General features: G+C 66.9%; 370 protein-coding genes, 3 tRNA genes, 3 pseudogenes and 1 riboswitch (1 of these 377 cut by a window edge). Of the genes and pseudogenes, 231 read left to right on the plus strand and 145 right to left on the minus strand.

The window, feature by feature from the left end; translation table 11 throughout:
• Positions 1-231 precede the first annotated feature (231 nt).
• Genes D5S18_RS22765 through D5S18_RS22775 form a run of 3 tightly spaced genes read left to right on the plus strand, consistent with a single transcriptional unit; the run spans position 232 to position 2,887 of the window.
• Positions 232-1,215 (plus strand): ATP-binding cassette domain-containing protein, encoded by a 984-nt coding sequence (locus D5S18_RS22765; protein ID WP_120043115.1) that lies wholly within the window; start codon positions 232-234, stop codon positions 1,213-1,215.
• Positions 1,212-2,033: an ABC transporter permease gene (locus D5S18_RS22770; RefSeq protein WP_120043116.1), complete on the plus strand. Its 822-nt coding sequence runs from the start codon at positions 1,212-1,214 to the stop codon at positions 2,031-2,033. The genes D5S18_RS22765 and D5S18_RS22770 overlap by 4 nt, the downstream gene beginning before the upstream one ends.
• Positions 2,030-2,887 (plus strand): ABC transporter permease, encoded by an 858-nt coding sequence (locus tag D5S18_RS22775; RefSeq protein ID WP_120043117.1) that lies wholly within the window; start codon positions 2,030-2,032, stop codon positions 2,885-2,887. The genes D5S18_RS22770 and D5S18_RS22775 overlap by 4 nt, the downstream gene beginning before the upstream one ends.
• On the opposite strand, the gene D5S18_RS22780 is transcribed toward D5S18_RS22775, so the two are convergent.
• On the minus strand, positions 2,845-4,059 hold the full coding sequence (locus D5S18_RS22780; protein WP_120043118.1) for a lycopene cyclase family protein: 1,215 nt from the start codon (positions 4,057-4,059) through the stop codon (positions 2,845-2,847). The genes D5S18_RS22775 and D5S18_RS22780 overlap by 43 nt on opposite strands.
• A 248-nt stretch (positions 4,060-4,307) precedes the next feature.
• Between D5S18_RS22780 and D5S18_RS22785 the strand changes: the two genes are divergently transcribed.
• On the plus strand, positions 4,308-5,282 hold the full coding sequence (locus D5S18_RS22785) for an alpha/beta hydrolase (RefSeq protein ID WP_120043119.1): 975 nt from the start codon (positions 4,308-4,310) through the stop codon (positions 5,280-5,282).
• Positions 5,283-5,301: 19 nt separating this feature from the next.
• Positions 5,302-6,213 (plus strand): esterase/lipase family protein, encoded by a 912-nt coding sequence (locus D5S18_RS22790; RefSeq protein WP_239003948.1) that lies wholly within the window; start codon positions 5,302-5,304, stop codon positions 6,211-6,213.
• Between the two features lie 82 nt (positions 6,214-6,295).
• Here D5S18_RS22790 and D5S18_RS22795 read toward each other — a convergent pair whose 3' ends face one another.
• On the minus strand, positions 6,296-6,772 hold the full coding sequence (locus D5S18_RS22795) for a hotdog fold domain-containing protein (RefSeq protein ID WP_120043121.1): 477 nt from the start codon (positions 6,770-6,772) through the stop codon (positions 6,296-6,298).
• Positions 6,773-6,906: 134 nt separating this feature from the next.
• Between D5S18_RS22795 and D5S18_RS22800 the strand changes: the two genes are divergently transcribed.
• From D5S18_RS22800 to D5S18_RS35425, 19 genes are all read left to right on the plus strand, one after another.
• Positions 6,907-7,299: a hypothetical protein gene (locus D5S18_RS22800; RefSeq protein ID WP_120043122.1), complete on the plus strand. Its 393-nt coding sequence runs from the start codon at positions 6,907-6,909 to the stop codon at positions 7,297-7,299.
• A gap of 462 nt (positions 7,300-7,761) precedes the next feature.
• The gene (gene rpsJ, locus D5S18_RS22805; protein WP_003938093.1) at positions 7,762-8,067 is read left to right on the plus strand and encodes a 30S ribosomal protein S10; all 306 of its coding nucleotides are present in this window, start codon (positions 7,762-7,764) and stop codon (positions 8,065-8,067) included.
• A gap of 14 nt (positions 8,068-8,081) precedes the next feature.
• Positions 8,082-8,747, plus strand: a complete 666-nt coding sequence (gene rplC, locus D5S18_RS22810; RefSeq protein WP_120043123.1) for a 50S ribosomal protein L3 — start codon at positions 8,082-8,084, stop codon at positions 8,745-8,747.
• Entirely contained in the window at positions 8,744-9,427 is a 684-nt protein-coding gene (gene rplD, locus D5S18_RS22815; protein ID WP_120043124.1) for a 50S ribosomal protein L4, read from the plus strand. The genes rplC and rplD overlap by 4 nt, the downstream gene beginning before the upstream one ends.
• On the plus strand, positions 9,424-9,729 hold the full coding sequence (rplW, locus tag D5S18_RS22820) for a 50S ribosomal protein L23 (protein WP_120043125.1): 306 nt from the start codon (positions 9,424-9,426) through the stop codon (positions 9,727-9,729). The genes rplD and rplW overlap by 4 nt, the downstream gene beginning before the upstream one ends.
• A 33-nt stretch (positions 9,730-9,762) precedes the next feature.
• Positions 9,763-10,599: a 50S ribosomal protein L2 gene (rplB, locus tag D5S18_RS22825; protein WP_120043126.1), complete on the plus strand. Its 837-nt coding sequence runs from the start codon at positions 9,763-9,765 to the stop codon at positions 10,597-10,599.
• Positions 10,600-10,614: 15 nt separating this feature from the next.
• On the plus strand, positions 10,615-10,896 hold the full coding sequence (gene rpsS, locus D5S18_RS22830; RefSeq protein ID WP_120043127.1) for a 30S ribosomal protein S19: 282 nt from the start codon (positions 10,615-10,617) through the stop codon (positions 10,894-10,896).
• Entirely contained in the window at positions 10,893-11,291 is a 399-nt protein-coding gene (gene rplV, locus D5S18_RS22835; protein ID WP_120043128.1) for a 50S ribosomal protein L22, read from the plus strand. Before rpsS ends, rplV begins: the two co-directional genes overlap by 4 nt.
• A complete protein-coding gene (rpsC, locus tag D5S18_RS22840) occupies positions 11,292-12,080 on the plus strand; it encodes a 30S ribosomal protein S3 (protein WP_120043129.1) in 789 nt (262 codons plus the stop codon).
• Positions 12,081-12,083: 3 nt separating this feature from the next.
• A complete protein-coding gene (rplP, locus tag D5S18_RS22845) occupies positions 12,084-12,500 on the plus strand; it encodes a 50S ribosomal protein L16 (protein WP_120043130.1) in 417 nt (138 codons plus the stop codon).
• Entirely contained in the window at positions 12,500-12,742 is a 243-nt protein-coding gene (gene rpmC / locus D5S18_RS22850) for a 50S ribosomal protein L29 (RefSeq protein ID WP_120043131.1), read from the plus strand. The genes rplP and rpmC overlap by 1 nt, the downstream gene beginning before the upstream one ends.
• A complete protein-coding gene (gene rpsQ, locus D5S18_RS22855) occupies positions 12,739-13,014 on the plus strand; it encodes a 30S ribosomal protein S17 (RefSeq protein WP_120043132.1) in 276 nt (91 codons plus the stop codon). The genes rpmC and rpsQ overlap by 4 nt, the downstream gene beginning before the upstream one ends.
• A 310-nt stretch (positions 13,015-13,324) precedes the next feature.
• Entirely contained in the window at positions 13,325-13,792 is a 468-nt protein-coding gene (locus tag D5S18_RS22860) for an NUDIX domain-containing protein (protein WP_120043133.1), read from the plus strand.
• Positions 13,793-13,940: 148 nt separating this feature from the next.
• Positions 13,941-15,131, plus strand: a complete 1,191-nt coding sequence (locus D5S18_RS22865) for an MFS transporter (protein WP_120043134.1) — start codon at positions 13,941-13,943, stop codon at positions 15,129-15,131.
• A 126-nt stretch (positions 15,132-15,257) separates the two neighbouring features.
• A complete protein-coding gene (locus tag D5S18_RS22870; protein ID WP_158607934.1) occupies positions 15,258-15,878 on the plus strand; it encodes a rhomboid family intramembrane serine protease in 621 nt (206 codons plus the stop codon).
• Between the two features lie 99 nt (positions 15,879-15,977).
• Positions 15,978-16,490: a hypothetical protein gene (locus tag D5S18_RS22875; RefSeq protein WP_147404089.1), complete on the plus strand. Its 513-nt coding sequence runs from the start codon at positions 15,978-15,980 to the stop codon at positions 16,488-16,490.
• A 202-nt stretch (positions 16,491-16,692) separates the two neighbouring features.
• The gene (locus D5S18_RS22880; RefSeq protein ID WP_158607935.1) at positions 16,693-17,136 is read left to right on the plus strand and encodes an EXLDI protein; all 444 of its coding nucleotides are present in this window, start codon (positions 16,693-16,695) and stop codon (positions 17,134-17,136) included.
• Positions 17,137-17,177: 41 nt separating this feature from the next.
• Positions 17,178-19,346, plus strand: a complete 2,169-nt coding sequence (locus tag D5S18_RS22885) for an MMPL family transporter (protein WP_120043138.1) — start codon at positions 17,178-17,180, stop codon at positions 19,344-19,346.
• Between the two features lie 125 nt (positions 19,347-19,471).
• Positions 19,472-19,756: a hypothetical protein gene (locus D5S18_RS35425; RefSeq protein ID WP_203236882.1), complete on the plus strand. Its 285-nt coding sequence runs from the start codon at positions 19,472-19,474 to the stop codon at positions 19,754-19,756.
• Positions 19,757-19,827: 71 nt separating this feature from the next.
• Here the strand turns inward: D5S18_RS35425 and D5S18_RS22895 are convergent, their stop codons facing one another.
• The 7 genes from D5S18_RS22895 to D5S18_RS22930 all read right to left on the minus strand — a co-directional run bounded on the left by D5S18_RS22895 (position 19,828) and on the right by D5S18_RS22930 (position 27,428).
• Positions 19,828-20,238: a hypothetical protein gene (locus D5S18_RS22895; RefSeq protein WP_120043139.1), complete on the minus strand. Its 411-nt coding sequence runs from the start codon at positions 20,236-20,238 to the stop codon at positions 19,828-19,830.
• 36 nt (positions 20,239-20,274) lie between these two features.
• Positions 20,275-20,793, minus strand: coding sequence for a DUF3558 domain-containing protein (locus D5S18_RS22900; protein WP_158607936.1), 519 nt, complete (start codon positions 20,791-20,793; stop codon positions 20,275-20,277).
• 227 nt (positions 20,794-21,020) lie between these two features.
• Positions 21,021-23,567: a hypothetical protein gene (locus tag D5S18_RS22905; protein ID WP_158607937.1), complete on the minus strand. Its 2,547-nt coding sequence runs from the start codon at positions 23,565-23,567 to the stop codon at positions 21,021-21,023.
• Between the two features lie 387 nt (positions 23,568-23,954).
• On the minus strand, positions 23,955-25,415 hold the full coding sequence (locus D5S18_RS22915; RefSeq protein WP_158607938.1) for a serine hydrolase domain-containing protein: 1,461 nt from the start codon (positions 25,413-25,415) through the stop codon (positions 23,955-23,957).
• Positions 25,416-25,446: 31 nt separating this feature from the next.
• On the minus strand, positions 25,447-26,181 hold the full coding sequence (locus D5S18_RS22920; protein WP_239003949.1) for a CPBP family intramembrane glutamic endopeptidase: 735 nt from the start codon (positions 26,179-26,181) through the stop codon (positions 25,447-25,449).
• A gap of 58 nt (positions 26,182-26,239) precedes the next feature.
• On the minus strand, positions 26,240-27,196 hold the full coding sequence (locus tag D5S18_RS22925) for an RluA family pseudouridine synthase (protein ID WP_120043470.1): 957 nt from the start codon (positions 27,194-27,196) through the stop codon (positions 26,240-26,242).
• Positions 27,186-27,428 carry a hypothetical protein gene (locus D5S18_RS22930; protein ID WP_147404093.1) on the minus strand — a complete coding sequence of 81 codons (243 nt, stop codon included), beginning with the start codon at positions 27,426-27,428 and terminating at the stop codon, positions 27,186-27,188. Before D5S18_RS22930 ends, D5S18_RS22925 begins: the two co-directional genes overlap by 11 nt.
• 134 nt (positions 27,429-27,562) lie before the next feature.
• Between D5S18_RS22930 and D5S18_RS35430 the strand changes: the two are divergent.
• The 3 genes and pseudogenes from D5S18_RS35430 to D5S18_RS22940 form a co-directional block, all read left to right on the plus strand.
• A pseudogene (locus D5S18_RS35430) lies at positions 27,563-27,906 on the plus strand (M81 family metallopeptidase); the annotation flags it as partial.
• A gap of 90 nt (positions 27,907-27,996) precedes the next feature.
• Entirely contained in the window at positions 27,997-28,215 is a 219-nt protein-coding gene (locus D5S18_RS35435) for an MlrC C-terminal domain-containing protein (RefSeq protein WP_282434874.1), read from the plus strand.
• Complete coding sequence (locus D5S18_RS22940) at positions 28,212-29,444, plus strand: metal-dependent hydrolase family protein (RefSeq protein WP_120043145.1); 1,233 nt, start codon at positions 28,212-28,214, stop codon at positions 29,442-29,444. Before D5S18_RS35435 ends, D5S18_RS22940 begins: the two co-directional genes overlap by 4 nt.
• Here the strand turns inward: D5S18_RS22940 and D5S18_RS22945 are convergent.
• On the minus strand, positions 29,432-30,139 hold the full coding sequence (locus D5S18_RS22945) for a siderophore-interacting protein (protein ID WP_120043146.1): 708 nt from the start codon (positions 30,137-30,139) through the stop codon (positions 29,432-29,434). The two genes, D5S18_RS22940 and D5S18_RS22945, sit on opposite strands and share 13 nt — an antisense overlap.
• 91 nt (positions 30,140-30,230) lie before the next feature.
• Entirely contained in the window at positions 30,231-30,692 is a 462-nt protein-coding gene (locus D5S18_RS22950; protein WP_120043147.1) for an MTB12 C-terminal domain-containing protein, read from the minus strand.
• Between the two features lie 124 nt (positions 30,693-30,816).
• Here D5S18_RS22950 and D5S18_RS22955 point away from each other — a divergent pair, with 124 nt between their 5' ends.
• Positions 30,817-32,097 (plus strand): SidA/IucD/PvdA family monooxygenase, encoded by a 1,281-nt coding sequence (locus D5S18_RS22955; RefSeq protein ID WP_120043148.1) that lies wholly within the window; start codon positions 30,817-30,819, stop codon positions 32,095-32,097.
• A 50-nt stretch (positions 32,098-32,147) separates the two neighbouring features.
• On the opposite strand, the gene D5S18_RS22960 is transcribed toward D5S18_RS22955, so the two are convergent.
• Complete coding sequence (locus tag D5S18_RS22960; RefSeq protein WP_120043149.1) at positions 32,148-32,786, minus strand: GNAT family N-acetyltransferase; 639 nt, start codon at positions 32,784-32,786, stop codon at positions 32,148-32,150.
• A 148-nt stretch (positions 32,787-32,934) separates the two neighbouring features.
• On the opposite strand from D5S18_RS22960, the gene D5S18_RS22965 reads away from it, so the two are divergent.
• The 5 genes from D5S18_RS22965 to D5S18_RS22985 are packed head-to-tail and all read left to right on the plus strand — an operon-like array spanning position 32,935 to position 47,900.
• Positions 32,935-33,690 carry a thioesterase II family protein gene (locus D5S18_RS22965; RefSeq protein ID WP_120043150.1) on the plus strand — a complete coding sequence of 252 codons (756 nt, stop codon included), beginning with the start codon at positions 32,935-32,937 and terminating at the stop codon, positions 33,688-33,690.
• Positions 33,691-33,699: 9 nt separating this feature from the next.
• Entirely contained in the window at positions 33,700-35,013 is a 1,314-nt protein-coding gene (locus tag D5S18_RS22970) for a beta-ketoacyl [acyl carrier protein] synthase domain-containing protein (protein ID WP_120043151.1), read from the plus strand.
• Positions 35,006-38,152 carry a nocobactin polyketide synthase NbtC gene (nbtC, locus tag D5S18_RS22975; protein WP_120043152.1) on the plus strand — a complete coding sequence of 1,049 codons (3,147 nt, stop codon included), beginning with the start codon at positions 35,006-35,008 and terminating at the stop codon, positions 38,150-38,152. The genes D5S18_RS22970 and nbtC overlap by 8 nt, the downstream gene beginning before the upstream one ends.
• Positions 38,153-38,166: 14 nt before the next feature.
• Entirely contained in the window at positions 38,167-42,873 is a 4,707-nt protein-coding gene (locus tag D5S18_RS22980; protein WP_120043153.1) for a non-ribosomal peptide synthetase, read from the plus strand.
• A 44-nt stretch (positions 42,874-42,917) separates the two neighbouring features.
• A complete protein-coding gene (locus D5S18_RS22985) occupies positions 42,918-47,900 on the plus strand; it encodes a non-ribosomal peptide synthetase (protein ID WP_120043471.1) in 4,983 nt (1,660 codons plus the stop codon).
• A gap of 160 nt (positions 47,901-48,060) precedes the next feature.
• Here the strand turns inward: D5S18_RS22985 and D5S18_RS22990 are convergent, their stop codons facing one another.
• On the minus strand, positions 48,061-49,395 hold the full coding sequence (locus D5S18_RS22990; RefSeq protein WP_120043154.1) for a SagB family peptide dehydrogenase: 1,335 nt from the start codon (positions 49,393-49,395) through the stop codon (positions 48,061-48,063).
• Between the two features lie 37 nt (positions 49,396-49,432).
• Entirely contained in the window at positions 49,433-50,416 is a 984-nt protein-coding gene (locus tag D5S18_RS22995; protein ID WP_120043155.1) for an ABC transporter substrate-binding protein, read from the minus strand.
• A 120-nt stretch (positions 50,417-50,536) separates the two neighbouring features.
• On the opposite strand from D5S18_RS22995, the gene D5S18_RS23000 reads away from it, so the two are divergent.
• Positions 50,537-51,607: a DUF6545 domain-containing protein gene (locus D5S18_RS23000; RefSeq protein WP_120043156.1), complete on the plus strand. Its 1,071-nt coding sequence runs from the start codon at positions 50,537-50,539 to the stop codon at positions 51,605-51,607.
• Positions 51,608-51,647: 40 nt separating this feature from the next.
• Complete coding sequence (locus tag D5S18_RS23005; protein WP_120043157.1) at positions 51,648-53,429, plus strand: MFS transporter; 1,782 nt, start codon at positions 51,648-51,650, stop codon at positions 53,427-53,429.
• A 43-nt stretch (positions 53,430-53,472) separates the two neighbouring features.
• On the opposite strand, the gene D5S18_RS23010 is transcribed toward D5S18_RS23005, so the two are convergent.
• Both D5S18_RS23010 and D5S18_RS23015 read right to left on the minus strand, forming a co-directional pair.
• A complete protein-coding gene (locus tag D5S18_RS23010) occupies positions 53,473-55,512 on the minus strand; it encodes a M13 family metallopeptidase (protein WP_239003950.1) in 2,040 nt (679 codons plus the stop codon).
• Between the two features lie 89 nt (positions 55,513-55,601).
• Positions 55,602-57,644, minus strand: coding sequence for a M13 family metallopeptidase (locus D5S18_RS23015; protein ID WP_345789784.1), 2,043 nt, complete (start codon positions 57,642-57,644; stop codon positions 55,602-55,604).
• Between the two features lie 368 nt (positions 57,645-58,012).
• Between D5S18_RS23015 and rplN the strand changes: the two genes are divergently transcribed.
• The 13 genes from rplN to map all read left to right on the plus strand — a co-directional run bounded on the left by rplN (position 58,013) and on the right by map (position 65,284).
• Positions 58,013-58,381, plus strand: coding sequence for a 50S ribosomal protein L14 (gene rplN / locus D5S18_RS23020; protein ID WP_019045060.1), 369 nt, complete (start codon positions 58,013-58,015; stop codon positions 58,379-58,381).
• A 1-nt stretch (position 58,382) separates the two neighbouring features.
• Positions 58,383-58,697 (plus strand): 50S ribosomal protein L24, encoded by a 315-nt coding sequence (gene rplX, locus D5S18_RS23025; protein WP_120043160.1) that lies wholly within the window; start codon positions 58,383-58,385, stop codon positions 58,695-58,697.
• Positions 58,698-58,699: 2 nt separating this feature from the next.
• Positions 58,700-59,266 (plus strand): 50S ribosomal protein L5, encoded by a 567-nt coding sequence (gene rplE, locus D5S18_RS23030; RefSeq protein WP_120043161.1) that lies wholly within the window; start codon positions 58,700-58,702, stop codon positions 59,264-59,266.
• Between the two features lie 4 nt (positions 59,267-59,270).
• A complete protein-coding gene (locus D5S18_RS23035; protein ID WP_029923637.1) occupies positions 59,271-59,456 on the plus strand; it encodes a type Z 30S ribosomal protein S14 in 186 nt (61 codons plus the stop codon).
• 316 nt (positions 59,457-59,772) lie between these two features.
• Positions 59,773-60,171 carry a 30S ribosomal protein S8 gene (gene rpsH, locus D5S18_RS23040; protein WP_120043162.1) on the plus strand — a complete coding sequence of 133 codons (399 nt, stop codon included), beginning with the start codon at positions 59,773-59,775 and terminating at the stop codon, positions 60,169-60,171.
• A 14-nt stretch (positions 60,172-60,185) separates the two neighbouring features.
• Positions 60,186-60,725, plus strand: a complete 540-nt coding sequence (gene rplF, locus D5S18_RS23045; protein ID WP_120043163.1) for a 50S ribosomal protein L6 — start codon at positions 60,186-60,188, stop codon at positions 60,723-60,725.
• A 2-nt stretch (positions 60,726-60,727) separates the two neighbouring features.
• Entirely contained in the window at positions 60,728-61,135 is a 408-nt protein-coding gene (rplR, locus tag D5S18_RS23050; protein WP_120043164.1) for a 50S ribosomal protein L18, read from the plus strand.
• A gap of 49 nt (positions 61,136-61,184) precedes the next feature.
• The gene (gene rpsE, locus D5S18_RS23055) at positions 61,185-61,832 is read left to right on the plus strand and encodes a 30S ribosomal protein S5 (protein ID WP_120043165.1); all 648 of its coding nucleotides are present in this window, start codon (positions 61,185-61,187) and stop codon (positions 61,830-61,832) included.
• A 1-nt stretch (position 61,833) separates the two neighbouring features.
• Positions 61,834-62,019: a 50S ribosomal protein L30 gene (gene rpmD / locus D5S18_RS23060; protein WP_120043166.1), complete on the plus strand. Its 186-nt coding sequence runs from the start codon at positions 61,834-61,836 to the stop codon at positions 62,017-62,019.
• Positions 62,016-62,459 (plus strand): 50S ribosomal protein L15, encoded by a 444-nt coding sequence (gene rplO, locus D5S18_RS23065; RefSeq protein WP_120043167.1) that lies wholly within the window; start codon positions 62,016-62,018, stop codon positions 62,457-62,459. Before rpmD ends, rplO begins: the two co-directional genes overlap by 4 nt.
• A gap of 159 nt (positions 62,460-62,618) precedes the next feature.
• Complete coding sequence (secY, locus tag D5S18_RS23070) at positions 62,619-63,938, plus strand: preprotein translocase subunit SecY (RefSeq protein ID WP_120043168.1); 1,320 nt, start codon at positions 62,619-62,621, stop codon at positions 63,936-63,938.
• Positions 63,935-64,480: an adenylate kinase gene (locus D5S18_RS23075; RefSeq protein ID WP_120043169.1), complete on the plus strand. Its 546-nt coding sequence runs from the start codon at positions 63,935-63,937 to the stop codon at positions 64,478-64,480. The genes secY and D5S18_RS23075 overlap by 4 nt, the downstream gene beginning before the upstream one ends.
• A 3-nt stretch (positions 64,481-64,483) precedes the next feature.
• A complete protein-coding gene (map, locus tag D5S18_RS23080; protein WP_120043170.1) occupies positions 64,484-65,284 on the plus strand; it encodes a type I methionyl aminopeptidase in 801 nt (266 codons plus the stop codon).
• A gap of 78 nt (positions 65,285-65,362) precedes the next feature.
• On the opposite strand, the gene D5S18_RS23085 is transcribed toward map, so the two are convergent.
• From D5S18_RS23085 to dtd, 4 genes are all read right to left on the minus strand, one after another.
• On the minus strand, positions 65,363-65,830 hold the full coding sequence (locus tag D5S18_RS23085; RefSeq protein ID WP_120043171.1) for a DNA-directed RNA polymerase subunit beta: 468 nt from the start codon (positions 65,828-65,830) through the stop codon (positions 65,363-65,365).
• A 259-nt stretch (positions 65,831-66,089) separates the two neighbouring features.
• Positions 66,090-67,607 (minus strand): hypothetical protein, encoded by a 1,518-nt coding sequence (locus tag D5S18_RS23090; protein ID WP_120043172.1) that lies wholly within the window; start codon positions 67,605-67,607, stop codon positions 66,090-66,092.
• Positions 67,608-67,779: 172 nt separating this feature from the next.
• Positions 67,780-68,538 (minus strand): class I SAM-dependent methyltransferase, encoded by a 759-nt coding sequence (locus D5S18_RS23095; protein ID WP_120043173.1) that lies wholly within the window; start codon positions 68,536-68,538, stop codon positions 67,780-67,782.
• Positions 68,539-68,613: 75 nt separating this feature from the next.
• Complete coding sequence (gene dtd / locus D5S18_RS23100; protein WP_120043472.1) at positions 68,614-69,057, minus strand: D-aminoacyl-tRNA deacylase; 444 nt, start codon at positions 69,055-69,057, stop codon at positions 68,614-68,616.
• Positions 69,058-69,224: 167 nt separating this feature from the next.
• Between dtd and D5S18_RS23105 the strand changes: the two genes are divergently transcribed.
• The 11 genes and pseudogenes from D5S18_RS23105 (at position 69,225) to D5S18_RS23180 (ending at position 87,418) form a co-directional block, all read left to right on the plus strand.
• Positions 69,225-69,977, plus strand: coding sequence for a bestrophin-like domain (locus D5S18_RS23105; RefSeq protein WP_120043174.1), 753 nt, complete (start codon positions 69,225-69,227; stop codon positions 69,975-69,977).
• A 31-nt stretch (positions 69,978-70,008) separates the two neighbouring features.
• Positions 70,009-70,824 carry a hypothetical protein gene (locus D5S18_RS23110; protein ID WP_147404095.1) on the plus strand — a complete coding sequence of 272 codons (816 nt, stop codon included), beginning with the start codon at positions 70,009-70,011 and terminating at the stop codon, positions 70,822-70,824.
• A 507-nt stretch (positions 70,825-71,331) separates the two neighbouring features.
• The gene (locus D5S18_RS23115; protein WP_147404096.1) at positions 71,332-71,649 is read left to right on the plus strand and encodes a hypothetical protein; all 318 of its coding nucleotides are present in this window, start codon (positions 71,332-71,334) and stop codon (positions 71,647-71,649) included.
• An 87-nt stretch (positions 71,650-71,736) separates the two neighbouring features.
• Positions 71,737-72,039: pseudogene (locus D5S18_RS36710) on the plus strand (WXG100-like domain-containing protein); the annotation flags it as partial.
• 973 nt (positions 72,040-73,012) lie between these two features.
• Positions 73,013-73,447 (plus strand): hypothetical protein, encoded by a 435-nt coding sequence (locus tag D5S18_RS23130; protein WP_120043179.1) that lies wholly within the window; start codon positions 73,013-73,015, stop codon positions 73,445-73,447.
• A 3,893-nt stretch (positions 73,448-77,340) separates the two neighbouring features.
• A complete protein-coding gene (locus tag D5S18_RS23155; RefSeq protein ID WP_120043184.1) occupies positions 77,341-77,721 on the plus strand; it encodes a hypothetical protein in 381 nt (126 codons plus the stop codon).
• 15 nt (positions 77,722-77,736) lie between these two features.
• A complete protein-coding gene (locus D5S18_RS23160; RefSeq protein WP_120043185.1) occupies positions 77,737-78,189 on the plus strand; it encodes a YbaB/EbfC family nucleoid-associated protein in 453 nt (150 codons plus the stop codon).
• Between the two features lie 139 nt (positions 78,190-78,328).
• Entirely contained in the window at positions 78,329-78,643 is a 315-nt protein-coding gene (locus D5S18_RS23165) for a hypothetical protein (protein ID WP_120043186.1), read from the plus strand.
• A 14-nt stretch (positions 78,644-78,657) separates the two neighbouring features.
• On the plus strand, positions 78,658-79,137 hold the full coding sequence (locus tag D5S18_RS23170) for a YbaB/EbfC family nucleoid-associated protein (RefSeq protein ID WP_120043187.1): 480 nt from the start codon (positions 78,658-78,660) through the stop codon (positions 79,135-79,137).
• Positions 79,138-86,706 carry a WXG100-like domain-containing protein gene (locus D5S18_RS23175; RefSeq protein ID WP_120043188.1) on the plus strand — a complete coding sequence of 2,523 codons (7,569 nt, stop codon included), beginning with the start codon at positions 79,138-79,140 and terminating at the stop codon, positions 86,704-86,706.
• Between the two features lie 25 nt (positions 86,707-86,731).
• A complete protein-coding gene (locus D5S18_RS23180) occupies positions 86,732-87,418 on the plus strand; it encodes an HAD family hydrolase (RefSeq protein WP_158607939.1) in 687 nt (228 codons plus the stop codon).
• Between the two features lies 1 nt (position 87,419).
• Here D5S18_RS23180 and D5S18_RS23185 read toward each other — a convergent pair whose 3' ends face one another.
• Positions 87,420-88,286 (minus strand): esterase/lipase family protein, encoded by an 867-nt coding sequence (locus tag D5S18_RS23185; protein WP_120043190.1) that lies wholly within the window; start codon positions 88,284-88,286, stop codon positions 87,420-87,422.
• 161 nt (positions 88,287-88,447) lie between these two features.
• Between D5S18_RS23185 and D5S18_RS23190 the strand changes: the two genes are divergently transcribed.
• The 18 genes from D5S18_RS23190 to D5S18_RS23280 all read left to right on the plus strand — a co-directional run bounded on the left by D5S18_RS23190 (position 88,448) and on the right by D5S18_RS23280 (position 153,729).
• Positions 88,448-90,055, plus strand: a complete 1,608-nt coding sequence (locus tag D5S18_RS23190; RefSeq protein ID WP_239003951.1) for a hypothetical protein — start codon at positions 88,448-88,450, stop codon at positions 90,053-90,055.
• Positions 90,056-90,341: 286 nt separating this feature from the next.
• Positions 90,342-91,544, plus strand: coding sequence for a hypothetical protein (locus D5S18_RS23195; RefSeq protein ID WP_120043191.1), 1,203 nt, complete (start codon positions 90,342-90,344; stop codon positions 91,542-91,544).
• A gap of 34 nt (positions 91,545-91,578) precedes the next feature.
• Complete coding sequence (locus D5S18_RS23200) at positions 91,579-91,911, plus strand: hypothetical protein (RefSeq protein ID WP_120043192.1); 333 nt, start codon at positions 91,579-91,581, stop codon at positions 91,909-91,911.
• Positions 91,912-91,941: 30 nt separating this feature from the next.
• On the plus strand, positions 91,942-92,469 hold the full coding sequence (locus D5S18_RS23205; RefSeq protein WP_120043193.1) for a YbaB/EbfC family nucleoid-associated protein: 528 nt from the start codon (positions 91,942-91,944) through the stop codon (positions 92,467-92,469).
• A 24-nt stretch (positions 92,470-92,493) separates the two neighbouring features.
• Entirely contained in the window at positions 92,494-144,375 is a 51,882-nt protein-coding gene (locus D5S18_RS23210) for a WXG100-like domain-containing protein (RefSeq protein ID WP_120043194.1), read from the plus strand.
• Positions 144,376-144,483: 108 nt separating this feature from the next.
• Positions 144,484-144,903 (plus strand): hypothetical protein, encoded by a 420-nt coding sequence (locus D5S18_RS23215; protein WP_120043195.1) that lies wholly within the window; start codon positions 144,484-144,486, stop codon positions 144,901-144,903.
• Positions 144,904-145,125: 222 nt separating this feature from the next.
• Positions 145,126-145,374, plus strand: a complete 249-nt coding sequence (locus tag D5S18_RS23220) for a hypothetical protein (protein ID WP_120043196.1) — start codon at positions 145,126-145,128, stop codon at positions 145,372-145,374.
• A 148-nt stretch (positions 145,375-145,522) separates the two neighbouring features.
• Entirely contained in the window at positions 145,523-147,613 is a 2,091-nt protein-coding gene (locus D5S18_RS34980) for a WXG100 family type VII secretion target (protein ID WP_158607940.1), read from the plus strand.
• On the plus strand, positions 147,610-148,410 hold the full coding sequence (locus tag D5S18_RS23235; protein ID WP_120043199.1) for an ESX secretion-associated protein EspG: 801 nt from the start codon (positions 147,610-147,612) through the stop codon (positions 148,408-148,410). Before D5S18_RS34980 ends, D5S18_RS23235 begins: the two co-directional genes overlap by 4 nt.
• Before the next feature lie 5 nt (positions 148,411-148,415).
• Positions 148,416-148,760, plus strand: a complete 345-nt coding sequence (locus D5S18_RS23240; RefSeq protein ID WP_120043200.1) for a hypothetical protein — start codon at positions 148,416-148,418, stop codon at positions 148,758-148,760.
• A gap of 30 nt (positions 148,761-148,790) precedes the next feature.
• The gene (locus D5S18_RS23245) at positions 148,791-149,078 is read left to right on the plus strand and encodes a YbaB/EbfC family nucleoid-associated protein (protein WP_500797143.1); all 288 of its coding nucleotides are present in this window, start codon (positions 148,791-148,793) and stop codon (positions 149,076-149,078) included.
• Between the two features lie 114 nt (positions 149,079-149,192).
• Entirely contained in the window at positions 149,193-149,513 is a 321-nt protein-coding gene (locus D5S18_RS23250; protein ID WP_120043202.1) for a hypothetical protein, read from the plus strand.
• The gene (locus D5S18_RS23255) at positions 149,513-150,823 is read left to right on the plus strand and encodes a hypothetical protein (protein ID WP_120043203.1); all 1,311 of its coding nucleotides are present in this window, start codon (positions 149,513-149,515) and stop codon (positions 150,821-150,823) included. Before D5S18_RS23250 ends, D5S18_RS23255 begins: the two co-directional genes overlap by 1 nt.
• A 12-nt stretch (positions 150,824-150,835) precedes the next feature.
• Positions 150,836-151,156 carry a PE family protein gene (locus tag D5S18_RS23260; protein WP_120043204.1) on the plus strand — a complete coding sequence of 107 codons (321 nt, stop codon included), beginning with the start codon at positions 150,836-150,838 and terminating at the stop codon, positions 151,154-151,156.
• Between the two features lie 26 nt (positions 151,157-151,182).
• Positions 151,183-152,208: a PPE domain-containing protein gene (locus tag D5S18_RS23265; RefSeq protein ID WP_120043205.1), complete on the plus strand. Its 1,026-nt coding sequence runs from the start codon at positions 151,183-151,185 to the stop codon at positions 152,206-152,208.
• On the plus strand, positions 152,205-152,990 hold the full coding sequence (locus tag D5S18_RS23270) for an ESX secretion-associated protein EspG (RefSeq protein WP_120043206.1): 786 nt from the start codon (positions 152,205-152,207) through the stop codon (positions 152,988-152,990). The genes D5S18_RS23265 and D5S18_RS23270 overlap by 4 nt, the downstream gene beginning before the upstream one ends.
• An 84-nt stretch (positions 152,991-153,074) precedes the next feature.
• Positions 153,075-153,392, plus strand: coding sequence for a WXG100 family type VII secretion target (locus D5S18_RS23275; protein ID WP_120043207.1), 318 nt, complete (start codon positions 153,075-153,077; stop codon positions 153,390-153,392).
• A 28-nt stretch (positions 153,393-153,420) separates the two neighbouring features.
• Positions 153,421-153,729 (plus strand): WXG100 family type VII secretion target, encoded by a 309-nt coding sequence (locus D5S18_RS23280; protein ID WP_120043208.1) that lies wholly within the window; start codon positions 153,421-153,423, stop codon positions 153,727-153,729.
• 74 nt (positions 153,730-153,803) lie between these two features.
• Here the strand turns inward: D5S18_RS23280 and eccB (D5S18_RS23285) are convergent, their stop codons facing one another.
• Positions 153,804-155,303, minus strand: a complete 1,500-nt coding sequence (gene eccB, locus D5S18_RS23285) for a type VII secretion protein EccB (RefSeq protein WP_120043209.1) — start codon at positions 155,301-155,303, stop codon at positions 153,804-153,806.
• Positions 155,304-155,542: 239 nt separating this feature from the next.
• Here eccB (D5S18_RS23285) and eccE (D5S18_RS23290) point away from each other — a divergent pair, with 239 nt between their 5' ends.
• Entirely contained in the window at positions 155,543-157,282 is a 1,740-nt protein-coding gene (gene eccE, locus D5S18_RS23290) for a type VII secretion protein EccE (protein ID WP_120043210.1), read from the plus strand.
• An 87-nt stretch (positions 157,283-157,369) separates the two neighbouring features.
• Here eccE (D5S18_RS23290) and eccA read toward each other — a convergent pair whose 3' ends face one another.
• Complete coding sequence (eccA, locus tag D5S18_RS23295) at positions 157,370-159,193, minus strand: type VII secretion AAA-ATPase EccA (RefSeq protein WP_120043211.1); 1,824 nt, start codon at positions 159,191-159,193, stop codon at positions 157,370-157,372.
• Positions 159,194-159,495: 302 nt separating this feature from the next.
• Between eccA and eccD (D5S18_RS23300) the strand changes: the two genes are divergently transcribed.
• From eccD (D5S18_RS23300) to eccCa (D5S18_RS23310), 3 genes are read left to right on the plus strand one after another with little or no spacing between them, the layout of a single operon-like run.
• Complete coding sequence (eccD, locus tag D5S18_RS23300; RefSeq protein ID WP_239003953.1) at positions 159,496-160,947, plus strand: type VII secretion integral membrane protein EccD; 1,452 nt, start codon at positions 159,496-159,498, stop codon at positions 160,945-160,947.
• Positions 160,944-162,353, plus strand: a complete 1,410-nt coding sequence (gene mycP / locus D5S18_RS23305) for a type VII secretion-associated serine protease mycosin (RefSeq protein ID WP_120043213.1) — start codon at positions 160,944-160,946, stop codon at positions 162,351-162,353. Before eccD (D5S18_RS23300) ends, mycP (D5S18_RS23305) begins: the two co-directional genes overlap by 4 nt.
• Before the next feature lie 14 nt (positions 162,354-162,367).
• On the plus strand, positions 162,368-166,420 hold the full coding sequence (gene eccCa, locus D5S18_RS23310; RefSeq protein ID WP_120043214.1) for a type VII secretion protein EccCa: 4,053 nt from the start codon (positions 162,368-162,370) through the stop codon (positions 166,418-166,420).
• A 20-nt stretch (positions 166,421-166,440) separates the two neighbouring features.
• Here eccCa (D5S18_RS23310) and D5S18_RS23315 read toward each other — a convergent pair whose 3' ends face one another.
• The gene (locus D5S18_RS23315; RefSeq protein ID WP_120043215.1) at positions 166,441-167,022 is read right to left on the minus strand and encodes a GNAT family N-acetyltransferase; all 582 of its coding nucleotides are present in this window, start codon (positions 167,020-167,022) and stop codon (positions 166,441-166,443) included.
• The gene (locus D5S18_RS23320) at positions 167,019-167,828 is read right to left on the minus strand and encodes a GntR family transcriptional regulator (protein WP_120043216.1); all 810 of its coding nucleotides are present in this window, start codon (positions 167,826-167,828) and stop codon (positions 167,019-167,021) included. The genes D5S18_RS23315 and D5S18_RS23320 overlap by 4 nt, the downstream gene beginning before the upstream one ends.
• Positions 167,829-167,998: 170 nt before the next feature.
• On the opposite strand from D5S18_RS23320, the gene D5S18_RS36160 reads away from it, so the two are divergent.
• Positions 167,999-168,499 (plus strand): DUF4254 domain-containing protein, encoded by a 501-nt coding sequence (locus tag D5S18_RS36160; protein WP_120043217.1) that lies wholly within the window; start codon positions 167,999-168,001, stop codon positions 168,497-168,499.
• Between the two features lie 368 nt (positions 168,500-168,867).
• On the plus strand, positions 168,868-169,518 hold the full coding sequence (locus D5S18_RS23330; protein ID WP_120043218.1) for a DUF8020 domain-containing protein: 651 nt from the start codon (positions 168,868-168,870) through the stop codon (positions 169,516-169,518).
• Between the two features lie 54 nt (positions 169,519-169,572).
• Here the strand turns inward: D5S18_RS23330 and D5S18_RS35880 are convergent, their stop codons facing one another.
• Entirely contained in the window at positions 169,573-173,031 is a 3,459-nt protein-coding gene (locus tag D5S18_RS35880; protein ID WP_239003955.1) for a nucleotide-binding protein, read from the minus strand.
• A gap of 376 nt (positions 173,032-173,407) precedes the next feature.
• On the opposite strand from D5S18_RS35880, the gene infA reads away from it, so the two are divergent.
• The 12 genes from infA to D5S18_RS23405 all read left to right on the plus strand — a co-directional run bounded on the left by infA (position 173,408) and on the right by D5S18_RS23405 (position 182,982).
• Positions 173,408-173,629, plus strand: coding sequence for a translation initiation factor IF-1 (gene infA, locus D5S18_RS23350; RefSeq protein ID WP_003418601.1), 222 nt, complete (start codon positions 173,408-173,410; stop codon positions 173,627-173,629).
• 343 nt (positions 173,630-173,972) lie between these two features.
• Positions 173,973-174,086 (plus strand): 50S ribosomal protein L36, encoded by a 114-nt coding sequence (rpmJ, locus tag D5S18_RS23355; RefSeq protein WP_011207363.1) that lies wholly within the window; start codon positions 173,973-173,975, stop codon positions 174,084-174,086.
• A gap of 203 nt (positions 174,087-174,289) precedes the next feature.
• Positions 174,290-174,661, plus strand: a complete 372-nt coding sequence (rpsM, locus tag D5S18_RS23360; RefSeq protein WP_120043221.1) for a 30S ribosomal protein S13 — start codon at positions 174,290-174,292, stop codon at positions 174,659-174,661.
• A 9-nt stretch (positions 174,662-174,670) separates the two neighbouring features.
• Positions 174,671-175,084 (plus strand): 30S ribosomal protein S11, encoded by a 414-nt coding sequence (gene rpsK, locus D5S18_RS23365; RefSeq protein WP_040704448.1) that lies wholly within the window; start codon positions 174,671-174,673, stop codon positions 175,082-175,084.
• 22 nt (positions 175,085-175,106) lie between these two features.
• Positions 175,107-175,712: a 30S ribosomal protein S4 gene (gene rpsD / locus D5S18_RS23370; protein WP_120043222.1), complete on the plus strand. Its 606-nt coding sequence runs from the start codon at positions 175,107-175,109 to the stop codon at positions 175,710-175,712.
• A 106-nt stretch (positions 175,713-175,818) separates the two neighbouring features.
• Positions 175,819-176,877: a DNA-directed RNA polymerase subunit alpha gene (locus D5S18_RS23375; protein ID WP_040686662.1), complete on the plus strand. Its 1,059-nt coding sequence runs from the start codon at positions 175,819-175,821 to the stop codon at positions 176,875-176,877.
• A 50-nt stretch (positions 176,878-176,927) separates the two neighbouring features.
• Positions 176,928-177,446 (plus strand): 50S ribosomal protein L17, encoded by a 519-nt coding sequence (rplQ, locus tag D5S18_RS23380; protein ID WP_120043223.1) that lies wholly within the window; start codon positions 176,928-176,930, stop codon positions 177,444-177,446.
• 119 nt (positions 177,447-177,565) lie between these two features.
• Complete coding sequence (truA, locus tag D5S18_RS23385) at positions 177,566-178,378, plus strand: tRNA pseudouridine(38-40) synthase TruA (RefSeq protein WP_120043474.1); 813 nt, start codon at positions 177,566-177,568, stop codon at positions 178,376-178,378.
• 224 nt (positions 178,379-178,602) lie between these two features.
• Positions 178,603-179,940, plus strand: a complete 1,338-nt coding sequence (locus D5S18_RS23390; RefSeq protein ID WP_120043224.1) for an MFS transporter — start codon at positions 178,603-178,605, stop codon at positions 179,938-179,940.
• Between the two features lie 46 nt (positions 179,941-179,986).
• On the plus strand, positions 179,987-180,646 hold the full coding sequence (locus D5S18_RS23395) for a response regulator transcription factor (protein ID WP_120043475.1): 660 nt from the start codon (positions 179,987-179,989) through the stop codon (positions 180,644-180,646).
• Positions 180,624-182,084, plus strand: a complete 1,461-nt coding sequence (locus tag D5S18_RS23400; RefSeq protein ID WP_239003957.1) for a sensor histidine kinase — start codon at positions 180,624-180,626, stop codon at positions 182,082-182,084. The genes D5S18_RS23395 and D5S18_RS23400 overlap by 23 nt, the downstream gene beginning before the upstream one ends.
• A complete protein-coding gene (locus D5S18_RS23405; RefSeq protein ID WP_120043225.1) occupies positions 182,071-182,982 on the plus strand; it encodes a TAXI family TRAP transporter solute-binding subunit in 912 nt (303 codons plus the stop codon). Before D5S18_RS23400 ends, D5S18_RS23405 begins: the two co-directional genes overlap by 14 nt.
• 19 nt (positions 182,983-183,001) lie before the next feature.
• Here D5S18_RS23405 and D5S18_RS23410 read toward each other — a convergent pair whose 3' ends face one another.
• Complete coding sequence (locus D5S18_RS23410) at positions 183,002-183,811, minus strand: S-methyl-5'-thioadenosine phosphorylase (RefSeq protein WP_120043226.1); 810 nt, start codon at positions 183,809-183,811, stop codon at positions 183,002-183,004.
• 222 nt (positions 183,812-184,033) lie between these two features.
• Here D5S18_RS23410 and D5S18_RS23415 point away from each other — a divergent pair, with 222 nt between their 5' ends.
• Positions 184,034-184,342, plus strand: a complete 309-nt coding sequence (locus D5S18_RS23415; protein ID WP_120043227.1) for a metal-sensitive transcriptional regulator — start codon at positions 184,034-184,036, stop codon at positions 184,340-184,342.
• On the opposite strand, the gene D5S18_RS23420 is transcribed toward D5S18_RS23415, so the two are convergent.
• The gene (locus D5S18_RS23420) at positions 184,339-184,890 is read right to left on the minus strand and encodes an anthrone oxygenase family protein (RefSeq protein WP_239003958.1); all 552 of its coding nucleotides are present in this window, start codon (positions 184,888-184,890) and stop codon (positions 184,339-184,341) included. The two genes, D5S18_RS23415 and D5S18_RS23420, sit on opposite strands and share 4 nt — an antisense overlap.
• The gene (locus tag D5S18_RS23425; RefSeq protein ID WP_120043478.1) at positions 184,875-185,690 is read right to left on the minus strand and encodes a Rossmann-fold NAD(P)-binding domain-containing protein; all 816 of its coding nucleotides are present in this window, start codon (positions 185,688-185,690) and stop codon (positions 184,875-184,877) included. The genes D5S18_RS23420 and D5S18_RS23425 overlap by 16 nt, the downstream gene beginning before the upstream one ends.
• A gap of 132 nt (positions 185,691-185,822) precedes the next feature.
• Between D5S18_RS23425 and D5S18_RS23430 the strand changes: the two genes are divergently transcribed.
• Positions 185,823-186,719, plus strand: a complete 897-nt coding sequence (locus D5S18_RS23430; protein WP_120043228.1) for a LysR family transcriptional regulator — start codon at positions 185,823-185,825, stop codon at positions 186,717-186,719.
• Here the strand turns inward: D5S18_RS23430 and D5S18_RS23435 are convergent.
• Positions 186,676-187,689 carry a GAF domain-containing protein gene (locus tag D5S18_RS23435; RefSeq protein ID WP_120043229.1) on the minus strand — a complete coding sequence of 338 codons (1,014 nt, stop codon included), beginning with the start codon at positions 187,687-187,689 and terminating at the stop codon, positions 186,676-186,678. The two genes, D5S18_RS23430 and D5S18_RS23435, sit on opposite strands and share 44 nt — an antisense overlap.
• A 381-nt stretch (positions 187,690-188,070) precedes the next feature.
• Here D5S18_RS23435 and D5S18_RS23440 point away from each other — a divergent pair, with 381 nt between their 5' ends.
• Positions 188,071-188,631 (plus strand): NADPH-dependent FMN reductase, encoded by a 561-nt coding sequence (locus D5S18_RS23440; protein WP_120043230.1) that lies wholly within the window; start codon positions 188,071-188,073, stop codon positions 188,629-188,631.
• Positions 188,632-188,703: 72 nt separating this feature from the next.
• On the opposite strand, the gene D5S18_RS23445 is transcribed toward D5S18_RS23440, so the two are convergent.
• Positions 188,704-189,321 carry a TetR/AcrR family transcriptional regulator gene (locus D5S18_RS23445; RefSeq protein ID WP_120043231.1) on the minus strand — a complete coding sequence of 206 codons (618 nt, stop codon included), beginning with the start codon at positions 189,319-189,321 and terminating at the stop codon, positions 188,704-188,706.
• A gap of 85 nt (positions 189,322-189,406) precedes the next feature.
• Between D5S18_RS23445 and D5S18_RS23450 the strand changes: the two genes are divergently transcribed.
• Positions 189,407-190,180, plus strand: coding sequence for an SDR family oxidoreductase (locus D5S18_RS23450; protein ID WP_120043232.1), 774 nt, complete (start codon positions 189,407-189,409; stop codon positions 190,178-190,180).
• Positions 190,181-190,208: 28 nt separating this feature from the next.
• On the opposite strand, the gene eccE (D5S18_RS23455) is transcribed toward D5S18_RS23450, so the two are convergent.
• Positions 190,209-191,858 carry a type VII secretion protein EccE gene (gene eccE, locus D5S18_RS23455; protein ID WP_120043233.1) on the minus strand — a complete coding sequence of 550 codons (1,650 nt, stop codon included), beginning with the start codon at positions 191,856-191,858 and terminating at the stop codon, positions 190,209-190,211.
• A 113-nt stretch (positions 191,859-191,971) separates the two neighbouring features.
• Here eccE (D5S18_RS23455) and eccB (D5S18_RS23460) point away from each other — a divergent pair, with 113 nt between their 5' ends.
• The gene (gene eccB / locus D5S18_RS23460) at positions 191,972-193,450 is read left to right on the plus strand and encodes a type VII secretion protein EccB (protein WP_120043479.1); all 1,479 of its coding nucleotides are present in this window, start codon (positions 191,972-191,974) and stop codon (positions 193,448-193,450) included.
• A 57-nt stretch (positions 193,451-193,507) separates the two neighbouring features.
• On the opposite strand, the gene mycP (D5S18_RS23465) is transcribed toward eccB (D5S18_RS23460), so the two are convergent.
• A complete protein-coding gene (gene mycP / locus D5S18_RS23465) occupies positions 193,508-194,899 on the minus strand; it encodes a type VII secretion-associated serine protease mycosin (protein ID WP_239003959.1) in 1,392 nt (463 codons plus the stop codon).
• Entirely contained in the window at positions 194,896-196,362 is a 1,467-nt protein-coding gene (gene eccD, locus D5S18_RS23470; protein ID WP_120043234.1) for a type VII secretion integral membrane protein EccD, read from the minus strand. The genes mycP (D5S18_RS23465) and eccD (D5S18_RS23470) overlap by 4 nt, the downstream gene beginning before the upstream one ends.
• Before the next feature lie 201 nt (positions 196,363-196,563).
• Between eccD (D5S18_RS23470) and eccCa (D5S18_RS23475) the strand changes: the two genes are divergently transcribed.
• Together eccCa (D5S18_RS23475) and D5S18_RS23480 are read left to right on the plus strand one after the other, a co-directional pair.
• A complete protein-coding gene (gene eccCa, locus D5S18_RS23475; RefSeq protein WP_120043235.1) occupies positions 196,564-200,598 on the plus strand; it encodes a type VII secretion protein EccCa in 4,035 nt (1,344 codons plus the stop codon).
• Positions 200,598-202,043, plus strand: a complete 1,446-nt coding sequence (locus D5S18_RS23480) for a type VII secretion-associated protein (protein WP_120043236.1) — start codon at positions 200,598-200,600, stop codon at positions 202,041-202,043. The genes eccCa (D5S18_RS23475) and D5S18_RS23480 overlap by 1 nt, the downstream gene beginning before the upstream one ends.
• Positions 202,044-202,114: 71 nt before the next feature.
• Here the strand turns inward: D5S18_RS23480 and D5S18_RS23485 are convergent, their stop codons facing one another.
• The 8 genes from D5S18_RS23485 to D5S18_RS23520 all read right to left on the minus strand — a co-directional run bounded on the left by D5S18_RS23485 (position 202,115) and on the right by D5S18_RS23520 (position 211,146).
• Positions 202,115-202,408, minus strand: coding sequence for a WXG100 family type VII secretion target (locus D5S18_RS23485; RefSeq protein WP_120043237.1), 294 nt, complete (start codon positions 202,406-202,408; stop codon positions 202,115-202,117).
• Positions 202,409-202,446: 38 nt separating this feature from the next.
• On the minus strand, positions 202,447-202,767 hold the full coding sequence (locus D5S18_RS23490) for a WXG100 family type VII secretion target (protein ID WP_120043238.1): 321 nt from the start codon (positions 202,765-202,767) through the stop codon (positions 202,447-202,449).
• A 325-nt stretch (positions 202,768-203,092) separates the two neighbouring features.
• Positions 203,093-204,349: a DUF7373 family lipoprotein gene (locus D5S18_RS34510; RefSeq protein WP_147404099.1), complete on the minus strand. Its 1,257-nt coding sequence runs from the start codon at positions 204,347-204,349 to the stop codon at positions 203,093-203,095.
• Positions 204,350-204,371: 22 nt separating this feature from the next.
• The gene (locus D5S18_RS23500; RefSeq protein WP_439651169.1) at positions 204,372-205,553 is read right to left on the minus strand and encodes a DUF7373 family lipoprotein; all 1,182 of its coding nucleotides are present in this window, start codon (positions 205,551-205,553) and stop codon (positions 204,372-204,374) included.
• Positions 205,554-205,815: 262 nt separating this feature from the next.
• Positions 205,816-207,384: a serine/threonine-protein kinase gene (locus tag D5S18_RS23505; RefSeq protein ID WP_120043241.1), complete on the minus strand. Its 1,569-nt coding sequence runs from the start codon at positions 207,382-207,384 to the stop codon at positions 205,816-205,818.
• 95 nt (positions 207,385-207,479) lie between these two features.
• On the minus strand, positions 207,480-208,565 hold the full coding sequence (locus D5S18_RS23510) for a DUF7373 family lipoprotein (protein ID WP_147404103.1): 1,086 nt from the start codon (positions 208,563-208,565) through the stop codon (positions 207,480-207,482).
• Between the two features lie 167 nt (positions 208,566-208,732).
• Positions 208,733-209,953, minus strand: coding sequence for a DUF7373 family lipoprotein (locus tag D5S18_RS23515; RefSeq protein WP_147404105.1), 1,221 nt, complete (start codon positions 209,951-209,953; stop codon positions 208,733-208,735).
• 8 nt (positions 209,954-209,961) lie between these two features.
• Positions 209,962-211,146 (minus strand): DUF7373 family lipoprotein, encoded by a 1,185-nt coding sequence (locus tag D5S18_RS23520; protein WP_147404107.1) that lies wholly within the window; start codon positions 211,144-211,146, stop codon positions 209,962-209,964.
• Positions 211,147-211,334: 188 nt separating this feature from the next.
• On the opposite strand from D5S18_RS23520, the gene D5S18_RS23525 reads away from it, so the two are divergent.
• Positions 211,335-212,657, plus strand: coding sequence for an FHA domain-containing protein (locus D5S18_RS23525; protein ID WP_120043245.1), 1,323 nt, complete (start codon positions 211,335-211,337; stop codon positions 212,655-212,657).
• On the opposite strand, the gene D5S18_RS23530 is transcribed toward D5S18_RS23525, so the two are convergent.
• Entirely contained in the window at positions 212,658-214,100 is a 1,443-nt protein-coding gene (locus D5S18_RS23530; RefSeq protein ID WP_120043246.1) for a neutral zinc metallopeptidase, read from the minus strand.
• Between the two features lie 98 nt (positions 214,101-214,198).
• Here D5S18_RS23530 and D5S18_RS23535 point away from each other — a divergent pair, with 98 nt between their 5' ends.
• The 5 genes from D5S18_RS23535 (at position 214,199) to glmM (ending at position 221,071) form a co-directional block, all read left to right on the plus strand.
• Entirely contained in the window at positions 214,199-216,718 is a 2,520-nt protein-coding gene (locus D5S18_RS23535) for an FHA domain-containing protein (RefSeq protein WP_120043247.1), read from the plus strand.
• A gap of 49 nt (positions 216,719-216,767) precedes the next feature.
• Positions 216,768-218,372 carry a general transcription factor IIH subunit TFB4 family protein gene (locus D5S18_RS23540; RefSeq protein WP_239003960.1) on the plus strand — a complete coding sequence of 535 codons (1,605 nt, stop codon included), beginning with the start codon at positions 216,768-216,770 and terminating at the stop codon, positions 218,370-218,372.
• 170 nt (positions 218,373-218,542) lie between these two features.
• A complete protein-coding gene (gene rplM, locus D5S18_RS23545; RefSeq protein WP_120043481.1) occupies positions 218,543-218,986 on the plus strand; it encodes a 50S ribosomal protein L13 in 444 nt (147 codons plus the stop codon).
• On the plus strand, positions 218,983-219,495 hold the full coding sequence (gene rpsI, locus D5S18_RS23550; protein WP_120043249.1) for a 30S ribosomal protein S9: 513 nt from the start codon (positions 218,983-218,985) through the stop codon (positions 219,493-219,495). The genes rplM and rpsI overlap by 4 nt, the downstream gene beginning before the upstream one ends.
• 199 nt (positions 219,496-219,694) lie before the next feature.
• Positions 219,695-221,071 (plus strand): phosphoglucosamine mutase, encoded by a 1,377-nt coding sequence (gene glmM / locus D5S18_RS23555; RefSeq protein ID WP_120043250.1) that lies wholly within the window; start codon positions 219,695-219,697, stop codon positions 221,069-221,071.
• Here glmM and D5S18_RS23560 read toward each other — a convergent pair whose 3' ends face one another.
• Positions 221,072-222,730, minus strand: coding sequence for an ABC-F family ATP-binding cassette domain-containing protein (locus tag D5S18_RS23560; RefSeq protein ID WP_203236894.1), 1,659 nt, complete (start codon positions 222,728-222,730; stop codon positions 221,072-221,074). It abuts the gene before it with no gap.
• A gap of 280 nt (positions 222,731-223,010) precedes the next feature.
• Between D5S18_RS23560 and D5S18_RS23565 the strand changes: the two genes are divergently transcribed.
• From D5S18_RS23565 to D5S18_RS23590, 5 genes are all read left to right on the plus strand, one after another.
• Positions 223,011-223,205 carry a PspC domain-containing protein gene (locus tag D5S18_RS23565; protein ID WP_120043251.1) on the plus strand — a complete coding sequence of 65 codons (195 nt, stop codon included), beginning with the start codon at positions 223,011-223,013 and terminating at the stop codon, positions 223,203-223,205.
• A gap of 136 nt (positions 223,206-223,341) precedes the next feature.
• Positions 223,342-223,644, plus strand: a complete 303-nt coding sequence (locus D5S18_RS23570) for a DUF6802 family protein (protein WP_120043252.1) — start codon at positions 223,342-223,344, stop codon at positions 223,642-223,644.
• A 92-nt stretch (positions 223,645-223,736) separates the two neighbouring features.
• Positions 223,737-224,048, plus strand: coding sequence for a hypothetical protein (locus D5S18_RS23575; RefSeq protein WP_120043253.1), 312 nt, complete (start codon positions 223,737-223,739; stop codon positions 224,046-224,048).
• The gene (locus tag D5S18_RS34985; protein ID WP_158607941.1) at positions 224,048-225,904 is read left to right on the plus strand and encodes a hypothetical protein; all 1,857 of its coding nucleotides are present in this window, start codon (positions 224,048-224,050) and stop codon (positions 225,902-225,904) included. The genes D5S18_RS23575 and D5S18_RS34985 overlap by 1 nt, the downstream gene beginning before the upstream one ends.
• A gap of 34 nt (positions 225,905-225,938) precedes the next feature.
• Positions 225,939-226,232 (plus strand): hypothetical protein, encoded by a 294-nt coding sequence (locus D5S18_RS23590; protein ID WP_120043255.1) that lies wholly within the window; start codon positions 225,939-225,941, stop codon positions 226,230-226,232.
• A gap of 4 nt (positions 226,233-226,236) precedes the next feature.
• Here D5S18_RS23590 and D5S18_RS23595 read toward each other — a convergent pair whose 3' ends face one another.
• On the minus strand, positions 226,237-227,106 hold the full coding sequence (locus tag D5S18_RS23595) for a dienelactone hydrolase family protein (protein ID WP_120043256.1): 870 nt from the start codon (positions 227,104-227,106) through the stop codon (positions 226,237-226,239).
• A gap of 36 nt (positions 227,107-227,142) precedes the next feature.
• Between D5S18_RS23595 and glmS the strand changes: the two genes are divergently transcribed.
• Positions 227,143-229,023, plus strand: a complete 1,881-nt coding sequence (gene glmS, locus D5S18_RS23600) for a glutamine--fructose-6-phosphate transaminase (isomerizing) (protein WP_120043257.1) — start codon at positions 227,143-227,145, stop codon at positions 229,021-229,023.
• 114 nt (positions 229,024-229,137) lie between these two features.
• On the opposite strand, the gene D5S18_RS23605 is transcribed toward glmS, so the two are convergent.
• A complete protein-coding gene (locus D5S18_RS23605) occupies positions 229,138-229,548 on the minus strand; it encodes a cupredoxin domain-containing protein (RefSeq protein ID WP_239003961.1) in 411 nt (136 codons plus the stop codon).
• 302 nt (positions 229,549-229,850) lie between these two features.
• Between D5S18_RS23605 and D5S18_RS23610 the strand changes: the two genes are divergently transcribed.
• The 7 genes from D5S18_RS23610 to tsaD all read left to right on the plus strand — a co-directional run bounded on the left by D5S18_RS23610 (position 229,851) and on the right by tsaD (position 236,777).
• Positions 229,851-231,275: an NAD(P)H-hydrate dehydratase gene (locus tag D5S18_RS23610; RefSeq protein ID WP_120043259.1), complete on the plus strand. Its 1,425-nt coding sequence runs from the start codon at positions 229,851-229,853 to the stop codon at positions 231,273-231,275.
• Positions 231,276-231,770: 495 nt separating this feature from the next.
• Positions 231,771-232,934 (plus strand): alanine racemase, encoded by a 1,164-nt coding sequence (gene alr, locus D5S18_RS23615; protein WP_120043260.1) that lies wholly within the window; start codon positions 231,771-231,773, stop codon positions 232,932-232,934.
• On the plus strand, positions 232,931-234,022 hold the full coding sequence (locus D5S18_RS23620; RefSeq protein ID WP_120043261.1) for an alpha/beta fold hydrolase: 1,092 nt from the start codon (positions 232,931-232,933) through the stop codon (positions 234,020-234,022). The genes alr and D5S18_RS23620 overlap by 4 nt, the downstream gene beginning before the upstream one ends.
• Positions 234,015-234,467 carry a tRNA (adenosine(37)-N6)-threonylcarbamoyltransferase complex ATPase subunit type 1 TsaE gene (gene tsaE, locus D5S18_RS23625; RefSeq protein WP_120043262.1) on the plus strand — a complete coding sequence of 151 codons (453 nt, stop codon included), beginning with the start codon at positions 234,015-234,017 and terminating at the stop codon, positions 234,465-234,467. The genes D5S18_RS23620 and tsaE overlap by 8 nt, the downstream gene beginning before the upstream one ends.
• Positions 234,468-234,522: 55 nt before the next feature.
• Entirely contained in the window at positions 234,523-235,218 is a 696-nt protein-coding gene (tsaB, locus tag D5S18_RS23630) for a tRNA (adenosine(37)-N6)-threonylcarbamoyltransferase complex dimerization subunit type 1 TsaB (RefSeq protein ID WP_120043263.1), read from the plus strand.
• A gap of 3 nt (positions 235,219-235,221) precedes the next feature.
• The gene (gene rimI / locus D5S18_RS23635) at positions 235,222-235,737 is read left to right on the plus strand and encodes a ribosomal protein S18-alanine N-acetyltransferase (RefSeq protein WP_120043264.1); all 516 of its coding nucleotides are present in this window, start codon (positions 235,222-235,224) and stop codon (positions 235,735-235,737) included.
• Positions 235,734-236,777 carry a tRNA (adenosine(37)-N6)-threonylcarbamoyltransferase complex transferase subunit TsaD gene (gene tsaD / locus D5S18_RS23640; protein WP_120043265.1) on the plus strand — a complete coding sequence of 348 codons (1,044 nt, stop codon included), beginning with the start codon at positions 235,734-235,736 and terminating at the stop codon, positions 236,775-236,777. Before rimI ends, tsaD begins: the two co-directional genes overlap by 4 nt.
• A 103-nt stretch (positions 236,778-236,880) precedes the next feature.
• Here the strand turns inward: tsaD and D5S18_RS23645 are convergent, their stop codons facing one another.
• Positions 236,881-238,407 (minus strand): DUF7159 family protein, encoded by a 1,527-nt coding sequence (locus tag D5S18_RS23645; RefSeq protein ID WP_120043266.1) that lies wholly within the window; start codon positions 238,405-238,407, stop codon positions 236,881-236,883.
• A gap of 848 nt (positions 238,408-239,255) precedes the next feature.
• Here D5S18_RS23645 and groES point away from each other — a divergent pair.
• The gene (gene groES, locus D5S18_RS23650) at positions 239,256-239,555 is read left to right on the plus strand and encodes a co-chaperone GroES (RefSeq protein WP_120043267.1); all 300 of its coding nucleotides are present in this window, start codon (positions 239,256-239,258) and stop codon (positions 239,553-239,555) included.
• A 90-nt stretch (positions 239,556-239,645) separates the two neighbouring features.
• Positions 239,646-241,259, plus strand: coding sequence for a chaperonin GroEL (gene groL, locus D5S18_RS23655; RefSeq protein ID WP_120043268.1), 1,614 nt, complete (start codon positions 239,646-239,648; stop codon positions 241,257-241,259).
• Between the two features lie 178 nt (positions 241,260-241,437).
• Here groL and D5S18_RS23660 read toward each other — a convergent pair whose 3' ends face one another.
• Positions 241,438-241,650 (minus strand): DUF397 domain-containing protein, encoded by a 213-nt coding sequence (locus D5S18_RS23660; protein ID WP_120043269.1) that lies wholly within the window; start codon positions 241,648-241,650, stop codon positions 241,438-241,440.
• A complete protein-coding gene (locus tag D5S18_RS23665; RefSeq protein WP_239003962.1) occupies positions 241,634-242,533 on the minus strand; it encodes a helix-turn-helix domain-containing protein in 900 nt (299 codons plus the stop codon). Before D5S18_RS23665 ends, D5S18_RS23660 begins: the two co-directional genes overlap by 17 nt.
• A 250-nt stretch (positions 242,534-242,783) precedes the next feature.
• Here D5S18_RS23665 and D5S18_RS23670 point away from each other — a divergent pair, with 250 nt between their 5' ends.
• The 9 genes from D5S18_RS23670 (at position 242,784) to D5S18_RS23710 (ending at position 248,310) form a co-directional block, all read left to right on the plus strand.
• Positions 242,784-243,260: a hypothetical protein gene (locus D5S18_RS23670; protein WP_120043270.1), complete on the plus strand. Its 477-nt coding sequence runs from the start codon at positions 242,784-242,786 to the stop codon at positions 243,258-243,260.
• Entirely contained in the window at positions 243,253-243,543 is a 291-nt protein-coding gene (locus D5S18_RS23675) for a hypothetical protein (protein ID WP_147404108.1), read from the plus strand. Before D5S18_RS23670 ends, D5S18_RS23675 begins: the two co-directional genes overlap by 8 nt.
• Positions 243,540-243,857, plus strand: coding sequence for a hypothetical protein (locus D5S18_RS23680; protein ID WP_239003963.1), 318 nt, complete (start codon positions 243,540-243,542; stop codon positions 243,855-243,857). Before D5S18_RS23675 ends, D5S18_RS23680 begins: the two co-directional genes overlap by 4 nt.
• A 366-nt stretch (positions 243,858-244,223) precedes the next feature.
• Entirely contained in the window at positions 244,224-244,448 is a 225-nt protein-coding gene (locus tag D5S18_RS34515; RefSeq protein WP_147404110.1) for a hypothetical protein, read from the plus strand.
• A gap of 166 nt (positions 244,449-244,614) precedes the next feature.
• Positions 244,615-245,289 (plus strand): histidine phosphatase family protein, encoded by a 675-nt coding sequence (locus tag D5S18_RS23690; protein ID WP_158607942.1) that lies wholly within the window; start codon positions 244,615-244,617, stop codon positions 245,287-245,289.
• 59 nt (positions 245,290-245,348) lie between these two features.
• The gene (locus D5S18_RS23695) at positions 245,349-245,924 is read left to right on the plus strand and encodes a basic helix-loop-helix domain-containing protein (RefSeq protein WP_120043275.1); all 576 of its coding nucleotides are present in this window, start codon (positions 245,349-245,351) and stop codon (positions 245,922-245,924) included.
• Between the two features lie 27 nt (positions 245,925-245,951).
• Complete coding sequence (locus tag D5S18_RS34520; protein WP_147404114.1) at positions 245,952-247,166, plus strand: hypothetical protein; 1,215 nt, start codon at positions 245,952-245,954, stop codon at positions 247,164-247,166.
• A gap of 38 nt (positions 247,167-247,204) precedes the next feature.
• Entirely contained in the window at positions 247,205-247,465 is a 261-nt protein-coding gene (locus tag D5S18_RS23705; RefSeq protein WP_120043277.1) for a hypothetical protein, read from the plus strand.
• Positions 247,466-247,755: 290 nt separating this feature from the next.
• Positions 247,756-248,310: a recombinase family protein gene (locus D5S18_RS23710; RefSeq protein ID WP_120043278.1), complete on the plus strand. Its 555-nt coding sequence runs from the start codon at positions 247,756-247,758 to the stop codon at positions 248,308-248,310.
• 869 nt (positions 248,311-249,179) lie between these two features.
• Here the strand turns inward: D5S18_RS23710 and D5S18_RS23715 are convergent.
• The 5 genes from D5S18_RS23715 to D5S18_RS23735 form a co-directional block, all read right to left on the minus strand.
• On the minus strand, positions 249,180-250,757 hold the full coding sequence (locus D5S18_RS23715) for a bifunctional DNA primase/polymerase (RefSeq protein ID WP_147404116.1): 1,578 nt from the start codon (positions 250,755-250,757) through the stop codon (positions 249,180-249,182).
• A 20-nt stretch (positions 250,758-250,777) separates the two neighbouring features.
• Positions 250,778-252,577, minus strand: a complete 1,800-nt coding sequence (locus D5S18_RS23720) for a recombinase family protein (RefSeq protein WP_120043280.1) — start codon at positions 252,575-252,577, stop codon at positions 250,778-250,780.
• A 251-nt stretch (positions 252,578-252,828) separates the two neighbouring features.
• Positions 252,829-253,080: an RskA family anti-sigma factor gene (locus tag D5S18_RS23725; protein ID WP_120043281.1), complete on the minus strand. Its 252-nt coding sequence runs from the start codon at positions 253,078-253,080 to the stop codon at positions 252,829-252,831.
• A gap of 1 nt (position 253,081) precedes the next feature.
• Entirely contained in the window at positions 253,082-253,657 is a 576-nt protein-coding gene (locus D5S18_RS23730) for a sigma-70 family RNA polymerase sigma factor (protein WP_120043282.1), read from the minus strand.
• 510 nt (positions 253,658-254,167) lie between these two features.
• Positions 254,168-254,461, minus strand: a complete 294-nt coding sequence (locus D5S18_RS23735; RefSeq protein ID WP_120043283.1) for a WhiB family transcriptional regulator — start codon at positions 254,459-254,461, stop codon at positions 254,168-254,170.
• A gap of 597 nt (positions 254,462-255,058) precedes the next feature.
• Between D5S18_RS23735 and D5S18_RS23740 the strand changes: the two genes are divergently transcribed.
• From D5S18_RS23740 to D5S18_RS23750, 3 genes are all read left to right on the plus strand, one after another.
• Positions 255,059-256,009 (plus strand): hypothetical protein, encoded by a 951-nt coding sequence (locus D5S18_RS23740; protein WP_120043284.1) that lies wholly within the window; start codon positions 255,059-255,061, stop codon positions 256,007-256,009.
• A gap of 174 nt (positions 256,010-256,183) precedes the next feature.
• On the plus strand, positions 256,184-256,762 hold the full coding sequence (locus D5S18_RS23745) for a sigma-70 family RNA polymerase sigma factor (RefSeq protein WP_120043285.1): 579 nt from the start codon (positions 256,184-256,186) through the stop codon (positions 256,760-256,762).
• The gene (locus D5S18_RS23750) at positions 256,755-257,873 is read left to right on the plus strand and encodes an anti-sigma-D factor RsdA (RefSeq protein ID WP_120043286.1); all 1,119 of its coding nucleotides are present in this window, start codon (positions 256,755-256,757) and stop codon (positions 257,871-257,873) included. Before D5S18_RS23745 ends, D5S18_RS23750 begins: the two co-directional genes overlap by 8 nt.
• Positions 257,874-258,042: 169 nt before the next feature.
• Here the strand turns inward: D5S18_RS23750 and D5S18_RS23755 are convergent, their stop codons facing one another.
• Complete coding sequence (locus tag D5S18_RS23755) at positions 258,043-258,456, minus strand: DUF5319 domain-containing protein (RefSeq protein ID WP_120043287.1); 414 nt, start codon at positions 258,454-258,456, stop codon at positions 258,043-258,045.
• Positions 258,457-258,685: 229 nt separating this feature from the next.
• On the opposite strand from D5S18_RS23755, the gene guaB reads away from it, so the two are divergent.
• Together guaB and D5S18_RS23765 are read left to right on the plus strand one after the other, a co-directional pair.
• Complete coding sequence (guaB, locus tag D5S18_RS23760; RefSeq protein ID WP_282434873.1) at positions 258,686-260,230, plus strand: IMP dehydrogenase; 1,545 nt, start codon at positions 258,686-258,688, stop codon at positions 260,228-260,230.
• Between the two features lie 213 nt (positions 260,231-260,443).
• A complete protein-coding gene (locus tag D5S18_RS23765; protein WP_120043289.1) occupies positions 260,444-261,604 on the plus strand; it encodes a GuaB3 family IMP dehydrogenase-related protein in 1,161 nt (386 codons plus the stop codon).
• A 42-nt stretch (positions 261,605-261,646) separates the two neighbouring features.
• Here D5S18_RS23765 and D5S18_RS23770 read toward each other — a convergent pair whose 3' ends face one another.
• Positions 261,647-262,447 (minus strand): alpha/beta fold hydrolase, encoded by an 801-nt coding sequence (locus D5S18_RS23770; RefSeq protein WP_120043484.1) that lies wholly within the window; start codon positions 262,445-262,447, stop codon positions 261,647-261,649.
• Between the two features lie 59 nt (positions 262,448-262,506).
• Here D5S18_RS23770 and guaA point away from each other — a divergent pair, with 59 nt between their 5' ends.
• Positions 262,507-264,084, plus strand: a complete 1,578-nt coding sequence (gene guaA / locus D5S18_RS23775) for a glutamine-hydrolyzing GMP synthase (protein WP_120043290.1) — start codon at positions 262,507-262,509, stop codon at positions 264,082-264,084.
• 60 nt (positions 264,085-264,144) lie between these two features.
• On the opposite strand, the gene D5S18_RS23780 is transcribed toward guaA, so the two are convergent.
• The 4 genes from D5S18_RS23780 to D5S18_RS23795 all read right to left on the minus strand — a co-directional run bounded on the left by D5S18_RS23780 (position 264,145) and on the right by D5S18_RS23795 (position 266,629).
• Entirely contained in the window at positions 264,145-264,519 is a 375-nt protein-coding gene (locus D5S18_RS23780) for a type II toxin-antitoxin system VapC family toxin (protein ID WP_120043291.1), read from the minus strand.
• Positions 264,519-264,764, minus strand: coding sequence for a type II toxin-antitoxin system Phd/YefM family antitoxin (locus D5S18_RS23785; RefSeq protein WP_120043292.1), 246 nt, complete (start codon positions 264,762-264,764; stop codon positions 264,519-264,521). Before D5S18_RS23785 ends, D5S18_RS23780 begins: the two co-directional genes overlap by 1 nt.
• Before the next feature lie 85 nt (positions 264,765-264,849).
• Positions 264,850-265,059, minus strand: a complete 210-nt coding sequence (locus D5S18_RS23790; RefSeq protein ID WP_120043293.1) for a hypothetical protein — start codon at positions 265,057-265,059, stop codon at positions 264,850-264,852.
• Positions 265,049-266,629 (minus strand): PspC domain-containing protein, encoded by a 1,581-nt coding sequence (locus D5S18_RS23795; protein ID WP_120043485.1) that lies wholly within the window; start codon positions 266,627-266,629, stop codon positions 265,049-265,051. The genes D5S18_RS23790 and D5S18_RS23795 overlap by 11 nt, the downstream gene beginning before the upstream one ends.
• A 182-nt stretch (positions 266,630-266,811) precedes the next feature.
• On the opposite strand from D5S18_RS23795, the gene D5S18_RS23800 reads away from it, so the two are divergent.
• Together D5S18_RS23800 and D5S18_RS23805 are read left to right on the plus strand one after the other, a co-directional pair.
• Positions 266,812-268,212 carry an ATP-binding protein gene (locus D5S18_RS23800; RefSeq protein WP_120043294.1) on the plus strand — a complete coding sequence of 467 codons (1,401 nt, stop codon included), beginning with the start codon at positions 266,812-266,814 and terminating at the stop codon, positions 268,210-268,212.
• 158 nt (positions 268,213-268,370) lie between these two features.
• Complete coding sequence (locus tag D5S18_RS23805; RefSeq protein ID WP_120043486.1) at positions 268,371-269,006, plus strand: response regulator; 636 nt, start codon at positions 268,371-268,373, stop codon at positions 269,004-269,006.
• 32 nt (positions 269,007-269,038) lie between these two features.
• On the opposite strand, the gene D5S18_RS23810 is transcribed toward D5S18_RS23805, so the two are convergent.
• On the minus strand, positions 269,039-270,157 hold the full coding sequence (locus D5S18_RS23810) for a serine/threonine-protein kinase (RefSeq protein WP_203236885.1): 1,119 nt from the start codon (positions 270,155-270,157) through the stop codon (positions 269,039-269,041).
• Positions 270,158-270,497: 340 nt separating this feature from the next.
• Here D5S18_RS23810 and imuA' point away from each other — a divergent pair, with 340 nt between their 5' ends.
• From imuA' to D5S18_RS23830, 4 genes are all read left to right on the plus strand, one after another.
• A complete protein-coding gene (gene imuA', locus D5S18_RS23815; RefSeq protein ID WP_120043487.1) occupies positions 270,498-271,235 on the plus strand; it encodes a DnaE2-dependent mutagenesis accessory factor ImuA' in 738 nt (245 codons plus the stop codon).
• A 170-nt stretch (positions 271,236-271,405) separates the two neighbouring features.
• Positions 271,406-271,624 (plus strand): hypothetical protein, encoded by a 219-nt coding sequence (locus tag D5S18_RS34525; RefSeq protein WP_147404117.1) that lies wholly within the window; start codon positions 271,406-271,408, stop codon positions 271,622-271,624.
• Between the two features lie 34 nt (positions 271,625-271,658).
• Complete coding sequence (locus D5S18_RS23825) at positions 271,659-273,239, plus strand: DNA polymerase Y family protein (RefSeq protein WP_239003964.1); 1,581 nt, start codon at positions 271,659-271,661, stop codon at positions 273,237-273,239.
• A 71-nt stretch (positions 273,240-273,310) separates the two neighbouring features.
• Complete coding sequence (locus D5S18_RS23830; RefSeq protein ID WP_120043296.1) at positions 273,311-273,775, plus strand: tRNA (cytidine(34)-2'-O)-methyltransferase; 465 nt, start codon at positions 273,311-273,313, stop codon at positions 273,773-273,775.
• Here the strand turns inward: D5S18_RS23830 and D5S18_RS23835 are convergent.
• The 4 genes from D5S18_RS23835 to D5S18_RS23850 form a co-directional block, all read right to left on the minus strand.
• The gene (locus tag D5S18_RS23835; RefSeq protein WP_120043297.1) at positions 273,772-273,999 is read right to left on the minus strand and encodes a DUF167 domain-containing protein; all 228 of its coding nucleotides are present in this window, start codon (positions 273,997-273,999) and stop codon (positions 273,772-273,774) included. The two genes, D5S18_RS23830 and D5S18_RS23835, sit on opposite strands and share 4 nt — an antisense overlap.
• The gene (locus D5S18_RS23840) at positions 273,959-274,918 is read right to left on the minus strand and encodes a DUF4349 domain-containing protein (protein ID WP_239003965.1); all 960 of its coding nucleotides are present in this window, start codon (positions 274,916-274,918) and stop codon (positions 273,959-273,961) included. Before D5S18_RS23840 ends, D5S18_RS23835 begins: the two co-directional genes overlap by 41 nt.
• Before the next feature lie 88 nt (positions 274,919-275,006).
• Entirely contained in the window at positions 275,007-278,381 is a 3,375-nt protein-coding gene (locus tag D5S18_RS23845; protein ID WP_120043298.1) for an error-prone DNA polymerase, read from the minus strand.
• 9 nt (positions 278,382-278,390) lie between these two features.
• Positions 278,391-278,849 carry a hypothetical protein gene (locus D5S18_RS23850; protein WP_239003966.1) on the minus strand — a complete coding sequence of 153 codons (459 nt, stop codon included), beginning with the start codon at positions 278,847-278,849 and terminating at the stop codon, positions 278,391-278,393.
• 174 nt (positions 278,850-279,023) lie between these two features.
• Between D5S18_RS23850 and D5S18_RS23855 the strand changes: the two genes are divergently transcribed.
• Complete coding sequence (locus D5S18_RS23855; RefSeq protein WP_120043300.1) at positions 279,024-279,968, plus strand: SDR family NAD(P)-dependent oxidoreductase; 945 nt, start codon at positions 279,024-279,026, stop codon at positions 279,966-279,968.
• A gap of 20 nt (positions 279,969-279,988) precedes the next feature.
• Here the strand turns inward: D5S18_RS23855 and D5S18_RS23860 are convergent, their stop codons facing one another.
• Both D5S18_RS23860 and D5S18_RS23865 read right to left on the minus strand, forming a co-directional pair.
• Positions 279,989-280,900 (minus strand): ferredoxin family protein, encoded by a 912-nt coding sequence (locus D5S18_RS23860; protein ID WP_239003967.1) that lies wholly within the window; start codon positions 280,898-280,900, stop codon positions 279,989-279,991.
• A gap of 17 nt (positions 280,901-280,917) precedes the next feature.
• Positions 280,918-281,682 carry an alpha/beta fold hydrolase gene (locus D5S18_RS23865; protein ID WP_120043491.1) on the minus strand — a complete coding sequence of 255 codons (765 nt, stop codon included), beginning with the start codon at positions 281,680-281,682 and terminating at the stop codon, positions 280,918-280,920.
• A gap of 294 nt (positions 281,683-281,976) precedes the next feature.
• On the opposite strand from D5S18_RS23865, the gene D5S18_RS35885 reads away from it, so the two are divergent.
• On the plus strand, positions 281,977-282,222 hold the full coding sequence (locus D5S18_RS35885; protein ID WP_239003983.1) for a DUF3017 domain-containing protein: 246 nt from the start codon (positions 281,977-281,979) through the stop codon (positions 282,220-282,222).
• A gap of 33 nt (positions 282,223-282,255) precedes the next feature.
• Here D5S18_RS35885 and metX read toward each other — a convergent pair whose 3' ends face one another.
• Entirely contained in the window at positions 282,256-283,404 is a 1,149-nt protein-coding gene (gene metX, locus D5S18_RS23875; protein WP_120043302.1) for a homoserine O-acetyltransferase MetX, read from the minus strand.
• Positions 283,401-284,723, minus strand: a complete 1,323-nt coding sequence (locus D5S18_RS23880; protein WP_120043303.1) for a bifunctional o-acetylhomoserine/o-acetylserine sulfhydrylase — start codon at positions 284,721-284,723, stop codon at positions 283,401-283,403. Before D5S18_RS23880 ends, metX begins: the two co-directional genes overlap by 4 nt.
• 82 nt (positions 284,724-284,805) lie before the next feature.
• Positions 284,806-284,917: riboswitch (SAM riboswitch) on the minus strand.
• Between the two features lie 401 nt (positions 284,918-285,318).
• On the opposite strand from D5S18_RS23880, the gene D5S18_RS23885 reads away from it, so the two are divergent.
• From D5S18_RS23885 to D5S18_RS23920, 8 genes are all read left to right on the plus strand, one after another.
• Positions 285,319-286,536 (plus strand): NADP-dependent isocitrate dehydrogenase, encoded by a 1,218-nt coding sequence (locus tag D5S18_RS23885; RefSeq protein WP_120043304.1) that lies wholly within the window; start codon positions 285,319-285,321, stop codon positions 286,534-286,536.
• Positions 286,537-286,935: 399 nt separating this feature from the next.
• Complete coding sequence (locus D5S18_RS23890) at positions 286,936-288,096, plus strand: MFS transporter (RefSeq protein ID WP_120043305.1); 1,161 nt, start codon at positions 286,936-286,938, stop codon at positions 288,094-288,096.
• A gap of 35 nt (positions 288,097-288,131) precedes the next feature.
• Positions 288,132-288,761, plus strand: coding sequence for a TetR/AcrR family transcriptional regulator (locus D5S18_RS23895; protein WP_120043306.1), 630 nt, complete (start codon positions 288,132-288,134; stop codon positions 288,759-288,761).
• A gap of 222 nt (positions 288,762-288,983) precedes the next feature.
• Positions 288,984-290,189, plus strand: coding sequence for a lipid-transfer protein (locus tag D5S18_RS23900; RefSeq protein WP_120043307.1), 1,206 nt, complete (start codon positions 288,984-288,986; stop codon positions 290,187-290,189).
• A 15-nt stretch (positions 290,190-290,204) separates the two neighbouring features.
• Positions 290,205-290,639 carry a type II toxin-antitoxin system Rv0910 family toxin gene (locus tag D5S18_RS23905; protein ID WP_120043308.1) on the plus strand — a complete coding sequence of 145 codons (435 nt, stop codon included), beginning with the start codon at positions 290,205-290,207 and terminating at the stop codon, positions 290,637-290,639.
• Positions 290,640-290,642: 3 nt separating this feature from the next.
• A complete protein-coding gene (locus D5S18_RS23910; protein ID WP_120043309.1) occupies positions 290,643-291,518 on the plus strand; it encodes a MaoC/PaaZ C-terminal domain-containing protein in 876 nt (291 codons plus the stop codon).
• A gap of 93 nt (positions 291,519-291,611) precedes the next feature.
• Complete coding sequence (locus D5S18_RS23915) at positions 291,612-292,490, plus strand: SDR family oxidoreductase (RefSeq protein ID WP_120043310.1); 879 nt, start codon at positions 291,612-291,614, stop codon at positions 292,488-292,490.
• A gap of 27 nt (positions 292,491-292,517) precedes the next feature.
• Positions 292,518-293,774, plus strand: coding sequence for an acyl-CoA dehydrogenase family protein (locus D5S18_RS23920; protein ID WP_120043311.1), 1,257 nt, complete (start codon positions 292,518-292,520; stop codon positions 293,772-293,774).
• 46 nt (positions 293,775-293,820) lie between these two features.
• Here the strand turns inward: D5S18_RS23920 and D5S18_RS23925 are convergent, their stop codons facing one another.
• Together D5S18_RS23925 and ephH are read right to left on the minus strand one after the other, a co-directional pair.
• Complete coding sequence (locus D5S18_RS23925; RefSeq protein WP_120043312.1) at positions 293,821-294,735, minus strand: hypothetical protein; 915 nt, start codon at positions 294,733-294,735, stop codon at positions 293,821-293,823.
• Between the two features lie 115 nt (positions 294,736-294,850).
• A complete protein-coding gene (ephH, locus tag D5S18_RS23930; protein ID WP_120043313.1) occupies positions 294,851-295,702 on the minus strand; it encodes an epoxide hydrolase EphH in 852 nt (283 codons plus the stop codon).
• A 67-nt stretch (positions 295,703-295,769) separates the two neighbouring features.
• Between ephH and D5S18_RS23935 the strand changes: the two are divergent.
• The 3 genes and pseudogenes from D5S18_RS23935 (at position 295,770) to D5S18_RS23945 (ending at position 297,517) form a co-directional block, all read left to right on the plus strand.
• Positions 295,770-296,559: pseudogene (locus tag D5S18_RS23935) on the plus strand (exodeoxyribonuclease III).
• Positions 296,556-297,047, plus strand: a complete 492-nt coding sequence (locus D5S18_RS23940) for a guanyl-specific ribonuclease (protein ID WP_120043314.1) — start codon at positions 296,556-296,558, stop codon at positions 297,045-297,047. The pseudogene D5S18_RS23935 and the gene D5S18_RS23940 overlap by 4 nt, the downstream one beginning before the upstream one ends.
• Positions 297,047-297,517, plus strand: a complete 471-nt coding sequence (locus tag D5S18_RS23945) for a barstar family protein (RefSeq protein WP_120043315.1) — start codon at positions 297,047-297,049, stop codon at positions 297,515-297,517. Before D5S18_RS23940 ends, D5S18_RS23945 begins: the two co-directional genes overlap by 1 nt.
• Positions 297,518-297,544: 27 nt before the next feature.
• Here the strand turns inward: D5S18_RS23945 and D5S18_RS23950 are convergent, their stop codons facing one another.
• Positions 297,545-298,195 (minus strand): TetR/AcrR family transcriptional regulator, encoded by a 651-nt coding sequence (locus tag D5S18_RS23950; RefSeq protein WP_120043316.1) that lies wholly within the window; start codon positions 298,193-298,195, stop codon positions 297,545-297,547.
• Positions 298,196-298,294: 99 nt separating this feature from the next.
• On the opposite strand from D5S18_RS23950, the gene trpS reads away from it, so the two are divergent.
• The gene (trpS, locus tag D5S18_RS23955; RefSeq protein WP_120043317.1) at positions 298,295-299,329 is read left to right on the plus strand and encodes a tryptophan--tRNA ligase; all 1,035 of its coding nucleotides are present in this window, start codon (positions 298,295-298,297) and stop codon (positions 299,327-299,329) included.
• A 52-nt stretch (positions 299,330-299,381) separates the two neighbouring features.
• Positions 299,382-300,401, plus strand: coding sequence for an inner membrane protein YhjD (gene yhjD / locus D5S18_RS23960; protein ID WP_120043318.1), 1,020 nt, complete (start codon positions 299,382-299,384; stop codon positions 300,399-300,401).
• An 8-nt stretch (positions 300,402-300,409) separates the two neighbouring features.
• Here yhjD and D5S18_RS23965 read toward each other — a convergent pair whose 3' ends face one another.
• Entirely contained in the window at positions 300,410-301,666 is a 1,257-nt protein-coding gene (locus D5S18_RS23965; RefSeq protein WP_120043319.1) for a D-alanyl-D-alanine carboxypeptidase family protein, read from the minus strand.
• A 202-nt stretch (positions 301,667-301,868) separates the two neighbouring features.
• Between D5S18_RS23965 and D5S18_RS23970 the strand changes: the two genes are divergently transcribed.
• Both D5S18_RS23970 and D5S18_RS23975 read left to right on the plus strand, forming a co-directional pair.
• Complete coding sequence (locus D5S18_RS23970) at positions 301,869-303,389, plus strand: MFS transporter (RefSeq protein WP_120043320.1); 1,521 nt, start codon at positions 301,869-301,871, stop codon at positions 303,387-303,389.
• Positions 303,379-303,999 (plus strand): acyl-CoA-like ligand-binding transcription factor, encoded by a 621-nt coding sequence (locus D5S18_RS23975; protein ID WP_120043321.1) that lies wholly within the window; start codon positions 303,379-303,381, stop codon positions 303,997-303,999. The genes D5S18_RS23970 and D5S18_RS23975 overlap by 11 nt, the downstream gene beginning before the upstream one ends.
• A 5-nt stretch (positions 304,000-304,004) precedes the next feature.
• Here D5S18_RS23975 and D5S18_RS23980 read toward each other — a convergent pair whose 3' ends face one another.
• On the minus strand, positions 304,005-304,682 hold the full coding sequence (locus D5S18_RS23980) for an ester cyclase (protein ID WP_120043322.1): 678 nt from the start codon (positions 304,680-304,682) through the stop codon (positions 304,005-304,007).
• Positions 304,683-304,810: 128 nt separating this feature from the next.
• On the opposite strand from D5S18_RS23980, the gene D5S18_RS23985 reads away from it, so the two are divergent.
• From D5S18_RS23985 to D5S18_RS24010, 6 genes are all read left to right on the plus strand, one after another.
• Positions 304,811-305,269, plus strand: a complete 459-nt coding sequence (locus D5S18_RS23985) for an SRPBCC family protein (RefSeq protein WP_120043323.1) — start codon at positions 304,811-304,813, stop codon at positions 305,267-305,269.
• A 168-nt stretch (positions 305,270-305,437) separates the two neighbouring features.
• Positions 305,438-305,755 (plus strand): hypothetical protein, encoded by a 318-nt coding sequence (locus D5S18_RS23990; protein WP_120043324.1) that lies wholly within the window; start codon positions 305,438-305,440, stop codon positions 305,753-305,755.
• Positions 305,752-307,041, plus strand: a complete 1,290-nt coding sequence (locus D5S18_RS23995) for a hypothetical protein (RefSeq protein WP_147404121.1) — start codon at positions 305,752-305,754, stop codon at positions 307,039-307,041. The genes D5S18_RS23990 and D5S18_RS23995 overlap by 4 nt, the downstream gene beginning before the upstream one ends.
• The gene (locus tag D5S18_RS24000) at positions 307,034-307,672 is read left to right on the plus strand and encodes a hypothetical protein (protein ID WP_120043326.1); all 639 of its coding nucleotides are present in this window, start codon (positions 307,034-307,036) and stop codon (positions 307,670-307,672) included. The genes D5S18_RS23995 and D5S18_RS24000 overlap by 8 nt, the downstream gene beginning before the upstream one ends.
• On the plus strand, positions 307,672-308,793 hold the full coding sequence (locus D5S18_RS24005) for an RDD family protein (protein WP_120043327.1): 1,122 nt from the start codon (positions 307,672-307,674) through the stop codon (positions 308,791-308,793). Before D5S18_RS24000 ends, D5S18_RS24005 begins: the two co-directional genes overlap by 1 nt.
• A gap of 21 nt (positions 308,794-308,814) precedes the next feature.
• Positions 308,815-309,297 carry a GNAT family N-acetyltransferase gene (locus tag D5S18_RS24010; protein WP_120043328.1) on the plus strand — a complete coding sequence of 161 codons (483 nt, stop codon included), beginning with the start codon at positions 308,815-308,817 and terminating at the stop codon, positions 309,295-309,297.
• Here D5S18_RS24010 and D5S18_RS24015 read toward each other — a convergent pair whose 3' ends face one another.
• From D5S18_RS24015 to D5S18_RS24025, 3 genes are read right to left on the minus strand one after another with little or no spacing between them, the layout of a single operon-like run.
• The gene (locus D5S18_RS24015; protein ID WP_120043329.1) at positions 309,298-309,903 is read right to left on the minus strand and encodes a DJ-1/PfpI family protein; all 606 of its coding nucleotides are present in this window, start codon (positions 309,901-309,903) and stop codon (positions 309,298-309,300) included. It abuts the gene before it with no gap.
• The gene (locus D5S18_RS24020; RefSeq protein ID WP_120043330.1) at positions 309,903-310,919 is read right to left on the minus strand and encodes a GlxA family transcriptional regulator; all 1,017 of its coding nucleotides are present in this window, start codon (positions 310,917-310,919) and stop codon (positions 309,903-309,905) included. The genes D5S18_RS24015 and D5S18_RS24020 overlap by 1 nt, the downstream gene beginning before the upstream one ends.
• A 23-nt stretch (positions 310,920-310,942) precedes the next feature.
• Positions 310,943-311,833, minus strand: a complete 891-nt coding sequence (locus D5S18_RS24025; RefSeq protein ID WP_120043331.1) for a phenylalanine 4-monooxygenase — start codon at positions 311,831-311,833, stop codon at positions 310,943-310,945.
• Between the two features lie 349 nt (positions 311,834-312,182).
• Between D5S18_RS24025 and D5S18_RS24030 the strand changes: the two genes are divergently transcribed.
• The gene (locus D5S18_RS24030) at positions 312,183-312,866 is read left to right on the plus strand and encodes a JAB domain-containing protein (RefSeq protein WP_203236886.1); all 684 of its coding nucleotides are present in this window, start codon (positions 312,183-312,185) and stop codon (positions 312,864-312,866) included.
• Positions 312,867-313,097: 231 nt separating this feature from the next.
• Complete coding sequence (locus D5S18_RS24035) at positions 313,098-314,501, plus strand: MFS transporter (protein ID WP_120043332.1); 1,404 nt, start codon at positions 313,098-313,100, stop codon at positions 314,499-314,501.
• 131 nt (positions 314,502-314,632) lie between these two features.
• Here the strand turns inward: D5S18_RS24035 and D5S18_RS24040 are convergent, their stop codons facing one another.
• The 8 genes from D5S18_RS24040 to sdhC all read right to left on the minus strand — a co-directional run bounded on the left by D5S18_RS24040 (position 314,633) and on the right by sdhC (position 319,720).
• Positions 314,633-315,055, minus strand: coding sequence for a VOC family protein (locus D5S18_RS24040; protein WP_120043333.1), 423 nt, complete (start codon positions 315,053-315,055; stop codon positions 314,633-314,635).
• A 39-nt stretch (positions 315,056-315,094) separates the two neighbouring features.
• Positions 315,095-315,529 (minus strand): helix-turn-helix domain-containing protein, encoded by a 435-nt coding sequence (locus D5S18_RS24045; RefSeq protein WP_120043334.1) that lies wholly within the window; start codon positions 315,527-315,529, stop codon positions 315,095-315,097.
• 31 nt (positions 315,530-315,560) lie between these two features.
• On the minus strand, positions 315,561-315,995 hold the full coding sequence (locus D5S18_RS24050) for a PIN domain-containing protein (protein WP_239003968.1): 435 nt from the start codon (positions 315,993-315,995) through the stop codon (positions 315,561-315,563).
• Positions 315,992-316,201, minus strand: a complete 210-nt coding sequence (locus D5S18_RS36275; RefSeq protein ID WP_203236887.1) for a type II toxin-antitoxin system VapB family antitoxin — start codon at positions 316,199-316,201, stop codon at positions 315,992-315,994. Before D5S18_RS36275 ends, D5S18_RS24050 begins: the two co-directional genes overlap by 4 nt.
• A gap of 125 nt (positions 316,202-316,326) precedes the next feature.
• Positions 316,327-317,097 (minus strand): succinate dehydrogenase iron-sulfur subunit, encoded by a 771-nt coding sequence (locus D5S18_RS24060; protein ID WP_120043335.1) that lies wholly within the window; start codon positions 317,095-317,097, stop codon positions 316,327-316,329.
• The gene (sdhA, locus tag D5S18_RS24065) at positions 317,097-318,866 is read right to left on the minus strand and encodes a succinate dehydrogenase flavoprotein subunit (RefSeq protein ID WP_120043336.1); all 1,770 of its coding nucleotides are present in this window, start codon (positions 318,864-318,866) and stop codon (positions 317,097-317,099) included. The genes D5S18_RS24060 and sdhA overlap by 1 nt, the downstream gene beginning before the upstream one ends.
• A 16-nt stretch (positions 318,867-318,882) precedes the next feature.
• The gene (locus tag D5S18_RS24070) at positions 318,883-319,314 is read right to left on the minus strand and encodes a succinate dehydrogenase hydrophobic membrane anchor subunit (protein ID WP_120043337.1); all 432 of its coding nucleotides are present in this window, start codon (positions 319,312-319,314) and stop codon (positions 318,883-318,885) included.
• 1 nt (position 319,315) lies between these two features.
• On the minus strand, positions 319,316-319,720 hold the full coding sequence (gene sdhC, locus D5S18_RS24075) for a succinate dehydrogenase, cytochrome b556 subunit (protein ID WP_120043338.1): 405 nt from the start codon (positions 319,718-319,720) through the stop codon (positions 319,316-319,318).
• Between the two features lie 277 nt (positions 319,721-319,997).
• Here sdhC and D5S18_RS24080 point away from each other — a divergent pair, with 277 nt between their 5' ends.
• The gene (locus tag D5S18_RS24080) at positions 319,998-320,399 is read left to right on the plus strand and encodes a cytidine deaminase (RefSeq protein WP_120043339.1); all 402 of its coding nucleotides are present in this window, start codon (positions 319,998-320,000) and stop codon (positions 320,397-320,399) included.
• Between the two features lie 9 nt (positions 320,400-320,408).
• On the opposite strand, the gene D5S18_RS24085 is transcribed toward D5S18_RS24080, so the two are convergent.
• Positions 320,409-320,648, minus strand: coding sequence for a hypothetical protein (locus tag D5S18_RS24085; RefSeq protein ID WP_120043340.1), 240 nt, complete (start codon positions 320,646-320,648; stop codon positions 320,409-320,411).
• A gap of 100 nt (positions 320,649-320,748) precedes the next feature.
• Between D5S18_RS24085 and D5S18_RS24090 the strand changes: the two genes are divergently transcribed.
• From D5S18_RS24090 to D5S18_RS24100, 3 genes are all read left to right on the plus strand, one after another.
• Positions 320,749-322,038, plus strand: coding sequence for a thymidine phosphorylase (locus D5S18_RS24090; RefSeq protein WP_120043341.1), 1,290 nt, complete (start codon positions 320,749-320,751; stop codon positions 322,036-322,038).
• Between the two features lie 86 nt (positions 322,039-322,124).
• Positions 322,125-323,222 carry an adenosine deaminase gene (locus tag D5S18_RS24095; protein ID WP_120043342.1) on the plus strand — a complete coding sequence of 366 codons (1,098 nt, stop codon included), beginning with the start codon at positions 322,125-322,127 and terminating at the stop codon, positions 323,220-323,222.
• Between the two features lie 149 nt (positions 323,223-323,371).
• The gene (locus D5S18_RS24100; protein WP_120043343.1) at positions 323,372-324,031 is read left to right on the plus strand and encodes a hypothetical protein; all 660 of its coding nucleotides are present in this window, start codon (positions 323,372-323,374) and stop codon (positions 324,029-324,031) included.
• A gap of 58 nt (positions 324,032-324,089) precedes the next feature.
• Here D5S18_RS24100 and D5S18_RS24105 read toward each other — a convergent pair whose 3' ends face one another.
• The 5 genes from D5S18_RS24105 to D5S18_RS24125 are packed head-to-tail and all read right to left on the minus strand — an operon-like array spanning position 324,090 to position 327,525.
• Positions 324,090-325,340 (minus strand): SatS C-terminal domain-containing protein, encoded by a 1,251-nt coding sequence (locus D5S18_RS24105; RefSeq protein WP_120043344.1) that lies wholly within the window; start codon positions 325,338-325,340, stop codon positions 324,090-324,092.
• 26 nt (positions 325,341-325,366) lie between these two features.
• A complete protein-coding gene (locus D5S18_RS24110; RefSeq protein WP_120043345.1) occupies positions 325,367-325,714 on the minus strand; it encodes a YbaB/EbfC family nucleoid-associated protein in 348 nt (115 codons plus the stop codon).
• Positions 325,714-326,064, minus strand: coding sequence for a hypothetical protein (locus D5S18_RS24115; RefSeq protein WP_120043346.1), 351 nt, complete (start codon positions 326,062-326,064; stop codon positions 325,714-325,716). The genes D5S18_RS24110 and D5S18_RS24115 overlap by 1 nt, the downstream gene beginning before the upstream one ends.
• Entirely contained in the window at positions 326,061-327,194 is a 1,134-nt protein-coding gene (locus tag D5S18_RS24120; protein WP_203236888.1) for an NlpC/P60 family protein, read from the minus strand. The genes D5S18_RS24115 and D5S18_RS24120 overlap by 4 nt, the downstream gene beginning before the upstream one ends.
• A gap of 7 nt (positions 327,195-327,201) precedes the next feature.
• The gene (locus D5S18_RS24125) at positions 327,202-327,525 is read right to left on the minus strand and encodes a hypothetical protein (protein WP_120043495.1); all 324 of its coding nucleotides are present in this window, start codon (positions 327,523-327,525) and stop codon (positions 327,202-327,204) included.
• 148 nt (positions 327,526-327,673) lie between these two features.
• Here D5S18_RS24125 and upp point away from each other — a divergent pair, with 148 nt between their 5' ends.
• On the plus strand, positions 327,674-328,297 hold the full coding sequence (upp, locus tag D5S18_RS24130; RefSeq protein WP_120043348.1) for a uracil phosphoribosyltransferase: 624 nt from the start codon (positions 327,674-327,676) through the stop codon (positions 328,295-328,297).
• A 51-nt stretch (positions 328,298-328,348) separates the two neighbouring features.
• Here the strand turns inward: upp and D5S18_RS24135 are convergent, their stop codons facing one another.
• The 3 genes from D5S18_RS24135 to D5S18_RS24145 all read right to left on the minus strand — a co-directional run bounded on the left by D5S18_RS24135 (position 328,349) and on the right by D5S18_RS24145 (position 331,122).
• Entirely contained in the window at positions 328,349-328,702 is a 354-nt protein-coding gene (locus D5S18_RS24135) for an Rv1352/Rv1906c domain-containing protein (protein ID WP_120043349.1), read from the minus strand.
• Between the two features lie 122 nt (positions 328,703-328,824).
• Positions 328,825-330,324: a phospho-sugar mutase gene (locus tag D5S18_RS24140; protein WP_120043350.1), complete on the minus strand. Its 1,500-nt coding sequence runs from the start codon at positions 330,322-330,324 to the stop codon at positions 328,825-328,827.
• Entirely contained in the window at positions 330,325-331,122 is a 798-nt protein-coding gene (locus tag D5S18_RS24145) for a purine-nucleoside phosphorylase (RefSeq protein ID WP_120043351.1), read from the minus strand.
• A gap of 84 nt (positions 331,123-331,206) precedes the next feature.
• On the opposite strand from D5S18_RS24145, the gene D5S18_RS24150 reads away from it, so the two are divergent.
• The 3 genes from D5S18_RS24150 to D5S18_RS24160 all read left to right on the plus strand — a co-directional run bounded on the left by D5S18_RS24150 (position 331,207) and on the right by D5S18_RS24160 (position 334,453).
• On the plus strand, positions 331,207-331,911 hold the full coding sequence (locus D5S18_RS24150; protein WP_120043352.1) for an enoyl-CoA hydratase-related protein: 705 nt from the start codon (positions 331,207-331,209) through the stop codon (positions 331,909-331,911).
• 92 nt (positions 331,912-332,003) lie between these two features.
• Positions 332,004-333,215, plus strand: coding sequence for a M20 family metallopeptidase (locus D5S18_RS24155; protein WP_120043353.1), 1,212 nt, complete (start codon positions 332,004-332,006; stop codon positions 333,213-333,215).
• Positions 333,216-333,313: 98 nt separating this feature from the next.
• Positions 333,314-334,453 carry a M20 family metallopeptidase gene (locus tag D5S18_RS24160; RefSeq protein WP_120043496.1) on the plus strand — a complete coding sequence of 380 codons (1,140 nt, stop codon included), beginning with the start codon at positions 333,314-333,316 and terminating at the stop codon, positions 334,451-334,453.
• Between the two features lie 80 nt (positions 334,454-334,533).
• Here the strand turns inward: D5S18_RS24160 and D5S18_RS24165 are convergent, their stop codons facing one another.
• The gene (locus tag D5S18_RS24165) at positions 334,534-335,007 is read right to left on the minus strand and encodes a gamma-glutamylcyclotransferase family protein (RefSeq protein WP_120043354.1); all 474 of its coding nucleotides are present in this window, start codon (positions 335,005-335,007) and stop codon (positions 334,534-334,536) included.
• 246 nt (positions 335,008-335,253) lie between these two features.
• On the opposite strand from D5S18_RS24165, the gene D5S18_RS24170 reads away from it, so the two are divergent.
• The 4 genes from D5S18_RS24170 (at position 335,254) to D5S18_RS24185 (ending at position 340,458) form a co-directional block, all read left to right on the plus strand.
• The gene (locus D5S18_RS24170; RefSeq protein ID WP_120043355.1) at positions 335,254-336,657 is read left to right on the plus strand and encodes an NAD(P)H-quinone dehydrogenase; all 1,404 of its coding nucleotides are present in this window, start codon (positions 335,254-335,256) and stop codon (positions 336,655-336,657) included.
• Between the two features lie 368 nt (positions 336,658-337,025).
• Positions 337,026-338,072 (plus strand): hypothetical protein, encoded by a 1,047-nt coding sequence (locus D5S18_RS24175; RefSeq protein WP_239003969.1) that lies wholly within the window; start codon positions 337,026-337,028, stop codon positions 338,070-338,072.
• A 76-nt stretch (positions 338,073-338,148) separates the two neighbouring features.
• Positions 338,149-339,195 (plus strand): DUF8176 domain-containing protein, encoded by a 1,047-nt coding sequence (locus D5S18_RS24180; RefSeq protein ID WP_239003970.1) that lies wholly within the window; start codon positions 338,149-338,151, stop codon positions 339,193-339,195.
• 87 nt (positions 339,196-339,282) lie between these two features.
• Positions 339,283-340,458: an aminotransferase-like domain-containing protein gene (locus D5S18_RS24185; protein ID WP_120043357.1), complete on the plus strand. Its 1,176-nt coding sequence runs from the start codon at positions 339,283-339,285 to the stop codon at positions 340,456-340,458.
• Here D5S18_RS24185 and glpK read toward each other — a convergent pair whose 3' ends face one another.
• A complete protein-coding gene (gene glpK, locus D5S18_RS24190; protein ID WP_120043358.1) occupies positions 340,459-341,955 on the minus strand; it encodes a glycerol kinase GlpK in 1,497 nt (498 codons plus the stop codon).
• A 308-nt stretch (positions 341,956-342,263) separates the two neighbouring features.
• On the opposite strand from glpK, the gene glpD reads away from it, so the two are divergent.
• Positions 342,264-343,997: a glycerol-3-phosphate dehydrogenase gene (glpD, locus tag D5S18_RS24195; RefSeq protein ID WP_120043359.1), complete on the plus strand. Its 1,734-nt coding sequence runs from the start codon at positions 342,264-342,266 to the stop codon at positions 343,995-343,997.
• 47 nt (positions 343,998-344,044) lie between these two features.
• On the opposite strand, the gene D5S18_RS24200 is transcribed toward glpD, so the two are convergent.
• From D5S18_RS24200 to D5S18_RS24240, 11 genes are all read right to left on the minus strand, one after another.
• On the minus strand, positions 344,045-345,205 hold the full coding sequence (locus D5S18_RS24200) for a sensor histidine kinase (RefSeq protein WP_120043360.1): 1,161 nt from the start codon (positions 345,203-345,205) through the stop codon (positions 344,045-344,047).
• 114 nt (positions 345,206-345,319) lie between these two features.
• A complete protein-coding gene (locus tag D5S18_RS24205) occupies positions 345,320-345,997 on the minus strand; it encodes a winged helix-turn-helix domain-containing protein (RefSeq protein ID WP_120043361.1) in 678 nt (225 codons plus the stop codon).
• Positions 345,998-346,079: 82 nt separating this feature from the next.
• A complete protein-coding gene (locus D5S18_RS24210; protein WP_120043362.1) occupies positions 346,080-346,274 on the minus strand; it encodes a hypothetical protein in 195 nt (64 codons plus the stop codon).
• Between the two features lie 104 nt (positions 346,275-346,378).
• Positions 346,379-346,945, minus strand: coding sequence for a TetR/AcrR family transcriptional regulator (locus tag D5S18_RS24215; protein WP_120043363.1), 567 nt, complete (start codon positions 346,943-346,945; stop codon positions 346,379-346,381).
• 230 nt (positions 346,946-347,175) lie between these two features.
• A complete protein-coding gene (locus D5S18_RS34530; protein ID WP_147404122.1) occupies positions 347,176-347,400 on the minus strand; it encodes a hypothetical protein in 225 nt (74 codons plus the stop codon).
• 50 nt (positions 347,401-347,450) lie between these two features.
• A complete protein-coding gene (locus D5S18_RS24220) occupies positions 347,451-348,461 on the minus strand; it encodes an Rpn family recombination-promoting nuclease/putative transposase (RefSeq protein WP_120043364.1) in 1,011 nt (336 codons plus the stop codon).
• Positions 348,462-348,593: 132 nt separating this feature from the next.
• Positions 348,594-349,634, minus strand: coding sequence for an Rpn family recombination-promoting nuclease/putative transposase (locus tag D5S18_RS24225; RefSeq protein WP_120043365.1), 1,041 nt, complete (start codon positions 349,632-349,634; stop codon positions 348,594-348,596).
• 20 nt (positions 349,635-349,654) lie between these two features.
• Entirely contained in the window at positions 349,655-350,146 is a 492-nt protein-coding gene (locus tag D5S18_RS24230) for a hypothetical protein (protein WP_120043366.1), read from the minus strand.
• Positions 350,147-350,398: 252 nt separating this feature from the next.
• Positions 350,399-350,572 (minus strand): hypothetical protein, encoded by a 174-nt coding sequence (locus D5S18_RS34990; protein ID WP_158607943.1) that lies wholly within the window; start codon positions 350,570-350,572, stop codon positions 350,399-350,401.
• 117 nt (positions 350,573-350,689) lie between these two features.
• Positions 350,690-351,472, minus strand: a complete 783-nt coding sequence (locus tag D5S18_RS24235; RefSeq protein WP_120043367.1) for a DNA-formamidopyrimidine glycosylase family protein — start codon at positions 351,470-351,472, stop codon at positions 350,690-350,692.
• A 6-nt stretch (positions 351,473-351,478) separates the two neighbouring features.
• On the minus strand, positions 351,479-356,077 hold the full coding sequence (locus D5S18_RS24240; protein ID WP_120043368.1) for an ATP-dependent helicase: 4,599 nt from the start codon (positions 356,075-356,077) through the stop codon (positions 351,479-351,481).
• A gap of 58 nt (positions 356,078-356,135) precedes the next feature.
• Here D5S18_RS24240 and D5S18_RS24245 point away from each other — a divergent pair, with 58 nt between their 5' ends.
• The gene (locus D5S18_RS24245) at positions 356,136-356,699 is read left to right on the plus strand and encodes a histidine phosphatase family protein (protein WP_120043369.1); all 564 of its coding nucleotides are present in this window, start codon (positions 356,136-356,138) and stop codon (positions 356,697-356,699) included.
• Here the strand turns inward: D5S18_RS24245 and D5S18_RS24250 are convergent.
• Positions 356,632-357,276 (minus strand): TetR/AcrR family transcriptional regulator, encoded by a 645-nt coding sequence (locus tag D5S18_RS24250; protein WP_120043370.1) that lies wholly within the window; start codon positions 357,274-357,276, stop codon positions 356,632-356,634. The genes D5S18_RS24245 and D5S18_RS24250 overlap by 68 nt on opposite strands.
• Before the next feature lie 68 nt (positions 357,277-357,344).
• On the opposite strand from D5S18_RS24250, the gene D5S18_RS24255 reads away from it, so the two are divergent.
• The 4 genes from D5S18_RS24255 (at position 357,345) to D5S18_RS24270 (ending at position 363,845) form a co-directional block, all read left to right on the plus strand.
• Complete coding sequence (locus D5S18_RS24255; RefSeq protein ID WP_120043371.1) at positions 357,345-358,280, plus strand: patatin-like phospholipase family protein; 936 nt, start codon at positions 357,345-357,347, stop codon at positions 358,278-358,280.
• Entirely contained in the window at positions 358,277-359,113 is an 837-nt protein-coding gene (locus D5S18_RS24260; protein WP_120043372.1) for an SDR family oxidoreductase, read from the plus strand. Before D5S18_RS24255 ends, D5S18_RS24260 begins: the two co-directional genes overlap by 4 nt.
• A 316-nt stretch (positions 359,114-359,429) precedes the next feature.
• Positions 359,430-362,903 carry an indolepyruvate ferredoxin oxidoreductase family protein gene (locus tag D5S18_RS24265; protein ID WP_120043373.1) on the plus strand — a complete coding sequence of 1,158 codons (3,474 nt, stop codon included), beginning with the start codon at positions 359,430-359,432 and terminating at the stop codon, positions 362,901-362,903.
• Between the two features lie 183 nt (positions 362,904-363,086).
• Positions 363,087-363,845: a maleylpyruvate isomerase family mycothiol-dependent enzyme gene (locus tag D5S18_RS24270; protein WP_120043374.1), complete on the plus strand. Its 759-nt coding sequence runs from the start codon at positions 363,087-363,089 to the stop codon at positions 363,843-363,845.
• A gap of 58 nt (positions 363,846-363,903) precedes the next feature.
• On the opposite strand, the gene D5S18_RS24275 is transcribed toward D5S18_RS24270, so the two are convergent.
• Both D5S18_RS24275 and amaB read right to left on the minus strand, forming a co-directional pair.
• Positions 363,904-363,980 (minus strand) — tRNA-Met (locus tag D5S18_RS24275).
• A 61-nt stretch (positions 363,981-364,041) separates the two neighbouring features.
• The gene (gene amaB, locus D5S18_RS24280) at positions 364,042-365,568 is read right to left on the minus strand and encodes an L-piperidine-6-carboxylate dehydrogenase (RefSeq protein WP_120043498.1); all 1,527 of its coding nucleotides are present in this window, start codon (positions 365,566-365,568) and stop codon (positions 364,042-364,044) included.
• A gap of 85 nt (positions 365,569-365,653) precedes the next feature.
• On the opposite strand from amaB, the gene D5S18_RS24285 reads away from it, so the two are divergent.
• The 3 genes from D5S18_RS24285 to D5S18_RS24295 all read left to right on the plus strand — a co-directional run bounded on the left by D5S18_RS24285 (position 365,654) and on the right by D5S18_RS24295 (position 368,831).
• Positions 365,654-366,106: an Lrp/AsnC family transcriptional regulator gene (locus D5S18_RS24285; RefSeq protein ID WP_120043375.1), complete on the plus strand. Its 453-nt coding sequence runs from the start codon at positions 365,654-365,656 to the stop codon at positions 366,104-366,106.
• 67 nt (positions 366,107-366,173) lie between these two features.
• Entirely contained in the window at positions 366,174-367,523 is a 1,350-nt protein-coding gene (gene lat / locus D5S18_RS24290; RefSeq protein WP_120043376.1) for an L-lysine 6-transaminase, read from the plus strand.
• 84 nt (positions 367,524-367,607) lie between these two features.
• Positions 367,608-368,831 (plus strand): YVTN family beta-propeller repeat protein, encoded by a 1,224-nt coding sequence (locus D5S18_RS24295; protein ID WP_120043377.1) that lies wholly within the window; start codon positions 367,608-367,610, stop codon positions 368,829-368,831.
• A gap of 48 nt (positions 368,832-368,879) precedes the next feature.
• On the opposite strand, the gene D5S18_RS24300 is transcribed toward D5S18_RS24295, so the two are convergent.
• On the minus strand, positions 368,880-369,236 hold the full coding sequence (locus D5S18_RS24300) for a hypothetical protein (protein WP_120043378.1): 357 nt from the start codon (positions 369,234-369,236) through the stop codon (positions 368,880-368,882).
• Positions 369,236-369,661 carry a DUF1707 SHOCT-like domain-containing protein gene (locus D5S18_RS24305; RefSeq protein WP_120043379.1) on the minus strand — a complete coding sequence of 142 codons (426 nt, stop codon included), beginning with the start codon at positions 369,659-369,661 and terminating at the stop codon, positions 369,236-369,238. Before D5S18_RS24305 ends, D5S18_RS24300 begins: the two co-directional genes overlap by 1 nt.
• Positions 369,662-369,895: 234 nt before the next feature.
• Here D5S18_RS24305 and D5S18_RS24310 point away from each other — a divergent pair, with 234 nt between their 5' ends.
• Positions 369,896-371,419, plus strand: a complete 1,524-nt coding sequence (locus D5S18_RS24310) for a serine/threonine-protein kinase (RefSeq protein WP_120043380.1) — start codon at positions 369,896-369,898, stop codon at positions 371,417-371,419.
• Positions 371,420-371,432: 13 nt separating this feature from the next.
• Here the strand turns inward: D5S18_RS24310 and D5S18_RS24315 are convergent, their stop codons facing one another.
• The 3 genes from D5S18_RS24315 to D5S18_RS24325 form a co-directional block, all read right to left on the minus strand.
• The gene (locus D5S18_RS24315) at positions 371,433-372,362 is read right to left on the minus strand and encodes a patatin-like phospholipase family protein (RefSeq protein ID WP_239003971.1); all 930 of its coding nucleotides are present in this window, start codon (positions 372,360-372,362) and stop codon (positions 371,433-371,435) included.
• A 131-nt stretch (positions 372,363-372,493) separates the two neighbouring features.
• Positions 372,494-374,281 carry an acetyl/propionyl/methylcrotonyl-CoA carboxylase subunit alpha gene (locus tag D5S18_RS24320; RefSeq protein ID WP_120043382.1) on the minus strand — a complete coding sequence of 596 codons (1,788 nt, stop codon included), beginning with the start codon at positions 374,279-374,281 and terminating at the stop codon, positions 372,494-372,496.
• Between the two features lie 171 nt (positions 374,282-374,452).
• Positions 374,453-375,382 (minus strand): sulfurtransferase, encoded by a 930-nt coding sequence (locus D5S18_RS24325; protein ID WP_120043383.1) that lies wholly within the window; start codon positions 375,380-375,382, stop codon positions 374,453-374,455.
• Between the two features lie 166 nt (positions 375,383-375,548).
• Between D5S18_RS24325 and D5S18_RS24330 the strand changes: the two genes are divergently transcribed.
• Positions 375,549-376,313: a helix-turn-helix transcriptional regulator gene (locus D5S18_RS24330; protein ID WP_120043384.1), complete on the plus strand. Its 765-nt coding sequence runs from the start codon at positions 375,549-375,551 to the stop codon at positions 376,311-376,313.
• Here D5S18_RS24330 and D5S18_RS24335 read toward each other — a convergent pair.
• From D5S18_RS24335 to D5S18_RS24345, 3 genes are all read right to left on the minus strand, one after another.
• Positions 376,239-376,877: a Maf family protein gene (locus tag D5S18_RS24335; RefSeq protein ID WP_120043385.1), complete on the minus strand. Its 639-nt coding sequence runs from the start codon at positions 376,875-376,877 to the stop codon at positions 376,239-376,241. The two genes, D5S18_RS24330 and D5S18_RS24335, sit on opposite strands and share 75 nt — an antisense overlap.
• 3 nt (positions 376,878-376,880) lie before the next feature.
• Positions 376,881-377,210: an acyl-CoA carboxylase subunit epsilon gene (locus D5S18_RS24340; protein ID WP_120043386.1), complete on the minus strand. Its 330-nt coding sequence runs from the start codon at positions 377,208-377,210 to the stop codon at positions 376,881-376,883.
• A 137-nt stretch (positions 377,211-377,347) separates the two neighbouring features.
• Positions 377,348-378,988 carry an acyl-CoA carboxylase subunit beta gene (locus D5S18_RS24345; RefSeq protein ID WP_120043387.1) on the minus strand — a complete coding sequence of 547 codons (1,641 nt, stop codon included), beginning with the start codon at positions 378,986-378,988 and terminating at the stop codon, positions 377,348-377,350.
• Positions 378,989-379,299: 311 nt separating this feature from the next.
• Here D5S18_RS24345 and D5S18_RS24350 point away from each other — a divergent pair, with 311 nt between their 5' ends.
• The 4 genes from D5S18_RS24350 to D5S18_RS24365 all read left to right on the plus strand — a co-directional run bounded on the left by D5S18_RS24350 (position 379,300) and on the right by D5S18_RS24365 (position 382,724).
• Positions 379,300-380,100, plus strand: a complete 801-nt coding sequence (locus D5S18_RS24350) for a biotin--[acetyl-CoA-carboxylase] ligase (protein WP_239003972.1) — start codon at positions 379,300-379,302, stop codon at positions 380,098-380,100.
• 78 nt (positions 380,101-380,178) lie between these two features.
• Positions 380,179-380,700, plus strand: a complete 522-nt coding sequence (locus D5S18_RS24355) for a PH domain-containing protein (protein ID WP_120043388.1) — start codon at positions 380,179-380,181, stop codon at positions 380,698-380,700.
• 40 nt (positions 380,701-380,740) lie between these two features.
• Positions 380,741-381,418: a response regulator transcription factor gene (locus tag D5S18_RS24360; RefSeq protein ID WP_120043389.1), complete on the plus strand. Its 678-nt coding sequence runs from the start codon at positions 380,741-380,743 to the stop codon at positions 381,416-381,418.
• Between the two features lies 1 nt (position 381,419).
• Positions 381,420-382,724 carry a sensor histidine kinase gene (locus D5S18_RS24365; RefSeq protein WP_120043390.1) on the plus strand — a complete coding sequence of 435 codons (1,305 nt, stop codon included), beginning with the start codon at positions 381,420-381,422 and terminating at the stop codon, positions 382,722-382,724.
• Positions 382,725-382,731: 7 nt separating this feature from the next.
• On the opposite strand, the gene D5S18_RS24370 is transcribed toward D5S18_RS24365, so the two are convergent.
• Positions 382,732-383,271 carry a GtrA family protein gene (locus D5S18_RS24370; protein ID WP_120043391.1) on the minus strand — a complete coding sequence of 180 codons (540 nt, stop codon included), beginning with the start codon at positions 383,269-383,271 and terminating at the stop codon, positions 382,732-382,734.
• Positions 383,272-383,310: 39 nt separating this feature from the next.
• Between D5S18_RS24370 and D5S18_RS24375 the strand changes: the two genes are divergently transcribed.
• The 6 genes from D5S18_RS24375 to D5S18_RS24405 all read left to right on the plus strand — a co-directional run bounded on the left by D5S18_RS24375 (position 383,311) and on the right by D5S18_RS24405 (position 401,719).
• Positions 383,311-384,531 (plus strand): 5-(carboxyamino)imidazole ribonucleotide synthase, encoded by a 1,221-nt coding sequence (locus D5S18_RS24375; protein WP_120043392.1) that lies wholly within the window; start codon positions 383,311-383,313, stop codon positions 384,529-384,531.
• 133 nt (positions 384,532-384,664) lie between these two features.
• The gene (gene purE / locus D5S18_RS24380) at positions 384,665-385,141 is read left to right on the plus strand and encodes a 5-(carboxyamino)imidazole ribonucleotide mutase (RefSeq protein ID WP_120043500.1); all 477 of its coding nucleotides are present in this window, start codon (positions 384,665-384,667) and stop codon (positions 385,139-385,141) included.
• Positions 385,142-385,225: 84 nt separating this feature from the next.
• Positions 385,226-385,894 carry a TetR family transcriptional regulator gene (locus tag D5S18_RS24385; RefSeq protein WP_120043501.1) on the plus strand — a complete coding sequence of 223 codons (669 nt, stop codon included), beginning with the start codon at positions 385,226-385,228 and terminating at the stop codon, positions 385,892-385,894.
• Positions 385,895-386,063: 169 nt separating this feature from the next.
• The gene (locus D5S18_RS24390) at positions 386,064-387,221 is read left to right on the plus strand and encodes an acyl-CoA dehydrogenase (protein WP_120043393.1); all 1,158 of its coding nucleotides are present in this window, start codon (positions 386,064-386,066) and stop codon (positions 387,219-387,221) included.
• Positions 387,222-387,636: 415 nt separating this feature from the next.
• Positions 387,637-388,347 (plus strand): DUF6875 domain-containing protein, encoded by a 711-nt coding sequence (locus tag D5S18_RS24400; RefSeq protein ID WP_239003973.1) that lies wholly within the window; start codon positions 387,637-387,639, stop codon positions 388,345-388,347.
• Between the two features lie 64 nt (positions 388,348-388,411).
• Complete coding sequence (locus D5S18_RS24405; protein ID WP_158607944.1) at positions 388,412-401,719, plus strand: non-ribosomal peptide synthetase; 13,308 nt, start codon at positions 388,412-388,414, stop codon at positions 401,717-401,719.
• Positions 401,720-402,108: 389 nt separating this feature from the next.
• Here D5S18_RS24405 and D5S18_RS24410 read toward each other — a convergent pair whose 3' ends face one another.
• Together D5S18_RS24410 and D5S18_RS24415 are read right to left on the minus strand one after the other, a co-directional pair.
• Complete coding sequence (locus tag D5S18_RS24410) at positions 402,109-402,393, minus strand: GNAT family N-acetyltransferase (protein ID WP_120043396.1); 285 nt, start codon at positions 402,391-402,393, stop codon at positions 402,109-402,111.
• A gap of 37 nt (positions 402,394-402,430) precedes the next feature.
• Positions 402,431-403,789, minus strand: a complete 1,359-nt coding sequence (locus D5S18_RS24415) for an FAD-binding oxidoreductase (protein WP_120043397.1) — start codon at positions 403,787-403,789, stop codon at positions 402,431-402,433.
• A 96-nt stretch (positions 403,790-403,885) separates the two neighbouring features.
• On the opposite strand from D5S18_RS24415, the gene D5S18_RS24420 reads away from it, so the two are divergent.
• Positions 403,886-404,389 (plus strand): GtrA family protein, encoded by a 504-nt coding sequence (locus tag D5S18_RS24420; RefSeq protein WP_239003974.1) that lies wholly within the window; start codon positions 403,886-403,888, stop codon positions 404,387-404,389.
• 33 nt (positions 404,390-404,422) lie between these two features.
• Positions 404,423-404,743, plus strand: coding sequence for a GroES family chaperonin (locus D5S18_RS24425; protein WP_120043399.1), 321 nt, complete (start codon positions 404,423-404,425; stop codon positions 404,741-404,743).
• Positions 404,744-404,767: 24 nt separating this feature from the next.
• On the opposite strand, the gene D5S18_RS24430 is transcribed toward D5S18_RS24425, so the two are convergent.
• Positions 404,768-405,421: a Type 1 glutamine amidotransferase-like domain-containing protein gene (locus tag D5S18_RS24430; RefSeq protein WP_120043400.1), complete on the minus strand. Its 654-nt coding sequence runs from the start codon at positions 405,419-405,421 to the stop codon at positions 404,768-404,770.
• Complete coding sequence (locus tag D5S18_RS24435; protein WP_120043401.1) at positions 405,422-406,261, minus strand: maleylpyruvate isomerase family mycothiol-dependent enzyme; 840 nt, start codon at positions 406,259-406,261, stop codon at positions 405,422-405,424. It lies immediately after the preceding gene.
• A 393-nt stretch (positions 406,262-406,654) separates the two neighbouring features.
• Here D5S18_RS24435 and D5S18_RS24440 point away from each other — a divergent pair, with 393 nt between their 5' ends.
• The 5 genes from D5S18_RS24440 to D5S18_RS24460 all read left to right on the plus strand — a co-directional run bounded on the left by D5S18_RS24440 (position 406,655) and on the right by D5S18_RS24460 (position 411,592).
• Positions 406,655-407,773, plus strand: a complete 1,119-nt coding sequence (locus D5S18_RS24440; protein WP_120043402.1) for a Re/Si-specific NAD(P)(+) transhydrogenase subunit alpha — start codon at positions 406,655-406,657, stop codon at positions 407,771-407,773.
• Positions 407,773-408,108: an NAD(P) transhydrogenase subunit alpha part 2 gene (locus tag D5S18_RS24445; RefSeq protein ID WP_120043403.1), complete on the plus strand. Its 336-nt coding sequence runs from the start codon at positions 407,773-407,775 to the stop codon at positions 408,106-408,108. The genes D5S18_RS24440 and D5S18_RS24445 overlap by 1 nt, the downstream gene beginning before the upstream one ends.
• A complete protein-coding gene (locus tag D5S18_RS24450) occupies positions 408,108-409,535 on the plus strand; it encodes an NAD(P)(+) transhydrogenase (Re/Si-specific) subunit beta (protein ID WP_203236889.1) in 1,428 nt (475 codons plus the stop codon). Before D5S18_RS24445 ends, D5S18_RS24450 begins: the two co-directional genes overlap by 1 nt.
• A 100-nt stretch (positions 409,536-409,635) precedes the next feature.
• Positions 409,636-410,394, plus strand: a complete 759-nt coding sequence (locus D5S18_RS24455) for an LppU/SCO3897 family protein (RefSeq protein ID WP_147404124.1) — start codon at positions 409,636-409,638, stop codon at positions 410,392-410,394.
• 49 nt (positions 410,395-410,443) lie between these two features.
• Positions 410,444-411,592: a DUF5925 domain-containing protein gene (locus D5S18_RS24460; RefSeq protein WP_120043405.1), complete on the plus strand. Its 1,149-nt coding sequence runs from the start codon at positions 410,444-410,446 to the stop codon at positions 411,590-411,592.
• Between the two features lie 9 nt (positions 411,593-411,601).
• On the opposite strand, the gene D5S18_RS24465 is transcribed toward D5S18_RS24460, so the two are convergent.
• On the minus strand, positions 411,602-412,786 hold the full coding sequence (locus D5S18_RS24465; RefSeq protein ID WP_120043406.1) for an MFS transporter: 1,185 nt from the start codon (positions 412,784-412,786) through the stop codon (positions 411,602-411,604).
• Positions 412,787-412,827: 41 nt separating this feature from the next.
• Positions 412,828-413,664: an NAD(P)H-binding protein gene (locus D5S18_RS24470; protein WP_120043407.1), complete on the minus strand. Its 837-nt coding sequence runs from the start codon at positions 413,662-413,664 to the stop codon at positions 412,828-412,830.
• 81 nt (positions 413,665-413,745) lie between these two features.
• Here D5S18_RS24470 and D5S18_RS24475 point away from each other — a divergent pair, with 81 nt between their 5' ends.
• Entirely contained in the window at positions 413,746-414,699 is a 954-nt protein-coding gene (locus D5S18_RS24475) for an AraC family transcriptional regulator (RefSeq protein WP_120043504.1), read from the plus strand.
• A 7-nt stretch (positions 414,700-414,706) separates the two neighbouring features.
• Positions 414,707-415,192: an acyl-CoA thioesterase gene (locus D5S18_RS24480; protein WP_120043408.1), complete on the plus strand. Its 486-nt coding sequence runs from the start codon at positions 414,707-414,709 to the stop codon at positions 415,190-415,192.
• Here the strand turns inward: D5S18_RS24480 and D5S18_RS24485 are convergent.
• Genes D5S18_RS24485 through pdhA form a run of 3 tightly spaced genes read right to left on the minus strand, consistent with a single transcriptional unit; the run spans position 415,170 to position 418,673 of the window.
• Positions 415,170-416,558 carry a dihydrolipoamide acetyltransferase family protein gene (locus D5S18_RS24485; RefSeq protein ID WP_120043409.1) on the minus strand — a complete coding sequence of 463 codons (1,389 nt, stop codon included), beginning with the start codon at positions 416,556-416,558 and terminating at the stop codon, positions 415,170-415,172. The two genes, D5S18_RS24480 and D5S18_RS24485, sit on opposite strands and share 23 nt — an antisense overlap.
• 21 nt (positions 416,559-416,579) lie before the next feature.
• Positions 416,580-417,563, minus strand: coding sequence for an alpha-ketoacid dehydrogenase subunit beta (locus D5S18_RS24490; RefSeq protein ID WP_120043410.1), 984 nt, complete (start codon positions 417,561-417,563; stop codon positions 416,580-416,582).
• Complete coding sequence (gene pdhA, locus D5S18_RS24495; protein WP_120043505.1) at positions 417,564-418,673, minus strand: pyruvate dehydrogenase (acetyl-transferring) E1 component subunit alpha; 1,110 nt, start codon at positions 418,671-418,673, stop codon at positions 417,564-417,566. It lies immediately after the preceding gene.
• A 148-nt stretch (positions 418,674-418,821) separates the two neighbouring features.
• On the opposite strand from pdhA, the gene D5S18_RS24500 reads away from it, so the two are divergent.
• The 3 genes from D5S18_RS24500 to D5S18_RS24510 are packed head-to-tail and all read left to right on the plus strand — an operon-like array spanning position 418,822 to position 420,737.
• Positions 418,822-419,340, plus strand: a complete 519-nt coding sequence (locus D5S18_RS24500) for an Lrp/AsnC family transcriptional regulator (protein ID WP_120043411.1) — start codon at positions 418,822-418,824, stop codon at positions 419,338-419,340.
• A 36-nt stretch (positions 419,341-419,376) separates the two neighbouring features.
• Positions 419,377-420,183 carry an SDR family oxidoreductase gene (locus D5S18_RS24505; protein ID WP_120043412.1) on the plus strand — a complete coding sequence of 269 codons (807 nt, stop codon included), beginning with the start codon at positions 419,377-419,379 and terminating at the stop codon, positions 420,181-420,183.
• Positions 420,184-420,236: 53 nt separating this feature from the next.
• Positions 420,237-420,737 (plus strand): nucleoside 2-deoxyribosyltransferase domain-containing protein, encoded by a 501-nt coding sequence (locus D5S18_RS24510; protein WP_120043413.1) that lies wholly within the window; start codon positions 420,237-420,239, stop codon positions 420,735-420,737.
• A 93-nt stretch (positions 420,738-420,830) separates the two neighbouring features.
• On the opposite strand, the gene D5S18_RS24515 is transcribed toward D5S18_RS24510, so the two are convergent.
• Positions 420,831-422,036 (minus strand): benzoate/H(+) symporter BenE family transporter, encoded by a 1,206-nt coding sequence (locus D5S18_RS24515; protein ID WP_120043414.1) that lies wholly within the window; start codon positions 422,034-422,036, stop codon positions 420,831-420,833.
• Between the two features lie 150 nt (positions 422,037-422,186).
• On the opposite strand from D5S18_RS24515, the gene D5S18_RS24520 reads away from it, so the two are divergent.
• On the plus strand, positions 422,187-423,005 hold the full coding sequence (locus D5S18_RS24520; protein WP_439651166.1) for a sulfurtransferase: 819 nt from the start codon (positions 422,187-422,189) through the stop codon (positions 423,003-423,005).
• A gap of 3 nt (positions 423,006-423,008) precedes the next feature.
• Here D5S18_RS24520 and D5S18_RS24525 read toward each other — a convergent pair whose 3' ends face one another.
• Complete coding sequence (locus tag D5S18_RS24525; protein ID WP_120043415.1) at positions 423,009-423,371, minus strand: hypothetical protein; 363 nt, start codon at positions 423,369-423,371, stop codon at positions 423,009-423,011.
• Between the two features lie 200 nt (positions 423,372-423,571).
• Here D5S18_RS24525 and D5S18_RS24530 point away from each other — a divergent pair, with 200 nt between their 5' ends.
• Genes D5S18_RS24530 through D5S18_RS24545 form a run of 4 tightly spaced genes read left to right on the plus strand, consistent with a single transcriptional unit; the run spans position 423,572 to position 428,444 of the window.
• Positions 423,572-426,328, plus strand: a complete 2,757-nt coding sequence (locus tag D5S18_RS24530; RefSeq protein ID WP_120043416.1) for a DEAD/DEAH box helicase — start codon at positions 423,572-423,574, stop codon at positions 426,326-426,328.
• Positions 426,325-427,095, plus strand: coding sequence for an SWIM zinc finger family protein (locus D5S18_RS24535; protein WP_120043417.1), 771 nt, complete (start codon positions 426,325-426,327; stop codon positions 427,093-427,095). The genes D5S18_RS24530 and D5S18_RS24535 overlap by 4 nt, the downstream gene beginning before the upstream one ends.
• A 60-nt stretch (positions 427,096-427,155) precedes the next feature.
• The gene (locus D5S18_RS24540) at positions 427,156-427,680 is read left to right on the plus strand and encodes a TetR/AcrR family transcriptional regulator (RefSeq protein WP_158607945.1); all 525 of its coding nucleotides are present in this window, start codon (positions 427,156-427,158) and stop codon (positions 427,678-427,680) included.
• Positions 427,677-428,444 carry a helical backbone metal receptor gene (locus tag D5S18_RS24545; RefSeq protein WP_120043419.1) on the plus strand — a complete coding sequence of 256 codons (768 nt, stop codon included), beginning with the start codon at positions 427,677-427,679 and terminating at the stop codon, positions 428,442-428,444. Before D5S18_RS24540 ends, D5S18_RS24545 begins: the two co-directional genes overlap by 4 nt.
• A gap of 82 nt (positions 428,445-428,526) precedes the next feature.
• Here D5S18_RS24545 and D5S18_RS24550 read toward each other — a convergent pair whose 3' ends face one another.
• Positions 428,527-429,606 carry an amidohydrolase family protein gene (locus D5S18_RS24550; protein WP_120043420.1) on the minus strand — a complete coding sequence of 360 codons (1,080 nt, stop codon included), beginning with the start codon at positions 429,604-429,606 and terminating at the stop codon, positions 428,527-428,529.
• 88 nt (positions 429,607-429,694) lie between these two features.
• Positions 429,695-432,913, minus strand: a complete 3,219-nt coding sequence (gene icmF, locus D5S18_RS24555; RefSeq protein ID WP_120043421.1) for a fused isobutyryl-CoA mutase/GTPase IcmF — start codon at positions 432,911-432,913, stop codon at positions 429,695-429,697.
• Between the two features lie 193 nt (positions 432,914-433,106).
• On the opposite strand from icmF, the gene D5S18_RS24560 reads away from it, so the two are divergent.
• The 5 genes from D5S18_RS24560 to D5S18_RS24580 are packed head-to-tail and all read left to right on the plus strand — an operon-like array spanning position 433,107 to position 438,628.
• Positions 433,107-434,672, plus strand: a complete 1,566-nt coding sequence (locus D5S18_RS24560) for a CoA-acylating methylmalonate-semialdehyde dehydrogenase (RefSeq protein WP_120043422.1) — start codon at positions 433,107-433,109, stop codon at positions 434,670-434,672.
• A 5-nt stretch (positions 434,673-434,677) separates the two neighbouring features.
• Positions 434,678-435,817, plus strand: coding sequence for an acyl-CoA dehydrogenase family protein (locus D5S18_RS24565; RefSeq protein ID WP_120043423.1), 1,140 nt, complete (start codon positions 434,678-434,680; stop codon positions 435,815-435,817).
• Entirely contained in the window at positions 435,814-436,887 is a 1,074-nt protein-coding gene (locus D5S18_RS24570) for an enoyl-CoA hydratase/isomerase family protein (RefSeq protein WP_120043424.1), read from the plus strand. The genes D5S18_RS24565 and D5S18_RS24570 overlap by 4 nt, the downstream gene beginning before the upstream one ends.
• The gene (mmsB, locus tag D5S18_RS24575; RefSeq protein WP_120043425.1) at positions 436,884-437,795 is read left to right on the plus strand and encodes a 3-hydroxyisobutyrate dehydrogenase; all 912 of its coding nucleotides are present in this window, start codon (positions 436,884-436,886) and stop codon (positions 437,793-437,795) included. The genes D5S18_RS24570 and mmsB overlap by 4 nt, the downstream gene beginning before the upstream one ends.
• 2 nt (positions 437,796-437,797) lie before the next feature.
• A complete protein-coding gene (locus D5S18_RS24580) occupies positions 437,798-438,628 on the plus strand; it encodes an enoyl-CoA hydratase (protein ID WP_120043426.1) in 831 nt (276 codons plus the stop codon).
• On the opposite strand, the gene D5S18_RS24585 is transcribed toward D5S18_RS24580, so the two are convergent.
• Together D5S18_RS24585 and D5S18_RS24590 are read right to left on the minus strand one after the other, a co-directional pair.
• Positions 438,629-439,627, minus strand: coding sequence for an Hsp70 family protein (locus tag D5S18_RS24585; RefSeq protein ID WP_239003975.1), 999 nt, complete (start codon positions 439,625-439,627; stop codon positions 438,629-438,631).
• Positions 439,628-439,751: 124 nt separating this feature from the next.
• Entirely contained in the window at positions 439,752-440,351 is a 600-nt protein-coding gene (locus D5S18_RS24590) for a MarR family winged helix-turn-helix transcriptional regulator (protein WP_120043427.1), read from the minus strand.
• A gap of 86 nt (positions 440,352-440,437) precedes the next feature.
• On the opposite strand from D5S18_RS24590, the gene D5S18_RS24595 reads away from it, so the two are divergent.
• Positions 440,438-440,512, plus strand: a tRNA-Cys gene (locus D5S18_RS24595).
• A gap of 46 nt (positions 440,513-440,558) precedes the next feature.
• Here D5S18_RS24595 and D5S18_RS24600 read toward each other — a convergent pair.
• The 7 genes from D5S18_RS24600 to D5S18_RS24630 form a co-directional block, all read right to left on the minus strand.
• Positions 440,559-441,599 carry an ABC transporter ATP-binding protein gene (locus tag D5S18_RS24600; RefSeq protein ID WP_120043428.1) on the minus strand — a complete coding sequence of 347 codons (1,041 nt, stop codon included), beginning with the start codon at positions 441,597-441,599 and terminating at the stop codon, positions 440,559-440,561.
• Entirely contained in the window at positions 441,596-443,191 is a 1,596-nt protein-coding gene (locus D5S18_RS24605) for an ABC transporter permease (protein ID WP_120043429.1), read from the minus strand. Before D5S18_RS24605 ends, D5S18_RS24600 begins: the two co-directional genes overlap by 4 nt.
• Positions 443,192-443,193: 2 nt before the next feature.
• Positions 443,194-444,219, minus strand: a complete 1,026-nt coding sequence (locus D5S18_RS24610; protein ID WP_147404126.1) for an iron ABC transporter substrate-binding protein — start codon at positions 444,217-444,219, stop codon at positions 443,194-443,196.
• 107 nt (positions 444,220-444,326) lie between these two features.
• On the minus strand, positions 444,327-445,715 hold the full coding sequence (locus D5S18_RS24615) for a metallophosphoesterase (RefSeq protein ID WP_239003976.1): 1,389 nt from the start codon (positions 445,713-445,715) through the stop codon (positions 444,327-444,329).
• Positions 445,712-445,954, minus strand: a complete 243-nt coding sequence (locus D5S18_RS35895; RefSeq protein WP_239003977.1) for a hypothetical protein — start codon at positions 445,952-445,954, stop codon at positions 445,712-445,714. Before D5S18_RS35895 ends, D5S18_RS24615 begins: the two co-directional genes overlap by 4 nt.
• A 381-nt stretch (positions 445,955-446,335) precedes the next feature.
• Positions 446,336-446,791 (minus strand): GntR family transcriptional regulator, encoded by a 456-nt coding sequence (locus tag D5S18_RS24625; RefSeq protein ID WP_120043431.1) that lies wholly within the window; start codon positions 446,789-446,791, stop codon positions 446,336-446,338.
• Positions 446,792-447,380: 589 nt separating this feature from the next.
• Positions 447,381-447,453: transfer RNA gene (locus tag D5S18_RS24630), tRNA-Arg, on the minus strand.
• Positions 447,454-447,583: 130 nt separating this feature from the next.
• Here D5S18_RS24630 and argS point away from each other — a divergent pair.
• The 6 genes from argS (at position 447,584) to rho (ending at position 456,613) form a co-directional block, all read left to right on the plus strand.
• Positions 447,584-449,242: an arginine--tRNA ligase gene (gene argS, locus D5S18_RS24635; RefSeq protein WP_120043432.1), complete on the plus strand. Its 1,659-nt coding sequence runs from the start codon at positions 447,584-447,586 to the stop codon at positions 449,240-449,242.
• A gap of 31 nt (positions 449,243-449,273) precedes the next feature.
• Positions 449,274-450,695, plus strand: a complete 1,422-nt coding sequence (gene lysA / locus D5S18_RS24640) for a diaminopimelate decarboxylase (protein WP_120043433.1) — start codon at positions 449,274-449,276, stop codon at positions 450,693-450,695.
• Entirely contained in the window at positions 450,692-452,047 is a 1,356-nt protein-coding gene (locus D5S18_RS24645) for a homoserine dehydrogenase (RefSeq protein ID WP_120043434.1), read from the plus strand. The genes lysA and D5S18_RS24645 overlap by 4 nt, the downstream gene beginning before the upstream one ends.
• A complete protein-coding gene (gene thrC, locus D5S18_RS24650; RefSeq protein ID WP_120043435.1) occupies positions 452,044-453,141 on the plus strand; it encodes a threonine synthase in 1,098 nt (365 codons plus the stop codon). Before D5S18_RS24645 ends, thrC begins: the two co-directional genes overlap by 4 nt.
• A 25-nt stretch (positions 453,142-453,166) precedes the next feature.
• Positions 453,167-454,126 (plus strand): homoserine kinase, encoded by a 960-nt coding sequence (thrB, locus tag D5S18_RS24655; protein ID WP_120043509.1) that lies wholly within the window; start codon positions 453,167-453,169, stop codon positions 454,124-454,126.
• Between the two features lie 405 nt (positions 454,127-454,531).
• Positions 454,532-456,613: a transcription termination factor Rho gene (gene rho, locus D5S18_RS24660; protein ID WP_120043436.1), complete on the plus strand. Its 2,082-nt coding sequence runs from the start codon at positions 454,532-454,534 to the stop codon at positions 456,611-456,613.
• Between the two features lie 59 nt (positions 456,614-456,672).
• Here the strand turns inward: rho and D5S18_RS24665 are convergent, their stop codons facing one another.
• The 4 genes in view from D5S18_RS24665 to D5S18_RS24680 are tightly spaced (at most 27 nt apart) and all read right to left on the minus strand, a layout consistent with a single transcriptional unit that may run on beyond the window.
• Positions 456,673-457,263: a TIGR03086 family metal-binding protein gene (locus D5S18_RS24665; RefSeq protein ID WP_120043437.1), complete on the minus strand. Its 591-nt coding sequence runs from the start codon at positions 457,261-457,263 to the stop codon at positions 456,673-456,675.
• Between the two features lie 27 nt (positions 457,264-457,290).
• Positions 457,291-458,280 carry an alpha-ketoacid dehydrogenase subunit beta gene (locus D5S18_RS24670; RefSeq protein ID WP_120043438.1) on the minus strand — a complete coding sequence of 330 codons (990 nt, stop codon included), beginning with the start codon at positions 458,278-458,280 and terminating at the stop codon, positions 457,291-457,293.
• Positions 458,277-459,251, minus strand: a complete 975-nt coding sequence (locus tag D5S18_RS24675; protein WP_120043439.1) for a thiamine pyrophosphate-dependent dehydrogenase E1 component subunit alpha — start codon at positions 459,249-459,251, stop codon at positions 458,277-458,279. The genes D5S18_RS24670 and D5S18_RS24675 overlap by 4 nt, the downstream gene beginning before the upstream one ends.
• Positions 459,248-461,373 carry the 3' end of a non-ribosomal peptide synthetase gene (locus D5S18_RS24680; protein ID WP_158607946.1) on the minus strand. The gene runs 2,689 nt beyond the window's last position, so only the last 2,126 of its 4,815 coding nucleotides appear in the window; its start codon lies off the right edge, out of view; the stop codon is at positions 459,248-459,250. Before D5S18_RS24680 ends, D5S18_RS24675 begins: the two co-directional genes overlap by 4 nt.

The raw sequence follows: 461,373 nt of genomic DNA on the forward strand, positions 1-461,373 counted from the left end.
CCCTTGCCGCCCCTGCGCTGCCCACGGGGTGCCGACCAGCGGCCGATCCGCTCGGCCGCTTCGGATGTGAGTAAGGACACAATTAGCGTCGCGTCCGGTGGGTACTACGCGCGCGTCCGCGCGGCGGGAATTCGGGCGTAACATCGCGCCCGGTGCGGTGGATCACCAACCGGGAAAACGTTTTATGCGTGCGACACGATGTCGCCGCACCAGCGCCGACATGGAGAGTTGATGCCGAGTTCGAACCAAGCCGATTCGCCCGCAGGCGAATACGCCGTCGTTGTCGACGACATACACAAGTCGTTCGGTGACGTGCACGCCCTGCGCGGGATCAGCTTCACCGCGGCGCGCTCGAGCGTGCTCGGCATTCTCGGTCCCAATGGCGCGGGCAAGACCACAGCGGTGAAAATCCTGTCCACGCTGTTGCGTCCCGACAGCGGCCGCGCCGTCGTCGCGGGCCACGATGTGCAGTCCGACCCGGCCGGTGTGCGCCGCTCGATCATGATGACGGGCCAATACGCCGCGCTCGACGAGAATCTGTCCGGTCGGGAGAATCTGGAACTGTTCGGCCGCCTCATGGGTCTGGCGAAGGCCGCCGCCCGCCAACGCGCCGACACCCTGCTCGAAGAGTTCGACCTGGTGAGCGCGGGCCGCCGTGCCGTGCGCCACTATTCCGGCGGTATGCGCAGGCGCGTCGATATCGCCTGCGGTCTGGTGGTTCGCCCGCAGGTGGTGTTCCTGGACGAGCCCACAACGGGTCTGGACCCGCGCAGCCGCCAGGGCGTGTGGGATCTGGTGACGGCGCTGAAGTCCCAGGGCATCACGGTGCTGCTCACCACGCAGTACCTCGAAGAGGCCGATGTGCTCAGCGACAACATCATCGTCATCGATCGGGGCACCGTCATCGCCGAGGGCACCGCCGACGAGTTGAAGGCCAGGACCGGCGGCAGCTACTGCGAGGTGGTGCCGCTGGACCCGAAGAAGTTGAGCACCGCCGCCTACGCCCTGGGCGACTTGGTCCCGGCCGCGGTCATGAACGAACTCGACGGCCTGGACAGGCTTTCCATCCCCGCCCCCGAGGGCGCGACCACGCTCACCGAGGCGCTGCGCCGACTCGACAGCGCGGGTGTGGAACTGGCCGATATCGCGCTGCGCCGCCCCTCCCTCGACGATGTGTTCCTGTCCATCACCGGTCATTCGGGCGGTCACGCGTGAGTTCTTCGGTCCTCGACACATCCACCGGGGACGGGCTGTTCTTCGAACTACCCGAGGCCAGCCCGTCCTCATTCGCTCAGTGGCGCGCCCTCACCGGCCGCATCGTGCGAACCATGGTGACCAAGGGCGAACTGGTCGTCGCCGTCATCACCCCGCTGGTGTTCACCGCGGGTTTCTACCTGCCGCTGCGCTTCGTGATGAAGTTCCAGGGCATCAACTACGCACAGTTCGTCATGCCGATCATCGTGTTGCAGACCATGGCGTTCACCATGATGTCGAACGCGCAGATGGCGGCCTTCGAATCGGTGACCGGACTCAATACCCGCATGCAGACCATGCCGGTGGGCTCGCTGGTGCCCTTCGCCGCCCGCATCTGCGCCGGACTGGTCCGCTCGGTCACCTCGATGACGGCGGCGCTGATCTTTGGACACATCATCGGGTTCCGCTTCGTCAACGGTTGGGGGCAGACGATCCTGTTCGTCGTCTTCGCGCTGGCGGTGGGCACGGTGCTGGCCATCGGCGCGGACGGACTCGGCAGTCTCACCAAGAGCCCGGAGTCACTGAGCCAGGCGCTCACCTTGCCCACGCTCATCTTCGGCATGCTCTCCACCGGATTCGTGCCCGAGCGCAGCTTCCCGGAGTGGATCCGGCCGTTCGCGCGCAATCAACCGATCTCCCAATTCGCCGCCGCCCTGCGGGATATGGCCTCGGGTGGGGGAGTGACATGGGATGTGTTCTGGGTGCCGCTGGTGTGGGTGATCGGCCTCGCGGTCGTCTTCATCCCCACCGCGATCTGGGCGAGTGTGAGGCGGGCATGAGTTCGGCGGAGGCGACAATGGACCGGGCGGACACGGCTGAGCAGGTGTTCGAGCCGCTGCCCGAGGTGCCGGACAGAAGCGAGAGTTCGCTGCGGACCTGGGCCGAGCACAGCCTGATCCAGTGCAGGCGACTGTTGATCGGCTGGACGCGCGATCCGGCCACCACCATCCAGACCCTGGTGTATCCGGCGCTGACCCTGCTGATGTTCAAGGTGGTGCTGGGCAACTCGATCGACAAGGCCACCGGCCTGCCCAGTGTGTACGGCCAGGTCGCGATGATCACGATCATCGCCGCCATGTCCGGCGCGGTGGTCAGCGCGTTCGGTTTCAAAGTGGAGAAGGCGTTCGGCCTGCTGAGCCGCTTCGCCACCATGCCGATGAACCGCGCCGCCGGACTCACCGGCCGACTGCTCGCCGAGGCGATCCGGGTCCTGATCACCACGGTGTTCGTCCTCGTGGTCGGCAGCGCGATCGGATTCCGGTTCCATCAGGGTCCGCTCGCCGCGCTGGCGCTGATCGGGATACCGGTGCTGTTCGGCGTCGCGTTCGCGGTCTTCGTGACGGCGCTGGCCACCATCTCCGAGGGCGTGATGGTGGTGAATACGGTCAGCCTGATCAGCAATCTGCTGATGTTCTTCAACTCCGGCTTCGTTCCCGTCTTCGTCTATCCGACCTGGTTGCAGGACATCGTCCGGAACCAGCCGATGAGTTGTGCCATCGACGCGATGAAGGGTCTGTCCTACGGCGGCCCGGTGGCCGAGCCGCTGCTCGAGACGGTGGCCTGGGTCATCGGCATCATCGTGGTGTTCGGCTATCCGGCCGTGCGCGGGTACCGCCGCGCGGCGGAAGCCTGATCGAGGTTCGGCCCGTAGTCGAAGTCCAGCCAGCGGTTCCGGTGGGTCCAGCCGACCATGTCGAAGCGCCACCGGAACGGCCAGGTGTGGGCGACGGTATTGACCAGCGCCGCACCGAGTGCGGCGTAGTCGTCATGGGCGGACAGTAGGGCGCGTTGACCGCGCGGCCCCTGGCCGAAGAATGAATCGAACATGGCGACAGCCTGATCCGCGGTCAGCCTGCCCAGGCCCCAGAGGCCGCGCATGCGCATCCAGTGCACCAGTCGGGCACGGGCGGGCCACAGATCGGCGCGCGGATCGCGGCCCGCGAGCAGGGCCGCGACGGCGGTGTCCACCAGGGACAGTGAATTCGCCACGCTGTAGCCGGTGCACGGGTGCATCATGCCGCCCCGCGACCCGAAGGCAATGGCCTCGGCCACACCGGGTGTCGGGAGCGGCTGATCCATCGGGTAGTGCGCGGCCTCGCTCGGCTCCGCACCGGTGAGGTGGATACCGTGCGCGGCGAGGCGGCGCAGGGTGCGGCTGCGCAACTCGCGCTGCGGCATACCGCCGCGCAATCCCAGACTGGTCTCCTCGAAGAGAACCCGCCCGTCCCCGAGCGGCATCGCATAGAGGAATGAGGGCGGGGCGTCGGGACTCGCGCCGTTGTCCGGCCGCCAGTCCAGTAGCAGACCCGCGCCCTCGGCGATCATGGGCGCGGCCTGCTTCACACCGACGAAGATGCCGTGCGCGCTCGCGGCGCGCCGCCGCCCCGGTCCCGGTAGTCCGCGCGCGTCGAAAACCGTCGCCGCGCGGATGGTCTCGCCATTGGACAGGTACACCGCGTGCGCGTGGACGGCGGTCGCGCGCGCGGCGCGCACGGTGACCGCGTCCAGCGCGAGCGCCGCGCGCAGACCGGCTTTGGACAGCACACCGTAGGGTCGCGGTATGCGGTGCTCGATCGTGGTCCACACCGTGGGCGCGGCGATCCGGGTGGCGATCACCGCGGGCGGCAACCAGGGCGGCAGTTCATCGAGCCAGCACGAGTAGGTGGGGATCCACTCCCGCTCCGGACGCGGATCGATGGCGGCCACGGTGAGTCCGGCGGCGGCCGCGCGGTGCGCCAGCCCCCGACCGGTCGGGCCGAGTCCGACCACGCATAGGTCGACCTCCGTCGCGGTGCGCGCGTTCAAGGGCGCCCACCGCGCGGTCGGACATCACTCATAGAGGCATTCAATCGGGTGGCCCGTCGCGTCGCAAACCCGACCAAGCAAATGGGGGCTGGAATTCGCGCCGAAAATGCGCATGAGTCGTATGCCCACAATTTCGGTGGCCACACAACCTGAGTCGTGAAATCCATTGTGCGCCACCATAGGCTGCCGGGGAAGCGTTTTCGTTTGTTAGGGGATAGATGTTGGGACGGCACCGGTGGTGGCGTGCGATGGTGGCAACGGTCCTGTTCGGGGCCGCCGTATCGGCCCTCACGCCCACTGCGGCGCAGGCCGCTCCGGAATCGATAATTGTCTCGGTGCAACAGCAGCAGGGGCGCAGACTCACCATGACGGTGCATTCCGCCGCCATGGACACCGATATTCCGGTGGATATCCAACGCCCCGCCGATGATTCGGTCCCACGCCCCGTACTCTATTTGCTGCAGGGCGCGGCGGGCGGTATCGACGGCATCACCTGGAAGACCGCGACCGACGCATTCGAGTTCCTGGCCGACAAGAACATCAACGTGGTGAGCCCGATCGGCGGTCCGTTCAGCTACTACGCCGACTGGATCGCCGACGATCCGCGCTGGGGCCGCCAGAAGTGGCGCACCTTCCTCGTCGAGGAGTTGCCGCCGCTCATCAACGAATACCTCCGGACCAGCGGACTCGATTCGATCGCCGGGTTCTCCATGTCGGGCACCAGTTCGCTGGCCCTCGCCGCCACCACGGGTTCGCGGTATCGCAGTGTCGCCGCCTACAGCGGCTGTGCGCAGATCAGCGATCCGATCGGTCAGGAACTGCTCGACATCACCGTCGGCACGTGGGGCCTGGGTAAACCGGAGAATATGTACGGCCCGTCCACCGATCAGCGCTGGCGCGACAACGATCCCTATGTGCAGGCGGAGGGGTTGCGGGGTAAATCCATCTACATTTCCAGCGGTGGCGGCCTGCCCGGAAAATACGATGTGTACGACGGGCGCTTCTCCCTGCCCGGTCCCGATGGATTCGCCGCCCAGCTGACGAAGGGCGCGATCATCGAGGCCGCCACCAACTACTGCTCGCGCAATATGCGCACCCGATTGACCGCGCTCGGTATTCCGGCGACCTACGATATTCGTGCGGACGGCACCCATTCCTGGGGTTATTGGGATGAGGCGCTGCGCAATTCATGGCCGGTGCTCGCCGCGCCGTTGGGGATCTGAGATGAGTCCATTCGGGCGTGTGAGCCTGTTCACGATCGCATTCGCCGCGGTGCTCGGTGTGCTCGCGCCGTCGGCGGCGGCAACCGCGCCGCTGTCCCAGCAGGACGTGCCCGCCGGAGTCAATGATCCGCGCTGCGCGCTCTCGGCCGCGCATCCGGATCCCGTTGTGCTGGTGCATGGTTCGGCTACCGATGTCCAGGGCAGCTTCGCGGTGATGGCCCCCGTGATCGAGCAGGCGGGCTTCTGCGTCTTCGCCGCGAATATCGGCCGCGCCCCGGTGCCCGCCGATATCGCGAGCGGCCGGGCGGGTATTCCGGGACTGAACGCGATCGAAGCCGCGCTGACCGGACGCACCGTCCACGGCATGGCCGAGATTCCCGCCATGGCCGACGAATTGACATCCGTGATTCGGATGGTGCGGGAGGCGACCGGCGCACGTCGGGTCGCACTGGTGGGACATTCGACGGGCGGCACCGTCATCCGGCAGTACCTGAGAAGCAACGGCGGCGATGCCGTGTCCACGGTCGTCACCCTCGGCACGCCCTATCGGGGGTCGACCTGGAACGGACTGCGCGCCGCCTATCCGGAACTGGCGAAGATCGGTCTGGACAATGCGCAGATCGCGACGCAGGTCTTCGGCGCGCCGGGTCGGCAGCAACTGCCCGACGCGTCTTTGCTCCACGCGCTCAACGCCTTCGGCGAGACCGTGCCCGGCGTTCGATACACGGCCATCGCCTCGCGCTACGACGAGGTCATCACTCCGACCGATACCGCGCTGCTCGGCGCGACCGGGGACGGCAATCGCAATATCTGGCTCCAGGACGGCTGCCCGTCCGATTCGGCCGGTCATTCGCAGTTGCTCGTCGATCCACGATCACTCGCGCTGGTGCTTCAGGCACTGGGCGAGCAGGGCCGCATTCTCCCCTGCTGAATTACCCGCGGCCCTGACCGGTCCGGCCGATCGAGCGGAGTCGATCGGCCGGACGCGGTCGAACTATTGCTTGCGCACGAACCTATTTCGGCGTGATCCAGGTGGTGATGTCGGCATGGACGACCTCGAGTCCGGCGCGGTCGAATACCGAGACCGGCACCACGAGTTCGCGCCCCTCGGTGATCTCGGCGAATTCCGGTATCTCGGTCAGTCGCGCCACCGCGCGCAGCCCGGTGCGCGCTTTCGCCAGGTACCGCACGTTCATCGCCTTCGGAATCCAGCGGTGCGTGCTCGGCACGGTCGCCTCGCTGAGCATGCCCATGGCCACCTCGGCCAGATTGCAGGCCGCGATCGCGTGGAAGGTGCCGAGGTGGTTGTGGATACCGAACCATTTGGGCGAGGTGACCTCGCACAGACCGGGTTCCAGCCGCACCACGGTCGGCAGCACCGTGCCGAAGTAGGGCACCCGCGCCACCATGCCCAGCGAGAACAGGGTGTGGCCGAGTCGGTTGTCCGGCAGCTTCTTCCAGCCGCGATAGGTCGCGGTGTCTTTGCTCATACGCCTTATCTTACTCTCGAGTAAGTTAATCGCCGGGAACATTTCGCCAAGCGCGACGAACGCGCTGCGGATGCCGTCGTCGACTGCTAAATTGTTGCCACTTTCATTGGCGTACAAAGGATTTGGAGAACCGTATGGGAATTCGCAAGGTCGTCGTCGCGGTGGGTATCGCCCTCGGGGGCGCGCTGGCTGTAGCGACAGGAGCCGGTGCGGCCAACGCTGTGGAACTGGCAGGCCCGAGCCCGGTCGGCATCAACGCCACCATCCGCCTCGACCACTCGGACACCGTCGCGCTGCAGAACAGCGGATTGGTCAACGCGCTGACCGTGCCGATGCTCGGCGGCCTCTACAAACTCGATCCCGCCTCCGCCATTCCGGATGATCCGCGCTTCCAGCGGGTCGCGGTCACCTTCCGCGACGTTGTTGCCGAGGCTGCGGCCAGGCCCAATGGCTCGGTGGACATCCTGCTGGTCGATCCGGCCCAGTGGCGCGGCAGCGATCTCGCGGTGGAGCAGTTCCTGAACTAGCGTCGTGACCGGGGGTATGGCCCGGTGCGAGGAGCCGGATTTGAAGTGTCCGAGGTCGTCGGGCATACTGTTCGGGTTGCCTTGCACCGGGCCATGCCTGTTTCCAGGGATATGCAGCGGATTTCCAGCTGTTTCTCGGGTGATGGAGTGCGGTCGGACGAGGCGAGCAGTACCCACGTTGTACCCCGCCGGAGATCGGCGCGGGTGCGTCCGGGACAATGTTCAGGGCTTCGGGATGTAGTTCGAAAAGTATTTCCCGCACTCGAGGACTGAGCGGATGGGCGACACGCCCGACCGCGTGGACCGGAGAACCATGACAGATGAACAGCGGCGAAGACTGGGCGCGTGCGCGTCAGTCGCGGTCTCCACTGACCGTCTTCGTGTGTTCGGGCTGTGCAAATGAGGGTGGTACGGAAGCCGGCTTCCGGATCACGAAGGTAAGCGGAGAAAAGGACACTTAGCGTGGCGGGACAAAAGATCCGCATCAGGCTCAAGGCCTATGACCACGAGGCGATCGACGCGTCTGCGCGCAAGATCGTCGAGACGGTGACCCGCACCGGTGCCCGCGTCGTCGGGCCGGTGCCGTTGCCCACCGAGAAGAACGTGTACTGCGTCATCCGTTCGCCGCACAAGTACAAGGACTCGCGCGAGCACTTCGAGATGCGCACGCACAAGCGGCTGATCGACATCCTCGACCCGACGCCGAAGACCGTCGACGCGCTCATGCGCATCGATCTTCCGGCCAGCGTCGACGTCAACATTCAGTGACGGGGACTCGAGATATGACTGACAACAAGAACCGGCCCGCAGCCGGACTCCTGGGCACCAAGCTCGGTATGACCCAGGTCTTCGACGAGAAGAACCGCGTCGTTCCGGTCACCGTCATCAAGGCGGGTCCGAACGTCGTCACCCAGATCCGCACCGTGGAGCGCGACGGCTACAGCGCCGTGCAGATCGCCTTCGGCGCGATCGACCCCCGCAAGGTGAACAAGCCCACCTCGGGTCAGTTCGCCAAGGCGGGCGTCACCCCGCGCCGCCACGTCGCCGAGATCCGCGTCGCCGACGCCTCCGGCTTCGAGGTCGGCCAGGAACTGGGCGCCGAGGTGTTCGAAGAGGGCACCTACGTCGACGTGACCGGCACCAGCAAGGGCAAGGGCTTCGCGGGCACCATGAAGCGCCACGGCTTCAGCGGCCAGGGCGCCTCGCACGGTGCGCAGGCCGTACACCGCCGTCCGGGCTCCATCGGTGGCTGCGCCACCCCCGGTCGCGTGTTCAAGGGCATGCGCATGTCGGGCCGTATGGGCAACGACCGCGTCACCACGCAGAACCTCTCGGTGCACAAGATCGACGCCGAGAACGGCCTGCTCCTGATCAAGGGTGCGATCCCCGGCCGCAAGGGCGGCGTCGTGATCGTCAAGAGCGCCGTGAAGGGTGGTGCGCACGCATGACCAGCTCCGCAGTGAGCACGGAGAAGACCAATCTCGTGCTGCCGGTCAAGGAGCCGGGTGGTAAGACCAACGGCACCGTCGAACTCCCCGCGGAGATCTTCGACGTGACCGCGAACATCGCGCTGATGCACCAGGTGGTCGTCGCGCAGTTGGCCGCGGCCCGCCAGGGCACCCATTCGACCAAGACTCGTGGCCAGGTCTCCGGCGGCGGCAAGAAGCCGTACCGCCAGAAGGGCACCGGCCGCGCCCGTCAGGGCTCGACCCGCGCGCCGCAGTTCGCAGGCGGTGGCACCGTGCACGGCCCGCAGCCGCGCGACTACAGCCAGCGCACCCCGAAGAAGATGAAGATCGCCGCCCTGCGTGGCGCGCTGTCGGATCGGGCGCGCAACGAGCGCATCCACGTCATCAGCGAGCTGGTGGCCGGGCAGACCCCGTCGACCAAGACCGCCAAGACCTTCCTGGCCGAACTCTCGGACCGCAAGAAGCTCCTGGTCGTCGTCGGTCGCGAGGATCTGGCCGCGTGGAAGAGCGTGGCGAACCTGCAGAACGTGCAGCCGATCGCCCCGGATCAGCTCAACACCTACGACGTCCTCAACTCCGACGACGTGGTGTTCAGTGTCGAGGCTTTGAACGCTTTTGTTCACGGCCCCGCCGAGGCGGCCCAGGAGGAGAGCAAGTGACCACCATCGCCGACCCCCGCGACATTCTGCTTGCGCCGGTCATCTCGGAGAAGTCCTACGGGCTGATCGAGGAGGGCACCTACACCTTCCTGGTGCACCCGGACTCGAACAAGACGCAGATCAAGATCGCCGTCCAGAAGGTCTTCGGTGTCAAGGTCACCAGCGTCAACACCGCCAACCGTCAGGGCAAGCGCAAGCGGACCCGCTCCGGTTACGGCAAGCGCAAGGACACCAAGCGCGCGCTCGTGACCATCTCGGCCGACAGCAAGCCCATCGAGATCTTCGGAGGCCCGGTCGCGTAAGCGGACGGGAATCCAGAAAGTAGAGAAGAACTCATGGCAATCCGTAAATACAAGCCGACAACGCCGGGCCGCCGCGGCGCGAGTGTCTCCGATTTCGCCGAGATCACCCGCTCCACCCCGGAGAAGTCGCTGCTGCGCCCGCTGACCAAGACCGGCGGCCGCAACGCGCACGGCCGGATCACCACCCGGCATCGCGGTGGCGGCCACAAGCGTGCCTACCGTCTGATCGACTTCCGTCGACTGGACAAGGACGGCATCCCGGCCAAGGTCGCGCACATCGAATACGACCCGAACCGCACCGCGAATATCGCGCTGCTGCACTTCCGGGACGGCGAGAAGCGCTACATCCTGGCGCCCAAGGGCATCCAGCAGGGCACCCCGATCGAGTCCGGCCCCACGGCCGACATCAAGCCGGGTAACAACCTGCCGCTGCGCAACATCCCCACCGGTACCACCATCCACAATGTGGAACTGCGTCCCGGCGGCGGTGCCAAGCTGGCGCGCGCGGCAGGCATGAGCATCCAGCTGCTCGGCAAGGAAGGCCCCTACGCCACCCTGCGTATGCCCTCCGGCGAGATCCGTCGCGTCGACGTGCGCTGCCGCGCCACCGTCGGCGAGGTCGGCAACGCCGAACAGTCGAACATCAACTGGGGTAAAGCGGGCCGTATGCGCTGGAAGGGCCGCCGCCCAACCGTCCGCGGTGTCGTGATGAACCCGGTCGACCACCCGCACGGCGGTGGTGAGGGCAAGACCTCCGGTGGTCGCCACCCGGTCTCGCCCTGGGGTCAGCCGGAAGGCCGCACCCGCAAGCCCAACCGCCCGAGCGACAAGCTCATCGTCCGCCGTCGCAAGACCGGCAAGAAGCGCTGAAGGAGGAGGTAAGAAATGCCACGCAGCCTCAAAAAGGGCCCGTTCGTCGACGACCACCTCCTGGCGAAGGTGGACACCCAGAACGAGAAGGGCACCAAGCAGGTCATCAAGACCTGGTCGCGTCGTTCGACCATCATCCCCGATTTCATCGGGCACACCTTCGCGGTGCATGACGGTCGCAAGCACGTCCCGGTGTTCATCTCGGACAATATGGTCGGACACAAGCTCGGTGAGTTCGCGCCGACCAGGACGTTCAAGAGCCACGTCAAGGAAGATCGGAAGAGCAAGCGGCGATGACCACTGAGACTCAGAATCCGACCGCGCGCGCGACCGCGAAGCATGTCCGCGTCACTCCGATGAAGGCTCGCCGTGTCGTGGACCTGGTCCGTGGCAAGCGGGTCGAGGACGCGCTGAACATCCTGAAGTTCGCGCCGCAGGCCGCCAGCACCCCGGTCGCCAAGGTCGTCGCCTCGGCGGCGGCCAACGCGGAAAACAACCTGGGCCTGAACCCGGCCACCCTGGTCATCTCGACGGCTTATGTCGACGAGGGCGCGACCATGAAGCGTTTCCAGCCGCGTGCCCAGGGCCGCGCGTTCCGGATCCGCAAGCGCACCAGCCACATCACCATCGAGGTCGAGAGCGTGCCCACCGCCGCCCCGGCTCGCAGCCGCCGGAAGGGAGGGGCAAAGTAAATGGGACAGAAGATCAATCCCCATGGCTTCCGCCTCGGTATCACCACCGACTGGAAGTCGCGTTGGTACGCGGACAAGCAGTACGCGGACTACGTGAAGGAAGATGTCGCGATCCGCAAGCTGCTGGCCAACGGCATGGAGCGGGCCGGTATCTCCAAGGTCGAGATCGAGCGCACCCGTGACCGCGTCCGGGTGGACATCCACACCGCGCGTCCGGGCATTGTCATCGGCCGCCGCGGCGCAGAGGCCGACCGGATTCGTGCCGAACTGGAGAAGCTCACCAAGAAGCAGGTGCAGCTGAACATCCTCGAGGTCAAGAACCCGGAGTCGGACGCACAGCTCGTCGCGCAGGGCGTGGCCGAGCAGCTGTCCAACCGTGTGGCGTTCCGTCGCGCGATGCGCAAGGCCATCCAGTCGGCCATGCGTTCGCCGAACGTCAAGGGCATCCGCGTGCAGTGCTCGGGCCGCCTCGGCGGTGCGGAAATGTCGCGCTCGGAGTTCTACCGTGAGGGCCGGGTGCCGCTGCACACGCTGCGCGCCGACATCGACTACGGCCTCTACGAGGCCAAGACCACCTTCGGTCGCATCGGTGTGAAGGTCTGGATCTACAAGGGCGATATCGTCGGCGGCAAGCGTGAGCTGGTCGCCGCGGCCGCCGCGCCCGAGCGTCCGCGCCGGGAGCGGCCCAGCCGCCCGCGTCGGTCCGGGTCCGCGGGCACCACCGCGACCAGCACCGAGGCCGGACGCGCCGCCACCGCGGAGGCTCCGGCAGAAAGCCAGGAGGGCTGACGCATGCTGATGCCTCGCAAGGTGAAGTTCCGCAAGCAGCATCACCCCGGTCGGTCCGGTATGGCCAAGGGCGGCACCGCAGTGTCGTTCGGCGATTTCGGCATCCAGGCGCTGGAGCCCGCGTACGTGACCAACCGGCAGATCGAGTCGGCGCGTATCGCGATGACGCGCCACATCCGCCGTGGCGGCAAGATCTGGATCAATATCTACCCGGATCGCCCGCTGACCAAGAAGCCCGCCGAGACCCGCATGGGTTCCGGTAAGGGTTCGCCCGAGTGGTGGGTCGCGAACGTCAAGCCCGGTCGGGTGATGTTCGAGATGTCCTACCCGAATGAGGAGACCGCTCGCGAGGCGCTGCGCCGCGCGATGCACAAGCTCCCGATGAAGTGCAGGATCGTGACCAGGGAGGAGCAGTTCTGATGGCTACCGGTACTCCGGCCGCAGAGTTGCGTGAGCTCAACGAGGAGGAGCTCGTCGCCCGCCTGCGTGAGTCGAAGGAAGAGCTTTTCAACTTGCGCTTCCAGATGGCGACGGGTCAGCTGGACAACAACCGTCGCCTGCGCGTCGTTCGGCACGAGATCGCGCGTATCTACACGGTCATGCGTGAGCGCGAGCTCGGTCTGGCCACTGGCCCCGCCGACGACAAGGGAGATGCGGCATGACCGACGAGTTGAAGAAAGAAGAGCGCGGCAGCCGCAAGATTCGGATCGGCTACGTCGTCTCGGACAAGATGAACAAGACGATCGTGGTCGAGCTGGAGGACCGGGTCAAGCACCCGCTCTACGGCAAGATCATCCGCACCACCTCCAAGGTGAAGGCGCACGACGAGAACGAGGTAGCCGGCATCGGCGACCGCGTCCAGCTGATGGAAACCCGTCCGCTGTCGGCCACCAAGCGCTGGCGCCTGGTGGAGGTCCTGGAGAAGGCCAAGTAGTCTTCCCCCGACCAAGGTCGTAAAACACAGGCCCGCTTCCCTTTCCGGGAGGCGGGCCTGCGTGCTTTTCGACATGTTCGGTGCTCCGTGAGGTGATGCGGCCTCTCGGCAAGGTTCTCGGTGGCAGTAGCCTGTGCCCGAACCGAGCAACATCCCCGGAATTTCCTTCCGGGATTTGTCCGACTCGAGGTGGATGATCATGCGGACCGCTCCTGTCGACTATTGGCGTTGACCTAGCGGAACACGCACGGCAGTCCCTCGTTTGCCCTGCAATCCCTTGCTCGACGTATGCGAATCGCGAGGTAGCGAAATGGCCGGGATCGAATCTCAGTTCGCTCGGGCCAGGTTGGCGGCCGGGGCCTTGTTTGTTCGGAGTGGGGAAGTGCTGTTGGTGCACAAGGTCTATGGGAATGGGTGGGATATTCCCGGCGGGTATGTCGAGCCCGGTGAAGCGCCTGCGGACGCGTGTCGGCGGGAGGTGCTGGAGGAACTCGGAATCGATTGTGTGCCTCGGAGATTGCTTGTTCATGACTGGGCTCCGAACCAGGGGGAGGGGGACAAGGTCCTCTATGTGTTCGACTGTGGTGAACTCGCCTCCGACGCGGTGATCGCGCTCCAGGTGTCGGAGCTCGACCGGTGGGAGTGGGTTCCGGTCGAGAAGATCGGTGCGTACGTCATCCCGAGGCTCGCTCGTCGATTGCTGCATGCGCACGCGGCGTACTCGGGCACCGGCGGCGGGTATCTCGAGAATGGTGTGCCCGCGCCGAGGGGCACCTGACACGGTGGGCGAACACGGGCCGGTCATCCACTTCCGCACCAGGGAGGGGTGGCCGGTTCTCCTATTGGGGGACTTGAAGAGGGCGGGTTCACCCGATGATGGGATTTTTGCTGGCGTGGTGGGGGGTGGGCGTGAAATCCTCTGGGGGATGGGTGGTTATCGGGAGGTGCTTCGGAGTCCGGGGCTGCGGAATGTGCTGGTGTTGGGGGCGCTGGTGCGGATTCCGTTCGCTGCGGGGGTGCTGCTGATCGCGCTGCATGTGGTGCAGACGTTGCACGGGTCGTATGCGCAGGCCGGGGCCATGGGCACGGTGATGACGGTATGCCGTGCCGTCAGTGGGCCGTGGCGGGGGCGGTTGCTGGATCGGTTCGGGTTGCGGCGCACGCTCGCGCCGTCGCTGGTCGTCGGCACGGTGTGCTGGGGTGTCGCGCCGTTCGTGTCATATTGGCCGCTGCTCGTATTGGTCGCGGTGGCAGGGATTTTCGATCTGCCGATCTTCGCGGTGGTGCGTCAGGCGGTGATCGCGGCGGCGGGTGCGAGCAATAGGCAGTCGGCGCTGGCACTGGAATCGGTTTCGGTGGAGGTGGCGTTCATGGTCGGCCCGGTGGTGGGTATCGCCGCCACTACGGCGGGCTCCACCACCTATGTCCTGCTCGCGGTGCAGATGTGTCTGATGCTGTCCGGACTGGTCATCTTCGTGCTGAATCCGCCACTGCGCTCGGATGATTCGACGGTGGCGCGGAAGGTGCCGCGCCGGGAGTGGTTCCACACCGAGTTCATCGCGCTGTGCGTGTGCGCCTGCGCGAGTGTCACGGTGCTCGGCGCGACCGAGTTGGCTTTCGTCTCCGCCATTCGCGGCTACGGCGCGCAACAGTGGCTCGGCGTGGTGCTCGCGGTCTGGGCGTTCGGCTCGCTGGTGGGCGGGTTGATCTACGGCCTGCTGCCCCGCGCACCGTCCACCTACCCGTTACTGACAGTCCTCGGTTTTGCCACGATCCCCCTGGTCTTCGGGGGCGGACCACTGCTGATCGGTGTCGGCGGATTCATCGCGGGTCTGTTCTGCGCCCCGACGTTGACGGCCTGTCTGTCCCAGCTGAGTCGGATCGTCCCGGAGGGCGGTCGCGGCGAGGCCATCGGCTGGCACAGCGCCGCACTCACCCTGGGCAGTGGAATCGGCAGTTCGTTCGCGGGCGTGGCCATCGATGCGGGCGGTTTCCGTGCGGGTTTCGGCGCGGCGGCGCTGATCGGTATCGTCTGCGGACTCGGTTTGGGCGCGATGGTCGCGATGGTGGGCAGGCGGCGACCGGCGCGGGTGCGCGAGGTCACACCGGCAAGTTAATGTCCCGCGCCGCCGGATGCGCGAATTGTTACCATGCGAAGATGCAGTGGGGTCAGCGTGCAGCCGAGTAAACCAGTCTCGCCCAATTCGTATCGGCGACTTCCCGTTACGTATTGGCTATTCGGGTTGACCGTCGCGGCGTACATCGCCGAGGTCGTCGTCCCCGGATTCGTCGACAGGTTCGAAATGGTGGGGCAGGCCCTACAGCGCGATGGCCGCCTGTATGTCTATCAGGGCGGCCCGCATCCGGGATCCGAACTGGTCGGTGTGGCGCACGGCGAATGGTATCGGCTGCTGACCGCAGGGTTCCTGCATCAGCAGCCGCTGTCCGGCTTCGGCATCACCCACATTATTTTCAACATGATGTGGCTGTTCATGCTCGGCCGGCTGCTGGAACCGGTCCTCGGGCATCTGTGGTTCGCGCTCACCTATCTGGGCTCCATCCTGGGCGGATCGCTGCTCTCCTATGCCCTGGCTCCCGACTCGGCCGGGCTCGGCGCGTCCGGCGCCGTCTACGGTCTGGTCGCCGCCTACTTCGTGCTGAGCCGCCATTTCAACGCGGACCGGTCGGAGGCAAGGGGGCTTGTCATCTTTTTCCTGATCTGGTTGGTGATCTCGGCGGCGTTCGCCTCCTGGCAGGCGCATCTCGGCGGGTTCCTGGCCGGTGGTGTGATCGCGCTGGTCCATATCGCATTCCGGTCGGTACGACGCTCCGACGCCACGCCACCTGCCACACCACAGCCCTAACCCTTTCCTTCAGGGAAGCAATGTTTTTCGCGAAGGGTGCGAATTCGGCGCGATAGCCGATTTGCGGCTAGAGTCTGCCCGTCGTGAAAAGGAGTGCGGGTGGAGCCCAAAGCTGCGCACACCGCGAATTCGGCTCGGCGGCTCGGGATTTCCGGGACGCTGCGCGGATTCTTCGGTGCCGCCGTCGTTCTCGGAGGCATCGGCGCAGCGGGCCTGATCCTCGGGTTACCCGGCTGTGCCCGCGATGAATCCTCCGGTGGCGCGCTCCCGGTCGGTGAGTTGACGACGGGTCGCTGCGTGGACGGCTTGCCCGCCGAGCGTCCGGGCACGGTCACCGCCCGGTCCTGCACCGAACCGCACGATGCCGAAGTGGTCTACCAGTTCGATCTACCGCCGGGTCCGTGGCCGGGGGAGATCGAGATCACCCGCCAGATCAATATGCGCTGCGCCCCTTCCTTCTCCGCGGCCATGCAGCGCAATCGCGGTGGGCGACCGCTGCGCAACTACTGCGTGCATCCGCTGGATAGCGCCGACTGGGTGCACACCCAGCGCATCAGTTGCCTGGTAATGAGCCGCAACGGGGAGAAGCTCACCGCCCCTGTCCTGGGGTAATAGCCGCTCAATCGGGTGGAGCCGGGTGCAGTGCGCCCAGCCCTTGCGTTATACGTATACATCTACTTATAGTGGGCGCAGGCGGAATCGCCGCCCGACCCCGATGGGTCGAATGAGCAAGTCCACACCGCATGTGCCGGGCGGGGAACCTGATGGCAAATCGTATATACGCATGCGCATTTACTTATTTAAGGAGGGGATCGTGACCATCGATCCGAACACCACCGAAGCGGCGCCGTCCACCGAACTCGAGTTGGCGGGCGCCGGCGAATTCCACGAGATCGTGCTCCGGGTCGGCCCCGGCGGCGGCCGCAGGCAGCGATTCGACGGCCGACTGATCGGTGAGGCGCGCCAGTACTCCAAGCTCGGCCTCGACGTGGTGCGGGTATACGTGAGCCGCAAGGGCAAATTCGTCGTGCACCGGCAAGAGGCGCAGTGGCGCGAAATCACCCGGTCGGTGGACTGGCAGCGCTGGAGCACCTGGTCGGACCTGCTGGGAACCGGTGCCGGACACCAGGGTTGGGGCGACTACACCATCGAGATCTTCGACAGCGTCGAGGACCTGCACGGCCGCGTCCCCGAGCGCATCTACCGCACCGTCGTCGACGTGGCGAACGACCACGGCACGCTGGACCTCGAAATCTGAGCCGTCCGAACGCGATTCGGATCCGGAAAGGACCTCCCGACATGTTCGCCCGACTCGGACGCCTCGTCGTGCACCACCCGTGGAAGGTGGTCGCCCTGTGGGTGCTGGTCGCCATCGCCGTACTGACGACCGCCCCGCAACTCCAATCGACCACCGACCAATCCCAGTTTCTGCCCGCGCATTACGAATCCGTGCGGGCGATCGACATGCAGCAGAAGGCATTTCCGGACAGCGCGCCGCCCGCCGCGCTGATCGTGCTGGAGCGGGCCGACGGCGCGCCGATGAGCGAGGCGGACGCGGATTCGGTGGCCGCCGTCGGCGCTCGACTCGGTGATCGAAAGATCACCGATGTCACCGGGATTCAGGTGGCGCCACCCGCCGAGAACCGGCTGGTCCAGCTCATCGCGGTCCAGATGACCAAGATGACGAGCCAAACCGATACGGCTCAGACCGATGCGGTCACGGCACTGCGCTCGGCCCTGCCCGACGCGCTCGGTGACACCGGTCTGAAGGCGGGTATCACCGGTCAGGCGGCGCAATTGCTGGACCAGCAGGAATCCACCTCGAAGGGTTTGGCCATCGTCGGCATCGCGACCGTGCTGCTGATCGTGCTGCTGCTGCTCATCATCTTCCGCAGTCCGGTTCTCGCCTTGCTGCCGATCGTCGTGCTCGGCGGGGTGTCGGTAGTCGTCAACGGACTGATCGCCATGGCCGCCGAGGCATTCGACCTCCAGGTCGACAGTTCGGTGACGACGATTCTCCTGGTCGTGCTCTACGGCGTCGGCACCGACTACATCCTGTTCCTGATGTTCCGCTATCGAGAGCGGCTGCGCGCCGGTGACGACGCGAAGACGGCCATGGTCGAGGCCGTGCGGCGGGTCGGTGAGCCGATCGTCTCGGCGGCGGCCGCGGTGATCATCGCCTTCCTGGCGCTGGTGCTGTCCACGCTCGGGATGTTCCGGGCCATGGGTCCGGCGCTGGCCATCGCGGTCGCGGTGGCGCTGGCCGCCGGTCTGACGCTGGTGCCCGCGATCGTGTCGCTGCTGGGTGCGAAGGTGTTCTGGCCGTCGAAGGCGTGGCGGGTGGAGCCGAAGGGCGCCTTCTTCGGCGCGATCGGCGCGGCCCTTGGACGGCGGCCGCGCACCTTCGCGGCGGTGTCGGGCGGACTGCTGGTGGCATTCGGGATCTTTGCCTTCGGCTTCCATCCGACTTTCGACCTCACCTCCGGATCCACCTCGTCCGCAGCCGAATCCGTGGTCTGGAGCAAAGAACTGGTGAAGGGTATGCCCGCAGGCGCGACCCAGCCCTCCGATGTGCTGCTGCACTCGACCGCCGGGCCGCTGCCCGCCGACCGACTCGGCGCCTTCCGGGACGCGCTGGCCGCGGCGCCCGGTGTCGGACAGGTCGCGCCGCCTCGAGTGTCGACGGACGGGATCAGCGCCGACTTCCAGGTCACGCTGTCCGACGCGCCGGAGTCCGATGCCGCGCTGGCCACGGTGCGCGGTCCGCTGCGCGATGCCGCCCATGCCGCCGCACCACAGGGCGCCACCGCGGCTGTCGGCGGAATGACCGCCGTCTTCGTGGATTTCGAGGATGCGATGGCTCACGACTACTCGGTGGTGTTCCCCGTCGCGGCCGTGCTGATCATGCTGGTGCTCGCCCTGCTGCTGCGCAGCGTCGTCGCGCCCTGGTATCTGATGGCCTCGGTCTTCCTCGGCTTCGGGGCGACGCTCGGCGCGTCGGTGCTCGTCTTCCAGCATCTGCAAGGGCACAGCGGGTTGATTTTCACGCTGCCGGTGTTCATGTACCTGTTCGTGGTCGCGCTCGGCACCGACTACAACATCCTGATGGTCGCCCGGCTCCGCGAGGAGGCGCGGGCGGGCCGGGATCCGAAAGAGGCGGCGGCGCAGGCGGTTCGCCATACCGGGCCGACCATCGCGGCGGCGGGTGTCATCCTGGCGGGCACCTTCGCCTCCATGATGCTGGCGGGCAATGACGTGATCTCCTCCATGGGGTTCGCCATCTCGCTGGGTATCGCCATCGCGGCCTTCGTCATGGCCATGTTCTTCACCCCCGCGGTGACGGCGCTGCTCGGGCATCGAGCGTGGTGGCCGGGACATGGTGATCGGACCGCCCAGCGGGATACGCGGGCTCGATACGCCACTTTCGAGCAGCGGGATCCCACACCCGTCGGGGGTGGGCGGTACTGATGGCGCGGTAGCGATCGGGCGGCGCGGTCGGGAAATCTCCCGGCCGCGCCGCCTTCGCGTCGATCGTCTTCCGATGGTGGAATTCGGGGATTGAGATGTCGCGACGCGGGGAATATGGTTCGAGCGTGGGGATTTTCGTGGTGCTGACTCTGATAGTCGGCGTCTTCTTGTTTGTCGGATATGCGATCAAGCGGGCGGTGGGTGTGCAGGATCGGGCCACCGAACGCCGATGGAGTTCGGGGGAGGGCTATTCCGGTGACTCCGGAGCCGATGCGGTGTCAGGGCTCGTCGACCTGGCCTCCGGCGATCTCGGTGACTCCGGCGGCTCCGGTGATTCGGGAGGTTTCAGCGATTCGGGCGGCTCCAGCGACTCCGGATCCAGTTGCAGCAGTTGCGGTGGTGGGGACTGAGCCCGTTCAGTCTCCCGTCGAACCCGAGCCAATGGTGGTCCCGCTCGGTGAATAATTGCTGGTATCGGTGGCTACGCCGGATTGCCGAGTCTCTCCGATTCGGCTTTGAATCGCGTTGCGAAGTCTTCGTCATGCGCGATGTAGCGGTCACGCATGGCCGCGAACAGTTGGCGAATGCTGTCGACCGTGCGTTTATGCGCGCTCAGTATCGTGTAGAAGTCGTTTCCATCGGGCTGCCCCATCGCTTTCTCTCTGAATCTCCTCGCCATGGTAGGTGCGGAGGTGAGCATCGAATCTGGGTGGTCGCCGAACCCCCACTTTTCAATTTTGGAGATCTCGATCATGTCGTTCTGTACGTCGCGAATCACCTCTTTTACGAACAGTACGCATTCGTGGTCGATCCGAGCGAAATCTTCCGGGCTCATTCTTAGTGTCAGTGCACCGGTTTTAGCTTCGGCTATCAAATCGAAGTGCTGATCCATTCCCATCCTCCATTGCATTCGATCTCCAACCCGTGCTCATGCATTGGCCGGTATAAGGGGGGCGATCTTCTCCAACAATGACCGCGCCAACTCACACGAATCACTGGACGGGGTTTCTGAGTCCGGGGGGTTATCGAGCAGAATTTCCAGGCTCCCTTCCTTCATCTCCGCATCGGCGACGCAAGCTGGATGGTCACCGAATTGCCGCGTCGTCATTGCGTGTCGACTGCCGATCATGAACTCCTGCGGATCGCGAAAGCCCTTCGCGCGCACCCTTTCCAGGGTGATGTTCGTGGTTGTAATGCTCACCGTGTACTCGCGACGGTTTACCCACCCGCAGCCTCGCCACATGATTCCGCCACCGCCATCGGTGTCCTTCCTGCTGGTGGCGATGAATCCTTCGGAATCCATCAAGCTTTTAGGGATGTCTTTGCACGGGTCGAACCCTTTCGGGACATCGGCCGCCAGGGACTGTTGTTTCTGCCCACCCGACGATGAACCATCACTCCCACCACTACACCCCGCGACAGCGACGCTCGCCGCAGCCGCGAACACGATGGCCCGTACCGCCTTAGCCCTACCAGGCATTCGTACCCCTTCACACGCCCCTGTATCGGTACACGGCTGGAGGGAAAGCCCCCATAATGTTGCGCAGACTGTACCGCCGCCCGCGATTGCGGGGCAAGGTACTGACACCCGATGTCATGCGCCGGTAGACATGTGGTGGGAACTATCTTCTTCGGCAACGAGCGGTCGGTTGGCAAGCGTCACCGGATGCGGGTCTACCCGCTGATCGCGTAGGGGCGGCGCACTTTTCGCGCACATTCCAGGATCTGGGCGATGGCCGAGCGCTGCAGGCCCACCTCGGCGGCGATACTTGTCGGGGTCCAGCACTGATCCGCGAGGGTGAGGATTTCGGCCAACTGCTCCACCGGCGTATCCGACAGCCTGCGCGCCACAATCGTGCGCGCCACCGCCCAGATCCCGGCATCATCGCTTTCGGCTTCGATCATTGCCGCATCGGCGGCCAGTTCCTCGGGTGAGATCGATTCGACCGCAGCGCGGATCACCTCGGCGGCGTTCGGCGGTTCGCTGGGTGCGATGGGTGCGGGAGCCGGCTTGGGTGCCTGTGCCGTCGCCGGCTCGGCGGCGGCAGTTCTCCTTGTGCGCCTGCGTTTTTCGGTGCGGGCCGGAGCGTCGGCCGCCAGCAGGTCCAGTTGACCGGAATCGGAATCGGTCCCGGCTCCTATAGCAGGCTCCGAAGGCTCAGCGGCGGACGTCGAACTTCTGGCCGAACGCTTCTTTCGCGCCGTGGCGCGCGAATCCGCCACCGGCTCGGCGGCTTCGGGCGCGACCTCGGAACGCCGCCCGCCGCGATTCGGAGCACCGATCGGGTGATCGGTATTCGGCGCAGGAGTACGGGAGCCGGCGGCGCTCGCCTCGGCGGCTTCGGCTGTCGCGTCGGAACTCTGCTCATCGCGAGGTATGGCCCAGCCTGCGGTAGCCGAGCCAGGGCGATCGCTATTCGACGCGGGTGCCAGGTTGCCGATGCCGGTGGTATGGCCAGCGTCCGGGGTGTCAGGGGTGCCGGGGGTTGAATTGGGCCGGGTGACATCGGGCCGGGGAATTGTTCGGTTCTCGGTGCTGCCCGCCGCATTTTCGCCCGGTGCCGGGCTGGGTCGATTTGTCGTCTTGTCGACGGTATTCGCCTCGAGCGCACCGTCTTTCGCGTTGGATGCGGCGACCGGGCGGGCTGGGGTTTTCCTGTCGACAGCGGCTGCCGATGTGCGTTCTGGAACTGCCGCGGATCCATCGGAGCCGTTGTGTGCCATACGTTCGCTTGCTGTGACCGCGCGCATTCGCTGCGGCAAAGCCGCTGCAGCGTCCCGGTCTGCAAACCGTTCGGCGATCCGCACTACCTGGTTGGCCGCGTCGAACGCGGACTTGGAGGTGGATTCCGCATCGGTTGACCCTGGAGTCTGCGATTCGGACGGGCCGGGAAGGCCCTGGACGGTGGGATGCTCCGGGCGCGGCGCGTCGGGGATATGCGGTTCGGTGCGTTCGAGATGGGCGGCGCGATTCGCTGCTTGGTCTGCCCTCGGCATGTTGGCGGCTGTGAATGCTGAGGCCGGACGATGCGACTTACCCTGATCTGCGGTGTGTTTCGCGGGAAGCGGATCGACCGTGAGTGCCGGGTGTTGGCCGCCGAAGTGCAGGACGGTGCTGTCGTCGGTGGTGGGTGCTGCAGCGTGGCTGTGGTGTGCTCCGGACGCCATCTGTGGTGCGGCGTGGGGTGGTTCGGGGTGGGTGGTGCTTTGGGCGTGGTAGAGGAGGGTTTCGGTGTGGTCTATGCGGGCGGACGGCCAGTGGGTGAAGTTGTGGAGAGGAGTTTCGGGAAGGTATGGGGCGAGTTCGACCTGGGGGATGGGGAATTGGGGGTGGGTTTCGGCGGCGGGGAGTCCGCGCGGGTCGTCAGGGGTTTCGGTGTGGGGAATGGGGGCTCCGCGCTCAGTGGCGATGTGGTGGGGGCGGGGATCGGTGTCGGAAAGGTGATGGCCGACAGGTGATTCGGGAAGGCTCGCCCCGTCGATGAGAAGGGCGTAGCGGGCGGAGACCCAGGCGTGCAACCAGATGACCACCCCGACCATGGTGGGGGCGATGGCGTATTCGGCGGCGCGGCCGAGTTCACCCGCCGCGAGATGTGGTCCGGCGTTGAGGGCGATGGTGGTGCCGAGGAGGGCGGCCTCGAAGAGGACGACCTTGCCTCGGTCGAGTTCGCGGCCCCAGCGGGCCGCGGTGGTGGCCGCGACCATGATGGTGATGATCGGGATGGAGATCATCGCTTCGATGCCGTAGCTGAGCCAGTAGAGCGGGTCGGCCAAATTGCCGCTGGGGACCAGATTGTGCTGGACATTGACTCCGGCCCAGATCATTCCGAGCACCACGACGGCGATGAGTGCCCGCGAGGACCATTCGGCCCGGCGATAGAGTTGGGCCAGGCGGGCGTCCTGGCTGGCGGCGCGGCGGCGGGCGGCGAGGGCGCGGCGGTGCCAGTGGGCGTCGGCCTCGGCGGCGCGCCGGAGACCGATCGCGCTGCGCCTGTCGCGTCGCTCGGTGGCCAGTTCCGCGCGGACGGCGCGCCGCCGCTGACCGCGCCGCTTGGCCCGAACCCACTGCGCGAGTTCGCGTTCGGCGGTGAGTTCGGCCTCCGACAGCACCTCGACCAGCGCCGCTTCATGTTGCAGCGGCAGCTTCCCCTTGGCGAGGGCGACCCGCCGCGCGAGTACGGCGATCTCGTCGGAATCGTCGGGCGCGTGTCGGTCCACCATCGCGTGCCTTCCCTGGAGCAGGTGCCGGGATCGGATCCCACCGCGGTCGGATCCCACTTCAGTTGACTTCCACCGCAGTCGTATTCCACCGCAGTCGAGCTATCGCAGTTGAGGTGTCGCGGTCGACTCCAACCGCAGTCGGTACCAACCGCAGTCGGTACCAACCGCAGTCGACTCCAAACCGGAGCGACTCCAACCGCAGTCGACTCCCAACCGCAGCCGACTCAACCGCAGCCGACTCAACCGGAATCGACTCAACCGGAATCGACTCCAACCGAAGCGGAGCTACCACATGACTCGAACATATGTGTGATCGAAGTGAGGTTAATCCGACGCCCGCCTTTGGTCAATGCGGACAGGCCGTCCGGCGCGGATTGGCGGTAGGTGTCACTCCGCCGATCGGCGCGTCGCCAAGCGAATGCCGCGCGCGATAACGACCGCCAGCCCGGTGATCGTCCCGACGCCGAGCGAAATAACAAGCGCGGGCCACACATACATCACATGGATGAAGTTCCCGGCGCGCCCGGCGAAGACGTATCCCGCCAATTGCGGCAGCAGCGCCAGAATCGCCGCGGGTGCGAGATAGGGGACGAACCGAGCGATAGTGCGCCAGGTGTGCTCACCTTTTCGTCGTTGCGCCCAGCGTCGCGACCGAACAATGGCGAATCCCCCCGCCGCTACGCCGCCGAGGCTCAGCGCCGCAAGCACCCAGTCCGCGTACACCCCGCCCGGATATCGCACGGTGGGTTCGTGACCTTGTGCGAGTGCCACCAATCCGTTGGCCAGGACCGACACATCCCCTTCGACGGCGAGTCCGGTATCGGCGAGAATCGCTATCCCGTAACCGGATTCGGGGAGCAGGATCTGCTCGGCGGTGTAGGTGAACCAGTCGCCAGTGTGGTAGATCCGCACCGCATCGTCGGATTTCCCCTGCCACCAACCCATTCCGTAGTCTTCGCGTTCGGAGGGCTTGTGGGTCAGCTCGATCGAGGTGGGGGAGAGCACGCTCGTGCCATTTTGTGCTGTGCCGCCATTGTTTTGGGCGATGAGCCATTGCGCGATGTCGGCGGCGGTGGTGATCATGCCGTGGCTGCCGCCGACGAACCAGTCCGGCTCCGGTTCCGCGACGGGTAGTCCGAATACTCGAATGTAACCGTGCGCAACATCTTTCGCGTCGGCAGCGGTATTCACCGTATCGGTGTCGCGCATCCCGAGCGGTGTCAGTACCCGTTCACGCAGATACTGCGCATAGGGAATTCCGGAGACGACCTCGATAATGCGTGCTGCCACTTGATAATTCGGATTGTGATAGTGGAATCGGGTGCCGGGATCGTCGGCAAGGCGGGCCTCGCCGAGCCGTTCGACGGCGCCGGTGAGATCGTGTGCCTGCGGCATGCGCAGGTCGGGGTAGGCGGTGTCGGCCATACCGGAGGTCTGATTCAGCAGTTGACGTACGGTAATGCGCTCGCCGCGCGAATCGGCGGTGTGGAATTCGGGCAGGTAGCGCCGCACCGGGGCGTCCAACTCCACCCGTCCGGCCTCGACGAGTTGCAGGAGGCCGAGTGCGGTGAAGGATTTGCTCAGCGAGGCGATGGGCATCCGGGTGTGCGCGGTGAGGGCGGCTCCGCTGGAGTCGTGCCCGTATCCGGCGGTGTGCACCACTTCGCGTCCCTTGGTGATGGCGACGGTGACGCCGGGAAGTCCGGTGTGCGCGCGGTAGTCCTCGATGAATCGGTCCACCGCTGCCGGATCGAGGCCGCGCGGGTCGGTTCCGGCCGCGGCGACGCCCGGCACGGTCAGCCCGAGCAGTGACAATACGACCAGGCAGGCCCTGATTCCCACACGCACCCGACCCAGTGTTCCCGATGATCGCGCGGGGTCAGGAAAATGTGGTGTGCCACACGATGGCCGCCGCCAGTGCCCCGGCCCCGTTCACGGACCAGTGCAGCGCGATGGGCGCGAGCAGGCTCCCGCTGCGCCTGCGCAACCAGGTGAAGACCGCGCCTGCGAGCGCGGTGGCCGCCACGGCCAGCGCGATACCGGCGACCTGTCCGAGCACTCCGCCGCCGAGGAATCCGCTGAGTCCGCGATTGGAGCTGGTCAGCCCGAGCGATGACGCGATATGCCAGAGCCCGAACAGCAGCGATCCGGCCGCGAAGACGCCGCGCGCCCCGTATACCCGGTCGAGGGTGCCGTGCAGGACGCCGCGGAAGGCCAGTTCCTCCGGGATGGCGGTCTGCAAGGGGATGACGATCATCGAGGCGATGAGCGCGCCGGAGATGGTGGCATAGCGATCGGCCAGGAAGAATGGGCGGGTGAGCGGGAGTGCCGCGCCGATGGCCACGACCGCGAGGACGACTCCCACGGCCGCCAGCGCGTAGAGCGTGCCGCGCCGCCAGTGTCGGGGTGAGAGTCCGAGTTCGGCCCAGCCGAGTCCGCGCCTGCGCACCAGCGCCAGCAGCACCGCGGCCGCCACCGGCACGGTGACGATACCGGCCCACGGGGTGGTGAAGTGGGCGATCAGATTGGTGCCCGCCAGCACGACGACGACCACCGCGACATCGATATAGGCGTGCACCCGGTGGCGCGGAGCGGGCTGGGCGTTGTCGAGCACCCGGCCCAGTGTACGGACGGTGGTGGCGGGATTCGGTGGCGTGCGTGAGCCGGGAGGTCTATCCCGAGTCGGAGGAAGATTCGGTCCCGTTGACCCAACCTTCGTAGTCGGACCACGCCCGCAAGGTGCGGGTGGTTTCGAAACGACGCGGTTCGTGCGTCACCGGATCGGTGAATTCGAGTGTGGTGGCGAGTAGTTGGAGTGGCCGGGTGTAGTCGTCGACCGGTTTGTCGGTCAGCTCCGGATAGAAGTCGTCGCCGAGGATCGGGATGCCGAGGCTGTTCATATGCAGTCGGAGTTGGTGGGTGCGTCCGGTGTGCGGTCGTAGTCGGTAGCGTCCGCGTCCGTCGCGGTGTTCGAGCAGGTCGACCTCGGTTTCGGCATTGGGTTCGCCGGGCACCTCCTGTGCGGCGAGCACATGCTTCTCCTTGATGATCCGGCTGCGCAGGGTGCGTGGTAGTCCCAGCGCGGGATCGAATGGGGCGATGGCCTGGTATTCCTTGTGCACGCGGCGGCGCTGGAACATGGTCTGATAGGCCCCGCGTCGCGCGGGATCGATTACGAACAGCAGCAGCCCTGCGGTGGCCCGATCCAGTCGGTGGGCGGGGATCAGGTCGGGTAGGTCGAGGTCGCGGCGCAACCGCACCAGCGCCGTCTCCAGGATGTGCGCTCCGCGCGGGATGGTCGCCAGGAAGTGGGGTTTGTCCACCACGAGCAGGGTTTCGTCGCGGTGGACGACGACGAGGTCGAAGGGCACCGGCTTTTCCTGCGGCAGGTCGCGATGGAACCAGACCGCCCCGCCGGGCACATACGGCGCGTCGGGTGCGATGGGTCCGTCCAGATCGACGATGCCGCCGCCCGCCAGCAGTTCATCGATGCGACCCGGCGCCACGCGCGGCAGCCGCTGCACCAGGTGGTCGCGAATGGTGGACCAGGTCCCGTCCTCCGGTAGCCGGAGTCGGGCCGGATCCAATCCGTGCCGCTTCGGCAGCGGCGGCTTCTGCCTACGTCTCATCGCCATCGACCTTAGATCCTGTCGGAACGGCCCACGGATCAGGAGGGACGATGCCGACGGAGCGACCCTCCGCGTCGACCAATCGGCCGTAGATTTTCACCTGGCGCAGCACCAAGCGCCGCTCGGTCACCGTGACCGTCGGGAAGTTCGCGGCGATTCGGATCAGCACCTCCTCCAGATGTTCGAAGGAGTGCAGGTTGACAATGAGCACCAGATTCGCCGAACCCGCCACCGCCGCGCACATCAGTGGGCCGAGGGGTGTGCGGAGGCGCTCGGCCTGCGCCGTTGAGCACGCCGAGTCGCCACACCATTCCGCCGAACAAGTGGGTGCGGGTGCCGGATCTGCACGCGAATATCACCGAACGCATGCTCGCCGCGGTGGGTCTGCGCACCTATCCGCATGTCGATATGGCCGAGATCGGTGCGAAGGCAGCGGATCTGCTGCTGCGGGTCGTCGCGGGCGAACGACTGCATGTGCGCTACAAGCGGATTCCCTTTCTCATTCCGATCAACAGCGGCTGCACCACATCGAACCCGCCGGGCTGGTGTATCGGGAACTCGGCGAATTGGAACGCGGGGGAGTGTGTCTGTCTTTCGCGGCGGGCTTCCCCGCGACCGATTTTCCCGAATGCGGCCCGGTGGTCTGGGGTTTCGGCGAGGATGCGGCTGTGGTCGAAGAGGCGGTGGCCGCGCTGCACGCGAATATCGTTCGACGCGAGCCGGATTGGCGGATCGAGGTGCTCGCACCCGATACGGCGGTAGCCGCGGCCGGTGCATTGGCTTCGGGCGTGACGCTTCCGGTGGTCATCGCCGATACCCAGGACAACCCCGGTGCGGGCGGTGATGCCCGAACCACCGGGATGCTTCGCGCGCTGCTGGCGGCGGGGGAGTCGGGGGCGCTGGCCGCCATCTGGGACCCGGTGGCGGCCGATCCCGCCGACCTGCCGTGGCGGCGGCTACCGCCACATATTCGCACCAGCCCGAATGCCACCGTTGTCGAATTGGAGGAGTTGTCGTGACCGATGAACAAACCAGCACTCTGATCACCAATGCCAGGGTGCTCGACGTGCCGCGCGGCGAATACCTCGATGGTGCGCGCATTCTCGTGGTCGGCGACACGATCGCCGAGGTGGGACCCGAGGTGCGGGCGCTGTCGGAGAGCGCGATCCTCGACGTCGAGGGTCGCACCGTACTGCCCGGCCTCATCGACGGCCATGTGCATGCCACCGCCTGCACCGCTGATCTACCCGCGCAGGCGCAATGGTCACCGACCTATGTCGCCGCGCGCTCCGCGCGGATCCTGCGCGAGATGCTGGGGCGCGGCTTCACCACAGTGCGCGATATGGCCGGCGCGGAATACGGATTGGCCGATGCCGTCGACGAGGGGTACTTCCCCGGTCCGCGAGTGTTGTTCGGCGGCAAGGCTCTTTCGCAGACCGGCGGGCACGGTGATATGCGCCATCGCGGCCAACTCGTCGCCGATACCCATCCGCACTGTCCCGACGCCGGAGTAGTGGTCGACGGCGTGGACCAGATGCGCCGCGCCTGTCGCGAAATCCTGCGCACCGGAGCGCATCACCTCAAACTCATGCTGTCCGGCGGGGTCGCCTCGCCGACCGACCGCGTGGATTCCACCCAGTTGTCACTGGACGAGATCCGAGCGGCGGTCGAGGAGGCGGAGGCCGCCAACCGATACGTCGCCGGACACGCCTACACCGCCCGCGCCATCAACCGCGGGCTCGAATGCGGTGTGCGCACCATCGAACACGGCAACCTGCTCGACGAGACGAGTATCGAATTGTTCAAGCGGCACAGCGCTTTCTATGTGCCGACCCTGGTGACCTATCGCATGCTGGCCGACGAGGGTCTGGCCTACGATCTGCCCGCCGACAACCATCGCAAGGTCGCCGATGTGCTCGATCACGGACTGCGCGCGCTGGAACTGGCGCATCGCGCGGGCGTCGATATCGTCCTCGGCACCGATCTACTCGGCGGTATGCACCGGCATCAGGCCCTGGAGTTCGCCATTCGCGCCGAAGTGCAGCCTGCCATCGATATCATCCGCTCCGCCACCACGGTGGCGGCGCGAATGGTGGAGTTGGAGGGCCGGATCGGCGTGGTCGCGCCCGGCGCGTACGCGGATCTTCTTGTCGTGGACGGTGATCCGCTCGCGGACGTCACCGTGCTGGCCCATCCCGAAAGGTACCTGAAGATGGTGTTGAAGGCAGGTGTGCGCTACTTCCAGTAGGCCTGGGACTTGATGGCCGTCTTCGGTAGTGCGTGCTTGCCCCTGCAGGTCTTCACGATCGAGCGGGTGGTCTGCCCACAGCAGGCGATCCAGGCGAAAGCGTCTGTGGCGCAGGTGATCCGCTCGGCCTGCTCGCGCATGAGGCGGCCGTCGTCGACGCGCTCGAGCCAGGTGAGTTCGTGGTGCGGCTTATTGCGCACGGGCAGTTCGGCATCCGATTCGTGCTGCCATTCCAGCCAGACGCGGGCCGGGGTGTCGCCGATCGCGTCCAGCAGCGAGTTGATCGCGGGCAGCGAGGCGGTATCGCCGAAGATGAGGTATTCGCTCGGCGTGGTCTCGGGCAGTCGGAAATCCGAGCCGAGAACCGAGACGCCGAGTTCGTCGCCGACCGCGGCCTGCTTGGCCCAGCGCGAGGTGGGGCCGTTGTGCATGACGAATTCGATGGAGAACTTGTCGCCCGCCGGATCCGGATCGACCAGGGTGTAGGCGCGGTGATGCAGTTTCTCGCTCTGGAGATCGGGAATCCAGCAGCGCACCCACTGCGTGGGGTGCACCGGATGTTTGGTCAGTAGCCCGCCCGCGCTGAAGCCGAGCCGAATGTAGTGATCGGAGATCTGCTCCGTCGAAGTGACGGTGAGCAGATAGTCTTCGCCGCCCCAGGCCTTTACGAGCACTCCGCTGAATCCCTTACCCATGCGAGTAAGGTTAGCCTAAATTTACCTGCGAGCCATGTGGTCTGCGTCACCGATGGTGGCCTCCGCTGCGGGGGCCACCATCCCGGGGTTCCTATGGGCAGGGTGCGCCGACGAAACCGGCCAGCGTGCAGACGGATTCGCGGCTCAGCTTCCAGGTGCCGTCGATGCGCTTCCACGACATGTCGAAGGTCCACGGGTCGTAACCGTCGGTGGCGGTGTAGAGGGTGGCATTGAGTCGGTCGCCGTCCGCGGTGACCGGTCCGGTGATATCCCAGCGCCAGCTCGACGGGGCGATGGCGATGAGCGCGGCGGCCCGGTCGAAGGCGGGCAGACCCGCCTCGCCGGGTTCGAGCTCATTGGCCCGATCCGCGCGCGCGGCACCGGCATTGAAGGCCACGGCCATCTTCGCCCGTAGTTCGCCGGTACCCGGAGCGTTGGTGTGCGCGGGTGCGGTGATCGGCGTGGCGCTCGCCAAGGCCGCGCCGCCGGCGACTCCGGCCACGGTCGCGAGCGCGACGGCCAATGCGCCCAGGGTCTTTCGTGTTCTCGTCATGGTCTATCCCATCGTTTGCCGAAGGTGTGCTGCACTTACTGTAGACAATGTAAGGTAAGCCTATGCAAACATAGTGGGGTGGATCGGTCCACGGGAGAGTGGACGCACGAGGCTGGGAGATTCGGTGGAAACACTTGCGGTGGTCGGCGCAGGCCCCAAAGCGCTTGCGGTAGCGGCGAAGGCGCATGTGCTGCGTGAGGTCGGGCTGCCCGCGCCACGGGTGGTGGTGGTCGAGGCGCACACCGTCGGCGGCAACTGGCTGCCCAGCGGCGGCTGGACCGACGGACAGCATCGACTCGGCACCAGCCCGGAGAAGGATATCGGCTTCCCCTATCGGTCCACCTGGGCGCGTGGCCACAGTAAGGCCATCAATGAGTCGATGACCGCCTATGGTTGGACAGCCTTCCTGATCGAGCGCGGCACCTACGCCGAGTGGATCGACCGCGGCCGCCCGAGTCCACAACATCATGTGTGGGCCAAGTATCTCCAGTGGGTGGCGCACCGAATCGAACTCGAGATCGTCTTCGGCACAGTAACTTCCGTCGCCGCGGGCGATGGCTGGCGGCTCACCGCGCGCGGCGCGGACGGCGCGGAGCACGGTGTCGCGGCCGACGGGCTGATGTTCACCGGTCCGGGCCGCAGCACCAAGGCATTGGCCAAACATCCACGGGTGCTGAGCATTTCGGAATTCTGGGAGCTGGCGGGCAAGCGCGACCTGCCGGTCGCCTCGCGGGTCGCGGTGATCGGCGGCGGCGAGACGGCCGGGTCGGCGTTGGATGAGCTGGTGCGCCACGAGATGCTGTCCATCTCGGTCATCTCACCGATGGCAACTCTCTACACCCGAGGCGAAAGCTACTTCGAGAACTCGCTTTTCAGTGATCCGGTCAAGTGGGCGGCGCTCAGCGTCGAGGAGCGGCGCGATGTCATCCGGCGCACCGATCGCGGGGTGTTCTCGGTGCGAGTGCAGGAGAGTCTGCTCGGCGACAATCGGGTGCACCATATGCAGGGTCGGGTCGTGCGGGTGGCGGAGCAGGACGGCGCGGTCGCGCTGACGCTGCGCAATGAGCTGCGGCCGGATCAGGTGCACGCCTTCGATCTGGTGATCGATGCCACGGGTGGTCGACCGCTGTGGTTCCTCGAACTGTTCGACACCGATGCGGCGGATCAGCTGGAGTTGGCCGTCGGCGGCCAGCTGACCCAGCCCCGGATCGAGGCGTCGATCGGATACGACCTCGCGGTCTCGGGGATGGACGCCAAGCTCTATCTGCCCAACCTGGCGGCACTGGCGCAGGGGCCGGGATTCCCGAATCTCAGCTGCCTGGGCGAACTCTCGGATCGGGTGTTGCGGCCGGAACAGGCCCGCCCGCGGGCCGAAGCGCGGCGCGCGGGGGTCCGGGTGCGGTAACCGGTAGGGCCGGTGCGAATCACGCACCGGCCCGGTTTTATTCAAGGGGATCAAGCGCGATTCAGTTCGCACAGCGCGATTCTGCGGTCCGGTCGCACATCGAACAGACCCAGTTCGCGATAGCCGTTCTTGGCCAGCGCCCGGCGCATGGGTGCGTTGCGATGGTCCGGATCGCAGATGATGCGCCGACATTCGGGTTCGGCCGCGAAGACGGCGGTCGCCAATTGGCCGATCCAGCCGGATACGAGTCCGCGACCGAGCAGCGCGGGATCGGCGGTGGCGATATGGAATCCCATATCGTACGGGTCCGCCGCGTACAGGCGGCCGACCTCGTCCTTGCCGGGCCGATACAGCTCGACATAGGCGATATCGCGGCGGCCGAGTTCCGGTTGTCCGACGGCGGCGAAATCGAGCACGAGAATATAAGGGCGGGAATAGGTTCCGGCGAGCTGCGCGCGCCAGTCCAGGCGGCGGCGCTCGGCCGTCCACGCCTGCTCCCAGGTTTGCAGCAGGTGGGGGCGGCGCATCCACTCCGCCAGCAGATCCGGATCCGCGCCTTCGGGATCGGCCGCGCGCAGGGTGAACGGCGCGTCGAAGCGGGGCGATGTCGGTGCCGGACCGCGTCGAATCGCCGCCGGAGCGTCGATCAGTTCGCGGGCGAGGACATACGGCGTCGCGGTCTCTGACATCGGCGTGTGACTCCGTTCGTATCTTATGCCTTGGCTTACCTTAGTAAGGTAACCCTATGCTAACGTCGCTCAGGTTAGCGTGCTCGTCCCGCTCGATCCAGACGCGGAACCGGCCAACTCAGCAAGATCGTGAGCAGGAGTTCGTGCAATGCCGAAAACCCTTGGCTGGATTCGCAGATTCCATCAGCCGAATGCCGGGGCCGCGCCGACTCTGCTGATTTTCCCGCACGCGGGCAGCGGTGCATCGGCCTATCGAAACTTCTCCAAGGCGCTCAGCGCGAATTTCGAGGTGCTCGTCCTGCAGTATCCGGGCAGGCAGGATCGGGCCGCAGAGCCTGCCGCGCGCGAACTGGCCGAATTGGCGGCCGGCGCGCTGAATGCCTTTCTCGAATCGGAATACCATCGGGGCGGGCCGATTACGGTCTTCGGTCACAGCATGGGCGCGATGACCGGATTCGAATTCGTGCGTCAGGCCGAGGCTTCGGGCCTGGCGGTGCGACTGCTGGCCGCCTCAGGTGCGGTCGCGCCGCACCTGGTGGCGCGGATGCCCGCGCACCCCACCGAGGACGAGGCCCTGCTCGACCACCTCGGCGCCCTCAATGGCACCGGTGCGGAGGTGCTGGCCAACCGGGAGATCATGCGGATGACGCTGCCCGCGCTCAAGGCCGACTACGCCGCGTTCGACGCCTACCGTTGCGGCCGGGACGTGCGCGTCGCCGCGCGCATGCGCATCATGGGCGGTGCGGACGATGAGCATGTCACCGCGCACCACCTTCGGGAATGGTCCGCGCACAGCGAACAGGAAATCGCCGTCACCCTTTTCGACGGCGGACATTTCTACCTCAACGATCATGTCGCTGGGATCGCGGAACTGCTTGCCGACGACGTTCATTCGGCTCGATAGGCACCTGCGATGACACAGCACAATTCAGGGGACGAGGACCACATCGTGATCGCAGGTATGGCGGTCGAGGCGCCAGGGGGTATCGAAGAACTCGATCAATTCTTCTCGGCGCTGGACGCGGGTCGGGAATTGCTCGGACCCTTTCCTCGGGATCGGGAATGGCCGCTCGCGCAACTGTTTTCGCTGCACCGGACCGAGGGTTGGGGGCGGGTGCCCGATTCCGGTGGATTTCTCACCGACGCAACGGAATTCGATCCGCAATTCTTCGGCATCACACCGCGCGAGGCCATCGCGATGGATCCGCAGCAGCGGGTCGCGCTGCGGGTGGCCTGGCGAGCCATCGAACACGCGGGTCTCAACCCCGGCGCGCTCGAGGGCGCCGAGGTCGGCTGCTTCATGGGGGTCTCGTTCAGCGAGTACGGGCCGCGCGCGGCGGAGGTCAACGAATACAGCGGATATCGCGTGGTCGGCACCGCGTTGGGTGCGGTCGCCGGGCGCATCTCGCACGCGCTGGGGCTGATCGGTCCGTCGGTGAGCGTGGACACCGCGTGCGCCTCCGCACTGACGGCGCTGCACCAAGCGGCGGCGGCGGTCCGCGCCGAGGAGTGCGAATGGGCGCTCGCGGGCGGGGTGTGCGTAATGGGTTCGCCCGCCGCCTTTTTCGAATTCGCCAAGAACAACGCGCTGGCGGTCGACGGACATCTGCGCGCCTACTCCGCCGCCGCGACCGGAACCGTCTGGGGCGAGGGCGCGGGTGTCGTCGTGGTGGAACGCGAATCCCGCGCCCGCGCCTTGGGGCACCGGATCTACGGGCGGGTCCTCGCCACCGGAATCAATCACAATGGCAAGGGCGCGCCCATCGCCGTGCCCAGCGCGCGAGCGCAGGAAACCCTGGTGCGCAAGACGATCGCGGCGGCAGGCATTCCGGCCGAATGGGTCGATCTGATCGAGGGACACGGCACGGGGACGCCCGTCGGCGATCCGCTGGAGTTGGCGGCGCTGTCGGCCACCTACGGGACCTCCGAGACCCGATTGGGTTCGGTCAAAACCAATCTCGGCCACGCCCAGGCGGCGGCGGGCATGCTCGGACTGATCAAACTGCTGCTGTGCGGGGCGCACGGGCGGATCGCGCCGACCCTGCACGCGGACGAGCCGACGGCCGCTCTCGACTGGACCCGAACCCAACTGCGCCTCGCCACCGAAGCCACACCGTGGGCGGCTCGCGACGGGATGCGCTACGGAGCCGTCTCCTCGTTCGGCGTCGCGGGCACCAACGCGCACGCCGTCCTGGCCATGCCCGCGCAGGAGGAAGCCGATGTCTGAGCACCGCATGCCCGACGGGACCATCCCCGTCCTGGTGTCCTCCGATACCGCGCCCGGACTGCGCGCGGAGGCCACCGCGCTGCTCTCCTACCTCGACCGATATCCGGACACCGCGCCGGATCGGGTGGCGGACATGCTCTTTCGCACCAGGGTCGCCCGCAGACGGCGGGCACTGGCGATGGTGCGCACCGGCGCCGAACTGCGCGCGGCGCTGAAAGCCATCGCCGAGGACGATATCCATCCGGCGGTGGTGGTCGGGACGGCCGCGCCGCGCCGGACCGGATTCGTCTTCCCCGGACAGGGCAGTCAGCGGCCGGGCATGGGTCGGCTGTATTACGAACTGTCCGTGGACTATCAGGTCGAGGTGGACGCCTGCACCGCCATCCACGTCGACCGCTTCGGACATGCCAAACCGCTGCACTACCTACTGGGCGATGAAGGCGAATACGAGGACGCGGTCTGGGAAGTGCAGCCTGCCTTGATGTTCCACATGGCCGGACTCGCCGCCATGTGGCAGGCGTTCGGCGTGCGCCCGCGCGCCACCGTCGGCCACAGTCAGGGCGAACTCGCCGCCGCGGCGGTTTCCGCGGTGATGACCCGCCGCGATGCTGTGCTGGCGGTGACCCATCGGGCGCGGTTGGTCGAGCGGATCGCGCCGCGCGGCTACTCGATGGCCGTGCTCGGCACCGATCGCGACGAATGCGAACAACTGCTCGCCCGACATTCGGGATGGGCCGAACTCTCGGTCATCAATGCCCCGCATATCCTGGCCGTCTCCGGTGACCGCGCGACGATCATCGATCTGGTCGCCCAAGCCACCGCACGCGGCACCTTCGCCAAGGAGATCCGCGTCGCCTACCCGGCGCACACCTCCATCGTGGCCGAACTGCGCGAGGACTTCGAGCGGATGCTCGGCGACGAGATGAGTTCGCAGACTTTCACCGCCGGCGAGATCCCCTGCTACGGCGCGACTCTCGGCGCGGCCATCACCACCGATTTGAGCCACCGCGCGTATTGGTACTGGAATCTGCGCAACCGGGTCCGCTTCGACCGGGCGATAGTCGCGGCCACCGCCGACGTGGATACCTTCATCGAGGTCGCCGAACATCCCACCCTGCAACTCGCGGTGCAGGAGAACCTCACCATGGTTCCCGAAGATCCTGCGGGTCCGCGCGATTTCCAAGTCCTCGGCACCTCCCGCCGGACCGCCACCGACCTCACCGAATTCACCCGCAGCCTGGCCGCTGTCGCGACCACCGACCAGCACTATCCATGGGATGCGCTGTGCACCGGCGATACTCGTTCGACACCGCCGCTGCCGAATTTCCCGCATACCCGGATGAATCCGAAGCGGCTCTGGGCGGGACCCACGAGTTCACCGATCGCCCCGGAACCGGCTCGCCTTGCTCCAGCCCGGTTGGTCGAGACTTGGCCGCGTCTGGCTCGTCGGACCATGACCGCTCCGCGCACCGTCGCGGTGGTCGACCGCGACGGGCGCTGTGCGGAGATGAGTGCGGCCCTGATCGATCGCGCCTCGCGTTTCGGTGCATCGGTTTCCCTGTGGGACAACGGATCTGTCGCCACCGGAGCCGGCTTTCCGGCGGATACCGTGGTGGTGCTGCTGCCTGCGAGCAGTGCCGGGGACGATATCGACGTCGTGGGCGAATTCGCCGACTTCGCTTCGAATATGTCCTGGCTCGCGGCGCTACAGCCCGGCATCACCGAGTGCTGGCTTGTCACCTTGGGGGCGGAAGCAGTGCTGGACAACGAAGTTCCCGCATCCTCGGCGGCTGCGGCGGCCGCCGCCTTCCGATGTGTCGCCTTGGAACACCTGGGCATCAGGTTCCGTCATCTTGATCTGTCCAATACTGGAGCAGCGAGATCCGCTGCCGACCGTGTATTGGAAGCCGTGCACCTGCCCGATGAGCCGGAGCTCGCGGTGCGGGACGGCAAGCTGCATGTGAAGCGGTTGGCAGTCGTGGGTGCGTCGGCTGCGGACACCCCGAGCGTCGACGCGACCGAGGTGCTGCTGCTCGGCGGGACCGGTCAGGTAGGGCTGGAGTTCTGCACGGAGTTGGCGCACGGTGGCGCACGGCGGATCACGCTGGTGAATCGTCGCGGTGAGACACCGGAACTCGCCGCTCGATTGCGCACTCTTCGCGCGCTGGGCACGGCCGAGATCGAGGTGATCGCTTGCGATATCGCCGATGCGGGCGCGGTCGCCGACCTGTCGGCGCGCTACGCGGGCCGGCCGGTCACGCTGCTGGTGCACGCGGCTGTCGACTACACCTATTCGGCGGCAACGGATTCGGATGCGGCGGCGATCGCGGCCTCGGTCGGCGCGAAGGTGCTCGGACTGGGGCGGGTGCTCGATGCCGTGCCGATGACCGACACGGCGCGGGTGCTGCTGTGTTCGTCGTTCGCCGCGACCCTCGGTGGTTGGGGGCAGGGCCTGTATGCCGGGGCGAATCGCATGCTGGACGCGGTGGCGGCTCGGTTGCGCGCGGCTGGTCGCGACTGTGCTTCGGTGCAATGGGGTCTTTGGGAACTGCCTGCCCAAGCGGATGCGGCCGTGATCGCCCGTATCGAGGGCTCCGGGCTGCTACCGATGGATCCCGGAACCGCCGTCGCCACCGGTCTCGCCAGTGGCTCGACGAACAGCCTTGTGCTGTCCGCGGATTGGGCGCGACTGCATTCGGTCGCCGAAACAGTCGGTTTGGGAGCGGTTTTCGCGCAGACGCTCGAGAACCTCGGCGCGGACACCGCATCCGGTTCGGTCGGCGGTGGCGCACCGATTGGTCGCCGCATGGGCGTCGCGCCGGTTGAGCGTGCTGAGCCCGACGCAATGGCCGCATCGACATCCGGCAGTTCCCGGAAACCAGGCGATTCCACCTCCGCGCGGGCCGAACTGAGTCTGCCCGAACGAATTCGCCGGGAATTGCACCGAGTCATTTTGGCCGATGGCGCGGAGTCCATCGATGGGTCGGTGCCACTGGTATCGCTCGGGATGGATTCGTTGCAGGCGCTGGATCTGAGTAAGCGACTCGAGGCCGAATTGGATCGGGAACTGCCGGTGGCGGCGATTCTGGGCGGGGCGTCGCTCGATGACGTGGTCGTGCTGATGTCGGGAACGAAGTGAGGGAGTCGAAGTCGATGTCGCAGACCACGCGGCCGGAGATCGAGGACGTGCTCGCGCTGAGCCCGTTGCAGGAGGGACTGTTCTCGCTGGCCCGGCTGGCGGGCGCGGACGATCTGTACAACATGCAGTTCGTCCTCGAGGTCGCGGGTCCGGTGGACACCGCCCTGCTGCGCCGCAGCGTGGAGACCATCCTGGCGCGCCATGCCAATCTGCGTGCCGCGTTCTGGGATCGGGACCTGCCCAAGCCGGTGCAGATCGTGCCCGCGGCGGTTGAGCTGCCCTGGTTCGAAACAACTGCCGACAGCGCGGAATTCGAGGCGATCGTGGCTTCGGAGGCGCGCTTCGGCTTTGATCTGTCGCGCGGTCCCGCGCTGCGGGTGGTGTTGGTGCGGCTCTGCGAGAGCGACACGGCAGCGCGGCGCATGATCGTCACCGCCCACCACATCCTGATGGACGGCTGGTCGCTGGGTGTCTTCTTCCGCGAACTGTTCGCCGTCTACGAGGCGGGCGGCTCGGCGGCAGCCCTGCCCGACCCGCGCCCGTATCGCGACTACATCGGGTGGTTGGCGAGCCGCGACAACACTGCGGCCCTGGGTGATTGGGTGGACTACCTGGGCGAGGCGGAGCCGCTGATTCTCGCCGACCGTGCCGAAGGCGCGATCAACACCGCGGTCCCCGATATCCACACCCACACTGTCGGCGTCGCGGAGACCGAGCGGCTCCAGAGGTGGGCGCGGGCCAACGGGCTGACCATGAATACCGTGGTGCAGTTCGCCTGGGCGGTCGTGTTGAGCAGGCTGACCGATCGCCGCGATATCGTCTTCGGCACCACGGTCTCCGGCCGCCCGGATGAACTGGCGGGCGTCGAGACGATGATCGGTCTGTTCATCAATACGGTGCCGGTGCGAATTCCGCTGGCGGAGTTCGACGGTGAACCGATCGCGCAGGCATGCGCTCGATTGCAGCGCACCTCGGCGAGAATGCGCGATATCGGCTACCTGAGCCTGTCCGCGATCCAGCGCGCGGCCGGTCGCGGCAATCTCTTCGACACGCTGTTCGTCTACGAGAACGCGCCCGTGGCCGATGTGCTGCAGGAGATCACGACCGCCGACGGCACCAGCTTCCGTCCCACCGCCTCGGAGAGCCTGACCCACTACCCGCTCGCGGTGGTCTCCTATCTCCTCAATGGTGAGCTGGCCGTGGTGGTCGAAGCCGTGACGGCAGCGCTCGGCGAGCTGTCGGCGGCCGATCTGGGCGATCGGCTGGTGGCGGTATTGCGACAGCTACCGGAATCTGGTGCGGTGGACCAGGAATCGCTGGATGTGCTGTTGCCCGACGAACGTCCACGGCTGCCCGCGTCGGTCGCGTCGGATGTCGCGGGTGTGACGGTCGCGGAACTCTTCGCCCGTCAAGCCGCGGCGACCCCCGACGCATGCGCCCTCACCACCGAGGACGAAACCTTCAGCTACCGGGAACTTTCCGACGCGGCGCTGCGGGTCGCGGCCGGGCTGCGCGCCTGCGGCATCGGTGCGGAAGACACCGTGGCGTTGGCGCTTCCGCGTTCGGCCCGATCGGTCGTCGCGATCCTGGGCGTGCTGTCGGCGGGCGCGGCCTATGTACCCATCGACCTGTCCTTGCCCGACGCGCGCATCGCTTCGATTCTGCGCCAGTCGAATCCGCGAATCATACTGACGGACGGCGATTTCGAAGCAGCCGGAGCGGTCCCGGTGGCCTCCGTCTCGGAGATCGGAAAGGCCGCAACGCTTTCCGCGCCGATCCACGTGGCACCGGACTCCTGCGCCTATCTGATCTTCACTTCCGGTTCCACCGGCGAGCCCAAGGGGGTAATGGGCACGCATACCGCCTTGGCCTCCTATTTCGCCGATCACCGCGACAGGGTCTATCGGCTTGCCGTCACGAAACTTGGTCGCCCGCTGCGCATCGCGCACGCCTGGTCGCTGAGTTTCGACGCGTCGTGGCAGCCAATGATCGGCCTGTTCGATGGCCACGCCATCCACCTGTTCGACGCCGAGACCATGCGCGACGCCCGCGGACTCGTGGCCGGAATCGCCGGGCGCGGTATCGATATGATCGACACGACCCCGTCCATGTTCGCCCAGCTCTCGGCGGCGGGACTCGGCGAGCAGGACTGCCCGCTCGCGGTGCTCGCCCTCGGCGGCGAGGCGATCGGCATCCCGCTGTGGCGGCAGTTGTGCGCGCTGCCGAATACTGCGGTATTCAACTGCTACGGCCCCACCGAGACCACGGTGGAAGCGGTCGTCGCCGCCGTCACCGATCCGACGGCCGCACCCACCATCGGCACCCCGAACACGGGAACCGCCGGATACGTCCTGGACTCGCGCCTGCGGCCGGTGCCGGACGGCGTGGTGGGCGAGCTGTATCTTGCCGGTGCGCAATTGGCGCGCGGATACGTGGGCAAGCCCGGCGTCAGCGCCGACCGGTTCGTCGCCGATCCGCGTCGACCCGGCATGCGCATGTACCGCACCGGAGACCTGGTGCGCCGCTTGGCTTCCGGCGGCTACGGCTACCTCGGTCGCGCCGATGACCAAGTGAAGATTCGCGGCTACCGCATCGAGATCGGAGAGATCGAGACCGCGCTGCGGGCGCTGCCCGGTGTCCGCGAGACCGCGGTGCTGGTGGTGCGTCGCCCGAGCGGACCGGTGCTGGTCGCGTTCGTGGTCGGCACGGTGGCAACGGATCTGCGCGCCCGCCTGGCGGATCGGCTGCCGGGCTATATGATTCCGCACCGCATCAACGCGATCGACGCGCTTCCGGTGACCGGTAACGGCAAACTCGATACCCGACGTCTCCAAGACCTGGCCGTCGCCGCCTTGGCGAGCGGCACCGCCGCGACACCGACCACACCCACCGAGCGCGGGCTGTGCGCGGCGGTGGCCGAGTTGACCGGTGCGTCCGAACCCGGCGTCGACGCCGACCTGATCGCTTTGGGTCTGGACAGTATCGCGGCCATCGCTCTGGTGAACGCGCTGCGGCAGCGGAATCTTGCGGCGACACCGCGCATGGTGTTGGCCGCCACCACGATTCGGGAGCTGGCGGCCGCGATCGATGCGGGCGCGGGCGCGGACCGAGTCGCGACCTCCGACGGCTACGGCTCGGTCGGCGCGGTTCCCGTCCTGTCGTGGATGTACGAGTACGGCGGCTATCGACGGCTCGCGCTGAGCACCCTGCTCGAACTGCCCGACGGCATCGACCGCCCGCGTTTGGCGGCCGTCTTGCAGTCGCTGCTGGACGGTCACGACCTGCTGCGGGCTCGATTCGTCGCCACCGCAACGGGTTACGACGTGATAACCAGGGCGCCGGGCGTGATTCGGGCGAGTGACATCCTGACCGAGGCCGCCGCCGGGCCCGACCTCGGCGCGACCCTGCGCAACGCCGCCGATCGCGTCGCGGCCGAAATCGACGCCTTCTCGGGCGATCTGGTTCGCGCCGTATGGGTAGCTCGCGCCGACGCGCCGGATCTACTGCTCCTGCACATTCACCATCTGGCCGTCGACCCGGTGTCCTGGCATATCGTGTGCGCGGACTTGGCCACCGCCTGGTCCCAACTGACCGAGGTGAATTCGGCATCGCTCGCGCCGGCCAGGGCGAATTCGACCTTGCCGGGGCTGGCGGAGGCAAGCTCGGATCTACCGGAGCGGGCGGAGGCGAGTTCGGCACTGCCGGAGCGGGCGGAGGCGAGTTCGGCACTGCCGGAGCGAGCGGAGGCGAGTACGGCACTGCTGGATCTGGCGGAGGCAAGTTCGCATCTGCCAGAGCCAGCAGGGGTGAGTTCTACCGCGCCCGAGCTGATTCCGTCCGCCGAGTACACCGGATATCGAACCTGGGCGGCCCGGATGCGCGAACGCGCGCACCTGCCCGAGGTGGTTTCGCAGCGGGAGCACTGGATACGACAGTCCGCCGCCCCGGATCCGGTGTTGGGCGCGCGTCGACCCGATCCGACCAAGGACACCTGGGCCTCCTATCAGGTGCACCCGGTGGAGTTGGATTCCGAACTGACCGCCGCACTGCTCACCGAATCGGAGACGCGGACAACGCTGCTCACCGCATTGACCCTGGCACTGGCGAGTTGGCGCCGCGAGCGCGGCGAGGATCCCAGCGCCGGTGCGTATCTCGCCATCGAGGGCCACGGCCGCGAGGACGAAGCGCTCGGGCCGGATATCGACACCACCAGGACCCTCGGTTGGTTCACCAGCATCTACCCGGCCCGGTTCGGATCCGACAGCACAGTGGATGTCGCGGCGGCACGGGAGAATCCGGAACTTGCCGCCCGGCTTCGAGAGGCCATTGCGGCCGAGCTGGCGAGTATCCCCAATAACGGCCTCGACTATGGCGTGTTGCGCTACCTGGACGACATCCGAGAACTCGCCGACGCACCGCAACCCCAGGTGCTGTTCGACTACCTCGGCCGTCTCGATCTGGCGGGCGCGCACCGCCCCTGGTCGCCGTTGACCGATTTCGATCTCTTCCGGCATCTGCCGACCGCGCCGGAACCGGATTTTCCACTGCGCTACGCGATGGATGTGATAGCCGGTGTGCGTGGCGGCGCGGACGGACCGCAGTTGGTGACCCTGCTGCGCTGGAGCGACGCCATGCTGACCGCCGCCGAGGTGGACCGGATCGCCGAACTGTGGCGCGGCGCGCTCACGGCGCTCGCCGCCCTCGCACCGACCCGCGCCTGACCGCCGAACAACCAGCCTCCCAGACGATTTCGCGAAGGACCGCCATGTCGAACGAAACCATCGACCGCCGCAGGGAACTGTTGCGCAGCCGCCTGCGCGCCCAGCAGCTCACCGCCGCCGAGGCGGGGCGGCCCACCCGCGTGCCGGGAGCGCCCGTCCCGCTCTCGCCCGCGCAGCACCGCATGTGGTTCGTGCAGCGGCTCGACCCGGCGGATACGACGCTGAATATCTGCGTGGCGTATCGCCTCGAAGGCGGTCTGGACTCCGAGGCCCTGCGGGCGGCCACCGCCGCCGTCGTGGCCCGCCACGAAATCCTGCGCACCACCTACCACGTCGGCGAAGACGGCGCGCCGTACCAGGTTTCCCGTGCCGAGGCCGAATTGCCCTGGCAGGAACACGATCTCACCGAACTGCCCGCCGAGAGCCGCGAGCGCAGACTCGAGGTGCTGGCGCGCCGCGAATTCGCTCGCCCCTTCGACCTGTCCGCCGATGTGCCGCTGCGTGCCACACTGGTCAGGACCGATGCGCGGACCTACGCATTGATCCTGGTGGTGCACCACATCGCCTGGGATGACGAGTCCTGGCCGGTGTTCTTCACCGAACTCAATGCCGCCTATCGCGATCAATCCCTGCCCGAGATCGCCGCGCAGTACGCCGATCTCGCGACCGGCGACGACGAGGATCTGACCTACTGGCGCGACGCACTGACTCCGCTGCCCGAACGCCTGGAACTGCCGAGCCTGCGCGGCACCGGATCCCCGTCGCGTACCGCCGAACGCCGCGTACGCGAACTGCCCCCCGAACTGCTGGACCGGGTCGCCGAACTCGGTCGCATTCACGGCGCGACCCCATTCATGGTGCTGCTGGCCGGTTTCCAGGCCCTGGTGCACCGCTACACCGCCGCGACGGATTTCCTCGTCTCGGTGCCGGTGACCAACAGGCCCGGTCGCGCCGAAGCTCTGCTCGGCTACTTCGGCAATACGGTGCTGCTGCGCGCCGAGACCGACGGCGCGGCCGGATTCGACGCTCTGGTGGCGGTGACCAGGGAACGCTGCGTCGGCGCATTCGCCCATCAGGGCGCGGGTATCGACCGGGTGGTCCGCGAGGTCGGACCCGATCGGGCGGCGGGTCGCGACGGAATGGCCCAGTTGGTCCAGCTCAGTTTCAGCGTGCGCGGCGACGCGAATGGTTTCGACCTGCCGGGCGTCACGGCCACCGAACTGCCCTTCGGCAGCGCGGTCGCGCAGGAGGAATTGGGCCTGATGGTGGTGCTCGACGGCGCGGACGCGCGGGTGGAGGCCACCTACCTGGTGGACGAGCTCGACGGCGCGATCGTCGCGCAGTTCCTCGATCACTACGCGCAGTTCCTGGAAAGCGCTCTGGCCCAACCTGATCGGCCGCTGCGGGAAATCGATGTGCTCGGCGCGGGTGATCGCGCGGCCCTGCTGGACCTATCATGCGGACCGCTGGTCGAGGAGTCGCCGACCACGCTGACGGCCCTGCTGCAAGCGCGGGCGGCGGCCACCCCCGATGCCATCGCCGTTGTCGCCGAAGATCTCGAGCTCACCTTCGACGGGCTCAATCGACGGGCGAACCGCCTGGCGCACCACCTCATCGGAGCAGGCATCGGCCCGGAGGACATCGTCGCGCTGTGCCTGGCGAGTTCGGTGGAGTTCCTGATCGCCGCCATCGCGGTCCTGAAAGCCGGTGCGGCATACCTGCCGATCGATCCCGCCTACCCGGACGAACGCATCGCCTACCTGCTCTCGGATGCCGCACCCGCGCTGGTCCTGGATGCCGAATCCGACCTGACCGGTGCGAATCCCACTCTGCCGGACCGCAATCCGACCGATGCCGACCGCCGCCGCGCCCTGCGTCCGTCGAATACGGCCTACGTCATCTACACCTCCGGCTCCACCGGCAAGCCCAAGGGCGTCCCGGTGCCGCACGAGGCGATCGCCGAACACCTCACCGGTTTCCACGCCGAATGGGATCTGACGCCCGAGGATCGGGTATTGCAGACGACATCGGTGAGTTTCGACGCCTCCTTCGCCGACACCTTCCTGCCGCTGCTCGCGGGCGCGCGCGTGGTCATCCCGAAACCCAATGCCTACCGCGATATTCCGTATGTCGCGCAGATGGTGACCCGGCACGGTATCTCGGTGCTGCACATGGTGCCCTCCATGCTGGCCGCATTCCTGGTGCTGCCGCAGGTCTCCGATTGGCGTTCGCTGCGGCATGTCCCGGTGGGCGGCGAGGCACTGCCCGGCGAGGTGGCCGACCGCTTCGCGACGCAGTTCGACGCCGACCTGCGCAATCACTACGGCCCGACCGAGGCGGTGGTGTGCTCCACCCATATGCCGGTGGCGGGTCCGCAGGGCACCGGGATCGTCCCGATCGGCGTCCCCAACCGCAATGTTCACCTGTACCTGCTGGATTCGGCGCTCCAGTTTGTGCCGACCGGTGTGGTCGGCGAGATCTACCTCGGCGGCAGGCAGTTGGCGCGCGGCTATCTCGATCGGCCGGGTCTGAGCGCGACGCGCTTCATCGCCGACCCGTTCCAGCCGGGCGAACGGCTCTACCGCACCGGTGATCTCGCGCGTCGCAATGCGATGGGGGAGATCGAATTCGTCGGCCGCGCCGACGAGCAGGTCAAGGTGCGCGGCTACCGCATCGAACTCGGCGAGGTCGAAGCCGCGGTGAACGACCAACCGGGCGTGGCGCATTCGGTGGTGATCGTGGCCGAGCATCCGAGCCTCGGCCCCATGCTGGCCGCCTACGTCGTGCCTGCGGCAGGTGTGGAATTCGACCTCGACGAGGTGCGCGCCAGGGTCGGCACGGTGCTGCCGGATCACATGGTCCCCTCGGCCTTCGCGGTCATCGACGCGATTCCGCTGACCGCGCACGGCAAACTCGACAAGCGCGCTCTGCCCGCGCCCGAACTGGCGGCGGCCCGCGGCTACCGCGCACCCCGCACGCCCACCGAGCTTCGGATCGCGGGCCTGTACGGCCAACTGTTCGATCGGGAGCGGATCGGGGCCGACGACTCGTTCTTCGAACTCGGCGGTCACTCGCTGCTCGCGGCCCGACTCATCACCATGATCCGCGCCGAACTCGGTATCGAGATCGATATGCGGGTGCCCTTCGACAAGCCGACCGTGGCCGGACTGGCCGAACATCTGGTGGACGCCTTCCGTGCCGAATTCGGGATCGATATAGACGAATTGGCGATCGAGGACGAGGAGCCCGCACAGTTGTCCGGTGCGCGTTCGGAATTGGTGCGCCGGGAACGGCCCGAACATATCCCGCTGTCGTATTCGCAGCGCGCCTACTGGCTGCAAAGGCGGCTGGAGGGTGCGATCGACGGCGAGAATGTGACCTATCCGGTCCGCTTCGACGGCCCGCTCGACCTCGCCGCGCTGCGCATCGCCATCGACGATGTGGTCGCCCGGCACGAATCGTTGCGCACCACCTTCCCCGAATACGAGGACACCCCATACCAATTGGTGCATCCGGCCGCTCCGGTCGACGTGCCGGTGGTGACCATCGCCGAGGACCGGTTGGACGCGGAACTGTCCGCCGACGCGGGCTACACCTTCGACCTGCGAAACGAACCGCTGCTGCGGCTGCGCCTGCTCGTCCTCGATCCGACCACTCACGTGCTGTCCATCCTGATGCACCACATCGTGGCGGACCGCAGATCGTGCCAGATCTTCATGGACGATCTGACCACCGCCTATCGGTCCAGGGTGCGCGGCCAGGAGCCGGTGTGGTCCGAACTGCCGTTCCAGTTCGCCGATTTTGCGCTGTGGCAGCGGGAGAGCTTCGACCGGGGTCCGGGTCGCGAGGTGAGTCCGCACGGTCGAGCCCAACTCGACTTCTGGTGCGATGCGCTGGCCGGACTGCCCGACGAGATCGCGGTCGCCCATGACCGCCCGCGCCCGGCCGTCCTCGGTCGCGGCGGCGTCAGCGCGGCTCGCACCTTGTCGGCCGACACCTGGAATCGGTTGCGCGCCACGGCCGAGGCGGCGGGCGCGACGGAATTCATGCTGTGCCAGGCGGTCAGCGCGGTGGTGCTGCGGGCGCTCGGCGGCGGCGAGGATCTGGCCATCGGCGCGGCCGTCGGCAATCGAATCGAACCGGGCACCGACGAATTGATCGGCCTGTTCGCCAATGTCGTGGTGCTGCGCAATGATCTGACCGGCAATCCGACCCCGCGCGGCGTGCTGGATCGGGTGCGCGACGCCGCGCTGGACGCGATGAGCAAACAGGGCGTGCCCTTCGAGCGACTGGTGGAGACGCTGAATCCACCGCGCTCACTGGCCCGCAACCCGCTGTTCCAGGTGATGATGCACTTCCGGCACCGGCCGGGACCCGCACCCTTCGACGCGAACGGCGCGACCACCCTCAGCGGTATCGCCAAGTACTACGACGTCTCCTTCATGGACTTCCACCTCGACTACAGCGTCGAGGCGGACGGCGCGCTCACCGCCCGCGTCGTGGTCAATCCGGATCTGTACGAGGCGGCCACCGGCGAGATATTCGCCGATGTGCTCGCACGGGTGCTGGAAGCCTTTGCCGACCAACCGGATACGGTGCTCGACGGACTCGAGGTGCTGCCCGCGGGGTGGGATCCGACCCGCTCGGTTGTGCGCTACGCCCCGGTGGCGACCGTCGAAACCGCAGGCGGCCCGCCGCGCACCGACACCGAGCGCACCCTCGCCGCACTCCTGGAGGATTTGCTCGAGATCACCGATATCACTCGCGACGACGGATTCTTCGCGCTGGGCGGCGATAGCGTCATCGCCATTCAATGGTCGACCCGCGCGGCGGAGTCGGGTCTGCCGCTCACCCCGCAGATGGTGTTCGAATACTTCACCCTCGCGGAATTGGCCGCCGCCGTGGACGAGGCGGCCGCCGTCCCGCCCGTCGCGGTCGAGGAGCACACCTACGCGCCGATGGCGGCCTCCGGACTCGGCGCCGACGCCCTCGCATCGCTGCGGGAATCCTGGTCCGCGCAGGGCTGATTCGGAGCAAGGCCGCAGCCCGGAACCCGACGGTTCCGGGCCGCGCCGTGTATCTTGTGCCACACCGCATCGCTGCGTGACCGTGGTGAAATTGCCTGCCTCAGCGAACGGCTATGAAGTAGCGGAACGCAGGTCAACGCTGATACCGGTGAACCCGTATCTAACGCGGCGTCCCCACGATGATGCTGCCGACGCTGCATTCCTCCAGTTCGTCGACCCCGGTCGCGTCGGTGAATGCGGCGGTATCGCCGAAACCTTGGGCGCACACACCCAAACCCATGGCGGTGGCGGCAAGGTAGACGGTCTGCATGAGCGCTCCGACGTGTTTGAGAATGGCCGCGTACGCGATCTGCTCGTAGGTCCACATCATCCGGCCCGCGCGGGCCGCTATGACGATCAGCAGTTGGGGTTGCGCACCGCCATCCAGTGTGGCCGCTGTGGATTTGATCAACCGTTGCACCGCAGGGGAATTCGTATCGGCGACCGGCCGCAGCGCGTGGTCGAACGAATCGTAGTGGTACATGGCGGGCGCGAGCCCGGCGACATGGCGCACCACCGGATACATTTCCAGCTCGTACAGGCTCCCGCCGGAAGGGTAAGGGCGCGAGGACAATTCCTCGTTCTCCCCGCCGGAACGCACGCCCTTGGTGCGGGCGGTGCGGTAGAGCAGTTCGGACAGTTGGGTCAGATCGATCGGGGCCACATCGTCGAAGGCCCTGGTGGAGACGCGATCCTCGAGGACCGAGGTGAGGGTGGGGTCCTCGGCGCGCAGCGCGTCCATATCGGGAACCGGCAGCATGATCGGCGTGCCCGGATAGTCGGCGCGGCGGGCGGGCGGCTGCGGGAATTCGGGTTTGGCCCATTTGGTCGGTCCGAAATGCTCCCAGGTGACGGTGCGTTCGCCGAGTGTGCTGCGTCGGTGGAACCACAGATCCGGCGCGCTCCAACTGCGGGTGGTGAACTCGCGCGCCTCGACTTCCGGATCGGCGACGGTGAATCCGCCCCATGCCAGGTCGACGGCCAGCCGCCGCATCACCCGGTCGGGCAGTCCGGATTCGCCACCGCCGAGCGCCGTGAGCACCCGCGCGTCGGTGATCGCCAGATCGCACCAGGACAGCGGATGCTCCAGCCGGAATCCGTCCGAATCACGATGCAGTATCGCGAATTTCGATAGGACGATCGGACCGGCGGACGCGGGGCGCGCGGTCGGTCGCCCGAATGGCGCGATCGTGTACAGGTCGTGTCCGTCGGCCTGTACGGTTACCGAGAGCCAGCCCTGTGCGGCCAACCGATCGATCAGTTCGAAGCCCGCGGCGGACAACTCCCGCCCCGCGACCGGCCCCCGATTCAGCGCCTTCAAAGCGGTGAGCTGATCCGGGCGTAGCCGGCTGAGCTGCTGTTTGTGCGGCGGATTGAGCAGTACCGCGCCGGTGGGCACGGTCAAGCAGGTGGCACCGGCGCGCAGGGCGTACCGCAGGTGAATATCCGGGAGCACCGGTGGGCCTTTCGATCGGATCCGGGGATATCGCGGGCTATTTCGCGGCGTTGGCGAGCGCCGGAGTCAGCTTGTCGAGCAGGTACGGCACCGACAGCGCTGTCGGCTGATTGATGCCGGTGATCTCCTGAACGGTCAGGAAAACCACCGAATTCTTTTTCACCGCAGGAAGATTCGCGTAGCCGGGCAGGTTGCGGTATTTCTCGTCCCAGCCGGGGGAGTAGCCCGCGATCAGCAGATCGGCATCGAGCTCATCGACCCGCTCGGGTGAAAGTGCCAGCCGCCCTTGACTGCTGGGCTGGTCGGTGAGGTGCTTGGGGATCGTCATCCCGAGTTGTTCGAAGACCCGGCCGGATCCGTCCTTGGGATCGGTGAGCACCATGAGTTGGGTCGCGCTGCCGAGCCAGGTGCTGAGGAAGGTCTTGCCCTTGATGCCGGGATCGGCCGCCGCGATCCCGGCGATCTTGTCCTCGACGCCGGTGATGACCTTGCGCGCGGCGTCCTCGCGGTGCAGTACTCGACCCAGCGTATTCACCTGCTCCTGCCACGGCGCGACAGTTTCCTTGGTGAGCGCGGGCAGCGTCGGGGCCAGCTTGCTGAACTCGGTGTAGTTCTTCTCGTCGGCGATGAATCCGTCCACCAGGATGAGATCGGGTTCCAGGGCGGCCACCTGTTCGGCGAGGTTCCCGGTGGTGTTGAGCGGTTTGGCCGATTCGAGCGCCTTGGGCGGCTGCCAGGCGGGTGCGCCATTGGCGACCACCGCGACATTATCGATGTAGGCCACGGGTGTCACGCCCAGCGCGAGCGCCGTGTCGAGCCACTGATTGCCGAGGGCGACAACCTTCTTCGGGGTGCCTTTGACGGTGGTGGTTCCGCGCGCGTGGGTAACGGTGACGGATTCGCCGCCGGAATCGGTGTCGGTATCCGACGAGCCGCAGGCCGCCACGCCGAGGGCGAGCGCGCCGACGAGCGCGGCGCGGGCGAACCGTATCGGGCCGCGGCGCGGTCGAGCGAATGTCATCGGGGCACCCTTCGTTCGTTGGCTGAAAGTCAGCCTAGGCTAACCTACATTTCCATCGCGGCCCCAAGAGCCCGATCACCCGGTGTCGTAGCATCGGCCGGGCGAAAGGGGCCGACAACGATGACCGCCGAGGTGCCCGCCTGGCTGATGGTCACCGCGATAGTCCTCGGGACGAGCATCGCGGCGGCCCGCTGGGTCCTGGTCGCGGCGAGCTTCGGCGACCTGCTGATCAATCGCGCCATGAGTTGGATCGCACTGGCCGTCGTGATCGAGGAGGCAGGGGCCGGAACCTCGTTCGCCGCGCTGACATACCGGATATTCCTGGCTCTCGGCGTGCAGACCCTGGCGAATATGTACGGCATCGCGGTTTTGTTCGCCCGTGGCGATCCGTTGGCCGCGCGGGTGCGCCAGCGTCGCTACGACCTGGCCGCAGCGGTGGGTTCGCTGATCGTGCTCTGCCCCGGCCTTCCGGCGAATTCGGCACTCGCCGTGCCGGATTGGCGCGCGCTGCTGGTCTGGGCGATCTTCAATCTGCCGACCGCGGCGGCCGGGATCTGGATCGTGGCGGCGTGTGCGCGCGAACTGCGCGCCACCGACTCCTCCCGCAGAGAGAAGTTGGCTTCGGCCGTACTGCTGCTCACGGCCACCACCTGGACCTATGCGGCGGTGGCCGATGGTGTGCAGGTGCTGCGCGGCCATCCTTCGAGCAGTCCGGGCGCGTATTGGACCATTCCGTCCTGTCTGATCTATCTGTCGCTCGTCGGATTGACCGCGGTCCCGCTGGTCAGGATCGCCGTGCTGCGCTCCGGGTTTGATCACACCGGCCGGGCGGTGCGCAGGTTGCGCCCACTGTGGCGCGACCTCACCGCCTCGGTGCCCGCGATCGTGCTGCCCGCCGAGGGGATTCGCGATCCGGAATTGCGGCTGTATCGGATGATCGTCGAGATTCGCGACGCGCTGCATCTATTGGAGCGATACGCGCCCGCCGAGCCAACGGACTACGCGGTGCGGATCGCGCGCGGCATCCGGGCCAAATCGCTGGGGCACTCGCCTGTCGCCGCGCGCACCGACCACGTGGATCGGGATCTGTCCGAGGAACTGGCCTACCTGCTCGCCCTCGCCCGCCGCTGGCCGCGCGCCGTGCACGCCGTGGATTTTCGCCCCGACCGCCTTGATAGTTACATCCGCTAACTATATAGTTTGCGGGGGTAAAAATCTGCAAGGGGCTGAAGTGACCACTCCACCGACCGATCTGGACCTCGGCGAGGTGCAGACCATCCGCCGCCGACAGCGCTACGACCGCGACCATCCGCATTACAAGTGGATCGTCCTGACCAACACCACCCTCGGCATCCTGCTGACCACGATCAACTCATCGATCCTGCTCATCTCGCTGCCCGCCATCTTCCGCGGCGTCGGCCTCAATCCGCTCGAGGCGAGCAACGTCGGCTACCTGCTGTGGATGCTCATGGGCTATCTGCTCGCCACCGCCGTGCTGGTCGTGATGTTCGGTCGCCTCGGCGATATCTACGGTCGGGTCCGCATCTACAACCTGGGCTTCCTGGTCTTCGCGGTCTGCGCGGTCGCGCTGTCCTTCGATCCGGTCACCGGCGGGGCAGGCGCCATGTGGATCATCGTCTGGCGGGTGCTGCAAGGTATCGGCGGCGCGATGCTCACCGCGAATTCGGCCGCCATTCTCACCGATGCCTTCCCGGCCAAACAGCGCGGCACCGCCCTCGGCATCAATATGGTCGCCGCCGTCGCCGGATCCTTTCTCGGCCTGTTGATCGGCGGCGTACTGTCCGAATGGGATTGGCGCGCGGTGTTCTGGGTCAGCGTGCCGATCGCCGTCCTCGGCACCATCTGGTCCTACCGCTCCCTGCACGAGGTGGGTCTGCGCTCGGCGGGCCGCATCGACTGGGCGGGCACCATCACCTTCGCGCTCGGTCTGACCGCACTGCTCACCGGCATCACCTACGGCATCCAGCCCTACGGCGGCCACGCCACCGGATGGTCGAGTCCCTGGGTGCTGGGCGCGGTGATCGGCGGTCTCCTACTGCTCGCACTGTTCTGCGTGGTCGAGGCCAAGGTGGCCGAACCCATGTTCCACCTCGGACTGTTCCGCAATCGCGCCTTCGGCCTGGGCAACTTCGCCAATCTGCTGGTCTCGATCGGGCGCGGCGGCGTGCAATTCATGCTGATCATCTGGTTGCAGGGGATCTGGCTGCCGCTGCACGGTTTCAGCTACGAGTCGACGCCGCTGTGGGCGGGTATCTACATGCTCCCGCTCACCGTGGGATTCCTTGCGGCAGGCCCGATCTCGGGTTGGCTGTCGGACCGCTACGGCTCCCGACCGTTCACCACCGGCGGCGCGCTGCTCACCGGCGTCACCTTCATCGCGCTGCTGGTGATTCCGGTCGACTTCAACTACTGGCTGTTCGCTCTGATCATCCTGCTCAACGGGATCGGCAGCGGACTGTTCTTCTCGCCCAACACCGCCGCCATCATGTCCAGCGTGCCCGCCGCGCAGCGCGGCGCGGCCTCCGGTATGCGCGGCACCCTCTTCAACGGCGGCAACGCGCTGTCGATGGGCATCTTCTTCTCCCTCATGGTCGTCGGCCTGGCCGCGACCCTGCCCTCGGCCCTCTCCTCCGGACTGCAGGCACAAGGTGTTTCGGCTGCCGCCGCGGGCAAACTCGCCGATATGCCGCCGGTCGGCAGCCTGTTCGCCGCCTTCCTCGGCTTCAACCCGATTCAGGAATTGCTCGGCCCGACCGGCGAATTGACCAAACCCGGCGTGAACGCCCACGCCCTCACCGGACAGGAGTTCTTCCCCAACCTGCTCACCGGTCCCTTCCACTCCGGTCTGCTGGTGGTCTTCCTCGCCGCCGCCGTCATGATGTTCCTCGCCGCCGCGGCCTCCTACTTCGCGGGCGGGAAGTACGTCCACGACGAACAGGCCGAACTCGCCGAGGCCGACCAACTGACCCGCGACAAGGTCGCGGTCAGGTAGGTGGCGAATTCGGTGCGCGATCTCGCCGATCGCGCACCGAATCTCACAGCACCACGCGCTGATCGGGCGCGAGGAACATCTTGTCCGAATCCTTCACCTCGAACGCGCGGTAGAACTCGGGCAGGTTTCGCACGATTTGATTGCAGCGGAACTCATTGGGGGAGTGAACATCCGAGGTCAGCAGGCTGACCGTGACCTCCTTGGTCTGCTTGCCCCGCCAACTGCGCGCCCAAGCCTGGAACATCGCCCGATAGTCGGGTTCCTCGATACCGCGCCGCTTCTCGGCCATCCGGAAGGCGGCCAGCGCGATGATCAGCCCGCGCAGATCGGCTAGATTCTCACCCACCGTCAACTCGCCGTCCACATGCTGACTCGGAGCCAAACCCTCGGGCACCAGCGTGTTGTACTGGGCGATGAGCTGCTGGGTCTTGGCATCGAAGGCGGCCCGGTCCTCGGTGGTCCACCAGTTGTTGCGATTGCCGTCGGGATCGTATTTGGAGCCCTGGTCGTCGAAGGCGTGGCCGATCTCGTGGCCGATGGTCGCACCGACACCGCCGAAATTCACGGCGGGCGTGCCGTCCTCGTCGAAGAACGGCGGTTGCAGGTACGCCGCGGGGAAGACCACCTGATTGCCGCTGGCGGTGTAGTAGGCGTTGACCGTCTGCGGCGTCATACCCCACTCCGATTTGTCCACCGGGGTGCCGAGCCTGCCGAAGGCCCGCCGCGTCTCGAAATCATTGATGGCGCGCACGGATTCGATGAGTTTGCCGCGCGTGATCCGCAGCTTCGAGTAATCGACCCACTGATCCGGGTAGCCGATCTTCGCATCGATCTTGTCCAGTTTGGCGATGGCCGCATCCCTGGTGGGCGGGGACATCCACGGCGAGTTCCGGAACGCCTCGCGGTAGGCGGCCACGAGATCGGCGACCATCTCCTTGACCCCCGCTTTGGCGGCGGGCGGAAAGTACCGCGTCACATAGACTTTGCCGAGCTGCTCGCCGAGCTTGTCGTCCACCAGCGCCACACCCGACTTCCACGGCTCGGGCCGCTCCTGCAACCCGCTGATCGCCTTGCCGAAGAATTCGAAATTGGCGTCGTAGAGGTCCTTCTTCAGGTACTTGGCGAAATCGCGGACCAGGCTCAGCCGCAGATAGTCGCGCCAGACGGCGATATCCACCTCCGCCCACAGCTTTCCGGCATGTGCCAGGAACGTCGGCTGCGAAACGATAATCCGCTCGAACAGCGCGCGCGGGCGATCGGTATTGCCGGAAAGCCATGGATCCCAGTCGAATCCGGCACCGAGCGCCTGAACCTCGGCCCAGGAGTGCGGATTATAGGTGCGGTCGGTGTCGCGGTTGCGTACCCGGCTCCAATGCCCGTCGGCGATCTTGGCCTCGAGGTCGAAGACACGCTGGGCCATACCCGCCGGATCCGCAAAGCCCGCTCCGGCGGCGATCTTCTCCAGGAAGATTCGGTAGGCCGCGAGTTCCTTGGCGTGCTCGGGTTTGTGGAAGTACTCCTCGCCCAAACCGATACCCGACTGACCCACATGGGGCACATACCGGGTCGAATCGCGCTGATCGATGGAGATGCCGAGACCGACGAGCCCGCCGATCGGCAGCTCACCCATCACCTTGGCCAGCTCCGGTTTGCCTGCCGCGCCGTCGATCTTGGCGAAAAGATCCTGCAGCGGCGACATTCCGAGCTGTTCGATCGCCGCGCGGTCCAGGCGCGCGTCGTACAGATCGCGGATCTGCTGCTCCTCGCTGCCCGGTTTCGGATCGCGAATGCCATCGATGATCTCGCGCAGTTGCGCCTGAGTGCGTTCGTAGGCTTCGGCGTCCGAGCCGTAGGAGGTCTTGTCCGGTGGCAGTTGATACTCGCGCAGCCATTTGCCGTTGACGCTGCGGTACAGGTCGTCCTGCGGGCGGATCGCCGGGTCGACACCGCCCAGATCCGGGCCGCGCAGCGGCTTGGCCGCCTCATCCTTGCCGCAGGCGACCAGGGCGGCCGCCGCCGGGGCGAGCCCGAGCGCGATCAGAAATGCGCGGCGATCCAAACGCACAGGACCCGTCGACGTCACCAAAACCTCTCCCCGCCGCGGCGCGTCCGCGGTCCAACTCGTGGCCAATCCGGTCCGAGGCTACCGGGGTTCGCCGCAGCGGGGAGGGGTCACAGCGATACCCGCTGGTCGGGAGGGAGGAACAGCTTGTCGCCCTCGTGCGTGCCGTAGGCGGTGTAGTACTCCGGCAGGTTGCGCACCACCTGGTTGCATCGGAACTCCGGCGGCGAATGCGGATCACTGGCCAGCTGATTCTCGACGATCTCGATGGTCTGCTTGGTGCGCCAGTTGCGCGCCCAGGATTCGAATACCGGCCGGTAGTCCGGATTGTCGTTGCCGGAGCGCTTTTCGGCGAGGCGGTAGGCGGACAGCGCGATCATCAGCCCGCGCAGATCGGCCAGATTCTCCCCGACGGTGAGTTCACCGCTGACATGCCGGTCCGGTGGCAGCCCTGCGGGCACCAGTTCGCTGTACTGCTCGATAAGCCGCTTCGTCTTGGCCTGGAAGGCGGCTTTGTCCTCGGGGGTCCACCAGTCGTGCAGGTTGCCGTCCCCGTCGTACTGGGAGCCCTGATCGTCGAATCCGTGCCCGATCTCGTGGCCGATCACCGCACCGCCCGCACCGTAATTGACTGCGGGCCGGGCATTCTCGTCGAAGAACGGGGGCTGCAGGAAGGCGGCGGGGAAGACGATCTCATTGCCGCTCGGGTTGTAGTAGGCATTGACGGTCTGCGGCGACATGCCCCACTCCGTCTTGTCCACCGGCTTGCCCAATCGGTCGAACATGCGCTTGGCGCCGAATTCGTTGATGGCGCGCAGGGATTCGATCAGCTTGCCGCGGGTGACCTGCTGCCCGGAGTAGTCCTCCCACTTGTCCGGATAACCGATCTTGGCATCGATCTTGTCGAGTTTGACCAGCGCGGCCTCCTTCGTGGCCGTCGACATCCAGCTGGAATTGCGGAAATTGTCGCGGTAGGCGGCCATGAGGTCGGCGACCATCTGCTTGGCGCGATCCTTGGCCGACTGCGGAAAGTGCCTGGCCACATAGAGTTTCCCCAGCTGGTCGCCCAGTTGGCCATTGACCGTGCCCACGCCGGACTTCCACAACTCCGGGCGCTGCCGCAATCCGTTCATCACCTTGCCGAAGAATTCGAAGTTGGCGTCGGAGATGTCCTTCTTCAAGTAGGGCGCGTAGCCGCGGACCATGCCGAGCTTCAGATAGTCGCGCCACAGGGCGATATCGACCTCGTTCCACAGTTGCGCGACGGCCGTCAGGAACGAAGGTTGGGCCACCTGGACGGTCGTGAATACCTCGCGCGGGCGCGAGGTATTGCCCGCCAACCAGCCATCCCAGTCGAAACCCGGTGCGAGCGTGGATAGCTCGGTCCAAGCGCGCAGGTTGTAGGTGGCGCTGGGATCGCGCATCCGAACCTTTTCCCAGAAATTGCTCGCGATGCGGGTCTCCAGATCGACCACGCGGGCACCCATCGCCTCGGGATCAGGAAAGCCCGCGCCCGCCGCGATCTTGCCCATGAAGACGCGGTAACCCGCCAGCTTGTCCGCGAATTCGGGCTTGCGATAGTACTGCTCGCCCAAACCGATACCGGCCTGACCGAGCACCGGCAGGTGGGCATTGGAATTCTTGGCGTCGACCGTCACGCTGAGCCCGATCAGCCCGACGCCCGGCAACTCGCCCATCACCTTGGCCAGCGCCACCCGATCGGCCGCGCCATCGATCTTCGCGAACAGATCCTGCAGCGGGGACAGACCCAACTTCTCGATCTGATCCAGATCCACCCGCGCGTCGTACAGGTCGCGGATCTGCTGCTCGTCGGATCCGCCCTTCGGATCGTGAATCCCCTCGATGATCTCGCGCAACTGGCCTTCGATACGTTCGGCCACCTCGTCGAAGGTGCCGAAGGACACCTTGTCCGGCGGCAGTTGATATTCGCGCAACCACTTGCCATTGACATGGCGATACAGATCGTCCTGCGGCCGGATCGCGGGATCAACCCCCGACAGATCCACCCCCGTCAACGCCTTCGGCGGCGCCGCGTTGGAACAGGACGGCAGGACCAGGGTCGCGGGCACCAAACCCAGCGCCATCAAGAACCTGCGGCGATCGAGAGCGAACGGACGCTCTGGCGCGGTCAATTCGGATCTCCTCCGTCGGGTGCGCATGCTCGGACGTTGCTCGCCCCGACGCTACTGAACCCGACTGAGGATCACCTGAATCCGTCCTCGCGTGGCGCGCTACCGGCCGTCGGTGCTTTTGGGGATCCGGTAGCGGCCTCGAAAGCGCTGCCCTGAATTTGGCTCGACCTGCGCGTTCTCGTACACTAGAGCGGTTGCCTGCGGGCGTCATGCCCGCAATCCGACCGCGAACCCCCTGCGGTTCGGTCGGCGAGTAATCGTTGAACCGAGCGAAACCGCTGGTAGGCGCGCGTTCGGTGGGCAACCGACCATGCCCGTCGGGTCGGCAATCCGGCGTGCGTTACGTCCAGGTCTAGGAGGATGCTGAAGTGATTCAGCAGGAGTCGCGACTGCGCGTCGCCGACAACACGGGTGCCAAGGAAATCCTTTGCATTCGCGTTCTCGGTGGTTCGTCGCGTCGCTATGCCGGTATCGGCGACATCATCGTCGCTACCGTGAAGGACGCCATCCCCGGCGCCAATGTCAAGAAGGGCGACGTCGTCAAGGCGGTCGTCGTGCGCACCGTCAAGGAGCGCCGCCGTCCGGACGGCTCGTACATCAAGTTCGACGAGAACGCGGCCGTGCTGATCAAGGCGGACAACGATCCGCGCGGCACCCGCATCTTCGGCCCGGTCGGCCGCGAACTGCGCGACAAGAGGTTCATGAAGATCGTTTCGCTGGCCCCGGAGGTGCTCTGACATGAAGGTGCACAAGGGCGATACGGTGCTGGTCGTCTCGGGTAAGGACAAGGGTGCCAAGGGCAAGGTCATTCAGGCCTACCCGAAGGAGAACCGGGTCCTCGTCGAGGGCGTCAACCGAATCAAGAAGCACGTCGCGAACTCCACGAATCAGCGTGGCGCCTCCTCGGGCGGCATCGTGACCCAGGAAGCCCCGATCCACGTGTCCAACGTGATGGTCGTCGATTCCGATGGCAAGCCGACCCGTATCGGCTACCGGACCGACGAGAACGGCAAGCGGGTCCGGATCTCCCGTAAGAACGGGAAGGACATCTGATCATGACCACCACCGAGAACAAGATCCAGCCCCGTCTGAAGCTGCGCTACCGCGCGGAGATCAAGGACGCGCTGAACGAAGAATTCAACTACGCCAATGTGATGCAGATCCCCGGCGTGGTGAAGGTCGTCGTGAACATGGGTGTCGGCGACGCCGCCCGCGACGCCAAGCTCATCAATGGCGCGGTCAACGACCTGGCGCTGATCACCGGCCAGAAGCCGGAGATCCGCAAGGCGACCAAGTCGATCGCGCAGTTCAAACTGCGCGAGGGCATGCCGATCGGCGCGAAGGTCACCCTGCGCGGCGACCGCATGTGGGAGTTCCTGGACCGCCTGGTGTCCATCGCGCTGCCGCGTATCCGCGACTTCCGCGGTCTGTCGCCCAAGCAGTTCGACGGCAACGGCAACTACACCTTCGGCCTCAGCGAGCAGTCGATGTTCCACGAGATCGACGTGGATTCCATCGACCGCCCGCGTGGTATGGACATCACCGTGGTGACCACCGCGACCAACAATGAAGAAGGCCGCGCCCTGCTCAAGCACCTCGGCTTCCCGTTCAAGGAGAACTGAGCACATGGCTAAGAAAGCTCTGATCAACAAGGCCAACGCCAAGCCGAAGTTCGCGGTTCGCGCCTACACCCGCTGCCAGCGCTGCGGCCGCCCGCACGCCGTCTACCGCAAGTTCGGCCTGTGCCGAGTCTGCCTGCGCGAAATGGCGCATCGCGGCGAACTCCCCGGAGTGCACAAGAGCTCCTGGTGAGTGCATAGCCCGGTTTCGATCAGGTCCCGTCTCCGTTCTCGGAGACGGGACCTTTTCGATTCGACGACTCCTATGGTGGCCCAGATTTTGTGAGGGTTGGCGGGTTGCGTACACTGATCCGGTTGCTTGGGGACAGCTGTGTCTGTTGGGCGGTGTGCGAGCCCGCGTCCGAGCACTGAGGGCTCTGTTGAGAACTCATTCCGGTCGGCAAGTGTCGGCCGGGCCATCCGAATTGCTGTAGGCCCACGATTCGCGCGCCTGGATGGGTGCGGGTGCTGTATGGGAACCGCAGCGAGAAAGGTGTCTAGGTCGAACCATGACCATGACTGATCCGATCGCAGACTTCCTGACACGTCTGCGCAACGCCAACTCGGCGTACCACGATCAGGTGAAGGCTCCGCATTCGAAGCTCAAGGCGAATATCGCCGAGATCCTCAAGCGCGAGGGCTACATCGCCGACTACCGGACCGAGGACGCGCAGGTGGGCAAGAGCCTGGTCGTCGACCTCAAGTACGGCCCCAGCCGTGAGCGCAGCCTGGCAGGCGTGCGCCGCGTGTCCAAGCCGGGTCTGCGTGTGTACGCGAAGTCCACCAACCTGCCCAAGGTGCTGGGCGGCCTCGGCGTGGCCATCATTTCCACGTCGCAGGGTCTGCTCACCGACCGTCAGGCAGCCAAGCAGGGCGTGGGCGGCGAAGTCCTCGCCTACGTCTGGTAAGGGAGGTCAGGACTATGTCGCGTATTGGCAAGAAGCCCATCGCAATTCCGGCCGGTGTGGATGTCACCATCGACGGCCAGCAGGTCTCGGTGAAGGGTCCCAAGGGCACCCTGACCCACGTGGTCGCCGAGCCGATCACCGTCGCCAAGGCCGAGGACGGCCAGCTCGAGGTCGGCCGCCCGGACGACGAGCGCAAGAGCCGCTCGCTGCACGGCCTGACCCGCACCCTGGTCGCCAACATGATCGTCGGCGTGACCCAGGGCTACGAGAAGAAGCTCGAGATCGCCGGTGTCGGCTACCGTGTCGCGCTGAAGGGCGCCAACCTGGAGTTCGCGCTCGGCTACAGCCACTCGATCGTCTCCGAGCCGCCGAGCGGTATCACCTTCGCGGTGGAATCGCCCACCAAGTTCTCGGTGTCCGGCATCGATAAGCAGCTGGTCGGCGAGGTCGCCGCCAATATCCGCAAGTACCGCAAGCCGGAGCCGTACAAGGGCAAGGGCATCCGGTACGCAGGCGAGGTCGTTCGCCGCAAGGTCGGAAAGACGGGTAAGTGATCATGGCGCAAACCGAAAACCAGAAGGCGAAGCGCATCCCGCTGGGCACCGACGCGTCGACCCGGCGTCGTCTGTCCAAGACCCGTCGCCACTTCCGTCTGCGCAAGAAGGTCGTCGGCACCACCGAGCGTCCGCGCCTGGTGGTCAACCGGTCCTCGCGCCACCTGCACGCGCAGTTGGTCGACGATTCGATCGGCAAGACCATCGCCGCCGCCTCGAGCATCGAGGCCGATGTGCGCGCGCTCGACGGCGACAAGACCGCCAAGGGCAAGAAGGTCGGCGAGCTGCTCGCGGCCCGCGCCAAGGCGGCCGGTGTGGACGCCGTCGTCTTCGACCGCGGTGGTCACGACTACCACGGTCGCATCGCCGCGTTGGCCGATGCCGCTCGCGAAGGTGGGTTGAAGTTCTGATGGCGAACCTGAACACACTGCTGATTCATCTGAATGGAAGGAACGTCTGATGCCGGGACGTCAGAGGCGTGACGGCGGCAACGGACCCGCCGGACAGAATGGCAACGCCCCCGAGGGCGGCCGCGAGAACCGTCGTGGCGGCGGCGACCGCCGCGGTGGCGACCGTCGCGACAACGCGGCCGAGAAGAACCAGCTCGAGCGCGTCGTCGCGATCAACCGCGTGTCCAAGGTCGTGAAGGGTGGTCGTCGCTTCAGCTTCACCGCCCTGGTCATCGTCGGCGATGGCAATGGCCTGGTCGGCGTCGGCTACGGCAAGGCCAAGGAAGTTCCCGCGGCCATCCAGAAGGGTGTCGAGGAGGCGCGCAAGAGCTTCTTCCGCGTCCCGATGATCGGCTCGACCATCACCCACCCGGTGCAGGGCGAGGCCGCCGCGGGTGTGGTCATGCTGCGTCCCGCGTCCCCCGGTACCGGTGTGATCGCGGGCGGTGCCGCGCGCGCCGTGCTGGAGTGCGCCGGTATTCACGACATCCTGGCCAAGTCGCTCGGTAGCGACAATGCGATCAACGTCGTGCACGCGACCGTCACCGCGCTCAAGCTGCTGCAGCGTCCGGAGGAAGTGGCGGCCCGTCGCGGTCTGCCGCTCGAGGATGTTGCGCCTGCGGGCATGCTGCGGGCGCGTGCCGGACAGGGAGCCTGATATGGCACAGCTGAAGATCACCCAGATCAAGAGCACGATCGGTGCCAAGGCGAATCAGCGGGAATCGCTGCGCACCCTCGGCCTGCGCAAGATCCGGCAGAGCGTCGTCCGTGCGGACAATGCGCAGAACCGCGGTTTGGTCAACGTCGTGCGTCACCTCGTGGAAGTTGAGGAGGTCAACGCATGACCATCAAACTGCATCATCTGCGTCCGGCTCCCGGTTCGAAGACGGAGAAGATCCGTGTCGGCCGCGGTGAGGGCTCCAAGGGTAAGACCGCGGGTCGCGGCACCAAGGGCACCAAGGCCCGTAAGAATGTCTCGCCCGCCTTCGAGGGTGGGCAGATGCCGATTCACATGCGGCTGCCCAAGCTCAAGGGCTTCACGAACCCGTTCCGCACGGAATACCAGGTCGTGAATGTCGGGCGGATCGCCGAGCTGTTCCCCGAGGGCGGCGTCGTCGGCAAGGACGAGTTGGTGGCGGCGGGCGCGGTTCGCAAGAGCCAGCTCGTGAAGGTCCTCGGCGATGGTGAGATCGGTGTCGCGGTCCAGGTGAGCGTCGACAAGGTGACCGGCTCCGCCAAGGAGAAGATCACCGCCGCCGGTGGCACAGTCACCGAGCTGGGCTGACCGGGTACTCTCGCAGCGGTGGCACCGGAGGAGTGGAGAGCTCCTCCGGTGCCACTGTTAGAGTTCAATTGTTGTCTGCCTGTCATGGTTTTCAGCATTCCTCTTTCGGACCGCGCTGAACATTCCATGTCATGACCATGTCGTTCGCCAGGAGGATCTGTGCTTTCCGCCTTCGTATCGGCCTTCCGGACACCGGATTTGCGGCGGAAGATTCTCTTCACGCTGGGGCTGCTCGCGCTGTATCGCGTGGGTGCCACGCTGCCGTCGCCCGGCGTCGATTACAAGGCCGTCCAGGAGTGCATCGCCCAGGCCACCGGCGGTGACAAGGCGGGTATCTATCAGCTGATCAACCTTTTCTCCGGTGGTGCGCTGCTGCAACTGTCGGTCTTCGCGATCGGCATCATGCCCTACATCACCGCGAGCATCATCATTCAGTTGCTCACGGTCGTCATCCCGCGGTTCGAGGAACTGCGCAAGGAAGGCCAATCCGGCCAGAACAAGATGACGCAGTACACCAGGTACCTGTCGATCGCGCTGGCGGTCCTGCAGGCCACCGGTCTCGTCGCGCTGGCCGCGCGGCGGCAACTTCTCCAGTGCCAGAAGGACATTCTGGCCGATAACGGCATTTTCGGAATGATCATCATCGTGCTGGTGATGACGGCGGGTGCGGCGCTGGTCATGTGGTTCGGCGAGCAGATCACCGAGCGCGGTGTCGGTAACGGCATGTCGCTGTTGATCTTCGCCGGTATCGCGGCCCGAATCCCCTCCGAGGGCAAGAACATTCTGGACAACCGCGGTGGTCTGGTGTTCGGCGGTGTGTGTGTGGCGGCGCTCGCCATCATCGCGGGCGTGATCTTCGTCGAACAGGGCCAGCGGCGGATTCCGGTGCAGTACGCCAAGCGCGTGGTGGGTCGGAAGATGTATGGCGGCTCCTCGACCTATCTACCGTTGAAGGTGAATCAGGCGGGTGTCATCCCGGTCATCTTCGCGTCCTCATTGCTGTATCTGCCGAATCTGATCGCCCAGCTGACCTCCTCGCGGACCAATACGAATCCGAGCTGGTGGCAGGAGTTGGTGCAGAAGTACCTGGTGAATCCGGGCAATCCGGTCTATATCGCGATCTACTTCGGTTTGATCGTGTTCTTCACCTACTTCTATGTCGCGATCACCTTCAACCCGGAGGAGCGCGCGGACGAGATGAAGAAGTTCGGCGGGTTCATTCCGGGGTATCGCCCCGGAAAACCCACTGCCGACTATCTGCAGTTCGTACTCAGTCGCATCACCCTCCCCGGCTCCATCTACCTCGGTCTCGTTGCCGTGTTGCCGAATCTGTTCCTGGATATCGGCGCTTCGGGTAACAACCAGAATCTCCCCTTCGGCGGCACCTCGGTGCTGATCTTGGTGAGCGTCGGGTTGGATACCGTGAAGCAGATCGAGAGCCAGCTGATGAATCGAAATTACGAAGGGTTCCTCAAGTGAGAGTTGTATTGCTCGGTCCGCCCGGTGCAGGCAAGGGCACCCAGGCCGTCCTGCTGTCGGAAAAGCTGGGCGTCCCACACATCTCCACCGGGGACCTGTTCCGCGCCAATATCGGCCAGCAGACCCCGCTGGGCCGAGAGGCGCAGAAGTACCTGGACAACGGTGATCTGGTGCCGAGCGATGTCACCAACCGCATGGTCGAGGCGCGGGTCAACGAGCCCGACGCCGCGAACGGCTTCGTGCTGGACGGCTATCCGCGCACGGTCGATCAGGCCGAGGCGCTGGAGAAGATTCTCGGCGATATGAGCAGCAAGCTCGATGCCGTGCTGTGCTTCGTGGTAGCCGAGGATGTGGTGGTGGAGCGCATGCTCGCCCGCGGCCGCGCCGACGACAACGAGGGCGTGATTCGCAATCGTCTGCGGGTGTACCGCGAGGAGACCGAGCCCCTGCTCGACCATTACGACGGTTTGGTCGTCTCGGTGGACGGCGTCGGCGAGGTGGACCAGGTCAATGCCCGCGCGCTAGCCGCGCTGGGCCACTGAGGCATGGTTTTCGGCCGCAAAAACAAGAAGGTGGTGCCGTTCCGCACCGCGGGTGAACTCGACGCCATGGCGGCGGCGGGCGCGGTGGTCGGCCGTGCCCTGGTCGCGGTGCGCGCGGCCGCGGCGCCCGGCGTGTCGACGCTGGAGCTGGATCGGGTTGCCGAGCAGGTGATTCGGGATGCGGGCGCGGTGCCGTCGTTCAAGGGCTACCACGGTTTTCCGGGGTCGATCTGCTCCTCGGTGAATGATCGGGTGGTGCACGGGATTCCGTCCGCCGATGAGGTGCTCGCCGAGGGTGATCTGGTCTCCATCGATTGCGGCGCGATACTCGAGGGCTGGCACGGGGATTCGGCGTGGACCTTCGGTGTCGGCGCGCTGAGCGAGGCCGATGCGCTGCTCAGCGAGGCCACCCGGTTGTCCATGGAGGCGGGTATCAAGGCCATGCTGCCGGGTAATCGGCTCACCGATGTCTCGCACGCCATCGAGTTGGGCACCCGCGCGGTCGAGCGCGAGCACGGCTTGTCCTACGGCATTGTCGACGGCTACGGCGGTCACGCCATCGGCCGTGAGATGCATATGGATCCGTTCCTCGCCAATGAGGGTGCGCCGGGCAAGGGGCCGAGGCTCGTGGTGGGGTCGGTCTTGGCGATCGAGCCGATGCTCACCCTGGGCACGACCGAGACGCAGGTGCTCGACGACGACTGGACGGTGGTCACACTGGACGGTTCGCGTGCCGCGCACTGGGAGCACACGGTCGCGGTGACCGAAGAGGGTCCGCGCATTCTGACTTTGCGATCGGAATAGTCGCGAGAGTGCTTTCGGGCGGTGGATTCCTGGAATCCGCCGCCCGTTTCGCGTTCGTGCCGACGGTTCGGTGCGTTGCTAGGCCGAAACTGCTTGCGGCGGTGCGGTACACGCGCGCACGGTCTCGATGATGTCGAGTCCGGACGGACGGTAGGTGTCGGCGGGCGGTACAACCCATTGCCGGTATCCGGTCTGGGCATCGGCGGGGGAGGGGAGGGCTATCTCGCCGCCGATCGGGACAATGGACACATTGAGCCGGAACATGTCGGCGAATATGTGCACATCGTCGCGGATATCCGGCCGCACCAGGAAGGTCCAGCGGCCGGATCTGGCGTGGGAGATGATGGGACCCACGGTCATTCGGCGGCGCAGGAGTTCCTCCCTGACGCGCTGGCCGAGTGGCGCGGGCATGGTGACGGCGCCTACCGCGCCTGCTTTGACCACGATCCGCCCGATTTCCGGATGGATGCCCGCAGGCAGATCGCAGGTGCGACGGTAGTACGCGCACCGGGTGGTCGGTGTGTCGGCGATTGCCAGTTGGTCCATGGTGGATGCCTCGACTCACATCGAAAGTTGGTGCTGCGCCGAGCCGATGTGGACTTCAACTGTGCCAGTGCGCAGCACTGTCACGGCATTGTCCAGGCGCAGGTTCAGTAGATCACCCCGGAGGGACTGAAAGGAAGATTCAGCGAGAAATCCCCATGTGAAAATAACTAACACGGAGGCGCGGTCGATCGCTGCCAATTAGCTTACGCCACTGCAGAATTGGGGTATGCCACCGGGTGGGCACGCCGACCGGTCGGTTCTAGTCGGCGGTCTTCCCGAGGAACAGCACGTGATGGCCGCGATCGAGACCGTTGGCGCCGACCTGACGCAACCCGGTGTCGGGCAATCCGCTCAGTTTGGTGAACATCTGCGAATTACCAAAGGCCGCACGGAGTTTGGCCTCAGTGGCGTGGCCGACGCCGTAGTCGGCGAGTCGGGCGAAATCCAGCGGGCGCATCGGGGCGTCCAGCGGCGGCTGCCCGCTCGGGCGACCCAAACCCGCGAACTCGGTCGCGACACCCTTTTCGTACCAGCACAATTCGTAGGCGATATCGGCGGTCTGGGTGATCGACAGCACCGGCCAGTCCTGTGACAGACGCAGGGCCAGTGGATGCCTACCGAGCGGGGCCAACTCCCAGTTCATACTCATGACCACGACCCAGCCGCCCGCGGGCGGATCGATGAGCACCACGTCATCGCTGAGGGTGTCGGCGGCATTGAGTTCGGGTTCCGGGATCCGCCAACGGTTTTCGTCCAAGCCGAGAAAGGTGCTGCGATCGACCGGGTAGACATCGTCGGCGGAATAGGCGGCGATGAGGGCGGCGCGCACCATCTCGGCGGCATTGCGGCCGGGCACCCGCACCGCCAGTGCGCCGTAGGTGGTGCCCAGTTCCACCGGCAGGGCGGGCGGATCGGGTTCGGTGCCCGCCTCCAGCGGGCGCAGCCCGACCAGGGTCAGCCGCCAGTTGATCTCCTCGACGGTGGACAGGTCGCCCGAGGTCTTGTAGAGGATCTGCTGCTGGGTGAGTTGGCCCGCCTGTTCGAGCGTGCGGCAGTTGAGTTCGGTGAGTGCCCGGTGCGCCTTGGGTGTCAGGTCGAGATCGCGAATTCCGCAGGCGCGCAGCCGGATCGACATATTGGTCGAGGTCATGGCGGCAAAGCGCTCGCGATACATGGAGATGGCGAGCCTGCGCGAGCGGCCGACCATGAGGGTGCGCAGCAGGGTGCTCAGGCTGGAGAGGTATTTTCCGGCCAGTTCCGGGTTCTCGGCGGCGAGCCGACTGCGGATGCGCGCGGCGTCGAGGGTGGCGGCCACGGAGACATCCTGATCCAGCCGGGCCAACCAGACCCCGCATTTGGACAGTCCGTCGGCGCACATGCCCGCGGCCTGCGGGTATTCCTGTGCCACCTGGCGATAGGTATCGCAGGCCCAGCGGATGACGCTCAGCAGTTGTTCGCGACGACCCGCGTGCCTGGCCACCTGCTCGAAGATGCGCAGCGCCTCGGTGACCTCGGCGGCGAAGCGCGCCTCTACCTGCCCGTCGGCCAGCCGGCGCAGCCGGATCATCACCCCCTCCTCGGCGGGGGCCACCGCCTCTTTGGAACGGTCGCGCGAACCCTTGTCGGCATGGGTGGCGAGCAGGGCCTTGGCCAGGTCGATCAGAGAGGCCGCCAGCCGCAGTTCGGATTCGGCCGACCGATCGGACGAGGCGTAGCGTTCCGCGGCGATCCGGCGTTCGATGGCGTTCAGGTCCATCGCGATTCTCGATTCCCGCATGATCCTCCGCATCCGTCTGGCCACCGAGTCTGTCACGGTTGCGGTTGTGGCGCACCCGGATCCGTATCCGGGGGTGGGTGGCGGTGTGGTATGGGGTCGCGGAGGTGGGTGGTCGAATTGCCTTGCTGGTCAAGGGGTGCCGCACACAATTGTCGAACAGGGCAGGACACCGTCAATGCCGGATGGCGCGGATGACGGTGGTCAGCATCGGCGCCTCGAATTCGCCTGCACCGGTATCGGGGTGGCCGCGCAGGTAGGTCAGGACGCGGCGCAGCATTTCGGTGCGCTCCTGTTCGGGCAGGATCAGCAGCGCCGAATGGGTGCCCAGTTGGGCGGTGAGCGAGTCCGCCGTGCGCCGTTGGGAGTGGGCGAAGTCCCTGCGTTCGGAACTCGGAAAGAACGGGTGCGCGGGCAGATCCTCGACCGCGGGATTCGGATCTTCCCCTTCGTCGGCGAGCCGTTCCATATCTCGCACCCAGTCGACGGTACGGTCGGAATCGTTCCACAGCGCGGCGAGCACACCGGCTGGGCGCAATATCCTGGCGATCTCGGGGAAGGCGCGCGCCTTGTCGAACCAGTGGAATGCCTGGCCGACCGCGACCGCGTCGACCACCGCATCGGGCAGCGGAATCGATTCCGCCGTACCGGAATACACCGGAATATCGGGATATTTCGCCGTTAGTTCGGCGCGCATATCGGCATCGGGCTCGACCGCGATGACGCGGTACCCCATCGCGCGCAGCCCGCCGGTGAGCTTGCCGGTGCCCGCGCCGAGATCGAGAAGGGTGCCGCCCGGTGGGGCGGACTCCAGCGCCCACCGGATGCCCGCTACTGGGTAGTCGGGTCGATGCCGCTCGTAATCGGCCGCATGCGCGCCGAACGATCCGGCTCGTCGCGTCCACATTTCATGCTGCTCTGTCGAATTCGCCATAATTCACGGTACGGCTCAAGATTGTCCGGCGCGGTGGACATTTGGGGCGTGTGCGCTGCTGGACCTTGACAGGGCCTATGCCTCCAGCAGGATGGTGACCGGACCGTCGTTGACCAGTTCGATCCGCATATGCGCGCCGAAACTGCCGGTGGCCACCGTCGCGCCGAGGTCGCGCAGCGCCGCGGCGAAGGCGTCTACCAGCGGTTCGGCGACCGGACCCGATGCGGCCGCCGACCAGCTCGGCCTACGGCCCTTCGCCGTATCGGCGTAGAGGGTGAACTGGCTGACCACCAGGATCGGGGCGTCGAGATCGGCGGCGGAGCGCTCACCGTCGAGAATGCGCAGCCGCCAGACTTTCTCCGCCAAGGTCAGCGTCGTGGCGGGAGTGTCGGCGTGGGTGATGCCGACCAGCGCGAGCAGGCCGTGCGGCGCGCCCGACGCGGCCGGATCAATACGGCCGACCACCGAGTCGTCCACGGTGACGGCGGCCGAACTCACTCGCTGAAGCAGGATGCGCACAGCATTGGATTCTGCCGCACCTCCCCGCACCCGGCGCGACGCGCCGAAGGACGCCGCGCCGGGGGCGAACCCGTTTCGGAAATACCACCATCCGCCCGCGACCTTGTCGCGAATACCCTCATGCCAAGCCACCCTCGGTCGGCAGTTCTCGGGAGGTGATCCGCGCTATGGTGCGGGAATTGATCGTCGCCGTCGCATCGGCGGCCATCGCGCTCATCGTCTTCGTGGTCGGAGATCGGTTGCGGCCCAAGTCCTGGCACGGCGTGGACGAGGATCCGGCGGGCGCGCTACTACTCGACATGATCAAGACCTTCTTCACGGCCGTGATCGCCTTCATCTTCGTGGTCTGCTGGCAGCAGTACGACGATGCCCGCAAGAACACCGTGGTCGAGGCGAACGCGCTGGTCGAAACCTATTGGGCCGCACACTCGATGCCCGGACCCGATGGGCAGCGGATCCAGGATCTGGTGCGCGACTACACGACTGGCGTCCTCGAGGTGGAGTGGCCGGTGATGGATCACGATCGGCAGCTCAGCGGGCAGGTGCAGCGCACATTGGATTCGCTGCGCCAAGCCGTGGGGCAGATCGATTCACCCGACCCCAATATCGGCAACCTGCGTTCCTCGGCAATGTCGAGCCTGGAGCAGGTGTCCAAAGCGCGTTCGGAACGGGGTGTGACGGCGAGCCACGGGATTCCAGGGTTTCTCTACACCCTGCTGTATATCGCCACCGTGCTGCTGTTGTTCACCCCTGTGCTATCCGCGGTGCGGGTCACCGGGCGCAGCACCTTGATGATCGGGCTGCTGGGGATGGTCGTCGGGTCGGCGCTGTTGCTGATCCACGAACTCGACTACCCCTTCTCGGGCGGCGATATCGTGTCGCGCGACGCCTTCGAATTCGCTAGATCGCGATTCCAATAGCCGGTCGGTCGGCTCGGAGGGGTGGTGGAAGATGAGGCAGGCAAAGGTTTTGGCGCTGATACCCGCGGTAGTTCTCGCGTTCGGTGCGCCGGTGGCCTCGGGTGCGCCACCCATCGGAACGGGCAGCTTCGGTTTCGATACCGGAAGTGGTTCTGTTGGGACGGAATTCGAGCCCTATGGCGAGGAGTTGACGATACCTACGGCTCGTGCCGTACCCGCGCAGTCCGCTCCGGTGGCGACCGTCCCGGTCGCGCCTGCGGAGGTGTCGACGGAACCTGCTGCCGCGGAGGCAGATTCGCCGCAGCACGAGAATGGTTCCGGCGCTGCGGTATTGCCCGCCTGTTTGGGGAGTGCGGCGCTCGGCGGGTTGGCGGTGCTGCTGCTCACCGGGAGCGGGCCGGGGAGCGGTGTCGGTAGCGGTCTGGTCGGTACCGGCTCGGCGGTCGGAAGCGGGCTGCTCGGAACGGGTTCCGCCACCGGAAGCGCGTTGGCGGGCAGCGCGGCGGCGGGCAGCGGATTGCTCTGTCTGCTGCTCGCGGTGCCGCCTCCGCCTCCGCCCGAGCCATTGCCGCCGCTGTTGATTCCGCAGCCCCCCGCTGCGGAGCCGCCGAGACCCGCGGTGATTCAGGTGATTGCACCGCCAGAACCGGAGCCCTCGATTCCGCCTGCTCCGGAGCGGGTCGTCGCGCCGCCTCCGCCTCCGCCGCCTCGCGCGCAGGCAGTCGAGAAAGCCGCCGAATCTTCGTGGCATCTGATGGAATTGGTGACGGTGCTTTTGGTGGTGACCGTCATCGCCGTCGGACGTGGCGCCACGGCAGGCCGGAATCGGGGTGGTCGCGCGCGGTAGCGAACCAGCGTCCTGGTCAGCGCTTCCAAAACACGTGTCCTCGTCATCGGCGCGATCATCGATGGTCCTGCAGTACCCCTTCGCGCCGGCACACAGAGCGGCCCTCCAGGTGGCTGCTGGTCTATTGACATTGTCCGGTGACGCGGATGTCAACGCCGGGAATGTCTGGGGAGTTCGGCGCCGGTGCGGTGTACAGGTGGGCCAGTGCGGGGCGTTTCCTCCTCGGCACTCGAGCGCCGCGATGGCTACCCGGCCGGGGCAGATCGAACGTCTCGCCAGAGGTCTTCGAGGGCGGGTAAACCAATGTTCTCGGGCATTCGAGCGTCAAGGTTGCGTCAGTGACGGTCGATTCGCGGTGGTATCCGGTATGGGGTGCGGACCTGCGTCGGGGGAGTTTCCGGGGCGGATTCGGGTGTCGTTGGGTTGGTATCAGGAGCGCGTAAATTTCCTATTCGTCCCATATTTCGCATGGCATGGTCGAGACCTGCTGTTGTGAAAGGGGTCGAGGTGGCGAGCAAGGTTGAGATCCACCATGAGCAATTGCGCGGCACCGCCGTGCAACTGGATTCGCTGCGCGGACGGATGACGACGATTCTCAGCGAGCTCGAGGCAGCACTCGGTGCGCGCGGCGCGGCTTGGGGCTACGACAGTTACGGCAGCAACTTCGCCGATGGCGACACCGGTTATACCGCCGCGCACGCCAACCTCAAAGAGGGTATGGACAACGTGGCGAAGACGTTCGCCGCCTACTCCAAAGGGCACCGTGATTCCGCAGATCTGTTGTGGGAGCGCGAGATTCGATCGGCCCACCGCCTACGCGGGTAGTGCGGTGTGACGATCTACCTGCCCGGCGGGCTGCACTGGCTCGGTTATGTCGCAGGCTCGGCTTGGCCCCTCGGCGACGAGGACAAGATGTGGGCCATCGCGGGTGATTGGCGCCATGCCGCCGACGAACTGAACAAACTCCTACCCGACCTGCACAGGGTCCGGAAGGATACTGCGGCCGCCTATCCGGCGGGTGCGGGTGGGGCCGCGATGATCTCGGCGCTCGATCAACTCGCCGACGACCGGAACGAACACTCCATCGCCCGCCTGTCCGAAATCCTCGGCAAGGTCGCGGAGGCCTCCGATGCCACCGGCACCGAAATCGAATACACCAAGGTTCTCATCATCACTTCGCTGGCACTGCTGGCAGGTGAGATCGCCGCCGCCTGGCTCTTCCCACCCACCGCCCCCCTCGTCGAGGCCGCGGCCATCGCCGTCACCCGCGTCGCCATCCGCATCCTCGGCCGCCGGGCCGCGACCGCTATCACCGAGTACGCCACCAAATTCGGCCTGGCCCACCTATTTCGCTTCGCCGTCGGACACGTGCTCGTCGGGACGGTTGTCGGCACCGGACAGGATGTCGCGATCCAGTACGGACAGGAGCTGGCAGGCCATCGGAAATCAATGGACTGGGAGCGTGTCGGCACCACCGCCTACACCTCCGCCTTCGGCGGTCTGGTCGGTAGTCCGCTCGGCGGCGGGTTGGCGAAAATCGCGGCCAAGGCACCGCTGAAAGGGCCTTTGGGAACCGCGTTCAAAGGAGCCGCCGTCGGTGTCGGATCCGGAATGGCGGGCGGGGTCGCCTCGTGGGGAATCGGCGGCTTCTTCAACGGGTTCAGCTGGGATCCAAGGGTTTTGACCAGCACCGCCGCCTACGGCGCCGGAGTCGGATCGGCGAAGGGGTATCGGTCGGTCAAGCCTCGGGTGCGGGGTTGGGGAGCGAGTGGGTCATCAGGGAGTGGGCGGTATTCCGCCCCTGGTGGTGGACCCGCCGGCACCGGGCCTGATGGTCGCGGTGGGACACCGGCAGGCGCTGCGCGGGCGGGCGATCCGTCGGGCGGCGTGACATCGAATAGCGGCGCATCGAAGAGTGGCGCGTCTGCCCCCGGCGCCGGAGGAGACCCCGCCCGCTCGACGAGCGCTGGTTCTGCGGCGAATACTGCTGCGGGAGTCCGGAATCCAGGCGGTTTGCCGGACCCTCATGGGTCCGCGTCCGGCTCGGCCGTCCGACCGACTTCGCACGGGACCCCCGCTCAACCCCACGGTTCGGGCGATCCGTCCACCGCGTCTTCGAATCACCCGTCATCGGGGGTGGCAGGAACCTCGACCAATTCTGTAGCCGGTCGGTCGGAAGTAGCGGTGCATGCGGCAGGCGACCCGGCGGTTGCGGGAGTTCACGGGGCGGGTTCGGGTGTGGGTGTCGCAAACACTGGCACTGGTGGGGGACAGCAGGTATCCAGGGCGGGTGCGCACAGTGCCGGTGATCCTGCGGCGCATCCTTCGCGGAACGCGTCTGGTGCCGGTGATCCGAGTGGGCGTTCCTCGGGTGCTGGGTCGGCAACAGGTGGGTCCTCGGGTGCGGTGGGAGAATCGACCGGCGCTGCAGGCCGAGCCGGGTCGCCGGGGGCAGGGGCGTCCGGGGTTCACGGTGTGGGCGCCGGTGATCCTGCGGCGCATCCCTCGGGAAATGCGGCGAGTGCCGGTGATCCGGGTGCGCGACCTTCGGCGCAGAGGACGGTCGGTGCGACGTCGGAAGGCGGATCATCGAACGCTGCTGCCGGTAGCGGCGAGCAGGTAGTGCGTGCCGGCCAGTCGGGAACTGATGCGGGCGATCCGCGATATGGCGGTGGAGTCGCCAATGAAGCCGGTGGCGGTGACAATTCGCGTTCATCGGGTGTTGCTGGGGAATCCGGAGGCCCTGCGACTGACCGCTCCGTTCGCGTGGGAAATGTCGAGGGCGGTCATGGTGCGCCCGACGGGACTGCGGTGGAGCGGGGAACGAATCCGGGGCATCCCGCGGCCAGTGGTGATTCCGGTGATGGATCCGCTGCCCGTCCGTCGGCTCTCGGGGACGAGTCGCAGACCGGGGCGACGCCGAGTCCCCGCAGTGGCTCCGAGGCGATTGCTGGGGAAAGTGGCGCTGCGGCGGTTGTCGGGAAAGGTGGCGCTGCGGCGGTGGTAGGGGAAGGTGGCGTTTCAGCGGTGGCAGGGGAAGGTGGCGCTATGGCGTCGGGCAACTCCGGCACTGCGACCTCTTCGCACGGAACCAGAGGTGAGGCGGCGGGATCGGGTGCCGAGCCGAAGGCTGGTGCCTCCGGTGACGTCACTCGGAGCGAGGCGGGGAACAGGGGTGGAGGCAGCGACGGACGTGCGAATACTGGTGAGCAGCAGTCGAGTGCGGGGGAGGGGCGCAAACCGCAGGGCGTGCGGCTTGGATCGGGAGGGGACGGCAGCGCTATCCGACCGGGATCGGAGTCTGGAGCAGGGGTTTCACAACGGGGCGGGGCCGGAGAGGAGAAGCAGGGTGCGGTACAGGCGGGCAAGACGTCAGCCGAAGCGCCAAAGGCGTCCGCCCGCGAGACCAATGGAGCTGAAAGTCGGTCTGCCGCATCATCACCCGACGCGCCAACGCACGGCCCCACCGAAACCCATACATCTCCCGAACATGTCGATGCGCTACGGGAACACGCACGCACTCTCGGTATCGATCCGGAGGGTCTGACCCCGGCCCAACTCGAACAACAAATCCGAAAGGCATTCGACCGCAGGCTATCCGACCTAAAAACGGCGTCGGACCTGATTGACAGCGCTGCTCTGAGCCCCACCGAGAGCCACCATCAACAGCAGCAGATTCGCCAACAAATCGACGAACTGCACACCGCCCGAACCAAATTCGAGCATGACCTTGCCGAGGGCGGCACACCGAAATCGCCCGAGCCGCCTCGTGCCTCCGCAGACCCGGTCGAGCCGAGACCCGAGTCGGGGACCAGCCCTGCTTCGGAATCTCGCCCCCATATCGGCGCGCAGTCGCAATCCGAGACCCCCAACGGGCATGCCTCTCGACCGGAGTCCGCGTCGGAGACGGGCAGTCGATCTCCGTCCGAGTCCACGCCTGCTACCGCGACGCGCCAGCAGGCCGTACCACCTCGAGAATTCGGATCTGCTACCGACGGTGCGGCTCGTTCAATCGGATCGGGGGTACCCGCCGGTGAGTCGGCGGGTGCGGGTGCGAATGGTGCTGTGCACGAGGGTACGTCGGGGCCGCGGCCTGCCGGTGAGCACGCGACGGACGGTGCCGGTGGGACGCGTGGCGAGTCTGGCGGCGTGGGGGAGAACGGAGCTGGGGAACCAGGCGCGAGGCAGGGAGGTTCGCCTGCGGTCCATGAGCCATCGCCGCCGGTGCAACGCGAGGTCAAGAGGCTGGCAGCGTTGCGGGCGGTGCTGACGGAGCGGTTGCCGGGGTTGCGGGCGGCGTTGCGGGTATTGGTTGGGCGAATGCCGGTGACGGAGGCCGGGCTCGTGCCGGGGGACCCGCTGGCCCGGACACTCGACGAGTTGCGTGGGAAGACCATGCGGGTCGATGAGATGGCCGAAAAGCATGCTCGCATTGATGAGTTGGAGCGGGCAGCGAATGAGTACAACGGGACGCGCACACGGGTTTTCGACCTGACCGATCGCATGATGAGTGCGGCGGGCGGCGACTATCTGAGGTCGATCGGCGCAGGGTTCATCTCCGATCGGGTCGGTGTGGTCGACGGTGCGCGGCCGTCCGTTGTCGTAGTCGGGCGACAGTCCGGTGAAGGAGCACACGCGGACGCATTGCGGGTGGCCGCCGCACAGAACACAGAAGTAGCCGCAGCGCTGGCACATCCGGAGGTGACGGTCCGCTTCGTGCGGCTCACCATCGACTCGGCAGGCACCGTCCATATCTCCGATCTGCCCACCCCCGGTGCACGCGATCTCCCCGTGCCGACTGCCGGCTCCGCGAAAGTTGGTTCCATGCTGGGGAATTCATCGGCGAGTCCGGATGCACAGCCGGGAGCCGGGCGGACTGGCCGCAGTCAGTCGGGTATCCCACAGGGCTCCACGCCCGGTGTACCCGACTCCGCCGCGCAGACTGGAGATTCCGCGAAAGCTGGTTCCGTACTGGCGAATTCATCGACACATCCGGATACTCCGTCAGGAACCGGACGGACTGGCCGCGGTCAGTCGGGCAACCCGCAGGGTTCCACAGCGAGTGGGCCGGGTGCGGGTGATCGTGGTGTCGGTCGAACCGGCGATGCCGGCGGAAGTGCGAACTCCGGCAGTCCCCATGCCAATAGTGCGGGCGGGGCGAGTGGTAGCGCCGGTGGAACTGTTGATCCCGGCGCATCGAGTGCGAATGCCGGTGGTCTCGGCCATGCGAACTCCACGGGTGCGGCGAATACTGGCGGAGGTTTCGGGCAGAACAGTGCCCATGGTGGGTCGAATCCCAATGGAGGTGCGACCGGCCAGTCGGGCAATCACGATGGAACTGGCGATCCGAGCCGGTCGAGCGATCCCGGCCGGTCGAATGGGATTGGCAATCAGGGTGAGTCGGGCAGTGGTGGCTCCGGCCGGGTTGGTAGCTCAAATGGCGGTGGGGCGGGCCGGACCGGAAACCAAGGTGGGTCGACTGCTTCCGAGAAGCCGGAAGTGCCCGAGTTGACGTCCCAAGTCCCCTACACCCCCAGATATCTGCCGCCCGCCGATATCCCGCTGTTCACTGCGCCGAACCCGCCGGATGCCTCCGGGTGGGGTCGACTTTTTGCACCGGCGGGACAGGATCCAGTTCCCGGAGCGGAACCCGGTTCAGGTACACAGCCTGGCGGTCAACCAGGATCACGCCCGGATATGAGGCCGGAAATACGACCTCACCCGTCGGATTCCGCACCCCCACAGCATGTTCCGAGGCCGGGACGCGGATCCGAATCGCATCCTGGACTGGGAGAGCCCAGTGGGGCCGCGTCGGGATCCGGGCCGAGTCCACGTCCAGACCGATCTTCGGGATCAGGCCCGCATCCCGCCCCGTCGTCGACTTCAGGAGCGAGTCCGCGTCCAACACCCTCTGGACCGAGTCCGAGCCCTGACCCGTCGTCCTCCGGGCCGAGTCCGCACCCTGATCCCTCCTCGTCCAATGGTCCGACTTCGAATCCAACATCCACCGGGTCGAGTCCGCGTCCGGATCCGACTTCGTCTTCGGGGTCGAGTCCGCGTCCGGATCCGACTTCGTCTTCGGGGTCGAGTCCGCGTCCCGACCCGACTTCGTCCTCGGGACCCTGGCCACATCCCGATCCGACACCATCGAGTCCGGGCTCCACTTCGACACCAGGTTCTTCGGGAACCTCGAATCCGACAGCCACCAGCCCATCGCCCGGACCGACTAGAGCACCGACTTCAAGTCCATCGCCGGGAGCTGAATCGACTGTTCGGCCAGCACCCAGTGGAAGCCCGTCGAGTGCGGGAAGTCTTGTACCGGCGTCATTTTCGGGCGGGACCGTAGTCGCGGACAGTGCAGTGGACCTACCTGAGCGCGGGAACGGCGCTCAGGGGACAACGGTCGGGACGCCGACCTCTTCATTGCCCGGTCAAACCCACACCCCGAACTACGGCAGAAGCCCGACCTCGATCTCAGCGCGCCACGGCCGAGTCGAGGGCATTCTGGTGCGGTCCATGTCCGGCCTGAGTGAGCATGCGGAGTTCGATACCGAAGCGGGCACGCTGCGGACGGTGATTGATCCCACACCGGACGCGCCGGCCCGGCTGGGCGGCGTCTTCGATGATCTGGATGGTCATCTGGTTGTCTTCTACCGCGCCCACAGCGGTCTATTCCTCAGCGTCGATTCGCATACTGTCGATCTCGAGGATGGCGCACGCACAGAGTGGTACAGCTGCGACCGGGCGAGCTCGTATTTCGCCGTGACACAGCACAATTCGATACGATTCGCCGCCACCTATCGAAATCGACTGCCCGACAGAGATATCGGCCGCTTCATTGACGAGGTGCTGGCGAACCCTGCTCGCCGCGCACGTCTATTCCTGCCGCGCAATTGATTCCGAGGAGAAGCCATGCCCAATGAGCGCGCGAGAGAAGACATGCTCGAGATCATGGATGATTTCGAGCAGCAAATGGAGCTGATCTCGCGCCTCGGCGCGGAGCGGGCACGAATCATCGGCCGCGCCTCGGTGCGTGGCAAACGGGTGACCGTAGCAGTGAATGCCGAAGGGGCACTGATCGATACGCGATTCAGCGCGGATATCGACGATCTCGACTATGCGGAGATCGCGAGCGCGGTCACGGAGGCGGCCCGGCTGGCCGCGGCCGATGCGGCGGCGCAGGCGCGAGAGTTGATGACTCCCTTGCTCGTTCAGCGCGCGCGACTGCCGAAGCTGTCGGATCTCATCGAGGGAATGCCGGATCTGAGTGGTCGAGTTCCGACTGCGCCGCAGCGCGAGGAACCCGCTGCCGGGGGCGAAGAATCCTACCGGCAATCGGGTGGCGTCACCGATTCGAGTTGGTGATAGCCGCTGCGCGTAACGGCTTCGGTGCCCCCTGTTCATATTTGAGCCACTGGAGCGTCGCTATCAGGTGTCACTGTCGAAATTCACCCGTAGCTGTGACGGGTGGGAGCGACCGGGCGGCACAGGAGGAGCAAACGCGATGGCTACCAAGATCGGGATCTACCCTTCGCTGCTGCGCCAGGCCGGTGGAAAGACCTCCGATATCCATGACCGGATCATCAATGTCCTCACCGCGTTGGAGGCATCGATCGCGGGTCGTGGCGAACCCTGGGGCGATGACAAGATCGGCCACCAGTTCACTCAGGGGGACAACGGCTATCTCGCCTCCCAGGAGGGCAGCACCAAGAGCGGCCGCAGTATGGCGGCCAGCTTCGACAGCTTCTCGACCAGTCAGTATCGGGCGGCCGACACATTGGAGCGGACCGACCGAAACAACCCCTTCGGTAAGCCCTGACCCCGAGGCCATCGATGAGGAACGACAGTACTCGGGCGCAAACCGTCGCGCTGCTGGAGGAGGTGCAGCAGCAAATGGTGGAGATTGCCCGCATCCAGCGCGAGCGGGCGCTGCTCACCGCGACGGCGACCGCGCGCAGGCGGGTCACCATCACGGTGAATGCCGACGGCACGGTGATAGATACCCAATTCCACTCGGATATCGAGGACTTGACCTACCCGGAGATCGCGCGGGCGATGACCGAGGCCGCGCAGCAGGCAAGTGCCGATGTGGCGCGCAAGGCGGCGGAGCTCATGACGCCCTTGCAGGAACGGCGTGCGCGGCTGCCCAAACTTTCCGAATTGATCGAGGACATGCCGGATGTGCGGGTACCGGTCGCGCCGCCCGCGCCACTCACCCCGGCGCGTGAATCATCGGACTTTGTCGCGGAATTCACCGATGTCGAAGTCGCTGCCCGACTCCAGGGCAATGGGATCACCGACAAGAGTTGGTAAATGGCTGAGCTACCCGGCTATCTGAAATGGTTGGAGTGGGTGGCCGGTTCGGAATGGCCTGCAGGCAACCCGGAGGGTATGTGGGGGCTGGCCGAGGACTGGCGCACCGCCGCGACGGATCTGCATGCCATTCTCGAGGAGGTCGAGGACGCGAAATCGGCTTCGCTTGCGGCGTATCCGTTCGGCGATGGCATCGATGCGATGGTGGCGGAGTTCAGTAGTCTCCAGCGCGGGCCGCAGTCGTTGGAGAAGCTGGCCGAGATCTTCGATGAGATCGCCGAGGCGACCGAGGGCGTTGGGACCGAGATCGATTCCGCCCAGTTGATGATGATCACCTCCCTCGGCCTGCTCGCGGTGGAGATCGCTGCGGCGTGGATTTTTCCGCCGACCGCCCCCGCCGCCGAGGTCGCTGCCATCGGCGTGACCAGGGTCGGTATCCGAATGATCGCCGCCAGGGTTATGCAGCGGGTGCTGGCACTGAGCGGAAAGATGTGGGGCAAAAAGGTTTTCACCTATCTGGCGCGGCACGTCATGATCGACACGATCAAGGGCACCGCCCAGGAGGTGGGCATCGAGGCGTCTCAGTGGGTGCGCGGCCACCGCGACGGACTGGATATGTCCCGCATCACCGTGACGGCGGCCAGTTCGGCGGCAGGCGCCGCTGCGGCGGCACCGGTCGGCGAATGGTTGAGCGGGCGCATGCGTTCCGAAATGCGCCCCGTGCTGCGCTTCGGCGCGACCGCCATCAGTGGTGCCGCCGCTGGAACTGTCGGTGCGGCCGCCGGATTCGGCGCGAATGTACTGACCCAATTCGGCATCGACTTGGCGACCCAGGGCTGGGACAAGGCGTGGGAGAACTTCAAACACACCGAGTTCGACCCGCGCATGCTCACCGCAGGCATCGCCAATGGTGCGATGGCCGGCCCGAACCGTGCTGCGGCGGATGCCTTCTACCGCAACCGCCATCCCGAGTGGTACCCGGCACCGCAGAAGAGTGACAAGTTCGCGAATGCGCCGCGTATCGGGACCGCCCGCGACGGGACCGGTGCGGAAGGGCAGCTCCGGCCCACGGGTACCGGTGCTGAAACCGCAGGGGCAGAGCGTCTTTCAGGTGGATCTGGTGAAGGTGTGGCGCAAACCAGACAAATCGAGGGCGAATCACCAGTCGATGGGGATGCATCTCGGGGAGACCTGGTTTCGGCGCAGGGCAACCGGTCAGCCGGCGTCCGCGCCGCCGACTCATCGGTCCGAGACACCGAAAGCACCGCTGGCGGAGGCGGATCCGCGACGGTGCACGACGCTCCCAATGGAGCATCCGTAGGTCCGGTGGGCCACGGTGATGGCTCCACCGCCAGGATCGCGCCCGCCACCGAGGTCGGGACTCCTCGCGCAGGCGTCGCCGATAGCGTGAACGATGGTGGGTTTCAGCATAATTCGTCGGGACACCAGGTCAACATGCCTGGCGTACATGCCGCGGCAGCATCTGGTGACCACACCGCGATCGCCCCCGGCGAGCATGCCGCAGCCGCATCCAACGGACAGACAGCTGCCGTATCGGACGGTCATGCCGCTTCGGGTGAACATGCGCTCCCGGCATCAGGCGAGCGCGTTGCAACATCCAACGGGCACCCGGCCGTCGAGCCCGGCGAGCGTGTCACATCGGCGTCGGGTGAGTACATGGGCGTCGGATCGGGCGAGCGTGCCACACCGGCGTCCGGTGACCATATGGCGGTGGGTTCAGGTGAGCGGGTTGTAGGCACGTCAGGTTTGCCTGCAGTCATCGCGCCGGGCGAGCGTGCCGCAGGTGCATCTGCTGGGCACACGATCGACGGGGCGGGTGAGCAGGTTATCGGTGCGTCGGGTGGGGATTCGGTCTCAGCGTCGGGTGTGCGTGCCGCCCCGTTCGGTGGGCACTCGACAGTCGGGTCGGGTGAACGTGGCGTAGGTGCGTCGGGTCAGTATGCGATCCCCGGCTCGGGCGAACATGCTGGTGCCGTCCCCGGCGAGCATGTCCCTGTTCCATCCGGGCAGGGGCCAATGACCGCACACGACGCCGGGGTACCGACCCGGCCTGCCCATCTTGCCGCCGAAGCCGCGCCTGTCGTGGGAACCATCGTCCACCCCGAGCGTCAGGCGGTGGCGAACCCCGGCCCTCAGACCGAAGCCCCACTGATCGGCACTCCGGCTTCGAATCTCGATCACTCGTCGACCGCAGTTAGAACGAGCTCGGCGAGCAATGTCGCAGAGTCCACGGGCGCAACCACTACCGGTGACAACCGCCCCCGCACTGTGGATCAGAGCCGCGCCAACCGCGCTGAGCTCAATCCGCGTACGACAGAAGCGGATTCGGGCCGTCCATTCAAACCTGGCACCACCAACAGGCCCGCCGGTGATTCGACCGCGCGCACGGCGAGCCCTGCCGGACGGGACACAACTCCTGCGGGGACGAATCCGGCCGACAGGCGTGCCGCCCGATCTGCATCCGCAGGCACCGCGCCGGTGGAACACGCCGTAGCCGCGCAAAAGACAGGACGGGCCGCAGACGCTCCCGCCGGGGTCCATTCGTCCCCGGCCGTCGCCGAACGCGAGACCGCAGTTCAGGCCCAAGGTCGAGACGCGGCCACCGGATCCGTACCGCCTGCGGCGGTCGATGCTCCCAGGGGCGGCGAAAGGCGCGGCGGCGGTGCCGAATCGGATCACTCCGAGTCGGCCCCGGATCGCGGCGGCGTAGTTCTGGATGAGCGCAGTGTCGCCCCTGCTCCCGTCGAATCCGACAAGCCAATCGCAGGCGACCCCAATCGCCGAGCCGCCAGTGCCGCAGGCGAGTCCGACACCGCAACGGCGCGCCCCGCAGGCGAGTCCGACACCGGAACGGCGCGCCCCGCCGGTGACGGTCCATCCCATGCATCGAACAGGGCCGTCCACGGGGACTATTCAGAACCGCCGCGATCCCACAGTGAAACCCCGCGCGATCGAGTGCCGGAGGGCAAGCCCGCCCTCGAGCCGAACGATGGGACTCGCCCAAGACCCGATCGTGCACGACCGCAGGACAACCCGCGCTTTGCGACACAGGACGAGCGCGGCGCAGAACCTTCCCCAGAACTCAAACTGGTGAACAGCGAGCCCCCAAGGGAAGTCGAACCGGCCCATCCACAACCGAGCCGACGGGACGAGGTGCACGACACCGCCGAGTCGGAGCAAACCCGAGCCGGTGAATCACGAACCCACACAGTGGAAGTCGATGGCGAGCCCATTCCGGTGCGCCTGGTGGCCGACGAAAAGGGCGGCTGGCGGGTGCACGAACCGGAACCCGAAGCCGCGCCGAAGGCGAAGCCGTCGAATGCGAAACAAGCTGCACCAGACCAGAAGTCGCTACTACAGCGCCTCTGGACGCGGCTGAACGGCGGATTCGAAGGCCACAGTCCGAAGTATCCGTCCGGATCCGGTGTGGACAGTGCGGGGCAGTCCTTCCTCGGCTGGGAGGCCGGGTTGACCGCACTGGTCAAGCACACCGATCACGGTGATGTGCTGGGGACCAAGTTCAGCCCGATGCGGATTCTCAAAGAGGTCGTGACCATTTGGCAGGTGCGGGAGTTGATGCCCGTGCTGAATCGGTGGACCAAGCGGGTGGCGTATCGGGCGGGGGACTATTCGGTGCCGCGCAATCGGGATGGCACCGAATATCGGTACTGGATCGATGAGGCGAATCCGGAACTGTATGAGAAGGAGCACGGGAAGCCGCTGAGCGAACTGCCGCGCGAGCCGAATGAGCCACGGGCAGGCATCAGGCCGCCGGTCGAAGAAGAGGCGCACCAGGCGCATGGGGGCGAGGGCGCTTTCGCCGATCTCGCGAATGAGACGGTCGATGCGCGCAATGCCAGGTCGAGAGCACTGGCGGAGTTGACCGCGCTGGCGGATCGGTTCGGAATCGACGTGCCGAAGAAGTCGACGGCGGACGATATTCGCGCCCTGCTGAAAATGCTGCGATACCAGCAGGCTCGCCGGGTTGGCGCGCTGTCGGGGCTGGTGGAGGCGGCGGCGCGCTACTACCAGGAGAATCGTCGAATTCCCTACGCGGATATGGTCGATTTCTTCGACAAGGACCCGATGGGCAGGCTGCTGCGGGAGATCTGGCACGCCAAGGAGGGGACAGGTATCACCTTCATGGACGCGCTCGGCCCGAACAATGGCGGTGAGTCGGCGCGGTTCTGGCCGGAGACGCATCACGACGAGGGCATACCGGTCTATTTCGAGGAGGGGTTGCGCCGCGATCAGGTCAGGGATGAGCGCGCGGTGTGGGCGCAGCTGCGCGGCGCGGATCTGGATCGGCTCAATGAGAATCCGGCGCAGACGCTGCGGGAGCAGTTCGACGAGGTCAAATCCAAGGCGAAGGAACTCGCCGAATTCGAAGCGGAGGCAAACAAATTCCTGCACACCGATGCCGAGGTCGGTGGTTTGGAGGAGGTCGCCGCCGATCTGGGACTGCGCTCCGCGGCTGCCGAAGACGGCGGATTCCTGGTGCAGGGAGTAGAGGGAATCGCCCTCATACCGGCAGAATCGGGCGGCAAGCCGAAGGTGGTCGTCTTCGATGCCGGGCTGGCGCACGAGCGGGTGCTCGCCGATGCCCTGGCGGCCCATCCGGAGTTGGCGGAGGCCGTGAATTCCGGACAGGTCGAGGTCAACTTCCGGGTGGCGAAGGTCGAGTCGGACGGATCGGTCCGCATGGCGGACTCCGGATCGGTTGCGGTGCACCATATTACGGAGGACATCGGTGGTCGCCGACTGGAAGTCACGCTCGTGCGCGATGGCGAGGGGCCTTGGCGGCCCATTGTCGAAGACACACCGGAGCCGACCCGTCCGAAGTCTTTGTCGCCCAGTGAGATCGCCGAGCAGCATCGGGAGCTGGCCGAGCGGCTGGGCCTCACCGAAGACGAGATCGCCGACCCGGAGAAGCTGCGACAGCGGCTGGAACAACTCCGACTGGAGAATGCGGCGCGGGCCGCCAGAATCGAGGCGGTCATCGACTACGCCCGCACCGCATGGGATATCGACGACTTCCACAACCACGACGATGCCCGCTGGACCCTCGCGAACCGCCTCGGACTGGAACTCGACGAGCTGACACCGCAGCGCGTCGGCGCGAGTTTGGCCGATCCCGATCTGCCCAGAGCACGGCGACTGCAGGCGATCGAGGATCTGGTTCGCTACGCGAAACTCCTGCGCGGCACCGATTCCGCCGTGGTGTTCGCGGCCCGCGACCAGTTGGCCGAGCGACTCGGCGTAGGTGAGCGTCCCGGACGGTTCCCGAAGGACCTGTTGCCCAAGAAGTTCACCCCCGACTTGAAGCATCGGATCCCCGACACGAATGGTTTCGACCCGGCCAAACTCGCAAAGGCCGTGGGCAAACTCGCACGCCGCCCGCACGAGGCGGTCAACCTCGCCGATGCGCTCGGCGAATTCTACAGAACCATCAATGAATTGGATCCGTTCGATCGAGTTCGCCTCGGTGCCGACGCCGCCGATCCGCGGGTGGTCGATGGCGAATTCCCGGTCCACGAGAAGGCCGTCGACCATCTCCTTTCCCTGGTCGGCGACGTCCAGGAATTGACCGCCGCCATGGAGAACGGCAGCCTGTTCACCTGGAATCTGCCCGACCCCGCCGCCCCGGTCGAACCCAACCGCGACTGGGCGCGCACCGTCGGCGTGGATCTCACCGGCGCCGATGCCAAACGGTTCGCCAAGGTCTACGAGATCTACCGCGACGGCAAGATCGATCAAAAGGAGCGCCTGACACCCGCCCAACTCGCCGCCGTGCAAACCAAACTCCGGGCCGAAGTCACCGCTACCGCTGACGATCTCAAGACTTTCCAAGAGTTGAACAGCGCCCTCGGTGCCAATGCCGAATCGCCCGCACACGACCGGATCCCGGCCGAAATACCTGGCCGACCCGAATCCAACAGGGGCGCAGGTGTTTCTGAGCTGCCTGCGGGAGAGCAGCGTCCCGGCTCGAAGTCGACTCCGCCCGACGGGCCTCGATCGGACACCATGCCGGACACGCAGGGCCGAGCAGTTGCCGACCGATCTGAACCGCCTTCGCCCTCGAACGCGCGCCGAGGCGGGCCGTTCGAGCTGGTGCCGGGTTCGGCTGCGCCGGCGCAGCCCGACAGGTCTTCCAACGGCACCGCGACTCGATCCAGCAGACCGGAGTTCGTCCCCGGACCCGGCAGCGATTCCGCCGAGGGCGCGAACGATCAGCGAGATAGTGCTGCCCCACAACGCCCAGTTGCGCAACAGGGCGTGACCGATTCCCCCGCCGGCTCGGTACCCGTTGAACAGCAGCCGATTCCGGCCGCGACTCGCCCGCCGAATGCGCCCGCCGATCAGCCCGCGCCGGTGCCGGCGCAGCCCGGACCTGTGCCGCCGCAGCCCGCGCCGGTGCCGCCGCAGCCCGGACCTGTGCTGCCGCAACCCGCACCTGTGCCGCTGCAGCCCACATCGGTGCCGGCGCAGCCCGGACCTGTGCCGCAGCAACCCGCACTGGTGCCGCGGCAGGCCGCACCGGTTCCGTCACCAAGCGCTGACTTGGTTCCGGTCAACGGCGCAGCAGACCGAACATCGGTCGCCGACCACGTTCCAGCACCGATCGATCCGAGGCAGCAGCTCCCACCGGGCGATCCGGCGTCCGAACCGGATGCATTCGAGCCGGGTCCGTCGGTGCGTTCCCATACGCCGCATGTGCCACAGATCCCGGCACCCCCGTCGCTGGAAGTCCTGAATGTCGATCCGATCAACCCATCGCCGCTGTTCCAACGATTCAACTCCTGGACCGGCTCGAATTCGACGGCGCCACAGGGCCCTTCGGGTCCAACGATCATCTCCCACCAGGACGTCCAGGCGGATTCGACCATGCCTTCGGATACGAAGCAAACACAGCAGGGGCCGAAGCTACTGCCCGCCTTCGATTCGTCACCGAGCCCCCGCGAACCGGAAACGCCTTCCGCGAACAGAAACTTGCCGACGATGACCACCGCCGCCGCGAATTGGACAGAGACAAAGCCGGAACCCCATCTCGAACCTCCGACCAAGCCCCAACCCACCCCGGACACCAATGCCCCGACCGCACCGCGCATCGCGGGACGATTCCCCCGCGCGTCCGGCCAACCAGCCGAAAAGCGCACCAATGGCACAATCTATGTCAAATCCCACACCGGATTCGGCGAGGTCGCGGAATTCGACCCGCTAGCAGGCACGCTCCGCGCAACTCAGTCGGTTCCGGCGATATCCGAAGGCGTCTACGGTGATCTGGGGGAGACAAAGGTCGTGTTCTTCCGGCACAACACCCGCCTGACCCTAAAGGCGGGCACCCGCGATATCGACCTGGAGGCGCCGCACACCACCGTCACTTGGCGGCAGAGTCCTGACCACACCACATCTTTCACCATCGCGGTCCGAGAGACGACCCTCTGCGCACTGAACTATCGCTCACTCCCTGCGGATTTCGATCTCGGCCTGCTGATCCGCGATATCCTGACCGATCCGGCCCGCCGCGCGGGCATCTTCATCCGATGAGGCCGGGCACCATAGGGTAGGTCGGGTGGCCGAGAAGCGTTTCCTGCTGTGGGATATTGACCAAACCCTCATCGACACCGGCGGAGCGGGCCGCACGGCTTTCGCCGCCGCCTTCGCCGCGGCGACAGGTGTCCCGATGCGCGAGATGGCCGACCCCGCAGGTCAATTGGATCCGCACATCTTCGCAGATACTCTCGAGCTCCACGGATTGACCTACGACGCCGCCGGATACGCGCACTTCGCCGGCCTGCTGGCAGCCGGCTACCGCGAGCACGCCGAGAGGATGCGCACCCACGGCAAGGTGCTCGAAGGCGTCCCGGCCGCGCTGAAGAGCGTCCTGCACCGCGACGGCGTCATATCCACCGTCCTCACCGGCAATTCCCGCGCCGGGGCCGAGGCCAAACTCGAGATCTTCGAACTGGCCGGGTATCTCGACCTGGCGGTGGGCGCGTACGGCGAAGACGAGGCCACCCGAGCGGAATTGGTTCCCCGCGCCTGGCAGCGCGCCGAGCGGCGCCACCGAATCCGGTTCGATCCGGCGCGGACGCTCGTCATCGGCGATACACCGCGCGATATCGCCGCTGCCCACGCCAATGGCGTCGAAGTGGTCGCGGTCGCCAGCGGTCGCTTCTCGCAGGACGAACTCCGCACCGCCGGAGCCGATTTCGTGCTCCCGGATCTCACCGGTTTCGACCTGTCCCACTTCGGGTGAATCAGCAGGGGTTACCGCGATAGCCGGGATCCAAGGCCCGCTCGACGATGTAGCCGACGGTCGGCGACTGCGGCAGCGACGCATGATCGTATCGGTCGCTCGGGCACAGATCCTGAACCATGACATTGTCGACCGTCGCACCGGGACCGGCCGCGAGGAAGGTGGCCTCGGGCGGCGCGGAGGCATCATCGAACCGGCTGGCGATCACGGTGTAGGCGATACCCGGCTCGGTATCGCCGTCCGCATTGAGCTCGCGCAGGAACTCGCTGCCGACGAGTTGCTGATAGGCGGCGATCCCGGTGAATCCCATCACGATCCGCTCCGGACTCAATGGAGTCTCCACCCGCCGCGGATCGATCAACCCCCGCTGGGTGGTGCCGTGGTTGGTGCCGACCAGCGAGATCAGCTTGCCGACCTTGTGCCGTCCACCCTCGAACCGCACATACTGCCGCGCGACCACCGCCCCTTGCGAATGCCCCAGCAGCGCGACCCGCGCCGCACCCGTCGCCGTGCGCACCCGATCCACGAACTCGCCGACCTCGCGCGCGGAGGCCGCGATATCGCCCGACGCGTAGTGACGCGGCTGCGATCCGAGGACGCTGGAGCTATCCCGCCCGTAGTTGAGCGTGAAAACACAGTAGCCATCGGCCGCGAGGCGCGGTGCGAGCACATTCCACGCGTTCTGGTTGTCCCAGGTTCCGTGCAGGAGTATCACGGGAAGCGGATGCGCAGGCGTCGGTACGCAATTCCAGTCGTTCGCACCGGGCGGCGCCACGACACCATCGTGCCGCTCGAAGGGGGCGGCCCCGGCGCTCGGTGCGTAGAGGCAGGTCAGCATCGTGGCGGCCAGCAGCACGGCGCGGCGCATGGACACTCCTTTCGCTTGGGGGAATCCCTAGATCATCGGTGACACGATCGCGCATCGCGAATCGAACAGCAATCCTGCGGCAAATTGTTCGCCATACTTTTTCCACTCCGCTGTGCCAGGATGAGGCGAAAATGCCGGCACGTTGATGAGGAGATGGCGGCGTGACCACACCAGGCGAGGGAACTCCGGCCGGGGATCCCGCTCCGGAGCCGATGCCCGAAGACGCGGCCGCCCAGCCGGCACCCGAGGCGGCGCCGGAAGCGAGTGCCGACAATGCGCAGGACGCTTTCGTCCGCCAGTTCGTCGAGGCATTCGAGGCGTCCGGCGGCGATCCGGACGTGGGTTTCAGTCTCGATCCCGCACCGAAATCGGTCGACGTCACCGAGCGTGCGACACAGATCGGCCACGAGATCGCGAGGGAGCTGGCCGCTTTGGGGCCGGAGGGCTGGCGACGGCTCGAGGTGTTCTTCGCGATGACCACCGCAGCCGAAATGGCGGTCGCGGTCTACTACGACGACGAGGATCGTTCGGTGCGTGCCACGCCCACCGAGGAGATTCTGGCGCTGGCCCGCGAACATCGTGATTTGTCGGCCCAATTGGGTGATGGCGCGTGGTGGCGGCTGCTGCTGACGCTCACGAGTGCGGGTGCGCTCGAGATCGACTACGACTACGGCGATGTCCCGTTTCCGGACGAGCAGATGTTCCCGCCCGAGGTTTATCGGGCCGATCTCGAAGCCTATCCGCGCCGGACGCTGCCGATCTGGCTGGCGGCCTATGTCGGGCACGACAATCGGCAATCGCGGCCGGCCGAGTTGGCGGCCCAGCAGGCACGGGCCGATCGGGAGGCGGGCAATCGCGGCGTGCTGTCGCAGGAGGAGTTTCCGGCCTTCCCGCTCATGCAGGCCCGATGGGCGGTGATCGCGGCGGCCTTCGTGGCAGTCCGATCCGATTGGGGGCCAAGGGTTTTGCCCGCACTCGGTTGGTTCGAGGGCACCAGGCGCAGCGGGGCGACGCTGTATTCATTGCCGGGTGGGCGCGGCGTGCTTTCCGGCGGTGTGTGGAACGCGCCCGAACTCGACGCCACTTACAACAATGCCGCACCGATGCCCGACTACTACGGTGGTGCGCCGGAGTGGGTGGCCAATCCGGTGCTGAATCCCCGTGCTGCCACAGGGTTGCTGTCATTCTGCTACTGGTGGGAGGGCGGGCGCTGGTATCGCGGTGAATCGCCGACCTCGGATCTGCTGGCCGAGGCGGTGCCCGGTGTGTGGACCTCGCAGACCGTAATCGATGTGATTCTGGGCGTTTTCGGCGAGGAGCCGACCGAGCGGCGGCGCAAGGCGGTGCAGACGCTGGTCGCGGCGGCGGAAGTCGGTGTGGTGACTCGCGATACGCTCGCCGATGTATTCGGCGACACCGGCGCTTTCGATATCGACAGTGCGCTGTTCCAGCTCTCGCTGGCGGGCGTTGCCATGATCCTGCCGGATCCGCTGCCCGAGAGCGAGGCGATTTCCCGTGTCCGGCAATACATCCTGGATCAGGATATGGACACGACCGGATACCCGCTGGAGGATCTGCACGCCGAACGGTTTAGTGTGGGATGGATGGTTTTCGTGCCGACTCAGCCGGGTGAGATCTCGATCGGCCGCGCGATCTTCTATATCGGCGACGATGGTGTACTGGAACAATCCTCGTCGTCCGTGTCGCCCTCGGTGTATATCGCGGAATTCGAGCAGCGCTTCCAACGCCGATACGGGACGGCGGACTAGGGCCTGTGCCGCGCCGGGCGGCAATAGGACCCGGTGTTCCGAGTTATCGTGCGCTGGTCGGCCGTGCCCGAAATCTCCAGTAGACTGCGAGCATTCTAGAGATTCCCGTCGCTGGGAACTTCCCTGATTGGTAGGGCAAACGCCTGGCGAATCTTCCGGGTGCTTGAGAACGGCTGCTCAGTATTCTTTACAGTCCCTTGAGCAATTGGCCCCTCGGCGGGGGTACGGCGTTGGCCGTCACGTGTCAGTATCGGTTGCGATAGGTGAGCAAGCGATGGGAACTGCCATGGAGTACATCGAAAGCATCTCCGGCGCAGAGGAAATCGGAATCACCCTGGTGCGGGCGCCGGAGGAAGGCATAGCGGCGGCGCTGATCGGGATCGGCAGACCGGGCCTGCGGGTGGAAGCGGTCTTCGCCATGACCGTCTCGGCCGAGGCGGCTCGGATCAGCGTCGTGGAAGGCAAACGCGCCCGTCGGGTGACCGCGTCGGAGCCACTGCTCGCGCTGGTGCGCGAGTCCAGGGCGCGATCGGCCCGATCGGTGGCGGGTCCGTGGTGGCGGATGAGTATGCGGATCGACGAATTCGCGCTGGTGGAAACCGAATACGACTACGGCGAGGAACCCTTTCCCGGCGATCAACTCTTCCGGCCCGAGGCATACCGTGACGATATCGCGGCCTATCCTCGTCCGCGCCTTCCGGTTTGGCTCGCGGCCTATATCGGCCACGCCGATCGGCAGTCGCGCGGTCGGCGTTCCGCAGCGCTGGCCGCCCGCGCGGATCGACTGCACGGCGTGCGACAACGCCTGCTGGGGGAGGGGTTTCCGGAACTTCCCCGATTGTGGGCGCGGTGGGCCGCGCTGGCGGCGGCGCATGTCGCGGTGGGATCGGAGGATGGGCCGCGCATCGTGCCCGATACCGGCTGGTACGAGGCGGCCCGCAATGCCAGCAGTGGATCGTCGCTGTATGTGCTGCCGGGCGGGCGCGCGGTGCTCTCCGGCGGGGTGTGGAATGCGCCACCGCTCAACGCCGCCTACAACGGTGGTATCGAACTGCCGAATCTTTATGCGGGAGCCCCGGATTGGGTGACGAACGCGGCACTGAATCCACGTGCGGCCGTTGGACTGCTCTCGTTCTGCTACTGGTGGGATGGCGAGCGCTGGTATCGAGGTGAATCGCCGTCGGTGCGCCAGTGCGGTGCGGCGCTGCCGCCCATCTGGTCCGCGGGCAGTGTGCTGGAGACCATTGTGCGACTGCTGTCCGCGCAGCCGTCATTGGCGCAGCGGGCCGGTGTGGCGCGGCTCATGTCCGCAGTGGAACGGGGTGCGGTCGGCGCGGCGAGTTTGGTGGCGGCGTTCGGCTCGGACGCGGATATCGACGGTGCGTATCGGCAGTTCGCCAGTGCCGGGTTGGTCCCCGCAGAGGTTGCCGGTAGCGCGGAAGTTCCCGTGGATGGGAATGGTTCGAGGCGGAACGGGCCGCTTGGATGATCGAATGTCGTGGTAGTGGAAGGTTGGTAGGGACATGCCCAAGGGTGTAGCGGTAACGCCGCAGCGTTTGCGGAATATTGCCCATGATCTGGACCTCACGAAGGGCAATCTGCAATCGCTGCGCGAACGGATGGCCAAGACGGCTGCGGAGGCGGTGCAATACTGCGGCACCGATGAGAACGGCGAGGGATTCAAGGGCGACCAAGGCTTCACCGCCTCCTGGGAAGGCATCAACGAAGGGCAGAAGTCCCAAGAGGATCGGTGCGCGGACTACTCGGGTGGAATGTGTGCGAGTGCCAACATTGTGGACAACAGTGAAGTGGCATCGAGCAGTGAGATCCGCGCTGCCGCCCTTGCCGCTGAATAGGGCCACGGGGCAAGGGTTTAGGAGATAGCAGTGGTACAGGAGCCGAGTCGTTCGGAACTGATCGATGTCATCGAATCGTTCCAGGAGACTATGACCTCGATCGCGCGCGCCCAGCAGCAGCAGGCCCAGTTGACCGCTACCGCGCACGCGGCACAGCGCAGGGTGACGGTCGTGGTCAATGCCAAAGGCATCGTCATCGAGACCCGATTCACCGAGGACATCACCGAACTCACCCCGCAGGAACTCGCCACCGCGGTGACCGCCGCCGCTCAGGACGCGGCCAAGCAGGTCGATGGCAAGACCAAGGAAATCATCGATGGCCTGCAGGCCGAACAGGCGCGGCTGCCGAAGATGTCGGATTTCCTCGAAGGGTTACCCGATTTCGAGAAGATGGTGCCGCAACCGCCCGAGGTCTCTCTCGCGCCACCGTCGCGCCGCCGCGACGGGATAGCCGACGAGGTCGACGAAAAGGCGCCCAAGCCAATGAAATTCGACAATGTCGTGCCGGTCGATCACGAGCAGTCGAACCGCAATGGCGTAGCCCGCTCGGGCTGGTAGTCCCGGCGCGCTGCGAGAACTCCAATGACCAACTGGCTCACCGTCGCTCAGGATTTCCCCGGTATGGGGTTGATCTTGACATGGCTGAATTTCGGGGCGACGTACCCCGATGGTGAAGAAGAGGTCATGTGGCGTGTCGCCAAGGAGTTCGAAGCATATGGCAATGAGCTGCGTGATAGTCACCAGGATGAGTTCCGCAAACACATAGCCGCGACGATCGATGCCTATGACGTGGGCAGCGGCGGCGAGGCCATGGTGGCGGATCTCAAATCGGCACTGGACGAGAAGAATCCGGCGTCGTTGCCCGCCCTGGTCAAAGCCATCCATGATCTGGGCGAATACGTGGACGGTTACGGCACCACCCTCGAATACGGCAAACTGATGTCGACCGCATTCGCGGTAATGACCGGGCGAGCCATATATTCGCTTCTTTCGAATATATGGAGCAGCCTGATCATTCCCGGCCTGATCATGATTGGTCGGGCGATTCTGGCGCTCCTCGCCAAGAAGTTAACCCTGCAAATTATGGCGAAAGCGGCTGTCGTCGGCGCCAAGAACGCGATCGTGCCGTATACCACCAAGATCACCATGAAGACGCTCCTCGGCGAGGGCGTCAAGCACACCGGTCGCACCTTCGCCAAGGTCGTCATTCAGGGGGCGGCCAAGGCGGGTCTGCACGGCGCCTTGCTGGATATCGGAATCCAAGCAGCGCAGGGCCTCGCGGGACATCGCGACAACTACGACTTCTTGCAGACCGCACGCACCTTCTCCGACTGGGCGGCAGGTGGCGTGATCGGCACACCCGTCTCCCTCGGCCTCACCCGCGCCATCCGCGCCTTCGACCGGGAGGCAGGCGAGCTGTTCTTCCCGCGAGTGCCACCGGGCGCGGAGCGATTCGCGATCGCGGTCGTCGGCGGAGCCGCCAGCGTGCCGGGCATGATGGCCTCGGGGACGGTGTGGACGTGGGTCACCGAGGACAAGTTCAAGGTCGACTTCAATATGCAGATGTTGGCCGCCGGCGTCGGGATGGGGGCACTCGGATCATTTGGTCATCACGGTCCCAAGGGGCCTGCCCTGCGGCAGCATGCGCTCGGCACCGGTGGCGCCGAGCCGCCACCGGCTTCGCGCGCGACCGGGACCGGGACCATGGCTCCGGAGCGCGGTGGCGCGACCGAATACACCGGCCCGCGCAAGTGGGTGGAGGCGGACAGCAATGCGGGTGGCGGCGGAACTCAGCAGGCAGCGGCGAATGCCGGTGCGCAAGGTTCGCATGCGGCAGGAAATGCCGGCTCGTCAGGCACGCATAGCGCCTCAGGCAACGGAACCGGATCGACTTCGACCTCTCCCGCCCACAGCGACGGCAGTGGTGCAAAACCCCAAGTCCCCGTATCGCGCGAGACTGGATCATCGGAAACGCAAGGCACACAGCAGAATTCGACTGCTCAGACACCTCAGCAGAATGTCGCGCCCGTCCCGGAGCTCAGCGCCACGTCCGCTCCGCAGCACACCGCGACCGGAACCACGTCGCCGACGGCCACCGAGGCGGGCAAACCCGTCGGCGCAAATGGCTCGCCGCAGGAATCTAGTAGCAAGACAACGGGTTCCGGTGCGCAAGCCGATCCCGGTGGGAAACAAGGATCGGGCGCTTCGACAAGTGGTGATGGCAAGTCGGCGTCAGGTTCGGCGAACGCTCAAGGGCGTGCCAGTGATCCTGCCAGTCAATCCGGCAGGGGCAGTTCACAATCCAGTGGAAGTGCGCCGAGGGCAGGTGCCGAGGGGGCCGGTTCGTCGGGTGCCGCGTCCAGGCCGATAGTAGAGGCAGGCGCGAAGGAAGGCCCCGTTCCACGCGCCGCGGAGGTGGGCGGGGAAGCCGGTAATCAGCAGGCCCAAGCTCGCGCGGCAGATCCCGATCCGCAGCATGGTGAACGGCCTGGGACGCCAGCGAATGCCGAAGCAGCAAAGGATAATTCGGCTCGGCCCGAGGGTAAGCGACCCGACGAACCGGACGGGAACAACTCCGGCGACGGCGACAACCCGCGCGGGCCTTCCGAGGAAGGGCAGCGGAAATCGGCAGAGGAGAGGTCGTCGCGGTCGCAGGACAAGCCGGAACAGCCGGGGGCGGATGTCGCGCCGTCCGTTCCGGATACTCGTAGCGCTGAAGGTCGTGCTGCGGGTGAGGGACGCGGCGCCGCTGGCACCGGTGAGGGACGTGGTGCTGCTGAGGGCCGTGAAGGTCGTGGTGGCACCGGTGAAGGACCGCGCGAGGCGAAGACCGGATCCGCGAGTCCGAAGCCGATGGCTGACGGCTCGGAGAATCATCCTCGCACGGAAGAGAATTCGGGCTCGCGCGGTGCCGGCGATGCCAAGGAGAGCGGTAGGGCAAGCAGCGGCAAGGAGGCAGGCGGTAGGGAAAGTGCCACCGGTGCCGGTGCATCCGAGGACAAATCCAAGGCGAACCCGCTCGATGGGAAGCCCAAGGAGACCGCGCCAGGTGAGCCCGGACGTGCACGGGCGAACGACGGCAAACAGGCAGGCGCGGGCGGACCGAAGGCGGAGGATGGCCGTGCGGGCGCCGCCCCGGAGGAAGGCGAATCTGGTTCGGCCGCAAGCAATTCCAATCGCGCCAACGCCGACTCGGATGGGTCGGGTGCGGCGCAGGCGGGCGCGGGCGAGTCGACAGTGCCTCCGGCCGGCGAGCGGGGCGAGGCTGCCGATGGCTCGGGCACGCCGCCGACGAGGCCGGAAGAACAACCCCCGAATCGCGGGACGCTGATGTCGGGTCGTCCGCCCAGCGCGGCCGAGCGGCAGGTGTTGGCGGATGCGACCAGGGCATTCGACGAGATTCGGAAAGTACAGGGCACGAGTGTCGTCGGGAGGATCCGGCGCAATCTGACCAGCCGTCTGCGCGGTGTCTTCGATCTGCTCGTCAGTCGGATGCACGGCGTGCAGTTCGAGCGTTTCACCGGCAGCCCCGATCCGAACCCCTCCGATCCGCGCAGTAGCCCTACGCCTGCGGGCCGCGAAGTCTTGGATGCCGCCTATGCGCAGGCCCCCGATATGGTGGCACCGCGGACCAGGGCGGAACGCAAGAACAGCAAGCCCGTGACCATTCTGCTGCACCAGCAGAGCGAGGGGCGCCGCCGATATGACGGATCCCCTGGCGAACCGGTGAGTCGCCTGAATGTGATCCACTACTTGGGATTGGAAGTCGAGCACAAAGGGGGCATCACACGGACCCACCGGGTCTACGAGATCGATGGTGTGCGGGCGCGGCTGCTCGGCGAGGGCCATCCACGAGACGCCACCGGTGAGCCCTGGTTCGAGATCGACGGGCCGCCCTTTTACCTGGCATTGAGCGAACTCACGGGATCCCAGCACAGTTCGGTGATTCGTGTCGATGCTGTGATGTGGCGCGAGGGCCGCGCGTTGCGAACCGGTCGCGATCTCGGTACACCGCAGCTTCCCATTCCCGCCGAGGACCGACCGCGCCTCGGTCCGGATTCCGGTGCGCCGGGGTCGGGTCGTGGTGGTTCTGGTGCCGACGGTGGTGCGCCTGGTTCGGATACCTCGTCGGGTCGTAGTGGTTCGGGTGCCGATCATCGTGCGCCCGGTCCGGATACGTCGCCGGGGTCGGACCGTAGTGGTTCTGGCGCTGATCGTGGTGCGTCTGGTTCGGATACCTCGGGGTCGGATCGCGGTGGCTCCGGTGCCGATCATCCTGTGCCAGGCCCGGATACCCCGCCGACATCGGATCGCGGTGCGCCGCCGCCGGTGCACAGCCCGGCACCGGAAGAGGCGAACAGCGGTGCGTCGGGACGGGATTCGGGTCCGCATCCGGATGCCGGTCCGCCTGTCAACCACACCACCACAGGTGAGCCGATCTACGAGATCAATGGCAACCGGGTGACGAGCGCGGGGTTGGATGCCAACGGGCGCCCGCAGTTCTACACCGTCGATGGAACGGTGCATACCCTCGATCAACTCCGTGCGGGCGAGCACGGTGCGCACTCCGCGCGTGCGGAGCGTCAGGTGGCTCAGTTGGAGCGCGCGCAAGAGCGAGTTCAGCGAATTCGGGCGTTGGAGCAGGAAGTCGATGAGCTGTACCGCAAGCAGGTCGCGGCGCAGCAGGAGCTGAAAACGACTCGGGACAAGTCCAAAGCCGCGCTGCGGACGATGTTCCGCTACAAAAAAGCCCGCGCGCTGGCCGATCTCGCGAACGAGATCGAGGGCTCCAAAATCCCGATGCTGCAAACACGTACGCGCCGGATCGCGGCTGCCATCGCGGATCTGCGGTTGGAAGGGCTCGAGGAACATGCGCAGCGCAGTGCCGAGTCCGATACCGCGCTACGGTCCAACGCCGCGAACAGTTTCGGCGTGGACGCGCAGCGAGTCCGCGATGATGTGCACAGTGCTTCGACGATCCCCTTCTACGAGCACGCGCTCGCCGAACTCGCGCAAGAGGCGAACAAACCCGGTCCGGAAGTACGTGCGCTGCAACAGCGAGTACAGGACCTGAGACAGCGACTGACACAGCTGACCCTCTCCGCGTCGAATCGGGCGCACAGGATGTCCGGCATTCCCCTCGATGAGGCCATGAATCGTGCCCTCGGTCCCACCGGTGCCAGGAATGCGGCCTTGCTGCGCGAGCAGATCGCGGCCGCGCGGGAGCTGCTGCCGCAGGCCGAGACCCTGGACCGCGATCGTCGAACCTCCGACCGCGCGGCGCTGGAGCAGCGACTCGCCGAAGCCGTCGCCGCTCGCAACCGGCTCAACGATCTGTATGCCGCAGCCGGTGTGCCGCCGGATATGGGCGCGGTCATCGCCCGAACACTGACCATGCGGATGGATCAGCACGAAGCGCTCACGGCCGATATCGCCGAACGTCAGGCGCGGCTGCGGAAGATGAAGGCGCTCGGCGCCCGCCCGCTTACCGATCGGGTCGGTGTCGTGCCCGGTGAAATGAGTCCGAAGGGCAAATACCGAAGCGAACAGATCATTGTCGTGGGGCAGGAGGGCACCAAGCCGTCCGAATATGAGCGCGTATTCCGGCAGCTGTTCGGCGAGGACGCCGATCGGATGTTGCGCGAAGCGAGGAAGCGCAGGCCTGAACGCCCGATCTTCTACATGGAGGTCGACCCGGTCGAACCCGGTGCATCGACACCCGAGGCACCGAAACCGGACGCATCGAAACCGGACGCATCGAAACCGGACGCGCCCAAACCCGCCGAGCGCACACCCGCTCCGCAATTCCAGGGTTCCGTTCGGGTGTCTCGTGGTCCGTCCGGTGAGTTGATCATGACTCCGGTGCCCACCGAGGAAGGACCGGTCCAGGGTGCCGACCCGGTTCGGGTGTCTCATGGTCCGTCGGGTGAGCTGGTCACAACTCCGGCGACCACCACGGGCGGGCCGGAAGCCACCGCGCCGCGACCACAGACCCCGGCAGGCGCCGAATATCAAGCGGCCTTCATCCCGCAGCGGATGACGCCGCTGTTCACCCGCGTGGGCGAACTCATTCGCGACTGGCCCGAAAGACCGCAGCTCTCGGCGGAACTCGAATTCCGCTTCTTGTTCGGTGAGATCGAGCGCAGCACCGGTGCGCCGCCGATCGCGGTCTCGGCGCGAATCGATGAGTCGACACCCGGCTATCCGACACTGCGTGTGGCAATGACGACCGCCGACGGGACACTTCGCGTTACCCACATCGAGATGCGGGAAGCGGACTGTATCGGGAAGGGGTTCACTTCCCTCAGGGAAGTCCATGGCGAGGACATCCTGCCCGTGGTCGAGAATCAACCGAATCGACCTGCTGGACAACCCATGTCCTTTGTCACCGAGGCGATCGGCGGGGCGGGTCAGCGCTACGTGGCCACCGAAGCCGGGTCCCAGCGGCGGCACACGGTCGACGGTTTGGTCGCGGCGGGGGAACAGGCCGGCGGCCGAGTGGTGAGCATGCTCGTGGTCGAGGTCCATGCCGAGGGCGGGCACGCCTACGTCATGACCTATCACGGGCCGGTGGTGCGCGATGGTGAAGTGATCGAAGGCGCGCACCTCATCACCGTCGACGGCAGGCGTGTCGAGTACCACCAGACCGATGATTTCAACGGAACCTTCTTTCTGGAGAACACGACGACCCGCGTTTCCTTCAGGGATCTTGTGGGTGGACATCCCGAGCCGAAGGACGCCAGGGTCTTCGGTTTCGTCGGCGATGAGAAGAATGTGCCGATGCCGGGAGCCGACCAGCACGCGCCGCCGCTGGATGCGGATCTTCCGGTCCGCGGCCGGGCTTCGGGTGGGGTAGAGCTCCGCGATCCCATGCGCGATATCGGTGAGCAGCTCGAGCGCGTCGCGTCCACACCGCACCCGACGCCACCGGTGCGTCCCTCGGCGGCGGAAGCCCGTTATCTGACAGAACTATTCGAACGTCTCGGGCTCGCGGGCAATGGCGAGGTGCTGCCGCGCCTGCATGATCCACTCGGCTCGATCGCCGATATCGCCCACAACGCGGTGGCCAATGGTGAACCGGGGCGGCCACTGAGCTATCCGCAGGATTTCGCGCTGCCGTCCGATGTCTATTCCGCCGCCCGACAACCGGGTGCCCGCCTATCCATGATCGCGCCCCGTCTGGCGGAGTCTGTCTCCGCGCTGCCGGGGCCACGAGTCGAAACAATGCCGACGAGACGGAATCGGCTGATGCGGGCACTTGGTATCTCGTCGGCGGATATCGCGCCGGATCGGTTCGCGCAAACCCTTGTCGTAGAGCGGTATCGCACCTTCTTGCGGGCCGCGGCGGTGGAGAAACTGCATCGGTTGATCGTCGAGGAGCGGACCCACCCGGACGCGCCGCAACGCGCTGCGCGGGCGGTCCGGGATCAGGCCGTCTGGCTTCGCGCACTCGGCATCAGCGAAGCCGATGTGCATCCCGACAACTATGTCGGCACCCGCGCACGGCTGCATGCGGAGGTGCTCGCCCGCGCGGAGGCATTGGATCTACTGGTCGATGCGGTGGAAACCAGCAACCGGGCACCATCCGAGCGTGCGGGAACGGTGACCGTCGAGCTCACCTTCGATCCCGATGTGCCGGGGATGAAGCTGGATCTGGTGCCGGGCAAGAACGGCAGTTGGGAACCCCGACCCGCGTCGCGTCGGCTGGGGCTGGAAGTCGCCGAGCGCACGCCGGTTGATGAATCACAGTGGAGCGCAGCCAAAAAGGCGTTCATGGAGCGCTGGCACAAGATCTTCCCGCCGCGCGTGCGGGAAGGCGCCGCAGTCCCCGTCGATCAGTGGACCGTTGTCAGTGCCGACCTGCACGCCGCGGCCGAAGCCGGACGTCCGGTCGACCCCGGACATCGGCCTGCCGCCAAATATGAAGCACATCCGGTGGAGTTGGAGTCGGCCCACGAAGTCTCGGTGGCCGATTCGGTAGTCGACACCGCCGACCGGAAGCGGCGCAGCGTGGAAGAGGAGTTGACCCGCGCCGCGGGGCCGATTCAGGCAAAGCTGCCGGATTTCACCGAGCCAACGCTGGAACGTGCTGCCGAGGAAGCGCGCCACCGAGCGCTGCGGCGCTTGGGCGTGCTCGACGAGCTCGCGGAGGCGGGTGGCCGATTCCTCGAGGGAATCGCGGAGTTCACCCCGGCCCACGAGGAGCGATGGCGCGAACTGATGCACGAATATGCCGATCATCTGGCGGTATTCGACTTGGATTATGTGCCCATCGGTGGTTTCGCGCGGACGCTCGAAGGTCTGCGCGCCGAGACGTTCGACGGACTCGAAAAAGTCGATCGGTTTATTGATAAGATTGCCGAATATCGCACCACTACAAAGGAATTCAACAATGCGGTGGCCGAGCGTGCCCGAATCGCGGGCGATGAATACCTGGAGTCGCTCGGTGCGGGCACCCTGCTCGAGACATCCACGCTCGCGGCGACATTCGGCGATCCGCCGAGCCGCCTGGTCATTGTGGGCCATCCCGGCGACGGCGACCGAATCCTGCGCGAGGTCATGGCCGATCCGCGCAATCACGCGCTGACGGCGGTTCAGTATCACGAGCTGCGATTCGATGACGCGGGCAATATCACCGGCGCCGACGTCACGACCCACGAGGTGCGGCACTACTCGGGGCGGGTTCAGGACCGCGTGCTCGAGGTGACCGTGGTGCGGGACGAGAACGGCGCCCGGTTGCTACCCGATGCCGCGCTCTCCAAGGCGGGAGGCCAGGATTCATATCCGCATCCGGCTACCCGATTGCGGGAGTTGATGAATCACCTGGAGGTGACCGAAGCCCAGCTCGAAGGCTCGCGCCGCGAGGCGACCCTGTCGCGGTTGCGTGTCGAAAATGCCTTGCGCGCCTTGCGGATCGAGGCGGCGGCGGATCGACTCCGCGGCCGATATCTGACCGAATATCACCGGGCGCTACAGGACCTCGCCCACGAACTCGGCATCACCGAACAGGTGTCGCCCGAGATCCTGGAAGATCTGCACAATGCGATCGAGCGGCACAAGCAGCGATATCCGGAATCGGCCCCGCTGATCGAGGCGATCACCGCGCAGTTCCGGCGGGTGCCCGAAGTGCTCAATTGGCGCCCGGCGGAAGGCCGCCAGGCCCGCATCCACGATCCCGAAGCCGTCGATCAAATCGCGCGAATCATCAAGGATATTCCGCGATTCCGCAGCGATCTCGCCGAATACCGCAAGCAGATGGGCGAATACGGTGTGCCGGAATCCGATCTCATGGGCAGCCGGGTGGACGAGTCGCACCGATTGGGTGACTATGAACAGGCCCGACCGGACGAACTCATCGATCTGCTCGAGCGGGACCGGGCCGAAGTCGCCGCCGAGGCCGAGCGGATCGCCGCCCTGGAGCAACTGCTGAGCCGCGACCACGGCGTACCGGAGGCGCTGCGCGACTTCAGCGATCTGCACGGGCACCAGGTGACCGAGCAGGTCCCGAAATCCGAGCCGCGCCGACTCAGAGGATGGCTTTGGCAGGAGATCAAATCGTTCCTCGGTATCGAGGAGACCGCACCCGTGGTCGCGAAGGATGGGCTTTCCGCGAACGGCCACCTGGTGCAGGGTCTGATCGAACTGGAGACCGGTGGCCACAGCGCGACGGCATTGGTCACCGTCGAATGGCGCAATCCGAATATCTACAAGGTCGACGGCGATATCTTCGTCCTGCACAAGAACGGGAAGACACAGGGCGGTCAGGACAAGTTCCTGGTGCGCTACCGTGATCCGGAGACCGGTGCTACCAAACTGTCCTCCGTGGTGCTCGACGGGTGGAACAACGGCGAACCGCAATTCCGTTTCGAGGACGCCTCCGCCGGCGACCCGACCCGGCCACCCAAGCGATACACACTGTCGGATCTGTTCGGCGGCACCGTCGAGGATACGGTCGCGACCTGGGCCGAATTCCGGCGCGACGGTGCACGGGTGCATTTGGATGAGCACACCGATCCGACCGCGCCGCAACCGGATTCCGAGATGCGTATCGGGCGCAGTGAGCGCGCCGCCGTGCCGGAATGGCCGTCGGAGCTCGCCCGTCGGCTCGACGAGATTCGCTACTCATCCGATAGTGATCCGCCACCGGGCATCGAAAAATATGTGGACGCTCTTGTGCATCGACTCTCCTTGGGTGATGCATTGCGCAACAAGGGAAATCCGCTCGATTTGCTTGCGGCTCTGGCACGGGACGCGTACGAACGCGACCTCATAACCGGCCCCGAGGATCTTGGCAGGCCTCTCGAGCCAAGGGAATCCGGCACCGGATCGCGTGTCCAGACCGCGCGCGAGGCACGCGACGAACTTGCCCGCCGACTCGGCATGCCGGAAGTCCCGGCGGATCGAATGGAAGAGAGCGTCGCCTATGAGTTGCGACGAATACTGCTGCGGGCGGCGGCGATCGAAGAGCTCAACCGTCTGCACACGCGGCCGAACGAGGTGGTCGAGGGTGTCGAAGATGTCCCCGCGCACATCGAAATGTGGGCCGAGGCGCTCGGTGTCGACCTGGAGCAACTGAAGGCGAACCCGGCCAGGGTGATCGAAGGGTTGCGGTACCAGGGGCTGGAGCGCGCTCGCGCGGTAGCCCATTGGGCCGAGTTGACCGAGGCCGCCGCGAGCGGCCGGAATCGGCTCGAGGTCACCATTGTCGATGGACGGCGCAATCTCGCGTATATGGTGCCTGTCGAGGTGAGTGTCGCGCCGGATGGATCCATACGGCACACGCTGGTCAAGCGCCTCGCTGTGCCGCACGACCCCGCCAGACCTGCCGGGCCGGGTGTGGAGGAGCGGGTCGGCTACTTCGCGGGTGAAGCGGCGGTTCCCGAAACCGCAGGCGGCGCCGGGGAACATGGGCCATTCGACATATCCGGTTCTACAGCCTACGAACCCTCTCCTGCGGCGCGCGGTGAACATACCCGGCTCATCGCGGAACTCGAGGAGGCAAATGCCCGGTGCGCCGTCGTCGACGGGTTGCTCGACACCGCGTTCAACAACGAGGGTCTGCGCTACGAGCCCGGCCTCCGGGATATTTCCGGGTTGCTCCGAGTTGCTCGCCACCGCATTCTGCTGCGGTTCGGCAAGCTCCGATCCCTTGTCGAAGCCGCGCAACATTTTTACTCCGAGCACGGCCAGATCACCATGCGGACTCTCGTCTCCGGTGACGTTCCCCGCCTGCCCGAGGAAGCCCGGAATCGGCGCCGTCACGGGGTGCAACATTTCCTGTACACGCTGCTCGAGATGGATCACCGAGTTGGCTACAAAGGCCGGGTTCAGGTCACGCCGGATGATATCGCCCACTACGCCGACAAATACGGCAACAACGTCGCCGGTGGATACGGTGCCCTGCGACGAGCCGCGCAGCTGCACGGCGATGCCGAGCAGCATCGCGCGAACGTGCTCAGCGCGATTGCGCGCCGGGCGAGCAGGGACTTCGCCGAGACGCTCGGCGCCGATGCAGGTATCACGCCAGGGGGTGGGGAGCAAGCCGTCATTCACCTGCGTGGCGCTGAAGGCCAGGTTGCCAGAGTAGGCGATCGGCTGCTCGTGTTCGATGACAACGGGCAGCACGATGTGGTGCTGGCTGATGCGCTGGCCGATCCGCGCAATGCCGATATCGCCGCCGCTGTCGGTCGCGGCGATCTCAGGCTCGAGCGATTCTCCGCGAAATCCGATCTCGACGGCCGGGTGCAGATCGATCATCTCGAATCCGCCGACGTGCGCCATATCAAAACGACTACGCCCGATGGCCGTCCGCTGGATATCACTGCTATCCGCAATGAGATCGGCGACTGGCGTGTGATTCCGACTTCGGAGTGGTCGGAACGCGGGGATATGAATGCGCCCGCCATGCCGTCGCGTGCGCGCGTCGAGCAGGCGGCCGACCGATTGGGCCTGCGTGACCTGCTCACGAAGCCTCACAAACTGGCCGAGGCGCTGGCCAGGAAAAACGCGGAAAACGGCCTGCTCGCCCTGAAAGCCGAGGCGATCAACGATCGGCTCAGGATGTATCTGGACATCGCGGAACGCCATCGTGATCGCGCGGCCCTGTTGGAGAAGCTGGGTATCGCGAAAGACCTTCCGCTGCAGGAGATGGCGCAGGCACTGGTCGAGAAGCGCGGTGAGATAGATGAATTGAAGGCCGCGGGCAACTTCATGCCTGTGGATCGCATAGAGAAATTGGTGGCCGAGTTGTCCTCGCCTACCGCGCCTATCAGGGAGGTCGAGGCTCGGGTACCGCAGATCTGGTCCGACTCGGTGGCACATCTCGAGCAGGTGATCCGCGATGTCGGCCGGTTCGAAGCCGATGTGCACGGCTATGGCAGGTCTGATGTGCCCCGGTCACAGGCCGACAACCTGTGGCAGCGCCTGACCGGCACCGACCGCGCCGGCGTGACCCAATTGGAGAATCGGCGTATCCATGAGGGCACAGCCGATCTGCGCGAGCTGGGCTTTCTTTCGGAGGAGCATCTGGACCGGGCCATTACCGAACTCCGCGCGGAACTCGCGCGGGTGGCCGAGGATATCGACGTGCTCCGCCGGACGGCGACGATGAACAAGTGCGTATTCGAAGCAATCGCCCGCACAAACGAATTCCAGAACACCGGCCTCGACCTACCCGAATTCGACATCCTCGATCCGGCGGGAGTCCCGCTCTCCCGCATTCTGGAAATTACGAAGGGTGTCCACCCGGACGAGTTCACGCCCGCGCACGGCACTTCCGCGCACGCGAAGATCATCGAAGCGATCATGGAGAAAGATGGTGCGGAGCCGAGCGGAGTAGGCGCTACCGCATGGATTTTCGATCTGCGCCGGTCCACCGGCCACCATATGTCCACGCTCACCCCATTGGGCGGCAAGCGGGCCAATGTGGACGGCAAGCTGGTGACCTGGCTCAGCGGTGATCGGTTCCGCACCGACACCGGCGAGGTCAAAACCTACGCCGAACTCACCAACAGCACACCCGAGGATATCGCCGGAACCTGGGCCATGGGCTGGAAGGGCACTGAGCACTTCCAAATCGAGGGCGGGGAAGAGTTCGGCGCGCTCCTGGACCCGAATACCAGGTTCGGTGCGAGCGGGGATCCGCTGAATCGCATGATGCAGGATTTCGCGAAGCGGCAGACCGGCACCGACCCGCCGCATGTGGTGCGGTATGCGGAACAGATCGCTCGCGCGCTCGGTATCGACACTCTGCGTGAGCCGGTCCGCGGTCGGGTATTGCTGGTGCTCGCGGATATCGCGTCCGATGCCAGGAACCGTTCGGCTCGCCCGATCGATCTCGATACTTTCTATCCGAGAAGGACATACGACGCGGGCTCCGCGCCGAATGTTCAAACCGTGGAGCGGTTGCGTGACGAACTCGCGGGCCAGTTGGCTCATTCCGATGTCGAGGCCGACGGGCCTGCGGCGAAGATGGCCGAAGGCATGCGTCGGACGTTGCTGCGCGCGGGATTCATCGAACTGCTCGATGAGGTAGTCACCGCGCGGGAAAAGGATCTCGCCGCAGCCGAGCAAGCTACCGGCCCGCAGGCCGAAGAGTTGAGGCGCCGCGCCGAACAATGCGCGAAGGTGCGGGACGAGTTGCTCGAGCTGCTGGGGGAGGATCCGGCAAAGCTCGGCTCGCGTCCGTCTGAACTCGTAGAGCGATTGCGGGTCGATGTCGTGGAGCGGGCGCTGGCGATTCGCCAGTGGGCCGATGCGATGCTGCGCGCGCAGGACCACCCGGCTACCGGCGAGGTGCGCGAGTTCGAGGTCGAGTTCATCGACCCGGCGAGCAAGATGGCCGTCGCACTGCCGGTGCAGGCGGAGGTCGACCGGTATGGCAACTGGCACATCGTGGGTTCGGCGCGCAGCCCCGAGCCGCAAGCTGCCGAGACGACCTCACGTGCGCGGCGGGCGCTGGATCGCCTGCGGCCGGGACGGCTGTTCCGATCGATCACCGGCCGTGGCGAAGGCCAACCGCCCGCTTTCGAAGGTACCCATGCCGAGCAGGCGCCCTCGCGAGCGCTGGCACAGATCAGTCGCGTTGTGCCACCGGAACAGCTCGGTGCGAACCGCGAGGGCTCCGGGGAACCGCTGCCCGATATCGACTGGAACGCGGGCAATCGCCGCGCGGTGCCCGTAGCGTTCGAAGGCTATTTCCGCTGGTCGGCCGAGTCGCAGGCCGAACTCGCGGAGATCGCTGTCGCCCGCGAGATCGCCGTGGCGGAGGAGGAATCGGCCTGGCGTCACTTGCAACTCGTCGCGGAGCTCACCGATGTGCCTGCGTCCGAACGAGAGGAGGTGCTCGACCGACTGATTCGGCGCGCACAGTATGAGGCGGTGTATGAACTCGGCACGGTACGCATACTCGGTGACACGGTGCGGCGCTTCCTCGCCGATCGCGCGGCACCCGTCTACGACGGACCGCCCGACCCCTTGAGTGGGAGTCGCAAATCGGCGCTGCGTGCGGAGTTCGAGTCCGCCGCACGTTATTTCGACCTGGATCCCGATGCCCTGACCGAACCGATGCTGCGGCAGGTGCTCGAGGCGCGGACGGCCGAGGCACATCGTCTGGCCGAGAAGGCCGATCGCCTCGCACAGGAGGTGGCGGACTATCGCGCGGTCATGGCCCGAGTCGACGCCCTGGATGCTCGGGTCTCGCGGCTGGCTGTAGCGGAGTTCTTCAACGCGGAGTTCCGCAAAGCCGCAGGCGCGGAGCCCATTGGCATTCTCGATGCCGAAGGACGCGTCGCCAGGGTGGGAGATCGCCTCATCGTTTCCGATGGCAGCCCTGGCAGTGTCGAGTACCTGCGGCGTCTGCTGGCGAGCGAGGAGTATGCCGACCTCGCGGCGGATATCATGCACGGTCGGGTCTCGGTCGATTTCTGTCTGGTGAACCACGACACGGTGACGGGTGGACACTTCTGGCATTTTCCCGATGTCGAATTCCGATACTTCACCGGTGAAGTCGACGGACACAAGTTGTCCCTGGCTCTGCTCGGCTCTCGGGGCGAGTGGTCCGTTGTGGTTCCCGAGGATAAGTCGGCGCTCGGCCCGACGCTGCCGGAAGCGCTCGACCGACTGCACTTGCCTTCGAATACTTCGGCCTCACCGAGCGTCCTGGCCTATTTGGCCCGCCGCCATGCCGAGATCGGACTGCGCGGCATCAGGATCGAGCTGATGGCCGATCAGATTCGCGCGTCGCTCGATGGTGCGCGCCGGATCGCGCTCGATGAAGTGCTCGCCGAACTGAAACCGCACCTCCCTCGGGAATTGCCACCGGCCGAGGAGACACGAGACCGCATCGCCTATGCGCAGCATGCGACCGACAAGTTGCGAGAGACCAGCCCGAAAGACGCGGACAGGATCGATAGGCTGCTCAAAGAACTGCGCTCATCGCTGATGGACAGCGGCGGAGACCCGGCAGTGCACGACTCCTACGCTAGCGAGCACATCCTCAGGGCGGCAGGAGATTTCGACCGCTTCATCGCCGATGTCCACGCAAACGAGCCCCGAGATGTCGAACCGGGACATTGGGGGCCAGACACCGACTGGTTCCCACTGTTCCGCGGCTTCGAGGGCCGAACGCCAGGGGTGCTCGGCCGATCGTATATGGAGGCAATCGATAACCTCAAGGGAGCGCTGGACGGCCTGCGCCGTTCGGTCGCGCGGGATGCCGCCTACATCGCCGCGATCCACGAAGCCATAGCCGATGGCAGAATTCCCGCCCATCGGGCCGAGATCGGCGACGGTTCGGCGGCGAAACCCTCCGAAGGTGCTTCGGAGACCAGGCAGCCGGGTGCGGCCCTTCCCGGCGCGCCCGAATCCCCGCACAATGCGCTTCCCGCCAGGCCGCGGGAGGGGGCAGGGCAGCCCGACGGATCGCATTCGCATCCGTCGGAGTCCTCTCAGGCCTCCCACGTGGGTTTCCGTACCGGTGCCGAACCGAAGGTGGATCTGTCCCGCTATGACGACCCGCTCGAGGGCGTGGCCGACCACCTGAACAAGCTGGCGGCGGAGCCGTATAACGCACCGCCGGTAGAGGTTTCGGAGGCAGATCTCCGCTACCTGACCGACCTGCTGACCGGTCTCGGTTTCGATGCCCGCTTCGTCGACGAGGTGCTGCCTCGGATCAATGACCCGATGCGGGCCGTGACGGATCTGTTCGGTCGAATCGGTGTGGATGAGGTTGTCGGTCGTATGGAGCCGCCGGCGCCGGAGGGTCGAACTCCACAGTTGGTGACCCTCGAGCAGCGTCGCGAAGAACTGCTCCGTCGCCTCAGGCTGGGTCAGGAAGATATCAGCGATCTCGCCGCGATGACTGTCGAGCAGCGTCGCCGCACGCTGTATCGGGCGGTCGCGGTGGAGCAGCTATACCGGGCGGTCCTTGCAGGGGAGGATCACACTTATCTGGCGCATGCGCTGCGAATTCCCGAAGCCGCGCTGCTCGCCGATCCCCATGCCACCATCCGCGCCGCGCGGGCCGAGGTGGTCGAGCGCGCGCAGGCCATCAAAGAATTGGCCGAGGTGGTGCAGGCCATCGATCAGGTCGAACGCTTCGATGCGGAGAGGACGGGTAGGAGCTGGCTTGACAAACTCCGCGGTGTCTACCTGGCAGGTCGGCGCTTCTGGTTGGAGTCGACCCTGCATACGCCGTGGCGGTTGGTGCCCGCCGACAGCGCCGAGCGCCCGCGCCCGGTCGCGGGCGGACTCGACGAGTGGACGCGGGCCAGTGCCGAACGGCGGGCCGATCCCGACGTGCGCGCCGACCACGATCCCGCCGATCGCGCCGGACTCGTGGGCGCGCCACGGGAATCCGAGGTGCGCGATGGTGCGCCGCCGCCGGAGGGCGCCCGGACGTCGTATCTGCCAGGTGAGGCGATCGCCGAAGACCTGACAAGGAATGGGCAGCTGCTGCGCGAGGCGTCCACCCGCCGCGATCGAGCCGAACGCCATTTGCGTGCCGTCGCCGAGGACTCGCGCATCGATCTGCCGAACCTGAGTGATCCGGTGCTGGAGCGCGCGCTCGAGGAAGGGCGCAACCGAGAACGCCTACGGTTCGGCGCGATCAAGACGGTCGAGGAAATGGTTCGGCGGCCCGGTCTCGATCGGAAGCCCGCTCTCGGGAAACTCCTTCGAGGCAAATCACCGATGGCCAGGCAGTTCGCCGACTACCTTGAACTGGCCGGTATCGAACGTGAGGGTCTGACAGAGAAGAACCTGCCGGACCGGGTCTCGGACGCGTACGACCGCCACTTCGGAGAGCGAGAGGCATATGCAAGATTCGCCGAGGCGGTCGCCGAATATCGCTCCGTCAATGGCGAATACAATTCGCTCGTCGATCGGATGGCGGCTCAGGCAGGCTTCGACTACCTGAGCGCGCGGGATATCACTCCGCTGTATCCGGACACGGGTCCCCTGGTGGGTGTCGGCGGAGAGCCGCCGCGGTTGGTGGTTGTCGACCACAGGAACGCCCACGAGCAGATTCTGCACGACATGCTGGGCAATGAGGCCGACATGCTGACCGGTGAGGCGGAACTGGCACGGGCCATCGCCGAGGGACGGGTCGCGGTCGAATTCCACGAGGTATGGGCCGATAGTGCGGGCCGGGTGCATATCGGCGAGGTGAGAACGGTTGAGGTCGGCCGCATTTCGGAGGTGATCGACGGCCAAGAGCTGAAAGCTCTGCTGATCCGCGAGGGTGAGGGGCCGTGGCGGCTGCTCGAGGATCGGGTCGAACCGCTCGAGCCGCTTGCGCCGCATCGGCCGGAAGATCCGGTGATGCCGGACGAGTTGATGAGCAGACTCAACGCATTACGGGAGCATTTCGGCCTCAGCGGAGCGGATGTCGGCGACTTGCGACGGGCCGGAACCCTGTCGCGGCTGCGCGCGGAAATCGGTGTGCATGCCCTGAAGGTCGAGGCACTGGCCGATCTGCTGCGCACTCGGCACGATGAGACCTACCACAGGGAGCTGGCTGATCTTCTGGCCGGCGCGGGTATTGATACCGGGCAACTCGTGGAGAACGCACCACACCATCTGAGGCAACGGCACGACGCGATCGAGGACTACAAGCGGAAGAATCCCGAGCGCGCGGCCAGAGTCGATGCGATGGTCGCGCAGTTGCGGCGTAAACCGGAACTCGCGCATCTGAAAGTCGTCGGCCATGAGGGGCAGGTGCCCGCCCACGATCCCGCAGCGACGGCGCATATCGCCTATGTGATCAAGGATTTCGAACAGTTCCTCAGCGACGTGGACGGGGTGTTCTATCGACGCGGTCTGGCGCTGAATGCCGAAGCGGTTCCCGAGAATTCGCGATTCGCTGAGCTGGGCACGCCGATGGGGGCGGATCGCCTCGCCGAAGTCCTCGAACATGAACGAGCACAGACGAAAGCAACCGCCGACCGCATCGCCGAACTCGAACGGCTGCTGCTGCTGCACGACCGATTGACCGAGATCAACAACTGTGTGCCGGTGTCGATCGACGGGATGAACCTGGGGCAGCCGAGGCTGAATTTCGAGGTGCCGCCGGTGAGCCTCAGAGGGCTTCCCGGATTGACCTGGGGGGAGACCCGCGCCATCTTCGAACGGGGGTGGAACGAATCCCAGCCTTTGCGGATCGAGGGATTCTCGCCCAAGAAGATCGAGGGACTGAAGACAGAGCAGCCCGTCGGGACGGCCGGTCAGATCGTTCACGGAATGATGAAACTGTGGGAGGAGGGCACCCGGCGGCGCGAAGCAGAAGGCGAACAACCGGGGGGCGAACAGCCGAGGGTCAGCGCCTGGTTGCTGATTCCGCGCGAGATCGACCACTTCGGTGCCGCCGCGCACGCCGCCGATATCCATATCGCAGGCAAAACCGCAGCCGGTGACTTCGTATTCGAATTCGGCAAGGTCGAAAAGGCCGAAAAGGTCAACAGGGCCATCTTTGTTAAATTCGACGACAAAACCGGTGAGCCGATATTCCGATCCGTCGACGGAAAACCATTCGCCACCGGGGAGATCGAAGCGACACTCGCGACGCTGACCGGAAGCACCCCGAAGGAAATCGCGGAAACCTGGGCAATCGGCGTCCTCGACGGCGAAAAGACCACCCTCGGCGGCAGTATCGACGCACCACAGCCGGAGGACCTCCTGCTCATCGGCCAGAATCGGTCTGCGGGAGATCCGATTCGGGAGAATCCACTGAACCGTTTGGTGCAGGAATACGGCAAACGGCAGACCGGCACCGATCCGCCGCATCTGGAACCGTATGTGGATCAGGTGGCCCGCGCGCTCGGTATCGATGCCTCGCACGAGTCGGTTCGCGGTCGGATGTTGTCGGCACTGGCGGAAATCACCCACGATGCGCAGCGGCGCTCGAAGCAGCCGCTCGACCTCGATGGGTCGTATTGGGCAGGCGAGTACGTACCGCCGAGTGTGGGGGCGCCGCGTCTCAAGAAGGCGGTTCAGCTCGGCTACGAACTCGCTCTGCAGCTCGATTCCACCAGAATCGGCGACGAGGGCACGGTGCTGTGGAAGGTCGGCGAAGAAAGGCGTCGGACACTGTTGCGCGCCGGTGCCGTGGAAAGGCTCGATGCCCAAATCAAGGCGGCGGAGCGGGATTTCGCCGAGGCTGCCGAATCCACCGGCTGGAAAGCCAAGAGACTCATCAGGTCTGCCGAGGAGCATGCGAAGGCCAGGGACGAGTTGCTCACACTGCTGGGCGAAGATCCCGATAGGCCCGGCCTGCGCTACGACGAAATCGTCGAGCGGATGCGTGTGGAAGTGCTGGAGCGAGCACAGACGATTCGCCATTGGGCCGATCTGACGCTGCGGGAAGGAGCATTCCGCGCCTGGGTACACGACTTCGAGATCGAATTCATCGATCCGGAGAGCAATACGGCGGTCTCGCTGCCCGTGCAGGTGGGGGTCGGCGCCGACGGCCACTGGCAGGTCGTTTCCGGGGAGCGCCTCGATCGTGTGCAGACCTACACGCCCGTCCGGGCCTCGCTCTGGCGACGAATTCTGGATCGGCTCGGATTGGATCGGTTGTTCCGGTCGAACGCGGAGCGCGAAACCGGTCTCCGAACACACGCCATGGGTTGGCTTGACGACACAGCTGCCGGGCAGGCGGATTCGCATTCTCGATCACCGTTCCAGATCACTCGCGTCGTGCCGCCGGAGCAACAGAGCAAGGAGTGGGTCGAACCCGGCGATCTAACGCCGGAGATGGTCTGGTACGGGCTCCGCGCTGAGAAGAGCGCCGTCGTCACCGACCTTCCGTGGTCGCCGCAGGCGCGGGCCGAGCTCGCGCAGATCGCTGCGGCGCGCGCGACGGCCGAGGCCGACGTGATGTCGGCCTGGCACGAATTGGTCCGCATCGCACCGGATTCGGATCAGGGGGCGACCGGGCGCGCGGAAGCCATCGAGAACATGGTTCGACAAGCGCAACGTGTGGCGTTGCGCGATCTCGGAGCTGTCGACGCATTCGGTCGCGTCATGGACCGCTACCTCACCGACCTCGAGGCAGCCAAGGGCGAGGACGACCCGACCGTCTCCGAAGCTCGCCGACTGCTGCATGGGGAATTCGAGGCGTTCGCCGACTATTTCGGCTTGTCGCGGGAGCAGCGGACCGAGGAGGCATTGCGACAGTTCTACGGGGAGCGGAAGGCCGAGGCGCGCCGGTCGGTCGAGAATGCCGAACTGGTCGCAAACCTGGCCGAGCGATACCGCGCGGCGCAGGCCGGGGTCGCCGAGGCGGATCAGCAGGTCCTACGCCTAGCCGCAGCCGAGTTGTTCAAGACCGAGGGGGATGCGCAGACCCGCCCGATCGATGCCGAAGGACGCGTGGCCAGGGTGGGTGATCGCCTTCTTGTCGTGCATGGTGAACCGAGAGGTACCGAATATCTGGCGGACTTGCTGGCGCGCGAGGAGCACGCCGACCTCGCGGCCGACGTCATGCACGGTCGGGTCGCGGTCGAAATCCACGCCTTGACCGGTGATGCGGAATCGGGATTCAAAGACCACCATTTGAGGTGGTGGGAAGTTCGCCACTTCACCGGCGAGAGCGACGGGCGTCGGATATCGGTGACCGTAGAGGGGAGCCAAGGCCAGTGGATCGTCGTGGTTCCGAAGAACGTTCCGCGTTTCGGCGACGTGGAAGACGCGCTCGGACGTCTGAACCTGAGGCGGCTGGTTGACAACCCGGAAGAGTTGGACGCGTATCTGCGCCACGCCAATGCCGTGAATGGCCTGTACGGCTTCAAGATCGAGCTCTTGGCTGATCAGATCCACGCATCACTGGATGCGGCCCGCAGAATCGCATTCGATACGGTGCTGGGCGAATTGCGGATTCCGCCTGCGGAGCCGAGAGCCGAGATCACCCCTGATCGACTCGAGCACGCGCAGCGAGCGACCGACCGACTGCGGGAAACTCGCCCCGCGGATGCGGACAGGATAGACCGACTGCTCAACGATCTGAGGTCCGCGCTGAAGGACAAGGGCGGCGATCCCGCTGTGCGCGACCCCCATGTCGCCGACCACATTCTGAAAGCCGTCGGTGATTTCGATCGGTTCGTCGCCGACGTTGACAACTACGACCGCCCTTTCCAGGGGGAGGGGCGCAAGCGGGCGGACAACGACTGGCTTCATCTCCTGCTCTCGGCCACTGGCGGCAGATCGCTCGAGGAGATCGGAGCGGCGTATCTGGATGTGATCGCTGAATTGGACAGGTTGGTGGGAGTCGAGCGCAGCACTGTTCAGCAGAATGCCACTGATATCGGCATTGTCCGCGACGCCATCGCCAAGGGCCTACTCCCCGGCCTACCCGGCGAGAACACGATTCCTCTCGGCGATGTGCAAGTGCGGCATACGTTCCCCAGCCATGACGGGGAGTCGTTCGCGCTGCGTGATGGGCGCTACCTGAACCAAGCTCAGTTGGCCGCTGAGCTCGCGGCCGAGTCCAAGCCGCGTACCGTGCGCGGTGCGATGACCATCGGTGATGTCGGCGTGGAGCGGGTGTTCACCGATTCCAATGGGCGGCAGCGGTTCCAGTTGCGAGACGGGCGGATACTCGATCGCGGTGAGCTCGCGGCGGAGGTCGTGGCATCCATCGAGTTGCGGGAGGCCACCTCGGCGCACCGGCACGAACTGCCGGGCCTCGACGGCGATTCCAGCTACCGTATGCGGCGATTCCAGGAATACCCGCCCATGGAATGGAATGCGGAAGGACACCGGCAGCTCGCCGCGGAGCACGCGAAACAGCTCAGGCTGCGCAACCAGGAGATGAAGGCCTTGGCCAGGGCCGCGACAAACGCCGGTGTGCGGATTCCGACATTCGATGAGGCCACCATTTCCGTGGCGCTCGAGGCCGCCGATCACGGCAGGACGTGGCGGGTCCGCGCCGCCCACGCCTTCGAAGCGGCGGCCCGGCGCTACCTCGCCGAGATCGAGGCCGGGCCGGATGCCGGTGCGCGGCAACGGTTGCGGACGGAATTCGAGGCCACCGCACAGGCTTTCGGTGTCGAATCGGTGGAACACTCGCCCGAGGCGTTGCAGCGGCAGGTTGCCGAGCGGTTGACCGAGGCCAGGAAATTCGCAGGGGCCGTCGACACTTTGGAACGTACCGCGCAGCGATTCCGGAGTGCCGAGGCCGCGGTGATCGAGGTGTCCGATCAGATTGCGACCAGGGTCGGTGCCGACTTCATCAATGCCATCGTCGCCGAGGAACCGTTCAACCCCCCATCGGTGGTGCGGTTCGACTCCGGCAATCACGTGGTGCGAGTCGGCAACCGTCTGATCGTCATCGATAATGGTTCGAATCACGATGTGCTGCTGGCGAAGACGCTGGCGGAAGGCAATGCCGAGAAGCTGACAGCTACCAAGTACCGCCCCGTGATGGAGGGCAAGGTCGAGGCGCGGTCCGCGGGCCGGAAGGAGCTGATCGCGGCCATCACCCGTGGGGAATTGATGGTCGAGTACTACCGGGTAGCTGCCGTGGGAAACGAGGCCGTAGTCGGGAGAAGGCTCGACGCGCCCACGGCGGTGCGCCACATTCCCGGTGAGAGCGGCGGGCCGCCGCTGACCGTCGTGCGCGGACTCGATGGCCAGTGGCGTGCCGTCGAGATGCCGGAATCCGCCCCGGAGCCACCCGCTCCGAGAGCGGCGGCCGAGGCGTGGGACCGGGGGCGCGCCGCGCTCGGTCGATTGGGCTTGGAAAGCCAGGAGGAACAGCCGCACAAGCTCGCGCAAACCCTTGCCGAGAGGAATGCCGAAAACGGTCTGCGCGCCTACAAGATCGAGGCAATGGCCGATCGTCTGCGCGCCGAACACGAGGCCGTGCGCGAGCGTGATATTCAAGCACTGCTCAGTGCGTTGGGGATCGAGCGAACAGACCTGGGCAGCAATGCCGAACCGGTACTGACCGCTCTACATAACGAGATCGAGCAGATCAAACAGGGCATGGGCGCGGAAGAGGCAGCCTGGACCGACGCGCTGCTCGCAGAACTCATCGAACACCCGCAGGCCATCGACTACGGCAAGCCCGACGGCGATCCCGCCACCCGCGATCCCGGTGCGCCGGGCCATATCGCCCGCGGTTCGGGTGATGGCGAACAGTTCCGCGCGGACCTGCGCGGCTACGAGGCACGGGCAGAATCCCGTGGCGCCGAGGCCGATTGGCGACGGCTCGCCGGTCCCGACCACACGGGCGCGACACCGGAGGAACAGGCGAGGGCCAAACGCGAAGCATCCCAGCGGCTCGCACGCGAACTCGACTCCCTGCGCCGCGAGGTGCGGCAGACAGCCGACGATATCGCCGCCATTCGCGCAGGCATGCTGGAACACAACGCCCTGAGTGTGGCTATGGCGTACTTCAAGGAGCGAACTGGCGCCGGGTTCGAGGTCCCCCCGCTGCTACCACCCGATGGCAGTTTGCGCACGGCCGCATTCCAGATCCTCACACAGGGCGAGCGGCCGGATGGATTCTCCTCCGGTACCGCGTCTCCTTCGCTCAATGGGTTCGTCGCGCGCCTGATAGGTGCGGGAATCGGGAAGAATAGCCAGGGAGCCGCGGCCCTGCTCTTCCTACAGATGCACAGGATGGACAACGGCCTCGAGATCGGCACACTGCCCATCACCATCGCCTACGAGGGCGAGATGTCCGCAGGCAAACATCTGCTGGTGTTCAATGGCACGCGAGTGATCTACGAACGAACCGGCTCCTCCGGTGGTGTCTTCCGGACGCTCGACGGAGCGCTGACGTCACCCGGAATACTCTTGGGCACAACGGGTTTGCGGACCGGTGAGATCGGTGCCATGGTCCGGCTGGACGGTAAGCCGATCCGGCTCGATGGGATGACCCCGAACACTGCCCGATTCGATCTCGACAGCAGATTCATCGCGCCCTCCGACCGGCAGCCGCGACCCGGCGCCGGCGTGGACTTGGGCAAGCGCAAGCGGCCGCAGCGCCCACCCGAGACCGGGAATCCGCCGGAAGGATCACCGACGACCGGCGAACAACCCGGTGCGCGGTCGCAGGATTCAGCCGAAGGCACCCAACACCGCGCCGGAACCGATGGCCGCCCAGCAGAATCCGCCCCGGATACGGCTGCTGGAGAGCACGGTGCCGCGACCGATCGTGCCGCGGATCCCGAACCGCACTCCAATCCCGCGCACGGAACGACTGGGGCACAGTCCGAGTCACCGGGCGACGCCGAAGCCCGCCCGGCCGGCGATGGTTCGGTGCGCAGGCCCGACAGTGAGATCGGTCCCGGCAATGCGGAGACCCCGCCGCGCGATGAACCCGCCGTGCCGCCGCGCCCGTTCGAAGGTGACCAGCCTTTCGACCGCGGCGCCGACAGCGCACCCACCGGCCATGGCGAACAACGCGGGGGCGAGGCAGCCTCGGATGGCGGAACGGCTCACCGTCCGGAGGGGTTCGATGGGCAGGTCACCCGCGAGGCACACCAGGATTCGATACCGGAACCGGTCCAGGATCACACCGAAAGCAATTCGGGCACAATAGATTATGCGGCGCTCGCCAGAATGGAGGGTGCCGGCGAAGTGGCTATGAGTCGCGCGTCCATCGCTACTGCCCATGCCGTCGAGGACGCCGATCACTATTCCAAATCCGCGTTGGCCCAACTGCCTGCTGCCGCGCAGGAAGCCGGTCTGGATGTACCAGCGGCCTTCCATGACCTGGTCTCGCTCACCGATGCCGTCATATATACCAAGCACAGTGCGCTGCGCCGCATCGCGGAAATCCACGAGTTCCGCGTCATCGCCGAGCGTTACTTCGCCGAGAATGCGCGCAAGCCGTTCGGGGCACCCCTGGAAGAACCGGCACGTCAGGAACTCCGCCGTCAGTTCGATATCGGGACGATGCGACTGAAGCGCTTCGGATTGAGTGTCGGTGAGCCCACCGAGCGGAACCTGAACAGCTTCATTCAGCGGCATCTGAACGCGGCTCACAAAACCGCGGACGCGGTCCGGAAATTCGAGCGACTGGCGCATGAATATGTCACGCAGCTCGAGTTGGCGGCGCAACGATCGGCCGCCCTCGAGGAATCCACCGTGATGGATTTCCTGCTGGCGCATATTGGTGAGAACAGGCCGCTACTGGATGACGCGGGCCGAGTGACGCTGGTGGGCAAGCGGCTGATCGTCGTCAGCCACGGCAATGACCACGATGCCCTGCTGGCCAGGGCACTGGCCGATCGGAACAATGCCGATCACGCGGCGGCGGTGGCAGGCGGCGAGATAGTGGTGGACTACTTCTCATTGCGCAACACGGATAACCTCGGTGTGCGGTGGGAGTACAACGGTATCCGCGATGTGCGGCATATCGCCGAAATCATCAACAGCAGCCACCTGTCCATGACCTTGGTGCCGGACGGCGCCGGGCAGTGGAAGGTCGTGCGGCCCGCACCGGCCGAAATCGATTCCTTCGGACATGCCGAACTCCGCGCGGCACGCGCGGTTGTGAATCTGAGGCTGGGCCACCTCACCAACCTTCCGCACGAAATGGCCGATACCGTGGCCCGCCTGCACGTCGAAAACAGCGTGCGCGCCATGCGAATCGAATCGATCGCCGAAGAACTGAGCTTTCACCACAGGGTCGGGCGCTATGAGGAGTTGCAGACGCTGCGACGGGCTCTCGGCATCGACCTGAAAGAATTCGGTCGCGCACCGGACGCGGTATTGAACGGGCTGGCAGACAAGGTCGCCGCGATGCGGGCGCTCTGGGAGACCATGGGCACGACGCCGATGGAGGTCCTGATCCGTGATCTACGGGCGGATCCGGGATTGCTGACCCGTGATCCCCGCACCGCATGGGCGAGTTCGGACCATGCTCCGTCGCGTGTGGAGGAAATTGTTGGCGATCCACAATTCCGCGAGGACTTCCGTCGCCACCACGCCGAGGCGGGCTATTCGATCCACGCCGGGTCCGACCGCGCGCGACTGGCCGTCGCGGTGGAGAACGGCATATACGGCCGGGACGCGGTCGAGCGTCTCGAGCACGAACTCGAGGCGCTGCGAGACGAAGTCGCGGGCACGGCCGAGGATATTGCCGCGATTCGCGATGGCATGCTGCGGGATGCGTGCGCGTATATCGGACTGGGCAGAGTGGAGGAAGCGGGTGGTGCGATCGACCATCGGCTCCAGCTCATCGCGGGGGGCAGTCTCGAAACTCCATACGACCGGATTCAGGCCGCCATGGGCGCGCACGCCGTACCGGATGGATTCCACGGCAACGATCGCTTCACGGCAGTCGGAAAGATTGCGCTCGGCCTGAAGCTCGAGCATCTCAGCAGCGAGAACAAGCCGATCGCACTGATTTTCGAGGAGCGGACCTCGCTCACCGGCAAGGATGTCGGCGGCCACATGTCCACACTCCAGTACCTCGGTATGGAACACGGCGAGGATGTTTACCGGCTGAACGGTGAAAGAGCCGTCCTCCTCGCCAATGACGGCAGTGGGCTCCTCTTCAGAGTCGGCGACCAACTGAAGTCGTTCGGAGAACTGACCAACGGCGTCGGGCGGGAGACCAAGAACACCTGGGCGGTGACCTGGAGCGGCCGCGATGTCGTCGAGATCGAAGGCCGCACACCGAATTCCGCCCCACCGCGCCCCGACCTCCTCTTCGGCGAGACCGGTCGCGACGAGCCGCTGCACGAGGGCCACGACCCGGCAACACCACCGAACGGTCCCAATGACCGTGGGGCGCAACCCACCCCGCCGCCGGGCGAACCCGATCATCCCGGCGCACAGGGTGAACGAGCCGGTGCCGTTGGGGACGGCTCGGTGGAAAGACGAGGCGGTGCACCCGATCGTGTCGCAGGTGAAAACGGCGGTGTCGAACCGCCGCGCGCCGCCGCGAGCCCGTTCGGACGCAATGCCGATGGTGCGCCTTTCGATCCCGCGGGCAGGCCGGAACCTGCCTCGGGCGACGGCGCGATCTCTCGGCCCGCGCGCGTCGGTGCCGAGGCCGCACCCGAGTGGCCGTCGGATCTGCTGCGCGGGCGCGAGCTTCCCCTTGCTGAATCGGATAGTGCCCCACGGCCTTCCGAATACGAGCGGGAATATCTGGACGAGATCGTACGCAGGCTCGGTCTGGACCATGTGCTGCCGCCGGACGTACGGCGGCTCGATGTGCTGGCCGGACTCGCGCGCGACGCACTGGATCTCGATCGGGCACAGCCCTCCGATATCGGGACACCGTTCCAGGCGCGGAAACTCGATTCCGGTTCGTATCCGCGTATCGAATCGCCGGAGCAGGTTCGCGAGGAACTCGCGCGCGCCCTCAGGATCGAGCCGGACGGCCACCGGCGGTTGACCACCGTATTCGCCGATCAGCTGCGGCGGACTCTGCTGCGCGCCGGCGCGGTGGAGGAACTGAACCGAATTGTCACCCGCCTCGACAGCGGTGTCGGTGGCGCCGAGGCCGATCTTCTTGTGCGACAGCGGGAAAAGTGGGCAACTCTGCTCGGGGCGCCATCGGAGGATCTTGCGTCGCGTCCCGCCGAGACGATCGATCGGTTGCGTACGGAGGCGGCGGATCGCGCCGCGGCCGTCATGCACTGGGCGGAGGTGAGCCGGGCCGCCGCGGCGAATCCGGAGGGCGTCGACATGCGGCCGGGAACACGGTTCCGCGTGGAGGTCACCTTCTTCGATGAGCAGCGCGGGGTTACCGAGACCGTTCCGATGTATGGCGTGGTCCAGCGCAACGGCAGTGTACGGGTGGTCGACGGCCTGCGGCTTCCGGTGCCACGCCCCGGCGACATCGGGCCTGCGGAATCCGGTTGGCCGCCAATGCGGATCAAGCGCGTCGCTGCGGGCGAGTCCGGTGAGATATCAGCGGCATCGGTATGGGGATCCGTTGGCAGGGAGTCGGCAGGCTCACATGGTCCGCTCGAAGCGCTGCCACCGCACCTGCCGGAAGCGCAGGTGCGGGCTGTGCTCGCTGAGGCGGCGGCGAAAGAATCGGAGTCCGCCAGGTCGCTCAGAAGTTTCGAGGCGGGGTTCCAGGAGGCGGCAGTCCAAGCCGGATTGGAGTCCTCCGAGGTCGGAGCCGATCCGTTCAAAGCCGCACAAACCGCACGTCACCGTGTATTGACGCGGCTCGGAGCTATCCGCGCCTTCGCCGATACGGCGCGGCGCTTCTTCGCCGAGCACGGCGATACCGCATTCTCCGCCGCGGTCGTGCCGGGTGAGGGTGCCGAACGCCGCATGCTGCGACAGGAATTCGCCCACGCACTACGTGAACTCGGGTGGACATCGAGTAGGCCGCTGACCCGCGAGGACGTGGCGGGCCTGATGGTCGAATTCACCGCCGAGGCGAACGATACTGTCTCCAAGGTCGATTGGCTGGATGTCCTCGCCAGACACTACAGCGAGGACAGTCGCGCACACGACAGCCTTGACGGCCAGTTGGCGAACCTGACGAGCGCCGAGGTGGCGCTCTACGCAGGAGCCGAAGTCAGTGGTCTCTTCGCCGATCCGCATGTCGCCAGGGCGGGTGATCGGCTGATTGTCCTCGGCAGCGACAAAGCGGTTCGCGACGCGCGACTGGCGACCTTCCTCGCGGGCCACCCGGATATCGCCGCGGCGCTGACGAGGGGTGAGCTGTCCGCCCAGTACTACACCGCGGAGATCGCGTCGGAAGGTTCCTCCGCAGGCACGCTGATTATGTTGCGCGAGCCACCGCTACAGGTTCGTCAGATCGAGACGACCGTCGATGGCAGGCCGGTGACCTTGACCGTCGTCCGGGACGAGTACAGCCCGTGGCGCACCATCACCGCTCCCGACCGCCCCGAAGGTGTTTCCTTCGGCAAGCGCTATTCGCCGGATGACCTGTTGCTCAAGCCCGCGCGAGTGGATTTGGCGCGGGACCGGTTGAAGGTTGGGCATCTCGTTGGCGAGCCGTCCCGCCTGGCGGCAGCGGTGGCACACGCGAACGTCGAAAATGGCGTGCGCGCAATGAAGATCGAGGCTATCGCCCATCAGTTGCGGCAGTATCACGAACTGGTCCGCGCGCAGGATCGCCGGTCGCTCATGGAGGCGCTCGGGGTGCACGATGTGCAGCGGACCTCGGTGGAACGGGTGCTGTTGGAGCATGGCGCCCGGATCAACGAGTTGCGGGACACGCTGCTGCCTTCGGCGCGGATCGACGAATTGATCGCCGAGATGCGATCCAATCCCGAACGCTTCAACCGCAACTACCGCCCTGACAACGGGGCAGGCAACCACGATCCGGCGGCGGTCGCGCACATCACCAGGGTTCTCGGCGATCACGGCCGGTTCCGCACCGATCTGCGTGGCTATGAAGGCCGCACCGAGTCCGGTGTCGATCCCGACTGGTTGCGGCTCACCGGCAGCGATCGCACTGGCGTGAGCGCCGAGGAACACCGGCTGATCCAGGGCCTGTCCAGGCTCGATCTGAACGAACACGGCCTGCCGACACCCGAACATCTCGAGCAGGCACTGACCGATCTGCGGAAAGAGGTCGCGGAAAAGGCCGAGGATATCGCCACGCTGCGCCGACATCTGATGGTGAACGACTGCGTGCATGTGATGCTCGGCAAGGTGCAGGAGCATCAGGGTTCGGTGGTGTCGGTGCTCGAGCTGGATATGAGCAACCCGCGTGGCGTTCCTATCGAGGACATAAGGGACGCAATGTTTGGCCGCCCGCTGGAGCACTTCGCGGTCGATCCAACCGACATCGACTTCTCGCCGCACCAGCAGATCATGGAACAGGTGCTGAAGAGTGGACCGGGCACGACCACTTCATTCTTCGATCAGCGGCGCTCACCGGGCCTGCACGGTGTCGGTGGTCACAGCTATGCGCTGCACTATCTCGAGGTGACCGAGACCGGTGAGCGGGTATTCGAGTTCAACAACGAGATCGTGACTCATGTGCGCGGTGACATATTCCTGACTCGCGACGGGCAGGAGAAGACGCTCGTCCAGCTGGCGGGCGGAACTGCCGAGGACATGGTGGCAACCTGGGCCGTCGCCTGGCGTGGCAGCAGGGAGGTCGCTCTCGGTGGTGATCTTTCCGAGGCCAAGCAGCCGCAGCCGGGCTTGCGATTCGGCGCGACATCGCGCGAGGAGCCGCTGCACCGACCCGACCCGACCACACCTTCGCGCGCGCCGAATGCGGTCGAGCGCGGGTCTGTTTCGGAGCACGACGGTACGGATCCGCTGCACCGGCCGGTGCTTCGGTCCGCGCGTGCGCTGATCGACGCGGGGTATGCGGTTGAACCGCACCCGCCGGTGAGCGGCGACCCCCGGATGCGGGTCGAAGGCCGCATTTTCGATCACGTCGCACCGAATGCCGAACCGGTGGAACGGATTGTCGATCGCCTGAACGGGCGATCCGGCGAGCGCGTCGTCGAGCGTGCCGTGGTCGACCTTTCTGGCAGTGCGGTGACCCCGTCCGAGCTGGCGCGGCAGTTGCGGGAATCCCCGGTAGGCGACCGACTGATCGAGGTCGTCGGAATTGACCAGGAAGGCAACGTATCTCACGTTTACCTGCGTGGCTCGGAGATTGCCGAACATCTCGCAGAGAGCGGGGTGGAATCGGCCGAGCAGTCGGCGGCGGAGAATGCCGCACGGCCGGAGCGAGTGCCGACCGATACCGGAAAGGCGGACACCGAGAGCGGAATAGACACGACGGCATCGGAATCAGTCGCGCCGCAGAAACCGGCTGTAGATGGGGCGCAGCAGGGTCAGCCTGCGGCTGAGGCGAACAACTCCGGGGTGCGTCCGGATTCGGCCGCTGAGTCGAACGACCGTGCGGGACAGTCTGGTTCGGATACCGAGCAGCCGAATGGTCGCGCGGTGCGAGCGGATTCGGCCGCCGCCGAGGCGAATGACCATCGGGCACAGCCCGGTTCGGAAAGTGGGCGACGGGCTGGTTCCGGTTCCCCAGCCGGAGAGACGAATAGCCGTGGGTCGGCGGGGGAACGGCAGGCCGGGGCAGGGGACGGCTCGACACAGCGGGCCGGCGGTGACGGTTCCTCTAGCCGCGCACGACAGCAGACCGGAGATCATTGGCGCGGACGTGAAGGCCGAGACGACACCGCAGAGTCCGAGGCGCAACGTTGGAAGGAGGCGCAACGCCGCCAGGAGGAGGCGCAACGCCGTCAAGAGGAGGTGCAACGCCGTCAGGAGGAGGTGCGACGCCGTCAGGAGGAGGTGCGACGCCGTCAGGATGAGGCGCAACGCCGTCAGGACGACGAGGAGCTCACCCATCTCGTGCGGCGATTGGCGGAGCAGGCCGAGGCGGACGCGCGGGAATTGGGTTTGGCAGGTGCGTCGCCAAGCGCGGAAGGCTTCGGATCGCCGGGTGCGGCCGAGGCGCGTCGTGCCGAAATCCAGCAGTCGCATGCTGAGATTCGCGAACTGGTCGAGCGGGAGACCGAGGCGCGTAGGCGGGCGATAGAGCTGCGCGAGCAGGCCGAGGAGGAGCGGCGCAATATGCGGCTGGTGCGCGGTCGCGACCTCGATCGCCAAGCCGACCACCTGGACCAGGTGCTCGCCGAGCAGTTGCGCGGTGAAGCGGAGAGCTTGCGCGAGCGAATCGTCGAACTCGAGCTGGCCGAGGTGTCCGAAGCCGAGCAGGCCGCCAATGCCCGTGTCGACGCGTTGGTCCAAGCCTTGGAGCAGCAAGTCGGCGGCCCGGAGGAATTGGCCCGGCTGCGTGCCGAATTCGACAGCATCGGCCGAATCGAGGAACTGCGTCAGCGCATAGGTTCCGCGGAAATCCTTGCCCTCGAACAAGCTCCACGCCGACGCAAGCTGGCACAGGCGCTGAACGAGCTGCGCGAACACCAGCGGCGACTCGAGGACGCGCATGATGTGGTGGCCGAGCGCACACGAGGCATTCCGCAGGCCGAATCCGGTGCCAAGGAGATCGCGGGTGAGCTGGCGCAGGTGCGGCGCCGCATCGCCGAAACCGAAGCGGCGCTGGCGAAGGTGGACGAGCGGATCAACACCATTGCCGCCGAGCGTGCCGCCGCGCGCGCGGAACTCGATGAGGCACTTGCTATTCGCGACCGGGTGGCGCGGCGCTACGGTGTCGCCGATCCGGAGGAGATCGGCCCGCGCTTCGAGGGCGAGCGCTCATCGCAGGCGCGGCGGGTCGCGGAGTTGCGCGACGCGATTCATGAAATTGTGGCCGCAGAACGGGAAGTGCGCGCCGCGGTCGAGCGCAGAGCGATCCTGGAGGGGATGCTCGCGCTCGGCGGTGTGCCGATCTCCGATCGCGTCTGTGTGATTCCGGGCCGGCTCCGTCCCGATGGCGCCTACGAGATGGATCGGCTGGTCGTCGTCGGCGTCGACGAGAATCCGCAGAGTTACCGCCGCGCGCTGGAGGATTTGTTCGGCGACAGTGCGGATATCCTGCTGGCTCGATCGCAGTCGGACAGGGCGCCTTTCGATATCGTGTTCGCCCGCGCGCACGTCGAAGGCGATCCGCATCCGGTGCCGAACTCGGAGCCGAATACGCAGGGCCGCGCCGGAAAGAGCAGGGTGCCGGGCAAATTCGAGTATGTGCAGCCGCCGTTCCTGCTCAAGTACTCGATCACCGAATCGCTGGGCAAGGTGTGGCTGAACTTCGATCACATTCCGGAGGGAATGTATCCGGAGGTCTTCACGACGAAGTACATCGCCTTCGCCAAGAACGACTACGCGGGCCACGGGATGCCCGGCGTCTACAACGACAATGTCGGCGTTCCGTACTTCCACGGGTATCTGCTGCTTATGCGCATACTCGGCCAGACACCGCATCACCGCTGGGTGACGGGGGCGCTGCAGCACCGGGAGTGGGTCGGCAAGGCGGCGCTGGCCGCCTTCGGATGGATGGAGCCGTATCGCAAGCCGACCGGGTATCCGGTATCGCTTTCGGGCAGGTTCCTGCGGGATCACCCGCATCTGGCCACCATGGTCGGCCACCTGACCGAGTGGATTTCCCACACCGGAGACAAGCGGTGGGTCCAGTACTTGACCAGGCCGCTGGGTTTGGCCCATGTGCGCAGCTACGAATTCTTCAGGGGACCACAGCGTTTCCCGGAACCGCTGGTGCACGAGCAGACCTACGGCACCCGCGCTCCCGAGTCCGCCTCCGGCCGGATGCGGCCCACCAGGGATGGCGCGCCGTACTTCGGCCCGAGCGAACACATCGATCCGTCCTTCCGCGAGCGCATGCGCGAGCAGGAGGCGAATTACGAACGCCGCCAGGAGTGGGTGGAGTCCGAATACGACCGTCTGCGCAATGACGGCACGCTTGCCGGCCGGGTCGCCGACAATGCGCTCCGCGATCCGGACCGCTATTCGGGTGGCGATCCGAAACGCCTTGTGCGCGACGCGTCCACGAAGGGATGGGAGCGCGATCCCGACGGGCATACGATGCCCAAGCACGCCGATGGGGCTACCTGGTTGCGGGATGCGGACGGCCGGGTCCGTCCGCACGAAGAGGTCGTCGCGATCCTGGAGGCGGTGTTCGACCACTGGATGCGCAATCCCGAGGTGCGTCACATTGCCGATGTGGTGGAGGTGTGGAACCGCCTCGCCGAGGGAAATCCCAAGCGCGAGGACATTCTCGCCATCGAAATGGCGCTGGCCGAACGCACCCACCTGGCCCGCAATCCCGATCACAGCTTCGAGCAGGCCCACAATGCCGCCAAGACACAGGGTTTCGACTGGGATGCCAAGCGCCCGCATCCGGCCACCGGCGAGCGCGTCGACCTCGGCTGGGCCAAGAGCGCCTGGCACACGGTGACCGTCCGGGAGCGGGATTTCGTCGAGGTGCAGTACGGGCCGGAGCCGACCACGCAGCGTCCGGAACAGACCGGGCGCTTCAGCGAAGAGTTGCCCTACGGCGACTTCTACAGTCTCGAGCACGTGCGCCAGCATGTGCGCGACATTCTGCGCGGCTGGCCGGAGCATCGGATCGAGCAGGTACAGCGGGAACTCGTCGAGGAGCTCAAGCAGGCGCGTCGTGAATATCGCGGCCAGGCGCAGCTGACCAGGGGACGTATCGAGGTGTCCGGCTTCGTGGACGAGCAGCGGCCCGGCTACCGCACCGTGCATATCAAGATCGACCCGACCGGTGGCGAGCACACCGGCCGTGCGCATGAGCTGCGGTGGGAGGAATATCCGGACCACTGCGATGCAAAGGCGGTGAATGATCTGCGCGCGGCGCAGGGTGATGTGGTCGGACAGATCGCGCGTGATCCGAACCGGCCTGCGGGCGGTAGCGAATGGTCTGAGTTCCAGCCGATCATCGGCCGGACGGTCGATGGGTTCGCCAGGGTGGGCGATATTTTCGCCGATGTGGCCGCGCGCGGGCTCGATGAGGAGGGCAGGGGCACCTCGGCGCTGATCGTGGAGGAGCGGACCGCCCCGAAGCGGGGCGTGCTCCAACGATTGGGCTTCGGCGCCCGCAAGCTCTTCGTCGGCGGGCACACCTACACCGTCACCTACCTGCGTCCAGGTGCGGTCGAGGGCACGCACGTGATGACGGTCGCAGGCCGGGAAGCGACCTATCTGGGCACCACGCCGAGTGGCAGGCCGCGATTCCTCGAAAACGGCAGGCCGGTCACGCTGCGGGAACTCACGGGCGGATCGCGCAGCGGGCCGGAACGCATCTGGGCGGCCGCGTGGCAGGGTGAACCGGTGCATTTGGGCAGTGGCGACCGCGACGCCGCGCAGCCCGATGCCATGTTGCGCATCGGCAGCGATGGCGCATCGCGGCGCACTGTCGTCGACGAGATCGGCGGTCAAATAAGGGATTTCGACGCCAACCCGAGCAATGGGCCGCCGATCAGTAGGGCTGATTTCCGCTATGCGACCACACTGGTCGATCAGCTCGGCATCGCGCACCTCGTCTCGGATGTGCGTGATCCCTTGCACGCCTTGGCCGAAATCGGCCGAAAGGCGATGGCACAGGGCTTCTTCGAGCCGGGGCCGGACGGGCAGTTCCCCCGTGCCCGGATCACGGCCGACTCCACGCCGTCCGCCGATCGATTCGACAATGCGGATCCGGCGGCTGTCGGAAACCATGTTGTGCCAAGGGAATCGCCGCGCGGGAATACTCGCCTGACGGACCAGCGTGCGGAACTCGCCGAGCGCTTGCACCCGTCACCGGAGCACCTCACCCTCGACACCATCGCCGACGAGCGTTTCCGAACCCTGCTGCGCGCGGCCGCCGTCGAGGCATTCCATGAGGCGGAGCAGGCCAGAGCCCATGCCACCGATCCGGCAGTGGCGCAACGCCTCGCGGCCGAATGCGAGGCGTGGGCGCGGGTTCTCGGACTCCATGACGAGTCGGCTCGGCCCCTCGGTCTGACCGAGGCGGCGGCGCACGGACCCGAGCGGCTCCGTCAACTGCTGCACGACGGAGTGCTGGCGCGCCTCGACGCCATCGAAGACCTCACCGATGTGCTGCACCTGCTGCGCGCACGCGACGACAACCCCCGCACCCTCCCCGGTGCCGCCGCCGACCCTGCGGCTCGATTCACCGGCCATGTCGCACCGAGCCCGGATCTGGCACCGGAAGCCTTGCGACAGCACAACCTTCGGGATCACTCCGCGCGGAGCTTCACCAGGGCCGGCTACGAGGTCGAGGTGGATCGGGAATCCGCGCCGGGCCGACTGCGCATGCAAATAGAAGGTCGCACCTTCGATCACTACACTCCGGTCGATCCCACGGCCGATATTCCGGTCCACGACCTCGCCGAGCGCATTGTCGACGGTCTCGTTGCCTCCGGATCCGAACGCATTGTCATCAATCTGGCCGATACAGTGGTGACCCCGGCCGAACTCGGCCTGCATGTGCGCGGCGGTATCGACGGCGTTGCCGAGATCTTCACCGTCGATGAAAAGGGTTCGATAACACGGATTTTCGCTCGCGGCGACGAGCCCGCCGGGATCGATCTGCGCAATGAGTTCGCCGAACTCCTCCCCGGCGCGCCGGTCAAGATTCCGCGGCACCTGATTGTGCAGGTCGGCCGCGGTGGGCACGCCGATTGGATGGAGACGAGCTACAACCCCAAGGATCCGCGCGGCCCATGGCGGCCCACCTCCGATGGTGCGTGGTTCGACTGGGCTATGCGGGAACAGCCGTGGGTTGCGCGAGGAGAGTCGCCCTGGGTCAGAGTGGAGGAGGGCAAACAGCAGGTCGATATTGTCGGCACACCTTTCGAATTCCAGCCGCTCGAGCGCCGCCAGGACAGCGAACTCTCGGCCGAGGTCGCCTTCCGCGCGGCTATGGAGCTGCGGGCACAGGGGGTTGTGCTGGATCCGAATAATCCGGTGCACATCGACTACATCTCCGAGCAGATCCACATAGCTTGGCTGGAACGCAATGGTCTGCGCGCCAGCGAGGAGCAGTCCAAGCCCTATGTCGGCATCCTCCACGACCTGGTGGATCAGCTCAGCGAGAAGGAACGCGATGCCGACCGGCTTTTCGCACGCTTGGCCGTCGAGGCGCTGATCGACGAAGGGCTCGCCGGTCATCCCGCCACCGAATCCGTTCGAGCAGCGGCGGATTCCGCCCATGCTCCCGGCGACCGTGCCGCATCGGAATCGAACGGATCCCGTGGCCGACGATTCGTAGCTACGCCTTTCGCCGAGGATTCGCCCGCGCACCTGCACACCACGGCGCTGAACGAGATGGCCAAGTATCTGGTCGAGGCCGATGGCCAACCCCAATACATGGTGCCCGCACCCGAACTCGCCTACTTGCGGTCGCTGTTCGAGCAGGCAGGCATCGGCGACATACTTCCGATGCTGGGTGATCACCTGCTCGGCGATCCGGCGGTGGGCGACGCCAAATACCGGGATCCGCGCCACGCCATGGCAGAAATAGCCCGAATGGCCTTGGCCCGCGGCTTCTTCGAAGAGCACCGGAACGGCAGCCCGATCATGCGCCTCGACGGCGACTTCGGGCCACTGACCGGGGCCGAACGCCACCCGACCGACCGGATGGCACATGCGTCCCCGTCCGCACTCGGAAACCGCGTCGACCCGGATCCACTGCCCGGCTCACGTACCGACCGCGCTCACCTGTCCGCCCGCCTCGGCCTGCGCTCGGAAGAGGCGACACCGGAACGCCTCGTCGAAGAGCGATACCGAACCGTCCTGCGCGCGATCGTGATCGAGGCCCTGCACGAAACGATGGACGCGCACGCCGAAGCCACCGATCCGGCAGTGCGCGATCAACTCGCGGCCCAACGCGATACCTGGCTGCGCCTGCTCGGCCGCGACGAATCCGAAGCGGGCACAACCTGGTCGACACCGCTCGGCGAAGCGCTGCGCACCGAAGTGCTCGACCGCCTCGATGCGCTCGCCGGTCTGCGCGCCTTGCACGAGGTGGATTCCGACCGCCCCTCGAGGGCAGATGCCATGTCGGATGGTCGTATTCCGACTGCTGCGGATGCTTTGGATGTACCGGGTGGTAAGGCTGCTCGGGGGGAGATGAGTCCTGTTGTCCCGAGTCGGCCGCGTCAGCGTGGTCGGCTCGGTGATACGGGTATCGAATTCGCCGACGGTGGGCGGGCGGATGGGCGTGGGCACGCCAATGATCCCCGCAATGGGCACGGCACGCAGCCGACACCACCGGCGGCGTCGAGTGATCAGAGGGAGGCTCGGCGAGCGAGGGTGCGGCAGCAGGTGCTCGACTCGCTGCTCGATCCGTCGAATGCCGAGACTATCGTGCAGCCACGAGCCTGGCGGCTCAAAGCTGAACCGGCTGAGGATCCGCAGCGTTCGCATTTCGAAGCCCGTCCGGATCCGCGTGCGGGGCGGATCTATCGGGAAGAGCCGGAGCCGGGATCATCGCCGGGCGAGAGCAGAGCACGTCTGACCGAGGCGCGCTCCATCCGTGAGCGCCTGCCCGACTTTTCCTTCGGCAAGCCTGAGCATGTGTCGTCGGGACACACCGGGCTTCCGGTGCGGCTCGGCCCGGATGCCGGTGCGCGCGTGGTGTTGTCGGGTGTCGAGCCGTACACGTTGCGTGTGGTCGATATCCGGTTGGGCAGCGACCCGGTCAAGGCCGCCGCAGACCTTCGACAGTTGTACGCGCTGCTCGAATCCGAGTACCCGAATTCGCGGCACGAGTACACCGTCGTTGGGGACGAAGTGTCTCTCGGTGCCCCGACAGAGCATTGGGCGGGGACCAGGGCTGCCGAAGTAGGCGAGAAGTTCGAGAAGATCGAGAGGCGACTGCTTTGGCTGAAATGGGCCGATAGTGGCGCGATCGACGTGGCGGTGCAGCGTCTCGGCCGATTGATCGCCAGTTGCGAGGCGGATGCCAACGGGGCCTATTCGGTTCGGTGGACCGTGCTGGACAGGTTGGGCAGGCGGACCCTCCTGCTCGAAGTGATCGACAACGTCGATTTGGGTGTCGGCGGTTTCAGTGCGGGCGATTCCGGAGTCACGCCAACACCGGAGGGGAGGTCGTCGTGGTTCATCATCCGGGAGCCGGAGTCGGGCGGCCACGACGTGTCACCGGATTCGGCGGCCGAAGATCCCCATGTGACACAGGTCCTCGATCGAGGTTTTGGGATCGATCTGCGCAACCTCTCGATCAAGAAGACGTTGCTCGCCGCGTTCGGAGATCCGGCTGCGGTGGAGCCGATCCCGGATCCGGCAGGAGTGCGCGGAAAGAGATCCACATACCCGCGCTTCATGAAGTGGATGGGGACCGAAAAGGGGCGGGACGTCAAGAATCCCACCGAACAGGACTTCGCGGATTACGAGGAGTTCGCTCGGCCCGGAACGACCGGGGCAGAGGAGCACTCGGCCACGACGCGAGCCGAGCAGCGGCCAACCACGCCGGATCCGCAGGACGTGCCTGCCCGGCGCGCGGACAACACGGCCGGGACCGACCGCGATGAGGTCTCGCAGCGACAGCGGGCACGCGAGGGCGCGGCGATGGCGCAGGCGCAACTGGAGGGGCTTGCGGCCGCGGAGAGGTTGCGCGAGCACAACCCTGGTGTGCGGGTCGACGCCGTGCGCGACATGGGTGGCGGCCGCACCGAGGTGTCGGTGACCTTGTTGCCGGAGGCCGGAGTGCCGGGCCGGGCGGTCGTGGTGTTGCGCGGTGGGATCGACCCACTCGCGGTACACGTCGAACAGGTGGAATTGGGCAGCGATCCGGTGCGCGCGGCCGAGCACCTGAACAATCTGTTCACCAGAAATGGACCGTTCGAAGAGTTTGATCGCCGTGCGGGCCGCCCATACACCCGGAATATCTCCTTTGGATTCCCGAAGGGAGAGGTATGGCCGCAGGGGCGGGTCGACGATGCCGGTGCCGTCTTCAAATCGATCATTCGAGACCTGAGAAACCTGCATTGGAGCGATTCGGCAGCTATCGATAGTGCCGAAGTCTTATTGCGCGAACTGATTACCGACTCGCTCGTGTACACCCGGTCCGTAGTCCGGGTCGAGTGGACGGTATTCGGCGAACACGGGTCCAAGGCGCTGTTCATCCGGGTGATCGAGGACGAGCCGGGCGATCATGTGCGGCGCGACCTGCCTCCCGGCGCGGGCGTCACCGAATCCGGGGGTCTGCGGTCGACGTGGCTGGTGCTCAAGTCGTCCGAGGGACCGCAGGACGGTTCGGGAGGTTCCGGTGGTAGTCGGCCGCACGGACCGACCGCGCCCCCCGTTGCGCCTGCGGACCGCGGACAGGGACAGACACCCCGAGGAACGAACGCGGCGCGGCCGTCCCGGCCACAGGATCCAGCCGCTGGTCTGGGTGGACGGTACACCGGCGGCGTAGTCACCGATGTGCCCCAGCAGCAGGTTCGACGTCGTGTCGGCTTCCCTGGTGGGCGGCAGCACCCGGACCGACTCTATGGCTTCGATCCCGAACTGCCCGAGGCGCATGCGAGTAACCGGCCACTGGATGGCGTCAAGCCTGCCGCCGATTCAGCTTCCGGCACGCATCGCCCGGCGGCGCAGGACGGTGCCGATCAACCTGCGCGCACGACTGGCGCCGGCACGGAGCGCGCACCGGAAGATCCTGCTGGCCACCATGATTCGTCCGCACCGGCTCGGACAGGTGCGGAGCCCGAACCGCCGCGCACCGAGTCGAACCCGGTGCCTCGATTCGAACTGGGCGGCGATGGACCCGGTGACGCCGAAGACATGCGGCAGCGGGTTGCCGCGGCACTGGGATTTATGAATGCCGAGGATGTCGCGCCGCAGGTCTCCGAGGTCGTGTCGAATGCGATGGCGGTCAGGGGCGGTCCGGTCGTCGTGGAGAGGCACGACGCAGGCAGCGTCGTCCGGATCAAGGTCGGCCCGAACGGGCACGAACATACGACGGTGACGATTTCGAAGCCTGGAGACAAGCGCACGGTTCAGCTCGAAATGACTGCGGGCAAGGATGATTCGAGCTCCGCCGAGCATGCGGTGGCGCGGTTGCGGGAGCTCACACGGGACTGGCGCGATCCCAACGGTGAACAGGCCGGTCACGCGGAACGGATAACCGCCGACCTTGTGCGCGATATGCAGGCACAGACCGCCGGGGACGGCACGGTGTCGATCACAGTGAGCGGGTCGCCGGGCGCGCGACTGCTCGCGGTGGACGTAACCGATAACGCTCCCGACAGCGCCACCGTCAACGCGGTGCGGGCACGCGTCCTCACCGAGTTGGCGGAATACGCGCACCATGCGGACGTGGAGGCGGTCAGCGACCGCGGTGATCCCGCCGACGGCATTTCGGTCCACTTCGAGTTCGAGGAAAACACCGCGCGCATCGGTTCGGGCCGCGAACACGAGACCCCGTGTGGCTATGCGACGTTGCACGCCGACCCGGCGCTGCACGCCCGCCAGAGCGGTAAACCCATCGAATGGGGCCGAATCACAGTGCGGGACGGCGTGATTCTCGACGCCGACGGAGCACCGTTGACCACCGCACCGACCGGCGATCATTTCCTGGCCGCCGACCCGTGGGATGTCCGATACACCCGAACCGACGACCCCGGCGGGCTTTACGGCACCTTGAAAACGCCGTCCGAGCTGATCTTCGCCGCACATACCGTTATCCGCGAAGGGAAACTCGTCGCCATCATCGGCGATGTCAACGAATTCCGTGGCGAGCCGACAGCGGACCCGCGTGAGAAGGCAAACCAGTCGGCGGCATACGCCGCCCAGGCGCTGCACACCTTCAATGATCTCGGCGCGGATATCTCCAGGGTCGACAAGAATGGCGAACCCCAGGGCGCACTGTGGCGCGACGGTGGCCGACCCGATCCCGCCGAGGTCAGCAGCAGTCGAATTCGCGCCGAAGAGATGTTCACCGGCTACGACCACGAAACCTGGTTCGGTGTCGAAAAGGTCGCGTACTCCGAAGATTCTATGACCGTCACGGTGACGATGAATCGTGTCGTCGGGGAAACCACCACGGCCACCATCACTTTCGGCCGCGAAGGCGACCGCTGGACCGGGCGGTACAGCGATATCGAACTCAGCTCGGATGTCGAACGCTCCAGCGCCGACCTGAACAAGCTGAACCGCCACCTGAACGATTGGCTCGCTGGCGGTGTCGATCGCTCCGCCATCGATCAGGCGCTGGCGGGCAAGCTCCCCATCGACTCGAAGCCATCCACTTCTGCTGTACCGCAAACGCCCTCGCATGATCGGTCCGCGTCGAATGGGCGCGGTGTGCATCCTGGTGCGTTGCCGGATCGTCGTATTCCGACTGCTGCGGATGCTTTGGATGTACCGGGTGGTAAGGCTGCTCGGGGGGAGATGAGTCCTGTTGTCCCGAGTCGGCCGCGTCAGCGTGGTCGGCTCGGTGATACGGGTATCGAATTCGCCGACGGTGAGCAGGTGGATTGGCGTGGGCACGCCAATGACCCCCGCAATCGGAGGGCTGCGAATTCACAGGCCGATGCGCCGATTCACGGCGCAACCGAGGCACCGAATTCCCCTACGGACCAATCGCCCCCGAAGGCGGTGGATCCGCGCATCGGGTGGGGCAGGGCGACCGCGTCGGAATCGGTGCCGGAGCACGTGTCGCGCGGTGGGGACAGCGATGCGGCTGCACGGAGCAGTGGAAATGCGGAGGCGACGGAACCGACGCCGGATCCGGCAGGATTGCGCGCCCTCAAGAAGCATCCCAGTCTCGATCTCCTCGAGAAGTGGATGGAAGACAACGGGCGCTCCCTCCCCCCGAATAAGAAGGACTTCGAGGACTTCACGCGAGAGTGGGAAAGGTCTGAGCAAGAGCGTCGTTCGGCCCGGAAGCAAGCCGGCGAGCCGTCCGCCGCGGCGGCGGACGGCGAACGGCCGGATCTTGGTCGGTCCGGCGCGGCTGAGGCTGGTGGAGCGCGGCAGGATCCGACTTCGACTCGTGAAGACTTGACACGGACCCGTGTGGATTTGTCCGAAGCCCCGACACAGGTTGTGCTTTCGGAACGGGAGCGGGAGGTTGTCCGGCGTGCCGCGATGCGAGCCGGTGCGGGATGGGTCGCGCCGGAAAGCAGAGCAGACGCTGTTCGAGTCATCGACGAACAGTTGGCTCGCGAGCAGTCGGCGGCGGAAAAGGCGCAGCGTGATGGTGTTGCGGCGGCGGAGGAGGAGTTGCGCGAATCCGCAACGGAGAAGCCGACGCTCGTGGCCAAAGGTGGTCCGGTCTTCGATGATGTGCGAGCACAGGTGAACAGGGTTGATGGACTCGGAGACCATGTGCGGGTCGACGAAGTACGCCGTTTCGATTCGGGTCGGGTGGAGGTAACGCTCACACTGGGGCAGGAAGGTGGCCCGCAGAGCACATTGACGCTGGTATTGCCCGAGAATGGCCAGGATACAGTTCATTTCACCCACTTCGACCTCGGCGAAAAGGCGGTCCGAGCGGCTGAAGCGTTGTATTCCCGACTGGAGCCGTTGAACAAGCCCGGTGGGCCGGTGTGGTCGGAGCGCATCGAGCAACGTTGGGAATTGGGCAGCGGTACGGTCGGAATGGGCGTTGTCCAATGGGGCAGTTTCGCGCGCTTGCAGATGACGGAGTTCATGAAGGACTCCGGATGGACCGAGGCACGCACAGAGTTTGCGGCAGAAATGGCCGACGGATTGATCCGCAGCCGCTTGCGCGTATCGGAGAGCGGCGCGATGATTCGTTGCACGACCTTCGGCGAGCCCGGCGAGCGGGTGATGCTGGTCGAGGTTATCGACAGCGGCGGCGCGCCGACGAGCCTTCCGGAAGGAGCGGGCGGCTCCGAGTTGCTCGCGGACAACCGGCGATCCACCTGGTTCGTCGTACGCGAGGCAGCCCTTCCCGACCATGCGGGCGGTCGAAGCGCTCGCCATGAAAGTGGTGCGGCGCGTGAGGACCTCGGTGGTTCCCGTCCGTCAACTGATGAAGACGGGGTAAAGCCGGTCGGCGCGTCCGGTCGCGATCCGCGGGCGAGTTACCGTTTGACAGATGACACGGCGGGATCGACCCACCTGCCCACTGACGACAGCCCTCCCCACACGGTGCTCGCGCAAGGCGTCGACCGCGAACCCGCCGGTGACACCGCCAAACCCGCCGCCGCGGAAGCCACGCCCACCAACCCGCTCGGCGACGTTCTCAATGCGGGCGGGGCCACAGTTGCCGAGGTGTTCGGACGTGCCGGCACGGAGGTTCGAGTCGATCTCGTCGAGGAAATCGCTCCCGGCCACTTCAAAGTAGCGGTGACGCTGGAGGGAGGCACCACGGCAAAGGTGGAGCTGAAGGGCGAATCCGGCATCGTCACAGCGCGTGTCGTCCACCTCGAGTCGAGTGCCGATCCGGTGGTCGCCGCGCAGCGACTGCGTGAGCTGTTCCACGGTGTCGAGCCCGCGTTCTCCGATGTCGAGTTCAAGCCGGAAGCGCAGGAACTCGCGGCCCGCTCCGACCGTGGCGCCGACTACGATGCCGGCAAGTTGCTGCGCCGATTGATGGAGTTGAAATGGTTCGATCCCGAAGGGATCGGCCAAGCCTCGGCCCGCCTCGGCGGCATGGTCGCAGATTCGCTGCATTCCACCGCGGGTTCGGTTCATGTCCGGTGGGCGGTGTCCGGTGAACCGGGCCAGCGGCGGTTGCTCATCGAGGTTGTCGAGACCCCCGATCCCACGCGCGGCCGTGCGGAGAATATCGACGCAACTGAACTGCCCGATGGTCGGCAATCGAGGTGGTTCGTTGTTTCCGAAGACAATCGCGGTGGTGCCCGCGCGGCCGATCATCCGACCCCGCCCGCCGGTGACGGTGGTCGAAACCGCCGGACGGAAGGCTCGGAAACCTCTGCACCGAAGCCTGATTCGCCTTCCAACGGTGCCACACAGCCATCCGCCGCCGACACGGGAGCCTCATCGGCTGAGTCTCCGTCCGACGGATACGCAGGTGAAAACAACGCGGTGAAGCTCGACCGCTCCGCCTTGGCTGCGGCCGCCGCGAAACTGGGCGCCGGCCGATCCGGTGCGGCAGACGCGCCGGAACACCTTGCACCGGAGTCTGATTCACGGCCCGCCAATACCGCACAGTCCGCTGCGGACACCGCACCGCCCGTCGGTTCCGCAGCCGAGTCTCGGCCCGACAGACACGGGGAAACCGCTCGCACAGAGCGGATCACCCCCGCGCAGGCGCGGGCCGTTATGGCGGAATCGGCCGCACAGCCCGGAAAGGCCACCGGCTCGTCCAACACCGACGTTGCGCCGACTGCTGAACGCGCCGCCGATCCGGAGCCTGTCGACAATGGACGGCAGACCCACAACGCGGAGCGGATCAACCTCGCCGAAGTACGCGCCGCCGCAGCGCGACTGGCCGCGTCGCGCGGCGACAGCACCTTCACGAACAAAGCGGACGCGCTCGAACTGGGTGGGCGCGCCGACCGCCAAGACAGCGCGGCCGCGACCAACTACAAGCGTGGCCCCGGCAGCCCCGATCACAGGTTCCATCCCGACGATGGTGGCTACCAGCCCTCGGGATTCGACGCGGCGGCACGCAATGGCAATTCGTCGTCCGGTGCACACGTGTCGCCGGAAGCGGAAGCATCCGGCACCGGTCCGGCGAAGCCCGAAGCGCAGCATCCCGAGGTCCTGGATTCCGGCGAGTCGCGTCCGATGCCGGGCGAATCGCATGAGGAGCGCCCCACTACCGATCCTGCGGTGGATCCTGTTGGTGCGGGCCGCGATTCGATTCCTGAGGCATCGGTCGACGAATCGCGTAAGGGGACGGAAGCCTCGGACGCACCGGAACTCGACCCGCAGGCAGCGCGTCGCGCGAAGATGCGGAAGGTCCTCGACCTACTTGTCTCGGGTGGGGAAGTCGAGCCGCCGCCATTGACTCCCGAGGAGCGTGCCCTGCGCGGCGCGGGTTTGATACTGCCGCCGGATATGCGAGTCACCGAACAGCTGAACAAACCCGTCTCCGCCGAGGCATCGCTGCCGGATGCTCCCGCGCATGCTGAGGCAGGCGCATCCGGCCATGATTCGAGGCCGTCCGCGATATCGGGCGGCGAAGCCCGCGAAGGCGATTCCGGAACTCGGCGGGATGAGGAGATGCCCGAGAATGCGCGTGCTCTCGTCCTGGCGGCGAACCGGCTCGGGGACTGGGTGTACACGGCTCCGCCCGAAGAGCAGCAGCGGATTGTGGCCGAGCAGATCGTGCTGGACACGGCCCCTGTTCGGGAAACGGCGCGATTGGTGCGCGATCTCGGTCCGGGCTATGCGCTCGGCGAACCACACACCTCCGGCGACGGCCGAACCTATGTCCCGGTGACGGTCGGATCCGGCGAGGCGACAATGGTGTGGACACACCAGGACTCGCTGCTCGTGCATGTCGAGGATGCGCGCCTGGGCACCGACGCCCCGGCTGCGGCGGCACGGCTGCGAGAGCTGTTCCCGCTGATCGCGGATCGCTTGCCCGGTACGGACTTCACCGAGAGCACGGTGAGGACGGGCGGGTTGTCCTTCGGCGTTCCCTCGGCGGAGCTGGGATCGCAACGTCAGGTCGAGTTGGTGCGAGCGCACAACCGGATCGCGGGTGAGTTGCGGAAGCTGAGCTGGTCCAGCCCCGAGGCGATGCGCGAAGCAACCCACCGTCTCGCGCGACTGATCGCGGGCGCCGAGGCGGATCCGCACGGGTCGTACGAGGTCAGATGGTCGTCGTTCGGTCGCAGCGGCAAACGGGTCCTGCTGATCGAGGTGATCGACGATGCTCCGGTGCGCGAAACCGGTTTCGTCTCCGAAACGGCCGGTGTCACCGAATCGGAGGGCAGGCGTTCATCGTGGTTCGTGATCCGCGAATCGGAGGCTCAGGGCCGTGGGCGGGACGAGACGTCGCCCATCGAGGCACCGGAAGCCACTGGCACGCCACATAAGTCGGGTGGCGAAGAGGTAAACCCCACTCGAGGCAGTTCGTCAAGCGGCATTGAGCCGAATGCGGAACATGAAGGTGCGCAGCCGGTTCGGGCGACATCCGGTTCGCGTGCGGAGCATGGCCCCGAACTCGATGCCACTGCGCCGCACACATCGCCTGCTGAGGCACCCAATGCGACGGAACACGATCCGCACTCGGCCGCCGATGCGCAGCACGGTGCGGAATCTGCTCCGGCAGCAGGGGGCAGTTCCTGGGCGGTCGAACCGTTCCAGGATCTCGGCGAGGGCTACCGGGTCGGTGCGGTGCGAATGCTCGACCCGAATCGTGCCGTCGTTCCGCTGACGGTCGACTCGGCGGATGGCACACCGCGACAGGTCAGCTTGCTCATCAGTCGCGAAAACGGCCGCCGCACCGTGCATTACGCAAGCGTCGAACTCGGTGCGGAACCGATCGGGATGGCCGAGGCACTGCGAGAACTCGATGCGCACCTGTTGAATGCGGGCCTCACCGTCGCCGAGAAGTCCGGCGTTCGAGTCTCATTCACCCTCGAGCCCGCCGAGGGCACCACGCCGGACGAGCGTGAGCGCCTGGCACCCAAGCTACGCGAGGCGGCCGTCGAACAGTTGAAGGAATGGGCCTGGGTCGGCGAGGAAAAAATCGGCGATGTCGCCGTTGTCGTTTCCGAGTACGCCGCCAATGCGCTCGGGAATTCCGATGGTCCGGTGACGGTCGTATTGACGGCCTCCGGAAAATATGGCTCGCGAAAACTGTTCGGCGAGGTGATCGACAACAATCCGAACCATGCGCCGGAAGAGTACGGCCGCCCACTCGGCGAGGGAGAACCAAGCGATCCGCTCGTAATGTGGTCGGACGAAGCGATCGACACCTTCTTGGAAACCGCGAGCGAACGCGGTCGCGGACGAGGTATGGCCGCCATACTCTCCGACGCGGTCGGCGTTCAGGATATCCCCGGCGGCAAATCCACTTGGTTCGTCATCGGTGAGGAAAGAGGGAAGGGCGAAGGTGGCCGCCCCGACAACCATCCCGATGGCGGCCCGGTGGATCACGATGCGGGCGGCCCGAATTCGCTACCGGATCGATCGGTCGATGTGAACGATCGAGGATCCGTTGACACGGTGCCGCTTGCCGAGAGCGGTCGCGGGGACACCGAACCGGGTCCGGATCGGGCGCGGTCGCTGTCGGGTGGCCCGGTGACCTCCGAACAACCTGCCGAACACACACGGGAGTCGGATGTCACTGCCGCGGAATGGCATCTAAAGCCCGGCGCTACGGTGCTGGAGCATATCGACAGTTTCTACGACCGTCACCCTGAAGTGCGGGTCATCGTCATGAAGCACGATTCGGCTTTTGTCCCCGAACTCGTTGGTGAGTTCTTGCTCGGTGTGCACGAGGCCATGGTCGAGCACAGCTGGGATGTCGGTCAGATTGTAATCGGCAACGTGCGGCCGCATTCCAGATCGGTGATCGACGTCGTTGTCGCGGTGGAGGGCCACGAATCGTCTCTGCCCCCGGCGGATTGGCGCGATCCCACCCAAACCCGGCTGTCCACCAGACATTTCGCGATCGATCCCGCTCGGCTTGCCGATCCGAACGCGACACCGGCTTCCATTCGGGACGAAACGAGGCGCGCAGTCGGTCGCGCACTGGTGCAGCTCGGGCGTTGGCGTGCCGAACCGCTGGTCTATGACATTGTCGAGACCGAGTACACCAGGGCATTCGGTAAACCCGCGTCGGGTCCGGAATATCAGCGCACCGTCGCGGAACTTTTCGGCGAATCGAGCCTGCTGCCGTCAGGGGAGATCGACACTATGCAGGCCCTGCTCACTTCGTACGCGTTCGTGGCGAGTGGACAAGCGCCGGGACACCCCATCTATCAGCCGCTGCACGACGCGGTCGTTCGAGAGTATGAAAGTGCGCGTGGCCGCACCGCTGTCGAGTCGTGGGGTCCGCGCGATCGGCCGAACCTCCCGGAGACACTGGAGATCATGGCGGCGCTGGAACGCGACACGGGTTGGCGCGCCATCGGTCTCGACCTGCCCGGCGTCGATATCGAAGACATCCGGGAGTTCGATCGTGTGGTTCGCCTGCTACATCGGATCTTCCCCAAGATCGATCCCCAATTGATCGGATTCGCGCCGATGGTGATCGACGACGCGTTCGGGTTCGTCACCCACGATCTCGACTTCACGAAGCCGCGTTCCGGAATGCTCGGCCTCTCCGAACGTGGAGTGATCAATCCCCGTGGCCTCGAAGCCATACACGACTCCAATATTATGACGAGGTATATGTCGGGTGGGCCAGGGCGACCGATTCGCGGGGTGGTTCTCCACGAGGGTTTGCACGCGGTAGCCGATACTGCGGGCATACGAAGAGACCCGGCAGGAGAAGCCGCTGAAAGTGCCGAACTGCGTGGCAGGTTGGCGGCCAGATTCAGGGAACTGCGTGCGGCCGGTTCGATCGATCCGAACGTCACGTTGCCCAAGTGGATCAGGGACGGGTTTGCCGGGTATGGATTCCGTCCGGACGGAACCTGGGACTTGCAGCACATACTCACCGAATCCGGCATGGCGGTACTCGACCGAGGTCCGGCCCCGACAGAGCCGGAACGTGTGGCGTACGAATACTTGAAGAGCCGATACGATGCCGCACCCGACCCCGTAGGACGCCCGAGGCCCGAACCTGTGGCTGCCAACGGGGCCGCCGACCGGATCCGCCCCGCGACAATGCAACTGGAGAACAGGCCCCGAGAGGCGGGTGGCCACCGGCTCGATGGCGTAGGCGAACCGGGTTGGGCGATGCTGCCCGGTGACCGCAAGAACCGCATCGGGAAAGAGTTCGCCGGTGGGCCGGATGTGCCGCCGTCCGCCCGAGCGGATTGGCGTCCGGCGGAGGCGACTCCGCAAGGCGGCTCGACCGGATCCGGCACGTGGCGGGAGACTCCGGGCGCCATGGTCCCCGCATCCGGCCACGACCCGATTGAACCATCTCGGCCCGCGCAGCCTACGGCCCAACCCGATCAAACCCGCTCTGCCGCACCGCCGCTGGTTGATCGGCTGCCTGCCGCAGAGCAGCGCGGACGCGCGCGGGCGAAGGGTGAAGATGCCGGGCGCACCGAAACACGCTCGAAAGCAGCGGCCGAGTCGAGCGAAGACGCCGAATCGCCGCGGCAGCCTGCCGCCGATCGGCAGCACAGCGGCGCGGATTGGTCCGATGCGGACTTGGAAGCATTCCGCGATATCTTGAACCCGACACGCGGAAGGTATTCGCCCGAACCGACCGATTTCGCGGAGAAATCGGTGGGTGATGATCGAACAGCATCGCGTCGCAAGGGTGCGGTGGCCGAATCGGGCGCGCACGCACCGCATTCGGAAGCCGACGCCGCGGACTCCGATCGGTGGCGTCCATCGCGGTTCAAGAACCTGACCGAATTGGTCCGGATGTTTTCCGGGATGCATTCGGGTATTCGGGTAGCCGGATTCAAGGGTGCGTCGATGGTTCCGGCTCATATAGTGGAGTCGCTGCGGGTCGTGCACGAAGCGGCTCGTGATCACGGCTGGCACGTCGATCGAATCGACGACGCCGATTCTTCCGGGGACGCATCGAGGCCGAATACCGGTGTCCTGATGAAGATCAAAGGTATGGAGTCGAGGAATCCGGCGGATTGGCTGGATCCGAGCGAAACTCTTATGCAAGCCGACACCCTATATATCGACCGTGCGACGCTGACCGACTCGAATCTTTCTCCTGGAGAAGTGCGTACCGAAGTCCTGCGCGCAGTGGCCGATGCCATGGTGCGAGTCGGCCGCTGGCGAGCCGAGCCGCAGGTTTACGGAATTTTGGCGCGAGCATACGAGGCGACACATTCGGGGCGGGCCGATGGTGCCGAATACCTGCATTGGGTGAAGGAACAGTTCGGGCCGAAGAGCGTCGACAGCGCCGGGCAGATCCGGGTTCGCGAGGTGCTGACGCACGCCTACGCGGCGGTGGAGAATGGGGCGACCGAACCCGTCCACCTGGCACTACACGATGTCGTGGTCGCGGAGTATCAGCGATGGCGGGGGCGGAAGGCCGGTGATCCGCTGGTCGACGGAGGCGTGGATGCGCCATCGGTTCGTGTGGGCAGAGCACTCGGCGACGCACTGGCGCGAGACTACGGTGTCGAGCCGGTCGGATTGGATATCCCCGATGCCGATCAGCATGCGCTGCACCGTGCCGATTCCGCGTTTCGGTTGTTCGCCGACTTCTTCCCCGGTGTACGCCCGGAGAAGTTCGGTTCGTTGCCGATGGAGGCCAATGGGGCGATGGCGACAAGTGATCGTGATGTGCCGAATCGGTCCGTGCACCTCGCCCTCTCCGAACGGATTCTCATTAATCCGGCGCTCGCTGACGGCATGCGCAAGCTCGCCGTGCAGGAAGGTTTCTGGTCCGGGCCGCCGGAGCATGCCATCGAAGCGCTTCTCGGCCACGAGTTCGCGCACCTGATAGCGGACGTCGCCAAAATGTCGACCGATTCTTCCGGCAAGAATTTGGAAATGGCGGCGGCATACACGGAACTCCGAGCCAGGTTCGCCGAGCTCGCCGCGTCGGGCGAAATCGATCCCGCCACCCCATTCGAAACCTGGCTTGCCGAGGGGACCAGCGGATACAGCAGGCACAACCGGGGCGGGCTCGAGATTCACGAGGCGTACGCGGAGGCATTCGTCTCGGTGTTATTCAACGGACGGCATGCGAGCGAACCCGAAAAGGTGCTGTTCCGGCGCTTGATGCGACGCTATGAGGCAGCGGTCGAATCCGACGGCGGCGCGCATCGACGCCCGTCGGAGCCGGTGAGTGCTCGAGCCGGGCATGAACCGTCCCATCCAGTGGCGGACGAACCCACCGAAGGCCGGGTGACGGGTAAGCCGCCCGTTGAGAACCTGGAACCCGCTGCACCGGACCATGGTTCGGAGCCTCGCGCCGGGGTCAACCAGGGCTGGATTCGCCAGGTATTCGAGGGTGTCGCCGGATTCCACCCCGGCGCGGCGCGGACGACCCCGGCCGATCAGCTGGTGATTCCGGTGCAGCACGTCGAGAACGGGGAGTTCGACGTCGTGCTGACGCAGGATGGGGCTCGCACTCGCGGGCATGTCGAAAACGTGGTGCTCGGGACGAATCCGATTCCGACGGCCGAGGCCATGCTGGGGTTGTTCGAGAAAATGCACCACGAGATCCATGGAGAGGTCGGCCTGCGGGAAGGGGTATCCGTCGGTCGGAATCTCGATGCCGCGCCGGGGGAACGGCAGGCCGACACGCACCGGCTGGTCGCTACGGCCGAGAGCAAGCTGCGCGACTGGAATTGGCTGCACGAGGCGCAGATTCAAGCCGTGCGCGCCAAAGTCGAGAATATGGCCGCGAACTCGTTGGCGCATACCCGAGGCGTCGTCGACCTCCGGTTGACCGCCCTCGGTCTGCCGGGCGAGCGGGTGCTGCTCGTCGAGGTGCGCGACGATGGCGAAGCGGGATCGCCCGGACGCAGAGCGACGTGGTTCCTCCTGCGCGAGTCCGATGGTGGCGCACCGCTGCGCTGACGGGCGAATCCCTGTCATGTCAACCGGGGACGCGACGACCTCCCGAGAACCCGCACCGCGCACCCTCGCAGCGCACAATAGTCACCGACGGTCGATCCGCCGCGTCACATGATCAAGGGCGCGCTCCGCTTCTCGGGGCGCGGCGTCATAGTGACGATTCGTGTCCGCCGAACAATCTCGCCGCCGCATTCGGTGATCCGCCGTTGGTGGGCAAACCTGTTGTGGACAAATAGATTTGAGCTGGAACTTTTCGACTCCGAATTGGCCGCCGCCTGGTCCGAATTGTGCGAGAGCCACCTGCCCGCACCGTTGACCCACATCGCGCGCACCGAATTCCACGACGACCACGAGCGCAAGCTCGTCGCGGTTCGTGCGAGCCTGCGCGAAGAGTTCGCTCCAGTGTTGCGTGAAACCGCCGCCCGGACATCAGAGTCGCGGTGCGCACCAAATCAATGGCCCGCGATGCCCAAGAAATTGAGGGCTGCGTCCGCCTGCTCGCCACGCGAAAAAACCAGTGCGCCTTCCTGATCGAACAGCACATCGGCCGAATCATATGGAATGCTGAAGGATTCACAATTGCCGAATATTCGGTCACCGACCTGGCCCGCGCCATAGTCGCAGCCCGCCGCAGACGGAGCCCGGCAGGAGGCCGGATGTCGTGCCGGATCATCCCCATGAGACCGGGCTCGACTACGAATACGGCCACTCCATGGTGCACGACACCTTCGAGGGCGGAATCTCCACCAGGGCATGATGGTTCGAGCGCACGGCCACGGACGCGGTGGGAACGATCGAGATGGCGCAGGCGTACTCCCGCTTCGGCCCGCGGGGCATCCCGGCCACACCCTGCATTGGCGTGATCTGGCCGACGATGGACGCTACGCGGCCATAACCGGCCACCCCGCCGCCGCAGTCGGCGCGAGCGCCGAGCGGATGGCCTCCCTGATCAATTCGGGCCTGATCACGCTCGTGCGCGCCCTCCGCGACGACCGCTCATGACACCTGTCGTAGCACCGTAAAGAACCTCAAGGGCTGGTTAAGTTCCCAGCGCCGGCAACCCGCGGTCGCCCAAATCATGTCACGATGAGCGCGAGGTCGGAAACGTCCGGCGTATGTGCGGACCGGCGTGGTGGCTAGGAGTTGTCCAGTGGGAGATGAGCAGGCCCCGTGGGCTGGGCTACAGAGTCAGGCACGCGGTGACGGCAAGGGGCGCGGCCGTACGATCAAGTTCGACAAGAACAATGTCAACCAGGCAGGCGACGTGGTGCACGCGCTGGCGGATCTGCTGTCCATCTACAGCGCGGCGGCCCATGATCTCGGCGGCAAATCGAAAATCGGTGGCTCGAGTGCCGAGGTCGTCTCGAATATCACTGAGAACGCCCACCACTTCGGAGAATTCGACTCCGGCGTTCGACTTTCGGATCTGTTCCGCGATGCCGCAACGGATTTGGTGAACAACCTAATGCCGAAGTATGTCGAGGCCGCGACCCATATCGGTCGCGCCTTCCTCGATGCGACCAAGGAAATGGTTGGCACCGAAGAGGAGACGGCCGAAGAATTCAAGAGGTTGGTGTCCGGGAGCAAGGCGGGGGAGAAGTCGCTCAAAACGGGAGCGGATCGTCAGGAGTACACCTACAAAACCGATCGCGGCGACGCGCCGACGACCGTCAGCACCTATGTCCACACTGCGCCTCAGCAGCCGTCCTGGACGACCTCCGGGAGCGACGGGAATAGTCTGCCTTCGCCGGTCCCGAGGGACGAGGGCAGCAAGTCGCCTTTCGCGAAGTCGAAAGGCGACCCCAAATACGCAGTGCCGATGTCGCATCCGGCGCGCTATCCGGGTGCGGTGGATCCGACGAAGCTCGCAGCGAATCCAAATGTAGTCGTGCCCGAGAATGCCGAGTCCTTGACCTACCGCAGGGCGGTCGAGCTCGGACTCTCACTGCAGGGGCGGTCGGCCGCATTGAACGGGATGGCCGGGGACTGGAACCGGATAGCGGCGCGAATCGAAACCGGCACCAGGGATGTGCACTACAAGATTACGGACCTGACGGCGCCCGGCGTTTGGGAGGGCAACACAGCGACCACTGCGAAAGCCGCAGTCGATGCTTATGTCGGCGCGGCGAACCAGTTGACCGATGGGATGCGGGAAATAGGAAGACTGCTCTCGAACGGCGCGGGCTGGACTTCCGTAGTGCACTCCTACATGCCGGTGGGCGGGTCGCCGTACGCGGATCCGACCCCGGAGGTGGAATCGCAGATAATGGCGGTCGCCAGGGAGGCATACTCCGGCTGGTACATGGAGGGCGTCAGAGCGACCTCGATGGTCCCGAAACTGCCCCCGCCCACTGGAATTCAAGGAGCGGCTCCTGGCCCCCAGTTGCCGGGCGTGCCGGGGGAAGGGGTTCCCGGCGGTATTCCGGGCGGCATGCCTGGTCTCGGTGCCGGGCCGGGTGGCGGTGCTATGCCACGGGTTCCGAAGATGGGCGATATGGCGGGCATGACCGGTCTCGCAGGCGGTGGTTCCGGACATGTCCCGTCGACGGTACCGGCGAACTATCTGGACCCCGAATCAGGCAGAGCGCAGGCTGCCCGCGCCGCCGCCCAATTGGAAGAGCAGGGCCGGGCCGCCGCGGACCAGGCCAAACAACGCGAGGACTGGGCCGCCCAGCAGCAGGCCGCGAATGAACAGGCCAAGCAGCAGGCCGCCGAACAGCAGGCCCGCCAGCAATCCGAGCAGGCTGCCCAGCAGGCCAAGCAGGGCATGGACCAGGGCATGCAGGCGGCTCAGCAAGCCATGGCCGCCGCAGTGGATGCCGCCAAACAAGCGGCGGCCAAGGGCATGCAGGAGCAGGCCAAAGAGTACGCCGCGGGCCTTCCGGGCCTCGGGAAGCCGGATATCAATGGCGCCGCCGGACTCGGCCGCGGTGGCGGCGGTCCCGGTGGCGGCCTCGGCGGTGCCACCCCGATGTCGCGCGAAGCACTCAGCGCCGCAAAGCTTTTCCCCCGCGCCAGCCTGCCCGGCCAGGCGATCGCGGGTGCGAACCCATTGGCCAGGGCCGGACTCGCGGGTCCAATGTCCGGCGGCCCCGGCCCCGGACCGCATCCTGGCAACGCTGCGGGCGCCAATCAGGCAAAGGATCCCAAGAAGGCCGAGTATCTGAAGTCGGCGGAGAATCTCGAAGAGGCACTGGGTGATCCGGTGATCGTGACCATACCCGTGGCGGGGCAGCAGTGAGCCGCACCTGGAAGTTCACCGATTTCGAGTTCTACGCGCTCTGGCGCGACCTGACTCACGAATCATTGCCGTGGCCGCTGTCTTTCACCACCGACGTCATGGGCGCCGATGAATTCGAACGCCGAATGCGCGAGGTGCTCGACCGGGCGCGCCTGGCACTGGATCCGTCCTTCGCCGAAGTGCTCGATACGATCTGGCGGCCGGATCTGCGCATCGCGATCAATGGCTTCGATAGTCGTGCCCCGCGGGAACCGCGACATCTGCTGCGGGTGCTCGCCGTGCGCAGGCGCGAGCGCGGCTACCTGGTAACCCAGTCGCCCGGCAAGGAATATTCGTATGCGGCCGGATACACCGTCACCGAATGCGAGGCGATCACCCTCGCCGATGCCGCCGTTGAGCTCATGCCGAAGGCCGATGCGGGTAAGCTCGATGCCATCACACTCGCCCGGTCAGGGGGTGGCGACGACGAAATGGCGTACAGCTACGGTCGTTCCGCGGTCTTGCGCACCACCTCGACCGATACCGTGCAGGACCAAGCGGCCCGGCTCAAACGGTTCATGGATACCGCCGCCCCCAGTGTCGGCACCATAGATATCGTCCAGGGCCGTTCCATCTATGGCCCGCGCGGCATCACGAGGCATCAGCTTCAATGGCGCGATCTGCTGGACGACGGTCGCTACGTCATCGAGGATGGTGATCCACCGGTCGCCGCCGCGGCCGATGGGCAGCGCTTGATCAAGTTGATCAACGCCAGGATCGCCGCCATTGTGCGGGTGATCAAGGACGAAGGTGCCTGAATGCCATGACAACACCAGACCAGCCGACCATAGTCGAGTGGGCCGCCGCCTCGCGTTCCGGTGCGATCACCGTGCGCACCACCGAACTCGGCCTGCCGCTCGGCATTTCGATCGAACGCTCCGAACTCGGGCGTCCCCCTGCGGAATTGGCGGCCGACATCCTGCGTTTGTGTAGACACGCCGCCAGTAGGGCGGGTTTGGCGCGGCGCGCGGAGCTGAGCGAGGCGGGTATGCCGCCCTCGGCGCTCGCCCTGCTCGGCCTCCCTACGCAGGAAGAGGTGGCTCGTCAAGAGATGGCCGAGGAGGAAGAATACGAGACGGAGCCACAGAGCTGGCTGCGCTCGGTTTAGCGAGAAAGCTGGAGCGCCATGTACGAAACCATGGATGAATTGATGGCGAGCGTGCAGCGCAGGTTGTATCGGCTGCGCGATCTCGCCGACGATATGGGTGCGGTCACCGCGAGTGAAACCGCGCCGGACGGTTCCGTTTCGGTGACCGTCGACGGTAATGGCGCCCTCGTTGATCTCCGTTTCTCGCAGGCGATTTCGAAAATGTCGCCTACCGATTTCGAGAAGGCGCTGATCGATACCGCACACGCGGCGGCGGCCCGTGCGTTCGCCGCGCGCGGTGATCTGATCAATGCCTTCAACGACGAGATCCGCGAGTAGACCGCACTATCGTTGATACAACCTTAATTTTGTGCAAACCATCTTCCATGACCGGCAATTCGGTTGGTATGTTGACCGAGTTGTTCAAATGCATTACAGGATCGGGGATTTCAAATGAGCGACATCCTGGCCGTGCCCAACGCGATGCGCGGCTATGCGGGCGCCACCGCGAGCATGGCGACGTCGACCGCCGTGGCGGGCACCTTCGACCAGTTCGCCACGATGGCCACCGCCGCGACAGTCTTCGGACTGATCGGCCAGGATCTGCTGGCGTCTTTCGCTCTCGCGCAGGCCAATACCGCGACCTCCACCTGCGAGCTGGCTCATGTCTGGGCAGAGCACGCGCACTCCACGTGCTCTGGCGCCGACACCTATGAGGTCACCGAGGACCTGTCGGGTGCGCACTTCACAGCTCTCGAGCGTCGGCTGCCCTGATGACCGCCCCGCTCGACCAATCCATCCTCGATCTGCTGCGCGGCAGTTCGCTGGCCCCGCTCATCGACCGCCCGGTCAATGACATCCTCCGCGATATCGGCCTCGGCCCGATTCCGGATATCGGCGCCATGCCGCCGCTGCCCGGTCTGCCGCCGCTGCCGATCATCGATCTCAGCGCGATCATGCGCCCCTTCACCGATCTTCAGCAGAGCTTCGGCACCGGCGTACTGAACAACACCGGTCCGGGTGGCGGCGATCCGATGCAGGCGCTCGGCGGCATCACCCAGGGCTTGCAGACCGCAATGCAGTTGGGTAGCACGGCATTACAGATGGTCATGCAGCTGTGGCAGAGCACCGCCGCCATGCAGGCCGCGAACAAGGCGGGCCAGGCCGCCCAGGACGGCACCGAGATCGCCACGCAGAGCGCGCAGGAGAAGACGGTGCTCGCCGACGGCGCGGGTTCGGTGGCGGTCGGCGGCGCGCTCATGGCCGCGGTGATCGCCAAATACATCGCGACCATGACGGCGGCCTCGCCGCTGCTCGCCTCGCCCGGCGGCCAGTACTTCCTGGTCGCGCAGACGGCGGAGAGTCTGGCCGAGGCCACCGCCACGGTGGTCAAGACCCGCACCGAACTGGCCGCGCATTCGGCCAATATGACGGCGGTGGGCCAGAAGGTCCCGGTCACCGCGGCGCCGGTGGCCGCCGACACCTCGGCTCAGGGTATGCAGCAGATGATGCAGATGGTGCAGCCGCTCATGCAGATGGCCCAGACGGGTATGCAGACCGCGACTCAGCTCGCGCCGCTGCTGATTCCGAAGACCGATCCGGCCAAGGAGTTGGCAGCCAAGGAAGCCAAGGAGAAAGAAGACCGCGAGCGCGAACTCTCGGTGGACGGCGCGCCGCATTCCGGTGCGGGCGGCGGCCCCGGCGGGTTCGGTGGCGGCCCCGGCGGTTTCGCGCCGGTCGCGCAGCCGCTGGCACCCTGGTCGGGCACGCGCGCCGCGTCGGTCGGTCCCCTGCCGGGCCTCACCGGGTCGGCGTCGGCACCGGTCATGGACGCCTCGGTGGCGCGGGCCGCCGCGATCACGCCCGGTGCGGGCGCGGCCTCGCCCGGCATGATGCCGATGGGCGGGCCAATGGGTGCGGCGGGGGCCAAGGAAGCGCACGATGCGAGCACCGTGACCAGTCACCTGGTCACCGGGCAGCACGGCGACGAGGTCGTCGGGAAGCTCGATGGGATTTCGCTGCCGGTTGTCGGTGCGGCCGAATCCATTTCCGATACACCCCCCGACAAAGAACTGACTCTGTAGAGGAGGGTTGTCATGGCACAGGAATTCCACGGTGTCAGCTTCGATCCGGCGGCCGCGCGCGATGCGGCCTTCCGGCTCGACGAACTGGCCGACCGGCTCGACACACAACTGAAGGACGGCGCGCCCTCGCTCGCCGTCGCGGCCGCGGGCACCGATGAGGTGTCGCTGCACGCGGCGCGCACCATGTCCGAGGTCGCCGCCTCCTACGGTGACAGCGCGGGCGCGGGCGTGCTCGAACTGCGCAAACTGGCCGCGGCATTCCGCGCCCAGGCCGACGGCCTCGGCAAGGTCGATGCCGCCAGCGCGGACACCATCGGCTCGGCCTCGGCCTGAATTCGATTGGGGCACACGGAGCAGTGATGATCGAACCACCGCAGCCCGGTTTCACCGGTGTGGTCTGGGAGGCCCGCGAACCGGACCGGATGACCAGGGAACTGGCACTCGGTCCCGGCGTGGCCCCGATGGCCGAGGCCGGGGTCACGTGGGCCAAGCTCGCGGCCGCCTTCGGCACGGCGGTGCTCGACTACGACCGCATTGTCGCCTCGCTGCACGGCGCGTGGGAATCCGGGTCGAGCGGTGAAGTGCTGCATCGTGTGTCCAAACTGCGCGAATGGCTCACCGATGCCGCCGCGGCGGCGGCCCAGAATGCGGTGCATGCCGAAAAGCAGGCCGCCGCCTACCAACTCGCTCGGCTCACCATGCCGAGCGAACTCGATGTTGCCGCCATCAAACAGGCGCAGCAGGCGCTAGAGGCCATGACCGCCGGACTCGGCGCGCCGATCAAAGCCATTGCCGCCCAGGCTGATAGCGATGCCGATGTGGCGAAGGCCGCGGCCTCGCGCATAATGCGCACCTACGAGGCCGCCACCGAGCCATTGGCCGTGCCGTGGCAGCAGGAACAGCCACCCGTAATTGCCTCCGGCGAGCCGCTGGCGGCCGAGCAGGCGGGCGCGCAGGCGGCCGTCCGGCCCACGGCCACCGTGCCCGCCGGGATGTCGGGAGGTGTCCTGCTGACGGGACTGCGCGGCGTGGGTGGTGTCGCGGCGCAGCGCAAGCTCGGGGCGTATCGCGCGCCGGTCGCGGCCGAGGCGGTGGCCGCCGAGGAAGCCCTTGCCGCCCATCCGATTCCGGAGCTCACGCCGACTACCGCCGCGACTTCCGCCTCGGGCGCGCCCATGGCGCCGCTCGGCGCGGCCGCCGCGGCCGGGCAGCAGGAGCAGACCTACCAGTCGCGTGCCGCCGCATCGGGTGATGCGATCGGCGCCGATCTGGGCATAGTCTCGGCACCGGCTGTACTCGGGGCCGCCGAGACCGCCGCACCGACCACGGCGCCGCAACCCGCCGCCCCGGCTCCGAACCAGGCCACCACGGGAGGCGTGGCATGACCCTGCTGACCAATGACGGTGTGCTCGCCGCCGCCCAGGCGCTTGGCGTGCAGACCTTGCCGGTGGTGCTCTCGGTCGCCCCGCACCACGATGCCTTCGCCGAATGGGAAGCGGCGAACCGCGCGGCCCGATCCTGGCTCGAGCGCAGCGGCCTCGTCGACAGCTATGGCGAACTCGACGGCGAACTCGCCACCGCCATGCACACCCTGTCCCAGCCCGATTGCGAACTGAATGCGCGGATCTTCCGCGGCGGCCCGCCCACCCGAATCTGCCTGGCGCGCCGAGGCGAACAGCACGCCATCGCCATCCGCACCGGAGACGACTACGACATCCGCACGCTGTGGTGCGACGGTTCCGGCGCGAGCCTGGCCAAACCGATCACCGACGCGCTCGGCTCGGCCCAACCCGCCGACCTCATCAATTTCAGCGCGCCTTCCCACGACTTGAGCGAACGCCTCGCAGCGGCGACGACTTCCGCGGACTACGCGGATGCCGTCTATGCCCTCGGCGTCGCCGCCCACGACGCGACGAACTACGGAATCGCCTTCGCGTCCTGTCACGCTTACGCCGAAATAGTGGTCTGTGCCCACGAGTTCGGCGTGACCACCCGGCCGCCCGGCGCGGTCGCGGTGTACGACACCGGGCGCGGCCGCGTGGTCGCCGCACCGGGTGTCGCCGCGGACCAGCAGCTCTGGTCCACTGTCACACCGGGCACCGATCATCGTGTCGCGCAGGCGATCACGGCGCTGATCGAGACGTTGCCCGTGGGGAGGTGGCTGTAGCGGTAACAGCGGTCATCTCACACTCGGGTGACGCCGCTGCGGCGTCACTGTTCGCAAATTCACTCTTTTGAAAGCAGGTACATCATGTCGGTGAAAAACGATCCCGCATCCCAGAAGGCCAGCAGCGACATGCTGGGCTCCGTCGCCAAGATCAAAGAAACGATCCGGAAGGTGAGCGACATGGTCGACAGTGCGGGCGGTGGCTGGGAAGGCGCTGCCAAGCAGGCGTTCGACAAGGTGCACGCCGACTGGGACCACAGCGCGCTGAAGCTGAACCTGCGGCTGGACGAGATCGCGAATAACGTCGGGTCCGGTGGCAAGAAGCTCGATGCCACGGAGACGAACAGCGCCCAGAAGATCGCGGCAACCGGCAGCCAACTGAATATGGGCACCGGCGCGTAGGCAATCGCAAAAGACTTAGGAGAAGAGCATGGGTTACAACGCCGATAAGACGCACTACAACGCCGCGACCATCGAGGAACTGCATGGCGCACTCGATGCGGCCTTCAAGGCACTCGATCACGAATCCGCAGAGCTCAAGAGCCACGGCCAGGCGCTTGCCGCAGCCTGGGAGGACAACAAGTCCCTCCAGGCATATCAAGCTTCTCAAGCGAATTGGGACAAGGATTATGCGGAGGCCAAGCAGATCCTGTCCGATTTCGGCGTCAGTGTCAAAGACGCTTTCGACGAAATCAGCAACGCGGATCAGCAGATCAGCTCCTGGTTCGAGGGTGCCTAACGCTCGCGATCTACCATGACCCAGGCAGGGCGGGGTTGGAACTTCTTCCAGCCCCGCCCTCTTGCGTGTGTGTCCTATTTCTCCCGCCCATTGGGCAAGGTGTCATAGCTGCTCAGCGCATCGTGCTTGGAAAGCGTCGGCCCCGGCACGAATTGGCCGACAATTGCCCAGGGTGCGAGTTTCGGTGCTTTGCCGAGACCGAGTACTTCGGCGGTCTCGATATCAGGTATCCCGTAGCGAATCCCATTGTCCGCCAGATAGAACAGGCTGCCTCGGCGCGGACTGCCCGCCTCCATACCGGTGATCCGTACGAATTCGCCGGTCGACGGCGGAATGTAGGCGGCATCGGTGCGATCACCGACACCATCGGCACTCGACAACTCCACGGGCTTGGCCGAATTGGCCAGGGGCAGGCGGGCTCCCGCCAGCAGGCTCACCGAAGCCCGATCGCCGGGACTGTCCGCGACGCCGCCGCTGCGCTGTGTCTTCGACCAGGAAACGCAGCTCACCGGTGCATCCTCGGCGGAAAGAATCCGCGGTGCGGCGGCGGGGAAGTGATCCAGTGGTAGTTGATGCGACACCGGCATATTCGTCAGCACATCCGGTGGCATCGGCTTGATCTCCCGCATACCTTGCGAATTCGCGGTGCGCAGCACCTGCGCGGCGAACTCGCTGATCTTCTGCACGCTGTCGGCCAGCACCACATAGAGTTCGGATTTGGCGTCGCGCGCGGTGGCGCCCACCGCGATCACACCGCCAACGGGAATATCGCTCAGGCGCCCAGGCCCTGGCTGACCGGCCCCTGGAACATTCGGTGAAGTCAGTGGCGGCACCGCCTCGGCGGCATTGAGCAGGCCCGGCCCGACCGGGCGCGGTTTGGCCGCACCGAGATTCAACGCCCGCGCGATCACCGAGTTGTTCGGATCGATCTCGGCGCGCTTGCCGTCGTAGATCAGATACGTCGTCCCGGAACGCTGCGCGAGCAGTGCCTCATCGGACGCGGTGCGCTTGATCCGGTCGTTGAGATCCGGCTTGCTGCCGAAGACGGTGGTGAGCACACCGGGCGAACCGACCGCGCTACCGGTGCCCGAGAGTTGCACCGCCTCGCACACACCCCAGTCCGACCGCCCGCCATCGCCCGAACCGGGCAGTGCCGCGGGCGCGCCGGGGATGCCGAGCATCGGCCCACGCGCGAAATCCGAAAGCTTGCTTTCCTTCACCGAATTCGGACTCTCGGCATCGCCCGCGATGAGCCGGGCCGAGGTGAGATTGAGCGCCGGGTGCAGCACCCGATTACCTTGGGCGTCGGCGACCAGCACGTACAGTGCGCCGCTCTCCTTGCCGATGATGATTTTGGTGTCGCCCACCGCGCCGAGCGGCTTCAGGAAGGCCAGGATGGCGAATCCCGCCACCACCAGCACGCCGAGGACCGCACCGACCAGCATGGAGCGCGTCTGCGAGCGCATGGGGTCGTGCAGCATGCGCACATCGCGGCGCACCAGCGCGTGGTCGAGCCGCCGCAGCAGGAATCGATATCCGTTTACCTGTGCCCTGGTGGTCAGCTGAGCCGGCACGTGCTCTCCATTTCAAGATCTCTATCACGCAGTATCCCGAATTCGGGTCGGAACTCCCAACATTGGGAAGTTCGAGACCGGAAACTCCTGGTATGCGCGGCCGAAGCGGGCCGACAATACAAACCAACCGTATCGACCCGGCGTCGGCTGTCAATCGCGGCACCGCGCGCCGCCGCGAATACCGTTGTGGCGCGGTACTGTGAGCGCAGTTGGACCATGTGCCGAAGGCGAACGAGGCTGTGAACGAAACGGAAACCCCGGACAACACCGCATTGCGGGATCCCGAATTCTGGTTGTTTCGCCATATTCCACTGGGATTGGTGGTGCCTCTGGGTTTGCTGGCGGCCCTGGCGGGCTGGACGGCAACCATACTGCGGGCGCCCCTGTGGGCGATCATCCTCTCCGGCGCGGCCGTGCTGCTACTCGGCGCGGTGCCGGTCCGCAGGCGCTACCCGCGCAATTTGGCGGGTATGTTCGGCCGCGCGGTCGCCTTCCGCTGGCGGCGTACCAAACCCGGCAGGCGCGATACCGCCCGCGACGCCTTCGATGTGCCGCTACCCGAGGGCGGCAGCTACGGCGTGCGCTGGGACGGCAAGCAGCTCACCACCGTCGTGCGCATCGATCCGCCGCCGGATGCCATGACGCTGTTGCGGCGCGGCTCGCTCAGCACCGACCAGGTGGTTCCACTCACCGAAATCGGTAAATGCCTGAGCCAATTCGATATCCGACTCGACTCGATCGATGTGGTCAGCACCGGTGCGCGCACGGCGGAAGCCGGTGTGGTGGCCCAACTCTACGACCGCATCCTCGGCCCGCTGCCCGCCATCGCCCACCGCACTGTCTGGTTGGTGCTGCGGCTGGATCCGCTGGCCAATGTCGAGGCAGTGCAGAGCAGAGGCGGCGGCGGCACCGGCGCGCTGCGCACCGCCATCATCGCCACCCGCCGGGTGGCGAATCGGTTGGCCGCGCTGGATATCTCGGTCTCGGTGCTCACCTCGGCGGAGATCAATGGCGCGGTGCGCACGCTCACCAGGGGGATCGCGCTCGAAGACTTCACCGAGACGCCGAAATGTCTTGTCGCCGGGAACGCATACCTCACCAGCTACGAGATCGGCCCGGAACTGATCGGCCCGCGCGGCTTCTCCGAGGTGTGGGCCACGCCGAGCCTGGGCACCACGGTCACCGTGCGCCTGCGTCCGGACGGCGACAAAGCGAGCCGTCGCGATGTCGAAACCCCGATCACCATGGCCGCACTCGTGCGCTTCGATACCGCGACCGCACCGGAGGAACCGCCGGTGCCCGGCCTGCGCCCGCTGCAGGGCAGGCAGTATCGCGCCCTGCTCGACAGCCTGCCGGTGCGGGCGGGTCACGGCGACGACGGCGTGAGTGACTACCACGGCCCGCTCGCGGCACTCGAGGGCATCGCCCTGCCCACCGCGGGCTGCGGCCAGTTGATCGGCGCCGACGACCTGGGCCAGGGCATTGCCGTGCCGCTGATCGGCGCGGGCACACGGCAATTGGAGGTCATCGGCAAACTCGACCTGGCCCAGCAGGTGATCCTGCGCGCCATCGCGCTCGGCGCCCACGCCATCGTGCACACCGACCGCCCCGATGCCTGGACCTCGATGGTGGGCAATGTGGGCACGCCCCAGATGCTCACGCTGGCCCCGCGGGCCGCGGGCGCCAGCTATCACCCGCCGCATCCGAGCCCGTCGCCCGTCGCCATCGCCCCGACCGCCACCGTCGTGGTGTTCGACGGGATCCCACCGACCGCGATAACCGGCGGCGCGACCATCGTGCATGTGCGCGGCCCGCAGGATCCGCCGGGGCAGTTCGATGCCGACGTGGTGCTCACCCAGGATCCGGCCGCCCCCAACCTGATCACGGTCCGCACCTCGACCGCGGCGGCGACCGTCAATATGGTCACCACCCCGGACGAGATGTGGTACATCGGCGAATCACTGGCCGCCGCACGGTAACTTGGCCGCGGTCGGCGCTGTACTAGGGCCGACCGCCAGGAGGAGTCGCTGACGACCGGTACGGCACTTGCGGAAAGCAGTGCTCGGTCAGCCGCCGAGAGAGGCGACGATCCCGCCCAATGCCGCCTGCATATCCGCCGCCTCGATGCGCATCAGCATCGATTCGTCGATGGCGCTCAGATCCAGTGAGGCATCGTTGGCGAGCCGGAACTCCCGCTCCTCCTCGGCCGCCTCGATGACATTGCGAATGAACCGTCCGTTACCGGCCAGATCGATACCGCGCCGCTGCTGCCCGCTCTGGTCCACCCGCTCGGAGTTGTAGAGCCCATCGCAGGCTTTGATCAGCAATCGCATTGCCTCATCGGATAGTTCGGAGTCGCGCGAGGTGGCGATGATCTGTCCGATCTCGCCCAGTTCGGTGGGAGTGTAGGACGGGAACTGGAGCCGCTTGGCGAAACGCGAGGCCAGACCGTCGTTGGAGGCCAGCAGGCGGTCGATCTCGCCGTCGTAGCCCGCGATGATCACCACCAGTCGGTCGCGGTCGTTCTCCATGCGGGCCAGCAGCGTATCCACCGCCTCCCGGCCGAAGGCGTCGCCACCCATCAGGCCGGTTTGGATGAGGGTGTACGCCTCGTCGATGAACAGCACGCCGTCCATGGCGGAATCGATGAGCTTGTCGGATTTGATGGCCGTGCCGCCGAGGTTCTGCGAGACGAAGTCCACGCGTTTGGCCTCGACCACCTTGTCGGTCTTGAGCAGCCCTACACCGCAATAGATTTTGGCCACCACGCGCGCGATGGTGGTCTTGCCCGTACCGGGCGGGCCGGTGAAGGCCAGATGATTGCCGCGCGGCACACTGGCCATCCCCTTCCCGGCGCGGATCTTGGCCAGTTGCGCGGTGGCCTGCAACTTGGCCACCTGCGTTTTCACCGAGGCCAGGCCCACCTGGCGGTCGAGTTCGGCGCGCGCCTCACCGAGGACCCGCTTGGCCCGGTCCTCGTGCTCGGCCTGCTGCACCGATTCGATCGACGGCGCCGAGGCCGAATCCCACTTGTCGGTGCGGGCGTCGATATTCTCCTTGGTGGTGACCGTGATTCGGTAGGTGCGGTCGCGCATGGCCTGGGTGTTGGCCGCGAAGTCGGGCGCCTGCGAATACACGTTCTCGAACAGGGCCTGCGCCTGCTCCTCGTGGCCGGTTTCGCGCAGGCACAGCCCGCGGCAGAACATGGCGGTGGGCCGCGCCGACGGAATCGGACCCGCCTCGGCCTGCTCCATGCGCCGAATGGCCTCGCCGAACAGGCCCAGTTGCGCGCAGGCCGAACCGACCATGACGTGCGCGCCCGTGGCCAGGTAGGGGTCGTCCCATTCCGCCGAGCCCGCCAGTACGGTCATTACCTCGGGCCAGCGCTGCGTCGTGAAGTGCAGTACGCCACGGATATACGCGCTGATGCGGTCATCGGCCTCGCGGTCGGGATCCGACAGCATCCCGCGCCGGTGGGTGGCGAGTTCGTCGAGTGTCCGCTCGGCCTCGTCGTACTGCTTGTCCTGGATGAGCTGCGCCGCCTGGGCCAGCCAGATCTCGGTGTACCCGGCGAGTGGGTAGTCGATGTAGAGACCGGCGAGGAAGCGGCCCGCAAGTGCGCGTGGCGGCAATCCGAGCCTGCGCTGTTCGCGATGCAGCGAAGTCGCGCTGGTGCGGTGCAGGTTGGCGATGACCTCCTTGGTCACCTCGCCCGTGGCGGCCCGGCCCAGCCAGGCATCGCACATGGTCGGATCCCACTCGGTGGCGCGTTGGAAGGCCAGCTTCGCGTAGTCGAGGTCGCGTGCGGATTCCTGACCGTCGATGGTCAGTCCGAGCGACAGGACTCCGGCGTCGAAGGCGCGCTGTGCTTGGCGGTTGCCGGTCGTCATTGCAGTCGGTCCCAAAGATATTCGATGAAGTGGATGCTTTGAAGTTCTCTACCGACCAGCCTATAGGGATCGCGTGGCACCGGTCTGTCGGATAGATTAGGTTTCGCCTTCGGTCGGTTGCAACGTCATCTCCCACCGTCGTGAGAGAGAGCGGCCGGTCGCGCGGTGCGCGAAAATCCCTCTCACGGGTGAAATGTGGTGACCGTGCAGATAGGTTCAAGAGGTAGGTTGCTCAGTCACGTGGCTGGATTCATACAAGAGCTGGGGTCGTTCAGCAGTTGACCGAGTCGTTGAGCAGTGGCTTGGGAGCCGCTGAACCCGAATTGTGCCGAGTATCCGTCATCGGTGGTAATACCCAGCTCGATGTCGGACTCCCGGCGACCGTGCCGATCGCCGCCTTCATCGGCGATGTGGTGGCGCTGATCCAATCCCGCAATCCGGACATCACCGAGAGCGAGGACGGCGCACCGCCTTTGCGCAGTGAGCACTGGACGCTGGCCCGGCTCGGCCGCGACGCCATCCCGCTCAGCCGCACCCTCACCGAGGCCGAGGTCTACGACGGCGAACTGCTGGTGCTGCGCGCGGTCACCGCCAAGGAGACGCCCGCGCTCTTCGATGACGTCATCGATGCCGTATCCCGGCTCACCACGGTCGACTTCCGCGGCTGGTCCGCGGCGGCGGCGCGCTGGACCGGACTGATCGCCGCCGTGGCGGCGACCATTCTGGCGGTGCTGCTGCTGGTGCGCGATCGGTCCAATGGCTCCGATCTGGCCGCCCCCTTCCTGCTCACCGGCGTCGCGTTGGCCGCCGCGGTGGCCGCCGCCATCGCCGCGCGCAAGTACGCCGATCCGCTCACCGCGAGCTGGCTGCAATGCTGCGCGTTGCTGCTGTTCACAGCGGGTGCGGCGCTATTCGTTCCGCACGCGCTCGGCAGTCCCCATCTGCTGCTGGGCTTCTCGGTGCTGCTGGTGGCGGCGCTGCTCAGCTATCGCACCACCGGGACCGGTGCGGTGCTGACCGCCACCGCGGTCCTGCTCGCGCTCTTCGGTGGTGTCGCCGCGGCGGTGCGGATGATCTGGGATTCGGATCTGCCGAAGATCGCGGCCGCGGTGCTGGTCGTCGCCATCACCCTCATCTCGTTCGTGCCGCGTCTGGCCGCGGTGCTGGCGCGGCTGCCGGTGCCGCCGGTGCCGACGGCGGGCGCCGCCATCGACCCGGCCGATCACGAGCCCAGACCCACCATCGAGGGCATCGGCGCGATCGGCGCCACGGCGCTCCCGTCGGCCGCAGGGCTCGGCGAACGGGCCAGGGCGGCAAACCAATACCAGACCGGCATGCTCATCGGGTGTTCGATCGCCGCGGCGCTCGGCGCGCTCGGCGCGGCCGATCCGCTCGGCGCGGCGGGCCTGCCGGGCACGGTGCTCGCGGTGCTCGCGGCCATCGTGCTGTGCACGCGGGGGCGTTCCTTCGCCGACCTGATCCAGGCGGGCACACTCATCGCCGCGGGCTGCGTCATCGTGGTCGGCCTGCTGGCCGGACTCGGCTTGGGGAATGGCGACCTGCTGCTGCTCACCGCCGGACTACTGCTCGTCTTCGCCGTGGCGGTGGTGGGTTTCGGCGTCATCGCCCCGCACATCGAGGTCACGCCGGTCACCCGCCGCCTGTTGGAAATCGCCGAATACCTGCTGATCTGCGCGCTGATACCGCTGGTGCTGTGGGTGATGGACGTATACGCGATGGCCAGGAACATATGACCGGAACGCGGCGGGGGTTCGGATCGGCCTGCGCCGCCTGGATATTCACCGCGGCCCAGTTCGGCTGGCCGGTGTCGGCCGGTGCTATCGCGCCACCGGCGGTCGATCCGGGAGCCTTCGGCGTCGCGCAGGGGCTCGGCGGTCATCCCGCCCCGCTGGAACCGACCGAACAGCGCGTGGTGTGCGCGGACCCGTTGCTCGCACATGGTGTCCCGGCCGAGGCGCCGGTGGCGCAGCGCGTACTCGACCTGCCGCAGGCGTGGCAGTTCAGCCGCGGCGCGGGCCAGAAGGTCGCGGTGATCGACACCGGTGTCAACCGGCATCCGCGCCTGCCCGCGTTACAGGCAGGCGGCGATTACGTCTCCGATACCGACGGCACCGTCGACTGCGATGGACACGGGACGGTCGTCGCGGGAATCATTGCCGCCCAGCCCAGCCCGGCCGATGCCTTCACCGGTGTCGCACCCGATGCCGAGATCCTCACCATCCGCCAGCTCAGCCTGGCTTTCGAACCGAAGAATCGCGGCGGCGGCAATCCGCCGCCGGGCGCCATCGCCCCCTCCGGCTACGGCAATGTGATCACCCTGGCCGGTGCGGTGGTGCGGGCCGTAGATATGGGTGCGACCGTCATCAATATCTCCGAGGTCGCCTGCAGTCCGGCGGGAGCCGATACCGCCGACGGTCCGCTCGGTGCGGCCATCAAATACGCCTACGACCGCAATGTCGTCGTGGTCGCCGCCGCGGGCAACCTCCAGCAGGACGGCGCCTGCAAGGACCAGAACGACGGCGGCGGTTGGCAATCGGTGAAAACCGTGGCGAGTCCGGCCTGGTTCGCGCCCTACGTGCTGTCGGTGGCCTCCGTTGATCCGGATGGCACGCCATCGCAACTCTCGCTCAATGGCCCGTGGGTGCGCGTCGCCGCGATCGGCAGGCAGATCGTGTCGCTGGACAGCAGGCCCGGCGGCGCCGGACTCATCGACAGCGTGCAGGGCCAGGACGGTGTGCATCCCATCGAGGGAACGAGTTTCGCCGCACCATACGTCGCCGGACTCGCCGCACTCGTCAAATCCCGCTTTCCCGACCTGACCGCGGGCCAGGTCATGGATCGGATCATTCGCACCGCGCACGCGCCGGGCGATGGCCACGACGACCGGATCGGCGCGGGCCTGATCGATCCCGTCGCCGCACTCACCGCCCAATTGCCGCGCGGGGTGCTCACCGACGGGGCCGCCGACCCGCATCCGGCCGCCGCGCCGGTGGCCGCGCCCGGCCCGGATCCGCTGCCGCGCCGCGTGGCCGTCATCGGTTCGATCACCTGCCTGGCCGCGCTGGCCATCGGTGCGGCCGTGGCGATTCCGTTCCGTCGCCGCCGCCACGAACCCTTCGCCGACTCGCTCGCCGACTGATCGATAGAGGAACCATGGTCACCGAGGGCTTCGTCCGCCGTCCCCGCATCGCCCCGCCGCGCCCCCCCGGCGGTGAAGTGGCGCTGACCTCGCCGCCGGAGATCCAGCGCAATATGCCGACGCCGCTGATGATGAAGCTCATGCCGGTCGTCATGGTGGTGGCGATCATCGGCATGATCGGGTTCATGGTCGTGATGGGCAAAAGCCTGCTGGCCAATCCGATGAGCATGATGTTCCCGATGATGATGCTCATGTCCATGGGCGGCATGCTCATGGGCTTCCGGAATATGGGTCCCAAGGGCGCGGGCGAACTCAACGAGGAGCGCAAGGACTACTTCCGCTACCTGGACCAAATGCGGAAAGAGGTGCGCCGCACCGGAACCAAACAGCTCGAGGCGCTGTCCTGGAGCCATCCCGAACCCATCGACCTGCCCTCGGTCATCGGCACCAGGCGCATGTGGGAGCGCCGCCCCGCCGATCCGGATTTCGGTCATGTGCGTGTCGGTGTCGGCAGTCACCGGCTCGCCACCAAACTGGCCCGCCCCGAAACCGGACCGATCGAGGATCTGGAGCCGGTGTCGACGGTGGCGCTGCGCCGTTTCGTGCGCACCCACTCGGTGGTGCATCGGCTGCCGACGGCCGTCTCGTTGCGGGCCTTCCCCGCCATCAATATCGAAGGTCCGGCCGACGAGTCGCGCATGCTGGTGCGCTCGATGATCCTGGAACTCACCGCATTCCACGGCCCCGATCACGTCGCGGTGGCCATTGTCTGCGCCGATCCCGATGGACCGGCCTGGTCCTGGGCGAAATGGCTACCACACCTGCAACATTCGAGTGTGCGCGATGGAATGGGCACGGCCAGAATGATGTACGGCTCGCTGGCCGAACTGGAGACGGCGCTGTCCTCGGAACTGCTCGAGCGCGGGCGCTTCATGCGCAATCCGCAGCCGACGCAGGGCAGGCTGCACCTGGTGGTGGTGATCGATGACGGCTACGTCAGCGGATCGGAGCGGCTGATCAGCGAATCCGGTCTGGATTCGGTCACCGTGCTCGACCTCACCGCGCCCGAGACCGGCCTCGCCGCCCGCCGCGGCCTGCAACTGGTGGTGCGCGACGGCGATATCAGCGCTCGAAGCGCGGGCGGCGTGGAGAGATTCGCCACCGCGGATGTCGTCGACACCGCCGCGGCCGCCGCCTTCGCGCGCAGTCTGGCCCGCTATCGCATTGCCACGGCGGCCCAGATCGTCAGTCTCGGCGACGAGACACGCACCGATCCCGGTCTGATGGCGCTGTTGAAGATTACCGACGCGGCGCAGATCGATCCCGCCAAGGTTTGGCGCCCGCGCACCGCCCGCGAGCGGCTGCGGGTGCCCATCGGTGTCACACCGGACGGTTCGCCGGTGGAGATCGATATCAAGGAATCCGCCGAGTACGGTATGGGTCCGCACGGATTGTGCATCGGTGCAACAGGTTCCGGTAAGTCCGAATTTCTGCGCACCCTGGTGCTCTCCATGGTCACCACCCATTCGCCCGATGCGCTGAACCTGGTGCTGGTCGACTTCAAAGGTGGCGCGACCTTTCTCGGCATGGAACCGCTGCCGCACGTCGCCGCGGTCATCACCAACCTCGAGGAAGAACTCTCGATGGTGGACCGCATGCGTGACGCCCTGGCCGGTGAAATGAACCGCCGCCAGGAGTTGTTGCGTTCCGCGGGTAATTTCGCCAATGTCACCGACTACGAGAAGGCGCGTGCGGCGGGCACTCCGCTCGATCCGCTGCCCGCGCTGTTCATCATTGTCGACGAGTTCTCCGAATTGCTTTCGCAGAAACCGGATTTCGCAGATCTGTTCGTGATGATCGGCCGCCTGGGCCGCTCGCTGCACGTGCATTTGCTGCTCGCCTCGCAGCGCCTCGAAGAGAACAAGCTGCGCGGCCTGGACTCGCACCTGTCCTACCGGATCGGCCTGCGCACCTTCTCCGCCAACGAATCTCGCGCCGTGCTCGGCATCACCGACGCCTACCACCTGCCCGCCATCCCCGGCTCGGGCTACCTCAAGAGCGACGCCGACGATCCGCTGCGCTTCAACGCCACCTACGTCTCCGGACCCTATATCTCGCCGACCGGCCCGCGTCAGGCCGACGGCAGGGTGTTCGGCGCGGGCGCGGCCACCGTCTTCACCGCCGCACCGGTCGCCATGCCCGAACGCGTCGAAATATCGCAACCTGGTGCGCGGCCGGCACTTCCGGATCTCCCACCGCCGCCCGGCGCTGCGGGCGCCGAGGAGGGCCTGCCCGATTCGCTGCTCGATGTGGTCGTCAAGCGCCTCACCGGGCACGGTCGTCCCGCCCACGAGGTCTGGCTACCGCCGCTGGACGAATCGCCCACCGTGGATATGCTGCTGCCCGACCCGGATTGGCGCTCACCGGTCAACCGGCACGGTCAGCTGTGGATGCCGATCGGCGTGATCGACAAGCCCTACGAGCAGAAGCGCGACGTGCTCACCATCGCGCTGGCAGGCGCGCAGGGCAATGTCGCGGTGGCAGGCGGTCCGCAATCGGGTAAATCGACCACGTTGCGCACCATGGTCATGGCCGCCGCCGCCACTCACACACCAGAACAGGTGCAGTTCTACTGCCTCGACTTCGGTGGCGGCACGCTCAACGGCCTGCGCGGCGTCCCGCACGTCGGCTCGGTGGCGGGCCGTCAGGACGTGGATCGGGTGCGCCGCACCATCGCCGAGCTCAGCACCTTGCTTCGCGAGCGTGAAGAACGCTTCAACACGCTGGGCATAGAGTCCATGAACGACTTCCGCCGTCGCAAATACGCGCAGCTCGAGGCCAGGCTGATCAACGGGACCGCACCCGATCCCGACGATCCGCTGGCCGCCGACCATTTCGGCGATGTCTTCCTGGTGGTCGACGGTTGGGCCACCATCCGCGAGGAGTTCGAATCCCTCGAACCCGCCATCCATGCCATCGCCGCGCGCGGCATGTCCTACGGCATCCACCTGATGATCGCCGCCGCGCGCTGGGCCGAGATCCGGCCCGCCATCAAGGATCAGATCGGCACCAGGATCGAGCTGCGGCTGGGTGATCCGGGCGATTCCGAAATGGGCAGGCGCACAGCGGCTCTGGTGCCGGTCGGCCGCCCCGGCCGCGGCCTGACCGCTGACGAGCTGCACATGCTCATCGCCCTGCCGCGTCTGGACTCGGACTCCGATCCGGTCACCGTCGGCGACGGTGTCGCGGCGGCGCGTGCGCAGTTGGCCGAAATGTACGGCGAGCGGAGGGCGCCCGAGGTGCGCATGCTGCCCGCGCAGGTGGATCGCGACGAGGTCATCGCCGCCGCCCGCGCCAGGGGTATCGAACTCAGTCACAGCAAGGTGTGCATCGGGCTCGGCGAGAACGAATTGGAGCCCTACATCCTGGATTTCGATGCCGAACCGCACTTCATGGCCTTCGCCGACGTCGAAAGCGGCAAGACCACCCTGCTGCGCAATATCGCGATGGGCATCGTGGAGAACTCCACCGACACCGACGCCAAGATCGTCCTGATCGACTATCGCCGCACCCTGCTCGGCGTGGTGCCCGAGGAGCGGTTGGCAGGCTACTCCACCTCCTCACAGACGGCGGGTCCCCTGCTGGGCGAGATCGGCCAGTTCCTGTCCGGCCGCATCCCCGGCCCGAATATCACCCCGCAGGAATTGCGCGAGCGCAGTTGGTGGGCCGGGCCGGAGCTGTTCCTGCTCGTCGACGACTACGACATGGTCATGACCGCAGGCAACCCGTTCGGTCCGATCATCGAATATCTGCCGCAGGCACGGGATCTCGGCTTCCACCTGATCCTCACCCGGCGGGCGGGCGGTATGTCGCGCGCCCTCTACGACAATGTCGTCGGCGGATTGAAGAATATGTCGGTCGACGCCTTGCTCATGAGTGGTCCCAGGGATGAGGGCCGGGTCTTCGGCGATCTGCGCCCGTCGAAACTCCCGCCGGGACGCGGCACCCACATCTCGCGGTCGCGCGGTGAGGAAATGATCCAGATCGCCTATCTGCCACCGCTGTAGCGCGTGTCGGCCCCGTGCGTTCAGCTCGAGCGCGGATTGGCGGGAGCACCGTGGGTTTCGGGCGTCGCGGCGGCGAAATCCCAACTGTCGGTGCTTCGCTCGAACAGGGCGCAGGAGGGGCCGCTCGCCCTCGGCCCGGCGATACGCGCCAGCGCGAAACCGGCCCGCCGATAGTAGGCGTGCAGATCGGCATTGGTCGTCCACGCGTCCAGTCGCACCCAGGCTCGCTCCTGCTCGTTCGCCAGCACAGCGGCCTGCGCGAGCAGACGATGACCGAGGCGCCTGCCTGCGAAGCGCAGGTCGACGATCATGTAGTGCACGATCACCGCGTCCGCCAGCTCCCACGGCGACCACAGTCCCGGATCGGCGCGATCATTGACGGTAATGGTGCCCGCCGGTTCGCCGTCCACCTCGGCGATCCAGGTCTCGCCCGCGTCGAGCGCGCGGCCGACGGCCCGTGCGAACAACTCGATCGGCAGTCCGCGCCCGGCCGCGGTCCACTGATCCGAACCGCGTGCGGTCAACCAGGCGGTGCGTTGCAGGCGCAGGCGGCAAATAGCGCCGAGGTCGCCCGCGGCGGCCCGGCGCAGATCTATCGTCATGGCAGTGCGATATCCAATCCCGCTGGAGCGCCCAGCGTTCGGCGAATCAGGGCCGTGCCCTCGGAATCGCCGAGCTCGTAGGCGACGCGATTGCGGGTGGCGATCGAGCGATGCCGAGTGGCCCTGGTGATCCGCTCGTGTGTCGCACCGATTCGCAAGTGATCCAACAGAATCGTGCCCGGAGCGACGCCGAGCACGGCCGCCTCCTCGGCACTGGCCGGGCGGGCGGAGAGGGTGTCGCGGTGCGCGGTCTCGGCGTGGCCGCGCTCGGCCAGCCGCCGCGTGGTGCCCTCCGGAATATCGTGCGGTGAGTCGATTCCGGTGGCCTCGGCCAGATCTCGCGGATAGAAGCTCACCTCCCACGACCACGGCTCGTGATCGAGGTGCTGCACCACGGTGCGCGCGAGGACCCACGTATCCCGCGCCACCCCGAGCCAGCGCGCCACCTCCGCGCTCGCGGGCAGCATGCGGGCGCTGAACTCCTTGGTCGGCTCGCGTCCGGCGCTGCGGGCGATCTCGGAGAAGATATCGTGCGGCGAGCGCGGTCGATCCGGTCGAATCGGGTCGGTCGCAACGGATTCCAGCACCTCGCGACTGCGCACGATGGTGCCTCGGGAAGTGGCTGTGTAGACCAGATTTTCGGTGACCAGGACCTGAATCGCGTTGCGAGCGGTGGTAATCGACACCTGCATCTGCTCGGCGAGTTCGGTGTGGCTCGGAAGGCGGTCGCCCGGCTGCCATTTGCCGGCGCGGATCTCCTCGCGAAGCAGGTCTGCGATCCGGTGATACGTCGGACCTTCCGGCATCTTGCTCCTCGGTTGGTCGTGCAGGTAACGAAGTGTACTCTTTGTGCCCCGCTACGGCCCGGTATCGCTTGACAGGTGCCTTCAGAGGTTTATTGTAATGAACGTCCTGATCCGGTGTTGTGCGGCGATGACGGCGAGGCAACGTGGCAGGTTCGGATACAACGGTCGTAATGGCTCTCCCCGGCGTGTCGCGGGGTGTCGATTCGGCGACGCAGTCCGTTTCACCCGGACTGCTTCCCACCTCTGATCTATTGGTACGGGCGTGCCGCGGGCACCGAGTGGTCGGCGGTCCACTGCTATGGTTCGCCCGCGATTTGGCGATCCTGCACGAAAGACGCCAAGTCGGCAGGGGCGGTTCCATCGACACCGATCCGGCAGCTATCGTCGAAATCGAGCGCCGCAGAATGGAATTGGTCATGGCCATCGACGATTGGGTGGCCCGCAGCATCCCCCGGCACCGTTTGGGCGCGACGCTGCATACCGAGACCATCGGCGCGGTCATCGACCGCATCGCCGAATCCTCGGTCCGTGCCCACCACGCGCTGATGACCCTGGATGCCCACGACGATCGCCTACACGGCGCATGGCACCACTTGGCCGAATTGGCCGATGCCTACGACGATTTGGTGCGCGATGTATTGGCGGGCCGCCGCCGCCTCCCCGAATGGTAGGTCGCGTCGCGCTCGCTGTCTCCTCCGGCGCGTAATGGACACGGTCGGTCGGTATTGCGCCGGTCGACCGTGTTTGTTTCCATACGTTTGTATTTCGATCGGCCTGTGCGATTCCCCACATCCGATCGCGAGAAATCCCTCGCGGCAGCCCCTAATTTCATGGGCTTTGTCGAATGGCGGCGTCCGTCCGAATGGATAATGGCGCTTGGGATTGCATCCAGTTGGAAATTACGAGTCGATCTCAGGGGGAACCCTGATGCTCCGCAGGGGTGCGACCGATACCGTTGGTTCGCCTCCCTCGCGAATGAGTGGAGGAGTCGCGCTCGCGAGAACGCGGCGAGGTTGGCGGAGTTCGAGGGACACACAGAGTGGGTATCAGGAATATCACCGTCGCGGCGCTGTTCACCGTCGCGGCCACCGGCCTGGTCGGCGGTATCGCACATGCCGATCCGGTTGCCGCGCAGCCGAATCCGGCCGCCGCGCACCCGAATATAGTGCACGGCACCGAACGTGGCGTCGCCTTCGAGGTAGCCAAGTCCTCGGATGGAAAGAGCCTGTCCGCCAACCTCTTCGGCGGGCACTTCGCGCTCACCGACAATTCGGTGACCGTCACCGACAATGCGGGCGCGCTGGTCGCCACGCTGCCGCGCACCGTCGCCCTCCCCGAAGGCACGGTCGAACTGCGTCCCGAGGTGGAAGCGACGGGCACTCATCTCACCGCCACCCCCGTCGGCCGGTGGGTCGAGACCTCACCGCGCGAGCGCAGCATCGGGACCGGCCTGGCCGTCGGTCTGCTCGCAGGCGCGATGACCGGCGCGATCATCGGATTGGCCATCGGCATCGCGGGCGCGTTCGTGCTCGCGGTGATCACCGCGCCCATCGGCTTCTTGGCAGGCGCCCTGATCGGTGGCGCCATCGGCGCGGGAATCGGTGGGGCCATTCCCAATTCGGATGTCAAGGACCGCAACGACTACCGGGCCGACTGCTACGAATCCTTCGATCGCACATACTGCTGGTAATCGGCCACAGCAACCATGGGTCGAAGTCCGTTCGCGCGGACTTCGACACAGGCCCTAGCTGCCGTAGCGGCGGTGATCGGTGGCGAAATCGTCGGCGACTGTCGCGGCCAGTTCGACGTAGGCGCGCTTGGTGTGCTTGTGCAGGCGGTGCAGATCGATCTCCGCGCCCTCGGACATATGCGGGTCGAACGGAATGATGTGCACCGCGCGGCAGCGCGAGAGGAAGTACTCGCGCAACTGCTGGATCCCCACATTCGGCGATCCGGCCCGCGGAATATTGATGACCACCACCGCGCTGCGCACCAGACGATCGTGTCCGTGCAGCGAGAGCCAGTCCAAGGTGGCGGCGGCGCTGCGCGCGCCATCGATCGCGGGGGAGGAGATCAACACCAGCGAATGCGCCAGGTCGAGTACGCCCGCCATGGCCGAATGCATCAGACCGGTGCCGCAATCGGTGATGATGATGTTGTAGAAGCGCTGCAGAATCCGCGCGACCGCCCGGTACTCCTCCTCGTTGAACGCCTCCGACGCGGCCGGATCACGTTCGCTGGCAAGCACTTCCAGCCTGCTGGTGGACTGCGAGGTATGTTTGCGCACATCCGAATACCGCTGGATGGCGTGATCGAGCAGTACATCGCGCACCGTCGAGCGGGTCTGTAGCGGCACCCGCTGCGAGAGCGTGCCGAAATCCGGATTGGCGTCCACCGCGATCACCCGGTCGCCCCGAATAGAGGCGAACGTCGATCCCAACCCCATGGTGGTCGTCGTCTTCCCGACCCCACCCTTCAGCGAGAGCACGGCGATCCGATAGTCACCGCGCACCGGCTGCCGAATCCGCGCCACCAACTCCTGGAGCCGACGCTCCTCGGCCGACATACCCGGATTGATCGCGCCACGCGAAGCGTGATGCACCGCCTTGCGCCACCCGGATCCGGGCGCTTTCGCCGCCCGCCGCATCGGCACATCGTCCAGCGACGGCTGCGGCATATGCTGCCCGGACTGCGGCCCGATCTGGAATCCGCCCGTCGCAGGCCCCAACCCCTGAATCCCCTGCTGGTGCGGCATTTGCGGCCCTGGGCCGTAACCGGTTGCGGCCGAACCCTGTTGGCCACCCTGCACGTAACCGTGCTGCTGCGGAAAACCACCCGCTGCACCGGCCTCCTGCTGCGGGAAACCGGTATTGGGTTGCCCGATCGCGGTAGGCGATTGTCCGACCGCGCTCGGGGCTTGCCCGCCACCGGCATTCGGCGCGGACTGTGCCGTCGGTCCGTGCCCGCCCTGGGCTTGCGGCCCCATCCCCACCGGCGACCGGCCCGCATTTGCCTGCGGTCCGCGCGCCGGATCGTGCCCGCCGTGCGGTCCGAACTGCTCCGGCGTGCGCGTCGCAGCCTCGGCCTGTCCCTGCGGTGTCCCGGCCGTTGGCCCATAACCGACTGCGGCTGAACCCTGTTCACCGCTCTGAGGCCCCGGCTGTTGTGGACGGTGCTCGCCCTGTTCCCGACTCGGCGTCTGCTGAAGTGCTGTCGGCCCATGTGCGGCAACCGTGACCTGTTCGCCGCCATGTGGGCCGAATTGTTGCGGGCTCTGCGACGGCCCGTAGCCGCCCTGGTCCGGTCCCGGAGCTTGCTGCGGGGGAGCGGTCGGCCCAAAGCCGGCTGAACCGTGGGCAGGCCCGGACTGACCCGGCCGACCGGTGTGCGCGGCCTCGTTCGGCCCGTTGGGCGCACCGGCTGTCGGCCCGTAACCGATTGCGGCCGAACCCTGTTGGCCACCCTGCGGTCCGGGCTGCCGGGGCTGGTAACTGCCCTGCTCCGGTGGCGCGATCGGCCCGTAACCCATTGCGGTGGGCGACTGTTGGCCTGCGCCGCCCGCGACGCTGTCCGGTGAATACGGAAGGTAGGAGGTCGGGGCCTGCTCGCTCATCGGCGGGTATGGCGGCGTATTGCCGGTCGAGGCGTATGGACTCGGGGGCCGAGTTCCGATCGGAGCTTGCGGCTCTTCGATCGGGGCTTGCGCCGGAGGGCTGTACGGCGTTTGGACCGGACCGGATGTATCACTTGGCGTGGCTGCGGATTTGGCGGCGTCGCCGAGGTAGTTCGGCCCGCTATCGCCGGCGTATTCGGCAGCCTTGGCCAGCCCCTCGGCCTCGGTGGCTTCGTACTCCGAGGAAAGCCGATGGCGTCCGCGTGCCCTGCGCTCGCTCTCGGCGAGAGCCTGATCATCTTGTCGCGCGGCATCTTCCGGATTCGACGCGCTTTCCGGATTCGACCCGGCTCGATCCGCGAACTCACTGGGCGGCGGCGGCAATTCGAGATCCGGTCGGGGCGGCTTGGGCTGCTCGGTCCGCGTCAACCACGCGGGCGGAACCTCACTGCTCTGCGCGACCCCGGCTCCACCGGTCGCCGGACTGTAATGAACATTTGGGCCGGCCTGCGAGCTATTGGCAGGCCCTTGCGGTACCGCATTCGATTCGGTCGCGATGGCGACCGAACCCGCGGCTCGGGAATCGACGGGGTTGGGCATACTCTGCGAACCCTGTTGCGCCACAGGCGCATCCGGCCCGGATGGGTTGGTCGCGCCCTCCGTTCCGGCTACCGGCTGCGTCGGCCACAGCGGTGCGGCCGTCGGCCCATTCAGACCAGAATGCTCCGATTGCAACCACGACCCACCCTGGGGCTGCACACCGGCAGCGGGCGACTCGGGGGCGGGCGGCAAATCCGGCCGGTTCGCCTGAGTGGATTCGGGCGTCCCGGCCCCAAGCGGCTGAAATGCGGGGGAGGGGTCGGCGGGATTCCGGGTCGGCAGCGCCTGACGATTCGGATCCTGCGGCGCGAACCCCGCTTGCCCGCCCGCTCCGCGCGACTCGTCACCGCTCTGGATCCACCGACCCTGCTGTCCGGCGTCGGGAGCGCCCACTGAACCGTGCTGAGTCGGCGTCTGCGACGGACCGGATTGGGTCCACGCGCCTTGCTGCGCTTCCGGACCGGGCTGTATCGACTGCGTCTCGGGGCCGGGCTGATTCCACGGGCCTTGTTGCGCATTCGGACCCGGTTGAAGGTCTTGACCCGCATGAGGTTCCGATTGCGTCCACGGTCCGAGTTGAGCGGGCGAACCTGCCCGGCCCGGAACGCCTTGCTGCGCTTCGGAACCGCCTTGCGTCGGCGAACTCCGGCGCGGATCGGGCTGCGTCCCTTGCGGACCGGGCTGATTCCGGGGATCCTCCCGACTCGGCTGACCCCAAGAACCCTGCTGTATCTCTCCCCATGGTGCGGGAGAGGGTTCGCTCTGGTCGTCGCGCCCGCGTCGCCACCCCTTGCGCTTCTTCTCCGGCCGCGCGCCATCGGCGCGTTCGGGCTCGGTGGGGCGATTCTTGAAACGGCCCTTGCGCGGCTGGTCGGGGATGAGATCGTCGTGCGGCAGGTTCTCGACGGGGGCCTCGTAACCGACCTGCGTGACCTCGCTCTCGGAAAGCCACGGCGGCAGCATCGGCAGGCCGTCATCCCTGCGGCTCACGACTGCACCTCGCTGCGGCTCGGTCGAGCCGGCATCGTGGCTCGTGCGCTCACGCGTCCCCCGAATCTGCTCGACCTTATTCTGGACAGCGGCCAGTTTACGCGACCGCAGTCACGGATCGTGGGGCAGGCGGGCCGCGCCCACCCGACCTGGGGCAGATTCGGTCAATCCGCTTCCCACCGGTGCGAATGCGTCGATGCGACGACCTCGCGCGGGGGTGTTTTTGCCCGATCGGGACGAGATCGGTAAGCTGGAGCGGCGGTGCACCTACGCGCCGACTGTTCGCGTGCGGCCGATTCGAGGGACAAGAGTCCGGGCGTATCGAACAGCTACCACAATCTGACCAAGGTTGAGCGTAACCGGGATCGCGGAGGACATGGCGAAGAAGGACGGGGCCATCGAGGTCGAGGGTCGAGTTGTCGAGCCGCTGCCCAATGCGATGTTCCGGATCGAGTTGGAGAACGGGCACAAGGTGCTCGCGCACATCTCCGGCAAGATGCGGCAGCACTACATCCGTATCCTCCCCGAGGATCGCGTCGTGGTCGAGCTCTCCCCGTACGACCTGAGCCGAGGACGGATCGTCTACCGCTATAAGTGAATCCGCCTGGGTGAGCTCTGCTCACGGGAAGCGTTCGCCTGAGGCGATTCACTTAGTGTTTTTGTGGGGGTGCAACCCCCACACCCCGCCCGGAGGGCTTCGCCCCCGGACCCCCGGCCGGGAACCGTGCCTTCGGGGCTGTGGTGCTTTACGGAACCGCAGCTATCGGGCGTGATGCTTGACCGGGAGTCGTGTCTGCTGGATGCGGTGACCGGGTGGGAACCGCGTCTTGTGGTCGGGACCCGGATGGGGACAGCGTCTTTTGACGCACTAGACTTCCCCAGTCGCCAGACTGGGGAAAAACTGTGTTCACACCCGTGAACCACAAAAAGATTGGACGGACGTGAAGGTTCAGCCAAGCGTCAAGAAGATCTGCGAGAAGTGCAAGGTGATCCGCCGCCACGGCCGGGTCATGGTGATCTGCGACAACCTGCGCCACAAGCAGCGCCAGGGCTGATCAACCCGATCACCAGCCAGCACCGAACGCGGTTCGGATTGGCCAGATAAAGAAGAACTCCCAGTTCCAGCCGCGCGCTGTGGAAATTCGGACCCTCGGGTCCGGAGCGCGTGCGCCAACCACCGGTACGGAGGCCGGTGCCCCAACCAAGACGCGGGGAACGGACAGGGAGCAGACCTCCGCAACATTAAGGAACCTGCCACATGGCACGTCTCATGGGCGTCGACCTCCCGCGCGAGAAGCGCATGGAGATCGCGCTGACCTACATCTACGGCATCGGCCGTACCCGCTCCAAGGAGATCCTGGACCAGACCGGCGTCAGCCCGGATCTGCGCTCGAAGGATCTCAGTGACGACGACCTGACCAAGCTGCGCGACTACATCGAGGCCTCGGCGTTCAAGGTCGAGGGCGATTTGCGCCGCGAGGTGCAGGCCGATATCCGTCGCAAGATCGAGATCGGCTGCTACCAGGGGCTGCGCCACCGTCGTGGTCTGCCCGTGCGCGGTCAGCGCACCAAGACCAACGCTCGCACCCGCAAGGGTCCGAAGCGCACCGTCGCAGGCAAGAAGAAGTAGGGATAACCGATGCCTCCGAAGAGTCGGGCCGCGGGCCCGAAGAAGACCCAGAAGTCGCGTCGCCGGGAAAAGAAGAACGTTCCGCACGGCCACGCGCACATCAAGAGCACGTTCAACAACACGATCGTGTCCATCACCGACCCCAACGGCAACGTCATCTCCTGGGCGTCCTCGGGCCACGTCGGCTTCAAGGGTTCGCGCAAGTCGACCCCGTTCGCCGCGCAGCTGGCCGCCGAGAACGCGGCCCGCAAGGCGCAGGAGAACGGCGTCAAGAAGGTCGACGTGTTCGTCAAGGGTCCGGGTTCGGGCCGCGAGACCGCGATCCGCTCGCTGCAGGCCGCGGGCCTCGAGGTGGGCACGATCTCCGATGTCACCCCGCAGCCGCACAACGGTTGCCGTCCGCCCAAGCGCCGTCGCGTCTAGCGGGAAAGGAACGTAGAGCGAAATGGCCCGTTATACCGGACCCATCACCCGCAAGTCGCGTCGGTACCGCGTCGACCTCGTCGGCGGCGATCAGGCGTTCGAGCGTCGTCCCTACCCGCCGGGTCAGCACGGCCGGGCGCGGATCAAGGAGAGCGAGTACCTGCTCCAGCTGCAGGAGAAGCAGAAGGCGCGCTTCACCTACGGCATCCTCGAGCGGCAGTTCAGCCGGTACTACAAGGAGGCCAACCGCCTCAAGGGCAAGACCGGCGACAACCTGCTGCGCCTGCTGGAGACCCGCCTGGACAATGTGGTGTACCGCGCCGGTCTGGCGCGCACCCGCCGTCAGGCCCGTCAGCTGGTCAGCCACGGCCACTTCCTGGTGAACAACCGGAAGGTGAACGTCCCGAGCTTCCAGGTCTCCCAGTACGACATCATCGATGTCAAGGAGAAGTCGCTGAGCACCCTGCCGTTCCAGGTGGCGCGCGAGACCGTCGGCGACCGTACCGTCCCCGGCTGGCTGCAGGTCATTCCGGGTCGGCTGCGGATCCTCGTGCACCAGTTGCCCGAGCGCGCCCAGATCGTTGTGCCGCTGTCCGAGCAGCTGATCGTCGAGTACTACTCGAAGTAATCGGCCGGTGCCGCCGGTGTGTGATCGCTCGGCTGTCGAGCGATCACACACAAATTCCATACGTGGGCGTCAAATAGTGGTCGCCCGTAGAGGAGGATGAATCCCCATGCTGATCTCCCAGCGTCCGACGCTGACCGAAGAGGTCGTCGCCGAGAACCGCTCGAAGTTCACCATCGAACCGCTCGAGCCGGGCTTCGGTTACACCCTCGGCAACTCGCTGCGCCGCACCCTGCTGTCCTCGATTCCAGGGGCCGCGGTCACCAGCATCCGCATCGACGGCGTCCTGCACGAGTTCACCACCGTGCCGGGGGTCAAGGAGGATGTCACCGACATCATCCTGAACCTCAAGGGCTTGGTCGTGTCCTCGGAAGAGGACGAGCCGGTGACCATGTACGTGCGCAAGCAGGGGCCGGGCACCGTCACCGCCGGTGACATCGTGCCGCCCGCAGGTGTCGTGGTGCACAACCCGGATATGCACATCGCCACCCTGAACGACAAGGGCAAGCTGGAGATCGAGCTCGTGGTCGAGCGCGGTCGCGGCTATGTGCCCGCCGTGCAGAACAAGGCGTCCGGTGCGGAAATCGGCCGCATCCCGGTGGATTCCATCTACTCGCCGGTGCTGAAGGTGACCTACAAGGTCGAGGCCACCCGCGTCGAGCAGCGCACCGACTTCGACCGGCTCATCCTGGACGTGGAGACCAAGAACTCCATCACCGCGCGGGACGCGCTCGCCTCGGCGGGCAAGACCCTGGTCGAGCTGTTCGGCCTGGCCCGTGAGCTGAATGTCGAGGCGGAGGGCATCGAGATCGGCCCGTCGCCGGCCGAGGCGGATCACATCGCCTCGTTCGGTCTGCCGATCGAGGATCTGGACCTCACCGTCCGGTCCTACAACTGCCTCAAGCGCGAGGGTGTGCACACGGTGGGCGAGCTCGTGGCCCGCACGGAGTCGGATCTGCTCGATATCCGCAACTTCGGCCAGAAGTCCATCGACGAGGTCAAGGTCAAGCTGCACGCGCTCGGCCTCTCGCTCAAGGACAGCCCGGCGTCGTTCGACCCGTCCAGCGTGGTCGGCTACGACGCCAGCACCGGAACGTGGAGCGACAGCGGCACGTTCAGCGACACCGACGGTGGCGAGCAGGACTACGCCGAGACCGAACAGCTCTAGGCCGACGGGGCTGGCCGCCCCGGATCTGGCCTCTCATAAGGAGAACGAAAATGCCTAAGCCCAAGAAGGGTGCCCGCTTCGGCGGGTCGGCGTCGCACCAGAAGGCGATCTACGCCAATCTGGCCACGGCGCTCTTCGAGCACGGCCGGATCACCACGACCGAGGCCAAGGCCAAGGCCGTGCGCCCCTACGCCGAGAAGCTCATCACCAAGGCGAAGGGCGGCTCGCTGGCCGACCGTCGCGAGGTGCTGAAGGTCATCCGCAACAAGGACATCGTGCATGCGCTGTTCGCGGAGATCGGTCCGTCGTTCGAGGGTCGCGAGGGCGGCTACACCCGCATCATCAAGACCGTCCCCCGCAAGGGTGATAACGCGCCGATGGCCGTCATCGAACTGGTCCGGGAGAAGACCGTGACCAACGAGGCCGATCGCGCCCGCCGCGTGGCCGCGTCGAAGAAGGTCGAGGAGGCCCCGGCTGTCGTGGACGCCGAGGTCGTCGAGGAGAAGGCCGAAGAGGCCGTCGCCGCCGAGACCGAGACCAAGGCCGAGGACAAGAAGGCCGACGCCTGAGTTCCGCACAGCGCGAACGAGCCCGCCGCACCCTTCGGGGTCGGCGGGCTCGCTCATTTCGGTAATGGAGGAGTCCGGTGCACCCCCAGCCCATACAGCCCACCCGGCCCGCGACCAGGGTGCGGCTGGATATCTCCTATGACGGAACCGATTTCGTCGGCTGGGCGCGACAGCCGGGCCTGCGGACCGTGCAGGGCGTGCTGGAGGAGGCGCTGGGCAAGGTGCTGCGCGAATCGGTCGCGCTGACCGTGGCGGGCCGCACCGACGCGGGTGTGCACGCGGAAGGTCAAGTGGCGCATTTCGATACGCACGCCGAGTGCGACGGCGACCGACTGGTGCACCGCATGGCCCGCTTCCTGCCGAAGGATGTGCGGATCAAGGCGGTGCGTGCGGCGCCCGCCGAATTCGATGCCCGGTTCTCGGCTATCCGTCGCCACTATGTCTATCGGTTGACCACCGCGCCCTACGGTGCGGAACCGCTCGCGGCCCGCAGCGTGGTGGCGTGCAGGCCGGGCGTCGACTTGGACGCGATGCGCGCGGCATCGCGAAATCTCTTGGGTCTGCACAATTTCGCGGCCTTTTGCCGTCGCCGCGACGGGGCGACCACGGTGCGTGAATTGCAGCGCTTCGACTGGGAGCGGTCCGGGGATCTGCTCACCGCGTCGGTCAGCGCGGACGCCTTTTGTTGGTCGATGGTGCGGAGTCTGGTTGGCGCGGTGCTGGCGGTGGGGGAGGGGCGACGCACTCCAGCGTGGGTAGCCGGTCTATTGCTGGAGACCGAGCGGTCCAGTGCGGTAACGGTCGCGCCCGCGCACGGGCTCAGCCTTGTCGCAGTGGATTACCCCGCCGATGACGCACTTGCCGCCCGCAATGCGCAAACCCGCGAAACGCGTTCCATTCCGGTCGAATCCGACGGTTGCTGCGGCGAATAACCTGGGCCGGGAATGGTCCCGGCCCGCGGTTGCCATTGCCCGAATAGGCGCTGCCTGCGAAGCCGTCCGCAGACCTACGCATGGCCGGAGCGAAGGCGGAGGTACGCCTAAGGGAACGTAAGAAAACCCCGTTGTGACTTCCGAATCCCTGTGAGGGCACCCACACTCATCCTCGACGCGCTGCTGCGTCTGATGGAGGAGGTTCAGTGACTGCGACACAGCCCATGGGCGAGCGCCGGGTCGTTGCGAATGTTTTGCGCGGTTCTATCGGCAATCTCGTCGAATGGTACGACTGGTACGTATATGCCGCGTTCAGCGTGTATTTCGCGAAAACATTCTTCCCCAAGGACAATCCGACCGCGCAATTGATGTCGACGGCGGCGGTTTTCGCGGTCGGCTTCCTGATGCGCCCGATCGGCGGTTGGTTGCTGGGCCGTTACGCGGACCGCTTCGGTCGTCGCTCCGCGCTGACCCTGTCGGTGACGGTGATGGCCGCCGGATCGCTGTTGATCGCGGTCACACCCGGATACAAGACCATCGGCCTGCTCGCGCCCGCGGTATTGCTCATCGCGCGGCTGCTCCAGGGGCTTTCGGTCGGCGGCGAATACGCGACCAGCGCGACCTATCTGTCCGAGGTGGCCTCGGCGGGGCGGCGCGGGTTCTATTCGAGCTTCCAGTACGTCACCCTGGTGGCGGGCCAGTTGGTGGCGCTCGGCGTGCAGATCATCATGCAGCAGTTCCTCACCGAGGCGCAGATGGCCAACTGGGGCTGGCGCATTCCGTTCGTCATCGGTGCGGCAGGCGCGCTGATCGTCATGTGGCTGCGTCGCCACATGGACGAATCCGAGCAGTTCCAGGCCGAAAGCCAACAGGCGGACGCGGCCTCGGAGACACCGGCCAAGCGCGGCTCGCTGCGCCTGCTGCTGCAGTACCCGCGCGAATGTCTGCTGGTGGTCGGATTGACCCTGGGCGGCACGGTGGCCTTCTACACCTACACCACCTACATGCAGAAGTTCATGATCAATACCGCGCACATCCCCAAGGGCACCGCGGCCTGGATCAACTTCATCGCGCTGCTGGTGTTCGTGGTGCTGCAGCCGCTGGCGGGTGCGCTGTCGGATCGAATCGGCCGCCGCAAGCTGCTGCTGTTCTTCGGAATCTGCGGCACTCTGTTCACGGTGCCGATCATGTTCGCGATCCAGCACACCCAGAACGCCGTCAAGGCCTGGGGTCTGATGATGGTGGCACTCATCATCATCTCCGGCTACACCTCGATCAATGCCATCGTGAAGGCGGAACTGTTCCCGACCAGGATCCGCGCGCTCGGCGTCGGCCTGCCCTACGCGCTGACCGTCGCCATCTTCGGCGGCACCGCCGAATACATCGCGCTGTGGCTCAAGGACGCGGGCCACGAATCGGTGTTCTTCTTCTACGTCGCGGGTTGTGTACTGGTCTCGCTGCTCACCTACGCATTCATGCGCGAGACCTCCGCGGGATCGGCCATCGACGCGGAGGCGACCGAAGCCGAGGCGGGGCGTGCCCTCACCAACTCCGGAAGCTGACCGGCCGGCCGCGCGCGCCGAGGCCGACCTGTGCGAGGATCGGCGCGTGCGGCTTGCGGTGGTCGAGGACGACGACGGTGTGGGGGACGCGCTGGTCGACGCCCTCAATGCCCGCGGCTACCAGGCCGACCGCAAGCGCAGGGGCGCGGATCTGCTCACCGCGCACCGCGGCTACGACGCGGTCATCCTGGATCTCGGCCTGCCCGATGCCGACGGATTGCAGGTGCTGCGGCAGTTGCGCGAGGTCAGTTCGGTGCCGGTGTTGATCCTCACCGCGCGCAGCGACGAGCGTTCGATCGTGCGCGGATTGCGCGGCGGCGCGGACGATTACGTGGTGAAGCCGCCGCGCATCGCCGAGTTGACCGCGCGCCTCGAGACGGTGCTGCGGCGGGCGGCGGTGGCCGCGCAGCCGCAGCGTTCCGAGGTGGTCACCGGCGATGTGCGGGTGGATCTGGCGGCGCGGGTGGTCGAGGTGGGCGGGACGCAGATCGCCTTGACGCAGAAGGAATTCGAACTGGTCGAGGCGCTGGTGGAGCGGCCGGGGGCGGCGGTGAGCCGCCAGCAGTTGATGGATCGGATCTGGGGTGACGCGTTCGTGGCGGTGTCGCGGACGCTCGATGTGCATATGACGGGTCTGCGGGCCAAACTCGGCAGGCCCGGTCTGATCACCACCATTCGGGGATATGGATACCGGTGGGGTCAGTGATCGGGGACGCGGTATGCGGCGTCGGCTGCTGATAGCGCTGACGGTGTTCGCGGCGATCGCGGTGCTGGCGTTCGCGGTGCCGCTGTCGCTGACGGTGGCGACCAGCCGCACCCAGGAACTGGTGCTGGCTCGCTCCGGCGATGCCGACCGCTTCGCCTCCCTGGCCGGGGCCGGACAGGCCGTCGGCGATATTCGCGCCCTCGCCGATGAGATCGGCCGCTATCACGAGCTCTACGGGGAGAATGTGCTGGTCGTCAATGCCAAGGGCGAGGTGTCGATCAATGCGGGGGCCAATGTCGGGGATGGTGAGGTGTCCGCCGCGGTGGCGGCGGCGCGGCGCAACCAGCGCGCGCAGTCGATGCAGCGGCTCGATCCGTGGAGTCGCCCGACAGTGCTCATCGCGCGGCCGGTGGGGACGGGGATCCAGGTCAATGGCGCGGTGGTGATCCAGGCGTCCACGGCGCGCGCTCGCGCCGATATCGCCAGGGATTGGGCGGTGATCGCGCTGGGCGCGGTCGCGGCCATGGGTTTGTTCATGCTGCTCGCATTGACCTTGAGCCGCTGGGTGCTGCGTCCGCTGGCGGCGCTCTCGCGTGCGGTCGCGGATCTGACAGCGGCGCTGCCGCGTTCGCATCCGGACGAACCCGCGTCGGTCTCGATCACCCGCAGACATGGCGGTCCGCCGGAAATGCGAGAGCTGGCCGAATCCTTCGACGCCATGGCCCTGGCCATCGCCGATTCCGTCGACGCGCAGCGGCAATTGGTGGCCGATACCGCCCATGCCATGCGCAATCCGCTTGCCGCCTTGACAATTCGGCTCGATTCGCTGGAGTCCGATATTCCCGAACGCGCGGCAGCGACCTTTCGCGGCGCGAGCGCCGAGGTGGACCGGTTGACCGCGCTGCTGGACGGTCTGCTCGATCTGGCCGTCGCGGAGTCCCCGGCGGCCTTCGCGGCCATGCGTCTGGAATCGGAGAACCATTGCGACGCCCTTCAGGTGGTGGCCGACCGGATCGACGCCTGGCATTCCGCCTTCGAGAACGCCTCGATCGATCTGAGCGTCGATACTGCCGTCGATCATGCCGAGGTCGCCGTGTCGGCCGATATCCTCGCCCAGATCCTCGATGTGCCGCTGAGCAATTCGAGTCGATACGCCGGGGCGGGCGCGCGGGTGAGCGTCGGTGTCGCCGCCGAGCCGGGCTGGATCACGATCGCGGTGCGCGACAATGGCTCCGGCGTCGACGAATCCGAAATCGACAAGCTCGCCACGCGTTTCTATCGCGGCTCCGACGCACCGGCGGGCGGTTCCGGTTTGGGACTGCCCATCGCCTCGGCCCTGACCCAGTCCGGTGGCGGCACCCTCACCGTCGAACCGAATCGGCCGCGAGGCCTGGCGGTGCTGATTCGGTTACCCGAGGTGAATGATGTTGCGGCGTAGAGGATTTCTAGCGGCGGCCGGGGTGGCCGCGCTGGCGGTGGCCGGATGCGGGTCCGAAGGGGGAGCGGGGCGGGCGCGAGTGGCGTCCGGGGAGGTCGGCGGGTTCTATCACGCGTTCGCGGAGAAGTTGGCGGCCTCGGCGGCACAGGCGGGGACGGTGCGGATCGAGGTCGTGACGACCGCCGGATCGCAGGACAATTTGACGATGCTCGCGCGCGGAGAGGTGGATGCCGCACTGACGCTGGCGGATTCGGTGGCGCGTTCGGGGGAGCCGTTGGTGGCGCTGGGCCGGGTGTATGAGAACTATCTGCAGATGGCCGTGCGCAATGACAGCCGCATCCACACCGTCGGCGATCTGCGGGGCGCGCGGGTGAACCTGGGTGCGGAAGGGTCGGGCGCGGCGCTGACCGGCAATCGCATCCTGAGCGCCGCCGGACTGCGCCCGGACGAGGAGGTGACCGTGGCGCATCGGCCGCTGCGGGATTCGGTGGCCGAGGTCATCGCCGGCACCGCCGACGCGCTGCTGTGGGCGGGCGGTGTGCCGACCGCCCTGTTCGAGGTGCCCAACCGGATGCGCCTGATCGACCTCGGCGAGCTCGCGACCCCGATGCGCGAACTGTTCGGACCCGTCTACGACCGGGTCGAGATCCCGGCCGCCGCCTATCCCGGCGCGACGGGGGTGCACACCATCGGCGTCACCAACCTGCTGCTCGCCGCGCGGGATATGCCCAACCGCACCGCGGCCGCGATCGTGGACCTGCTGGTCAACCGGGCCGAATCCCTGGTGCCCACCGAGGCGGCGGGCGCGCAATTCCTCGACGGGCGCTCGCTGATCAATACCGGCGCGGTGCCGCTGCACCCCGGCGCGGTCGAGGTCTACCGCGCCTGGCACGGGTGAGCGGCACCGTCGCTGTAGCTCAGGGCAATTCGAACGGCAACTGCACCCCGGTATGCACGCGGCAGCGCTCGCAGGTGTCGGAGCCGGTGACCGCGCCGACCGCGCGGCGCACCAATTCCTTGAACGGTCCGAGGTTCTTCTTGAATTCGGCGAATACGTCGGTGGCGTGCACGCCGTCGCCTTCCTCGAGGCCCGCGTCCAGGTCGGTCACCAAAGCGATGGCGGCATAGCACATTTCGAGTTCGCGGGCGAGGACCGCCTCCGGGAAGCCGGTCATATTCACCAGCTCCCAGCCCTGTCCGGCGAACCAGCGGCTCTCGGCGCGGGTGGAGAAGCGCGGACCCTGGACGACGACCATGGTGCCCTGCGTCTTCATGGGCAGGTCGTCGCTCGCGGATTTGATGGCGGCGGTGCGCAATTCGTCGCAGTAGGGGTCGGCGAAGGAAATGTGCACGCCGCCGCGATCGAAGTAGGTCTGCGGGCGGCCGGAGGTGCGGTCGACCAGTTGATCCGGCACCGCGACGGTGCCGGGACCCCAGTCGGCGCGCAGGCTGCCGACCGCGCACGGCGCGAGGATCCGCCGCACCCCCAGCGAGCGCAGCGCCCACATATTGGCCTGGTAGGGCAGGGTGTGCGGGGAGTACTCGTGCTGTTTGCCGTGCCTGGGCAGGAAGGCGACCGCACGCCCGTCCACCTCGCCCACCGCGATCGGCGCGCTCGGCGCGCCGTAAGGGGTGTCGACCTCGACGTGGGTCGCGTCATTGTCGAAGAAGTCGTAGAAACCGCTGCCGCCGATGATGGCGAGCGCGGGCCGGGGAAGCGAACTCATGGGTCAGATTCTCTCGCGTGCTCGCTCGCGGCGCGCGGCGGGTGTCGCGGCAGACCGTGGTAGGGCCGCAGTTATAGGCACACGTAGGGGGGATTGTGTCGCGGCGCACAGGCGAGCCGGGTTTTCGTCGGGGTCGCTCCCACCTGCGCTTCGGCCTGACAATCGACCCGCTTCGATGTACCCTATGGGGGTATCAATGACCAGGCAGCGAGGAGACAGTCGGTGACGACTCCGACCCACGATCATTCCCAGCACGGCTACATCACCGCGAAGGACGACTACCTCAAGCGGCTGCGCCGCATCGAGGGCCAGGCCCGCGGCCTGCAGCGGATGGTCGAGGAGGAGAAATACTGCATCGATATCCTCACCCAGGTCTCGGCCATGACCAAGGCGCTGCAGGCGGTGGCCATGGGCCTGCTCGAGGACCACATCAGCCACTGCGTGGTCGACGCTGCGGTGGCGGGCGGCCCCGAGGCCGAAGCCAAGATCAAAGAGGCCACCGACGCCATCGCCCGTCTGGTTCGCTCTTAGACACCTACTTCCGCGCGCCGCGAGCTCACCGGCTGCGGCGCTTCGGCTCGACCCGCCCGCAGCAGCGCCAAGACGAAACAGGTGAGCGCACCGACATTCGCCACCGCGCGCACGATATTCCACCTCACCCACGGATCCTCGAAATCCCGGCGCACCCCCGCGATATCGGCGATGGCCGCCGGATCGCCCGCGGCGGCCAGCTTGTCATTGAGCGGCACATTCACCCCGCTCGTCACCAGGAACATCACCAGATAGCAGACGAATCCGGCCACCAGCCAATACCGCAGCGTGCGGTCGGCCGAGCGCCAGTGCGTCAGCACCGCGACACCCGCCGCCGCCAGCCCGCCCATGAACAGCGTCATGAACACCGGATTCAGGATGGCGACATTGATGTTCTGCATCGCCTCCACGAAGGCGCGATCGGAACTGCGCCGCAGGCCCGGCATCACCGAATAGGCGAAGGCCGCGAACAGGCCCGCCATCAGACCGGTGGTGATCGCGGCCGCGATCAGACTGAGCGAACGGGCCGCCTTCATCGCGTCGCCCACGTCGCGTCTCGCACATAGTCGGCGAAATCCCTTGGCGCACGACCGAGCCCGCGCGCGATGCCATCACTCGGCGCGGCATTGCGACCGTCGAGCACGGTGGTGAACAGGTAGAGCAGGAATTCGATCAGATCCTCGGGCAGGCCGTGCTCCCGCGCGGCGGCCGCGTACTCCTCGGGTGTGACCTGGATGTAGTCGATCGGCCGACCCGCCGCCGCGGCGATCTCCGCGACCGCCTCGGCGAAGGTGAGCGAACGCGCGCCGGTGACCTCGTAGATCTCGCCCGCGTGCCCGTCCTCGGTGAGCGCCGCCACCGCCAGATCGGCGATATCCTCGATATCGATGAACGGCTCGGGCACCTGACCGACCGGCAACACCAACTGACCCGCCGCGATCTCCTCCGCGAACGGACCCTCGGTGAAATTCTGCGCGAAGAAGCTGGAGCGGATCACCGTGCGCTGCGGGCACACCTGTGCCAACAACTCCTCCGCCTCCTGCGCCTCGATCTCACCGCGCCCGGACAGCAGCACCACCCGCCGCACACCCGCCGCCGCGGCCATCTCGCCCAAGGCCCGCACGGTCTCCGGTGCGCCAGGAACCGCGAGATCGGGCTGATAGGCGATGTAGAGTGCGTCGACATCGAACAGCACCGGAGCCCAACCCGCCGGATTATCCCAATCGAAAGGCGGTTCGGCCGAGCGCGAACCGACCCGGACCGGCAGACCCCGATCCTGCAGGCGGCGCACAATGCGCCCGCCGGTCTTGCCGGTACCGCCGAGTACCAGTATGGACTTCCCTGTCATGACATCCCTTTCCAATTTGAAGAACTGCCAGTTCACAGCTTTGATCTAGGGAGTGCCGCGAACAATGACGTCCTCGGCAACGACCGTTCAGCTCTGCTCAACGATCGGTAAATCGAGCGACAGGGAACGGCGATGGAGCGGTATGAGATCGAGGCATTCCTCACGGTGGCCGAGGAATTGCATTTCGGGCGGGCCGCCGAGCGACTCGCGGTATCCACCGGCCGCATCAGCCAAACCATCCAGCGTCTCGAACGCCGGGTCGGCGCGAAGCTTTTCGATCGCACCAGCCGACGCGTCGAACTCACGCCCATCGGCCGACAACTGCTCGAGGATCTGCGGCCGGGCCACGAACGCGTCCTATGGGCCGTCGAGCGGGCCACCGCCGCGGGGCGAGGTATCGAGGGCGTACTGTCCGTCGGCTTCGTCGGTGCGGCCGCCGGACAGTTCGTCCTGGCCACCACCGAGGCGTTCCGGCGCGAACATCCGGGCGCGGAAGTGCGTATCCGAGAGGTTCAGATCGCCGACGGGCTCGCAGGCTCGCGCGCAGACGCCTACGATATGGCCCTGTTCAGCGGCCCACTGCGCGAACCGGACCTGGTGACCGGCCCGACAGTGCTCAGCGAGCGCCGCATGCTCGCCGTGCGCGCCACCCACCCACTCGCCACGGAGCCCGCGTTGACCCTGGAAGACCTGTCCCGCGTCACGCTGCTGCGCATGCCCCACGCCGTGCCGGAATCCATCCAGGCCGACCGCACCCCCGCACACACGCCGAGCGGCATACCGATCGCACACGGCCCGGTGGCCAACACCTTCCAGGAAATGCTCGCGCTGATCGGCGCGGGCGTCGGGGCATTCATCTGCGGCGAACAGGTCACCAAGTACTACCGCCGCCCCGACGTGGTGTACCTCCCGATCACGGACGGACCACCCATCGAATGGTATTTCGTTTGGCACCGGTCCCGCCAGACCGCGCGAATCCTCGCCTTCAACGATATGGCGGTTCGGGTCGCTCGAGGGCGAACGGGCTAGCCGCCTCCATTTGCAGCAATGCGAATTCGGGTCCCTGCGCACCCGGCGTGCCGCCCGGAATCGGAGTGATTTCCACATCGACGGTGAGCCAGGTGTTCGCACCGGTCCGCAAGCGGATGCCCGCCAGGGCGGTGTGGGGTGTGCCTGCGCGAATCGCATTGCGGGCAGCCAGGATTCGTGTCCTGTCGGCGGGGTGGGGGAGGGTGCGTTCATCCGGGACCGACCAGAGGGGGCCGGGAAGGGGTTCGCTGACCCAGCGGATCAATCGGACGCGCGCGGTATCCACAATGGCCAGGTAGAGGCCCGGTTGCTCGGCCCGGAGCAGGTCCAGGGTGCTCGCCTCGAACGACTTCGGCTGCGGCGGCACACTTTCGGTGACGTCCACCGCGACACCGAACCAGGTGGTGGCGGGCGCGTCACCATTGCGCGCGGCGATCAGGACCGAGCGCGGACCCGTCGAACCGCGCACCGTCGCGGTGCCGAGCCACCGCGAATCCGGTGCGGAACGGGCCAGCGTCGCCGCGAATTCCAGTGCGCCGTCGAACCTCTCGACCGTCGCATAGGATTGCGCGCCGAGCCAACTGATCGGATCGCCCCGGAAATGCGGGCCGAGACCGTCGGGCAGGGTGTCCACCCGGCGGGTCACTGCGTCGATGCGGAACGGGGCGACGCCGGTCGCCTGCGGTGGCTCACCCGTGCCCACCCACACCCGCAGCGCGCAGACCCGCCCGTCCATGCCGAGCACCGGGATCACCAGCAGCCGCAGAGCCGACCAGGCGTGCCGGGACTGCGGCAACACCTGGTCCAGTGGGACACCCCCGGCGTGGGCGGCGGCGATGATCGGTTGCAGTCGCGCGGGCACCGCCCGGCGAAACGATGTCCAGGCCCTCGGTCGGGATCCGCTGGCCACCACCGACCAGCTCTCGGCGCGGCCGAGCGTCTCGATCAACAGCCAACGCCTGGTCAGCACCGTCGTCCCCCTCCTCGCCCGTAATCCGCCTATGTGATAGCCGGTGAATATGATGCAGGATGCGTTGCGCTACCGATCGATAAGGCGTACCTCCGCCTTCGCTCCGGCCATGCGCAGGTCTGTGGACGGCTTCGCCGGCAGTGTTCGTTGGCGTACCTCCGCCTTCGCTCCGGCCATGCGCAGGTCTGCGGACGGCTTCGCCGGCAGTGTTCGTTGGCGTACCTCCGCCTTCGCTCCGGCCATGCGCAGGTCTGTAGACGGCTTCGCCGGCAGTGTTCGTTGGCGTATCTCCGCCTTCGCTCCGGCCATGCGCAGGTCTGGCCCGCAGCGCCCACTGCGCGGTGTCGATCGGCATGGTGTCAAGCCGACTAGGCTCGCGCCGTGGATACTCCGCTGCGGTTAGAGGTCATCATCGCCAGCGTGCGTCCGGAACGATTCGCGCCGGTCGTGGCCGAGTGGTTCCTGCGTCGGGCCGGTTCCGAGGCCGAATTCGATATCGGCGTCATCGATTTGCGCGAGACGCCGCTGCCCACCGATCTCACCGAGACTTCCGAGGTCGCCGACTATCGGGCTCGACTCGCGGCCGCCGACGCCTTCGTGGCGGTCACCTCCGAGTACAACCACGGCTACCCGGCCTCGCTGAAAACCGCCATCGATACCGCCAAACACGAATGGCGGGCCAAGCCAATGGGTTTCGTCGCCTACGGCGGATTGTCCGGCGGGTTGCGCGCGGTCGAGCAACTGCGCCAGGTGGTGGCCGAGGTACATATGGTCTCCCTCCGCGAAACGGTCAGTTTCCCTCAGGCCAAACGGCAGTTCGACGCGGACGGTGAAACCCGCTACGGCGCGGCGATCGACGCCTGCGACCGAATGCTGCGCCAATTGGCTTGGTGGGCACGCACTTTGCGGGCCGCGCGAATGCGCGACCCGTATCCGGGCTAGTACTTCAGCGGTAAACGTGATCCTGCCGATCGGTGTGGCCGAGTAGGTGAGATGGCAGGTGGCGCCACGGGGTCAGTGTCGCGCCGCGGGCCATGCGGCCAGGGCCAGTTCGGCGGATTCGGTCAGCTCGGCCGCCGTTGCGCCGTCGCGGGCGCGCTGTGACATGCCCTGGATGACCGTGGCGATGTACGCGGCCAGCGCACGGGGACTGGCGGTATCGGAGAGCTCACCAGCCTGTTGCGCCGTCCGGAGGCGAGCTTCGAAGAGGGCCAGGTTCTTGTTGCGCAGGTTGCGCAGAAACGTCTCCACCTCGGCATCTTGGGAGGTGACGTTGGTGGCCGCGCTGATCGTCAGGCATCCGGCCGGATGGGTGGGGTCGGGATAGATGACCGCGGCCTCACGCAGGATGCGGGCGAACGCGGCATGGGCGGTGGGTTCCTCTTCGAGAGCGACCCCCATGAAGGCGCCGACCGGTGAGCGCCCGTAGCTGTGCACCGCTTCCTTGAACAGGGATTTCTTGTCCCCGAAGGCCGCGTACAGGCTGCCGGGCCTGATGCCCATCGCCTCGGTCAGCTCGCCGACAGAGGTGGCCTCGTAGCCGCGTTCCCAGAAGAGGCGGGTGGCTGCTGTCAGTGCCGCGGTGCGGTCGAATGCCCTCGGTCGTCCCCGCTTCGCGCGTGTCTCGGTCACTCCTCAATTCTAGAACGCTCGCTCATAAAAGTGTGCTACCTTTTGTTGAGTAATCGTTCAACAAACGAAAGAGTGGTCAACGACCATGGGCACACGCGCACTCGAGGGAAAGATCGCACTGGTCACGGGCGGCAGTCGCGGCATAGGCCGGGCCATCGCGCAGCGTCTCGGCCGGGACGGCGCCACCGTCGCGGTCGCCTACGCGCGCGACGAGGCAGCGGCGAACGAGGTCGTTGCACGCATCGGCGCGGACGGCGGCCGGGCCATCGCCCTGCACGCGGAATTGGGGCGCCACGGTGACGCGGCAGCGCTGTGGGCCGCCTTCGACGCCCACGCCGACGAATATGCCCCCGGCGGAGTCGTCGACATCATCGTCAACAACGCCGGAATCGGCCGCAGCCCTGATCTGGCGTCGCTGACCGAGGACGGTTTCGACGAGGTCTTCGCCGTGAACGTCCGTGCACCGTTCTTCGTTGTGCAGCAAGGGTTGCGGCGGCTACGCGACGGAGGACGGATCATCAATATCTCCAGCGGCGCGGCTCGCCTCGCCATGCCGGAGATCATCGCCTACGGCGCCACCAAGGGCGCACTCGACACCTTCACCCTCAACCTCGCCAAGCAACTGGGACCCCGAGGCATCACCGCGAACTCGGTGGCGCCCGGCATCATCGACACCGACAACAACGCGAGCTGGCTACGCGGCAATCCGGAGGCCGAAGCCGGCGCGGCTGCCCTGGCCGCGCTGGGTCGGGTCGGGCGGCCCGAGGACGTGGCCGACATCGTGGCCTTCCTCGCCTCCGACGACGCACGCTGGGTGACCGGCCGGGTGATCGACGCGACGGGCGGTTCCGGGCTGTGAGCCTCTCGCGATGACGGCGCGAAGGGCTTTACTGGGGACTGCCCGCCATCTGTCTGCGCCCGCGCGGCTGACCGATGTAGGTGGCCTCGCGCGGAATGGAGACCAGCGTCAGATCCACCTGCGCCGTCCCGGTCCGTAGCAGGACGTGATTGCCGATGGCCTGCGGCTGGTGAATCGACAGGTCCGGTCGGGTCGCGGGCCAGCCCATCGGGTCGCCGGTGACATAGATGGTGGTGACACCCGCGTGCGGCGGCGGCGCGGGTACACCATCCACCACCGTGGCCGTGAAATCGGCGTCGGATTCATGGGTTTCGGCCGCGAGCTTCAACCGCTCCGCATTGCCGATGGTGGTGACCAACTGCTGCCAGGCGTGCGCGCGATCGGTGCGCACCAGAACGCGCTCGCCGACCGCCAAGGCCCGAAACACCAACTGCTGGGCCAAATACAGCTCACCGGCCACATACACGGTGGAGATACCCGAGCCGACAATGCGGACCGCGACACCATTGCCCTCGTCGTCGGAGCCGATGAGCTGACCGCAGCCCGAGGACGGCAGATGCAGCGCGCCGATGACCTCGACCGGGTATTCGATGGTGGGCACGGTGCGATCCACACCGGGCACGGCCAGCGGCAGATGCGCGAGCAGACTCGCGCGATGGCGGCCGTTCATCGAGATCATGCCTTTGAGCCGATGCCGCTCCGGCAGTTCCCGCGCCGTAAGGCGCCAAGCCGCACCGATACTCACCGAACCGGCCGAACTACCCGGCCGCAGCCGCACCGCCACGGTGGTGCCGCGCGAGGGCGCGACCCACAATTGGGCCAACAGGTCCGAGCCGAGTCGTTTGGGATCGACCGCATTGCCGATATTCACCGTGTTGCCGATCGCGGCATAGCGCCACCGTTGGGAATGTGTGCGCGGATCGTAGCCGCCGGTCACTTGGAGCACCGCCTTGCGGATCTCCGGTGCGGTGAGAATGCGGGCCGCGCAGTCGGCGTCCTCCAGCGCGCGCATGATCCGCTGCGTCGCGACCGTCACCGCGCGCGACGCGCCCTCGTCACCGCCACCGCGGCGATCCGCGGCTTCGGGAGTGGCCAGCGCGTCGAAACTGATGGCCAACCACACCGTGCGATGTGCGGTGGCGGGCAGCGGACCGAGCAGCGATTCGTAGATCGCGCCCGCGGGCGTGCCGGAGCGACTGCGGTGACCGTGGCTGATGATATCGATACCGCTGAGCAGAATGTCGTGCTGGGTAAGGCATTTCGCCAGTTCGGGCAGTGGCAGCAGATGCGAGGCGTGCACCGTGGTGCGGGCGATCCTGGTCAGCCCGCCGCGCGGCGGCAACACCTCCACGACCGTCACCACGCGGCTGCCATCCCAATACAGCCCGAGCGAGCGCCCGTCCGGTCCGCGGAAATCGACGGTGTCGCCGATCGTGTACTCCGACCGGGTCACATACCGCCACCAGGTGGCAAGCCAATCGAGCACCGTGCGCTTGGCGATAGGAACCAGGGGAAACAGCATGACCGCCACGCCGACAGCCAACGCGATCCACGGACCCGACCCGCACACCAGCGCGACCACCCCCGCCGCGAGACCGATCACCTGCGCCACCAGCAGATTCGTCAGCGATATGCGCCCGAGCAGCGGACGAGGTCCCGCTCCGACAGATTCGGCCATCGTCGTCCCCCAAATGCACGGGCCCAACCGCGCAATGCCGGTCGAGCTGAACAAGAGTCCTCGGGAACTGTACTGTGTTCGGCGAACGCGAGCACTGTTCGGGGGAGGAAACCTTGCCTTCAAAACCCACCACGCGCTGGCAGGTCAGCGGCTACCGCTTCCTGGTGCGTCGGATGGAGCACGCCCTGGTCCGCCGGGATGTGCGAATGCTGCACGATCCCATGCGCTCCCAGTCCCGCGCCTACGCGGCCGGACTCATCATGGCCTGCGTGGTCCTGGCCGGATGCGGTGTCCTCGCGCTGCTGCGCCCGCAGGACAAGATCGGCTCCAACAAGATTCTCATCGGCAAGGATTCGGGCGCGGTCTACGTGGTGCTCGACGATGCGGTGCATCCGGCGCTGAACCTGGCCTCGGCCCGACTCGCGGCCGGGGATTCGGCCAAGCCGGTCATCGTCAAGGAGTCCGAACTCGGCAAGAAGCCGCGCGGCACACTCATCGGTATTCCCGGCGCGCCGGGATCGTTGCACTTCGACAAGGACGGCAAGGGCCACGTCTGGACCGTCTGCGACACATTGAAGGTCGACGGCGGCAATGCGCTGACCATGACGGTCATGGTCGGTGATCCGGAGTTGGGCGCCAAGGCCGGGCCGCTGCCCAAGGACAAGGCGCTGCTGGTCCAGGGCAAGGACTATGTCTACCTGGTGTACAACAACTCTCGCGCCAGGGTGGATCTGAACGATCCCGCGGTCACCGGCCCGCTCAATATTCGCGGCCTCACCCCGAGACCGATCAGCGAGGGCCTGCTCAACGCGATTCCGGAGGTGGCCCCGATCAAGCCGCCGACCATCGACGATCCGGGCGGTGCACCGACCTACCCGATCAACAACCTGCGTATCGGCACGGTCGTCCAGGTGGCCGACAAACCCAACCAGTACTGGGTGGTGCTGCGCGAGAGCCTGCAGGAGATCAGCCCGCTCACCGCCGAGATCATCAAGGCCTCACAGCGCAATTCCGAACACGGCACCAAAATCAGCGATTTCGATCAGCGCCACGCGCCGAACCCGGTGGTGCTCAATGTCGGCACCTACCCGCAGACCACGCCGGTGATCGTGCAACCCAAGGAACAGCAGGTCAGTTGCCTGTCCTGGAAGCCGAATACGGCCGCGAGCAAGGATTCCGGCAATCGCGCCGACCTATCCGTACTCACCGGCGTGAACCTGCCCCTCGCCGATTCCGCCAAACCCGTCACCCTGGCCCAATCCGATAACCGCGGCCTGCGCGCCGACGCCTTCTACCTGCCCCCGAGCACCGGAGCCTTCCTGCAGACCACCGGCATCGAACCCGACAGTCGGCGCAAGGACAGCATGTTCTATATCGCCGACACCGGAGTCTCCTACGGCATCAAGAACGGCGACTCCGCCAAAGCCCTGGGCATGGACGGCATCACGCCCGAACCCGCCCCTTGGCCGATAGTCGGATTGCTCGCCGTCGGCCCGGTTCTCGGTCGTGAAGAGGCGCTGGTGGCCCATGACGGCGTCGCCCCCGATGCCGCCCCCGCCAAAACCCCTGCTTCTGCGGTCAACTCCAAATAGCCTGTCCCGCATGGTATTGCGCGTATGGGCTCCTCGGTGTTCCCGGGAGCCCATACGCTATTCGCCGGAGCGGATACCGAAGCGCCTGCGGATCGGGAATGAGGCGAGGAAGCCGAGAATCAGTGCGGCAGCGATGATTCCGGTGCCTATCAGGGCGACATTGCGCGGTGTGTTGTCGGGCGGGGATATCGGGGTAGGGAGTGGAAGCTGCACACTCTTCGCTGCGGCGGGACGTTTGGGCGGGAGCGGTGTATTCACTTCCGCTGTAAGGGCGGCCAGCGGGTCCACCGTGCCGTAGCCGACGTATTGGTTCCAGCCGCCTGCCGGCGCGTGCGCGGTGGCTTGGATGCGTTTCATCACCTCTTTCGCGCTGATTCCCGGATAGCGGGCCTTGATCAGCGCCGCAACGCCCGAAACCAACGGTGCGGCGAAACTGGTGCCGCTGATCTGCCCATTCACGTTCTTGAAGAACTTGCCGTTGGCGGTACCGGCCGTGCGCGGATCCAGTGACACCATGTTCTCGCCGGGCGCGGCGACACTCAGCCAAGGGCCGGGCACCGTGAATTTCGAAGGGGCGCCGTTGTCGTCGACCGAACCGACCGACAGTACGTACTGATCCCAGCGGGCTGGACTCACATTGAGCGAAATTTTGCTCCAGGGGTCGGCGTTAGGGGTGAGCGGGTCCAGAACCGACGCATTGCCTTGGCAACTTTGGGTGTCGTTGTTTCCTGCGGCGCTCACCACGACGACATCGCGCTCGAAGGCGTACTGCACTGCAGCGCCGACACTGCTGTCGACGTAGTTGTCGGAGCCGCACCAGGCCTCGGAGAGATTGATGATCGTGGCGCCTTTGTCGACAGCCCGCCTGATCGCGGCCGCCATGGTGGTCAGGTTGCCATAGCCGTCCGCGAAATCGCCCGGTGCTTTGTTATTGGCGGCGCCCTGCTTCTGCCATGCGCCACTCGACTGCCGAATAGATATGATCCGCGCATCCGGTGCGACTCCCGCGAACCCCTGGCCGGGAGCCTGACTGGCCGCGATAAGACCTGCCACGAAGGTTCCGTGCGCATCGCAGTCGTCGGTGCCATCACCACCTGCGGCCACGAAGTCGCCCGCTGCCTCCAACCCCGGTAGTCGGGGGTGTCGGGCCACGCCGGTGTCGATGACGGCGACGACCTGTCCCGCCCCGCGCGAAAGCTGCCATGCCGCTTCCAGATTGAGCGCGCGCTGCGCCTGCGGGATCGTGGAGCCGTCGCCACCCGGGTAGACCACGGCGCACGGCGTGCTCGGTGGTTGTTCGGTCTTCTCCTGCGGGGCCGCAGGATCTCCGGCAGGCAGCAGTCCCGGATTGACCGCAGGTGGTCGCTCGGCGTGCGCGACCCCGATACCGAACACCCCGCTGAGCCCCAGCACCACCGCCGCCGCGGTGACGCGCAGTGCCCCGCTCACAGGCTGCGGACGAGGGAGTAGAGGTCCACCACCCAGAACACGAGGGGGAGAACCGCTGCGACGAAGGCGTATTCGAGTAGTTCCACGCCTCGACGCATGGGTGGGGTCGCGGTTTGGTTGGGGATGATGATGCCGAGGATGAGGGCGGCGATCAGGAACAGCAGGCCCACCCCGAAGATGGCCAGCGACTGACCGGTGACGAAGGCCGCGCCGACCATCATGATCAGCACGATGGCCGCGCCGCCCGCGATGAGGACCACGGCCTGTTCCGCGCCCGCGTAGGTGCGGCTGCGGAACATGAGCACGATCGCGCAGACCAGCGCCAGCGCGATACCGGGCCAGAACGGTTCGCCCGCTTGGGGATCGGTGGCGATGAGCGCGCCTGCCGCCGTGACCAGCGTGGTGGCGGCGACCAGACCACCGAGGTACATGCGGGCGCGTTCGGATTTGCCGCGCAGGATCTCCATGGTGGGCAGGGCGCGGTGGTCGTCGGGATCGTCCTCGCTGGGGTCGATCGGGGTGCCGGGCGAAGGCACCGGCGGCAGCGGCAGTTTGGCGAGCAGCATCGATATCCGAGGGGCCAGCGAGAGGCCGCCGAGGCCGAGCGCGGCCGCGCCGCCGCCGATGACGTGCAGCGGCTGTTCGGCGAGCATCCCGACCAGTGCGGCGGGCACCGCGTAGACCGCGAGCGCGCTCGCGCCGATGAACAGCGCCAATCCGACGCCGGTGACCCGCCATGCCAGCACCGCCGTCGCCCCGACGAGCATCGAGCCGAGCAGGAAGTGCGGCCAACCGTAATGACCTGGTACGAACAGCATTCCGGCGCTGAACGCCGCGGGCAGCGCACAGCCGCCGAGCACCAGCGCCGTCGCCGTGTCGCCGTACATTCGGCTGAGCACCAAGCCCGCGACGACCAGCAGAATGGCGATCCCCAGGGCGATGGCTCCGCCGACCCATCCGGGTAGCGAACCGCGTGCCGTGAGCAACCCGAAGCAGCCCACCACCATGGCCACCGCCGCGAGCACCGATCCGGTAATGCGCGCCACCTGCGGATTCCAGGTGCGGTAGTGATCCGCGTCGGCGATGGCGACGTTGTACATGATGTCGTCGAACAGCGGTGTCGGCGCGGTGTGCGAGGCGCTCTCCAACATGAGCAGTTCGCCGTCGCGCACGCCGTGCTCGCCGAGACTCAACGAATTGGACAGTGGGGGTTGGCCGATGCGCGCCAGCACCCATTCGGCGGGTTCGAACCGCTCGCCCTCATTGTCGAAGTCATTGCTGCGGCTGTGCTGGGCCACCATATCGACGACGCTCGGAATGACAAGGGCCACCGGCACATCGACCGGGATGGCCATATCCACCTGCGTGTGCTTGGCCAGAATGGTCACCCTCGCGAGGTCGGGCGCCCGCACGATGCCGCGCGCGGAGTCCTCGTCGATGTGGTCAAGTCGCGCGTGTGTCAAGCTTCCCCCAACTCGTCTTCTACCTCGGGTTTCCGCCAATTCGACCGGGGCGGGACCGAGCTTGCGAACCCACCGCGCGGGCAGCAGAATGCTGGCTGAACTGTACGACATGTCGGCTGTGCGCTCTACACTGAGGCCAATCTCGGCCTCCCGCATCTTCGGTGGCCGAAGCACAGCTCGCGAAGGGGGATTGGTCGTCTTATGAGCACAGTCCGGTTTCAGCGGCGCACCCGCCGGGAGATGCCGCGCACACCCGGCGGTGAGGTGACGCTGCAACCGCCACCGGAGATCCCGCGGGTCACACCGGGGAATCTGCTGCTCAAGATGATGCCTCTCGTGATGGTTGTCGGCATGATCGGCATGATGGTGCTGATGTTCACCTCGGGCGGCGGCCTCGGCTCGAATCCGACCAGCCTGATGTTCCCGGCCATGATGATGTTCTCGATGGTGGGAATGTTCGCGGGGCAGGGCGGCGGCAAAGGCCAGAAGGCGGCCGAGGCCAATGAGGACCGCAAGGACTATCTGCGCTATCTCGATCAGGTCCGCCGGGATGTCGACGAGACGGCCACCCAGCAGCGCGCTTCGGTGCAGTGGAGTCATCCGGAGCCCGCGCTGATTTGGATGCTGGCGGGCACCAGCCGCATGTGGGAGCGCCGCGCGGGAGACAAGGACTTCTGCCACGCCCGCATCGGCCTGGGCGGTCAGCGCCTCGCCACCAGGTTGGTCGCACCGGAGACGGGTCCGGTGGAGGAGTTGGAGCCGATCGCGGCGGTGTCGCTGCGCCGCTTCGTCCGCGCCCATTCCACCGTGCCGGATCTGCCCACCGCCATCGCGGTGAAGGGTTTCGCCACCATCGCGCTCGATGGCGACCGTGTCCAGGCCAGGGATATGACCAGGGCAATGCTGTTGCAGCTGTGCATGTTTCAGGCACCCGATCAGGTGCTTGTCGCGATCGTCTGCGGCCCGGATACGGCCCGCGAGTGGGAGTGGACCAAGTGGCTCCCGCACACCCAGCATCCCGATGCCCAGGACGGCATCGGCACGCAGCGCATGTTCTACGGCTCCATCCGCGAGGCCACCGCGGGTCTGCACCCGCTGATCGGCAATCGCGTCCGCTATTCGCGCAACCAACCGGCGAATACCAATATGGTGCACATCGTCATCGTGGTGGACGGCGGCCTGCTCGAGTCCGAAGAGGACCAGTTGCGCGAATCCGGCTACGAGGGCGTCACCGTGATCGACCTGTGCGGATACGCACCGCGCCTTGCCGTTTCGCGCGGTATCAAAATGATCGTCGAGAACGGCGAATGCCTGGGTCGGGGCGCCACCGGCAATCAGGAGCGCTTCGCCATGATCGACCGGATCAGTCCCGAACAGGCCCAGCAGGTGGCCCGCAGGCTCGCGCCCTACCGTGCCGCCACCCAAAAGAGCAGCGATGTGGAGACCGACGATTCCGAGGTCATCTCCACCTGGGCGCAGCTGATGAGCCTCGGCGATATCGGCGCCTTCAATCCCGCACACGCTTGGCGACCCCGCTACGGTCGGGAGCGGTTGAAGGTGGCCTTCGGCGTCGGAGCCGACGGGCTCCCGGTCGAATTGGATATCAAAGAGGCCGCCGAGTTGGGTATGGGTCCGCACGGATTGTGCATTGGCGCAACCGGTTCCGGTAAATCCGAATTCCTGCGCACCCTGGTGCTCAGCCTCTTGGCCACCCACTCGCCCGACCAACTGAATCTGGTCCTGGTCGACTTCAAGGGTGGCGCCACCTTCCTCGGTCTGGACAATGTGCCGCACGTCGCGGCCGTCATCACCAACCTCGAGGAAGAGGCCGATCTCGTCGGCCGCATGCACGATGCCTTGGCGGGTGAGATGAACCGCCGCCAAAATGTGCTGCGCTCGGCGGGCAATTTCGCCAATGTCTCCGACTACGAGAAGGCCCGCGCCAGCGGCGCGGATCTCGACCCGATGCCCGCGCTGTTCATCGTGCTGGACGAATTCTCCGAATTGCTCAGTCAGCACCCGGATTTCGCCGACCTGTTCGTCATGATCGGCCGCCTCGGCCGCTCGCTGCACGTGCATCTGCTCCTGGCCTCGCAGCGTCTGGAGGAGGGCAGGCTCAAGGGTCTCGAATCGCACCTGTCCTACCGCATCGGCTTGAAGACGTTCTCCGCCAACGAATCCCGCCAGGTGCTCGGGGTTCCCGACGCCTACAACCTGCCGAACAGTCCGGGCGGCGGCTACTTGAAATCCGATTCCGGCGAGATTGTGCGCTTCCAAGCCTCCTACGTCTCGGGTCCATACGTCGGCGGCGGATCGCAGCGCGATATCACCGTCGCCGGTCAGGCGGGCGAAATCGATATCAAGGCAAGGCCGTTCACTGCCTCGCACGTGGATTTCCGCCCGGTGGACCGGGTCGCCCTGCCCGAGGTGGTGCAGGTCGAGCCGGAGCCGCAGGCCGAAGAGGGCGAGCAGATCTCCAACGTGAGTATGTTGGTCTCCCGCATTCGCGGACACGGCCGCCCAGCCCACGAGATCTGGTTGCCGCCGCTCAATGACGCGCCGACCCTGGATCAGCTCATCCCGCGCTCCATCCTGGTCGGCGAATTCCAGCAGATCGCCACACTGCGTGCCCCCATCGGCATCGTCGACCGGCCCTACGATCAGCGCCGCGACGAACTGATAGCAGATTTGGCAGGTGCGCGCGGCAATGTGGCCGTGGTCGGCGGCCCGCAGTCCGGCAAATCCACCGCGCTGCGGACCCTCATCATGGCAATGGCCATGACGCACACCGCCGAACAGGTCCAGTTCTACTGCCTCGACTTCGGCGGCGGCACTCTTGCCAGCCTCGAAGGGCTGCCACATGTCGGCACGGTGTCGAGTCGGTTGGAGGAGAACAAGGTCCGCCGCACCGTAGCGGAGATGACCACCATCGTCCGCGCCCGCGAGGCCCGATTCCGCCAACTCGGTATCGAATCCATGGTGGAGTTCCGGCGTTTGCGTTCAATGGATCCGGCGAGCAGTCCTGCCGCCGCGGGTGCGCATGAGGACCCGTTCGGTGATGTCTTCCTGGTGATCGACGGTTTCGGTTCCATCAGGCAGGATTTCGACTCCCTCGAACAGACCATCATGAACCTCGCCGTCACCGGCCTGTCCTACGGTGTGCACGTGGTGATCGCGCTGGCCCGCTGGGCCGAGGCGCGTCCCGCGCTGAAGGATCAGATCGGCACGAGAATCGAACTGCGCCTTGGTGATCCGATGGACTCCGACCTGGGCCGCAAATTCGCCGCGCTGGTGCCGCAGGGGCGTCCGGGTCGCGGTATGACCCCGGAGACGCTGCACATGCTCACCGCGCTCCCGCGCATCGACGGCCGCACCGATCAGGACAGCCTGGGCACCGCCGTTGCCGAGGCAGTCGTTGCGATTACCAGGGCCACACCGGGCAGGCACGCGCCCGCGGCCCGCATGCTGCCCGAAGAACTGCCGCGCGAACAACTGCTCCAACTGGCGGGCAACTGGCCCGCGCAGCTCGACAGGACCAAGCGGAATATGCGATTCCCCTTGGGGATCAACGAGTCCGAGCTGGCACCGGTCTATATCGATTTCGCGGAGAACCCGCACTTCATCGTGATCGGCGATACCGAATCCGGGAAGACGACGCTGCTGCGCGGCCTTGTCGAGAGCATTACTGCCTCCAACACTCCCGATCAGGCGCGCATCGTCATCGGCGACTACCGACGAACGTTGCTCGGTTTGGTCCCCACGGAATACCTGGCGGGTCAGGGCTTCACGTCCGATGTGTTCGCCGCGAATATGAACGAACTGAACTCCTACTTGCAGCGGCGCGTTCCACCCGCCGATGTCACACCGCAGCAGTTGCGCGAGCGTTCATGGTGGACCGGTCCGGAGATCTACCTCATCGTCGACGACTACGACCTGGTGGCCACATCCAGCGGCAATCCGGTCTCGACGCTCAGCGAAAGACTCGCACACGCCCGTGATCTCGGCTTCCACCTGATCATCGCGCGACGGTCCGGAGGTGCGAGCCGGGCCATGTTCGAAGCTGTCATCGCGCGCATGAAGGATCTCAATTCGGCGGGCCTGATCATGAGCTGCAGCAGGGACGAGGGTGTCTTGATGGGCACCACCCGGCCCAGTTTCATGCCACCGGGCCGCGGCACCTTGGTCACTCGGTCGAGTGAGGGTTTGGTGCAACTGGGCTCGATGCCGCTCACCTGATGTCCGTCGTAGAGTTGGTTCTCACCGATACCAGGGTGTGGGCGCGGGGAAGCGCTACCCACTGGGATACGGCTCCGTCGATTGCCCTGGGCAGCAATGGTTTCGACCTGGTGGTCGGTGAGCCGCTCGCCCGGGGCAATCAGGTGAGTTCTGCTGTGCAGTTCGTCGACGCGGACCGGATCGCGCTGGCTCCGCGTCTACCTACCGCTGCCGAGGGATTGTCGGCTGTATTCGCCACCGTATTGCAAACCATGCGGGTCGCTGTGCCCGCCGAGCGAATACTCGTTGTCTGCCCCACCGAGTGGGGGCCGCGCCGCCGGGGTCTGGTGCAGTCCGCGCTGCGGCAGTTCGCCGCCGATATGGTGTTCCAGGATTTGGCCTTTCGCATTGTCGAATCCGATGCCGCCACCTCACACTGTCGCCGCATCGCGGTCTTCGAATTCGGGCAGTTGGCCACCACGGCGAGCATTGTTCTGCGCGACTATCGAGGCACCATCCTCGAATCCTGCGAACACGAACCGAATCTCGCTCCCACCGAACTCAGCCCCGCCACCCTCGGCCCGTTTTTCGACAGTCTGCTGGCAGGCCAGCCAGTGGATTTGGTCCAGGTCTTCGGCCCGGTCGACCCGATCCGGTTCGAAATCCTTCGCACCGTCGTACACCAAGGCTGCGGCCCCACCGTCGAAGTCCGTTCCTGCACTGGCCCGGACCTGCTCCGTCACACCGTTTACGAAGCAGAGTCACCTTTGAATCCCGTCGCCCCAACGCTCCCCGCCGCCGAGTGGATGCAGCCCTTGCGCGCCCGCGCCGCTGCCATGAAACCGCCGAATCCTTGGCGGCCTTACTACATTGCGGGTGGTGCGGTGGCCGTCGTCATCGCGGTGGCGGTGGCCGCAGTCGTTCTCCTGACAGGTTCCAAGCAGGACACCCCCACTGCTGCCATCCTGCCAACGACTCTCCTTGCGAGCCCGCCTCCCGCTTCAACGCTTCCCACCCCGACCACAACCGAAAGTACCCCCACCACAGAAACTTTCGGTCGCCTCCAATTCACCACCCCTGCAGGTTGGCGCCTCGCCCCCGGAACGGATCCGGCCAAAACCCGAGTAGACCTCGTTCCCGAAGATGGTGCCCGCCTTCGCATTACCGTGGTCCAAACCCCGATTACCCCCGGTACCGGCTACGAACAGGTCGCCGCCAAACTCGAATCCCTCAAGTCCCAACGCCCACCGGGCGTCATCACCGACCTGCAACGTGACCAAGTCTTCGGCGGTCGCTCCGGCATTGCCTACCAGGAACATCCCACCGATGGTTCCATCGTCCGCTGGCATGTCCTGGTGGAGTACAGTTTCCAGGTCAGTGTCGGCTGCCAGTATCTCAGCGACAACTGGGCCATGCTCTCGGGGACCTGCGAACGCTTTGCCTCGTCGGTACGGGTCTTGCCCTGAACTCGGCCCCTTCCAGTCACTCGCGCCCCCGGCAGACCTTGCCGGGGGCGCTGATTCGGCCGAGACAGTATTCAGAGGAACATCTGTGACAAGCTCTTCTCCTGGCTCTCGAGATCCGCATTGCCGGTATGGACAAGCTTTCCCGCAGAGGTCAGCGTCTCGTTCAGGTGTGTGACGCTGCGGTCCCACTTGGCCTGAAATTCGTTGAACGCCTGGCTTGTCTCGCCTTCCCAATTCTTACCGTTTGCGAAACTTTTGACCTGGCCGTTGAGGTCTTCAAGCATTTTCGTGATGTTCCCGGCCGCAGCGATAATGGACTCTGCGCCCGCTGCGATTTCACCAAAATTAGCACTGATCAAAGTCATGGAAAGCTCCTTGCATAGGGGTCTGAGGGCCGATCGAATCAGTTCGGCAGTGTCATGTTGTGGATCACGGCGCTCACAGCTTTTGCGGAGTGCTGGTCATGGTCTGTGGTCTTGCCGGATGCTTTGGCGATCTTGTCGGCAGTCTCCTGCAACTGGTCGTTCATCCGTGCAGCCTGGCTGAAGTAGATCTCCATGAACGAGGTGAACGCCTTTGCCGCTTCACCATTCCAGCTTGCGGAGGTGTTGTGCTCCAGAGTCCGAAGCTGCTGGATCGCCTGGCTCAGGCTATCGTGCTGAGTTCGAATGGAATTGGCGAACGCGTCGATATCATCCGTGCTCGCGGTCAGGTTTCCTGCCATTGGTGGCTCCTCTCGAATGCTGTCTGGGTCAACATGGGAAGCGCTAGTTGGCCCTTACATCTGGTTTGACGTCTACGAGGTCCGATCGGTTCCATCGTTCTCGAGAAAGTTGTGGAATCCCCGCGGGATCGGACCGGCTGGTGTGGAACTGCCGCCGCAGGGCGTGTTCTCGGACACATCGGCGTCGGCTGTGTACTTGCGCGCCAGCGGCGCGGTACTCCCCTCCTTCCCCCTGCTCACTGCTTCCTCGACTGGCGAGTGGGCCGGTTGCGGCTATACGATAACCGACCCACCACGTTCCCGCCAGCAAGGCCGGGGTGTCGCACTACCAGGTGTTGGCGAGAAGGGCGTACTGCGCCGCTGCCAGTTGGTGTGCATCGATGAGTTGTTCGCTGCCAACCAAACTCACGTACCGGTTGTAGGTGATCGCGCAGGTGAAACGTCTCTCCCGCCTGTCGATCCGGCTGAGGTTGGTGTGCTCCGCACAGTTCCCGTTGGGTATTTTTGGCACCGGGTCTGCGGAGGCGATCTCGTCGAGTGGCGGTCGCAATAATATCGGTGCCAGGTCATGAGCGGCATCGCGGTCGCGTGTGCGAATCACCAGCGAAATCGCAGACTGGCCGAACCCATCCGCACCTGCGGTCTCGAAGGCTCGCTGCAGTGCGGTCGCGTTGAACTGCCTGTTCAAATAGCCCTGCAAGCCCCATGCGGCGAACGATTCCGATTCGGGCTCGGCGCGCCGGGACTCGACCAGTGTCCGGTCGAGCACCTGATGCGGGTCGAGTTCGAGCTCGAGTATCTGCCTGCGAGTCAGGGAAGGTAGTTTGTCGAGCATCGGCAGTTGTCGATCGTAGACTTGCTCGGTGACGGAAACCAGTTGTGCGAGGTCGGGATCCGGCAATCCGACATTGAGGTAGAGCACGTAGCGTCCGATTGCCAGAGTTGACCCGAGGCTCGGAATGCCCGGCCGCCAATGTGCGTGGGCGTTCTGATATTTCGGCAACAGTACCGGCGCATTCTGTTCGGCTGCAACACGGAAATCGGTATCCTCGAGTTCGGTCGCAGCCTTCGCGGCGGAGGATTCGTCAGGGAACTGCATCGCCAGAATCGAGATGAAAGTAGGCCGTTCTTTCCTTCGGCTCGGCTCGCTGATCCAATTGTCCCCGGGGAATATGACGCCCGCGCTCTCGACTGCCGTGTTGGTGCGCCCTGTCGCAAATCCGTACAGGAATCCATTTCGTTCGAGAACTGCCCAATTCGACTCGGTCAGTGCCAATGTTGAGCTTGGAGCCAGGGTGATTACTTGTCCCGTGCCGTATATCAGATCCTGATTGATCTCCGTGCCCAATATCACAGCATCTGCGAGTCGTATCGCCGCGAGTTCGCGTGCGCTATGCCAATCATGTGGGTATTGAATGGAGATCGGGTAGGGATCCACTGGATATTTACCAACGTCCAGTGTGCGCACATCTATTTCGGCCGGCTGTGGTGTTCCGATTGTCGTGGCACAGCTCGACATACTGAATACCAGCGTGCAGGAAATTATTGACCGAAAGATCCCGATATGTAGTCTCTTTTTCATCAAAATACACCTCGGTCGCGGATCATCTGCTATTTATCAGGACTGCATACTGGGCGGATATGCGTTGATAGGCATCGCGCAGTTGGTTTGCACGGATCGCGGCTGCATATCGATCTACTGAAACCGTGCAGGTGTATTTGATGACGGTGTCGACCATCCCTCGATACTCGAGGCAGGTGGCCATCGGAAGCCCCTTCGGCGGATCAATTCTTCGGTAGACACGGCCTGGATTTGCATACTGGTTGGCGACTGTCCGGGCGCCGGCTGCGTCCTTTGCTCGATAGATATATGAGCCGTTGAATGCGACCCGATCGACTCCAGCCGCATCGAACAGTGTCGCATCGCTCAATGGTTGGTAGGAAATGCTCAAGGCGCCGTGTCGGTCATAAACTGCCGGGGGGCCGTCTACATCGGTCGGATTGATGTTGGCAGGGATGGCTCTGCCCAGCATGCCGTCGATGTCGGCTGGAAGGTCGAGTAGCTTTTCTGGCGGCGTCGGAACGAAGTCTCGAAGTCGGTCGGAGGTGATATCGAGGCTCCTTGTTGCAAGATCGGTCAAGGTGTCCAGGTCATTGACACGGATCTGCTCCCCGGCGCGGTCCCGGATGATACTCAAAATTACAAATTGTCCCGTTGCGAAAAAGGTTGTCAACCACGAAAACTGCGGAGTAAAGTAGGTGCGCGCAGTGGTATATTTCTGGAGAATGGTGGGCTCTGCGCCATGTGATCGGGCCATGTCTCGCTTGAAGAGCGCGTCGGCCGCGCTTGTCGCGGTGGCGTCGTTCGAAAATGTGAGAACGGCCGCGGTCAGTTCGAAGCTCAGATTTGTGACCCTATTCGACCTTCCGGAGTTGATGAATCCGAACAGAAATCCATTGGCATCCTCGTTGAATTCATCGCGGGAGGCGGCGACTACATTGTGAAGCCCGGATGCGCTGGGATCGGTAAAAGGATGCACAGTACCGGCATGGCTGGAATTGTATTGGAGTCGACGGTCGATCTCTGAAGGCAGCGGAACGTAGCTGCCCAATCGGGCGGCCTCGACAAGATACGCCTGATCCTTATCATGAACTTTCCCCAGAACCTGTGGTTGGGTGGGGTAGTTGCCGACCTCCAGTTGACTCAGATCAACCTTCGGGTCCTCGGGTGGAGGCGAACCACACGCGGCGAGGGTAGTGGCCGCAACCAACCCCGCTATGACCACTGCCAATCTTCGCACCAAAACCCCCTGAATACCTGCCGTTTGGATGTCTCGGCGGAGATGTGACATCGCCCCACCCGTGCCGAGTTCCGCTGCTTCGGAACGGGTCCCGCTATCAGTACCCGCTCCGATCCATCGGGCCAGTCTCGCACGGCCGCGTTCGCGCCGGAACCATCGAGGCGGCATCCGCGGTCAACGAAGGCACTCCGGTGACCGGCGAATTGTGCACGGTCCGTTCGTACGGCGACGCACAGTCCGCATCCGGCTACTTCCGCACCGACTTCTGCAGTACTGGAACGAGTTTCGCAAGCAGCGTCTGTTCTGAACTGTCGGACCAGTTCCGCATTGCCATGACCGCGCCGGGGTCATCGAGCGGTATGGCTGTGGCCTTGGAGCCGCTGATCGTGTACGGCAGGCCGAGAAGGCCACCCCCGCCCGCCTTCTCGTCGCTGCGGACCGCGAGGATGTAGCTGTCGGCAGGAGCGATGAGGCTTGTGGATAGGGAGTTCGTTCCGTCTTGGGCCGCGCGCGGTGAGGGTTCCTCGCCATGGCGCTGATAGTTGAAGTTGTAGACAAAGCCGAGATCTTCGAGGAATTTGGTCTGCGGTGTCCCACCGAGATAGATAGCGAATTTATCGCTTGTGGTGATGTCGACCATGGTGATGGTCTTGCCCGCGAATGCCGGATTGTTCCGCCGAGCGTCGGCTGGAGATGCCGGCGGGGCAGGAGCCGAGCCGGCGGAGGGGGTGACGTTACCACCGGATCCCACATTGGCGGCCCACACACTGCCACCGACGCCCAGCGCCACCACAACCGCGAGCACGCCCGCACCGATCAACCAGGGCTTTCGACTCTTTCGCGCAGGCACGATGGTGAGGTCGGGCAGCGGTGTCGGCGCGGAGATGGCGATGCGCGGATCGGTGGTGGGCCGCGCCGGTTCGAACGCCATGATGGGATATGTCGGGGAGGTGGTGGTGCGCACCGGATTATGGGCGGGAACAAGAGCATTGGCCGCAGCATCGGTGAATTCACGGCAAGTGGCGAAGCGTTCGGCCGGATTCTTGGCCATGGCCTTGGCGAAAACGTGATCGATGGCTGGGGGCAGGCCCGGATTGACGGCGGTGGCCTGAGGCGGCGGTTCGTGTAGGTGACCCATCATGACGAGGGCGGGTTGCGTCGCCGGGTACGGGTTTCGGCCGGTGAGGAGTTTGAAGAAGGCGCAGCCGAGGCTGTAGATATCGGCGCGGTGATCCAGCGGCCGGCCCGAGAGTTGTTCAGGCGCGGCGTAGGCGATGGTTGCGACGAAGCTACCGGTCTGGGTGAGTTCAGTGGTGTCGTCGCTGGACTTGGCGACACCGAAGTCCGTGAGCAGTACCCGTTCCTCCTCGCCCTCGGCTGAGGAGAGCAGGAAGTTGGCGGGCTTTACGTCGCGGTGCAGCAGTCCTCTGCGGTGGGCGTAGTCGAGGCCCTTGCCGACTTCGGCGGTGATGCGTAGGGCGCGAAGAGGATTCATGCTGTGCGGGTCACGGGCGAGCTCGGCGGCGGCGTCGGTGCCGTCGACGTACTGCATGGCTATCCATAGCTGGCCGTGCTCCTCGCCTCGGTTGTAGACCGAGACGATATTGGGGTGGTCGAGTCCGGCGGCGAGATTGGCCTCGCGCTCGAATCGGCCACGGTATTCGCGGTCGCGGCTCAGTTCGGCGCCGAGCACTTTGAGCGCGTCCATGCGCGGGAGGCTGGGATGTTTCGCCAGATAGACCGTGCCCATGCCGCCCCGGCCGAGCACCCGCTGTATTCGGTATCCGCCGACGATGGTGCCGGGGCTCATCGCCATGCTGACCGTCTCCCATCCGCTCGCGGACGCCCACTGCCCGCGCTGCTGTCCGGAGCATAGTGGCTCGGTTCGACCATGGTCACGTTCGTCCGTCGCTATCGACTGTTGGCCAACACGGCGTACTGAGCGGCGGCGCGCTGGTAGATGTCCTGAATCTGATTGCTCTCCACCACCGCGACGTAGCGGTGGTAGCGCACCGTGCAGCGGAAGCGTTTAGCGTCGGGGCGATCGAAAGCCCGTTCGCCGCAGCGGGCGTCGGGCAGGATCGGTGGCGGGTCGGCGGGGCGCAGATACGCCGGGAACAGCGGTTCGGGCTGCAGTCGAGCAGCGCCGTCGTCGTCGCGGGTACGGAACATCATCGTGCCGTAGGAATAGCTGAATCGGTCGGTGCCCGTGGCGGTCACGATTTGCTGCCAGTGCTGTCGGTCGCCGTAGAGGAAGTGCAGGAATCCGGGAATGCCATAGGTGGCTTGCCTATTGGCGTCGGGTTTGACCTGGTCGCCCAGGTTGAGAGTGCGGCGCAGGATATCGTCCGGATCATTGGGCAGCCGCTGGAGGTCCGCCCTGCTCAGCGGTGGCAGCGAATCCAGGAGTGGAATCTGTCGCGCGTAGGCGCGTTGGACCAGATCGATGATGCGGGCAGGTTCGGCTCCGGGCACGGACAGTGTGATTCCGATGAGATATCGACCTTGCGCGATGCTCGATTCGAGCATTGCGGGCTCGGGTCGCCAGTGGGCGGTGGCGCTCGGGTAGTTGGGCAGCGCGACAGGTTCGGGGCGTGCCGTGAATTCGGTGACGGTGCGGCGTGCGGCGTCGGCGTCCGGGAACTGTGCGACGTAGACGGTGACCATACCGCCGACATTGTGCTCAGGATCGTCTTCGGTGCCACGTGACCCGACGCCGAACAGCACATCGTTGCGTCCGGCGACGGCCCAATCCTCCGGCGGCATCATATCCGGCGGCTGTCCGGGTGCCATCGGGTCTATGCCTGCCCCGAATTTCAAGGACGGATCGATATCGGTGCTGAGCACGACATGATCCGCCAGCCGCATGATGGCTAGTTGCGTGCCGCCGCTCAGTGATTTTTGGGAGATCAGGAGCTTGCTCATCGGCGTGGTTTGGTACGCGCCGACATCGAGTGTGCGGACATCGATTTCGGCCGCCTGCGGTGTTCCAGACACCGCGCATCCGGTCAGTACCAAAGCGGCGAGCGCTGGAAAAAGTCGTCGAATTCCCATGTCCTACTTACCGTTCGCCAGGATCGTGCTCTGCGTGGTCGCAGCTCCGTCGACTGGTCGGGCGACGGAACGGCGACCTAGTGGTCGTAGCAACAACTTTCGCACGCTCATCAGTCGCCACTGTTGGCGAACAGCGCGTACTGGGCAGCGGCACGCTGATGAGCGTCGAGCAACTGATCCGCCGCGACGATCCCGACATAGCGCCGGTAGGCGACCAAACAGTTGAACCTGCGGCCGAAAGGATCGAAACGGTTGATGGACTTGTTCTCGATGCAGGTGGCTCCCGGCAGGTTCGGCGGTGACGCGGCGGCATCCGCGCCTCGGGTGAGCGTGATCCGATCCGCCACCACCCGCCGCGCCGTCTCGGCATTGGCGGTGCGCGCCACCATGGTTCGATCGATCATGGCGAACTTGTCGGCATCCATCGCGGTGAGCCGATTGTGGACGAACTCCCTGTCCGCGGCGAAGGCAAGTACGCCGCGCTCGCCGAAGGTCTTGCGCCCGTTGACGAAACTGGGACCTTCGATCTTGTCGGGATTGAGGGTTCTGGCGACCAAGTGGTCCGGATCCCACGGTAGTCGCAACATACCTTCATCGCTCACCGGTGGAAGCCGGTCGAGCAACGGGAGTTGGGTGTCGAAGAACTTCTGGGCCAGCGCGGTGAGCGCATCCGCGTCGGCGGTGGGCACGGAGAGATACAGGGTCACCAGGTAGGGGCCGTGGGCGAGCATCGCCCACGCGAAGGGCACGCCGGGCTGCCAGTGTGCGTGCGCGTCAGGGTATTTCGGGATGGTGATCGGTACATTCCGAGCGCCGTAGGCGTCGAGTTGAGCGCGGTAGAACTCGTCGGCCGCCTGCCGCGCACCCTCGGTCGCGGCGAACTGCGTGACCGCGATCGCCGCGGTGGTGGAGTTGGGCTCCGCCTTTGAACCCCACTGCGCGGCGGGAACCGTGGTGGCGGCATCCCCGCCGTTCACGCGAACCCCGAACAGCAGATTGTTGCGCCGGGCGATATCCTCGGCCACCGCGCTCGGCCCGAATTCCTCGGTGAGCGAGCCCGCGGTGAAATGTGAGGTGAGCCAGCCGAATTTCATGCGCGGATCGATATCGTAGGGCGAGGCGATGTAGTCGATCAGGCGCATGGCGGCGGCGTCGCGCATCACCCAGAACGCCGGAACATAGTCGTCGTCGTGGGCATTGGGCGGCTCGGTGGGGTAGGGGCCGACATCGAGCTTGCGGATATCGATCTCACCCGGCAGCGGTGTGCCCTGAGAGGTGGTTCCGCACGCGGTGACCAGACCGATCATGGCGGCCAACAGCAATTTTCGCATCGTGGACCTCATCCGGCGTGCGCCAGTAGTGCGTACTGTGCCGAGATTCGCTGCTGAGCGTCGAGCAACTGATTGGACCAGGAGAACGCGGCGTAGCGGTCGTAGGCCACCGAGCAGTAGAACCGGATCACCGCCTGCTCCCGTCCGATGTACTCGATGCACTGAGCGCCGGGCAGGTTGCGCGGGGAGGCGGCGCTCTTGAATTTCTTACTGAGCCCGCCGCGTTCGGCCCGCAGTGCGCGGGCCGCGGCCGCGTCGCGGGCGCGGAACACTTGCGCGCCGTCGCTGGTGAATCGGTCGACACCCGCATCCGTCAAGGGCTTTCGGCTCTTGGCGGGCGAATCGTCGAACAGCAGCGCGGTGCGGCCTTCGTAGACACCCGGTGGGTTGAGCCAGTCGTCCTCGCGCGGGCGCGGCAGGGTGCGGGCCAACAGGCCGTCCCGATCCACTTGCACCTCGGCAGGCTGCTCGGTGCGGATGGGCGGGTGAGCGGATATCGCGGGAACCACCGCGTCGAGACTCTTCTCGACCATGCCGATCAGTTCGGGCTGGTCCACCTTCTTCAGGAAGATCTTCGCGTAGTCGTACATCCAGGTGTAGACCACGTATTTCCCGGTGGCGAACCAACTTCCGATGGACTGCGCCTCGGGCCACCAGTGTGCGTGCGCGCCAGGGTATTTCGGAATCGACACCGGCGTGTTGCGGTTGTTCGCCTCGAAATCCACCCGCTCCAGCGCGGCGGCGGCCTCGGCGGCGCGCCGCTCGTCGGGGAAGATCATCACCGCGTTGAGTAAATCCATCCCGTGATTGAATTTCTCGGTGCTGCCGAAGCTGGTGACCCCGGCCACGAAATCCGGTGCGGCCTCGGCGAATCGGTTGATCTTCATGATCTTGCCGAGTGAGGCGATCGGATCGATCCACACCGAGGCCACGAAGGGTGCGCCGACGACGAAGCGCCGATCGATATCCACCGGAGGCGGAACCGCGTCGGCCAGCCGCTCCGCCGCCACCAGCCGCGCCTGATCGATATTCTTGGCCCCGCCGAATTGCCGCGGTGCGGTCGGGTAGTTGCCGACATCGAGCCGATCGATCGGGATCGCCGTTTCCTGCGGCTTCTCCGGGCCGCATCCCCCCACCGCCAATAGCGCGACTGCCGCCATCGCGGACAAAGCCCGCGTCGGAACTGATTTCATGATGATGCGCCCACCCCTCCCCGATCCCTCATAGGTTTCCGGCGGCATAGTACTGCACCGAGTGAACCTGTACCAGACCGCTCGGTCTGTGCGGATTCGGCGGTCACGAGGCGGGACGCGGGAGTGTTGCCATACCCTGAAGAGGTGTTGACGACCCCGCGCTGCGCCCCCGGTGGAGGCCGAGTCCGGTGAAGGATCGGCAGGTCGAGGTGGTCGGCGGCGGACATGCCGTAGCGGGTGTCGCGGGTGCGGTGCTGGTCGTCCGGCATCGCGGACCCGGTCCGCTGCATCAGGATTCGCCCGCCATGATGGCGCTGGAATCGCTCGCCGAACTGATCCGCGAAGCCGCCGGGTATGCGCCCGATGGGTACGGCGCGCAAGTGGCGCGGCAGGCCACCCGCTGGTTGATGACCCACGCCGAACAGATCAGTCCCGGCGTGCCGATCGACCTCGGCATCCTTTCTCCCGCCGAATCCGGTGGTATCGCCATCTTCCTGCACGGTTCGGTCACCGCCGTACTGTCCGAGGCCGCGACGACCGAGCACATTCGCGGCAGTGACGCGGCCTTCACCGTCGACCGGGTTGTCACACCGCCCACACGGGCCATCGCGGTATTCGTCGACGACGGCCGCCCACCCGCGCTACCACAGCGTCGCGGCATCGGTTGGTTGGTCGAGGGCATCGCCGAGGCGGGCGGCGCGATCGTGTGGTCCGCCGAGGCACGGGGCAGGACAACCGAATTCGTCGACCAGCCCGGCCCGACGGCGCGCATCGATCCATCGCCCACCGCATCGCCCCGCGATATCGCGCCCACCGCATCGCCACACGCCGAGGCATTCCCACCCACCGCGTCCACTCCCGAGGCATCTCACGTCTCTCCATTCCTCGACACCGAGCGCGCGACGGCCCTGCTGGATACGCCTCATGACCAAGCCGCGTTCGCCCCCACCGAGATCGGCACCAATCCGGCTCCGCGCCCCGATCCGGATCTCCAACGCAGGCTGGAGGCCACAGCCAAGGCCACCGCGCTCACCGTCAAAGTCCTCGGATTCAAATGCGCCCGCGCCCATCCCAGTGATCCCCGCGCCGCCTTCTGCACGGTGTGCGGTATGCCGGTCGACCAGACCCAAGCCCTGATCGAGGTGGTCCGTCCGCCGCTGGGCATGCTCGTTCTCGATGACGGGATGACCTTCATGCTCGCCGCCGATGTCGTTGTCGGTCGCGATCCGGACCATTCCGAACCCGTTCAGCGCGGACTGCTCCCGCTGCGCATCGATGACAGTTCCGGTGGCATGTCCAGGGCGCACGCCGAAATCCGTTTGACCAATTGGGATGTGACGCTGTTGGATCGCGGATCGACCAATGGCACCCGCACCCGCCCGCCCGGCTACCGCGATTGGATCCGACTCAATCCGAACCTGCCGGTGGTGCTGACGCCCGGCACCGAGATCATGATCGGGAACCGGGTGCTGCGCTACGAACTCCTCGCACCGCCGCCATTCGGTCGGTGATCAGTACCGGGCCATACAGGTCTTCTCGCCATTGAGTACGCCCGCGCGGAACGCGTCCACCCTGGCGAAGCCGCTCGGCACGGTCTTGCCTGCTTCGTCGCTGGCGGCCAGGCCGTCGGTGAGCAGACCCGATACCGCCTTGTCCAGATCGTTGACGGCCAAGGCGATATCGCCTTGCTCCTTGGGGCGACCCTGCTGCGCGAGTTTGCCGCTGACCACTCCGGACAGGCAGGCGGCCCGCAGCCCGGCCTTCGCGCCCGCCAACTCTTGGCCGTGCGCGGCCTGTACTGCCAGCGTGTATCGGGAGATGAAGATCACGAAGGCCGTGTAGTCCCCGGTGACTCTGGTGGGCAGCGGGCTGTCCTCGGTCGCATTGGACTCGCCGCGTTTGGCCAGCTCGCCGATATCGGTGGCGATGGTGTTGGTCTCCGGGCAGTACGACACCGGTGGTGTGCTGGAACCGTTGTGGCAGTTGATCTTCGCGCCGTCGAAGGTGAAGGTGGGCTTGGGGTCCAGCGGCAGGATTACGGCCAGCGCCTTGGTCAACTCGTTGAGCCACTGCCGATTCACCGGCAGCTCACCCTTGTCGGGATCGTTGCGGAAATCCTGGGGCAGATTGCCGCGGCGGCGGTTGATGTCGTCGATATCGATACCCTTGCAGCCGCGCGCGCCATCGGTGAAGCCGATCTGCACGGCCGTGACCCGCTCGAAGGCGCTGCCGTGCACGCTTTCCGGATCGCCCGGATTGGTGTCGCGGATGGCGACCGTCGCGGCCAGCACCGAATTCAGACCATCGGAGGTATTGATGGTGAAGTGCTTGGCCTTGCCCTCGGCCACATGCCGCATGAACACCCCGGCGAAGCAATCCGCCTGCTGCTCCTTGACGATCACCGGGTCGCGCGGTGCCACCAGCTTGGCCAGTGTCTGCACGTAGTGGCCGTATTCGTGGGCCAGCACCATGACGACGGCCATCTTGCCGAAGGTCTGATCCATCAGCGGCAGCAGCACCGTGCGGTCCCAGCCGATGGTGTTGTCCAGGCGGCAGTAGGCCGCGTTCACCAGGTGGTAGGTGGTCTCCTTGCAGAATTCGAGCGAATCCCCGCGCGGCGCTTTGGCATTCCAGGAGATCAGCTTCTCGATCGGCTTGAAATCGCCCTGGAAGTCCTTGCCGAACTCGGCGCGCCAGTAGCTCTGGATATCGTCGACGGCATTGAGCGCCAACGTGTCCACCGGGCCGCTGTCGCCGTTCACGGCGGAGAGGGTGGAGTCGGGCGTGTTCGGTCGCGGACCGTTCGGCCCACTGGTGGTCGGCAGTCCGGCCACCTTGAAGGGATCGTCGTAGACCGAGACCGCGTGACCGGCGACCAGATTGGTGCAGCCCGTGAGCAGTGCGGCAGCGCAGAGCAGAACCGTAATGAGTACGGTCGCTGGGCGTTTCGGCAAGGCTCCCCCTGGTCGGCCGGTATGACGTGCGCATCCGTCGCCGGATGGCGCATTTGGGGGCACCGCCGATGTCCGGATGATGGAATAGTATCCGCTGCATGTCTACACCGGGGGCGCAGACCATCACCGTGCGCCATGATGGAACCGAACGGGTCTTCGATTCCACGCAGCAGGTCACCATGGGCCGTGCGCCCGAGGTGACCCTGTTCGTCGACAGCCCCCTGGTTTCCCGCGTGCACGCCACCCTCGTCTGGCAGAGCGGCGCGTGGGTGCTCAGCGACAATGCCAGCACCAACGGCGTTTTCGTCGACGCGCGCAGGCTCACCCGCCCGGTCTCGGTCGACCGCCCGATCCAGGTCCGCCTCGGCGATGCGCTGAGCGGCCCGCTGCTGCACCTGTTGCCCGCCCAACGGCGGCTCGACCAGATGGCATCCCATCGTCAGCCACCACCTCTCCAGCCGTCGCCCCATCAGCCGCCACCCCCGCAGCGATCGTCCGTCATCCCGCGCGGGCCGGTTCCGCAGTTCTCCCGTCCCGCACCGGCTGTGTCGCAACAGGTCCCGCTCGCGCCGAATGTGCCGACCACCCTCGATCTCACCGCGCGCGCCGACACCTCGAATGTGCCGCCCGTCCGCGCCCGCCCCACGTCCACCCCGGCCGCCCGCGCCGACCGCCTGCCCCCCGGCGGTCTGACCATCGGTCGCACCACCGACAACCAGATCGTCGTCAACGATCCGCTCGCCTCGCGCAGGCATGCCCGCCTCATCGCGGGCGGCGATGGTCTGACCATCGAGGATCTCGGCTCGGCCAACGGCACCTTCGTCAACGGTGTCCGGCAGGCCCGCGCGGTGCTGCGCGAACGCGACATCATCACCATCGGCAATATCGACTTCGTGGTCCAGCAGGGCACGCTGGCGCACCGACAGCGTCCCGTCGCCGAACAGGGTCTGCACGTGCACGGCGTCGGATTCACCGTCGAGGGCAACAAGCAACTGCTCGTCGATGTGAATATGCAGGCGGGCCGCGGCACCCTCACCGCGCTGATCGGTCCGTCGGGCGCGGGAAAGTCCACGCTGTCGCGGCTTATCGCGGGCACCACCAATCCCTCCGGCGGTGTGGTCACCTTCGAGGGCCGCGATCTGCACGCCGAATACGAGGCGCTGCGCTCCCGCATCGGGATGGTCCCGCAGGACGATGTGCTGCACCGCCAGCTCACCGTGCGCCAAGCCCTCGGCTACGCCGCGAAACTGCGGCTCCCGCCGGACAATACGCGCGCGGACCGGCAGAAGGTCATCGACGGTGTGCTGAAAGAACTCTCGCTCACCGAACACGCCGACACCAGGGTGGACCGGCTGTCCGGCGGTCAGCGCAAGCGGGCCTCGGTGGCGCTGGAACTGCTCACCGGCCCCTCGCTGCTGATCCTGGACGAACCCACCTCCGGTCTGGACCCGGCGCTGGACCGCCAGGTCATGGTGATGCTGCGCGAACTGGCCGACGCGGGTCGCGTCGTCATCGTGGTCACCCACTCCATCGCGCACCTCGACATGTGCGATCAGGTCCTGCTGCTCGCCCCCGGCGGTAAAACGGCCTACTGCGGCAATCCCGCGGGCGTCGGCGGGGTTTTCGGCACCACCGACTGGGCCGAGATCTTCGGCCGCGTCGCCGACAGCCCCGATCAGGTCTTCGCCGCCTTCCGATCCAGGCAGGCGTTCGCGCCCCCACCGCCACCACCACCGCCGCGGCCCGCCACGGCGGGCACCGGCCCGAAATTCAGCGGCCGCACCCAATTCACCACCCTGGCCCGCCGACAGGTGCGCCTCATCCTGGCCGATCGGGGCTACCTCGTCTTCCTGCTGGTCATGCCCTTCGTCCTCGGTGCGCTCTCACTGGTGGTGCCGGGTTCGAACGGTCTGCGCGCCGGAGCGTTCCGCACCCTTCCCGACGGCTCGCTGGTGCCCACCGGCGGCGGCGAGGCCCAGCAGCTACTGGTGCTGCTCATCTTCGGCGCGTGCTTCATGGGTTCGGCGCTGACCGTGCGTGACCTGGTCGGCGAGCGCACCATCTACCACCGCGAACGCGCGGTCGGCCTGCTGCCGTCGGCGTATCTGATGTCGAAGATCGTGGTGTACAGCCTGTTCGCGCTGTTGCAGTCGGCGGTGATGGTCGGCATCGTGGTGGCGGGCAAGAAGCCGCCGGGGCACGGGGTGGTGCTGTCCTCGGGCAGTTTCGAGCTCTATATAGATCTGGCGGCGACGGCCATCTGCTGCGTCGTGGTCGGACTGGTGCTCTCCTCGCTGGTGCGGTCAAGCGAACAGGTGATGCCGCTGCTGGTGGTGGTGATCACCTGCCAGTTGGTGATGGCGGGCGGGCTCATCCCCGTCACCGGGCGGGTCGTCCTCGAACAGGTCTCCTGGCTGTTCCCGGGGCGCTGGGGGTATGCCAGCACCGCGTCCACGGTCGCGCTGCGCGATATCTTCACCGGCGCGCAGGAGGACACCTTCTGGAATCACTCGGTCGGGGCCTGGATTCTCGACATCGTCATGCTGGCCGTGCTGACCGCCGCGCTCGGAACCTTCACCTGGCATCGCCTGCGCTTGAAGAAGTCGGCAGTTGCCTGAGCCGGCGGACGGTGCGCGTGTCGGGCGCGCACCAGGCACACTTGAGCCTGTGACAGTGCGAGTTGGGGCGGTACATCTCGGATGGGATGTGGTGTCCGTGGCGGCGGGCGGCGGCGGAACCCCGATCCGCCCGGTGCAGGTGGAAGGTACGTACACACCGCCCGCGTATTTGCTGGCGGATTCATCCGGACGGCTGCATACGGCGGGTGTGGACCGGCAACGACCCGATCTCGGGATGGCCATCGCCGACGTGCGCGATATCCTCGGCCACCCGCAGATCGTGGTGGCGGGCGCGACCTGGCCCGCCGAGTTGGTCTTCCGCGCCCGGATGTACAACCCGCTCGCGGCCATCGGAAAGTATCTGCGCGGCAAACCCGACGTGGTGGCGCTGCCCTACCCGGACGGCTGGCCCGAGGAGAAGGTCGAGGTCTACGCCGAACTCGTCGAGCAACTCGACGTCATCGTGGAACCGCTGCCGGAGTCGGTAGCGCTGTCGGGCTACATGCGCGCCCTCGGACTGGTCACCGTGCCGGACCGGCGCCACCCGAACGGCGTCGGCGCCACCGGCGTCTACTCCGACGGCCGCAGCATGCTCGTCGTCGCGGTGGACGGCGACGACGAACAGCCCACCGAATCGGTGGACGTCCCGATCGCGCCCGATTCCATGCGCGACGCCCGCTCCGCCGACAACGTGGTCATCGAGGTCATGGCCGCGGCCCGCGCCATCGGGGCCGACACCTCCACCGTCTTGCTGGCGGGCAATGGCTGTTTCAATGACGCGCTGCGCCTGGCCTTCCAGAACCACCTGGGCCACCGGCTGAAGGTCGCCGACCATCCGATGCACGCGCTGGTGCTCGGGGCGGCGCATCTGCTCGTCACCGATCCCGAGGTGGAATCCGAGGCCGGGCAGGTCCCGTCGGAAACCGGTACGGGACAGGGCGGTTCGTCGCAGGTCTCCGGTCCGCAGTCGGGAGCCGCGTCGCCGCGGGCCACCACCCATCAGGCTCCCGCGCCGCCCACACAGCAAGCGCCTGCGCCATCGCAACCCGCCACTCATCAGGCTCCCGCGCCGTCGGAGGCCGCCACCCATCAGTCCGCGCCGTTTGTTCCCCCGCCGCAACCGGCCGGTGCGCGTCCCCCGGTGGTCACCTATGGCCCCGGCTATCCCACGACGCGCCCCGCCGAACCATCTCCGGACGAGGAGGCCACCACCGAGGTCTCCCGTGACGAGGTCCCGCGCGGTCTGCCGCCCAACCTCGCCGAGCTCGGCAGTCGCTTCACCCGGCCGCCGACCTCGCAGCCCGGCGCCGCGCCGCCTTCGGGCGCGGTCCCGCTCAGCGGTAGTCCGTTCGATCAGCAGTGGGGCGAACCCAACGACGACGAGGACAAAGGCAAGGGCAAGCGCTGGAAGCGGATGTTCGGCTCGAACGCGGTCATCGGCGCGGTGGTGCTCGGTATCGCCCTGCTGCCGCCCGAGCGCCCGGCGCAGGCCGCCGCCTGCCCGCTCGGGGCGCAGATCACCACCGACCCGCGAGGCGTCGACACCGTGCGCGAGCTCCTGCCCGCGGACTGCGCTCCCGGCGCGAACACCCTGCGCTATCGGCTGCCCGATCTGCCGGGGATTCTCGATCCGGGTCCGCCGCTCGAGATCTGACCGGGATTCGGCCCGCCGCGACCAGGCTGGTATCGTCGCTCCTTGGCGTGTGGACGGCCGGGCGGATCTCCGTCGGGTCGCACACCGAGTCCCCGGGTCTCCACCGGCCGCCGGGGTCGCGCTCGCTCACACACCTGGCCGGCACCACCGACTACAGACAGGGAAGCACTGTGCCTACGTACAGCCCGAAGGCGGGTGACGTGACCCGCAAGTGGTACGTCATCGACGCCACTGACGTAGTGCTCGGCCGCCTTGCCGTACAGGCAGCGAATCTGCTGCGTGGCAAGACCAAGCCGACCTACGCGCCGAACTTCGATGGCGGCGATTTCGTCATCATCATCAACGCGGACAAGATTGCCATCTCCGGCAACAAGCGCACCGACAAGCTCATCCACCACCACTCCGGACACCCTGGCGGCCTGAAGTCCCGCACCGTCGGTCAGGTGTTGGAGACCCGGCCGGAGCGCCTGGTGGAGAAGGCCGTCAAGGGCATGATCCCGAAGAACAAGCTGGGCAACGCGATCGCGGGCAAGCTGAAGGTCTACGCGGGTCCGTCTCATCCGCACACGGCTCAGCAGCCCATTCCGTTCGAGATCAAGCAGGTGGCCCAGTGACCGCTCCCGAAGAGTTCAACGAGGAAAACGTCGAGATCGTCGACGAGACCGTCGAGGTTGTCGACGAGGACTACGGCTACGAGGCCGAGCCTGTCGACTTCGCCCCGGCCCCGGTCCTCTTCGACCGCCCGGTGCAGACCGTCGGCCGCCGCAAGGAGGCCGTCGTCCGCGTGCGCCTGCTGCCCGGCACCGGCAACTTCGTGCTCAACGGCCGCACCATCGAGGACTACTTCCCGAACAAGGTGCACCAGCAGTTGGTCAAGTCCCCGCTGGTCACGGTCGAGCGCGTCGAATCCTACGATGTGCACGCCCGTCTCGTCGGTGGCGGCCCCTCGGGTCAGGCGGGCGCGCTGCGCCTGGCCATCGCCCGCGCCCTCATCGAGGTCACCCCGGACGACCGCCCCGCGCTCAAGCGCGCCGGCTTCCTGACTCGTGACCCGCGTGCCACCGAGCGCAAGAAGTACGGTCTGAAGAAGGCGCGCAAGGCGCCGCAGTACTCGAAGCGCTGATTTCGGCGGCGTGGGCCGCACCGCTCGGGCACCCTATATGTGCCGGAGGCGGTGCGGTCGACGCGGCACCTGTACGAGAGCAGGCTTCCAGCACCGCTGGTCGCCTGCTCTCGTGCTGTATGGAACTCTTCTCGTGCGCGAGGGTGCGCGGGCCGGGAGTGGTCGTGCGGGCAGCGCGGCCACCGAAAAGGGGCGTGGTATGCGACGTTTGTTCGGCACCGACGGCGTGCGCGGGCTTGCCAATGAATCGCTGAGTCCGGAACTGGCGCTTCGGGTTTCCGCGGCGGCCGCACAGCTCCTATGTCGCGGCGACGGCCGCCCGCTCGCGGTGGTCGGTCGCGATCCACGCGCCTCGGGGGAGATGCTGGAGGCCGCTGTCATCGCGGGTCTCACCTCCACCGGAACCGATGTGCTATCCGTCGGCGTGCTGCCCACCCCGGCCGTCGCCTACCTGACCGGCCGATACGACGCCTGTCTCGGTGTCATGATCTCCGCCTCGCACAATCCCATGCCGGACAATGGCATCAAGATCTTCGCCGCGGGCGGCCACAAACTGCCCGACGAGCTGGAGGATCGCATCGAAGCACTGGTCGATGGCGGGGAACTGCTCCGCCCGACCGGCCGCGGCATCGGCCGGGTGCTCGGCGCCTCGGGCGCGCGCGATCACGGCGCGGTCGTCCCCGAGCAGTTCAGCCTCGCAGGCACCCATGATCGGTATGTCGAACATCTGGTGGCGGCCACCGGAGCCGACCTGTCCGGACTCACCGTCGTTCTCGACTGCGCGCACGGCGCCGCCGCCGAGGTCGGTCCCGCCGCCTTCCGCGCGGCAGGCGCGACGGTCATCGCCATCAATGCCGAACCCGATGGCCTGAATATCAATGAGCGTTGTGGCTCAACGCATTTGGATCGGATACAGGCGGCAGTGCCGCAGCACGGCGCCGATCTCGGCCTCGCGCTCGACGGCGACGCGGACCGCTGCCTGGCCGTCGACGCCGCGGGCGCGGTCGTCGACGGCGATGCCATTCTCGCCATTCTGGCCATCGGCATGCAGTCGACGGGCGCGCTGATCGAGGACACCTTGGTCGCCACCGTCATGAGCAATCTCGGCCTGCACCTGGCCATGCGCGAGGCCGGGATCGCGGTGCGCACCACCGCCGTCGGCGACCGCTACGTCCTGGAGGAGTTGCGGCGCGGCGGGTTCAGTCTCGGTGGCGAACAGTCCGGGCATGTGGTGTTTCCGGACTACGGCACCACCGGTGACGGCATCCTCACCGGCCTGCGACTCATGGCCCGCATGGCCCGAACCCGGCGCGGGCTCGGCGATTTGGCGAGCGTACTGCGGTCGGTGCCGCAGGTGCTGATCAATGTGCCGGTCAGCGACAAGGCGGCGGTCGCCGCCTCGCGCGAGGTCACCGAGGCGGTGCGGGAGGCCGAATTGGCGCTCGGCGAAACCGGTCGAATCCTGTTGCGCCCCAGCGGCACCGAGGAATTGGTCCGGGTGATGGTTGAGGCGACCGATCCGGTCCGCGCCCAGCACCTGGCCGACGATCTGGCCAAGCGGGTCGCCGCGATCTGATCAAAGCTCGACCAGTCGCCCGGCGTCGACACGCCAACGCCGGGTGGCGCGCACCGAATCCAGCATCCGTCGGTCGTGTGTCACCAGAATCAATGTGCCGGTGAAGGATTCGACCGCCTGCTCCAACTGTTCGATGGCGGGCAGATCCAGATGGTTGGTGGGTTCGTCGAGGACGAGCAGGTTCACCCCGCGCGCCTGCAGCAGCGCCAGCGCCGCGCGGGTGCGCTCACCCGGCGACAGTGTCTCGCAGGGGCGCAGCACATGTGGGCCGCGCAGCCCGAACTTCGCCAGCAGCGTGCGCACCTCGGCATCCGGCCAATCCGGTAGCTGCGCGCCGAAAGTCGCTGCGAGCGCCTCCTTTCCGCGAAAGAGGCCGCGCGCCTGATCCACCTCGCCGACCAGCACACCCGAACCCAGCGCCGCGGATCCGCTGTCCGGCGCGTACTTTCCGAGCAGCAGCCCGAGCAGCGTCGACTTGCCCGAACCATTCGCGCCGGTGAGCACGATGCGATCGGCCCAATCCACCTGCGCGCTCACCGGTCCCAGCGTGAAATCACCGCGCGTGAGCACGGCATTCGACAGCGTCGCCACCACCGACCCGCTGCGCGGCGCGTCGGCGATACTCATCCGCAGTTCCCACTCCTTGCGCGGCTCGTCCACCTCCTCCAAGCGCTCGATGCGTCGCTGAGTTTGGCGCGCCTTGGCCGCCTGCTTCTCGGTGGACTCGGCGCGCATCTTGCGACCGGCCTTGTCCGAGTCCAGCTTCCGCGGATCACGGGCCTTGCGGCGGGCGGTGCGCACACCGTGCTCCATCCAGTTGCGCTGCATCTGCGCGCGCGTCTCCAGCGAGGCCTTGGTATCGGCGTACTCCTCATACGCCTCGCGGGCATGTCTGCGGGCGATCTCGCGCTCCATCAGATACGACTCGTAGCCGCCGTCGTAGTAACCGATCCGCTGCTGCGCCGAATCCAATTCCAGGATGCGATTCACGGTGCGCGCCAGGAACTCCCGATCATGACTGATCACCACCAGTGGCACCCGCACGCCGGTGACGAACCGCTCCAACCGGGCCAACCCGTCCAGGTCCAGATCATTCGTCGGCTCGTCGAGCAGCAGAATATCGAAACGCGACAGCAGGACCGAGGCCAAACCGGCCCGCGCCGCCTGCCCACCGGACAGACCCGTCATCGGCGTATCCAGGCCATTCGGCAGACTCTCGACCAATCCGAGCTCGGCCGCCACCTCCTGCGCCCGCTGATCCAGATCCGCGCCCCCCAACGCCAACCAGCGCTCCAGCGCGGGGGAGTACTCATCCGCGCCGCCCTCGGCCAAACGCTCCGCCGCCGCATCCATCACCTGCTGGGCCTGCGCGACACCCGTTCTGCGGTACAGGAATTCGAGCACCGTCTCACCCGGCGCCCGCTCCGGTTCCTGCACCAGATGACCGATCGTGGCATCCGGCGGGCTCAGCGTGATGCTGCCCGACGGTGCGCGCCCCTCGGCCAGCATGCGCAGCAGCGTCGACTTGCCCGCACCGTTCACCCCGACCAGTCCGAGCACATCGCCCGGCGCCAGTGTCAGATCGAGATCAGTGAACAGGGCGCGTTCGCCGTGCCCGGCCGATAGTCCTCGCGCATGCAATGTGGTCACTGTGTCTATTTTGCGGGTGCCTGCGGCACCGCGTGTGCGCGGCCTCCTGGTCTCGCGTCCGAGCGGCCGAGACTCGGCGCGTGCGCTTCGCCACTCGGCCGCGAACGTCGCTCGTCGGACTCGCACGCATTGGGTGGTTCATGTGGGTATGGGCACCGGGGAGGCGGGGTGAACCCTGAGCACGATCGACGGGGAAATCAGGGTGTGCATGGCACCAGGGACCGATGCCGCCGCGTCCTTGGCCCGGCAGAGTGGGAACCGTAGCCAATCATCTGAGAGGGAGACCGAAATGACCGCCCCGACCCGCCGCCTCACCCGCTCCTACGACGACAAGTGGATCGCGGGCGTCTGTGGTGGCCTCGCCGAATACCTCGGCTGGAACGCCAATATCGTTCGGTTGCTGTTTGTGCTGTCGTGCCTGCTGCCCGGCCCGCAGTTCCTCATCTACGTCGCGCTGTGGCTGCTTATCCCCAAGAAGGGATGATCCATCCCAAGAAGTAGGGATACCCGGCTGCGCTCGGGACTCGTGGATGACAGGATGGAGCCGAACCCGCGGTCGCGGGACCCGCGCTCCAGCGCCAAACCAACACGGCCACTACGAGTCCCGCTGAGGAGGAGCCATGATCCCCCCTGGTGATTCCGACCATCTGCCCGACGTCGACGCGCATTCGTCGCTCGATGGCCTCGGCCCGGTCGAACTCCACCACCCCACCCAGGACATCACCGGCGACGGCGTCCTGGATTCGGTCACCATCAACGACGACCACGGCATGCACGTGTGGACCAGCACCCACCACGACGGCATCGCCGACCACGTCACCCTCGTCGACAAATCCGGCGACTACGCCGCCTGGGAATTCCACCGCCACCCCGACGGCACCGCCGAATGGGTCCGCACCGACCAGGGGCATTTGAACAAGTAGGCGCATCCACGGAACCGGTCGCGGCTGCGGTGCGTCGAACCGAGTAGGGGGCCGCCCACCGATCCGGCAGATCCACGAGGAGGGGTACACGTATGGGTGCAAGCGTTTCGGTCGATCCGAAGAAGCTCAGCGAACTCGGGGGGAAGCTTCGGAGTTCGGCTGCCGAATTGAAGACCCATGCAGACGAGGTGGGCAAGCGCGATTTCGGATCGGGCCAGTCGGGCACGGCGTATGCCGCCGAGGGCAACAAGATCCACCAGGGTCTGATGAATGTCAGTGTCTGGCTGAAGAATTGGAGTAGCGCAGTCGACGCTACCGGGGCTAGTTTTGTTATGGCCGCCGATTCCTACACCAGTTTCGATGACGCGACAGTCGAGAAGTTCAACTCAACGGTGCCGCTCTGATGGTGTACAATTATACCGCGCCCCCTGGTGCATCTATAGATAAGATGCTCAATGAAGGTGCGACGGGTCTCGAATTCTTCGAGCACTTCTTGCCAATATACAAGGCATGTCGCGATGAATTCGGATTCGTTCAGGATTCGATACCGGAACTGACGGAAATATATGCGAAGTATGACGCCGAGCGGCACATGGACCTCGATCGTTTGACTGAAGTCCATGCGGCTATAACTCGGGCGCTCAGCGCTGCTGATCGCGAATACGGCAGTCATCGAAATTGGAAGGACCACCTGTCCGATATTTGGCGGGGAGAAACCGGTGAACATGCTGCTGGTCTCCTCAATGATCAGGTTCGGCGGGCGGATGGTGACCGCAATGCCCTGCGGTCGGTTGAAGGTGCGCTGAAGTCGGCCGAAGAAGGTTTGCGTCAGGTTGTGGCAGATAAGGCCGCCGCAGTGTCCGGGTACTGGGATCCAAAGGCCCGTCAATTAATAGATATGAAGTCGCATTCCGATATCAAGGCGCTTTCCGAGGTGGAGGGTGCCTTGAAGGGGGCGAGGCAGTTCTGGAAGAATCACAAAAATGGCGAAAGCGTCGTGCCTGCCGACGAGTGGCGGAAGGCGGCATTCGAGTTCCTTGGCAATATTTTCGCCCCGCATGTGAAACATACAATCGAGACTTTTGATGACACTTGTAAGAAGACCGATGAGAGCGTCCGCCTTATCTATCAGGTTCTGATCGGTGCTTTGGACAAAGTCAACTCGGCACCCTATCGAATGCCCGAGAATTCGCGGCCTCCGGCCAAGCCGGACCCGAAGCAGGAACGACCGATGGACCGGAACACCGGCCAGGGCACCCCACCGGGCACTCCAGTAGGCCCGGGCGACCCGAACACAACACCTTCTCCCGCCGCGCCCACGCCAGACACGCCGACCACTCCCGCATCCACCACTCCAACGGGAACGCCCACTGCTACAGGAACATCCACTCCTGTGGGAACGTCCACGCCCTCCGAACACACTCCGACGGCACACACCCCGACGATGCCGACCACTGTGCCCTCGCCCACCACACCGACGTCGCCCACCACATCGTCGGCAAAGTCTTCCGTGGATGGCCTTGCCGCGCTCAGCGGGATCACCGAGAAGCTGACCCCGCTGGCCAGCGGCATCACTCAAGCCGTCAGCCAAGGTGTGACCGCCCTAGGCGGCGTCATTAAGGACGGTGTGGAAAAGTCGATCGAGCAGGTGCAAAAGGTACTCGAGACCGCGCAGCAAAATGCCCTGGCTCCACATCCGGATCAACCCGCACTCCCCAAAGCCGCTGCCGAATTCGATATCGCCGGAAAGCACCTGAAATTCGAGATGAGTCCGGATGGTCAGGTCGGCCTAGCGGTTTCCGGTCCGGACGGGCAGACCCAGCAGTTCAAAGTCAAGCTCGACGAGCACGGAATCCCGGTGATTTCGACCGAGAACCACGACGGCGAGCCGAAACCCGCCGACCAGCCACCCCACGGCCCACCCGACAAGTCGGGCAGCCAACAACCGCAGGGTGGTTCACCCGACAAGTCGGGTGGCCAGCAATCCCAAGGTTCGCCTGACAGGTCAAATAATCAACAACCCCACGGTTCAGCCGAAAAGGCCGGCGGTCAGCCACCACACGGCCCGGTCGAGAAGCCCGGCTCGAATCACAGTCCCGCGCCTGCCGAGGCCCCGAAAGACCCGACGGTTCCCACCGTGCCACGCCCTTCCGGTAAGCAGCAGCAGGAGGGCGAGCACCGCCCGCAACCCAAGCCCGCCGGAACAGGCGGGCCTCCGGTCGATTCCGGCGCACAATTGGCCGAGGCAGGTCCGCTGTGACCGAAGCGCCGGGATACGAAGGAAGATTCGATTGATGAGCGCCGCCGACGAGATCGAAGCCATTGTCGAGCACCATCGACGCACGATGGCCCGCCTGAGCGAGGAATTCGAAGAAAGCCGCAGCCGAATGAACGCGGGGAGCGAGGAACTCTTCGCCGCCATGCGCCGCGTGGAGGCAGAGGCTGAAGAACAGGCCCGCGAGGAGGCCGAAGCTCGTGCGGCGATCGCCCGCGCCACCGCCGCCCGCAAAGCGAATGACACCATCCAACCCATCGATGACGACGACGAGGAATCCGCCTACTACCGCCGCGACAGCTGGCTGGTCTGAGCAGCTACCGCCGCAGCAGTGAAACGATCTGGAGCGGAGAGACTTTCGGCTTCGGCTTCTCCTCTTCGCCGCGCGGGGCGTTCGGATCGACCACGGAGGTATGCGGAATAACAGCCTCCGCATCGGCGAACGGCGCGTAGGTCTTGTCGCCGAGCAGTTTGTGCAGCAGGTATCCGGTGAGCACGCCCCGTGTGGTGCGGGCGGTGCGCGCCTCGTAGCGGCCTGCCCCGAGCGCGGCCAGGGCGCGGCGTCCCTCGATGATCCCGTTGTGGGAGGCCCCATCGATGGTGCGCAGCACGGATTCGCCTGCCCATCCGGCGGCGAGGGGCAGCGCGTTGGAATTGGTGGCCTCGAGGTCGGTGGCGCCGGCGAGGATGAGGGCCGGCGCAGTGATCTCGGGGCCGATGTTCTCCGCCGACGGCGCGGTGGGCGACGGGTACAGCGCGGCGACGGCCGCGACGGTGGGCCGCTGGGCGGCGGCGATGACGGCCGCGCCCGCACCCATGCCGTGACCCGCCAGGGCCAGCCGGTGCGGGTGGATGCTGATGGTGCCGTCGCCGAGGCGGACGCCGGTGCAGATATCGAGGGTGGTGAGCAGGTCGGTGGCCAGGTTCAGGTGTGAGGGGATCGGGCCGCGCTCGGTGTCGGGGGCGGCGGTCACAATGCCCCACGAGGCGAGGTGCTCGAGCAGGCCGCGATAGTTGGCGGCGCCGGTCAACCAGCCGTGTCCGAAGGCGACGGCGGGCAGGTCGGAGCCGGATTCGGGCGTGAACACGACACCCGGCTGACCGGCGATGCCGAGGTTGCCGCGCAGCACTCGATGCGGACCCCGGCTGGTCAGGGTGCTCAGTAGGGATTTCACAGACGCCGACACGACGTGAACGTTATCCGATAAGTAGGGTGGGGAGCCATGTGCGGAATCGTTGGCTACGTCGGGTATCGGGACGCTCTCGGCATTGTCGTTGACGCGTTGCGCCGCATGGAATATCGCGGCTACGACTCCGCGGGTGTGGCGATCCTGGACGGTACCGGCGGTTTGACGGTGGAGCGCAAGGCCGGTCGGCTGGCGAATCTGGAGGCCGAACTGGCCGAGTCGGGTGCCGCAGTCTTCGCGGGCAGCACGGGGATGGGACACACCCGCTGGGCCACCCACGGCGCGCCGACCGACCGCAACGCGCACCCGCATCGCGATCTGTCCGGCAAGGTCGCGGTCGTGCACAACGGCATCATCGAGAATTTCGCGCCGCTGCGGCGCGAACTCGAGGAAGCAGGCGTCGAGTTGCGCAGCGATACCGACACCGAGGTCACGGTGCACCTGGTGGCCCGCGCCTACGCGGTGGGGCCGACGGCGGGCGATTTCGCGGCCAGCGCCCTGTCCGTGCTGCGCCGTTTGGAGGGTGCGTTCACCCTGGTGTTCACGCACGCGGATCATCCGGACCAGATCGTGGCCGCGCGTCGGTCGACCCCGCTGGTGGTGGGTGTGGGGCGGGGGGAGATGTTCATCGCCTCCGATGTCACGGCATTCATCGAGCACACGCGCGACGCCATCGAACTGGGTCAGGATCAGGCCGTGGTGATCACGGCCGACGGCTACCGGGTCACCGATTTCGCGGGTTCGGAGGCGGGTGCGCGCACCCGCCCGTTCACCATCGACTGGGATCTGGCCGCCGCCGAGAAGGGCGGCCACGACTACTTCATGCTGAAGGAGATCGAGGAGCAGCCCGCGGGTGTCGCGGATACGCTGATCGGTCATTTCAGCCACGACCGCGACGGCGGCCGGATCGTGCTGGACGAGCAGCGCCTCACCGATCAGGAACTGCGCGAGATCGACAAGGTGTTCGTCGTCGCGTGCGGCAGTTCGTATCACGCGGGTCTGCTGGCCAAGTACGCGATCGAGCATTGGACGCGGCTGCCGGTCGAGGTGGAGTTGGCCAGCGAGTTCCGCTACCGGGACCCGGTGCTGGACCGTTCGACGCTGGTGGTGGCCATCTCCCAATCGGGCGAAACGGCCGACACGCTGGAGGCGGTGCGGCACGCCAAAGAACAAAAGGCGCGCGTGCTGGCCATCTGCAATACCAACGGCGCGCAGATCCCGCGCGAATCCGACGCGGTGCTCTACACCCGCACCGGCCCGGAGATCGGCGTCGCCTCGACCAAGGCATTCCTGGCCCAGGTCACGGCCAACTATCTGCTGGGTCTGGCGCTGGCGCAGGCGCGGGGCACCAAATATCCCGACGAGGTGGCGCGCGAGTTCGCCGAGTTGGAGGCCATGCCGAAGCTGGTGGCGCGGGTGCTGGAGACCGCACCGCAGGTGCGTGCCATCGCCCGCGAGCTGGCGCAGGTGCGCACCGTGCTGTTCCTGGGCCGCCACGTCGGCTATCCGGTGGCACTCGAGGGCGCGCTGAAACTCAAGGAGTTGGCCTACATTCACGCCGAGGGTTTCGCGGCGGGTGAGCTCAAGCACGGGCCGATCGCGCTCATCGAGGACGGGCTGCCGGTCATCGTGGTGATGCCCTCGCCGAAGGGGCGCACGGTGTTGCATTCCAAGCTGCTCAGCAATATCCGTGAGATCCAGGCGCGCGGCGCGCGCACCATCGTCATCGCCGAGGAGGGCGACGAGACGGTGCGGCCCTTCGCCGATCATCTGATCGAGATCCCGGCCGCGCCAACGCTTTTCCAGCCGCTGCTGTCCACGATCCCGCTGCAGGTCTTCGCCGCCGAGGTGGCGCAGACCCGCGGCTACGACATCGACAAGCCGCGCAACCTGGCCAAGTCGGTCACCGTCGAATAGTCGCGAAATTGGCCGCCGCCCTCGGCCGCGCTGCGGCCAATCCGAAACTGTCCCCGCTGGTTTCGACGATCGAGGCGATCAACACTCGCGCCGGCACCCAGTGACTCCGGATCACTACTGCACCGTGACGGTGCCGCGCATCTCCGGATGCAGCGAGCAGAGATAGCGATAAGTGCCGGGCAGGGTGAATGTGTAGCTCCACTCGCCCTTTTGGATGATGGGACTATTGATTCCCATGGCCTTGTCGCCGATGCCCTGCACCGTATGCGGCACCCGATCGCGGAACAGCCAGGTCACGGTGTCGCCGACTTTGACCGTGAGATCGGTGGGGGAGAACTTCATCGCCGACACCTCGACGGTGATCGTCCCCGGCTTCCGCTCGCCGGCAGGCGTCGATGCCGCACCGACGCTCGTCGCCACCGTTTTCGATCCGGAATCCGATGTGCCGCAACCACCCAGCGATATCGCCATCAGAGCGGCGGCCAAACCTACCGCGACCAGCCTACGAACCTCGACGATTGGCATGAAGGGAAGCGTAGGCATCGGATCGTGTCCCTCGCGCCGGGGGTGCCGCGAGGTCTCGGCGGCTGCCTGTAGCAGCGGACATGCTGCTACGAGCAGCCCGCCGCCGCCGCCGCCAGCCGCCGCCTGCTTCTTGTTGCAACTCGCAGTCGTGGTCGCATGGGATTACGCGACCCGAGGCGCATTGCTCGCCCTCGCCCGGCGGCAGCCGCCGGGCGCGGACCGCGATCGGTGCTGAACAGTGGCAGGCTCTGTCGGAGAATATGGCCGGACATTCTCGACCGACTCAGTGGAGGTGCGGATTCATGCGTGGCTACTACACGGTCGACGAGGTGCGCGCGGCCGAGGCCGAGCTATTCACTCGGGTGCCCGAGGGGATGCCGATGCGCCGCGCCGCGTACGGATTGGCGAGGGTGGTCGCGGCGGAACTGCGCGAGCGGACGGGCGGTATCGCGGGTCGGGTGGTGACGCTGCTGGTCGGCTCCGGCGACAACGGTGGCGATGCGCTGTGGGCGGGTGCCCTGCTTCGTCGGCGGGGTGTCTCGGTGCGGGCGATCCTGCTCGCCCCGGAGCGCGCACACGCGCAGGGACTGGCCGCACTGCGCGCGGCCGGTGGCCGAGTGGTAACCGACTGTGGCACACCGGATCTGGTGATCGACGGCATCGTCGGCATCTCCGGTCGCGCCCCGCTGCGCCCCGAGGCGGCCCGACTCGTCGCCGCCCTCGATGCCCCGATCATCGCCGCGGATCTGCCGAGCGGTGTCGACCCGGATACCGGGTCGATCACCGGCCCCGCGGTCCGCGCCGCCGTCACAGTCGCGTTCGGTGGATACAAACCCGTGCATGTGCTGGCCGCGCCCCACTGCGGGCGAATCGAGCTGGTGCCCATCGGTTTGCGTCTGCCCGAGCCGAGCCTCGCGGCCCTCGATCCGGCCGAGATCGGCGCGCAATGGCCGATACCGGGTCCCTTCGACGACAAATACACCCAGGGCGTCACGGGAGTCTGCGCGGGCAGCGCCGCCTACCCCGGCGCGGCCGTGCTGTGCACGGGCGCCGCGGTCGCGGCCACATCGGGCATGGTTCGCTACGCCGGAGCCGCCGACGTCCTCACCCGATTCCCGGAAGTCATCGCCGCCGAAAGCATTTCGAAGACCGGACGAGTCCAGTCCTGGATCTTCGGTCCCGGCGCGGGCACCGACGCCGACGCCCGCGCCCGCCTCGCGGAAATCCTCGCCACCGACCTGCCCGCTGTCGTGGACGCCGACGGCCTGACCCTCCTCGCCGCCGACCCCGACCTCGTCCGAGGCCGCACCGCCCCCACCGTGCTGACCCCGCACGCGGGCGAATTCGCGCGACTGACCGGTCACGAAGTCGGCCCCGACCGTGTCGCGGCAGTCCGCGATCTCGCCGAATCCTGGCGGCTCACCGTCCTGCTCAAGGGCCGCGCCACCCTCGTCGCCACCCCCGGCCAACCCGTCCTGGTGAACGAGGCGGGCGGCTCCTGGGCCGCCACAGCAGGCGCGGGTGACGTCCTGTCCGGCATCATCGGTGCACTCCTCGCCGCAGGCCGGCCTCCGGCCTGGTCTGCCGCAGTCGCTGCCCGCGCTCACGCCTTGGCCGCCAACCTCGCGTCCCACGAGAACACCACGGTAGGTGCCCCCACCTCGGCATCACCCCTGCTCGACCACCTTCGCCCCGCCATTCGTCTGCTGCGCACACTCGCGACCTGACCTAGCGCGGATATCGCTGCACTGCAGCTGGATCCGGTCTGGGTGTCCGGTGGATTCACCGGACAGGCCCGCCGGGGCACTGCTCGCCTAGGCAGGCGCGCCCGCCGTGTGCTCCCAGTGCGTCGGCACCCAGAGGCTCTCCAGACCTCGATCCACGGGCTGCGCGGAGCGAGCCGGATGAACGCCTCCCGCGCGAACACGTCCTTCACCCCGAGCGCCGGAAGCCAGCTGAGTCACGGCACGTACCGAGGGTTCCGACCGGGTTCGCGGACGCTCCCGCGAGTTGGGCGCACTTCGCCAATCGGGTGGGCTTGCCGCGGCCTGGTCGTGGCGAGTCACGACCTGCCTCGGTAATCGCGCCGGTCCCGTTCACCCCACGCCGCCGTATCCCGATCGTGTCGAGCCCTATCGCCGCCCACAACGGCCGGAAACCACCCGATAGCCGGCGGGTCCACCGACCTTGCGGGAAAGGCCCTCGCCGGAGGATCGCGGGGGATGGCAGGATCGGAAGGCGTGAATGCGCAAGTGGAGACGGTCGTCGATCTGGATGCCATTGCCCACAATGTGCGGATCCTGCGGGAGTTCGCGGGTGAGGCCGAGGTGATGGCGGTGGTGAAGGCGGACGGCTACAACCACGGGGCAACCGAGGTGGCGCGCGCGGCACTGGCAGCGGGGGCCAAGGAAATCGGTGTCACCACCATCGCCGAGGCGTTGACGCTGCGCGCGGCGGGTATCACCGCGCCCATCCTGTCCTGGCTCAACACCACCGACGCCGACTACGCGGGTGCGGTGGCCGCCGATATCGAACTCGGCCTGTCCACCTATGCCGACCTCATCGCCGTTGAGAAGGCCGCCCGTCATGTCGGCCGAACCGCCACTGTCAGCCTCAAGGTCGACACCGGACTCAACCGCAATGGCATACCTCCCGAGGAGTTGCCGCGGGTCCTGACGGCGCTGCGTCCGCTGGTCGCCGAGGGCGCGGTGCGGCTGCGCGCCATGTTCTCCCACCTGGCCTGCGCCGATGATCCGAACCATCCGGCCACCGATATGCAGCGCGACCGCTTCCTCGCCGCCATCGGCGCCGCCAGGGAGTGCGGGCTGGAGCCGGAGCGGGTGCACCTGGCCAATACGCCTGCCACGCTGCTGCGCCCCGACCTCGCCTTCGACATGGTCCGTCCCGGTATCGCCCTCTACGGGCTGAATCCGGTCCCGCACCTGATCGAGGTCGATCTGCGGCCGGCGATGACCTTCCAGGCGCGAGTCATTCAGGTCAAGCGGGTCGCGGCGGGGGAGGGCGTCTCCTACGGCCACAACTGGATCGCCGAGCGCGACACCACGGTCGCCCTCATCCCCGCAGGCTATGCCGACGGCGTGTTCCGCACGCTCAGCGGCCGATTCGGTGTCCGGCTGGGCGGTGCGCTGCGGCCGAATATCGGACGGGTCTGCATGGACCAGTTCGTGGTCGACCTGGGGGACAACGCCGAGGGTGTCGCGGCGGGCGATATCGCGGTCCTCTTCGGCGGCGGCCCCGGCGAACCGCGCGCACGGGACTGGGCCGATCAGCTCGGCACCATCGACTACGAGATCGTGTGCGCGCCCCGCGCACGGGTCCACCGCCGACATATCGGCGGCCCCGACTCGGGCGGCGAGCTCCGATGACCGGCCGCGCACGCACCGCCATCCAGGGTGGCCTGGCCACGGCGGGTGTGGTCGCGGCGCTGGCCGGCGTGCACGCGCTGCGCCGGGCGGGCGCCAGTGTGCTGTGGCCCGCCCGCCGCGACGAATACCGCGACGAGGATTTCGGTCTCATCGACGCCGACCGCGCGGGCACCGTCGTCACCGACGACGGTGTGGCCCTGGCCACCCGCAGTTGCGGCCCGCGGGACGCCTCGGTGACGGTGATCTTCGTGCACGGCTTCTGCAACACCATGGAGTCGTTCCACTTCCAGCGCCGCGACCTGGAGACCCGCTGGGGGGCCTCGGTCCGGCTGCTGCTGTTCGACCAGCGCGGTCACGGCCGTTCCGCCGCACCCAGCGCCGAGAGCTGCACCGTGGCCCGACTCGGCCGCGATCTGATCTCCGTCATCGAATCCGCCGCGCCGACGGGCCGCGTTGTGCTGGTGGGACATTCGCTCGGCGGTATGGCGGTGCTCGCCGCCGCCGCGCACGCCGCCGATCTGTTCGCGGCCAGGGTGGTCGGGGTCGGGCTGCTGTCCACCGCCGCCGCCGAGGTCACCGAGGCGGGTCTGGCCCAGTTGCTGCGCAGCCCCGCGATCGACGGTTTCCGGGTCGCGGCGCACGCAGCGCCCGCGCTGGTGCAGGCGGGTCGCAGCACGACCCGCCACGTCATCGCGCCCATTCTGCATGTCAGCTCGTATCACGGGCCGGTCAGTCCCACGCTGTCCCGTTTCACGACGCACATGATCGATGACACCCCGGTCGAGACGATCGTCGCCTTTCTGCGCGCGTTCGAGTTGCACGATGAGTCGGCGGCCCTACCGACACTGGCCGGTATTCCGACGCTTGTCCTGGGCGCCGGACACGACCTGGTCATCCCGTTTCGCAATTCGCGTGCGCTGGCGCGGGCGCTGCCCGAAAGCGAACTGTTGCGCCTGGACGGTGCCGCGCATATGGCGCATCTGCAATTCCCGGATATCGTCAACGACGCGCTCGACCGGCTGCTCATTCGCGCGGGCGTGATCGAACCAGGCTCGCGCGCACCGGAATCGGAGGTCATCGGTGGCTGAACCCCGGCAGCGGCTGCTGCCCACTGTCGCGGACACCGAGGCATTGGGCCGCGAACTCGCCACCGAACTGCGGGCGGGCGACCTGGTGGTGCTCGACGGTCCACTGGGTGCGGGCAAGACCGCGCTCACTCGCGGTATCGCCGCGGGACTCGGCGTCCAGGGGCGCGTGAGCTCGCCCACGTTCATCATCGCCCGCCAGCACCGGGCGGGGCGGCGTGCGGGCGCGGACCCGGTCCCGCTGGTGCACGTCGACGCCTATCGCCTCGGCGGAAATCTCGACGAACTCGACGCGCTGGATCTGGACACCGAGCTGAATCACGCTGTGGTCGTGGTGGAATGGGGTCGCGGCGTGGTGGAGCAATTGGCCACGCGACATCTGCGGGTGTTACTGTCTCGCGAACCGGATTCCGAGGTGCGGACCGCGATCTGGGAGTGGGTGGATTAACTACGAGGTAGCTCTGCATCGGGCACGGCTACCACCCGGTATCGTTGGGGCAATCATGCTTGTACTAGCCGTCGACACCGCGACACCCGCCGTGACAGCGGGCTTGGTGGAACTCGAACCCGCCACCGCGGGGGCATCCCATCCCGCAGCGGCGCGCACCATCGCATCGCGGGTGCGGGTCGACGCTCGCGCCCACGCCGAGGTGTTGACCCCGCAGATCCTCGAATGTCTCACCGCCGCAGGGCGTTCCAGATCCGAACTGGAGGCCGTGGTGGTCGGGGTCGGCCCCGGTCCCTTCACCGGCCTGCGGGTCGGCATGGCCACCGCCGCCGCCTTCGGTGACGCGCTCGGTCTGCCCGTGTACGGCGTGTGCAGCCTCGATGCCATCGCCGCCGACGCCGCCGCCGACCTGACCGAGGGTGCGGAACTGCTCGTCGTCACCGACGCCCGCCGCCGCGAGGTCTACTGGGCCCGCTACCGCGAGGGTGCCCGCGTCGCCGGACCAGAGGTGTGCAAACCGGGCGACCTGGATACCGGCGCCGCCACCGTCATCGCCGGATCCGCGTCGCACGTGGACTTTTTCGATCTCCCGGTGCTGCCGGTGGAGACCCCATCCCCGGCCGGGCTGGTATCCACCGCCGCCACCGCCCTGCTCGCGCGCGTCGCCCCCGAACCGCTGCTCCCGCTCTACCTGCGCCGCCCCGACGCCGTCGAGAACAGCTACCGCAGCCTCGACCGGACGGGAGCCTGATCGGTGGCGATCCGTATCGAGCCGATGCGGCTCACCGATATCGAGCGCTGCGTGGAATTGGAGCAACTGCTCTTCCCTGAAGACGACCCCTGGCCCGCCGTATCCTTCCAATCCGAACTGGCCGGATCGCACAACCGCTACCTCACCGCCCGCGACGAATCCGGTCGCATGGTCGGCTATGCCGGTGTCGCCCTCCTCGGCGATGCCGAGCATCCGGAGGCCGAGGTGCACACCATCGGCGTCGACCCGGACTGCCATCGCGCGGGTATCGGCACCATGCTGCTGGAGGCGCTGCTCGCCGAGGCGGGCCGACGTGGCGGACCCGTCTTCCTCGAGGTACGCACCGACAATGCGCCCGCCATCGCCCTGTACGCCAAGCACGGTTTCCACATCATCGGCCTGCGCAAGTCCTACTACCAGCCCAGCGGCGCCGACGCCTACACCATGCGTCGCCCCGAGTTGACCCCGTTCCCGCCCGTGGACCGGGCACCGAACCAGCCCGACGAGGTGCATTCGTGATCATCATGGGCGTCGAGAGTTCCTGCGACGAAACCGGAGTCGGCATCGTCCGCCGCCACCCGGACGGCCGCTGCGAACTGCTGGCCGACGAGGTCGCCTCCAGCGTCGACCAGCACGCGCGCTTCGGCGGTGTGGTGCCGGAGATCGCCTCGCGGGCACACTTGGAGGCCATCGTGCCCGCCATGCGCCGGGCGCTCGCCGCCGCGGGCATCGAGCGACCCGACGCACTCGCCGTCACCATCGGGCCGGGTCTGGCGGGCGCGCTGCTGGTGGGTGTCGCCGCGGCCAAGGCATATGCGGCGGCATGGGATGTGCCGTTCTACGCGCTCAATCACCTCGGCGGCCACGTCGCGGTGGACACCCTCGAGCACGGCCCGATGCCGCCGTGTGTGGCGCTGCTGGTCTCCGGCGGGCACACCCACCTGTTGCACGTCACCGATTTGGCCGAACCCATTGTCGAACTGGGCAGCACCGTCGACGACGCGGCAGGGGAGGCGTTCGACAAGACCGCCCGCCTGCTCGGTCTCGGCTTTCCCGGCGGTCCGGCCCTGGACGCGGCCGCCAAGGGCGGCGATCCGCGCGCCATCGCCTTCCCACGCGGGATGACCGGCCCCCGCGACCCGCGCTACGACTTCTCCTTCTCCGGCCTGAAGACGGCGGTCGCCCGGTATGTGGAGGCCGCGCAGCGCGACGGTCTGGCCGCCACCGAACTGCCCATCGCCGATATCGCCGCCTCCTTCCAGGAATCGGTGGCCGATGTACTCACCATGAAGGCGATCCGCGCCGCGCAGGATGTCGGCGTGGACACCCTGGTCCTCGGTGGCGGCGCGACCGCCAATTCCCGCATTCGCTCCATGGCCGAGGAACGCGCCACGGCCGCGGGTTTGACCCTGCGCGTTCCCAAACCCCGGCTGTGCACCGACAACGGCGTGATGATCGCCGCACTGGGCGCCCATGTGATCGCGGGCGGCGCCCAACCTTCCCCACTGACCGTGGCGACCGATCCCGGCCTGCCCGTCTCCGTCAGTCAAATCGCCTGAGTCGCAACACTTCTCATAGTGAAGGCTGGGTCCGTCTCGAAGTCCCGGTGTTTCGAGACGGGCATCGGCCCCGAACCGCGGCCCGATCCACCTTCGACCGGACCTATCGGTCGAGCTGAGTGCCGAACCCCGGCAGCGCATTTCCGGCGGAACCCGTGCGCGGAACCGGAAAATGCAACTGCGCCGGAGCCTGGAAGGGATTCGGGATGCTCTGCTCGGCGGGATATGCGGACGACCCGCCAACGCCCGGCACGGGGACGACAGGGGCCAATAGCGGCCCGAGCAGGCCGGGCAACTCCGGGAACGGAATCGGCGGCAGATTCGGATCCGGGCGCAGCGTCGGCTGACTCACGCCGGAGGTGGGCGCATTCGAACCCGGCCTGCTCGCGGGCCTGCCCTGATCGGGTGGGACCGAGGACGGATTGCCGGTGGGTTTGGTGGTCGGGTCGGGGGTGCCGGTGCCACCCGCGACGGACCCCGAGGACGGGGTGGCGCTCACCGGCGGCGCGGGCTGACTCGTGCCGGTGGAGGTGCCGACCTGAACGATCGGATGATCCTCGGAGGTGGGCGCGAACTCCTTGACGCCGTAACCGATCACCAACCCCACCACCACGATCGCACCCGCGAGGGTGCCGACCACCTTGGTGAAGGTGCCGATGGTGGCCTCCGAACCGGATCCGGCGGCGGGCAAAACCGCGGGTGCCATCGAATCCGCCACCAGCGCGGCGCCTTTGGCGATGACCGCCTCCGGATCGGGCACGGTGACGACCGGGACGTCGAGCCGGTGGCGCAGGGTGGTGAGCACGGCCGGGATATTCGCACCGCCGCCGATGACCGTGACGGCCTCCGGGAACTTCGGCGCCCTGGCACAGACCGTGGCCGCGAAGACCGCTGTCTCGCGCAGCAATCCGGCGATGAGCTCCTCGAAATCGGCGCGAGTGAGTTTGAGCGGCTGCCCGGCCACATGGTCGATGGTGACCGCGGGCGCGACCGACAGATGCTCCTTGGCGGCGCGACCGCGGTTGGTGAGCATGCGGCGATTGGGGCGGGTGCCGCGCCGCGCGTAGTGCAGATCCACCAGGTGGTGATAGATCAGGTCGTCGATCGCATTGCCGCTCACCATATTCGTGCGCTCGGAATGCAGCACCGTCTCGTCGGCCAGGTCGGCCACGGTGACCGAGAGACCGGACGCGCCCAGGTCGACCACCGCGATGGTGGCGTAACGATCCATCAGGCCCGTATGACGCAGGTAGGTCAGCGCGGCGACGCCCTCGGGCACCAGACGCAGCTCCCGTTGCCTACCCGTGGCCGACCGGATGACCTGCGCCTGCTCCCGGCTGCGGTAGGCCACCGCGACGCTGGTGGGCGGACGGGTGGGATCCGGTTCGACGTCGAAATGCGGTGCGGTGAGCCGTGTTCCGATCGGACGGGTGACCTCGTGCGGGGTGGTGGCCGGCAGCTGGTTGGTCATCAGCTCGATGGAGGAGGCGACCAGGTCGCCGAGATCGGAGTGCGCCGCGTCGGCCGAGACGACGCGGTAATCGAAACGCTGCGCGCCATTGGTCGCGGTGGCGACCAGCGCCGAGCACACGACCTCGTGGCCGGCGGATATGCCGAGTGATGTTCGCATGTTCACCTCCCTTCGATCGGATGGTCGGGGTCGGGTCGACCATCACGAATGAACTGCAGAGCCGCTTGGTGGTTGACGAGCGTTTTCTTCGAAACAGAACACAGAGCTGGAGCCGAAGCCGGAGCATGCCGAACCCGAGCGTCGGGCCGAACCACCCACGTGGTGGGTCGCGTGGACCGGCCTGAGATCACGTCTGGCTTGCTCTCTTGTGAAAATTTCGGTGAAGCTGTTCGGTGAAACGTGTGGTGCTGCTTGCCACGACGACAGCCGGGCGGCGTGCCGTGACGATCCCCGAGCTCCGGCGACGCCGGTTCGTAACGAACCTGGCGGCCGGACGGTAACCGACGTCAATAATGTCACGATCCGTTATGCGAACGTTACTCATTTCCTGATCTTTTGTGAAGGTCTTCGGCGACTTCACACGGCGTGTTATCCGCTCTGGCGTGTCTTGGTCCCCTTGCCTGTCTGCGCCGCGGCGGTGGGTCCGCGCGCCGTGCGGCAATGACAACGTGGCAATGGCAGCGCGTCGTACGGCAGTGACAACTCGCCCTGTGGCAGTGACAAACGTGCCCTGCGGCAGTGACAAACGCGCCCTGCGGCAGTCACAAGCGCGCCCTGCGGCGATGACAAATCGAACACTGGCAGTGCCCGGCCTTGAGCGCTGGCACTCGCGTGTATAGAGTGCTAGTCGGCACTGTGTTTAGGTGCTTGTGCCAGTTTGACCACTGGGCAGGGGTCCCGGCACCCGCGACGACGGGGCTATGCGCAGGGTCAGCATCGAGACCGAACCGATGGTCCGGAACAACAGTCCCGGACGACCGAAATCCCCTGAAAGTGGAGGGCTCAACGTGGCGAGCGTGAACATCAAGCCGCTCGAGGACAAGATCCTCGTCCAGGCCAACGAGGCCGAGACGACGACGGCCTCCGGCCTGGTCATCCCCGATACGGCGAAGGAGAAGCCGCAGGAGGGCACCGTCATCGCTGTCGGCGACGGCCGCGTCACCGACAAGGGCGACCGCATCCCGGTCGACGTCAAAGAAGGCGACGTCGTCATCTACAGCAAGTACGGCGGCACCGAGATCAAGTACCTGGGCGAGGAGTACCTCATCCTCTCGGCGCGCGACATCCTGGCCGTCGTCACCAAGTAGCCGATCAGGCACATGCGTTCCGCCCCGGTGTCCTTCCCGACCCGGGGCGGAGTGCGTTGAGCGCCGGTAACCCCTACAGGAGCAAACCACATGGCAAAGCAGATCGAGTTCGACGAGAAGGCTCGTCGGGCTCTGGAGCGCGGTGTCGACAAGCTCGCCGACGCCGTGAAGGTCACCCTCGGTCCGCGCGGCCGCCACGTCGTGCTGGCCAAGGCATTCGGCGGCCCGACGGTGACCAACGACGGCGTCACCATCGCCCGTGACATCGACCTGGAAGACCCGTTCGAGAACCTTGGCGCGCAATTGGTGAAGAGCGTCGCCACCAAGACCAACGACGTCGCGGGCGACGGCACCACCACCGCCACCGTGCTGGCCCAGGCGCTGGTGCGCGGCGGCCTGAAGAACATCGCGGCGGGCGCGAATCCGATCGTGGTCGGCTCGGGTATCGCCAAGGCCGCCGACGCGGTGTCCGAGGCGCTGCTCGCCGCCGCCACGCCGGTCTCCGGCGCGACGGCCATCGCGCAGGTCGCCACCGTGTCCTCGCGCGACGAGGAGATCGGCGAGATGGTCGGCAAGGCGCTGACCACCGTCGGCAAGGACGGCGTCGTCACCGTCGAGGAGTCCTCGACCCTGCAGACCGAACTGGTCGTCACCGAGGGCGTGCAGTTCGACAAGGGTTACCTCTCGCCCTACTTCGTCACCGATCCCGAGACCCAGCAGGCGGTGCTGGAGGATGCCTACATCCTGCTGAACCGCGAGAAGGTCGGCTCGCTGCCCGATCTGCTGCCGCTGCTGGAGAAGATCGCCGAATCCGGTCGGGCCGTGCTGATCATCGCCGAGGATGTCGAGGGCGAGGCGCTGTCCACCCTGGTGGTCAACTCGATCCGCAAGACCCTCAAGGCCGTCGCGGTGAAGGCCCCCTTCTTCGGCGACCGGCGCAAGGCCTTCCTGGACGACCTGGCCGTGGTCACCGCGGGCACCGTCATCAATCCCGACCTGGGCATCACCCTGCGCGAGGCGGGTCTCGAACTGCTGGGCACCGCGCGGCGCGTGGTTGTCACCAAGGACGAGACCACCATCATCGACGGCGCGGGCACGGCCGAGGACATCGCGGCCCGCGGTGCGCAGTTGCGCCGCGAGATCGAGGCCACCGATTCGGATTGGGATCGGGAGAAGCTCGAGGAGCGCCTGGCCAAGTTGGCGGGCGGCGTCGCGGTGATCAAGGTCGGCGCGGCGACCGAGACCGCGCTCAAGGAGCGCAAGTACCGGGTCGAGGACGCGGTGAACGCGGCCAAGGCGGCGGTGGCCGAGGGCATCGTGCCCGGCGGCGGCACCGCGCTGGTGCAGGCGGCGGCCAAGCTCGTCGAGTTGCGGGACTCCCTGTCCGGCGACGAGGCGGTCGGTGTCGAGGTGGTCCGGCGGGCGCTGCAGGCGCCGCTGTTCTGGATCGCCACCAATGCGGGCCTGGACGGCGCGGTCGTAGTCAGCAAGGTCGCCGAGGGCAAGGAGGGCTTCAACGCCGCCACCCTCACCTACGGTGATCTGCTCACCGACGGCGTGGTCGACCCGGTGAAGGTGACCCGCTCGGCGGTCGTCAATGCCGCTTCGGTGGCGCGCATGGTGCTCACCACCGAGAGCGCCATTGTCGAGCGTGTAAGCCATGAAGTGGACACCCACGGCCACGGTCACGGTCACCAGCACTGATGTAGTGCAAGGCGAGAAGCCCTCTGGTCGGAGCGGATGATCAGAGGGCTTCTGTCTTGTCGGGACAGAAGCCTCTACCCGTGCACAGCCGGGAACCACACACCTACCGGCCGAAGCCGATTTCGGCCCAAATGAAACAGACCCCGGCATGAGCCAGGGCCTGCGTGGTGGCTTGTGGCTACGGCTGGTCGAACTCGCCGTCACGCACGCCCGCTACGAACGCGCTCCACTCAGACGGGGTGAAGACCAAGGCAGGGCCTCCAGTGGCCTTAGAGTCCCGGACGCCGACCATGCCCCCGTCGAGGTGTGCTACCTCCACGCAATCTTGCCCGCCGCCGCTGTGGCTGCTTTTGAACCACTCTGCTCCGGACTGGTCAACGTTCACTCTCATACTCCCTTGCTACCTCACGCAACAGGTCTCGACTCGGCCGGACGTCCATCGCTGAATGCTCGGTCCTCGCCCATGCCTTACGGTACCGGTCCACATCGGTTGGCTTCTCGATGTACATTGCGCCGGTGAACGCCTCTGCATAGACCAGCGGAGGTTCCGCTGACCGCCCGTTCTTGCCAACCCCGAACTCCAAGATGGTGAACGGACCGGTCGAGATGCCAACGGGTAGTCCCGCCCTGAACGGCAGTATCCGAATGTGGATGTTTGGCTGACCACTCAGATCTGCGACATGCCGAAGTTGAGTCGCCATCACCAGGCGTGAGCCAACCACCGTCCGTATCGCCGACTCGTGCAGGACCGCAGTAAGTGATGCCGGTTGGATGCTGCGGGTGATCACGCCTTGTCGCCGGACGCGAAGTTCAATCCGTCGATCCAACTCGCTGTCGGATTCGTCCGGGAAGTAGAGGCTATCGAGTGTCCGGGCGTAGTCCGGAGTCTGTAGCAAGCCAGGAATGGTGCACGGCTGATACGAGGCCATCTCGCGGGCAGCGGACTCCAAGCCGACGTAGACATCGAAATTCGGAGAGATCAGCGAGCCGTATTCCTGGTACCAGTTCTTGACTGCCGCTTGTTCGGCCAGGGCCATCAGGTCCGAGGTCTGTTGGGGGTTCAATTGGAGGATTCCGCATAGGACGGCAACGTCGTGGGTTCGGATCCTCTCGGTTTCCCCTTTCTCCAGTCGCTGGAGTGAGGACTTGCCCCATTGCATGAGCCTCGCGGTTTCAACCAGTGACATCCCCAGGGACTCTCGTGCGTCGCGAAGGTACCGCCCGAGTTGCCGCCGGGGCAGTGTGCTGCCATCTTCTTCGATCTGGTCCGTCACTGTGGTTCCCATCCTGGTCCTGAGAGCTTCCCGATCTGGGAAATCCTTGCACTCTGTTTGGTCCATGTCCTGGGCTTTCGCTCTAATTTTCCGGGAATCCCAAAATTGAGTTCCCAGAATCGCTGTCTCGGGTCTGCTTGACCTGCGCCCGGTGGTTGGGGTCTGTCCCGTCCCTTCAGACCCCTGTACCTGGGGACACCGGGGCCGGGCGCACGCCAACTTCACTGCGAGTGCGATCCGAGGTCTATCGATGGCAACCGAAGCAGACACGGCAGATACGCCGGAAACGCGATACACCCACTACCACAACATTTTCAGTTTCCCCGTGACACTCAGCCCCGACACGGGCCGAATCACCGTGCAGACATCTTCCCGGCTCGGGGCGGTGGTGATGCCGGGTGATCTGGGTGAGCGGCTGCGAGAGCATCTCACACGGGTCACGGGAGGGTGCGGGCCGATCCTGCGCGACCCTGAAAACAACCGCTGGACGGTGCTGGTACGCCCTGATCTGGACAGGTCTATCGCCAAGCTGTATCGATCCCTGCGCGGGTGCGGTGTTGGGGAACTCTGCGCTGGGCTGGAAATTGATTTGCCTACCCCGGTAGACACGGGGGTCGAGCGGCGGGAATGGGTGGTGCCACCCGCCGTGGACGTGCCTCTGCCGTCCTTGCGTGTGGTGCTCGTGGCGATCACCGCATGTGTACTGAGGGTGGAAGCCCATGTCTGAGACGCCGAATCCTGCACTGGTCGCACGCATTCGAGGAGCGCAGACTCCGATGGGAACCGGCAACGGGAAGGTCTTCGAGGCCCCTTCGGAAGGGCTGATTACGTACGTGTTGATCCGCCTTCTCGGCTGGGAGCCAGAGGCGAAACCTGCACCGCTGGAACCGATCTCGGTATTGCCTGCCCTGCCTGTGGCCGACCACACCGGCCGCACCTTGGAAGAGATCCTGTACATGTTGCGTGACGGCCTCGCAGCGGCGAAGGCCGCGCCCGAGGGGGCATTGTGAGTCTCCCGAAGGTGCTGGGGTATTTGCGCCGTGACATTGCCGGTATCCGCCAGCAGGCGATAGAGCCCCTGATGCGGAGTGCGGCAGGTGATTTCGGATACAGCTACACCAAAACGATGGCGGTGTCCGACCCGTTCGCTTCGGAACGAGCCCTGATCGCTCTGGTAGCGAATTCGGGTGTGCCTGCCGTGATCGTGCCGAGCCTGAAGCATTTCGAGGGTGGTCGGCCGCCCGAGGCGCTGATGCGCCTGGCCGATGTGCTGGTGATGGAGCCACGGGCGCGGTTCACTCGGATCGAAGCGGGGTCGCTGTGAATTCCCGTCTCGCGCGGGCGGTGACCGAGTACTTCGAGGCCCTGGACACCTGGCACGTAGCTGGCCGTCCGGTCGAGGGACCGGTGTGGGAGTGCATGGAGGCGGTCGTCACTGAACTCCTGGCTGCGAAAGCGGGGGCCGGTCCGTCCAGAAATCCGGAGATGCGGTCGTGACCTGGGTGACCGTTGTCCGTCGCTGCCACCGTGCCCGGAAGGCGTGGGAGCGTGCCGCCAAAGCCTGGGATAAGGCGCGCGCGCCCCTGGTGGGGCCTCTGCGGGATGCGGTGGAGTCGGCCCGCAGGGAGTACCTGGCTGCCACCGCTGCGCGCAGGGCCGTCGAGTCGGGCGGTGTGAAAGCGGTGCGGTCGTGACCTGGGAAGAGTTGTACGTGGTGGTCATGTCTACGGCTGCGGGGCTGGTGGTGGAGTGGCGGTACTGGCGGCAGGCGGCGATCACCCTGTGGGGGCGCATGAGGACTCGGCGTAGCGCGATGACCGGTCCGAACCGTGAAACCAGTTGCGAGACAAACAATTACGAAGAAGAAGGAAGAAGAATGCGTGAACCTGCATCCGCTGAGGCGGTGGAGTCGTGACCTTGCTGGAAGGAATGGCGACGGTTGTCGCGGTGGTGGTGCCTGCGGTGATCATCGCGAGGATGCTGCGTGTGGATCGGCGCGAGGTCCGTGTGGGGCGCGACGTTGGACTGAGGTACTGGCCCGTACGGTCGGAGTGGAGGCCATGACGGGCGCGAAATCCAGTGTGAGGCTGACACTTATCCGGCACGCCGAAGCCGTGTCGAATATCGAGAGAACCATCCGGGGCGAGAAGACATGTGCGGGCTTGACCGAGCGCGGGCGTGAGCAAGCGTTGCACCTCGCGACTCGGCTACGTGCCGAGCACCATCGGGAACCGATCAGCGCCGTCTACTCGACTCGTGTGGCGCGGGTGCGTGAGACGGCGGAACCGGTCGCGCGGCGGCTGGGTCTCGAGGTCGAATTCCTGGAGCCGTGGCGGTATCACCAGTACGGGGCGGCGGAGGGGATGCCCTGGACAGCGCTGCGTCGCCTTCGGTGGGAGAATCCGCTCTTGCAGCGGAGGGACGTTCCGGTAGCGGCCGGTGCGGAGACCAGGGACCGCTACCGGGCGTCTATCCGGGTGGCGCTGGAGCGCCTTGTCGAGACGCACGCCGGTCAACATGTGGTGCTGTTCGGGTCGGTGGAGAACATCACCGCGAGCGCCGAGGTGCTTTTGGGCCTGTCTGCCGATGCCCGCACCCGAACAAAGATGGTGATAGACCACACCGGTATCACTCGGTGGTGTATCGAACCGTCGCCCTGGGCGGCGGGCACGCGGCGCGCGGTGCTGATCGCGCACAACGACACTGGGCATCTGTCGGGCGACTTGGCCCTGCATTGCAGGGAACTCGGCGGCTGACGGGTCGCGATGACCGATACTGGAACGTTCGAGTCCGGAAGCGACGAGAAGGGTAGAGCATGACAGGCGATGAACAAATAGGTTTCGATTTCGGTGTGGATGTCGCCGAGCGGACCGCTTGGGAGACGTGGGTGGACTCGAAGCGCCGCGCGGCGCAGATCCGGAAGCTTCTGGGCCGAGCGGGGCTTCCGGCGTTGCCATCCGAGCCGTGGGATTTCGAGTCCGATAACGCAATTCAGGTCAGCGAGGTCATTGCCGAGCTGTTCCCGGACATGGAGTCCGTGACCCTGCCCGCCAACGCCGATCGCATCGATCAGCTCGCGTGTTTCATCGGGGAATGGTTCGTAAGGTACCTGGACGCACAATGGGTTGACCTCGCTAAACACAAGGACACTCCGGCCGGGTACAACGACTACGACGGTTTTTCTTTCTATAACGGCATCAAACCGGCCGTGGCGTTCGGATTCGCTGGCTGGAAGACGTGCACGGCCGAACTGCTCGTGAAATACGTTGTAGAAACCGAGTTTCTGAACATCGTTGATCTGGTCGCGCCCGCGTATTGGAAGCTGCGCAAAGAAGATGGGTCGTTCGCCGATCTGCGCCGGAACCTTCCCGATCATCCGCCTTTTCTCTAGTCGCGTGGATTCGGGGGCGGTGCCGCTATGGCCGGTGACGGCTACGACGCGGATAGGCGGTCGTACGACAGTCAGGCTCGCGGAAGGATCTTCGAGAACGGAACCGGAGAATTCTTCCGCGACCGTGAGCGCGGCTACACACCACAGGTAGAGGTGCCGGTGCCGGGGCGGAACGAGGTTCGCCGGTTCGATAAAGCACAAGTCAAGGATGGGGCCTATCTCAGTATCGAGGACAAGTCCGGCGCGGTCCGAGGCCCGAACGACATGAAAGAGATGCGAAACGATCGCATCCTCCTCGAACGCGGGATAGTGGCAAATCACACGCTGCGAACCGTCGAAGGAGAATACATATCGAAAGAGGCTCGCGAATTCATCAATGAAATGCTTCGCGATTTCCCTGGGCGATATGTTCACCAAGTCATATCCCGTGAAGAAGCCCGCCAGATATGGGCGCGGGGACTACAAAGGGAGCCGGGCCAGCAACTCGAATTGGTGCGAGCCTACGAGCTGAACCGCGCGGAACGCGCACGGCAACGACTCGAACATATTCGGCAGATCGTTAAGGCGCAGCAGCGTTCCGAGCTGTTTCGGACAACTGGGCCACAGTTCCGGGAAGCCACCGAGCGCGGCCGGGTCGAAGCCCGAGAAAGGGCCGAGCACGCTCGGGAGACCAGGGAACAGGAGCAAGCCCGGCAGCGCGAGCAGGCCGCACGGATGCGTGAGCAGTTGAATAAAGATATTCGAGCCCAGGCACAGCAGTTGGGGAAGGATCGTGAGGTCGGTCGAGTACCCGATGCCGACCGGCTCTACGAGACTCACAAGGAATTGACTCGAAACCTGGATCTGGTCCGCGATCAGGAACGGGAAGAAACCCGAGCCATGCTCGGGACGCTCGGCTTGGGAAAGGAAAAGGCCCGTGATATGGAACTCGCTTTCGAGTTGTCGCGGGAAGAGCAGCGCAAGGATGTAGTTCGGGATCTGAACAGTATTGCGCTGGCTGTACGGCGCGAGGACCAACGGCGCGAAGCGGCCGAGAAAGAGCGAAAAGAGAAAGAAGCCCGAGAAGCCTATGGTAGGGCTTTGGAAGAACGCGGCATACGACCCGAGATAGCCGCACTGGTTCAACTCCAACAAGCACCGGGGATAGAGAACGAACGCGAGCGGGAATCGGGAGAACCCCCGCAAGCCAAAGGGCGGAGTCGGGACATCGGCGGTCGGGGTATCGAACGCACCAGGGACTGACTGACACCGGCAGACACGACACGAGAAAGAACCACGCGATGACCGATACGACCCACCACCGCATTACCCGCCTGGAAGCCTCCATGTTCCGCACCCAAAACGAACTACATGCACTGAAATCCGTTGTGGCACACCTCGGCCAGGACCGGACAGAGCAGCACACCGCCGCGCTGGCGGAGTTCGGCAACCTCCGCGAGCGGATCAGCGGATTGGATGCCCGGTTCGATGCGGTGGATGCCAAGATGGACCAGATCCTGAACACACTGTCCGGCAATGTGACTCACGAAGTACATGAGTAGCCACCACCGCTGAACCGCTAACCACCTTTCAGCCCCATGTGCTCCGGAGAACATGGGGCAGCACGCCCAAGTTCTCTAGAGAACTTGGGCAGACCCCCCCAAGTTCCCTGTGGACATGGAGTGCTCACGGGTGTCTCGAAAACGTTCGTTTGTTGCGACGAGACACCCCAGCGCCGACACCGGTTGCCGTCCAGCGGTTTCCGCGACCGGAACTGTCTCGAAAACCCGTCTCGAAACCTGTAGTCTCAAAACGATCGAATCGACGGGATAATGAGACAGGAACGGATTCAGTGGCCCTCATCGGATACGCCCGAGTCAGCACCACCGACCAAGACCCCCAACTACAACTCGACGCGCTCGCGACAGCGGGTACCGCACGGGTGTTCACCGATCACGGCGTCTCCGGCACGAAGACCGAACGTCCCGAACTGGATCGGTGCCTGGATCACCTCCGCGAGGGTGACGTGCTGGCGGTGTGGAAACTGGACCGGCTCGGCCGCAACACGGTTCACGTCCTTCAGCTCATCGAGCGACTGACCGAACGCGGTATCGGCTTCCGCAGCCTCACCGAAGGACTGCACACCGACGGACCGATGGGCAAGGCGATGCTCACGGTCATGGCAGCGTTCGCTCAACTCGAACGAGACACCATGGTCGAACGAACCCGCGCCGGACTCGTAGCCGCAGCAGCCAACGGCCGCAAGGGCGGCCGACCCCGCAAGGTCGATGACACCGACGCGGCCAAGGCCCGCCAGTTGAAAGAGAAAGGAATCGGCGCACCGGACATCGCGAAGATGCTCGGATGCTCCCGAGCCACCGTCTACCGGTACCTCTCCGGCGAATAGCCCCGCCCCGCCGACTCGAGGATGCGAGACCACCCCAGGGGGAGCGGCCCGCCCCGCCCCGCGCCGCCCCCTTTCAGGCCCATGGGCATATCTCCCCCCGGTCGAAAACCTTCGGCACGGTAGACCCGATTAAAGGCCCCTGGCGTCACCGCTGGGCGGCGAACGAGGCATGAATCGATTAAGTGCCCCCTGTCCCCTCCCGCACCCCCCATTGCTCGCGACGCTAACCCGTATGACTGAGGGGTGACATTTGATATGGGCTTGAGGGTGATACGCCCACCCGTGCATACACATGGTCGTGTTTTCGATTTATGCCCAACGTACGGCCTGTTCCGGTCGCCGTTCCGCGACCGTATACGCGGCAAGCGGGACAGGTGGTAGTCAACACGGGCAGGTCCGCCGCCGGCTGGCCGTTTCCTGGGATCGCAGGAAATGACTGGTCAGCTCGAAATCCTCTGCCGGTTCGGTGCCGGGAACTTTGGGGGATACCCCAAAGTTGCGTGTCACGTCTATATCTTGGTTCTCCGCTGAGCGCACCGCCCGATTCGGCGGGATTCGGAACCGCCTCCATATGCCGTAGCTCATCATCGGCGTGAGGTCTCGAGCATAAGGAATCGAGGTTTCCTAGTTCGACTGGCCTGGATATTCCGGTTGAACCGATTTCTGCGGCGTAGAAGTCACCCACGAACCAGAATATCGACTTGACCAGCCGTTTTAGCCGATCCGCTAAAAACCTAGTGGCTCACAAGACTGCGAGCTTCGCAGCTCAGGATCAATTTCGAGATGTCACGAATATGTTCAACATTGGTAGGACTTGCAGGTGAAATTCCTATAATAGCCGGTCAGAGATGGCAATCAGCATCGCACGCTTACGGGTAGAGTTCGCTCGGCAACCCCAAGTGATGAAGCAGTTCCTGTTCCTCTTGCCAATCCCGCATGTCTTCCTCTGCCGAATCATCGGCATCGACCGGTGGGATACTCTGCGGATTCTTCGCCAACCGCAGCGCGGTCCGGTACCCGTGCCGTTGCCGCTCATGCGACTCCATCTGTTGAACAACCCTGTCTATTGCACCAAGCTCGATAGCCAACTCATCCAAACGGTGGTAGTCCCCCGTGGCCGCCCACTTATTACCGGTCTTCACCGCCAACCCATGATCAGCCAAGACATTCAGATGCCGGTCGATGGTCCGGCGGTCACCGCCGACCGCTTCGGCGATTTCCTTTACTGTTGCCGGATTATCCATCTGATTCAATACGAACCATGTCCGGCCCCGGCTCTTACCGAGCCCGGACCCATTCCTGAACACCGGGTGCATCAACACACGATCATCACCAATATGGTCATCAGTACCGCACATAGTTCTTTTATCTATATGGGGGGACGAGATAAGTGCGGTAACTTTGCCCGTTTCCGGCCCGAACCGGAAAGTATCCGCGTCACCGGAATCACTCGCCTTCTCCCGTATCAACCAACCGGCATCCACCAACCGGCCCAACGCTCCACGGACCGTCTTGTCGCTGCCCAGGTTCGCCGCTTCGGCGATACGCCGCACACCGAACGCCATAGCGGTCGTGGCCGACGTGGTACCCAGCTCGCACAATGCGAGCATCACCGAACGATCCGTGTTCCCGGTCCGCCCCGACCAAGCCACCGACCCGACCCGTGCCCGCACAACAGCGATACCGGCCGCTATCTCCTCCGGACTCCACTGATCGGCCGACTTCTCCCACACCCGGACCAGGAACCCGTCCGGGTTCTCGTTGCCCTCGCCATCGAGCAACGCGAAATACTTCGCACCACCCCGATTGCCGCGGTTGGTCATCGCCGCCCGGAACGCGGTGAACCCGTACCCGCATCGGCGCAGACCCGACGCTATCGCCAACGCCATCGGAGACCGACCGCTGTACCGGCCGTCGGTGTCCCCATCGCTGATCAACGACACCAACCACGCCGGAAGGTTCCTGTACCTCGAATCGTCATGCTCTCCAGGACCAAGTACCTCCAACGCCTCCTGAACCGTCTCCGGGGCAATCAGAGCCCCGGACAAGCCTTTACGGTGCGGGGCCAACGGCGGACGAACACCTTTGTTGTGCCTGTGAGCATCCTTCGAGATACCGAACGAAAGAGCCTGCCCGAGAACCCGGTCCCGATACTCCGACCGAACATACAAATGCCGGTGACCAACCCGACCCGACTCCACGAGCAACGTCGGCAACCCCTCGGCCTCAGCCCACTCCCGAAGCCGCTCACCACCTTCCACCAACTCGGGAGTATCCAGGTCGAACACCGCGAGGGACGGCTTCACGCCCACCATGAAAGCCCGCCCCGATCCCACAGCCTCCTCAACCGACACCCAGTCACCCCCCGAGTTGTCCTCATTGATCAGCATGGCGTTCCCACCCGCCTTCACCACCGCCAACGCCAACACCAAAACCTCAGAACCCACGGTCACAACGCTTCCCGCCCTCAGTCCTCATCCCAATCACCTGGGCCGTCTGCCCAATCTGCCCTAATCTTCTCTTCCCGCAACTCCCGCCGCTCCTGTGCTGCTGACAGTAGAGCCTCGGATGCGTAGACCCACGCGCCATCCAGCGGAATCCACATGTAACCCTCAGCAGGAGTGGGCATCTCGGCAGCACCGGACATGTCAATTCCTTGGATGCCCGCTCGCTGCATGATCTCGAAAGCCGCAACAGCACCCTGCACGGTTGGACCGGGTCTCAGCCCCGTCGTCAGAGTATTCAGGTCGCCAAGGTCGATGTATAGGTTCCCGTCGCGGTTGAACCGCACCTGGACTCCCATCGATCTGAGCCAGATATTTCGACCTACGATGTCCTGACGACTCCACCAATCGCCGAACAGCTCCCCGGTGGGAAGCATTCTCCAGCCAGCGGGTTTTACTACCTGAGAGGACAACTGGGCTTGCCTTTCGGCGAGGCCCGCGATCCTTGCATCGAGCTTGGCCCGCTGTGGTGTGCCCGCTCGGAACGCGCCTACGCTGAGTTGACTGGTCAGGTCCACCAGTTCGTTGTTGATGTCGGCTAGTTCGGCTGAATGGTCCTCGCCCGCATCCCAGATGCGTTCCAGCCGTTCGGATGATCCGAGCAGGCTCAGTATGGTCTGCTCGACCGCCGCATCGGTTTGGTCAACCCGAATCGTGCGGTTGCCGCACTTGAACGCGCGGGTCATCGTTCGGCACCTATACCGGGGAAACTGGCTGTGGCTGCCACCGTTGAACTTGTACACAGCTTCGCCACAGGTGCCCGAGCAGTCGTCGGGGCACTCGATGCCCTGTTGCTTGTGCGAGCACGGATGTCCGCAATGTATGACCCGCAGTAGTAAAGACGTGGTGCGCGTGTTCGGCTCACCCCGCTTCGACCGGCCGGACAGCTCGACGGCTACACGGTCGAATATCTCGCGGGACAAGATCGGTTCGGACCGGATGACGGGGGAGCCGTCATCGTTGCGGACAGCGGTTCCGCCAGAGACCGCGTGCCCGAGCATGGTTTCACTGAGCAGTGACCGTTTCAGTTGGGTCACGCTCCACTCACGGCCCTTGACTTCGCGCCCACGCTGCTTGGCGAACTCGTCTTTCGGTGTCGCGATGCCGCGACGAGTCAGATCGTGGGCGATCCTCAGCAACGGCTCACCCTCGATTACGCGGCGTGCAACCTCGTTGATGATGTCGGATTGATCCTTGTTCCTCACCAACCGCCACTCCCCGGTCTCGTTGCTCGGCGCGTAGCCCCATGGTGGCGTTGATCCCCGGTAGCGGCCCGCCTTGATGTTGTGGCGGGCGGCCGACGCATTGCGCTCGGAGATTCCTGCTAGTTCCATCTCGGCAACGGTGCCGATAAGCGCGATCAGGACGGCGGAGAACGGCAGCGACGTGTCGAAGTGAGGTTCTGTGGCAGACACCACAAGCATGTCGTGGTCCTCGGCCCATGCCATCAATATTTGTAGGTGACGAACGGATCTGGTCAGCCGGTCCACTCGATACGTAACGATGACCTCGAAGGGGATCGGATTGCCGTCTTCGTCCATCCGCTCACCATGGAGCCAGCGCGCAAGGTGTGGGCGCTTTTTCCGGTCAAACGGGTCTACGGCACCAGATACGTCCAGATCCTCGGCTATGCCGACGACTTCATAGCCGCGCTGATCACAGAGGGCGCGACACTCTTCTAGCTGGCGTTCTGGTGATGTGGTGGTCTCGGTGACCTTGCTCAATCTGATTACTACCAGTGCTCTTGGGCGGATGACCGACATGGCTTACATCGAACACCACCGAGAGCGCCATTGTCGAGAAGCCGGCTCCGGCGGCCCCGGAGCAGGGCCATCACGGTCACGCACACTGAGTCCGGCAACGGACGGAAGGCCCCTGAACCGAAAGGTTCGGGGGCCTTTCTATTGCGGGTCTCCGCAGACGAATAGTGTGGTGGGAGGGGAGATTCCGAGCGAAGTCGGGAAGTTCGGCCGACTCCGCTTCGGCTCCGGCCGCGCGCAGGTCTACAGCGTCATCAGGAGGCGACCGGGGGTTGCTCAGCGGCAATGGTGGCGAGCAAGCGCGCCCGGAGCGCGGACGGCGGGGCGAGGGCCGTCGTCTCGGCCAGCGCGGCGAGTGCGTCCTCGGTGGAGCGCACCGCCGCGACGAATTCCGTACGTAGCGCAGGATCTTCGGTGTCGGACAATTCCGCTATCGCGTGCTGGTCTTCGTCGTCGATCGATCCGAGCGCGACGGTGTGCGCGAGATCGATCCGGTCATCGTGCATCTCACGTCACCCCCAAACTTCTTTTCAGTCGTGTCAAGCCGTCCCGTATCCGGGACTTAACGGTCGGTAACCCTACCCCAAGATATTGCGCCACCTCGGCGTAGGTTCGCCCACCGTAGTAGGCGAGCGAGATCGCCTCGCGCTGAGTCTCGGTGAGCGTGGCCAGGCCGTCGAGGACGGCCTGCTGTTCCAGCCTGCGCTCGACCTCCTCGGTCACCTCGTCGAACTCGTGGCCGAGCACCCTGATGCCGTAGGCGACCTCGCGGGTGGTGTGGGCCTGTTCGGCTCGGACGCGGTCGACCGCACGGCGATGTGCGAGTGTCATCAGCCACGTCACGGCCGATCCCTTTGTCGAATCGAAACTGGCTGCCGTGCGCCAGATCTGGAGGTAGACCTCCTGGGTCGTCTCCTCGGCGTATCCGGGATCGTGCAGCACCCGCAGCACTAGGCCGTAGACGCGGGCGCAGGTCCGGTCGTATAGCTCGGCGAAGGCCTGCTGGTCGGCTCGCCCGCACCGCTGCAAAAGCGCGGCGAGCTGGATACTTTCGGCGGCGCGCGCCGAGACCGCAGAATCCACACCGGGTGGGAAGGCTTCTCTTCGGAACGAGTCGCCCTCCGCGGCCGAAGGTCGCCCATCGCCCACCGCGGCCGAGGGCCGCCCATCGCCCACTGTGGCCGGTGGTCGCCCATCGTCCGCTGCGGCCGGTGGCCGCGCTGTCACAACGCTCCATTCTGTGTCATCGGTCACTACCGTAGCGTGACACAGCGACCTCCCGCGCGGCGGGGGGTTTGTTGGCAAACCGCCTGTGTCCCAGGTACTTTCCCGAAAATTCCGACACATCAGGCAAAAGGCCGGACAACACACCGTGACACGCCGATGCCTTCGGTGAAACGCCGAACCGGTGGTTCGGGTGACTCCGACGGAGTCGCGAGTAGGCGAATCGGTGGTAACCGCAGCGGCCTACCTCGGGGGCGAATCGAGAGCCGTGCGATGCCGGTCGTTAGCCGGCTGGTTGTCGGTCAAGGTTTGTTCGCCTGGAATTCGGTGCGCGCAGGCGTTCGGATGGGAAGGCATTGCCGTTTGCTATCAGACGGTCATCCTGCGGCGGTTGCGGCGGGCATGCATCTCGCGTTCGGTCTCGGACATGCCGCCCCAAATACCGTAGGGCTCGCTGACTTTGAGGGCATGACTGCGGCACTGCATGAGCACCGGGCAGTTGCGGCAGATCTCCTTGGCGCGCATCTCGCGTGCGGTGCGAGCCCGGCCACGCTCACCGTCGGGGTGAAAGAACACCGACGATTCCTGCCCACGGCAGGATCCGCGCATCTGCCAATCCCAGACATCGGCGTTCGGCCCCGGCAGGTGGGTGGGCATGGGCATGGTGAACTCCTTTGGTGCGAGCTCGTCGGCATTGTCGAGCAGTTTTTCTGCAACGGTTGTGGGCCACTCGCCCGCGGGACGCGCCAGGGCCGTGCCCCGCCTCGTCCGTTGCGGTCGCTGCAATTTCGCGCGGCGCGGACCGTGGCGATGAGCTACGTTAGGTCCCGGCGTGAAATTACGTCAATAGTTCAGCGCAGTAGTTTTCCAAATCCTTGGCGACCAAATTTAACCTCGGAGCTGTTTACTTTTAGCATTGGTTCCGGCGATACTGTTCGGTTGACCAAGGGCCGATCGATCGGTCATGCGCTCATCAGGTGGACATTCTCGCAGGTGGTGACCACTTTTCGTCCGGAAGTCGCAGAGTGTTGACCCGGCGGTATCGCACCGTCACCGCTCGGGTCGACGGTCCGGCGTGCGGTGCTCGGGTGGTTCCAGATGGCGGAATCGGGGCGCGCAGGTTAATTGCACGAGACGCGACCGAATTTGTCCTCCGGGTTGATCCGCATTGGCGTGACGATATTTACGCGATCGAAACATGGTGTGCGAGCTGAAAAGCTGATAGTTTGCGGCCACGCGCGGGCGGGATAGAGTTCGGCGGTGCTCGCGCCAGTTCCACCGACAGATTCGCCGCGCTCCGGCTTCGTCGCGGCCGCCTTCGGACCCGATCCGGGTCGCGCCGCTACCGAGTTGCCCGAACCCGCCGACGCTCTCGATTCCTGGTACGGCGCAGTAATTCTCGGCGGCCAGGGCAGATATGCGGCGGCCCGCGCGCTGCTGCGCGAAATTCCGCGCCGCAGTGCCGATCCGGTCCTCGGATCGCTCGCCGCGGCCACCGAGGGGTCGCTGCTGCGCCAACTCGGTTGGCACGCGCGCGCGGCGGCCCACGACGGCCGTGCCGTCGCCCTGGTGCTACCCGCCCTCGCCCCGCTCCCACCCTGCCCGGTATCGAGCCCGCCGGTGCCGCAGGCGGATTCGCCGCTGCTCGAAGGTCCGCCGCCGAGCCATGCGGCACCGGATGCGCGCGACGCGCTCTGCGATGCTTTGACCGGCCTGGCCGCCGACGCTCTCGGCACCGGCCGCCTCGCGCTCGCCGCCCGCCTGCTGTACCGCACCCGCACCGCCATGTCCGCCGACCCGCACCGCTGGCGCGCCTGGATCCGCTGGCACTGGGTCTGCGCCGAAACCGCACTGGTCGGTGGACATTCCGCGCTCGAACACGCGCGCGCCGCCGTCGCGCTGGCCGAGCGCGCCCCCTCGACGCGGCACCTGATCAAATCCCGCCTCCTGCTCGCCGCGGCGTACGCGGCTGCGGGACAGCGCGATCCGGCCGCCCAACTGGCCGAGACCGTCGCGGCGCAATGCCGTGCGCATGAACTGCTTGCGCTGCGATGGGCCGCCGCCATGCTCCGCGCCGGACTCACCGACACCGAAACCCCGTCGCCCGCCGCCAGTGTCACCGCGACGGAGAATCCGGCCGAGGAAGCGGCGATCTGCGCCGACCTGATCGCCCGCAGGGGTGGCCGCCTGCGCCCCTTCGGCGCGAACTGACCGAGTCGCACCAGCGATGATCCCGAGGCCGCGCCGATCCCGATAGCGGGAAGGACACCATGTTGCCCGGTTCCCCGAGACCTATCGCTATTGTTAGACCCGTTCCGCCGATCCGGTGGAAGCACTGGTCATCACCGGCCGTGCCACTCTGTAACGCCAGGAAATTCTCTGACGATGACGCACACGGGCGAAGAGTTGGACCTCGCCGTCGCTGCCGCTGCGCAGGGCGACAGATCCGCTTTAGCTCAGGTACTCGAGATGATCCGTCCGCTGGTGGTGCGTTACTGCCGCGCTCGGATCGGTTCCGCGGAGCGTGGGCAGCTCTCCGCGGATGACGTTGCGCAGGAGGTTTGTCTGGCCGTGATGACAGCCCTGCCCCGGTATCAAGACCAGGGCAGACCATTCATGGCCTTCGTATACGGAATCGCTTCGCACAAAGTCGCCGACGCCCATCGCAATGCCGCCCGTAACAAGGCGGAGGCGATGGCCGAAGTACCAGATGTCATATCCACCGACCAGGGGCCGGAGCAGCGCGCTCTCGATTCGGAGACCAGCAGGCAGATGAACAAACTGCTGGCAACACTTCCGGAGAAGCATCGAGAGATCCTGATCCTGCGGCTGGTCATGGGTTTGTCAGCGGAAGAAACCGCGGTCGCCGTGGGCAGTACGGCGGGCGCTATACGAGTGGCTCAGCACAGGGCACTCGCGAAACTCAAGTCTCAAGTGGCGAGGGCAGGTGAAATGTATGGCTAGGGATGGCGAGCGCGGTCGGGGCGACTGGAAGGCGCGGCGTGGATCGCGGAACAGCGGTCCCTACGCCGAGTCATCCGGTGATACCGGGCCGGTCGATATCGCCGCGGTACGCCGCGACGACGCGCTCATCGATGCCATCTCCGGCGACGGGCCGGTGTCGACCGACAGCGCGGAGGAGTATCAGCTCGCGACCCTGCTGGCCAGTTGGCGCGCGGAGCTGATAGCCGACCCGCTACCCAGTGCACCGGACCTCGATGCGATCGTCGCGGCGGTCAATCAGGAGATCGGCGCTCGACAGGTCAGAATGCACACGCACACCAGGGGAAACCTGCGGTTGTTGCGCCCGATCGCCGGGGCGGCGGCCGCGCTGGCCCTGGTCATCGGTGGTTTGACGGCCTTCTCCTACAGCGCGGGTCCCGGCGATCCGCTGTGGCGGGTCAAAGAGGTCGTGTTCAGCGAACAGGCGCAGAGCACGGTGGTGCAGCGGGCGGGCGACGATATGGCCGAGGCGCAGACCATGTTGGCGGGTGGCGCGGATCCGGATCAGATCCGGACCAAGCTGGATACCGCGCGACGCAATGCGACCCAGGTCAATGACTCCGCGAAACAGGACGAGCTGGCGCAGCGCTTCAACGCGCTGATCGACCAGTTGCGCAGGGTCTCCCCGGAGGCCGCCAGGCAGGTCCAGACGATCGCCACCACCGCGCCGCGGCCGGGCGGCGATCAGCAGCCGTCCACCGGTTCGTCGGGTTCCGGCACCGGGACCGGCACGACCAACCCCGGCACCGACGGCAATTCCGGGACAACTTCGGGTCAGCCGAGCACCACCGCGAGCGATACGGGCAATACGACGCCCGCCGAGCCGAGCACCGGCGGCAAGCCGTCCACCGGTCCGACCTCGGGCAGGCCGTCGAATCCGCCCACCACCCCGCCGCCGACCACCGGCAACGAGCCGAGCAGCGCCAACCCGCCGCCGACCGTCGTCGTGCCCACCACCGTGGCCTCGCCCACAGTGGTGGAGCCCACTACGGGCGGTCCGCCCCCGGTCAAGCCGAGCGTGAGTGTGAGTTCGGGCACCGGCGGCAGCGTGGGAAAGCATTCGGGCAACTAGATTTCCGGCCGCAGACAGAAACCGATCGTCGAATGACGGTCGGTTTTTTGTCTTCGCCGGGTACCGAGTGCGTGGGTGGGTACCGGTGAAAAGCGACGCCGAAGGCAAAGGTCGTGACGCGCACGACATTTCGTGAGGTGGCAGACCGACCGCGTGAGCGGGATCCGGCTCAGCTGTCGAATCCGTCGAATCCGTCGCCGTGGAAAGCCTCGTTCATCGAGGCATCCGCGTAGCCGCGACAGTAGTCCCAAGTGACGTACGCCTCGGGCGTCGGGTCGTAGGCGGGTTCGTGCGGGCGCACCGTGCCATCGACCAGGAGTTGAAGGAGGTTGGCGCGCAACATATCCCAGTCGTGGTAGTGATCCTGGTGGCAGTCCTCGCAGCTGACCACCAGACCGCGGATACCGCGATGGGCCAATAGCGCCTCGTACACCGCCAGATCGGCGAGATCCTCCTCGACCGCGAGGCGCTCGTGGGGATCCAGCGGCTCGCCGGGCTCGATGGCATCGAGCGCGGCGGACGGGTCGGAGGGGTCTCCGGCGAACGGATCCGGCGGCAAGCCAGGTGGTAGATGGTCACGCACATCCCCACGGTACGCAGAACAGGGTGGTCTGCGCCAGCGATGCGGGCTGCCAGTTTCGGTGGTGGCCTCACTTGTTCGCGTGATTTGCCGGACAGATACCATAGGGGACAGGCGCAGGCGAGTACCCGACATTCTTCGCCCGGCCTCCACCGTCCATTCCAGCTGCTGTCCGCCACGCCGGATCGAACCGGCGTCAGTGCCTTTCACGTTCCAGGAGGGGTCGATCCGAATGAGTAATCCCGTAACGGGCGAACGAATCGAAGTCCGCCCTCGTACGGGTGGCGACGATCCGAACAAGATCGCCATGCTCGGCCTCACATTCGACGATGTGTTGTTGTTGCCCGCCGCCTCGGATCTCATCCCCAGTTCCGTGGAGACCTCGAGCCGGCTGAGCCGCGAGATCACGCTGCGCACCCCGCTGGTGAGTTCGGCCATGGACACCGTCACCGAGGCGCGCATGGCCATTTCCATGGCGCGCGCGGGCGGTATGGGCGTACTGCACCGCAACTTGGCCGCCGCCGATCAGGCCGCGCAGGTCGAGACGGTGAAGCGCTCCGAGGCCGGTATGGTCACCGATCCGGTCACCTGTCGCCCCAGCGATACTCTCGCCGAGGTGGATGCCATGTGCGCCCGCTTCCGCATCTCCGGCCTGCCCGTGGTGGACGAGACGGGCGCGCTGGTCGGCATCATCACCAACCGCGATATGCGCTTCGAGGTCGATCAGGATCGCCGCGTCGCCGACGTGATGACCAAGGCGCCGCTCATCACCGCGCAGGAAGGCGTCACCGCCGAGGCCGCGCTCGGCCTGCTGCGCCGCCACAAGGTGGAGAAGCTGCCCATCGTCGACGGCAACGGTCGGCTGCGCGGGCTCATCACGGTCAAGGACTTCGTCAAGACCGACCAGTACCCGCATGCCACCAAGGACCGCGACGGCCGCCTGCTGGTCGGCGCCGCGGTCGGCGTCGGTGAGGACGCCTGGTCGCGCGCGATGACGCTGGCCGACGCCGGGGTCGACGTGCTGGTGGTCGACACCGCGCACGGACACCAGGCGGGCGTGCTCCAGATGGTCGCCAAGGTAAAGGCCGAGGTCGGCGACCGCATCCAGATCATCGGCGGCAATGTCGCCACCCGCGCGGGCGCGCTCGCGCTGGTCGAGGCGGGCGCGGACGCGGTCAAGGTCGGCGTCGGCCCCGGCTCCATCTGCACCACCCGCGTGGTCGCGGGCGTCGGCGCGCCGCAGATCACCGCGATCCTCGAGGCCGTGGCCGTGTGCGGCCCGCACGGTGTCCCGGTCATCGCCGATGGCGGCATCCAGTTCTCCGGTGATATCGCCAAGGCCATCGCGGCGGGCGCGTCCACCGTCATGCTCGGCTCGCTGCTGGCGGGCACCGCCGAATCGCCCGGCGAGCTGATCCTGGTCGGCGGCAAGCAGTTCAAGAGCTACCGGGGCATGGGTTCGCTCGGCGCGATGCAGGGCCGGGGCCAGGGCAAGTCCTACTCCAAGGACCGCTACTTCCAGGACGACGTACTCGCCGAGGACAAGCTGGTCCCCGAGGGCATCGAGGGGCGGGTGCCGTTCCGCGGCCCGGTCAACCAGGTGATCCACCAGTTGGTCGGCGGTCTGCGCGCGGCCATGGGCTACACCGGTTCCCAGACGATCGCCGACCTGCAGCAGAAGCAGTTCGTGCAGATCACCGCCGCCGGTCTCAAGGAGAGCCACCCGCACGACATCACCATGACCGTCGAGGCGCCGAACTACACTGGTCGCGGCTAGCCCGCTTGACGGCGATGTACTGGACTTAGCGGTCCGTGCATGATGAGACCTGTTCGCGGGTAGCCCGCCTGTCGGTGGCTCGCTCATGTCCGAGGACATGGTCGAGAGCGGGGCCGCGCCCGTCGCGAGTGCGTCGTCGGCGCGCGCCCGGAAGCCGGGCCGCCGCGAATGCCGTGCCAACACGGCGAATCGACAATATTAAGGAGAACAAGCGTGCGCGACATGGTCGAGATCGGCATGGGCCGGACCGCCCGGCGTACCTATGAGCTGGACGATATCGATATCGTGCCGTCGCGGCGGACGCGGTCGTCCAAGCAGGTATCGCTGTCCTGGCAGCTCGACGCCTACCGGTTCGAGATCCCGTTCCTGACCCATCCCACCGACGCGCTGGTCTCGCCCGAATTCGCCATCCAACTCGGCAGGCTCGGCGGACTCGGCGTCATCAACGGTGAGGGACTGTGGGCTCGGCATACCGATGTCGCCGCCAAGATCGACCAGATCGTCGAACTCGTCGACAAGGGCAGCTACGAGCGGGCCATCGCGCTGCTGCAGGAATTGCACGCCGCCCCGATGCAGCCGGATCTGCTGGCCGCCGCGGTCGCGCAGGTGCGGGCCGCGGGGGTGACGGTGGCGGTGCGGGTCAGCCCGCAGAACGCCCGTGCGCTCACCCCGGCCCTGGTGCAGGCCGGAATCGACCTGCTCGTGGTGCACGGCACCATCATCTCCGCCGAACATGTCGGCGACGGCGAACCGCTCAACCTCAAGACCTTCATCGCCGACCTCGATGTCCCGGTCGTCGCGGGCGGCGTCAGCGACCACCGCACCGCCCTGCACCTGATGCGGACCGGCGCGGCGGGCGTCATCGTCGGCTACGGTTCGACCCCCGGCGCGACCACGACCGGCGAGGTGCTCGGCATCGGCGTCCCGATGGCCACCGCCATCGCCGACGCGGCCGCCGCGCGCCGCGACTACCTCGACGAGACCGGCGGACGCTACGTGCACGTCATCGCCGACGGTCAGATCGCGAACTCCGGTCAACTGGCCAAGGCCATCGCCTGCGGTGCGGATGCGGCCATGCTCGGCTATCCGCTGGCAGTCGCCGCCGAGGCCCCCGGTCGCGGCTGGTACTGGCCCTCGGCAGCCGCTCACCCGTCGGTGCCGCGCGGTGCGCTGCTCCCGGTGGACGACGGCTGGCTCGACGACGCCGAGTCCGGTGAGTTCGTGCGACCCAGCCTGGAGCGGGTGCTCTACGGCCCCTCCGACGATCCGTTCGGCTCGCTGAATCTGGTTGGCGGCCTGCGTCGTTCGATGGCCAAGGCGGGCTACTCCGATCTCAAGGAGTTCCAGAAGGTCGGGCTCAGCGTTCGCGCTTGATCTGACACCGCGCTTCGCGCTCGGTATGACACCGTGCGTGATTCACGGTGTCTGTGCGGGAGGGGTTGTCGCGCGTAGAAATTGCTGGATGGCGTGATTCACCGGCCCCGAATGGGTCATGGTGACGGCCAGGCGCGCGCCCGCGATCTCCAGATAGGTGGAGCCGTTGATGCCGCGCGCCAACTGGGTGGCGCGTTCGCGGGCGATCCCGCTCTCGGTGGCATGGATAACCAGTGCGGGACAGGCGATATCGACCAGCCGATGCAGCACCGAGTCGCGGCCGAGCAGACAGCCCGCCGCCACCTCGATACCCTCGCGGTCGCGCACCAGCCACCGTTCGGTCCACGGCGCGCGATGACATTCCTCCTCGCCGATCAACCAGGACGCGAGCCGGCTCACCGCGTTCAGGCGCGAGTGCGTGTCGAAGAATTCGTCGAGGAATTCGTGTGTGGCCGAGGACTGTTCGGGTGTGGGGCCGTGCGCCTCGGTGCTGATCAGGATGAGCGCCGCGACCCGCTCCGGTGCCAGCAACGCCGTGCGCAGCGCCGTGAATCCGCCCTGCGCGGTGCCGCCGACCACCGCGGAGCGCACGCCGAGATGGTCGAGGATGGTCAGCGCGTCGCGGGCCGCGGTCCAGTAGGTGAAGGGCAAACCCTGATCGGTGGTGCGGCCGTGGCCGCGCGCATCCCAGGCCACGACCCGGAATTCCGGTGCCAGCGCGGCCATTTGGGATGCGAACATGGTCCGGTCCATGAAGAATTCATGTGCCAGCAGCACCACCGGCCCGTCGCCTCCGCTGTCCTCGTAGTGGATGTCGGCGTCGATCGCGCGGGCGAATGGCACGAGCAAGAGAATAACGAGCGTACGGGGGTGCGCGGAGCGAATCAGCGGCTCACTAGACTGTGGCCGTGACAGAATCCCAGAGGCCCGTCCTTGTCGTCGACTACGGCGCGCAGTATGCCCAATTGATCGCCCGCCGGGTCCGTGAGTCGAGCGTGTACTCCGAGGTGATTCCGCACACCACCACCGTGGAGGAGATCGCCGAGCGTCGACCGGCCGCCATCATTCTCTCCGGTGGCCCCTCCAGCGTGTACGCCGAGGGCGCGCCCCAGTTGGACCCGCGCCTGTTCGACCTGGACATCCCGGTCTTCGGTATCTGCTACGGCTTCCAGGCGATGGCGCGGGCGCTGGGCGGCACCGTCACCCACACCGGCACCCGCGAGTTCGGTCGCACCGAATTCAGTGCCGACGGTGGCATGTTGCACGGTGGTCTGCCCGAGATCCAGCCGGTGTGGATGAGCCACGGCGACGCGGTCACCGACGCGCCCGCCGGTTTCGAGGTCACCGGCACCAGCGCGGGCGCCCCGGTCGCGGCGTTCGAGGATCGCGCGCGCAAGCTCGCCGGTGTGCAGTACCACCCCGAGGTGCTGCATTCGCCGCACGGTCAGCAGGTGCTGAGCCGATTCCTGCACGAGATGGCGGGGATCCCGGCCACCTGGACCGCGGCCAATATCGCCGATGCGCTGATCGCGAACGTGCGCGAACAGGTCGGCGCGGGTTATGCCATCTGCGCGCTGTCCGGCGGTGTCGATTCGGCGGTGGCCGCCGCCCTGGTGCAGCGCGCCATCGGCGACAGGCTGACCTGTGTGTTCGTCGATCACGGGCTGCTGCGGTCCGGGGAGCGCGAGCAGGTGCAGCAGGATTTCGTGGCCGCGACCGGCGCCCGGCTGGTCACCGTCGACGCGGTCGAGAAATTCCTCGGTGAACTGAAGGGCGTCACCGATCCGGAGGAGAAGCGCAAGATCATCGGGCGGGAGTTCATTCGCTCGTTCGAGGACGCGGTGGGCGAGGTCGTCGCCGGGCACGGCGGCGAGGTGACAGCGGCCAAGGTGGAGTTCCTGGTGCAGGGCACGCTGTACCCGGATGTCGTCGAATCCGGTGGCGGCGCGGGCACCGCCAATATCAAGAGTCACCACAATGTGGGCGGCCTGCCGGAGGATCTGGAATTCAAGCTGGTCGAGCCGCTGCGCCTGCTGTTCAAGGATGAGGTCCGCGCGGTCGGCCGCGAACTGGGTCTGCCGGAGGAGATCGTGGGCCGTCAGCCCTTCCCCGGTCCGGGTCTGGCCATCCGGATCGTCGGCGAGGTCACCGAGGAGCGTCTGGTCACGCTGCGCCAAGCCGATGCCATCGCCCGCGAGGAACTCACCGCCGCCGGTCTGGACAAGCAGATCTGGCAGTGCCCGGTGGTGCTGCTGGCCGATGTCCGCAGCGTCGGCGTCCAGGGCGATGGCCGCACCTACGGTCACCCTATCGTCCTGCGCCCGGTCTCCAGCGAAGACGCGATGACCGCCGACTGGACCCGCCTCCCCTACGAGGTCCTCGAACGCATCTCCACCCGCATCACCAACGAGGTCCCCGAGGTCAACCGCGTAGTCCTCGACGTAACGAGCAAGCCGCCGGGCACCATCGAGTGGGAGTGATCCCCACCCACACCCCGACCGCCCGCGCCAACCAGGCGCGGGCGGTCCGCGTTTCGGTGATCAGACACCCAACAGCGGTACGTCGTAGCGCGGAATCACAGAGTCGCGGGTGACCAGTCGCAGACCTTCGTGTTTGGCTTGGGCAATGAGGATGCGGTCGAAGGGATCGCGATGGATCAGCGGTAGGCGCGCCGCTTCTATCGCGTGGTTAGCCGTGATGGACAGGACATGGAACTCACTGTCGCGCACCAACTCCGGAAGATCAGCGGGGCCGTCGAGCTTGCCGAGGGCCTGTTTGATACCGACCTCCCAAACGGTGGCCGCGCTGATGTAGATCTCGGGTTCGATTTCGAGAATGGCGGCCAGATCTTCCGGCAGTGCGGGATCGTCGGCGAGCCACCACAGTACGACATGGGTATCGAGGAGCAGGCGCATCAGCGGCTGTAGAAGTCGTCGGCGATGGCGTCGTTGGTGGTTCGGGAGTCCCAGTCGGCATGTAGCAGGAGCCGCCCGCGCAGCGAACCGCGCCTGCTGCGCGCGGGTCTCGGATGCAGCGGGACCACCTTCGCGATGGGCGTGCCCGCCCGGCTGATGATGATCTCCTCACCGTGCTCGACCCGGTCGATGATCCGGGAGAGGTGGGTCTTCGCATCGTGGATGTTGAACTGTTCGGCTGCCACCTGACCTCCTTAGCTAAGAGGTTAGTCTACTCGAATGCGGCATGAGAATGGCCCGTCCGAAGACGGGCCATTCTGATATTCGGGGCTACCGCCTGCGTCGGGGGGTCAGGACGAGGATGCCGCCTACGACTATGGCGGTGAAGACGAGGATCCAGCCGATGGGGATGCCGCCGAAGGGGAGGGCGGCGGGGCCGATCAAGGCCCAGATGCTGACCAGTAGGGCGAGGACTCCGACTATGAGGAGCATGGCGGAGGGGCCGCCGGCCTTCTTGTTGTCGGTGCTGTTATCGGCCACGTTCCACCTCTGCGGTTCCGGTGCGGACATTGATGTTCAGATCGAGGACCGGATCGTTGGGCTTATTGGGGCCGGTGATCCCCGAAGGGCAGCGGGTCGTGTCGCCGACCCGGATAGTGCAGGTGGTGCGCACGGTCATGTTGTCGGGCACCAGGATTCGCGCCTCGCCCATCCGGACCGTGACATCGACGGTGCGGTTCTCGGTCAGCGCCAGTCGGCGCAGATCAAGGGTCCCCGTGCCGATGCTCATCTTGTAGTTGGACCGCAAATCGGCCATGGAAGTGGGCGCCCAGGCGTGCTCGCCGACCGCGTCGCTATTGAGCTCGAGCGGGCCGATGATCGAGGCCAGGATGACGAATCCGGCCAGCGGCGCGGTGAGCACGAGCAGTCCGTAGCCGCGTCGCAGGAAGGCGCCGAGCACCAAGCCGAGACCGATCACCGCCAAGGCGACCGCGCCGATCCGACCGGGTGTCATCCATTCGGCCCCGCCCGCCGCGACCGCGCCTGCCGCCGCGGCGGCGAGAATGGCAAGGCCGATCACCATCGGGGTCAGGCGGGAACGCGGACGCTTGACCGCCGCGGGTGGTGCGACGACGGTGCGCGTCGGCGTCGGATCCGGCAGATCCCAGGCGAGCGGAGCCACACCGAGCGGATCCCAGGACGGCGGGGTGGTCCGGGTCGGGGCGGCGGGGCCGCCGGAGAACGATCCGCCGGTTCGGGAGGCATCCTTGCCGCCCGTATCGGAGCGCGGGGCGTCGTTGCCGGGCGGCTCGGTGTCGTTCTGCACGGCGGCCGGGTCCGAGGCAGTGGGCGCGCCCGAGTCGACGGTTGTCGTCGAAAGGTGTTGTGCCGGTGCGTCACCCGTCGATTCGGGTTCGGCAGGCGCTTTTCCCCGGTCGGTGATGTTCTCGATATCCTTCGACAGCACCACCGTCGCGTCCTCGACCAGGGGGGTTGGCTCGACCGGATGTTCCGGGACGTAGGAATCGGGCAGCTTCGTGTAGGGCGAATACACCTCGGTGGGCGGAACGCCCGTCGCGAAGGCATCGCTCGCGCTCCGGTACGCGGTGGGGAAGACGGCCCCCGGATAACCGGTCGCATTGAGCCCACTGTCCATGGGCACGTCGAAGGCGGTGGTGCCGGGCGGCGGCTGCGGTGTGCGCAGATGCAGCATCCACCAGCTCGCGAGCAGCAGCGCCGTACTGATCAGCCCGGAGCCGCCGAAACCGATGCCGACCGGCCCCACCGTGCTGACCGCGATGGCCAACGCGACGACGAGCACCACGGTTTTGGTGGTCGATTGCGAACTGTGGCCTTTGCCGAGCAGCCCTTCGACGGCCGACACCCCGCCCGCCTCGGGCATCAGCAGCCAGGCCAGCAGGTAGAGCATGATGCCCGCCCCGCCGAAAATGGTCGCGACCACAAGGGCGACCCGCACCAGCACCGGATCGACGCCGTAGCGCTGACCGAATCCGGCCGCGACGCCCGCGATCGGACCCTGCCGCGGCAACCGGACGGGCCGCGTGTGCCACATCTGCTGGAGCTGATCGCCGAAGCTTGATTTCGTCATGGCATCAATGGTGGCGTCGGGCCGCATCGGGCCGCATCGGGGACATCCCTGAATTCACGCCCTGAACCGGCGAATGCGCACGATGCGCGGGAGTCGCTTCGGCTTGCGCCGGATTTGCCGATGTCGAATTCAGGGACATTCCCGATGGTTGACCGCGCCCGCCACATGCCAGGATCGAAGGTATGTATCCGTCTGCTCCCGTTTTCGAGACCAGGGGATTCGGCGCGGTTCGCGGCGGGTCCGCGACCGTCCCGCTGTACGCGCCGCAGCCGCAGTCGCCGCGTCTGTCACGGCGCTCGGGCGGCCGGGTGGTCGGTGGTGTCGCGGGCGGTCTGGCCGATCACCTCGGGGTCGACGTCTTCAAGGTGCGCATGGCCTTCGTGCTGCTGGCCGCGCTGACCGGCGCGGGCATCGTCGCCTATGGGCTGCTGTGGATCTTCACGCCGGGCGGTGAGGATCAGGCGCGGGCCTCGGGGGCGGAGCGGCGGCAGGCGATCGGGCTGGCCCTGCTCGGGCTGGGGCTCGCGGTGGCGGTCACCTGGGTGTTCAGCGGGTCCGCGGCCAATGTGATCGTGCCGATCGTGGTGGTCGCGGTCGGCGCGGCCCTGGTTTGGCGCGAATACGACGCCGAAGGCCCCAAGTCGCTGCTGGGTCTGCCCACCAAGCCCACGGTGGTGACCTGGTCGCGGATCATCGCGGGCACCACGCTGATCGTGGCCGGACTCGGCGTCATCGTGCTGGCCAGGATCGATCTGAGTTCGCTCGGTTCGGCGCTGATCGCGGTGGCCGTCACACTGGTCGGCGGCGGACTGCTGACGGTGCCGCTGTGGCTGCGCACGGTGCGGGCACTCAATGCCGAGCGCGCGGCCCGTATCCGCAATGAGGAGCGCGAGGAGATCGCCTCGCACCTGCACGATTCGGTTTTGCAGACCTTGGCGCTGATCCAGCGGCAGGCCCACGATCAGCAGGAGGTGGTCCGGTTGGCCCGCAGCCAGGAGCGCGAACTGCGGCGCTGGCTGTTCGAGGACACCGCTCCGGCGCAGTCCAGCCTGGCGGCGGCACTGCGCACCATCGCGGGCGAGGTGGAGGATCAGCACGGGGTGAAGGTGGCCCCGGTGACCGTCGGCGATGTGTCGATGGATACCGGGGATACCGGTTCCGGTCTGCCGAAGGAGCATTTCACCGCATTGCTCGGTGCGGCGCGGGAGGCGCTGGTGAACGCGGCCAAACACGCGGGCGTGCCGGAGATCGACCTGTTCGCCGAGGCCGAACCGCATCAGGTCGGCATTTTCGTACGCGATCGAGGCACCGGATTCGATATCTCCTCGGTTCCGCAGGACCGGCAGGGTTTGGCCAAATCCATTCGCGCGCGGATCGAACGGCGCGGTGGCACGGTGGAGATCCTGTCCACCCCCGGCCGCGGGACCGAGGTGCGAATCATCATGCCGCGCAGCGACTCCGGCGATGCGGCCGAACCGATCACCGAACCCGCCGCCGATCGGGTTTCGGCGAGCGCGTCCGCCGACGATGTTTCGGCGACGGCGCCCACGGTGCCGGTGCCGATTGTTCACCCGCAGGGGTGAGCGTCGAGTTCGATTGCGGCCGAACCCTTTCGGCCCTTGCCCGGAATTGTTTCCCGGCCCGCCCGATCGATGTGGTACCGATGGAGTGCCGAAAGCCCGCGGGCATTCGGCGCGTCAGGGTGGCGGTGCCGCCGACAGCTGAGGAGAAGTAGGTGACCGTGCGGGTCTTTCTCGTCGATGATCACGCCGTATTCCGTTCCGGGGTGCGCGCGGAGCTGAGCCGGGAGGCCGATATGGAGGTGGTCGGCGAGGCGGGCGGGGTGGCCGAGGCGATCGTCGGGATCAATGCGGCCAAACCGGATGTGGTGCTGCTCGATGTGCATATGCCCGACGGCGGCGGTGTCGCGGTGCTGTCCGGTATCGAGGAGGGGCCGGTGTGTTTGGCGCTGAGCGTGTCCGACGCGGCGGAGGATGTGATCGCGGTGATCAGGGCAGGCGCCAGAGGCTATGTAACCAAGACGATCTCGGGGGCGGAGTTGGCCGAGGGGATTCGGCGGGTTGCCGGCGGTGACGCGGTATTCAGTCCGCGGCTGGCCGGTTTTGTGCTCGACTCGTTCACCGGGCGCTCGCCGGTGCCGGAGCCGCCGCTGGATCCAGAACTGGATTCGCTGACCCCGCGCGAACTCGAGGTGTTGCGCCTGCTCGCCCGCGGCTACACCTATCGCGAGATCGCCGAGACGCTGTTCATCTCGGTGAAGACGGTGGAGACGCATGCGTCGAATGTGCTGCGAAAGACCCAGCAGTCGAATCGGAACGCGCTCACCCGATGGGCGCACCGTCGCCGCATCGACTGATGTTCACGCCGTCGCTGCGATTGATGTAGGCCCTACATCACGGCGAGGATGACCGCGATGATGATGACCAAACCGATCAGCAGGCCGATGGCGATGGCCAGCACCGCGCTGTTGGACTGTTTGGCGGCGGGTCGCTGCGGCGGCGCGACCGGACCGGGCTGCTGCGGGCGGTGCGGGCGCGGCAGCGGGATGGTGTGCGGGCTGCGCATACCGGGCGCGGAATTGCGGGCGGCCCAGGCGGGAATGGTGCCGTCCTCGGTGCGTACCGGCGCGCCGAGGATGTAGGGGCCGGTGCCGGGACCGAAGGCGGCGGTGAGGATTTCGTCCCTGGCCTCGGCCATGGTCGGTCGACGCTGCGGGGCCGGTTCCATCATGTGCAGCAGTACCGGGGTGAGCGCGCCACTGCGACTCGGCGCGATGATCTGGGCCATGGCCGCGCGCTGCACCAGCACCTGCGGATCCTCTTCCATGCCGAAGGGCGGGTGCCCCTCGATCGCGGTGTAAAGGGTTGCGCCGAGGGAGAATACGTCGCCCGCCCTGGTGGGTTGCGCACCGCGCGCCACCTCGGGGGGCAGGTAGGCGGGGGTTCCGGTGATGACGTCGTCGGGTTCCTCGGAGAGATCGCCCGCGCCGCGCGAGATGCCGAAGTCGCTGAGTTTGGCCATGCCGACGGCCGGGCCGCGGTCGGCGACGAGGATATTGCCCGGTTTGATATCGCGATGCACGATGCCCGCGGCGTGCGCGGCGGCGAGCGCGTCGGCGACCTGCGCGCCGATCTGCGCCACCTCGACCGGGGGCAGGGTATTCACCAGGGCCAGTGCCTTGGCGACGCTGCGCGAGGGCAGGTGCTCGATGACCAGCCAGGGTTCGCCCGCCTCGAGGACCACGTCGTAGACGGCGATGGCGTGGTCGTGGGAGAGTTTGGCCGCGACTCGGCCCTCGTGCATGATCTGGTCGCGGATCTCGCGCGCTTGCGCCTCGTCGAGTCCGGCGGTGGAGAGCACCTGTTTGATGGCGACGTCGCGATTGAGCAGCCGATCGTGCGCGAGCCAGACCGCGCCCATACCGCCGCCGCCGAGTTTGGATTCCAGGCGGTAGCGACCGGCCACCAGATAGTCGGGGCCGACGATGGGACGGGGGCGATCGATCATGCTGTGCAGGGTAGCCGAATTCGGTGGTAGCTGACCCGATTCGGGTCGCCCGCGCGCTGGTCGGAGCGCGGGTATTTCACACTTGCGCCGTTCGGCGGTTTTCCCGTGTGAGGACATGCTCGGCGGATTTCGGGGGTGGGTTTCCGACCGCTCGGTATCGAACGTATATTCGAGACGGATCGATAGCTGGATAGGTGCTGGTTCTCCGGGTGTGAGCCGGGGAGGTGGGCCGCACCGCACGCTTCGCCGCGCAGTCCATCGTGGGAAGTAGGTGGTAGGGATGGGTGCCGACGCAGAATCGGCCGCGCCGATGGGTGTTGGCGCAGAATCGGCCGCGCCGATGGGTGTTGTTGCGGAATCGGCCGGGCCGACGCTGGATGAGCTGCGGCGCAGGATGGCGGCGATACCCGGTCGCGGCGAATCGCGGTCGGCCGCCGCGCCGTCGGAGCGGGAATCGGGCCGTGCGGTTCTGTCTACCCCCCTAGCTATTGCTGAGCTGTTGCCAGAAGGTGGATTGCGTAAGGGGGATGTGGTCGAGTACACGGGGGCGAGTTCGCTACTGGCCGGGTTGGTGGCCGCGGTGACCGCATCGGGCGGACATGCCGCGCTGGTCGGCGTGCCCGGGCTCGGGCTGCTCGCCGCCGCGGAGATGGGCGCCCGCCTGGAGCGGCTGGCGGTGGTCGCCGATCCGGGACCGGATCCGGTGGAGGTGGCCGCGGTGTTGCTCGACGGCCTCGACCTGATCGTCCTCGGCCTCGGCGGTGCGGCCGTGCCACCCGCGCGCTGCCGGGTCATCGCGGCCAGAGCCCGCGCCAAGGGGGCAACCCTGGTGGTCACGGACGGCCGCTGGACTCATCCGTCGCTGCGGCTCGAGGCGGATATCGCCGGATACGGGGGACTGGGGGCCGGATCGGGACGACTGCGCTCGGTCGCACTCGCCGTCGCGGTGCGCGATCGCGCGGGGCCACCGCGGCGCGGCCGAATCGAATTGCGCCCCACCGCGGGTCGCATCGAATGGGTGCGGTCGCGAGATTCCGCGACCGGAGCGGCCGAGGCGGCGGATGTCGCGGCCTGCTGAATCGCCGGTCGGGTCGATGGCTGTGCGGTGGGTGACGCGGTTCGGTGCGCCTTCGATATCACGTCGCGGGAGGGCGCCGGAGTACGGCGAGGTCGCGGGATCGGCGCGGGAATCGGCTCGGGTCAGGAGCCGGAAGATCGTCGGCGGCGGCTCGAATTGGCCTCCGCGAGGTGTTCCAGATTGTGCCGTTGGTCGCGTCGATCGGGATTGTCGCGGTGCGCGTCGGCGGCGGCCTCGGCGCGGGGAACGAGAGAGCGGCCTCGGTCCAGGTTCGCCTCGGCGATGTGATCGAGATGGTGGCGCTCGCCGCGGCGTGCCGGATGCCGCCGATTTTCGGTGTCTGTGTGCACGGTCGTCGATCTTATTGCGGGGGAGTGGTTTTGATGTAGATATCCCGGAGGGTTCGAGTGTCGGGCGGATGACGTGACGGCGTCGCCCGCCCGCGCGGCGCGGATATTGGCGCTGTGGTGCCCCGACTGGTCGGCGGTCGCGGCGGCCGCCGCGGTGGGTGCGCCCGCGACGCGGCCGATGGCGGTGCTGGCGGCGAACCGGGTGCTCGAATGTTCGGCGCTCGCGCGCGCCGCCGGGGTGAGTGTCGGGCTGACCCGGCGCGAGGCGCAGTCCAGGTGCCCGGATCTGCTGACGGCGCAGGCGGATATCGACCGCGACGCGCGCCTGTTCGAACCGGTGGTCGCGGCCGTCGACGCCGCGGTGCCGGGAGTGGAGGTGCTGCGTCCCGGACTGCTGGTGCTGAACACGCGCGGCGCGGCCCGCTACTTCGGTTCGGAGGAGGCCGCGGCGCAACGGCTGGTGGACGCGGTGGCGGCGGTCGGGGTCGAGGCGCAGGTCGGCATTGCCGACACCCTGTCCACCGCGGTGCTCGCGGCGCGACACGCGGCGCTGGTGCCGCCGGGCCGCGGCGCGGCGTACCTGGCGCCGCTGCCGGTGCGCGAGTTGGCGGCCGAGCCGAGTCTGGCCGCGCCGGAACGGGCCGAACTGGTGGATCTGCTGTATCGCCTCGGTCTGCGCCGCATCGGCGATTTCGCCCGCCTCGCCCCCGCCGAGGTGTCCTCGCGCTTCGGTGCGGACGCGGCGCGGGCCCACCGCTGTGCCCGCGCGCTGCCGGAGCGCGGGGTGTCCGCGCGGGCGACACCACCGGAGTTGAGCGTGGAATACCGCTGCGATCCGCCGATCGCGCGGGTCGACGCCGCCGCCTTCGCGGGCAGGCTGCTCGCCACCGACCTGCACACTCGACTCGCCGCCGCCGCCGTGGCCTGCACCCGCCTCGCGGTGACCGCGAGAACCGAAGCGGGCGAAGAACTCTCGCGCATCTGGCGGTGTGCCGAACCGCTGACCCCCGAGGGCACCGCCGACCGGGTGCGCTGGCAATTGGACGGCTGGCTCACCCGACGCGCCGGACGGCCGAGCGCCCCGATCATCCTGCTGCGCCTCGAGCCGGTGGAGGTGGTGGCGGCGGGCGCGCTGCAACTGGGTCTGTGGGGTGGCCTCGGCGAGACCGATGAGCGGGCGCGCCGCGCGCTGATCCGGGTGCAGGGTCTGCTCGGCGGCGAGGCGGTGCGGATCGGTGTGCTCAGCGGCGGTCGCGGTCCCGCCGAACGCGTCACCATGGTCGCGCTCGGTGACGAACCCGTCCCGGATGCCGATCCCGATCTGCCGTGGCCGGGGCGGCTACCCGAACCGGCACCCGCCGTGATCATGGTGAACCGACCCGCCGTGGAGTTGACCGACGCCGCGGGCGCCGCGATCGGTGTCACCGACCGCGGTCTGTTCGACGCCGTGCCCGCGCGGCTGCGCTGGGGCAGCAAGGCATGGCCGCTCACCGGGTGGGCGGGTCCGTGGCCGGTCGACGAACGTTGGTGGTCCGCCGAATCCGCCCCCATGGCCCGCGCCCAGGTGCAGTTGGCCGCCGAACCCGCCGATGCCCGCGTCCTGCTGCTCGTCTTTCGCGCCGGGACCTGGCATGTGGAAGGCATCTATGCCTGAGTGGTTCGGCGCGTATTGTGTGGCCGCACCGCGGCCGAGACCCGAGGTATTCGACCGTGGATACTGGCCCGGTGTTCCACTTGATGTTTCATGAGCCTCGGATACCGCCGAATACCGGCAATGCGATCCGGCTGGTGGCGGGCGTGGGGTGTGAGCTGCACTTGATCGAGCCGTTGGGGTTCGAGCTGTCGGAGGCCAGGGTGCGGCGGGCCGGATTGGACTATCACGAGCTGGCCTCGGTGACGGTGCACGAGAGTTTGGCGGCGGCGTGGGAGCGGTTGCGGCCGGAGCGGGTGTTCGCGTTCACCACGCAGGGCCGCAAGCGGTATACCGATATCGCCTATAGGGAGGGGGATGTGCTGCTGTTCGGGACCGAGCCCACCGGCCTGCCCGAGCAGGTGCTCGCCGACCCGCACATCACCGACCAACTGCGCATTCCGATGCTGCCCGGTCGCCGCTCGATGAACCTGTCGAACGCGGCGGCGGTCACGGTCTATGAGGCATGGCGTCAGCTCGGCTTTCCAGGGGCCACCTAGTCGTCGATCTCGAAGCGTTTGAACCGGGAGGTCGCGCCCCCGGTCAACCGCACCGCGCTCTTGGCGACGCCGAAATGCGCGGCGAGCAGTTCGATCGCGGCCTTGTTGGCCTTGCCCTCGACGGCGGGCGCTCGCACATACAGTTGCAGCGTGCCGTCGTCGAGAAGCTCGACCAGTGGTCCTTTACGACTGTTCGGCTTGATTGTCGCCCGCACCGTCGGCACCCGCCGCTCCCGTCCCGGCCGCGACGGTTTCCGCGGCCGTATCCGGTGTCGATTGTCGCGAACCGCGTCCGCGCCGCACCTGCCGCACCCCGCGCACCACCGCCGTCACCAGTGCGGCGAGTATCGCGAAGAAGCCGAGCCACGGAATCGCCCTACCGGTGAAGACCACCGCGTCGCCGAGCCACCGCACCAGCGCGTGCCAACCGCCCACTACGCCGTCCAGGAAGCCTTCGGAACCGGAATCCTTTGCTTTGCCGGTGATTTGGATGGTGAGCGCGGACAGTGCGATCTCGTCGTCGAGATGTCTCTTCTGCGCGGTGAGGCTGTCGAGTTCGCCCTGTCGGCTCGACAGCGCGTTCTCGGCGGCGATGAGGTCGGCGGTGTTGGCGGCGGCGGTGATGAGTCCGCGCAGCCGGTCGACGGTGGCCTGCAGGGCGTGAATGCGGGCGTCGAGATCCTCCCAGCGCATGGTGACGTCATCGCGGTTGGTGCTGATCTTGGTGACCTTGCCGAGGTCGCCGAGTCCGGTGATGAATCGGTCGGTCTGGTCGGCGGGCACCCGCACGGTGAGGGTGGCCTTGGCGGGATCGTCGTCGGTGCCGGGTTGTTCGGTGCGCCCGTCGACCCGACCGCCGCCCGCACGCACCCGGTCGACGAGGCGGCCCGCCGCGTCGAGCGGATCGTCGGCGCGCAGGTTGACCGTGCCGGTGACGACCTCCTTGCGCGTCGCTGCGGGAGCGTCGCTGTTGAAGCTCTGTTTGCCGCGTGGGGCGGCGCCCTGGTCGAGGATGGCGGGAGCGGGCGCCACCGCCGAATTCGCCGGTTTCCCTTCGGATTCGGCGGGTGCGCTCGGCCCGCCGCAGCCCACGAGGATTGTCATACCCACCATGCCCGCGCACAGCGCCATCAGCTTCCGCATAGAACGCAGGGTATGGGGCGCGCGGCCGGAATTCGGTGCGCCCAACCAATTTCTGGAAAGTCTCTAATACTTCCTTAAATCATTCGAATCACCGGAAGTCGCGGGAACGGGACCCTACACGCAGATCCAGTCGCCGCAGGTGCTCGGCGACCACGCTGACCGCGCCCTCGGCGTTCTGTACCCGACCCCGGATCAGCAGCGCGGACGCGCTCTGGGCCAGGTGACGGTAGCGGGTCCAAAGACCGGGCGAGCAGACGACATTCACCATCCCCGTCTCGTCCTCCAGGTTGAGGAAGGTGACCCCGCCCGCCGTGGCCGGGCGCTGCCGATGCGTGATCGCGCCGCCGATCAGCACCCTGGACCCGTCGGGCACGGCGAGCAGCCCCGCGGCCGGGATCACCCCGAGCGCGTCCAGCCGGGGGCGCAGGAATTCGGTGGGATAGCTGCCCGGTGAGATCCCGGTGGCCCACACGTCGGCGGCGGCCGATTCCAGATCGCTCATACCGGGCAGGGTGGGCGCGGTGGTGGCGGCGCCGGTGCCGGGCAATCGATCCGGCCGCTCACCCGCGGCGGCGCCCGCCGCCCACAGCGCCTCGCGGCGGGTGCCCCCGAGGCTGCCGAGCGCGCCAGCGGTGGCCAGCGATTCCGCCTGCCGCACCGTGAGCTCCACCCGTCCGGTGAGGTCGAGGAAGGAGGTGTAGGGGCCGGATTCCCTTGCGGTGACGATCTTTTCGGCCAGTTCCGCACCGATGTGGCGGACCGAGGCCAGTCCGAGGCGCACCTGCGTGCCGTGCTGCTCGAGCGTCGCCTCGGCCAGACCGGCATTGATATCGGGGCCGTGCACCCGCACCCCGTGCCTGCGCGCGTCGGCGACCAGCGACTGCGGCGAATAGAAGCCCATCGGCTGGGCGCGTAGCAGTCCCGCGCAGAAGGCCGCGGGATGATGCAGTTTGAACCAGGCCGAGTAGAACACGATCGAGGCGAAACTCTGCGAATGGCTTTCCGGGAAGCCGAAATTCGCGAAGGCGTAGAGCTTCTCGTAGATGCGGTCGGCCAGTTCGCCGGTGATGCCGTGCAATTCGCTCATACCCTGGTAGAAGCGGTTCTTCAACCGTTCCATGCGTTCGGGTGAGCGTTTGGAGCCCATGGCCCTGCGCAACTGGTCCGCCTCGGCGGCGGTGAATCCCGCGACGTCGACGGCCATCTGCATGAGCTGCTCCTGGAACAGCGGCACGCCCAGCGTGCGTTCGAGCGACTTCGCCAAGGCGGGATGGCCGGGATCCGGTTCCTCCAATCCGTTGCGCCGCCGAATGTAGGGGTGCACGGAACCGCCCTGGATGGGGCCGGGCCGGATCAACGCCACCTCGACCACCAGGTCGTAGAAATTGCGGGGACGCAGTCGCGGCAGGGTGGCCATCTGCGCCCGCGACTCGACCTGGAAGACGCCGATCGAGTCCGCGCGCGCGAGCATCTCGTAGACCGCGGCCTCCTGCAGATCGAGCCGGTGCAGTTCGACCTTCTCGCCCGTGTGCTCGCCCACCAGATCGATCATGTAGTGCAGCGCCGAGAGCATGCCGAGTCCGAGCAGGTCGAATTTCACCAGATCGATCGCGGCGCAGTCGTCCTTGTCCCACTGCAGCACGCTGCGCCCGGACATGCGTGCCCACTCCACCGGACAGACATCGGCGATGGGTCGATCGCAGATGACCATCCCGCCCGAGTGGATGCCGAGATGTCTCGGCAGGCCCTCGATCTCGGCGGCGAGCCGAAGTACCTGGAGAGGGATGCCGGTGTCGGGATCGGCGTCGACACCGCTCCAGCGGCTCACCCGCTTGCTCCAGGCATCCTGCTGACCGGGGGAGAAACCGAGCGCCCGCGCGGCGTCGCGCACCGCCGACTTGCCCCGGTAGGTGATCACATTGGCCACCTGGGCGGCGTATTCGCGGCCGTACTTGGCGTAGACGTGCTGGATGGCCTCTTCGCGGCGGTCGGATTCGATATCGACGTCGATATCGGGTGGTCCGTCCCGCTCGGGAGACAGGAAGCGTTCGAAGAGCAGCTCATTGGCCACCGGGTCGACATTGGTGATGCCGATGGCGTAGCAGACGGCCGAATTGGCCGCCGAACCCCGGCCCTGGCACAGGATGTCGCTGCCCTTGCAGAAGGCGACGATATCGTGCACGACCAGGAAGTAGCCCGGAAAGTTCATCTGGTCGATAATGGCCAGTTCATGCTCGATCTGCCGGTACGCCTTGGGATTTCCCGCTCGAGGCCCGTAGCGCTCGGCCGCGCCGCGCAGGGTCAGCTCGCGCAGCCAGGATTTCTCGTCGTGGCCCGGCGGCACCTCGAACGGCGGCAATCGCGGTGCGATGAGCTTCAGGTCGAAGGCGCATTCGCGCGCCAACGCCACCGCATTCGACACCGCCCGTGGACAATTCGCGAACAGCCGCGCCATCTCCGCGCCGGAGCGCAGATGCGCGCCGCCCGCCGGGGCCAGCCAGCCCGCGATATCGTCCAGGCTGCGCCGCGCCCGGATGGCGGCCAGCGCCATGGCGCGGCGGCGCTGCGCGGGCGCGGCGAAATGCGCTCCGGTGGTGGCGATCACGGATAGGCCGAGCCGGTCCGCCAATGCGATCAGGTGGGTGTTGCGCTCGTCGTCCTCCGCGACGCCGTGGTGGGTGAGTTCCACGCTGAGCCTGTCCGCGCCGAAGCGCTCCCTCAGCTCGCGCAGCGCCTGCTCCGCTCGTGGCAGTCGGGTTTCCCCCGCCGCAAGATCGAGCGAAAGCGCCTGCCGCACCTCACCTTTCCGGCATCCGGTGAGGATCTGCCAGTGTCCGCCCGCCGCCTCGGTGAGCGCGTCCATGTCGTAGCGCAGGATCCCCTTCTCACCCGCCGCCATATGTGCGGCGGCCATTTCTCGGGAGAGTCTGCGATAACCCTCCTGGCCGCGCGCGAGCACCAGCAGATGCGGGCCGCCGGGGTCGGGCGCACCGGTGCGCGGCGCGGAGTCCGGGGCATTCGCGTGCGCGCCGGATTTCCACTCGCCCCGCTGCTTCGTCGAACGGCGCTGCCGCGCACCGGAATCGGTGCCGAGGGACAGTTCCGCGCCGAACACCGTCGGCAGACCCCACTGCCGGGCCGCCTCGGCGAAGCGCACCACCCCGTAGCAGCCGTCGTGATCGGTGAGCGCGAGCGCTTCCAGCCCGAGCCGCACCGCCTCCTCCACCAACTCCTCCGGCTGACTGGCCCCGTCGAGGAAGCTGTAGGCCGAATGCGCGTGCAGTTCGGCATAGGGCACCGTGGGCGCGGCGGGTCGCTGGACCGGCGCGGGACGATACTCCCCGCGTTTGCGCGACCAGGCTGGGCTGTCGCCGCCGTCGCCGGGGAACTGCGCCGTCGGGGGGCGGCCCGAGAGCACCCGCTCCAATTCCGACCAACTCGGCGGACCATTGCTCCAACCCATGGCCGCGCCCTAGCAGCGCCTGCCGAGCAGGTCGGCGGGGAGTCGGTCGGTGGTGCCGGAGGTCAAGGCGGCCTCCACCCGGTCCAGTCGGGTGCGGATGAGCGCGCCGTAGGCATCGGCGGCGAGGACCTCGAGGTGGCCGCGTGCGATCGTCAACTGCATTCTGGCCAGTTCGAATTCGCCGATGCGGCGGTGACTGTCGGCCAGGTTGAGGTAGAGCGCGGGGAGGAAGCCGCGCATACCCTCGTCGAGCGGGACGCCGGGGCCGAATACCGCGCCGAGCGCCCGCTGATCCCAGCGCAGCGACTGCGCGGCCGTATCCTGCAGATCGGCCAGATGGTGGGCGATCACGCAGCGCTGCAAGGGATCTCCGCCATTGTCGAGCTCCTGCCACAGGGTCAGCAACGCCCGCCGCGCCGCTGCGGGGCGCTCACCGCCGAGCCGCACCGCGGCAAAGATGTCCGCCATCCGATCCTCCGCCATGCGGCGAGTATCGCACATATGTTCGACTCGGACGAGGGTGGAGCCCCGTTTCGGGCGTGCCCGCCCCCGGTGTGCCGGGATCCGCCCCGCAGGTAAACTTACTTTGGAGTAAGTTCGGTGTTGAACGACTCTTGCCGATAGATCTGCAAAGGAGCAGCCATGACCGAATCGGGACGCGCCCGACGCCGCGACCTCACCGGGCGGCACGTCCTCATTACCGGGGCCTCCTCCGGTATCGGCCGGGCCGCGGCGCTGGCCGTCGCGCGCAAGGGCGCGACCGTCCTGCTGCTGGCCCGCCGCGCCGACGAACTCACCGCCGTGGTCACCGAGATTCGCGACGCGGGCGGCCGCGCGCACGGATACCCGTGCGATATCACCGATTCCGACTCCGTCGACGCCACCGTCAAGACCATCCTCGCCGAGCACGGCCACGTCGACATGCTGGTCAACAATGCGGGTCGTTCCATCCGGCGCGCCATCCACCGCTCGACCGACCGGCTGCACGACTACGAACGCACCATGGCGGTCAACTACTTCGGCGCGCTGCGACTGACCCTGGCGCTGCTGCCGCAGATGCGCGAGCGCAAATTCGGTCATATCGTCAATATCTCCAGCGCGGGCGTGCAGGTCGCGACGCCACGCTTCTCCGCCTACCTCGCCAGCAAGGCGGCACTGGATAAATTCGCCGAGGTCGCGGCCGTGGAGACCATGGCGGACGGGGTCGGCTTCACCACCATCCACATGCCGCTCGTGCGCACCCCCATGATCACGCCCAGCGGCGATCAGGGACCCTCCGAATCCCCCGAGTGGGCGGCGGCCACCATCGTGCGCGCCCTCACCGAGCGGCCGAAACGGATCGACGTGCCACTGGGCACCTTCGCCGAATACGGCGGACTGCTCACCCCCAAACTGCGCGACCGCATCATGCACCGCTACTACCGCGCACTGCCCGACTCACCGGCCGCGCGCGGCGAGCAGGTCACCGAATCGGTGGCGGAACCCGCTGTCCCGCAACCGAAGGAGCGTTCTCGGTCGAATGCCGCCCGGATCGCGGGCATCGCGCTGCGGCGCGTGGCGCGGTGGGTGCCCGGTACGCAATGGTGAGTCGGAGCCACCGGCGAGAACTACTGAATCGCGAGTTCCCGCACGGCGGCGGCGACCAGAGACGTGGCGGGTTTCGGGCCTGCGCCGCAACTGGCTTGGCGTGGAGCGTGATCGACGGTGCGCGCGGTGACCAGCCAGCGGCGACCGTCCCGATGTGCGACCACGGCGGCATTCTCGAAATCCGCTGCCGGTGAATCGCTTTCGGCATTCGAAAGCACGACGAGATCATCGGCGCCCGCCGTGACGCGTTCGCGCACCGCGATTTCGGCGACCTGTTCGAGCGGCCGGTAGCAACTGCGACCGCGTAATCCGTGCAGTGACACCGCACCTCGATCCGCGGCCCGGACCGCTTCCACGGCTGCCGCGGTGTCCACCCGACCGTAGGTGAGCCCGGAGGGCAGCAGCACCAGCGCGGGTGCGAAGCGGTGGCCGCCGGTGTGCGAACACTCCCACACCCGACCCGGAAAGTCCGCGGCCAACGCGGCGGCGATGGGTCGGCCGAACAGCGCGCAGCACTGATCGCGCTTCCCGTGCGCGCATACCAACACCGGCGAATCGGCAACGGGCACACCGATATCGGGTGGCGGACCGGAAAGGGCGGTGAGATCGATATCGAGCAATTGCCGTGGATCGGTGATCTCGAGCCGCTCGCACCACGAACCCGTCGGTCGCGAGGACACCAGCAAAACCGTTCGGACACCGGTGAATTCCTGACGACCCGGCCGCCGGATGAGCGTCGGCCGCACCTGCGCCGCCGTGGTGCGCACCGCCAGTTCGGCGGTGACCTGCGGACCGAGCACCGCGTCGCCGAGCACATCGCGCCCCCACGCCCCCGGCTGCTCCACACAGAGCCAACAGGAGACTCCGGTCGCGGTACCGGGCAGCGGGATATCCACCGCCGCCGCCGAGCACAGCATTCCCTCGAAGCTCATAGCGCCGATTCTTCCGGTCAGTCGGTCAAAAAGGGCAGCACCTCGGCCGCGAACTCCTGATATCGGTCGCGATGGATGCTGTGACCACAGGTGAAGGCCGCCACCCGGCAGTCCGCGAGGGCCGCGCACACCAGGGCCAACTTCTCCGGATCGACCATGCCGCCGGGGCCGCCGCGCAGCACCAGGGTGGGCGCGACAATGTCGGGCAGCCGATCCCACCACTCCGGATTGGGCTTGCGGAACTGTTCGAGGGCGGTGCCGGTCATCGACCGGTCGAAGGCCAGCACCGCGCGCGGATGCCGCAGCAGGCTGGTGGCGGCGTGCCAAAGTTCCGGCACGGTCGGGAGGCGGCGCGTCAGCCGCAACTCCTCGGCACCGGAGCGCAATGGCAGCGGACACTCCTCGATGACCAGCCTGCGCACCAAATCGGGCCGCTCCTGCGCGACACACGAGACGGCGTACCCGCCGAGCGAGTGACCGACCAGATCCACCCCGGCCAGGCCGAGTCGGTCGCAGAGCGCGGCGATATCGGCACCGAATTCGTCGAACCGGTAGGACTCGGTATGCGCGCTGCGGCCGTGTCCGCGCAGATCCGGAATGATCACCCGGCGGCCGCGCCGAACCAGGGTTTGCGCGAACCGGTCCCAGGTGTGGCCGTCGCCGCCCATACCGTGTACGAGCAGGATCGGCGGATTCGGGAAGGCTGTGGTGTCGGCGGGGCCGAAGTCACGGTATGCGATGCGCACACCGTCCACCTCGACCACGGCCGCACTTGGATCCACGGTTTCCGAGGGTACTTGGCCGATCGGGGTCGACCGGGCGGGTTGTCGCACGAATCACGCGTGCGGTGCGCCACCGAAAATCGATGGCACGGCCTGCGTCCCCGGTAAAGACTCCACCCCATGTGGCCCGTATCAGCGGCGCGCGCTGGGCGATTCCGGGATTCGGCGAGACCGGGCCGCGCGCGGGGTGAGCGGGATGCGGGTGCGGTCGGGTCGGTCTGGAAGAATCGACGCGTGACCCAGGTCGACAAGGCCGTACCCGTCTGGCGGCAATTCCTGCGATGCCATCTGCCGATGGTCGCCGTGGCGCTGGTCATCGTGCTCGCGGTGATCTTCGTCGCCTCGGACCGGTGGCGGCGCGGCGCGTTCTTCTTCGGCGGCGCGGCCCTGCTCGCTGCGGCCTTCCGACTGTGCCTGCCGACCGAGCGGGTCGGCCTGCTCGCGGTGCGCGGCAAACCATACGACGTGGGTGTGTTCGGACTGCTCGGCACCGCCATCGTCGTGCTCGCCGCCACCATCAACACCCTCGGCATCGGCTGACCCGAAACGCAGGGCCGCCCACCGGGTTTCGGCTCAGTGGGCGGTGCGTGCCAAACGCATGGTCTCGACGAGCAATTTCGAGACGGCGGCGGACTCGGTGAGGAACCCGTCGTGGCCGTCGCGGGAATGCACGACCTCGAGCCCGTCGCAGCCGGGCAGGCCGTCGGCCAATTCCTGCTGTGTCCGAAGCGGATACAACCGATCGGAGTCGACGCCGCCGATGACACAGGGGACCGGCGTCGCGGCCAGCGCCGCGGCTACCCCGCCGCGCCCGCGACCGACATCGTGCCGGTTCATCGCCTCGGTGAGCAGTACGTAGGTGGCGGGATCGAAGCGGCTGCACAGCTTCTCGGCCTGATGCTCCAGGTAGCTCTGCACCGCGTAGCGTCCACCGCGCCGGGGATCCTCCGCGCCCTGCGCGGAATTGCCGAAACGATGATCCAGTTCGATCTCGGTGCGGTAGGTCAGGTGCGCGATCCGCCGGGCCAGACCCATTCCGGCGGTGGGGGTGCGGCCGGTGTCGTGATAGTTGCCGCCCTGCCAATCGGGATCAGCCTCGATCATGGCGATCTGCGTGGTCTGGGTGCCGAGTTGGTCGGCGGTGGCCCTGGCGCCGACGGCCAGCACCAGCGCGGCGCCGACCCGTTCCGGCGCGCCGACCATCCATTCCAGCACCCGCATCCCACCCATCGACCCGCCGACCACGGCGGCGAGTCGCTCGATGCCGAGCAGGTCGAGCAGTTGCGCCTCGGCGGCAACCTGGTCGCGGATGGAGATCTCGGGAAACCGCGCGCCCCAAGGCTTTCCGTCGGGCGCGAGGGAGGACGGCCCGGTGCTGCCGACACAGCCGCCGAGCACGTTCGTGGCGATGACGCACCATTCGTCGGTGTCCAGCGGTGCGCCCGGCCCGACCATGCCGTCCCACCAGCCCGCCAGCGGATGGATATCGTCCGGCGGGCCGACGACGTGCGAATCGCCGGTGAGCGCGTGCTCGACGAGCACCACATTGTCCAGCGCGGGCCTCGCCGCACCCCAACGCTGCACCGCGAGGTGCACATCGGGGATGACCGCGCCGCTCTCCAGCCGCACCTCCCCGATCGGGATGATGGCGAGCCGCCCGTCCGGGGGCGGCAGTGCCGTCCCGGACGGGCGCACAGCGCTCGACTCGATCTCCACGGTCACGGGGTGGCCGCCGCGAAACCGGCGCGCAGATCGGCCAAGATGTCCTCGATTCCCTCGATACCGACCGCGAGCCTGATCAGTCCGGGCGCGACGCCCGCTGCCACCTGCTCCTCGGGGGTGAGTTGGGAGTGGGTGGTGGAGGCCGGATGGATCACCAGCGAGCGGACATCGCCGATATTGGCGACATGCGAGTGCAGGGTGAGCGCGTTGACGAAGCGTTTGCCCGCGTCGATGCCGCCCTTCAGTTCGAAGGAGACGATCGCGCCGATTCCCTTGGGGGCCAGCGCGCGTCCTCGCTCGTACCAGGGCGAACTGGGCAGTCCGGCGTAGTGCACCGCCGTGACATCCGGGTGCCCCGCGAGGAATTCGGCGACGGCCTTCGCATTGGCGACATGCCGCTCCAGTCGCAGGCTCAGGGTCTCGATGCCCTGGCTGATGAGGAAGGCATTGAACGGCGAGATGGCCGCGCCCAGGTCGCGCAGGAGTTGCACCCGCGCCTTGAGCGCGTAGGCGGGTGCGCCCAAATCCGCGTAGACGACGCCGTTGTAGCTGGGGTCGGCGGTGGTGAAGCCGGGGAAGCGGGGTTCACCTTCGGCGGTGCGGACGGTCCAGTCGAAGGTGCCGCCGTCCACGATCACGCCCGCCACCGCGGCGCCGTGGCCGCCCAGGTATTTGGTGGCGGAGTGCACGACGATATCGGCGCCGTGGTGCAGCGGCTGGATCAAATAGGGGGTGGCCACCGTGTTGTCCACGATGAGCGGCAGCCCGGCGGCGTGCGCGACCGCGGCGATGGCGGGAATGTCGAGCACCGAACTGCTCGGGTTGGCCACCGTCTCGCCGAAGAATGCCTTGGTATTGGGCCGGATGGCGGCCTGCCACTGGGCCGGATCGTCGGGGTTGTCGACGAAGGAGACCTCGATGCCCAGTTTGGGCAGCGAGTAGTGGAACAGGTTATACGTGCCGCCGTAGAGGTGCGGGCTGGACACGATGTGGTCGCCCGCCTGCGCCAGATTCAGGATGGCGTAGGTCTCGGCGGCCTGGCCGGAGGCCACCAGCAGCGCCGCGACGCCACCCTCGAGCGCGGCGATCCGCTGCTCGACCACGTCCTGGGTGGGGTTCATGATCCGGGTGTAGATATTGCCCGGCTCGGCCAGACCGAACAGCGCGGCCGCGTGATCGGTATCGCGGAAGGCATAGGAGGTGGTCTGGTAGATCGGCAGCGCCCTGGCTCCGGTGCCGGCGTCGGGGGCCTGACCCGCGTGGATCTGCTTGGTCTCGAACGACCAGGCGGTGGGGTCGACTGCAGGGGTCTCGGTCATTGTCTACTCCGAAGATGTTGTGCCGGGATGTCTTTCGAATGCGCGGAATTGACAGCGACAACACATTTGGGGTGCCCTCCTGAAGGTGCGCTTGCATCCCGACTCTCGGGAGCCCGGTCATCACCCGGAGCACCCCACCGCAGCTGGAGGGTTGCCGACCAGCGAGCCGGGGCTTGGCGCTGGCACTCATGACCTGATCGACATGATAACGGCCGTGCCGGCTACCGCCGAATCCGATCCCGAAATTCGAGGTAGGGGTTCCAGTCGAATGGGTTGCGTGCGTCGGTTGGTCGCGGGCGGAGCGGACCTCGGCGTACCAGCGAGTAACTCGACGTGGTATTCCTCACTCCGGGGGGCAGTCGCGTACCGGGCGGACCGGCAGCAGTACGCTTGTCTTGTTTGCACCACGCGTCCCGCGGACAACGCGGGGCATATACGTTGTCTGTTGAACAGCTGGGGTCCGCTCACAAGCGGATTCGCGGTATGAACCCAGGCCTCGGCGCCCGCTCGCGCCACCACGGCCAGGCGATTGCCGCCTGTCGAGCACAGTCCGGCCGTGCAATTAGGGCACCATCCTAGGAGGACACGAAGATCCATGTCCAAGATCAAGGTTGAAGGCACCGTCGTAGAGCTCGACGGCGACGAGATGACTCGGATCATCTGGCAGTTCATCAAGGACAAGCTGATCCACCCCTACCTCGATGTCGACCTCGACTACTACGACCTCGGCATCGAATACCGCGACAAGACAGACGATCAGGTCACCGTCGACGCGGCCAACGCCATCAAGAAGCACGGTGTCGGCGTCAAATGCGCCACCATCACCCCCGATGAGGCCCGCGTCGAGGAATTCGGCCTCAAGAAGATGTGGCGTTCGCCCAACGGCACCATCCGCAACATCCTGGGCGGCACCATCTTCCGCGCGCCGATCATCATCTCCAATGTTCCGCGCCTGGTTCCCGGCTGGACCAAGCCGATCATCATCGGCCGCCACGCCTTCGGCGACCAGTACCGCGCCACCGACTTCAAGGTGCACCAGGCGGGCACCGTCACCCTGACCTTCACCCCCGAGGACGGCAGCGAGCCGGTCGTGCACGAGGTCGTGCGTGTCCCCGAGGACGGCGGCGTCGTGATGGGGATGTACAACTTCAAGAAGTCCATCGAGGATTTCGCGCGGGCCTCGCTCAATTACGGTCTGCAGCAGAACTATCCGGTGTACCTCTCCACGAAGAACACCATCCTGAAGGCCTACGACGGCATGTTCAAGGACACCTTCCAGGACATCTTCGACGCCGAGTTCAAGACCCAGTTCGACGCCGCGGGCCTGACATACGAGCACCGCCTCATCGACGACATGGTCGCCTCCTCCATGAAGTGGGAGGGCGGCTACGTCTGGGCCTGCAAGAACTACGACGGCGACGTCCAGTCCGACACGGTGGCCCAGGGCTTCGGTTCGCTCGGCCTGATGACCTCGGTGCTGCTCACCCCGGACGGCCGGACCTGCGAGGCCGAGGCCGCGCACGGCACTGTCACCCGGCACTACCGCCAGCATCAGCAGGGCAAGCCCACCTCGACCAACCCGATCGCGTCCATCTTCGCGTGGACCCGTGGGCTCGAGCATCGCGGCAAGCTGGACAACACTCCCGAGGTCATCGGTTTCGCGCAGACCCTCGAGGATGTCGTCATCAAGACCGTCGAAGGCGGCCAGATGACCAAGGATCTGGCGCTGCTGGTCGGCGGCGATCAGGGCTACCTGAGCACCGAGGAATTCCTCGGCGCGCTCGACGCCAATCTCGCTCGCGCGCTGCGCTGAGCATTCCGCGTGGTGCGCCACGCGGTGAAACGAACGGATACGGGCACCCGCGCCACCGCACGGTGGGACGGGTGCCCGAGCTGTTCGGGCGAATCGGCGGCCTGTTCGTGCGATCGGAAATCATGGGATGTGTCGAGTCTCACGCGGGCGTGGCGGTGGTGCGCGGATACGTTGCCGCGCAGGATCTTTGCCGAGCGTGTCGGGTTCGCCCCCCGGTCCGTATTGCGTGGTATATCGCCCTGACCAGGCATTTCGGTATCCGCCGCGGTGGTGGAACTCACGTTTACCCGGGAAGCGAAGACCCGTGCGCGCCGGTTTCATGGATACGTGACCAGCACCCTCGACATCCAGACGCCTGTCCGCTCCGCGCCGGGGCGGACAAGTTGGCATATTCCCGCCATGCTGGCGCTGGCGCTCGGTGGATTCGGGATCGGCACAACCGAATTCGTCACCATGGGTTTGCTGCCGAATATCGCCTCGGCGATGAAGGTGCCCGAACCGACTGCGGGACATGCGGTATCGGCCTACGCGCTCGGGGTGGTGGTCGGTGCCCCGCTCATTGCCGCGCTGTGTGCGAAAGTGCCGCGCAAGCGGCTGCTCATCCTCTTGATGGTGGCGTTCACCCTGGGCAACGCGGCCACCGTGCTCGCGCCGACCTTCTCGACGCTGGTGCTCGCGCGCTTCGTCTCCGGCCTGCCGCACGGCGCCTACTTCGGTGTCGCCTCGCTCGCCGCCGCCACGCTGGCGCCCGCCGGGCAGCGGGCCAAAGCGGTTGCCGCAGTTATGCTGGGGTTGAGCGCCGCCAATGTTGTCGGCGTTCCCGCGGCCACCTGGCTCGGTCAGCACCTCGGCTGGCGTGACGCGTTCGTGGTGGTCGCCGTCATCGGGATCGCGACCGTGGCCGCGCTCATCCGCTTCGTCCCCGAGCTCACCGATATCGCCGTCACCGACCCGCGCACCGAACTCGGCGCGCTGCGCCGTTCGCAGGTGCTGCTCACGCTGCTGGTCGGAGCCATCGGCTTCGGTGGCATGTTCGCCGTCTACACCTACGTCACGACCACGCTCACCGATGTCGCGGGCATGTCGGCCGGCCTGGTTCCGCTGGTGCTCATGCTGTTCGGCCTCGGCATGATCGTCGGGAATATCGTCGGCGGCGTGCTGGCCGACCGCGGCGTCGACCGCGCCATCTTCGCCGCACTGCTCGCCATGGCCGTCATCCTCGCGGGATTCATTGCCGCGGCGCACAATCCGTATACCGCCGGGGTCGGCGCCTTTTTGATCGGCGCGGCGGGTGCGGCGCTCTCGCCCGGTTTGCAGACCCGGTTGATGGATGTCGCGGCCGATGCCCAGACGCTGGCGGCGGCGCTGAATCACGCGGCGCTCAATATCGCCAATGCGGGTGGTGCGTGGCTGGGTGGTGTGGTGATCGGTGCCGGACTCGGATACATCGCACCCGCCGCGGTGGGTGCGTTGCTGGCGGTGGCGGGGGTGCTGCTGTTCGCGGTGACCGTCTTGGCCGCGCGTCGCGCCGACCGGCGGGGCATGCTGGTTCGGGCATGAACATACAGCGATGTATGTAAGTGTAGAATCGCCGAATGGCCAGGTCGGTGGACATCAAGCAGCGGCGCACCCAGGAGCAGCGCAGTTCCGAAATGCGGGTGCGGCTGCTCGACGCGACCATCGATTGTCTTGTCGAGTACGGCTATACGGGTACCACCACGCCGCGGGTCGCCGAGCGCGCGGGTGTCACCAGGGGTGCCCAGGTCCATCATTTCGGCTCGAAGACGGATCTGGTGGTGGCCGCTATCAGCCATCTCGCCCAGCGGCGCGCGGAGGTCGCCATGCGCGAGATGTCCAGGGTGCGGATCGGCGACGATCCGGTCGGCGCGGCGCTCGACCTGCTGTGGGATCTGCACCAGGGGCCGCTGTTCATCGCCGCGGTGGAACTCTGGGTGGCCGGGCGCACCGATCCGGTGCTGGCCGTGGAGTTGGCGAAGGTGGAGCCGTTCGTCAATAACGCGGTGCTGCTGGCTGTTTCCCGCTTCGTACCCGATGAGCTGCGCCGCAAGGAGGCGCGCGACTTCGTCTACTCGGCGATGGACGCGCTGCGCGGCATCCTGCTCTCGCACTTCATCGATCCGGATATCGAGCGCGCACGTCGGCGGTGGGGGCGTGCCTCGGCGCATCTGCGCGTTATCGCCGATTCGGCTCTCGGCCCCGTCTGAGCGCCGCGAATCCGGCCCGAGTCGATCCGAATCGGGAATTCTGCCGGGCCGGTTGGGTTTCGCCCGCACCCGGCAGCGGCGCTCGCGACAATGTCTTGCGCAGTTACATACATCTTTGTATGTTTGTTTGAGCGCGATCCGCTGGGATCGGCCAGCGTCGCTCGCCGTCGGGCGCGGGCGGCCCCCGGTTGTGGGCCGGGCGGGTACAACCTGAGGAGTTCGATGGCGAACAAGGTCTACGTCGTCGGCGTCGGAATGACGAAATTCGAGAAGCCGGGCAGGCGCAAGAATCCCGACGGCACCGACTGGGACTACCCGGATATGGCGCGCGAATCCGGAACCAAGGCGCTCGCTGATGCCGCGATCCCCTACGACCTGGTCGAACAGGCCTATGTCGGCTACGTCTACGGCGAGTCGACCTCCGGGCAGCGCGCGGTCTACGAGCTCGGTATGACCGGTATCCCCGTCTTCAATGTCAACAACAACTGCTCCACCGGCTCCACCGCACTGTTCCTCGCGGCCCAGGCCATCCGGGGTGGACTCGCCGAATGCACTCTGGCACTCGGCTTCGAGAAGATGCAGCCCGGTTCGCTCGGCACCGTCTTCGACGACCGGGAACAGCCGATGGGCAGGCATATCACTGCCCTGGCCGAGATCTCCGAAGTGCTCTTCCCGGTCGCGCCGTGGATGTTCGGTGCGGCGGCCCGCGAACACATGAAGGAATATGGCTCCACCGCAGAACATTTCGCCAAGATCGGGTACAAGAACCACCGGCACTCGGTGCACAATCCCTACTCGCAGTTCCGCGACGAATACACCCTGGATGACATCCTGGACTCCCGGATGATCTACGACCCACTCACCAAATTGCAGTGCTCGCCCACCTCCGACGGCTCCGGCGCGGCGGTCCTGGCCGGGGCGGACTTCGTGGACCGGCACGGGTTGGCCGATCGCGCGGTGGAGATCGTCGGCCAGGCCATGACCACCGATTTCGCCTCCACCTTCGACGGCACCGCCCGCAACCTCATCGGCTACGACATGAATGTGCGAGCGGCGCAGCAGGTTTACCGACAATCCGGGCTCGGACCCGAGGATTTCCAGGTGATCGAGCTGCACGACTGTTTCTCCGCCAATGAGCTGCTGATGTACGAGGCGCTGGAACTGTGCGCTCCGGGCGAGGGCCCTGCACTCGTCGAGGCGAATCAGACGACATACGGCGGCAAGTGGGTGGTGAACCCCTCTGGCGGACTGATCTCCAAGGGACATCCGCTCGGCGCGACGGGGCTGGCCCAGTGCGCGGAACTCACCTGGCAATTGCGCGGTGCGGCCGAAAACCGGCAGGTCGCAGGCGTTCGCGCAGGACTGCAACACAATATCGGGCTCGGCGGCGCGGTGGTCGTCACCGCCTACCAGCGCGCGGCTCGCTGATCGGAGCAACGGAATATGGGACATATCGAGGCGACCAAGGATGTCACCGCCGATCCGGCGGCGTTGTGGGCGGTGGTGTCCGACCCGCAGACCTGGGACCGGTGGTTCACCATTCACGAGCGGTTCATGGAGGAGCCGCCCGCCGTGCTGAGCGAAGGGGTCCGGCTGGTGGCCAAGATCGTCATGCTCGGCATGGCGAACAAACTCGAATGGACGGTCCTCGCGGTCGACGCACCACACCGGCTGACCCTCGGCGGCACCGGAATGGCCGGTGTGCGAACCGAATTCAGCTTCGACATCCGACCCAATGGCGCGGGCAGCACGATTGTGGTCTCCGGCGACTTCGAGGGCGCGCTCATCAAGGGCGCGCTCGGCAAGGCGGTGGAGAAAGACGGTGCCAAACAGCTCGACCGATCGTTGGATCGGCTCGACGCGCTGGCCTCGGCCTAGCCGATGAGCGCCGAATCCGCCACGCGGCGAGTCGCATTCGACGATGCGGGGCTCGACATCTGGTCCGATGAGGACCACTTCGCTGTCACCGCCGAACGGATCGCCGAATATGCGGCGGCCACCAACGACCCCATTGCCGCGCATCGCAGCGGTGCGGTCGCGCCGCCCGTCTTCGGCATCGTTCCGGTCTTCGAGGCGATGATGATGCCCGTCATCGATGTGGTGCCGCTGGAGATCTTCGGGCGGGTCGTGCACGGGGAACAGGACTTCCACTTCCATCGCCCGATCGCGCCCGGCGACCGGCTGATCTCGCGGGCCAGAGCCATCGGCTACGGCGGACGGCCCGCGGGCAGCACCGTCACCATCCACATCGAATGCCGGGCCGCCGATGGTGAACCGGTCAATGAGCAGTACCTGACCGCGTACTTCCGCAATGTGGACGCCGGAGCCTCGGCGGGTACGGCCGCGCCGGAACATCGATTCGACGCGGCGCTGCGCGAAACCGACTCCGTCGCGGTGGTGCCACAGCAGGTGGACCACGACCAAACCTTCCGCTACGCACCGGCATCCGGCGATCCGGTGCCGCTGCACCTGGATGACGAGGTCGCCAGGGATGCCGGGCTGCCCGGCATCATCGCCCACGGCCTGTGCACTATGGCCTTCGCCTCGTGGGCCGTGCTCACGGCGGTCGCGGCTTCGGACGCGAGCCGACTGCGGCGATTCGCGGTGCGCTTCAGCAAACCCGTCTTCCCCGGCGACGATCTGGACACCCGGATCTGGCGGGCGGACCGCACCACCGCGACCACCACGTACGCGTTCGAGACGACTCGCGGTGCGGACACGGTACTGACCGACGGGCTGGCCGTGATCGCGGACTGAAGGGGACCCGCCGGGGTCGCGGGCCGGGCGGGACCGGTCAACACATTGTCGCCGTGTCGATTTCGTCGCGGCGTGCGGAACAGGAGGCACCGGATGGGTGCATTGGCAGGACGGGTTGCCCTGATCACCGGGGCCGGACGCGGAATCGGACGCGAGCACGCGCTGCTGTTCGCGCGCGAGGGCGCGGCGGTGGTGGTCAATGATCGCGGTGGCAGCAATGCGGGCGCGGGCTCCGATGCCGGACCGGCGCAGGCGGTCGTGGCCGAGATCGTGGCCGCGGGCGGGCGCGCGGTGGCCAACACCGAGGATGTCTCCGACTGGGCAGGTGCGAAAAATCTTGTTGAACAGGCTGTTTCGGAGTTCGGCCGACTCGATGTCGTGGTGAACAATGCGGGTATCCTGCGCGACACCTTCATTGCGGGTATGACCGAGGAGCAGTGGGATGCCGTGCTCGGCGTGCATCTGAAAGGGCATGCCGCGGTGCTGCATCACGCGGCGGCGTACTGGAAGGCGCGCAGCAAGTCGGGAGATCGGCCCAATGCGGCGGTGATCAATACCGCGTCGGCGTCCGGCACCACCATCCCCAATGCCGGACAGGCGAATTACGGAGCAGCCAAGGCGGGTATCGCGGCGCTCACACTCGTGGCCGCCGACGAACTGGGCCGCTATGGCGTACGGGTCAATGCCATCGCACCGATCGCCAGGACCCGACTGACCCTGGCCACCCCCGGTATGGGCGCGATGCTCGCGGCCGAGGCCGAGTCGGTGGCCGACGGTGGTTTCGACGCGTTCAGCCCGGAACATATCGCACCGCTGGTCGCCTATCTCGCCACCGAGGCATGCCCGATCACCGGCAAGGTCTTCGCCGTGCAGGGTGGGGCCATCTCCGAACTGGCGGGCTGGCACGACGTGAAGACCATCGAGACCGAGGGGCCGTGGGGTATCGACGATATCGCCGCGCGTCTGCCCTGATCCCAGCCGACCGAGGAGAGATTCGCGATGTTCGAATGGTCCGAGACCGATCTGCTGATCCGCGATGCCGTGCGGAACTTCATCGACCGGGAGATCCGGCCCAACCTCGACGCCTTGGACAGCGGTGAACTGTCGCCGTATCCGGTGCTGCGCAAGCTGTTCGGTGACTTCGGCATCGATGTCATGGGCGGGGAAGCCGTCGACAAGCTGCTGGCCAAACGGCGTGCGCGGGCTGCGGGGGAGCGCGCGGTCGAGAGCGAGCAGGCCGGGGGATCCGACGGTCGAAGCCCCTTCGCCGGGCAGGAATCGGTGATGGCCGTACTCATGAGCGAGCTGTCCGGGGTGTGTATGGGACTGGTGGCCGCACTCGGCGTCAGTGTCGGGCTCGGCGCGACCACCATCCTCTCGCGTGGCACGCTCGCTCAGCAGGAGCGTTGGGTGCGCGATATCGTGACCCTGAAAAAGATCGCGTCGTGGGCGATCACCGAACCCGACAGCGGCTCGGATGCCTTCGGCGGCATGAAGACCCACGTGAAGCGTGATGGCGATGACTACCTCCTCAATGGTCAGAAAACCTTCATCACCAATGGCCCCTACGCCGATGTGCTGATCGTCTACGCCAAGTTGGAGGAAGACGCCGTCACCGATCGACGCGAGCGCCGGGTGCTCACCTTCGTGCTCGACAAGGGGATGCCGGGACTGGTGCAGGGCAAGCCGTTCAAGAAGATGGGCCTGCACTCCTCACCGACCGGCGAGCTGTTCTTCGACAATGTTCGGGTGGGCAGGGACCGGCTGCTCGGCGAGACCGAAGAGCATCGCGGCGGCGACGGAAGGGAAAGCGCCCGTTCGAGTTTCACCGCCGAACGAGTCGGCGTGGCCATTCTCGCGCTCGGCGTCATCAACGAATGTCATCGGCTCTGTGTGGATTACGCCAAGACCCGGCGGCTGTGGGGGCAGGAGATCGGGCGCTTCCAACTCATCCAGCTCAAGCTGGCCAAGATGGAGATCGCCCGGATGAATGTGCAGAACATGGTGTTCAACACCCTCGAACGCGGGCGCGCGGGCAAACCGCCCACCCTTGCCGAGGCCTCGGCCATGAAGCTCTACGCCGCCGAAGCCGCCACCGAGGTGGCGATGGAGGCGGTGCAACTATTCGGCGGCAACGGCTATATGACCGAATACCGGGTCGAACAGCTGGCCCGCGACGCCAAATCGCTGATGATCTACGCGGGCAGCAATGAAATCCAGGTCACCCACATTGCCAAAGGGCTGCTCGCACACTGAGATTCCTGGCCGGGTGCGTGCCACCGCCCGCACCCGGCCGCCGATCTCATTCGCCGCCCTCGCGCTGTTTGATCAGCAAATCCACGACGGTTGCCAGCGTCGCCGCGATCCGGCCTACCTCGCCCCCGATCGTGCCCAACTCCCGTTCGACCTTGTTGTCGAGCGACCTGATCTCCGCGCGCATCGCGGTCTCGGTCCCGTTCACCTCGTCGCGCACATCCGTTCCGAATACGCCGATCTCCCGGCGTACACCCGTGGCGAGCAGGGCCAGCTCACCGCGCACATCACTGCCGAGCACACTCAATTCGCCACCGAGCGTGGTCAGCTCACCGCGCAACTCGCCACCGAGGTTGGTCATCTCGGTGCGCAACTCGGTGCCCAGCGCGGCCATCTCGGTGCGGAGGTCCGCACCGAGCACATCCACTTCACCGCGCAGGTCGCCGGTGGCGGTGCTCACATCGTCGCGCAACTCCGCCCTGAGCAGGCTCAGCTCATTGCGGAATTCGGATTTCATATCCGTTCGCATGGCGTGCATTTCGTGCCGGGTCTCGGTGGCGGCCGCCGACAACTCGGTGAGCTGGATCGAATGCAGTCGAACCTCGGCTGTCAGTTGGGTACTGAGTGCGCCGAGCGCCGTCTCCAGCCGGTCCAAGCGCTGATCGTGCTGGCGATGCGCGGCCAGAAGCAGCCCGAATTGTCGGCCGGAGGATTTCGCCAGCCGACGTAGGCGCAGGTCGAGCCCGCGCACGGTGCAGTCGACCCGGTCGACCTTCGTGTCGAGCCCGCCGGCTCGCTCGCTCAGGTCGGCAACGCTGTCGTCGAGTTGCTCGACTTTCTCATCGAGTTCGATGACTTTCCGGTCGACAGAGATCACTCTGCGGTCGAGTTCGGTGACGGTCTTGTTGGTCTCGTCCGTCAGTTCGTAGAGACCGTCGACATCGCCCCTGAGCTGCTTGGGCACTCGTTCGTGTTGTTGTGTACTCCCCATGTGTCGCAACGTTAATGGCCCACCGCACCGGTGGCGATCCGCCGATGCGAGCTGGGGATAACTCGCCGACCTGTGGAAAGCGAACGTCTCAGACCGCGTGGAGTCGGGTGCGTCCCGCGTCGATATGTTCGGTGATGAGGGTGGCGATCCGGTCTGGCGCTTCGAGCATCGGGACGTGGCCTACGCCGTGGATCAGGATGCGGTCGGCCGAATCGGGCAGTTCGCGCAGGAAGCGTCCGGCGAAGGCCCGCCGCGGAATGACCCGGTCGAATTCGCACAGCAGCAGTCGAACCGGAACCGCGAGGTCTGCGAGCCCGGTCACACCCGGCGACCGCAGACCACCCAGGATCATGGGCAGCATGGCCCGGCAGTGCAGCGCCGCGTTGATCATGGCCGTCGCCTCCCGACGCGGCACCGCGGCGGCGCGCTTGCTCAGCAGCAGTAGCGCGAGCCGTCGCGCGAGGCGACTGTCGGTGACGAAACCCCCGAGGTGTCGGCCGATTTCGACAACGGGAACCATGGACAGGAATTTCAGTCCGACCCGAAGCTGAGTCAACGACGGCACCGTCCATCCGCCCGCGGGCGCGATCAAAGTGAGGCTTCGGGCACGACCCCGGTGCGCGAGTTCGACGGCGAGCCAGCCGCCGAGCGAATTGCCCGCGATATGGCAGGTGCGCCAACCGAGTTGGTCGAGTTGCTCCTCGATGCGGTCGGCGAGGGCTCGCACATCCAGTGACCGACCCGACACGGCGGGACCGCCCCAGTGCCCCGGCAGGGCGGGCGCGTACACCTCGCAGTGCGCGGCCAAACGCAGCGCGGACTGCTCCCAGCAGTGCGGCGAAAGCATGAATCCGTGCAAAAGCAGAAGCGGCGCACCGGATCCCGTGTGCAGGGCAGAAATCGGCCGGATGGCGCTGGGCCGGGCGGTGGGCGTGATCATCGCCTCCCCCCTTCCTGGACGGCGATGTCCGAGGCAGTTCGTCTGACCAGCATTGTACGGTCGTGGGGTGCCGTACATCATCTCGACAGTGAATGTGAACGGTGTCCGCGCGGCCACGGGCAAGTCGGGCCGGGGCATGCTGGAGTGGCTCGCGGCGACCGAGGCCGATGTCATCTGCATCCAGGAGACGCGGGCCACCGATGCGCAGACCCGCGCCGCCCTCGCGCCCGCTCTGGACGCCGGTTGGCATCTGGCGCACGCCGAACCCGGACAGAAGGGGCGTGCCGGTGTCGGCATTCTGTCGCGACGGGAGCCGCGAGCGGTCCGAATCGGTTTCGGCAGCGCCGAATTCGACGGCGCGGCCCGCTATATCGAGGCCGAGTTCGATGAAGTCACGGTAGCGAGCATCTACGTGCACACGGGCGAGGCGGATACGCCACTGCAAGAGGAGAAGTACCGCTTCCTCGACGGGCTCGGCGCGCACCTGCGGTCGCAGGCGGGGGATTTCGTGATCTGCGGCGATTGGAATGTCGCGCACACCGAGCTCGATATCAAGAACTGGAAGGGCAATGTGAAGAACGCGGGTTTCCTGCCCGGTGAACGTGCCTGGGTGGACGGGATACTGGCCGACGGCTACGTCGATGTGGTGCGCGGGGTTGCATCCCGGCATTCCCGGCCCGTACAGCTGGTGGTCCTATCGCGGTCGCGCCTACGATACCGACGCGGGTTGGCGCATCGACTACCAACTCGCGCGCGGCGCCATCGCGGGGCGTGCCAAGCAGGCGATGGTGGAGCGCGCGGCGACCTACGCCCTGCGCTGGTCGGATCACGCCCCCGTGACGGTGCAGTACCGATGAGCGTGCCGCCCAAACTGATTCGAGGCTTGGCCGTATTCGGCACGGTCGTGGTCGTCGCCCTGCTCGCCGTGCTGGCGCTGCGCGGCAGCGGCGGCAGCAATGATCCGGTGGCCGCGTCGGTCACCAAGTCGCCGGTCACCAAATCCGCGCAGGTGAACGCGCCCGCCAAGGTCGAGGGCACCGGTCCGGTCACCTCGCCCGCCGCCGGAGTCTCCGATCGCGCCTACGCCACACTGCGCGAGATCGATGCGGGCCGCTGGCCGGATTCGGCCAACGCGCCGGGGACGAAGGGCGGCGATCCGTGGCAGAACCGCGCGGGCACCCTGCCCGCCAAGGACGGTTCCGGAAAACCCATCACCTATCGGGAGTGGGACGTCAACCCCAAGCAGCGCGGCCAGACCCGCGATGCCGAGCGGATCGTCACCGGCAGCGAGGGATCCGCCTGGTACACCGCTGACCACTATCAGAGTTTCGTGAGGATGCGCTGATGGCCATATCGCTGCGCGAATTTCTGGAGCCGGTGTCGCAGACGACCGCGGCAGCGGGACCGCGCCCGGTGATCGGTGCGCTCGAGGTGGGTGCGGCCGAGTTCAGCGGCGTGCGCGGGTCGGTGCCGTCCGGATATCTGGTGCGGGAGTTGCGCGGGTCGAAGATGATCGCTGTCGCGGGTGTTTTCGACGAGTTCGCGGCCGCTTTCCAATTCCCCTACTACTTCGGTGCGAACAAGGACGCATTCGACGAATGTCTGCGCGACCTGGACGATTTCGTCGGCCCCGCTGCCGGTTACGTCGCGGTGATCCGGGATTCGGAGCTGGTGCTGGCCGAGCGTCCGCGCGAACGGGACTGGCTCGCCTCGGCGTTCGCGGACAGCGCGACGCACTGGGCGGCCAGGGGAGTGGTATTTCGCGTCGTGCTGCAAGGTGCGCCCGGTCGGCACGCGGCGGCGCTGCGGCTGTGACGGTTGCGCGGTCGGGTAGTCGCGCGGTCAGGTAGTCGAGGAGGACCGGAAGCGGGCCGAAAGATCCTCGCCGAGCAGGACGAACACATCGGTGGTGTGCTCGATGAGCTCGTCGCGCGTCAGCGGTAGCGTGCCCTGGATCCAGGCGGTGAGCGTCTGCACCAGCCCGCCGACGAGGTAGGTGGCGCGGAAATCGATGGCAGGATCCGGATGCGGATCGGTGATGCCGTAGAAGTCGATGCCTTCGGTGGCGACCATTTGGGCGAAGGCGCGCACCGTCCCGTTGGTGCGGGCGCGCAGTTCGGGGGTGGCCATCCCCGCGACGAGAGCGACCCTGGCCTTGCGGGGGTCGTCGGTGAGCAGATGCAGACCGGCGGCGATGGCGGCATGCGCTTTGCCCCTGGTGTTCGCGGGCGCGGTGCGCAGCGCCGCGAGAATGGTATCGGCCAATTCCTCGGTGATCCGGTCGAGCAGGGCGGTGAGCACCGCGTCGCGGTTGTCGAAGCTCTCGTAGTAGTAGCGCTCGTTCAATCCGGCCTGCGCGCACAATCCGGAGACGGTGATCCGGCCCGAATCCGCGCTGCCGAGGATCTCCAGTGCGGCATCGAGCAGTGCCGCGCGCCGCTGTGCTCGGCGCTCGTGCGCGGAAACGCCGCCGTAGGTCCGCTGCGCAGTCACGCATCGATTCTGGCACGGTTCGCCGACACCAATGCCGCACCGAGTTCGGGGATCGGACGCGACGGAAATTCGATTGAACCGACGTGGCAGGATCGACTCATGTCCAGTCCTGCCGCATCACCGGCCGCCGCGGCGCGCAAGCCGCGGGTCCTGTCCGGGATCCAGCCCACCGCGAGCTCCTTCCACCTCGGCAATTACCTTGGGGCGCTGCAGTACTGGGTCACCATGCAGGACGATTTCGACTCCATGTACTTCATCCCGAACATGCACGCCATCACCGTCGCGCAGGATCCCAAGGAACTGCAGCACCGCACCAGGGCCTCGATCGCCCAGTTGCTGGCCATCGGCATCGATCCGAAGCGGTCCACGCTGTTCGTGCAGAGCCAGGTGCCCGAGCACGCCGAACTGGCCTGGGTGCTCAGCTGCATCACCGGCTTCGGCGAGGCGGGCCGGATGACGCAGTTCAAGGACAAATCGGCCAAGCAGGGCGCGGAGAACACCACCGTCGGCCTGTACACCTACCCGGTGCTGATGGCCGCCGACATCCTGCTCTATCAGGCCGACCAGGTCCCCGTGGGCGAGGATCAGCGCCAGCACCTGGAGCTCACCCGAAATCTGGCCCAGCGCTTCAACACCCGATTCAAGAAGACCTTCGTGGTCCCGGAGGCGCATATCGTCAAGGGCACCGCCAAGATCTACGACCTCCAGGATCCGACGGCGAAGATGAGCAAGTCGGCATCCACCGACGCGGGTCTGATCAACCTGCTCGACGATCCGAAGGTGAGCGCCAAGAAGATTCGCTCCGCGGTCACCGATACCGAGCGCGAGATCCGCTTCGATCCCGAGCAGAAGCCCGGTGTCAGCAATCTGCTGGTCATCCACACCTCGCTGACCGGAACGCCGATCGTCACGCTCGAGCGCGATTACGCGGGCAAGGGCTACGGCGACCTGAAATCCGATGTGGCCGACGCGCTGGTGGAATTTGTCACGCCCCTGCGGTCGAAGGTGGAAGAGTATCTCTCCGATCGGGGCGAGCTCGATCGCATTCTCGCCGCAGGGTCCGAGCGGGCGCGCGAGATCGCGGGCAAAACCCTCGCACGGGTCTACGACCGGGTCGGTCTCCTGACGCGCTGAGGCGCCCAACCGGCCCGGCGGCACTCGCGAGGCTCTGCAAAGGGGCGAACAGGTGCAGTTGGTGGACAGGGTCCGGGCCGGAATCGAGCGTCGCATCCAGGCGCATCCGTGGCTGGATCATGTGGTGCGCGCGGGCGGGCGCTATCAGCGCAGGCGCGGGGACTACTACGCGGCGGGCATCACGTATTTCACCGTGCTGTCGCTGTTTCCGCTGCTGATGGTGGGATTCGCCATCGCGGGTTTCGTGCTCTCGCACAATCCGGATCTGTTGCAGCAGATGCAGCACAAGATCGTGGCCAACATTCCGGGTTCGCTCGGCGGCCAACTCAACGACCTGATCAATCAGGCCATCGCCTCGCGGACCGGGGTGGGTGTGCTCGGTCTGCTCGGCGGGCTCTACGCCGGGCTCGGCTGGATGGCGAATCTGCGGGCCGCGCTCACCGAGCAGTGGGATCAGCAGTCGCCGCAGGGCAATTGGCTGCGCACCAAGCTGTCGGATCTGGGTGCGCTGATCGGTTTGGGGCTGGCCTTCACCTTCTCGCTCGGATTGTCCGCGGTGGCGTCGAGCACCCTCGGCGCGCGGCTGCTGGTCGGGGCCGGACTGTCGCATGTGCCCGGCGGGCGCTTTCTGCTGGCATTGGCCTCGACGCTGCTCGCGCTGCTGGCGAGCTGGGCGGTGTTCGCGTGGATAATCGCGCGGTTGCCCCGCGAACCGGTCACGCTGGGCAGCGCGGCCAAGGCGGCGCTGATCGCGGCGGTGATCTTCGAGCTGTTCAAGTACGTCGCCTCGATCTACCTGCAGATCGTGCTGCGCAGCCCGGCGGGGGCGACCTTCGGATCCATCATCGGTCTGATGGTCTTCAGCTACATCACCTACCGGATCGTGCTGTTCGCCACCGCTTGGGCGGCCACGGCGCGGGAGAATACGCGGGCGGCGGAAATCGCGCCGCCCGGTGCCGCGATCATTCGCCCCCGCAGCACCGCCAACGAATTCTCGATCGGGGTGGGCGCCGCCTGTTTCGGCGCGGGAGCCCTTGCCGCCCTTGCTCTTTCGAGTCTACGACGACGCTGACGGATGTCTCACCGGCCCCGGCGAGCGACCCGCCGCGCGCCGAGCAGGAAGACCGCGACCAGGATGATCCCACCGACAATGAGCGCGGTGCGCAGACCGCTGCGACCGTCGTGTGCTGTCCCGGCGGCGGCTCTCGGCGGTGTGGCCAGGGCGACGGGCGGCTGCGCCGATTCCGTCGCGGCATTGGGCAGGTGACCGACAGCGGTGCCGCGCGGCAGGGCGAACCCGTAGTCGAGCAACCGTGCCGCCTGCTCCCACGGTCGCAGCGGCTGCACATCGGCCTTGAGCAGCGTCACCGCGAGCCTGCGGCCGTCGCGTTGCGCACCGGCCACGAAGGTCTGGCGGGCGTCGTCGGTGTATCCGGTCTTGCCGCCGAGCGCGCCGTCGTATTCGAACAGCAGGTGGTTGTCGTTGCCGATGGCGAAGCCGGGATGATCCTTGTCCTCGGTGTTCCCCGGACTCTTGGGGTAGCCGGGGAAATCGATCTGCTCGGTGTGGATCAGCTGGGCGAACAGCGGGATCGTCATCGCCTCGCGGAACAGCAGTGACAGGTCGTAGGCCGAGGTGCTCATTCCGGGACCGTCCAGACCGGAGGGGCTGGCGGCGCGGGTATCCGAGGCATGCAGCGATTTCGCCAACTCGTTCATTTTCGCGATGGTGGCCGCGTCGCCGCCGAGTTGAGTGGCGATGGCGTGCGCGGCGTCATTGCCGGACGCCATGATCAGCGCCTGCATCAACTGGCGATTGGTGTACTGGCCGCCCGGACCGATACCAACCCTGGTGCCGTCCGCGTTCGCATCCTCTTGGGTGCCGGTCACCACCTTGTTCAGGTCCAGGGTGCGCAGCGCGACCGCGGCGAGCAACACCTTGATGGTGCTGGCCGGGCGGTAGCGGCCGTGCGGATCCTTCGCGGCCAACACCTCGCCGGTGTCCAGATCGGAGACGAGCCAGGCTGTCGCGGAGATGTCCATGGGTGCGGCGGGCGCTCCGGCGGGCGTTACCACGCCGCATTCGCCCATTCGACCGCCGCCGATCGGGGTGGACGGGATCGGCAACGGGGCCGGAGCCGACTGTCCCGGCGCGGGCGCCTCGGAGGTGTCGATGGGCGGGGGCGGTGTCGAACGCTGCGGGCAGCTGTCGGTATTCGGCGTGGTGAACGGCGCGGTGGTGACGGTCGTCGGCGCGGCGAAGGCGGGGCAGGCGGCGAGGGTCACCGCGACGCTGCACAGCGCCGCGAGTAGGAGGCGGGGATCCCTGGTTCTCATTGCGCACGAGCCTAATGGGCGCTGCCGGTATAGCCGTCCGTTGACCTGCGCATGGCCGGAGCGAAGGGGCGCCCAAAGGGGCGTTGTCGGCACCGCAGTCGTTGAAACTCGGCCGCGTTCCGATGCGATCAAAGGTATTGACAGAAGGTAGCAAATAAAAGCTACCATCAACTGACAGAAGCTCTCATTTTCTGGAGGAGTCATGAACTTCGACTCGACCCGCCGCTGGCTGGCGCTCGGCGCGCTGGCAGTGGCCATGCTGACCATCGGACTCGATGTCACCGTGCTGGTCGTGGCCCTGCCCACCCTGGCCACCGATCTGAATGCGAGCACCAGTGCGCTGCAATGGTTCAGTTCCGCGTACACGCTGGCCCTGGCCGCGCTCATGCTGCCTGCGGGCGCGCTCGGCGACCGTTACGGTCGCAAGAAGGGCCTGGTGGCGGCCCTGCTCGTCTTCGGTGTCGCCTCGGTCGGCTGCGCGCTGGCCACCTCATCCGGTGAGCTCATCGCGGGTCGAGCGGTGCTCGGCATCGCGGCCGCGGCCATGATGCCGCTGTCGATGAGCGTGCTGCCCGCCATGTTCCCCGAACCCCAGCAGCGGCAGCGGGCGCTGACGATCTGGATCACCTCCACCGCCGTCGGCATTCCGCTCGGTCCGCTGGTCGGCGGCTGGCTGCTCGGGCACTTCTGGTGGGGGTCGGTCTTCCTGATCAATGTGCCGCTGGTGGTGATCGGTGTGCTCGCCGTGCTGGCGCTGGTTCCCGAATCGCGCAGCGAGCAGGCGTTCCGGCTCGATCTGCCCGGTGTCGCGCTGTCGGCGATCGGAATGCTCGGTGTCACTTATGGTTTCATCGGCTTCGGTGAAAAGGGTTGGGGCGACGGCACTTTCTGGGCCATTGTGATCGCGGGCGTGCTCGTGCTGGCCGCCTTCATCTGGTGGCAGCGCAGCGCAGCGACCCCGCTGATCGACCTCGACCTGTTCCGCGCCAATGGATTCCGTTGGGGCGCTGTGTATCTGGTCCTGGTCAATTTCGCGATGTTCGGGATGTTCTTCACGGTCCCGCAGTACTTCCAGGCGGTGCTGGGGGTCGATTCATTCGGCAGTGGGTTGCGGCTGCTGCCCATGATCGGCGGGTTGATCGTCGGTAGCCGCGTGGTGGACAAGGCCCCGCCCGCGCTCGGGGTGCGGGCCGTGCTGGTGAGCGGGTTCGCGCTGCTGGCAGTGGGACTCGGTCTAGGCGCACTCACCAGGATCGACTACGGCTACGGCTACACCGCCCTGTGGATCGTGATCATCGGCATCGGTATGGGCTTGGTGATGCCCGCCTCGATGGGGTTGGCCATGGGTGAGCTCACCGCCGAGCGGTCGGGCACCGGGTCGGCCCTGTTGCAGGCGCTGCGGCAGGCGGGAGGCACCATCGGCGTCGCGATGCTCGGCACGGTGTTGGCCACGCGCTACCGCGCCGAACTGGGTCCGCTGGATCGGGAGCCGATCTCGGACGGGATCAACGCGGGCGCCGCGGTCGCGCGCAAACTGGGCGACGCGGCCATGCTCGAACACGTGCGGACCGCCTTCCTCGGCGGTATGGGCGCGATGCTGTGGGTATGCGCGGCAACGTGTTTGGTGGCCATCCCGATCGTCGCGCTCACGCAGCGCGGGGCAGCATCGGGTGCCGCGAAGATCAGGAGCAGCAATGAGTCAGAATCGACGCATGTCGGTTGACGTCTCCGGTGACAGGTCCCCCGCGTCGGGCCTGCGCGAGCGGAAGAAGGAACGGACCCGCCGGACCATACGCCGCGAGGCGTTCCGGTTGTTCCGCGAGCAGGGCTACGCCGAAACGACCGTCGACCAGATCGCGGCGGCGGCGGAGGTCTCGCCCAGCACCTTCTTCCGCTACTTCCCGTCCAAAGAGCAGTTGGCCCTGGTCGACGACCTCGATCCGGTCATGTTCGCCGCCATCGACCGCCAACCCGCCGACCTGACCATGCTGGAGACCTTCCGCCGCGCGACCGTCGAGGCCTTCGACTCGCTGAGCGAGGAGGAGATGGCCTTCGAATCCGAGCGGGTTCGACTGGTGTTCTCGGTCCCCGAACTGCGCGGGGCCATGGCGCAGGAGATGGAGCGCAATATCGAGCTGATCACCCGGATCGTCGCCCGTCGCACCGGCCACGCGATCGACGATTTCGAGGTGCGGGTCTTCGCCGGGGCGCTGATGGGTGCGATGCTGGGGATCATGGACCGGGTCCCGTTCAGTACCGACCTGGTGGTGCGGGTGGTGGACTTCCTGGGCGCGGGCTTACCGCTCAGCAATGTGAAACCCACTGAGCAGTAAGGGAATTACTGCGACTTGGCGACCGGGCAGCCGTGAGCCAGCGGGCCGAGCAACTGATTGTTGTCGTAGAAGTGCTCGAGTTCGAGGATGCGCAGGTCCTCGGTGACCCTGGCGATGGTGACCCCGAACATCTCGATCAGCTCCCCGGTCGGCTGATGGCCCCGGTATTCGCCCTCGAACCGGCCCCAGTGCCGCCACCGGCAGGTGACCGCGGGCGGGCCTGCCAGCACCTCCTGCACCTCCCAGAAGAAGCCGCCGGGGAAGGCGGTGTGGAAGATGTGATGCGAGGATTCGAAGGTCTCGGCGGCGGCATCGTAGTAGGGGTTGTCGCCGATCAGGATGTTGTAGCTGCCGATGCGGGCGAACTCCGCCGCGTTGCGCCACTTGCCGCCGTTGACCCGGCCCCGGTAGTGCTCGGAGACGAGCGAGACCCAGGTCGCCGGATCCTTCTTGTGCGAGACCTCCATCTCGAAGACCCGGACCAGATCCTCGACGATGGCCTCCAACGAGCCCGCCGCATGCTCAGTGGTGCGTTCGCGCGGCACCACCTCATCGGTCAGGTGGTAGTTGGGTCGGTTGCCGCGCCAATGCTCGTCCGGCGTGGCGGCGACCACGGCGTCGCGGCCGCGCAACCATAACGGCGTTTCGGCTTTGGACGCGGAATCCGTTGCGTCAATTGTCATTTCGGGACATGTCCCTTCCAGAGAGATCGAACGCGACGAACCTAACAGGTCGGCGGGCCGCTTGTCGCGGTGAAGGGCGGACATGTGAAACATCGGTGTTCAAGCCTGTTTGGCAATAGAGTCGGGTCATGACGGATAACCTCGAAACCCCGCGCGTCGCCAGCGCCTCCCGCGAGATCGCCGCACCAGCGGACCGCATTTTCGAGCTCATCGCCGACCCGTCGCTGCAACCCGGCTGGGACGGCAACGACAACCTGGCCACGTCGGAGCCGGGGCACCGCGTGCGCGCGGTCAACGATGTCTTCATCATGACCCTCACCAACGGCGCGGATCGGGAGAACCGCGTCGTCGAATTCGAGGAGGGGCGCCGTATCGCCTGGCAGCCGTCCGAACCCGGCAAGCAGCCGCCCGGTCACCTGTGGCGCTGGGAACTCGAACCGCTCGACGCCAACCGCACCAGGGTGACCCACACCTACGACTGGACCCGGCTCACCGACGAAAAGCGCATGGTCCGTGCTCGCGCCACCACGTCGGACAAACTGACGGCCTCACTCGACCTGCTTGCCGGAATCGCCGAAAAGCCCTGATCCGCAGTGTATTTCGCGGGCGGTGCGCGCGTCGCCGCCCGCACTCCCGGTACTTTCTCGCCAATCGGATGGAACCAGTCGCACGCCCGCTGCGTCTATGACTGATACCGAGGTCATCCGGCATCGGACGATCGGGCAGCTACGACAACCGGGCGTGAGGAGTACGCAGTGGCCACCTTCTTGAGCGTGGACATCGACATACTGGGCAAGACCGCGCGCTCGCTGCGCGCTGCCGAGAGCACGCTCAACACCGCGATGAAGGCGATGGGCGCGCACGGGGATATCGGTACCCGGACCCTCAACGATGCCGCCGAGACCTTCCAGCGCCGCTGGAAGTACGGCATCGAGCGAATAGGGGAGTCGGCGGGCTTCACCGCCGAGGGGGTCGGCAAATGCCACGATGCCTACGTCGAGGTCGACTCGGCTTTCGGCAAGGCGCTCGAGGCGGCACGCAATGCCCTCCCGGAGGGAGCGGCCCGCCCATGAGCCCGATGCGCTATCCGAACCTCGGTTTCGATCCGGTGCCGGGCACACTTGCCGACGTCGCGACCATGCGCGATCAAATCTCGTCCGCCGCAACGGCTGTCACCGAGACCGACGCCCTGCTCACTCGCCTGCGCGGCAACACCGACTCCGTCTGGGCGGGTACGGCGGGCGACGCGTTCCGCGCCAATTTCGATGCCACCCTGGCCCAGGATCTCGGCTACGCCCAGAAATCCCTCGAACGAGCGGTCCGCGCGCTCAGTGAATGGCATGGCGATCTCGTCGGCTTCCAAGACAGTGCAAGGGGTTTGGAGGCCGAGGCCGCCGCGGCCCGTGCCGACCGCACCAAGGCAGCCGCCGCACAGCAGAACGCCCGCGCCAATCCTGATCTCGCCCTGGCCAACCAGACCTTCGCCGACCCGGCCCAACTCCAGTCCGCCCAAACCCGTCTCGATGCGGCCAATGCCGCCCTGCGCGCCGCCGACGCCTCGGTCACCGAATCGCAGGGCAAACTCGACTTCATCCTCCAGCGCGCCCGCGACCTGCAAGCCGAACACGATCGGGTGGCGGGCCGCAAAGCTGCCGAACTCGAAAGCGCTGCAAAAGAATTCGCCCCGAGCCCGCCGGACAAGAGCATCTGGGACAACCTTGTCGACGCGGTCAAAGGCGTCGGCGAGTGGATCTCGCAGCATCGCAAGCAGATTCACGACGTGCTGGCCAATGTCTCCGCCATCGCGGGGCTCATCGCGCTGCTCACGCCGCCACCGATCGACGCTATCGCAGGTGCGGTCGCACTGGTCACGGGTGTCGGGGCGCTGGCTACCGATTTCATGGATCCCGAAGTGCGCGATGCCTTCAAAGAGGTGGTCACCGGCTTTTCGGACTTGAAGAACAATGGTGACTTCAGTACCGAGGCCTCGGCGCTGGGCAAGTTGGGCAGCACCGTTGGGGTGGACGTTCTGGGCGCGATTCCGGGTGTGACCGGCGCAACCAAAGGTGTCAAGGCGCTGACGGAGGCGGCGGACTTCGGTACTGCGGTTCGTGAGTTCGCTTCCGGCGTACAGTCGCCCACCTCCTTGGCGAAGAAATTGGATCCGATCTTCAATATCAAGAATGTGGAGACCAGCCCCACCCTGGTCGCGACCATGGTGCAGGAGTTCGGCGAGGCAAACCGATGGTCGCCGGGCGCGGGCACCACTTTGAACGGGGTGGAGCTGTTTCTGCGCAGCGTGAAGGGCGGAGTGGGTTCCGGGCGGCTGGTGTCGATGATGGGGTCCTCGGATGAGTAGCACGATCCTGGATGTCTCGATTCCGCAGGGATATATGCAGATGCCGCTGACCGATATCGGCGCTCGGTTCGCGACGGTCGCGCAGTTGACGGAGGAACTGGCACCGCCGGATATGAAACGGCTTGCGCACGAAGTCCTTCCGGCCTACGCACTCATGCTCGAGGCGCTCGCCGAGATGGATGCCAGATATTGCGGCATCGGCCGACACACTTCGAGTACAGGCGAACTCGTGATCTCCTGTCTGACCGTCTGCGTCGTCGACAGCGATGAAAAACGCAACCCGCGCTTGGTTCTCAAAGAGCTCGTCACCTCGCGCGTCGAGGCAGGAGACGCCTTTGGCGCCACCGAAGTCCTCGAGGTCGACGGTCGCCCCATGCTGTTCGCCGAGCGCGTGGTCGGCTTGCCCGCGCCCGAGATTCCCGGCAGAGCACAGTTGGCCGACACCACGCCGACCTACCAGTTGGAGGCCGTTGTTCCGGCCGGAGACGGTTCGACCCTCGCCGCCATCGAAATGTCGACGGCCAGTGTCGAGCGCGGCCCCGAGTTCCGAAAGATGATCGTGGATATCGCCCGTTCGGTGGCCTTCACGGCGGCCGTCGATCTCGATCAACCATCGTCGTTGAACCTGTGATGGCCGCCGAGCGCAGAATGATTCCGACCGAAGCGATGACGAACCCGCACACGGCTCCACCGGCTGGTTCCTGGCCCGCTACCAAGTCGGCCTTGCGTCGAGCGGTGACCGTATCGTTGCTTTCAACTCTGGGTGCAATTGCCTGTGTCGCTGTGCTTTTGGGCATCTGGGTGGCGATTGTGGCGAATTGGCATCGAGGAGGAGCCGCCTTCTCGCGCATTGCGGCTGCCCCGACCGTGGCGGCCTTCGTCATCGGGTACGCGTGCCTGCTCGTAAGCGGCGATGGATGGCGGAAGCGGCGCGCGCTACGCGGTCACTCATGGATCTGCTGGCCTGCCCGGTATGTCTCCCATGGGAACAATCAATGGATCCAGTTGATCGGGCCTACCGGCGCATCGATGGCATACCTGGATGCCAAAGGGGGGCTGTTCAATGACAGCACCGCCGAAGTGTGGTTCGCGGGAGATCCGCAGTCGGGTGGATTGCTGTCACGACCGGGTGGCGGAGATCTGTGCACTGCTTCGCCCAAACGAGTATCACCGTCGGATTGGGAGCGGCATTGTGCGCGGTTGGCGCACCAAGTCCGGCGGCGGGGAGCTCCGCTGACGCCGGAGCAAGAACGGTTGGTCGCCGAATATCCGGAGCAGTCGGAGCCGAGACGGCATGGCGCGCTGAGCGATTCCGGATATCCGTCGCCGCGTAGGCTGCGCCGAACGCTCGCCTTCGCGTTCGATTGGGTCTTCCATATCGCGTGCGGGTTCGCCGCGATGGTCCTCGCCACCCCGCATTTCGTCGATGTCATCGCCCATCGCGACTGGAGCCGATTCGACCCCCAGTTCGTTTGGGTATTCCCGGGTTGGGTGGCGGCTTCGATCCTCGACCGGACGGTTGTCCAGGCCGTATTCCATACGACCGTCGGTAAGGGTGTTTTTGGTCTGGTGGTGCTTCGCCCGGAAGACGGTGGGTATCCATCCTTCTGGCGGTTGTTGAAGGTCTGGCTGTTCCATCTGTACCTACCGCTGACGATACTGGGAGATGGACCAGGTCCCGATCGCCTCGGCGACTATTTCCTGCCCGCCGTTCGCCGCGGCGATGTTCGCGCGGCACACCGACCCGAGTGATTCGATTGGAGGAATCGACCGTTGCTCACCCTGGAGCCGATGCGCGCCGAGGATGCGAACGCGATCCGTTCGTGGCGCTACGCACCGCCGTACGACATCTACGACCTGGACGACGATTCCATCGATGAACTACTCGATCCGCGCAGTCCGCACTACTGCGTTCGCGATGTCCGACGAAAACTGGTGGGATTCTTCAGCTTCGGGAGCTCATCGCTACCGTGGCACACCCCGATTCCCACCCTCTACGGCGAGGATGGGGAGATCGGGGTCGGACTCGGCATGCATCCGGCCGAGATGGGGGGCGGGTCGGGGGTCGAATTCGTTCGAGCCGGAGTCGATTTCGCTCGAAACATGTTCCAGCCCAAATATTTTCATCTCTTCGTCTATGTCTGGAACGCGCGCGCCATCCGGGTGTACGAGCGGGCCGGATTCCACCGGATCGGCAGCTACCGGCCGCAGTCCGAGGACGGAGGCCGGTTCTGGGAGATGCGGATGGACCTTTGATCAGACGAGAGGTTCGTCGGCCAGGTACGGAGGCGCGGGCTCGTACTGGATGACGCGGCGCACATGGCGGGCGTGCTCGCGCCCGTGCAGCGCGCCGATCAACCACAGCGCAGAATCGATCCCTGCCGAAACACCCTGGCTGGTCACGAGATTCCCGTCCACGACGTAGCGGGCGTCGCGCACCACGGTGAGGTCGGCGAGGGTGGCCAGATCGTCCTCGGCGGCCCAATGGGTGGTCACCCGGCGGCCGTGTGTCAAACCTGCCGCGTGCAACAGGTAGGTGCCGGTGCACACGGCGATTGTCCACGCGGCACGCGCACCCGTTTTGGCGATCCAGTCGGTGACGGTCGCGTTGTGCCGCTGGGCTTCCCGCGCGCCACGCCCACCGGGAACAAGCAGCACGTCGAGCGGCGGGTGGTCGTCGAGAGTGTGATCGGGCAGCACCCGCATGCCCTGACCGCAGCGGACGGGATCGAGACGCTCGGCGATGAGATATGCCGAATCGTCCGCGCCGCGAACCTTGGCCGACATGGTGAAGACCTCCCACGGGCCGACGAAGTCGAGTTCCTCGGCCTCGTCGAAGATGAGCAGTCCATAGGTTGTCATCAGTGCTCCTGTGCGTAGTCGATGGTGGACCGGAACCGGTCCCGATAGTCGGAGGGGGCGACGCCGAGGGTGCGGTGGAAGGTGCGTCGCATGGTTTCGGCGGTGCCGAAGCCGCAGCGGCGAGCGACGGTGTCGAGCGGGTCGTCGCTCTCGGTGAGCGCCCGCTGTGCCGCCTCCACATGCACCCGCTCCACATAGGCGGCAGGCGAGGCGCCGAGTTCGGCCGTGAAGCGGCGCTGCAGATGTCGGGGGCTCAACCCGGCGTGCCGGGCCAGGTCGGCGAGGCTGTGTCGGTCGCCGGGGCGCGCATGGATGGCCGACACGGTGGCGCTGATCGGATCGCTGGACGGCGGTGGGGTGCGCATGGCCACGCTGAACTGCGATTGATCGCCCGGCCTGCGCAGGAACAGCACCAGCTGCCTGGCCACGCCGTGCGCGATATCCCGACCGATATCGTGCTCCACCAGTGCGAGGGCGAGATCCATCCCGGCGGTCACACCCGCCGAGGTCCAAACCCGGCCATCCTTGATGAAGATGGGTTCGGGGTCGACCCGCACCTGCGGATACGCCTCGGACAGTTGCCGCGCCCGCGACCAGTGCGTTGTCACCCGGCAGCCGTCGAGAAGACCGGCCGCCGCGAGCAGGAACGCGCCGCTGCACACCGAGGCGATCCGCCGTGCGCTCGCGGCGGCGGCCCGAATCCAGGTCAGCAGCGCCGTATCGGTGATCGCCTGTTCGACGCCGATCCCGCCCGCGACGACGACCGTATCGATCGTTGTCGGATCGATGTCCGCGACGCCATCGGTTGCCAGAATCGTCAACCCGGTGGCCGACCGCACCGGTCCCGCCGTCGCGGCGATCACCCGCACGTCATAGGCGCCCGTCGGCCAATTCGCCTGCTGGAACACCTCGAACGGGCCGGTCAGATCGAGGATCTGAAACCCGTCGAACACCACGAACGCGATCCGCCGCACCCATTCAGCTTCGGCCGCGCGGCGGATCGTCGTCAATGACATGCATCCCACACATCACGCCATGGTCAGTTGTGTGTGGAACGCACCGCCCGATCCGGCGTCTCGTCGTCCATCTCGGCGAAGAACCCGCCGATCACATCCTCGATCTCCGAGATGGACCGCGCGCAGTACAGGACCGGTTGATAGCGCGTGATGTCGTATTCCGCCGTACCCATTTCGACCACGTTCAGCGGGCGCAGTCGCGCGTGGCGGAACTCCTCGATCTCACCGTAGGAGGACAGCAGACCCGCTCCGTAGCAGCGGATTTCATCGTGCTCGCGGACCACGCCGAATTCCATCGAGAACCAGAACACGTCGGCGAGGAACTTCAGCGCCCGGTCCGTCTCGAGCCGTGCGACGGCCGCGCCCACGGTCTCGTAGATATCGGCGAAGCGCCTGCTCGCGATCTGAGTGCCGTGGCCGATGATCTCGTGCACCGCGTCGGGTTCGGGTGTGTAGAGCGGTGCGGAGTGGTGCCGAATGTACTGGGTGGAGTGGAAGATCCGGTCCGCGAACGACCCGAAGAATTGGCGCAGCGGCACCAGCCCGGCGGCCGGGGCGTAGCCGAAGCCGGTGAGCGGCGCGAGCCCCGTGCAGACCTCGTCCAACTGCGGGATGTGGTCCGTGGGCAGATTCAGCATCGCGCCGGCGTCGCGCACCTCGCAGCAGGCGTACTTGTCGTGTTTGACGCGCAATTCGGCGCAGACGATTCGCCAGACCTGCTGTTCCTGATCGGTGTAGTCGATGCGCGGCAAGGGGTCGCCGGGTCGGTAGTCCAGCGCTTTCGCGGCGATCGCATTGCGGCGCGCGCGGTATTCGGGATCGCGCACACCGGGATGTTCGTCGCTGAGGTGCACCATCACATCGCCGTCGCCCGTGCGGGTGACCGGCGAGTACAACTGGGCCTCGGTGAACATACTTCGATGCAAGCACCGTGCGAGCACGCCGACAACGAACCTTCAGCAAACTAGGCGGATTGTCTAGCTATATCGCCGGTATCTAGGGCATTCATCCATATCGAGCAGGGTGATACCTGGGTGTATGGCAAACAAACCTGCCCGGTGCGGATATTCTCGCCGACAGTGCGGGGCGCTCGGCAACCTGTCTCGACGGATCGGTTGCCTCGCCGCTGTGCCACGTGCCCTCGCCGGTGATCGGTGCGCGAGATTCCGCGCCGGTCCGACAGCGCGCCCGCAGCGCGGACGCCCCGACCTGTCGGTGGCTGCCGGCATGATCGCATCACAACACCGCACCCGAGGGGGACCGATGTCGATAGCGATTGCCAATCTGCCCTCCGGTCAGCGTCCGCGCGAGCGGCTGCTGGCCCTCGGCCCATACGCGCTCAGCGACAGCGAATTGCTCGCGCTCCTACTGGGGCAGGGTCGTCGCGGTGCGAGCGCTCTCGATGTGGCCACCGAACTGCTCTGCGAACACGGCGGCTTGGCCGGACTGTCCGCGGCGCGCCTGGAGGAACTATCCCGCCGCACCGGCGTCGGCCCCGCCAAGGCCGCCGCGATTGTCGCCGCGTTCCACCTGGGTTTTCGAGCCAGAGGGTGTGTCGATGACGCGCCGCAACTATTCGATTCGGTCGACGTCGCCGAGGTCGCGTTGCCGATGTTCGCGGGCGCGCGGGTCGAGCGGCTGCTCGTGCTGGTCTGCGACGCGCAGAATCGCCTGCGGCGCAAGATATTTGTCGCCGAGGGCGCGTTGGACGAGGTCGTCGTCCCGGTGCGCGAGGTGCTCAATACCGTGCTGCGTCACGACGGTCGCGCCTTCGCCGTCGCGCACAATCACCCCTCGGGCGATCCGCGCCCCAGCGCGGAGGACCGCCGCACCACCGCCGTACTCGGCCGCGCCGCCCAAACGGTCGGTCTGCGCTTTCTCGATCACGTGGTGATCGCGGGGGAGCGCTGGGATACGGCGCCGCCGCTTATGCCTATCGATCGCTGAGTCGGACCCTGTCTCGGAGTCTCATCCGGCGCCGCCGCGGCCCAGTTCACCGCCTGGCCGCGTTGTCGTCGTCCCCGAGACAACGCCGGTATCGGGAACTCCGCCGCCTTTCCGGGCAACGAGTTGGACCACGGAGGCATCCGAATGCGACTCCGAGACAGGGCAAAGGGTGACCTATCTCGCAGTGTCGCCGCTTTACCTCGAGTGCGCTCGAGGTTCAAGAATCATCCGATGACTTCATCGGATTCGGCAGCGGGCTGGCGCGGCCTGGTCACCGGTGGCCGCCTCGGCGCGGCCGTCGTATTGGCGGGCGGCACGGCGCTCTACGCCATCAGCAGCTACGTGACGGCCAGCCTGCTGCCCACCGCCATCCGGGATATCGGCGGCGCACGCTATCTGGCCTGGGCGACAACGGTTTTCGTGGTCGCGTCGATCGCGTCGTCCACGCTGGTGAGCCGGATGCTCGCGGTGCGCGGGCCGATCGTGTCCTACCTGATCGGATACGGGCTCTTCGCCGCGGGCACCGTCGTCGCCGCCCTCAGCCCCACCATGGCGGTGATGCTGGTGGGCCGCGTCATTCAAGGGCTCGGCGGCGGGCTGGTGATGGCGCTGGCCTACGGGGTGATCCACCTCGCCTATCCGCAGGAGTTGCGTAGGCGGGCGACGGCGCTGGTGTCGGCCATGTGGGGTGTCGGCACCTTCATCGGTCCGGCACTGGGTGGGGTGTTCGCCCAATTGGGTTATTGGCGTTTGGCTTTCGTCGCCCTGGCCGTGCTGACGGCAGGCATCGCCGCGGTCGTGCCCTACGCGCTGCGCGGCAGCGCGCCCACCGGGATGGCGCAGGCCGCGCCGATCATCTCCTTGACGCTGCTGGCCGCGGCCGCGGCGCTGGTCAGTATCGCCAGTGTGCTGCACGGGAGTTGGACGCTGCTCGGCATTGTCGGTGCGCTCGGTGTCAGCGCGGTCTTCATCGGCTACGAGCGGCGCGCGTCCGCCACGGTGCTGCCGAAGGCGACCTACCATGCGGATTCGCCGCTGCGTTGGATCTATCTGACGATGATCGCCGTCGCCATCGGTATCAGCGTGGAGAATTTCGTGCCGCTGTTCGCCCAGGGCATCGGCGGTTTGGGTCCGCTGCTCGCCGGATTCATCGGCGCGGCCGCCTCATTGGCCTGGACGGTGGCGCAGGTGTGGAGCGTCAACGCCACACCGGCCGGGGCCGCTCGACTGCGGGTCATCGGACCGGCGGTGATCGCGGCCGGTCTGGTGCTGGCCGCGATCTTCCAGATCACCGACGGCGATGTGGGGCGGATCGTGGTCTGGACGCTGTGCCTGATGGTCGCGGGCACCGGAATCGGGCTGTCCTGGCCGCATTTGGCAACGGCGGTCATGGGGGCCACTACGGATCCGCTGCAGGGGCAGCAGGCTTCGGCGGCCATCGGCACCGTGCAACTCATCGCCAATGCCTTCGGCGCGGCCATCTCCGGTGTGCTGGTCAATCTCGGTGAGCCGTCGATGGTGCGTTCGGTGCGCTATCTGGAGATCGGGTTGGCCGTCATCGCGGTCCTCGGCGTCGCCGGTGCCCTCGCGGCGCGCGGGCGGGTGCGGTCGGAGCCGGTGCGCACGGCGGTCTGAGATGTTCTGACGCGTCCGAGAAGACGTGGGGTCGAGAAAGTTCGGATGCGCAACAGGTGTCGGAAGTTTGAACGCGCACTGCTTTCGGGAGCGTTGTGCCGCCGAAACCCTCGGCGGCGCAACGCGTCTCCTCATTTCGGTTCGATGAGCTGGGTCAGTCGCAGGTGATTGCCGGAGGGGTCACGCAATGAGCAGTCGATACCGTAGGGCCGCTGCGCGGGCTTCTCGACGAATTCGACACCGCGCGCCTGCATCGCCTCGAACTCGGCCTGGACATCGTTGGTGGTCAGGAACACCGTCCCGGCAAAGCCTTTCGACATCAGGTCGCGCACCTGCGCACCGGTCTCCTCGTCCATGACCGGTAGGCCCGGAATCGCCATGAGCACGATCTCGGTATCGGGCTGGCCGACCGGGCCGACGCTGAGCCAGCGGAAATCGCCCATTTCCGGGACGGTCACATCGGAGCGCAACTCCATGCCGAGCTTGTCGGTGTAGAAGGCGGCCGCGGCGTTCTGATCGTGCACCCACAGTTGCACGCTGCTGATCTTGATCACGGTGTTCTCCTCGCATCGAGTGGTTCGTCGCAGACAACGCTATTGCGCGGCAGGCCCGGAATCTTCTCGAAAACTGCTGCGTTGCGGCCGCCCGAAGAAACGGACCATGCAGGCGGGAATGCGGGCGTAGTGCGCGGCGGGTGGAAAGGCGGCCCGGTAGGCCCGCGGTGCACGGCCATAGGTGCGGGTGAAGCTCGTCGTGAACGAGCCGACGCTCTGCCATCCGACCAGGAAGCAGATCTCGGCCACCGACCGATCGGTTGTGCGCAATAGTGCCGCTGCCCGCTCCAACCGCCGCGTCATCAGATAGGCGTGCGGCGATTCCCCGAACGCCCGCCGAAACTCCCGACTGAAATGCGCCCGCGACAACCCCGCCGCCCGAGCCATATCCGCCACCTCGACCGCCTCGGAATACCGCGCATCCGCCAAATCCTTGGCCCGCAACAAATGCCGCGCAATGGGTACCGCCGCCACCCGCCCAGTATCCCAGCCACCCCCGACATCCTCAGTTGACGCTGCCCTGCGGCACCACCCAAACGTGAGGTTGGCGCGTTACGGCCGCTATGTGTTCGAAGTCGGCGTCGTAGTGGACCAGGACCGCGCCGTGGAATTCGGCGGTCGCGGCGGTAAGGATGTCGATGATTCCGGCGGCGCGGTGTTGGCTTTTGCGGGCCATGAGTTGTTGGATCTCGCGGGCGCGTTCCGCGATGGATTCGTTGATCGGCAGGTTGACGTAGAGCGCGCGGCGCCGCTGTGCGATGGTCTGCACGTCGGTGACACTGCGCCCGGAATATCCGGCTTCCAGGTCGACCGTGACCGTGGTCGCGGCGGCCCCGTCCGCGATCAGACCCGCGATCACCCTGCGTACGGCATCGTTCTTGAACCGAGCGGTGGCGGAGGTATCGATCAGGTGCAGTCGCAGCGGGGTGATCGCCGTCAACGGCGGGCCTGGTCCATGATGTCCGGATCGTCGATGTCCGGACCGACACCGAAACCGTACGGGTCGTTCAGAACCTGCTCGATCCGCCGTCGCCGCTCGGCGACGAATTCCAGCGCGGCGTTGACGGTGTCCTTCTTCGTCGTGGTGCCGAGTTCTTTGGCGGCCAGGGCTAGCGCCTCGTCGTTCAGATCGATCATCGTCTTCATACACCTCACGGTATGTCTGCGGATCTATCGCTAGCAATACTACGAGATATTCGATGCCGAGTTGTAGCCGGATACGACGAAGGCCGCCCGAATCCAGGATTCGGGCGGCCTTCGGAAGACAGCGGTCAGCGGGCGAACAGGAGGGCGCGCTTGACCTCCTGGATCGCCTTGGTGACCTCGATGCCTCGGGGGCAGGCGTCGGTGCAGTTGAAGGTGGTGCGGCAGCGCCAGACGCCCTCGACATCATTGAGGATGTCGAGACGCTCGCGCGCGCCCTCGTCGCGGCTGTCGAAGATGAAGCGGTGCGCGTTGACGATGGCGGCGGGGCCGAAATAGCTGCCGTCGCTCCAGTAGACCGGGCACGAGGTGGTGCAGCACGCGCACAGGATGCACTTGGTGGTGTCATCGAAGCGGTGCCGGTCGGCCTGGCTCTGGATGCGCTCGCGGGTCGGCTCATTGCCCGAGGTGATCAGGTACGGCTTGATCGCGCGGAACGCGTCGAAGAACGGCTCCATATTCACCACCAGATCCTTCTCCACGGGTAGGCCGCGGATCGGTTCGACGGTGACGGTGATGCTCTTGCCGTTCTTGGGCAGCATGTCCTTCATGAGCACCTTGCAGGCCAACCGGTTCACCCCGTTGATCCGCATGGCGTCGGACCCGCACACCCCGTGCGCGCAGGAGCGGCGGAAGGTGAGTGTGCCGTCCAGGTAGGACTTGATGTAGATGAGCACATTCAGGAAGCGGTCGGTCGACAGGACCGGCACCTGGAACGAATCCCAGTGCGCGCCCTTGTCGTCCTCCGGGTTGAACCGGGCCACCTTGACGGTGATCATCACCGAGCCCTCGGGGACCGGAGCCGGATTCTGCGTCGTCGGTTCAGCTACGGCTGTCATCAGTACTTGCGCTCCATCGGCTCGTAGCGGGTCTGCACGACCGGCTTGTAGTCGAGGCGGATATCCGAGAGGAGCTCCGCACCCTCCTTGTAGGCCATCGTGTGCCGCATGTAGTTGACATCGTCGCGGTCCGGGTAGTCCTCGCGGGCGTGACCGCCGCGCGATTCCTTGCGGTTGAGCGCGCCGACCACGGTGACCTCGGCCAGCTCCAGCAGGAAGCCGAGCTCGACGGCCTCGAGCAGGTCGCTGTTGTAGCGCTTGCCCTTGTCCTGCACCGTGATTCGCGCGTAGCGCTCCTTGAGTGCGTGAATGTCGGTGAGCGCCTGCTTGAGGGTGTCCTCGGTGCGGAACACCGAGGCGTTGTTGTCCATCGAGCGCTGCAGGTCGGTGCGGATATCGGCGACCCGCTCATTGCCGTGGTCGGAGAGCAGACCGGCGAGCCAGGTCTGCACCATCTCGGCGGGCGCCTCCGGCATCTCGACGAATTCGCTGCGCTGGGCGTATTCGGCGGCGGCGATACCGGCGCGCCGACCGAAGACATTGATATCGAGCAGCGAGTTGGTGCCGAGGCGGTTCGCGCCGTGCACCGACACGCAGGCGCATTCGCCCGCGGCGTACAGGCCGGGCACCACATCGGTGTTGTTGCGCAGCACCTCGCCGCGGATCCGGGTGGGAATGCCACCCATGACGTAGTGGCAGGTCGGGAAGACCGGCACCAGTTCCTTCACCGGGTCGACACCGAGGTAGGTGCGGGAGAACTCGGTGATGTCGGGCAGCTTCTCCTCGAGCACGTCCTCGCCGAGGTGGGTCACGTCGATGTAGACGTAATCCTTGTTCGGCCCGGCGCCGCGACCCTCGAGCACCTCGAGCACCATCGAGCGGGCGACGATATCGCGGGGCGCGAGGTCCTTGATGGTGGGGGCGTAGCGCTCCATGAACCGCTCGCCCTCGGCGTTGCGCAGGATGCCGCCCTCGCCGCGCACGGCCTCGGAGATGAGGATGCCGAGTCCGGCCAGGCCCGTGGGATGGAACTGGTGGAACTCCATATCCTCCAGCGGAAGTCCTTTGCGGAACACGATCGCCATACCGTCGCCGGTGAGCGTGTGCGCGTTGGAGGTGGTTTTGTACATCCGGCCCGAACCGCCGGTGGCGAAGATGATCGACTTGGCGTGGAAGACGTGGATTTCACCGGTGGCCAGCTCGTAGGCGACCACACCGGTGGCCACCGGACCGCGCTCGGTCTCGGTGAGCACCAGGTCGAGCACGTAGAACTCGTTGAAGAATTCCACATCGTGCTTGACGCAGTTCTGGTACAGGGTCTGCAGGATCATGTGGCCGGTGCGGTCCGCGGCGTAGCAGGCGCGCCGAACCGGGGCCTTGCCGTGATCGCGGGTGTGTCCGCCGAAGCGGCGCTGGTCGATCTTGCCTTCGGGGGTCCGGTTGAAGGGCAGGCCCATCTTCTCCAGGTCGAGGACGGCATCGATGGCCTCCTTGGCCATGATCTCCGCGGCGTCCTGGTCGACGAGGTAGTCGCCGCCCTTGACCGTGTCGAAGGTGTGCCACTCCCAGTTGTCCTCTTCGACATTGGCCAAGGCGGCGCACATGCCGCCCTGTGCCGCGCCGGTGTGGCTGCGGGTGGGGTACAGCTTGGTCAGGACGGCCGTCCGTGCCCGCGGACCCGCCTCGATCGCCGCGCGCATGCCCGCGCCACCGGCGCCGACGATCACGACGTCGTAGCGATGCTCCTGAACCGGTCGGGATTCACTCATCGGTACTCGCCTGTTCCTAACTGATGTTGGGGTCGAAGGTGAAGATGACGTAGGTGCCGACGACCATGATCAGAACCATGGAGACCGCGAGCAGGGTGTTCAACCAGAACCTGGTCGAATCCTTGCGGGAGTAGTCGGCGATCACGGTGCGCAGGCCGTTGCCGCCGTGCAACTGGGCCAGCCACAGCATGGCCAGGTCCCAGATCTGCCAGAACGGGCTGGCCCAGCGGCCCGCGACGAAGCCGAAGTTGATCCGCTTCACGCCGCCGTCGACCATCAGCATGATCGTCAGGTGGCCGAAGACCAGCACGATCAGCAGCAGGCCGGAGAGTCGCATGAACACCCACGCGTACTTCTCGAAGTTGCTATTGGAGCGCGCGCGGGGGGTGCGCGGCTGATCCAGGCTGGCGGGGCGGTCATAGGACTTGCCGAGGACTGGTGCGCTCATATCAGTGCTCCGTGAACAGGTAGAAGAACTGGCGGCCGACGCCTGCGGCCGAGACGATGATCCAGACCGCGAGCACGATCCACAGCATCTGGCGCTGGTAGCGCGGACCCTTGGACCAGAAGTCGACCAGGATGACGCGCACGCCGTTGAACGCGTGGAACAGCACGCAGACGACCAGGGCCATCTCCAGCAGCGCCACGAGGGGGTTCTTGTAGGTCTCGATCGTGCGGGAGTAGGTGTCCGGGTGAACGCGAACCAGCGCGGTGTCCAAGACGTGCACGAAGAGGAAGAAGAAGAGGGTGACACCGGTGATCCGGTGCAGCGCCCACGACCACATTCCGGGGTCGCCTCGATACAGACTCTTCCGCTTCGGCTGTTCTGGAGCCGGAGCTTCTATCGTGGTCATAGAGTGCGGTGCCTCCAACGTCGTTGATGGACCCGGTCGTTGGTCCCATTCCGGCTGTGTGGAGGGGCGAATGCCCAGGTGGCTACGCTCCGGCCCACCGCCGGGAACCCGAACCGATCTGTTGTGGACTCTAATCCTCCGGCTATGCCGGAACTAATTCGGCGTGCCGTGCGTTTGCCGACATCGGGCCGAGTTAGGTTTACCTTTCTTGTGTCGCGAATGCTTGCGTTGTGGCCCGCGCACGGTCATGATCGGAGTGTTCCCCCGGAGGTGGCCGATGTCGGAAATTGACTGGAATGTCTTGCGTGCCAATGCCATTCAAGTTATGCAGAATGCCTATGTCCCATATTCGCGATTTCCGGTCGGCGCGGCCGGACTCGGCGCCGATGGCCGAATTGTGCTCGGGTGCAATGTGGAGAATGTCTCATACGGTATGACGCTCTGTGCCGAATGCGTACTCGTCGGTAACTTGATTTCCGGTGGCGGTGGTCGCCTACGCGCCGTGGCCGTCACCGATTCCCGAGGCGAGATACTCATGCCGTGCGGGCGGTGTCGACAGGTGCTCTACGAACACGGCGGCGGCGACTTGCTCATCGACCATCCGAGCGGGCCGGTGCGCTTGGCCGCATTGCTGCCCGACGCCTTCGGTCCTGAAGACCTTGGGGCCGGGCAGCTCTGACGAGGCTCGCTAGCAGAGCTCGTCGAGCGCGGCGTCTATCTCCGCCTCGGCGGGTGCGACGACCTGTTCGATCCTGTGCGCCGGAACACCCAGGCGCTCCAGGATGAGCTCGAGTCCGCGCCGCTGGACGATCTCGATCCCGGTGACGCGCCGGGTGAGTTTGTACATGGTCTCCACGTGCACATCCTCGATATCGGTCACGCGCGTCTCCAGCTCACCGAGCCGACGCTCGATCTGGACAGTTGTCATTCCGAACCCCCAATCCCCGTGAACAATCAATGACCGTCGCGAGAGTAGCCGAGCCCGTCGCTGCCCGCCACATCGATTTCGGCCGTGCCACACTGGCCGGGTGACGGCACTGGACGCGGTTTCGATCATCACCGCCAAGCGCGACGGCGGGGAGCTGTCCGACGCGCAGATCGATTGGGTCATAAACGGATTCACCAGGGGCGAGGTCGCCGACGAACAGATGGCCGCGCTCGCCATGGCCATCGTGTGGCGCGGTCTGAGCCGCCGGGAGACCGCGCGGTGGACCGCCGCCATGATCGGCTCGGGTTCGCGGCTGGACTTCACCGATCTGCCGCGCCCGACGGTGGACAAACATTCGACCGGCGGGGTGGGTGACAAGATCACGCTGCCGCTCGCGCCGTTGGTCGCGGCCTGCGGCGCGGCGGTGCCGCAACTGTCCGGACGCGGATTGGGCCACACCGGCGGCACATTGGACAAGCTGGAGGCCATACCCGGTTGGCGGGCCGATATTCCGGTGCCGAGGATCCGGGAGATCCTGGCCGATCCGGGAATCGGCGGCGTGGTGTGCGCCGCGGGCGCGGATCTCGCCCCGGCCGACAAGCGGCTGTACGCGCTGCGCGATGTCACCGCAACGGTGGAGTCGATTCCCTTGATCGCGAGTTCGATCATGAGCAAGAAGATCGCCGAGGGCACCGGGTCGCTGGTGCTCGACGTGAAGGTCGGTCGGGGGGCGTTCCTGAAGACTCTCGATGGCGCGCGTGAATTGGCCAGGGCCATGGTCGAATTGGGTACCGATGCCGGGGTGCGCACGGTGGCGCTGCTCACTGCGATGGATATCCCGCTCGGCCGCACGGCGGGCAACGCGCTGGAGGTCGCCGAATCCGTCGCGGTGCTGGCGGGCGGCGGTCCGTCCGACGTGGTCGAGCTCACCCTCACTCTCGCCCGCGAGATGGTCGCACTGGTGGGTATCGATACCGACCCGGCCGACGCGCTGGCCGACGGCCGCGCCATGGACCATTGGCGCGCCATGGTTCGTGCCCAGGGCGGCGACCCGGACGCGCCGCTGCCCCGCGCGAAACACAGCGAGGTGGTCCGTTCGCCGTCGACAGGTGTGCTGACGGACCTGGATGCCATGGCGGTCGGCCTCGCGGCGTGGCGGCTGGGCGCGGGGCGGGCCAGACAGGGCGACCCGGTGCAACCCGGCGCGGGCATCGAGATGCACGCCAAGCCGGGCGATGCCGTGACCTCGGGAAAACCGCTGTTCACGCTGCACACCGATACCCCGGAGGCGTTCGCGGGCGCGCTGGCCGCACTGGGCTCGGCCGCGACCATCGGTGCGCCGGAAGACTATTCATCCAACCCGGCGGTACTGGATCGCGTCACGGTTTGAGCGTCGGCGGCCCTCGGTCGACAACGAGTTGATTGCCTGGTCCCGACTGCGCTGCCGAAGCCGCCCGCTGCGGCTAACGTGTGTGCATGACAGGACCGACGCCTTTGACTCTCGCCTCGATCCGCCAAGCTCCCAAGGCCCTGCTGCACGATCACCTCGACGGTGGTCTGCGGCCCGCGACCGTACTGGAGCTCGCCGCCGATTGCGGATACGACCAGCTACCGGCCACCGAGGAGGCCGAGCTGGCCCGCTGGTTCCGTGACGCGGCCGACAGCGGATCGCTCGAACGCTATCTGGAGACCTTCGCCCACACCGTTGCCGTCATGCAGACCCCCGAGGGACTGCGTCGCGTGGCCCGCGAATGCGCCGAGGATCTGGCCGCCGACGGTGTGGTCTACGCCGAGGTGCGCTTCGCGCCGGAGCAGCACCTCGAGCGGGGACTCACCCTCGACGAAGTGGTTGAGCACACCCTGGCCGGCTTCCGTGAGGGTATGGCCGCCGCGGCCGCGGCGGAGACGCCCATCGTGGTGACCTGCCTGCTCACCGCCATGCGGCACGCGGCTCGCTCCCGCGAGATCGCCGAATTGGCGGTGCGTTTCCGGGATTCCGGGGTCGGCGGATTCGATATCGCAGGCGCGGAGGCCGGTTTCCCGCCCAGCCGCCACCTGGATGCCTTCGAATATATGCGGGCCAATAGCGCGCACTTCACGATTCACGCGGGCGAGGCGTTCGGGCTGCCCTCTATTCACGAGGCGCTGGCTTTTTGCGGCTGCGACCGGCTCGGGCACGGCGTGCGTATCACCGACGATATCGATGTGCCGGGCGAGATCGCCGATGCCCGCCTGGGTTTGGTCGCGAATTATGTGCGCGATATGCGAATTCCGCTCGAACTGTGTCCGTCGTCGAATGTGCAGACCGGTGCGGTGCCCTCGCTGGACAAGCATCCGTTCGACCTGCTGGCCCGGTTGCGCTTCCGTGTCACGGTCAATACCGACAACCGGTTGATGAGCGATACCAGCATGAGCCGCGAAATGCTCAAACTGGTGGACACCTTCGGCTACGGCTGGAGCGATCTGGAGCGGTTCACCATCAATGCGATGAAGTCGGCGTTCATACCGTTCCCGGAGCGGTTGCGCATCATCGACGACATCATCAAACCGGGCTACGCGGTGCTGATCGGCTGAATTCCGCTGCCGCCCAACGTATTCCGGTGCGTGCCGGAATACGTTGGCGGCGTCGACCTTTCGTGCGGACCCGCAGCCGTGTCGAAACCCCCGGTGGGCAGTGCCGAGTCGCCCGACAGCGATCGGGCGCGGCCGGCTAGCGTGGAGCCATGCAGACCTTGCACATCGACCGCCGGTACAACGGCCCGCCCGACTCCGGCCAGGGCGGGTATGTCGGCGGAATGCTGGCCGAGCGGCTCGATGACCCGGTGGTGACCGTCATCCTGCGCAGCCCGCCGCCACTGGATACCGAACTGCGACTGCGCGACGGCAACCTCTACGACGATGCCACGCTACTGGCCGAATCTCGTCCCGGTAGCTTCGAACGCGCTGTACCCGAGCCGGTTTCGCCCGCGGCGGCGGCCGTCGCCCTCGAGTCCTACCGGTCCAGCCCGCTTTTCTCGAACTGCTTCGTCTGCGGCAGCGCTCGCGAGGACGGACTGCGCATCCAGCCGGGCGAGGTCGCACCGAACATCGTGGCTGCCCCATGGACAGCACCGTCTTCGGACTCGCTGCTCATCGACACCGCCCTGATCTGGGCGGCGCTGGATTGTCCCGGCGGCTGGGCACTGCCGGACATGCTGGAGCGGCCCGCGCTGCTGGGCTCCATGACCGCCGCCGTCCCCGAACTCCCCGAGGCGGGCGAACCGTGTGTCGTGGTGGCGCAGCGCATCGGCGAACAGGGCCGCAAGTGCTACGCCTCGACCGCCCTCTACGGTGCCGACAATCGGTTGCTCGGTCGCGCCGAACAGATCTGGATTCGACTCTGAGCTGTCCGATCATCCGGTGTCGCAGCGACTTCGGTGCGCACCGGACACTCGGCGGTGGTCAGCGATGTTCCAGACGCGCCTCGAAGGCGTGCTCCAACTCGCGCCACGCCTGTGCCTCCGCCGCGAACGGCGGATTCGGGGCCATCCGGCTCGGATCCGGATTCAGCAGGTAGGAGATGTACCAGCCGAGCGGGGTCGACTGCGCCAGCGCCTGCTCGACCGCCTCGTCCTCGGCGTAATCGGCGGCGTCGGTGAACAATTCGACCGCCAGATCCAACTGCTCGACATCGACGGTCTCGGGTCCCTCGGCCAGATCGTCGGCCAGACCGGGCAGCACATAGACGTTCTCGTCGGTGACCTCGATCTCCAGCGAACCGTCCACGGCCGCGGTCTGGACGTCGGCGTAGGTGCTGACCCTGGCCAGGTCGTGCTCGTGCTCATCGGCCAGGAAGCGGGCCAGCGCGCGCTCGGAGCCGAAAACGCTGATCGAGCCGTCGGTGCCGAGGAAGATCGGTTCGTCGTCGAGATAGCAGCGCAGCGTGAAATAGCTGCCGTCGGCGGTGACGATCTTGACCGGATCGATGCCGACCTCGTGCCAGAAGGACTCGTCCCCGTCCTCCTCCTCCTCGTCGTCCTCGTCCAGATCGACCGGTTCGAACTCGTCGGCGTCGTCCTCGGACGCGTCGTCGGCGTCGACCACGTTCTCCTCGGCGGCGAGCAGTTCGGCCTCGGCGACCGCGACGGCCGCCTGATCCACCTCGGGGGTGCGCACCACCGAATCAATGGCGTCGAGCACCGCGTCCCAGTCCTTGGCGATGGCCGCGCCGATCTGATCCCACAGCTCCTCCCCGTCGCGGCCGAGGAAGGTGCTCATCCCGCCCGGCAGCGCCCCGAGCACCGGATGGGAGCCGAAGAACTTGGTGACCGTGTCCAGCTCGCAGACCTCACCGATATTGCGGACCATGCCGAGGGTGTCCTCGAGCTCGGCGAGGGTGTCCGCATCCGGATTGCCCGCCGCCAGCTCCGGCACCGCGACCAGGTCGAAGGTGAAATTCTCCTCCGGCTCCAATTCCGCCGCCGACAGGCCCGCCACCACCGGCCAGGCCGGATGGTCGACGAGGTCGTTGTCGGAATTGGTCCGAATGAAGGCGGCCAGTTCCGCCACGGACTCGAATCCGTAGAGGGCGTCCTCATGTCCGAGGAACGCCTCCCACTCGTCGTCACCGTCCCGCCAACGCGGAGCCCACAGGGTGACGAGATCGCCGTCGGTCAGCCCGAGCTCGATCGGGACGATGTCTCCAGAAGCCATGAGCGGAAGCCTATCGAGCTTCGGGCTCAGGCACTATCCGGCCCGCCCCCAACTGTTCCCGGCGCGTCCTGTGGGGTCGCCACGAACGACTCGTTCAGTGTCGCAACGACCTTCGAGCGCTGGGACCCCGCATGCTCGGATGCCTGCCGGGCCGCCCACACGATCAGTTGACCGACTTCGGCGGGCGGCAGCGCGGTGACCGTCTCGGCCAGGCTCAGACCGACCAGCGCGCCATCGCTGTCGACCTCGGCGGTGACCATGCCGTCTTCGCTGGTGAACCGGCCCCGCACCTGCTTGAGGCCGTAGAGCGCGGCCTCCAGCGCCTCCAATTTCGCGGTCGCGTTGGCGACCAGCGCATCCATCTCGGCACTCATTACACCGGCCTCATCCAGCTCGTCGGTCCAGTATCCGCGTCATCGATGCGGTCCAATTCGTCCACCGCGGCCCGGCGGTTGGGCAGGCCGAGCTTGTCGAGGATCTCCTCGGGCAGGCCCGCCTCGGCCAGCACCTCGCGGCGCCGGGCCTTGGCCACAATGGTGGACCGCTTGGTGAGCCGGAGAATCTCGTTGGCGAGAGTCTGTGCGCCGTAACGGTATTCGCCGCGCTCGAATTTGATCTCCACCGGCATGCCCTGATCGGTGGCGCGCACCGAAATGGTGCCGGAACGATTCGTGCTGCCCGCCACCGTGACATTCGGGACGTTGGGAATTTGTGGATTGGTCATGCCGTCGGCCTGTAGAAGCCGTAGAAGTCCATGCCGATGTTCTCCGTTCGAATCGAGCTGATGGAGACCGGATCACCGGCCTCGACCATCTTTCCGTTGCCGATGACCATCGCGACGTGACCATCCCAGACCGCCAGGTCGCCCGGTGCCAGATCGCCAGGGGAGACCGGGCTGCCGAGCGCTTGCTGGTTGGCCAGTCGCGGGAGTTCGAGACCCGCCTCCTCGTAGGAGCATTTGGTGAGGCCGCTGCAATCCAGGCCGACACCGGGCGTGGTGCCGCCCCACGCGTACGGCGTGCCGACCGCGCCGAGCGCCGCCCGAACCGCCGTGGCCGCCTTCTCGTTCGGGGCGGTGACCTCGCTGCCGTCGGGCAGGGTGATCTTGACGCCGGTGCCGGTGTCGGCATGTGCCCCGGCGTTCTCCGTCGCCGCACCCGGATTGGTCGGCGCGGACGACGAGGTTCTGGAGCTGACGGGCGCGGTGGAGCTCTGCATCAGGCCGCTCATGGCCGATACGCCGCTGCCCACCAGGCTCGACGCCGTGGAGACCAACTGCTGCACGCCGGAGGCGGCGGTACCGATCGCCTGGGTCGGCACACTGCTCGCCAGGGTGCTCGCCAACGAGGTGGTCGGCGGCGGCGTGAGCGCCGACATGGCGGAGGTGTGGGTATCCAGCTCGCCCTGAACGCGATTGACCACCTTGACACCCTGTTGCAGATGGTCGATGGCGGAGCCGACCAGCACGGCCAACCCCTCGGGCGTCCCCAGCGCGGGACCCAGGCTGGTCGCCTGCTGGAGGAAGGATTCGACGATCGCGGTGAGATCCTTGTTGCCGGAGGCGATTTCGCCCGCGGCCTTGTCGACCAGGGTTGCCATATCGTTGCCGCGATCGGAGATGGTGGCCGCGGAGGTCTGGACCCGCAGCGCCTTCGAGGTGGCGGCATCGGCGCCCTCGCCCTGCCACGCGTTGCTCATGGCATTGATGCTGTCGCGGCCCATGGCGTGCACCTGGTCGACCGCTTCGGCCGTGGCGCGCAGTGAGTCGGCCGCGCCGCCGCTGGGCAGCACACCCGCGCCGAAACTGGCCAGCAGATCGGTGAGCGGCTTGACCAGCAGATCGATATCGATCACGGCCTTCTCACCCTGCCATTTCGGCGGCGGCCTGACCCATGGCCGCGGCATGGGCCGCATCGGTCTCGGTGAGGGTCGACGCCGCGGCGGCGGCCCCGCCGCTCATACTCCCCACCACCGCCGACAGTTGGCCGATCGCCGCGGTATGTCCCGCGTGCGTGGCGGTGTACGCGGCCAGGAAATCACCGCCGATCGCCCCGAATATCGAGGCCAGCGCCAACGGATCGGACGCCACCGCCCCGGCGGCCGCCGCGGCCAACTCCCCGGACATGGTTTCGGCATGCGCGGCGTAGGCGGCGATGCCCTGGGTGTCCGCCAACATCTTTCGCATCAGAGCTTCCCCCATCTGTTGTTTCCCAGGCAGAGTACGTCATTCATTGAGTTCGACGCGTCCGGTTCCCGATCGGTTCCCGCGTTCGCCCGAAAAAAATCGGAGAGCGGAAAGCCGGCACACCCGGCACCGACTTTATCGTTCCCTCATGCGCACCGAAACCGTGGAGCACCCACTCGCCGCCGCACTACTGACCACCCTGCGCGACGCGCGCACCGACAACCCGTCCTTCCGCACCGCACTGCGCGACCTTACCGGCATCCTCGTCTACGAGGCGCTGCGCGACGCGCCGCTGCACCGCTTCGAGGTGCGCACCCCGGTCGCGAATACCGAGGGCGCGCGGTTGGCCGCGCCGCCGCTGCTGGTGCCGGTGCTGCGCGCCGGACTCGGCATGGTGGAGGCCGCCGCCGAGCTGATCCCCGACGCGCGAGTCGGATTCGTCGGCATCGCCCGCGACGAGTCGACCCACCAACCCGTGCCCTACCTGGAATCGCTGCCCGCGGACCTGTCGGACATGCCGGTATTCGTCCTGGATCCCATGCTGGCCACCGGCGGATCCATGCGGCACACGCTGGAACTGCTCGCCGCGCGCGGGGCCACCGACATCACCGCGATCTGTGTGGTCGCGGCACCCGAAGGTGTTGCCGCGCTCGCGGATTCGGGCCTGCCCGTGCGCTTGATCACCGCGACGATCGATCAGGGGCTCAATGCCGACGCCTATATCGTGCCCGGCCTCGGCGATGCGGGCGACCGCCAATTCGGGCCGCGCTGAACGCGGTTCGGCGGGCGCCTCGGTCGAAGACCGAACAGACCACGGACCGGGTCAGAGACCGAACGAGCCGGTGGCCGAACCGGTGGAGGGCCGGTTGGCATTCTCGGTCCGCCACACGCCGCAGCCGGTGGTCGAGAACGCGGCATCGGTGGACGCGATGCGAATCCGCAGCGTGCCCGACGCGCCATTGCCGCTCTCGATGACATCGCCGTAGGCGGTCAGTCGCGCCCACGCGCACAGCCCGCTCGCCGAATACGTCACATAGTCGCCCGGCGCGATATCGGCTCCGACCCCGTAGGTGCCGTCGTGATCCAGGACGGTGGGCGCGGCCTGCGCCGCCCCCGCGCCCCCGAGCAGTGTCGCGGCGACGAGGCCGAATCCGGTGAGCGACAGTGACTTGCGCATGACGGCCTATCTGTTGGGTAACGCGTTCGCGCCCAGTCTAGAAACGCCCACCCGATGCGCAACCCCCTATCCCCCTCACGCGGGAGTATGCGCGAATCAACTCCGTCCCGGATGAATGACGCTCAGGCGGTGAGGAGGGTGGTGCAGTAGGCGCGGAGGGCGGACAGGTGGTCGGTCGCGGCGGATTTCGCGGTGGGAAGGGTGGTGGGGGTGGTCGGTTCGACGGTTTCCAGATAGCACTTGAGTTTGGGTTCGGTGCCGGAGGGACGGACGACTACGCGTGCGGTAGGGGTGCGCAGGATGAGAGCATCCGTGCGAAGGGGACCGCGAACCTGGAGCAGGTCGGTGTATTCGATCGGGGTGCCGAGGATTTCGGTCGGTGGGGCGGTGCGCAGCCGGGCGACGGCCGCTGCCGCGTCGGCGGGGGAGGGCAGGCGCACGGAGAGCTGGTCGGTGGCGTGCAGGCCGAATTCCAGTGCGTAGGAGTCGAGTTCGTCGAGCAGCGTGCGGCCTGCGGCTTTCAGACGGGCGACGAGATCCGCGGTGAGGACGGCGGCGGAGATGCCGTCCTTGTCGCGCACCGCCGCGGGATCGACGCAGTGGCCGATGGCCTCCTCGTAGGCGTAGACCAGACCGTCTCCCGCGCGGGCGAGCCATTTGAAACCGGTGAGCGTTTCGGTGTAGCGCGCGCCGCGAGCGGGCGCGAGTCTCGACAGCAGTCGTGACGAGACTATCGTGGTGGCCACCAGCGCATTCGGCGGCGCGGTGCGCAAAACGCAGTCGGCCAGCAGTACGCCGGTCTCGTCGCCGCGCAGCATGCGCCAACCATCGGGACCGGGCACGCCGACAGCACAGCGGTCGGCGTCCGGATCCAGGGCGATGGCCACATCGGCCTCGACGCGCGCCGCCAAAGCGAGCAGCAGATCGGTCGCGCCCGGTTCTTCCGGATTCGGGAAGGCGACGGTGGGGAAGTCGGGATCGGGCGCGTATTGCTCCGTGACCACGTGCACGTCCGAGAAACCGGCCGCCGCGAGGGCTTGCACAGCAAGCTCGCCGCCGACGCCGTGCAGCGGGGTGAGTGCGATCCGAATCGGTGCCCGCGCACCGGATCCGCCTATGCGGGAGGGCAATTCGGCGACCCGGGCCAGATAGCGCTGTGCGGGCGCGTCATCGGCGGGTGTGACGGACGTGCGCGCGATCGGCGCGCGCACCGCCTCGATGTGGCGTTCGATCTCGGCGTCGGCGGGCGCGATCAGCTGTGACCCGCCCGCCAGGTACACCTTGTACCCGTTGTCGCTCGCCGGATTGTGCGAGGCGGTGATCTGCACCCCCGCCACCGCGCCGAGTTCGCGCACCGCGAAGGCGACCACGGGTGTCGGCACCGGTCGCGGCAGCAGCGTCACCGGAAAACCGGCCGCGGCAAGGATTTCCGCCGTGGCAATGGCGAATTCGGCGGACCCGTGCCTGGCGTCGCGCCCCACGACGACAGCGCCGCCGCCGAGGCAGCGTTCGCGCAACCAGTCGGCGAGCCCGGCGGTGGCCCGTCCGACCGTCTCGACATTCATCCCGTCCGGACCGTCCCGCAGGGGTCCGCGCAGCCCGGCCGTGCCGAAGCGCAGCATCTAGAGTCGCTCCAGTATCGAGCGCAGCAGTTTGCCCAATCGCGGTGCGGCGGCACGCCCTTCGGCCAGCACCTCCGCGTGCGAGAGCGGTGCGCCGGTGACGCCCGCCGCCAGATTGGTGACCAGGGAGATGCCCAGGATGCGCGCTCCGAGCGCCCGCGCGGCAATGGCCTCCAACACCGTGGACATGCCGACCAGGTCGGCCCCGACGGTGCGCAGCATGCGGATCTCCGCGGGCGTCTCGTATTGCGGGCCGGTGAGTCCGGCGTAGACGCCCTCGGTGAGCGTCGGGTCGGATTCCTTTGCCAGCGCGCGCAATTCGGGATCCCAGGCGTCGACCAGATTGACGAAGGTCGCCCCGTCCAGCGGTGTGCGGGCGGTGAGGTTGAGGTGGTCGGCGATGAGAACCGGCTCGCCGACCCGCAGCCCCTGCCTGATGCCGCCCGCCGCGTTGGTGAGCACCACCGTCCGCGCGCCCGCCGCGATGGCGGCCGAGACCGGGTGCACGACCTCGGCGGGTCGGTAGCCCTCGTACAGGTGTTGGCGGCCCATGAGCAGCAAAACCGGTGTGGCGCCGACGAATACCGAATGCACGGTGCCGACGTGCCCCTGCGCGCTCGGCGTGCCGAAGCCGGGCAGTTCCGACATGGGGATGGAGGCGCTCGGTCGACCGATTTCGGCGGCGGCCTCCTGCCAGCCCGATCCGAGGACGACCGCGGCCCGATGGCTCGGCACTCCGGTGCGTTCGGCGATTGCTCGAGCAGCTTCGGCTTGGGTGGCGGCCCGTTCGGCAAGCATATTCGTCACTGTATTCGACGGCGGCGTTCCGCAGGTTGCCGCGCCGCTTGCTACCGGCGGGTAGGAACACGCTACGCTGCACGCATGCCGTATCTGGAGCGTGACGGAGATGTGTTCGTGGTCTACCTCGGCAACGAGGGCCAGACCGATAGCGAGAACCGCTTCCACCCCGACTGGATCGCGGAATTCCACGACCTGCTCGACAAGGTGGAGGCGTCGCAGGGACCTGCCGCGCTGGTCACCACGGCCACCGGCAAGTTCTACACCAATGGCCTGGATACGGACTGGCTCTTCGGCAATATGGACAAGAGCCACGGCTACTTGGACCGGGTGCATTCGCTCTACACCCGCCTGCTGCAGTTCCCGCTGCCGACGGTGGCCGCGCTCAACGGTCATGCCTTCGGCGCGGGCGCCATGCTGGCCACCTCGCACGATTTCCGGGTGATGCGCGCCGACCGCGGCTTCTGGTGCCTGCCCGAGGTGCTGTTGGGTATGCCCTTCACCCTCGGCATGAACGCGCTGCTGACCGAGCGGCTGACCAACCAGGTCTGCGTGCGGGCGATGACGACCGGTCACCGCTACCCGGCCGATGAGGCGATCGCGGCCGGTGTGGTCGACGCCAAGGCCGATGCCGACGCGCTGCTGTCCGACGCGGTGGCCCGCGCGGCCGCGCTGGCGGGCAATCGCAAACCGAATCTGCCGGTCATCAAGCGGGGGCTGCACGCGCGGGCGCTGGCCGGACTCGCGGTGCCGACCACTTCCGAGAACCTGGCGTTCGCGCTGGGATAGCCCCGGCTTCACCCCCGCGGACCGCCCGAACTCGTTCGGCCGCGTGGTGCCGGGCTGTGCTCGGTCGCCCGCGCAGTGCCAGACTGTGTGCCATGCCACCACCGCGCATCGGCACCGAGGATTCCCGGACCGCACACCCCGTCGACGCCGCGATCGAGGCGGCCGCGGCGGAGCTGATCGCGCTGTCGCATTCGATTCACGCCGAACCGGAGCTCGCCTTCGAAGAGGTGCGCAGCGTCGCGAAAATTCTTGTCCCGCTTGCCGAGCGTGGTTTCGCCATCGAGTCGGGGGTGGCCGGGCTGCCCACCGCCTTCCGTGCGAGCTTCGGCCACGGCCCGCTGACGGTCGCGCTGTGCGCCGAGTACGACGCGCTGCCCGGTATCGGACACGCCTGCGGGCACAACATCATTGCCGCCTCGGCGGTGGGTGCGGCGCTGGGCCTGGCCGAGGTGGCCGACGCGCTCGGGCTCACGGTGCTGGTGCTGGGCACCCCGGCCGAGGAAAGCGGCGGCGGCAAGGTGCTCATGCTCGAGCGCGGCGTCTTCGACGATGTGGCGCTGGCGATGATGGTGCATCCCGGTCCGGTCGACATCGTCGGCGCGCACTCCTTGGCGATGGCGGATCTGTCGATCGTGTTCCACGGCCGCGAGGCGCATGCCAGCGCCGCGCCCGAACGGGGCCGCAACGCGGGTGACGCGGTCACCATCACCCAGGTTGCCCTCGGATTGCTCCGACAGCATCTCCAGCCCGGACAGCAACTGCACGGTATAGTCGGCGACGGTGGCGTAGCCCCCAACATCGTGCCCGGACGTGCGGAACTGCTGTATTACCTGCGCGCAGTCGACTCCGCATCGCTCGACGATCTGCTGCGACGAGCGTCGGATTGTTTCGCGGCGGGCGCCCTGGCGACCGGCTGCACGCACGAAATCCGCACCGTTGCGCCGACATATACCGAGCTCACCCCGGATCCGGAACTACTGTGTGCTTATCGCGAGCATATCGTCGACCTCGGCAGGGTGCCGATCGCACCCGAACTCGAGGCGCAGCGCCCACTCGGGAGCACGGACATGGGCAACGTCACCAACGTCATTCCGGGCATCCATCCGGTGATCGGCATCGATGCCGGTGGGGCGGTGACACATCAACCGGCCTTCGCCGCCGCGAGCGTCAACGCCTCGGCCGACCGCGCCGTCATCGACGGTGCGCGCGCACTGGCGCGTACCGCCGTCACCGCCGCTCGCGATGAATTGCATAGGGAGAGGTTGTTACAACGGCTGATTCAACGACAGGAGGGTATTCGGTGAGCATTACCGGCCGTTCCGCGGAGCTCACGCGGCAGGCCGCCGAAAGCGGCGAGCGTGCGCGTCGGGAACAGCGCACGGCGGGCACCGCGCAGGAGACGATCGACGCGTGGTTGGCCGACCACACCGCGGATCTCGTGCACTGGCGCAGGCACATTCACGCCAACCCGGAGCTTTCCCGCACCGAGTTCGCCACCACGGAGTTCATCTCGGCCTGGCTGCACAAGGCCGGGTTGCAACCGAGGGTGCTGCCCGGTGGCACGGGGCTGGTTTGCGATATCGGTCCGGACGGTCCGCGCATCGGACTGCGCGCCGATATCGACGCGCTACCGCTGCAGGAGTTCACGGGTCTGAGTTTCGCCTCCACCGCGCCGGGGGTGGCGCACGCGTGCGGGCACGACGCGCACGCCGCGATCCTGCTCGGCGCCGCGATGGCGCTGGCGGAGGTGCAGCGGCTGCCGATCGGTGTGCGCGTGGTATTCCAGCCCGCCGAGGAGGTGATGCCGGGCGGTGCGATCGATGTGGTGGCCACCGGCGCGATGGAGGGTGTCGAGCGCATTTTCGCCCTGCACTGCGATCCGCGCCTGGAGGTCGGGCGGGTCGGTGTGCGGTGTGGTCCGATCACCTCGGCCGCCGACACCGTCGAATTGGTGTTGGATTCGCCGGGCGGGCACACGTCACGTCCGCATCTGACCAGTGATCTGGTGTACGCGATCGGCACCGTCATCACCGGTCTGCCCGGTCTGCTCTCGCGGCGCATCGATCCGCGCACCAGCACCGTGATGGTGTGGGGCGCGGTGTCGGCGGGCAAGGCCCCCAACGCGATTCCGCAGACCGGCATGCTCACCGGTACGGTGCGCACCGGTGATCACGCCACCTGGTCACTGCTCGAGCCGATGGTCCGCGAGATCGTGGACGGTCTGCTCGCGCCGACGGGGGTCCGTTATCAGCTCAACTACAAACGCGGTGTGCCGCCGGTGGTCAATGACGAGCAGGCGACCAGGATGTTCGAGGACGCCATCCGCAAGCTCGGTCCCGACGCGCTGGCCGACACGATGCAGTCCAGCGGCGGGGAGGATTTCTCCTGGTATCTGGAGGAGGTGCCCGGCGCGATGGCCCGACTCGGCGTGTGGTCCGGCCACGGTGAACAGCTCGACCTGCATCAGCCCACCTTCGATCTCGACGAGCGCGCGCTCGCGGTGGGTGTGCGGGTGCTCACCAATATCGTGCTCGCGGGCTGAGACCGCGAAATATCAAGTGGCCGACTCGAATTCGAGTCGGCCACGCTATTTCCGCGGCGGCGGCGTCTTCGCGACCGCGATCACACCGAACCCGGTCCGACATTGCGACTGTTGCGGGTGCGCAGCGCGTGCACGTAATCCTCTGGCGCGCCCGCCTTCTCCGCGGCGTCGGCGATGACGCCGATGTACCGGGCCGAGGGCAGTCCGCCCTCGTAGGCGTCGAGTACATACAGCCACGCCAGTGTGGGATCCGCCGACGAGCCGTCGCCCCGGCTGACCCGCAGGCGAATCTTCTTGTGGATGCCGAAGTCCGAACCCTCCCAGCGGTCGAGCCGCTGCTCGTCTTCCGCGGAGACGTCGTAGAGGACCACGAAGACCCTGGCGCCCGGATCCTCCACGACCGTCGCGAGCGGACCCTCCCAACCGATATCGTCGCCGGCGAATGTCAGCCGCCAGCCCTCCAACCAGCCCGTTCCGGACAGTGGCGAGTGCGGGCAGCGCTCGAGCATTTGCGACGAGTCCATATTGGACCCATAGGCGGCGTAGATCGGCACCAGGAAAGGTTAGCCAATAAAGCCCGGTGACGTTCGATTGCGATGGCTGCCGCGCGGCGGGTCTCGGCGAATCACCCGAACTGACCGGTGAGTAGCACGTCCGGCGAATATGTGGCAGCTCACCCGACTACGGTTGTCCCTGCACCGGAGATCCCGGTTCATCTGCTCCAGCGGAGGTATCAATGACCCGCACGGCGATCAAGCGGAGGTATCAATGACCCGCACGGCGATCAAGCGGAGGTATCAATGACCCGCATAGCGATCATTGGTGGCGGACCTGCCGGTTACGAGGCGGCGCTGGTGGCCTCCCAGCACGGCGCCACCGTGACGTTGATCGACAGCGATGGCATCGGCGGCGCGTGCGTGCTGTGGGATTGTGTCCCGTCCAAGACGTTCATCGCCTCGACCGGGGTGCGCACCGATCTGCGTCGCGCCCGCGGGCTCGGCATCGATCTCGACCCCAGCAACGCGCAGATCCAACTGGCCGAGGTGAATACGCGCGTCAAGGAGTTGGCGCTGGCCCAGTCCTCCGATATCCGTTCGAAGTTGCAGGCCGCCGGGGTGAGCATCCTGGCCGGTCGCGGTGAACTGTGCGATCCCGCCCTGGGTTTGGCCGCGCACCGGGTGCTGGCCCGGCTCGCGGACGGCACCGAGGAGACCATCGAGGCCGAGGTGGTGCTGCTCGCCACCGGCGCGAGTCCACGCGTGCTGCCCGGCGCCGAACCCGATGGCGAGCGCATCCTCAATTGGCGTCAGCTCTACGACCTGAAGGAACTGCCCGAGACGCTGGTGGTGGTCGGATCCGGTGTCACCGGCGCCGAATTCGTCTCCGCGTACACCGAGATGGGTGTGCGGGTGAAATTGGTCGCCAGCCGCGATCGGGTGCTGCCCGGTGAGGACGCCGACGCGGCGCTGGTGCTGGAGGACGCGCTGGCCGAGCGCGGTGTGGAACTGGTCAAGCACGGTCGCGCGGATGCCGTGGAGCGCACCGAGAACGGCGTTGTCGTCAAGCTGTCCGACGGTCGCACCGTGACGGGTACGCACGCGCTGATGACGGTCGGCTCCACCCCCAATACCGCGGGCCTGGGTTTGGATCGGGTCGGCATCGAGGTCGATCGCGGCGGCTATCTGCGGGTCGACCGGGTCTCGCGCACCACGGTGCCCGGTATCTACGCCGCAGGGGACTGCACCGGACTGTTGCCGCTGGCCTCGGTGGGTGCGATGCAGGGGCGTATCGCCATGTATCACGCGCTGGGCGAGGGCGTGAGTCCGATTCGTTTGAAGACGGTGGCTTCGGCGGTATTCACCCGGCCGGAGATCGCGACGGTCGGCGTGAGTCAGACCGCCATCGATGACGGCGAGGTGCCTGCGCGCACGGTGATGCTCCCGTTGAATACCAATCCGCGCGCCAAGATGTCGGGACTGCGTCGAGGTTTCGTCAAGATCTTCTGTCGGCCCGCCACCGGTGTGGTGATCGGCGGGGTGGTGGTGGCCCCGATCGCTTCGGAGTTGATTCTGCCTATCGCCATGGCGGTGCAGAACAATCTGACCGTGAACGATCTGGCGCAGACATTCTCGGTGTATCCATCGTTGACGGGTTCGGTGACCGAGGCGGCCCGTCAGCTCATGCGGCATGACGACCTCGGCTGAAGACCTTGCCTAGCAGGCCTATTGCCAAACATGTAGGGACAACCGAACCGATCGTGCGGAAATCCGTTCGGTTTTCCCGTATTTCAGGGGGTTGACCGGTGAGTATGGTTGCCAATGCTGGGGTTTCATTCGCATTGCCTATGCGGCGCTCATGTGGTTCACTTCCCGCAGAGATGCGATCGGCGGGCGGTCGTAGTTGTCGTGTTGGGGGAGTTGTCCTTTCCTGAAACGGGAGCGCGGCGGCCCACAGGTTGCCTTGCGACCGAGCGTCTTCAGAGGGACGACTGAGCGTGACCAATTTCGGTCGCGTTCGGGAAAGGGATTAGCGAAAAGTGAAACATCGTAAGCCGAGTCGGGTGGAGCGAGCGATGGCGAGCACATCGTTGCCACTGGCCACCGTGGCCGCAGTGGCCACCCTGTTCGCGGCGCCGGCGGGGGCGGCGCCGCAGGACGCGCCGACTATCCCCCCGACCATTCCGCCGACGGCGCCCGCGCAACCGGGCATCGAGACGCCTGCCACCGAGACTCCCGCACCCAACCCTGGCGCGGACGCCCCGACATCGGAGACGCCCGCACCGAAGCCGGACAACGCGCCCAAGGCCGCGCCGAACCAGCCGCCGACGCCCAGCCCGAGCCAACCGGGTGTCACCACTCCGGAGCCGAATCAGGCACTGCCGGGCCAGAAGAAGCCGCAGACGCCCACGCAGCCCGGTGTCACCACCCCGCGCATCGCGCCGCTGCCGGTGCCGGGTCAGCAGCCGGGCGATATGCCCGCGGTCATGCCGGATCAGCCCGGTGTGCAGCAGCCCAAGCCCGCTCCCGGCGGCACGCAGCAGCAGCCGGGCGCGGTGCCTCCCGGCCAGGCGAATCCGGCCAAGCCCCAGCCGCCCGCCGACGACCTGGTGCAGACGCCCCAGCCGCCGCAGCAGCCGCGCTGGCAGTCGCCGCAGTTGCAGTCCGCGCCGCCCGCCCCGGTCGTCGAGATGTCGGGTCCGCACCTCGAGGTCGGCGCGAATGTCGACGGTGGTGCGGTGCTGCCGGGCTTCGTCGCCAACACTCACCACTTCTCCAATAAGGACGGCTACGTCGGGACCGTCGGCTACCACACCCCGACGGGTGCGGGCGAGGCCGGTATCTCGGTGGAGTTCGTCGATATCAACACCATCAAGGTCACCTCGTACACCGGTGGCGAGGGTCTGGCCGACGGCAAGAACACGGCGATTCTCGACACCACCCAGTTGAATCTGGCGAAGGCGGCCGTCGAGCAGTGGATCGAGTCGCAGCCGGGTGGCGCCGCGGCGCTGGACGCGGCCCGCCATGCCGCGCCGCCGATCCTGCCGCCGGGCGATGTCGCGCCGCAGACCGTCGATGTGGGTGGCGTCACCACGCAGTGGGGTGGTTCACTCCAGTACTGACGCGTGCTGATTCGATGGGTGGGGCGGTCGTTCGCGACCGCCCCACCCGTGTGTCCAGGGGAGAAAGGATGTGGGTGTGGCCTCCCAGGATGACGCGAAGGACAACGACCCGGATCGGCTCGCGTCGGCATTCGGTCCGCCCGTCTCCGATTCCGCAGGTGCTCCGGGGCGCGAATTCGCCGGTCCCGAGAGCGAATTCGGCCCGCCGATGGGCGAGTTCGGACCCGCGGTCTCGGAGTTCGGCCCGCCGGTGTCGGAGTTCGGTCCGCCCGTCTCGGGGTTCGGTCCGCCGGTCGGCGAGTTCCGCGCGCCCCCCGCCGAGTCGGGTCCGCCGCAGTGGAGCGAGCCCGCGGCCGACCATCCGGAGCTGGTCTGGCGGCCCGCGGAGGAGACCTCTGCCCCGCAGGTGCAGTATCGCGCCCCGGACAGCCAGGTCTTTCCGACGTCGCAGGACCGCGAGCCGCCATGGACGCCCGCACCCGATTCCGGTGCGGTGCCGATCGCGCCGCCGCCACCGAAGACTCCCGAACTGCCCTGGTCCCAGGATCAGATCGTGCAGCGGCTGGCCCCGGCGTACCAGCGCAAATCCGGGACCAAGCGCAGGCCGACCGGTTGGGTCGTCGGCGGGGTGGCTGCCGCGCTGGCGGCGATCATCGGCCTGGCCTTGGTGATCGTCGCGGTCACCCGCAGTGGCGGCGGCACCGAGACCACCGCCGCGGCGCCCCCCACCGGCGCCAAAGCGACACTGAGCTGTCCGGCCGGTCGGGACGGCAAACTCACCGTGGGCAATGGCGCGGGCGACACCGCATCGGGTCCCGGCGCGATACTCGGCTTCCAGTACGGCTTCTACGTCACCCGCAGCGGTGTGCAGGCCCGGCGGTTCGTGGCGGCGGACAATCTGAATGTCTCCACGGCGGAGATCATCCAGAAGGCGATCGATGAGCAGATTCCGGTGGGGACCACGCACTGTGTGCGCATTGCCGAGACCGCGCCGCGGACCTTCGATGTGGATCTGACCGAACGTCGACCGGACGGTTCGACCAGCGTGTATCAGCAGACGGTGCTCACGGTGAACCGGGACGGCAAGGAGTTGGTGTACTCGATCAAGAATCGGGGCGAGTAGACTAGCTCCCATTATTTGGGATATCAATTTCACACTCTGATCAGCCACCTGCGAGGATGGGCTATCAGCATCCCCTTGGAGGTTCTCATGTCGTCGACGCTGCCACCGCTCGCGAACAAGCTCGGCGGATTGCGGAGTTCGGCGATTCGCGACCTGCTCAAACTCACCGCCCGCCCCGACATCATCGGCCTCGCGGGCGGCCTGCCCGATGCCGAGCTCATGCCGCGCGAGCGGTTGGCGGCGGCGGCCGATGCGGCGTTGAGTCATCGCGGTTGCCTGCAGTACACCGAGTCGGCGGGCTGGGGTCCGCTGCGCGAGGTGCTGGCCGCGCGCGAATCGACGCGGATCGGGCGGGAGGTGCCCCTCGCCGAGGTGTTCGTCACCCACGGTTCGCAGCAGGCACTGTCGCTGCTGGCCGAGGTGCTGCTGGATCCGGGCGCGCTGGTCATCGTCGAGGATCCGGCGTATGTCGGTGCGCTGCAGGTCTTCCGGGCCGCAGGCGCGCGCATCGTCGCGGTGCCGCTGGATCGCGACGGCCTGCGCCTGGATGTGCTCACCGATCTGCTGGCCAAGGGTGAGCGTCCCGCCTTCGTGCACACCGTGAGCAATTTCCACAATCCCGGCGGGGTCACCATGTCGGCGCAGCGCCGCCGCGAACTCGCGGAATTGGCCGAGCGCCACGGCTTCTGGGTGATCGAGGACGATCCCTACGGCGAACTGTGGTTCGACAGCCCGGCGCCCGAACCGGTGGCGGCCCACTCCCGCAATGTGATTCGGCTGTCCAGCTCCTCCAAGATCATCTCGCCCGCGCTGCGCGTCGGCTGGATGGTCGCACCGGACGAGGTGTGCCGGGGCGTCGAACTGCTCAAACAGGGCGCGGACCTGTGCGGTTCGGCGCTCACCCAGCAGATCGCCGCCGACCTGCTCGCCGACCGGGTGTGGCTCGCCGCCCACGTCGATACGGTGCGCGGCGCCTATGGATCCCGCGCCAAGGCACTGGTGCACGCCTTCCGCGAACACCTCGGCCACCGGGCGAACTGCACCGACGCGGCGGGCGGCATGTTCGTGTGGGCCGATTTCACCGACGGCACCGACACGCAGGCCGTGCTGCCGCGCGCCCTCGACAACGGCGTCGCCTATGTCCCCGGCGCGGCTTTCGCGGTGGATACGGACTACCGCAACTCGATGCGCATGTGCTTCACCACCTCCGACGAGGCGACGCTGACCGAGGCGATCGTCAGGCTCGCCCGCGCCGTCGGCTGATCAGACCCAGTTGTAGGTGCGCTCGACGGCCTTGTTCCAGTTCGCGAGGTACGCCGCCCGATCGGCGGCCGACATGGTCGGCCGCCAGATCTTGTCGGCGGCCCAGTTGGCGCGAATATCGTCGGTGCCCGACCAGAAGCCCACGGCGAGTCCGGCGGCATAGGCCGCGCCGAGCGCGGTGGTCTCGTTGACCACCGGTCGCACCACCGGCACATCCAGGATGTCGGACTGGAACTGCATGAGCAGGTCATTGCCGACCATGCCGCCGTCGACCTTGAGTGTGGTCAATTCCAGTCGCATCCGCTGGGATTCGGCGTCGGCGCGCATGGCGTCCATGACCTCGCAGGTCTGGAACGCGGTCGATTCCAGTACGGCCCGCGCCAGATGCGCCCGATTGACGTACCTGGTCAATCCGGCGATGACACCGCGCGCGTCCGGTCGCCAGCGCGGGGCGAACAGCCCGGAGAAGGCCGGGACGATATACGCGCCGCCATTGTCCGGAACGCTGCCTGCCAGCGGCTCGATCTCGTCGGCCGAGTGAATAATGCCCAGATTGTCGCGCAGCCACTGCACCAGCGATCCCGTCACCGCGATCGAACCTTCGAGCGCGTACACCGCAGGTTGCGCGCCGAGTTGGTAGCACACCGTGGTGAGCAGCCCGTGTTTGCTCGGTACGGGGGTGGTCCCGGTGTTGAGCAGCATGAAATTGCCGGTGCCGTAGGTGTTCTTGGCCTCGCCGGGTGACAGGCACGCCTGGCCGAAGGTGGCCGCCTGCTGATCGCCCAGGATGCCCGCGACCGGAACTCCCGCCAGCGGCCCGGCCGCGATCTCCCCGTAAACCTCGGAGGAACTGCGGATCCGGGGCAGCATCGCCTCGGGCACACCGATCTCCGCGCAGATTCGCCGATCCCATCGCAGTGCGCGCAGATCCATCAGCAGTGTGCGCGAGGCATTGGTGACATCGGTGATATGCAGTCCGGTCAACCGCCACAGCACCCAACTGTCGATGGTGCCGAAGCACAGTTCGCCCGCCTGCGCTCGCTCGCGCGCACCAGGGACGTGATCGAGAATCCAGCGCACCTTCGGCCCGGCGAAGTAGGTGGACAGCGGTAGTCCGGTGCGATCCTGATAGCGGGTCGGGCCGAATTCGCCGCCCAGTTCGACGCACAGCCGGTCGGTGCGGGTGTCCTGCCAGACGATGGCATTGTGGATCGGCACACCCGTCGCCCGATCCCACACCACCGTGGTCTCACGCTGGTTGGTCACGCCAACCGCAGCCAGGTCCCGCGGGCCGATCCCGACTCGATCCAGGACGGCTTCGAGGACGAATTCGATATTGCGCCAAATGGTCTCGGGATCGTGCTCGACCCAGCCGGGGCGCGGGAAGATCTGCTCGTGCTCGCGCTGGGCGACCCCGATGACGCGCCCGCTCCGGTCGAACACGATGCAGCGACTCGAGGTCGTGCCCTGGTCGATGGCGGCCACATAGCGACGCATTCGTGCAGGCTACTAAAGCGAACCGGGCCGCAGCGGCACCTCGCGCCGTGGATTCCCGTGTCGCCGACCCGGCGGTGTCGCTGTTACCCGACCATCCGGCGCCGTTGTTGGCGGACCCGGTCGGTGTCGTTGTTGGCCCGACCGGCCGGCATCACTGATGGCCGACCGGCCGGCATCTCTATTGGCCGACTCGGCCGGTGACCTACCAGCCGACACGGCTGTGTCGGCGAATACGGCGCGGTCGCCGGTCAGCGCCTAGCCTGTACCCGAGCAGCTCGATCGGACACCCCGGCTGGCAGGAGTCGAGCATGACCAAGAACCCGCAGGCCCAGGCCCTCGGCCCCGAACAGCGGCGCGCCGCCTGGGAGCGATTCGGCAAAGAGCATTTCGACGTGGTCGTCGTCGGCGGCGGCGTGGTCGGTGCGGGCATCGCGTTGGACGCGGCCACCCGAGGACTCAGCGTGGCCCTCGTCGAGGCCCGCGACCTGGCCTCCGGCACGTCGAGCCGCTCCTCGAAGATGTTCCACGGCGGGCTGCGGTATCTGGAACAGCTGGAATTCGGACTGGTGCGCGAGGCGCTGCACGAGCGCGAGCTGGCACTGTCCACCCTGGCCCCGCACCTGGTCAAACCGCTGCGCTTCCTCTATCCGCTCACCCACCGGGTCTGGGAGCGGCCCTACGTGGCCGCCGGTCTGGTCCTCTACGACACCATGGGTGGCGCGAAATCCGTTCCGGGACAGCATCATCTGAGCAGGCACGCCGCCTTGCGGCTGGCCCCCGGCCTGCGCCGCGATTCGCTCATCGGCGGCGTCACCTACTACGACACCGTCGTCGACGACGCCCGCCACACCATGACGGTGGCCCGCACCGCGGCCCACTACGGCGCGGTCATCCGCACCTCCACCCAGGTCGTCGGCTTCCTGCGCGAGGCCGACCGGGTGGTCGGGGTGAAGATCCGCGACAGCGAGGACGGACGCACCGGCGAGGTGCGCGCGCATGTGGTGGTCAATGCCACCGGCGTGTGGACCGACGAGGTGCAGGCCCTCTCGCACACCAGGGGCCGATTCCACGTGCGCGCCTCCAAAGGTGTGCACATCGTGGTGCCGCGTGATCGGATCGTCAGCGACGCCGCCATCATCCTGCGCACCCCCACCTCGGTGCTGTTCGTCATCCCGTGGGACGCGCACTGGATCATCGGCACCACCGACACCGACTGGAATCTCGATCTCGCCCACCCGGCCGCCACCAAGGCCGATATCGACTACCTGCTGGACCGGGTGAACCAGGTGCTGGTCACCCCGCTAACCCACGACGATATCGACGGCGTCTACGCGGGCCTGCGCCCGCTGCTCGCCGGGGAGAGCGACCAGACCTCCAAGCTCTCGCGCGAGCACGCGGTGGCCAGGGTCGCACCCGGCCTGGTCGATATCGCGGGCGGCAAGTACACCACCTACCGGGTGATGGCCTACGACGCCATGGACGAGGCGGCACAGGATATTCCGGCCCGCGTCTCGCCCTCGATCACCGCCAAGGTGCCGCTCCTCGGCGCGGACGGCTACTACGCGCTGATCAACCAGACGGTGCAGTTGGCCGAGGCGTACGGGGTGCACCCGTACCGGATCAAGCATCTGCTGAACCGCTACGGTTCGCTCATCGACGAGGTGCTGACCATGGCGGAGGGCAAACCCGAACTGCTGCACCCGATTACCGACGCGCCCTCCTACCTCCAGGTGGAGGCGGTCTACGCGGCCGCCGCCGAGGGTGCGCTGCACCTCGACGATATCCTGGCCCGCCGCACCCGCATTTCCATCGAATACTCGCACCGGGGCACCCACTGCGCCCAGCAGGTCGCCGAACTGGTCGCCCCGATCCTCGACTGGGACGAACGCGAGATCGAACGCGAGGTCCAAACCTATCTGGCCAGGGTGGACGCCGAGGTGCGGTCACAGACCCAACCCGACGATGCCTCCGCCGACGCCCTGCGCATCGCCGCCCCTGAACCGCGCCCGGAGATCCTCGAACCGGTCCCGTCCGAGGGGTGAGCCACCGGACGGACTTCGAGTCATGGCCTCGCTCGAAGTCTCATGGCTCAGCCGGGCGGAAGCGCCAGCGCCACAATGGTTCCGCCGCCCGCCGCGGGCTCCATCGTCGCGGTGCCGCCGTGCACGTCGGCGATCCAGGCCACCAGCGCGAGCCCGATCCCGCTGCCCCGCCCACCGGTGATACCGCGCTGGAACGGATTGCTCGACAGGCTCGGGGCCGGTCCCGTTCCGTGGTCGCGCACGCTCACCCGGCCCTGCGCCACGTAAACTTCGACGGGCGCTTGCGAGTTCACCGCGCCATGGGTGATGGCGTTCTCGATCAGATTGCGTACGGCCAGACTCAGCAGCGCCGGATCACCCACCACCACACAGGGTTCGGTGCGCACCGTGACGCGGGCGTGCGGGAATTCCTCCACCACCGCCTCGGTGAGCTGATCCAGCAGTAACTGCACTTGTTCCACGGTGGCGACACCCGCCTGCAATCTGGCGCGGGCGAGCAGTCCGGCGACGATGCGCTCCAACCGTTCTCCCAGACCGCGCGCGTCCGCCAGCGCGCGTTCGATCTCGTTCGGTGCGCGCGGACGCGGCTCGGTGATCAGCCGCAATGTGGCCAGCGGTGTGCGCAATTCGTGGGCCGCGTCGCCGAGGAAACGTTCCTGCTCGTCGACCATCGTCAGCGCCTGCCGAATACTGCGACCCGACAGCAGATGCGCCACCCCCGACGACAGCGCCACCAGCACCGCGCCGCCCACGACGAGGCTCCACACCAGCAGCGACCGATCCCTGTCGCGCGCACCGGGATTGGTGCCCGCGATGATCACCGTCTGCACGCTGGTGTCACTGAAGCTCAACGGTCTGGCCGCCAACCGGACCGGGCGGCCGACGGTGTCGGCGTCGTCGCGATAGATCAGGATGTCGGCCTGCACCGCGTCATCGGCCAGCGCCTTGATCCCCGCCTCCGTGGGCAGCCACGAGCGCAGGTGGGTGTAGGTCTGTTTCCAATGGCCCTGACCGGTCGCGGTCAAAACCACCACGGCCAGTTCACCATTGGCGAGGTCGTAGGACTTCAGCTGGTCGGTGTCGACCGCGTCCTCATCGGTTTTCAGATTGATACCGTGCCACAGACCCGTCACCACCCGATCCAACGTCTCGTCCACGGCGTGCGCGCGGGAACGCGCATCGATCACCGCGACGACGATGCCGAGCACGATCAGGCAGACGGTGGTGCTGACCGCGATGAGCGCGGTCAGTTGCCGGCGGGTGCGACGTAGGCGCGCGACGGCCGGACGGGAATTCGAGGTGGACAGTACGGTGCGAATGGGTCAGTTTCCGATCATCGAATCGCGGCCGATCATGAAGCCGATGCCCCGAATCGTCTCGATCACCTGCGGCGGGCCGAGTTTGCGCCGCAACTGGGCCATGACGGCGTCGACGACATTGGAGTTGGGTTCGGCCATCTCGTCCCAACAGCATTCGATGAGTTCGCTGCGCGAGACGACACCGCCCGCTCGCACGGCCAGCAGCTCCAGAACAGCGAACTCCTTGGGCGTCAGCGTGCGCAGCACCCCGCCGCGCAGCACTCGGCGGCGAGCCAGATCGATATCGAGATCGCCGAAGGTGAGTCGGGCAGGCGCGGGCTGCTCCCGGCGCCGACACAGCGCACGCACCCTGGCCGCGAGTTCGGCCAAGGCGAAAGGCTTCCCGAGATAGTCGTCGGCACCGTGGTCGAAACCGCTGACCCGGTCCGCGATCTCGTCGCGGGCCGTCAACACCAGCACCGGAACCCGCAGCCCCGCCTGCCTTTTGGCGGCGAGGAACAGGAGACCGTCACCATCGGGCAGACCGCGGTCCACGACCAGGCAGTCGTAGACATTCACCGAGATCTTCAGATCAGCCTCGCCGAGTCGGTAGGCCAGATCCACCGCGAAACCGGCCGCCCGCAAACCCATCGCCACCTCGTGGCCGAGGCGCTCATCGTCCTCGATCACCAAAACCCGCACGACGTCAGACAATAGGTGACGGTCCCTTCCTCGCGCAGCGCGAGCAGCCACCCCGCGCGGCCGCTCGCGACACGCGTTCGACTCAGTAGGTGAACAGATCCCAACCGTCACCTGCCGGACGGCACTCCCAGTGCGTACCGCCTGTCTTCGGGGAATTGCCGTCCGCCTCACACGCGTCGTAGGTCGCGTAGTTGCCGATGTAGTCGGCATGCGCGATACCGGTCCCGGCGGCGAGCGCGGCGGCGGCCAGCGCCGCCGCGATGAGAGCTGACTTCATTGGTTTCCTCTCCTTCCGGTGCGGCCCGCGCCGCACCGGAGATAGAAAACCAATGTCCGCGTGAGATTTTCGTGATGCGGCGCAGGCACTCCGAGACAGGGTCGCTAGCTGCCGGTTTCCATGGCGATGGCCCAGTGCAGGAGGCCGGCGATGTAGTTGCGCAGCACGTCGTCCGGCACGCTCAGCGGGTTGTCCAGGTGCAGGCGGGCCAATTCCTCCAAGGCGGCCACCAGGATTCGCTCCGTGGGACCGTTCGGATCGACCTCGGTGCCCGAGAACCGGGACAGATGCCTCGCCCCGGACGCGCGGGCATAGGAGCGGCCCAACTCCAGGCGGGCACGCAGATTCGGCGGGCCGCCATCGGGCGGGCTGAGCATGATCTGCCAGCTCGCAGGCGCCGCCTGCAAATAGTCGAGGATGCTGCGCGCGACCTGGTCGACTGTGTCGGTGGACCATTTCACCCCGGCCACACCGGCCAGCGCGATGCCCATCTCCCGGTCCAGCATCGCCGTCATCAGCCCCGACAGATCGGTGAACTGCTGATACACCAGGGCGCGCGCCACCTCCGCCTCGCGCGCCACCCGCTCGATCGTCACCGCCCCGAACCCATCGGCGGCCACGATATCGCGCGCGACATCCAGCAACTGCGCCCGCCGATCGCCCGCAGACATCCGCCGCTTGGGGATCGACTGCGCTGCCGACCCATTCTCCGAGGTAGAAGACCCGTGCCCGGGACCACCCGCCCCCGTCGCTCGCCCCGCTGTGCTCACAGCAACAGACCGTAGCGCAACCCCCGCACCCCCGCCCCCACTACGCCCACCCTTGGTCACAGCCCCGGTGTGTCGTATCCCGGTGCGCCGGAGCCATTCTCGAATGACTCCGGCGCACCGGGGGTGTTCAACTAGTCGGTGAAGAAGTCTTCCAGGCTGGTCGCGGTCATGATGCGGTCTACCCACCTCTCCAGCTGTTCGATATCAGCGTTGTCGAGCTTGCTGATGAAATGCTGAGGCAGATCCCCGAATTCGGATGCCGGCAACTCGGTCAGCGTTTCGAAGCGACCTTCCGAATACGACTTGGCAAATCCTTTCGCATACCCTTGAGCGAGCAGTTGCTCGGCTGTAGTCATTGGGAAGCTCCTGGGACCATGGGGCCAGATGGAAGCAGCCGATGGCTCGATCAGTGCGCAAAGACGTCCTCGACGCTGTTCGCCGTCATCGCGCGCCCGAACCACGCCTTCAACTGAGACATCCCCGCCTCGTTGACAACGGCGATGGTGCGTTGAGATACGACGCCGAACTTCGCGGTCATCACCTGGATCAGGTTTTCTGCGCATTCTTCCGCACGAGCTTTGGCGGCACCTTCGGCGCGAAGTTGTTCGGCTGTGGTCATGAAAACCTCCTTTGCCTGCGGGTCGAGTTGTTCGAATATGGGTTCCAAGTCTTTGGTCGACATCTCGCCGACCCGCAACAGGTACGTCACCAGCGCACGGAGTTCTCGCGGTGAGAGGCCGCCCAGTAGACCGCCGAGCAGTTGGGTCAACCAGGGGCCGAGGCCGGGTGCGCTCAGAACGGACCTTTGCAGCATCAACATTAACAAGACGGCGGGGCGTACATCGCGGGCTCGCAGTGTTTCCGGGTCGATGGCGGCCACGTCGTCGAGGAGGAAGCGGAAGTGCGGCAGGTAGTCGCGGAAGGCTTCGAGTGTTTCCTGATCGAGGTCGATCAGGTCGGTGAGTTCGGTCGATTTCGTCCAGCGTTCCTTGCGGTTGTTGTTGTGCACGACCAGCGGGATGATGGCGGGCAACTTGGTGGCTTTCGGATGCTCCTCGGCGTAGCGGCTCCAGATGTCGACGACGTATTGGAGCATCCGCAGCGGCATCATCTTGTCGATCGTGGACTGATGTTCGATGAGCAGGTAGATGAAGGCTTTGCGTCCGTCGAGTTTCGCGCTGTAGAGCGTATCGGTGTAGCGCGAGCGCAGATCGTCGGAGATGAAGCTGCCCGATTGCAGTCGTAGGGTGCGCCAATCCAGCTGTGTGACGATCTCTTTCGGTAGTACGGCTCGTAGCTGCGATGCGGCGTTCGCGGAGATGGTCATGACGTCGCGGAAGTACGCGTCGTGGTGATTCGGCGGTTTGACGGCGTCCTCGTGGCCGATCGCCTCCGCCAAAGCGTCCAACTTGGTCATGCTCGGGTACTCGCCCCTTCATCAGTGATTGAACGAAACACTGCATTGCCCAACGAGATTCGTGGTCTATTCAGATGTGCCCCCAGGATGAGCGGGTGGGAGTAGCCGGGACTCCCACCCGGTTCTGAAATGTCAGGGAAGAATAAGTTCGGTAAGGGTTTCCGCTGTGAGGATGCGGGCGGCGCAGGTTTTCAACTGCGTGGTGTCGGCGGTCTGTACGGCGGTGATGACGCGCTCCGGAATGGGGCCGAACTTCAATTGCATTTGCTCGATGAGGGTTTCGGCGCGCCCTTCGGCGCGGCCCGCTATCCGTCCTTCGATTCGGCCTTTCGTCTCGCCCTGGGCGATGAGCCGATCGGCGACGGCCATCAGAACCTCCTTCGCTGCTGGAACTTCCTCGAATGTGGCGATCAACTCGGCCACCGATGCCTCACCGACGCGCAGGATGTAGGTGATCATCGGGCCGAAAGCACAGTTCACGCTGGGATCGAAAGGTGCGTCGCGCAACTCGTCGATCATCTGCTGCAAGGTGGTGTCCACCGGCCCGAACTCGTGCGCCGGTTCCCCCAGAACCAAAGTTACCAATGGTGCGGGCGTCAGGTCACTTTCTTTCAGACCCGCGAGATCGATGGGGTGGCTATCGTCGAACAGGAAACGGAATAGCGGAAGGTAGCCGCGAATCCCGCTGTCCGAGGCCGGTGTGGCAGCGGGATCGGTGGGCGCGGACCAGCGATCACCCCGATGGTTGCCGAGCACCACCAGCGGGATCACTGCGGGCACGGTCCGTGCGTCGCGGTGCTCGTCGAGGTGGCGGGTCCACAGGCGCTCGACGTGCGACAAAATCTGCAAGGGCGTCAAACGTTCGGCCCGGCCGCGGTTTTGGATCAGCAGGTAGAGGTACACGTCGCGCTCGGCGAGCCTGGCCTTGTACAGCATGTCGCTGTAGCGGGTCCGAAGGTCGTCGGACACATAGCTGCCGGGCTGTAGTTCGAGACTGTGCGGGTCCAGCCTGTCGCGGAGTCGATGCGGGAGTGCGTTGCACAGTTGCGCGGTGGTATCCATCGGGAAGCCGACGCGCTGGAAGTAGGGATCGTCGGGATTCGGCCGGAATGCCGCTTCCTCCAGAATGGTTCGTGAGTTGATCAGAGCGTCCTCCGTGTAGGGAAGGCGCACGGCGGCTACCGGCGCCTGTGTTACGTGAACCGCCCGAACCTGCGGTCGTAGACGAGGCGGTAGGGGACGTCGATCGGGGGCAATTCGTGGCCGTAGACGTCCAGGTCGGTGAGATTCAGCGCCCAGTCCTTGTTTTTGAGGAAGTGCATGAGTTCGATGTCGTCGCACCACGGCGGGAAATCCGAGGGGAGCGGCGTGTGATCCCACCAGGAATCGAAGATCAGGTCCATTTGGTCCTGCGGTGGATTGCGGTCGGGATCGGGATGTCGGATGAGATTGAGGGCCACGTCGACGGCGCAGACCGGGGTGTTGCGCGAGTCGAGCATGGTGCCGACGAGCATGGCGCGGTCGACGACCCAGAAGAAGTGCGGGTCGTGCTCGGTGTGGTCGATACGATCGAGCAGGCCGTCGAGGGTGCGTTGCGCGTCTTTGCGGCGGATTGTCCGGACAATGCCGGTGTGGGTCAGTTGGGCGTCGAGGCCCTCATATGAGTCGTAGAGGTCGAGTTTCATGGTCCGCTCACGGTGGTATGCGTGGATTGTTCCGGTCGTCGGTGGATTCGGATCTGCAGGATCCGTGCGAAAGCCTATGAGCGGGTTCGAGAGTAGGCGTCGAGGATTCGGGCGCGCCAGTTTCCTTTCGAATTGCCCTGTTTCGCCAGGAAGGGATTCGAATCGGCGCGGCGAGGCGATTCATTTCGGATCACGCGATGACCCGAAATGAATAGAAATACAGCAGTTTTGGAATGCTGTTGTTCGAAACTCTCAGGGGCGGGCGTTGAACGAGGGCGGCGGCATGTGGTTCTGATGATCAGGCGTGTCCTGATGCAGCAGCAGATAGCCGAAGAAGAGGGTCGCGACAGTGGTGAGCGCGGCGGCCAGTAGCCGGGTGGCGATGGGCAGCGCATTCCGCATACCCGTGCGCGATATTGCCGCCATCTGCCCGCTTTCCCAAGTATCCGATCGGAGTGCCGCCAAGGGTGTCGTACCGATGGAGCGGAGTGTTAGCAAATGAGCGGCAACTAACAGTGTGCGGGATCGGCGGCCGTTCTCGGGTCAGGCCGAGGGCGCGGGTTGACAGCGCGGGCAGAAATAGATGCCGCGCTCGCGCTGATCGATGCGGTCGGCGTCCGCGCCGGTGGGTTCGAGCAGTCGCGCGAGGAGGGCGGTGCCGCAGCGCTGACAGGGTCGGTGGGTGCGCCGGTAGACCAGCGGCCGCCACGGTGGTTGGTGTGCGGCGGCGGTCAGCACCCGGTGTGCCTCATCGACCAGCGCGGGCAGATCGGGCACGACCCCGACCGGTGTGGCCGGATGTACGCGCCGCAGGTAGCACACCTCGCTGCGATAGATATTGCCGATCCCGGCGAGATTGCGCTGATCCAGCAGTGCCAGTCCGATGGCGCGATCCGGCGCGGCGGACAGCCGGCGCACCGCCTCGGCCGCGTCCCATCCCGGTCCGAGCAGGTCGGGTCCGAGATGGTCGATGGCGGTGTGCTCATCGGCGCCGCGCAGCACCTCGACCGTGCCCAGCGAAAAGCCGACCGCCTCCACCTCGTCGGTGGCCAGGACGAGTCGGGCGCTGACGCGCGGCTTGGTCCACCGCTGCCCGCAGTGGAAGATCCGCCACTCGCCGTCCATTCTCAGGTGGGTGTGAATGGTGACGTCGAGGGTGCGGATGAACAGGTGCTTGCCGTAACTGCCGACGCTGTCCACCCGCTGACCGACCAGATCGACGGTGGCGTAGCGCGGCACCCGGAAATCGCTGCGCGTCAGGTCTTTTCCGACGAGCGCGGCCCGCAGCCGCGCCGCCGTCCGGAACACGACATCACCTTCGGGCATCGGGTCTCACAATTGTCTGCGCAGCCGTAGCCCGCGCGGGGTGCTCGCGAATCCGGCCTCGCTCAGGAAGGCGGCGAAGGTATTGCCGTGCACCGATTCGCCATTCACCTTGTCGATCACCAGCGAATCCACCCGACGATCGTGCACCAGACCGGCCAGTGCGGCGGCCGCGGCGGTGCGGGCATCGGGATCCTCGGTGAAAGTGAGCAGCGTCTTCCCGCCGCGTTCCAAATAGAGCACCAACTCCCCGCCGACCAGCGCCACCAGCGCGCCCGCCTTGCGACCCGGCCGATGCCCGCCGTCGGCCGCGCCCTTGGGCCAGGGTAGGGCCGCGCCGTACGGGTTGGCGGGATCGCAGGCAGCCAGTGCCAGCGACTTGTCGGCCGCGTCCTGCTGTTCGGTGCCGGGGCGAGCCCGCTCGGTGTCGAAACAACGCAGTCGGTCCACCACATCGGTGGTGGAGAACTGCGCGCCGCCGAGCGTATCGATGAAGTAGCCGCGGCGACAGCGGCCCCTGTCCTCGAATTCGGTGAGCACCCGGTACATGAGCGCGAAGCCGCCGGGCACGCCCTCGCTCTGCACCGAACCGCGAGTGAGCACGCCGTAACGCTCGAGGAGTAGGTCGGCGGTGGCGTGGGCGCGAACGGTGTTGTCGGCCACTCGATCCGGTAGTAGGGACCAGCGTCCCGCCACCGTGGGCGGTCCCGTTCTCTGGGGCAGGCTCGGTCGCGGCAAGTAGGCGCGGCCACGCGGGGTGCGGCGGGGACTGCGGTGCGCGGTCGAGGTGCGCGACGTGCCGGACAGCAGGGCGCGCACCGGTGTGAAGGTATCGCCCGAAACCATCCCGGCCCACACCAGGTCCCACAGGGCCGCAGCGACTTTCGCGTCATCGAGCAGGCCGGTGGCGTCGGAGAGCTGACGGAAGAAATACGCGCCGCCACCGTGCAGGATGGGCGGCATTCGCACCGCGCCCGCCGTCATATCGGCAGGATCGTCCAGCGGCACCGGAGGGGTGGGCGTCCACGGCGTCATCGTGGCACCCATGGCCGCCGACAAACGCAGGTGGACCTCGCTCATCTCGATCTCGTCGGCGGGCGGCAGCGTGAGCGGCGCCTGTTCGGTCAGGTGCAGCGCGATCCACCCGTCCTTGGCGGTGATCGCACCGTGTCCGGACCAGCAGAGCTCACCGGTCGCCAGCAACTCGTCCAGCATGGCGGGGGAGTAGTCGCGCACCCGCGAGGGCAGAATGAGCGATTCCCACGCCGAGGCCGGAATCGGCACGCCCGCGAGCTGTTCCACCACCGCGGCCACCCCGTCGACACCCCGCAGCTCGCCCGTGCCCACATGCTGCCAGGCCGGGAGGAAGCGACCGAGGGCGGCGGTCGACACCGGCTCCACCTCGTGGCGCGCCGCCGCCAGCGAACGCCTGCGCAGTCGGCGCAGCACCTGCGCGTCACACCACTCCGATCCGCCCGCTCCCGGCGTGAATTCGCCTTCCACCACCCGCTTTTCGGTGACGAGGCGGTGCAGCGCCGCCGCGACCACCGCCGTGCCGAGTCCGAAACGCTGTGCGGCGGCCTCGGTGCTGAACGGTGCGTGGGTGCGGGCGTAGCGGCCGAGGAGGTCGCCCAGCGGGTCGGCCACCGGTTCGATGAAGGCGGCGGGCGTGCCGATCGGCAGCGGCACCCCGAGCGCGTCGCGCAGCCGCGCCGCATCCTCGACCGCCACCCACCAGCTACGCCCGGCGAACGAAACCTCCAGCGCCCGACGTGTCCGCACCAATTCGGTGCACCAGGGCTGCGGATCGCCTTCGCACCGCTCGCCCGCTTCGGCCGCCGTGAGCGGGCCGAGCAGCCGCAGCAGATCCGCCAACCCCTCGGCGTCGGTGGCCTTGCGCTCGGGAGTCAACCGTTGCAGTTCGCGCTCGGTGAGTTCCAGGATCGAGGCGTCGAGCAGTTCGCGCAGCTCCACCCGACCGAGCAGTTCGGCGAGCAGTCCGGAATCCAGCGACAGCGCGGCCGCCCGCCGTTCGGCCAGCGGACTGTCCCCGTCGTACATGAATTGGCCGATATAGCTGAACAGCAGTGCGTTGGCGAACGGGGACGGCGTCGCGGTCTCGACCTCGACCAGTCGTACCTGCCGCCGCGCCACCCGGCCCAACAGGTCGTGCAGGGACGGCAGATCGTAGACATCGCGCAGACATTCGCGCACCGTCTCCAGCAGGATCGGGAACTCCGGATACTTGCGCGCCACATCCAGCAGTTGCGCCGACCGCTGCCGCTGCTGCCACAGCGGTGCCCGCTTGCCGGGATCGCGGCGCGGCAGCAGCAGCGCCCTGGCCGCGCATTCCCGGAATCGGGAGGCGAAAAGCGCCGAACCGCCGACCTGTTCGGTGACCAGGTCATCGATCTCGTCGGTTTCGAAGACGAAGAGTTCGGCGCCCGGCGGCGTGTCGGTGGTATCCGGTAGGCGCACCACGATTCCGTCGTCGGTGGCCGTCGGCGCGGCGTCGACGCCGAACCGCTCGCGCAGCCGCGACCCGACGGCCAACGCCCACGGCGCGTGCACCGGCAACCCGTACGGGGAGTGCAGCACCAGTCGCCAATCGCCCAGTTCGTCGCGGAAGCGCTCCACCAGCAGGGTGCGGTCGGTCGGCAGTTGACCGGTCGCGGTGCGCTGATCCTCCAGCAGCGCACCGAGATTCGCCTTCGCGAACTCGTCCAGTCCGGCCGAGGCGGTGAGTTGATCCAGTTGGTCCGGATGGCCGCCCGCTTTGCGCACGAATTCGCCCAGGGCCGAACCCAATTCGGCGGGGCGGCCGAGTCCGTCGCCGTGCCAGAAGGGCAGCCGACCCGGCTGGCCGAAGGCCGGGGTGACCAGGACCCGGTCGAAGGTGATCTCCTCGATCCGCCAACTGGTCGCGCCGAGGGCGAAGACATCGCCCACCCGCGACTCGTAGACCATCTCCTCGTCGAGTTCGCCCACCCGCGAGGCCTTCTCGCCGACCATGTACACCGCGAACATGCCGCGATCCGGAATCGCGCCACCGGAGGTGACGGCCAACCGCTGTGCGCCCGGCCTGCCTGTCAGGGTGCCCGCGTCCCGGTCCCACACCACTCGCGGTCGTAGTTCGGCGAATTCGTCGGAGGGGTAGCGCCCGGCGAGCAGATCCAGCACCGACTCGTAGGCCGAGCGCGGCAACGTCGCGTAACTGCCCGCGCCCCTGACCGTTTCGAACCAGGCATCGACATCGATCGGTTCCAGCGCGCAGGCGGCCACCGTCTGCTGGGCCAGGATGTCGAGCGGATGCGCCGGGATGCGCAGCGCCTCGATCCGGCCCGCCGTCATCCGTTGGGAGGCGACCGCGCAGTGGATGACATCGGTGCGGTGCTTGGGAAAGAGCACGCCGCGCGAGATCTCGCCGACCTGATGGCCCGCCCGCCCGATGCGCTGCAACCCGCTCGCCACCGACGGCGGCGCCTCGACCTGCACCACCAGATCGACCGCGCCCATATCGATGCCGAGTTCGAGGCTGCTGGTGGCGACCACACAGCGCAGGCGACCGCTCTTGAGATCGTCCTCGATCAGTGCGCGCTGCTCCTTGCTGACCGATCCGTGGTGCGCCCGCGCGAGCAGGGTCTGTGCCCCGTGGATCACCTCCGTGGACGGACCGATTTGCGCGGGCGGAGCGTGCGCGGTGTCGACCGGGTCGCCGAGCCGCGCCGCGTATGCCTCATTGAGTCGGGCGGTGAGCCGCTCGGCGAGGCGACGGGAGTTGGCGAAGACGATGCAGGAGCGGTGCTCGAGGATGAGGTCCACGATGGCCTCGTCGACATGCGGCCAGATCGATCCCGGCTGGTCGGATTCCGCATCGGGTTCGGTCATATCCGGGATCGGGACGCGCACCGACAGGTCGAAGGTTTTGGGTGCGGGCGGTGCGACCAGGGTGATGGGCGCGCCACCGACCAGGAAGCGCCCGACCTCCTCCGGCGGCCGCACCGTGGCCGACAGTCCGATGCGCTGGACCGGGCGCTCGGTGAGCAGATCCAATCGGGCCAGCGAAAGTGCCAGGTGCGCACCGCGTTTGGAGCCCGCGATGGCGTGCACCTCGTCGACGATGACTGTCTGCACCGTGCGCAGCGTCTCCCTGGCGGCGGAGGTGAGCAGCAGGAACAGCGATTCGGGTGTGGTGATGAGAATGTCGGGCGGGGTGCGCTGCATGGCGCGCCGCTCGGCCGGGCCGGTGTCGCCGGAGCGGACGCCGACGGTGATCCGCGGCGGATCCTGGCCGAGCCGCTTGGCCGTCTGGGTGACGCCGACCAAGGGCGCGCGCAGATTGCGCTCGACGTCCACCGCGAGCGCTTTCAGCGGTGAGACGTACAGCACTGTCGTCCCGGCCGGGGACTCGGCGGCCGGCTTCTTTCGAGTGGCCAGTCTGTCGATGGCCCAGAGGAAGGCCGACAGTGTCTTGCCGGAGCCGGTCGGCGCGACGACCAAGGTGTGCTCACCTGCGGCGATCGCCCGCCACGCGCCCAGTTGCGCGGCCGTCGGCGCGGCAAAGGCGCCGTCGAACCACTCCTGTGTCGCGGGGGAGAACCGAGCCATGGCAACAGTCTGCCTCGCGGCACCGACACCGAGGGTGGACTGGTCGTAGTCTTCCTGCGTGATCAAGGTGCTCGAGCTCGATCTGGTCAGCCACGGGATGACCGAGGCGCTGCGCAGGGCGCGCTTCCCGGCCGATGAATCGCTGACCGAAGCGGGCCGGCGGGCGATCGCGGGTGTGGGCCGTTTGACGGCGGGGCAGGTGCGCAGTGGTCCGGAGCGCCGGACGATCGAGACCGCGGCGCTACTCGGTTCGGTAGGGGAGCAGGAGGCGCACCTGCGGGATCTCGACGCCGGGGCGTGGCGCGGCAGCGAGTTGACCTCGGTGCCGCGCGACGAGTTGCGTGCCTGGCTGACCGATCCCGGCTTCCGAGGTCACGGCGGCGAATCCGTACTCGAGGTCATCGCCAGGACCCGCGACTGGATGGCCGAGATCGCGGCGGCGGGTGCGTCGACGATCGCGGTCACCCATCCCGCGGTGATTCGCGCCGCACTGCTGGTGGCGTTGGACGCACCGCCGAAGTCGTTCTGGCGCATCGATATTCCGCCGGCCAGTGTCACTCGGCTGCACTATCGCGGCGCGTGGAGCCTGCATTTCCGAGCAGGGGTCCCTCGCCCGCGGTGACAAGCAGTCGCACCGCGTCGGTGACCAGTCGCGCGGGCAGTGCGGGATCGATGGCCCGCTGCATGCCGAGCCCGATTCCGAGGCTGAGCACCGCCGTGGCGGCGTCCTGCGCGGGCAGCGGCAGTGCGATGCCCGCGGTGTCGGCCAGCGTTTGGAGTTGCGCGGCCACCGCGCCGCGCACCAGGCCCAGGCTGGAGCGCAGCGCGGCCTGTAGCTCCGGATCGTCGCGCGTCACTGTGGCGAATTCGAACTCCAGCAGGGTCCAGCCGATATCGCCGACGGTGTGTTCGGCCCACTCCTGGAATCGGGCCAGTTGGTCATCGAGGCTGCCACCTGCGGCGATGAGGTCGCGCACCTCATCGAATTTGGTGGTGTGGATGAGTTCCAACACCTCGAGACCCAGTTCCTTCTTGGTGCGGAAGTTCGAGTAGACCGCGCCCTTCGAGTAGCCCGCGGCCTCCGCGACCCGCTCCAAACTCGTCTTCGCGTAACCCTCGGTGAGGAAGAGGTCGCGTGCGGTGGCGATCAGGTCGCCTCTGGTGCGGGCCTGGCTTTCGGTGCGGGTCAGACGTGCCATGCGGCGATTCTACGTACCGAGGGGTTTCAGATACCGATGGTATTCGAATCCTGTTAGGATTCAGAATCATGAGTAACAAAAAACGCGGCCTCGCCCTCGGCTGCGGCGGCATCCTCGGTGCCGCGTGGCTCATCGCCGCGCTCGCCGCCACCCGCGACGTACTCGACTGGGACCCGCGCGAGGCCGAGGTGCTGCTCGGCACCTCGGCGGGCGCGGAACTGGCGACCATGCTCGGCAGCGGCCGCTCGGTCGACGAACTGGTGGCCATGCAGGACGGCACCACCATCGACTCGACGCTGCTCGCGCATCTGCGCGCCGAACCGGGTCGTTTCCCGCCGCTGCCGCGCCCGCGCCTTGGCTCCCCACGACTTCCGTTGCGCCGCGACACCGGCGGGCAGGCACTGCTCAGCGCGGGCAGCGGGCTGCTGCCGGTCGGCGGCGGTGACGCGAATTGGTTGCAGCGCCTGGTCGACCGTCTCGAACCGGACCGCGACTGGGTGCCGCATCCGGCGACCTGGCTGGTGAGCATGGACTACGCCACCGGAACACGCGTCGCCTTCGGCGCTCCCGGCGCTCCGCCCGCCTCGCTCGGCGCGGCGCTGCGGGCGTCCTGGGCGATACCGGGCTGGTTCCCGCCGGTGTCGATCGGCGGACGCCGCTATGTGGACGGCGGTGCGGCCTCGACAGCCTCGGTGGATCTGCTCGCGGGCCGCGGTCTCGACGAGGTGGTGGTGCTCGCGCCCATGGCCTCCGCCGCGCGGATCCCGGCCACGAGTCCGGGGCACCTGCTCGAACGTCAGTTGCGCAACCGGATGAGCGCCACCCTCGCCGCCGAGATCGCCGTGCTGCGCGCCGCGGGCACCGAGGTGCTCTTCGTCGGCGCGGACGCGGCCGATCTGGCGATCATGGGGCCCAACTTCATGGACGGCCGCCGCCGCGCGGCCACCTTCGAACACAGTCTGCGCAATGCGCGCCTGGCCCTCGAAAAAGGAGTCTTCGCATGAGAATTCTCGGTCACGGCTATCCGGATGTCGAACTGCGCGGCGCACGGGTGCTGATCACCGGCGCGGGTCGCGGCATCGGCCGGGCGAGCGCGGAATTGTTCGCGGCCAGGGGATCTCGCGTCGTCATCGCCGATGTGGACACCGCCGAAGCCGCGGCCGCCGCGGCGGCGATGGGCGCGGAATCGGTTGAGCTGGACGTGCGTTCGCGCGGCCAGTGGGATGCTGTCGTCGCCGAACTCGGCGCCGTGGACATCCTGGTCAACAATGCGGGTGTCATGCCCGCCGGGGCCTTCCTCGACGAGCCGGACGTCGTGGGTCAGGCCACCATGGACATCAATGTCTGGGGCCTGGCGCACGGTATGCGCGCGGTCGCGCCGGGGATGATCGAGCGCGGTCGCGGCCACATCGTCAATGTCGCCTCGCTGGCGGGCAAGATCCCGGTTCCGGGGCTGGCCCTCTACAACGCGAGCAAATTCGCGGCCGTGGGCCTGTCGGCCGCGACCCGGCTCGAGTTCGCCCCGCACGGGGTGAGTGTCAGTTGCGTGCTGCCCTCGGCCGTCCGTACCCGCCTGTCCTCCGGGCTCGCTCTCGGCCACGGCATGCCGACGGTCGATCCCGAGGATGTCGCGGCCGCCATCGTGCGGACCTGCACGACCCGCCGGGCCGAGACCGCTGTCCCCGGCTACCTGGGTCCGGTGGACATCGCCTTGGCCGCCGCCCCCGAACGCGCGGTTCGTCTGTTCCGCAGGCTGATCGACGGCGACCGCGCCCTGCATCCGGCCGACGCCGAGGTGCGTGCGACCTATGAGGCGCAGGTTCGCGAGATCAGTTGAGCGCCATCATCGAATGATCTTTACCCTCGAGAAATCGCTGCCGTCGAAACGCACTCCGCAGGGTCCGGCGGGGTGCGTTTCGTGTGTCACAGGTCCCTCGGCCGTGCGAGCCTGTGATCACCATCTCGTGTCCGGCATCACAATCGAGCTGGCATCCTGCGAAGTCGCTGTCCATTAACTGAACTGCAAATTGGGCAGGATGCTCAATCTAAAATCCCACTATTGTTCATTTCGCGCATCGAATGCAGGATATCGACACCAAGTGCTCAACAATGCGAGGCGCCGATCCTGGTGCCGAGCGGACGGGTGGATCTGCATGACCGAGCTCGCTGATCGCGAACTGATCCCAGCCCCCTATGACCTGGCCGATCGCTACCGTGTCGGCGCGGGGACCGTCGTACTGACCGGTGTGCAGGCAATCGCTCGGCAGTTGGTCGAGCAGCATGTCCGGGATCTGCGCGCGGGACGCCGCGTCGGCACCTTCGTCTCCGGCTATCAGGGCAGTCCGCTGGGCGGCGTGGACAAGATGCTCGCGGGGATGCCGGATGTGCTGGTCGAGCACGACATTTCCTTCGTTCCCGGTCTGAACGAGGAGTTGGCCGCCACCTCGGTGTGGGGCAGTCAGGGCGAGTTGCCGGAGGGGTCCTCGACCCACGACGGTGTGGTCGGCGTCTGGTACGGCAAAGGGCCGGGCTTGGACCGCGCCACCGACGCGCTGCGGCACGCCAATATGTATGGTGCGGGCGCCACCGGCGGCATGGTGCTGCTGGTCGGCGACGATCCGGCCTCGAAATCCTCCACCGTGCCCGCCGTGAGCGAGCGCTCGCTGGCCGCGATGGGCATTCCGGTGCTGTTCCCGCGCAATGCCCGCGAGATCGTCACCATGGGTCTGCACGCGGTGGCGCTGTCGCGGGCCTCGGGCTGTGTGGTCGCGCTCAAGATCGTCGCGGATGTGGCCGACGGGGCGTGGACCGTACCGGGCGATGTCGGCGACATCGATATCGTCGTGCCCGAGATCGAGTGGGAGGGCAGGCCGTTCGTCTACCGGCAGCGTCCGATGGCGGCCCCGGCCGACAGTCTGATCGCCGAGGCCGACCTCTACGGCCCGCGCTGGGAGATGGTGCGGGCCTACAGCACCCGCAATGAACTCGATGTCATCGAGGTGGATCCGACCGAGGCCACCGTCGGTATCGCCGCCACCGGAACCACCTTCGACGCGGTGCGCCAGGCGCTGGTCGACCTCGGTGTCGACGAGGCCGCGCTGCTGCGCGCCGGTGTTCGCCTGCTGCGGATCGGGATGCCCTATCCCATTGCTCCCGAACGGATTCGGGAATTCGCGCGCGGACTGACCAAGGTCGTCGTGGTCGAGGACAAGACCGCCTTCATCGAGACGCAGATCCGTGAAATCCTCTACGGCACCACGGACGCGCCGCGGATCATCGGCAAGCGCGATGCCGATGGCCGCCCGCTGTTCCCGCAGGACGGCGAGCTGACCTCCGGTCGTGTCGCCGCCCCGCTGCGCCGCGCGCTCGACGGTATCGTCGCCACCGAACGTCCACTGCCGCAGCCGCTGTCGCTGTCGGTGCTGTCCAGCAAGCGGGCCGCCTACTTCTGCAGCGGCTGCCCGCACAACCGTTCCACCGCGGTGCCCGAAGGCTCCCTGGCGGGCGGTGGCATCGGCTGTCACACCATGGTCACCATGTCCGATCGCGAGGACAGCAAGGTGCTCGGCCTGACCCAGATGGGTGGCGAGGGCGCGCAGTGGATCGGCATGGCCCCGTTCAGCCGGGTGCCGCACCTGTTCCAGAACATCGGCGACGGCACGTACTTCCACTCCGGGCAGCTGGCCGTGCAGGCGTGCATCGCCGCCGGGGTCAACATCACCTACAAGCTGCTCTACAACGATGTGGTCGCCATGACCGGCGCGCAGGACGCCGAGGGCGCGCTCGCGGTGCCGATGCTCACTCACAAACTCACCACCGAGGGCGTCAAGCAGATCATCATCTGCGCCGACGAACCCGGTAGGTACCGCAAGCGCGACCTCGCGCCGGGCACCAGGCTGTGGCACCGCGACCGGCTCGACGAGGCTCAGCGCACGCTGCGCGAGATTCCCGGCGTCACCGTTTTGATCTACGACCAGCACTGCGCGGCCGATGCGCGCAGGCAGCGCAAGCGCGGCACGCTGCCCACCCGGCTGACCAGGGTCGTCATCAATGAGGCGGTGTGCGAGGGCTGCGGCGACTGCGGTGTGAAGAGCAACTGCCTGTCGGTGCAGCCGGTCGACACCGAATTCGGCCGCAAGACCCGTATCGACCAAACCTCGTGCAATACCGACTACAGCTGCCTCGACGGCGATTGCCCGTCCTTCGTCACGGTGGAACTGCCCGATCCGGCGAAAGCCAAGAAGCGCAAGGCCGCTCGGCGCGCCGAACCGCCTCGGCTGCCCGAACTCGCCTACACCGCGCCCGCGTCGACCCAGAATGTGTTCTTGGCGGGCATCGGTGGCACCGGGATCGTCACGGTGAATCAGGTGCTGGCCACCGCGGCGCTGCGCGCCGGACTCGAGGTGGCGAGCCTGGACCAAATCGGTCTGAGCCAGAAGGCGGGGCCGGTGGTGTCGCACCTGCGCTTCGCCTCCGGCGCACTGGAGCCCGCCAATCGGCTCGCCCCCGGTTCGGCCGATTGCGTCATCGCCTTCGATCTGCTCGCCGCCGCCGACAACAAGAACCTGGCCTACGGCGCGAAGGACACCACGGTCTCGGTGGCCTCGACCAGCAAGACGCCGACCGGCGAGATGGTCTACGACAAGTCGGTCGCCTACCCCGAGACGGCCGAACTACTGTCCCGCCTGGATCGGGTCTCGCGCGCCATTCATTCCTTCGACGCGCTCGCCGCCGCCGAGGTGCTGTTCGGCAATACCGCCGCCGCCAACTTCCTGCTGGTCGGCGCGGCCTACCAGTTGGGTGGATTGCGACTGCCCGCCTCGGCCATCGAGGAGGCCATCGAGATCAACGGCGTCGCGGTGGCCGCCAATGTCGCGGCGTTCCGGTGGGGTCGCGCGGCCGTCGCCCGCCCGGACGACTTCGCCGCCGCTGCTACCCGCAAGCAGCCGCAAACCGCCGAAATCGCGGCTCCCGCAGATCTTTTCGATGGCTTCACGGCTACCGGTGCGACCCGTCGACTGGTCGAGTTGCGCGCCAAGGAGCTGATCGGCTTCCAGGACGCGCGCATCGCCCGCGAGTACGTGCGCACCATGCAGGACCTCTGGGATGCCGAGCGCCGCGTCACCGTCCGCACCGAGTTCAGCGAGCAGGTGGCGCGCGGTCTGTACAAGTTCACCGCGTACAAGGACGAGTACGAGGTGGCCAGGCAGCTCACCGATTCCGCCTTCGTGCGGCAGGTCGCCGAGCAACTGCCCGATGGTGCGAATCTCACCTACAAGCTGCACCCGCCGATCCTGCGGGCCATGGGTCGGGACAAGAAGATCGGCTTCGGCCCGCGCAGCCATGTGGTCCTGCGACTTCTTGCCAAGGGAAAGCGGCTGCGCGGCACCAAGTTCGACCTCTTCGGCTACGCCCACCTGCGCCGGGTCGAGCGAGAACTGTTGGCGCACTACACCGAGATGGTCACCACCCTGGCCCATCGCCTCGACCCGGCCGACTACGATCGCGCCGTCACCGCCGCCGCCCTCGCCGACGTGGTCCGCGGCTACGAGGGCGTCAAGCTCGCCAATGTCGAGGAGTACCGAAACAAGCTGCGCGAGTTGAATATCGAACCTCCGCAGTTCTGAGAACGTGGCTCGGGTTACCAAGTGACGCCCCCGAGCCGCTCATGAAATGGCCCGGACCATACGGTTCGGGCCATTTCTCTGTGTGAGCCCAAGCGCCACAGTGATTTCGACGATAGGTTGGTGGTATTCGATCGGGCGTCGCGTCGGGGTGGCGCTCGGCATTGACGGAGCAGGGAGCATCCGATGACGGATTTCGACTTCGATTGGCTCGCAACGGGATTGCGGAACAGAACGGCGGATTTCGCGGCGGCGGCACAGCAGGGTGATCCGGCGGCGACGGTGCCGACCTGTCCGGACTGGCAGTTGCGCAATCTGGTCGGACACATCGGTCAGGGGCAGCGCTGGGCGGCGGAGATCGTTCGCACCGGCACGATCGGCGGGCCGCCGGATCCCCTTGACGCGGAACCGGGTTCGCCCGAGCAGTGGACGCAGTGGGTGCTCGCCGCGAGCGAGGAGTTGATCGCCGCCGTGCAGCAGCACGGCCCGCAGGATCCCGCTGTCTCCATTCTCGGGTCGCGGCCTGCCGCGTTCTGGGTGCGCCGCATGATGCACGATGTCTCGATCCACTGTTTCGACGCGGCCCGCACCGCGGCCATCCCGTATGAGATTCCGGCGGACTACGCCGCCGACGGCATCGCCGAACTGCTGGAGCTGTTCACCGATCCGCAGGTCCGGGTGGTTCGGCCGGATTTGGCAGCATTGAACGGTTCGGGCGAAACCATTGGGCTGCGGCCGCTTTCCGGCGACGGGTGGCTGATCACCCGCACCGCGGACGGGCCGGTCTACGAACGCAAGGACGGACCGGCCGACGTTACCCTCGCCGGTTCGCCCGGTGATCTGCTGCTCGCGCTGGCCCAGCGCCTCCCGCTCGACGACGACAGCCTCACCTGCACCGGCGACCGCGAGGTGCTCGAGCAGTGGTTGGCCCGTACCGGACTTTGATCGGGAAACCAGCCGCAAAATGATGATGGCTCCCGGAAAAACCGGGAGCCATCATCGGTGGTAGCGGGGACAGGATTTGAACCTGCGACCTCTGGGTTATGAGCCCAGCGAGCTACCGAGCTGCTCCACCCCGCGTTGCGTCTCAAACAGTACACGTGCGGGTGGCGCATCACCAAAACGCCTGGTGGGGGCCGAATTATTCGAACTTGATGCCCTGGGCGAGCGGGAGTTGGGTGGAGTAGTTGACGGTGTTGGTGGCGCGGCGCATGTACGCCTTCCAGGAGTCGGATCCGGATTCGCGGCCGCCACCGGTTTGCTTCTCGCCGCCGAAGGCGCCGCCGATCTCCGCGCCGGAGGTGCCGATATTCACATTCGCGATACCGCAGTCGGAGCCGTCGGCGGCCAGGAAGCGTTCGGCCTCGCGCTGGTCGCGGGTGAACACCGCCGACGAAAGTCCCTGCGGCACCGCGTTGTGCAGGGCGATGGCGGTATCGAAATCCTGGTATTCCAGCACGTAGAGGATGGGGGCGAAGGTCTCCTCGCGCACCACCTCGGTCTGTGCGGGCATGCGCACGATGGCGGGCGTCACGTAGTGGGCGTCCGTGCCGAATCCGTCGACTCGCTCACCGCCGCAGAGCAATTCGCCGCCATCGGCCAGTGCGCGGTCCAGAGCCGAGCGCATGGCGCCGTAGCCGCGCTCATTGATCAGCGGACCGACCAGCACCCCGTCGTCGAGCGGATTGCCCACGCGCAGTTGCCGGTACGCCTTTGTCAGACGTTGCAGCAGCGGTGCGGCCACCTCACTGTGCACGATCAGCCTGCGCAGTGAGGTGCACCGCTGACCCGCGGTGCCCGCCGCCGCGAAAACTATGGCGCGCGAGGCGAGTTCGAGATCGGCGCTGGGGGTGACGACGGCCCCGTTGTTGCCGCCGAGTTCGAGCAGGCAGCGCCCGAAACGCGCGGCCACCCGCGGCCCGACGATGCGCCCCATGCGCACCGATCCGGTCGCGCTGACCAGGGCGACCCGCTCGTCGTCGACCAGTCGCGCCCCGACCTCGGATCCGCCCTGAATCAACTGGTGCACTTCGGGATCGGCGCCGACCTCGACCGCGGCCCGACGCAGCAGCGCGTGGCAGGCCAGCGCCGTGAGCGGCGTGGTGTCGGAGGGTTTCCACACCACGGTGTCACCGCAGACCAGCGCGAGCGCGGTATTCCACGACCACACCGCCACCGGGAAATTGAAGGCCGAGATCACCCCCACCACGCCGAGCGGATGCCAGGTCTCCATGAGTCGGTGGCCGGGCCGCTCGGAGGGCATGGTGTATCCGTACAGCTGCCTGGACAGGCCGATCGCGAATTCGCAGACATCGATCATCTCCTGCACCTCGCCGAGAGCCTCGGCGCGAATCTTGCCCGCCTCCAGTGTCACCAACTCGGCCAGTTCCCTCCGGTGGGCGACGAGCAGTTCGGCCAGGCGGCGCACCAGCGCGGCCCGCGCGGGTGCGGGGACGACCCGCCAGGATCGGAAAGCCGTTGCGGCACGGTCGATCGCGGCATCGACCGCATCGGCCTCGGTGGCCGCGAGGGTGAGCAGCGGCTCGCCCGTGATCGGTGTGCGCGCGGTGAGCGCTCCCGGTGTCGGGAGGTCCGCGCCGAGGTCGCGCAGCAATTGCGCCGCGCGCCCGGACAGTTCGGTGGTGTGGGTGCCGAGTACATCCGTCATCTGTTGTTCCGCCATACCTTTCGACAGTGGGGTGGTGTATCGAGGTTTCCGCACCGGGGTTGATGCGCTGAGCTAGCCTTCGCTGATGGCGGATACACCGGCACGACCCGTGCTCGACGACATCGACCGGCTACTGATTCGTGAACTGATGGCAGACGGTCGAGCCACCCTGTCGAATCTGGCCGAGAAGGCGAGCCTGTCGGTCTCCGCCGTGCAGTCGCGGGTGCGCAGGCTAGAGGCGCGGGGGGTGATCCGGGGCTACGCGGCGCACGTCGATCCCGAGGCGCTGGGCCAGTTGCTGTCGGCATTCGTTGCGATCACTCCTCTCGACCCCTCGCAACCCGATGACGCGCCCGCCCTGTTGCAGCACATCCCCGGTATCGAGGCGTGCCACTCGGTGGCGGGCGACGAGAGCTACATGCTGCTGGTCCGGGTGGCCTCACCGCGACACCTGGAGCAACTGCTCCAGGAGATCAGGGCGACGGCCAACGTGCGGACACGAAGCACCATCATTCTCCAGACATTTTATGACAGATAGGTAGTTGCGCGGAGTAATTACTGCGAATCTGTAGAGATTCCGTAAAACTTTCCGTACGCTGACGTATGTGACCATCGAACTGGAGCGCACCCTGGCAGGTGGTGGCATCACCTCGGTCACCACCGCCGACCGGGTACACGAGATACTGTCCGCGCACATCCTCGCCGACGGTTTCGACCTGGTGCTCGACCTAGGGCAATCCCGTGGCTGCCTACTGGTCGACGAGCGAGACGGCACGTCCTACCTGGACATGTTCGGATTCTTCGCATCCAACGCACTGGGCATGAACCATCCGGCCCTGGCCGAGGACGCGCGGTTCCGTGCGGAACTGGCCACCGCTGCGATCAACAAACCGAGCAACTCCGATATCTACACCGTCGAGATGGCGCGCTTCGTGGCAACATTCGCGCGAGTGCTCGGCGACTCCCGGCTACCGCACCTGTTCTTCATCGACGGCGGCGCGCTGGCGGTGGAGAACGCGCTGAAGGTCGCCTTCGACTGGAAGCGCAGGCACAATGCCGCCAATGGTCGCCCCGCCGAACTGGGCACCAAGGTGCTGCACCTGACCGGGGCCTTCCACGGCCGCACCGGCTATACCCTCTCGCTCACCAATACCGACCCGATCAAAACGGCCCTGTTCCCCAAGTTCGACTGGCCCCGCATCGAGGCTCCGCACCTGGGCGACGGCGTCGATATCGAGGCCGCCGAGGCACGCGCGCTGGAGCAGGCTCGCCGCGCCTTCGCCGAGAACCCGCACGACATCGCGTGCTTCATCGCCGAACCGATCCAGGGCGAGGGCGGGGACCGGCACCTGCGACCGGAATTCTTCCGGTCCATGCAGGAGCTGTGTCACGCCAACGACGCGCTGTTCATTCTCGACGAGGTGCAGACCGGCGTCGGCATGACCGGAACCACCTGGGCCTACCAGCAATTGGGTGTCGAACCCGATGTGGTGGCCTTCGGCAAGAAGACCCAGATCTGCGGCATCATGGCCGGTGGCCGGGTGGACGAGGTGCCCGACAATGTCTTCGCCGTCAGTTCACGACTCAACTCGACCTGGGGCGGCAATCTCACCGATATGGTGCGCACCCGCCGCATCCTCGAGGTCCTCGAAGCCGAGGGGTTGATCGAAGGCTCCCGAGCGCTCGGCGCGCATCTGTTGGAGCGGTTGCGCACGCTGACCGCCGATCATCCACGGGTCAGTGAGCCACGCGGTCGCGGACTCATGTGCGCGATCACCCTGTCCACCTCCGACCTGCGCGATCGGGTGATCACCCAATTGCGCGAGCACGAGCACATACTGATCCTCGGCACCGGCGAGCGCGGCATTCGCTTCCGCCCGCCGCTCACCGTGACCATCGAGGATCTCGACGCCGCCGTCGACGCGCTGGACCGGGTCCTCACCTCCATCGATTAGTCGCGTGCCCGCGCCCCGACTCGGGGCGCGGGTCCGTGTCGCGCTCCGCCGAGCGGGCCGCCACCGGCACTACGCTTGTGGGCCATGACCTCTCGCTTTCACCGCTCCACCTCCCGGTGCGTGAACCGACGTCTGGCGCCACTCGGATGTCTCGCATCGATCCTCGTTCTCGCGGTCGGCGGCTGTGCCTCGCCCAGCGAGGCGGGTTCGGTCCTCGCACCGTCGACAACCACCGCCACCACCCAGCCGCCCGCGCACCTCACCACCCTCCTGCCGGGGATGCCGCCCCCACCTTCACCGACCGATATCTACGCTGCCGACCGAGAACTGAGTCCGGCCGTCGCCGACCACCGACCCCTGGTGTACGTCCCCAACAGCGAATCGCATTCGGTCTCGGTGATCGACCCGAACACCTTCGAGGTCATCGACACCTTCGAAGCGGGCGGGCAGGAGCCCCAGCATGTGGTGCCCTCCTATGACCTGCAAACCCTCTATGTCACCAATGATCTGCCGATCGGCGGCGGCACCCTGCTGCCCATCGATCCGCGCACCGCGAGACCCGGTCCGCCGCTGCCGGTGCGCGACCCGTACAACATGTACTTCACCCCGGACGGCAAATTCGCGCTCGTGGTCGCCGAGGCGGATAAATCGCTCGACTTCTACGACCCGCACACCTGGCAGAAGGTGGACGCGATGCCGGTGCCCGACTGCGCGGGTATCGACCACATGGACTTCACCGCCGACGGCCGGTTCGCGATTGCCAGTTGCGAATTCGCCGGACGCATGCTCGTTCTCGACGTTGCCGCACACACTCAGGTGAAGCTGATCGACCTACCCGGCGGGCCGACCGGCATGCCGCAGGATGTGAAGCTCTCCCCGGACGGGCAGACCTTCTACGTCGCCGACATGATGGCCGACGGCGTGTACACCATCGACGCCGCCCGCTTCGAGAACACCGGGTTCATCGCCACCGGCAAGGGAGCGCACGGGCTCTACATCACCCGCGACTCCAAACAGATGATCATCACCAACCGGCACGAGGGCAGCATCTCGGTGTGGGATTTCGCCACCAATCAGTTGGTGCGCAAGTGGGACATTCCCGGCGGCGGCAGTCCGGATATGGGCAATATTTCCGCGGACGGTCGCATCTTCTGGGTGTCCGGACGCTATCACGGGGTGGTGTACGCGGTGGATATCGTCAACTGGAACCTCTTGGCGCGCATACCCGTCGGGCGCGGACCGCACGGACTGACCGTGTGGCCGCAACCCGGTCGGTACTCGACCGGGCACACCGGTGTCATGCGCTGATCGATCCGTGTCGAACCCGTGGGCGCCGATCGACCGATGGGAAGTGGATCAGAGCCGTGCGGGTCGATCAACCGGAGTCAGGCCGAGCGCGCCCTCGACGAAGCGACGGACCGCCGAAAGACCGGACGCGAGGGCGGGTTCGTGCTCGGGGCGTGCCCACCCGGTGATCGCCGCGGTGCCGTCCGCGCCCGGTGTGACACCGATCTCGGCGACCAGTTCGGCCGTGGTCGGCTCGCAGACGGCCCAGGAGAAGTGGGTTTCCTCGGCCCACTGGGCGGTGCGGATGGCGATGTAGTTCGGATCGGTGATGCCGCCCGAGGTGAGGGCGGGACGGTCATCGATGCGCTCGTCGGCACGCAGGGCACGCAGATACCAGGCGCCCGCATTGATTTCGATGGGTTCCATCAGGCGTTGTCGCTCTCGGGGCGTGCGCGCCCACGGTTCCTGCGATCGCGCCGATCATGCCTGCGGTGATTGTGCTGACCACCGTAGAGCAGTGCGCTCGCGGCCGGGATCGCGAGGAACCACAGCCAGGTGTGGGTGACGAAGAACAGGATGATGGCGGCGATGATGATCAGCGGCATCACCCGCTCGGGAGTCCCCACCGGAAAACGACGCGACTTGGGCGCAACGGCTTTGGCGGCCGTCGGCTCCGGCAGGTCCTGGAAGGGCTTCTCCAGATCTCCCCTGGTCAAGGCGGCCGCGACCTGTCCGCTGCGCTCATCGAACTCCGCCATGCTGAGCCGACCCGCGGCGAAGTGGTCCGACAGGCGCCGCAGTGCGTCCTCCCGCTCCACGGTGCCGATCCGGATCTCGGGGACCTCACTCATACGATCAGGCTAACCCTCCCGCGCCGGTGCGCGCACCGGCGGCTTCGCCCGCTCATGTGTGGAGTCTATGAACGGCCGCGCCGAGTACGCGCATGCCGGTCATGCGCGAAATCTATTGACGGCTGCGCCGGCCGCGTTAGGTATGCTCCAAGGTAAGCTCGACGCTCGACATACGCCCGTGAGCTGCCCATTCGGCATGCGGCGAGATGTCAACGGCGACACGGAGGTTTGCGAATGGGGGAGGAGCGGTTCGGGAGATATCGGCTGCGGCGTTTGCTGGGCAAAGGCGGTATGGGCCAGGTCTGGCTCGCCTACGACACCGTCGCCGACCGCAGAGTCGCGCTCAAACTGTTGCCCGCCGAACTGGCCACCGATGCGCAGTATCGCAGGCGCTTCGAGCGCGAGGCCGAAGTCATTGCGGCGCTGCGGGATCCCCATGTGGTGCCGATCCACACCCACGGCGAGATCGATGGACGGCTGTTCATCGATATGGAATTCATCGAGGGCATCGATGTCGCGGTGCGCTTGCAGACCGAGGGGCCGATCGCACCCGCCGTCGCCGTCGGCGTGATCGAGCAGGTCGCCTCGGCGCTGGACGCCGCGCACCGGGTGGGGCTGGTGCACCGCGATGTCAAACCCTCCAACATCGTGCTGCGCGCCGACGGGGCCGCCTACCTCATCGATTTCGGTCTCGCCCACAGCCGGGGCCAGACCGCGCTCACCGCAACCGGATTCGCCATGGGCACCTGGGCCTACATGGCTCCGGAGCGCTACACGGGCCAAACCGACGGCCGTTCCGATGTGTACTCGCTGGCGTGCGTGCTCTACGAATGTCTCACCGCGCACCGGCCTTACGGCGACACCGATCCGCCCCAGCAGATGCACGCCCACTTGCTTTCCGCGCCACCGCGCGTCAGTTCGTTCAATCCCGCCATCCCGCAGGCGCTCGATGCGGTCATCGCACGGGGTATGGCCAAAGATCCGGTCCAGCGGTTTCAGAGCGCGGGCGAGTTCGCGCGCAATGCCCGTGTCGCCCTGGGAGTTCCGAACGGCAAGCCGCTCACCAAGCTGCTGCCGTATCCGGATTCGGCCCGGACCCGTGTGGAAACCCGTGTCGCCCAGCGCTATCCGCAGCCCGCCTACGCTCCGTCGTTTCCGTCGGCCCCGCCCGGCACCCACCCGCGCCCCGGTCCGCCGCTGACGAGACCGGCACCGGGTCATGCGGTGCCGTACCCGAATGGCCGTGCGCCCCAGCAGATCCGAGCCGTCGCGCCATCGAATGGACTTGCCCTACCCCGGCCGAATGGTCAGGTGATCCCGCAGAACGGTTCTGCCGCACCACAGTCCAATGGCTATGCCGCCCCGCCTCGAAGACAGTGGCATCTGCGTCGACCGCCGGTCCGTCAGGTCGCGCCGTGGCCGGTCCGGCCGCCGACGCCACCGCGCAAGCGTCGCAGTCCAACCCGTCGCTTTCTGCTTGTGCTGCTCATCGTGCTGCTGTCCCCATTGCTCCTGTTGGCGGGCTGCGCCGTAATCGTTCTCGTCGCCGAAGGCGGCGGCACCATCGGCGACCCCAATCCCGCGGGTCCCGCGGCGGTCACCGAGAATTCCGAGACGCCGCCCATTCGCACCCTCTCCCCGCCACCCCTGCGGATCCCCGGCGGCGAACCCAAATCCGATCCCGGTCCCATCTTGCGAATTCCGGGCCTGGAGGACGATTCGGCACCCCCGACCCCACCGAATCGCGGCCCGCGCTGAACACCGCGCGATCTCAGGCCGCGCGCACCGCGTCCGCGAGGGCGCAATGGACTGCGCGGCGGCCGATCTCGAGTGCCTCGGCGAGCAGGTCGGTGTCGCGGGCGGCGCTGTCCACGGTCGGTGAGCCGAGCGGCGGGTGGATCTGGTGCACGGCGTCGCCGAGATTCGCCAGGAAGCCGTCCTCCAGGGATTGCTGGCGTGGACGCTCCAGCCAGGCCCGGTACGCGCCGGGCGCGATAAGACGCATATAGCCGCCGCCGACGATGCGGTGCAGGCGCGGCGCGGGTGGGCGGCGCTCATCGGTGCGGCGGGTGCGCAGCACCAGTGCGTGGGTCGTGCCGTCGCGCACGGCGGTGCGGATCGGCACGGTCTCGGCGAGGCCGCCGTCGAAATACTCCGAATCCCCCAGTGCCACCGGTGGTCCCGCGAGGATGGGCAGTCCGGCGGAGGCGCGCAGCGCTCGCATCAGGGTGCGCTTGTCGACGATGTGGCGGTGCAGATCCACCGCGAGTCCCGTCCGCACGTCGGTGGCGATGGGGTGAAAGGTGGTGGTGTTGGCCAGGATCGCCGGGAAATCCATCGGTTCGATGCCGTCGTACACCTGGTGCACCAGGTAGCGCAGGTCGAAGGCGGGTCGTCCGCGCAGCAGCCGCAGCGGGTCGACGGCGCGGCGCATGATGGCCGGATCCGTCCACGAGCGCATACCGGGTGTGGCGCGTCCGCACAGCAGCCACGCGCCGTTGATCGCTCCGGCCGAGGTGCCGTAGACCGCGTCGAAGATCCCGGCGAGTCCGAGCTCCTCCAGTGCCTGCACCATGCCGCTGGAATACACTCCGCGACTGCCGCCGCCCTCGATAACGAGCGCGAGGCGCTGCCCATCGGCCCTGGTGCCCGCCGCGTGGCGGGCCTGGATCACCTCGGTGACGGACGGCGAACTGGTCACCGGATCACCATACGACAGCCGGAAGACGGCGGCCGACCGCGAAGTGACGCCCCCCACAACCCGCGATGACGCCTCGACGAACATGCGAGCGGGCGCGCACCCCGAGGATGCGCGCCCGCTCGCGGGAACGACTACTTGATCTCGGCCAGCACCGTGCCCTGGGTAATGGCCGCCCCGGCCTGCACCGAAAGTCCGGTGACCACACCGGCCTTGTGCGCGTTGACCGGATTCTCCATCTTCATGGCCTCGAGCACGACAATCAGGTCGCCCGCCTCCACGGCCTGGCCCTCCTCGACCGCGACCTTGACCACGGTGCCCTGCATCGGGGCGGTGACCGCGTCGCCGGAGGCCGCGCCCGCGCCCGCGCCGCCGCGCTTGCGGGGGGCGGGCTTCTTGCGCACCGCGCCATTGCCCGCCGCGCCGGATCCGATGCTGAAGCTACCCGGCAGTGAGACCTCGACCCGACGGCCGCCGACCTCGACGACCACCTTCTGCCGGGGCAGGTCCGCGTCCTGGTCGAGTGTGCCGCCGCCGGTGAACGGCTCGACGGTGTTGACCCATTCGGTCTCGATCCACTTGGTGTAGACGTCGAACGCGGTGCCGTCGCCGATGAAGGCCGGATCCTCGACGATGGCCCGGTGGAACGGGATGACCGTGGCCAGCCCCTCGACCTCGAACTCGGCGAGCGCGCGCCGCGCCCGCTCCAGCGCCTGGGTGCGGGTCTCGCCGGTGACGATCAGTTTGGCCAGCATCGAGTCGAACTGGCCGCCGATGACGCTGCCCTGCACCACACCGGAGTCCACGCGCACGCCGGGACCGGACGGCTCGCGGTACACGGTGACCGGGCCGGGCGCGGGCAGGAAGTTGCGGCCCGCGTCCTCGCCGTTGATGCGGAATTCGATGGCGTGGCCGCGCGGGGTCGGATCCTCGGTGAATTCGAGTTCCTCGCCGTTGGCGATGCGGAACTGCTGACGCACCAGGTCGATGCCCGCGGTCTCCTCGGTGACCGGGTGTTCGACCTGCAGGCGGGTGTTGACCTCGAGGAAGGACACCGTCTCGCCCTGGACCAGGTATTCGACGGTGCCCGCGCCGTAGTAGCCCGCCTCGCGGCAGATGGCCTTGGCGGAGGCGTGGATCTTGGCCCGGACCTCGTCGGACAGGAAGGGAGCGGGCGCTTCCTCGACCAGCTTCTGGAAGCGGCGCTGCAGCGAGCAGTCGCGGGTGCCCGCGACCACCACATTGCCGTGCATGTCGGCGATGACCTGGGCCTCGACGTGGCGGGCCTTGTCCAGGTACTGCTCGACGAAGCATTCGCCGCGCCCAAAGGCGGCGACGGCCTCGCGGGTGGCGGACTCGAACAGCTCCGGGATCTCCTCGATGGAGTGGGCGACCTTCATACCGCGCCCGCCGCCGCCGAAGGCGGCCTTGATGGCCACCGGGACGCCGTACTGCTGGGCGAAGGCGACGACCTCGGCGGCATCCTTGACCGGGTCCTTGGTGCCCGCGGCCATGGGCGCGTTGGCGCGCTCGGCGATGTGACGGGCGGTGACCTTGTCGCCGAGGTCGCGAATGGACTGCGGGGACGGGCCGATCCAGATGAGCCCGGCATCGATGACGGCCTGGGCGAATTCGGCATTCTCGGAGAGGAATCCGTAGCCGGGGTGGATGGCGTCGGCGCCGGACTTGGCGGCCGCGTCCAGGATCTTGTCGAAGACCAGGTACGACTCGGCCGAGGTCTGACCGCCAAGGGCGAATGCCTCGTCGGCCAGTTTGACGAAAGGCGCGTCGGCATCGGGTTCGGCGTAGACCGCGACGCTGCCGATGCCCGCGTCCTTGGCGGCCCGGATCACGCGCACGGCGATTTCGCCGCGATTCGCTACGAGTACCTTCGTGATCCGCGCGCTGGCATGGCTGGGCACTGAGCCTCCTGTGTGCACTATCTCGGTCGCCCCATGGTCGACGAAATCCTTCTCGGGGAGTGTAGGCAGTGTGCCAACCGATCCGGAATTCGGATGCGCCTACCTGGGGGTAGGTCGCGGATAACCGTCGCTCACCGAAACCGAGGACGTTTTCAGATGATCCACATCACCCTACTTGTTGCGCCCGCGCCGTGCGGAAGTGGTTGGCGCCTCACCGGGTTCGTCGCCCTTGGCGATCGGCATGCGCACCGAGTTGCCCCACTCGGTCCAGGAGCCGTCGTAGTTGCGGACCCGCGGGTATCCGAGCAGGTAGCGCAGGACGAACCAGGTGTGGCTGGAGCGCTGGCCGACGCGGCTGTAGACGATGATTTCCGCGTCGTCGGTTTCCGCGTCGGCGGCCAGGTCGCGGTAGCGGGAGTCGAGTTCGGCCCGCGCGCGGAAGCGACCGTCCGGGGTGTTGGCCGCGGTCCACGGCACATTGACCGCCGTGGGGATGTGCCCGCCGCGCAGGGCTGCGTCCTCCGGATTGAGCGGGTGGGCGATCAGTTCGCCCGAATACTCCTCGGGGGTGCGCACATCGACGAGCGGCAGGCCGAGGTGGGCCAGCACCTCTTCGCGGAAGGCGCGTTCGACGGTGTCCTCGCGCGTGACGACGGGGTAGTCGCTGTGGGTGAGGTACGGGATGTCGAAGGTGGTGTCGCGCTCCTCGGAGATCCAGGCGTCGCGGCCGCCGTCGAGCAGGCGCACGTCACGGTGACCGAACAGGGTGAACAGCCAGAGCGCGTGCGCGGCCTGGGCATTGCCTCGGTCGCCGTAGATGACGATGGTGTCCTCGCGCTCGATACCTTTGGCCCGCATCAATTCGGTGAAACGGGAACCGTCGATATAGTCGCGCGTGACCGGATCGTTCAGATCGCCGCGCCAATCGATCTTGATCGCCCCCGGAACATGGCCGATATCGTAGAGCAGGACATCCTCGTTGGCCTCCACGATCCGCAGTCCCGGCGCGCCTATGTTTGCCGACAGCCACTCTGTGGTTACTAGTCGGTGAGGATGTGCGTAGGGGCCGAAGGCGGGATTCGGATCAGGGGCGACGGGCACGAGGGTGGTCCTTCACGCGAGGTAGACGGTGGTTATGGCAGATCGGGTCTCACAGCGATGGTAGGCGCGGGGCGCGATGGCAACTCGTTTCAGATCACGAATCGGCTGATTGAGCGAATAAATCGCACCTGCATCCGATAAAGTCTCCGGAAAGGAGGGGTGAGCTATGTCCGATTCTTGGCCGCGGCGGCGACTGCTCGCGATCCTACGTGGCGCAAGTGAGCCCCTCGACGCGCAGGAACTGGCCAGAATCACCGGACAGCACGTCACCACCGTGCGATTCCATTTGGATGTACTCACCAAGGAATCCCTGGTGCGGCAATTCCAACAGCCGCCGCGCGGTCGCGGTCGTCCACGTATCGGATACAGCGCGGTGCAGCGATCTGTCGGCTATCAGGAATTGGCGCTGGTGCTCGCCGATCAACTCGGCCCGGACCCGCGCCGCAGGCAGGAGGCCGCCGTCGCGGCGGGCCGGACCTGGGGCGCGCGGCTCGACGCGGTCGACAAGCCGGTTGAGGGCCTCGACGCGGCCAAGGAGGTGGTGGTCACCCTCGCCTCGGAACTGGGTTTCGCTCCCGAACGCGACCCCTCCGGCGATACCGAGGCGCAGGCGCTCATCCGACTGACCGCCTGCCCGCTGCGAGAATTGGCCCGCACCCATTCCGAGGTGGTGTGCGGTGTGCATCTCGGCCAGATCCGGGAGGTGCTGGAACGCAATGGCGCGCGCGAGGAGTTGAATGTGCGCCTGCACCCATTCGTGGAACCCGAACTGTGCGTGGTCCGATTGGAAATGCAGGCCCGCCGCGATCCGACCCCGGTTGTCGCCGAAGCGAATTCCGAGAGAATTGTCGCGCCCTCAGGCGGGCGGGTGCCGCCACAACTGCGCAATGGTGAGGCCAACGTCGCCAAGCAGACGTCGCAGCAGTGGTAGCCCGATCCCGATGACGCTGGACGGATCGCCCTCGATCCGGTCGACGAACCAGCCGCCGAGCCCGTCGAGGGTGAACGCCCCCGCCACCTGCAGCGGTTCACCCGTGGCGATATAGGCGTCCAGTTCCGCGGCGTCGGGTTTGGCGAAATGCACCGTGGTGGCACTGCAATCCACCGATTCGGCCGTCACCGCGCCCGCGCTCATCCGCAGCACGCAGTGGCCGGTGATCAGATCCGCGCTGCGCCCGGCCATTTCGCCCCAGCGAGCCCGAGCCACCTCCGGCGTATGCGGTTTGCCCTGCAGGACATCGTCCACCAGCAGCATCGAATCACAGCCCACCACAACGCATTCGGCAGGCAATTCGGCGGTGGCGGCGATATGGTGCGCCTTGGCGCGCGCCAATTCGATCACCACCTGCCGAGGTGGGGTTCCGGGGGGCAGCGCCTCCGCGATGGCATCCTCGTCGACGTCGGAGACGCGCACGATCGGTTCGATACCCGCCGAACGCAGCACCTCTCGACGCGCGGGCGAGGCGGAGGCGAGAACCAGGCTGAGGTCGGGCACGTTTCAGTCGCGCAGGTGCGACAGTTGCGGAAAGGCGTAGGGCGAGAAGGGCGAGCTGCCCCGGTGCATCATGGTCGGCCGACCCCACATGTCGAGCGGACCGCGCGCGGCGGGCGCGGCGTCGCGGGCGGCGGCGCTCAGCACACAGACCAGCGCGGCGACCTCCGCGTCGGTCGGCGCGCCCTTGATGATCTCGATGAACGGCTGCTCGGCGGCCTTCGCCACGTTCGCCTCCGGATCGGCTGCGGTGGGCGCGATCTCATCGGCGACCGAATCGACCGCGAGATCCAGTTCGGCTGCGGCCAACACGGCCTGTTCTGCCACTGCTGTCACGGTGCCAGATCCTCTCTCATGCCCCGACCGGGCGGGTTTCCGGACTCGGTGTCGACAAACCCGATGAGATCACATTCGGTCCCATTCATGGTCGCTGTCAACCGGTTCGATCGCTGGGATATTCGGGTATCGCGCCGTCACAGCGGGATGTTGCCGTGCTTCTTCGGCGGCAGCGTGACCATTTTGCGTTCCAGCAGGCGCAGCGCGGAGACGATCTGACCGCGGGTGTGCGCGGGCGGGATGACCGCGTCGACATAGCCGCGCTCGGCCGCCACGTAGGGGTTGACCAAGGTGTCCTCGTACTCGCTCTGCAACTCGAGCCGCAGCGCATCGACGTCGCCGCCGTCCTTGGCCGCCTGCTGCAACTGCTTGCGATAGACGAAACCGACCGCCCCGGACGCGCCCATGACGGCGATCTGCGCGGTGGGCCAGGCGAGGTTCACATCGGCGCCCATGTGCTTGGAGCCCATCACGTCGTACGCGCCGCCGTACGCCTTGCGGGTGATGATGGTGATTTTCCCCACAGTGGCCTCGCCGTAGGCGTAGAGCAGCTTCGCGCCCCGCCGGATGATGCCGTTGTATTCCTGGCCGGTGCCGGGCAGGAAGCCGGGCACGTCGACCAGGGTGATGATCGGGATATTGAACGCGTCGCAGGTGCGCACGAAGCGTGCCGCCTTCTCCGAGGCGTCGATATCGAGGCAGCCCGCGAACTGGGTCGGCTGGTTGGCCACCACGCCGACGCTGCGGCCGTCGACCCGGCCGAAGCCGACGATGATATTCATCGCGCGTTCGGCCTGGACCTCGAGGAATTCGTCGTCGTCGAGCAGCCGGAGGATGACCTCGTGCATGTCGTAGGGCTGATTCGGCGAATCCGGGATGATCGAGTCCAGTTCCAGATCCTGCTCGGTCAGCGAATCCTCGATCGTGCCGGAGGCGGATTCGGTGGCCGGATAGCGGGGGGCTTCGGCCCGGTTGTTGCTGGGCAGGTAGGACAGCAGGTCGCGGACATAGTCCAGTGCGTCCTGCTCACCGGACGCGACATAGTGCGCCACACCGGATTTCACCATGTGGGTGTGCGCGCCGCCCAGATCCTCCATGGTGACTTCCTCGCCGGTGACCGTCTTGATGACATCCGGTCCGGTGACGAACATCTGGCTGGTCTGGTCGACCATGACCACGAAATCGGTGAGGGCGGGCGAGTACACGTGGCCGCCCGCGGCCGGACCCATGATCAGCGAGATCTGGGGAATCACCCCACTCGCCTGCACATTCCGGTGGAAGATCTCGCCGTAGAGGCCGAGGGAGACCACACCCTCCTGGATGCGGGCGCCCGCGCCCTCGTTGATGCCGATGAGCGGGCGACCGGTCTTGAGCGCCAGGTCCATGACCTTGACGATCTTCTCGCCGTAGACCTCGCCGAGGCTGCCGCCGAAGACGGTGACGTCCTGGGAGAACAGGCAGACATCGCGGCCGTCGATGGTGCCGTAGCCGGTGACCACGCCGTCGCCGAGCGGGCGATTGCTCTCCAAGCCGAAGTTGACGCTGCGATGTTTGGCCAACGCGTCCAGTTCGACGAACGAGCCCTCGTCCAGCAGGGCGAGGATGCGCTCGCGGGCGGTCATCTTGCCCTTGGCATGCACCTTGTCGACCGCGGCCTCACCCATGGGGTGCTTGGCCTCGTCCAGCCGATTGCGCAGGTCGGCCAGCTTACCGGCGGTGGTGTGGATATCCGGGGTACCCGCCTGGCCGGAGGAGGGCTGCTGCTGGACACTCGTCATGACTTCGGAGTGTAACCAGTGACGATTTCCCATCGAAACCGAGCATGTTCTACCGATGGGTAGAAAACCCCAGCTAGAGGGTATTGCCGTCTGCGGTTCGGCGGGAAACCCGCTGGTCGCCAACGCGGAAAACTGATACCGCTCCCGATGGACTCCGGGATACCCTGGGGGAGTCACGATTTCGTGTTCGAGGGGGGTGCGCCCTTGGTCGGATATTCCACACCTCATGGGCCGAACTCGGCTCCTGAAGCCGAAAGCGCTGCTGTGTCCAGGCGAAACGCTCGCGGGTCCGGCGGGTAACCTCTGCCCCTGTGCAGAGGTCACCGTTGGATGTAGAGAAGCTGCGGCGCAGCCTGACCGAATCGCTCGAGCTGTCGTATTTCTCCCACATCGAGGTGGTGGAGTCGACCGGGTCCACGAACGCGGACCTGATCGCGCGCGCCGGTGATCCGAACACCGACCACGCGGTACTCCTCGCAGAGGCGCAGGAGCAGGGGCGGGGACGGCACGCGCGTACCTGGGTCAGTCCGCCCAGGACACAGATCGCCATGTCGCTGCTGGTTCGGCTGCCGGGCATCACACCCGACTCGCTCGGCTGGTTGCCGTTGCTCACCGGGGTCGCCGTGGTGGACGCGCTGCGCGCGACCGCGGCGGTGCCCGCGAATCTCAAGTGGCCCAATGACGTGCTCATCGATGGCCGCAAAGTGGCGGGCATCCTCGCCGAGTTCGCGGCGGGCGGCCCGGTGCCGACCGTGGTGGTCGGCACCGGGGTCAATGTCGGCCTCACCGAAGCGGAACTGCCGGTGCCGCATGCCACCTCGCTGGTGTTGGCGGGTGCGCGCGAGATCGATCGCACCGAACTGGTGCTGTCGATGCTGACCGAATTCGCCCGCCGGATGACGGCGTGGCAGGCGGCAGGCTGGGACACCGCGGACCTGGCCGCCGCCTATCGGGAGCGCTGCGCCACCCTCGGCGCGCAGGTCAGGGCCGAACTGCCGGGCGGGAAAACCCTCATCGGAATCGCCACCGATATCGATGACGCGGGCCGCCTGCTGATCGGCGATCAGGCCGTCGCCGCGGGCGACGTCACCCACCTGCGCGCGAATTACTAGCCATCCCTGCGAGATTCGCCGAGCGTGATCCGGCTCGGTGTCCCGGTTTCGGGCATCGACACGCGGTAGGGTGCGGATATGGGTTATCCGGAGGATGTGCTCGCGCCGGACGAGCAGTTGCTACTGCATCGCCATCCGCACTGGAAGATGCTCTTCTGGCCGGTCGTCACACTGATCGTCGCGACGGCGGTGGCCGGATTCGGCGCGGGCATGGCCGCGCGGCACCTCGAGGGCGCCGCCCGCACCCCGGTGCTGGTCGCGATCCTGGTGGTGTGGGCGATCGTCGTCGTATGGCGTTGCGCCGCACGGATAATCAGCTGGAAGTCGACGCACTTCATCATTACCGACCGGCGGGTGCTGATCCGACAGGGCGTGCTCACCCACACCGGCATAGATATTCCGATGAGCCGCATCTCCAGTGTGCAATTCCGGCACGGCCTGTTCGACCGGATGCTCGGCACCGGAACCCTGATCATCGAATCCTCCTCGGCCGAACCGCTGGAGTACGACGACATCCCGCAGGTGCAGCGGGTGCACGCACTGCTGTACCACGAGGTCTTCGACGCCGACCGCGGTCGCTCGGACAGTGGATATCGGTGACCTCGACGGTAAACCGCGCACACTTCACTAATCTGGCCTCATGACCGCAGTACTCCTTGCCGAAGACGACGAGGCCATCGCCGCGCCGCTCTCCCGCGCGCTCGGTCGCGAGGGCTACTCGGTCACCGTCGAGCGTTTCGGCCCCGCGGTGCTCGAGCGTGCCCTCCAGGGCGACCACGACCTGCTGATCCTCGATCTCGGCCTGCCCGGAATGGACGGGCTGGAGGTGTGCCGCCAGGTGCGGGCGCGCGGGGCCGACCTGGCCGTGCTCATGCTCACCGCCCGCACCGACGAGGTGGATTTCGTGGTGGGCCTGGACGCGGGAGCCGACGACTACGTCGGCAAACCGTTCCGCCTCGCCGAACTGCTGGCCAGGGTGCGGGCGCTGTTGCGCCGCAGCGGAATCGGCGACGACACCGTCGAGGTGGGCGGGATCCGGTTGGAGCCCGCCGCGCGGCGGGTGCTGGTCAACGGCGTCGAGATCGGTTTGGCCAACAAGGAATACGAGCTGCTCAAGGTGCTCATCGACCGGGCCGGTCAGGTGGTGCCGCGCGAGACCATCCTGCGCGAGGTGTGGGGCGATGCCGAACTGCGCGGCTCGAAAACCCTTGATATGCATATGTCCTGGCTGCGGCGCAAAATCGGCGACGAAGGGCCGATGGCGGAGCGGCGCATCGTGACGGTGCGCGGAGTCGGCTTCCGATTGAACACCGACTGACGTGCGGCGCAGAATCCTGCGGTCCATGCTCACCGTGCTCACCCTCACCACGGTGGTGCTCGGCGTCCCGCTGACCTATACTGCCTGGCTGTGGGTCGAGGACATCACTCGAACCGATCTGCGCGGGCGGTTGGAGTCGATCTCGCGCGAGATCCTCGACCAGGAACACGGCGACGGCATCGTGCTCGGCGAATTGGATACCAGGTCCGTGCGCCCGCTGGTGCCCAAGGATGGTCGGTTGACCATCGTCTATCCGGCCCCGCTCGGCAGTTCGGCGCAGGAGTCGATCGGCGCGACCGAGGTCGCCGATCCGCTGGTCGAATCGCTGTCGATGGGGACATCGGTCTCGCTGCGGCTCGAGGTGCCCTCGGCGCCGATGCACGCCATGCAGCGCCAGGCGGTCGCGGTGGTCGGGCTGGCGGTGCTCGCCTCGCTCGGTGCCGCGGTCTCGGTGGCCATGGTCACCGCCCGCCGGGTGGCCGATCCGCTGCGCGATGTCGCGGCCAGGGCCGCCCGCCTGGCCATGGGCGATTTCCGGCCCGATCCGCGCAGGCACGGCATCTCCGAGCTGGATCGGGTCTCGGATGTGTTGGATTCGGCGACGGTCGAGATCGCGGGCCGGCTGCAGCGCGAGCACGCGCTCGTCGCCGATGTCTCCCATCAGTTGCGCAGTCGACTCACCGCGGTGCGGTTGCGGCTGGACGAGTTGTCCGCGCATACCGATCCGGCGGTGGTGCACGAGGCCGAGGAGGCCATGGCGCAGGTCGATCGGCTCACCGAGGCCATCGACGAGTTGGTGCGCGCCTCCCGCGACGAGGACGCCGCCGACCGCGACCCGGTGCCGGTCATGGCCGAGTTGCGCGGGGTGGTGGCGGAGTGGATGCACCCGTTCAACGAGGCCGGACGCGCGCTGACCCTGACCGGCGACGAATCGCTGACCGCGCCGATCACCGGATCCCGACTGCGCGAGGCGGTGGCGGTACTGGTGGACAACGCCCTGATGCACGGTGGCGGCACCTGCACGGTCTCGGTGCGCACGGTGGTGCCCGGCGGTGGGCGCGTCCCGGTGGTGTGCGTCGAGGTGGCCGACGAAGGTGTCGGGGTGCGCGACGAACTCGCCCCGCACATCTTCGATCGCGGCTTCTCCGCAGGGGGGTCTACCGGGGTCGGGTTGGCATTGGCGCGGGCACTGGTGGAGGCCGATGGCGGCAGACTGGAATTGCAGCGTCGCAGGCCCGCCTCGTTCGCGGTCTTCCTCGGCTCCTCGCCTCGGCCGCAGAACTCCTGGCCTGCCGAACCGCGCTAGAAAGAGCCTAGCTGTGGCCCATTTCCTTCTCGACGAGGTCGCGCAGTTCGGCGTCGATTTCGCTCATCTCGTCGGGGAATACGTAGCGGCGCATGGCCCAGAATCGGAACGCCATTTGCAACAGATTGCCGACGACATACGCGCTGAGGAAGTCGGCGACATTCTCGACGGTGAAGCTGACATTGGGCTGGCGCAGGTCGAACACGTAGCTCGACACCCACAGCGGCAGGAAGCTCAGCACCACGCCGACACCGCTCACCACGAAGAACAGCAGCGCCTCGTGATGCTTCTCGCGGCCGCCGCGATGTTTGAACGACCACTCCCGATTGAGGATGTAGGAGGCGATGACCGCGACAATGCCGGAGATGATCTTGGCGGTGACCGGCTTCTGTTGCAGCACGGTCCATTTGAGGACGTAGAACAGGCCGCTGTCGATCACGAAGGTCGTCGCGCCGACGATGGCGAATTTGATCAGCTCGTGATGGCGGTACGCGATCTCCCGCAGCGGCTTGGGGAGGACGTTGACCACGTCGTCGACGAATGACACAAGGCCCGAGTGTACCGGTACCCATGATTGCCGACCGGCATGACAAGATTCCATGACGTGACTGCGCGTTGTTTCGATTCCTCGGCCATGCCGACCGTGACCATGGTCGGCGGCGGGCAATTGGCCCGCATGACCCATCAGGCCGCGATCGCTCTCGGGCAGCGGCTGCGGGTGCTCGCCGAGAATCCCGACGATCCGGCCGCGCAGGTGACCCCGGACGTGGTGTTCGGCAGCCACACCGACCTGGCCGCGCTGCGCAAGGCCGCCATCGGCTCGCACGCGCTCACCTTCGACCACGAACATGTGCCAACCGAATACCTCGAGGCGCTGGTGGCCGAGGGCGTCAATGTGCAGCCGCCGCCCTCCGCACTGATCTACGCGCAGGACAAATTGGCCATGCGCGCCAAACTCGCCGAACTCGAGGTCCCGATTCCGGCCTTCGTGCCGGTGACCACGCCGCAGGACGCGGTGCGTTTCGGCGCCGAACACGGCTGGCCGATCGTGCTCAAGGCGGTGCGCGGCGGGTACGACGGTCGCGGTGTCTGGATGCCCGAATCCGCCGAGGCCGCGAGCGAGATCGTCGCCGAGCGGTTGGCGCAGGGTGTCCCGTTGCTGGCCGAGGCGAAGGTGCCGCTGCGGCGGGAGCTCTCGGCCATGGTCGCGCGCTCGCCGTTCGGTCAGGCCGCCGCGTGGCCGGTGGTGGAGACCGTGCAGCGTGATGGGCAGTGCGCGGTTGTCATCGCGCCCGCACCCGACCTTTCCGAGGAGACGGCCACGGCCGCCGAGGCTTTGGCACTGGATCTCGCGCGCAGCCTCGGCGTGGTGGGCGCGATGGCGGTGGAACTGTTCGAGACCACCGACGGCGCGATCCTGGTCAATGAGTTGGCCATGCGCCCGCACAACTCCGGACACTGGGGTATGGACGGCGCGCGCACCGGTCAGTTCGAGCAGCACCTGCGCGCGGTCCTCGACTACCCGCTGGGCGATACCGCGCCGCTGGCCCCGGTGACGGTCATGGCCAATATCCTCGGCGCGCCGCAGGCGCCGGACATGTCGATGGATGAGCGATTGCATCATCTGTTCGCCAGAATGCCGAAGGCCAGGGTGCATCTCTACGGCAAGGGCGAGCGGCCCGCCCGCAAGATCGGGCATGTGAATGTGCTCGGTGACGAGGTCGCCGAGGTGCGGGAGAAAGCGGAGCGCGCGGCACATTGGATGTCGCACGCCATTTGGACAGACGGGTGGAACCCACATGAATAAGCAGGAAGGCTCCGTGCCTGTGCCTGATGGGCGCTCCGCGGGCTCCGCGCCTGCGTTTGATGGGCACTCCGCAGGCTCCGCGCCTGCGTTTGATGGGCGCTCCGCGGGCTCCGCGCCTGCCGTGGGCCTGATCATGGGCAGCGACTCGGACTGGCCGACCATGGAGGCCGCCGCAGAGGCGTTGGCGGAGTTCGGGATTCGTTTCGAGGTTGGCGTGGTATCGGCTCATCGCACCCCGCAGCGCATGCTCGACTACGCCCGCGAGGCGGCCGGTCGCGGGTTGCGAGTGATCATCGCGGGCGCGGGCGGTGCGGCCCACCTGCCGGGCATGGTGGCCTCGGCCACGCCGCTGCCGGTCATCGGGGTTCCGGTGCCGCTGAAGTATCTCGACGGTATGGATTCGCTGCTGTCGATCGTGCAGATGCCCGCGGGTGTGCCGGTCGCCACCGTCTCCATCGGCGGCGCGCGCAACGCGGGTCTGCTCGCGGTCCGGATCCTGGCCGCGCATGATCCCGAATTGCGTTCGCGCATGGAGCGTTTCCAGGCGGGGCTGGAGCAGATGGTGCTGGAGAAGGATGACGCCCTGCGCCGCAAGCTGCTGGGCAGCTAGCCGGGTCGGGCCGTGACGATTGAGCCCGGTCGGGCGGAGACCATCGAGTCCGGTCGGGCCGAGCCCACAGAGCCCGGTCGGGCGGTGACCGGCGAGCCGAGCGCGGAGGCGGTCCGGTTCCGGCTGGCCGTGGTGGATCAGGCGTTGCGACTGTTCGACGAGCGCGGGTACGAGGCGACGACGGTCGAGGAGATCGCGGAGGCGGCGGGGATCTCCCGGCGCACCTTCTTCCGGCAGTTCCGGTCGAAGGAGGATGTGATCTTCGCCGATCACGAGGCGCAGCTGGCCGCCGCGGCGGTCTATCTCGGTGCGGCGCACGAGGATCCGTGGGAGGCGGTGTGCGAGGCGGCGGTGCAGGTGTTCGAGCGTTTCACCCAGTGGCGCGAGATCGCTGCCCGCCGCTATCAGGTGGTGCGGCGGGTGCCGGCGCTGCGCGAGCGCGAGATCGTCACGGTGTTCAGGTACGAGCGGTTGTTCACCGACTTTCTGCGTAAGCGGTTGCCCGACACCCCGGATCTGGCGAGGGTGCAGTTCACCGCGTCGGTCACCGCGACGCACAACTATTTGCTGCGTCGGATGGTGCGCGGTGAGTCGGCGGCGGGTGCGGCGGATCTTCGGGCCGAGTTGGCCGCGATTGCGCGCGGTGGCGCGGCGGCGCGTTCGGACGCGGAGATGGTGCTCGCGGTCTTTCCCAGGGACATGCCGCCAGGTCGAATCGCCGATCTGCTGAGTCGGCGGCTCGGTACGCTCTGAGGTGAGTCTCACACCGCTTTGACACTCAGTGCCAAGACATAACGCCAAGTCGCCTCGAATTTCGGGCGTATACTCGGCCACGATATGGCACTGAGTGCCGATGGCGCTGGTTGATAGCACCGAGTGTCCGGCGGCAGTAGTCGACGACCACGAACCAGGAGTGTGCCCCATGGCGGGAAATCCGGATTTCGATCTGTTCAAGCTCGAGGACTTCCACGATGAGCTGCGCGCGGCCATCCGCGGCCTGGCGGAGAAGGAGATCGCGCCGTACGCCAAGGATGTCGACGGCAATGCCCGCTTCCCGGAGGAGGCGCTGACCGCGCTGAACGCCGCAGGCTTCAATGCCGTACACGTGCCGGAGGCATACGGCGGTCAGGGCGCGGATTCGGTGGCCACCTGCATCGTCATCGAGGAGGTGGCGCGGGTCTGCGGCTCCTCCTCGCTGATTCCCGCCGTCAACAAGCTCGGCACCATGGGCCTGATCCTCAATGGCTCCGAGGAACTCAAGCAGAAGGTGCTCGGCGATATCGTCAACGGCGAGATGGCCTCCTACGCGCTCTCGGAGCGCGAGGCGGGCTCCGATGCCGCGAGTATGCGCACCAGGGCGCGTCGCGAGGGCGACGACTGGATCATCAACGGCTCCAAGTGCTGGATCACCAATGGCGGCCGGTCGTCCTGGTACACCGTGATGGCGGTGACCGACGCGGACAAGGGCGCGAATGGTATCTCGGCGTTCCTGGTGCACAAGGATGACGAGGGTTTCGTCGTCGGCCCGCTCGAGCACAAGCTCGGCATCAAGGGTTCGCCGACGGCCGAGTTGTACTTCGAGAACTGCCGGGTGCCGGGTGAGCGCATCGTCGGCGAGCCGGGCACCGGTTTCAAGACCGCGCTGCAGACCCTGGATCACACCCGCCCGACCATCGGCGCGCAGGCGGTCGGTCTGGCGCAGGGCGCGCTGGACGCGGCCATCGCCTACACCAAGGACCGCAAGCAGTTCGGCAAGTCCATCGCCGACTTCCAGAACACCCAGTTCATGCTCGCCGATATGGCGATGAAGATCGAGGCCGCCCGCCTCATGGTCTACACCTCGGCCGCGCGCGCCGAGCGCGGCGAGCCGAACCTCGGTTTCATCTCCGCCGCCGCGAAGTGTTTCGCCTCCGATGTGGCCATGGAGGTCACGACCAACGCGGTGCAGTTGTTCGGCGGTGCGGGTTACACCACCGACTTCCCGGTCGAGCGGATGATGCGCGACGCGAAGATCACCCAGATCTACGAGGGCACCAACCAGATCCAGCGACTGGTCATGTCGCGGGCGCTGCTGCGCTGAGTTCGGCTGGGCAGGCCCACGATTCGACGGGGTGGTGCGGGATTTACTCCCGCACCACCCCGTTCGCATTTGCTCGCGCCGATCGATCCGAAATGCAATCGAGGCCGATCGGTTGTCTTCCGATGTTATCGGTGACGAATTCGTTACTGGTCTGCGCGTGTTTCTCGATTGCTACCTCCTCGAATTGTCGGAAGCACTCGCAAATGACGTGCAGCGCGGCATATCCTTGGCTCGTCGCGCATTGGGGGTGGTTGGGGGTGTGTTGGGGGCCTTATCGGACGAACTGTCCCGCGCGTTAACGTTTTTGGCTACTCGGTCGCTCCAAATCCAGACCCCGGAAATTGGGTAGTAATTACCCGTGTTTTCGCGCGGAATTTGAGGGGATACTCGGACGTATAACGCGATGAGGTGACGCATGACCAAGATCGTTATCGGACCGCGGTCGGGGCTGAATTGGATCCCGCTGTCCAATACCGAGATCGTGTGCCCGTTCACCAGATCCACCCTCGGGGTGGTGCGCGAGTGGGCACGCACGTATTTGACCGGCACATCACCCGAGCTCGGTCGCGAGGGGCCGGTATGTCCGTATGTGGGACCGGCCATTCGACGCGACCTCATGTGGGTGGGCCGGATTCCGGGCAGCAGACCGTGGCCGGAGTTCATCAGGCTGGTGCTGGCCGACGCGCTGGAGCTCTACCCGAAACTGCCGCCGACCGAGGGCGGCGCCACGGTGCTGCGCACGCTGGTCACCGTATTTCCGGGGCTGCGCGACTACTCGCTCATCGATGAGCTGCACGCCGAACTCAAGTCCGAGTTCGTCGCGCAGGGTTTCATGCTCGGCCAGTTCTACCCCGGCTGTGCGCAACCCGGATTGTGGAACAAGGACTTTCATCCGTTGGACGCGCCCGTCCCGATGCTGGTGGTGCGCCCCATGATGGCCACCGACTTCCCCTTCCTGCTGGAGCGCACGGAGTGGATGTCGGCCTATGTCAAGAAGTTCGCGCCCGCACTGCCCGCCCATGTGCGGCATGCGGTGGTCTCGCGGCTGATGGCGGGTCCGCAGACCGAAATCGCGGCCTATCGGGTCGGGGAGGCGCCGATACCCGCAGGACGGACCGCGCGGTGAGAGCCGACCGGATGGGCCGATTCATGAGCCTGTGGGAGACAGGGAAATGACGCACGGCGTTTCGATGACGGAGTTTCCGCTCTCGCCCGCGCAACTGGGCATGTGGTACGCCCAGCAGCTCGATCCGGCCGTACCCCTCTACGAGGCGCAGTACATCGAGATGGCCGGACCGCTCGATATCGAGGTGCTGCGGACGGTCTCGGCGCGGGCCTCGCGGGAGTTCGGTTCCGGCCTGCTGCGACTGATCGAGAAGGACGGTCGGCCGTGGCAGGCGGTGGACGAGGGCGCCGAACCCGAACTCGGCTATCTGGATCTCAGCGATGCCGCCGATCCCGATGCCGAGGCGCTGCGGTGGATGCGCGCCGACGTGGCCGCGCCGATGGACCTCTACCGCGATCCACTGGGAATGTCGGTGCTGATCCGGGTGGGGCCGGATCGGGTGCTGTGGTACTCGCGCTGTCATCACATCCTGCTCGACGGCTTCGGTTCGGTCGGGCTGCTGTACCGGGTGGCCGAGCTGTACAACGCGGCGGTGGCGGGGATCGCGCCGAAGGAATCCGGGGCGATGCGGCTCTCGGAGATCCACGCCGCCGAGATGAGCTACCGCGAGTCGTCCCGATTCGCCGCCGACGCCGCCTACTGGTCCGAGCGGACGGCGGACATGCCCGGACAGTGCAGTCTGGTCGAGGCGCAGGCGCCGGCGCATGCGCTGGGTCGTCAGCATCGCGTCACGCTTTCGGAGCCGGTCGTCGGGCGATTGGCCGCGGCGGGCGCGCGTTTCGAGGTCGGCGCCCCCGCCTTGGTGATGGCGGCGCTCGCCCTCTACTACGCCAGGACCACCGGGCGCGACGAGGTGGTGCTGAGCCTGCCGGTCTCGGGTCGGACCACGGCCATGCTGCGGCGCTCGGGCGGCATGCTGGCCAATGTGGTGCCGTTGCGGATCGCGGTGCCCGCCTCGAGCACGGTCGGGGATATCGTCGCCGCTATCCGGGTCGAGGTTTCGGGCGCGCTGCGGCATCAGCGTTTCCGGCACGAGGAGATGCGCCCCGAGCAACTGCACGCGGACGTGGCCTTCGGTCGCGGACTGGTCGGGCCGGTGGTGAACATCATGCTGTTCCCGACGGAGGTCGAATTCCACGGTGTGCGGACCGAGCTGCACGTGCTCACCTCGGGGCCGATCGAGGATCTGTTCGTCAACCTGTACCAGCACGGTGCGCGCGCCCCGATCCACCTCGACTTCACCGCCAATCCGGATCTGTACGACGCGTCATCGCTTGCCCGCCACCACGATCGGTTCATGGCGCTGTTCGAGTCGCTGCTCGGTGCCGAGCCGGGGACGCCGGTGCGGGAGCTGGACTACTTCCTGCCCGATGAGCGGCACCTGAGCGCGGGCGTGCGGGGACCGGCCGCCCCCGCGCCGCGGCTGCTGTCACAGCTACTGGATCGCGGCCTGCGGGCGGCGGGACCGACGGCACCAGCCGTGCTGGATGGGGTGCGGACACTGAGTTACGGCGCGCTGGACCAACTCTCGCTGCGACTGGCTCAAGCGCTGCTCGCGCGGGGTGCCGGACCCGAGTCGAGTGTGCTTGTCGCACTGCCCCGTTCGGTGGAGTCGGCGATCGCCCTGTGGGGTATCGCGCGATCGGGTTCGGCGTACGTGCCGATCGGGAATGGGATCCCGGTAGAGCGGGTGGCCAGGATGGCCGCCGAATGCGGTGCGCGCCTGGGCATCACGACCGCGGATCAGGTGCGCGAGTTGCCGGGGTCGATCTCCTGGTTGGTCATCGATGACCTCGGGGAACCGGACCCGATGGAGCTCCCGGCGCCTAGACCGGAGCATCCGGCCTACGTGGTGTTCACCTCCGGATCGACCGGTCTGCCCAAAGGTGTCGTGGTCACCCATGCCGGATTGGCGGGTTTGGCCGCCGCCGTGCGCGATTCGTACGCGGCGGGTCCGGGCTCGCGGGTGCTGCACTGCCTGAATCCGGGTTTCGACGCCTCGTTGCTGGAATTGCTCGTCGCCTTCGGATTCGGTGCGACACTGGTCATCGCCGACGGCGATTCGGTCGCCGATACCGGGCTCGCGGACGCGATCCGCGATTTCGGTGTGACGCAACTGTGTACGACCCCGGCCGTATTGGCGACACTGCAGGTCGGGGCGCTTGATGGCGTGCGGGTCGTGTCCATCGGCGGCGAGATCTGTCCGCCGGAGCTGATCGCGAGATTCGGGCCGGGGCGGGCGCTGCTGAATTCCTATGGGCCGTCGGAGACCACGGTGGCGGCCACCTTCACCGCCGGGTTGGTGCCGGGGGAGGCGGCCGGGCTCGGCGAGCCGGTGCCGGGCGTCGTGCTGCTGGTGCTGGATCGGTCGCTGCGGCCGGTGCCGATCGGGATGCCGGGCGAACTGTATGTGGCCGGTTCGGGGGTGGCGCGCGGGTATGCGCGACAGGCCGGGCTGACCGCGGAACGGTTCGTGGCCAACCCGTACGGTCCGGGGCGCATGTATCGGACCGGCGATCTGGTCCGGTGGCGTGCGGTAGCCGACGGTCCGCAGCCGATTGTCCTGGAATACCAGGGGCGCGCCGATTTCCAGGTGAAACTGCGCGGGATGCGGGTCGAGCCCGGTGAGGTCGATGTGGTGCTGGCGGCCCATCCGGCGGTGGAGATCGCGGTGACGGTGGCGCGGCGCACGGCGGCGGGCGGTTCGGTACTGGCCTCCTATGTGGTGCCCTCTTCGAACACCGGCGCGGATCATGCGTCGCCCGCGCTGGAAATCGCCGAGTTGACCGAATTCTGTGCCCGTCGACTACCCGGTCATATGGTTCCCGCCACCGTCACCGTGTTGGACGCGCTGCCGCTGACCCGCAACGGCAAGGTCGACCGCGCCGCGCTGCCCGAGCCGGAATTCGAGGCGCCCGAACAGATCCGAGCTGCCGGAACCGAGACCGAGCGGGTGCTGTGCGCGCTGTTCGCGGAGGTGCTGCGGACCGAATCCATCGACCCCGAGTCCTCGTTCTTCGCCCTCGGCGGCGACTCCATCATGTCCATTCAACTGGTCTCGCGTGCCCGCGCGGCCGGGTTGGTCTTCTCGGCCCGAGACGTTTTCGAATATCCGACCCCGGCGGCGCTCGCCTCGGTGGCGGCCGCTTCGACCGATGGTCGCGCGGTGCTGCGGGAACTGCCCGGCGCCGGCATCGGTCCGGTCGAACCCACTCCGATCGTGGCGTGGCTGCTCGACAATCCGCAGGGCTGGCAGCATTTCGGGCAGTCGATGGTGCTCGAACTGCCCTCGGGCATCGATCGGCTCGGGTTGCGTCACACCTTGCAGGCCGTGCTGGACCGGCACGACATGTTGCGGGCCAGGTTGGTGAACGGCCGGCTGGAAACCAGGCCCGTCGGCGCCATCGACGCCGACACGGTGATCAGTTGCGCGGATTCGACTGTCGAAGAGGCGGTTTCGGCGGCGTCGGCGCGACTGGCGCCCGAGGAAGGCGTGATGTTCGCGGCCACCTGGCTCCAGTCCGGACGACTGGTGCTGGTGGTCCATCATCTCGTCTTCGACGCGGTGTCCTGGAGGATCGTGATCGCGGACCTGATCGCGGCATGGGGGCAGGTGGCGGCGGGTATCGCGCCGACACTGCCCGAGGTCGGCACCTCCATGCGAACCTGGGCGCACGCGCTTTCGGCTGCGGCCGCGCGGGATTCGTGGATGGATGAGGCCGACTACTGGGCCGGAGTGCTCGGCGGGTCCACCGCCGCGTTGGGGCGGCGGGCACTGGATCCGCGTCGCGATCTGCGCCGTGACACCGGGCGGATCGAGGTGAGGATCCCGGCGCGGGTGTTCGGTCCGCTCGCCGAGCGGATGCCGATCGCCTTCCGGGCCGGTGTCGAGGATGCGTTGCTGACCGCCCTCGCAGTGGCGCTGGCTCGGTGGCGGCCCGATCGCGCCGACGCGCTGATCATGCTGGAGCGGCACGGCCGCGAGGAATCGGTAGTCCCCGGCGCGGACCTCTCCCGAACAGTGGGGTGGTTCACCAACCAGTTCCCGATTCGGCTTGCCCTGCCGCAGCCTGATTCGGGACTGCCGCAGCCGAATTCGCATCGATCCGAGCAGCTGTCCGCCGCGATCAAAGCGGTCAAGGAACAGGTGCGCGCGGTGCCGCGCGGCGGGATGGGCTATGGGTTGCTGCGCTACCTGAATCCGGAAATTGCTGCGCGACTGGGTAATACGCCGCAGATCGGGTTCAACTACCTGGGACAGGTCCTCGGCGCGGCGCGCGGACCGTGGCTGCCGGTGTCGATCGGGCGCGAACTCGGCGGCGTGGGTGCGGCGGGGCTGCCCGCGACCGCGGTGGTCTCGGTGGACGCGGTGAGCATCGAGACCGAGGCCGGATCGCGACTGCACGCGGTGTGGCAGTTCGCCACCGGGGTCATCGAGCGCGAGGACGTGGCAGCGCTGGTGCGACACTGGGTTTCGGCGCTCGCCGACCTGGCCGATCTGGTCGGCGAACCGTCCTCGGGCGGGCTGACGCCGAGCGACCTCGGGCTGGTTTCGACGGATCAAGCCCGCATCGACGCCTGGGAGTCGCACTACCCCACCATGATCGACGCGTGGCCGCTCGCACCGTTGCAGCGCGGACTGCTGTTCCACGCACAGTTGGCGGGCGAGGGTGCGGACGGCTACTCGGTCCAGTCGGTGATCGATCTCGAGGGCGAGATCGATGAAGACCGCATGGCAGGCGCGGCCCGCGCGCTGCTGGCCCGCCATGACGCGCTGCGCACCGCGTTCGTCACCGAGGACGGCGCGGTGCAATTGGTATTGGCCTCGGTGGACCTGCCGTGGCGCTGCGTCGCGGCGACACCGCAGGAGTGCGAGGCGCTCGCCGAGGCCGAACTGGCCGCGCCGTTCGTGCCTGCCAGGCCGCCGCTCATCCGTTTCCTGGGACTGCGGTTGGGACCGCGCGCGATGCGGTTGGTCATCACCAATCACCACCTGATCCTGGATGGCTGGTCGATGCCGCTGCTGTTCGCGGAACTGCTCGCACTGTATGAGAGCCCCGGCGCGACGTTGCCCGCACCGGTCTCCTTCCGGCGCTATCTGGAATGGCTTGTCGCGCAGGATGTTCCGGCGGCGCGACACGCCTGGTCCGCCGCCATGTCAGGACTGGGGGGACCCACGCTGGTCGCCGCCACCAGGCCGCCCGCCGCGCGCGTCAACGGACCCGAGTCGCCCGCGCTCTCGCTGCAGGTGCCACTGGCCGACGAGACGGCCACGGCATTGGCTGCCGCGGCCGCTTCGCGCGGGATCACGCTGAACACGCTGGTACAGGTCGGCTGGGCGCTGCTGCTCGCCGAACTGACCGGCGGCGACGACATCGTCTTCGGTGCCACGGTGTCGGTGCGCCCACCCGAACTCGCAGGCGCGCAGCGCGCGGTGGGCATGCTGGTGAACACCATCCCGGTGCGCATCGCACTGGCCCCCGACGAGACCGTGGGCGACCTGCTGACCAGAGTCCGCCGCGAACAGGGCGCGCTGCTCGACCATCACTCGCTGGGGCTCACCGAGATTCAGGCGCTCGTCGGTGTCGGCGCGCTGTTCGACACCGCGACGGTCTTCGAGTCCTATCCGGTGGACACGGCGGCACTCTCGGCGGCCACCGATCGAGTGGGCCTGCGGGTCAAGGGCTTTCGTGGACGCGACGGCACCCACTACCCGCTGTCGCTGGCCGCCTACGCCAGGGACGGGTTGCGGTTGGTGCTCAACTACTCGCCGTGGCTGTTCGAGGACGACGAGGCGGTGGACTTGGCGGGCAGGCTGGCCTGGATCCTCGGCCGCTTGGCCGCCGATCCGCGCCGACCGGTCCGGCAGGTGCGCGGCGGCGCTCCCGGCGACTATCCGGGTGTGCTGCGCGCTCGACCCGAACCGCTCCGGTTGCTGCCCGATCTGCTGGCGGACGGGGTGCGGCACGGTCGGATCGCGGTGCGGTGCGGTTCGCGCGAAGTCGACCGCGCCGGAGTCGGCTCGGCGGCAACCGATATGGCGGGAATCGGCCCGGCTGGAACCGGCATCGCCGGAGCCGGCCCAACTGCTGCAATCGGCACGGTTGCAATCAACCCGGTTGGAACCGGTACGGCCGGAATCGGCATGGTCGAGATCGAGTACGCCGAACTCGACCACCGTTCGAATCGGTTGGCCCGGCGGCTGATCGCGGCGGGCGCGGGACCGGAATCGGCGGTGCTGCTCGCGCTGCCGCGCTCGGTGGAATGGTTCGTCGCGGTGTGGGCGATCGCCAAGTCGGGCGCGGCGTTCGTCCCGGTCGACGGTGGGGCGCCTGCCGAACGCGTAGCCGCGATGGCGGCGGGTTCCCGTGCGCGCCTGGGCATTTCGAGACAGGACCGGCGCGACAACCTACCCGGCACCATGGAATGGCTCCTGTTCGACGAGCCCGACTGGGAAACCTTCGCGGCCGAACCGATCGACAATGCCGATCGGCGCGCGCCACTGCGCGGGGCGCATCCGGCCTACATCGTCTACACCTCCGGATCGACCGGCGCGCCCAAGGGCGTGATCGTCACCCACGCCGGACTCTCGGGTCTGGTCGCGGGTATCCGCGCGCACACCGGCGTCGGTCCGGGCGATCGGGTGCTGCACTGTCTCAATCCGGCCTTCGACGCGGCGACGCTGGCCTGGCTGAGCACCTTCGCCGCAGGCGCGACCCTCGCCCTGGCCCCGCCCGATAGCGCGGCAGGCGACGAATTGTCCGCCGCCATCCTGGATTCCGCCGCGACCCAGGTGGTCGCGACGCCCGGTCTGCTCGCGACGGTGCCGAAGGAGGACCTGTCCGGCGTGCGCGTGGTGCTCACGGGCGGTGAGGCGTGCCCGCCCGAATTGCCCGCCCGCCTCGGCAGCGGCCGCGCGCTGCTGAACTCCTACGGACCGGCCGAAGCGACGGTCGCCGCCACCTGCACCGCGCCGCTGACCCCCGGCGACCCCATCGGACTCGGCGCACCGCTGCCCGGATCCGGGATGGCGGTGCTGGATCGGTGGTTGCGCCCGGTGCCGCTCGGCGCGGTGGGCGAGCTGTACCTGATGGGCAACGGCCTGGCCCGCGGCTATGTCGGGCGGTCCGGACTTTCCGCGGAGCGGTTCGTGGCCAACCCCTTCGGCGCGGCGGGCGCGCGCATGTATCGCACCGGCGACCTGGTGCGACGGATCTCGCACGCCCGCATGGATTTCGTCGGACGCAATGACACCCAGATCAAACTGCGCGGCATCCGGGTCGAACCCGGTGAGGTCGACGCGGTGCTGCGGTCGCGGCCCGGTATCGCCATGTCGGTGACGGTGGTGCGCGAAAGCGCCTCGGGTGTCAAGGCATTGGCCTGCTATGTGGTCGCGGGATCCGACGGCGCGATCACCCCGGCGCGGGTGCTCGAGTACGCGGCCGCGCGACTGCCACGCTATCTGGTGCCCGCCACGGTGACGGTGCTGGACGCGCTGCCGCTGACCGCCAATGGCAAGGTGGATGTGCGGGCGCTGCCCGAACCGGCCCGGTCCGTGGCCGAATACGTCGAGCCGGTCGGCCCGCAGTGCGCCGTGGCGGATGCCTACGCGGCAGTGCTCGGGCACGAGCGGGTCGGCGCCGAGGACGATTTCTTCGCGCTCGGCGGTGATTCGCTCACCGCGACCAGGGTGGCCGCGCGGATCGGTGCGGAACTCGGGACGCAGGTGCCGGTGCGCATCCTGTTCGAGACGCCGAATGTGCGGGAGTTGGCCGCGCGGATCGGCGGCGCGGCGCGGGCCGGGACGGTGGGTCCGCGTCGGGGTCCGCGTCCCGCGCTGATCCCGCTCTCGCCTGCGCAGCAACGGATGTGGCTGATCAATCAGTACGATCCGACTTCGGGGGCCTACAACATTCCGGTGGCGCTGCGACTGCGCGGACGGCTGGATCTGGCGGCACTGCGGGCCGCCCTCGGCGATGTGTTGGATCGGCACGAGGCGCTGCGCACCGTCTATCCGGCCCGTGACGGCATCGGACATCAGGTCGTCGTCGCCGAAGCCCTCGCGCCCCGACTTGATCCGGAGCCTATATCGATGGACGAAGTGGTCGGGGTCGTCTCCGACTGCGTGACCGAGGGTTTCGACCTCACCGCCGCGATCCCGGTGCGGGGCAGACTGTTCCGACTCGACGACGCGGACCATGTCTTGGTGCTGGTGGTGCACCACATCAGCGCGGACGGGTTCTCCATGGGTCCGCTCGCGGCCGATCTGATGGCGGCCTATCACGCGCGCGGTGCAGGCCATTCGCCAAAGTGGCCCCCGCCGGCGGTGCAGTACGTGGATTACACACTGTGGCAGCATGATCGGCTCGGCTCGGCCGAGGATCCGCAATCGCTGCTGGCCCGACAGTTGGACTTCTGGCGAACGACGCTGGCGGGTATGCCGGATCTGCTGGAGTTGCCCACCGATCGTCCGCGCCCGGCCACCGCTTCGCTGCGCGCCGAAACCGTACTCGCTCAGGTGGATTCCGACCTGAGCGCGGCGTTGACCGTTGTGGCGCGGTCACGGCGGAGCTCATTGTTCATGCTGCTGCACGCGGCGCTGGCGGTGTTGTTCGCGCGGTCGAGCGGGCGCGCGGATATCGCGCTCGGCACACCGGTGGCGGGTCGGGGCGCGAGTGAACTCGACAGCGTCGTCGGCATGTTCGTCAATACCGTGGTGCTGCGCACCGAGGTGCGTGGCGCGGAAGCGTTCACCGCGCTGCTCGACCGGGTCCGGCGCGCGGATCTGGAGGCATTCGACAACGCCGATGTGCCGTTCGAGCAGTTGGTGGACGTGCTCGAACCCACCCGTTCCGCCGCGCGGCATCCGCTGGTGCAGGTCATGCTGGTCTTCCGGAATCTGGCCCCGGTGGATCTCACACTGCCCGACCTGCGGGTCGAAGCCATCGAACTCGACCAGCAGACCAGCCGATTCGACCTCAGTGTGACGGTATCCGAGCGGGCCGATGGCGGGCTGACTGTGCGATTCGGATATGCCACCGATCTCTTCGACCGCGCATCCATCGAAAGGCTTGGGCAGCGCTGGATTCGGCTGCTGCGCGGCATCGCTGCCGCCGCCGACGCACCCGTCGGCGATATCGACCTTCTCGACGACGCGGAGCGCGTGGGCTTGTCGGGTGGGCCGGCGCTCGCGACGCCCCAAGTGCTACCGGATCTGCTCGCGGCCGCCGTTTCGGCGCGACCGGACGCGATCGCGGTCACCGACGGATCGATCTCGCTGACCTACCGCGAACTCGACCGGCGTTCGAACCGACTGGCCAGAGCGCTGATTCGGGCCGGGGCCGGGCCGGAGCGGTTGGTCGCCATCGCGCTGCGGCGGTCGGTGGATTCTGTGCTCGCGGTATGGGCGGTGGCCAAATCTGGGGCGGCCTTCGTACCGGTCGATCCCGCCTATCCGGCCGAGCGGATCGCGCAGTTGCTCACCGATTCCGCAGCCGCACTGGGGATCACCGCCGCGGCGACGGTGGACGCCCTCCCGGCCGGGGTGCGCTGGTTCGTACTGGATCAGCCGGTCGAATTCTCGGACGCGCCCGTCACCGAGCGGGAGCCGCTGCGGGCCGAGCACCCGGCCTATGTGCTATTCACCTCCGGATCGACCGGGCGCCCCAAGGGCGTCGTCGTCACCCACGCCGGTCTCGCGAATGTGGCGCTCGCACAGCGGGAACGCGGCGAGACCAGCCCCGATTCGCGGATCGCGCACCTGGCCTCGCCGAGTTTCGACGCCTCGGTGCTGGAACTGCTCATGGCGGTCGGACCCGCCGCGACCCTGGTGGTGGCCGGGCCGACCGAATTCGGCGGACCGGATCTGGCCGAACTGCTGGTGCGCGAAGGGATCACGCATATCGCGTTGACACCGTCGGCACTGGGTTCGGTGGACCCTGCGGCCGTCGCCTCGGGCGCGTTGCGCACGATCATCACCGGCGGTGAGGAATGCCCGCCGGAACTGGTGACCCGGTGGGCCGCCGCGGGCCGCAGGCACTTCAACGACTACGGCCCCACCGAGACCACCATCTGGGCTTCCGGGAGCTCTGCCCTGTGCCCCGGTGACGAGGTCACGATCGGCGCGCCGATCGCAGGGATGACCGCGCTCGTATTGGACGATCGGCTGCACCCGGTCCCAGAAGGCGTGGTCGGCGAGCTCTATCTGACCGGAATCGCCTTGGCGCGCGGCTATCACGGTCGCGCGGGGCTCACGGCCGACCGGTTCGTGGCCGCGCCCGCCGGCGCGCGAATGTATCGCACCGGCGATCTGGTGCGTCGCCACGGCCGGAATCTGCACTATCTCGGGCGTTCGGATCTCCAGGTCAAGCTGCGCGGCCTGCGCATCGAACTCGGCGAGATCGCCTCGGCCCTGCGTACCGACGACACGGTGGATCAGGCGGTGGTCGATGTGCACGTCGATCCGGCGGTCGGTGAACTGCTCGTGGCCTACGTGGTGCCGACCGATCCCGAACTCTTCGCTCCCGATCGGCTGAAAAGCGTGGTGGCCGCACGTCTTCCGTCCTACATGGTGCCCTCGGCCATCGTGCCGCTTGGCGAGCTGCCGCGCACCGCCAACGGCAAACTCGACCGACGTGCGCTACCCGCCCCGCAGATCAGGTCGGGTCGCTATCGCCCGCCGCAGACACCTACCGAGCGCGCGGTGGCCGAGGCATTCGGCGAACTGCTCGGCCTCGAGCGCGTCGGCCTCGACGACGACTTCTTCGCGCTGGGTGGCAATTCGCTCATCGCGACCCGCATCGCCGCGCGCCTGGGCGCGGCCCTCGATGTCCGGATCCCGGTGCGCACCGTCTTCGACGCGCCGACCGTGGCCTGCCTCGCGGCGGCGGTGCGCACCGTCACCGATCCACCTGGTCCGCGCCCCGGTCCGCGCCCGCGCCCGGAACACATTCCGCTCTCGGCGGCGCAGCGGCGCATGTGGTTCCTGAACCGCTACGACCCGGCCTCACCCGCGCACAATGTGCCGGGCGCGTTCGAGATCGGCGGCGACGTCGATGCCGCGGTGCTGCGCTCCGCTGTCGCCGATGTCATGGCCAGGCACGAATCGCTGCGCACCATCTACCCGGTCGACGCCGCGGGCGAGCCGTATCAGCACATCCTGCCGATGTCGGAAGACCTGGTGCCGCTACGGGTTTCGGAGATCGGGTCCGATTCGACGATCGATCGCGCGATGCGCCTGGCGGCCAAGGGATTCGATCTGACGGTCGAGTTGCCGATGCGAATCTGGCTGCTGCGGGCCGAATCCGGACCCGCTCTGCTCATCGTGGTGACCCATCACATCGCCTCCGACGGCTGGTCGCTGGCCCCGCTGACCAGGGATGTCATGATGGCCTGGGCCGCACGTTCGGTCGGAACCGCGCCGCAGTGGGATCCCATGCCGCTGCAATACGCGGATTACGCGCTGTGGCAGCACGAACTGCTCGGCGCGGACGACGATCCGGGCAGCGTCGCGCACCGGCAGTTGACGTACTGGCGCGCCGCGCTCGCCGGATTGCCGCAGGTGCCCGCACTGCCCACCGACCACCCGCGCCCGGCGGTGCTGACCCATCGCGCCGAGATGGTGGAGTTCCGTCTCGACAGCACGGTGCAGCGGCGGATTCGCGAGCTCGCGCGCGGGCAAGGGGTGAGTATCTTCATGGTCGCGCACGCGGCGCTGGCCCTGCTGCTGTCCCGGCTGAGCGGTGCGCGGGATGTGGCCATCGGTTCGGTCACGGCGGGGCGCGGGGACGGCGAACTCGACGATCTGGTCGGCATGTTCGTCAATACGCTGGTGCTGCGCACCGATGTCGATCCGGACAGCACCTTCGAAAGCTTCTTGGCCGCGGTCAAAGACACCGACCTCGATGCCTTCGGGAACGCGGATGTGCCCTTCGAGCGTCTGGTGGAGGTGCTGGCCCCCGCCCGCTCGACCGCGCACCATCCGCTGTTCCAGGTGCTGCTGGTGTTCCAGAACTTCGAGACCGAGCGGGTGCGCCTGCCCGGTGTCGAACTGCGGCAGGTCGAAATGCCCTCGGTGGGCGCGAAATTCGATCTGGAGTGGATGCTGGCGGAGGAGTTCGCCGCCGACGGCGCCCCGGTCGGCATTCGCGGCACGCTGACCTTCGCGTGCGATCTGTTCGAGCCCGCGACGGTTGCCCAGTTGACCCGGCGTTTCGTGGAGATCGTCGAGACAGTAACCGCGCACCCCGCAGTGGTCGTCGGTTCGCTCGAGGTCACCGCGCCGCCCGGCACTGTTCGCAGGCTCGCGCCACCCGCCCCGCGACATCGGGTCGATCTTCCGTATCGTCCGCCGGGCACCCAGCTCGAGCGGGCGGTCGTGGCGGCCTTCGAGGAAGTGCTCGACGCGGAGCGGGTCGGCCTGGACGACAACTTCTTCGAACTCGGCGGCACCTCCATGGTGGCCATTCGACTGGTGGCCGCGGTGCGTGCGCGCATCGACCGAAATGTGCCGGTGCAGTGGATGTTCGGTGATCCGACACCGGGCGGGCTCGCCATCCGGATCGAGGAGGGCGATGCCGGGGCGGCGGATCCGGCCTTGCGGCCCGTGCTGCCGCTGCGCGCCGCCGGGGCGGGATCCGCGCTGTTCTGCGTCCATCCGGCCATCGGATTGGCCTGGGGCTACGCGGGTTTGGTGCAGTATCTGGACGACGGCCATCCTGTTTACGGACTCCAGTCACCCGGCATCACCGCCGACCAACCGCGTACCCAACTGGTCGAGCGGGCCGCGCGCTACGCCGATGAGATCCTGCTGACCCAGCCCGCAGGTCCCTACCGGGTGCTCGGATATTCGGCGGGCGGCCCGATCGCGCACGCCGTCGCGGTGGAGTTGCAGCGGCGCGGCGAACACGTCGCGGCGCTGGTCATCATGGACGGTCGCGCCGATGTCGAACCCGAGAGCGCCACCGAGGCCCCGCCGCCCGAATACCTGCTCGCCGAATTCGGCGGCGTCGACCCGGCCCTGCTCGGCGCGGACGATATCCCGCTACCCGAGCGAGCCGCCGCCCTGCTGCGCGCCAACGGCGGCATGTTCGGGGCGCTCACCGCCGCCGACCTCGAACGGCTCTACGTCGACTACCTGGAGTTGGTCCGGCAGGCCGCCGACTACCGCCCGGCGGTCTTCGAGGGCGATCTGCTGTTCTTCAGCAGCACCGACGCCCGCGCGGGCGTCGGTCTGAACGTCGACACCTGGCGTCCGTATATCGGGGGCACGATCGACAATCATCAGATCCCCTTCGCACACAATCGGCTGACCAGTCCGGAAGCCTTGGCGATCTTGGGTCCACTGCTCGCCCAGTATTTGCGGCGACACTGAGCATTCGACGTGCGCCCTAGGGGCGTGGCCAGGTACAGTGTGTGCAGACGGTTGGAGCAGGGTGCCCCCGCATAGAGACACCCGCTCGTAGGATTACTTGGACCGCAACCGTCGGACCAAGAGGTAGAACGCCCCGGCTAACAGGACAATGCTCGCAACAGCGGTCCAGTCAGCCGGGGCACTCGGTTTCCGGTGCTTTCCAACGGTTTTGTGATGCTTACCCAAGACCTACACCTCTTTCCTAGGGACGGGGAAGGACCAGTTCCTTCGCCCCCCGGAGAGAGGTGACACCACCTTAGCGCAACTTCCGGACCAATTCCGTTGCCCCCTGGCCTATCTGAGCAGGTCAAGCGACCGAAAGGGCACGGATACCCTGTGCGCCTTGCTGATTAAGCGACCAAGTCGGCGTACTCGGGGTGCGCCGTGATGTAGTCATCCACATACCAGCAGGTGGGGATAACCGAAAAGCCTTGGGCACGTGAATCATCCAGGGCGAATCGGACAATATCGGCGGCCACGCCGCGCCCGCGGAATTCGGGAAATGTCATGGTGTGGTGGAATTCGCGCACCTTTGTTTCCGGATTGTCCGCATAATCGGCGTACCCGGCCAAGGTGTCGTCGAGATAGATTTCGAAACGGGTGGCGGCGGCATTGTGCGCGAGCCTTTTGGTCATGATCGGTGAAACCTTCTGATGGTGCGGATTTGTTCCGTCAGAGCACCGCGCCGGGATTCAGAATCCCGTGCGGGTCCAGGGCATCCTTGATCCGCTGGGTGAGCGCCATGACATCCGGGCCGAGCTGATTCGGCAGCCACGCCTTCTTCAGCCTGCCGACACCGTGTTCGCCGGTGATGGTGCCGCCCAGCGCGATGGCCAGATCCATCACCTCGCCGAAGGCGCGGTGCGCGCGCTCGGTATTGGCCGCATCGGTCGGATCGTGCAGGATCAGCGGGTGGGTATTGCCGTCGCCCGCGTGCGCGATCAGCGACACGGTGACTTGATTGCGCGCGCCGATCTCGGCGATACCGGTCACCAATTCGCCCAGGCGGGGCAGCGGGACGCCCACATCCTCGAGCAGGAGCGCGCCCTTCCTCTCCACGGCCGGGATGGCAAAGCGGCGCGCGGCGGTGAACGCCTCGCCCTCCTCGGCGTCCTCGGTGTGGAAAACCTCGGTGGCTCCGGCTTTCTCGCAGGCGGCGGCCATGATCTCGGCCTCGCGGGCCGCGAATTCGCCCGGTGCGTCGGACCGGGCCACCAGCAGCGCCGCCGCCGCGCGATCCAGGCCCATGCGCAGTTCGTCCTCGACCGCGTTGATGGTGACCCCGTCCATGAATTCGAGCATCGAGGGCCGCAACTGTCCGGTGATGGACAGGATGGCCTCGACGGCCGCATCCAGGGTCGCGAAACTCGCCACCACGGTGCTCTGCCGCGGCTGCGCGGGCAGCAGACGCAGGGTCAGTTCGGTGATCACGCCGAGGGTGCCCTCGCTGCCGACGAACAGCTTGGTCAGCGACAGACCCGCCGAATCCTTGAGCCGGGGGCCGCCGAGCCGCACCACGGTGCCATCGGCCAGCACCACCTCCATGCCGAGGATGTAGTCGGTCGTGACGCCGTACTTCACGCAGCACAGCCCGCCCGCGTTGGTGGCCGCGTTCCCGCCGATCGAGCAGATCTCGAAGGAGGACGGGTCGGGCGGATACCACAGGCCGAACTCGGCGACGGCGCGTTTGACCTCGGCATTGAGCAGTCCGGGCTGGGCGGTGGCGATGCGGGTGACCGGGTCGACCACGATGGCCCGCATCCGCTCGGTGCTGAGCACGATCCCGCCCTCGACGGCGGTCGCGCCGCCGGACAGACCGGAGCCCGCCCCGCGCGGCACCACCGGAACCCGGTGTTCGTGCGCCCAGCGCAAGGTGGTCGCGACCTCCTCGGTGCTGCCGGCGCGGACGACGGCCAGCGGGGTGCCCGCGTCGGGGTCGCGCGCCCAGTCCTGGCGGTAGGTCGCGAGCAGGTCGGGATCGGTGAGCACAGCGCCCGCAGGCAGGCGGGCGATCAGGTCATGCAGTGGCACGCCTGCCACGCTAGCGCCCTGATCGCCGCGACGGGCGCAGGCGCGGGTTTGCCGGACGCTCACCTGCCGGACACCTGGCACGGGCAGGCTGGCCGGGTGCCTGATTCGGGGAGTGTCACCGAGACAGCGGCCGACCGATTCTCCCGCTGGTGCGAAAACGTCGTCGCGCGCCTGCCTTTGGGATTGAATCGTCTTGTCGCGCCGACCTTTCTGGGTTTCGCGTTGATCAACGGCTTTACCTTCGGGGTGGATCTGGCACTGCTCACGCTGCTGCACGGCGGGCTGGGGCTGCCGGTGTGGCTCGCGGTCACTCTCGCCTATGTCTGCGCGTTCGGGTTGAGCTTCCTGCTCAATCGCACCTTCAATTTCCACTCCCACGCCCCCGTCGGTCGGCAGGCGGCGGTGTACGCGGTCGTGGTCGCGATCAACTATCTCGTCTTCATCCTCGGCGTCGGCAGCGGGCTGGCCGCGCTCGGCGTGCAGTACCACCTGTCGCGGCTGCTGGCCGGTGGGTGCGAGGCCGTCTATATGTACAGCGCCATGCGATGGGTGGTGTTCCGACGGCGGGCCGCGCGTCCACTCGGGGAACACGTGCACTGACGAGGCCGCGGCCGGACCCAGTACACTCCGCCGGTGGCCGATGGCAAACTCGAAATTCAAATGCTGCACGACCGGGTGATGGTCCGGGTTGCCAATGAGGCGGGGGAGCGGCGCAGCAGCGGTGGCATTCTGATTCCGGCGACCGCGCAGGTGGCCAAGCGGCTGGTCTGGGGCGAGGTGTGCGGCGCGGGTTCGCACGTGCGCGCGGTGCAGCTCGGGGACCGGGTGCTGTTCAGCGCCGACGATCAGTACGAGGTCGAGGTGCAGGGGCATGCCTATCTGGTCATGCGGGAGCGGGATCTGCACGCGGTCGCGAACGAGCGTCCCGAACACGGCACCGGGCTCTACCTCTAAGCCCTGCTTCGGCTTATACGGGGGTCATGACGCCGTTGGCGTGATGAACTCCTCGACGCGTGCGCCGTCGACGACGACGGCATCGTCGTCGGTGAGCGCCCAGTGCGCGCGGCCTTCGGCCCGATACTTCGCGGCGAGTCGGTCGCCGGCACCGTCGGGATCGGTGGGCGAGGCGATATGCGGGACGATCGGGCGATCCACCAAACCCAGTCCGTCCCAGCGGGGTTCGATGCCGCAGGCGGTGCGCGCCTCGGCCGGGTCGTCGGCCGATTCCAGGCCGTGCAGATCCGGGGTCATGACGCACGCGCCCGCACTGTAGCCCGCGTAGACGAGCGCGTCGGCGGCGAGCAGTCGGGTCAGCGCGCGATCGGCCCCGCTGCGGGCGAATTGGGCGCGCAGCACGAAGGTGTTGCCGCCGCGCACCCAGAGCAGCGGGTAGCCGGACAGCGTGTGCTCCAAATCCGCGGCTCGGCCGAGATAATCGCGCAGGTCGACGACCTCCGGTGTGTAGCCGAGTCGCCGCAGCGGGACCACATCGGAGGCCACCGCCGCCCGCCAGGCACTGGGCCAGGCGTCGCAGGCATTGGGGATGACCGCGACCCGGCCCGGCGGACCCGCCAGTTCGGCGAGGCGGTCGTAGTGCGCCCCGAATCGGTAGCTGGACAGGAACAGTCGCATCTAGATCGTGAAGGCCAGGTTCTCGATGACCCGCCTCCCCAAGGCGGTGTCGCCGACGCAGGTGATCTCGCCGCTGTGCTCCGCCGCCGTGGTGCGTCCGCCGCCGAGTCGCGCGAAAAGTCCCGCGTCCAACGTGATTTCGACGGTGGCGGGCGCGGTGTGGGCCGCGACGTAGGCGGCGCGCTCGTCGACCTCGATGTGCAGTTCGCGGGCGAGTGGGCCGGTGAGGTCGAAGGTGATGCGCGAATCGCGGGGCGCGCCACCGCGTTTCACCACCACCCTGGGAATGGAGCCCGCGAGTTCGGTGAAGGCCAACCGCGCGCGCGGCGCGCCCTCGTCGACGGTGCGGCCCAGGGCGTCGGCGATATCGAGTTCGTGCATCCAGCAATCGAACAGTCGTACCCGCATGAACCGGCCATAGGCGACCTGACCGATGGGCGAGGGGGTTTCGGCCGCCCATTCGGCATCGCCCATCGCGGCCAGCACGGTCCGCCGCCGACCGGTGACCTCGCGGAAGCGTTGCAGCAGTTGCGCGCCGGTCAGTGGACGCAGCCGCTGCACCCAGATCTCGTTGAGCGCCGCGGTCTCATTGCGCACGTGCGGCAGGGTGCGCACATCCACCTTCTCGACACCTTCTCCCAGCGCGGGCGGTTTCTCGCCGAGCAGCCAGGATTCCGTGCCGACCACATGGGCGAGCACATCGAAGACGGTCCAGCCCGGCAGCGGTGACGGTGTGCGCCACGCGGATTCGTCCAGGTCGGCCACCAGGGCCGCGAGCGCGTCCCACTCTTCGCCGAGCGCCACGACCAGCGGTCCGCGCTCCAGGGTCGGGTCGGTCATGCCGGATGCCTTTCTGTCGCGGCGCTACTGGCCGGGATCGAGCGCCGCGAACCCGGCGCGGTCGCGATCCGGCAGAACACGCGGTCGTTCACCGGCCCGACCTTACGGGTCGATCATGATGTACGTCACTATCCGGGTGGGTCATATCGCGCTGAGCTGTCGGCATTTCCGGCCCCGAGGGGAATCCGGCATAACTCCGGAAACCGACTCCCCGGTGTGACGGGCATCTCAGATACGCTCACGACGGGCCGGGTAAGGTTTGCAGATCCACGGCAACTTACTCACAAGTAACCAGCTACGGACCGGCACAACGGCGCAGTCGGCGGGATATGCGGATCGCTCGGCCGAACCATCGATGGCTCGAAGGCTCAGCACGAGAGGGAAGTCAGACAAGTGGAGACAACGCAGAGTGCGGGCGACATCTCGCCGCGCGGTGCGCGTGTCGGTGTCGTTCGTGAGTCGAACGCGGGCGAGCGACGTGTCGCACTGGTACCGAAGATCATCGCGGGCTTGTTGAAACAGGGTGTCGAGGTGGTGGTGGAGGCCGGGGCGGGCGCGGGCGCGCTCATTCCGGACGCCGCCTACGAGGCGGCGGGCGCGCGGATCGGCGATCCGTGGTCGGCCGAGGTGGTGGTGAAGGTGGCCCCGCCCAACGATGCCGAGGTGGCCAGACTTTCCGCGGGCCAGACGCTGATCGGTTTCCTGGCGCCACGTGATGCCGTGAATCAGATCGGCAAGCTGAAAGCGGCCGGGGTGCAAGCGTTCGCGATGGAGGCGATTCCGCGCATCTCGCGGGCACAGGTGATGGACGCGCTGTCCTCGCAGGCGAATGTGGCCGGATACAAGGCCGTGCTGGTCGCCGCCCAGGATTCGACCCGTTTCTTCCCGATGCTCACCACCGCGGCGGGCACGGTGAAACCCGCGACGGCGCTGGTGCTCGGGGTCGGCGTGGCGGGTCTGCAGGCGCTGGCCACGGCCAAACGCCTCGGTGCCCGCACCACCGGTTACGACGTGCGGCCCGAGGTCGCCGATCAGGTCCGCTCGGTCGGCGCGCGATGGCTCGACCTCGGTATCGACGCGGCGGGCGAGGGCGGTTACGCCCGTGAGCTCACCGAGGACGAGAAGGCCGCCCAGCAGCAGGCTTTGGAGGATGCCATCAAAGGCTTCGACGTGGTGATCACCACCGCGCTGGTGCCGGGTCGTCCCGCACCGCGCCTGGTCACCGCCGCCGCGGTGGCGGGTATGCGGCCGGGCAGCGTCATCGTGGACCTGGCCGGGGAGACCGGCGGAAACTGCGAGCTGACCGTGCCGGGGCAGACCGTGGTCGAACATGGTGTCACCATCGCCTCCCCGCTCAATCTGCCCGCGACCATGCCGGAGCACGCCAGCGAGCTGTACTCGAAGAATGTGGCGGCCCTGCTGGAGTTGATGCTGTCGGAGGGCCGGATCGCCCCCGACTTCGACGATCGGGTGCTGGCCGATTCCTGTGTCACTCGGGAGGGTGAGAGCTGATGTACACCGAACTGCTGGCCAATATCGCGATCCTGGTGCTGTCGGGTTTCGTGGGCTTCGCCGTGATCTCCAAGGTGCCCAATACCCTGCACACGCCATTGATGTCGGGCACCAACGCGATCCACGGCATCGTCGTGCTGGGTGCGCTGGTGACCCTGGGCAATGTCTCCGATCCCTCGATACTGACGCAGATCATCCTGTTCGTGGCCGTGGTATTCGGAACGCTCAACGTGATCGGTGGTTTCGTGGTCACCGACCGGATGCTGGGCATGTTCAAAGGCAAGAAGCCCGCTGCCGGTGCGTCTTCGGCGGACACGGGTAAGGGCGGTAAGTGATGCACACCTTCGACAACGTGAGCTACCTGGTCAACGGGCTCTACATCATCGCCTTCGCACTGTTCATCTACGGCCTGATGGGGTTGACCGGTCCCAAGACCGCGGTGCGCGGCAATCTGATCGCGGCGACCGGCATGGTGATCGCGGTGATCGCGACGCTGATCTCCGTGCGCCACACCTCCAATTGGATCCTGATCATCGCGGGCCTGGTGGTCGGTGTGGTGTTGGGTGTGCCGCCGGCGAAGTTCACCAAGATGACGGCGATGCCGCAGTTGGTGGCCGCGTTCAACGGTGTCGGCGGCGGCACCGTCGCGCTCATCGCCTGGTCGGAATTCATCAACTCCCGAGGGTTCTCGCATTTCGACGAGCAGCCGACGGTGCATATCGTGATCGGCTCGCTGTTCGCGGCGATCATCGGATCGGTGTCGTTCTGGGGCTCGCTGATCGCGTTCGGCAAATTGCAGGAAATCCTGCCCGGCCGTCCGATCGGCATCGGGAAGTGGCAGCAGCCGCTGAATCTGCTGCTGTTGCTGGGCGCCGTCGCGGCGGCGGTGGTCATCGGGGTCGGCGCGACCAAAGATGGTGTGTCGCAGCTGTGGATGATCGCGGTGCTGGTGTTGGCCGCCGCGCTGGGGCTGATGGTGGTGTTGCCGATCGGCGGCGCGGATATGCCCGTGGTGATCTCGCTGCTCAACGCGCTCACCGGCCTGTCGGCCGCGGCGGCGGGTCTGGCGTTGAACAACACCGCCATGATCGTGGCGGGCATGATCGTCGGCGCGTCCGGTTCCATCCTGACCAACCTGATGGCCAAGGCGATGAACCGCTCCATTCCGGCCATCGTGGCGGGCGGATTCGGCGGCGGCGGGGCCGTCGTGACGGGTTCGGGTGAGCAGAAGCAGGCCAAGGCCACCTCCGCGGCCGATGCCGCCATTCAAATGGCCTACGCCAACCAGGTCATCGTGGTGCCCGGCTACGGCATGGCGGTGGCGCAGGCACAGCACGCGGTCAAGGAGATGGCCTCGCTGTTGGAGGCCAAGGGCGTCGAGGTCAAATACGCGATTCATCCGGTGGCCGGGCGCATGCCGGGGCATATGAACGTGCTGCTGGCCGAGGCCGAGGTCCCCTACGACGCGCTCAAGGAAATGGACGATATCAACGGCGAATTCGCGCGCACCGATGTGGCGCTGGTGATCGGCGCGAACGATGTCACCAATCCGGCTGCCCGCGAGGACAAGAGCAGCCCGATCTACGGCATGCCCGTGCTGAACGTGGACCAGGCCCGCAGCGTCATCGTGCTCAAACGCTCAATGAACAGCGGTTTCGCCGGTATCGACAACCCACTGTTCTACGCCGAGGACACCTCGATGCTCTTCGGTGACGCCAAGAAATCCGTCGCCGCCGTCACCGAGGAACTCAAAGCGCTATAGGTCGACCGCGATATCGGGCGCGATTGGGGTTCGGATAGATTCGGCGGTGGAGGTCGCCGGTCGAGAGGTCGACCGGAAGAGCAGGACCGGGGAGGACCAGATGACCACACCGCCGAATCTTCCGAATTCGGGACAGCCGCAACAGGGTTGGGGCGCTGCGCCACCCGCAGGCGGACCCTACGCGACGCCGCCCGGCGGCGCGCCCTATCCGCCGCCGAATTACGGTGCGCCACAGGGTGATCCCATGGCCGGGCCGCAAACCTATCCGGCAGGCGGGTTTCCGCCGCCGGGTCAGCCCGGATTTCCACCCGCCGCGCCCGTATACGTGCCCTCGCCTCCGCAGCGCAAGGCGAATCTGCTGCGCGCGCTGCTCGTGGTGGCCGGGGTGCTGGCGGTGGTGATCGGATTGGGCGCCGTCGTGCACTATCTCACCCGCAGTGACCCGCAGAAGATCGAGGTCGGCCAGTGCGCCAAGCTCGGGGGCAGTTCGTACAAACCGGAATTCGCCATCAAGAGCTGCGAGGACGCGGAGGCGAACTATGTGGTGGCGCAGCGGATCGACAAGTCCAACGCCGATTGCGCCACCAAGGATTACGCGAGCTACTACGAGGTCGGCCGCAAAACCAGCAGTTACACGCTGTGCCTGCGGTTGAATGTCAAAGAGGGCGATTGCGTCAAGACCTCGCACTTCTCGGCCAGCAGCAAGGTGGCCTGCACCGCGAGCGCCGACTTCAAGATCGGCCGCATCGTCACCGGTCGGGCCGAGCCCGCCGCCTGCGGTAGCGGGGCCACCGAGCACGAGACCATCGTGTATCCGAAGCCGGACCCGATGACGCTGTGTCTCGTCGCGCCGAAGTAGTTCCGGGAACGGGTTATTCGCTGGACAGGTTCGGGTCGGCGGGAAGATCATGGTCGGAGTGTCTGCACGAAATGAGCCGTTGCGGGTGATCCATCCCGCCGACGCCGGGGCCGAACCCGATAACGGGCTGCCGTGGGCGGCGGCCGTCGATTCCTCCTACACCAGCCGCGATGCGTTGGACGCGCTGGCATTGGCGCCGTTCCTGCGCGGCGATCAGCCCTTCGCCCGCACGGTGCATCTGGAGCGGGTGCGGTCCGACGCCCCACTGCGTCCGACCACCGCGACGGTGCTGCGCGCCGCCGAGGAGGAACATTCGGGTGCGGTGCTGTGCACCGGTCCGGGGTGGAGTCTGCGGTCGGTGCGCTGGAATGGCGGGTCGGCCATGCTCGAGATCACCGCGACGACTTCCGAACTCGCGCGTTCGGTGCTGGAGGAGGCCACCAAGGATGCGGTCGAGCCCGCTCCGGCCGCCGAATCGGTCGAGATGGGTTTCTGGCATCTCGACGGGCGTGGCGCGCGCCGCAGGGGCCGGGCCGTGTCGACCCCGGAGTGGTCGGGCATTCGCGAGAACTATTCCGCTCCGGTGACCGAGGCCGTCGATAGGTTGATGGCGCTCACGGCCGCCGATATCACCGGCAGGTTGATCCTGCTGCACGGCCCGCCCGGCACCGGCAAGACGACGGCCTTGCGCGCGCTGGCCAGAGCTTGGGCTTCGTGGTGTCAGTTCGACTGCGTGCTGGATCCGGAGGTGCTGTTCTCCAGTCCGGGCTACCTGATGGAGGTCGCGGCGGGCGCGGAGGACGACGATCACGGTGAGCGGTGGCGGCTGCTGGTGCTGGAGGACTGCGACGAACTCATTCGCGGCGAGGCCAGGGAGACTGCGGGCCAAGGTCTTTCGCGGCTGCTCAATCTGACCGACGGCATCCTCGGGCAGGGGCGCGATGTGCTGGTCGCGATCACCACCAATGAGGAGTTGTCCCGACTGCATCCGGCGGTGGTCCGACCGGGCCGATGTCTGGCTCAGATCGAGGTGGGGCGGCTCTCGTCCGCCGAGGCCGCCGAGTGGTTGGCCAGATCGGGTCGCCGTGACCCGGTGGAGGCGGGCGCGACGCTGGCCGAACTGGTCGATCTGCGCGACGGCTCGGCGCGGATTCGGTCCGTGCCGAGCGAATCCGTGTCCGCCGGAATGTATCTGTGAGCCGGCGGATCAGCGCGCCGCGACCACTGCGGCATACCGGCAGCAGAGCAGGACGGCCAGCAGCGGGACGACGAGGGCCGCGTTCAGCGGGATGAGGATGGTCAACCACCCGATGACGGCGGGACCGGCGAGCAGTCCGAAGTAGCCGAGGCCGAACACGCGCGACATATCCGTCGCGGCCGTGGCCGAGCCGAGATTGCCTGCGGCGGTGAAGATCTGCGGCACCACCCCGGACAGTCCGAATCCGGCCATGGCCCAGCCCAGTAGGGTCAGCGCAACTACCGGCGAGGCGATCACGACCGCGAAACCCAATGCGGCCAGCGCCGATCCGTATCGGACCACGGCGACCCGCCCGAAGCGGCCGCTGATCCGGTCGGTGGCGAGGCGGCCCGCCGTCATGGTGAAGGAGAACGCGCCGAAGGCCAGCGCGGCGGTGGACGCGTCGGCGTTCAAGTGGTCGCGCATGTGCAAAGTGCTCCAGTCATTGGCCACGCCTTCGGCGAGCAGAACACCGAAGGCTATCGCCGCCAGCGCCAACACCTTTCGCGCGGTCGTCCGCTTGTCGCCGGTGGGCTGCTCGGATCGCGCTGCGGCGGAACCGGATTCCGGGTCGGCTGTGCCGCGGTCGCGCAGCAGGCCCGGCACCAGCGACGCGGTGATCAGCACGCCGAGCACCGCCGCGATCGACAGTGTCAGCCGGGCATCCCAACCCGCGCGCAGGGTGGCCGCGCCGATCAGCGATCCGAGCAATCCGCCGCCGGAGAACAGCGCGTGGAACGCCGCCATGATCGGGCGACCGTACGCGCGCTCGACATGCACCGCCTGGGTATTCATCGAGACATCGAGCGCGCCATTGCCGAATCCGAAGCAGGCCAGGGCGATTGCCAGTGTGAGCGGGCCGACCGCGAGACCGGGACCGAGCACCGCGAGCGAGGCCACCGCGGCCGCCACCCCGACCATCGCGCGGCTGCCGAACCGGTCCGCCAGCGGGCCTGCCGCCCGCATACCGACAATGCCCGCACCCGCCATGAGCAGGATGAACATCCCGAGTGCCGCCGGATCGACGCCGGTGCGGTCGGTGATCACGGGGATGTGGACCACCCACATGGACAACAGAAACCCATTGAGCGTGAAGACCGTGAAGACCGCGACGCGAGCGATGCGGGTCGGACGGTCGAGCGTGACAGCGGACACCGCTCGACGTTACCGGCCGCCGCCCGCGCGCGCATCGACCTTCATCCGGCTCGCCACACACCGGTCGCGGCCATCGCCGCGGCGTATTCGGTGAATTCGCGGGGTTCGCGACCCAGCACCTGCCGAATGCCGTCGCGGGTGCCGGAATTGCGGCCGTCGAGCACGGTGCCGAACAGATAGTCCAGCAGGCTGACCACATCGGTCGGCACCTGGTATTCGGTCAGCGCCGCAACGAATTCCGTGCGGGACAGCGGGATGAAGGCGATCTCGCGCCCGAGGGCCGCACCGATCTGCGACACCGCCTCGGCGAAGGTGAGTGCCCGAGGTCCGGTGAGGTCATAGGTTCGGCCGACGTGGCCGTCGTCGGTGAGCGCGGCCACCGCGACTTCGGCGATGTCGTCGGCGTCCACGAAGGGTTCGGGCACCGAGCCATTGGGCGCCGCGAGTTCGCCCGCCAGGATGTAGTCCAGGAACGCGCCCTCGCTGAAGTTCTGGAAGAACCAGGCGCAGCGCAGCACCGTCCACTCCAGACCGCTATCCTGAACCACCCGTTCGCATTCGGCGGCCTCGGGTTCACCCCGGCCCGAGAGCAGCACCACCCGGCGCGCCCCGGCCGCCACGGCGGCGGCGGTGAAGGCGCGAATGGTCTCCGGTGCGTGCGGCACCGCCAGATCCGGTTGGAACGCGAGGTAGACGGCGTGCACTCCGGCGAGGGCAGGTCCCCAGGTGGCACGGTCCTCCCAGTCGAAGGGGATGACGGCGAGGCGGGAGCCGACCCGGACCGGATGGCCTGCCCTGGCGAGCCGGGTCGCGACGCGGCGACCGGTCTTGCCGGTGCCGCCGGTGACGAGGGTGAGGTTATCGGTGCGCGTTTCCATGATTCGAGTACACCGGCCCCGGTCGCGTCGAAACATCGTTCATCGGCTCGCGCGCATGCTCCATCGTCTACCGTGGATCGGGTGGATGCGCTAGCCAGTCTGCTCGAAGGCCCACGCGCGAGAGGTGCGTTCCTGATGAGTTCGCTCCTCGATCCACCCTGGTCGCTGCGGGTGCGCGACGAGGCGCCGCTGACTGTGTGCGCCGTGATTCGCGGCGAGGCGTGGCTGATGAGCGGCAGCGCCGCCCCGCGCCGGGTGTCGGCGGGCGATGTGGCGATCTTCCGCGGCCCCGACCACTACACGGTGGCCGACGATCCGGCGACCGAACCGCAGATCTATATCGAGCCCGGCAACCTCACCCGCCTGCCCGACGGCGAGATCGTCTGCGAGACACTCAGTTTGGGTGTGCGACAGTGGGGGACCAATCCCGAGGGCGCGACGGTGCTGCTCACCGGCACCTACGAGTCGGCGGGTGCGGCGAGCAGGCGATTGTTGCGCGCGCTGCCCGCGCTGATCGTTTTGCCGCGCGGCGAATTCGACGGTCGCATCGTGGAGGTGCTCGCCGACGAGGCCGTGCGCGACGAACCGGCCCAGAGTGTCGTCCTGGACCGCCTGCTCGATTTGGTGCTGATCGCGGCTTTGCGCGCCTGGTTCGCCCACAATGACGCCCCCGCCTGGTACCACGCCTACAGCGATCCGCTGGTGGGCAAGGCGCTGCGGTTGTTACAGCACAATCCGGCGCACGGCTGGACGGTGGCGAGTCTGGCCGAGGCTGTCGGCGTCTCGCGTGCCGCACTGGCCCGGCGGTTCACCGATCTGGTCGGCGAGCCGCCCATGTCCTTCCTCACCGAGTGGCGGCTGGCATTGGCCGCCGACCTGCTCCAGGAATCCGATGCCACCGTGGAAGCCATTGCCCGCCAAGTGGGTTACGGCAGCGCCTTCGCCCTGAGCACCGCCTTCAAACGGCATTTCGGCATCAGTCCGCGCGACCACCGCCAAGCGAGCGCGGCGGCGGGGCTGTCCTCGGTCGGATAGGGCCGGGATGTCGGCGGCCGGTGCGGGCTGCGATATCGTCGGCCGGGTGACGCAGCAGCAATATCCGGTGCTCTGGCCGGTCCAGACCCGCTGGGCCGACAACGACCACTACGGTCACGTGAACAACGTGGTCTACTACTCCTATTTCGATTCGGCCGTGAACGGCTGGCTGATGGAGGCCACCGGCACCGATATCCGAACCCTGCCCGCCATCGGCGTGGTGGCGCAGACTTCGTGCCGCTTCCTCGCCTCGCTCAGTTTTCCGGACCGGATCCGGGTCGGTTTGCGCGTGACGCGGCTCGGTCGCTCCAGCATCACCTACGATCTGGCGATCTTCCGGGAGGACGGCGCGAGTCTGGAATTGGCGGCGACCGGCGATTTCGTGCACGTCTACGTCAACGCGGACACGCGCAAACCGGTCGAGATTCCCGCGGCGATTCGCGAGGCGGCCACCACTCTCGCGGGACCGGTCAAATCCGACTCAGCAGAGTGAGCGGATCCTCCAGCAGTCCGGCGGTGGTGGCCAGGAAGCGCGCGGCCAGTTCGCCATCGATGAGTCGGTGGTCGAAGCTCAAGGTCAGTGTCGTCACCCAGCGCACGGCCAGTTCATCGCGATAGACCCAGGGCTGCTTGCGGATCGCGCCGAGGCACAGGATCGCCGCCTCGCCCGGATTGACCAGCGGCAGACCGGTATCCACCCCGAAGACGCCCACATTGCTGATGGTGAAGGTGCCCCCGCGCAGATCCGTCGGTGTGGCCACGCCGGAGCGGGCCGTATCGATCAGCCAGCCGAGCTCCCGGCACAGGTCGCGCAGGGTCAGCGCCTGCGCCTCCTTGATATTCGGGACGAGCAGACCGCGCTCGGCGGCCACCGCGATCCCGAGATTCACATAGTGCTTGGTGACGATCTCCTGGTTCTGCTCGTCCCAGTACGCGTTGATTCTCGGAAATTCGGCGAGCGCGGCGAGCACCGACTTGGCCACCAGGGCCAGCGGTGTCAGCGCGAGATCGGCGAAGGACTTGGTGCTGCGCAGGTGATCGATGAGCTCCATCGATCCGGTGATGTCGACGGTGATACCCGCTCCCGCTTGGGGAATGGTGCGGGCGCTGGCCACCATGGCGGCGGCGGTGCGCTTGCGGACACCGCTGATCCCGGTGCGTTCCTCGCGGGCGGTCGGGCGGGCCGCCTCCGGGGCGGTGCGTTGAGCGGTCTGGACGCGCGGCTGTGAGACGGGGACCGCGCCGCGCACATCGTCCACGGTGACCGCGCCCTCCGGGCCGGATCCGGCGACGTACCACAGATCGATTCCCAACTCGCGAGCCAGTTTTCGAGCGGCGGGCGTAGCGGCGGCGCGTTGCGCGGCGCCATGAGCGGACGTATCCGGTTCGGTCGCGGTCGAATTCGCGCCATTGGCGGATACGCGCTCCGCCTCGGTGCTATCCGGCGCCGAGGTCGCTTCGGTCGCGGCGGCAGCCTGTGGTCGCCGCCGCCGCGAGACCTGCTCGCCTTCCGGCCCGTACCCCACCAGCACCGCGGTCCGCCCGCCCGAATCGTTCGGACCCGAATCGGCCTGCTCCGCCTGCGCTCGCGTCGAACTCGCGATCCGAATGAGCGGCGCGCCGACCAGCACCGTCGCCCCCGGTTCGGCCAGTAGCTCGACCACCCGCCCCGCGAACGGCGAGGGCAGTGCGACCACCGCCTTGGCCGTCTCCACCTCGGCGATGGTCTGATTCAGTTCGACGGTATCGCCGACGGCCACCGTCCAATGAAGCAGTTCGGCATCGGCGAGTCCCTCGCCCAGATCCGGCAGTCGGAATTCGAGGATATTCGGATCCCGCTGGGGGACGGTCTGTGCCACGTCGGTCCTCTCGCGTCGGGGTCAGGCGGCCAAGGTGCGATCGACCGCGGCGAGGATGCGGTCCGGATCGGGCAGGTGGTGCTTCTCCAGTTTGGCCGGAGGATAGGGGATGTCGAAGCCGCCGACCCGCAGCACCGGGGCCTCGAGGTGATAGAAGCAGCGCTCGGTGATGCGCGCGGCGATCTCCGCGCCGAGTCCGGCGAAGACCGGCGCCTCGTGCGCGATGATCAGTCGGCCGGTCTTGCGCACCGATGCCTCGATGGTGTCGAAATCAATGGGGGACAGGCTGCGCAGGTCGATCACCTCGAGCCCATGCCCCTCCTCGGCGGCGATCTTCGCGGCCGACAGCGCGGTGGCCACCGTGCCGCCGTAGGTGACGATGGTGGCGTCCGCCCCGCTGACACACACTCTGGCCCGCTCCAGCGGCAATTCGGGTTCGGCGTCGAGCGCGGCGAAATCGAGGTCGGCCCGGTCCCAGTAGCGGCGCTTGGGTTCGAAGAAGATCACCGGGTCATCGAGCGCGATGGCGGCGCGGATCATGACGTAGGCGTCGGCGGGGGTGCTGGGACTGACCACTCGCAGTCCCGCCGTGTGCGCGAAATACGCCTCCGGCGATTCGGAATGATGCTCCACCGACCCGATGCCGCCGCCGAAGGGTATGCGAATGGTCATCGGTGCGACGACCTTGCCCTGCGTGCGGTAGTGGATCTTGGCCACGTGCGAGACGATCTGATCGAAGGCCGGGTAGACGAATCCGTCGAACTGGATCTCGCACACCGGTCGGTAGCCGCGCAGCGCCATGCCGAAAGCCGTTCCGACGATGCCGGATTCGGCCAGCGGGGTATCGATGACGCGGTTGTTGCCGAAATCCTTCTGCAAGCCGTCGGTCACCCGGAAGACCCCGCCCAACTTGCCGATGTCCTCGCCCATCAGCAGCACCTTGGGGTCGCCCTCCAAGGCCCGGCGCAGGCCGGTATTGAGCGCGCCTGCGAAGGTGGTGATCATTTACGGGACTCCTTCCGTTCGCGCGGCGTCGAGGCCGGGATCGCCCGCCAGGTACGCCGCGTACTCCCGCCGCTCCTCGGTGATGAGCGCGTGCGGGGTGGTGTAGACGTGGTCGAACAGCGCGGACGGGTCCGGATCGGGCATGTCGATGGTCGCGGTGCGCACCTGCGCGCCGACCTCGTCCGCGCGCGCTGTGACCCGTGCCTCGAATTCGGCGTCGAGCAGACCCTCGTGCTCGAGCAGCCGGCGCAGGCGGTCGATGGGATCGCGGTGCGACCATTCCTCGAGTTCGGCGGCGGCGCGGTAGCGGGTAGGATCATCGGCGGTGGTGTGCGGACCCATCCGGTAGGTGATGGCCTCGATGAACGACGGTCCGCCTCCGCTGCGCGCCCGCTCGATCGCCTGCCTGGTGACGGCAAGCACCGCGAGCACATCATTGCCGTCGACCTGTACGCCGGGAATCCCGTAGCCGTAGGCGCGGCGCACGATCGGAGTCTGGCTCTGCACGCGCACGGGTTCGCTGATGGCCCAGTGATTGTTCTGGCACAGGAACACCACCGGCGCACCCCAACCCGCCGCGAAGCCCAGCGCCTCGGCGATATCGCCCTGGCTGCTCGCGCCGTCGCCGAAATAGGCGATGGTGGCGATCTCCGCGCCGTCGAGATGGGCCGCGTAGGCGTAGCCGGTGGCGTGCAGGCCCTGCGAGCCGACGATGATATTCGGGTTGGTCATACTGACCGCGTCGGGATCCCAGCAGGAGTGGGCCACGCCGCGCCACAGGCGGGTGAGTTCGGTGGGATCGACGCCGCGGCAATAGGCTACGGCGGCCTCGCGATAGGAACAGAACACGTAGTCGTCCGGATGCAGGGCGCGGGCCGAACCGACCTGGGTGGCTTCCTGACCGAGCAGCGGAGCCCACAGTCCGAGCTGGCCTTGACGTTGCAGCGCGGTGCCTTCGATATCGATGCGGCGCACAACGACCATGTCGGTATAGAGGGCGCGCAGTTGCTCCGGGCCGATATCGGCGACGAGCGCGGCATGTTCGCGGTCGAGGACCCGGTGACCGTCGGGCTGCACCAATTGCACGGGGTAGTTGGGCCTGTCCGGCATCGCTGACCGCCTCCTCGTCAGGTGCGCCGCGCGCAGATGTGTCGTATACCACACAGCTTCCACGAGAATGCGGTCTGCGCAAGTGATCAACACGCGAATGGGCATATTGCTCAATTTGACACCGGTGACCAATGTCATACTGCGTCGTATGAGCAGTCGAGATTCCGCCGACCCGATGCTGGACGCGACCGACGCGCGTCTGTTGCTGGAGCTGGTCGCCAACCCGCGCGCTACGGGCGTCGAACTCGCGGCGCGCCTGGGCCTTTCCCGCAATACCGTGCAGGCCAGGCTGTCGCGCTGGGAGTCGGGCGGTGTGCTCGGCAGTTTCGAGCGGCGGGTGCGGGCGCGGGCGCTGGGCTACCCGCTGTCGGCCTTCGTCGCGGTGGTCGTCGATCAGCACCGTTTGGATCCGGTGGTGGACGAGATCGCCGAGGTGCCGGAGGTGACCGAGGTGTGCGGTATGACGGGGCTGACCGACCTGACGGTGCGGGTGGTGGCGCGCGACGCCGACGACCTATATCGCATCGCGGGACAGATCCTCAAGATTCCGGGTGTGGAGCGCACCAATATGGCGCTGGTGATGCGCGAACTGGTGGGTCCGCGCACCGCGCCGCTGCTGCACCGGTTGGCGGGCGCGCCCTCGCGGGAGCGCGGTATGAGTTCGTAGGCGCCCTGTCTGCGAGGCAGGGCCTATGGTGCGGGGATGGAGATTTCGGGCAAGGTTGCGATTGTCACGGGGGCGGGCGCGGGCATCGGTGCGGCGCTGGCGCGGGCATTGGTGGCGGGTGGGGCGCGGGTGGTCCTCGCCGATCTCGCGGCCGATCGGGTCGCCGAGGTGGCCGCTTCGATCGGCGCGGGTGCGGTGGCGGCCGACGGCGATGTCGCCGACGAGCGGGTGATTCGCGGGCTGATCGAGCGGGCCGAGGCCGAATTCGGCCCGGTGGACCTGTATTTCGCCAATGCCGGTATCGGTGGCGGTGCGGGTTTGCAGAGCACCGACGCGCAGTGGGCGGCGGCGCTCGAGGTCAACACCATGGCCCATGTGCGGGCGGCCCGGCTGCTGGTGCCCGGCTGGGTCGAGCGGGGCGCGGGCTATTTCGTCGCCACCGCCTCGGCGGCCGGACTGCTCACCCAACTCGGTTCCGCCCCCTATTCGGTGTCCAAGCATGCGGCGGTGGGATTCGCTGAGTGGCTGTCGGTGACATACGGCGACAAGGGGATTCGGGTCAGTTGTCTGTGTCCGATGGGGGTGGACACCCGGTTGCTGCAGACCGGTCTGGTTCCCGCCGAGGATGTCGCCGAGGCCGAACTCGCGGTCAAGGCGGTGACGACGGCGGGCGCGGTGCTGACGCCGGAGCAGGTCGCCGCCGCGGTCATGGAAGGCGTTGTGGCGGAGGAGTTTCTGATTCTGCCGCATCCCGAGGTATTGGAAATGTATCGGCACAAAGGCGCCGATTACGATCGCTGGCTGCGCGGGATGCGCCGATTTCAGGCCGGACTCCAAGCGTGAGAAAAGCGCTGTGGTCTCATGAGGGCCACAGCGGAATTGAAAGGTGGCGCCCAATGGGTGATCCGGTGCGAGTTATTTGGGCGCGCGAGCCCATTCCCGAGGGGCCGAGCGTATTTCTCGCCGGACCGACGCCGCGCGAGGACCGCACCCCGTCCTGGCGGCCTGCCGCCATTGCCGCGCTCGAAGCGGCCTGGCGCGGTCCGGGGCCGCTGTCGGTGCTCGCCCCGGAATCGGCGGTCGGTTTCCGCGCCTCCGACTATGACGCCCAGATCGATTGGGAGATCGCCGGATTGAGCGGGGCGAGCGCGATCATGTTCTGGATCCCCCGCGATGTGACCAGACTGCCGGGATTTACGACAAATGTCGAATTCGGACTGTACGTGGGATCGGGTCGTCTCGTGCTCGGCTGCCCACCGGACTGTCCGAATCCGGAACGCAACCGGTATTTGATCCATACCGCGCGGCGTTTCGGCGCCCCGGTATGCGAAACACTTTCCGATACCGTCGATTCGGTGCTGGGAATAGTGAAATCCGGGCTGGCGGAACAGGTTTGAGTTAATCTGAATTAGGCGACATTCCGTCGCCCCCGCGGAGGTCGGGATCGAGGGCGAGGGTGATCCCGACCTCCGCGGGGGCGACGGCTCGCCTCAGGTCCGCGCGGCCAAAAGACGGCGCGCGATCAGTCCGACCACCAACGCCCAAAATGCCGCGCCCACACCCAGGAAACTCACACCGGAAGCGGCGATGAGGAAGGTGAGCACACTCGCCTCCCGATGCTCCTCGGCGCGCAGCGCGCCCGCCAATGCGGCCGCCAGCGTGCCCAGCAGGGCAAGTCCGGCAACGGTTTCCAACGTGCCCGCAGGCGCCGCCGCGATCAGCGCCACCACCGCGGCCGAGGCCAGCGCCAGCACCAGATAGCCGAAACCCGCCGTGAACGCCGCGATCCACCGCCGCTTGGGATCCGGATGCGCCGACGGCGCGGCCGCCAACGCCGCGCTGATCGCCGCCAGATTGATGGCATGCCCGCCCGCAGGCGCGCCGAGTATCGTGCCCACCCCGGTGACGGTCATGGCCGCGCGCCACGGCACCTGATAACCGAACGAACCGAGCACCGCGCTGCCCGGAATGTTCTGCGAGGCCATGGTGACGATGTACAGCGGCACCGTGATACCGATGATGGTTTGCCAATTCCAGTGCGGCACCGTCAGTTCCACCGATGGCACCATGCTCGCCAACTCCAGGCCGCGATGGTCGAGGACCATGCTGATACCGGCGCCGACCGCCGCCGCGACGAAGGCCGCGAGCACCGCCCACCGCTTGGCGTAGCGCTGCAGCACCAACCAGACCGCGATCACCGGCAGCACCACCGCCGGACTGGTGGGCACCGCGCGCACCGGCGCCAGACACAGCGGCAGCAAGACCCCCGCCAACATGGCCTGCGCGATCCCCACCGGGATGCGCGCCACCAGATCGCCGATCCGCCCCCACAGTCCGGTCAAGAGAATAAGGACACCGGTCAGCACGAAGGCCCCCACCGCGGCGGGCCACCCACCCGCCACCGCCCCGGCACCGGCCAGCAGCGCCGCGCCCGGCGTCGACCAGGCCAGCGAGATCGGCATCCGATACCGGTAGCTCAGCACCATCATCCCCACCGCCTGCGTGAGGCACACCGCGAGCAATCCGGACGCCGCCTGCGCCTGCGAGGCCCCCACCCCGGTCAGACCCTTCAGCACCACCGCGAACGCGCTGACGAAACCCACCAGCGCCGTGACGATTCCGGCAGTGAGCGCGGGCGCCAAACCCACCGCCTCGGATGTCGCCGCTTGTTCGGGCACCGGAAAAACCTTCGTCATTCGCGCGATCCTGCCGTCACGGCGTGCGGGTGTCGGTAGCCGGCCTCCGGAAACTGGACTGATTTCCGTCCGGGTCGTGCCCCGCGCGCGGCGCGGTTTGCGTAGGGTGGTGCCATCGATCCGAGCTGGGCGATTCGTCAAGGAGTCAGGTTGAGCGCGGTGCTGATCTCGCCGGAAGAACTACGGGAAGCCCTGGCGGACAAACGGGTTCGTCTACTCGATGTGCGGTGGGCACTGGGCGACCCGGATGGTCCGCAGCACTATCTCGATGGGCACGTGCCCGGCGCGGTCTTCGTCGATATGGAGACCGAGCTCGCCGCGCCGCCCGCACCGGCGCGCGGCCGACACCCGCTGCCCGAGATCGGCCAGTTGCAGCGGTGCGCGCGCAGTTGGGGGATCCGGGCGGGCGATCCCGTTGTCGTCTACGACGCCACCGGCGCGATGGCGGCGGCGCGCGCCTGGTGGTTGCTGCGCTGGTCCGGCATTGCCGACGTGCGGCTGCTCGACGGTGGGCTGCCCGCGTGGATCGCGGCGGGCGGCGCGGTGGCCACCGGGGCCGAACCCGATCCGGAACCGGGCGACGTGGTGCTGACGCCCGGTCATCTGCCGGTCATCGATGCCGATGCGGCGGCGCGCTGGTCGGGTGTGCTGCTGGACGCGCGGGCGGGCGAACGCTACCGGGGCGAGACCGAACCGATCGATCCGCGCGCGGGCCATATTCCCGGCGCGGTCAGCGCGCCCACCGCTGCCAACCTGGACTCGGCGGGCCGGTTCCGAAGCACGAACGAGCTGCGCGACCGCTTCGCCGAATTCGGCGCGGGTCCGGTCGCGGTGTATTGCGGGTCGGGGGTCACCGCGGCGCACCAGATCGCGGCGCTCGCCATCGCGGGTGTCGAGGCGGCGCTGTATCCGGGATCGTGGTCGCAGTGGTCGAATGATCCGAAGCGGCCGGTGGCCACCGGGGCCTGAATCTCACAGCCAGGCGCGGGCCAGCAGTTCGTCCTCGATGACCTGCCTGGCCCTGGGTGGGAAGCGGGTCGCGGCGAGGCTGCCGGTGTGGCAGCCGTCGTGACCGATCAGCCACGAGCCGCCGCCGTCCTCGCATTCGGCGATCTTGGCGAAGGTGGTCAGCAGGAAGGTGATCGCCTCGCGCGGATCCACGGTGTGCGCCAGCCGCTGCGATTCACCGGGGCGCGACAGGTCGAGCCATACCCCGCACTGCCCGTCCAGGCGCATCCCGACGATCTTGTCGGCATTGATGAAGGTGAATTTTCGCCGTTCCCACGGTGTGGTCGGCGTAAAGCTCTGCTCGAGTACCTGGAGCAGAATCGTCATGCTTGCTGCCCTCCGCTTCGAGGATTTTCTGGCCCGAGCCAGCGATGACCAGCCGATATCCCAGTATGGTCCGAAATCGGCGCCAATGGGGAACCGGCAACACAATCTTGTCGCGCCCTATTCGAATCCGCCACGCGGGCCGCCGAGGAAGCGGGAGAGGTGGTCGAGACGGTGTCGGGGGGACCTGATTTGATGGCGGGATGCTGCATGGTTTGTGGGCTCCGGGGCGGGGACTGGTGCTCTGGCCCGCGCAGGCGGCGGCGGAGGTGAGCGGGCCGCTGGGGGGTTTGCTGGCCGAGGCGCGGTTTCGGCATCGGGCCGGGGTGCTGGTGGCGGGGGAGGTTCGGGAGGTGCGGGCGCACGCGGTGACGCCGATGGTGGCGGCGGTGGTGCTGCGCCAGCGGCTGCCGGAGGGCGAGGTGGCCGGAGATCTGCGGTATCTGTCGCATGTGGCGCGGGGTGTGCAGCGCTGGGTGCGGGCGGGTCGGGTCGCGCCGGAACTGCGCCGCGAGGACGGGCAGTGGTGGGTGCGGTGGCGGCTGGTCGGCGGGCGTCCGCTGCGGGCCTGGCTGGCGGAGTTGGCGGCCGCCATGCCGCCCGCGTTGCGGGTGGCGGGTGCGCCGAGTGCGGTGCTGGACGATCTGGTCGCGGAATTGACCGACCCGCTGGTGCGCGAACTCCTGGAACCTGTCGCGGCCGAGCACTCGCTTATCGCGGCCCTGATCGACGACACCCCGTTCGACGCGGGCAGCTTCCAGGTGTCCGAGGCGCTGATCAGGTGGCGGGAGAGTCTCCTCGGCGAGGAGCCGGATCTGGTGCTGCGCCTGCTGGAACCCGAGGCGCAGCAAGAGCTCTGGCGGCTGGAGGTGTGTCTGCAATCGGCCGGGGAGGCACCGAGTCCGGTTGTGCTGCACGGTGATCCGGTGCTGCTGCGTGCGGCGGTGGAGAAGTTGGGCGCGGCGCAGCGCGCCTACCCGCGGCTGCGCGACCTGCCGAGCGACCCCCGCTCGCTGGATCTGCTGCTGCCCACCGAGGTGGTGGCCGATCTGGTCGCGCACGGCGCGCACGCCCTGCGCGAATCCGGCGCCCGCCTGCTGCTGCCGCGCGCCTGGAATATCGCCGAACCCACCCTGCGGCTGAATGTGTCCGGGGTGCCCGCCGCCGAGAGCACCGTCGGCATGCGTCGATTGGTGTCGTTCAGTTGGGAACTCGCCCTGGGCAATACGGTGCTGACGCAGGCGGAGATGGCCCGACTCGTCAAATCCAAATCGGATCTGGTGCAGTTGCGCGGCGAATGGGTGCAGGCCGATCACAAGATGCTGGCCGCCGCCGCCCGCTACGTGGCAGGCCGTGTCGAGCCGATGACGGCCGAACTGGATCGGATGTTCGTCGAACTGGCCGACAACCACGTCGACCGGGTGCCCATCGATGCGGTGCACGCGACCGGTTGGGTGGCCGACCTGCTCGACCGCTCCCACGAACCCGAACCGCTCGCCGCGCCCACCGGATTGCGCACCACCCTGCGCCCCTATCAGGAGCGCGGCCTGTCCTGGCTGGCCTTCATGAGCAGGCTCGGTCTCGGCGCGATCCTCGCCGACGATATGGGCCTCGGCAAGACGGTGCAGGTGCTGGCGTTGCTGCTGCACGAGCGCGAATCGGGTGCGTGCGGTCCGACGCTGCTGGTGTGCCCGATGTCGGTGGTCGGCAATTGGCAAAGGGAGACAGCCCGATTCGCCCCGGACCTGAAGGTGCTGGTACTGCACGGTCCGTCCCGGCCCGCCGGTGCGGGGCTGGATGCCGCGGTGGCCGAGGCCGACCTGGTTGTCACCACCTATGTGCTGCTGGCGAGGGATATCGAGGAGTTGCGGCGGCAGGAGTGGGCGCGGGTGGTGCTCGACGAGGCGCAGCACATCAAGAATGCCGCGACCCGCCAGGCCAGGGCGGCGCGCGGTCTGCGGGCGCGACATCGGTTGGCGCTCACCGGGACTCCGGTGGAGAACCGCCTCGAGGAACTGCGGTCGATCCTGGATTTCGCGGTGCCCGCGCTGCTGGGCAGTCCGCAGTCGTTCCGCGCCCGCTTCGCCGTGCCGATCGAGCGCGAGCGCGACCCGAATGCCATCAGTCGCCTGCGGCATCTCACCCAGCCGTTCGTGCTGCGCCGGGTGAAGACCGATCCGGCCGTCATCGCCGATCTCCCGGAGAAATTGGAGATGACGGTGCGCGCCAATCTCACGGTGGAGCAGGCCGCGCTGTATCAGGCGGTGGTGGACGACATGCTCACCAAGATCAAGGGCGCGAAGGGTATGGCCCGCAAGGGCGCGGTCTTGAGCGCGCTCACCCGGCTCAAACAGGTCTGCAATCATCCGGCGCACTTCCTGGCCGACGGCTCGGCCGTGCTGCGGCGCGGCGCACACCGCTCGGGCAAGCTGGCCCTGGTGGAGGATGTGGTGGACTCGGTGCTGGCCGAGGGTGAAAGAGCCTTGCTGTTCACCCAGTTTCGCGAGTTCGGCGAGTTGATCGCCCCGTATCTGACCGAGCGTTTCGGTGCGGCGGTGCCCTTCCTGCACGGCGGTGTGTCCAAGAAGCGCCGCGACACCATGGTGGCCGGATTCCAGGAGTCGGACGGTCCGCCGCTGATGCTGCTCTCGCTCAAGGCGGGCGGCACCGGATTGAACCTCACGGCCGCCAATCATGTGGTGCACCTGGATCGCTGGTGGAATCCGGCGGTGGAGAACCAGGCCACCGACCGCGCCTACCGGATCGGACAGCGGCGCGATGTCCAGGTGCGCAAACTGGTATGCGTCGACACCATCGAGGAGCGGATCGACGAAATGATCTCGGGCAAGCGGCAATTGGCGGATCTGGCGGTCGGCGCGGGGGAGAACTGGATCACCGAGTTCAGCGACGGCGAATTGGCGCGGTTGTTCACTCTCGGCACGGAGGCAGTGGGCGAATGATCCCGGTGGACGGCTATGAGGGCGGCTACGGGAAACGTCGTCCGGTGCGCGGCGGTGTCGAGGCGCGTAGTCGCCGAGGCGGATTCGGGCGCACCTGGTGGGGCAGGGCGCTGGTGGAGGCGATCGAGCGGATGGCGGAGCCGGGGCGGATGTCGCGTGGTCGCAGTTATGCCCGCTCCGGTCAGGTGGTGAGCTATCGGGTGGAGCCCGGCGGGGTGACGGCCGAGGTGCAGGGCAGTCAACCTCGGCCATTCACGTCGGTGCTCACCGTGCGGCGCATGCGCGAGGAGGAGTTGGAGCTGCTGGTGGAGGCGATTCGCGCCGCACCCGGCATGCTCGCCGAAATCGCTTCCGGCGCACTGCCCGTCGACCTCGGCCCGCTGCTGTTACCGCAGACCGCGGCGGATCTGGATTTCGATTGCACCTGTCCTGACGCGGGCCGGCCATGCAAACATGCCGCCGCCGTCTGCTACGTGCTCGCCGAGCGATTGGACGAACAGCCCCGCGATATCCTCACGCTACGCGGAATCGACCTCGACTCCCTTATACGAGGGATCGAAACCGAGCCCGCCCCAACGGATTACGTCGATCCATACGGTGCGGAACTGGAACTGCCCGAACCGCCGCGGCTCGAATTCCGTCCTGCCATCGACGATCTCGACCCGCTGCCATTGCGGCGGGCGCTGCGGATGACCGCGCCCGACGAAACGACCGCCGCGGCGGGCCTGCGCGAACTGCGCACCCTCTATACCGCGCTCGCGCGCTGATCCTCGGGTACCGGACGATCCCGGGCTCCGTAACAAAAGTTGCGTTATAGGATGGGTCGAATGGCGGGCAAGGATTCGTGGCTCACCTCGGGACCGGAGATTCTGGGCGCCTCGGGACCGGGCGGACTCACCATCGACAAGCTGGTCGCCGCGACCGGACTCAGCACCGGGTCGTTCTATCACCATTTCGCCGGGATGTCGGGCTATCGGACTGCGCTGCTCGACCACTTCGCGGAGGTGCACACCACCCGGTATCTGCGCGAGATCGCCGCCGCGGACCTGTCCGCGCGGCAGCGGCTGGAGTCGCTGATAGACCGGGTGCTCGACGACGATTCGCCCGCACGCATCGAACCGGCCATACGGGCCTGGGCGGTGGACGATCCGCAGGCGGCGACGGTCCAGGAACGCATCGACACCGCACGACTCGATATTCTGCGAAACCTTTTGGAGGCCAACGGTTATGCGCCGGAGGATGCGCGACAGACCGGCCTGGTTGTCTACCTGCTGGTCTTGGGTGCGGCCTCCGTCCTGCCCACCGTGGCGCCCGCGGAACTGCGCGTGCCTGCGGGGCGGATCCTGCGATGAATCCGGTCGACGATCTCGGTGCCGAGGTGCCTCTCGCGGGTCCGGTGCGCCGCGTCGTCTCCCTGGTGCCCTCGCTGACCGAGTCGGTGGCCGCCACCTGCCCGGAAGTCCTGGTGGCCGCGACCAACTGGTGCACACATCCGGCCGAGTTCGCGGTGGAAAGGGTGCGCGGCACCAAGAATCCGGATCTGCGGCGGATTCTGGCGATCGACCCCGACCTGGTGCTGTGCAATCAGGAGGAGAATCGCCGCATCGATGTCGAACGGCTGCGCGCGGCGGGAATCGCGGTGTGGGTCACCAGGATCGAGACGGTAGCCGAGGCATTCTCGTCGCTCACCAGGCTTTTCGCCACGGTCTTCGATGCAGCGCCCGAATGGCTGATCGAGTCGGAAAAGATCTGGGCACCAGCACATTCCGGCCCATTGCGTCCTGCGGTGATACCGGTCTGGCGCAAGCCGTGGATGGTGGTCGGCCGCGACACCTTCACCGGTGATCTGGCCCGCCGCCTCGGCCTGCGCGTGGTGCACGCCGATCGCGCGGAGCGCTACCCACGCGTCACCGAGGCGGAATTGCGGGCGGGTGTGGAATTGGCCGTCCTCCCCGATGAGCCGTATGTCTTCACCGAATCCGATGGGCCGGAAGCCTTTCCCGGTATTCCGGTGGCGCTGGTGTCGGGCCGCGCCCTCACCTGGTACGGCCCTTCCCTGCTCACCGCCCGCGCCGCACTCACGCGCGCCATCGAGGATGCGCTGATCCGGTCGTAGTGGCGCGGTCCGGGCCGCTCGTCGCTTCCCGCGGAGTGCGGCGATGCTCACCGGGCGTCTTCGAACTTACTCCCTGGGCGATCTAAACCGGTGTGGTGATGCGGTAGGTGTGGTGGGCGGTGTCGTGGAAGACGTGGCGCAGGTCGGTGGGGTTCGCGCCGTGGTCGGTGAGGGCGGTGGCGATGGTGCGCAGGCTGTTGGCGATCGAGGTGACGGGTTTGTCGATGGGGAAGTTGGAGCCCCAAAGCAGGCGGTTCGTGCCGAAAACGTCCATGGCGTGGTGGACCATCGGGGCGACGCGGTCGAGCAAAGTGCCGACGGGGGTGGGTATTGCGCGTGGCGGGATCGGATGACCCAGGATCGGCATGGCCAGGCCGCTCACCTTCGCCACCACATTGGGGTGGGCGGCCAGCGCCGCCAGATCGTCGCGCCAGCGTAGGAACACCTCGCGCCGGTGGGCGGGATTGTCGCCGGTGTGCCTGCCGACGCGGCCGAAGATCCCTGCGGGCGTGCCGAGATGGTCGAGCACGATGGGCACCTCGGGAAAACGCTCGGCGAGCGCGGCCACATCGGGGAGGGCCGGCGAATAGACCCAGGCGTCGAAAGACAGTCCGCGCTCGGCCAGTTCACCGAATCCGGCGAGGAATTCCTTTGTGGTGAGCGCGTTCTCGACTTTGGTGAAGGAGCGAACCCCCGAATCCGGGTGGTGCGCCACCATGGTTCGTATCCCGCAGACCAGCGGGGAGGCAGCCAGGTGCGCGTCGAGCAGCGCGGCGAACCGCGGTTCGGCGGGATCCGCGCTCGCGACGATCGCGCCCAGCTCGGGTCCTTCGCGATCGAAGGGCAGTCGCGCCACCCAGCCCGTCTCATCGGCCTCGGCCACCGGATCCTCTGCCGCCCACTGCACCTCGATATGCGCGACCGTATCCACCGGCACTCCCGCCGCGTCGGCGCGATAGTCGGCGGGCAGGTAGGGGCGCAGGAATGCCGCCGGATCGCCGACGAATTCGCGATCGCGCCGTCGACCGAGTCGCACCGCCGCCGATTCCGGCAGCGGCAGCACCCGCATCGCCCTGGCGATCGCGCTGAACTCGCGCGGCGTGGTGAAGGGATCCCACTGGTGGATATGCGCGTCGATGATCCGGATATCCGGGAAATTCATGCGTGCCTTCCCCGCTCGCAATATCGCGTTCAGTCGCCCAGATTGTCACACGAGCCCGGCGTCGTCGGAAGAGAAACTCCGCAGTCGCTCACACATTGCGACGGTATTGGCCCCCAACCGTGAAGAAGGTGTCGGTGATCTGCTGCAGCGTGCACACCCTGGCCGCGTCCATCAGGACCTCGAAAATATTGTCCTCGGTGCGGGCCACGGCCTCGAGCCTGCGCAGCGCGGCGTGCGCGGCGTCGCGATGGCGCCGCTGGAATTCGTGGACCCGGTCGAGTTGGGAACGTTTCTCGGCTTCGGTGCCGCGCGCCAGTTCCAGCCGCGGCGCCGGTTCGCCGTGCGGGGCGCGGAAGGTGTTGACCCCGATGATGGGCAGTGTCCCATCGTGTTTGCGCTGTTCGTAGCGCATCGACTCGTCCTGGATCCGCCCGCGCTGATAGCCGGTCTCCATCGCGCCGAGGACGCCGCCGCGTTCGCTGATCCGATCGAATTCCGCCAGGACCGCCGCCTCGACGAGGTCGGTGAGCTCGTCGACGAGATAGCTGCCCTGCAGCGGGTTCTCGTTCATGGCCACGCCCCATTCGCGATTGATGATCAGCTGAATGGCCAGCGCGCGGCGCACCGATTCCTCGCTCGGCGTGGTGACCGCCTCGTCGTAGGCATTGGTGTGCAGGCTGTTGCAGTTGTCGTAACTGGCGATGAGCGCCTGCAGCGTGGTGCGAATGTCGTTGAATCCCATCTCCTGCGCGTGCAGCGAGCGACCGGAGGTCTGGATGTGGTACTTCAGTTTCTGGGAGCGCTCGGCGGCGCCGTAGCGGTCGCGCATGGCGATGGCCCAGATTCGCCGGGCCACCCGCCCGATCACCGAATATTCCGGATCCATGCCATTGGAGAAGAAATATGAGAGGTTCGGCGCGAAATCATCGATGCGCATGCCGCGCGCGAGATAGGCCTCCACATAGGTGAATCCGTTGGCGAGGGTGAAGGCCAGTTGGCTGATCGGATTGGCCCCGGCCTCGGCGATGTGGTAGCCGGAGATGGAGACCGAGTAGAAATTGCGGACGCTGTTGCGCACGAACCATTCCTGAATATCGGCCATCATGCGCAGGCTGAATTCGGTGGAGAAGATGCAGGTGTTCTGGCCCTGGTCCTCCTTGAGGATGTCGGCCTGCACGGTGCCGCGCACGGTGGCCAGCGTGGCGGCGCGCACCTCGGCCGCCTCCTCGGCGGTCGGTTCGCGTCCCTGTTCGCTGGTGAAGCGTTCCAGCGCTTGGTCTATGGCGGTATTGAGGAAGTAGGCCAGGATGGTGGGGGCCGGGCCGTTGATGGTCATGGAGACCGAGGTGGTTGGCGCGGTGAGGTCGAATCCGGCGTAGAGGGCCGTCATATCGTCGAGTGAGGCGATGGAGACGCCGGAGGTGCCGACTTTGCCGTAGATATCGGGGCGTTCGGCCGGGTCGTGCCCGTAGAGGGTCACCGAATCGAAGGCGGTGGACAGCCGTTTGGCCGTCGAATGCTCGCTGAGCACCTTGAAGCGGCGGTTGGTGCGGAAGGGATCGCCCTCACCGGCGAACATGCGGGCCGGGTCCTCGCCGTCGCGTTTGAACGGGAAGACGCCCGCGGTGAAGGGGAAGCGGCCGGGGAGGTTCTCGGCGCGCAGGAAGCGGAGCAGTTCACCGTGATCGGTGTAGCGGGGCAGTGCGACGCGCGGAATCGTGTTGCCGGACAGTGTCTCTCGGCGCAGTGGGGTGCGGATCTCGCGGTCGCGCACCCGAAATACCTGCTCCTCGCCGCGATAGGAGTCGGCCAGTGCGGGCCATTCGGCGAGCAGCGCAGCATTGTCCGCGCTCAGCTCGGTGCGGGCCTTGTCGGCGAGGGCGATGACGGCCGGGTCGTCGGGGAGTTCGGCGGCCACCTGCGCCAGCCGCTGAATCCGCTGTGCCACCGGGATTTGCGTCGCCGTCTCGGCGTGGTAGGCGCGCACCGTGTCGGCGATTTCGGCCAGATAGCGCACCCTGGCAGGCGGAATGATCTGGGCGAATCTGGTCGAAGCGCGGATCTCGACGTGCGGAAGTGTGCCCTGCTGCAAGGGAAGTCCGCGCGCGGCGAGCAACTCCGTGAGGTGCTGGTACAGCGCCGTGACACCGTCGTCGTTGAAAGTCGCGGCGCTGGTGCCGAATACCGGCATGTCCTCGGGCGCGGCCCCGAAGGCCCCGCGATTGCGAATGAGCTGACGGGCCACATCGCGCAGCGCGTCGGCCGCGCCGCGCCGCTCGAACTTGTTGACCGCCACCACATCCGCGTAATCCAGCATGTCGATCTTCTCCAGCTGGGAGGCCGCGCCGAATTCTGGTGTCATCACATACAGCGCGAGATCGACATGGTCGACTACCGCCGCGTCGCCCTGCCCGATTCCGGGCGTCTCCAGGATGATCAGGTCGTAGCCTGCGGCCTTGCACGCGGTGATCATGCCGTCGATGCCGTTGGGCAGTTCCCGCGCGCCGCGGGTGGCCAGGGAGCGGAAGAAGATGTGCGCGCCGTCCAGGGCGTTCATCCTGATGCGGTCGCCGAGCAGCGCGCCGCCGCCGCGTCGGCGGGTGGGGTCCACCGCGAGCACGGCTACCCGCAGTTTGTCCTGTTGGTCCGAGCGCAGCCGACGCACCAATTCGTCGGTGAGCGAGGACTTTCCGGACCCGCCGGTGCCGGTGATGCCGAGGACCGGCACGGTGCGTGCCGCCGCGGCCGCGTCGAGACCCTGTCGGATATCCGGGGGTAGCGCGTCCTGCTGCAGGCAGGTGAGGGTGCGGGCGAGTGCGGGGCGCTCGCCCGCGAGCACCGCCTCGAGCACGGGCGGTTCGGTGGCGGGGTCCGCATCGCATTCGCGGATGAGTCGATTGATCATGCCGGGCAGGCCGAGTCGCTGCCCGTCCTCGGGGGAGAAGATGGTGACGCCCGCGGCCGCGAGCCGTGCGATCTCCGCCGCGACGATCACCCCGCCGCCTCCGCCGAAGATCCGAACATGTTCGGCCCCGGCCTTTTTCAGCGAGTCGGCCAGATACTCGAAGTATTCGACGTGGCCACCCTGGTAGGAGCTGACGGCGACGCCCTGCACATCCTCGGTGAGCACCGCGTCGAGGACCTCGGCCACCGAGCGGTTGTGTCCGAGGTGGATCACCTCCGCGCCCTGGGCCTGCAGAATGCGCCGCATGATGTTGATGGCCGCGTCGTGGCCGTCGAACAGCGCCGCCGAGGTGACGAATCGAATGGGGTGCGTCAGTGTGTGCAGCTGAGTGTGATCGGCCACGGGATGCCTCCGGCGAGTCCGACGCCCGATATTAGGACGTCAAACCAAGCCTACGGTGACTCAAATCACAACGCCAGCGACGCGGCCGGGCCGCCCGATTGTGAAAGTGGGATGAATCACATCCGGTTCCGGCTCTCGATATACTTGGACGTCCAACTATAGGATCGCCGCAGATCGCGCAGAAAGGACTGGCATGGTTCGCGAACTCACCCACTTCATCGGTGGCACCCATGTGTCGGGAACCTCCGGCAACTTCGGGGATGTCTACGACCCGAATATCGGCCAGGTGCAGGCCAAGGTGCCGCTGGCCAGCAAGGACGAGGTCCTCGCGGCCATCGCCGACGCGGCGGCGGCCCAGCCGGTATGGGCCGCGTTCAATCCGCAGAAGCGGGCGCGCGTGCTGATGCGCTTCCTCGCCCTGGTGCAGGACGAGATGGACTCGCTGGCCGCGCTGCTGTCCAGCGAGCACGGCAAGACCATCGCCGACGCCAAGGGCGATATCCAGCGCGGACTCGAGGTCGTCGAATTCGCCGCGGGCATCCCGCACCTGCTCAAGGGCGAATACACCGAGAGCGCGGGCACCGGCATCGACGTCTACTCCATGCGCCAGCCGCTGGGCGTGGTCGCGGGCATCACCCCGTTCAACTTCCCGGCCATGATCCCGCTGTGGAAGGCGGGCCCCGCACTGGCATGCGGAAATGCCTTCGTGCTCAAGCCTTCCGAGCGCGACCCTTCGGTGCCGCTGCGGCTCGCCGAGCTGTTCCTCGAGGCCGGACTTCCCCCCGGTGTCTTCAATGTGATCCAGGGCGACAAGGTCGCGGTGGACACGCTGCTGCACGATCCGCGCATCAAAGCCGTCGGTTTCGTCGGCTCCACCCCGATCGCGCAGTACATCTACGAGACCGCGACCGCGAATGGCAAGCGCGCCCAGTGTTTCGGCGGCGCGAAGAACCACGCCATCGTCATGCCGGACGCCGACCTCGACGATGTCGCCGACCAATTGATCGGCGCGGGTTACGGATCCGCCGGTGAGCGCTGCATGGCCATCTCGGTGGCCGTCCCCGTCGGCGAGGAGACCGCCGATCGCCTGGTGGCCAAGCTGACCGAGCGCGTGCACAAGCTGAATATCGGTCGCTCCGACGATCCGGGCGCGGACTTCGGCCCGCTGGTCGGTCGCGACGGGGTGGACCGGGTCAACCGCTACGTCCAGATCGGCATCGATGAGGGGGCCGAACTGGTGGTGGACGGGCGCGGCGTGCAGGTCGAGGGCGGCGAGGACGGCTACTTCGTTGGCGCGACGCTGTTCGACCGGGTGACCCCGCAGATGCGGATCTACCGCGACGAGATCTTCGGGCCGGTGCTCGCTGTGGTCCGTGCCAAGGACTACGCCGAGGGCCTGCGCCTGGCCAATGAGCACGAATACGGCAATGGCGTGGCCATTTTCACCCGCGACGGCGATACCGCCCGCGATTTCGCCGCGCGCGTGCAGGTCGGCATGGTCGGTATCAATGTGCCGATTCCGGTCCCGATCGCCTACCACACCTTCGGCGGCTGGAAGCGCTCCGGATTCGGCGATCTCAATCAGCACGGCCCGGATTCGATCCGCTTCTACACCAAGACCAAGACGGTGACGCAGCGCTGGCCGGAAGGAATCAGGGGCACCGCGGGTTCTGGGAGTTCTGTGGACTCCGCTGCTGTTTCTTCTGGGAGCTCCGCGGGCTCCGCTCCCAACGCTTTCGTTATCCCGACGATGGACTGACGCAGATGTTCGCCCTGGACGAAGACGAACGCGCCATCCGCGATACCGCGCGCGATTTCGCCGATGAATTCCTGGCCCCGCACGCGCTGGAATGGGATGAGCACAAACACTTTCCGGTGGATGTGCTGCGCAAAGCCGGTCCGCTCGGCCTGGGCGGGGTCTATGTGCGCGAGGATGTGGGCGGTTCGCAATTGCGCCGACTCGACGCGGTGCGGGTGTTCGAGCAGTTGGCCACCGGCTGCCCGGCCATCGCCGCCTACATCTCCATTCACAATATGGCCGCCTGGATGATCGACGCCTACGGCGACGACGCCCAGCGGCGGCGCTGGCTGCCCGGACTGACCTCGATGCAGACCCTGGCCAGCTACGCGCTCACCGAACCGGGCGTCGGATCCGACGCGGCGGCCCTGAGCACCAAGGCCGTTCGCGACGGCGAGGACTACATCCTCAATGGCGTCAAGCAATTCATCTCCGGCGCGGGCAGCACCGATGTGTATGTCGTGATGGTCCGCACCGGAGCCGAAGGCGCGCGCGGCATTTCGGCCATTGTGGTTCCCGCCGACACACCGGGACTGTCCTTCGGACCCAATGAGCGCAAGATGGGATGGAACGCCCAGCCGACCCGTCAGGTGATCTTTACCGACGCCAGGGTGCCGGTGGCGAACCGGCTCGGCGCGGAGGGCGACGGCTTCCGGATCGCCATGAATGGGCTCAATGGCGGTCGTCTCAATATCGCCGCCTGCTCGGTCGGTGGCGGACAGGCCGCACTCGACAAGACCGTCCCCTATCTGGCCCAGCGGCACGCGTTCGGCGCACCCCTGCTCGGGAATCAGGCGCTGCAATTCGAATTGGCCGATATGCGTACGCAATTGGAGGCCGCGCGGACCCTGCTGTGGCGGGCGGCCGCCGCACTCGACGCCGATGCCCCCGACAAGGTGGAACTGTGCGCGATGGCGAAGCGGTTCGCCACCGACGCCGGTTTCGAGGTCGCCAACAAGGCGCTGCAATTGCACGGCGGTTACGGTTATCTGGCCGAATACGGCCTGGAGAAGATCGTGCGCGACCTGCGCGTGCACCAGATTCTCGAGGGCGCCAACGAAATCATGCGGGTGGTCGTCGCCCGCTCGGTGGTAGGAGCAGCATGACCGAACCCGAAGTCCTGATCGAGCGTCGCGATGGCCTGGGCCTGATCACCCTGAACCGGCCCGGGGCCATCAACGCGCTGAATCACCCGATGACGCTGGCGATCACGCGGGCGCTGCGGGAATGGGCCGAGGACGACGCGGTGCGCACGGTCGCACTCATCGGCGCGGGGGAGCGGGGACTGTGCGCGGGCGGCGATATCGTCGCCATCCACGCCGACGCCTCCGGTGCGGATCTCGCCCACCCGGCCCAAACACCCACCGGCCGCTTCTGGCGCGAGGAGTACCTCCTCAACGCGCTCATCGCCCGCTACCCGAAACCGTATGTGGTGGTGATGGACGGCATCGTGATGGGCGGCGGGGTCGGGCTGTCCGGCCACGGTAGCCACCGCATCGTCACCGAGCGGTCGAAGGTGGGCATGCCGGAGGTCGGTATCGGCTTCGTCCCGGATGTCGGTGGCACCTATCTGCTTTCGCGCGCGCCGGGCGAACTGGGCACCCACGTGGGCTTGACCACCGCGCGGATGACGGCGGGCGATGCCATCGCCGCCGGTTTCGCCGACTACTTCGTGACCGCCGAACACATTCCGGCACTGCTGGATACGCTGCGCACCGAGTCGGCGGATGTCGCCGTGGCCAAATTCGCGACGACCGCACCGGAATCGGCGCTGTCGGCGGCCCGCTCGTGGATCGACGACTGCTACGGCGCGGATTCGGTGGAGCAGATCGTGGACCGACTGCGCGCGAGCGCGGAACCCGCCGCCAATGCGGCCGCCGCCGAGATTCTCACGAAATCGCCGGTGGCGCTGAAGGTCACGCTGCGGGCGCTGCGCGCGGCACGCGGACTGCCCGCCCTCGAGTCCGCGCTGAATCAGGAGTACCGGATCTCGCTGGCCGCGTTGGCCTCGCACGATCTGGTCGAGGGCATCAGGGCGCAGGTCATCGACAAGGACCGCGACCCGAAGTGGTCGCCCGCCGGTTTGGCCGAGGTCTCCGCCGCTCAGGTGGACGCGTACTTCGCCGAATTGGGTTCCGACGAATTGGGTTTGGTAGCACCGGAGGTACAGCAGTGACACAAAGCAGTGCGACACAGCGGATAGGTTTCCTCGGCCTCGGCCATATGGGCGCGCCGATGGCGGCCAACCTGGTCCGGGCGGGCCACGAGGTCCTCGCCTACGACCCGGTGCCCGCGGCCCGCGAGCAGGCGGCCGAGAATGGTGCGACCGTGGTGGATTCGGCCGCCGCGGCGGCAGCGGGCCGTGACCTGGTCATCACCATGCTGCCCAACGGCAAACTGGTGCTCGACGTCTACGCCGAACTGCTGCCCGCGGCCGATCCGGGCACCCTGTTCATCGACTGCTCCACCATCGATGTGGCCGACGCCAAGTCGGCGGCGGTGCTGGCCATCGGCGCCGGACATCGCGCGCTGGACGCCCCGGTCTCCGGCGGCGTCGGCGGGGCCACCGCGGGCACCCTGACCTTCATGGTCGGTGGCGGGGCCGCCGATTTCGCCGCCGCACTGCCCGTGCTCGAGGTCATGGGCGCGAAGGTGGTGCACTGCGGCGGCGCGGGCGTGGGCCAGGCCGCCAAGATTTGCAACAACATGCTGCTCGGCATCTCCATGGTCGGCCTGTCCGAGGCACTGGTCCTCGGCGAGAAGCTGGGATTGAGCCACCAGTCCTTCTTCGACGTGGTCTCCACCGCCTCCGGCCAGAGTTGGGCGCTGACCAGCTACTGTCCCGTGCCCGGACCGGTCCCCGCCAGCCCCGCCAATAACGACTACCAGCCCGGCTTCGCCACCGCGCTCATGTCGAAGGATCTGGGTCTGGCCGCGAACGCGTTGCGGGAGAACAGTGTCGACGGTCGCCTCGGCTTGCTCGCGGCCGAGATCTACGCTCGCTTCAACCAGACCGATGCGGGCCGCGATTTCTCCGCTATCGTCACTGACATTCGTAGCCGTTCCGACCAAGAGGATGCCTGAAGATGGATGCATCGCGTAGCGATTCCGCCGGGGGTGACGGCCGGGCGACGGGTGGGCGTCAAGATTTCGAGACGATCCTGCTGGAGCGCAAGGGTCGGGTCGGCTGGATCACGCTGAACCGCCCCAAGGCGCTCAATGCGCTGAACTCGCAGGTGCTCGACGATGTCATCGCCGCGCTCGACGAGTTGGAGGTCGACGCGGAGATCGGCGCGGTCGTCATCACCGGATCAGAGCGCGCCTTCGCGGCGGGTGCGGATATCAAGGAGATGCAGCCCAAGTCGTATATGGACATGTTCCTCGACGACTACTTCGCCCGCTGGGATCGGTTGGCCCAGTTCCGCAAGCCCACCATCGCCGCGGTCGCGGGCTACGCCCTGGGCGGCGGCTGCGAGTTGGCGATGATCTGCGATCTCCTGATCGCCGCCGACACCGCCAAATTCGGGCAGCCCGAGATCAAACTCGGTGTGATTCCCGGCATCGGCGGCTCCCAGCGGCTGACCCGCGCCATCGGCAAGGCCAAGGCGATGGACCTGGTGCTCACCGGTCGGAATATGGATGTCGAGGAGGCCGAGCGGGCCGGGCTGGTTTCCCGGATCGTGCCCGCCGACCAATTGCTCGACACCGCACTGGAAGTGGCCGAGACCATCGCCTCGATGTCCCTGCCGGTCGCCATGATCGCCAAGGAATCGGTGAACCGCGCCTTCGAGACCACCCTGGCCGAGGGACTGCGCTTCGAGCGGCGGGTATTCCACTCGCTGTTCGCCATCGAGGATCAGAAGGAAGGTATGGCCGCCTTCGTCGACAAGCGTCCGGCGAAGTTCACCAACCGCTGATCAGCGCACGGCTCCCGGCGTAGTCGCGATCTGGATCTGCGTCGCCGGGGGCCGATCGTGCGGTTGCGCCGAATCGCGGTCCACGGCAAGCAGACCCGCGATGGTGGCGCCGAGCGCCGCCGTGACCGCCACGGCCGCCACGATCTTGCGGCGGCCCACCGGCGCGGCGGCCGGGCGCTCGGTGGGGATCCGCGCCATGGCCATCCGGATATCGCCCGTGGGGCGCTCCGCCGCGAGCAGGACCGCGCCGCGCGCCGAGACGTACTCCGGCTCCGGGTCATAGATGATCGGCAGTTGCAGCAGTTCACCCAGTGCCTGACGGATATTCGGGCTGCGGGTGCAGCCGCCGAGCAGTACCACCGCCCCCGGCCGAATTCCGCTCTCCGCCACGAGTTGCCGCACGAATGAGGCCGAATGGTGAATGCCCGCCGCGCATAATTCGGTCAGATCGCTGCGGGTCAGCACCGCCCGCCCGCCCGAATCGGCATCCGTCGCGGTGATCACCCTGGCGCTGCTCAACTCCTCGCGGTGGCGGCGGCTGGTGGGTTTGTCGGTGAGCACCCCGCTGCGGGCCAGTCGCCAGCGCAGCAGCGCGTCGTAGCCGTCGCCGCTGAGCACGGTGCTGCGCCGATTCGCCAGGATGGCGTCGGTGCGCGAATCGGCATGCGTCACTGTCAAACCCGAGCTGCCCAGGTCGTACAGGACGACCGAACCGTCATCGGGTAGCTGTCCGGTGAAGCGCAGATAGCGCAACTGGGCCAGCGGTTCGTCCACGATGGTCAGCCGGGTGCGACCGGCCGCCGCCCGAACCGCCTCGGCGTGTTCGGTGCAGCGGCAGGTGACCGCCGTCGCGGTGATGAGTTCCGCGCGGCGTTCGGCCGAACCGCACATCTGCCGGATCGCCTCCAGCACCGACTCTTCGATCCCGCCCGCCACCCGATACGGCACTTCACAGCGATCGATCGGGGGGAGATGCGGTTGATCGGAATGTGTCAGCATCGCGCGGGCTCCGCCAGCGCCCGCGGATACCCCCAGGACCAGCACCATGGGGTCCATGGTGGACCCTTTCCCTTCCGCTGCCAAGGCGACGGGGCGGCGTATTCGCCAGTTGGATGCCGGACTGTTACCCGTCTTTCGGTTCGACGGAGTAAGCGACCGACCGGTCCGCGTCGGGCGCGGGTTCGTCGGCGGTCCAGCGCCCTTCGGCGTCACCCGCGTCGAAGTCGCCCGCCGCATGGCGGAATTCGGCCAGTAACCCCAGCAGTTCCCGCACCCGATCCGCGGGCAGGCCGGGCAACGCGAACACCTTCTCGTTCAGCGCCAGTGTCGCCTCGGCTACCAATTCCCTTCCGGCATCCGTGATTTCGATCAGGGTCGCGCGACGGTCGCTGGGGTGCGGCACCCGCCGCGCCAAACGCGCCGCCTCCAACCTGTCGACGGTATTGGTGACGCTGGTGGGATGCACCTGCAACCGGGCGCTGGCCTTGGCCATCGGCAGCGCGCCGGTCTTGCTGAAACCGAGCAGCATCAGCAATTCGTAGCGGGAGAACGTCAGCCCCGTGGGTTTGAGCGCCTCGTCGACCCGCGCCATCACGATTTGCTGGGCGCGGACCAACGAGGTGACCGCGGCCATCCCATCGGCCACCGCACCCCAGCCGTGACCGGTCCACTGACGGTGCGCCTCCGCGATGGGATCGAGCGGAAGTGGGCGTGGCCGAGACATATTCCGATCATTGCACGCGCGTTCGGATCAGCGTGAGCGCAACGGTGGGCGCGCCGGATCCGGATCGGCAGGATAGGAGATGTCAGGCGGGCGTGGCTGAGTGGTTTAGGCAACGGTCTGCAAAGCCGTTAACGCGGGTTCAATTCCCGCCGCTCGCTCCAGATCCTGGCAACCCCGGTCCGGTGGATCCCTACCGGACCGGGGTTCTCACGAATACGCGACAGCCGAGCCGAGCACCTCGAGGCGCACCCGGTCACCGGGTTCGGGCGCCTCGGCGCTGGCGCGGCGCACCCGCACCGTCTCCGCGCCCTCGACGGCGATGGTCAGCAAGGCGTCCGGACCGCGGAAGGTCACCTCGCGGATCGCGCCGCTGCTTTTGTCGGAATCCGAGACCACGTGGGCCACAAGCTGTTCCGGACGCAGCATGAGCGTCACCCGGCCGGTCGGACCGCCGGGGCGGACCGGCACCGTACCCAGCGCGCATTCGGCGGTCGCGTCCCGCACCATCGCGTCGAGCAGGACGCACTCACCCAGGAAACGCGCGGTATACAGATCGGCGGGTGCGGCGTAAACCAGTTGCGGCGCACCCACCTGGGTGAAATGACCGTCGCGCAGCACCGCCACCTGTTCGGCGAACGACAGCGCCTCCTCCTGGTCGTGGGTGACCAGGATGCTGGTCATCCCCGCCGCGCGCAGAGTCTGCGCCACCGCCTCGCGGGTGGTGGCGCGCAGACCCGCGTCCAGCGCGCTGAACGGTTCGTCGAGCAGCATCACCTCCGGCTGCCTGGCCAGCGCGCGAGCCAGTGCCACCCGCTGCTGCTGACCGCCGGAGAGTTGATGCGGACGGCGCGCGGCGAAATCGCGGTCGAGAGACACCATTTCGAGCAATTCGCGGACGCGACCCGAGGTCCGCCGCGCGGCGAACGGGCCGCCGCCCAAGCCGTAGGCGATGTTCTGTCCGACGGTCAGGTGCGGGAACAGGGCGCCGTCCTGGGCCACATAGCCGACGCGGCGGCGCTGCGGCGGCACCGTGCGCCGCTCGTCGGAGACGGTCCGCGCGCCGATGGCCACCGAACCCGCGTCGGGATACTCGAATCCGGCGATTACCCGCAGCAGCGTGGTCTTCCCGCAGCCCGAGGAGCCGACCACCGCCGTCGCGGTGCCATCGGGCACCTCGAGGTCGATCCCGTCCAGGACGCGGGTCGAGCCGAAGTTCTTGGAGATGCCGGCTACGACGAGTCTGCTCATGACAGCCCTGCCGCCTTCCTGGATTGGGTGAACAGCAGATACGTCACCGGGATCGAGGCGACGATCATGATCAGCGCGTACGGCGCCGCCGCCGCGTAGTCCAATTCGCCCGACAGCGACCAGAAGCGCAGCGCCAGCGTCTCGGTGCCATTCGGGGCCAGCAGCAGCGTCGCGGTGAGTTCGGTGGCCACCGCCACGAAGACCAGCGCGCCCGCCGCGGCGGCCGCGGGCGCGGCCAGCCGCAGTGTCACTCGGAAAAAGGTGGCGGGGCCGGACTTTCCGAGCGAACGCGACACTTCCTCCAACCCGATGGGCACCTGAGCCAACCCGGCCCGCACGCTCACCAGCGCGCGGGGCAGGAACATCAGCACATAGGCGGCGACCACCATGGTGACGGTCTGGTAGAACGGTCGCGCCCAATGGATGGTTACCGTCACCATGGCCAGTGCGGTCACGATGCCCGGCAGCGAACTGGTGATGTAGTTGGCGCCCTCGATGATTCGGGCGAAGACCGAGGTGGAGCGCACCGCGATCCAGGCGACCGGGAAGGCGCACAGTGTGGTGACCACCGCCGCTGTGGCGGCCAAACCGATTGTCTGCCATAGGGTTCGGCCGATCTCATCGGAATCCCACACCGCCGCGCCGCCCAGGCGCAGCCAGCGCCCGATGGTCCACAGCGGCACCCCCAGCGCGGCCGCGGTGACGGCCGCCAGCCCGGCCAGCGCCGGAATAGCGGTGAACCCCAGGCGGATTCGCGTCGCCGATCGTTGCGCGCCGGATCCGATCCTGGCGTAGCGGGCGCGCCCGCGCACCCCGGCCTCGGCGGTCAGCAGCACCAGACAGCACAGCACCAGCACCCCTGCCAGCATGCTGCCCGCCGATCCGGCGAAACTCGACTGATACTGCTCGAAGATGGCGGTGGTGAAGGTGTCGAAGCGAATCATCGCGAACGCGCCGTACTCGGCCAGCAGATGCAGCGAGATCAGCAGCGCGCCACCGAGAATCGCCAATCGCAACTGCGGCAGCACGATTCGCGCGAACACCGCGACCGGACCCGAGCCGAGCGCGCGGGCCGACTCCTCCACCGCGGGATCGAGACGGCGCAGCGTGGCCGCGGCGGGCAGATACACCAGCGGGAAATACGACATGGTCGAGATGATCACGCCCGCCCACAGCCCGTGCATGGTTGGAAACACCCCGATCCAGGCGTAGCTGTTGACGAAGGCCGGAACCGCCAGCGGGGCCGCGAAAACCGGCCCCCACCACGCACCGCCCGGCACTTCGGTGCGTTCGACCACCCAGGCCAGCGCGACGCCGAGCACCACGCACAGCGGCACGGTCACGACTACGAGTTCGACCGTATTGCGCAGCAGCTCACCGACTCTCGGCCGGAAAATCAGCCGGGCGGCCTCGGTCGACCCGGTGTCGATCAGCACCGAGACGATATAGCCGAGCGGGATGAAAGTAGCCGCGACGAGCAGCAGCGCCACGGCGGTGACGAAGGGGCCCGGTCTGCCGACCCGCCCGGAAAGCCGACCGCCCCGCGCCGGGAACTTTCGGGCACGGGGCGCGAGGGTGGTCCGCGAGGACATCGCTAGAGCAGACCCGCCTGTGTCATCAACTCGGTCACCTTCTTGGCGTCGAGCTTGCTCGGATCGACCGCGGGAGCCTGCAGTTCGGCAAGCGGCGGCAGCGCCTTGTTGGCGGCGATATCGGCGGCGATCGGGTACTCCATCGAATCCCCGTCGCGCAGCACCTCCTGGCCCTTCTTGCCGGTGATGAACTTCAGGAACTTCTGCGCCGACTCCTGCTTCTTGCTCGACTCGAGCACGCCGCCGCCCGAGACGCTGACGAACGCGCCCGGATCCTGCTTCTTGAAGTAGTACAGGCCGGTGTTGGCGCTGCTCTCCTTGGTCTTGGCCTGGTCGCGGAACCAGTAGTAGTGGTAGATGACACCGCCGTCGGGCTGTCCGGAGTTCACGCCCTTCATGGTGGCGGTGTTGTTCGGGAAGGCGACGAAGTTCTCCTTCATGCCCTTCAGCCACGCCTTGGTGGCGTCCTCACCCTTCAACGCCAGCAGGCCCGCCACGATGGCCTGGAAGTCCGCGCCCGAGACGCCCGCGCCCCAGCGACCCTTCCATTGCGGCTGGGCCAGATCCAGCAGCGAGGCAGGCAGTTGGTCGTCCTTGACCTTGTCCTTGTTGTAAACGAAAACCGTTGAGCGGGCGGCAATTCCGGTCCACTTCCCGGTGGAAGGACGGAATTGCGCGGGCACCTGGTCCAGCGTGTCCTTATTGATGTCGGCGAACAGTCCGGCATTTTCCACCAGCGCCATGGCGGGGGAATTCTCGGTGAGGAAGACATCGGCGGGGGAGGCCGAACCCTCGGCGACCAACTGATTGCCCAGCGCCGTATCGCCGCCCTGCCGCAGCACGACCTTGATACCTGTCTCCTTGGTGAACGCGTCGGTCCATTCCTTGGTGAGCGATTCGTGCTGGGCGTTGTACACGGTGATCTCGCCCGCGTCGTCCTTGGCCGAATTCGAGCAGGCCGTGACCCCGAGCGCGGCCATCGCGGCCGCGAGCGTCCCGGAAACCACCTTCCACTTCACCGAATTCATTTTTGTCCTTCCGACGCGCACTGTTTTCCCCGGCCGCCGCGTACTTTGTCCGCATTTGCTGAGGCTTACCTAAGGGAACATACCGCGTGTGATTTCTCCGGTGGGCGTCAGGCCAGACCCGACAGGTCGCGCTCCACCGTGTGATTGCGATCGGCGCAGGTGCCGAGCGTGTATTCCGGATACAGGCCCAGATATTCACCGCGGGTTGTGGCACTCCAACGCCGCGCCTGCTCAGCGCTCATCTTGTAGAAGTTGACCATGTAACCACCCTCGTAGAGGCGCAGCAGGCTGTACCCGCCGGGATACTCCTTCACGGCGGCGACCTCCAGGAACTCCACGGCGCACGCGGCGTCCGGGCGGGTGCGGCGATTGCGATGGGTATGGCCGCTGTGCTGGAGGAATACGCCGGGTGCGCTCGTGTACATGGCTTGCAGCGCCGCGCCGTCCGGACCATTGAGCACGAACGCCGGACCCCCGGTATTCGTCAGGCCGGATTCCGTCGTCACCGGGTGGTGGCCGAAGACCAGTGTGGGGCGGTCGGGGTCCGCGCGCAGCAGTTCGCTCAGGTGAGCCAACTGCGGGCGGTCGATACTGCCGCCCGAGCCGTCGAGTTCGCTGGTGTCCAGGCCGATGATGCGCAATTCACCCAGGCGGTTCTCGGTGAGCTGCTGGCGCGGGAGGAAACTCTCGCCCCAACAGTCGTGATGATCGTCGATCGACGGGCAACCGCGATAGTCCTCGCCGACATGTGGGCGGTCATGATTGCCTCGGGTCACCAGGTATTCGTGACCCCAGCCGTCGAGCGCCGCGCGGACACCCCGCACCTGGTCGGGCGCGGCCTCGGCGGTGAGATCACCCGCCAGTAGCAGCTTCTCCACGCCGCGTGTCGGCAGATCCGACAGCAGCGCCGACAGCATGGCCTGCGGATACGGCGGCATATCCTGGCGGAAGCCGGGGGGCAGGCCATTGATGATGACGCCGCTGACCTCCTCGCCGAAGTGCACGTCATTGGCGAGGGCGATCGTGTGCAGCAGGCGTCCCGGCGGCGGCGTCAAAGTGGTGAATTCGCCGCAGGATTCGGGGGTGCCGGGCGCGCCGGTGATCAGATTGAGCGCGGGCGTGGCGCGGATACCGCGTGAACGGGCCTCGAATCGATAGGTGCGGCCGGGTTCCAGTCCGTTCACCTCGACGAAGTGGTAGGGCGTAGGGGTGGCGTCGTAGTGGGCCTGGGTGAAGACGCGGCCATCCGCGAGCAGAACTTCGGTATCGGCCAGGGCGGGGACCGGATTGCCTGCCGCGTCGGGGGTCAGTGTCGTCCAGGTGAGCACCACCGAGGTGTCGGTGATGGTGACCACCTCGAGGTCCGTTGTCAACAGCGGATTCGGCTGTGCGGCAGCACGCCCCACGTCGAGTGCGGGCAGCAAGGCGGCGAAGCCCATGGCGGCGAGCAGCGTTCTACGGGTGGGGCCGCAGCAGTTCACCGGACTCCTTGTCACCTGGACGGTTCCGCCCGATTGTATGCGGTCAGTGGGCGTACACCCGAAAGATCACGCAGCACAGTGTGATTGCGGTCGTCGGTGCTGCCGAGTGCGTAACCGGGCAGTAGGCCGAAGAGTTGGCGGCGAGTCCGGGTGCTCCAGCGGCGGGCGGCCTCGGCTCTCATCTTGTAGAAGTTGACGAGGTAGCCGCCCTCGTAGAGGCGCAAAAGGATGTAGCCGCCCGGATACTCCTTCACCGCCGCGACTTCCAGGAATTCGACATCGAGAGCGATATCCCGGGGTGCTGCGCCGATTGCGGTGCGTATGGCCCGCGTGGTGCAGGAATACGCCGGGAGCGGTGCGGTACAGGTTCTGCAATCGTGCGGCGCTGTGGCGGTCCAGAACGAATCCCGGACCGCCGAGATTGGTGAACGCGGAATCCCTGGTGATCGGGTGGTGGCCGAAAACTATTGTGGGACGGTCTGGTTCGCTTCGGAATTCAGTCGCCAACTCGACAGACGAAGTAGTCGTGGCCGAGTATGCCCCAAGCATCCAATCGATCGCCGCCCAGCGCACGAAACCCGAACGCCAGGTGAACAGCGCGCCCGGGCCGCTGTCAACTGCTCCGGTCCGACCCCCTAGATCTCCTCCGGCAACTGCCGCAACCGAGATTCCGCCAGCCCGAGCTGCCGCCCGATCTCGGTATAGCTCACCCCCCGGTCCCGCGCCTCCTCGATAGCCGACTGCCGAATCCCCGACAACTCCGCGATCCGAATCTGGTAGTAGATCATCAACTCCGAAGCCAACCGTGCCCGCCGAATCGCATTGCCGATAGCCCGAATCCGATCGATCTCATGCTCCGAAGCGGGCACCCCCGCCTCCCCGCCCACCACGAACGTCCCCCGCCCCCGCACCGTCCGCACCAGCCCCTCCGCCCGCAACAGATCCACCGCCTTGCGCACCGTATCCCGCGAACACCCATGCGCCGCAGCCATTTCCCCCTGACTGGGCAACCGCACCCCTTCCCCCCACCCCCCACCCCGTATCCGCCCGGCATACTCCTGCGCCAACGCCACATACGCCGGTTCGGCCATACCCGAACCCTACTGCGCACCACCACCCCCCCCCCCCCCCAATGCCCCCAACTCCCGTCTCCAGAGACGAGAGAACCCCCGCCCGGCCCATCCACGCCGCCAATGAGGTCGTACCCGGACCCTCTCTTCGCCGCTGCCATGAAAGCTGTTGGCGGACAGCGCCAAGAACACGGCGAAACTCGCTGAACCGTGCCATCAATACATCTTTGGCGGACTTGCTCGCGGGCTCGGAGCCGCCGACTCGAGAAACGGGAACGGTCGTCGGACCACACAAATCAGCTTTGAACAGGGCGAGCCGCCGCAACGTAATGCCTGAATGGCAACGCAAGATCCGTCGCGGTGCACAAGAAAGTTGGTGCCGTGCAAGGCGGCTAGCACAATCGCGAGCCCGAAGCCTGAAACTCGGCAAACGAATCGTGCACCCGGACCGCACACTTCGTGCCACGGCCACATCAACACCCCAACGAACCACAACCCAGGGGGTCCGGGGGCGAAGCCCGCCGGGCGGGGCCTGGGGGTTGCACCCCCAGAAAAATGACGATCGATAAAGGCAAGCGCCCTCCGCGAGCACAGCTCACCCAATCGATCGTGCCCTCGGCAGGATTCGAACCTGCGGCCTTCTGCTCCGGAGGCAGACGCTCTATCCCCTGAGCTACGAGGGCGGGGATGGGATTTGGTGCGGGGGCAAGCGTATCGCATTGGGGGGTTGGGGGCCAAAAGGCGGGGTGGGATGGGGTGTGGCGGGTGCCCGCCGGAGGTGGGCGGGCGGCGCGACCCATAGGATAGAGACTCGTGACTCCAGCTGACCTTGCAGATCTCCTTCGCGCCACCGCGTCGAAGGTGCTTGTCGAACGCGGATTGGACGCTGCCGTCCTCCCCGAGCAGGTCACGGTGGAACGACCCCGAAACCCGGAACACGGTGATTACGCCACCAACGTGGCCTTGCAGATCGGCAAGAAAGCGGGCGCGAATTCGCGTGACCTGGCCGGTTGGCTGGCCGAGGCGCTGACGGCGGCCGACGGTATCGAGACGGCCGAGGTGGCCGGTCCCGGCTTCCTCAATATCCGCCTGGCCAAGGATGCGCAGGGCGCGATCGTGCGGCAGGTGCTCGAGGCGGGCGCGGGCTACGGCACCGGCGCCGCCCTGCAGGGCAGGAATATCAATCTGGAGTTCGTCTCCGCGAACCCGACGGGTCCGGTGCACCTGGGTGGCACCCGCTGGGCGGCGGTCGGCGACGCGCTGGGGCGGATCCTGGCGGCGCAGGGCGCGCAGGTGGTGCGCGAGTACTACTTCAATGATCACGGCGCGCAGATCGATCGCTTCGCGCGTTCGCTGGTCGCCTCGGCGACGGGGCAGCCGACCCCGGAGGACGGCTACGCGGGCGAATATATCGGCGAGATCGCCCAGCAGATCGTGGCGAACCATCCGCAGGCGCCCGAACTGCCGCAGGACGAGCGGGTGGAGCTGTTCCGCGCCGAGGGCGTGGAGCTGATGTTCGCGCAGATCAAGCAGTCGCTGCACGAGTTCGGCACCGATTTCGACGTGTACTTCAATGAGAGCGCCCTGTTCGACTCCGGCGCGGTGGATCGCGCCGTCACCAAGTTGAAGGATTCCGGGGACCTCTACGAGAAGGACGGAGCCTGGTGGATGGCCAGCTCCGAATACGGTGACGAGAAGGATCGCGTCGTCATCAAGAGCGATGGCCACGCCGCCTATGTGGCGGGCGATATCGCGTACTACCAGGACAAGCGCAGGCGCGGTTTCGACCTGTGCATCTATATGCTCGGCGCGGACCATCACGGCTATATCGGTCGTTTGAAGGCGATCGCCGCCACCTCCGGCGAGGATCCGGCCACCGTTGAGGTGCTCATCGGTCAGATGGTCAACCTGGTGAAAGATGGTGTGGCCGTACGCATGTCGAAGCGCGCGGGCACGGTGGTGACGCTGGAGGACCTGGTCGAGGCGATCGGTGTCGACGCGTCGCGCTATGTGCTGGTGCGCTCGTCGGTGAACGCGAGCATCGATATCGATCTCGGCCTGTGGACCAAGCAGAGCAATGAGAATCCGGTCTACTACGTGCAGTACGCCCACGCCAGGACCTGCGCGGTGGGCCGCAATGCCGCCGATTTCGGATTCGACGGCGTCGCACCGGATTTCGGTCTGCTCACCGCCGACGAGGAGGGTGCGCTGATCCGCACCATCGGTGAGTACCCTGCGGTGCTGGCGGGCGCGGCGAACCTGCGCGAACCGCACCGGGTGGCCCGCTACCTGGAGGAGTTGGCGGGCGCCTACCACCGTTTCCAGACCAATAAGACGCTGCGGATCCTGCCTCAGGGCGATGACCCGGTCACCTCGGTGAACGCGGCCCGCCTGGAATTGGTCGCCGCGACCCGCCAGGTTCTCGCCAATGGCCTCGCCCTGCTCGGGGTGGGCGCACCGGAACGGATGTGAACGAAGTGATGAGCGAATTCGAGGTTCAGCGGTGAGCGCGCACCCGGCGGGACCAAGGCACGCCGAGATTCCGCACGCGCCGAGTCTGCCCGAGCGGCCGACCGATCCGCGCCGGATGATCGACCTGCCCGCGAACGTGTGGCCGCGCAACGCCGCTCGCGACGCCGACGGTGTGGTCCGTTTGGCGGGTGTGCCGGTGACGGAGTTGGCCGAGCGGTTCGGTACGCCGCTGTTCGTGGTGGACGAGGACGATTTCCGTTCCCGCTGCCGGGATATGGTGCGCGCCTTCGGCCCCGACGCGCGAGTGCACTACGCCTCCAAGGCTTTTCTGTGCGGTGAGGTGGCCCGCTGGATTCGGGACGAGGGCCTGTCCCTGGATGTCTGCTCGGGCAACGAGTTGGCCATCGCGCTGCACGCCGATTTCCCGGCGGAGCGGATCGCCTTGCACGGCAACAATAAATCCGTCGCCGAACTCGAGGCCGCGGTGGCGGCGGGGGTCGGCCATGTCGTGGTCGACTCGCTGATCGAGATCGAGCGGCTCGAGGCCGTCGCGGCGGCCGCCGATGTGGTGCAGGATGTGCTGGTCCGCGTCACGGTCGGTGTGGAAGCGCATACGCACGAGTACATTTCGACCGCCCACGAGGATCAGAAGTTCGGCTTCTCGATCGCCAGCGGCGATGCCATGCAGGCGCTGGCCCGCGTATTCGACGCGCGGAATCTGCGCCTGGTCGGCCTGCACAGTCATATCGGTTCGCAGATCTTCGATATCGACGGGTTCGAGGTGGCGGCGCGGCGCATGCTGCGGCTGCTGCACGACGCGATCGGCAAGTTCGGGGTGGAGCGCACCGCGCAGATCGCTACCCTCGATCTCGGCGGCGGACTTGGTATTTCGTACCTGGAGAGCGATGATCCGCCGCCGCTGGACGATTTCGCGGCCAAGGTGGCCGATCTGGTAGCGGCCGAGGCCGACATGATCGGTCTGCCGCGTCCGGTGATCGCGGTGGAGCCGGGCCGCGCCATCGCGGGGCCGGGCACGGTGACGCTGTACGAGGTCGGCACCATCAAGGATGTCTCGCTCGACGGTGGATTCAGCCGTCGCTACGTGAGCGTCGACGGCGGTATGAGCGACAATATCCGGCCCGCGCTCTATCAGGCCGATTACGACTGCCGCCTGGTCTCGCGCACCTCGCAGGCGCAGGCCGTGGTCGCACGCGTGGTCGGAAAGCATTGTGAGAGCGGCGATATCGTCGTGCGCGACGCTTGGATGCCGGAGGATGTCGGCCCCGGAGATCTGGTGGCGGTAGCCGCGACGGGCGCGTACTGCTATTCGATGTCGAGCCGATACAACCAGTTGGCGCGCCCGGCCGTGGTCGCGGTCAAGGACGGCGCGGCCAGACTCGTCCTGCGCCGGGAGACGGTGGCGGATCTGCTGAGCTTGGAGGTGCGGGAATGACCCAGACGGTCAATAACGGCGGGTGGGGCGAGGATCATCCGATCGGCGTCGCGGTGCTCGGCATGGGCACGGTCGGCACCGAGGTGGTGCGGGTGCTGCGCGAGAATGCCGCCGATCTGCGTGCCCGCGTCGGCGCGCCGGTGGTGCTGCGCGGGGTGGCGGTGCGCAACCTGGCGACCGATCGCGGAATTCCGGCCGAGCTGCTGACAACAGACGCGGCCGCGCTGGTCAACCGCGACGACGTGGATATCGTCGTCGAGGTGATCGGCGGGATCGAACCCGCGCGGGCGCTGATCAAATCCGCGCTGAACGCGGGCAAATCCGTGGTCACCGCGAATAAGGCGCTGCTGGCCGACTACACCGGCGAATTGGCCGCCGCCGCCGAGCGCCATCGCGCCGACCTCTACTTCGAGGCCGCTGTCGCGGGTGCGATCCCGGTGGTGCGTCCGCTGATCCAGTCGCTGTCGGGTGACCGGGTCAATCGCGTGGTCGGCATTGTCAACGGCACCACCAACTTCATCCTGTCCGCCATGGACGAGACCGGCGCGGACTACTCGCAGACCCTGGCCGAGGCCACCCGCCTGGGTTACGCGGAGGCCGATCCCACGGCCGATGTCGAGGGCTACGACGCCGCGGCGAAGGCCGCGATCCTGGCCTCGCTGGCCTTCCACACCAGGGTCACCGCCGCCGATGTCTATCGCGAGGGTATTTCCAAGATCAGCGCCGAGGATCTGGAGACGGCCTCGGCCGTGGACTGCACGGTGAAGCTGCTGGCTATCTGCGAGCGCGTCCCGGCGGGGGCGGGGGAGCCCGGCCCGGAGGCGGGCGGCAAGGAGCGCATCTCGGTGCGCGTTTACCCGGCCCTGGTTCCGCGTCGGCATCCGCTCGCCGCGGTCAATGGCGCGTTCAACGCGGTGGTCGTGGAGGCCGAGTACGCGGGTCGTCTGATGTTCTACGGCCAGGGCGCGGGCGGTGCGCCCACGGCCTCGGCGGTGCTCGGCGATCTGGTCATGGCGGCGCGCAACAAATTTTTCGGTGGCCGCGCGCCGGGTGAATCGGTTTATGCTGAGCTACCGATCGCGCCGATCGGCGATACACCCACCCGCTACCACGTCAACCTGCAGGTCGCCGACAAGCCGGGCGTGCTGGCCAAGGTGGCGGGCGAATTCGCCCAGCACGAGGTGAGCATCTCGACCGTCCGTCAAGAAGGGCACGGTTCGGGCGCGCGCCTGGTCGTGGTCACCCACCACGCGGCCGAATCGGCGCTCGCGGACACCGTGGCCGCCCTGGCGGAGATGGAGTCCGTCACATCCGTGACCAGCGTTCTGAGATTGGAAGGCACCGAAGAATGAGTTTCTCCGCTGGCGTGCGGCCCCAGGCCCCGGTGCACACCCGGTGGCCCGGCCTGATCGCGGCCTACCGCGACCGTTTGGCGGGCGCGGCCGAGTGGGAGCCGGTCACCCTGTACGAGGGCGGCACGCCGCTGGTGCCCGCCCCGCACCTGTCCGAGCTGACGGGCTGCGAGGTGTACCTCAAGGTCGAGGGCCTGAACCCGACGGGTTCGTTCAAGGACCGCGGCATGACCATGGCCATCACCGACGCCAAATATCGGGGTCAGCGTGCCGTGCTGTGCGCGTCCACCGGTAATACTTCGGCTTCGGCCGCCGCCTACGCCACCCGCGCCGGGATGAGCTGCGCGGTGCTGATTCCCGAGGGGAAGATCGCCATGGGCAAGTTGGCCCAGGCGGTGATGCTCGGCGCGAAGATCATCCAGGTCGCGGGTAATTTCGACGACTGCCTCGAGTTGGCGCGCAAGGTCACTTCCGAATTCCCGAGCATCGGTCTGGTGAATTCGGTGAATCCGGCCCGGATCGAGGGCCAGAAGACCGCGGCCTTCGAGATCTGCGATGTGCTGGGCAAGGCCCCCGATGTGCACGCGCTGCCGGTCGGTAATGCGGGCAATATCACCGCGTACTGGCGGGGCTACAGCGAGTACCACGCCGACGGTGTCGTGGACAGTCGTCCGCGCATGCTCGGTGTGCAGGCGGCGGGGGCGGCCCCGCTGGTCAACGGTGCTCCGGTGTCGAATCCGGAGACGGTGGCCACGGCCATCCGCATCGGCGCGCCCGCTTCCTGGAATGGCGCGATGGCGGCCAAGGAGGAGTCGGGCGGCGCGTTCCGTGCGGCCACCGACGCGGAGATCCTGTCGGCCTACCGGCTGATCGCGGCCACCGAGGGGGTTTTCGTGGAGCCCGCGTCGGCCGCGAGTGTGGCGGGTCTGCTCGCCGCCAGGGCCGAGGGTTGGCTCGACGCCGGACTCACCGTGGTCTGCACCGTCACCGGCAACGGTCTCAAGGATCCCGATAACGCGCTGGCGGGAATGCCTCTGGTGCAACCGATTCCGGTCGATCCGGTGGCGGTCGCCCGCGCGTTGGAGTTGGCCTGAGTTGTCCGCTCACGAGAGCCAGGTGATCACCCGGACGCTGCCCGCCGGTTCGGCGGTCCGCGTCCGGGTGCCGGCCTCCACCGCGAATCTCGGCCCCGGATTCGATTCGCTCGGCATGGCCCTGGCTATCTATGACGAAATCGAGGTGCGCACCACCGATTCCGGGTTGAACATCCGGGTCGAGGGCGAAGGCGCCGACGATGTGCCCTGGGGGCCTTCGCATCTGGTGGTGCGCGCGATCGAGCGCGGCCTGGAGGCGGCGGGTGTCTGGGCCGATGGCCTCGATGTGGTGTGCCGCAACGTGATTCCGCATTCGCGGGGTCTCGGATCCTCTGCCTCGGCGGTGGTCGGCGGACTGGCCGCCGGTTGTGCCCTTGCGGCGGAACTGGATTCGGCGCTGCGCGTCGATGCCGACCGGTTGGTGCAGCTGGCCTCGGAATTCGAGGGTCATCCCGATAATGCCGCGGCCAGTGTGCTCGGCGGAATCGTGGTGTCCTGGACCGAAACCGATCGCGCCGCCGATGCGGGCGCCGAGATCGCGGTGCCCGATCACGGCCGGGTCTATCGCGCTGTGCGCTTGCAACCGCATCCGGACCTGCGTCCGGTGGTCCTGATCCCGCAGGAGCGCTCCTCCACCGCGCACACCAGGGGTCTGCTGCCCGAGACGGTGCCGCACGGCGACGCCGCCTTCAATGTCAGCCGCGCCGCGCTCGCCGTCGTCGCGCTCACCGCCCGCCCCGACCTGCTCATGCCCGCCACCGCGGACCGGCTGCATCAGGCCCAGCGTGCTCCCGCGCTACCGCTGTCGACGGCGTGGATCCAGCGGCTGCGCGCCGCCGGAATCGCGGCGACGGTCTCCGGCGCGGGTCCGACCGTGCTGGCGCTGTGCACCAGTGAATTTCCCGCGGATTTGCGCGAACTCGCGGCCGCCGACGGCCTTCGGGTGCTCGAGCCGGGACTCGCCGAGGGCGTGCTGGTCGACTGACGGCGAGTCTGCCTTGCCGAGTTTCCCGGTTGCCAGCTATCCTGGGCGAGTCCGTACATCGTGCGCATCAGACGCCGGTGCTTCATCAGGGCAATCGCTCCAGCAGGCTCCAGGCTCGAGCCTCCAGGCCATGGGGGTACTGCGCAGCTGTGCAACTGGAATGATCTCTCCCACCTTTCACGAACCGGTGGCGAAGCCGCCGGTCCGGCGGAGCAGGTGATACGGCGATAAACCGAGTCCGGCGCAGTGTCCGGGCTGCGGGACTGACCCCTCGAAACAGCACACGGCGGTCGAGGGAAGGAAAGGATTTCCGTGACAGATACGGACCTGCTCGCGACACCAGGGGTGGATTCGAACCCAACAACCTCGGGCGACCGCGAAAGTGAATCCGGACAGATTTCGAAGATGAGCGAACAAACTGACGTCGCACGATCGGGGCTGACTGGAATGTTGTTGCCGCAGTTGCGCGCGCTGGCCGGGGAACTCGGTATTCGAGGCACCTCCGGTATGCGCAAGGGTGATTTGATCGCCGCCATCAAGGAAAACCAGGCCGGGAGGTCCGCCTCCGCCAAGGCGGACAAGGCCGCGCGCGGCGAGGCGAAGGTGGAGTCGACCATCCCCGAGAAGGTTGTCTCCGAGAAGAAGACGGTGAAGGTCGAGGCCGCGAAGTCCGAGCCCAGGGGCGAGCAGGCGACCCTGGACGTGGTGACCGCGCCCGCCAAGGCCGCCCCGGCGAAGGGGAGCGCGGTCAAGGTCGATGCCGCGCCCGCGCAGACCCAGCCCGAATCCGCTTCGGCCCCTGCTACATCCGCGCCGGTCGTCAATTCGGCTCCGGCCGATGCCGCGCCCGCGCAGACGCAGCCCGAATCGCCCGCCGAGGGCGGCGAGGAGTCGGGTCGCGATGCGCAGCGCGGCCGCGGTCGCCAGCGGCGCGGCCGTGATCAGGCGCGTTCCGGCGGCGATGCGGGCGGTGAGGAGCCCAGGTCCGAGGAGCAGGGCGAGCGCCGTCGCGACCGCAACGAGCGTGGTGACCGTGCCGAGCGCGGTGATCGCAACGAGCGTGGTGACCGTGCCGAGCGCGGTGAGCGCGGCGAGCGCGGCGAGCGTGGTGACCGCGGCGAGCGCAACCAGAGCGAGCGCAACGGCAACGCTCCGCGCAACGGCGAGGTGGGTCCCCGCGTCGACGGTGCGCGCGACAACCGCGGCGGTGACGAGGACGAGGGCGGTCGTGGTCGGCGGGGTCGTCGATTCCGGGAACGTCGTCGTGGTCGCGACCGCGACGGCGACGGCGGCGGCGGCGCCCGCGGCGGCGATTCGCGCGAGATGGAGATCCGCGAGGACGATGTGCTGCAGCCGGTCGCGGGCATCCTCGACGTGCTGGACAACTACGCGTTCGTCCGCACCTCGGGCTACCTGGCCGGGCCGAACGACGTCTACGTCTCGATGAATCTGGTCCGCAAGAACGGCCTGCGCCGCGGTGACGCGATCACCGGTGCGGTGCGTGCGCCGCGCGAGGGCGATCAGAGCAGTCAGCGCCAGAAGTTCGATCCGCTGGTCCGGTTGGACACGGTCAACGGCGGCGATGTCGACGCGGCGCGGCGGCGTCCGGAGTTCGGCAAGCTCACCCCGCTGTATCCGAATCAGCGGCTGCGCCTGGAGACCCAGCAGAACAAGCTGACCACCCGGGTGATCGATCTGATCATGCCGATCGGTAAGGGGCAGCGAGCGCTGATCGTGTCGCCGCCCAAGGCCGGTAAGACCACGATCATGCAGGACATCGCGAATGCGATCGCGGTGAACAACCCCGAGGTCTACCTCATGGTGGTGCTGGTCGACGAGCGTCCGGAAGAGGTCACCGATATGCAGCGCACCGTGCGCGGCGAGGTGATCGCCTCGACCTTCGACCGCCCGCCGTCAGATCACACCTCGGTCGCCGAACTCGCGATCGAGCGGGCCAAGCGGCTGGTCGAGATGGGTAAAGACGTTGTGGTGCTGCTGGATTCGATCACTCGATTGGGCCGCGCGTACAACAACTCGTCGCCGGCTTCCGGTCGCATCCTGTCCGGTGGTATCGACTCGACCGCGCTCTACCCGCCGAAGCGATTCCTCGGCGCGGCGCGCAATATCGAGAACGGTGGCTCGTTGACGATCATCGCTACGGCCATGGTGGAGACCGGTTCGACCGGTGACACGGTGATCTTCGAGGAGTTCAAAGGCACCGGTAACGCCGACCTCAAGCTGGACCGCAAGATCGCGGAGCGGCGAGTGTTCCCGGCGGTGGACGTCAACCCATCCGGCACCCGTAAGGACGAGCTGTTCCTCAGCCAGGATGAGGCCGCGGTCCTGCACAAGCTGCGTCGAGTGTTGTCCGGCCTGGATTCGCATCAGGCGATCGATCTGCTGATCGACAGGTTGAAGAAGACCAAGAACAACCTCGAGTTCCTGATGCAGGTCTCCAAGACCGCGCCGGGCGCGATCGACGAGTGAGTGCCGCTCGTGAGTGACGGGGTGCCGAGGGCACCCCGTCACTCGCGAGTGAACAGCCGCTATTCGACCGATCGGCCGAGGAAGGCCAGTAGTCGGGTCTGGGGGTCGGCGCCCGGCGGCGGTGTCAGTCTCGGCCCGAAGGTGCTTGCCGAGCGGACGACGATCAAACGAGCAAGGGTGAACACCCGTGCGACGAGATCGGAATCGAGGCGCACGTCAACGCCCAGTGCGGAGCCGATATCCCAGGTGTGGATCAGGGTGTCCAAGGTCGACAATTCCAGGAAATCTGCGATTGTCGCGTCGGGGCGTCTGGCCACGACCCACGCCGGGGCGGGCCGGTCGAGCGTCTCCTCGGTGAGGAGGGCGGCGGCCGCACTGCGGCTCGCGCGCCATCCTGCCAGTGGGTTGTCGCCGACGAGTTCGCCGGGATGCTCGGAACCCGGCGGACCGGACTTCTCGGTGTACTCCTGACCCGTCATATGATGGCGGAGAACCTCGAGACTCCAGACGACGTGACCCACCACGTCGCGCACCGTCCAGAGTTCGCACGCCGATGCCGCGTCCCATTGTTGCGGCGGGATCGCGGCGAGTACGGCGTCGAAGATGTCCTGTGTGCGCTGGAAGCGATCAACGATATCGTTGGTTTCCATTGTTCTCCCTTGGTGCCGCGGCGGCCTTTACAGCAGTAGCGTCGCCGCGATGGCCTTCGTCAGTTGTTCAGGACCAGGCACCAATTCTCGGTCGAGCGCGAGGGCGTACGGGATAACGGTGCCATCCGGCCTGCAGACGCGCCTGGGTGGTGCCAATAGCATGGATTCCTCGGCCGCCGTCGCGATTATTTCCGCCCCCAAACCGCACATGCGGTTCGAGTCGTCGATTACGACGAGGCGTCCGGTCTTGTCGATCGATTTGCGGAGAGAATCCCAATCGAACGGATAAACCGTTCTCGGATCGATAATCTCTAGCTCGACCTTATTGCTCAGGTTGTCCGCGACCTCGAGCGCGGTACTGACGTGTTGTCCCACCGCGACTACTGTCAGATCATTGCCCTCCCGCACGACGTTCGCCTCGCCCAGCGGCACGATCTTCTCTTCTCCCGAGTCGGGCACGCCCATTGCTTCCATCAACGCGGAAGGCGCGAATACCGCTACCGGGTCTGGATCGCGAATCGCCGATCGCAGGAGCCCATACGCGTCCGCTGGATTGCTCGGAACTACTGTCTTGATCCCCGCATGTGCGAGCAGGCTGTACGGGCTATCCGAATGTTGGCCTGCCCAGCCATTTCTCGAACCCGAACCCGCGACGAGATACGTGACCGGTACGTGGACTTGCCCGCCGGTCATCAACGAGAACTTATGGGCTTGGTTCACTATCTGCTCGAACACCAGGTACAGCAGCGAGGATATCTGGAATTCGATCACCGGTTTTCTTCCGGCGATTGCGGCACCCGTCCCGAAACTGGTGAATGCTTGTTCGGACAATGGTGTGTCCAGCACCCGCTTCGAGCCGAATCGGGGCACCAGCCCCGCAGTGACCCCGCTCGCTCCAACGCCGATATCCTCGCCGAGTACGAATACGGTGTCGTCCGCCGCCATCTCGGCGTGCAGGGCGCGATTCAACGCATGGACATAGCCGAGTTCCGGCGGTGGCGGTGGCAGCGCGCTCATAGGATCACCCCCGGTCGGACCGCGACCGGTCCCGCGTACAGATGCATCAGTGCGTCCTTCGGCTCGGGCGATGCGGCATTTCTCGCAAACTCGACCGCCGCATCGATTTCCTTCTTGATAGCCGCATCGATCTCGGCGACGACCTCGTCGCCCAACCGCCTACCCAATGAAATAATCGGATCCCGCTTGCGCCAGTCGGCCACTTCGTTGAGATCGCGAAACGTGACGCCTATTTTTTCGAGCACCGAATGATGCTCGAAGAACCGATAGGTCGAACACTCCAGGAAGGCGGGACCGCTACCGTCGCGACACCGTGCGATCAGTTCGCCTGCCATGCCCGCCACGGATTCGGCATCCATGCCGTCGACCGTGCGGGCGACCATCCCGAAGCCCTCGGCGCGGCGCGCCGCACTGCCTGCGAGTCCCGCATCGATTTTCAGGCTCGTCGCGTACCTGTTGTTCTCGCAGACGAAGAGTATCGGCAAAGACCAGATCGCGGCCAGGTTGAATGCTTCCAGCAATACTCCCTGGCTCATCGCGCCATCGCCGAAGAAGCTGACGACCACCTCCGAATTTCCGCGTTCCTTTGCCGCCCAGGCGGCACCGGAGCCGATCGCGCCGCCGGCTCCGACGATTCCGTTGGCGCCGAGTATGCCCAGCCGGATGTCGGCGGCATGCATCGAACCGCCGCGGCCTTTATTGAAACCTTCGAGGGTGCCGAGAAGTTCGGCGAGCATACGGCGTGGGTCCGCACCCTTTGCCAGCACGTGCCCGTGGCCGCGATGCGTACTGGTGATGAAATCTCGCTCCGTCAGGTTCGAACATACGCCTACAGCGACGGCCTCCTGCCCGATATACGGGTGAATACCTCCGATGATTTCACCGGCAATCGCCATCTCCAGACATCGCTCTTCGAACTCCCGGATCAGTTTCATGGACCGGTACAGAGCCACCTGATTTTCACGAGTCATATTTGCAATAGCCCTTCTTGGTCGGTCCGGACAAGCATTTTGTCGACGTAACGAAGTAGCGCGCTGTCGTCGGGGCCGTGCACGACGATCGGGGCGAATTCACGACCCGGCCGACCGTTGCCGGTGGTATCGGAGGCGGATTCGAAGAGCAGCTTCAGGATGGCGTGTTCCTCGGGCGAGTGGTCCTCGAGCATGGAGAGCCAGTCGCCGACCGGCCGGGTGTCGATCGCCATGCCGGTGCCGCGCAACAGATTCAGCAGGTGTGTGAGACGCACCGGTTGTCGGCTCGTCAGCACGAACCAGCCGCTGTTGCGCTGCTGTTCGGTGCCGAGTCGGGCGAGTAACCCGGCCGTCTCGTCCACCGCGAGCCACGGTTCCTCCAACTCGGTGTCGGGTGCGGCGCCGAGCTCGACAATGTTGCGCAGTACCCGCAGCATGATGTCGCGGGTATTTCCCTGCCCGGTGCGCGAATCCCCAACGATCCGGGGTAGCCGATAGATCGCCGCGGGCATTCCGCAGTCGTGCGCGGCGATGATCAGCTGCTCGGCATGCGACTTGGTTTCCGCGTACCCGCTGCGGCTGCCGCCTTCATCGGCGGCGGAAATCGTTGATACGAACTGCAATTGCTTGCGACGGGTGGTGGCCGCAAGCCGGATCAGTTCACGGGTGCCACCGATGTTGGCCGCTTCGAGCTGTTCGTAGCTGGACAGTGCATCGACCCTCGCGCCGTTGTGGCAGATCAGATCTATTTCGTCCGCGAGCCGCTCGAACGTCTCGGTGGTGAGTCCGAGCCCGCGCGCCGCGAGATCACCGGGAACGACCTTGATCCGGTCGTGGTCTATATCGTCGGACAGCCCGTAATAGTCGAGATTCGCGCGCAGCCGCCGCCATCCCGCCTGTTCGTCCGCTGCCCGGACGAGGCAGTGGACGCGCACCAGGGGCCGCGTCAGCAACGCGCGGACCAGGTACGCTCCGACGAAGCCGGTTGCGCCGGTGAGCAGGATGTCCGAGATTTCGCCGGATCCACTGGGCGGCAACGGATCCGGGATGATGGCGCGCAGCATGGGCTGGGGATCGAACAGGCGAACCCTGGCCGTGCTCGTCCGCCCGCCGTTCATCTCCTCGGCCAGCTTCGCGATCGTCGGTCGTTCGAACAGCGTCCGCAACGGCAGGTTCAGTCGGAACGTCTCCTGAATCCGGACGACGAGTTGGGCGGCCTTCAACGAATGCCCGCCGAGGTCGAAGAAATTCTCGTCCCTGCCAACGGTTTCGAGGCCGAGAATCCGAGCCCAGATGTCCGCCAGGGTTTCCTCGGTCGGGTTCTGTGGCCGGACGAACGTCGCGACCGTATCGGATCCGCCCGCAGGTTCGGGGAGTGCTCTGGTATCGAGCTTTCCATTGATCGTCAACGGAAGTTCGGGCAGCGACACGAATGCCGCGGGCACCATGTACTCCGGCAGTTCGCGTCGGAGGTGGGTACGCAGAATGTGGTCGTCGACAACGCCGTTTCCTACCAGATAGGCGATGAGTCTTTTCTGGCCGGTGGCGTCTTCGCGCGTGACGACGGCCGCCTGCGAGATATCCTGGTGGGTCTGCAAAACGGTCTCGATCTCTCGCGGTTCGATGCGGAACCCGCGAATCTTGACCTGGCCGTCGGCGCGTCCGAGGTACTCGATATCGCCATTTGCGTTGTACCGAACGATATCTCCGGTCCGATAAAGCCGGTCGCCTGCGGTGTCGTAGCGGTTGGGGACGAACCGCTCGGCCGTGAGTTCGGGTTGTCCTCGATAGCCGCGCGCGACACCGAGCCCGGCCACGTACAGTTCGCCCGGTACTCCGGTCGGCGCGAGCCCGCCGTTATTGTCGAGGACGTATACCCTGGTGTTGCCGATCGGACGGCCGATGGGGATGTTATTCGTGTCGGCCGTAACAGGATTGGTGATGGCGTGACAGGTGGCGAACGTCGTGCACTCGGTGGGGCCGTAGCCGTTGAAGATCCGCGTGCCGGGCAGTGCGGTGACGGCGCGGCGAATATGGGCAACGGACAGCGCCTCACCGCCGACGAGGAGTTGGCGCAGCCCGGTCAGCGCCGCGATGTCCTCGTCGACGATGTGGTTGAACA

The organism is Nocardia panacis (assembly GCF_003598715.1).
In the GTDB taxonomy this organism is placed as follows: Bacteria; Actinomycetota; Actinomycetes; order Mycobacteriales; family Mycobacteriaceae; genus Nocardia; species Nocardia panacis.

Bases quoted from the DNA above. Each gene is read 5' to 3' on its own strand.
- D5S18_RS23170 (WP_120043187.1), top strand. From the start codon at position 78,658: ATGAGGAACGACAGTACTCGGGCGCAAACCGTCGCGCTGCTGGAGGAG.
- D5S18_RS23695 (WP_120043275.1), top strand. From the start codon at position 245,349: ATGACAGGCGATGAACAAATAGGTTTCGATTTCGGTGTGGATGTCGCC.
- D5S18_RS23795 (WP_120043485.1), bottom strand. From the start codon at position 266,629: ATGACGAAATCAAGCTTCGGCGATCAGCTCCAGCAGATGTGGCACACG.
- eccE (WP_120043233.1), bottom strand. From the start codon at position 191,858: ATGGCCGAATCTGTCGGAGCGGGACCTCGTCCGCTGCTCGGGCGCATA.
- D5S18_RS23210 (WP_120043194.1), top strand. From the start codon at position 92,494: ATGACCAACTGGCTCACCGTCGCTCAGGATTTCCCCGGTATGGGGTTG.
- D5S18_RS23745 (WP_120043285.1), top strand. From the start codon at position 256,184: ATGACGCACACGGGCGAAGAGTTGGACCTCGCCGTCGCTGCCGCTGCG.
- D5S18_RS23375 (WP_040686662.1), top strand. From the start codon at position 175,819: ATGCTGATCTCCCAGCGTCCGACGCTGACCGAAGAGGTCGTCGCCGAG.
- eccCa (WP_120043235.1), top strand. From the start codon at position 196,564: ATGAGCACAGTCCGGTTTCAGCGGCGCACCCGCCGGGAGATGCCGCGC.
- trpS (WP_120043317.1), top strand. From the start codon at position 298,295: ATGTCCAGTCCTGCCGCATCACCGGCCGCCGCGGCGCGCAAGCCGCGG.
- D5S18_RS24095 (WP_120043342.1), top strand. From the start codon at position 322,125: ATGACAGGACCGACGCCTTTGACTCTCGCCTCGATCCGCCAAGCTCCC.
- D5S18_RS24155 (WP_120043353.1), top strand. From the start codon at position 332,004: ATGCCACCACCGCGCATCGGCACCGAGGATTCCCGGACCGCACACCCC.
- glpK (WP_120043358.1), bottom strand. From the start codon at position 341,955: ATGCGTCGCTATGTGGCCGCCATCGACCAGGGCACGACCTCGAGTCGC.
- sdhA (WP_120043336.1), bottom strand. From the start codon at position 318,866: ATGAGTGAATCCCGACCGGTTCAGGAGCATCGCTACGACGTCGTGATC.
- rpmC (WP_120043131.1), top strand. From the start codon at position 12,500: ATGGCTACCGGTACTCCGGCCGCAGAGTTGCGTGAGCTCAACGAGGAG.
- D5S18_RS23890 (WP_120043305.1), top strand. From the start codon at position 286,936: ATGCTGGCGCTGGCGCTCGGTGGATTCGGGATCGGCACAACCGAATTC.
- D5S18_RS23405 (WP_120043225.1), top strand. From the start codon at position 182,071: ATGTTGCGGCGTAGAGGATTTCTAGCGGCGGCCGGGGTGGCCGCGCTG.
- D5S18_RS24590 (WP_120043427.1), bottom strand. From the start codon at position 440,351: ATGTCTCGGCCACGCCCACTTCCGCTCGATCCCATCGCGGAGGCGCAC.
- D5S18_RS23090 (WP_120043172.1), bottom strand. From the start codon at position 67,607: ATGCGGGAATCGAGAATCGCGATGGACCTGAACGCCATCGAACGCCGG.
- groL (WP_120043268.1), top strand. From the start codon at position 239,646: ATGGCAAAGCAGATCGAGTTCGACGAGAAGGCTCGTCGGGCTCTGGAG.
- D5S18_RS22995 (WP_120043155.1), bottom strand. From the start codon at position 50,416: ATGACATTCGCTCGACCGCGCCGCGGCCCGATACGGTTCGCCCGCGCC.
- rpsQ (WP_120043132.1), top strand. From the start codon at position 12,739: ATGACCGACGAGTTGAAGAAAGAAGAGCGCGGCAGCCGCAAGATTCGG.
- D5S18_RS34530 (WP_147404122.1), bottom strand. From the start codon at position 347,400: ATGACTACAGCCGAGCAACTGCTCGCTCAAGGGTATGCGAAAGGATTT.
- D5S18_RS35885 (WP_239003983.1), top strand. From the start codon at position 281,977: ATGGTCGCCGTGGCGCTGGTCATCGTGCTCGCGGTGATCTTCGTCGCC.
- rplP (WP_120043130.1), top strand. From the start codon at position 12,084: ATGCTGATGCCTCGCAAGGTGAAGTTCCGCAAGCAGCATCACCCCGGT.
- D5S18_RS22970 (WP_120043151.1), top strand. From the start codon at position 33,700: ATGACACAGCACAATTCAGGGGACGAGGACCACATCGTGATCGCAGGT.
- D5S18_RS24015 (WP_120043329.1), bottom strand. From the start codon at position 309,903: ATGACAACCTATGGACTGCTCATCTTCGACGAGGCCGAGGAACTCGAC.
- D5S18_RS23780 (WP_120043291.1), bottom strand. From the start codon at position 264,519: ATGCGCCTGCTCCTCGATACCCATGTCGTACTGTGGTGGCTCGCCGAC.
- D5S18_RS23490 (WP_120043238.1), bottom strand. From the start codon at position 202,767: ATGGCAGGAAACCTGACCGCGAGCACGGATGATATCGACGCGTTCGCC.
- D5S18_RS23165 (WP_120043186.1), top strand. From the start codon at position 78,329: ATGGCTACCAAGATCGGGATCTACCCTTCGCTGCTGCGCCAGGCCGGT.
- D5S18_RS23035 (WP_029923637.1), top strand. From the start codon at position 59,271: ATGGCTAAGAAAGCTCTGATCAACAAGGCCAACGCCAAGCCGAAGTTC.
- D5S18_RS23800 (WP_120043294.1), top strand. From the start codon at position 266,812: ATGTATCCGTCTGCTCCCGTTTTCGAGACCAGGGGATTCGGCGCGGTT.
- D5S18_RS23130 (WP_120043179.1), top strand. From the start codon at position 73,013: ATGCGGCAGGCGACCCGGCGGTTGCGGGAGTTCACGGGGCGGGTTCGG.
- D5S18_RS23810 (WP_203236885.1), bottom strand. From the start codon at position 270,157: ATGATCGATCGCCCCCGTCCCATCGTCGGCCCCGACTATCTGGTGGCC.
- pdhA (WP_120043505.1), bottom strand. From the start codon at position 418,673: ATGCCGGACAGGCCCAACTACCCCGTGCAATTGGTGCAGCCCGACGGT.
- upp (WP_120043348.1), top strand. From the start codon at position 327,674: ATGCGCACCGAAACCGTGGAGCACCCACTCGCCGCCGCACTACTGACC.
- D5S18_RS24515 (WP_120043414.1), bottom strand. From the start codon at position 422,036: ATGACGAAGGTTTTTCCGGTGCCCGAACAAGCGGCGACATCCGAGGCG.
- D5S18_RS22865 (WP_120043134.1), top strand. From the start codon at position 13,941: ATGGGTGGTTATCGGGAGGTGCTTCGGAGTCCGGGGCTGCGGAATGTG.
- D5S18_RS24135 (WP_120043349.1), bottom strand. From the start codon at position 328,702: ATGCGCAAGTCACTGTCGCTCACCGGATTCGGCCTCGTCGCCGCGACA.
- D5S18_RS24185 (WP_120043357.1), top strand. From the start codon at position 339,283: ATGTCGTCGACGCTGCCACCGCTCGCGAACAAGCTCGGCGGATTGCGG.
- D5S18_RS24030 (WP_203236886.1), top strand. From the start codon at position 312,183: ATGTCGATAGCGATTGCCAATCTGCCCTCCGGTCAGCGTCCGCGCGAG.
- D5S18_RS24605 (WP_120043429.1), bottom strand. From the start codon at position 443,191: ATGTCCTCGCGGACCACCCTCGCGCCCCGTGCCCGAAAGTTCCCGGCG.
- rpsS (WP_120043127.1), top strand. From the start codon at position 10,615: ATGCCACGCAGCCTCAAAAAGGGCCCGTTCGTCGACGACCACCTCCTG.
- D5S18_RS23675 (WP_147404108.1), top strand. From the start codon at position 243,253: ATGTCTGAGACGCCGAATCCTGCACTGGTCGCACGCATTCGAGGAGCG.
- infA (WP_003418601.1), top strand. From the start codon at position 173,408: ATGGCGAAGAAGGACGGGGCCATCGAGGTCGAGGGTCGAGTTGTCGAG.
- D5S18_RS24310 (WP_120043380.1), top strand. From the start codon at position 369,896: ATGGGGGAGGAGCGGTTCGGGAGATATCGGCTGCGGCGTTTGCTGGGC.
- rho (WP_120043436.1), top strand. From the start codon at position 454,532: ATGAGCGAACAAACTGACGTCGCACGATCGGGGCTGACTGGAATGTTG.
- D5S18_RS24345 (WP_120043387.1), bottom strand. From the start codon at position 378,988: ATGACGAGTGTCCAGCAGCAGCCCTCCTCCGGCCAGGCGGGTACCCCG.
- sdhC (WP_120043338.1), bottom strand. From the start codon at position 319,720: ATGACCACGATAGAAGCTCCGGCTCCAGAACAGCCGAAGCGGAAGAGT.
- D5S18_RS23085 (WP_120043171.1), bottom strand. From the start codon at position 65,830: ATGGACCAACTGGCAATCGCCGACACACCGACCACCCGGTGCGCGTAC.
- D5S18_RS24525 (WP_120043415.1), bottom strand. From the start codon at position 423,371: ATGACGATTCTGCTCCAGGTACTCGAGCAGAGCTTTACGCCGACCACA.
- rpmD (WP_120043166.1), top strand. From the start codon at position 61,834: ATGGCACAGCTGAAGATCACCCAGATCAAGAGCACGATCGGTGCCAAG.
- D5S18_RS24115 (WP_120043346.1), bottom strand. From the start codon at position 326,064: ATGACCAATCCACAAATTCCCAACGTCCCGAATGTCACGGTGGCGGGC.
- D5S18_RS23450 (WP_120043232.1), top strand. From the start codon at position 189,407: ATGGGCACACGCGCACTCGAGGGAAAGATCGCACTGGTCACGGGCGGC.
- D5S18_RS24490 (WP_120043410.1), bottom strand. From the start codon at position 417,563: ATGATCACCACCTTCGCAGGCGCGCTCAATACCGGCCTGCGCCGGGCC.
- D5S18_RS24100 (WP_120043343.1), top strand. From the start codon at position 323,372: ATGCAGACCTTGCACATCGACCGCCGGTACAACGGCCCGCCCGACTCC.
- D5S18_RS24450 (WP_203236889.1), top strand. From the start codon at position 408,108: ATGCACACCTTCGACAACGTGAGCTACCTGGTCAACGGGCTCTACATC.
- D5S18_RS24430 (WP_120043400.1), bottom strand. From the start codon at position 405,421: ATGCGACTGTTCCTGTCCAGCTACCGATTCGGGGCGCACTACGACCGC.
- D5S18_RS24020 (WP_120043330.1), bottom strand. From the start codon at position 310,919: ATGTCATTGACGACGATCCGCCGCGCGGCCGAAGCTGAATGGGTGCGG.
- D5S18_RS24265 (WP_120043373.1), top strand. From the start codon at position 359,430: ATGACCGAGCTCGCTGATCGCGAACTGATCCCAGCCCCCTATGACCTG.
- D5S18_RS24375 (WP_120043392.1), top strand. From the start codon at position 383,311: ATGACAAGATTCCATGACGTGACTGCGCGTTGTTTCGATTCCTCGGCC.
- D5S18_RS36160 (WP_120043217.1), top strand. From the start codon at position 167,999: ATGGCTCTCCCCGGCGTGTCGCGGGGTGTCGATTCGGCGACGCAGTCC.
- D5S18_RS24550 (WP_120043420.1), bottom strand. From the start codon at position 429,606: ATGAATTTCCCGGATATCCGGATCATCGACGCGCATATCCACCAGTGG.
- D5S18_RS23245 (WP_500797143.1), top strand. From the start codon at position 148,791: ATGGATGAATTGATGGCGAGCGTGCAGCGCAGGTTGTATCGGCTGCGC.
- D5S18_RS22895 (WP_120043139.1), bottom strand. From the start codon at position 20,238: ATGGATCAGCACTTCGATTTGATAGCCGAAGCTAAAACCGGTGCACTG.
- D5S18_RS23620 (WP_120043261.1), top strand. From the start codon at position 232,931: ATGACCGGCCGCGCACGCACCGCCATCCAGGGTGGCCTGGCCACGGCG.
- D5S18_RS23905 (WP_120043308.1), top strand. From the start codon at position 290,205: ATGGGACATATCGAGGCGACCAAGGATGTCACCGCCGATCCGGCGGCG.
- D5S18_RS24610 (WP_147404126.1), bottom strand. From the start codon at position 444,219: ATGAATTCGGTGAAGTGGAAGGTGGTTTCCGGGACGCTCGCGGCCGCG.
- D5S18_RS23105 (WP_120043174.1), top strand. From the start codon at position 69,225: ATGGTGCGGGAATTGATCGTCGCCGTCGCATCGGCGGCCATCGCGCTC.
- rplV (WP_120043128.1), top strand. From the start codon at position 10,893: ATGACCACTGAGACTCAGAATCCGACCGCGCGCGCGACCGCGAAGCAT.
- D5S18_RS23520 (WP_147404107.1), bottom strand. From the start codon at position 211,146: ATGAAATCAGTTCCGACGCGGGCTTTGTCCGCGATGGCGGCAGTCGCG.
- D5S18_RS24330 (WP_120043384.1), top strand. From the start codon at position 375,549: ATGTCCGATTCTTGGCCGCGGCGGCGACTGCTCGCGATCCTACGTGGC.
- D5S18_RS24035 (WP_120043332.1), top strand. From the start codon at position 313,098: ATGACTTCATCGGATTCGGCAGCGGGCTGGCGCGGCCTGGTCACCGGT.
- D5S18_RS24060 (WP_120043335.1), bottom strand. From the start codon at position 317,097: ATGACAGCCGTAGCTGAACCGACGACGCAGAATCCGGCTCCGGTCCCC.
- rpsE (WP_120043165.1), top strand. From the start codon at position 61,185: ATGCCGGGACGTCAGAGGCGTGACGGCGGCAACGGACCCGCCGGACAG.
- D5S18_RS24360 (WP_120043389.1), top strand. From the start codon at position 380,741: ATGACCGCAGTACTCCTTGCCGAAGACGACGAGGCCATCGCCGCGCCG.
- D5S18_RS23425 (WP_120043478.1), bottom strand. From the start codon at position 185,690: ATGACAGGGAAGTCCATACTGGTACTCGGCGGTACCGGCAAGACCGGC.
- D5S18_RS24410 (WP_120043396.1), bottom strand. From the start codon at position 402,393: ATGACCAAAAGGCTCGCGCACAATGCCGCCGCCACCCGTTTCGAAATC.
- D5S18_RS24670 (WP_120043438.1), bottom strand. From the start codon at position 458,280: ATGAGCGCGCTGCCACCGCCACCGCCGGAACTCGGCTATGTCCATGCG.
- D5S18_RS24305 (WP_120043379.1), bottom strand. From the start codon at position 369,661: ATGAGTGAGGTCCCCGAGATCCGGATCGGCACCGTGGAGCGGGAGGAC.
- D5S18_RS23535 (WP_120043247.1), top strand. From the start codon at position 214,199: ATGTCTACACCGGGGGCGCAGACCATCACCGTGCGCCATGATGGAACC.
- D5S18_RS23250 (WP_120043202.1), top strand. From the start codon at position 149,193: ATGAGCGACATCCTGGCCGTGCCCAACGCGATGCGCGGCTATGCGGGC.
- D5S18_RS24145 (WP_120043351.1), bottom strand. From the start codon at position 331,122: ATGCTTGCCGAACGGGCCGCCACCCAAGCCGAAGCTGCTCGAGCAATC.
- D5S18_RS23260 (WP_120043204.1), top strand. From the start codon at position 150,836: ATGGCACAGGAATTCCACGGTGTCAGCTTCGATCCGGCGGCCGCGCGC.
- D5S18_RS23880 (WP_120043303.1), bottom strand. From the start codon at position 284,723: ATGACCGAGACCCCTGCAGTCGACCCCACCGCCTGGTCGTTCGAGACC.
- guaB (WP_282434873.1), top strand. From the start codon at position 258,686: ATGAGTAATCCCGTAACGGGCGAACGAATCGAAGTCCGCCCTCGTACG.
- D5S18_RS23725 (WP_120043281.1), bottom strand. From the start codon at position 253,080: ATGCACGATGACCGGATCGATCTCGCGCACACCGTCGCGCTCGGATCG.
- glmS (WP_120043257.1), top strand. From the start codon at position 227,143: ATGTGCGGAATCGTTGGCTACGTCGGGTATCGGGACGCTCTCGGCATT.
- D5S18_RS24400 (WP_239003973.1), top strand. From the start codon at position 387,637: ATGACCAAGATCGTTATCGGACCGCGGTCGGGGCTGAATTGGATCCCG.
- D5S18_RS24250 (WP_120043370.1), bottom strand. From the start codon at position 357,276: ATGGCACGTCTGACCCGCACCGAAAGCCAGGCCCGCACCAGAGGCGAC.
- D5S18_RS23705 (WP_120043277.1), top strand. From the start codon at position 247,205: ATGACCGATACGACCCACCACCGCATTACCCGCCTGGAAGCCTCCATG.
- D5S18_RS23485 (WP_120043237.1), bottom strand. From the start codon at position 202,408: ATGACTTTGATCAGTGCTAATTTTGGTGAAATCGCAGCGGGCGCAGAG.
- D5S18_RS22985 (WP_120043471.1), top strand. From the start codon at position 42,918: ATGTCGAACGAAACCATCGACCGCCGCAGGGAACTGTTGCGCAGCCGC.
- rplX (WP_120043160.1), top strand. From the start codon at position 58,383: ATGAAGGTGCACAAGGGCGATACGGTGCTGGTCGTCTCGGGTAAGGAC.
- D5S18_RS34990 (WP_158607943.1), bottom strand. From the start codon at position 350,572: ATGGCGGCAATATCGCGCACGGGTATGCGGAATGCGCTGCCCATCGCC.
- D5S18_RS23315 (WP_120043215.1), bottom strand. From the start codon at position 167,022: ATGACGATAGATCTGCGCCGGGCCGCCGCGGGCGACCTCGGCGCTATT.
- D5S18_RS23155 (WP_120043184.1), top strand. From the start codon at position 77,341: ATGTCCGGCCTGAGTGAGCATGCGGAGTTCGATACCGAAGCGGGCACG.
- rplR (WP_120043164.1), top strand. From the start codon at position 60,728: ATGGCGCAAACCGAAAACCAGAAGGCGAAGCGCATCCCGCTGGGCACC.
- D5S18_RS23565 (WP_120043251.1), top strand. From the start codon at position 223,011: ATGACCGCCCCGACCCGCCGCCTCACCCGCTCCTACGACGACAAGTGG.
- D5S18_RS23265 (WP_120043205.1), top strand. From the start codon at position 151,183: ATGATCGAACCACCGCAGCCCGGTTTCACCGGTGTGGTCTGGGAGGCC.
- D5S18_RS24510 (WP_120043413.1), top strand. From the start codon at position 420,237: ATGGGTGATCCGGTGCGAGTTATTTGGGCGCGCGAGCCCATTCCCGAG.
- D5S18_RS23985 (WP_120043323.1), top strand. From the start codon at position 304,811: ATGACGGATAACCTCGAAACCCCGCGCGTCGCCAGCGCCTCCCGCGAG.
- D5S18_RS23610 (WP_120043259.1), top strand. From the start codon at position 229,851: ATGCGTGGCTACTACACGGTCGACGAGGTGCGCGCGGCCGAGGCCGAG.
- D5S18_RS24105 (WP_120043344.1), bottom strand. From the start codon at position 325,340: ATGGCTTCTGGAGACATCGTCCCGATCGAGCTCGGGCTGACCGACGGC.
- D5S18_RS23645 (WP_120043266.1), bottom strand. From the start codon at position 238,407: ATGCGAACATCACTCGGCATATCCGCCGGCCACGAGGTCGTGTGCTCG.
- D5S18_RS24210 (WP_120043362.1), bottom strand. From the start codon at position 346,274: ATGAAGTCAGCTCTCATCGCGGCGGCGCTGGCCGCCGCCGCGCTCGCC.
- D5S18_RS22960 (WP_120043149.1), bottom strand. From the start codon at position 32,786: ATGTCAGAGACCGCGACGCCGTATGTCCTCGCCCGCGAACTGATCGAC.
- D5S18_RS23200 (WP_120043192.1), top strand. From the start codon at position 91,579: ATGCCCAAGGGTGTAGCGGTAACGCCGCAGCGTTTGCGGAATATTGCC.
- rplO (WP_120043167.1), top strand. From the start codon at position 62,016: ATGACCATCAAACTGCATCATCTGCGTCCGGCTCCCGGTTCGAAGACG.
- D5S18_RS23975 (WP_120043321.1), top strand. From the start codon at position 303,379: ATGTCGGTTGACGTCTCCGGTGACAGGTCCCCCGCGTCGGGCCTGCGC.
- D5S18_RS23670 (WP_120043270.1), top strand. From the start codon at position 242,784: ATGGCAACCGAAGCAGACACGGCAGATACGCCGGAAACGCGATACACC.
- D5S18_RS24170 (WP_120043355.1), top strand. From the start codon at position 335,254: ATGACCCGCATAGCGATCATTGGTGGCGGACCTGCCGGTTACGAGGCG.
- D5S18_RS24405 (WP_158607944.1), top strand. From the start codon at position 388,412: ATGACGGAGTTTCCGCTCTCGCCCGCGCAACTGGGCATGTGGTACGCC.
- D5S18_RS22925 (WP_120043470.1), bottom strand. From the start codon at position 27,196: ATGAGACGTAGGCAGAAGCCGCCGCTGCCGAAGCGGCACGGATTGGAT.
- D5S18_RS22980 (WP_120043153.1), top strand. From the start codon at position 38,167: ATGTCGCAGACCACGCGGCCGGAGATCGAGGACGTGCTCGCGCTGAGC.
- D5S18_RS23270 (WP_120043206.1), top strand. From the start codon at position 152,205: ATGACCCTGCTGACCAATGACGGTGTGCTCGCCGCCGCCCAGGCGCTT.
- D5S18_RS23430 (WP_120043228.1), top strand. From the start codon at position 185,823: ATGGAGCGGTATGAGATCGAGGCATTCCTCACGGTGGCCGAGGAATTG.
- rpsD (WP_120043222.1), top strand. From the start codon at position 175,107: ATGGCCCGTTATACCGGACCCATCACCCGCAAGTCGCGTCGGTACCGC.
- D5S18_RS24530 (WP_120043416.1), top strand. From the start codon at position 423,572: ATGCTGCATGGTTTGTGGGCTCCGGGGCGGGGACTGGTGCTCTGGCCC.
- ephH (WP_120043313.1), bottom strand. From the start codon at position 295,702: ATGATCACGCCCACCGCCCGGCCCAGCGCCATCCGGCCGATTTCTGCC.
- D5S18_RS22885 (WP_120043138.1), top strand. From the start codon at position 17,178: ATGTTCGCCCGACTCGGACGCCTCGTCGTGCACCACCCGTGGAAGGTG.
- glmM (WP_120043250.1), top strand. From the start codon at position 219,695: ATGCGACGTTTGTTCGGCACCGACGGCGTGCGCGGGCTTGCCAATGAA.
- D5S18_RS23850 (WP_239003966.1), bottom strand. From the start codon at position 278,849: ATGGCGGACATCTTTGCCGCGGTGCGGCTCGGCGGTGAGCGCCCCGCA.
- D5S18_RS24295 (WP_120043377.1), top strand. From the start codon at position 367,608: ATGACCTCTCGCTTTCACCGCTCCACCTCCCGGTGCGTGAACCGACGT.
- D5S18_RS24235 (WP_120043367.1), bottom strand. From the start codon at position 351,472: ATGCCCGAAGGTGATGTCGTGTTCCGGACGGCGGCGCGGCTGCGGGCC.
- D5S18_RS24505 (WP_120043412.1), top strand. From the start codon at position 419,377: ATGGAGATTTCGGGCAAGGTTGCGATTGTCACGGGGGCGGGCGCGGGC.
- D5S18_RS23570 (WP_120043252.1), top strand. From the start codon at position 223,342: ATGATCCCCCCTGGTGATTCCGACCATCTGCCCGACGTCGACGCGCAT.
- mycP (WP_120043213.1), top strand. From the start codon at position 160,944: ATGACCGGAACGCGGCGGGGGTTCGGATCGGCCTGCGCCGCCTGGATA.
- D5S18_RS23720 (WP_120043280.1), bottom strand. From the start codon at position 252,577: ATGTCGGTCATCCGCCCAAGAGCACTGGTAGTAATCAGATTGAGCAAG.
- D5S18_RS23220 (WP_120043196.1), top strand. From the start codon at position 145,126: ATGATGGTTCGAGCGCACGGCCACGGACGCGGTGGGAACGATCGAGAT.
- D5S18_RS24675 (WP_120043439.1), bottom strand. From the start codon at position 459,251: ATGACTCGTGAAAATCAGGTGGCTCTGTACCGGTCCATGAAACTGATC.
- D5S18_RS23095 (WP_120043173.1), bottom strand. From the start codon at position 68,538: ATGGCGAATTCGACAGAGCAGCATGAAATGTGGACGCGACGAGCCGGA.
- D5S18_RS23660 (WP_120043269.1), bottom strand. From the start codon at position 241,650: ATGAGAGTGAACGTTGACCAGTCCGGAGCAGAGTGGTTCAAAAGCAGC.
- D5S18_RS23980 (WP_120043322.1), bottom strand. From the start codon at position 304,682: ATGACAATTGACGCAACGGATTCCGCGTCCAAAGCCGAAACGCCGTTA.
- D5S18_RS23945 (WP_120043315.1), top strand. From the start codon at position 297,047: ATGGCCATATCGCTGCGCGAATTTCTGGAGCCGGTGTCGCAGACGACC.
- D5S18_RS24000 (WP_120043326.1), top strand. From the start codon at position 307,034: ATGAGTAGCACGATCCTGGATGTCTCGATTCCGCAGGGATATATGCAG.
- D5S18_RS23160 (WP_120043185.1), top strand. From the start codon at position 77,737: ATGCCCAATGAGCGCGCGAGAGAAGACATGCTCGAGATCATGGATGAT.
- D5S18_RS23175 (WP_120043188.1), top strand. From the start codon at position 79,138: ATGGCTGAGCTACCCGGCTATCTGAAATGGTTGGAGTGGGTGGCCGGT.
- D5S18_RS24585 (WP_239003975.1), bottom strand. From the start codon at position 439,627: ATGCTGACACATTCCGATCAACCGCATCTCCCCCCGATCGATCGCTGT.
- D5S18_RS34510 (WP_147404099.1), bottom strand. From the start codon at position 204,349: ATGAAAAAGAGACTACATATCGGGATCTTTCGGTCAATAATTTCCTGC.
- D5S18_RS23255 (WP_120043203.1), top strand. From the start codon at position 149,513: ATGACCGCCCCGCTCGACCAATCCATCCTCGATCTGCTGCGCGGCAGT.
- D5S18_RS24580 (WP_120043426.1), top strand. From the start codon at position 437,798: ATGGATGCATCGCGTAGCGATTCCGCCGGGGGTGACGGCCGGGCGACG.
- D5S18_RS22945 (WP_120043146.1), bottom strand. From the start codon at position 30,139: ATGGGTAAGGGATTCAGCGGAGTGCTCGTAAAGGCCTGGGGCGGCGAA.
- D5S18_RS22905 (WP_158607937.1), bottom strand. From the start codon at position 23,567: ATGGTGGACCGACACGCGCCCGACGATTCCGACGAGATCGCCGTACTC.
- D5S18_RS23275 (WP_120043207.1), top strand. From the start codon at position 153,075: ATGTCGGTGAAAAACGATCCCGCATCCCAGAAGGCCAGCAGCGACATG.
- D5S18_RS23400 (WP_239003957.1), top strand. From the start codon at position 180,624: ATGGATACCGGTGGGGTCAGTGATCGGGGACGCGGTATGCGGCGTCGG.
- D5S18_RS23575 (WP_120043253.1), top strand. From the start codon at position 223,737: ATGGGTGCAAGCGTTTCGGTCGATCCGAAGAAGCTCAGCGAACTCGGG.
- D5S18_RS23515 (WP_147404105.1), bottom strand. From the start codon at position 209,953: ATGCGAAAATTGCTGTTGGCCGCCATGATCGGTCTGGTCACCGCGTGC.
- D5S18_RS24285 (WP_120043375.1), top strand. From the start codon at position 365,654: ATGGCGGATACACCGGCACGACCCGTGCTCGACGACATCGACCGGCTA.
- D5S18_RS24600 (WP_120043428.1), bottom strand. From the start codon at position 441,599: ATGAGCAGACTCGTCGTAGCCGGCATCTCCAAGAACTTCGGCTCGACC.
- D5S18_RS23895 (WP_120043306.1), top strand. From the start codon at position 288,132: ATGGCCAGGTCGGTGGACATCAAGCAGCGGCGCACCCAGGAGCAGCGC.
- D5S18_RS24570 (WP_120043424.1), top strand. From the start codon at position 435,814: ATGACCGAACCCGAAGTCCTGATCGAGCGTCGCGATGGCCTGGGCCTG.
- D5S18_RS24455 (WP_147404124.1), top strand. From the start codon at position 409,636: ATGACCACACCGCCGAATCTTCCGAATTCGGGACAGCCGCAACAGGGT.
- D5S18_RS24500 (WP_120043411.1), top strand. From the start codon at position 418,822: ATGAGCAGTCGAGATTCCGCCGACCCGATGCTGGACGCGACCGACGCG.
- D5S18_RS24025 (WP_120043331.1), bottom strand. From the start codon at position 311,833: ATGTTCACCGAGGCCCAGTTGTACTCGCCGGTCACCCGCACGGGCGAC.
- D5S18_RS24390 (WP_120043393.1), top strand. From the start codon at position 386,064: ATGGCGGGAAATCCGGATTTCGATCTGTTCAAGCTCGAGGACTTCCAC.
- D5S18_RS22775 (WP_120043117.1), top strand. From the start codon at position 2,030: ATGAGTTCGGCGGAGGCGACAATGGACCGGGCGGACACGGCTGAGCAG.
- rplQ (WP_120043223.1), top strand. From the start codon at position 176,928: ATGCCTAAGCCCAAGAAGGGTGCCCGCTTCGGCGGGTCGGCGTCGCAC.
- D5S18_RS24355 (WP_120043388.1), top strand. From the start codon at position 380,179: ATGGGTTATCCGGAGGATGTGCTCGCGCCGGACGAGCAGTTGCTACTG.
- D5S18_RS23900 (WP_120043307.1), top strand. From the start codon at position 288,984: ATGGCGAACAAGGTCTACGTCGTCGGCGTCGGAATGACGAAATTCGAG.
- amaB (WP_120043498.1), bottom strand. From the start codon at position 365,568: ATGACGGATGTACTCGGCACCCACACCACCGAACTGTCCGGGCGCGCG.
- D5S18_RS23940 (WP_120043314.1), top strand. From the start codon at position 296,556: ATGAGCGTGCCGCCCAAACTGATTCGAGGCTTGGCCGTATTCGGCACG.
- D5S18_RS24540 (WP_158607945.1), top strand. From the start codon at position 427,156: ATGGCGGGCAAGGATTCGTGGCTCACCTCGGGACCGGAGATTCTGGGC.
- D5S18_RS24215 (WP_120043363.1), bottom strand. From the start codon at position 346,945: ATGTCTGCGGGCGATCGGCGGGCGCAGTTGCTGGATGTCGCGCGCGAT.
- D5S18_RS23280 (WP_120043208.1), top strand. From the start codon at position 153,421: ATGGGTTACAACGCCGATAAGACGCACTACAACGCCGCGACCATCGAG.
- D5S18_RS23885 (WP_120043304.1), top strand. From the start codon at position 285,319: ATGTCCAAGATCAAGGTTGAAGGCACCGTCGTAGAGCTCGACGGCGAC.
- D5S18_RS22860 (WP_120043133.1), top strand. From the start codon at position 13,325: ATGGCCGGGATCGAATCTCAGTTCGCTCGGGCCAGGTTGGCGGCCGGG.
- D5S18_RS23845 (WP_120043298.1), bottom strand. From the start codon at position 278,381: ATGGGTTGGAGCAATGGTCCGCCGAGTTGGTCGGAATTGGAGCGGGTG.
- D5S18_RS23240 (WP_120043200.1), top strand. From the start codon at position 148,416: ATGACAACACCAGACCAGCCGACCATAGTCGAGTGGGCCGCCGCCTCG.
- D5S18_RS23410 (WP_120043226.1), bottom strand. From the start codon at position 183,811: ATGAGTTCGCTTCCCCGGCCCGCGCTCGCCATCATCGGCGGCAGCGGT.
- D5S18_RS24220 (WP_120043364.1), bottom strand. From the start codon at position 348,461: ATGACCAAGTTGGACGCTTTGGCGGAGGCGATCGGCCACGAGGACGCC.
- D5S18_RS23855 (WP_120043300.1), top strand. From the start codon at position 279,024: ATGACCGAATCGGGACGCGCCCGACGCCGCGACCTCACCGGGCGGCAC.
- nbtC (WP_120043152.1), top strand. From the start codon at position 35,006: ATGTCTGAGCACCGCATGCCCGACGGGACCATCCCCGTCCTGGTGTCC.
- purE (WP_120043500.1), top strand. From the start codon at position 384,665: ATGGGCAGCGACTCGGACTGGCCGACCATGGAGGCCGCCGCAGAGGCG.
- D5S18_RS23910 (WP_120043309.1), top strand. From the start codon at position 290,643: ATGAGCGCCGAATCCGCCACGCGGCGAGTCGCATTCGACGATGCGGGG.
- D5S18_RS36275 (WP_203236887.1), bottom strand. From the start codon at position 316,201: ATGAAGACGATGATCGATCTGAACGACGAGGCGCTAGCCCTGGCCGCC.
- D5S18_RS23390 (WP_120043224.1), top strand. From the start codon at position 178,603: ATGGGCGAGCGCCGGGTCGTTGCGAATGTTTTGCGCGGTTCTATCGGC.
- D5S18_RS24125 (WP_120043495.1), bottom strand. From the start codon at position 327,525: ATGCGAAAGATGTTGGCGGACACCCAGGGCATCGCCGCCTACGCCGCG.
- rpsH (WP_120043162.1), top strand. From the start codon at position 59,773: ATGACCATGACTGATCCGATCGCAGACTTCCTGACACGTCTGCGCAAC.
- D5S18_RS23480 (WP_120043236.1), top strand. From the start codon at position 200,598: ATGTCCGTCGTAGAGTTGGTTCTCACCGATACCAGGGTGTGGGCGCGG.
- D5S18_RS24230 (WP_120043366.1), bottom strand. From the start codon at position 350,146: ATGAAACTCGACCTCTACGACTCATATGAGGGCCTCGACGCCCAACTG.
- D5S18_RS24535 (WP_120043417.1), top strand. From the start codon at position 426,325: ATGATCCCGGTGGACGGCTATGAGGGCGGCTACGGGAAACGTCGTCCG.
- D5S18_RS23735 (WP_120043283.1), bottom strand. From the start codon at position 254,461: ATGCCCATGCCCACCCACCTGCCGGGGCCGAACGCCGATGTCTGGGAT.
- D5S18_RS23000 (WP_120043156.1), top strand. From the start codon at position 50,537: ATGACCGCCGAGGTGCCCGCCTGGCTGATGGTCACCGCGATAGTCCTC.
- D5S18_RS24270 (WP_120043374.1), top strand. From the start codon at position 363,087: ATGACGGATTTCGACTTCGATTGGCTCGCAACGGGATTGCGGAACAGA.
- D5S18_RS24460 (WP_120043405.1), top strand. From the start codon at position 410,444: ATGGTCGGAGTGTCTGCACGAAATGAGCCGTTGCGGGTGATCCATCCC.
- D5S18_RS23185 (WP_120043190.1), bottom strand. From the start codon at position 88,286: ATGCGCCGCGCCGTGCTGCTGGCCGCCACGATGCTGACCTGCCTCTAC.
- eccCa (WP_120043214.1), top strand. From the start codon at position 162,368: ATGGTCACCGAGGGCTTCGTCCGCCGTCCCCGCATCGCCCCGCCGCGC.
- thrC (WP_120043435.1), top strand. From the start codon at position 452,044: ATGAGTTTCTCCGCTGGCGTGCGGCCCCAGGCCCCGGTGCACACCCGG.
- D5S18_RS24625 (WP_120043431.1), bottom strand. From the start codon at position 446,791: ATGGCCGAACCGGCGTATGTGGCGTTGGCGCAGGAGTATGCCGGGCGG.
- D5S18_RS24470 (WP_120043407.1), bottom strand. From the start codon at position 413,664: ATGGAAACGCGCACCGATAACCTCACCCTCGTCACCGGCGGCACCGGC.
- tsaB (WP_120043263.1), top strand. From the start codon at position 234,523: ATGCTTGTACTAGCCGTCGACACCGCGACACCCGCCGTGACAGCGGGC.
- D5S18_RS23860 (WP_239003967.1), bottom strand. From the start codon at position 280,900: ATGAGCTTCGAGGGAATGCTGTGCTCGGCGGCGGCGGTGGATATCCCG.
- D5S18_RS22785 (WP_120043119.1), top strand. From the start codon at position 4,308: ATGGTGGCAACGGTCCTGTTCGGGGCCGCCGTATCGGCCCTCACGCCC.
- D5S18_RS24070 (WP_120043337.1), bottom strand. From the start codon at position 319,314: ATGAGCGCACCAGTCCTCGGCAAGTCCTATGACCGCCCCGCCAGCCTG.
- glpD (WP_120043359.1), top strand. From the start codon at position 342,264: ATGACCAAGAACCCGCAGGCCCAGGCCCTCGGCCCCGAACAGCGGCGC.
- D5S18_RS23995 (WP_147404121.1), top strand. From the start codon at position 305,752: ATGAGCCCGATGCGCTATCCGAACCTCGGTTTCGATCCGGTGCCGGGC.
- D5S18_RS23840 (WP_239003965.1), bottom strand. From the start codon at position 274,918: ATGCGGAAGCTGATGGCGCTGTGCGCGGGCATGGTGGGTATGACAATC.
- D5S18_RS34985 (WP_158607941.1), top strand. From the start codon at position 224,048: ATGGTGTACAATTATACCGCGCCCCCTGGTGCATCTATAGATAAGATG.
- D5S18_RS23215 (WP_120043195.1), top strand. From the start codon at position 144,484: ATGATCAAGGGCGCGCTCCGCTTCTCGGGGCGCGGCGTCATAGTGACG.
- D5S18_RS24300 (WP_120043378.1), bottom strand. From the start codon at position 369,236: ATGGAACCCATCGAAATCAATGCGGGCGCCTGGTATCTGCGTGCCCTG.
- D5S18_RS24665 (WP_120043437.1), bottom strand. From the start codon at position 457,263: ATGGAAACCAACGATATCGTTGATCGCTTCCAGCGCACACAGGACATC.
- D5S18_RS24560 (WP_120043422.1), top strand. From the start codon at position 433,107: ATGGTTCGCGAACTCACCCACTTCATCGGTGGCACCCATGTGTCGGGA.
- rplB (WP_120043126.1), top strand. From the start codon at position 9,763: ATGGCAATCCGTAAATACAAGCCGACAACGCCGGGCCGCCGCGGCGCG.
- D5S18_RS24150 (WP_120043352.1), top strand. From the start codon at position 331,207: ATGCCGTATCTGGAGCGTGACGGAGATGTGTTCGTGGTCTACCTCGGC.
- eccA (WP_120043211.1), bottom strand. From the start codon at position 159,193: ATGACGACCGGCAACCGCCAAGCACAGCGCGCCTTCGACGCCGGAGTC.
- D5S18_RS24110 (WP_120043345.1), bottom strand. From the start codon at position 325,714: ATGAGTGCCGAGATGGATGCGCTGGTCGCCAACGCGACCGCGAAATTG.
- D5S18_RS23110 (WP_147404095.1), top strand. From the start codon at position 70,009: ATGAGGCAGGCAAAGGTTTTGGCGCTGATACCCGCGGTAGTTCTCGCG.
- D5S18_RS24255 (WP_120043371.1), top strand. From the start codon at position 357,345: ATGAGTAACAAAAAACGCGGCCTCGCCCTCGGCTGCGGCGGCATCCTC.
- D5S18_RS24240 (WP_120043368.1), bottom strand. From the start codon at position 356,077: ATGGCTCGGTTCTCCCCCGCGACACAGGAGTGGTTCGACGGCGCCTTT.
- D5S18_RS22765 (WP_120043115.1), top strand. From the start codon at position 232: ATGCCGAGTTCGAACCAAGCCGATTCGCCCGCAGGCGAATACGCCGTC.
- D5S18_RS22965 (WP_120043150.1), top strand. From the start codon at position 32,935: ATGCCGAAAACCCTTGGCTGGATTCGCAGATTCCATCAGCCGAATGCC.
- rpsM (WP_120043221.1), top strand. From the start codon at position 174,290: ATGGCACGTCTCATGGGCGTCGACCTCCCGCGCGAGAAGCGCATGGAG.
- D5S18_RS22950 (WP_120043147.1), bottom strand. From the start codon at position 30,692: ATGACGAGAACACGAAAGACCCTGGGCGCATTGGCCGTCGCGCTCGCG.
- D5S18_RS23590 (WP_120043255.1), top strand. From the start codon at position 225,939: ATGAGCGCCGCCGACGAGATCGAAGCCATTGTCGAGCACCATCGACGC.
- D5S18_RS24435 (WP_120043401.1), bottom strand. From the start codon at position 406,261: ATGACCGACCCGACCCTGGAGCGCGGACCGCTGGTCGTGGCGCTCGGC.
- D5S18_RS24545 (WP_120043419.1), top strand. From the start codon at position 427,677: ATGAATCCGGTCGACGATCTCGGTGCCGAGGTGCCTCTCGCGGGTCCG.
- D5S18_RS34520 (WP_147404114.1), top strand. From the start codon at position 245,952: ATGGCCGGTGACGGCTACGACGCGGATAGGCGGTCGTACGACAGTCAG.
- rpsK (WP_040704448.1), top strand. From the start codon at position 174,671: ATGCCTCCGAAGAGTCGGGCCGCGGGCCCGAAGAAGACCCAGAAGTCG.
- D5S18_RS24085 (WP_120043340.1), bottom strand. From the start codon at position 320,648: ATGACAACTGTCCAGATCGAGCGTCGGCTCGGTGAGCTGGAGACGCGC.
- D5S18_RS24175 (WP_239003969.1), top strand. From the start codon at position 337,026: ATGGCGAGCACATCGTTGCCACTGGCCACCGTGGCCGCAGTGGCCACC.
- D5S18_RS23320 (WP_120043216.1), bottom strand. From the start codon at position 167,828: ATGCCGGAAGGTCCGACGTATCACCGGATCGCAGACCTGCTTCGCGAG.
- rpsC (WP_120043129.1), top strand. From the start codon at position 11,292: ATGGGACAGAAGATCAATCCCCATGGCTTCCGCCTCGGTATCACCACC.
- D5S18_RS24645 (WP_120043434.1), top strand. From the start codon at position 450,692: ATGACCCAGACGGTCAATAACGGCGGGTGGGGCGAGGATCATCCGATC.
- D5S18_RS23915 (WP_120043310.1), top strand. From the start codon at position 291,612: ATGGGTGCATTGGCAGGACGGGTTGCCCTGATCACCGGGGCCGGACGC.
- rplD (WP_120043124.1), top strand. From the start codon at position 8,744: ATGACCAGCTCCGCAGTGAGCACGGAGAAGACCAATCTCGTGCTGCCG.
- D5S18_RS23505 (WP_120043241.1), bottom strand. From the start codon at position 207,384: ATGGCGATGAGCCCCGGCACCATCGTCGGCGGATACCGAATACAGCGG.
- D5S18_RS24480 (WP_120043408.1), top strand. From the start codon at position 414,707: ATGTCGGCGGCCGGTGCGGGCTGCGATATCGTCGGCCGGGTGACGCAG.
- rplF (WP_120043163.1), top strand. From the start codon at position 60,186: ATGTCGCGTATTGGCAAGAAGCCCATCGCAATTCCGGCCGGTGTGGAT.
- D5S18_RS22795 (WP_120043121.1), bottom strand. From the start codon at position 6,772: ATGAGCAAAGACACCGCGACCTATCGCGGCTGGAAGAAGCTGCCGGAC.
- alr (WP_120043260.1), top strand. From the start codon at position 231,771: ATGGCAGGATCGGAAGGCGTGAATGCGCAAGTGGAGACGGTCGTCGAT.
- D5S18_RS23195 (WP_120043191.1), top strand. From the start codon at position 90,342: ATGGAGTACATCGAAAGCATCTCCGGCGCAGAGGAAATCGGAATCACC.
- D5S18_RS23920 (WP_120043311.1), top strand. From the start codon at position 292,518: ATGTTCGAATGGTCCGAGACCGATCTGCTGATCCGCGATGCCGTGCGG.
- D5S18_RS24005 (WP_120043327.1), top strand. From the start codon at position 307,672: ATGGCCGCCGAGCGCAGAATGATTCCGACCGAAGCGATGACGAACCCG.
- D5S18_RS24565 (WP_120043423.1), top strand. From the start codon at position 434,678: ATGTTCGCCCTGGACGAAGACGAACGCGCCATCCGCGATACCGCGCGC.
- D5S18_RS23750 (WP_120043286.1), top strand. From the start codon at position 256,755: ATGGCTAGGGATGGCGAGCGCGGTCGGGGCGACTGGAAGGCGCGGCGT.
- D5S18_RS24260 (WP_120043372.1), top strand. From the start codon at position 358,277: ATGAGAATTCTCGGTCACGGCTATCCGGATGTCGAACTGCGCGGCGCA.
- D5S18_RS23970 (WP_120043320.1), top strand. From the start codon at position 301,869: ATGAACTTCGACTCGACCCGCCGCTGGCTGGCGCTCGGCGCGCTGGCA.
- D5S18_RS24140 (WP_120043350.1), bottom strand. From the start codon at position 330,324: ATGCTGCGCTTCGGCACGGCCGGGCTGCGCGGACCCCTGCGGGACGGT.
- rplC (WP_120043123.1), top strand. From the start codon at position 8,082: ATGACTGACAACAAGAACCGGCCCGCAGCCGGACTCCTGGGCACCAAG.
- D5S18_RS23965 (WP_120043319.1), bottom strand. From the start codon at position 301,666: ATGAGAACCAGGGATCCCCGCCTCCTACTCGCGGCGCTGTGCAGCGTC.
- D5S18_RS22800 (WP_120043122.1), top strand. From the start codon at position 6,907: ATGGGAATTCGCAAGGTCGTCGTCGCGGTGGGTATCGCCCTCGGGGGC.
- imuA' (WP_120043487.1), top strand. From the start codon at position 270,498: ATGGGTGTTGTTGCGGAATCGGCCGGGCCGACGCTGGATGAGCTGCGG.
- D5S18_RS23605 (WP_239003961.1), bottom strand. From the start codon at position 229,548: ATGCCAATCGTCGAGGTTCGTAGGCTGGTCGCGGTAGGTTTGGCCGCC.
- D5S18_RS24445 (WP_120043403.1), top strand. From the start codon at position 407,773: ATGTACACCGAACTGCTGGCCAATATCGCGATCCTGGTGCTGTCGGGT.
- map (WP_120043170.1), top strand. From the start codon at position 64,484: ATGGTTTTCGGCCGCAAAAACAAGAAGGTGGTGCCGTTCCGCACCGCG.
- rplE (WP_120043161.1), top strand. From the start codon at position 58,700: ATGACCACCACCGAGAACAAGATCCAGCCCCGTCTGAAGCTGCGCTAC.
- D5S18_RS24080 (WP_120043339.1), top strand. From the start codon at position 319,998: ATGTCGGAAATTGACTGGAATGTCTTGCGTGCCAATGCCATTCAAGTT.